This window comes from Mesorhizobium sp. WSM4308 (assembly GCF_002294905.1).
Taxonomy (GTDB): domain Bacteria; phylum Pseudomonadota; class Alphaproteobacteria; order Rhizobiales; family Rhizobiaceae; genus Mesorhizobium.
Map to the genome: position 1 here is coordinate 1 of NZ_NSFW01000008.1, position 333,906 is coordinate 333,906.

Below are 333,906 nucleotides of genomic sequence, written 5' to 3' on the forward strand. Positions count from 1 at the left end.
AGCCTATGGTGTAGATGAAGACGATCAATGAGCCCGAGAAGATGCCGCCGGTCGAAAGGGGCAGGATGACGGTGCGGATCGTTTGCGCAAGTGTGGCTCCCATGCTCGCCGAGGCGCGAACAAGGTTTGCGTCGATATCGCGCATCGCCGCATAGACGGGCAGCAGAAAGAGCGGCAGCATATAGTGAACCATGCCGATGAGCGTTCCGGTGAAATTGTAGACCAGCGGCAATGGCTCCGCTGTCAGGCCCGAACCTGTCAAGGCCGTGTTGATCAGGCCTTCGCGGCGCAACAGCACCAGCCAGCCATAAGTGCGGACCAGAATGGAGGTCCACAACGGCAGCATGACGAAGGCCATCAGCAAATTGGCCACCCTCGGTCTGGCGCTGGCCAGAGCGAGCGCCAGCGGGGTGCCGAGAAGAATATGCGGCGCCGAAGCCGTCATTCAACAGGCGCAGCGAGCACGATGGCCATAAAGCGGTTCGGCGGACGCGAGTCAGGATAACGCAGCTGCAATGACCATTGGGACACGGTCGCCGCAGCCTTTCTCGAGTTGGCGCTCCAAACCATCCCGTTCGCACGCCGTTACCGCCCTTTGCCGCCCCTATCCTCCAATGGTCTTTTCAGCCTTGAAACAGCTGGGCTACGAATGGCTGTGCGCAACCTCATCGACGAACAGGGGCAAGGTAAAAGGTAGCGACAGGCATAGATCGTCCGGATCATGTTCATGCCAGAACCAACGAACTGAGTCCTGCGCAGAACAAAGCGAACTGGTCCACTTCCGAACGAAGTTGGTCATAAGTGATTGATATTGAAAGATTTTGGTAGGCCCGGAGGGTCAACGTTTCCTATTGGAAATCAATACGTTAGCGGATGGTTCGCCAACCCATTTCCTTCGTATTCTCTCGTATGGTCTGGCGAACCTACGGACGTTGAACGCGAGTAATTGCAGGCTTCGAGACATCGCCGATGTAGCCGCAGGTCGCGAGGAACCCGTGTAGTGAATGACTAAAAGGGGCCGAGCGCGGACGGACAACTCCAATCTGTTCAACTTTCCCCGCCACAACCTCTCATCGTCCGAGCACCGCGATCTGCGATGCACCGCCATGGCGACGTGGCGCCAAATCTCCAGGGTCGCGGCCACCTGAAACCCAACTTCACGGCGACCTCAGTGCCCGTTCGTCGACGACTTTACGATGCCCATATTTTCAAGGTCTGTCGGCAATTGACTTTCCGAACATAAACACTTTTATATTGATCATAAAAGTTGTTTCATGTCGGCGCCAGAGGTGGTTTCGTGAAGTTGTTCATTGCTGGATTGGACACCGAAACCAACACGTTTTCTCCGATACGCACCGGCCATGACGCCTTTGTAGAGGGCCAGATTGCGCATGGCGACGCCACGACGAAGCCGCTGAATTGCTGCTCTTCACAACTCTTTGTCTGGTATAATGCCGCTCGCGAGCGCGGCTGGACTGTTGTCGAGAGCCTATGCGCAGTGGCGGAGCCCGGCGGCACGACGACACGCTCCGTCTACGAAGATTTCCGTAGCGAAATCCTGCGCGACCTCAAAGCTGCCATGCCGGTGGACGCCGTGCTTCTCGCCTTGCACGGCGCTTGCGTTGCCGAGGGTTACGACGATGTCGAAGGCGATCTGCTGGCCCATGTCCGTGCGCTGGTCGGACCCGATATCCCCATTGGCGCGGAGCTCGATCTGCACTGCCATTTGACGCGGCGCATGATGGAAAGCGCCACCATCATCGTGGCCTATATGGAATATCCCCACACCGACATCGAGGAGCGCGCCGGCCATCTGTTCGAGCTGATGGTCAAGGTGCTGGCCGGAGAGATCCGCCCGGTGATGGCGCTGTTCGATTGCCGCATGATCGGCACTTTCAGGCCCCATCAACAACCCTTGCGCGGGCTGGTCGACCGCATGAAGGCGAGCCAAGGCCGCGACGGCATCCTGTCGGTGTCGTTCGGCCACGGTTTCCCCTGGGGCGATGTCGCCGATGTCGGCGCCAAGATGCTGGTCGTCGCCGATCGCGACGCAGGCAAGGCGCACCAAGTCGCGTCGGCCTTTGGCCGCGAGATTTTCGCGCTGCGCAATGCGCTCGAACCCCATCATCTCACCATCGACGACGCGCTTGATCGCGCGATGGCGACCGACGGCGGCCCGGTCGTGCTGGCTGACGTATCGGACAATGCAGGCGGCGGCGCTCCGGGCGACTCCACCTTCATCGTTCGCCGGGTGATCGAGCGCGGCATACGCGGCGTCGCCAGCTGCCTGTACTGGGATCCCATTGCGGTGCGGCTTTGCCGGGCCGCCGGCGAAGGCGCGACGCTGCCGCTTCGGATCGGCGGCAAGATCGGGGCGGCATCCGGCGAGCCGCTCGACCTCAACGTCACCGTGCGCCGCATCGCTTCCGGCATCACCCAGCGCTTTGGCGCGGTGCCGCTGCCGATCGGCGACGCCGCCTGGGTCAGCGCCGACGGCATCGATCTGGTGATCAACAGCGTGCGCACGCAAACCTTCCATCCCGAATGCATGACCGCGCTTGGCCTTGATCCCGCCACTCGCAAGATCGTGGTCGTCAAGTCGAGCAATCATTTCCGGGCCGGTTTCGAGCCGATCGCCAAGGACATTCTCTATGTGGCCGCGCCCGGAGCGCTGCAGCCCAATTTCCGCGATCTGGCATACACCAAGCTGCGGCAGCCATACTGGCCGAAGGTGGCGGAGCCATTCGCGGAATTGGCGCTATAATCAACGCCAGGCTTCAGCGTTTCGCGGCGCGCGAACCGGGTAGGTCGACCGCCCTCCGCGCCCGCCCACCATCCGCTTTCAGATATCACCCGCCTGCGCGCGGTGACATCGTACCGAGCGCGGCCATGCCGCCTTGTCCGGCGGTGACATGCTGACGGTTCCGGCACGATCGCCGAATTCGACGAGAGGCTGCAGGCTGTCGCAGCCTGCGGCGGCGAACGAGCAGCGGTCGCGATAGTAGCAGCCGGTTGGCAAGATCCGGTTGTTGGGAAGCTCGCCGACTCGGGTCGCGGCAAGCTCGGGCAGCGGGTGCTTGAGGCTCGGAACCGTGGCCAGCAAGGTTCTGGTATAGGGGTGCGCCGGAGAATCGAGCACCTGCACCGCCGGTCCGGCCTCGACAATCTGGCCGAGATACATCACCGCCACGCGGTCGCAGAAGTGGCGCACCAGCGAAACGTCGTGCGAGATCATCAGATAGGCAAGGCCGAGCTCACGCTGAAGTTTCAGCAGCAGGTTGATGATCTGCGCCTGCACGGACACGTCGAGCGCGGACGTCGGCTCGTCGAGGATCAACAGGTCCGGATCAGTGCTGATCGCCCGCGCAACCGCGATGCGCTGCCGCTGGCCGCCGGAGAATTCATGCGGCCGTCGATCCAGGTGCTCCGGCCGCAGGCCGACGGAAGCAGCCAGTTCGGCGGCGCGCGCCCGCAGCGCGGCTTTTGACATTCCCCCGCGCACATGCAGCGGCTCGGTGATCAGGCGCCAGACCGGCAGGCGTGGATTGAGCGAGGATTGTGGATCCTGGAACACGATCTGCATCTGCTGGCGGATTTCACGTTTGCGCCTGCCACGCGCTTCGTGAAAATCCTGGCCGTCGATCACCACCTTGCCCGAGCTGCGCTCGACAAGGCCGATAATCGCTTGGACGAGCGTGCTTTTACCACACCCGGACTCGCCGACGATGCCTAGGCTTTCCCCCGGGCGGATCGTCAGGTCCACCTTGTTGACGGCATGGACATGGGAGGTGGCCCGGCCGAACCAGCCGCCGGGAATCGGAAAATTGACGGTAAGGTCTTCGACGCTGAGAAGAGGCGCGGTCGTCATTGCGTGGCCTCGCGCGCCTTGATCGATGGTTCGATTGTCTCGCGCCGCCAGCAGGCGACGATATGATCGGGAGCAGGCGCCATCGAAGGAGGCCTTGCGAAACATTGATCGTTGGCTTCCGGACAGCGTGGCCGGTAGAAACAGCCCGGCGGGGGATCAAGCAGATTGGGCACGGTTCCGGGGATGGCCTCCAGTTCCGCTTTCGGCTCCACCCGCTCCGGCAGACAGCGTAGCAGCGCTTGAGTGTAGGGGTGCTGTGGCGCTTCCAGCACGGCCCGCGTCGGGCCGGACTCGACGATGCGGCCCGCATACATGACGTACAGCCGGTCGCAGAGCTGTGAGACAACAGCAATGTTGTGCGAAATGAAGACAACCGAGGTGCCGGTTCGCTTGGCGCGATCGAGGATCAGGCGAAGGATGACGGCCTGCACCGTCACATCCAGAGCCGTGGTCGGCTCGTCGGCGATGATCAAGCCGGGGTTGCACGAGAAGGCCATGGCGATGAGCACGCGTTGGCGCATGCCGCCCGACAGTTCGAACGGATAGGCCCGCATGATCCGCTCGGGTTCCGCGATCAGCATGTCCTTGAGAATGCCGCGCGCCGTGCGCTCGGCTTCGGCCTCACTGACCGCTTCGTGGCGCTGGATGACGCCGACAAGTTGACGGCCAATCCGGATGGTCGGATTGAGCGCGTTCATCGGCTCCTGGAAGATGGTCGAGACCAGCTTGCCGCGAACGTCCTGCAGTTCGGTTTCATCCATCGCGAACGGATCGCGGCCAAACAGGCGGATACTGCCCGCGGTGACGCGGTAGCGGCCCTCCGGCAGGAGCCTTGTCGCCGCCATCGTGGTCACCGACTTGCCGCATCCCGACTCGCCAACCAGGCCAACGATCTCGGACGCCCCGATTTCGATCGTCACGTCGTCGAGCGCCTTGATCGCGCCGGCGTAGGTGGGAAATTCCAGCGACAGGCCGTCGATAGTCAGGGCCGCGGGTTTTTGCCCGGTAGGCCTCAGGATTTCGGATGCCGCCACCATCATCGTCCCCCCAACCGTGGATCGAGCATGTCGCGAATGCCGTCGCCAAGCAGGTTGCAGCCCATCGCGGTGATCAGGATGGCAAGGCCGGGGAAGGTGCAGTACCACCATTGGTCGAGGATATAGTTGCGCCCCGTGCTGACCAGCGCCCCCCATTCAGACGTCGGCGGCTGTGCGCCAAGTCCGATGAAGCTCAACGCCGCGGCAATCAGCACAATGCCGCCAAGGTCAAGCGTTGCCTGCACGATGATCGGCGACATCGCATTGGGCAGGACATGCCAACGCAGGATGTAGAGTGGCGAGGCGCCGAAGGTGCGCGCCGCCTTGACGAAGACCCGTTCCCTCAACGACAGCGTCTGCCCACGGGCCAGGCGCACATAGGCCGGTATGCGCACCATCGCCACGGCCAGCATCGAGTTGACCAGACTCGGGCCGAGTGCCGCCGCGAGCGCCATCGCCAGAACCAGCGCCGGCAGCGCCATGATGACATCCATCAGTCGCATGATCGCCGTATCGATGCGACCACCCAGTATGGCAGACATGCAGCCAATGATCACGCCGATGCTCACCGATATCAGGACGATCATGAACGCCGCGACGCATGAGGCACGCGACCCGTAGATGATGCGTGAAAACAGGTCGCGACCGACTTCGTCGGTACCGAACCAGTGAAGCGCGCTCGGTGGCTGCAGACGCGCGGACAGCATCAGCTTGTCGGGATTGTAGGGTGCAATCAGCGGCGCGGCGACGATCATCACGATGACCATCAAAATGATCACCGCCCCAACCAGCGTCAGTGGGCTGCGGCGGGTCAAATACCAGAAAAAATGTAATTGCGACTTCCAGCCAGCGGCGGCGGCGACACTTTGTGTTGTCGAAGATGCGACGCTCATCACCCGATCTCCCTGATCTGCGGATCAGCGAACATGTAGGCTATGTCGACGATCAGGTTGATGAGGACGTAGCCGATCGATGCAACCACGGTGAACCCCATGATCGCCGGGAAATCGAGAGTCTGGATCGAGGTCACGACATAGGTGCCCATGCCCGGCCATGCGAACACGGTCTCGGTCAGCACCGCGCCGTAGAGAAGGTCGCCGAGCGCCAGGCCAAGCAGCGTGATCGACGGGATCAATGCGTTGCGCAAGGCATGGTTGAAGACGATGACCCGGCGTCGCAGGCCACTGGCGCGAGCCGTTCGGATGTAGTCCTCCTGAAGGACGTCCAGCATCGAAGCCCGGATCTGGCGCGTGATGACGCCGAGATTGGCAAAGGCGAGCACGGCGGAAGGCAGGATGAGATGCCGCACGCTGCTCCAGAAAGCGTCCATGCGGCCTTCGAGCAGGGAATCGATCAGGAAGAAGCCGGTGATGCGCGTTGGCAACGCAATGCCCATCTCGATGCGACCGCTCCCGGGCAGAATGTGCAGCTTGGCGTAGAACAGCAGCACCAGCACCAGTGCGAACCAGAACACCGGCATCGAGATACCGCAGACCGAGATGGTGCGAGCCACCTGATCGATTGGTCCGTCCTTGTAGATGGCGGAGGCCACGCCGAGCGGAATGCCGATCACGATCGACAGGATCAGCGAGATGGCGCCGAGCTCCATCGTTGCCGGCAGGAAGGTGGCAATGTCGCCGGCAACCGAGCGGCGCGTCCGCAGCGAGGTACCGAGGTCGCCATGAAGCAAGTTGCTGACGTAGATAGCGAATTGATCCCATACTGGCCGATCGAGCCCGAGATCGCGCCGCACACTCATCAGCGTTTCGGCGCTTGCCCTGTCACCGGCGATCATCCGGGCGGGATCGCCGGGGATCAGGTGGGAAATGATGAAGGTGATGACCGCGACGCCGAAGACGACGAAGAACAGCATCACGAAGCGGGGAATGATAATGCGCATGATCGTCATTTGAGGTCGGTCCTCGCGGCGCTGCGGGCTTCTTTTGCCTATGAAACAGGGCGGCCGGAAAGGCGTCCCGCCTCCCCGACCGTCAGACATTGTTCGGCGCTTCCCGTGTTCAAGCCATCATCGAGATTGCACAGCACGACGCTTCCGGGGATCGTCCGGAAGGCATCTGGTGGGCAGCACTCTGCAAGGCAGGGATGCCGAAAAGGTCAGGGTCCATATGGGCGACGAACGGGAGCGCCATCGGCGCTCCGTCGCGCGCGCTCATTCCGACTTCGACATGGTGGCGAAGTTGTAGACCTGGATGAGCATCGGGTTGTAGACGTAGCCCTTGACCACGGCCCGTCGCGCGAAGATGTCGTTCTTCTGCATCAGGTAGAGATAGGGTGCGTCTTGCGTCGACAGCTTCTGCGCCTCGAGGTAGAGCTGCTCGCGCTTCGGCTGGTCGATGATGCTAGCGGCCGCGCGAACAAGGCCGGCAACCTTGGGATTGTTGTAGAAGGCGCGGTTACCTGGGCCGCCCATCCGGTCCGGATCGAACCAGTAGTTCATGAACATGTAGGGGTCGGCGAAATCGGGCGTCCATGCGCCAGGCGCCAGGTCGTAATTGCCGCTTGCCGCCATTTCGCGTTTTGTGGTGTCGGCAACAGCCTGCAGATCGAGCTTGATGCCAATGTCGGCGAGATTTGCCTGCAAGGCGAGGCCGACCGGTTCCCAGGCCGTGTCTGCCTGCGAGAATGTGTAGGTCAGATGGATGTCGGATTTGCCGGCTTCCTTCAACAGTGCCTTGGCTTTCTCGACGTCGTAGCTGTACTGGAAACCGTTGGGGTCGTGCGCCCACATGCCGTCCGGAACAGCGCCACGCATCTGCTCGGCCTGGCCCTGCATGATGCCGTCGACGATGCCCTTGTAGTCCACGGCATAGGAGATCGCCTGGCGCACGCGCGCATCGTCGAGCGGTGGGCGTTTGTTGTTCATATAGACGTAGTTGACGTAGAGGCTTGGATTGCTCTCGACAACGATGTTAGGATCGCCTTTGAGCGCGGCCGCCTGGTCGACCGGGACCTGTTCGATGATGTCGGCATCGCCGTTGACGAGCTGCAGGCGGCGCGCCGAGATTTCACCGACGGTGCGCACCACGATCTGCTTCAAGGCCGGAGTTGACCCTGCGTAATGCTCGTTGCGATCGAGGACGACGCTCTGGTTGCGTTCCCAGCTGGTGATCTTGTAGGCGCCACTGCCGGCCGTGTGCTCCGCCAGCCATGCCTTGGCCATGTCGCCATCTTTTTCATGCTCCATCACTTTCGGATTGATGATGGCCGCGCCGGAGACGGCCATAGTCGAGAGGAACGGTGCGAACTGCGACGACAGGATGAACTTGACGGTGCCCGGATCGACGACCTGAACTTCCTTCAGCACGGGAAAGGCATCGGAAGGGCCGGCCTTGAGCTTCATTGCGCGGTCGAAGCTGAACTTGACCGCTGCCGCGTCGACAGGTGTGCCGTCATCGAATTTGTGGCCCTGGGCCAGCTTGAAGGTCCAGACCGTGTTGGTGTCGTCGACGGACCAGCTTTCCGCGAGCTCCGGAACGACCTCGGTGGTCGCGCCCTTGTAGGCAACCAGATGCTCATAGGCGGCATAGATGAAGGTATAGCCGCTGTTGCTGATCTCGACGCCAGGGTCCGCGGTCGGCGCGTCCTCCGCCCGGCTGAGAACCAGCACGTCCGACGCGGCCCATGCTGTTTGCGTAAGCGATGATGTAACTAAAAGGGCAAGGCCCAGCTTCTTCCAGTGCGCGAAAACCATCTATCTACCCTCTGAGGTTCGGCGGACTCGAACGACGCCTGTTCCGGCAATTTGCCCGCAGGATCAGATTAGGCAGCGATTTTCCTAAGCGCAACTTATTTTCTTATCGTACGCGCCAGTTGATCGGTATTGGCGCGTGGCGCCAGTTTCGAAATGGCACTTTCAGCGATTGAGGACGAGCCGATCGCGTCGATCAGTTCTTTCTCGGACGTGGAGCAAACGCAGACAAAGCACGCCGGCTTCTCGCTGACCGTCACGTATGCATGGCCCATCGTTGCATCGAAATAGACGGAGTCGCCGACCTTCAAGGTCACTGGCTCATAGTGTTCGGTGTGGAGCTCGAGCTCGCCTTCGACCACATAGGTATATTCTTCACCGACGTGGCGGATGAAGGCGCCGAACTCTTCCATCGTGCGGGCGTGCGCCACGCCAAACATCGGGACGATCGACTTTTTCGAGATGTCGGTGCACAAATAGAGATAGTCGTAGTTCTTGGTCTTGATGGACCTGCCCTCGCCTGCCCTGCTGATCGTGCGGCGGCCCAGTGGGCTCGGGGTGGCTTCCGTGGCTCGGGTCCCGAACAGTTCGACAATGTCGACCTTTAGCCCATCGGCCAACTGGACAATGCGGTCGTAGGTCAACGACATCTGGTTGTTTTCAACCTTGGACAATGTCGATATGGCGAGCCCGGTCATAGCGCTGACTTGCGACAGCGTCCAATGGTTGCGGGTGCGGATTTCCCGCACGAAATCACCCAGGCTGGCTTTCTGATCCATCATTTCCGTTGCCGTATCCCGCATTTCTGGCCCTCAAAGATATTACATTCTATTTTTTTGCGCGATACGGAAAACTTCTTGATCAATCGGAAAAATAAGTTTCTGATGAGATCAATCGGCTTGGAGTGAACGATGTTCGATTTTGTTGTTGTAGGCGGCGGCATGGCGGGCGCCTCTGCGGCCTATGAGTTGGCCGACGGAGCGAGCGTTCTGCTTCTCGAGCGTGAGGGCCATTGCGGCTACCACACGACTGGCCGCTCGGCCGCCCTCTTTTCGGAAACCTATGGCAACGCCACCATCCGGTCGCTGACGCGAGCCAGTCGCGGTCTGTATGAAACGCCACCGGCCGGCTTTGCTGAACATCCCCTGCTGACGCCGCGCAATGTGCTTTTCATCGCACGCGCCGATCAGGAAGAGAGCATGTTCAGGATGGTCGAGATATTCGCCCAGACTGGCGAAAAGCCGTCGCTGGCTCTCGATACAGACGCCGTGTGCAGGCGCGTGCCGATCATGCGAGCCGACTATGTGGCACAGGCCCTCCTCGATGAAACGTCGATGGACATCGACGTTCACGGCTTGCATCAAGGCTATCTGCGCGGGGCGCGCAGCCGGGGTGCCCGCATCGCGGTCTCCGCCGAAGTCGTGGATGTAGATCGGGGTCCCTACGGCTGGCGGGTCTCCACGAACAACGGGCAATTCGAGGCAAGGACGATCGTCAATGCCGCTGGCGCATGGGCCGACGCCATTGCAGCCATGGCCGGTGTTGCAACAGCCGGACTAACACCGCAGCGGCGCACGGCCATGATGCTGGACCTGCCTGATGGCGTGGACGGTTCATCCTGGCCGCTTGTGATTGACGTCGACGAGGAGTTCTATTTCAAACCGGACGCCGGGCGGCTTCTCGCTTCGCCGGCGGATGAAACGCCAAGCGCACCTTGTGATGCACAGGCCGACGAGTTTGACGTCGCCGTCGCCATAGACCGCATCCAGCAAGCGGCCGATCTGCCCGTCCGTTCGATTTCACGCCGCTGGGCGGGCCTGCGCACTTTCGCCGCCGATCGTAGCCCGGTGGTTGGCTTCGACCCGCGTTGCGAGGACTTCTTCTGGCTGGCAGGTCAGGGCGGCTATGGCATCCAGACCGCCCCGGCGCTAGCCAAGGTGGCCGCGGCGCTGGCACGCCGCAGGACAGTCGCCGACGAAATTCTCGAAACCGGCTTCGATCCCGATGCGGTGTCACCGGCTCGCGCCGGCCTTGGCAGCGCCTCACATGTCTCCGTTGCGTAGCTCTGTTTTTGGGGGGAGATCGGCCAATGGCCTTCAATCTTGACGCGCTGGCGTCGGTTGTTGTGGACGACAGCATCAAAGGCATTCCGTTCGGCGCAAGGCTCGGAATCGCCGATATCGCCAATCAGGGCTGGAATGTCCTGGCCGGCGACTTGCCACTGCCCGCGGCAATTATCCGTGCCGATGCGCTCGCCCACAATTCGCGCTGGATGCAGCGTTTCGTATCCGAGCGCGGCGCGCTGATTGCACCGCATGTCAAGACGACGATGTGCCCGCAGATCATTGCCCGCCAGATCGCCGATGGCGCTTGGGGCGTAACCGTCGCGACAGTCCAGCAGATGCGCGTCTGCCGCAATTTCGGTGCGGACCGGATCATCCTCGCCAATCAGGCGGTCGGACGATCGGAGCTCGACGCGATCACCGCGATGGTCAAGGAGCCGGACCTCGATTTCATGATGATCGCCGACAGCGCCGTCGGCATCGAAGCGGCGGCCGAAGCAGTGCGCCGCAACCGCCTCGACCGCCCGCTGCAACTGCTTCTCGAACGCGGCTACCCTGGCGGCCGCACCGGCTGCCGGACCAATGACATCGCCCTTGCCCTTGCCAGGCAGATACGCGCCACCCCGGAGCTTCGCCTTGTCGGGATCGAGGCGTTCGAAGGTCTGATACAGACCGAAAACGGGTCGCCCGAGCAGGCGGTCGCGCTTTTCATGGATGAAATCGCCGCGCTCTTTGGCCTTTGCGCGGATGATGGTTTGTTCGAGAGCGATGCGCCGCTGGTCACCGCCGGCGGCTCCTCGCATTACGATATCGTCATCGACAGGCTGGCGCACTGCACCGCCCGCGTGGTGATCAGAAGTGGCTGCTACGTCACGCACGATTCAGGGCTCTATCGGATCGCCCATCAGCGCTTGCAAGCCAAGATCGGAGAGCAGGACGGCCTGCGCCGGGCGCTTGAGATCTGGACCTATGTGCAGTCGATTCCAGAGCCGGGGCTTGCACTGCTGACTGCCGGCCGGCGCGACTGCGGCACGGATTCGGGATTTCCCGTGCCGCTGCTCCTGTCGAGCGCGGGCGCCTATCCACGGGACTTGCCGCCAGGGTGCGAAGTGATCAACCTCAACGATCAGCACGCTTACATGCGCTTCCCGCCCGATCTACCGCTTGCCGTCGGCGACCGTGTCGGGCTCGGCATTTCCCATCCGTGCACGACATTCGACAAGTGGCAGATCATCTACCTTGTCGACAGCGACTACAGGGTGATCGAAGCGATGAAGACCTTCTTTTGAGCATTCGGCGAAAGACCCTGACTGCTTCCGCTTCATTTTCCGAGGAGACCACAATGAGCAGACTTTCCGCCGCTGCCATCGAGCTGTTCGAGGACCTGATCCGGCAGCAGGTCGAGGACAAGGCGATCCCCTCCATCTCCTATGGCCTTGTCGACCGCGACGGGCTAATGAGGGCGGGCCATATCCAGCGCCATGACCGCGGCTTCGTCATGGGCGACGACACCTGTTTCCGCATCGGCTCGATCACCAAGACCTTCACGGCCGTCGCCATCATGCAGCTGGCCGAAAAGAGGCTGGTCGACCTCGATGTCGATGTCTCCGAATATCTGCCTGGCTTCAAGCCACAGAACCCATTTGCCGGGCGCGAAGGCGGGCCGCACGGCGCGCAGATCAGCCTGCGCAAACTGATGAGCCACACCGCCGGCCTGGTGCGCGAGCCCAAGAGCGGCCACTATCTCGACGCGGCGCGGCCGCCGCTGGCCGACACCGTTGCCGAACTCGCCACCTCGACGCTGAAGCAGGATCCGAGCCTTGGCCAGATGCATTATTCCAACGCCGGCATCGCCGTGGCCGGGAGGGTCATCGAGACGCTGACACGCAAGAGCTATGCCGATTACGTCAGTGAGAACATCCTGAAGCCGCTTGGCATGGACCAAACCTCGTCGGGCCTGGCGCCCGGCATTGCCGAGCGGCTCGCGCCTGCCGACATGTGGACGCTGGAAGGCGACAGCCCGGCGCCTGTGTTCGACCTTGGCGGCCCACCGGCCGGCAACATCTATTCGACCACCGGTGACATGGCGCGCTATGTCCAGTGCCTGCTGCGCGGCGGCTTCGCGCCGGATGGCTGGCAAATCGTCTCGCCCGGATCGCTACGCGAGATGTGGGTGCCGATCGGCAAGCGCGCCTCCGGCGAAAGGGTGGCGAACACCTATGGCCTGTGCTTCGGCGTCGGCGACGTCGACGGCTGGACGTCGGTCGGCCATGGCGGCGCCGTCTACGGTTATTCGTCCCAGATGATCCTGCTGCCCGCTGCCGGCGTCGGCGTGCTGATTTTCTCGACGCTGGATTTCTCTAATCAGATAGGCGCACGGCTCGGCGTCGAGGGCCTGCGCATCGCGCTGGCCGAGCGCCGTATGGGAACACTGCCGGTGCGGCCGCAGAGCCTGCCGCCCGTCGCCGCCGACCAGCTTGTGGCGCTGCCTGGCCACTACCGGCACGACACCTCCGGCGAAGTCGTCGAGGTCAAGGCCAAGGCCGGCAAGCTCTTTCTGATGGGTGAAGGCGTGCCGTTGCAGATCCGCCCTGTCGCCGGTTCGGATTTCACCATTGACGGGCGTATCTATGGACACGGCGCTGAATATCCGCACATGAACCTGTCGTTTCCCGCTCCCGGCGCACTGGTGTGGAAAGGGGTGTACTGGTCGCGCATCGACGCGCTGCCCGCTGAGGCGGTGCCGGCCGAAATCGCGCCGCACCTCGGCGAATACGGCCCGGACTTCAACATCACCTATCTGAGCTACAGCCATGGCGAGCTGAAATGCCTGATCGAGTATTTCTGCACGCACGGCTGCGAGCCGGTGGAGGCCGGGCGCTTTCGCATGCGCGGCCTCCTCTACGAGGAGGAGATCCTCGAAATCGACGCCATCGACGATCAAGGCCGGCGCGGCATCCGGGTCGGCCCGATGTTCCTCGAGCGCCGGCACGCGCCGGCCGCCTGAACGGAAGAACGCCAATGGCAATGCCGATTATGATGGAATCGCCGCTGGGTGCCCGCATGCGCATCAACGGCCGTGAGGTCGATTATTTCTGTGGCACCAGCTACTTCTGTTTGCATGGCCACCCCGAGGTCATCGAGGCCGCCTGCACCGCCACGCGGCAGTTCGGCATGGGTCCCGGAACATTGGCGCAGATGCAGGCCTATACCGACCTGGGCGAGCGGCTTTGCACGTGGTTCGGCGTCGAGCACGTCGTTTCCATGATATCGGGCTACACTGGCCCGATGACGATGCTGCAGGGGCTGCGCGACGATTTCGATGTGGTGTTCGTCGATGCCGCCACGCACCACAGCGCCCGCGACGCCATCCCCACGCTCGGCAAGCCAGCCCACAGCTTCGGCCATCTCGATGCCGGCAGCCTGGCTGAAGCGTTGTCGCGTGATGTAGGACCGGGGCAGCGTCCCGTTGTGGTGGTTGACGGCGTCTTTCCCTCGACAGGCGCATTGGCGCCGCTCGCGGATTGCCCCAAAGCGATGGCGCCGTATGACGGCGCGCTTTTATGCATCGACGATTCCCGGGCGTCGGCGCGATCGGCGAGAGTAGGCGCGGGTCGCTTGAACATGCCTGCCTCGAGACTGAAGGCAACTATTTTGCGGGCACCCTGAGCAAGGCTTTCGGCGCGCTCGGCGGCGTCATTCCGGGCGACGCGGCACTTGCCGAGAAGGAACAGATCATGAAGGTATTCATCAGCGCCGACATCGAAGGCACCGCTGGCATCACCAACTGGGACGAAGCCAAGAAGGGAAATCCCGACTATGCCGAGTTCCGCGAGTACATGACCGACGAATTGGTCGCGGCCTGCGAGGGCGCCAGGGCGGCGGGCGCCACCGAAGTGGTGGTGAAGGACGCGCACTCCACGGCGCGCAACCTCATTCTGTCGAAACTGCCAGACTATGTCCGCATCGTGCGCGGCTGGAGCGGCCACCCTGACATGATGATGTTCGGCATCGATATCAGCTTCGCCGCAGCGCTTTACACCGGCTACCACAACAAGGCGGGAACCGACACCAACCCGTTGGCGCATACCTTGACCGGCACGGTATCGCGGTTGCTGATCAATGGCGAGGTCGCCTCGGAATATACGCTGAACGCGCTCTGCGCGGCACGCTATCGCGTGCCCTCGGCATTCCTCAGCGGCGACGCCGGCATGTGCGCGGATGCCAAGGTTCTGGTGCCGGCCATCGGTACGGTAGCGACAAGCGAGGGATTTGGCCCTGCGACCTCGTCACTGACGCCCGGAGCCGCCGTCAAGGCGATCCGCGACGGCGTTGAAGCGGCATTGTCACGCGACCTGTCAGTTTGCCTCCCCCGGCTCGCCGATAGTTTCGAACTGGTCGTCGAATACACCACTCCGGTCGAAGCCTATGGTGCCAGCTGGTATCCGGGTGTCGAGCACGTTGCGGCGCGCACGCTGCGCTTTAAGGCTGCGGATTTCTTCGATATTCAGCGCGCGGTGCGTTTTATCGTTTAGGGATAGGGAAAGACACCCTGCGCACCAGCCGTCATCGCTCCTTGCCGCTTCCGATGAGCATGAGGTTGGGCGGGTTCGCATTACTGCCCGTTGCGCAGGTCCGCGATGACGTCAAAATTCAGCTCCACGTCGCTGAATGTCGCAGTTACGCCCGTGCCAGTGGGGGACTGGGCCCCTAGTCCGATCTTGATCGGCCGCTCATCCAGGCCGGTGATCGTGAACCAGCGCAGAAACTTCCAGAACTTCCCGTCTTCGGAGAAATGCAAGGCACTCGTTTTGCCGTCGCAGTAGATCCGAAGATAAACGAAAGCTCCGGAAAATTTGGGACCATCCGAATCGTCCGACGTGGAACGGGTGACGACGCTGACGATAGTAGGCAGTTGATCGGCGGAATACTCGAAAGCGACCTTCGCCCAATTTTCCTCATCGGCCTCGATGAAAAGCGCTCCTGCGTCATAGGCGGATGCAAAATCAACCGACACCTTGGCCGACAGGGAAAATACCGGTTCAGCCGTTTCCCACACCAGCCGCGGCACATTGGCCATGCGTGCCGCGCCTGCGGGTGAGAAAAACCAGTCCGTCTTCCCGTCAGAACGAAAAGACGCGGTGCCGCCACTAACGGCGACGCTGCCATGCGCCGCTCCCTCTACCGTCATATCTTCAAGGCGCAAGATTATCTCCTATGGTTTTCCGGTACGAACCAGACGACGCAAGAAACATCGTCCCGTGCGCTCGCTGGGGGCATGGGTGACGGCTCAGCTGGCCTGGCTCGCAAAGGTCCCAACACAGGTCAGACGTTCAAAAATCTGCCGAACCACTCGACAGTGCTCGGAATGAGAACATTCTCTACGGTGTCCGGCGAGGTTTCGGCATTCCAGTCATGACCGGAATCCACCTCGACGAGATCATTGACCCCACCGTGATGGATCAGCAGCGACCGTCCCTCCGCCGGCTGCGGCGCCACAATCATTTCGCGTCTGCCGACGACGACCCGCAGTGGACCGTGATATCTCGAGATTGCGACGGCAGGAGCAAACAGCGGCAGTTCCTTGTAAAACGCCGCCTTCAGGGTTGTCTCGCCTCCCCAGGAAAGCTTGGTTCTGATCTCCTCTGAGGCTTCTCCCGCGATGGCCCTGGCCACGGTCTCGGCGCCAACGAGGTTTGAAAAAGTCGACATTGGGTTCGTCACCGGCGCCCACAGTACTACCGCGGATGCCTGCGGTCGTAGCGCGGCAACATGTGAGGCGACCAGACCGCCCTGGCTGTAGCCGAGAATGCCGACACGGCTACCGTCGACGTCGCGCTGCGTCTGTAGGTAGTCGTAAGCCAGCATCGCGTCGTTAATCTGGCCCGAAAACGTCGTGTCGATCCAATTGCCAGCGCTGTCGCCCGAACCGTTGAAGTCGATTCGCAGCGTTGCAATACCTTGCTCGGCTAGCTTCGCAGCAGCATAGGCGAACAGTCCAATACCCGTTTTGGCGAGCTGGAATTCATTCTTCTGACCCGTGAATCCGTGCAGCATCAGAACGACAGCCGGCGCTGCGATGCCGCAAGGCCTGTTAAGGATGCCAGCAAGGCCCCGGCCTTCACTGTCGATCCTGACTACCTTCTCGCCGGCGTCGCCGTAATTGCCGGCGTGGACGGCTGTCCTCTCATCTTTAATGAACCTCGACTTCACCAGCCCGTCCCCTTACTCCTGCCCCAATCTCCGCGGTGGCGACTTCGGTATCGAATGGCACCGTGCCATGTCGGACAGTTCGAAGTTCCAAACCTTTTGACGCGGCGTGAAGCGAAAGTGCCTCCCGGCAAGCAATGACAAGGATAGTCAAGCCGCCTCTGACAGAAACGATGCCGCTCTCTCGCCTATCATGATGCAAACGGCGTTGGGATTTCCCGAGATTAGCGTCGGCATGACCGAGGCATCCGCCACGCGTAGTCCGTCAATCCCGCGGACACGAAGATCCGGGCCGACAACCGCCATTTCGTCCTGGCCCATCCGGCAGGTGCCGGCTGGGTGTAGCGCAGCATGGGCCGTTTCAAGGCAGAAATTTCTGATGTCCGAGCGGGTCTTCATCGTGGGCGCAGGCGTTTGCCGCGCCGCGATATAGCGGCTGATCGCCGGCTTCTCCATGATGTCGAGCGCAGCCATGGTGCCTTCGGTCACCGCGTCGAGATCGTAAGGATCGGAGAAATATCGGGGCACGACTCGCGGATTTTCGGCAGGGTTCGCACTCTGAAGCGTGACTTCGCCGCGAGAGCGCGGTCTTATCTGACCAAGGTTGACGGTGCAGCCATTGCCGCCCGGAACAGTATCGACGCCTTCCTCGATACCGGCACCTACCACCATGAAGAACTGGACGTCGGGCACGGTTTCATTCTTGTTTCCCCACCAGAAGGCGCCGCCTTCTATCAGATTCGATGAAGCCGGCCCGCCACGAAACAGAAGGTAGCTCAGTGCTGCCGCGGCCTTCCAGTGCAGCTTCTTGTATTTGTCGTAGCTGTGCGGTCCGTTGAGCTGGTAGACCAGCGACATCTCAATATGGTCCTGCAGATTCTGGCCTACGCCTGGTAGATCCATCGCCACCTGGATCCCATGTCTGCGCAGTGCGTCCGCCGGGCCGATGCCCGACAACATCAACAGTTTCGGCGAAGAGATTGCGCCTGCCGACAAGATGACCTCGCGCTCTGCGTGGAGAACCCACCTGCGGCCGTTCACGAAATATTCGACCCCGGTCGCCCTGCCTTGTTCGACGATGATCCGGCTGACGCGTGCGCGTGTCCGCACGTGCAGGTTCGGACGACGGCGGGCAGGCTTCAGGAAAGCAGTAGCGGCACTGCTGCGCAGACCGTTTCTGGCCGTGATCTGGTAAAGGCCAGATCCGGCCTGATCGCCGGAATTGAAATCGTGGTTATAAGGGAGACCCGCCTGCTGGCATGCCTGGAGCCAAGCGCGTGTCAGCGGATGAATGTTGTCAATGTCGGAGACCCCCAGCGGGCCGCCAACCGCATGCGCTTCGTTGCAGAACCTGTTGTTGTCTTCCGAGCGAAGAAAATACGGCAGCACATCCCCATAGTTCCAGCCGCTGGCGCCAAGTTCTTCCCAACGCGCATAGTCTGAAGGAACGCCGCGAATATAGATCATGGCATTGACGGAGCTCCCGCCGCCCAAGACGCTCGCCTGGACCATTGTAGGCGTTGCATCGGGCGATTGCCCGGCCATCGGCTCCCAGGGGATTCGCTTCAGCAAAGGCCCTTGGGCAGTTTTGTAATACGCCCCCGGTATATGTATGTACGGGTTGATATCATTCGGCCCCTCTTCGAGCAGGACGACCGAGACATCAGCATTTTCGGACAGTCGGGAAGCAACGACACAACCGGTTGAGCCGCCACCGACGACGATGTAGTCGCACTTCCCTGCGACTGTCTCGGATCGCGGCAGAATTCCCCATCGAGCGGATCCAAAATTAGCCATGGTTCACATCGCCCTGATCGCCGCTCCGGCTTTCAGAGCCAGAGCCGCTATGGTCAACGCAGGATTTACTGCCGCCGACGTCGGCAGCACAGACGCGTCTGTGACATAGAGGTTCGCGATGTCGTGCGACCGACAATCAGGCGACACGACAGATGTGTTCGGGTCGTTGCCGAGCCTGGCCGTGCCGCACTGATGCGATGTTGTCTTGCGGCCGAACGTTCGGGTGAGAACAACAGGGAAGCCGGCTTCACGCATCACTGCGCGCGTCCGCCTGATTAATGTCTCGTGCGCACCCATATTGCTGCGGACCCAGTTCATGACGATGCGCCCGTTGCGGATGGTCACACGGCTTTCGGGATTGGGCAGATCCTCACTGGTCAGGAACCAGCCGTAGCAGTTTCGCGCAACGAGGCCGGCCAGCCAGCGCGGCAGCAACGGTGCGTTGGCTTTGAGAATATTGCCGGTGATGTGACCGAGCAATTGTACGTTGCCCAACGGAAAGCTGCCCAGCGGGTCCTTGTTGTAGAAATCGTTGAATCCAAGCGTTTTCTGATAGACGGCGGTGTTTCGACGAAAAGGGTCGATGGCCAGCATCGCCGTCGTGTTGTGGTTCATGAAGTTGCGGCCGAGCTGATCGGAACTGTTTCCAAGACCGTTCGGATAAACCGAATTCGACGACCGAAGCAGCAGCGCCGCACTTTGCACAGCGCCGGCAGCCACGGCGAAGACATCGGCGGCTATGCTGTGCTCGACACCATCCTTGATGAAAACCGCAGCCACAACCCTCTGTCCTGAAGCATCCGTTACCAGGCGCTGAACATTGGCGCCGGTGAGCAGCGTGACATTCGGATGCTCCAACGCCTGGGTGAGCGGGCCGACCTCCGCATCGATCTTGCCTTTGCCGGTATTCGGAAAAGCGTCCCAGCCTGTTTTTGCCCGCCGCAGCCATGCGTCGATATCGACGGCGAGCGGCAGGCTTGCCGGATGGATTCCGGTCTGCCGCAGCCGCTGGCGAACAGTCGCGATTGCAGGTTCGTCGGGAACGGGAGGATAACTGTATGGTCGGTTACGCGGCGGCTCGGTCGGGTCTTGCCTGGCATCGCCGCGGACCCCGAACAGGATCTCCGCACGCTCATACCACGGCTCAAGTTCAGCGTAGGAGATCGGCCAGCCAGGCGAGCGCCCGCCCACGTGGGCGCGCGGATTGAAATCTTCCTGCCTGTAGCGGTACATCACTGCGCCGAAGAACTTCGAATTGCCGCCGACATAGTAGTAGTTGCCAGGCAGGAAGCTCTCGCCGTCCGTCGCCAGCCATTCCTCGCTCGATCTGTAGAAGCCATTCTGGAAGATGGCGATATCGTCGCGCGCCTCTGGCGTATCCCTGAGGTGCTCCCCGCGTTCCAGGATCACGATGCGTCTTCCGGTGTCGGCGAGGCTGTAGGCAAGCGAGCTGCCGCCGATGCCGGAACCGATGATGACAATGTCTGCGGCGTGCTCCATCATCGGGCCCTCAGTCGATCCGCTCTTCGGTTTGGGCGTCAAATAAAACGATCTTGCTCGTATCGACCGACAAGGTGGCTGTCTTGCGGGCCTCTACCGTCTTGGGAGGAACGCGGGCGGTGACTTCCACGCCGCCAATCTGGAACAGCGCCAGCGTATCTGGGCCGGTTGGCTCGACGACATCGATATGGACCGAGAGTGTCCTGCCCGGCTCGCCGGCAGAGACACTGAACAGCTCAGGCCGTATGCCGACGAGGACTTTGCGCCCGTTAAACTTTGCAGCGCTTTCCTTCGTGATCGGAATGCCGGAAATACGCACTGGCTCCATGTTGACGACATCGAGAACCGCAACGGCAGTCGCCGAGTCGATCTCCAGCTTTCCCGGTATCAGGCTCATCGAGGGCGAGCCGACAAACCTGGCGACGTAGACATTTGCCGGCCTGTCGTAGACCGTCTGTGGGTCGGCCAGTTGCTGCACAACACCGTCTTTCATGACCGCGACGCGGGTCGCCAGGGTCATCGCCTCGATCTGGTCATGCGTCACATAGACAGTCGTGGTTCCAAGCCGTGCATGCAATCGCTTGATCTCGGTGCGCATGTCGACGCGCAGCTTGGCGTCGAGATTGGACAGCGGCTCATCGAACAGAAACAGCTTCGGCTGGCGAACAACAGCACGGCCCATCGCCACACGCTGGCGTTGGCCCCCCGACAGCTGACCTGGGCGGCGGTCGAGCAAATGGCTCATCTGCAGCATCTCGGCTGCCGCTAGAGTTGCCTTCGCACGTTCAGTGGGCGGCACACCGCGGATTTTCATGCCGAATTCGATATTCTGGCGCACCGTCATGGTCGGATAAAGCGCGTAAGACTGGAACACCATGGCGATGTCGCGATCTTTCGGCGGCAGATCGTTGACGACTTCGTCCGCAATGCGGATTTCGCCCGACGTGATGCTTTCCAACCCGGCGATCATGTTGAGCAGGGTGGATTTACCGCAACCCGATGGGCCAAGCAGAACAAGAAAGTCGCCATCGGTGATCGAAATGCTGACCCCCTTCAGGACGTCAACTGCGCCGTAGGATTTCCGAACACGATGGATTTCGAGAGTTGCCATTTGGATCAACCTTTTACCGCGCCAGCCGTTAGGCCGCGCACGAAGTAACGTCCCGCAACGACATAGACGATGAGGGTAGGCAGGGCGGCGATCATGGCGGCGGCCATGTCGACGTTGTATTGTTTGCGTCCCATCGAGACGTTGACGATGTTGTTGAGGGCTACGGTGATGGGAGCATTTTCGCCGGCGGTAAAAGATGCCCCGAACAGGTAATCGTTCCAGATCTGGGTGAACTGCCAGATGCAGGACACGACGATGATCGGCAACGCCGTTGGCAGCATGATCGACACAAAGATCCGAATGAACCCGGCACCGTCGATTTGCGCCGCCCTTACAAGTTCATCGGGAATGCCAACGAAATAGTTGCGGAAAAACAGCGTGGTGAACGCGATGCCGTAGACCGTGTGGACAAGCACCAGTCCCGGAAGCGTCCCGGCAAGACCAAGGACGCCCAAAGTTTGCGCCATGGGAAGGATCACCGCCTGAAACGGCAGGAAGCAGCCAAACAACAGCAGCCCGAAAATAACGTTTGAGCCGGGAAACCGCCATTTGGTGATCACGTAGCCGTTGATCGCGCCAATGCCGGTCGACAGGATCACCGCCGGGACTGTCACCAGCAGCGAGTTGATGAAGTACGGTTTGAGGCCCCTGCAGGCAGTTCCGTTGCAAGCTTCGGACCAGGCGCTGCGCCAGGCGTCGAAACTGATTTGCGTCGGCAGGCCGATAAAGGAGCCGGCATAGATCTCATCCAGATGCTTTACCGAAGTGGTGATCATTACCCAGAGCGGCATCAGGTAGAACGCAGCCATGAAAAACAGGCTGCCGTAGATGAACGCACGACCGATGCCTTGCTGTCGACGGAGAGACGCTGCATTAGTGGCCATCGCGGGGCTCCTTCAGCTCTGAATAGAGGTAGGGAACAATGATGGCCGCGACTGTCATCAGCATCATCATGGCGCTGGCCGCACCAACGCCCATCTGGTCACGCCGGAAGGTGGCCGAGTACATGAAGGTCGACGGCATTTCGGTCGAGGAACCGGGCCCGGTGTTTGTCAGCGCCAGAATGAGATCGAAGCTCTTGATCGCGATGTAGCTGAGCAGAACTATCACGCTCAAGAAGGCAGGCCGCAGCATCGGAACGACGATGGTTCGATATATCCGCGGCAACCCTGCACCTTCAATCTGTGCGGCCTTGATGACCGAATTGTCGATGCCGCGCAGGCCGGCCAGGAAAATCGCCATGGCGAAGCCGGTGGACTGCCATACCGCGGCGATCACCACGCAATAAATCGCGAAAGTCGGCTGCGCGATCCAGTCAAACACGAAGCTGGTCCAGCCTAGATCATTAACCACCTTCTGCACACCCAGAGCGGGGTTGAGGATCCATTTCCAGGCGGTACCTGTGACGATGAAGGACAGCGCCATCGGGTAGAGAAAAATCGCACGCAAGGTGCCTTCGACACGTATCTTCTGATCAAGAAGGATCGCCATCAACAGTCCGAGGCCGGTGGTCAGGCCGAGGAACAGTGCTGAAAAGACAAACAGATTGAACACCGCCGTATGCCAGCGCGGCGTCGACCACAGGCGGACATATTGATTCAAGCCGACGAAATCGTATTTCGGCACAATCATGGAAGATGAGAGCGAAATCCAACCGGTCCAGCAGATGAAAAGGTAGACCGCAACCAGCACAACTAAAAGACTGGGTGCCAGAACCAGCCGCGGCAGCCAATTCGCAATACGGTCCGACAATGGGATGGGTCTGCTCATCGACTTGCCCTGTGGTTTGGTCAGTGGAGCGGCGAGGAAATGCGCTGCCGGGACAGTACTGGGAGGAATTGCCCCGGCAGCTGAACGCGCGCCTCAGCGTGCGTTGTTAATGCCGTCGACCAGGGATTTGACCGCGTCTTCCGCACTCATGTCTGTGACAAAAAACTTTCCGACCACATCCTGGAACACGCCGGAGAAGCGCGGCTCGACGGCAAAGCCGTCAGTGAGCGATCCGTATATGGCGTTGTTCTTGATGGCTTCGACGCGGTCTGAAAAGCTGCGCTTGGCGCAGTCGTCAAAATCGTCCATCGCCACGTCGAGACGAGCCGGGATCGAACCCTTGATCAGGTTGAACTTTTTCTGAACCTCCGGGTCCATGATCGCTTCCGCGACCGCGTCCTGCCCTTTTGCAATATCGGCATTGTCGATCTTGAATCCGCCGAATGTATCGAACACGAATTTGTAGTTCGGCGTGGCGGTCGGCGTCGGGAAGCACAGAAAGTCGACGCCCGGCTTCATGCCCTTGGCGAGGAATTCGCCCTTCGCCCAGTCGCCCATGATCTGCATGCCAGCCTGGCCGTTAGCGACCATGTTGGTCGCAGCCGCCCAGTCACGGCCGGTGAAGCCGGCATCATGCAATCCACGCACCTTGCCCAGAAGTTCGAAGGTCTTGATCATCTCGGGACTGGAGAGCGCCGTTTCATCAAGATCGATTGCGGCTTTCTTGTAGAAATCGGGGCCGTTGACATCGATCAACATTGATTCGAAGAGCTCTTCGATCTGCCAGCTTTCATCGCTCATCGCGATCGGGGTAACACCAATCGCTTTCAGCTTTTCACCACTTGCAATCAGTTCATCCCAGCTCGTGGGAATGGCGATTCCTGCCTTGTCCAAGACAGCCTTGTTCGCCCAAACCCAATTCTGACGATGCATGTTGATCGGGGTCGAGAAAAAGCTGTCATCCTGTTCCAGGAATTGCAGCATGACCGGCGGCAGGTCGGCTTTCCAGCCTTTCTTGGCATATAGATCATTCAATGAACGCAATGCGCCTTCCTTGGCCCAGCCCAGCCCTTCGAAGCCTAGGAACTGCATCACTGCAGGCGGATTGCCGGCGGCGACACGGGTACGCAGCGCCTGCTGGGCGTTGGCGCCATTGGCGCCGCCGACCGCGCTGTCCTGCCATTCGAAACCCATGGTCTTGAGTTTGTCGGTGAGCACCTTCAGCGCGCCGACCTCGCTTGCCGAGGTCCAGACGTGCAGACCTTCGATCTTGGTTTGGGCGGTTGCCTGCCCAGCAAAGGACAGGCCGAGCGTCGTGGCCAACAGAATTTTCTTGAGTTCAGTCATCGTCATTCCCCTTGTTGATGTTGAAATGCCCGGTCGCCTATTCGGCTGTTATCGGGCGGTGCCAGTCAGCGTGGATCGACCGGCATGGCATAGCCGACGTTTCGCCTCCCGTAGCGGCGGACCCGGATGTTGGATTGCTCGGCGTGGCCGACGAAGCCCTCCATGAGGGAGAGACGCGAGCCGTACGCTCCGATGAGCGCGGAGGCCTCGTCCGTCAGGATGCGCTGATAGGTGCAGGTCTTGAGGAACTTGCCTACCCAGAGCCCGCCCGTATAGCGGGCGGCCTTGTTGGTCGGCAGCGTGTGGTTGGTGCCTATGACCTTGTCGCCGAACGACACGTTCGTGCGAGCCCCCAGGAACAGCGCGCCATAGTTCCTCATGGAGTTCAGGAAGTGGTCGGGGTCGCGCGTCATCACCTGGACATGTTCGGAAGCGAGACGATCGGCCTCGGCCACCATCTCCTCGGTCGTCTCGCACAGGATGATCTCGCCGAAATCCTGCCAGGCCTTTGCCGCGATGGCCGCCGTTGGAAGGATCCTCAGCAGGCGCTCAACTTCGGCGACCGTGTCCAGTGCCAGCTTTTCGGAGTTGGTGATCAGCACCGCCGGCGAGTTCACGCCATGCTCGGCCTGGCCGAGCAGGTCGGTCGCAACCAGCTCGCCATCGACGCTGTCGTCGGCGATCACCAGAGTCTCGGTTGGACCGGCAAAGAGATCGATGCCGACCTTACCGAACAGAAGGCGCTTGGCTTCGGCCACATAGGCATTGCCTGGCCCCGCCACCATGTCGACCGGAGCGATCGTTTCGGTCCCGTACGCCATGGCCGCGATTGCCTGGACGCCGCCGAGACAGTAGATCTCGTCGGCCCCGGCCAGGGCCTGGGCGGCCACGATCTTTTCGGCGACCTTGCCCTGGAAGGGCGGTGCGCACGTGATGATGCGCTCGCAGCCGGCAACCCTTGCCGTGAGCACCGTCATATGCGCCGAGGCAAGCAGTGGATACTTTCCGCCCGGCACGTAGCAGCCGACATTCTGGATCGGCACGTTGCGGTGCCCAAGGACGACGCCCGGCAGCGTCTCGATCTCAAGATCGAGCAGTGTTGCGCGCTGCGCCTCGGCGAAGTTGCGGATCTGGTCCTGCGCGAAATCAAGGTCTTCGCGTTCACGCCCGGTCAGCGAGTTGATGCAAGCGTCGATCTCGACCTTGGTCAGGCGATAGGAGTCCCGGTCGAACTTGTCGAAACGGATCGACAGTTCGCGGACGGCCGTGTCGCCCCCCTGCTCGACCTGGTCGAGGAGTGTCTGGACCGCACTCGTCATGGCACCGTTGCCGCCGTTTACAACGCTGCCTCGAGCCGACTTGATGGTGCGTATCATGGCAATGGCTCTTCGTTTGCAGGGCCTACGCCCCGCATTGCGGTCTGAATCGATGGAATGAAGCGCGAGCAGCCAGGGCTGCTCGCCCCACGCACGGCTACATGTGCTGTTCGAGCACGCGCTTCTCGGTGTAAGCCGCCTGCTCTTTCTCGTAGTAGGCGGGCGATGGAAAATCCCACCAGCCGGTGGCAAACGGACCGGCCGCATCGCGAGAGGTTATGACCTCGACTAGCGCCGGGCCGCCACAATCGAGAGCGGCCTTCAGCGATTTCTCCAGATCCTCGTCGGCCGTGACCTTCCAGCTCTCGACGCCGAAGTTCCTCGCGACCGCCGCAATGTCGGCGCTGTAGGGTTCGCCATTACCCTTGTGACGGTTGAATTCCGAGGCGATGTGTCGTCCCATGAACTTGCGCTGACCGCCACGGATCGACATGTAGCCCTGGTTGTTCTGGACCAGGAACACGACAGGAATGTTGTTCATCACGGCGGTACCGAGTTCGGGCAGCGACATCATGAAATCGCCGTCGCCGGTGATGGATACGACCTGACGGTCCGGCATTGCCAGCTTGGCGCCCATTGCGGCGGGAACGGCCCAGCCCATCGGCGAGAATGAGCCGGAGGTGAGGTGGGTCCGCGGCTGGTAGATCGGAAAGGTCTGCTTGACCGCGCCCTGCGTGTTGCCCGAGCCGACAACGACGATGCCGTCGCGACTCATGACCGTGCGTAACGCACCAAGCGGCCGCTGCGACGTGAAGGGCGACTCGCGGCTATCGCGGCGCGGCGCAAGCAGCGCTTCCCAGTCTGCCTTCGCTTTCTGGACATCGGCCAGAAACCTGTCGCGGCGCATGACCGCTTTCTTCGACTCGTCCTCCGAAATCATGGCCAGCATCGCTTCTAGCGTAGCCTTGGCATCGGCCACGATGCCAACCTCCGTCGGATAGTTCTTGCCGATCTCGTGGTGGTCGAGATCGATGTGGATGAGCTTGCCCGGCGGAATCGAGAAGCTGACGCCCTTGGCGTAGGAGGAAGCCGACCAGTCGGTGAAGCGGCAGCCGACCGACATGACGACATCGGCCGATGCAGTAATGCTGTTGCCGCAGGTCGTGCCGGTCTGGCCGACAGCGCCTATGAACAGCGCATGGTCTTCGGAAATGGCGCCCTTGCCGTTCCAGGTAATGGAAACCGCGGCACCCAGCTTTTCGGCGAGCCTCGTGAGCTCTCCCGACGCATTGGCGGAAATCGCACCACCGCCTGCGACGATGACCGGCCGCTCGGCCGACAGCAGCAGCTTCACGGCCCGCTCGACCGCTTTCGGATCCGGGTAGGCAACGCCGCGCGCCATGCGAAGATCTAGCGGATGAATCTCGACATCGGCCGCCTCGACCTGGATGTCCATCGGGACCTCGACATGGACGGGTCCGGGACGGCCGCTCAGCATGGTGTTGAAGGCGCGGTGCATGATGAAGGGCAGTTCGTCGACGCGGCCAGCCTTGTAGGCGCGCTTGGTGACCTGTTCCGTGATGCGAGGGAAAGCGTTCTCGTTCTGCCGCTCGATCTCCTGCATCACGCCGTGACCCTTCATGTGGGTCGCCGGGCCGCCGGAGACAAAAAAGGCGGGAATGGAGTCGGCGTAGCAGGTCGCAAGTCCGATGATTGTGTTCGTCGCGCCAGGACCGATCGATGTGGAGCAGGCCATCGGCCGACCGCTGGCCCGGAAGAAGCCATCGGCCATATGCACGGCGCTCTGCTCATGCATGACCTGGATGAATGGAAGGGTCGACCCCTCTTCCAGGAAGGCGTCAAACAGCGACCAGATGCCGTGGCCAGGAACGCCAGCCACGTACTCGACGCCATACTCCTTGAGTGCCCTTGCAACGATTTGACCGCCCGTCAGCTTCATCTCTATCGACCCTCTGATTTTTGCTCTTTTGCCTCAAGCGGGCTCAAGATGAGGGTCCCTGAAAGCCGGCCCTCGGTGATAGCGCAAGTAGGCAGACAATCGAGGGCTTGTGACAAGTTCGCAGAATGCGTTTCCTTGACGCGAGATGACGCACCATTCGAGAATAAGTGCATCATCCCGTTCGGCCGATCAGCTCTTACGCCAAACGATCAGAAGGATAACGGGCTAACCGCATTCGACATCGACTATCGTGACACGCCGCGTGCCGACAGTAGGAGCACCGAGGCTCGACGGCCGAAGCGACGCAATATGACGCATGTCCGACGTCATCTTGCGAATTAATTCATCGATCCGCGCACTTCCGCCGGCTACGCCCGTGTGGCTTGTTGGTTTCATGACAATTCATACACCAGATACGATGATGAAGAACCAGGCCAGAGACCTATCGTTCGCCGACGACTTCATTTTCGCCATGCTCGTCGAGAACGTCGTCGAATATGACGTCGAGGACGCCGTCGTCGTCAACCTCGGGCCCTTGCCCATGATTACCGGCGATGAGCATCCTGCGGTTGTCCCTGCCTGGAAGTCCACCCAGCTGAAGGGCGGACGCATCAAATCGGCGGAGCGTGCAGCCATACTCAGGGTAAAGAATGCCGTCAATCTCGGCGGCTGCATGTTCCGCGGCTGGGACTGGCTCGGCAACCGCATCAAGAGTTTCCCGCGCGACACGCCGCTTTTCATTTCACCCCAGGACGAGATCGGCACGGTAACCACCGATCCCTATGTGTTCACCAATGAGCGTCTCACAGCGGAGGCACCGCAGACCTTCAGGCTGAAACTCAATCTATGGTGGTCGCCGGGCGATACGGACTGCTTCATCCACAATGAGCATCGGTTCCTGGAAACTCATACCCAGATCCACGGTAGCGGCCGCATGCAGAAGTTCCGGGAACGGGCGGCGTCCACGATCTATGAGGACGTGGTAATGCCGGTCGGCTATTCGCACGATCCATTCTGCCGGGTGACGGGCGAAAACCAATGGACCTATCCCTGGCATCGCTACTATGCCGATACGGATTCGGTCTGGCTGGCGATCGAACTGCATCCCTGAGCGTCATTTCGAAACCTTCTTGCGTCCGGCCAAGGCCACCTCACATCTGGATCATGTCCAGCCCGTCCCCCAGATATTGCAGCGCCTCGCGGGGGATTGCCGGGTCGTTGCGATCCATGACCGTCAGAGCCTTGAGATGCTCCCGGCGCAGTAGGCCTGGCCCACGGTAATGCAGCGCCACTTTGGTCGAGTACGGCTGGCGAAAAACGTTGGCGGCGATACCGCTGGAAATGCCGAACATGAACCGCTTGGCATTGCGCTTCACCTGAGCATAGACGCCAAACGTGAGTTCGTTGCACTGAATGCCCTCGAAATCGGCAGTGAACAGTCGATCGGCAAGTGGAAAGCAGAAGCCGTAATATTTAAAGATGTACTCGGTCTTTCGAGGCGTATCGAAACTCGGGAATCGCTCGACGTAATAGTGCTGCAAAAACTCCCGGTTCCTGTAAATGCAGAATGCGGATTTGAGGACAAATCCCTTGTAGATCGACGAGAACTGATAGCGGTCATAGATACCGGCGATTTCGTTGTCCTGCGAATTGTTCTCGACGATCATATTGGAAATAAACCGCGAAAACTCCGGCAATTGCCGCGCCGTCGCCATGGCATGAAAGAAATTTCCATCCACGAGCGTCCGGAATTCTTCTGGGTCCGAGAAAAGGATGGGCACGCTCAACCCGAAATAGTTGGCGATTATCCGGATGTTGGCTGCCGACGGAACATGAGCCCCGGAAAGATATTTGTTGAACTGCTGGCGATTGACGTTGATCTTGCGGCAGACTGCGGCAACCGAGCCGTGCTGGTCACACAAGGTTCTGAGATTGGCAGCCAACGCGCCAGTGTTCTCGCCAATATACGTCACCGCAGGCCTCTCCAGCAAATATGAAGCAACTAGACGCTACGACTACGCCGAAGTGAGAAGGACTTCAATAGGATGCGAAATTGATGGCGACGCAAGCGGGCTCCATAGTTTGCAAGGTATAGCCGGGAGGGATGTTCAGTGGCAGCAGGCGCCAAGGTGGGTTGGTCCTTCATGGGGACCGGAACCATCGCTACGGAGCTGGTGGTCGAGGCAATCCGATCGGTCGGCCATTCGCCGCTGTGGGTGGTGAGCAGAAGCAGGAGGGATGCCGACCATTTCGCCGTGGATCTTGGCATTCCGCATTCGACGACCGAGCTTGGCCCTGTTCTGCAGGATCCATCGGTCGGGTTCGCCTATATCAGCGCCAGTCTCAAGCGCCGGCCGCACTACATCACCGCGGCAGCCGGTGCGGGCAAACACATTCTGTGCGACGGGCCGATTTCCTGCACCAGCAAGACGGCCAGCGCATTAGTGGAGCTATGCCGGGCCGCGCGGGCGTCGCTGGTGGTCAATCAACGCTTGCGGGCATCGACTATCCATCAAACGATGCGGCGGTTGGTACGGGATGGCGACATCGGCGCGGTTCAATCGATCGTGTTGATACGTGGAGGGCCCTATCAGGCCCCGCCCAACCGAAGAGCCCGGGACTTCAACGATCGTAGCGGAATTTACCTCGACGTCTCCGTCGAGAACATCGACCTGGCGCGTTTCCTGACCGGTGCGGAACCGGTTGAGGCTACTGCCCTGATCACATCGGACGAAATAGTGCCGAGCCAAGCGACCTATATACTCCGGCTCGGCGATGGAAGCCTTTTTCAGGCCCATGAAAGCTTCAGGACCGCCGACATCGAAAGCATGGTGCTCGTGGCGGGCGATAGAGGTGCCCTGATTGCGCAAGGCACGCTGAATGGCCGCACGTCGGGGACGCTGATGCGACGAGCCGACGGCAGGAACGAAGCTGTCCCCGTTCGCGACCACGATGTCCACCTCGCAACCGTTAGAGAATTTGCCAATACGCGCGGCCAAACGCCGTCCTGGTTATCGCAGGGCACCGACAGTGTTATTGCCCTGCGAACTGTCGAAGCCGTCGCCATGTCCGCGAAAAAGCGCCGTACGGTTCCCATTCAAGGCTAGCGCTATCCAACCCAACGATGCTGCACTCGGCAGGGAGTCATGATGAAAAGCAATCCCATCCTGTTCCACTCGCTTGCCGCCCGGCATTCCACGCTCGCCATCGATCTCGACATCGTTCGCAAGATCGGGTTCGACGGGCTGGAAGTCTCGGCCGCCAAGATGCGCGCTTTCCTGGATGCCGGGTTCACGGCCAAGGATCTGAACAAGGCCTTTGACGGCATGTACGTGCCGGGGACGGGCTTCCTTGTCGACATCGAGCGCCAGCGTGAAGGCAGGGCCGCGCTGATGCGCGAAGCCGACAGCCTGTTTCAGCTTGCCGCCAGCGCCGGCATAAAGGGCGTACAGGTCATTACTGGCCCGCTCAGCCTGAAAGCTCTGGATGACGGTTCCGCCGCCGCGACCCCCGGCCTTTACCGCGGTGTCGTCGGTCTGCCGCTCGAGACGCAGATCGATCTCACCGCTTCAAATCTGGCAGCGGTCGCCGACCTTGCGGCACAGTATGGGCTGCTGATCTACCTGGAGGCCCTGTCCTGGACGCCGCTCAACACGATCGACAGGCAGCTTCGGACAATCGAGATCGCCAATCGCGACAATATCCGGCTCGTGATCGACTTCTGGCACTGCTACACGTCCGGTGACACGCCCAAGCGCATCGCTCGGCTGCACAAAGACATTATCTACGGTGTCCACATCTGCGATTCCCTCGCCTATGCCGGCGGCGTCCCTGACGAGAACATGCTGAGGGACGTGCCAACGGGAAACGGCGTGCTGAACCTCAAGGAGTGGGTCGATGCGGTAAAGTCGACCGGCTATGACGGCTGGTGGAGCTGCGAGCTGTTCTGCCGGCGGCAGCATCAGGAAAACAGCTATGACGTGGCCCGCAGCCTCAACGCGCTGATGCGGGACCTTGTCGGCGCCTGACGACCTCATCCCCAGCTACCTGCCCCAACCTACAACTGGAACGCCATGCACAATCTGCCAGACATCTCCTTCTTCCATCGGCTTGCGGATGCAGCCGCGAACGTTGCCCTAGCCTACTATCGCAAGCCGATCGAGGTCGAGGAGAAGGTGAAGCCGGGTTATCGCTTCGACCCGGTGACGATTGCCGACAAGAAGGCGGAACAAGTCATCCGCGCGCTGATCTCAGGAGAATTCCCGGACCATGCGGTGCTTGGCGAGGAGTTTGGCGAAAGCGGCCAAGGACCCGTCAAATGGATCATCGACCCGATCGACGGCACCCGGCCATTCATCTGCGGTATTCCCGTTTGGGGCACCCTTATCGGCCTGACGGTCGATGGAAAGGCCTGCATGGGCATGATGAGCCAGCCCTTTACCGGCGAACGGTTTTGGGCCACGGGGACCGAGGCGTGGACAGGTGGCGCATCAGGCTCGAGCCGACTGCAGACGAAGGCTGCGGGCTCGTTGGCCACCGCGATCCTTCATACCAATTCACCCGACAGGTTTCCGGATTTCCCCGACATCAACTTCGCCCGTCTTAAGGATGCCGCGCTGATGACCCGCTACGGCGGCGAGTGCTATGCCTTCGCGATGCTGGCGGCCGGGCAGATCGACCTTTGCCTCGAGCCCAGCCTGCAGCCCTACGACATCGCGGCGCTGATCCCAATCATCGAACAGGCGGGAGGTGTCGTTACCAATCTGGACGGAAAGTCGGCAGTAGATGGTGGCGCCGTGCTGGCTTCAGCAAACCGCCATTTGCATGAGGAAGCGCTATCACTGATCAACGGCTAGCTGTTGTGCATGGCGGCAATGGACAGCATCATTCTTTGCGAAGCGCCCGCGTAGCCAATGCAACCAGGATAAATGCCGCGGCGATCAGCATGAATGTGACTGACAGAGAAGATGCCTGCGCCACGAAACCGAGCACGGCAGGTCCCAGCAGCAAGCCGGCATAGCCCATCGTCGTCACGATTGACATCGCGCGGCCGGCGAATGCCCCGCCGGAGCGGCCGGCAGCAGCGAATGCCAAAGGCACGAGATTGGCAACGCTAAGACCGCATAGCGCCAAGGCGAGGAAGACGACGACGACGTTGGCTGCCAGCACCAGCAACCCTACCGAAGCCGCACAAATGATCGAACAATAGTACAAGAACCGCGTCGAACCGATGCGGGCGGTGATTGCGTCGCCGAACAGGCGTCCAACAGCCATCATCGTTGCGAAGACCGCGAAACCATAGGCGCCGGCGCTGTCGGTTCCACTGAACATATTGACAATATAGATGGCGCTCCAATCCATGATTCCGCCTTCGCCCATCATGGACAAGAAGGCGATTGCCCCGATTAGATAAAGATACGCTTTCTGCGCACGGTCGAGTCTGCCGCCGCTGCTGGCTCCAGCTTGAAGGGCATCGGCCGGGTCAGCATTTCGCGATGAGCCTAATCTGGCGACGATCGCAAACGTAGCGACGCCGACACCGGTGGCTCCTAGGCAAATCGCCAGCGCCCCGCCGTGAGACAAGATCTGGCCGACAGTGAAAGCGCCGGCCAGATTCCCAAAACTGAACACCGCATGAAACGAAGACATCAGATGCCGGCCGGAGCGGCGCTCCAGAGCGGATGCATCGGTGTTCATCGAGACATCCAGTGTGCCGAAGCCGGAGCCTGCCACAAATACGAGAGAGGCTAGCCAGGCATTGCCCGACACAAATGGGACGATGACAAGCGCTGTGCCGAACGTCAGCGCTCCGCCCAAGCTTAGCGTGCTGCAGCTATAATGCGACGTAAGCCGTCCAACATTCGTCATCGCCACGATGGCGCCCAGCGCGAAGCAGAGAAGGATTAGCCCGAGCTCACCTTTCTCCAGACTGTTCTGAGCACTGAGGACTGGCAGGCAAGAAGCCCAAGACCCGATACCGACGCCGGCGGCGAAGAAAAACAGGTTGCAGAAGAATCGACCGCTGCGTATCGCAGCCGGCATCTCGATAACCCTGTTTGCCAACAGCCTACCTCTTAGAACCGTTCTGACCTCGATACACCGATCGGCTAACGACGTTGCGGGCATTTGACTCCGCGGATGGGTGCCCTGAGCCGTGATCATAGCCAGCCGTCTGAAGGAACAGACGACATCAGTTGAGTTCGCACGGCAACTTCGCAAAGACCCGTTGCCCGACGCACAGCGACGCACTCACCCGCTTGAGTCGGTATCCATTTTTGATCGTCTGTGCCGACTCGGACATCCAATGCTGAGTTTGTTCGGCCGGCGAGCGAACTTGGCTCTCTCTAATGCGACGTCTCAGGAGCCATAATAATGAGCGCATTGACGATGGCAGAGGAATTTTCGGCAAGCTCGAGCCATCCACAACGCGCAGATGTTCAGTCCCGTCGGCGCGCATGGCCAGGGCCCGATGATCACGGGACGCGTGCCGGTCACCGAAAACCCTCGCACACGAGCGTCTGGTGTTCACTGAAACGAAAATCGGCCCCAGCACAGAACGCGCTTCGGATTAGACGGTTTGCCCAAGTGCCGGGGACGAGCTTGAACTGACGCTGCTGCGCAACAGGCTTCACCGAAGAGCGGGTCGAGACGGTGTCAGATGGAATATAGGCCGTGCCGTTGGCGTCAGAAAGGCTGAAGGGCTTTTACAATGCTGGCTCCGGCTCGCACTAGATCGTCGAGATGGCTTATTGGCGCATCGTGCTGGAGGACTAGACAGTCGATCTCACTTATCTCGGATACGCGGTGCGGCGCTCTCACCTCTAGCTTATCCGTCGTAGCCAGGGCGATAGTATATCCCCTGGTAGCCACCAGAGCCCGCTTGAAGGTAGCGTCTGCAATGTCGAATGCACTAAGGCCGAATGTTGGAGAAACCGAACAGACGCCGATAAAGGATCTGTCGATGTTCATCTGCGCAAGACTTCCTATAGCCGTGGCATCGACGCAACCGCCGACAGCAAGATCGACTGTCCCGCCGAGCATAATGAGGTTCAGGTCCTGTCTTCGCAGCGCTGCGCCGGCAATATCTATGGAATTGGTGGCCAAGGTCAGATCGTAGCCTTTCGGCAAGAAATCGATCAGCGCCAGATTGGTGCTACCGCTGTCCAGAAATATGAATTCTCCAGGCTCGATCATTGTCGCGGCGGTTTGCGCAAGCGCCTGCTTTTGTCGATGCTGGGTGTCCATTCGGACTGACATTGGAACACTGCTTGCAAGAAGTGGGAGTGCTCCGCCATAGACGCGGCGACAGCGCCCCGCTGCTGCAATCGCCCGCAAGTCCCGTCGTATGGCGTCTTCGGAGATATCGAACTCGACCGCAAGTGCCGCGGATACGACAGCCTGCCCCTGGCCGATGACTTGGACTCCATGGCCACCATGCACGGCGATAGCGTTGCTGCGGTGGCAATTGATGCGCTTAACGCCGGATGCGATTCCTATTGCTCGCTGATACCGGCACCCAACTGGACGAGATCGCGGATGCAATCGAAACAGCAGCTCGGTTGGAAACGATTTCAGCCGAGGCGTTAGCAAAATCTGCTACCAAGGTTCGACAGCTGTCACGCAAATATGAGGCGCAAAACTTCCATTCGGTAGAAGATAAATGCGGTCAGCGAGTCGCTGGATCAGCTTCTTGAATCAATTTGGGCGAACCGCCTCATAACCAACTGGCAAATAACTATTATGTTAGTCGCCGAGGGACAGGATTTTCAATAGAAACTCAAGGTTTTAGCGGCCGGTTCGCCAATCTATGTCCGCCGTATGTTCTCGCATGCACTGCCGAACCATAAATCAAGAGGAGGAATGCCCCCTCCCGGAGGCATACACGGTTCGCGCGCGTTGAATGCAAACGCGCCTTCCGAGCTAATCCGGCGACACCGCGCTAGGTTTGACCCGAGACCAGGCCTCGCTCGGCGATAAAATCCCGCCTCGCCGCGTCTCGCGCCAGCGCCTCAACGATTCGCTTCAATAGTTCATCCTTGTGAGGGCCGGCCAAATCGAGAATGGTTTCCACCTCGACGCCGTCGGCCGTAAAGAATCGAACTGGGGAGTCTTTTTTCTTTCGCACCATAGTGAGCCCATCAAACTGCGTTTGGAATAAAAGCAGCGCCGTACCAAGGCATTGCGAGACCAAAAAGGACGCGTGAAATACCCTAAGGCATTCGCATCTGGCTGTCGCCAATCTCCCACCCTGCCGCTGCTTCTTCAACCCTATCGAGCAATCGTCGGCATTCACATCATCCGTCTGGGATGAGTATCGTGGGCAAGCCGTCCCGCTGCACGCTTTCCCGCACGCGTGTGTCGCAGGCATTCCGGCGTTGAGATGGATGCGCTAAGAATCTCTGCAAGCGAGCTAACCAATCGTCACGCGCAAGATGCAGATGCGTTGGCCAAAAGAACAGAACGGAACGGAGATGTTGGTATGCCGTGTCCAGGCGACCTTCGACACCACCGAGTACCCCCTCGCCGGGACAGTGGCGCGCGATGTTGGGGTGACACGGCGTAGGCCAATTTTCGAACGAACAAGGGATGGTAGCGCTCTCCCGACTCGAACCCACGCAGCCGCGGTCTGCTATCCAATTTTCACGCCGTCACCGCCGTTTGCCGCATTGGCCGGACAGATCCATTCCAGGCATAGCAAGGAAAGCGTAGCGTGATTGCTTCTTAGGTGAATGCTCCACTGTCGCGGAACTCAGCCCGCGAGGCGATGTGCAGCGAGAAAAACAATGAAACGCGCACTTGGCGGGCTCCTGCTGTTCGGCATTAATCGAGAACAGGCAGCGGTAGCTATCGGCGTCAGTCCAACGACGTTCGACCAGATGGTCGCGGATGGCCGTATGCCACAACCGCGGATGCCCAGCAAAGAGCGCTATGTCTGGGACGTGAAGGAACTGGCAGAGGCATTCGGGCGGCTACCACACCGCAACAGCAAACTTGACGGGGTGTCCTCCAGCGATAATCCTTGGGATCGCAGATGATGGACGTGGCGAGCACCATGGTGAAATTCAATCTGAAAGGCGTTGTCGACGGGATCGGCACGGCAATATCCGGCTGTACTTCCGCGCACCGGGAAGAAAAAAGATCCGCCTGCGAGAAAAGCCAGGTTCAGCCGAGTTCCACGAAGAAGTGCGCTGTGCGCGAGATGGCGTTCCTTATGCTTCGGCTCAGAATGTGGTCAGGCCTGTAGTGAGGCCAGTGGCCCCCGGGGGCAGTCTGATGTGGCTTTGCCAAGAATATTTCCGGCGCGGTGGCGCAGAGGTCGGCGAAGGCACGATGCTTCGACGACGAACAATACTCGAAGGCGTTTGCAAACTGCCTCACCCGCTGAGCGGGCCAGTCAATCCGGACTTCTCGACGAAGGGTTCATTACCATACGCGGCCATGAAGCGGGCTCACGTCAAGGAGCTCCGTGATACCCGGTCAGACGCCCCGGGAGCAGCCAACAATATTACAAAAGCCATTAGCGCGATGTTCGCTTGGGCCAAGGATGCCGAGATGGTCGAGGTCAATCCGGCAAACGGAATAAAGCGCCTGACTTCGGGCAATGGCGAAGGTTTCCACACATGGGAAGTGTCGGAGATCGTCTAGTATGAGAAACGGCATGCGCGCGGCACCATGGCTCGTATGGCGCTGGCGATTTTCATGTTCACAGGTTTGCGACTGTCCGATGCAGCAATCTTCGGCAGACAACACATTACCCAGGTTCGCAACAAGGATACCGGGATTTGGGAGAAGTGGATCAGGATCAAGCCTGGCAAGACCGACAAGAGCAAGGTGCGCAAGGAAGCGATTGTCGTCGAACTGCCTCTGCTCCCAGAACTCGAGGATGAACTTTCCGTCGCCCCGGCCGGCAACCTGACATTCCTCGTCACCGAGTATGGTCGGCCTTTCTCGGAAAACGGCCTTGGTAACAAGATGCGCCAATGGTGCGATGAAGCGGGGCTCCCGGGCTGCAGCGCCCACGGGGTCCGCAAGGCAGGCGCCACCGTTGCCGCAGAAAACGGTGCCACGCATGAACAGCTGAAGGCGATTTACGGCTGGACGACGTATCAGCAGCCCGATCATTACATCCGCAAGGCACGCCGCCGGATAGTGGCGCAGTCTGCCCGGACGCTTCTGGTATTCGATCGAAACGAGAACGAAAATGTCCCACTTTTGGAGGGGGTGGAAGAGAGTGGGACAAAAAAGTACAGAAAACCCAATTAAATCAACGGCAGCGAAAGCCAATGGTGGGCCCGGAGGGACTCGAACCCCCAACCAAGCGGTTATGAGCCGCCGGCTCTAACCATTGAGCTACAGGCCCCACGCGGGATGGATTAGTGTTTTTCGCTTTCCGGCACAAGGCTTTCCCGACGGGCTTTCGCGGATCGCCCAAATCACCCCATAATCGCGCTCTACGCGACCTGTGCGACTGGATCGCAGACCAAGGAGATTTTCATGACCAGACATCTTTTGCCCCTCGCGCTCGCCGCTTCAGTCGCTTTTCCGGCGATGGCTGGAGCCGCCGATTCGCCGACGCCCGCCCGCATCATTGTTTCGGGTGAAGGCGAAGCGACCACTCCTCCCGACCTGGCTTTGCTGTCGCTCAGCGTGATGCGCGAAGCCAAGACGGCGCGTGCCGCCCTCGATGCCAACAACGACGCCATGGCCGCCGTGATCGCTGCGATGAAGGCGGCGGGCATCAAGGATCGCGACCTGCAGACGGCGGGCATCCAGATCAACCCGCGCTACAACTACACCAACAAACCCGATGGGAGCCAGGAAGCCGAGTTCGTCGCCTACCAGGTGACCAACACGCTTTCGGTGCGCGTGCGCGACATCGACAAGACAGGCGAGATCCTCGACAAGGCTGTTTCGCTCGGCGTCAACCAGGGCGGCGGCATCGCCTTCACCAATGACGATCCGGCGGCCACCGTCACCGAAGCGCGCAAGAAAGCGGTGGCCGACGCCATGGCCAAGGCTAAGACGCTTGCCGCGGCGGCCGGCGTCAGCCTCGGCAAGGTGCTCGAGATCACGGATCAGAACATCAGGCCGGCACCGATGCCGATCAACGCCAAGGCTTTCGACGCCGCGGCAGGCGCCGCGCCGGTGCAGGCCGGCGAGAACGCCTACAACGTCCAGGTGACTGTCACCTTCGAACTGAACTAACCAGCGTCGACAATCCATGGCGGGGCTCTTCGCCCAGCCATGGATTGTCCGCCGGCGCGCATGAAAAACCCCGCGGGATCGTTCCCGCGGGGTTTTTTTCGAGCCGCGCCCGCCCGATGGGACAGGGGCTCCGCTAGTCCAGGCTCATCTTCGAAGAAGATGATGCCTCCAGACCGACCTTCGCAGAAGGTCGTGTCTCCAGACTGCCCCCCCTAGGGGTCATGTCTCCAGGCTCATCTTCGAAGAAGAGGATGCCGCTCCGATTTGCAGCTTCAGCGATAGATAACCGGGCAACCGCGTTGGTTGGCGAACACGATGACGACGCGGTCGCCGTCCTGGCGGCCCATGACCTTGACCACGCGGCGGTTGACGTCGACGATGCGGGCCCGGTAGAGGCCCATGTGCTCCGCCTTGTCGAGGGCGCGATCCGGCGAACAGCCGCGGCGCCAGCCGTCGCGGCGCCAATCGTCACCCCGCCAGTCGTCGCGGCGCTCATCGCGGCGATGCCGATAGCCGTCGTCGCCGGTATAGACGCCGAAGCGCGGATCCTGGTTGTTGCCGAAGCCGAGATAGAGACTGTCGGCATGGGCAGGAATGGCCGTCAGCGCGCCGAGGCCGACCAGGGCCGAGAGCGCTGCCGTTTTCACCGTGTTGAACATGGTCTTCTCCTTGTTGCGGGCTTGTGCCCGTCCTCTTGAAAGCGATGATGGGAGAATGCGCCAGCCTGGCTGAACTGTTTACGAACCCGCCGTTCATCTGCGGTTCATGTGGCGGGAAAAGGAAATCGTCGCCAGGTTTCGGACAATGCGCGCCCAAAAATTCCTGCTCGTGTTCCTTGTCGGGAGCCGTATTGAGGCGGACCTCAAGGCTCGTCGTCGAGCATATAGTCAAAATAATCTTCGGGCTCGGCTAGATCGGTTTCGCTCGCCTTGACCCGGCCGCGCATCGAGATGCCGGCCTCATGCACGGTCTCCGCACTGCCCGACACCAGCCGGTGCCACCAATAGAGGTCGCGACCCTCGGCCACCAGCCGGTAGGCGCAGGTGCTTGGCAGCCAGCTGATGGTACGCACATTCTGCGGCGTCAGCCCGACGCAATCGGGGACGCGCGCCAGCCGGTTGGCGTAGTCTGAACAGCGGCAGGTCTGCGCGTCGAACAGCCGGCAGCCGACACTGGTCCAGTAGATCTCGCCGGTATCCTCGTCCTCGAGCTTCGACAGGCAGCATTTGCCGCAGCCATCGCACAGCGATTCCCACTCGGCCGGGCTCATCTGCTCCAGCGTCTTTGTTTTCCAGAACGGCGTTTTCATTTTGGGGATGTGGCCCCAGCCGCCGCCGAGGTCAAGCGCGACGACGGTTGAAATGCGGCCGCAACCCGCCCGAATGACATGAAGTTGCCTTCAAAAGGCCGGCCAATCGCCCTGTACGGTGTCTATCCCCGCCAAACCGGAACCAATCGGGCTAAGATCGGTTTCGGCAAGGATGGGACCCCACAAGGAGAGTTTTCGATGAAACGCCAACCATGGATTCTGGCAGGCACCGCACTTGGCCTGTTGATGGCATCCGCGCCGTTGGGCGCGTTCCCGCTTCAGGGAAGTGCCTCGTTCGGCCCCATGCAAGGTGGTGGAACGCCGCTGATCCTGGCACAGGACGCACCGACCGACGAGGCGCAGCCGGCCGACCAGGAGCAGCCGCGCAAGAAGAAGCGCGATCAGCAGGCCCGACAGGCGCCGGCCGAGCAGGCAGCCCCGGCCGCCGAACAGCCTGCTCCGCCCGCCGAGGAGCAGCAGCCCCGCAAGAAGAAGCACGAACAGCAGCAACAGGCCGAGCAGGCGCCGGCCGAGCAGGCGGCACCCGCCGAAGAGCAACAGCCGCGCAAGAAGAAGCACGAACAGCAGCAACAGGCCGAGCAGGCGCCGGCCGAGCAGGCGGCACCCGCCGAAGAGCAGCAGCCGCGCAGGAAGAAGCGCGACCAGCAGCAACAGGCCGAGCAGGCGCCGGCCGAACAGGCGGCACCCGTCGAAGAGCAGCAGCCGCGCAGGAAGAAGCGCGACCAGCAGCAGCAGCAGACCGAGCAGGTGCCGGCCGAGCAGGCGGCACCCGTCGAAGAGCAGCAGCCGCGCAGGAAGAAGCGCGACCAGCAGCAGCAGACCGAACAGGCGCCGGCTGAACAGGCGGCACCCGCCGAGGAGCAGCAGCCGCGCAGGAAGAAGCGCGACCAGCAGCAGCAGACCGAACAGGCACCGGCCGAACAGGCTCCGGCTGGTGAGGCACAGCCCGCCAACGACAACCAGCCAGTCAAGCCCGGCAGGAAACACAAGCAGGATCAGCAGAAGGAGGCGCCTGCTGCCCCTGCAGTGACGCCGGAAGCCGCCCCTGCGCCGAAAGAAGCTCCGGCCGGCGAAGCAGTGACGTCGAAGGTTGAACCCGCGCCTGCCGGCGAACAGCCGGTCCAGGGCGAGCAGCCCCAGGACAAGACAAAGAAGCACGGCAGGAAGCCGGCGGGCGAACAGCCCGCGAATGGCGAGCAGCCGGCGACAGGCGAACAGCCGCAGACCGGCAAGCAGCCCGCGACGGGCGAGCAACCGGCCAATGGCGTGAAGCCGGCAACCGGTGAACAGCCCGCCAATGGCAACACGGCCGCGCCTGCCCAGGGCGAAAACCCCGTGCAGGGCGAAGCGCCCGCCGACAAGAACGCTGCGCCCATCCTCGACAGCCAGAAGGATGCCCAGCGCAAGGGCGGCGGCCGCAAGCATGGCGACCAGAACGGCCAGCAGAATGGCGAACAGCAGAATGGTGGCCAGAACGCCCAGCAAGGCGGCGACCAGGGCCAGAAGCCGGCGGTCGCTCCTGTCGACCAAGGCCCGCCTCCAACCGACGACAAGTCAGCCCAGCAAGCGATCAAGCCTGAAACGCTCGTCCCGGTAACGGAAGAGAAGGGCAAGCGCCTCGACCGGGCCCCCGACGAGAACATCCGCGACCGCCGTCGTCCCAAGGGCGTCGACGTGCTCAAGGAGATCGGCGACCGCGTCATCATCCAGCTCGGCGGCCAGACGATCGTGCAGAGCAATGAGGGCTCGCGGATGAACCGCGGCGCCAAGGACGTCTATTACGAGGATCTGTCGCAGGGCCGTACACGCGAGACGGTCCAGCGCGACAATGGCGTCCAGATCGTCACCATCCGCAACCGTTACGGCGATGTCATCCAGCGTTCGCGCATCACGCCGGATGGGCGCGAATATGTGCTGAGCTATGTCGACGAGCGGGACTATCAGGATGAGGGCGACTGGCGCGATCCCGGCGACGACCTGCCGCCGATGCGGCTCACCATCCCGCGCCGCGATTACATCCTGGATTCGGAGGATGTCGAGAGTCCCGACGACTACTACACCTTCCTCGACCAGCCGCCGGTGGAGAGGGTCCAGCGTCTCTATTCGATCGACGAGGTCAAGCGTTCGGCCCGCGTGCGCGACATTGCACGCCGCGTCGACCTCGACACGCTGAACTTCGAATTCGGCTCCTCCTCGATCTCCGACACCGAGGTGCAGAAGCTCGAGGGCGTCGCTAGCGCCATGGAGAAACTGCTGAAGAAGAACCCGGCCGAGACCTTCCTGATCGAGGGCCACACCGACGCCGTCGGCACGCCGGAAGCGAACCTTGCTCTGTCGGACCGCCGCGCCGAAGCGGTTGCCGAAGCGCTGACCAATGCCTTTGGCATCCCGCCGGAGAACCTGACGACGCAAGGCTATGGCGAGCAGTATCTGAAGGTCAACACCTCGGCACCCAACCGCGAGAACCGGCGTGTCGCCATCCGCCGCATCACCTCGCTGGTGGCACCGGTCGCCAGCAACAATTAGGTCATGATTTCAAAACCATGACCTGGTTTGCGGACTCAATGCGAAAAGCACCCATCCCCGGCTCGATCGGGGATGGGAAAGGCTCGGGTCCAGCCCCCGGGCTCAAGAAGATTTGTACCGGCATCGGAAGCGGCTCATTGAATCACAGGCTTGCTGACCCCAGATTCAGGGCTGGGCGTTCCCTGCCCCGTCCCGACTCCAGCGGGACGTATTGAGCCCCGCCGGCCCTCTCCGGCGGGGTTTTTTGCTTTGGATCCATCTTGCAAAGAGCGACGGCCTGGTCTGACCATCATCCACCTCGCCTTCGTCGTCTCGGCGCTGATGCTGGCCTATATCGATCGGCTTATGGGTCTGAGCAAAGGCAAGAAGGGCAAGGCAGGCTGACCCTCGTCACAGACTGGCCAAGGTGGCCCCGACTTCGTCATCCTAGGGCGGAGCAGCCGCGTAGCGGCGTCGCGAAGACCCTAGGATCCATTCCGTGCTCTAGGCCGTAGAGTGCGGCGGCGCAGAATTCTGCACCGTGGCGACACGCCAGAGTCCCGGCATGGATTCTGGGGTCTGCGCCGCGTCGCTTCGCTCCTTGCTTCGCCCCAGAATGACGAAACTGTTGGAGCCAATCTCGAAGTGATGTGTCCTGCGTTGACGAGCTAGTAGATGCTCTTGATCTTGCTGTCCGTGCGGGCGAACACCTCGTCGGGCACGAAAAAATCGCCTGCCAGCGGTCCGGCCGCGCCGGGCGCATAGATCGAAAAGTCGCCGACGCCCTCGGCGCGCAGCACTTCTTCGTCGATGTAGAAATTGCCGGATGCCTCGCGCGACGGCCGCATGAAGATGGCGTGCGCGGCGTCGGCCATGATGTCGGGCGAACGGCTCATCGCCGCGACCGTCGCACCGCCGAGCAGGTTGCGCACCGCCGCCGTGTCGATGGTCGAGATCGGCCACAGCGAATTGACCGCGATGCCGTCCTTGGCGAACTCCGCGCTCATCCCCAGCGTGCACATCGACATGCCGAACTTGGCCATGGTGTAGGCGACATGGTTCTTGAACCACTTGGCCTTCATGTCGAGCGGCGGCGCCAGATTCAGGATGTGAGGATTATCGGCTAACTTCAGGTGTGGAATGCACATTTTGGAGACCAGGAAGGTGCCGCGCGTGTTGATCTGATGCATCAGGTCGTAGCGCTTCATGTCGGTCTCCAGCGTGCCGGTGAGCTGGATGGCGCTGGCATTGTTGACGCAGATATCGATGCCGCCGAATTTCTCCACCGTCTTTGCAACAGCCTCGGCCACCTGCGCCTCCTCGCGGATGTCGCACAGCACAGGCAGCGCCTTGCCGCCGGCCTGCTCGATCTCCTGCGCCGCGCTGTAGATCGTGCCCGGCAGCTTGGGATGCGGTTCGGCGGTCTTGGCGGCGATCGTCACATTGGCGCCGTCGCGCGCCGCCCGCAGCGCGATCGCCAGCCCGATGCCGCGCGACCCGCCGGAGATGAACAGCGTCTTTCCCTTGAGCGACATTTATCCTCCGCTTCCCTGATATCTCTTCGTCCGCGCGATCCTTGCCCGTGCCGCTGCCGGATACAAGGGCCTGGGGTGCCGTCGGATGGTGACGTTGGGGAGGCTTCGTTCGCTGCCGGCCTGTTGGACTTTCGCGATCGGTCCCTATATCTTCTATACAGAGAGGTGGAATATATAATGGCTCTATCGATCAAGAACATGGAAGTCGAGCAACTGGCGCGCGAGCTTGCCCGCCGCCGTCGGATCTCGGTGACGGAAGCGATCCGCCAGAGCCTCGAGCGTGAGGTGGCGCGCGAGCGGCTGGTGCCACGCGACAAGGGCGATGATCTTTTCCGGCGCTTGATGGCGATCTCTGACAGCGCCGGCCAGATCCCAAAACGCGAAAACGCTATGACTGAGGACGAGATTCTCGGTTACGATGAGCTTGGAATCCCGACGCGATGATTATCGATTCATCCGCGCTTGTCGCTGTTCTGCGCGCCGAACCAGGTCACGACCAATTTGTCCAGGCTATCACCAGTGCCCAGAGAAGGCTTATTGCCTCTCCAACCCTGTTGGAGACAACGATGGTGCTTGTTGGAGGTTGGCAGGACGAGATTGCCGATCTTCTCGATGCTTTCCTTCGCGTTGCCTCGATCGAGACAATCTCGTTCACGGCCGACCATGCAGCCGTGGCCCGTCAGGCCTTCCTGCGCTACGGGAAGGGTCGGCATCCGGCCGCGCTCAATTTCGGCGATTGCATCGCTTATGCCGTAGCCCGGCTCGAGGCCATGCCGCTACTGTTCAAAGGCAATGATTTCCGCCTGACAGATATCGAGGCGGCGGTTTGATCTGCAGCTAAACCAGCACCAGCCCCTGCCGCATCGCAATCGCAATGGCATCGGTGCGGTTGGCCGCCCCCAGCTTGATCAGGATCGCCGCGACGTGGAATTTCGCCGTGTGAACGGAAATGTTGAGTCGCCGCGCGATCACCTTGTTGGGCGCGCCTTCGGCGAGCAGCGCCAGCACTTCGGCCTCGCGCGGCGACAGCGCTGGCCGGGCGGCATGCTCGTCCAGGACGTCATCCTCGAACGGCTCGCCCGTATGGAAATCCTCATGGTGTCCGCTTCTGCCCTCGCCCGTGACGCGATAGCCGGCCGCCGCCAGCCGCGCCGCCGCGGCGATCAGCAGATCGTCGGCGCCCGCGGGAATGACCGCAAACACCTCACCGGCGGGCCGCCCGCCGCCGGTGCGTCCTGACAGCAGCACGCGCGGTGTGGAGGCCGGCACGGCATCTCCGCTCCTGTCATCGATGATGGCGACATCGGCCCTGCCGCCGCCGGCCGCCACCGGCAGCAGGTCGTCGCTGGCGGCAAGCGTGGCGGCCAGGCGCTCGGCGCGCGCGGCATCGCCAAGCGCAATCAGCACCACCAGTTGCCGCGAAGCGGCCCTGTTGCTCACGATCCGGTCGCCGGCGAGCGTTTCCATCAATCCTCTCAGCTCAGCGGCTTTTCGCCGATGGTCAATGTCACGTCGCGCTGTTCACCGCCACGCACCACGCCAAGCGTCACGGAAGCACCGGCGCTGTCAGGGCCGAGCCGACGGATCAGGTCGCGCGGGCCATGCACGGCCTCGCCGTTCCACGCCACGATGATGTCGCCCAGCGACAGGCCGGCGGCCTTGGCCGGACCGGCGTCGTCGAGGCTCATCACCATCGCGCCATGGGCGTCGCGGTCGCGCACCGGATGGAGGCCAGCGCCGAGATAGCCGCGCGCGACGTGGCCCTTTTCACGCAATGTCGCCACCGCCCGCTCGATCGTCTCATAGGGCATGACCAGCGCACGGCCGCGCGGCCCGAACAACAGCATGCCGATCAGCGCGCCCTTGGCGTCCAGCACCGGGCCGCCCTCGAAGCGGCCGCCGGCGCCGACAGCCAGATGGATGCGCCTGTCGATCGTGCCGCCGCGCATCGAGCGCCAGGCCGGCCCGACTTCACCGACCGAGCCCGACACCGCCAGCGCCGAGCCCTGGCTGTTGCCGATGGCGATGGCAATGTTGCCCGGCCGAACGGCATCGGCCCTGGCAAGGATAGGCACGCCGGCCGCATCCGCGGGCTTCAACAGGGCAACGCCCGTCGACGGGTCGCGGCCGACCAGTTCGGCCTTCACCGTCCCGCCAGAGGCCAGCGTCAGCTCGATCTCCTCGCCGGCCTCGACAGCCTCCTCGGCGGTGACGAAATAGCCGTCGCTCCAGTGGAAGGCGCTTGCCGTGCGATGGTGGTGGGTGGCGAAGCTCGCCATTGCTGGCGCCGCCTTGGCGGCAAGGTCGGCAACGGCTTGCGAAAATGCATTCAAATTGAAATCACTCATGGATGTCTCCTGGGGTTCGTCATGTCCCAGATATCGCCCGACGGCGCCCCTGGAGGTACTCGCCTGACGGCTAGTTGGCGGTTTGACTGGCCATCTGGTCAGGTCGCGGCCGTTCCAGCCGCTCCGCACATATAGTCACGATCAAGCCTGAAAACACGGAGCCCATCCATGGCCCTCGCCATCGCCAATTTCCAATCTGACGAGACGCTGCTCGACGCCTATTCGATGACGGTGGCGGACGCGGTCGACCGCATCGGCCCGGCCGTCTGCCGAATCGAGCGCATTGGCGGCCAGGGCGGCCATGGCTCCGGCTTCGTCATCGCGCCGGACGGGCTGGTCGTCACCAATTTCCATGTCGTCGGAGATGCCAGGACGGTGCGCGTATCGATGCCCGACGGCGCCTCAAGCGAGGGTCGCGTGCTCGGCCGCGATCCCGACACCGATATCGCGCTGGTGCGCGCCGATGGCAGCTTCACTGACGTCGCGCCGCTCGGCGATTCCAAGCGGCTGCGGCGCGGCCAGATCGCCATCGCCATCGGCAATCCGCTCGGCTTCGAATGGACGGTCACCTCGGGTGTCGTCTCGGCGCTGGGCCGCTCGATGCGCGCTTCGACCGGCCGGCTGATCGACGACGTCATCCAGACCGATGCCGCGCTCAATCCCGGCAATTCCGGCGGGCCGCTGGTGTCGTCGGCCGGCGAGGTCATCGGCGTCAACACCGCCATGATCCACGGCGCGCAAGGCATTGCCTTCGCGGTCGCCTCCAACACCGCCAATTTCGTCATTTCGGAGATCATCCGCTTCGGCCGCGTGCGGCGCGCCTTCATCGGCGTCTCCGCCGACACCACCAATCTGCCGCGCCGCGCGGCGCTGTTGTCGCAAGTGTCGACCAGCACGGCCGTGCGGCTGCGCAGCGTCGAAAAGAACGGCCCGGCGGCCAAGGCGGGGCTGAAGGAGGGTGACATCATCGCGGCAATCGACGGCCGCCCGGTCACCGGCGTCGACGACCTCGTGCGCATGCTCGACGCCGAGCGCATCGGCCGCGAGACGCTGTGCACGGTGGTACGCCGCACCGGCGTCAGCCAGGTGGCGGTAACGCCGGTGGCAAGGGCTGGCTAACGGAGATCAGGACTGCTCGCTCGGAGCCGGTTTCTTCGATGGCGCAACATCGATCAACTGACCGCTCGCTGGTGGCAGTATCTGCCGAAGTTTCAGGATGTGCACCGTTGTGATGGTACAGTCCTGCCATTCCTGATCGCCCTGAAACCTGAGGATCGCCATCACTTCGGCCTTCGCCTTCAGCGCGACCAAAAACGCATCGGTGTTTTCGACAGGCAGATGAGGGACTGTCTCGTCTGGCTGGTTGAGCAAACGATTGGCGAGGCCCGGATAGCTGCTCAGCGTGAACCAGCTTTTCGGCCATTCGATCATCAGGATGATCCACAAGGCCAGGATCTTCCATTCGGTCGAGCCGGGTTGCACGCTCTGCTCGATGCGGCCGACCTCTTGCAACAGCGTGATGGCGTTGATGATGCGCTTGATCTGGCGGGGGTTGGCTGGCAGCACGCTGGAGAGCGCCTCCAGCCGATGCCGGGTCGCCGCTTCGGCCGTTTTGTCGGTGGCGGCACGCAAGGACAGCCTACGGTCGAAATCGGTCAGCAAGACGTCGGTGACCGCGGCGCTTACCGGGCTTGCGATGATCTCTTCGCGGACAGTCTGCGCGGCACTTTCGCGACTAAGGGCCTCGTTCTGTTGCAACACGCTGTCCACCTTGAACTCGAACTCGCCGCGCATCGAGGCATCCGCCTTGAAGACGACATCGAGCGGAAGTCCGCCTCGACCGGATACCGCCTTCTTCACCCCCAGTAGATCCCTCACATAGGTGCGGCGGGCAGCATCCGAAATGTCCGGCAGCACGAAGGAGAACTGGATCGCCTTTTCGGCGAAGCGGGCGCCGAATTCATGTTCCGGTCCGACGTGAATTCCCTTCATCGCCTCGTTGACCTTGGTGAAACACTCCTCGATCCAGTCGCGGTCACCCAGCAGGATGAACACCAGACGCGGACTTTTGAGAATGGTCTGCATGCCGCGGATCAACTCGACGACGAATGTCGGCTCGCAACGGTCGAGATCATCGACGACCACCAGAACCGGTCGCTTGAGCAATGCCATCATTTTCGCAAAATGCGCCCGGAACCGGTCGAGCGGATCGCCTGAACCCAAAGCGTAATTCTTGGCCGCGTCCGGTGTGCCGGACAGCAAGGTCGAACTTAGCGCCGACAGCACGGTCCAGATCAGCGGCGCCCCTCCCACCAGCGCGGCGATGGCAACGGAAACGAATGGACCCAGACTGGTGGTGTTCGCGTTGAAAGCCCCCTTGTCATCGAGGTTGAGTAGGCCAAGACGAAAGAAAAGGATGACAGCGGCAATACCCAGTGCGGTAACCGCCACCTTGTTGCGGATATCGGGCGTCCACACGCGCCAGACCATTTCGCGCAACCAGCACCAGGACCAATCCGCCGTCCGCAACCATGGTGGAAGATAGCCTTGCCCGACCGCCGGCGGTTGCGGCACCGCTGGCCCGTTGAGCAGCGGATTGCCCGATGCGTCGGTCGCGGGCGCTGGTTCGACCAGCAAGTCCTCGGCATAGATGGCGTCGGTCGTCTGTTTGCGGATCGCTTGATAAAAAACCCACCATGGCGGCAGCACGTGCTGATGCTGCCAGGCGTTGAAGGTGACGATGTGCCAGGGGCGCCGATAGGATTCCGGCCAGAAATTTGGATCGCCGAGCGGCAGGCCCAGCATCCAGGCCGGCGGTGGGCCGGCCACCTTGTACGGGTTGAGCAGATGGATCAGGAAATTGGCAAAACTGGTCTTGCCGCCGCCCCAAGGTGCATCGATGTGCACGACGAAGCCGGGCGGCGGTTCCCTGGCCCTCCGTTTGGGCCAGATACCGGTCCAGCGCGCACTGTTGCCGCGATAACTGTCCCCAGGATTTTCCTGGTTGAGCTGATCCCAGACTTGATTGAGCCGCCCCGCCAGCACGAAGGCCAGGTCCGAGCGGCTGAGAAAATCCACATCGGGATCGGTGGAATCATCGAGGAAACTGGTTTCAATGGCGGATGTCTCGGGCGGCGGTGATTCCAGCGGCGTAGTTGACGTGGTCGGTTTGACTTCCGATTCCAGCGTTGGATTAGGATTGGCAACGGGATCCTTCTTGCCCTCCGGGGCCTCGGCGGCGCTGCCGATAGACACGTCAGCAGGTGCGTTCTGTCTTCTGCTTCGACGTTTGCGTGCGGTAGCGGTTTGCGAAGATCCAATCGTGCTGGACTGCGGAATTGCTTCCAGGCCGTCCAAAGCACCACGTTCATTGGCGGAGTCTCCGGAACCCCGACCCGCACGCCAGCTTGCTATATCTGCATTCACCTTGGTCGGGTCTCGACTCCACCACGTGTCGGATTGCAGAGCTACGCGGAGGTCGACAGTCTCGCCAAAATAAGTTGTTGGCCTAGCCCGATGACTGTTCGGCAAAATCGCGCGATACCATTCTATCCAAAGTTTGAAACCTGCTCTGGACAGATCAGGATCTTTAGCCATGTTGTCGAAGGGCGCGCGCACCCAAGGCGGAAAATTGGCCTGAAATCTCGAATCGCCGCGCACATCAATCAACCACAGCGGCTCGTTGATCAGCGCGCGAGCAGCTTCCGCCGCGCCGAAGCTTTCCAGCTCAGACAAGAAGGACACATCGGAAGCAACACTCTCCCTTATCTGAGCCGCCCCGACGCTGCTCGCAACGGCGCTACCGGCATCTGCCGCGAGCCCAGCAGTGATCGCTGCGGAACTTCTCGTTCCACTACCGCCGACAGCCGTCACCGCAGCTTGGCTGACCGCGGCTGGCGCAGCGCTGTGGGGGTTGCCGCCGACCACCATGGAATCGGCAACGGCAATGCCAGACTGAGCGGCATCCGAACTGGCTGACCCCGCATCTTGCGTCGGATATCTACGCGCAAACCAGGATATAAACGCAGCTCGAAAGACAGCCAGAAGCAAGCGTTCACGAGAAATCGGCGCATCGGCATTCGCCAACGGCAGCACTCTCAGTGCAAGCCGCGCCGCGATTGCCTCCGCCCATTCCGGCGGCTTGTCCGCCAGCCAGTTCTCAAGCCCTTCTCGACTGCCAACGTTGATCCGGTCCTCCACCCTCAGCTCCCTCCAGCCCGGTCCAGGATGGCCGCTGTCTCGAAGCGGTGCAAGTAGAGAATATGCAGGCCTCTGCTGGGCAGCAGTACGTTGAAGATATTGTCACGGTTTCTATTGGCGCCGCCGTCATCTGGCGTCAGTCGGACGACACTTTCCAACCATTCGATACTTCAGGCCACCCTCACCCCCCCGCCGCGCCCTCAGCGTACTGCGCCAGGAACGCCTCGCTGGGCGGGATCGGCTTGATGACATCGATCAGCACGCCGTTGGGGTCCCTGATGATGAAATGGCGCTGCCCGAAGGGTTCGTCGCGCAGCGTTCGCAGGATCGGCAGGCCGGCGGCGAGGATCCGCTCATAGACCGCATCGGGGTCGCGCACCTCGAAATTGATCAGCAGGCCGCAGGTGCGCCCCCGCCCCTCTTGCGGGATCGTCTCGTGGTCGCCCTGGACGATGCCGAGATTGACGCGTTTGCTGTCCACCGATTGCAGGTGCACATACCAGTCGCTTTCGAACAGCGGCCGGAAGCCGAAATGCTCGACATAGAAGGCCGCCGTCCCGGCGACGTCCCCGGTCATCAGCACCGGATAGTAGCTCGTGGTCTTCATCTTTCCTTCTCCGTGGACATAACATACAGTCTGCATGTAAATCGAATTAACATACAGGCTGCATGTATGCAACAGGAATCCACGCGCCGTTCCAATCGCGACCGCACCGAGGCGACGCGCGCCGATTTGATCGCGGCGGCGCGAAAACTGTTCACGGAAAAATCCTATGCCGAGACCGGCACGCCGGAGATCGTCACCGCGGCCGGCGTGACGCGCGGCGCGCTCTACCATCACTTCGCCGATAAACAGGCGCTGTTCGCCGCCGTGGTCGATCAGGAGGCACAGGCGGTGGCGCAGGAGATCGAGCGCGCGTCGCCATCCTCGCTCGAAGCCCGCGATGCGCTCATCGCTGGATCCGACGCCTATCTCGACGCCATGCGCGCGCCCGGCCGCACGCGGCTGCTGCTGCTTGATGGCCCCGCCGTGCTCGGCCGCGCCGCCATGGATGCGATCGACAACCGCCACGGCAACCGCTCGCTGCGCGAGGGCCTGGTCGCGGCGATGCGAGCCAACACGATGACGAGATTGCCGGTGGATGCACTGACCGCGCTGCTCGCCTCCGCCTTCGACCGCGCCGCGCTGGCCATCGAGGCCGGCGCTTCGGCGCAGGATTACCGCGCCGTGCTCATGGCGCTGATTGATGGATTGTCTCCGGCGCTTCCTCGTCAGGCACCTCGCCCGGCTCGAACTCGTTGAAGCAGCCGAGTTCGCTTTTGAACCGTTCGATCAGCCAGGCGGCGGCCGGCTTCGGGCTGCGATCGTTGCGGTGCATGGCAAACAATGGCGAACTGATTTCCTCGTAGGGTTCGAGATCAAGTTCCACCAGGCGGCCGGTGGCCAGGTCGTCGGCGATCAGCCAGCGCGGCAGCCCACCCCAGCCCAGCCCCTCGCGCATCAGCGTATGCTTGGTGCGCATGTCCGAAAGCCGCCAGGTGCGGTAGGCAAAGACGCCGTAGTCGCGCCCCTTGGTGCGTTCGGACTGATCGGTGACGACAAGTTGCGTGTGCTCGCGCACATCCTCGATCTTCACCGGCTTCGGCAGGAGCGCCAGGGGATGGTTGGGTGCCGCCGCCGGCACCATCGACATGAAGCCGATGCGCACGAGATGGACGTCGACCTTGCCCAGCAGGCCGCCAATGCCGAGATCCGCCTGTCCATTGACGACATGGTCGGGGATCAATCCAAGCGAGCCTATATGCAGGCGCAGCATCACGGTCGGAAACTGTGCCTCGAACGCCTTCAGCACCCGCACCAGCACGGGCGACGGCAACGTCGCATCGACCGACAGCGCCACTTCGGCCTCCAGCCCATGATGATGGCCATCGACGCGCGAACGCATACGCTGCAGCACGCCGATCATGCGCCTTGCATCCTCCAGCATCGCCCGGCCGATCTCGGTCAGTTGCGGCTCGCGTGTGCCCTCGCGTTCGAACAGCTTCAGCCCCAGCTGTGCCTCGAGATTGGCGATGCCATAACTGATGACGGATTGCGCCCGGTTGAGCTTGCGGCCGGCGGCCGAGAAACTCCCGCTATCGGCGACGGCAACGAATATCTGAAGCTGGTCGAGTGTTGGATTGGGCTGCATCGTTGTATCTATTTTGTGGATGGATCGTATATAAAATATACCAGTTTATCTGATGGATAGATATCCCATATCTAGCGGGACAATTCATTCCACTGGAGAGACCCGCCATGTCCATTCTTCTCGTTACCTCAAGCCCGCGCGGCGCTGCCTCGCACTCGACCCGCATCGCCACCGAATTCGCCGAAAAGCTCCTCGCCGCCGATCCGTCGAACACGCTTGTCGTGCGCGACCTCGTCGCCAACCCGCTGCCGCATATCGATGCCGACTATTCGACCGGCATCTACACGCCGGCCGAAGCGCGCACCCCGCGCCAGGCTGAAGTCGTCGGCGTCTCCGATGTCGTGCTCGACGAGTTGTTTGCCGCCGACACGGTGATCCTCGCCACCGGCTTCATCAACTTCAACATCTCCTCGACGCTGAAGTCCTGGGTCGACCACATCGCCCGCTCCGGCCGCAGCTTTGCCTATGGCGAGAACGGCCCCAAGGGGCTCGTCACCGGTAAGAAGGTCTATATCGTACTGGCTTCGGGCGGCATCTATTCGGAAGGTGCGGCCGTGCAGTTCGATCACGCCATTCCCTATCTGCGCGGCGTGCTCGGCTTCCTCGGCATGACCGACGTCGACGTCATCCGCATCGAAGGCGTCGGCATGGGCCCCGACGCGGTCACCGCGGCGCTCGCCAAGGCGACCGCCAAGGTCGACGCCGTGGTCGCCAGCCAGCAGGCCGCCGCTGCCGCGTAAGGCGCCTCGATCATCGGAACTCGAAAGGCAGGCGTTCGCGCCTGCCTTTTTCATTTTAGCCGATGAAATGCCTCAGCAGCCCCGCCGCAGCGACGCCGATCAGCACGGTCGGGAGCATGGAAAGCCGCGTCGCCGCGATGAAGGTGATGGCCAGCGCCAGAAGGTCGGCGGGATTGCGCGACACGAAGGCCGGCGCGATGACCGAGATCAGCACGCAACCGGGCGCCGCCTCCATCGTCGCGGTCGCCCGCGCGCTGAGCACGCGGTTGCGCAGCATCACATAGCCGCCGATCCGCGTGAGATAGGTGACGCCGGCCATCAGCACGATGGTGACAAGGGTTGTGATGTCGATCATGCGTCACCTGCCATCAGCCAGGCAGCAAGCAGCCCCGACACAGCTCCCGCCGCGACATACCAGGCGCCGGGAATGAAGAGATGGACAAGGGCCGCGACGACCAGGCTGACCAGCCAGGGCCGTGCCGCCGCCAGGCTTTTCCACATGCCGCGCATCAGCACCAGGAAGACAGCCGGAAACGCCATGTCGAAACCATAGGTCTCGACATGGCCGAGCATCGGGCCGAGCAAGGCGCCAAGCGTGGTGAAGGAAGCCCAGGTCAGGTACATCGCCAAGGCCGCGCCCATATAATAGCGCGGGCTGAAGGCCGGCGTGATGCCAGCCGCGGCACGCTGTTTGGCGTCGGCCAGGCCCAGCGCCCAGCTTTCGTCGCACAGAAAGAAAAGTGCTGGAAACGCCTTGCGCCGCGGCAGATCGCGCAGGAATGGCGCAAGGGCTGCTCCCATCAGCAGATGGCGGCTGTTGACCAGGAACGTGATGGCGACGATGAGCAGGATATGCGGCGGCGACGTCCACAACTGGATCGCCGCGAATTCCGAGCCGCCGGCGAAGTTCAGCCCCGTCATCATGGACAGTTCGAGCGCGTTCAAACCTTTCTGGGCCGCCTGGGCGCCAAGCACCAGCGCATAGGGGATGGTGCCCAACAGCACCGGCGCGCAGGACGCCACGCCCCGGCGGAACTCGGATCGCGAGCCGTCGCCCGCCGCTTCGACTGCCTGTGAAATGCTCATGCTCTGCCGTCGGCCGGCCTCGCGGCCACCGCTTCCCTGGGTTTTGAACTCTCATGATACCGGCGGCAAACATACCCACACTTCTCGGCAATTTGGTTGCGAAGATTGTTGCATTCTTTCTGTTTTTGGCACTGAATGTCACAAATATCCGATAAAATGGAATCCAGAGCCATGACGCTCGACGACATCGACAAGCGCATCCTGCGGGCACTGCAACGCAACGGCCGCATGGCCAACAACGATTTGGCCAACGAGGTCGGCCTGTCGCCCTCGCCTTGCCTGCGGCGCGTCAAGCTTCTGGAGGAGGCCGGCGTCATCGACCGCTATGTCGCCGTGCTCAACCCGGCCAGCATCGGCAAGGGCCTGACATTCTTCACCCGCATCTGGCTGAAGACGCAGGACGAGGACACGGTCCAGCACTTCGCCAGCGAAGTGGCCAAGCTGCCCCAGGTCATGGAGTGCTACCTGATGCTCGGCGACTGCGATGCCCTGGTGCGCGTGGTGGCGGCCGACGTCAACGACTATCGCCGCTTCCAGTCGGAGCATCTGAGCCGCATCAAGGGCGTCCAGAACGTCAAGACCGACGTGCCGAGCTGGACGATCAAGTACACGTCGGAACTGCCGATCTGACCGGTGCCACAGAGCGGCCCGGATGCCTGGTGCAGCGTTTCGGACTGGATAAAAAATGCAACCGGATTGTAGGATCGGTTTCGGTGCCATCGTCCTTCGGACGCAAGCAGCGCTGGGCGCTGCCCTCTGGCATGGGAGATTTGCATGAACCTTTCCTATCGTTGGGTCATCGTCGCCGCTGGTGCGCTGATGTCCTGTGTCGCCATCGGGACGATGTTTTCGCTGGCGATTTTCCTCGAACCTATGGCGATCGACACGCAGTGGTCGCGCGCCGGCATTTCGAGCGCCATGACGCTCAACTTCCTGGTCATGGGCCTTGGCGGCTTCGCCTGGGGCGCGCTGTCCGACCGCTTCGGCGCCCGCATCGTGGTGGCTATCGGTGCCGTGCTGCTCGGCCTGGCACTTGTGGTGGCGAGCCGCGCCGGCTCGCTGCTGACCTTCCAGATCAGCTATGGTGTCCTCGTCGGGCTTGCCGCCAGCGCCTTCTTCGCACCGATGATCGCGCTGACCACGGCCTGGTTCGACACCAACCGCGGCCTTGCGGTTTCGCTGGTCTCGGCCGGCATGGGCGTCGCGCCGATGACGATCTCGCCTTTCGCCCGCTGGTTGATCTCGGCCTATGAATGGCGCACCGCCATGTTCGACATCGGCATCATGGCCTGGGTGCTGCTGCTGCCGGCGGTGCTTCTGGTGCGCCAGCCGCCAAAGCCCGCTGTGGCGGATGTCGGTTCCGCGCCTGTCGCCGAAGGGGCTGGCATGAGCGTGGGCCAAGCGCTGCGCTCGCCGCAATTCATCGTGCTCGGGCTGACCTTTTTCGCCTGTTGTGCCGCCCATTCCGGGCCGATCTTCCATATGGTCAGCTACGCCATGCTGTGCGGCGTCGCCCCCATGGCGGCGGTGACGATCTACAGCGTAGAGGGCCTCGCCGGCTTGGGCGGCCGGCTTCTCTACGGCGTGCTGGCCGACCGGCTCGGCGTCAAGCCGGTGCTGATCGCGGGTCTGGTGATCCAGGCGATCGTCATTGCCGGCTATCTCTCGGTCAGCCAGCTCGACCAGTTCTATGTGCTGGCCGTCATCTTCGGCGCCACCTATGGCGGCGTCATGCCGCTTTACGCGGTGCTGGCGCGCGAATATTTCGGCCAGCGCATCCTCGGCACCGTGTTCGGCGCCGCCACCATGCTGTCCAGCCTCGGCATGGCGCTCGGTCCGCTCGCCGGCGGCATGGTGTTCGATGCCTATGCCAGCTACCACTGGCTGTTCATCGGCTCGGCCCTTATCGGCCTGGGCGCCGCCGGCATAGCGATCGCCTTCCCGCCGCTGCCGCGCAGGCAGTTGCAGATGGCCTGAAGCGGAGACGGGCGCTGGTGACAACCCATCGGCGCCCGCCTTCGTCGAAGGTCAATGCCCAAACCAGCGAGCTTTGCGGCTGGAGCCGAGGGGTAACAAAACCCGGGCCGTGGCGGCGTTCAAGAAAGCAGCCACACACTTCGCCGCGCTTGGCAGGCCGATCGACGAGGTGCGCTGTCGGGCACAGATGGCCGATCTGGGCTAGCACCGCCCACCAGCACGAGCAACGCTTAAGCGAATAATCCCAGTTGCTTACCCGGGATCATTCATTCGCGAAAAATGGCTTTGCAGCACGGTGCGAAACTTCTGCATCGTCCTTTCGGTCGTCTGCGCATCGGCGGCCGCGAAGCCCATGACAAGGCCGTTCTGCTGTGTGCCGTGGCGGTACTGGATCGACAGGGCCGACACGTTGATGCCTTGCTGGAGCGCCGCCTCGGCAACCGCCCTGTCGCTGCATCTGTCGCGGAAAATGCCGACAACCTGGATGCCGGATTCGGTCGCATGGAAATCCAGCCATTCCCCGAGGTGCCGTTGAGCGCTTTCCAGGAAGAACTGCCGTCTCTCCGCGTAGAGCCGCCGCATGCGCCTGAGATGGCGGGTGAAATGCCCCTCATTCATGAAGTCCGCCAGCGCGGCCTGGGTCAGCAAGGGGGCGAACTGGCCGCTCACGCTCAGCGCCGAGACGATCGTATGGTCGATCGCCTTGGGCGCCACCATGAAGCCCAGCCGCATGGCCGGGAAAAGGATCTTGGCGAAAGTGCCGACATAGACCACGCGGTTCGACGCGCCGATGCCCTGCAGTGCCGGAATGGGCTGGCCCTGGAACCGGTATTCGCCGTCATAGTCGTCCTCGATGATCCACGAACGCCAGGTCTCGGCCATGTGCAGCAGATTGAGCCGCTGTTCCATCGGCATGGTTATGCCGAGCGGGTGATGGCAGGAGGGCGTCACGAAGATCATGCGGGGCACGACATCGGGCGGATCGAGATTCCAGCCCGCGTTGCTGACGCGCAGCGGCGCCAGGTTCGCGCCGGCCGAGACGAATGCCGAGCCGGCGCCGTAATAGCCAGGCTCCTCCATCCACACCGTGTCGCCGTCATCGATCAGCAGCCGGGCCAGGAGATCGAACGCCGACTGTGCGCCATTGGTCACGACGATCTGCTCGGCGGTGCACTTCACCCCGCGCGAGGCGGTGAGATAGCGCGCTATGGCCTCGCAGAGCGGCGGATAGCCCTTGACGTGATAGGTGCCGAAAAGATCGATATGGGCGAACTTCGCGCGGCGGCTGAGCAGTTTCGACCAGGTGTTGAACGGAAAATTGTCCGGGTCCGGCATGCCGGGATGGAAGGCAAGCATACCCGGCCGGCCATGATGATAGGGTTGGGCAAGCATGGTCTGGCCGCGCCGCGATAGCGGATTGGCGTCCTCGACCGACATTTGTTCGGCAACTGCCGAACGCGTCGGCAGATCCATCACCACCGAGGGTCGGCGCGGACGTATCGCCAGATAACCCTCCAGCGCCAGCTGGTCGCAAGCGGCAATCACCGTGTTGCGTCCGACATTCAGATCCCGCGCCATGACCCGTGTCGAGGGCAGTGCGTGCCCGCTCGGCAGCACGCGCCGTTCGATCAGGCCGCGCAACTGGACATAGAGCTGCCGGTGCAGATTGGCGGGACTGTCGCGATCCAGGGCAATGCCGTCGACGGGAAAGCTGGTCTTCATCTGGTTCCCAAAAATCAATGGAATCTGGTTCTAACAATGGAACCAAAGGAGGCCTACCCTCAAGAAAAAAGCGTTCGGGTTCAGATGGGGCTGGCCGATGCAGTGCATAAGGGTGGGAGTGATCGGGGCGGGCGGCGTCGCCCAGGTCGAGCACATTCCGAACCTGCTCAAGCTGCACCGGCAGTTCAAGATCCTTGGCGTCTACGATCCGTCGCGAAAAGTCCGCGCTTTCGTCGCAGAGGAATTCGGCCTCGAAACATTTTCCGATCTCGACGCGCTGCTCGCCATGCCGCTTGACGCCGTGGTCATCGCTTCGCCGGATGCGCTGCACCGCGAACAGAGCCTCGCCGCCTTTGCCAGGGGCCTGCATGTCTTCTGCGAAAAGCCGCTTTGCTATGGCGCGCAGGACATCGACGAACTGATCGCCGCCAGGGATCGCGCCGGAAAGGTGCTCCAGGTCGGCTATATGAAGCGTTTCGACCCGAGCTACGAGGCGGCGCTGAACTTGCTGCCCGGTACGGCGCGGACGCTTCGCTACATTTCGGTCGAGGTCAACGATCCCGACGCCTGGCCCTTCATCCGGCACGCCTCCACTTGCCGGGGCGACGACGTCGCGGCGGAACTGATTGCCTCGACCGAAGCCAGGCAGCGCGAGCAGGTCGACCGCGCGGTGCCCGGGATCGACGATCCCGAGGCCTTTCGGGGCTTTGTCGGCGCCTATTCTTCGTCGATCGTCCATGATGTGAACGCCGTCCATGGCTTGCTCGATGCGCTCGGCGTCGCCGACGGTGAAATCGTCGGCGCCTCGTTCTTCGCCAAAGGCGAAGGCGGCCAGGGCGCCGTGCGGCTGCTCGACGGCCAGGCCCTGTGGACCATGGTCCATGTCGCCACGCCGGGGCTGCCCGACTACCGCGAGCGCATCACGCTCCATTTCGATGATGCCTCCCTCGAGCTGGAATTTCCCTCGCCCTATCTCAACCACCAGCCGACGCGGCTGACCATCCGCGGCGCCGACGGCCACACGCTTTCCAGCCGCGACATCCGCAGCGGCTATGAAGAGGCTTTCGTCGAGGAGTTGAAGGGCTTCTGGTCGGCGATCGTCGAAGGCTCAACCGTGCGCAACACTGCCGAGCAGGCGCGCCGCGACATGACGCTGCTGGCTGGGCTGACCCGCCACCACCTTGCCCAATCGAAGCAATCAGGAGCTCGCCCGTGACGGTTCGCATCGGCATCAATCCGATCACCTGGACCAATGACGACGTGCCGGAACTCGGCGGCGATACGCCGCTTGAAGTCTGCCTCAGCGAAACCAGGCAGGCCGGCTACGCCGGCACCGAACTCGGCGGCAAGTTTCCGCGCCGGTCGGCCGAGCTCAGGCCGATCATGGACCGCTATGGCCTCGCGGTGATTTCCGGCTGGTATGATGGCCGCTGCGACGAGAAGGATATTGGCGCCGAGATGGATGCGATCACGCCGCATCTCCAGCTCTTGAAGGATATGGGCTCGACCCATGTCGTCTATGCCGACACCTCGCGCGGGCGCCACAACGCCATCTGGGGACCGATCTCTCAACGCCCGGCCCTGAGCCCGGAAGAATGGCCGGCCTATGGCCGCAAGCTCACGGCACTCGCCGAAAGAATGGCGGAGTTCGGCGTGCGCATGGCCTTTCATCACCATATGGGGACCATCGTCGAGACCGATGCCGAGGTTGGCCTGCTGATGCGGCATACCGGCGAAGCGGTCGGCCTGCTTTACGACACCGGCCATTCGATATTTTCGGGCGGCGACCCGCTCGCCTTGATCAAGGCGCAGGTCAAACGCGTCGTGCATGTGCACTGCAAGGACGCCCGCAAGACTGTGCTCGAGCGTGCCCGCGCCGAGGACATGAGTTTCATGGGCGCGGTCATGGACGGGATCTTCACCGTGCCCGGCGACGGCTTCATCGACTATCCCGCCATTCTGCGCGTGCTGGCCGACAATGGTTACAGCGGCTGGCTGGTCGTCGAGGCCGAGCAGGACCCCAACAAGGCCAATCCGCTGACCTATGCGACGATGGGATTCAAGAACCTGTCGCGCATGGCGAAAGAGGTTGGATTTACCGTCATGGAGTGATCGAGGCCACTATTCGGCCTCCAGGAAACCAGTGCTGAGGAATGAAACTGGAATGAAGGGGCAACTGGACTGCCGACCGTAATTGCGGCGGCGGAAAACAAACAGGAGGTTGTTATGTTTTCGCTTGCGAAATTAATAAAGCCCGCGCTCGGCCTGCTGGCCGGCTTCACGATGATGGCGGCGGCCACGACCCTTGCGGCCGCCGACGAAACGCGGGTGGTGTTCGTCACCCACGGCCAGAGCGGCGACCCCTACTGGTCGGTCGTCAAGAACGGCATGGACGATGCCGCCAAGACGCTCGGCGTCAAGGCCGAATATCTGGCGCCCGAAACCTTCGACATGGCTAAGATGGGGCAGATGATCGACGCCATCGCGGCCTCGAAGCCCGACGGCATGGTTGTTTCGATCCCCGATGCGGCCGCCCTTACAACTCCGGTCAAGAACGCCGTCGCCGCCGGCATCCCGGTGATCGTCATCGATTCCGGCGGCTCGAAACTCACCCATGACCTTGGCGGCCTGCTGTTCATGGGGCAGGATGAATTCCAGGCGGGCGTCATGGCCGGCGAGCGCATCAAGGCGCTCGGCCTCACCAAGGCGGTCTGCGCCAACCACGAGGTCGGCAATTCGAGCCTCGACGACCGCTGCGCCGGCTTCGCCAAGGGTCTGGGCGTCGACGTGCCGGTGATGAACGGCGTCATCGACCCGACCGAAATGAAGAACCGCGTGATCGCCTACATGACCGCTCATGCCGATACACAGTTCATCCTCGCCGTCGGTGCCAGCGGTGCCGAACCGACGCTGGCCGCGCTTGATGAATTGGGCCTCTCGGGCAAGGTGAAGACCGGCACGTTCGACCTTTCCCCCACGATCCTGCAGGCCGTCGTCGGCGGCAAGATGGAATGGGGCATCGACGCCCAGCAATACGCCATGGGCTACATCCCGGTCGCGATGTTCGATCTCTGGAAGAAGTACAAGATCATGCCGATCGCCGACTATCCGACCGGCCCAGGCTTCGTCACCAAGGATACTGCCGCCTCGGTCATCGAGCTGTCGAAACAAGGCAAGCGCTAACACAGGCGGCCGGGGCCACGCCCCGGCCGCTACACTCTTGAGGGCAAGCAGCCATGGTTTCAGAGATTCGCGACGAGCGGGTCCGGTCCGTCTCACGCCTCAGCCGCCTGCTAAGCAGGCCGGAGCTTGGCGCGGCCGCCGGCACCGTGCTGGTCTTCGTGTTCTTCGCCATCACGGCGGGAAGCACGGGGCTTTTCAGCGCCAAGGGCATCGTCAACTTCCTCGAAGTCTCGGCCCAGCTTGGCATTCTCGCCGCACCCGTGGCCCTGCTGATGATTGCCGGCGAGTTCGATCTGTCGGTCGGCTCGATGATCGGCTTTGCCGGCATCCTCATCGCCATCCCTGCCGTGTTCTGGGGATGGCCGATCTGGCTTTCGCTGCTGTTCACCTTCGCCGTCTGCGGCGGCATTGGCGCGCTGAACGGGCTCGCGGTCGTCAGGACCGGCCTGCCTTCCTTCATCGTGACGCTCGGCAGCCTGTTCATGCTGCGCGGCCTGACGCTCGGCCTCACGCGCGGCATTTCAGGGCGGACCCAGGTGTCGGGCGTGCACGAGCTGGCGCGGAACGATCCCCTCAACAGCCTGTTCTCCGGCCAGGTGTTCACCGGCCTGATCGCCTGGCTTTCCGATCTCGGCCTGATCGGCAAGCGGGCTGACGGAATGCCGTCGATATCGGGCATTCCGGTGTCGATCGTGTGGTGGATCGCGCTGACCTTGGCCTGCACCTGGCTCTTGACGCGCAGCCGCTTCGGCAACTGGATTTTTGCAGCCGGCGGCGAAGCCAATGCCGCGCGCAATCTCGGCGTGCCGGTGGCGCGCACCAAGATCACACTGTTCGTCATGACGGCACTCGCGGCCGCCCTGTTCGCGGCGGTCCAGGTGCTGGTCACCGGCTCCGCCGACACGCTGCGCGGCACGCAGAAGGAATTCGAGGCCATCATCGCCGTCGTCATCGGAGGCACGCTGCTCACCGGCGGCTACGGGTCGGCCATCGGCGCCATGTTCGGCGCCCTGATCTTCGGCGTGGTGCAGATGGGCATCTTCTACACCGGCATCGACACCGACTGGTTCAAGCTGTTCATGGGCGCCATGATGGTCATCGCGGTGCTGTTCAACAGCTATGTGCGCAACCGCGCCATGAGGAGCCGGTGATGGCCGAGCCCTATGTCGAACTGAAGTCGGTCAGCAAGTATTTCGGCTCGGTCGTGGCGCTGAAGGACGTGTCCTTCGATGTCTGCCCCGGCGAGGTGCATTGCCTGCTCGGCGACAATGGCGCCGGCAAGTCGACGCTGATCAAGACCCTGTCCGGCGTCTACTCGCCGGACGAGGGCGAAATCCGCGTCCAGGGCAAGCCCACAAGGTTCGCCTCGCCCGCCGATACGCGCGACAGCGGCATCGCGACCGTCTACCAGGATCTGGCGCTGGTGCCGCTGATGAGCGTGGCGCGCAACTTCTTCCTCGGGCGCGAGCCGATGCGCAAGTTCGGCCCGATCAGCCAGTTCGACGCCGAATTCGCCAACCGCACCGCCTACGACGAAATGTCGGCGATGGGCATCCAGCTGCGCGATCCCGAACAGCCGGTCGGCACGCTGTCGGGCGGCGAACGGCAATGCCTGGCCATAGCGCGCGCCGTCTATTTCGGCGCCAAGGTGCTGATCCTCGACGAGCCCACCTCGGCGTTGGGTGTCCACCAGGCATCCGTGGTGCTGAAGCTCATCGTGCAGTCCAAGGCGCGCGGCATCGGCGTCATCTTCATTTCCCACAACGTCCACCACGCCTATGTCGTCGGCGACCGCTTCACGCTGTTGAAGCGCGGCAGAAGCACCGGCACCTACGCCAAGGGCGAAATCACCCGCGACCAGCTGCTCAACCTGATGGCCGGCGGCAAGGAACTGGTGGACCTGGAACAGGAACTGACGAAGTCGGCCAGGAGCGGCCAGGCTTAGGCGCCGCGCTGATCGGATGCCTGTGGCTGACCAGTCTGGCCGGTACGCGTTGGTATCGCGCAGCCGCGAATCTGTGCTAAGCCGCCGCCCAATCAACAAGAGGACGACAGCTGTGAGCGAACCGACCGTGGCCGAGGCGACCGAGAATATCTATGCATCGCTTCGGGCGGACAATGCCGACATCGACGCACATATCGCGACGCTCAAGGCCGCGCTGGCACGCGAGGGGATGAAACAGGCGGTGTTCGATCCGACCAAGCTGGCGCAAAACAACCGCTCGGGCCGCAAGCTGATGCAGGCCTATTTTCGCCAGCGCGGCGTCAGTGTGAGTTTTTCGGATTAAGAGCCCCGAACGGAGTATTCGCCTCTCTCGCCTACCCCCGTGTAAGCTTGCTATTGTGCAGTCCAGCAATGACGTCTGCGCCGATTTTACTCCTCAGCTCGCCGCCGACTCTATCGCCCGCGAACCAGCGATCGCTGAGGCGAAGTCACGATATGGGCGCAGTGGGCGGCCCAGAAGCGCAGTCAGGCGCTCGACGTCGCCGGCCTCGGGCAGCATCCCGTCGGTGAAGAAGCGCTCGCCCATCAAGCGCATGTCGTAGGCCATCCAGGCGGGCAAGAACTGCTTGAGATTTTGCTCAAAGCCCTCTGTATTGTCGCCGCGGTAGTGGATCGGGCGGGCAAGCACGTCTGACCAGATTGCGGCGATATCCGTCCCAGTCAGTGTCTGCGGACCGACGAGGTTGATCCGGTCGAGCGCAAGCGGCTCTGCGGACTGTTCGCGGCGCAGCAGCTCAAGGGCGGCGATCTCAGCGATATCACGCACGTCGATCATGGCAAGACCCTTGGCCCCGATCGGCATTGGGTAGGTGCCGTAGCCGGTGATAACGTCTTCGATCATCAGATCGTTCTGGATGAAGTAGGCCGGGCGCAAGATCGTAGCCTTGAAGTCCATCTGCTCGATCATTCGCTCGACGCCGAACTTGCCGGCGAAATGCGGCACGTTCACATAGACGTCAGCGTGGAGCACCGAAAGATAGACGAGCCGCTCGATGCCGGCCGATCGGGCGACGTTCAGTGCGATCAAAGCTTGGGTGAATTCGTCCGGCACCACGGCGTTCAAGAGGAAAAGAGTGGAAACGCCAGACATGGCTTTGCGCAGCGAATCGACATCGAGAAAGTCGCCTTGCACGACGGATACGCCTGCCGGGAAGCTGGCTTTCGACGGATCGCGGACGAGAGCACGGACATCGGCGCCGCGCTTGACGAGGTGTTCGACGACTTGGCGGCCAATATTGCCTGTGGCGCCGGTAACGAGAATGGTCATGAAATTTCTCCTGTTGGGTTGCTTGACACCTCCAATATGTGTGGCTCACTGAGAGCCCAATAGACGGAAACTCTAGACGCACCGTCTCACTGGTGGAACACCAATGGATCTTCTTGCGCTCGCCGATTTCAATCTCGTCGCCCGCCATGGTGGCTTCGGCAAAGCGGCAAGGGCCACCGGCCGGCCCAAGGCAACGCTGTCCCGGCGCGTTGGAGAGTTGGAAAGCAGTCTTGATCTGCGCCTGTTTGAACGGGGTGCGCGCAACCTGAAGCTCACCGAAGAAGGACGGGCGCTCTTCGAGCGGACGGGGGCGTTGCTTGCCGAACTGGACGAGACGGCTTCGGCGATTGCCTCGGGCGCTCAGAGACCCAAGGGGAGATTGCGGATCAGCGCACCTTTACATTTTTCGCAGACGGCAATGGGGAGGATCGCCGCGGGATTTGCCCTCAAGTATCCGGCGGTGAAACTCGAGGTGACGACCGAGGACCGGCCTGTCGACATGATCGAAGAAGGCTACGACCTGGTAATCCGGGTCAATCCAGATCCCGACGAAAGCCTGGTCGGACGGGCGTTTCTCCGCGATCGTCTGGTTGTTGTGGCGAACCCCGACCTGCCTCGCACGACCGGTGAGCGTGCCGCTCCTGGCGTTGCGCGCGGAGCAGGCGAACTGCAAACATGGCACGTGAAGACACCCGGTGGCCGGTCAACGATTACAATCGAGCCGGTCCTCGTTCTGTCAACGCTCATCGCGGTCCGGGATGCCGTGCGAGCCGGCGTCGGTGCAGGACGTCTTCCCATTTCGTTGGTGAGCCACGACTTGGCTGACGGGACACTGGTGAATTGGGGGGATATTGACGGTCCCGAAATCTCGATTTGGACGCTCTATCCATCGCGCCGGCTGCTCAGCGCGCGAGTGTCGGCGTTCTTGGACTTTCTAAAACAGGCTTTCCCAAATGGGACGCCGGACGAACTGGCCGCCTACATCGGCAAGTGATGGCCGAAGCCGCTTTCGGGCGCCGACAGTCCTATGCAAAAAAAACGGAAGCTGGAAGCGTCCCCCAATACCTTCGCTCACCACTGCTGCGCGTTACATCCGCGCCCTGGCCGAAGAGGGATCATAGGGCGAATCCGCGATGACCTCAGCGGTCTTCCATTCCCCCAGAATGGCGACGTCGAGCTTCGTGCCGGGCGTGCCGAGACGCTCGGGAAGCAGCGCCAGCGCCACATCGTGGCCGAGCGTGTAGCCATAGCCGCCCGATGTGATGCGGCCGACCAGTTCGCCGCCGATGTACAGCCCTTCACTGGCAAGCGTGCTGGCGCCGTCGGTTTCTATTCTGAGCGTCACCGACCGGCGCTGGTCGCTCCTCGCCTTGTATTTCACGACCGCGTCGCGGCCGACGAAATCGCCCTTGTCGAGGCGGATGAAGCGCTCGAGCCCGCTCTCCAGCGCGTTGAGTTCGGGATTCATGTCGCGATACATGGCGCGGTAGGATTTCTCCAGCCGCAGCGATTCCAGCGCATGCAGCCCGACGAGCCGCATGCCGTGCTTCTCGCCCTCTCTCAGGATCGCGTCGAGCAATTGCCGCTGGTGGGCCATCGGATGGTAGAGTTCCCAGCCGAGTTCACCCTCGTAGTTGACGCGCAGCAGCCGCACGTCGCTGGCAAGCGCCACGCTGCCGGTCTTCACACCGAACCAGGGAAAGCCCGCATTCGACAGGTCGATCTCGGTGAGTGGTTGCAGCACGTCTCGCGCTTTCGGCCCGACGACCGTGAAGCAACCGCGCTCGTTGGTGACGTTCTTCAGGCTGACGCTGCCGTCGGCGGGAAGCAGCCTTGAGAGATCGTCGAAATTCCAGCGTTCCGCGCGCGGCGTCGAAATCAGGTAGAAACTGTCGTCGCCAAGGCGAGCCACCATATATTCGGCCTGCACGCCGCCGGCAGCGGTAAGGTGATGCGCCAGCACCGCCCGGCCGGTCGCCGGCAGGCGGTTGGCGAGGATCGTGTCGAGCCAGGCGGCCGCGCCTGGCCCCGATACTTCGAACTTGGTCATCGGCGTCATCTCGACCAGGCCGACGGCGTTGCGCACCGCCTGCACCTCCTCGCCGACGAAGACGCCCTTTTCAGTCCAGCGCCAGCTGTACTGGTCCTTGGCCTCGACGCCCTTGGGCGCGAACCAGTTCGGCATTTCCCAGCCGTTGAGCACGCCCCAGACCGCACCCAGTTCGGTCAGCCGCGCATAGGACGGCGCGGTCTTCTGCGGGCGGGCGGCGGGCATGTCCTGTCCCGGATATTTCTGCTTGGCATGCGTGCCCCAGGCCTCGCGGACCTTCTCGCGCGTCCAGGCCTTGTTGGCATAGTCGCCGAAGCGGCGCGGATCGAGATCGGAAGTGTCGAGGCTGTTGCCGCCCTCGACGATCCGCTCCGACAGGTAATAGCCGATCGTGCCGCCCCACAATATGCCGCCCGGCACGCCCTCGGCCAGCCACACATTGGGCAGGCCCCAGGCCGGTCCCATCAGCGGAAGCTCGTCCGCCGTCATCTGGAAGGGACCGCGGACATTGGCCTTGATCCCGGCACGTCCCAGCGCCGGCACGAGCTGCGTTGCCTGCTCCCAGTTCCACGACACCGCCTCGAAATCCTCTTCGACGAGGTCGGCGCCGAACCAGGCGGGAACGCCGTCCTCTGCGAACAGCTTGAGGTGTTCGGTGCGCTCGTAGGGCCCGAACATGAAGCCGTCGCCTTCCTCGCGCAGATAGCCTTCAAAACCCTCGTCGCGCAGGATCGGCATTTCGGCACGTCCCTGCTTTTTGCGCTCGACGATCTCCGGCACGGGCTCGGTGATCCAGTACTGGTGCAGGATCGGGATGGCGGGGATGTCGAGGCCGAGCAGCGCGCCGGTCTGGCGCGCGTAATTGCCGGTGGCGCAGACCACATGTTCGCAAATGATGTCGCCCTTGTTGGTGGTGACCCGCCATTCGCCGCCGGCGGTCCGCTGAAAGCCGGTGACCTCCGTGTTCAGGTGGATCCTGGCACCCAGATCCCGCGCGCCCTTGGCCATGGCATGGGTCACGTCGGCCGGCGCGATATGGCCGTCGTCGGGATGATAGAGCGCGCCGAGCATATGCTTGTTGTCGAGAAGCGGGCAGAGCGCCCTCGCCTCCGCCGGCGACAGCAAATGCGCCCGCATGCCCTGAACATCGGCCACGCTCATATAGCTCTTGTATTCGTCGAGCCGGTCCCTGGAATTGGCGATCCGCAACTGGCCGCATTTGTGCCAGCCGACCGGCTGTCCGGTCTCGGCCTCCAGCCCTTCATAGATCTCGATGGTCTTGTTGATCATCCGGCCGATATTGATGTTGCGGGCATAGGACGGGACGAGGCCCGCCGCATGCCAGGTCGAGCCGGCCGTCAGCTGCGTGCGTTCGAGCAGCGCGACGTCGGTCCAGCCGCGCTTGGCCAGGCCGTAGAGGATGCCCGCGCCGACGCACCCGCCGCCAACAATCACCACCCGCGCATGTGTCTGCATCGACCCACCAAATCCCAGTCATTTCCAATGTGTAGGGTCGAAGCTACAGACGGCGAAAGACCCTGTAACGTCTTCAAAAACTAGGGGTGATGATAAGCTGGATTTATGCAGGCTCCACGTGGCCGAGTCCTAGCCGAAAATCCGCTCGCCCTGTTCATCGACCAGCTGGATGCCCTTCTTGATCGAGATGTCGACGGCGTCGTCGAGGCCGGCGAAGCGGTCGGCGCGGATGAATTTGTGCTCCTTCACCACGCCGTCGATCTCCTTGGAGACGATACCGCAGGTCTGGTACTGGCCATCGTTCTTGTAGGGTGTAGCGCTGATCAGGAAACCCTTGTGCTCGACCTGCTTGGCGGGTGCGGCACTCTTGGCCTCGGCCGCTTCACCGCCGCCACCGCCGAAAAGACGTTTCAGAAAAGACATGGCTCAAATCTCCTTGTTCGCCCTGCGATCGCGGCCTGCCTGTCCGCGATTCACGACGCTGTTGTCCCAGCATGCGCGAATGTGCCGCCGCGTTCCAGCCCCCTCTCACTGTTCCGCCGCTGTCCTGACGACCGGTTCTGCGTTGCGGGAGGCGCATGGGAATTCAATCACGATCGGCAATATACCGCTGCGTGCCATGAATGTCCTTGAATATGGGTGGCGATATTTCGTACCAGTAAGCCGTTCATGACCAGCGAGTTGCGACCCCGTTGCTACACCGGCTTCGGCAAGTATCTTCTGAACCGCCAACCGACCCGCTCACGCTGTGTCGCAGCGGCATACCGCATAATCGGGTTTGACGTCGGCTTGAAGGACAACCGTATGATTGAACGTCTTGCCACCGGAAGCGCATTGCTTGGTGTACCGCTTGCGACGATTCAAGACGGCACCTTGCGCTACACCTACAAGGGCGTGCCCACCTACAAAAATCCATTCGATCTGGCGCTGTACCAAATGCTGCTTTGGCAGCAGAAGCCCAGGACATTGATCGAGATCGGCTCCAAATGGGGCGGCAGCGCGCTCTGGTTTGCCGATATCATGCGCAGCTTCGGCGTCGACTGCGTCATTCACTCGATCGACATCACGCCGCCCTCGATCAGCGTGCCGGGCGTGACGTTTCATCGTGGCGACGGTCGCGACCTGGCGGCAACCTTACCGGCGGATCTGATCGAGAGCCTCCCCAGACCGATGTTCGTCATCGAGGATGCGGACCATCATTGCGAGACGACGCTCGCCGTGCTGCGCTTCTTCGATCGTTGGCTGGTTGCGGGAGAGTATATTGCCGTCGAGGACGGTATTGTCGACGATCTTTATGGTCCAGAATTTGTCGCCAAGCTGATGGGCGGCCCACGCCGTGCGGTCGAGCTGTTCTTGCGCGATCGTGGGCAGGACTATGAAATCGATACCGGCCTTTGCGACCACTTCGGCACCAATGTGACCTGGAACGTCAACGGCTATCTCCGTCGCGTTCGCTAGAGCAATTGCAGAAAAGTGTGAAGCGGTTTTCCCGGGAAAAGCGCTTAGCGCTTGCCCTTGGGAATTGCGTAAAAGGAAAATACTCTCACTCCTTGCGCCACCAGGATCCGGTCCAGTCGACCTCCTGCATCGGTGCCGTGATGCCGTGTTGATCGCGAAAATCGATCACCGCGCGCTGGCATGGATCGAGAGCGCGATCGTCGATGATGACAACACCGCCCTGGGACAATTTGGGGTAAAGGGAATTCAGCGCCACAATGGTCGACTCGTAAAGATCGCCGTCGAGCCGCAGCAGCGCGAACGGCCCGGCCGACAGCGACGGCAGGGTGTCGCTGAACATCCCTTCTACGAACACGACCTGCTCGTCGAGCAGCCCATAGCGTGAGAAATTGTCCTTGACCGTCTCCAGCGAGACGGCCAGTTCCTTGAACACGTTAAGGTTCCACCCGGTATCCCAGGGATAGAGCTCTTCGTTTGGCGCCGGCAGGCCGGCGAACGAGTCCACGACATAGACCTTGCGGTCGTGGATCTGGTTCGCGGCAAGAACGCCGCGCATCAGGATGCAGCAGCCACCGCGCCAGACGCCCGTTTCGATGAAGTCGCCAACGATGCCGTCGTCCAGCACCTGCTGTGATAGATTGCGCAAGCTCTCGAGACGCGCCTGGCCGACCATCGTGTGAGCCTGCGTTGGCCAATCCTTGCCGATCGCGCGGGTTTTCGGGTTGAACGGCTCGACCACCATCGGCTGAACCTCCGGGTTGATCGCGGGATCCTGGTAAATCGTGTTGGGCAATATCCTGATCAGGAGATCAAGATACAATTCCCGCGCTGCTGGAGTTGAATCGTTGACTGTCGTCATCATCCGGCCCTTCATTGCTCCGATCTGCCACGTTCGCGAATCCGCGCGACGCGTCAACCCTCAACGTCAAGCCAATTGCTCAGGACGATGTCCTGCGCGAGCGTTTGGAATGCAGCCGATCCGGAACGAGTTGACAATGGTGAGCAGACGAAGACCGTCTATTGCAAGGCCGGTGGCTCATAGGTCTGTCAAGGCGCCGGCCTTCAGCTTGGCTTGCCGAAGGCCTGCAAGCCTTCAACGTTTCGATTTCACGACGCTGTTGTCCCAGCATGCGCGAATGTGCCGCCGCGTTCCAGCCCCCTGATGAAGACGGCGACCAGCAGTTCGATCTGCCGGTCGATCTCGTCGGCCTGCCGGCGAACGGACCTGCCGGCGTAGCCGCTGGTGACGATGCCATGCACGCTTGACCACAATGTGCGCGCGGCTATCCGGCGCGTATCGTCGTCAAGGTCGAAGTCGCCGCCGGCGAGCACGCCGGCAATGATCTCGAACAGCTGGTCGAGCCGCGCCTCATAGGCAGCCGGCTCGGTCAGTGCCAGGCGCCGCCTGTTGAAGGCGAGCAGCGCCGGCCAGCTGCCCGGATGCGCCTCGACGAAGCGCACATAGGCGCCGGCCAGTGCCAGCAGGCGCTGGCGCACATCGGTGATGCCGCGCTGGGCAAGATCGGCCATCGCCGCCGCCCCTGCCGCGCCCAGCCGGTCGAGCAGCCGCATGTTGACGGCACGATGCACCCCGTCGAGGTCGGAAAACAGATTGTAGACCGAGCCGACCGAAACGCCCGCCTGCTCGGCGATGGTCCTGGCCTTCAGATTGTCCATGCCGCCCTCGTTGAGCAGCGCCTCGGCAATCGCCAGCACCCGCTCGCCTGTTTCTTCCCTGTCCAGCGCCATGCTTGTCCTCATGGATGCCGTGCCCTCGGCCCGGCTGTTTCGAACCACGATCGTCCCTCCGTCTACCACATCCGGGATTTCGTGAACAGTGTTCAAAAACGAATGCCTTTCGGCCGAGATGACCGCCAAGATCGAGAAGGCCCGCAACGAAAAGCTGATCAGCGGGTATGTCTGCAAGGAATGATCCGCATCCGCGCTGACGCAAAAAAGCCCGGGGCGCCCCGGGCTTTTTTGTGCCTTGCAGAACTTGGGTTCCTCGCCCCCACGGGAGTGGGGGAGAGGTGGCTCGGCGAAGCCGAGACGGAGAGGGGAATGGCTCGACCTTTAATGAGGTCTGAGAAAACTTGCCAGCGCCGCAGCCCCCTCTCCGACCGCTTCGCGGCCACCTCTCCCCCATTTCATGGGGGCGAGGAACCCAGGTCTTGCGAGGTCGCCACCAGCACCGTGCTTTGAGCCTCAGCGGTGCGTCAGCGCTTCCAGCGCTTCCGCCGCGGCTTCTAGAATGGCGATCGCCTCGGCCTGCTTTTCGGCCGGGGCGTCGACGATGTCGCCCAGCGCAGCGCGCAGGCGGTGGCGGATGGCGCGGAATTCGTCGCGCGTTTCGGAACGCTCGCCACGCCCGCCCCGGCCACCGCGGCGGTCCTCGCCATCATCGTTCCAGCCAAACCAGTCGCGCGCCTTGGCCATCTTGCGGCCGAAGCGCTCGAGGTGGTCGAGCACGCCGTCGATCATCTCGCGATTGTCGGCAAGATGCGCCTGCCCGGCCTCGGTGATGGAAAACACCTTCTTGTTGCCTTCGCTCGACGAGACGGCATAGCCGGCCTCTTCCAGGAAGGTCAGCGTCGGGTAGACCACGCCCGGGCTCGGGCTGTAGATGCCGCTTGTGCGCTCTTCCAGCGCCTTGATGATGTCGTAGCCATGGCGCGGCGCCTCGGCCAGCAGCGAAAGCGTGATCAGCTTGAGGTCGCCGTCGGCCAGCATGCGGCCGGCGCGGAACATGTCGCCAGGGCCACCGCGTCCGCCGCCGCGGCCGCCGTGGCCGCCGTGGCCGAACGGACCAAAGCCGCCGCCTCTGCCACCGAATTTGCCGGCCATGTGCATGAACATGCGTTCGCCGAAATGACTATGTCTGTGCATGATTGCTCCTTGAGTTCTATCTTACGATATATCTTAATTAGGCACCTGCCCTGCTGGTGTCAAGATATATCTTACGATGTATCGGAATGCGCCGCCAGCCGGATCGGCCTTCCCGGGTCTTGTCGTTGCAGACGACGGAGTTGGATGCGTTCGGCTACCAGCGGCCCTTGCGCCGGTTCCAGGCGTAGAGCAGGTCGGCGAACCGGTCATAGGCAAGTCGTGTCAACGGCAAGGCAACCGGATTACCGAAAAGCGCGGCCAGCCAGCCCTCGCCCGGTGTCGCTTGCCATATGGCAATCGCGACATCGGCGCCGACCAGCAGCCGGCCGGCCGCGTCGGTGGCGTGCAGCCGGCGGCGGATGTCTTCCAGCGAAGCGCCAAAACGGCCAAGCGCCGCCGGCTCCAGATTGATGTCGCGAAACTCGATCCTCCCCGCCTGGACCGCTTCGATCAGCCGCCGCTTTTGCCGGCTGATGCCCGCATCGCAGACAGGGCATCGCGTGTTGTACCAGACGGTCAGTTCAGGCTTGGGTGTTTGCTTGAGCATGATGTTGGCATGCTCAGCCGTGGCTATGCCGATGATGCAGGTCCGGATAATGCGGATGCCGGTGGCGCATCGGCGCGTGCCGGTGCCAGTGCGAATGCGGCTCGCTCACCGGCCCGTCATGATCGTGCTGGTGGTGCTCGTCATGCGCATGGCTGTGCTCATGTTCCAGCGCCTCATGGTCGTGCTCGTGCTCATGGCGTTCCGACAGATGCAGCCACAGGCCGACACCCATCAGAAGCCCCGCGATCACCAGTTTGAGAGTGACGGCATCGCCCAGCATGACGATGGCCACAAGCGCACCGATGAACGGAGCGAGCGAATAATAGGCGCCTGTGCGCGCCGTCCCGAGATGGCGCAGCGCCAGGATGAACATCACCAGGCTGACGCCGATACCGAGGAAGCCGACCGCGGCCGTGGCCGCGACAATCGACATCGTGGGAAACGACGCCCCGGCGGCAAGCGCCAATCCGACATTGGCCGCACCCGCCACCAGGCCTTTCAGCATGGCGATCACCACGGGGTCGGTGGCTGAAATCCTGCGCGTGAAATTGTTGTCCAGCCCCCAGGCCACGCAAGCCCCCGCCACCAGCAGGGCGCCCGGGTTGAAAGCAACGCCGCCGCCGTCCCATGACAACAGCACCGCGCCCGCCAGAATGGCGAAGGCGCCAAAAAGCAGGCGCCGGTCGACATTCTCGCGATAGACGAGCCAGGCGATCGCCATGGTCGCCAACCCTTCCAGGTTGAGCAGCAGCGCTGAACTGGATGCCGTGTTGAGGCTGAGGCCGAACATCAACAGCACCGGCGCGAGGATGCCACCCATGCCGATTGCCAGCGCCAGCCAGGGGATATCCCGGGCGGCCAGTTGCGCTTCGCCAGCCGCCGCCTGCCTGCCGCGAAGCAAGCGATAGAGAGCGAGGCCGAGACCGGCGCCAAGATAGAGCAGGCCGGCCAGCATGAAGGGGTTCACGGCGTCGAGCAGCAGCTTGGAAAGCGGCGGCGTCGCGCCGAACAGAGCGGCCGAGCCAAGGGCGAGCGGCACGCCGGGCCAAAGATGCGAATGTGTTTCGGACATCATCTCACCCTATGACAGCCGCGCATGGCCTCGGTGCATCCGTTGTCGCGAAACAGCGCCCACTCTTATCAAGGCAAGGCTGCCAGCCAGTATCGAGACTTTCTTCATCGCGATCCTCTGGCCGCAGTTTATCACGGCAAAGCGTCCTGTCCTGCGGCAAAGCGCCGTCAGGCCGGGTATCTTGTCGTCGCCTTCGAACCCTGCCGCCTGCTATCCAAGCGACGAGATGATCTCGCGGTAGGCGAATTCGGGGAAGGCTTTCAGCGTCCGCGTCCGGATGTTGCCGGCGGCCGCCAGCATCAGCGAGAAACGCGCCAGGACCGCATCGTCGGGTGCTTCCACCACCGCCACCATGTCGTATTCACCCATCGTCAGGTAGAACGCCTTGAACGAGCCGCCCATGTCGCCCAATTGTTTCCTGGCGGCATCAAGCCGTTTCGGCGAATCCCGCACATTCTTCGCGCCCTGCTCCGTCCAGTTCATCAGCACGATGTAGCTTGTCACGGCACACCTCCCTCCGGGGCCACGGAGCACGGCGTCTTCGCCGGGGCGGGCATCCGGGTTGTCGCCCAGAAAATGCATCCGACCTGGAAATTATCCTCCCGATGGATGCGAGCCGCAAGAGCGCGTGTCACAAACGAAAAAGGGCGCCAGGGGGCGCCCTTTTGTTCTTGCTGTCGGTATGTCTCAGCTGTCGAGGAAGCTGCGCAGCTTGCGCGACCTGCTCGGGTGCTTGAGCTTGCGCAATGCCTTGGCTTCGATCTGGCGAATACGCTCGCGGGTGACCGAGAACTGCTGGCCGACTTCTTCCAGCGTGTGGTCTGTGTTCATGCCGATGCCGAAGCGCATGCGCAGAACGCGCTCCTCGCGCGGCGTCAGCGAGGCCAGAACGCGCGTGGTGGTCTCGCGCAGATTGGCCTGGATCGCGGCGTCGATCGGCAGGATTGCCATCTTGTCCTCGATGAAGTCGCCCAGATGCGAATCCTCCTCGTCGCCGACCGGCGTTTCGAGCGAGATCGGCTCCTTGGCGATCTTCAACACCTTGCGCACTTTTTCGAGCGGCATGGCGAGCTTTTCGGCCAGTTCCTCCGGCGTCGGCTCGCGGCCGATCTCGTGCAGCATCTGGCGCGAGGTGCGCACGATCTTGTTGATCGTCTCGATCATGTGCACCGGAATGCGGATGGTGCGCGCCTGGTCGGCGATCGAACGCGTGATCGCCTGCCGGATCCACCATGTCGCGTAGGTCGAGAACTTGTAGCCGCGGCGGTATTCGAACTTATCGACCGCCTTCATCAGGCCGATATTGCCTTCCTGGATCAGGTCGAGGAACTGCAGGCCGCGATTGGTGTATTTCTTGGCGATCGAGATGACGAGGCGCAGATTGGCCTCGACCATTTCCTTCTTGGCGATCGCGGCTTCGCGCTCGCCCTTCTGCACCTGGTTGACGATCTTGCGGAATTCCAGGATCGAGATCGCCGTTTCAGTGGCCAGATGCTGGATCTCGGCACGCAGGTCCTTGATCGCATCCTTCTCGTTCTTGGTGAATTCCTTCCAGCCGCGCGAGGTCAGGTTGCCGATCGCGCGCGTCCAGTTGGGGTCGAGTTCGGAACCCTGATATTCCTTCAGGAACTCCTCGCGGCGCACGCCATAGCTTTCGGCGAGGCGCAGCAGCTTGCCCTCGTTCTGCACCAGGCGTTTGTTGATGTCGTAGAGCTGCTCGACCAGCGCCTCGATGCGCGCCGTGTTGAGCGACAGCGACTTCACCGCCTTGATCAACTGGTCCTTCAGCTCCTTCAGCCGGCGGTCCTGGCTGGGCGACAGCGTGCCGGCGGCGGCCAGACGGTTCTCGACCTGCTGGTCCTGCAGCTTGCGCAGCTTCTTGTAGGTGTCGGCGATGACGTCGAGCGTCTCCATCACCTGCGGACGCAGTTCGGCTTCCATCGCCGCCAGCGACAGGCTCGCTTCGTCCTCGTCTTCCTCGTCATCGTCCCCGATGCCGCGCGTATCGGTGCCGACATTGGTGATGTCGTCTTCCTCGTCGCGTCCGCGCCGCGGCTTTTCCTCGGCCTTGGGCGCTTCCTCGATGCGCTCGACCACCGGCGCCTGCTTGGCCTCCGGGCCGGCATAGGTGGCTTCGAGATCGATGATCTCGCGCAGCAGGATCTTGGATTCGTTGAGCTCGTCGCGCCAGATGATGATGGCCTGGAAGGTCAGCGGGCTTTCGCACAGGCCCGCGATCATCGTCTCGCGGCCGGCCTCGATGCGCTTGGCAATGGCGATTTCGCCCTCGCGCGACAGCAGCTCGACAGAGCCCATCTCGCGCAGATACATGCGCACCGGATCGTCGGTACGGTCGGTCGGCTCTTTCTTGGTTGTGGTGGCGGCGACCGCCGTGCCGGTCTGTTCGGCCAGCTCGTTGGCGTCTTCCTCGGCGTCCGCCGCGGTGTCGCCCGCCTCGGCCTCTTCGCCCTGCTCGTCATCCTCGACGACGTTGATGCCCATGTCGGACAGCATCGCCATCGTGTCCTCGATCTGCTCGGAGGTCACTTCCTCGGAAGGCAGCACCGAATTCAGCTCGTCCATCGTGACATAGCCGCGCTTCTTGGCGGCCTTGATCATCTTCTTGACAGCATCATCGGAAAGGTCGAGCAGAGGGCCATCGGTGGCGCCTTCGCGTTCGGTCTCGACCTCTTCCTTTTCCTTAGTCGCCATAATTTTTATCTTCTCCTAGCGGCCGGGCATCGGGGCCGCGTAAGCTGTCGGACCAGTCAAATCGGATAGGCTCGTTTTGAAACGCGCTTCACCGGGCCACTAACTTCATTGATCGTTAAGTCCAGATTAACCCTGATATCTGTGGCAGGCTGCCTGCCTGTCCAGTGACCAGTACCTCACATCGCTCATTTCCCGTCGGCGCGGGTGCGGGTTAACGTTTCGAATCGTCCTGATTCCGCCATTCTGTCTGAAGGTCAAGCGCCTCTGGCATGATTCGCATGAAAAAAGCGAATCAATTACCCGACTTAGCGCGCCTTGCTCCCCTGGGAAGCCCGGCCACGCTCTCATTCTTGCACTCAGCTGCACTTAGGCTCGCCCAGCCCTGCCCGACGAAACGCCAAATCCTTCGATCAGCGCTTCCGTCGCCTGCACATCCTGAAATTGCGCCTGAATTTCGATCAGATGGCGGAAGTTTTCGTCCGAGGGATCCGCTTCGAGCGCCGCTTCCGCCTGTTTCAGCTCCTTATGTAAGGTGCGCGCGCTGCGCTGCAAGTGCAGTGCCTGGTTCAGAGCGTCACGGGCGTCGTCAAGTGCTGCCGTCTCCAGCGCCGGCCATTGCCGCGCCCGCCGGATCAGGCCGACCGCGCGCTCCCAGATCTCGGCGCAGCCGGCACGCTCGATCGTCGCCACCACGGCGTGGCGGTCATTGGCCATGTCATGCGCCATTGCGTCAAGGATGGCGGCGTGCAGCCGCTGCAGATCGGAATTGGCGAGGTCGAGAAATTCGACATGGGCGAAATTCTCGTCGATCAGCGCCGGATGGTTGACCAGCGCCACGATGATCGTCGCCTCGCGCACAGACATCCCTTCGCTGCCGCGCTTGACCAGCGCCGACTGGCCGAGGCTTTCGGTGATCGCCATGCGACCGCCGCCAGGCTTGGCGAACTGGCCGCCGGGTGCGACTGCCTTGCCCTGCCCCGGTTTCCAGTCCTGGCGTCCTTGCCGCGCATCGCGCTGCGAGCCGAAGAAGCTCTTTTCCCGCTCGCGCATTTCCTGCTGGTAGTGAAAGCGCGTGCTTTCGTCGCGGATGCGGCTGGTCAACTCCCGCAGCGTCTTTCCCAGTTCCGCCCGCCGCTCCGGCGTGTCGAAGACACCGCCAGCTGTCTCGCGCATCCACAAAAGGTCGACCAGCGGCCGCGCATCGGCAAGCACTGCGCGGAACGCGTCCGGCCCTTCGGCCTTGACGAGGTCGTCGGGATCCTTGCCTTCCGGCAGCAGCGCAAAACGCGCCGAGCGCCCGGCCTGCACCGACGGTAACGCCAGATCCGCCGCACGCCATGCCGCCTTCAACCCGGCCTTGTCGCCGTCGAAGCACAGCATCGGTTCGGGCGCCATGCGCCACAGCAATTCAAGCTGGTTTTCGGTAAGCGCGGTGCCAAGCGGCGCCACGGCATTCTCGAAGCCGGCCTGCGCCAGCGCGATGACATCCATATAGCCTTCGACCGCAATGACCGTGCCGCCCTTGGCCAGCGCCTTTCGCGCCCGGGCGAAATTGTAGAGCACGTTGCCCTTGTGGAAGAGCTCGGTGTCGGGCGAGTTCATGTATTTGGCCAGCGCATCGGGCGCCAGCGCCCGGCCGCCAAAGGCGATGATCTTGCCGCGCGAATCCGGTATCGGGAACATGATGCGGTCGCGGAACCAGTCATAGGAGACCGGAATGTCGTCGCCATGGCGCACCAGCCCGCAGGCTTCGATATCGGCCTTCGGCACGCCTTTTGCAGCGAGATGCTCCTTCAGCGCGTTGCGGCTGTCCGGCGCGTAGCCCAGCCGGAACGACTGCTGCGTCACCGGCGTCAGCCCGCGGTCCCTGAGATAGGCTCGGGCCTTTGCCCCCTCAGGCCCCTGCAGCCGCTCCTGGAAGAAGGCGGTCGCCATCTCCATGACGTCGGTCAGGCTGGCGCGTTCCTGCTCGCGCCGCTCTTCCTGGGCGTCGCGCACCGGCATCGGCACGCCGGCCATGTCGGCGATCTTTTCGACCGCTTCGGGGAAACTCATTCCGTCGAGTTCGGTCAGGAATTTGAAATGATCGCCCGAGACCGAGCAGCCGAAACAATGATAGCGGCCCTTCTTGTCCTCGCAGTGGAAGGACGGGCTTTTCTCGCCATGGAACGGGCAGCAGGCCCAAAAGTCGCCACGCGACGCGTTGGTCTTCCTGCGATCCCACGCGACGCGCTGGCCGATGACCTGTGAAATCGGCACGCGGTCGCGGATCTCGTCGAGAAAGGCGGGTGGAAAGCGCATTGAGGGAACTCGTTTCCCCACCATATAATCATGCCAGCGAAATCCGACGACCCCCAATACCGGCCATACCCGGTTTCCACAGGGTAAAAGGAAGGGCGGCCGTTACAGGCCGCCCTTCCTTCTCAGCCCGGTTGCGGCGCTTACTGCGCGGCGAGCGCGCCGAAGATGACGCCAGAGAGGATGCCGACCAGCACATAGTCGTTGCCGACGCGGATCCATTCCTGGCCGCGGCCGGGACGATGCAGGCCGTAGCGGCCATAGTCGCGGATCGGCCGGTGCTGCCTCCAGCCGGAATATTTCTGGCCATTGCGCCAGTGGTTCCGCTTCACGACGACTTTCTTCTTGAAGACGCGCTTCCTCACATCATTGTGGTGGCCCGGCTTCTGCCAGTCGACCTTGGTGTAATTCGACTGCGGCACGACCGGCGCGTTCATCGGCGCGGCCTGGCCGGCAAGTGAGGTGGCGGCCAGCATCGAGACGGCGACGACAGAAAGAACAATGCGCTTCATGAGAAATCTCCTTGGTTGTCGATGCCCGAGGAATAGCGGCCGGCGGATGAACTGAAACTGAACGCCGGCATTACAATTGTGTAATGAAATCTTCTGTTTATTGCCGATACTTGAACATCATCGCAAAGATGAGTGTCGGCCACTCGGCAAAAGCAGCCATTCCAGACCGGCCAAAGCCCGGCTGTGCAGCCATTCGCGCACCCATCCATTTCCCGACACGGCCTGTCGCGCCGCGACGGCCTCTTGAAATCGACAAAGTTTTATTACCCGGCTAAAATATTCCGGCTATTATTCACAGTGTCATGACCATGATTCGAACCCTTGCTTTTCCGCCTGTTGGCCGCGCCGTCCGCACTGCGTGCCCTGTCCGCATGCAGGCGCCGAAATGAGCGGTTCCGTCGTCCTTTTGCATCTGGCCGGCGCCGTGGCGCTGATGCTGTTTGCCACCCGCATGGTGAAGACCGGCGTCGAGCGCGCCTATGGCGATGTGCTGCGCCACAGGCTGCGCGCCACCATGCGCAATCCGATCATGGCGGTGCTGGCCGGCACCGGCCTCGCCATCGCCCTGCAGAGTTCGACCGCCGTGACGCTTTTGGTCGGCTCCTTCGCCGGTTCCGGTATCGTCTCGGGCGCCGCCGGCCAATTGGCCGTGCGCGGCGCCGAGATCGGCTCGGCGCTCGTGGTCAAGCTGCTGACCTTCGACCTCACGCTGCTGGTGCCGCTCTGCCTGATCACCGGCACGGTGATGTTCATGGCGACCGAGCGGCGCGACTGGCGCCAGACCGGCCGCATCCTGGTCGGCATCGGCCTCTTGATCCTGTCGCTGGAAATGATCGGCCAGGCGTCGGAGCCGCTGCGCAACAGCCAGCTGATGCCGGTCATCATCAACTACTTCTCCAGCGATTCCATCACCGCCTATCTCCTGGCGGCGCTGATCACCTGGCTGTTCCAGTCGAGCATCGCCGCGGTGCTTTTGATGGCGACGCTGGCCGGCCGCGGCCTGATCAGCCCGGAACTCGGCGTCGTCCTCATCCTCGGCGTCAATCTCGGCTCCTCCATCATCGCGCCGATGCTGACCCGCTCGGCCGGACCCGCCGTGCGCGTCGTGCCGATCGGCAATCTGCTGATGCGCGGGCTCGGCTCGCTGGTCATTTTGGTCCTTTTCATGATCGTCCGGCCGCATGTCGGCTTCCTCGGCACCACGGCGGCTGACCAGATCGTCAACGCCCACATCCTGTTCAACGTCATCATCCTGCTGGCAGGCCTGCCGCTGGCCGGCTTCGTCTACCGCGCCTCGGAGAAGATCGTCGCGCTCGGCACCAAGGCAGCGCCGGCTGCCTCGCTCGACGTCATCGAACTGTCCGCGCTCAACGAAAGCGCGCTCGATGTGCCGAGCCAGGCGCTGGCCAATGCCACGCGCGAGGTGGTGCGGGTCTGCGAGACGGTCGAGATCATGCTGAAGCGCATCATTGAGCTCTATGAGAGTGCCGACGCCGACAAGATCAAGGCGCTGGCCGCCCTCGACGACCGTGTCGACCGTAAACATGCGGCGATCAAACTCTACCTCGCCAAGGTCACCAAGAACCCGCTGACCGAGGACGAGGCGCTGCGCTGCCAGGAACTGATCGGCGCCTGTGTCAAGCTCGAGCAGGTCGGCGACATCATCGTGCGCAACATGCTGGTGCATGTGAAGAAGAAGGTCGATCGCGGGCTGGAATTCACCGACGAGGGATGGAGCGAATTGTGCGCCTTCCACGGCTCGGTGCTGGCCAATGCAAGGCTTGCCTTCAACGTGCTGGTCTCGCGCGACCCCGAAACAGCGCGCCAGCTGGTGCTGGAGAAGGACCAGTTGCGCGACCGCGAGAAGGAAACCAGCGCCAGCCATTTCCTGCGGCTGCGCGAAGGCACCGCCAAAAGCGTCGAGACAAGCTCGATCCATCTCGACACCATCCGCGACCTCAAGCAGATCAATTCACTGCTGGCCTCGATGGCCTATCCGGTGCTCGAAGAGCGCGGCCTTCTCACAGGATCCCGACTGAAGGCCAGCTAGCGAGAAGGGATTTGCCACGGCGGCGTCAACTTGGGAACAAGCTTGCGTCGTTCCGGCTCGAACGGCAAAATTAGTCTTTGCTCACCCTGCCTCCCGTCGGCTAAGCATCCGATGCCCCCGGGAGGAAATCGATGGATACCCATTCGCGCAGTTTCGCCAAGGCGCTTTCATGGCGCATGACCGGCACCATCGACACGATCATCATCTCGCTTGTGGTGACTGGCAGCGTCAAGCTGGCGGCCGCCATCGGCGTGACGGAGGTCTTCACCAAGTCGCTGCTCTATTATTTTCATGAGCGCGCATGGCTGAAGATCCCTTACGGCCGCAGGACCCCGGTCTAGGAGCTTGCCCACTGCCGGCATGCGCTGCGTGACCGATCGCGCCGGCGCCAAGGGGAGCAGTCAAGAAAAGCTAAAGTCGCGACAAAAATTTCTGGATTGCCCGCGCCTCCTATCCGTGGTTTGACGCCGTTCCAGCCAAGGCTTTCCCATGTCGCTTCCGCTCATTGCCCTGTTCATTGCCGCTTTTGCCTTCGGCACTACCGAATTCGTCATTGCCGGCGTGCTGCCGCAGGTGGCGGAAGGGCTCGGCGTTTCGGTTCCCTCCGCCGGCTACCTCGTCTCCGGCTATGCCTGCGGCATCGCCATTGGCGGTCCGCTGCTGGCGCTCGCCACCAAATCCCTGCCGCGCAAGACCTTGCTGCTCGGCCTCGCCATCGTCTTCACCATCGGCCAGGCGGCCTGTGCACTGGCGCCCGACTTTACCTCGATGCTGCTGCTGCGCATCGCCGTTGCCGTCGCGCACGGCGCCTATTTCGGCGTCGCCATGGTGGTCGCCGTCGGCCTGGTTCCCGAGGACAAGCGCGGCATGGCAGTGGCGGTCATCCTGTCCGGCCTCACCGTCTCCAACGTCATCGGCGTGCCGGCAGGCACCGCCATCGGCAACATCTGGGGCTGGCGCGCGACCTTCTGGGTGATGTGTGCGTTCGGCGTGGCGGCAACGCTGGCGATGACTGCCCTTCTGCCGCGCACCGCCGGATATCAGGCCAAACCGGCCGGGCTGGCGCGTGAGGTCCGCGTGCTGGCGCGCCAGCAGGTCTGGACCTCGCTGATCCTGATGCTCATGCTGATGCTCGGCCAGTTCTGCCTGTTCACCTACATCACGCCGACCTTGCTGGAGGTCACCGGGCTCGACGAAGATCTGGTGCCCTGGGTGCTGCTGCTCAACGGCGTCGGCGCCACGCTTGGCGTCTTCCTCGGCGGCAAGCTGTCGGACTGGAAGCTGATGCCGTCGCTGATCACCATGCTGGCCCTGCAGGCGGTGACGCTGGCAGTCATCTATGCCGTCAGCCCCTATCCCCTGCCGATGATCGTGGCGATCGTCATCTGGGGTGGCCTCAACTTCGCCATCGGCACGCCGATCCAGACCCGCATCCTGGCGTGGACGGCCGATGCGTCCAATCTCGCCTCATCGCTGATCCCGTCCGGCTTCAATGTCGGCATCGCGCTGGCAGCGTCATTGGGCGCCGCCATGCTCAATGCCGGCTACGGCTATCGCAGCTTGCCGGTGGTCGGCGCTTTCGCCATGCTGGTCGCCGTGGTGGTGGCTGTCACCTCCCAGGTCTGGGAAGCGCGCAGCAATGCCACGCCGCCGCTGACGGCACCGGCGGAGTAGACCACGATCCGCATCGCCTCCTGCTGTGACGGCAAGACGGTCGGCGACTGCTATGTCATCCGCGCGCTGTCAGACCACGCGCTGTGTGCGGACGAGCATGTCTGATACTGAGATCCGGTCCGACGCGGGCCTCGGCCTGGGCGCGTGCCGTTCGTGAGACCAGGAGCAGACATGACGAGCACTGTCAGCGATTTCGGCTTGAGCTGCGGCAGCTTGCCGGCCGGCGCGCGCAATGCGATCACCGATGTGCCCGGTGTGCGCGTCGGCCACTGCACGCTGCGCAACGGCGACACCAACACCGGCGTGACCGCGATCCTGCCGCATGGCGGAAATCTGTTTCGCAAGAAGGTGACGGCGGCAAGCCATGTCATCAACGGCTTCGGCAAGACCACCGGCCTGGCGCAGGTGCAGGAGCTTGGGGCCATCGAAACGCCTGTTCTCTTGACCAACACGCTCTCGGTCGGAACCTGCGCAACGGCGCTGATCCGCGACGCCATCCGCCAGAACCCGGATATCGGCCGCACCACCGGAACCGTCAATCCGGTGGTCGGCGAATGCAATGACGGTCCGCTGAACGACATCCAGGCCCTGGCGATATCAGAGGAACACGCCCTCGCCGCGCTGGCCGACGCGCATGCGGGCGAGGTCGAGCAAGGCAATGTCGGCGCCGGAACGGGAATGACTTGCTTCGGCTTCAAGGGCGGCATCGGCTCGGCGTCCAGAAGAATCGCGCTCGGCGGCGGCCATCATCTCGGCGTTCTCGTTCTGTCGAATTTCGGCAGACCCGGAGACCTCGTTCTGCCCGATGGGCGCCGGCCGGACCCAGGACAACCGGCCGCGGATGAGCGCGGCTCGGTCATGATCGTGCTGGCAACCGATGTGCCGCTCGAACACCGCCAGCTTGAAAGAGTGGCGCGCCGCGCCGGGGCCGGCATCGCCAGGCTCGGCTCCTTCTGGGGCCATGGCAGTGGTGACATCGCCATCGCCTTCAGCACCGGCAATCTGGTCGACCACGATGAAAGCCGCGATCTGGTGCCGCTGCTCGCGCTCAATGAGGCGCGCATCGACATCCTTTTTCGCGCGGCGGCGGAAGCCACGCACGAGGCGGTGTTGAACTCCATGCTGTCGGCCGTGGCCTTCACCGGCAGGGCCGGCAAGCATCGCGCATCGCTGGCCGACTGGCTGCGCGATCAGCAACGTTGATGCATGTCGCCCAAAAGTGACCTCGGTTTTGGGAACGCGACATGCATAAAAAGACAGACCCGAAGCGCGCCATGCATCCGTTTCGATGTGACGCGCTTTAAGGCGACCTACAGCTCGATCCGGAACCGCAAACTCTCCGCCCCGCCGTAGGCGGCGTCCTCGAAGAAGCGTGCGACCAGCCTGCCGCCATTGGCCAGGATCACCTTGTGCGAGGCCGGATTGCCTGGCTTGGCGGTGATCTCGACACAGGGCAGGCCGACCGCCCTCGCCTCGTCCAGCATCAGCCGCAAGGCCTGCGTGGCGTAGCCGCGCCGCCGCTTCCACGGCACCACCGCATAGCCGATATGGCCAAGCACGTGCGAGGGCAGTTCCGCCGTGCCCTTTTGCCAGCGAAAGCCGATCGAGCCCGATGCCTCGCCATCCCAGATCCAGCGGCGGAAGCCCGGCAGGCGCGGCACTTGCGTGCCGTCGGGCAAGGTGATCGGGCCGCCCTTCGCTTCTGGGTCGTCGAGGCTGGCCAGGAAGGCCACGGGATCCTGCTCTATCTCCGCCAACTGCTCGCGGGTCGCCTCCTGGAGCCGCACATTGTCCGGCGACCAGCCGCGCTCGAGCGCCGCCTTGTAGGACGGCAGATGCTCAAGCGCCGGTTTGACGATCTCGATCATGATCCATGCTCCCTGGCAGCAGGCATAGCCGTGGCCGTCCGAGCGCTCAAGCCACCTGAAAGCGGATCTCGCCCTTGTTCAGAGACATCGGCCGCAAGCCTTGGACCAGCGTCCCGGTCTATGGGCGGTGCGCGCGCCGGCCCCGGTTCTTCGTGCGGACTTGCAGGCTCGCTAAACAAGATGTGTTTCGCCGATTGCCGCGAGACATTTTATGATTGATTGCGGATATAACACCGCAGGGATTCGCATGGCTTCGGCAGGAGAATTGAACCGGTGCGGTTGAGATTTTTTCCCCTGGGTGTAGTCGTCACCCTCGGCCTTCTTGTCATCGTCATTGCGCTGACCGCGACGGTCCGGTCCATTGCCGCGCCCTCGGCCGTCCCGGCCTGGCTGCAGGCCCATGTCGGCGACAGCGACGGCCAGATCTCAACCGTGGTGCTGGAGCGGGCGCGGGGGCTCTACCTGAAAAAGGTGGCGCAAGGCGTGGTCAGGAACCCCTGTTACTTCGCCATGGATGCGACACGTCCCGGCGACATGGGCAACGGCGTGCTAGGGCGCCGGTACTACGTCATTTGCGAGGCCAGCCAGTCGTTTCACGCCATCTCGTCGGGTCACGGCGGCGGCCGGAATCTGAAAGGCACGGTCGATTTTTCAAACGGCAGGCGGTGCTCCAAGAACTTCGGCAATGCCATGGATTCCGAACTGACCGCCGGCGGCGCCTACATGACCAGCGAGGCAAAGACCTCCTTCAAGGGTTTTTATCGGACCGGCGCGAAACGGGACGTGGCTTTCCAGCGCACCTTCATCCAGTTCGACGGCGAAGGCGAAGCCGCCAATGCCAGGCAGCGGGTGATCGGCGGCCATGCGGCGCAGGTGCTGCGCGGCATGTGCATGCGCAAAGGCCCCAACAGCTCCTACGCCGACCATGACGGCCTGGTGCCGTTCGGCAAGCTGGTGGACTATGCCGGCGGCCGCAGCAATGGCTGCACCAGCTGGTCGCCAACGGATGCGCAGCAGATCATCGCGATGGTGAAGGACAATCCGACGACGCTCTACATCTATCCGGAATCGCGTGATATCGCCGCCGTCGCGCAGGCGGCAAAAAGCCATTCGCCATCGGGCGAAGCATCCTATTGGAACGCCTCCTGCCTGAAGGAAATCGGCGCGCCGAAATTCTGGCCGCGAAAAACCCTCGAGCCGATCATCGCCCAATACAAGCAGGACCACCCGGCACCGCCACCGCAGCCGGTGCCGATGTGCAAGGAGCCGTGAGGTCCGCTCCACGTCGCGAGACAGCAGACCTCACCGGGGTAGACTCTCGGTCAGCGCAGAAAACCGAGCACGGCCTCCATGAACTCCGCCGGATACTCCACATTCGACAGGTGAACCGCCGGCAGCACGACCAGCTTCGCGCCGGGCACGGCCGCCGCGATCAGTTCGCTGTGGCTGGCGGCCGTCACCGTGTCGTGCTCGCCGGCGATCACCAGCGTCGGCCGGTTGATCAGCGACACCGTGCGGCGAAGATCGGCATCGCGAACGGCGGCGAACAGGCCAGCCAGGCCTTGCCGGTCGATAGCGAGCAGCATGGTGCGGAATTCCTCGATGACGGGTTCATTGGCCGTCACCATCCGCGCGGGGAACCAGTTGTTGAGGAAGACTTCGGCGGTTTCCGACATGTCCGGCGCCCGCCGGACAACGGCAATCCGCTCGTCGAAATAGCTTGCCGGCGCCAGATGGGACGAGGTGTTGCTCAGGATCAGCCTGTCGATCCGCTCCGGTGCATGGATGCCGAGCCACTGCCCGACGAAGCCGCCCAGCGACAGTCCGAGGAAATGCACACGTCCAAGCCCGAGTGCATCGAGCAGTTCGATCACGTCGCGGCCGAGCCGGTCGAGCGAATACGCACCGACCGGGGCGCTTGATCCGCCATGGCCGCGAAAATCGTAGCGCAGGACACGGAAATGTTTTGAAAGCTCGCCGGCCTGCCCGTCCCACATGTGCAGCGTGGTGGCGATGGAGTTCGACAGCACCAGCACCGGCTTGGCGGCATCGCCATCGAAACGATAGGCGATGCGCGTGCCGTCGCCGACAGTCACGAAACTCAGCTCATTCATGATGAAAAGTCCTTCTGGAACGATGAATGAGGCGGAGCGTAGTCGCGTCGAGCTTTTGCTGATATTACAAAGATAGGACAAACTCTGTAGTCAGACCTGACATGGCTGAATTCACCTTGCACGACCTGCAATGTTTCGATGCGGTGATCCGCACCGGCGGCTTTCAGCCGGCGGCGACCTTGCTGCACCGCTCGCACCCGGCGGTGTTCGCCGCCATTGCCAAGCTCGAACGGCAGCTCGACCTCGTTCTCCTGGATCGCAGCGGCTATCGCGTGCGCCCGACCGAGGCAGGGCTGTCGTTCCACCGCCGGGCGCAATCGCTGCTGCGCGAACTGGAAGGCCTGCGCGTCCATGCCGCCCAGCTCTCGATGGGCGAGGAAAGCGAGATCCATGTCGTGATCGGCGACCTCTGCCCGAGGCCGCAGGTGCTGGGCATGCTCGGGCGGTTCTTCGCCCAATGCCCGGGCACGCGCCTGCATCTGCATTTCGAAGCCGTCGGCGGCCCTTGGGAGCGGCTTTTCGATGACGAGGCCGACCTGATCCTGCACTGGATCGACAAGGGCGACGCGCGGGTGGAATGGATCGATTTGTGCAAGGTGCCGTTCATTCCCGTGGCGGCTCCGGGCTTTTTGCCCGAGCGGCTCAGGCAGCCGATCACGCTGGACCAGATGCGGGCGCTCTCCCAATGCGTCATGCGCGACACCGCCCGCCATTCGCCACGGCAGGACTACTTCATGGTCGAAGGCGCGCCGCAATGCCTGGTGCCCGACCAGGCCATGAAGAAGGAAATCATCCTGCAGGGTCTCGGCTGGGGCCACCTGCCCCGCTTCCTGATCGAGGAAGAACTGCACGACGGACGCCTGCGCTCCATTGCCGGTCGCCATATGCCGGGCCGCACCGACGAGCTGGTGGTGGCGCGCCGCCGCGACCGGCCGCACGGGCCGATCGCCAACCGGTTGTGGGATCACATCCAGCAGGAGGCGCCGGCATTGCGACGCGCGCTGGAGCCGCCAAAAACAGCGTCTTAAGGCAAGTCCAGACCTGGCGGTTGCCCTTAAACGCCCTACTGCAGCAGGCCCTTGACGATGCCGCTGGCCTTGCCGAAATCCATCTGGCCGGCATATTTCTGCTTCAGCGCGGCGATCACCTTGCCCATGTCCTTCTGGCTGGCGGCACCCGTCGCGGCGATCGCGTCGCGGGCTGCCGCCGTGACCGCCGCGTCGTCGAGCTGTGTCGGCAGGAAGCCGCGAATGATCTCCATCTCACCGCGCTCCTGAGCCGCCAGTTCCGGTCGCCTGCCTTCCTCGAAGGCTTTCGCCGATTCCTCGCGCTGCTTCACCATCTTGGCCAGTATCTGCAGGATCTCCTCGTCGCTGGCGGGATCCTTGCCCGACCCGCGATTGGCGATGTCGCGATCATGAATGGCGGCCTGGATCAGCCGCAATGTCGGCAGCCGGTGCTTGTCCTGCGCCTTCATCGCGCTCTTCAGGGATTCGGCGATTTTTGCGCGCATCATGCTTTCTCCTTCGATCGGCGCGGACAATAGCGCCGGGGCCAAGCCAACGCAAACCCTGATATTGCGAGGCAAGCCTATGATATTGCTTGATGAAATAAATCGGAGCCGCATTTCGCATGATCATTGACCGCCCTGCCCCCTTCCCCTATGTACTGGGCCTTGCATGAACTGAAGCTTGAGTGCGTGGAGGCTGCGAATTCGCCGCTCCGCACCGTATGCTGCGCGGATGGCCCGCCGGGCCTTTGCAACGCGCAGCCTGATAGGAGTGCCGCCATGGCCGAGATGACGCCCGCGTCGACCGCCCCTTGGGCCGCCGAAAAGCCGACCGCCCTTCTGGTGCTGGCCGACGGCACCGTCATCGAGGGCCGCGGCCTCGGCGCCACCGGCTCCGCTGTCGCCGAAGTCTGCTTCAACACCGCGCTCACCGGCTACCAGGAAATCCTCACCGATCCGTCCTACGCCGGCCAGATCGTCACTTTCACCTTCCCGCATATCGGCAATATCGGCACCAATGGCGAGGACATCGAGGACCTCAATCCGGCGGCCCGCGCCGGCGCAGTCGGGGCCGTGTTCAAGGCCGACGTCACCAACCCGTCCAACTACCGCGCCGCCGGCCACCTCGACCAGTGGCTGAAGAAGCGCGGCATCGTCGCGCTCTCGGGCATCGACACCCGCGCGCTCACCGCGCTGATCCGCGAAAAAGGCATGCCCAACGCCGTCATCGCGCATGCACCCGACGGCGTGTTCGACCTCGACGATCTGAAGCGGCGCGCCGCCGCATGGTCTGGCCTGATCGGCCTCGACCTCGCCAAGGAAGTCACCTCGGGCCAGTCCTCGGCCTGGCGCGAGACGCCCTGGGTGTGGAATGAGGGTTTTGGCGAACAGGCGGCGCCGGTGCTGCACGTCGTGGCCATCGACTACGGCGTCAAGCGCAACATATTGCGCCTGCTTGCCGGCCTCGGCGCCAAGGTGACGGTCGTCCCGGCCAGCACCGGCTCGGAAGAAATCCTCGCCATGCAGCCGGACGGCATCTTCCTTTCCAACGGCCCCGGCGACCCGGAAGCCACCGGCGACTATGCCGTGCCGGTCATCCAGGACCTGCTGAAGACCGGCATTCCGGTGTTCGGCATCTGCCTCGGCCACCAGATGCTGGCACTGGCGCTCGGCGGCAGGACCGCCAAGATGCACCAGGGTCATCACGGCGCCAACCATCCGGTCAAGGACCACACCACCGGCAAGGTCGAGATCGTCTCGATGAACCACGGTTTTGCCGTCGACGCGGATTCGCTGCCGGAGGGCGTCGAGGAAACCCATGTCTCGCTGTTCGACGGCTCGAACTGCGGCATCGCGCTCACCGGCCGTCCGGTGTTCTCGGTCCAGCATCATCCGGAAGCCTCGCCCGGCCCGCAGGATTCGCACTATCTGTTCCGCCGCTTCGTCAACCTGATCCGCGAGAAGCGCGGCGAGGAACTGCTGGCCGAGCGGGCTTAGCCCGAAGCGTCGCGACCCGCCGCGACAGCGACAGCCCGTCTCCTCGCCAGCGCAATGCGGCTGTCGTGGCTCATGCCTGCGCTCCATCTTCCGCGACGCTGGTCGCGGCGTTCTTCAGCCGCGAGGGTCTTGCGACTTTCGTGACGAAGACGATGAGCGCCAGCATCAGGAAGCATGCGCCAACCAGATAGGGCGCGCCACCGAAGGTCACGGGCGCGCTTGGCCCGGTGAACCAGGAAAAGATCGCCGTGTAGAGCAGCGGCGTGATGATCGAGGTGATCGAGAAGAGCGAGGTCATCGCGCCCTGGAGTTCGCCTTGCGCCGAAGGCGGCACCTTGGCGGCGGCGAGGCTCCTCAGCGGCGGATCGGCAAGTGCCTCCAGGCAACCGGCGACGATCACCGCATAGATCATCCAGCCCTGCGTCGCGAAGGCGTAGCCGAAGGCGCTGAGCGCCGTGAATGTCAGGCCGATGACAGCCGTCTTCCACTCGCCGAGCCTGGGGATCACCCGTGGCAGCACCGTCGCCATGACGATCGCGCCGCACAGGCCGAAAGCGCCGAGTGAGAAGCCGATCTGCTGCTCGCTCCAGCCATAGCGGTAGCTCGAGACGAACGACCAGACCGCCGGGTACATCATGTGGCCGAGCGTCACCAGGAAGAAGACCAGCCCGATCCAGCCGATGCCCTCATACCTGCGCATCTGCAGCAGCGTGCCGACCGGGTTGGCGCGTTTCCACTCGAACCGGCGGCGATGCTTCTCGTCGAGCGTTTCGGGCAGGAAGACCATCGCGATCAGGAAGTTGACGAAGGCGAGCCCGGCGGCGAAATAGAACGGCACGCGCGGTCCGAACGTGCCGAGCAGCCCGCCCAACACTGGGCCGATGACGAAGCCGACGCCGAAGGCGATGCCGAGCAGGCCGAAATTCTTCGCTCGGTTCTCGTCGTTCGAGATGTCGGCGATGAAGGCCGAGGTCGTCGAATAGCTGGCGCCCGAAATGCCGGCCAGCACACGACCAACGAACAGCATCGGATAAGACCAGGCGACCGCGCAGATCAGATTGTCGATCGAGAAGGTCAGCACCGAGGCAAGCAGGATCGGCCGCCGCCCGAACCGGTCGCTCAACCCGCCCATGATCGGCGCGAAGAAGAACTGCATGGCCGCATAGACGAAGAACAGCCAGCCGCCCTCGATCGCCGCGCCGCTGATGCTGACACCGGACAATTCCTGCAAATAGGCCGGCAGCACCGGCATGATGATGCCGAAGCCGATAATATCCAGCAGCAGCGTGGTGAAAACCAGCGCGAGGCCCCGCCTGGCGGTTTTGGGGTCGATCATGATGGGTCAGGCTCCTTTGGTCGCCCGGGGCGCAGGCGGACGCACCTTATAGGCGAGCCCGCAAAAAGGAACAATGCGGGAACAGCCAGGAATCGTTGATCCTGACTCTCCCTGACTGCGACTTCGTCGTCAGGCCGGTGTCAGGAAACGCTAGCCGAGACCGCTTCGAAATTCGCTCCGGCTAGATGGCCGCAGGAGTAGAATTTCCAGATGGCCTCGTCAGATCGGGCCGCTCAGCGTGTTGCAGTCCGAAAGCTTGCCGCTCTTGTAGCCGCGCGCCAGCCAGGTCTGGCGCTGCTGCGAGGTGCCGTGGTTGAAGCTTTCCGGCACGACATAGCCCTGCATCTTCTTCTGCAGCGTGTCGTCGCCGATCTGCTTGGCGGCGTTGAGCGCGCTTTCGATGTCGCCCTGCTCCAATATGCCCTTCTGCGCGGTGTAATGCGCCCACACGCCGGCAAAGCAGTCGGCCTGCAGTTCGATGCGCACCGACAGCTGGTTGGCATCGGCCTCGCTCATGCCTTGTCGCATCTGGTTGAACTTGGACATGATGCCGGTGAGGTTTTGCACGTGGTGACCGACCTCATGCGCTACGACATAGGCCCGCGCGAACTCGCCCGAAGCACCGAATTGCTGGTCGAGCTGCTGGAAGAAGGTCATGTCGAGATAGACCTTGTGGTCGCCCGGACAATAGAACGGTCCGGCCGCCGCCGAGGCAAAGCCGCAGGCCGAGCGAACCTGGCCGGAAAACAGCACCAGCTTGGGATCCTCATAGGTCAGGCCCTGCGACTTGAAGATGCCGGTCCAGGTGTCCTCGGTTTCGGCAAGCACGGTCGCGACAAACTGCTTCATCTCGTCATTGGCGGGTGCCGTGCCGCTGCCCTGGCCGCCGCTGTTGTCTGAAATCTGGCCACCGCCCCCCGGCAGCAGGCCGCCGTCGCCACCGCCCAGGATCGCCGAGGGATCGAAGCCGAAATACCATCCGGCCAGCACGACGAGGATAACGAGGATGATGCTGCCGCCGCCACCGGTCCGGCCGCCGATGGGGAGCTGGAATTGGCCGCCACCGCCGCCGATCCCGCCGCCGCCGCTATCGCTGCGGTCGTCCTCGATATTGTCACTCTGACGACGGCCTCTCCAGAGCATGGCAACTCCCCGTGATAGACTTCCTCATTGCTCCGGCAAGGCCGGCTCAACCCAACAAACAATTATCCCAATGGTTGCGCCAAGTCACAGTGTTTTTCGATGGCCAAGGCGATGCCGGCATGACCGCTTCACCACTCTGGCCGGAACCTTTGAAGGCTTGTAGCATCGGCCGTGACGGAGGATGCGAGGGGCGGTTGCGAACGATCGGTCAAATAGTCTTGGTTTTGGCACTGAGCTGCCTGGGCTTGCGGGGAGCCACCGCGGCGACGCTCGACTCCGGCGTCGCCGTCACCGACCCGGCCACCTTGCAGGCGCTGGAGCGCGGCGGCTTGTCGATCAGCCGGCTGCTCGGTCCCGCGCTCGGCCTCACCCGCGACGTCGACAATCACGGCCTGTTTTCCGTGCCGGCGCTGGCCAAGGTGCGCGACACGGTCAAGCAGGAGATATCGGACGAGCCGAGGACCAGTCCCGACCCCTATGTCGCCGCCATGGCCAAATCGAACGACACCAGCCAGAAATTCAATCCCAGATACATCGACGATGACGGCTCGACGCTCGACCTCACCGGCGTCGTCAACCGCATGGATCGCGGCTATCTCGGCCACACCGAATGCGGCGAGATCAGGCTGATCTACCGCTTTCACTATTCGGTCGCCGAAAAGCCGGCCAAGGGCAAGGTGGCGCAACGCATCTCCTCGCGCCTGCCGCTGACCATGAGCCTGGTCTTCAACGCCAAGCCAAGGCGGGCGCAGGCGCGCGCCTCGAAGGATCTGCCAAGTGCAACCGACGTCTCCTGCGCCGAAATCGCCCAGCGCTGGCTTGCCGCCGGCCAGAAAGACCTGCCGCCCGAGCAACTGGCCGCCTGGCTGCGTTCCGACGAAGGCCCGCTGTCCGGCGCCATGCTCAATTCCTCGCAGATCATGCGGCTCGAGCTCAACATGCAGGTGCTGCGGCTGTCGGCCTCGACGCGGCGCGATTTCGGCGGCCATGCCGAATATCTCCTGAAGATCTTCAAATGGGATCCGGCTATCTCGAGCTTCTATGAAGCGAGGATGGAGAACCAGATCGACCGGGCGACGGTGCTGGCCGACGTCAAGTCCTTCGCCAAATGGCTGCTCACCGATCGCAACATCTACGATCTCGACCATGGCCGGCTCGTCATCGACGAAAAATTCCTGGCCAAGAGCGCCGTTTCCGTCGCGCCTGGCGGCTTGAGCCGCTCGCAAAACAACATCGCCTATGGGCTGGTCGACGATACCGATATCGACAAGGCGCTGAAGGATTACGTCGCCAGGGGCAACACGCTCGCCACCATCAAATCGGTCGCCGGCTTCAATTTGAGGCTGAATGAAATGAGCTGCACTGGCTGCCATCAGACGCATGGCATTGCCGGCTTCCACTACACCGGCGCCGACCCGGCCAGCGAACCGCGCCGCAACGCCGTCTTCGTGCCGGGCTCGGCGGTGTTCTTCGCCGACCTGCCGCGTCGCCGCGCCATCGTCGAGCAATTCGCCGCCGGCGGCCATCCGGATTTCACGCGCGGCTTCGCCGCCCGCCCGGACCGGAAATATGCCGAAGCGCTGAAGGGCACCGATCTCTACAATGGCTGGGGCTCGATCTGCTATCGCGGCGACGACGCGAGCTTCAAGGACTGGACCTGCGGCGCCGGCCTGCGCTGCGCCGGCGTCCACGAAAGCGCCATCCATCCGGGCTTCGGCACCTGTGTCAGCGAGAAGGGCACCGCGGTCGGCGATCCCGTCGAGTTCGGCGAGATCAAAATGTCGACCTGGGGCAACGACCAGTATTGCCGCCTGTCGCCGGCCACCGCCAAGGCCTGCGCCATCGACCCCGCGCGGGACAAGAAACCACTGGTCAAACTCGCCGGCTATGGTGCGGCGCGCCAGCGCTACGACAATCCTGATCAGAAGACCGGCGGCTTTCCCGGCGGCATGTTGCGCAAGGCGAGCTGCGACAAGCTTCCCGACGAGGCGACCTGCGGCCGGCTGGCCAAGACCGGCTTCAACGACTGCATCGCGTCCGGCAGGGACCACAAATTCTGCACCGGGGAATTCACCAAGACCGCCGGCCTGCGCGCCTGCGACAAGGCGCATCCCTGCCGCGAGGATTATATCTGCACCGCTGGCTACGATGATTTGCCTCAAGCCAAGCCCGGCGAAGGCACCTGCATCCCGCCCTATTTCATCTTCCAGTTCCGTGTCGACGGCCACCCCAGAAGCTGGGTGCAGGATGTCAGCGAGTGAGAACGGTTTGCCGCGGGCAAATTGAAAGGTCCACTGGACCTTTCAAAGGGCTCGAACGCCCGGAACCATAGCGGAGGGCAACCGGCCGCTGCACAGACAGCTTCCGCCTGCCACTGACCTCGGCGCGCCCTCAGCTTTTCTGCTTGGCGCTGGCGCTCTTGCCGTCGGAGCTTTTCGAGCGCTCCTCGAAACGCGCCGCACCCTTCCTCAGGGAATGGCCTGTCTCGGCCTCGGTCTTGCGCTCGTCCTTCGCCGCCGCCTGCTTCAATCCCTTGGCGGCCTGCTTACCCTTCGCGGTCGGTGCTTGTTCGACGCCCATTGCTTCCTCCCTTGGCGCGATATCAGCGCTATGTGAGGAGCAACGTGCATAAGGGACTGCGGTTCCGGCGACCGCACTGAGAACGGCTGAGCAATTTAGCGCGGCGCCGTCATCGCCTTGCGGAACGCTTCCAGCGTCTCGGCGCTGACATGGTGCTCGATGCCCTCGGCATCGATGCGCGCGGTCTCGGCGCTGACGCCGAGCGAGCGCAGGAAGGCTTCCACCGTCTGATGGCGGATGCGGCTCTCCTCCGCCACCTTGCGGCCGGCCTCGGTCAGGAACACGCCGCGATAGGGTTTTCTCGACACCAGCCCGTCGGCGCACAGGCGCGTCAGCATCTTGGCCACCGTCGGCTGCGCGACGCCAAGCCGCGCGGCGATGTCGACCTGGCGCGCCTCGTTGCCGTCCTCTATCAGATCGGCGATCAGCTCGACATAGTCCTCGACCAGCGCGCTGCGGCGCGCTTGGCGCTGCTGCCGGAACCCTTCCGAATGGACATCGGCGTCGGGCAATGGCTCACGCGGGACGGGTTTGTTCTTCAGCGCCAATGCGCGCTCCTCCTCGGGAGTTTAGCCGTTCCTGCTTTATAGCACGGGCTCTGATTCTTCAGGCCGTTTATTTGCATTCCCCCACAGGCGCAACCGGCGTTCCGATTGCGGTTTCGCAAACCTGAGCGAGCGCGCGGCAAAAAGCACAAACAATGAAATATAGCCTATTGCATAATGTTGAGCCATGGCATAGCTTATGGGTATTCGCCGGAAGTCTCGGAAAGCCTTTTCATGTCAGACGCAGAAGCCACAGCCCCTCGATCCTCATGGAGGTTCGCCGGACGGGACGAGGACGATCAGCCCAGCCTGCGCGAAGTCAATTCCACCATTGCCGTGCCGAGTTCGGGCGTCTGGTTCCGCCGGCTGTTCGCCTTCATGGGGCCGGGCTACATGGTCTCGGTCGGCTATATGGACCCCGGCAACTGGGCGACCGACCTCGCCGGTGGCGCCCAGTTCGGCTACACGCTTCTGTTCGTCATCATGCTGTCCAACCTGATGGCGATCCTGTTGCAGGCCCTGGCCGCCCGGCTTGGCATCGCCACCGGCCGCGACCTCGCCCAGGCCTGCCGCGCCTATTATCCCCGCCCTGTCAATTTCGTGCTGTGGATCGCCTGCGAACTCGCCATCATCGCCTGTGACCTCGCCGAAGTGATCGGCACGGCGATCGCCTTGAAGCTTCTGTTCGGCATTCCGCTGATCGGCGGTGCCATACTCACCGCGCTCGACGCCTTCCTCGTGCTCATGCTGATGAACAAGGGGTTCCGCTATCTCGAAGCCTTCGTCATCGCGCTTTTGATCATCATCTTCAGCTGCTTTGCCATCCAGATCTTCGTTGCCGCGCCGCCGGCCGGCACGATCCTGCACTCGATGTTCGTGCCGTCCTCGGAGATCGTCACCAATCCGGCGATGCTCTACATCGCCATCGGCATCATCGGGGCCACGGTCATGCCGCACAATCTCTATCTGCACTCCTCGATCGTGCAGACCCGTGCCTATGAGCGCACAGAAAAAGGCAAGCGCGACGCCATCAAATGGGCGACGACGGACTCCACCATCGCGCTGATGCTGGCTCTGTTCGTCAACGCCGCCATCCTGATCGTCTCGGCCGTCGCCTTCCACAACACCGGCCACCAGGATGTGGCTGAGATCGACCAGGCTTTCGAGCTTCTGTCACCGCTGCTCGGCCTCAGCATCGCCTCGATCCTGTTCGCCGTGGCGCTGCTCGCTTCCGGCCTGAATTCGACGGTGACGGCGACGCTTGCCGGCCAGATCGTCATGGAAGGGTTCCTGCGCCTGCGCATCCCCAGCTGGGCGCGCCGGCTTCTGACGCGCGGCCTCGCCATCGTTCCCGTGGTGGTCGTCACCGCGCTCTATGGCGAGAAGGGCACCGGCCAACTGCTGGTGTTCAGCCAGGTGATCCTGTCGATGCAGCTGCCCTTCGCGGTGGTGCCGCTGGTGCAGTTCGTCTCCGACAAGAAGAAGATGGGCAACCTCGCCATTCCACGCGGCGTGGCCGCACTGGCCTGGGTGGTCGCGGCGATCATCCTCGTGCTCAACTTCAAGCTGCTCTACGACACGATGTTCGGGGTCGGCTAGAATTCCGCCAGACAGCGCGACAAACCGCCAAATCGCGCTATCTTTCCCGATGCCATGAGCAACATCGAAGACATCAGGAAATTCTACGCCCGGCTGATGGCGGCCAATGCCGCCTCATCGGATCCACGCCTGGAAGAGGTCTTCGCCGAGGTTCCGCGCGAAGCCTTTCTTGGCCCGGGACCGTGGACGATCGTCGCCGGCAGCGGCAAGGTCACGACGCCGAGCGCCGACCCGGCGCATGTCTACCAGAACGTGCTGGTGGCGCTCGATGCCGACAAGGGCATCAACAATGGCGAGCCGTTCTTGCACGCCATGTGGATCGGAAGGCTGGCGCCGAAACCCGGCGAGGCCGTCACCCATATCGGCGCCGGCACCGGCTATTACTCCGCCGTACTGGCCAGGCTGGTTTCACCTGGCGGCACCGTCACCGCCTTAGAGCTTGACGGCAGGCTGGCCGAGTTGGCGCGCAAAAATCTCGAGCCCTACCGCAATGCGACTGTCGTCCAGGGCGACGCCGTGACCACGCCTTTGCCGCCATCCGACATCATCTATGTCAACGCCGGCGTCGTTGCCCCGCCGGTCGGATGGCTGAAGGCGTTGCGCCCCGGCGGCCGCATGATCTTCCCCTGGCGCCCGTCCGAACGCGTCCCGCTGGCGGTGATGGTGACCCGCACCGAAAAGGGCTTTGCCTGCGATCCCTTCATGCGCTCCTGGTTCATCCCGTGCTTCGGTGCCTCGGTTGCCGATCTTGCGGCGAAGATCCCGACACGCGAGCAAGCCGCGCGCAGCCGCTCGATCTGGCTGACGAGCGATAAGCCGCCGGACCGCACCGCCACGGCCATCTTCGGCGACGTCTGGTTCTCGTCGAAAGACGTCCGCGCCAAACCCGGCAACTGACGCATCGATGCGCGGATTTGGCCAGAATTTCGCAGGCCCTGTCGGGATAGGTGCCGGCCAGCCGTCCTTGGGCCATCGTCCGGCCGCGACGGCGTGGATGGGACAAGGGAGAGACCCATGAGAAAGATCATCGCCGCCACCTTCGTCAGCCTCGACGGCGTCATGCAGGCACCCGGCGGGCCGGAAGAGGATCCGGTCGGCGGCTTCAAATTCGGCGGCTGGACCTTCCATTACTTTGACGAGGTGGGCGGCGCGGCGATGGATGAACTGTTCTCCAAGCCCTTCGCCCTGCTGCTCGGCCGCAGAACCTATGACATCTTCGCAGCGTACTGGCCGTATCAGAAAGATCCGATCGCCGATGCCTTCAACCCCGCGACCAAATATGTGGCGACACATCGGCCCGACACCCTCACCTGGCAGAACACGCAATGGCTTGGGGAAGATATCGTCGCGGCGTTGCGCCGCCTCAAGCAAGAGGATGGACCCGACCTGCTCATCCAGGGATCGGCCGACCTCATCCAGACCTTGCTCGCCAACGGGCTGATCGACGAGATCCGGCTGATGATCTTCCCGCTGTTGCTGGGCAAGGGCAAGCGGCTGTTCGGCGAAGACGCGATGCCGGCCGCCTTCAAGCTTGTGAAGTCGCAGACGTCCAGCACCGGCGTCATCATCGCGAGCTACGAACGCGCGGGCGAAATCGAGGTCGGCTCCTTTGTCACGGGCGAACCGTCCGACGCCGAGCTCGAGCGGCGCAGGAACTGGAAGTAGCGGACGGCCTTGGCACCTTTCCTCTCCCTCCGGAGGGGGGGAGAGGTGGCGCTGCGAAGCAGCGACGGAGTGGGGGAAGCCATCGCCAAACGTACCGCCGTAAGACAGGCAGAACCAGGCGGGCAAGAAGACTGGAGGTCTGCGGTAATCAAGCGGAAAAAGATCGACCCCCACTCCGTCGAGCTTCGCTCGACACCTCTCCCCCGATCGACGGGGGAGAGGAACCCAAGTTCTGCTTGGTCTCAAGCCGCCTGTGGCCGTCGCGCCAACCCATCGCGTATATGCCGCGCGAACTCCTGTGCCGCAGGCCCGACGCCATGCCGCGGCAGATGCAGATTGATGGCAAAATTCGGCAGTGGCGGCAGCCCGACATCGAACGGCAAGATGTCGAGATCGGCCGGCACGGTGGAGGCCAGCCAGGTGGTGACGGCAAGATCGGAGCGCACCGTCGCCGTCGTGGCGTCGATATTGCCGTTTTCGAACACGGTGCGCCATTCCAGCCCATGCTCGTTGAGGGCTGACAGCACCACCGGGCGGAAGGCGCAGGTGTCGGCGACGATCGACACCGGCAGCGGCCGCTTGGCGCTGGCGGTGCCGCCTCGGGCGCCGACCCAGACCAGCCGGTCGATGGCCAGGCACTCGCCCGATGTCGGGCCGACGCGTTCCTCGATCACCGCGAGGTCGATGGTTCCGGCCGCAAGCGCTGACGCCAGTTCCGGCGATGACGCGCAGACCAGCGATATCTCGACCTGCGGATAGGTCTCGGCATAGGCCTTCAGCACCGGCGCCAGCAAGGTGCCGACGAGGTCGTAGGGCACGCCTAGCCGCACCTGGCCGGCGACGGCCGAGCCCGCCATCTCGGCCCAGATCTCGTCGTTGAGGCCGAGCAGGCGCTTGGCCTTGCCGAACAGCCGCTCGCCGGACCGCGTCAGGCGCAGGCCGCGCCGGTCGCGCTCGAACAGGCTGCAGCCAAGCGTGTCCTCCAGCCTTTTGACCTGCTGGCTGACGGCGCCCTGGGTCAGGTGCAGCACATTGGCGGCCGCCGTCATGCTGGCCTTGTCGGCGACGGTGACGAAGGTGCGCATCAGCGCCGTATCGAGATTGCGGATCATAATTGCATTATAAATGCTAATGCTAATCATAGCAAACATTGCATTTGCTGATGCACGCACCCAGCCTACGATGGAGCCTCCGATAAAGGACGCCCCATGCTCCAGCCGATCCTGCCGCTCATCCTGTTTGCCTTCGTGGCCACCGCCACGCCTGGGATTGCCACGACCTTGTCCACCGCCTCGGGCGCGCAGTTCGGTTTTCGCCGTTCGGTTCCGCTGATGATCGGCAGCGCCGCTGGCCTCGCTACCGTGACGGGGGCGGCCGCCGCCGGCCTCGCGGGCCTGCTGCTTGCGGTGCCGTCGCTGCAACTGGCGATGAAGGTGATCGGCTCGCTCTATCTCCTGTGGCTGGCGATCAAGATCGGCCGTGCCGGGCCACCCAGTCTCGACGTGACCATGGCCAAGCCCAACAGCTTCCTTGGCGGCGCCGGCATCCAGTGGATGAACCCCAAGGGTTGGGCGATGGGGCTGGGCGCGGCGGCCTCGTTCGCCGCACTGGCCGACGGCCCGGGACAACTCGCCTTGCTGCTCGGCTCAACCTTCGGCCTCACCGCCGCCATCTCGCTCTCCGCCTGGTGCGTGGCCGGCATGGTGCTGGCCCGGCTGCTCAAGACCGAATGGCAGTGGCGAGCGCTCAACATCGTGCTGGCGCTGGTACTGGCCGCATCGATCATTCCGATGTGGCGGTCGGCGTAGCTGAGGCCTTGCAGAGCCTGGGTTCCTCGCCCTCGCCAGAGGCGGGGGAGAGGTGGCTCGGCGAAGCCGAGACGGAGAGGGGGAATGGCGCAATCCTGTCCGTGAATGGGCTTCCAGAATCCTTTCCACCGCTGGCGCAGGCCCCCTCTCCGACCGCTTCGCGGCCACCTCTCCCCCACTCCCGTGGGGGCGAGGAACTCAAGTCCTGAAACCCTCAACCCGCGTAACGCGCCGCCGGCTTGTCGGCGTGCAGGCTGCCGTAGAAGGCTTGGCGGGCGCCGAGGAATGTGTCCAGCCTGGCGACATCGGCAAGTGCCGGCACGGTGACGGCTTCGCCCCTGGCCAGGCCGACAAGCGCGGCATCGACCATATCGTCGGCGGACATGATGATCTCCTTCGGAAGCTGGTCGATATCGCTGCCGGCGAGTTCCCAGAAATCGGTCCGGGTCGCGCCCGGCAGCACCACCTGCACCTTTACATTGGTGCCCGCGACCTCGCGGTGCAGAGCCTCGGTGAAGTTGACGACATAGGCCTTGGTACCGCTGTAGATGCCGCCGAACGAGGTTTCATAGGCAAGCACCGAGGCGATGTTGACGATGGCGCCGCGGTTGCGTGCCAGAAGACCCGGCAGCACGGCACGGGTCAGCCGGGTCAAGGCGATGACATTGACCTTGATCATGCGCTCGGCCGCGTCGGCGTCGGCCGTAGCCACCACCTGCTGGCCGCCAAGGCCGGCATTGTTGACCAGCAGCGTCACGCTGTCGTCGGCCGATATCGCCTGCTCGACGCGGCGCACATCGTCGTGGTCGGAGAGATCGGCGCTGATCACGCTGACCTTGCGATCGTAGGCGTAGCGCAGCTTTTCGGCCAGTTCCTCGAGCCGGTCGGCGCGCCGCGCCACCAGCACCAGATCATAACCCTGCCCGGCCAGCCTGTCCGCATAGACCGCGCCGATGCCGGACGAGGCGCCGGTGACGACCGCCGTGCCCTTGTTTGCCTGTCCACTCATTGTCCTGTTCCTTCCATCTCTGTTCGCTTCGACCTGGCCGCCGGCGCCGCAGGCATTCGCCTCGGCTCGCCGGCAAGCCGCCTGATTGATTTAGTGGCATATACCACTTTCAACGAAGTAGGCATATGCCACTATCTTGTCAATGAGTGCGTTCGGGATTATTTGTCGGGCCGCGGCCGGATAGAATTTTCACGGGCGCCGAGGTACCACCATGCCGAAAGACACCCTGCCCGGGCTGACAGCCTGCAACTACGCCATGCTGCGGCGCGCGACGCGCAAGCTCGGCCAGTTCTATGACGACGTGCAGGCGCCGTCAGGCCTCAAGGCCACGCAGCAGGGCCTGCTATACCAGATCCATATCGGCAACGAGCCGGCGATGGGCGCCATTGCCGCTGCCCTGGTCATGGACCTGTCGGCGCTCGGCCACACGCTGAAGCCGCTGATCCGCGACGGCTATGTCGAGACCTTCGCCGACCCGGACGACCGCCGCATAAAGCGGGTGCGGCTGACCCGGCAAGGGCGCATCAAGCTCGATGAGGCGATGAAGCTGTGGCAGGTCGCCCAGCAGCGCTTCGAGGATGTGGTGGGCAAGGAGAAGGCGGAACGCCTGCGCGCGGTGCTGGATGACATCAGCGCGCTGGATTTCGATCTGCCGCCGGCTGCCTAAGCAATTCCAGGAAAAGTGTGAAACGGTTTTCCGTCCGGAATTGTGTCAAAATGGATTGGCAGCCGACGGCTTTCGAAGCGGCTATTCAGCCGGCATCGCGACCGGCCGTGCCGCCCAGCGGCCGGCCAGCACGATGCCAAGCCCGATCAGCGGGAAGGCAGCCGCGACCAGGCCGAGATCGGCCGGCGCGCCGTAGCGCAGCACGCCACCGCCGACCACCGCGCCCAGCGCCACGCCGAGATAGAGCGCCGAGCCGTTGAGCGACAGCACGATCGGGGCGGCATCGGGTGCCAGCTTGATGATGCGGCTGGCCTGCGCCGGCGGGAACGCCCAGCCGACAATGCCCCACGGCACCATCATCGCCATCAGCGCCGGACCAGCAATGTGCTGCGGCAGGAAGGCCGGCACGACCGACAACATCACCAGCATGGCGGCACTCAGCGTCAGCGACCAGCCGACGGTCCGGGTGGCGCCGAACCGGTCGGCCGCCTGGCCGCCGGCAATGTTGCCGATGACGGCGCCGACGCCGAAGGCAAGCAGCATGCCGGGCAGCGCGATCTGGCTGAGCCCGGCGCCCTGGATGGCGAGCGGCGCGACATAGGCAAAGACGGCGAAAGCGCCGGTCAGCGCCAGCAATGTCGTCACCAGGATCGGCATCACGCCCGGCCGCATGGCGGCCGCCAGCCGGCGCTTCAGCGGCAGCCTGGTGCCGACGATGCCGCGCGGCAGCCTGTACCAGAGGATGGCGCCGGCAAGCGCGCCGAGCCCGGCAATGGCATAGAAGGTGCCGCGCCAGCCAGCGATCGTCGCGACCAGCGCGCCGAGCGGCGCACCGACGGCGACGGCCACCGTGGTGCCGCCGACGACCACGGCGATGGCGCGTGCCCGGTGATGGTCGTCGACCAGCGCCACCGCCGTGCCTTGCGCCGTCGCGGCGAACAGGCCCGACGACAGCGCCATGATGATGCGCGCGATCAACAGCACTTCGAATGAGGAACTCAAGGCGGCGGCGATGTTGCCGATGACGAAGAACACCAGCGTCCACAGGATGACGCGACGCCGGTCCCATTTGCCGGTCAGCGTCGCCAGGATCGGCGTGCCGATCGCATAGGCGAGCGCGAAGGCGGTGATCAGCGTGCCGGCGAGTGGAATGGAAATGCCGGCATCCCTGGCGATGTCTGGCAGAAGGCTGGAGATGACGAAGCCCTCGGTCGAAATCGTGAACGATCCGAGCGCAAGCCAGAAGAGCCGCTTGTCCATGGCGCGTGTCCTTAGTTCAAAAGTTATTGAACAATTGGACATAACAGGGCATGATGTCAATGAAGCCAGGGCAAAATAGCTGAACCATCCTGACAGCCCTGTGTCAGCACGGTCGATCGGTACGGATAAAATGGAGAAACAGTGTGTACGGGCCGGCGAGGACGGATGCGTTGAAATCGGCCCGAACTGCGCTTAGGTTCCAGCCATGACGTTACCTCATCCCAATACGGACCAGATCAGCCTGCCGATCGTGCTTGGCGTGCTCGGCGATCCGACGCGGCTGGCCATCGTGCGCTATCTCGCCAGTAAGGAAGGCGTGGCGCTGAACTGCAGCCGGTTCCTCGATCTCGGCTCCAAGACCAATCTCAGCTACCACCTTGCCAAGCTGCGCGAGGCCGGCGTCACCCGCGCCGAAGTGGTCGGCACCAACCGCATGATCACGCTGCGCCGCGCCGATCTCGACGCCCGCTTCCCCGGCCTGCTCGACAGCGTCATCGCCGCCGCCGTCGACGACCCCGCGCTGCCGGCGGTCGGCGGCCACGATATCGAGATGCCGGCGTAGGGTTGCTGGTTCAAAGGTAAGGGGCTGTCGCCCTAGCGCTGCCAAAAACCGATATGCGGGGCGAGAAGCTCCTCCTCCATCTCGGGGACGGGGCCGTGGACCTCGACCGGCTTCTGCCCGGAGCCGAGGACCGTGCGCGAGGAGAGGTTCATCGTCGGATTCTCGGCATGGTCGCCAGTCAGCGCGAGAAGCTTGGTCTCCTCGAAGCCGTAGACCAGCCGGCCGATATTTGCCCAATAGAGCGTTCCCGTGCACATCGCACAGGGCTCGCCGGTCGAGACCAGTGTGCAGGACCACAGGAATTCCGGCGGATAGGCGTCCGCGGCACGCCGGCTGAGTTCGGTTTCGGCGTGGCGCACGGTGTTGATGTTGCCTTGCCGCATCAGGATGCGGTCATCGGGGCCGACGAGCACACAGCCGAAAGGATGGTGCCCATGCGCGGCGGCGTCGCGCGCGACCTCATTGGCAGCGCGCAGGTGGGCGAACATCTGGTCGCGGGTCATCGCTTGGTGCCTTCCGAACCTGTCTGAGCGGATATCATGAACTCTGGGACGGCGTGGATGGTAGCAGATGGAATGCTGCCTCGCGATAGCCATGGGCGGGCTGCGCGGTGGTTCCGGCTGCCCCAAAGGTGGGGACTTGATTAGGAAGGCGGTGGCTTGATAACGAAGATGGGCCGGCGTCCCGATGGGCCGCACCAGGGAGCCCGTCGCATGCGCATAGCCGTCCTCGCCGATATCCATGGCAACGTCCTGGCGCTTGACGCGGTGCTGGAGGATTTGCGCCGGCGCGGCGGCGCTGAGCTCACCGTCAATCTCGGCGACAGCGTTTCAGGACCGCTCTGGCCGCGCGAGACGTTTGAGCGCCTGGAAGCGCTGAACCTGCCGACGGTGCGCGGCAACCATGACCGCCGCGTCGCGGTCGATCTGGCCGATGAGACCATGTGGGCGTCGGATGTCTACGCACAGGAACGGCTGACTGAGGCGCAGCGCCAGGTGCTGTTCGCGCAGCCGCTGACGCTGGAGATCGCGCCGGGCATCGTCGCCTTCCATGCCCGCCCCGACCATGACGAGAAATACCTGCTCGACGCGATCGTCGATGGCCAGCTGGTGCGCGCGCCGCTGGCGTCGATCAGGCGGCGGCTCAAGGCGCTCGACCCGGCCTGCCGCATTGCGCTGTGCGGCCACAGCCACCGCCCGGAACTGATCCGCATCCCCGACGGTCCCGTCATCTTCAATCCGGGCAGCATCGGCTGCCCCGCCTATGATGATTCCACCCCGCCGGCGCATGTTTCCGAACAAGGCTCGCCGCATGCGCGCTACGGCATCGTCACCTTGGGTGGCGAAGGCCGGCCCGACCGTTTCGAGACGATCGCCGTCGACTACGACCACGAGGCGGCGGCACGACAGGCGGAGCAGGCGGGAAGGCCGGAATGGGCCCACGCGCTGAGGACCGGCTTCATGCCCGGCTGAGCGAAGCTCATGCCCCCGGGGAATGCCTCGCGTTCATGCCGGTAGCCTCATCCGACCTGCTCAAGCGCCTTCGCGGCCAAGGCGTAAAACATCTCGCTTGTAGACACGGCGGCGCAGCGTCGCTTATAAAACCGGCTTCGCGTGCGGCAGCGTTTTCGGGTTCTGGCGGTGCCTTTGGTAATGCAATTGATCGCCGACAGCCAAATGATGAGGCGCACAGTTACGCTCCGAACAACCCTGTACGCGCTGATGGCCGCTCCGTCGCTGATGGCGGCGTGGTCCGCCCTTGTCCCGGCCCATGCCGAAGAGACGCCCTTCATCTCCGTCGTCACCGGTCTCGCGCCTGACGACCTGCTCAATGTCCGCGCCAAACCGTCGGCGACCGGCAAGACCGAGGCGCGTCTGGCCGCCGGCGCCAGCGTCAGGAACCTCGGCTGCAACGACATTGACGGACACCCCTGGTGCAAGGTCGAGACAGACAACCCCAAAGCCAGCGGCTGGGCCCCGGCGCGCTACCTCGTCCCCGTCAACCCGGCAACGGTGCCCGTCGACCAGGCGGCCGATGGAGGCGCGGCGCCCGATGCGCCGCCGCCGGCACAACCCGACCTGACGGCGCGGCTCGGCGGCGCGGCCCATCCCGACACGCCGGAAGCCCCGGTCAAGTCCGCCGCCGAGATCGCCATGCAGGATGCCTACGGCCTGGCGCTGGCGGCGAATGAAACGCCGCCGACCGGAGAAATCCCCGCCCTCGCCCAGGATGCGGCCGCGGATAGCGGCTCGGCGGCGGGATCGCTTCCCGTTCCCACACCGCGTCCTGACGGCGCCGCGCCCGCCGTCGACACGCAGACCGTCGCCGAACTGCCGCCGCAGCCGACCTCGCTTGCCCAGGGCGGCGGCGTCGAAATCCCCTGCGCCCGCTATGTCGGCCAGCCGATGCAGCGCTGCGCGGCCGCCATCGTGCACAAGGGCGCCGACAAGGCCGATATCACCGTGACCTGGCCCGACGGCGGCACGCGCCTCATCTCCTTCTATGCCGGCCTGCCGGCCGGCTCGGACACCAAGGGCGATTTCCGCTTCACCCGCGAGGGCAGCCTGAGCATGATCCGCATCGGCGTCTCCGAACGCTTCGAGATCACCGACACGGTAGCGTTTGGACGCTAGGGATTAGGCAGTAGGCAGTAGGGAATGGGCAGTAGGGACGTACGTCCAAGGCGCTTGAAAAGCCCTACTGCCTGCTGCCCAATCCCTACTGCCTATTTCCTACTGCCTAATCCAGCATTTTCGGGGTTACATCCGCCAAAACTCTTCCCTATAAGGCCCACCTAGCCTGATACCAGAATCGCGAGCACAACCGGCCGGGTCTTCCCGTCCCGGTTTTTTGTGCAAGCCGCCCGCCGAACGGACCTATGACATGCCAAGACGCACCGACATCAAGTCGATCCTGATCATCGGGGCCGGCCCCATCGTCATAGGTCAGGCCTGCGAGTTCGACTATTCCGGTACCCAGGCCTGCAAGGCGCTTAAAGAGGAAGGTTTCCGCGTCATCCTGGTCAATTCCAACCCGGCAACGATCATGACCGACCCGGAACTGGCCGACGCCACCTATATCGAGCCGATCACGCCGGAGGTCGTCGCCAAGATCATCGCCAAGGAGCGGCCCGACGCGCTGCTGCCGACCATGGGCGGCCAGACCGCGCTCAACACCGCTTTGTCGCTGCGCCGCATGGGCGTGCTCGACCGCTACAATGTCGAGATGATCGGCGCCGACGCCACGGCCATCGACAAGGCCGAGGACCGCGCGCTGTTCCGCGAGGCGATGAGCAAGATCGGCCTGGAAACGCCGAAGTCGATGCTGGCCAACGCCACCGACGTCAAGAACGCCGACCGCAAGACGCACGAGGCGGAGCGCGCCGCGCTGAAGGCCGAGAAGCCTGACAATCTCGACGCCGAGCTCGACGCGCTGGAAACCCGCTGGAACCTCGGCGAAGGCGACCGCAAGCAGCGCTACATCAGCCACGCCATGGCAATCGCCGCCCAGGCGCTCGACCATGTCGGCCTGCCCGCCATCATCCGCCCCTCCTTCACCATGGGCGGCACCGGCGGCGGCATCGCCTACAACCGCGCCGAATTCTACGACATCGTCCAGTCCGGCCTCGACGCCTCGCCGACCACCGAAGTACTGATCGAGGAAAGCGTGCTTGGCTGGAAGGAGTACGAGATGGAGGTCGTCCGCGACAAGGCGGACAATTGCATCATCGTCTGCTCGATCGAGAACATCGATCCGATGGGCGTCCACACCGGCGACTCGATTACCGTCGCCCCGGCGCTGACCCTCACGGACAAAGAATACCAGATGATGCGCAACGCCTCGATCGCGGTGCTGCGCGAGATCGGCGTCGAGACCGGCGGCTCCAATGTGCAGTTCGCCGTCAACCCGGCCGATGGCCGCCTCGTCGTCATCGAGATGAACCCGCGCGTCTCGCGCTCCTCCGCGCTCGCCTCCAAGGCGACCGGCTTCCCGATCGCCAAGATCGCGGCAAAGCTTGCCGTCGGCTACACGCTGGACGAATTGGAGAACGACATCACCGGCGGCGCCACGCCTGCCTCGTTCGAACCGTCGATCGATTATGTCGTGACGAAGATCCCGCGCTTTGCCTTCGAGAAATTCCCCGGCGCCGAGCCGGTGCTGACGACGGCCATGAAGTCGGTCGGCGAGGTCATGGCCATCGGCCGCACCTTCCAGGAATCGCTGCAGAAGGCGCTGCGCGGGCTGGAAACCGGCCTGACCGGCCTCGACGAGATCGAGATTCCCGGCCTCGGCCATGGGGCGACGGCTGCCAACCACGCCGACGACCGCAACGCCATCCGAGCCGCGCTCGGCACGCCGACGCCGGACCGGCTGCGCATGGTGGCGCAGGCGATCCGCATGGGCACGTCGCTGGAAGACGTGCACGCAATGTGCAAGATCGACCCGTGGTTCCTCGAACAGATCGCCGGCATCCTCGCCATGGAAGCCCGCATCCGCGAGCACGGCATTCCGCAGGACGCCGTCAATCTGCGCATGCTGAAGGCCATGGGTTTCTCCGATGCCCGCCTCGCCTCGCTGACCAGGACCGACGCCGAAGTGGTGGCGAAGATCCGCGACAGGCTCGACGTTCATCCGGTCTACAAGCGCATCGACACCTGTGCTGCCGAATTCGCCTCGCCCACCGCCTACATGTACTCGACCTATGAAGTGCCGTTCGCCGGCGCGCTGGCCAACGAGGCGCAGGTCTCGTCGCGCAAGAAGGTGGTCATCCTCGGCGGCGGTCCGAACCGCATCGGCCAGGGCATCGAGTTCGATTATTGCTGCTGCCATGCGGCGTTCGCGCTGCGCGATGCCGGCTATGAAGCGATCATGATCAACTGCAACCCGGAGACGGTGTCGACCGACTACGACACGTCGGACCGCCTCTATTTCGACCCGCTGACGGCGGAGGACGTGCTGGAGATCCTGCGCGCCGAGCAGGCCTCGGGCGAACTGGTCGGCGTCATCGTCCAGTTCGGCGGCCAGACGCCGCTGAAGCTGGCGGACGCGCTGGAAAAGGCCGGCATCCCGATCCTCGGCACCTCGCCCGACATGATCGATCTGGCCGAGGACCGCGACCGCTTCCAGAAGCTGCTGCACAAGCTCAACCTCAGCCAGCCGAAGAACGGCATCGCCTATTCGGTCGAGCAGGCCCGCCTCGTCGCCGGCGAACTCGGCTTCCCGCTGGTGGTGCGCCCGTCCTATGTGCTCGGCGGCCGCGCCATGCAGATCATTCATGACGAGAGCATGCTGCAGTCCTACCTGCTCGACACCGTGCCCGGCCTGGTGCCGGAGGACATCAAGCAGAAATACCCCAACGACAAGACCGGCCAGATCAACACACTTCTGGGCAAGAACCCGCTTTTGTTCGACACCTATCTCTCCGGCGCCATCGAGGTCGATGTCGACTGCCTCTGCGACGGCAAGGCGACCTTCGTCTCCGGCATTCTCGAACACATCGAGGAGGCCGGCATCCATTCGGGCGACAGTGCCTGCTCGCTGCCCGTGCACTCGCTGCCTTCCGAACTGGTCGACGAGCTGGAGCGCCAGACGGCCGCCCTTGCCCGCGCGCTCAATGTCGGCGGCCTGATGAACGTGCAATACGCGATCAAGGACGGCACGGTCTATGTGCTGGAGGTCAACCCGCGCGCCTCGCGCACCGTGCCCTTCGTCGCCAAGACCATCGGCCGGCCGATCGCGAAAATCGCGGCCCGCATCATGGCCGGCGAGACGCTGGAAGACGCCTTCGCCCATTATGGCGCGATGCCCGACCCCAGAAATCCCGGCCACATCGCGGTCAAGGAAGCCGTCTTCCCCTTCGCCCGCTTCCCCGGCGTCGACATATTGCTCGGCCCGGAAATGCGTTCGACCGGCGAGGTCATGGGCCTCGACCGCGACTTCGCGCTGGCCTTCGCCAAGAGCCAGCTCGGCGCCGGCGTCGACCTGCCGCGCTCTGGCACGCTGTTCGTCTCGGTGCGCGACGAGGACAAGAAGGGCATCCTGCCGGCGGTGAAACGTCTGACAGGCCTCGGCTTCAAAGTGCTGGCAACGTCGGGCACGCAACGCTTCCTTGCCGAAAACGGCGTCGACGCCGAGAAAATCAACAAGGTCCTCGAAGGCCGCCCCCACATCGAGGACGCCATCCGCAACCGCCAGGTCCAGATCGTCTTCAACACCACGGACGGCCAGAAGGCGGTGTCCGACTCGAAATCGCTAAGGCGGGCAACGCTGATGCAGAAGGTGCCGTATTACACGACGCTGTCGGGTGCGGCCGCCGTGGCGGAGGCGATCGCGGCACTGAAGGCGGGGAGCCTGGAGGTCACGCCGCTGCAGGAGTATTTTGCGTAAGAGTGCCCTTCCCTTCTCCCCCTGTTATGGAGAAAGCGGCGGAGCAAAGCTCGGTCGGACGAGGGTGTCGAACAGACTGGGCGCCGGCATATTCGTCACGACGGGCCGTTTAGCCCATTTAACCTACCCTACCGCGAAGGCGGCCAACTAACTATCCTAGCGGCGCGTCTGAAAATGCGAACGAACGATTTAGAACATAATAGCTTTGTGAATAGGATGACTGCCATCATAGTGGCGTACAAAAGCGCTTCTTAGCGACATTGAAAAATGGTGCCCGTCATTTTTTAACGAACGAAACAACTCGCTTTTTTTGAGAGCATCCTTGTCTTCTCTTTCAAGTTTATTTCGAATACCAGGCTCAGCCATCTTCGCCAAAAATCTATCATAGTACATGAGCGGCTCAAACGAGTCCTCGCCAAGCACGCTCAGCACCCTTTCTATCGGTGTCAGTCGCATCAAGCGCTCACAAATCATTCTCTTCTCCAATGCGCTTCTTTGCGCGGTTTCAGCGCAAATCAAAAGGCCGGAGAAATATATCAACTTTCGCGAAAAAACTAATTTTATATTTCTAATACCCCAAGGCTTTCCATCTTCCTCAGTTTTAAATTCGAAATCCACACATACAGTCCTGTAGTATCGAATGATGTCATTCAGAAGGAATAAGCCGAGTTGATGATCTGTAATCTGGTCGGAAATATAGCGCTCCAGCATAGATTTAGCTAATTTATCGTAAGAAGCAGCGTCTCCGACAGAAGTTGACTCAAGTATAAGTAACATTCTTCGAGTTATGCTCTCGTTGCTATCAGATGTCCCTCCAATATTTAGAAGCATATCATCATATTTAACTATGCTATCCTCACCAAAGACACCAGTGGAGCCAGGTTTCTTCAGGCCAACCGCTTCGTGGGCCTCAGACCAAATTCTTTGAGCTGAAGGTTTAGAAACCTTCTTTTGAACGACAAAAGCATCGAAATCGGAACCGTCGACGAGTTCCTTTCTTGCCAACGATCCATTTACGACCAAAAAAATCCCTGAATTTACATAGGACGTACTTAACTTCTCTAATTCCTCCAGCTTCTTTTCGGATTTTGAGTGAGCCTCTTTTATGTTATTAAAGCGCCCATCAAGTTCACCAATTTTCACGCACTCCCCCTCTTTCTTATATATCTGCGATACAAATCAGAAATCGAAATCAGCGACACCGACTTGTCAATATCAAAATTTGATTCTCTAGGCGTCGACCTGCGTTTCGATTTCTTGTCGTACAGCTCAGGGTAAAGACCAATCTCATCGGCAAGCTCTTGGTCGATTTTTAGGTAATCTCTATAATCGATATCTTGCTTTCTCGAAATGACCAAATCGATATATGCGTCTTCGAACCTCGCGTAGGCGCCTCGCTTCAAGAACTGGTCGTAAAATGAAGCCTTTACGCCCCAAAAATTATCAAGGTTGTGCACTTCATTTTCGTTTAGAGTTCTGTGCTGATAAAGGGCAGAAAGCGAGTTGATCGCCTCCAACACATCGAATGGCGGCTGAAGTCGAAAAGAGGCCATAAACCGGAGCATACCATCAAGCGTATCTATGTTGATCGGATTATGAAAAACCCACCCAAGCTCATTGTCGTCTCCGATGCTTATAGCAAGAACCCTCTCACCACTCAGATCAAATCTTGACAGAGCACCGGCAATACCCATCTCCGGCACCGAAAGTACGTACTCCAAGATTACCCTGTGATTTATACTTGGGTTTATCTTCTTAAACGCACGCTCAGTGCTATGAGAAAATGGGCTATGACCGAGATCATGACAGATTGATGAAGCAATAACATACATCCTATCCTTATGAGAAATCTCTATGCTATTTATCAGCTTCTGAGCTAGAAATAAAACCCCCATGGTATGATCCGACCGACTAAAGTACCATGTGGTATCTCTCGATTTGTGAAGATTATAATAGTCAATCGCTCCCAAAAAGGAGACCTCCTGCAAACGACGAAACGCTTCAGAACTGACAAGAGACTCTATTAATTCCCTTTCTGATTCTTCCATCCAAGGCTGCCTATCTGAAGTCGAATTCATTATTGTTCTTCGTCTACGAAGGGAGGGCTTGTCCCTACCAGGCTACTATGGTTCTCGCACGGGCGTAAGGCCCATATCACGCCGTGTGTAGCGCGGATGAGGCTGAACCTAGAGCGCACCTCTGTGGTCACCACATCAATCGATCGGAGGGACCTCACCCCACCGCCACACATTCAATCTCGATATCAAACTCCATCGGCCAGGACGCCACCGGCACAAATGTCCGCGATGGCGCGTTCTCGGGGAAGTACCGCGCATAAACCCGGTTGATCGCGCCGTAGAAGCCGGCATTGACGGCGTAGATGCGCACCATCACCACATTGTCCAGCGAGGTGCCTGCCGCTTCCAGGCAGTGCTTCAGCGCCCTCAGCGACGCCTCGGTCTGCGTTTCGATGTCGCCTTTGACCAGCTTGCCAGTCAAAAGATCGAGCGGCGGCGTGCCGGAGACGAAGACCAGCCCGGCAGCCTTGGTCACCAGCGACAACGGCACGCCGAGCGCGCGCACCGCCGCCGACAGCACCGGCACTTCAACAATTTCCTTGGTCATGACGATCTCCCTGTGGTTACGGCGAGCTTATCTCGCTCCGGGCTGAACGCCAGCACCCGGCAAGGTCGTCCGGAAGTCGCCGCTCAATGGAAACCGCGTCACCATGAAGCGGCGTTTTTGCAGGCCTAAAAATTTCAGGAAACAACCAGCATGGATGCCGGTTCGCGACGGAAAACTCACCCCACCGCCACACACTCGATCTCGATATCAAACTCCATCGGCCAAGACGCAACCGGCACAAAACTACGCGCCGGCGGGTTCGTCGAGAAGTACCGTGCATAGACCCGGTTTATCGCGTTGTAGAAGCCGGAATTGACGGCGTAGATGCGCACCATCACCACATTGTCGAGCGAGGTGCCTGCCGCTTCCAGGCAATGTTTCAGCGCCTTCAGCGATGCCTCGGTCTGCGTTTCGATGTCGCCGCGCACCATCTCGCCGGTCACCATGTCCACCGGCGGCGTCGCCGAGATGAACACGAAGCCGTTGGCCTTCACCGCCGTCGAACAGGGCAGGCCGAGTGCGCGCACCTTGTCCGACATGACAGGCACTTCGATGACTTGTTTTTTCATGGTGATGCTCCCTGGTTAGCAGGGAACTTACCCCGGCACTGGCGGAACGCCAGTCTTTCCCTTCTCCCCTTGTGGGAGAAGGTGGATTGCCGCGAAGCGGCAAGACGGATGAGGGGTGTTCCAGCGGAGTGAGACGCTGATAATCAGCTATACGGTCACGGCTGCGCAAGCGGTGTTGCCAAGCTGGAACACCCCTCATCCGACCGCTTCGCGGCCACCTTCTCCCACAAGGGGAGAAGGAAAGTCCCGCGTCGCCGCCCTCACCCCTGCCCCGGATACGGCGTGCCATCCTTGTGCAAAAACCGGCCATCCGAGCTCGGGCTCATCATGTCGATGTCGGAGCAGGTGATGACATCGTCGGGATTGCGCGAGCCGACCTCGAGGTAGCGCGCCGTGACCGATGACCGGTTGATCAGGTGATGGCCGTTGCCGCTGTTCTTGGCGAAGGCTGCACTATCGCCCGCCTTGAGCAGCGTCTCGCCGCCATCCTCGACCAGCGTCAACTCGCCTTCCAGCACATAGACGAACTCGTCCTCATGGCTGTGCCAGTGGCGCTGGCTCGACCAGCCGCCGGGCGGCAGCGTCATCAGGTTGACGCCGAAATCGCTGAGCCCGCCGGCATCGCCCAGGCGCCGGCGCGTGCGGGCGGCGCAAGGGGCATCGAAGGGCGCGGGATAGCCGGAGCCTTTGCGGACGGGGACGGATGCGAGGTCGATCTTGGGCATGGGTGGCTCCATGGTGGTGGGGGAAGTCTATACGCCCGCTCACCACCAAACCATCGAAGTCAGCGCTGCCCCTCATCTGCCTGCCGGCATCTTCTCCCCGTAAACGGGGCGAAGGGGCTGTCGCGACGCCGGCTCTTCTCCGGCAGCGAACAGGATTAGCGAAGCCCGGCGCAGGCGTCTTTCTCCCCGTTTACGGGGAGAAATGCCCGGCAGGGCAATGAGGGGCAGCGCAAACGTCAAATGGATGGTGCCGCAGTGGCCGCCTCGCTCCCCTAATGCACGGCCGCCAAATCCTTCAGATGCATCTCGTGCATCTTCAGCGTTTCGAGCGTCTTCTTGGCGAATTCCTTCAGCGCCGGGTCGTCGCCGGACCGCGCATAGGTCGAAACCATCGCCACGGCCTGCTTGTGCGCCTGCGTCTGCAAGGTGATGTATTTGGCCTGGAAGGCGTCGCCGTCGAGCGCCTTGAGCTGGTCGAGCATCGCCTGGTCGTTCGGCAGCAGCGGCGGGCCTTGCGGGGTAACGGACGCCGTGGTCTGGCTCTTTTCAAGCGCCGCCTTGAAATCTTCGCCGGCCTTGGTGTGGTCCTTGACCATCAGCGCGGCGAAATCCTTCACATCCGCCGCGACGCCTTTTTTCTCGGCCAGCTTGCCGCTTTCGATCTCGAAGCGGTTGGCGCTGACCAGGGTCCTGGCGAAGGTTTCGGTGTCGACCTTGTTTTCAGAGACAGGCGGCACGTCGCTGGACGGCTGTTGGGAAAAGGCTGAAGGCGTTCCGGCCAGAAGGGCCAGCATGGCGGCGGCGAGATGCGGTTTCATCGAAACGCTCCGTGAGAGGTGTCCTCGAAGGCCCAACGCGGCAGAGGCGGTGAGGTTGCCGATGCGCCCGTTCTCCCGTCCGGGAAGGGATGAAAAGCGGCCTCGCGATTGCAGCGTGTCCGCTCCTCTACGGGCGGCGAGGCCCCAGCAGGAAGGCCGTCATCGTTGCGCTCACGCACGCCACCGCCAACAACGCGACGACGCCCGAAGCGCCGGTCCCGCGGCGAATTGAAACAAGGTTTTCTGAAACGGGAGCATTGTGAACCAGGCCGTACAGATCGGACCTGCTGCCATGCCGAACGGAATAGGCGCGGGTCAACTCCGCACCGAGCAGAAAGATCTGTGATGAATAGTAGACCCAGAGCAGTATGACGAGCAGCCCTCCGGCCGCGCCATACGACGAAGCGATTGCACTTGTGCCGATATACCAACCGATAAGCGACTTCCCCAATGTGAACAGAGCGGCGGTCACGACAGCGCCGATCCAGACATCCCGCCATTCCAAGGCGCGGTCCGGCAGGACCTTGTAGATCGCGGCGAACATCACGGTGATCAGGGAAAAAGATATCAGGGTGTTGATCGCGCTCAGAACAAATTCGCCGAACGGCAATCGAGCGCTGATCACGCTGCCCAAAGCCGAGATCGCCGCGCTCGCCACCAAGGAGACCAGCAACATAAAGCCGAGGGCGGCGACCAGGCCAAGACTTGCCGCACGGGCGCGCAGGAGCCGCGACAGCGAACTCCCTTTCGCTTCAACCTTCCATATTGCATTCAGGGCCTGCTGCATCTCGCCAAACACCGCGGAGGCGGTGACGAGCAAAGTGGCCATGCCGATGATGGCCGCCAAGGTCCCCGATGATTTGCTGGATGCCCCTTCGAGCGCGGTTTGAAGGAGCGCCGCACTTGCTGAACCCATCAGCCCGGAAATCTGAGCAGACAAAGCCAGCTGCGCTGCGTCATGCCCAAACGCAATGCCTGCTATCGCGATGACAATTATCAGAACCGGGGCCAGCGACGTGGCGGCATAAAAGGCCATCGCCGCGCCATGGCTAAGGGCATTGTCGTTGACAAAGCCAACCACGCTTTCCCGCACCAGGTCCCACAGGCTGCTAACTGTCGGTCGCATTTCGAATCCGTGAAGGGCGTCGAAACCGTCTCCTATCAATGCAGCGGGCCTTCCGATGTTCCGGCCGAAGCAGGCACGAGCCCTGCCTGGCTCCTCGAGCAGGTGGGATAGCGACCACTTGCCGAAAAGCCATTCCAGGGTGAAGCGCGGAGACTGAGCCGAAACGTTGTCATGTCAGTGACAACACCCCGCCCCATACTGCAGCTGCTCATGCCAATCCGGCCGGCCTTGCGGGGTAAAATCCATCAGGTTCCACAGGATCTCGCAGGTGCCGATGGCGCGCGGGTCCTGGCCGGGCTCCGGCGGCGCGAAGCCGAGCTCGGACGACCAGAAATGCCTGATGCCGTCGCCGTCGCGGTGGAACACCGACAGCAGCGGGATCTGCGCGCCGTCGGCCGTCTCCGCATTGTAGTCGCGCTTGAAGCTGTTGGCGGCCGACGACACCAGCCGCATGTTCTTCCAGCCGCGATCGCGGCCGAGCGTGACCAGGTTTTCCAATGCGGTCTTGGCCACCACGGCAAAGTTGAAGCCGGCGGCTTCGAGGTGGCCGACGGCGCCGTCCCACTGGTCGAGCAGCGCCGTGCAGGATGGACATGGCTGGTCCGGCCGGGCGAGCCTGGCCGTGCCGCCAGATGTCGCCACGTCGCGTGTTTCCTGGGGATGGCGCGGAAACATCATCTGGTAGAGGATGAGCGTATCCTTGCCCGGCGCGAACAGCTCCGACAGTTTTGTCTTCGCCGGCCTGCCGTCGGCGTCGAGCGCATCGAAGACATAGTCCTGGCGGATCAGACCGCCCGGCGGCAGCGCCCGCCGCGCCTCGGCCACGGCTTCCATGGCGCGGCGCAGCTCGATTTCCTTCTTCAGCAGCTTTTCGCGGGCGGTGCGGTATCTGGCGGATTCGTTGGGAAAGGTGATCATGATCGGCTCCCTTAAGTCGGCGCCGGCGTCCCGGCGCTGTTGCTCTGCGACCCAAGGACGTTTCGCGACGATCGGTCCCGACATTTTTGCACGCCGCCCGGCGACCGGAGGGGGCATATCTTCCCGATAGGATGGACGAACGCTACTGCGCCGTCGGCACCGGGCAGTTCAACTCGCCTTCAGGGCAGTTGAGATAGGTCTGGAAATCCTTCAGCCGGTCGTTGGTGAGCGCCGTCTGGCAATTGGTGACGACCATCGGATAGACGGTACCCGCCTGGTCGATCGGACCACCCTGGAACTTGCATTCGGCGTCGCGGAAGGCGACCCAGCCGCGCTGCGCGTCGACCAGCAACTTCTTCGACGCCGCATTGTCCTTCAGCCGGCCCTCGATCTGCTTGTAGGCGTCGTTGAGCTTCTTGTCGGCCGCGTCGAAATCCTTGTTGGCGCATAGGTTCATGGTCGTCTGGTCCTGCGCGTTGGCGCAGTCGGCGGCGGCCCGCGCCGGGACGGCAAGCAGCGGAGCGGCAAGGAGCAGAGTAGCAAGGCTGGAAAGCAGAAACCGCATCGTGTTTCCTCCTGTTTCAACAAGCCCCACGCAGGCGGACCTTAGCAACCGAAGGAGTGGAGGCAAGACACGGCCTGCCGTCTTGGTGGACAGTTCCTTTCCAGATCTGCCGCGGGGAAACCGTGTCACCCCTTGACCCCGCCGGCGGTGAGGCCGGAGGCGATCTTGCGCTGGAAGATCAGCACCAGCACCACCAGCGGCACGGTGACGATCACCGATGCGGCCATGATGTTGCCCCAGGGGATCTCGAACTGCGAGTTGCCGGAAAGCAGCGCGATCGCCACCGGCACGGTCCGCTGCGCATTGTTGGAGGTGAAGGTCAGGGCAAACAGGAACTCGTTCCAAGCACCGATAAAGGCCAGGAGCCCAGTGGTGGCCAGCGCCGGCCACATCAGCGGCAGGAAGATCCGCGTGATGATGATCCATGGCGTGGCGCCGTCCAGGATCGCCGCCTCCTCGACCTCGACCGGCAGGTCGCGGACGAAGGCGGTGAGCACCCAGACGGTGAACGGCAAGGTGAAGATCATGTAGGAGAAGATCAGCGCGAACAGCGAATTGTAGAGGCCGAACATGCGCACCAGTTCGAACAGCCCGGCCAGCACCGCCACCTGCGGGAACATCGAGACCGACAGGATGGCGAGCAGCAGCGCCGAGCGGCCGCGGAAGCGGATGCGCGCCAGCGCGTAAGCGGCGGTGACGCCGAGCAGCAGCGAGATCAGGACGACCGCGCCCGAGACGACCAGCGAATTCACCAGGTTGCGCACGAAGCTGCCTTCGGTCAGCACGTTGCGGTAGTTGGCGAGGCTTGGCGTCTTCGGCCAGAGGTCGGCCTGGAACAGCTCGGTTCCCGATTTCAGGCTGGTGACGACGGCGTAGTAGAACGGGAACACCGCGACGAAGGCGATCACCGCGACCAGCAGGTAGAAGGCCGTTCGCTTCAGCATCAGCATCTCAGCGGCCTCCGTCCAGGCTGATCCGGCCGATCCGGATATAGGCGATGGAAAGCAGGGCCAGGATCAGGAAAAGCAAGGTCGAGGCGGCGGAGCCATAGGCGAACTTGTCGAACTCGAACAGGTTCTCGCGGGCGAACACCGACATCGACTTGGTGTGCACATTGTTGGGCGTCAGCACGTAGATCAGGTCGAAGATGCGCAGCGCGTCGAGCGCGCGGAAGATCACGGCCACCAGCACCGCCGGGCGGATCAGCGGCAGGGTCACCCGCCAGAAGATCTGCCACGGATTGGCGCCGTCGAGCTTGGCGACCTCGATTATCTCGCCCGGCAGCATCTGCAGTGCCGCAAGGATCAGCAGCGCCATGAACGGTGTCGTCTTCCAGATGTCGACGATGAGGACGGCCACCATCGCCGTGTCGGCGCTGGCCGTCCAGGCGATCTTGCCGCTGATCAGGCCAAGGTTGACCAGCACGACATTGATGATGCCGAACTGGTCGTTGAGCATCCATTGCCACATCTTGGCCGAAACGATCGTCGGGATCGCCCACGGGATGAGGATCGCCGCCCTGACGATGCCGCGGCCGGCGAACTGGGCGTTGAGCACCAGGGCGACGATCGTGCCGAGGATCGTCTCGCAAGTCACCGAAATCACCGCGAAACGCACCGTGTTCCAGACGGCGCGCCACCACACCGGGTCGACCAGCAGCCCGTCATGGATCACCCGGCCGCTCGGCAGGCGCAGCACCGAGAAATAATTGTCGAAGCCGACAAACCGGCGGGCATCGAGATCCGCCAGCGAGGCGTCGGTGAAGCTGAAATAGACGGTGCGGGCGAGCGGCCAGCCGGCAACGGCGGCCAGCACCAGGAGCATCGGCGCCACGAACAGCCATGCCGAGCGCACGCGCTGCGCCATCAGTCGCGATCGCTTCACAGGCGTGACGCTCACCAGCCCTTGCCTTTCAGCTTGGTCAGTCTCGCTTCGAGGTCGGCCAGATTGTCGGCGGCGCTGCCTTCGCCGGACAAGGTGTTGTGCACCGCCGTCCAGAACTGGCTCGATGCTTCGTTGTATTTGATCTTGACGGTGGCGGAGGGACGCGGCACCGCGTTGAGGAATATCTGTTTCCAACGCGGCACGATCGGCTGTTGCCTGGCGATGTCGGCATCGTCGTAGAGCGCCTGGATGGTCGGCAGGTTGGATGTCTTGAGCGTCCGGAATTTCTGCATTTCTGGCGAGGCGATGAACTTGGCCAGCTCGATCGCCGCGCCGGTGTGCTTGGAATATTTGGAGACCGCAAGGTTCCAGCCACCCAGCGTCGCGACCGGCCGGGCGCCCTCACCTGTGCCGGCCGGCAAAGGCGCCACGTCGAACTTGCCCTTGATCGGCGAGGCTTCGCTGTTGCCAAGCGCATAGGCATACGGCCAGTTGCGCATGAACACGGCGTTGCCGGTCTGCCAGACGCCGCGCGATTCCTCTTCCTGATAGGCAAGCACGCCGGGCGGCGAGATGGTTCCAACCCACCCCTTGGCCATGTCGAGCGCGGCCGCCGCTTGCGGGTTGTTGATTGAGACGGTGCCATCCGGCCCGATGATCTGGCCGCCGCCATTCGACATCACCCATTCGAGCGCGTTGCAGGTCAGCCCCTCATAGGCATTGCCCTGGAAGACGAAGCCCCAGATGTCCTTGTTGCCGGCCGCGCGTTCCTTGTCCATGACCAGCTTGGCGGTGTCGGCCAGCTCCTTCCAGGTGCCCGGCACCTTGGCGCCGTATTTGTCGAGGAGATCCTTGCGATAGTAGAGCGCCGGCGCGTCGGTGAAGATCGGCAAGGCGACGAGCTTGCCATTGACGGTCTGCGACTGGATGATCGACGGGAAATGGGCGCCGACGACATCCTTGGCCGCCGCGGTCAGGTCGACGAGCTGGCTGGCGAGCTGCGGCGCCCAGATGACGTCGGTCTGGTAGACGTCGATATCGCTGTTGCCGGCTGCAAGCCACAGTCTGTACAGGCCGAACTGGTCGGTCGTCGACGGCGGCAGGACGACGATGGAAACCTTGTTGCCGCTCTCTTTCTCGTAGCGGTCGAGTATCTCGCGAAGCACCTTGATGCCGTTGCCGGTGTCTCCCGACACGATCGAGAGGTCGACGGCATGCACCGGAGCGGCCGAAAGCACAACACCAACCGCAAGCGCCAGAAATGCGTGGAAAAGCCTCACGGTGGCGGGTCTCCCTTTGGAGCCGGCAACGGAAACCTCCGCGCGTCAACAGCTCGTCAGATTCCCACCCAATCCCTGAATGCGGAACGACGCTTTGGGTTCCCAAAACCGGAGCGGAGCGTCCTTGACGAGGTGAGCATGGGAAGTGAAGGGGTTCGACGCTTGCAGGCCGGCATCACCTGAACGCACCTAGCCTTCCCAGGCTACGGGCATCATCCCCAGCCGCTCGTAGAGCCGCACCGCGGCGGCATTCTCGACCGTGTTGGTCTTGAGGTCGACATGGGCCGCGCCGCGACCGCGAAAGGTGGCGAAGGCTTGCCACATCAGCGCCTCGCCGATGCCCTTGCCGCGCGCCTCGGGATGGACGGCGAGATCCTTGACGAAAGCCCTTGTCCAGCACAGCGCCGCTGCCGCCAGCCGGCCCTTGGCGTCGATGACGAGGAAGCACAGCGCCGGGTCGAATTCGGGATCGGCCGATATGCGCGGCCACCATTCGTCGAACGGGCCGTCGGCGCCGTCGTCGAACACCTCGCTCAGCAGTGCATGCAAAGGCGGCGCGTCGCCTGGCTCGAAGCAACGCATGGCAAAACCATCCGGCCAGTGCGGTGCAACGAGCGTCTCGTCGAGAAGCTTGCGCAGCCGGATGTCGTTGAGGGCCGGCGGGCGCGGTTCAGGCATCGCGCTCAGGCGTCGGGCTGCGGACGCCGCCTGCGGTCGACACCGAGGCCGGTCGCCTCGAGCAGGCCCCTGCGCTTGGCGTCGAAATAATAGCCGGTCTGGTAGAGCCAATCCGCCTTCTTGGCGTTGCCGCCCGCCACCAGCCAGGCGCCGCGCAGATACTTCACCGCGTATTTCAGATTGGTTTCGGCGTCGAACAGGCCCTTGGCCGGGCCGTCATAGCCCATGCCGCGCGCCGTCGCGTGCTTGATCTGCATCAGCCCCCAATGGCCATTGTTGTAGGCCTTGGGATTGAAGGTGCTCTCGCGGTTGACGACATGGCGCACCAGATCGACCGGCACCTGGTAGAGCGCGGCGTATTTGACGATCAGCCGGTCGACGTCGCCGCGCACGCCGGTATGCTCCTCCTGCGCCGGATCAACCGGCGCGGAGGGAAACTGCACCAGGGAAGCCGGGTTCTGCGGCACGACATAGGCAATCTGCTGCACCGCTGGCAGTTTCTGGCCGCTGCCGGCGACCGCCGGCACGATGAGCCCGGCGGTGGTGTAGGTCTGAACCGCCTGAGCCGCCTTGACGGGCTGGCCCGCCTTGGCCGGCGGCGGCGCCTGCCAGGCGTTGGCGGTCATGACAGCGGGTACGGCGGGTGCGGCCGGCGTCGGGCCGGCAAAGGCGGCGGTCGTCGCGGCCGGCTGGGCGGCTGGATCAAGCGCCGGCGGGGTCGCTGCGCCAGGCGTCAATTCGGCGGTCTGGACGGGGGCGATACCGGAGGATTGCGGCAGCACGGAAACCGTCTCCGGCAGCGGTATGGTGAAGCCGGCATCGCTGCCGGCAACGGTCGCGGTTTCGGTCAGGGACGGCGCGGCTTTCATCTGCGAAGTCGAGGTGCAGCCACTCATGCCGGCTGCCGCCACGATCACGCCGATCGCGATAAAGGTTTGTTTTGCTGGCAAGCCGCGCTCGGGTCCGGTTCGTCGGGATGTTAAGAAATCCCTTACACTAGCGATTCCAGGGTAGCAATCGGGGCCATCTGGTGGTTTTCGGGTGGCGAGACGCGGGCGGTGATGCCATATTGTTCCTGATATGTACCGGCGGGAATCCCGGATTTCGCCGTTTTGCGGAAAGGAGCGCATCATGGAAACGACACCGTCGATCACAGCCGGCCACGCAGTGTTAGAAACAGTGATCGGTTTCATGGGCATCGCCTGGAGCAAAAAGGGCCTGATCCGGCTCTGCCTGCCCGAACGCAGCCGTGAATCAGTGGAGCGGCGGCTGATGCGCCATGGCGGCGTTTCCGCCTCGACGGCCCAGCCGTCATGGGTGGTCGAGCTCATTGCCTCGATCAAGGCATACGCCGCCGGCGAGGACGTCGATTTCTCCGATGTCCCGGTCGATCTCGACGGCGTCGACGATTTCCGCCTGGCCATCTACGACGCGGCACGCAAGCTCAGCTATGGCGAGACAACCACTTATGGCGAACTCGCCAAGCGCGCCGGCCATGCCGGCCTGCCGCGCGAAACCGGTGCCGCCCTTGGCGCCAACCCCGTGCCGCTGGTGATCCCCTGCCACCGCATCCTGGCGGCAGGCGGCAAGATTGGCGGCTTCTCGGCGCCGGGCGGCTCCGTCACCAAGGAAAAGATGCTGGCCATGGAAGGCGTGCGCGTCGGCCCGCCCCCACCGGCGCAGGTATCCTTCGGGTTCTGAACCGCCGGCGCGGACGCTGCCCCTAATTGGCGCTGCCCCTAATTGTTGTGGAAAAATCGCCGGCGGAAATGCCGGTCATTGTCCGGCCGCTTGCAGTTGTAGACCGGGCAGGACTTGGTGTCAGCGCTCGGCACATAGGCGCGCGTCCTCACCTCGCCCATTGTGCAGAATTGCTGGCTCTGCACATAGCGGTCATAGAGCGGCAGCCCCGGCACCCGCTTCGACTGGTAGCGCAGGATGACCGCGCCTTGCCTGGCGATCGTCGACTGCACCTTGCCGCAGCTCATATGCGTCGGGTCATAGCGCGAGATGGCCTGCGCCTCGGCGGCCACCAGCGTCAGACAGGCGGCAAGCACTATGGTTTTCATGGTCTCCTCCCCTGATCCGCCGCCCACTGACAGCGCGATCTGCCACCACGGTTTCACCAGATTGGGGCGGCGGTTGGGCAGTTCTCAATCACGGCTTTCTCACGCAGTCTTGTTTTTGGAACGAAAGCAGCCTATATCAGCCCCATTGATATTTCGGCCGATCGATCCGGGCCTCGCGATCTTCGCGTTTGCTGACGTCTATCTCCAAAATCTCGATGCACACCGGCTGGACTTCGGTCCGGTCAAACCAAAGCAAATGCAAGGACTATTTTTATGGCAACTGGAACGGTCAAGTGGTTCAACGCCACCAAGGGCTTCGGCTTCATCCAGCCTGACGCGGGCGGCGCGGACGTTTTCGTCCACATCTCCGCTGTCGAGCGCGCTGGACTGTCGACCCTGGTCGAAGGCCAGAAGATCAACTTCGAGATCGAGCAGGACCGCCGCACTGGCAAGTCGTCCGCTGGATCTCTGAGCAAGGCAGCCTGATTTTGCGAATGGCGCGCGCCGGGCGAGAGCCCGGGGCGCGCGGCAAGTCACGGATGTACTGACGGTCGCGCGAGAAGCGCGCCCGGAGCGGAAAGACCCGACAAGCTGGAACAGCAGATAGCTGCCAGCCCGGACCGGACGCTCCCGATCAGGCTACCAAGCATGGGAAGGCGGGATTTATCCCGCCTTTTTGTTTGTCTGGGGTTCAGCGAGCGTCCTTCTCCCCGTTTACGGGGAGAAGATGGCGGCAGCCAGATGAGGGGCGGCGCCAGCGGTCCTTCATAAATGCGCTTGGGTCGGCGAGAGGCAGTTTTTGGAACGTCAGCGCTGCCCCTCATCGCCCTGCCGGGCACTTCTCCCCGTAAACGGGGAGAAGGACGCTCTAATACCCAACCCACTCGATCGGCACGTGCCCCGGATCCGCCTCGACACGGCCAAGCCAGGCCATGACAGCCGGATAAGCGTCGAGCTGGAACCCGCCTTGCTCGGCCGTGTGCGTGTAGGCGTAGAGCGCGATGTCGGCGACGCTGAAGGCGTTTCCGGCGAAGAAAGCGTTGTTCTCCAGATATCTATTCATCACGCCGAGCGCCTTGTGGCCGCGCTCCAGCGTCATCGCCAACCGCTCGGGCGTCGCATCCCTGGCGCGTTCGGGGAAGGTCAGCAGCGCCTTGCGCACGGCGATATAGGGCTCGTGGCTGTATTGCTCGAAGAACAGCCATTGATAGGCGAGCCCACGCTCATACTTGTCCGCCGGCAGGAAGCGCGTGCCTTCGCCGAGATAGAGCAGGATGGCGTTGGATTCGGCCAGCCGGCGGCCGTCGTCGAGTTCGAGCAGCGGCACCATGGCGTTCGGGTTCTTGGCGACGAAATCGGCTTTCCGCGTGTCGCCAGTATGCGAACTCACCTCGATCGTGGTGAAGGCCAGGCCAAGCTTGGCCATCAGCAGGCGCGGCTTGTAGCAATTGCCGCTGTCGATCATGCTGTAGAGTATCATGGAGGGTCCCCGGAGCTGCCTTGACCAGGCGATTATCGCAGCCGCCGTGCCTTCAACCAATGATTTGTTTTGGTGGGACAATCAGCGGCGCTGATGAGAGCATCCGTCTCCCCGTTAACGGGGAGAAGTGCCCGGCAGGGCGATGAGGGGCGGCGCTGACGTTTCAAGAGGAATGATCATACAGCCGATAACAACGAAGGCTGGCGCCGCCCCTCATCTGGCTGCCGCCATCTTCTCCCCGTAGAGCGGGGAGAAGGACGCTGTGGCACCGCTTTCGCCAGTCGCCGAAGTCGCTTAGCCGAACAGCGGCACGACATTGTTCTCCCTGCCCAGCAGAGCATCGACTGATAGCGGCTCTTCGTTGAAGATGGTGCCGGCCAGCGCCGGACGGGCGAGGAGATAACCCTGCAGCAGGTCGACGCCGCCGTCGAGCGCGACGCGCAGGTGGACGGGCTGCTCGATGCCTTCGACCAGCACCCTGGCGCCACGGTCATGCAGGCTGGAGACCAGCGGGCGGAAGAAGCGTTCGGCGGCGGCATGGCGGCAGAACTGCGCGAACCAGCCGCCATCGATCTTGACGATGTCGGGCTGAAGCAGGCTCACCCGCTCTTCGGTCGAATGGCCGGTGCCGAAATCGTCGATGGCGATGCGGATGCCGTCGCGCCGCATCTCCCGCACCAGCCGCGCCAGAAGCGCGTCGTCCGCCGCCTGTTCGGTGATCTCGCAGACCAGCATGCTAGGGGCGAGGCCGAGCTCGCCGAGATGCCGGCTCATCAGCCGGATCTCGGCCAGCGCCCGCCCGGAATGGTCGTTGACCATCGGATTGTAGTTGAAGAACAGATCGAGCCCGTCGACGCCGATATTGTGGAAGTTCCTGAGATGCAGCACCCGGCACATGGTCTCGACAAACAGCCGGTCCGCCGGGGCAACGCTTTCGAAGAACGCCCGCGCCGACCCTGCCCTGCCGGCGCGGTGCGGCTCGATCAGGCCCTCGACCGCCACCGCGTGCAGCGATCGCCCAAGCGGCGCGAAGATCGGCTGGTAGGCACTGCGCAGGCGGAACTCGCCGTGGACGCCGTATTCGATGCCTATCTCGTCGACGAAGATCGCTTTGCCGACATTGCGCCGCCGCTCGATCCTCATGGCGCGACCCTGCGCCCGAAGGCTTTTGCCGGCCGCGCTGCACGTGGGGCGACGGCGGTGGACGCATCGCTTGCGGCCGCAACCGGGTCCGGAGTTTTTCCGAAAACACGGAAACTCGTCGGCGCCAGTTCCGGCCGCGCAAGCACGAAACCCTGGACCATGGAAGCGCCGGATTTCTCGGCGAGTTCCAGCTGCCACCTTTCCTCGATGCCCTCGAACACCGTGCGGATGCCTTGTTCCTCGAAGCTTTTGACCATCGTCGTCAACAGCGCGAAGCCGGCGCCGGACTCCATCAGCTGCGTGATCCAGGTGGCGTCGAACTTGACGATGTCGGGCCGCAATTCCTTGATGCGGTTGATATCGGAATCGTCTGCGCCATAGTCATCGACGGCGATGCGAAACCCGTTGCCCCGCAACGCCGCGACGAAGCTGTGCAGGACCTCCTGCGAAGCCGACCTCTGCTCGGTTACTTCGCACACGACGCGGCCCGGATCGATGCCGGCCTCGTGCAGCACCAGCCGCATTTCGCGCAGGGCATTGTCGGCAATCGACCGCTCGGTGAACACCGACGGGTCGAAATTGATGAAGATCGACGCCTCCTGCGGCAGGCAGGCGCCGGCATTGAGCAGATGCAACGTCCTGGTCAGCGCTTCGACATGCAGGCGGTCGGCGGCCGGACAGGTCGAGAAGAAGGCCATCGGCGATTGCGGCTCGCCGTCGCGAAACGGCCGGATCAGCCCTTCGAAGGCGGCAATCGACAGCTTGCCCTGGTTGAAGGCGAAGATCGGCTGGAAGGCGCTCTGCAGCGTGTAGATGCCCCAGACACCTGACGAGGTGCCGTCATCATGACGGATGATATGGGCAAGCCCGACGCTGCGTGACAAGGGTCCCTCGCTCCGCGAAATGGCGGAATGGATTGCGATCCTGCCACTCAAGCCCTTACCGCCCGTTAATGAATTTTTTGTTGCCGCTCACAGGTGGCAATCACGGCTCCTTGAGGTCTGGATCAGCCGACAAAGCTTGCACTGAGCGGAATCATGCGACATGAGAAGCGCCGCGGCCGCTCCTGGCCGCGCCGATCTTCTCAAGGAGAGATATCTGGTCATGGCCTTTCTTGCCGACACCCTTTCCCGCGTAAAGCCTTCCGCCACCATCGCGGTGACGCAGAAAGCGCGCGAGCTGAAAAATGCCGGCCGTGACATTATCGGCCTCGGCGCCGGCGAACCGGATTTCGACACGCCCGACAACATCAAGAATGCGGCGATCGAAGCCATCCGCCGTGGCGAGACCAAGTACCCGCCGGTTTCGGGCATCGTGCCGCTGCGCGAGGCGATCGCAAAAAAATTCAAGCGCGAGAACAATCTCGACTACAAGCCCGAGCAGACCATTGTCGGCACCGGCGGCAAGCAGATCCTGTTCAACGCCTTCATGGCGACGTTGAACCCCGGCGACGAGGTCATCATCCCCCGCCCCTACTGGGTCAGCTACCCCGAAATGGTGGCGATCTGCGGCGGCACGTCGGTGTTCGCCGACACCTCGATCGAGAATGGTTTCAAGCTGACGCCCGAAGTGCTGGAAAAGGCGATCACCCCGAAGACCAAATGGCTGCTGATGAACTCGCCGTCCAACCCGTCGGGCGCGGCCTACACGCAAGCCGAACTGCGCGCGCTGGCCGACGTGCTGTTGAAGCATCCGCATGTCTGGACGCTGACCGACGACATGTACGAGCACCTGACCTATGGCGACTTCGTCTTCAAGACCATCGCCGAGGTCGAGCCGAAGCTCTATGAGCGCACGCTGACCATGAACGGCGTGTCGAAAGCCTATGCCATGACTGGCTGGCGCATCGGCTATGCCGCCGGTCCGGTCCAACTGATCAAGGCGATGGACATGATCCAGGGCCAGCAGACCTCGGGCGCCTGCACCATCGCGCAATGGGCTTCCGTCGAGGCGCTCAACGGCCCGCAGGACTTCATCGCCAGGAACAAGGCGATCTTCCAAGGGCGGCGCGACCTCGTCGTCTCGATGCTCAACCAGGCGCGCGGCATCACGTGCCCGTCGCCGGAAGGCGCCTTCTATGTCTATCCTTCCTGCGCCCAGCTGATCGGCAAGAAGACCAAGGCCGGCAAGGTGATCGACACGGACGAGGCCTTCTGCTCGGAACTGCTCGAGGCGGAAGGCGTGGCGGTGGTGTTCGGCTCGGCCTTCGGCCTCGGCCCCAACTTCCGCATCTCCTATGCGACCTCGGATGCACTGCTGGAGGAAGCCTGCACGCGCATCCAGCGCTTCACGGCATCGCTGACCTGATCGGATCGATCTGACGACAAAAGAAACCCGGCGCCATCATCGCCGGGTTGTTGTTGGCGGCCAGGCACCTTACGCCTGCTGCTTTGCTTGCCTGGCCGAACGCGCCTCGGCCGGCGCCAGGACCATGATCAGCAGAGCGGCGGTGAGGAACGCGGCAATCGCCGCCGTCAGCATTGCGGCGTGGAAGCCGCCGGCATAGGCGGTGGCGAACAGCCGATGCACGCCATCCTCGCCGATTGCCGCGTCGGTCGCGAAATCATGCCGTGATATGGCGGCACGCGCCACCGCTTCGGCATTGCCGACACCGGCGTCACCGAGATATCCGGTCAAGAGGCTCGTCGCCCGCATGCTCATCAGCGCGCCTAGCAGCGCGATGCCGATGGCCAGCCCGCCCTGGCGGGTGGCGTTGATGACGGACGACACCATGCCGGAGCGCTCGCGCGGCGCGTAGGACATGGCGGCGGCACTGCCGGTCGGTATCGCCAGCGAGTTGCCGAGACCGTTGATGATGAACAGGGCGCAGAGCAGCGCGTATGGCGTCGACGGCCCGGCCCAGCACATGCCGAGCATCGAAAGCCCGATCAGCACGTAGCCCGCCGTCATCAAGAGCGAATGCCCATAGCGGGCGCTCAGCCGGCCGATCCAGGGCGACACGACGATCTGGATAAGAAAGGCCGGCGCCATGCGCAGGCCGGTCTGCGTCGGCGACCAGCCCTGCACCTGCTGCAGGAACATCGAGAAGAAGAAGACGCAGCTGTAGGAGGTGAAGCCGAGCGCGAACGAGGCGACGTTGGCGACGGCAAAGCGCACGTCGCGGAACAGGCCAAGCGGCAGCATGGGCCGTGGCGTGCGCGCCTCGAAGCCAAGGAAGACCACCAGGCCGACGACGCCGGCAAGGATGGCCGTGATGGTCCAGGCGTCGCCCCAGCCGCTCTCGCCGGCCGAGATCAGGCCGAAGGTCAGCGCGCCGAGCCACAGGATCGAGAGCGCCAGGCCGACAAGGTCGAGATGGGCATGTTCGGGATGCGCCGTCTCCTCGATCGACACAGCGCCCAGCGCGATGGTGAAAAGGCCGAGCGGCAAATTGATCAGGAAGATGCTCTGCCAGCCGACCGTCTGCACCAGAATGCCGCCAAGCACCGGGCCGACGACCAGAGAAACCGCGGCGAACGAGGCCCAGCCGCCGATGACGCCGGCCCGCTGGCGCGGATCGGCGAAGGCCTGCGTCAGGATCGACAACGCGCCTGGAATGAGCAGCGAGCCGGCGATGCCTTGCACCACCCGGCCGGCGAGCAGCGCCGGCAAATTGGGCGCGACGGCACAGATCAGCGAACCGGCAACGAAGATGCCGACGCCGGCCAGCCATGAGCGCTTGCGGCCATAGCGGTCGCCGATCAGCCCCGACGACAGCATGAAGGCCGACAGGCACAGCGTGTAGGCATCGACCACCCATTGCATGCCGCCGAAATCGGTGTGCAGCGCCTGCTGGATGGTCGGCAGCGCGACATTGACGATGCTGACGTCGAGCAAAGCGACAAACGTGCCGAGATAGACGGCGGCGACGAGCGGCAGGCGATTCTTCGGCATGGTCCATCCCAACATGAAACGTGCAGAGCTCGCTGCAAACCTTTCCGCTCTGTTCCTCAGGATGGTGCGGCCCGAATAGGCCTGCCGTCCGCGGATGGCCAGGACTCAGCTGCCATATTGCTCGCCGGAAACCGCTTCCAGCCAATCGGCATGGACGCCGTCGCGCGCTTCCTGCATGGCGATATGCGTCATCGCCGTCTTCGGCCCGGCGCCATGCCAGTGCTTTTCGTCGGGCGCGAACCAGATCACGTCGCCTGCCCTGATCTCCTGGACCGGCCCGCCCCATGTCTGGGCAAGCCCGGCGCCCGAGGTGACGTAGAGCGTCTGACCGAGCCGATGTGTGTGCCAGTGGGTGCGCGCCCCCGGTTCGAAGCTGACCAGTGTCGCCCTCAGTCGCGCCGGCGCCTCCGCCTCGATGATCGGCGTCTGCAGAACCCGGCCGGTGAAGTATTTTTCCGGCGCTATGATGGTCGACACGCTGCCGCAAGCAATGATCTTCATCGTCTGATCCTGAAACTGGTGGTGAAGCGACCGGCCGCAAACGCCGCTGCTCGTCGAGGCAAACGCATTGTCGGCCGATATCGCCCGAGGCGCAACCGGCTGTTTCGGCTGCCTGGCGGAAGAAGCGGTTTTCTCTCCTTAACCATGAACCTTTCACCATCGTGGCGGAAGGCGTGGAGACGCAGGAAGAGTTCGCGCTGGCCAAGGCCGCCGGCTGCAACCGTTTCCAGGGCTACTTCTTTGGCAGGCCGGCGCCGCGCGACAAGGCGCCCTTTCGCGCCATCGATGCCGAACCCCTGGCGCTGAGCGCCTGAGACCACCACACGGCAGCGGATTTCTATTTTCCTTGCCCTGCCGGCAAACAAGTGGGACGATGCTTCAGGGCAGGTGGCAACAGGAAAAGAACCCCGCCCGCGACGGTCGAACAGGCCGGCCGCCGCTCAGGACCGACTGACCACGCCTGAACCATGCTAGCAGTCGGTCCCTAGGGAAACGCCTGAGTGGAGGTCAGCCATGGGTACTCGCGCCGGAGGACGACGCACGGGACCGAAATGCATTGCCATAGTCGGTCCCTTTGCAAGCGGTAAGACGACACTTCTCGAAGCTATATTGGCCCGCACGGGCGCCATCCCCCGACAAAATCCGGTTTCATCAGGCAGCACCGTCTCGGATCATTCGCCGGAGGCGCGCGCCCACGCCATGAGCGTCGAGGCGACGATCGCCACCACCGAATTCATGGGCGAGCAGATCACCTTCGTCGATTGTCCCGGCTCGATCGAATTCTCCTTCGAGGCCGAGCCGGTGCTGGCCGCCTGCGACCTCGCGGTGGTCGTTGCCGAGGCCGACGAAAAGAAGATCCCTGCCCTGCAGCTCATCATCCGCAAGCTCGACGATCTCGGCGTGCCGCGGATCCTGTTCCTCAACAAGGTCGACAAGGCGATTTCAGGCGTACGCGACACGCTGAAGATGCTGCAGCCGGCAAGCTCGGTGCCGCTGTTGCTGCGCCAGATTCCGCTGCGCAAGGACGGCGTCGTCATCGGCTCGATCGATCTGGCGCTGGAGCGCGCCTACATCTACCGCGAATATGCCGAAAGCGAGGTGGCTCAGATACCGGGCGACGACAAGGCGCGCGAATTGGAGGCGCGCTTCTCCATGCTCGAGACCCTGGCCGACCACGACGACCAGCTGATGGAACAGTTGCTCGAGGAGATAGAACCGCCGAAGGACGCGATCTTCGACGACCTCGCCGCCGACCTGCGCGAAGGCGTGGTGACGCCGGTGCTGATCGGCACCGCCGAAAAGGGCAATGGGGTGCTGCGCCTCTTGAAGGCGATCCGCCACGACGCACCCGACATCGAGGCGACCCGCAAGCGGCTTGGTGCCTCGGACGGCGGGGCCACCGTGGTCCAGGTGATGAAGACCATCCACACGCCGCATGGCGGCAAGCTGTCGGTGTCGCGCATCCTGTCCGGCCAGGTCGCCGACGGCTCCGAGCTGTGGCTGCCCGGCGGCGACACCGCCAAGGTTTCCGGCATCTACAAGATGCTCGGCAAGGATCAGTTCAAGCTCACCGCCGCCAAGGCCGGCGACACGGTGGCGCTGGGCAAGCTGGACGAGGTCAAGACCGGCCAGACGCTGACCTCGGCCAAGGGCGGCACCAAACAGCTGTTCACGTTCGAGCCGCCGCAGCCGGTCTTCGCCTTCGCGCTGCGGCCGAAGGAACGCAAGGACGAGGTCAAGATGTCGGCCGCCATCCAGCGGCTGGCCGAGGAAGATCCCTCGCTCAGCCTGCGCCACAACCAGGACTCGGCCGAGACGGTGCTGTCGGGCCATGGCGAAATGCATCTGCGCGTCGTGCGCGAGCGGCTGGAGGGCAAGAACCAGATCCCCGTCGAAGGCCACGCGCCCGCGGTGCCCTACCGCGAGACGATCCGCAAATCGGCGCAGCAGCGCGGCCGCCACAAGAAGCAGTCGGGCGGCCATGGCCAGTTCGGCGATGTGGTGATCGAGATCAAGCCGCTGCCGCGCGGCTCAGGCTTCCAGTTCACCGACACCATCACCGGCGGCGTCGTGCCGAAGACCTACATCCAGTCGGTCGAGACAGGCATACGCGACTACCTGAAGAACGGCCCGCTCGGCTTCCCCGTCGTCGACGTCGCCGTCAACCTGTCGGACGGCTCCTACCATGCGGTGGATTCCTCCGACATGGCCTTCCAGATGGCAGCGAAGCTCGCGATGAAGGAAGGCATGGCCGCCTGCTCGCCGGTGCTGCTCGAGCCGGTGATGAAGGTCGAGATCGTCACGCCGTCCGACGCGACGTCGAAGATCATCGCGCTGATCCCGCAGCGGCGCGGCCAGATCCTCGGCTATGACGCGCGGCCGGGATGGCCGGGATGGGACGTCGTCGAGGCGACCATGCCGCAGGCCGAGATCGGCGACCTGATCATCGAACTGCGCTCGGCGACCGCGGGCGTCGCCAGCTATCGCGCCGTCTTCGACCATATGGCCGAACTCACCGGCCGTCTCGCCGACGAAGCGATGAATACCAACGGCAAGGCCGCCTGATCCTGATTTCGACACACCATCCCCTCGAACCCTTGTTCGAGGGGATAAATACCAAAAACGACGCCCGGGGAGCCGGACGTCGTTTTGTTTGCGGACCGTTTTCTCGGGAGGGGAAACGGCAGGCCCGCCGCATGCACAGTCGCCGCTTTCGGCGGAAAAGGGTTCGGACGCGGTAGCCGCCTGAGCCCGGGCCGTACGAGTGATGCCCCCATCTCCCGTCCGAACCACACCGCGTCCTAGCCTCTTCATAGCAGCGGAAGGCATCGTTGTCATGTTACCAGAGGTTACATGACACTGTTACGCGGCAATTCTCGTGGAATTCCCAGCCATCCCGGCAGGGTCCGGGCAACAAAAAAGCCGGATCAGTGAAGATCCGGCTGAGTTTGATTGGAAGTGCCTGTTAAGGCTAACCTCCAGAGGGGAACACTCGAGGGCGCTAATGGGAGGAGAACGCGCCCAGGAGATGATCTATATATGTGCTCAACATGCCCAAGAAACAAGCATCTATTTTGCAACACACGCATGCAAAAAGACATAGGCTGTGGTCCAACCCATTCCACGAGCCAATAGGACCAGCAGAATCGTCAAAAATGGGGCGCTCAACCACGCAATCGTCACTACAGAAGCGTGAATCGCGACCGGTTTTCGCCCCAAACCACCAAAATTACGCAATGATGTCGAAGCAGGCAGCAGACGTCCATTTCTGAGGCAATCGGAGAGAAAGCAGCCAATGCGGACGTTTTCGGCGATCGCCGGCAGCACGGCCTTCTTCATCGCGGCACCCGGCGTGGTCGCCGGGCTGGTTCCCTGGCTGCTCAGCGATCATTATCGCCTGCCGTGGTCCACCATGCCGGGCTTTGTTCCTGCCGGCGGCGTCCTCATCGTCGCCGCGGCTGCTGTTCTGCTGCATGCTTTCGCCAGCTTCGCGCTCGAGGGGCTGGGCACGCCGGCCCCGGTCGCGCCGACGGAGAAGCTCGTGATCGGCGGCATCTACCGCCATGTCCGCAACCCCATGTATGTCGCCGTGCTGTCGATCATCCTCGGCCAGGCGCTGCTGTTCTCGAGCTGGACGCTTGTCGGCTATGCCGTCATCGGCGCTGTTGTCATGAGCTCCTTCGTCAAATTCTACGAGGAGCCGACGCTCGCCCGCCGCTACGGCGCCGACTATGAAACCTATCGACGCAACGTCCCCGGCTGGCTGCCGCGCCTGACGCCCTGGCGGGGCGAACAGATCACCAGTGCTGCCGATCGTCCGCTAGGGCTAGAATGACCAACTGCGCGCTTTGGCGATAATGAAATCGCGGAACACGTGCAGCTTGGCCTGGTTCTTCATCGCGTCGGGATAGGCGAAATAGGTGTCGAAAGACGGCACCTCGGTTTCCGGCAAAAGCTGCACCAAGCCGGAGTCCTTGTTGATCACATAATCGGGCAGCATGGCGATGCCTGCGCCGCCCTGCACGGCGCGCTTGATCGACAAGATGTCGTTGATCTGCAGCGACGGCACACGTTGGCCGCCCTCAAAATCGCCGACCGTCTCCAGCCAGTTCAACTCCGACAGATGCGACGGCACCGGCAGGCCGAAGGTGACGATGCGATGGTTTCTGAGCTCCGCGACCGAGGCTGGCTTGCCATGCTTGGCGACATAGGAGGGTGCCGCATAGAGGTGGAAATGCACGGTGAACAGGCGGCGCTGGATCAGGTCCGGCTGCTGGGGCTGGCGCAGCCGGATGGCGCAATCGGCCTGGCGCATGGTGAGGTCGAGCTCCTCATTGGCGAGGATCAGCTGCAGGCTGACTTCCGGATAAAGCTCGATGAACTCCTGCACCCGTTCGGTCAGCCAGCCGGCGCCGAGGCCAACCGTTGTCGTGACGCGAAGCACGCCGGAGGGCCGGTCCTTGGTCTCGGTCAGGCGCGACTTGATGGTCTCGAGCTTCATCAGCACGTCATGCGCCGTGCGAAACAGCATCTCGCCTTGTTCGGTCAACACCAGGCCGCGCGCATGGCGGTTGAACAGCGGCACGCCGACATCGTGCTCGAGCGCACTGACCTGCCGCGAGATCGCCGATTGCGACAGGTGCAATGTCTCGGCCGCGTGCGTAAACGACCCCGCTTCCGCCGCAGCGTGAAACACGCGTAGCTTGTCCCAGTCCAACGCCATGATTCCCCTCGTTCTGTTTGGCGTCTGAATGAAAAATCAGGCTTTTACACGGCGTTTCTAAGCCGTTTTTTTAACAGTTTAAAGCGGCCGTTATTCGGCTGCTTCGCGGTGCACCTCGATGCCGGCGAGATACTTTTCCGCTTCGAGTGCCGCCATGCAGCCGAGCCCCGCCGCCGTCACCGCCTGGCGGTAGACATCGTCGGTCACGTCGCCGGCCGCGAACACGCCGGGCACGTCGGTGCGGGTCGAATTCGGCGCCGTCCACAAGTAACCGTTCGGCTTCTGCTTCAGCTTGCCGACAAACAGCTCGACCGCCGGCGCATGGCCGATCGCCACGAACACACCGTCGACCTTGAGGTGGGTTTCGGCACCGGTCACCGCATGCTTGAGCTTCAGCCCTTCGACTGACGGTGGCAGCGGCGCCTTGCCGGGGCGGCCGGTGATCTCGTCGACCACCGTGTCCCAGATAACGCGGACATTGTCCTTCTGCAGCAGCCGCTCGCGCAGGATGCGCTCGGCGCGGAAGTCGCTGCGCCGATGGATGACCGTGACGCTCTTGGCGAGGTTCGACAAATAGAGCGCCTCTTCCACCGCCGAATTGCCGCCGCCGACCACCGCGACATCCTTGCCGCGATAGAAGAAGCCGTCACAGGTGGCGCAGGCCGAGACACCGAAGCCCATGAAATCCTGCTCGGTCGGAATGCCCAGCCACTTGGCCTGCGCGCCGGTTGCGATGATCAGCGCGTCGGCGGTGTAGGTGGTGCCGGAATCGCCCTTGGCGCGAAACGGCCGCACGTTGAGGTCTACCTCGGTGATGATGTCGTTGATGATGTCGGTGCCGACATGCTCTGCCTGCTTCAGCATCTGTTCCATCAGCCACGGTCCCTGGATGGGATCGGCGAAGCCGGGATAGTTTTCGACATCGGTGGTGATCATCAGCTGGCCGCCTTGCTGCAGGCCGGCGACCAGCATCGGCTTCAGCATGGCGCGCGCGGCATAGACCGCCGCCGTATAGCCTGCGGGGCCGGAACCGATGATGAGAACGGGCGCGTGCTTGGTGGTCATCTAAAACCTCTGCGGGCGGACGATGCCTTGGAAAAAGACGTGGAATTCGCGCTCAATGTAAGGGTTGCCAACCACGCCAGCAAGACGAACGGGCCGTCGTCCCCGGAAAGCTTCGGCCCAAAGCGCTTATTCGCGCCATTGCCGCTTTCGTTACCATTCAAAAATCGCGTTGATGAGGGCTGGCGCCGACACAAAAGTCGTTTAATTACAAAATCGCGAAAGATTCTTGCGCCGAGCTGAGACCGCCATGCCGCTGAAAGCCGACCTCGACGCCATCGACTGGAAGATCCTGCGCGAGCTGCAGGCGGATGGGCGCATGACCAATGTCGAGCTGTCGAACCGTGTCGGCATTTCGGCCCCGCCCTGCCTGCGCCGGGTCAAGCGGCTGGAGGAGGCCGGCATCATCCGCGGCTACCGCGCGCTGCTCAATGCCCCGGCGCTCGGCCTCGATGTCGTCGCCTTCTGCCTGGTCGGCCTGCATCACCAGGCCGATGCCGAACTGCGCACCTTCGCCGAGCGCACGCGCGGCTGGCCGATCGTGCGCGATGCCTGGATGGTCTCGGGCGAATCCGATTTCCTGCTGCACTGCGTGGCAAGCGACCTCGGCGCCTTCCAGACCTTCGTCATCGAGGAGCTGACCTCGACGCCGAATGTCGACACGGTGCGCACCGCTCTCACCATACGCCGGGTCAAGGATGAGGGCCTGGTTTCCTTCGAACGCCCCTGAGGCGAGGCGAGCGCCTGTGCGCTGGCGAATTCCTGGCCTTCGCCACACCGGCGCCGCGTTGGTATTCGACAGACGCTGATGTACAAGGCTGGACGGCTCTGCCGGACTTCGTCGCTTGGCTGACCGCTAATTGGTTTCTCAAGCGATTCCAGGAAAAGTGTGTAACGGTTTTCCGTGCGGATTTGCTTGGGTACAGATGGCGAAAGCAGCGTTGCTCTGGGGGCGGCCCGCCATGGGAGGGGGACCATGACTCGATTTGCAAGCCCGGTCTCGGCGCTTATCATCTGCGTGAACGAGGCCGACATGATCGGCCCGTGCCTGGAAAGCATAGACTTCTGCTCCGAGATCATCATCGTCGATTCCGGTTCTACTGATGGCACCATCGAATGCGTCAAAAGCTATATCGCCAAGGGCTACCCGATAACGCTGCTGCACAATGACTGGCCGGGTTTTCCCCGTCAGCGGCAATTCTCGCTCGACCACGCGACCCAGCCCTGGTGCCTTTCGATCGACCCGGACGAGCGCGTCGACGACCAGTTGCGGCAGTCGATCGTGGCCATCACGCAGGCCGCCGATGGCAAGATCCGCGGCTGGTACATCCGTCGCCGCGATTGGCTGAAGGGCTATGGCTATGCGCATCGCTGGGTGCTGCACAACAGGCTGATGCGGCTTTTCCGTCGGGAGGGCGCCACCATCGATCTCACCGCGCGGGTGCACGAAGCCTTCCACGTGCCGGGCGAGACCGGCACGATCGAAGAGGGCGTCCTGCTGCATCGCCGTGAAATATCGATCGAGGAAGGTCTCGCCCGGGCCAACGCCTATTCCAGCCTCAAGGCCGTCACGCTGGTCGAGAAGGGCAAGAAGCCCGGCCTTGTGCGGCTGGTGCTGTCGCCGCTCGGCAACTTCCTGAAATTCTACCTGGCCAAGCGCTATTTCCTGTGCGGCCGGCACGGCTTCGTCTACTCGATGTCGGTGATGATCTATTCCTTCGCCACCGAGGCAAAGCTCTACGAAGCCTCGGAACGCAACGATCCTGCGTGAGCCGTCAGGCCGGGATCAGGAACGGTTGTCCCGGCCGAGCGCTTCAACGGCGGCGAGCAACTCACCAAGGTCGCTGCTGCCCCGCAGGGGCCGAATGGCGAAGCCGGGCTGGACCGCAGCCTCGCCGTCGACCAGCCAGCCCAGTGCCAGACCGGCGCGCTTTCCCGCCTGCATGTCGGCAAGCTTGTCGCCGACGATCAGCGAGCGCTGGAGATCGAGAGCAAGGCGTTTGCCCACATCGACCAGCATGCCTGGATTGGGCTTGCGCATCGGATGATCGGGGATGGCGAGTGGTCCGGCGCCGGCCTCGTGGTAGGCGCAGGCAATCACCATGTCGACGAACACGCCCTCCTCGCCCAACAGCTCGAGCACGCGGCCGTTCACCGCCGCAAAGGCGCTCCAGCCGAAATAGCCGCGCGCGATGCCGGACTGGTTGGTGACCACCACAACCGGGATTCCCGCCCGGTTGGCGGCTGCGATCGCCGGCAGCATCTGCGGCCTGAGCTCTATCTCGGCCGGGTCGCTGGGATAATCGGTATCGACGTTGATGGTGCCGTCGCGGTCGAGGAACAGCGCCGGCAGGTGCGGCGGGAAAATCCGGTTTCCGATGCGCTCGACCCACACGCCCGGCTCGGTCAGCGGATGTGGCGGCGCCGTCCTGTCAGCCATTGCTAAGACGCGCTTCGACCACTTCGCAGAGGTGATGGTAGAGGCACAGATGCCCCTGCTGGATGATCGGCGTCGAGGTCGAGGGCACGTTGAGCAGGATATCGCACAGCGGCTTGAGTTTGCCGCCGGTGTCGCCGGTCAGGCCGATCACCGTCATGTCCATCATCCGCGCCTGTTCGGCGGCGGCCAGGATGCTCGGCGAATTGCCACTGGTCGAGATCGCCAGAAGCACGCCTCCGACCGTGCCATGCGCCTCGACCTGGCGCGAGAACACCGTGTCGAAGCCGTAATCATTGCCCCAGGCCGTCAGCACCGCCGCATTGGCCGGCAGCGCGATGACATTGTAGGCCTTGCGCTCCTTCAGGAAGCGGCCGACCAATTCGCCGGCTATGTGGATGGCGTCGCTCGCCGAACCGCCATTGCCGGCGATCAGCAAGGCCTTGCCCGATGAAAGTGCCGTCACCACGGCGCTCGCCGCCCGTTCCATCTCGCCGGTCAGGTCACGCTTGACCATCGCCGTGATCGCGGCCGCCGAGCGGACCAGATAGTCGTTCAGTTCAGACATCAAAACCTCAGCTTGTAGAGCCGGCGCGCAATTTGCCGATGGTGCCGGTGGTGCTCTTGCCGGCGACGAGATCGACCAGCACGACGCGCCCGCCGGCCTTCTGCACCACCTCGGCGCCGACCACGGTGTCGATGGTATAGTCCGCGCCCTTGACCAGGATGTCGGGCAGCAGCGCCTCGATCAGCGCCAGCGGCGTATCTTCCTCGAAGACAATGACGGCATCGACCGAGGCAAGGGCCGCGAGCACGCAGGCGCGGTCGTGCTGGTCGTTGACAGGACGGCCCGGCCCTTTCAGCCGCCGCACCGAAGCATCGCTGTTGAGGCCGAGCACCAGCCGGTCGCACTGGCTGCGCGCCGCGTGCAGCAGGCTGACATGGCCGGCATGCAGAATATCGAAGCAGCCATTGGTAAAGCCGACGCTCAGGCCCTCTTCCTTCCAGGCCGCCACCATGCGCGCGGCCGATGCGGCATCGAGAATGGCATCCTTGTGGGCGGTCGGTCCGTGCGAGCGAAACAGCGCCCCGGTCAGCTCCTCGACCGTCAGCCGCGCGGTGCCGCGTTTTCCGACCACGACGCCGCCGGCGGCATTGGCGATCGAGGCCGCCGCGACGGGATCGGCTCCCGATGCGAGCGCCAGCGCGAACGTCGCGATCACCGTGTCGCCGGCGCCAGAGACATCGAACACTTCGCGCGCCTGGGTGGCGATATGGCGCGCCTCGACCGGGCCGACGACGCTCATGCCCTTTTCACTGCGCGTGGCGACGACGAAGTCGAAACCATGCGCCGAAATCAGTTCGCGTGCGGCAGCCACGATCTCGTCATCGGCGAACACGGCGTGGCCGACGGCCTCGCCAAGCTCCTTGCGGTTGGGGGTGATGGCGGTCGCGCCGGCATAGCGCGCATAGTCGCGGCCCTTCGGATCGACCAGCACCGGCTTGCCCGCCTCGCGGCAGATGGCGATGAGTTCGGCGGCGACGCCGTCGAGCAGGATGCCCTTGCCGTAATCGGACAGGATGACGATGTCGGCCCCCGCCAGTGCCGCGCGGAAATGCCGGATCAGCCCTGCCCGCTCAGTCGCGTCCAGCGGCTTGATCTCTTCCTCGTCGAAGCGCAGCACCTGCTGGTTGAGCGCGCTGAAGCGGCTCTTCGACGACGTCATGCGGCCGCGCTGCTGCCAAAGCCCCGCTGTCTCGGCGCCAAGCTCGCCGAGCATCCGCACCAGGCTGTCGCCGGCGGTGTCCGTGCCGATCACCGAAACCGGAATGGCCCGCGCGCCAAGCGAGACGATGTTGGCCACGACATTGCCGGCGCCTCCCATGGCCGAGGTCTCGCCGCGCCCATGCAGCACGGGGATCGGCGCTTCCGGCGAAATCCGCTCGATGACGCCGTTGACGAAGCGGTCGAGGATAAGGTCGCCGACCACCAGCACGGTGACGCCGCCAAAGCGGGCAATGGCGCGGTGCAAGGGTTCGGGAGAAGGCGGATTGTGCTTGATCATATCACTGGCAACGCGCGGGGAAAAACAGTCGCTGAAACATATGGGGTGTCGGCTGGCGGTCGTTCATGCCTGCCGATATACCGCAATTCGAACCGGCGCAACGGCGGCGCCGCTTCAGCTCTTCTGCAAGGCAACGTGGACGCCGAGCCCGACCAGCACGGCACCACCGGCCCGCTGCATCAGCCGCTGCGCCCGGCTCGAACGCCGCAGCCGGCCGATGACGAGGCCGGCCAGGAACACGCAGACGATGTCGGCCGAGGAGAACATCAGGTTGACGATGGTGCCTAGCACCACGAATTGCAGCCACACCGGGAGGGCCGCCGAGGCATCGATGAACTGCGGCAGGAACGCCATGAAGAAGATCGCGGTTTTCGGATTGAGCACCTCGACGGTGATGCTCTCGAAAAAGGCGCGGCGGGCCGATTTCCGCTCGATCGCGGGCAGCGCCACGTCGCCCTCGATGCGTTTGCGAAACAGCGAGACGCCGAGCCAGATCAGATAGAGCGCGCCGACCAGCTTGACCGCCATGTAGAGCGGCGGCACTGCATGGAACAGCACCGACAGGCCGGCGGCGGCGGCAAAGACATGGACATAACCGCCGAGATGGATGCCCAGTGCCGCCGTCAGTCCCGACCAGCGCCCGCGCGCCATCGTCTGCGCCGCCGCATAAAGCATGGCCGGACCGGGGATATAGGCGAAGATCGCCGTGGTGGCGAAGAACGCAATGAGCAGTTCGGTCGACGGCATTTTCTGTCCCTAATGATCGGTGCTGACTGAGCGGAAGCTTTGCGGCGCCACTGTGACGCCTGCACCTGCTTTGTCGACAGCCCGGCTGGCCTCCCTTATAAGGACCGGAATCGCAAGCAACCAGAGGCCTTCATGATCATCGTCACGGGCGGCGCCGGCATGATCGGCTCCAACATCGTCGCCGCGCTCAATGCCGAAGGCCATGACGACATCCTCGTCGTCGATGATCTCACCGACGGCCACAAGATCGCCAATCTCGCCGACCTCGGCATTGCCGACTATCTCGACAAGGACGATTTTCTGACCCGCTTCGAGGCCGGGTCGCTCGGTCGTGTCGAGGCCGTGTTCCACCAGGGCGCCTGCTCGACCACCACCGAGTGGAACGGCAAGTTCATGATGGAGGTGAATTTTGCTTATTCGAAGCGGCTGCTGCATGCCTGCCAGGGCCTGCGCGTGCCCTTCCTCTACGCCTCCTCGGCTTCCGTCTACGGTGGCGGTTCCGAGTTTCGCGAGGAGCCGGCGCTCGAGCGGCCGCTCAACGTCTATGCCTATTCGAAGAAGCTGTTCGACGACTATGTCAGGCGCACCGTCTTCGACACCGACCATTCGCAGGTCGCAGGCCTGCGCTATTTCAACGTCTATGGCCCGCGCGAGGCGCACAAGGGCGCCATGGCCTCGGTCGCCTTCCATCTGTTCAACCAGGTCGAGCGCGGCGAGAATCCGAAACTGTTCGGCGCCTATGACGGCTTCGGCCCCGGCGAACAGAGCCGCGACTTCATCCATGTCGGCGATGTCGCCGACGTCAATCTATGGCTGTGGAAGCGCGGCTCGAACGGCATCTTCAACTGCGGCACCGGCCGCGCCCAACCCTTCCGCGCCATCGCCGAAACCGTCATCGATACGCTGGGCAAGGGCGAGATCGAGTTCATCCCCTTCCCCGACCACCTCAAGGGCAGCTACCAGAGCTTCACGCAAGCTGATATGTCCCGTTTGCGCGCGGCCGGTTACAACGGCCAGTTCCGGACAGTGGAAACCGGTGTCAGAGACTATGTCGAATGGCTGAAAGCCCAACGATCCTCGTGATCGGCCCACGCTGGGTGGGCGACATGGTGATGGCGCAGTGCCTGTTCTCGGCGCTGAAGGAGCTCCATCCCAACGCCGCGATCGACGTGCTCGCGCCGGCCTGGGCGGCACCGCTGGTCAAGCGCATGCCCGAGATCCGCCAGCAGATCGACTTTCCGCTGAAACCCGGCGCGCTCGAATTTACCCATCGCCGCCGCTTCGGCCGCCTGCTGCGCGGCCGCTACGACATGGCCTATGTCCTGCCGGGCAGCTGGAAATCGGCGCTGATCCCCTTCTTTGCCCGCATTCCGCGCCGTGTCGGCCATCTGCGCGAAATGCGCTATGGATTGCTGACCGACATCGTGCCGCTGCCGAACGCCGTGAAACGGCGCACCGCGCAGGCCTATTTCAGTCTCGCCAGGGGCGGCAGTTTTCGCGCGCCCCATCTGACCGTGGATGCCGGCAACCAAGCCGCCCTGCTCGACCGTTTCGGGCTGGCGCGGCAGAAATTCGTCGCCCTGATGCCTGGCGCCGAATTCGGCCCGGCCAAGCGCTGGCCGAGCGAAAGCTATGCCGGCCTTGCCCGCGAGTTCGTGGACAAGGGCCTGAAGGTCGCCCTGTTCGGTTCGAAGAACGACCGCGACGTCACTGCCGAGATCGCTGCCCTTGCCCCCGGCGTCGTCGACCTCGCCGGCCAGACACGTCTGGAGGACGCCATCGACCTGATCGCCGCGGCAAGGCTGGCTGTGTCCAACGACAGCGGACTGATGCATGTCGCGGCAAGCGTCGGCACGCCGATCGTTGCCGTCTACGGCTCGACCTCGCCCGAAAACACGCCGCCGCTGGCGGAACGGCGCGAGTTGGTCTGGCTGCACCTCTCCTGCTCGCCCTGCCACCAGAAGATCTGCCCGCTCGGCCATCTCAACTGCCTGAAGACAATGGAAGTCGGCCAGGTAGCGGCGGCGGCGGAGCGGCTGCTGGAATTCCCGGCCGCGGCATGAAGGTCCTGATCGTCAAGACATCGTCGATGGGCGATGTCATCCACACCTTTCCGGCCGTCGAGGATGCCAGCCTGCACCGGCCCGACGTTTCCTTCGACTGGTGCGTCGAGGAGGCGTTTGCCGGCATTGTCGCCCTGCACCCGGCGGTTGGCAGGATCCATACGGTGGCCATCCGGCGCTGGCGCAAGGCGCTTTTCAGGGACAGCACCTGGCGCGAGGCGGCCGCGCTGCGCCGAACCTTGCGCGAATGCCGCTACGATCTGGTCATCGACGCACAGGGCCTGCTGAAATCGGCCCTGGTGGCGCGGCAGGCGCGCGCACCGATCGCCGGCTTCGACCGGTCGAGCGCGCGCGAACCCTCGGCGACCATGTTCTACGACGTCACCTACGGCGTGCCGCGCAACCTGCACGCCATCGAGCGGACGCGGCGGCTGTTCGGGCTGGCGCTTGGCTATCAGCCCGATCTGTCGACGCTCGCTTCAGGCATCGTGCCCCCACCCGGCGCTCTCGCCGCCATCACCGGAAAAACCGCCTTCCTGTTGCACGGCACCAGCCGCGAGGACAAGAAATGGCCTGTCGAGGACTGGATCGGGACCGCCCGCCTGCTGGTCGAGCGCGGCATGATGCCGGTCACCACCTGGTCGAACGAACGTGAGAAGTCCGTGGCCGAAGCCATCGCCAGGGTCGTGCCGTCCACGGTCGTGGTGCCAAAATCGCCGCTGGCCGACATCGCCGCCATCCTCGGCCGCTCCACGCTGGTCATCGGCGCCGACACCGGCCTGACCCACCTCGCCAGCGCTTTCGGCCTGCCGACGGTTGCTGTGTTTCTGGCGACGGAGCCGGGTTTGACGGGTCCGCGTGGGCAATTTGCGTCGACACTGCTGGCCGCCCCTGGTGGACGTCTGACGCCCGCGGAGGTGGTGGCGGAAGCCGGCACGCTGCTTAATCTCAAATTGCAGGCGCCGGCTTAGGGCCTTTTAAAAATAGAACTATCAAGAGGCCCTAAATAAACTGCACCTGGACGATCTCATACCCCCTGGCACCGCCGGGCGCATTGACCTCGATGGCGTCGCCAACTTCCTTGCCGATCAATGCGCGCGCGATCGGCGAGGAGATCGAGATGCGGCCGGACTTCACGTCCGCTTCCTGGTCGCCGACGATCTGATAAGTCTTCTTTTCCTCGGTGTCCTCGTCGACCAGCACGACGGTGGCGCCGAACTTGACCTTGTCGCCGCTGAGCTTGGTGACGTCGATCACCTCGGCGCGCGCGATCAGGTCCTCGAGCTCGTTGACGCGGCCCTCATTCAGGCTCTGCGCCTCCTTGGCGGCGTGGTATTCGGCATTTTCGGACAGGTCGCCATGCGAGCGCGCCTCGGAGATCGCCTCGATGATGCGCGGCCGCTCTTCCTGCTGGCGCCAACGCAGTTCTTCCTTCAATGACGCGAACCCCTCGCCTGTCATCGGGACCTTGTTCATGATGCCTGACCTTTCCTGCCGCCACCCCCGCGTTTCGGGGGAAGCCTTGTCGTTGGGTACAAAAAGAAAACGGTCCGGCAGCCTCGGGCTAACGGAACCGTTTCACCGCAATTTCCCCCAATATAGCAATCTTCGCGGGTTTTTCACGCCCAAAAATCGGTTTTGCAAAAATCATCCCCGCTTTCACCAGAGGAGGTGGCAGGTGAGGCGGGCGGCAACAAAAAACGGCCGCGATCGCTCGCGGCCGCTTTGATAAGCTTGGGAGCCTGATCAGCTCCGCATGAAATGCTCGATCTGCTCGGACAGCATGCCATATTCGCGCGAGCCCTTGCCGGTGCGCTTCTCGATTTCCATCAGCTGCTGCTGGGCGCCGGCGAGATCGCCGATCTGCAGATGCGCCTCGCCGAGATATTCGCGCACCAGGGTGTAGTTCGGGTCGATGCGCAGCGCTTCCTCGTAATAGCCGAGACCGACCGTGACACGGCCGGAATGGCGGTGCGAATAGCCGAGATAGTTGAGGATGCGCGGATCCTGCTTGTTGGCGGCGAGGGTAAGCACCGAGATCGCCTCGTCATAGCGCCCGGCCATCGCCAGGTCGTGTCCGGCCTCATAGATGCTGTCGTCGTCCAGCATGCCTTCCTGCGGTGCAACGCATTTCTGCTTCTTCTTGTCCCAGACCTCACCCTTTTTGCATTGGGTGGTGGTCTGGGTGCCACCGCCGCTGCCCGCCGCGAACACCGGGACCGCGAAGAACTGCAGCGCGACAAGGGCAGTCGCGGCCTGGATCAGCATTCTTTTGTGCATCAAAGCCTCCTTGAGGGGTGAGAATGCAACACTAACGCCAAGCGTCCCGCGTTTCATCCCGGAAATAATTCACGTGGAGAACATCAGGTGACGGAGGCCGGAAATCCGCTATCATCCGGGCAAACGACTGACGGAGACGGCCCGTGCAGCGGCGGCTTGAAAAGGACTGGGATCTTACGATCGGCCCCGATACCGTGCGCCTGTTCATCCTCAAGGCCAAGGCGTTGAGTGCCGCCGTCAACGAGGACTATGCCGACGGTGCCGAACACGAGATCGAGTTCGACGGCGACACGCACGACAATCATCACCATGACGGCCTTGTCGAGGAAAGTTCGGAAAACCTGACCGAAGAGGAACTGCGCGAACTGATCAACGACCTCAATGTCGATGAAGCCGCCGAACTGGTCGCGCTCGCCTGGGTCGGCCGCGGCGACTACGACGCCTCGGAATGGGTGGACGCCGTGACGGCGGCGCGCGAACGCGCCAACAAGCGCACGGCCAAGTACCTGCTTGGCATGCCGCTGCTCGCCGACTGGCTGGAGGAAGGCCTCGAAGCGATCGGCGCGTAACGCCGTGGTAACCGATTGTGATCGGCGCAAAGCGTTCGTCGAGGCAACTTCCAGCATGCCGGCGCCGTTTCGGAGCGATGGCAACGCTGAGCTTTTCCCGACTTTGCACCTTGGCGCTGCTTCTGGCGGCTGCGGTCCTGCTGGCGACACCGGCCGACGCCAGACATCGTCACAGGCATTACCAGCCACTATCCCCTCGGATGGATCAGTCGTCGACGCAGCGTCTGGACCAGCCGCGAAGGCCGAGGTTCAAGCACCGCGTGAGAGCGCGGGGCAAGCAGCCGCCAAAGCAGGCGCCACAGGAAACGCCGGAGCAGCAGACCTCGCCCGCCGAGGTTCCAGTGCCGGAGCCGCGTCCCGCGGACGCTCCAAAGGCCGACGCCGCACCGGCGGAAGAGCAAAAGACGGAAGGTCCAAAGGCCCCGGACGCCTCCAACCAGCTCAATGAGGAAAAGTCTCGTCATGCAAAGCAGGCACATCCCGAGCCGTCAGCCCCCGAACCTTCGTCCCGAACGCCGTCAACCAAAACGGAGAGCGAGCCGGAGCCGCCAGCCGAGGTGCCGATCCCGACACAAAGACCCGACACTACGGAACCAGAGGTTGGGCCTCCTGCCATGGCCCCGCAGCCGCCGCCAAAACCGGCGGATGCCGGCGATGAGAAAATGCTTCCCGACCCGCGCTCGGCCGACCGGCCTGGCGAAAAGATGCCCGCCGAGGAAGTCGCCTGCCGCGAACGGCTGAAGGCGCTCGGCGTCGAATTCGAGGAGCACAATGCGGAAAGCAATCCCGAAATCGGCTGCTCCATCCCCTACCCCCTGGTGCTGAAGAGCCTTGGCAAGTCGATCGCCATCGCCCCCGGCACCGAGCTCAACTGCCCGATGGCCGAAGCGGCGGCGCGCTTTGCCGCCGAAATCATCCAGCCGGCGGCGAAAGCCGAATTCGGCGCCGACCTCAAATCGATCGGCCAGGCATCGGCCTTCGTCTGCCGTCCGCGCCACGGCACCGGGAAACTGTCCGAGCACGCCTTCGGCAATGCGCTCGACATCGCCAGCTTCACCTTGTCCGACGGCCGGAAGGTCGAGGTCGGCCCAACGCCGCCCGAGAAGGATGCCAAATTCCTCAACGCGGTGCGCAAGGCCGCCTGCGGTCCATTCAAGACCGTGCTCGGACCGGGAGCAGACGCCGACCACGCGCTGCACTTCCACCTCGATCTCGAGCCGCGCAGGCATGGCGGCACGTTCTGCCAGTAGGCCCTCAACGATCGCCGCCGCATTTCCGCCGCAGGCGTGAATGCGGGCGCTGAGTTTTCCTTTACCCTTGATCGTTAAAATGCCGGATATCCGGCCATGATCCCGAAAAGTGGAACCCAGTTTTCGGAAAGGATCATGGCCAGGCAAAAGGTAGAACCTGATCAGGATCAGGTTCGGGGACAGGATTCCGCCAATGGCCGGCAAATTTCGCGCCGTGTTTTTCGCCACCGCGCGCCGATCGAAACCCGCGACGCTGCTGGCCGCCGGCCTTACCCTCGCGGCGGTTTCGGCCTGCAACACCGGCAGCGTGCTGTCGCTGCAGCCGGCGGTCGATGTCGGCGCGCAAACCGGGGCCGTGCCGCAATATACCGGCATGCAGCGGCTTGTCCCCTCCAATCCCTACATGACGCAGGCCGCCTATCCACGCATGGATGAGCCGATGTCGCCAGTCGAGCAGATACCGGCCAGCGAAGTCGATTGCCGCCAGCAGCTGAAGCGCCTCGATGTCGCCTATACCGACCTGGCGCCGATCCATGAAGGCCAGTGCGGCATCGACTATCCCGTAAAGGTCACGGCCATCGGCAGTGTCGAGATGAAGCCCGCAGCGACGCTGACCTGCGACATGGCCGCCACCTTTGCCGCCTGGACGAAGAACGAACTCGTTCCCTCCGCCCGCTGGCGCTACTTCTCCGGCGTCAAGACCATCCACCAGGGCTCGAGCTATTCCTGCCGCAACATCGCCGGCGAAGGTGTTTTGTCCGAGCACGGCAAGGGCAATGCGCTCGACGTGATGAGCATCGAACTCAACAATGGCGACGACATCGACGTGCGCAAGCCCGGCCTGTTCGCCTTCCGCACGCGCGGCTTCCTCAACAATGTACGCGCCGATGGCTGCCAGTATTTCACCACCGTGCTCGGACCCGGCTACAATTACGACCACCGCAACCATTTCCATTTCGACATCAAGAACCGCAGGAACGGCTATCGCGCCTGCCGGTAACAGATGATCAGGCGGCTCATGCGCCAGCGGTGGAAGCGATGATTTGCCTTGCCACCAGATCCTGGACGCGCCAGAGGTTCCGGTCGTGGATACCGCTTTCCTCCAGCTTGCTGACGGTCCGGAAGAGATACTGCGCCGACGAACCCCAATGTCCGGCAGCCCGCGCCAGCGTATCGGCGACCTGCTCCGGCGGCAGGCGTCCTGCATAGGCCCTGCCATCCGGCGCGGCGACGAAGGCCAGGGCGCGTAGCGGACCGTCCCTCGTCTGCACCTTAATCCAGCGCGGCACATTCGTTGGCGGGTTGGCATCGATCTCACGGCGCATCAACTGGCCGAGTTGCCCGAAATGATCTTCCACGGGCAGCCGGTAAACAATGCCGTTGCAACTGCCACCGCGGTCGAGAGCCAGCATCAGGGCTGGCAATTCGCGGGTTCCACGCCAGCGGGTCAGTTTCAGGCAGAATGAGCGGTGCCATCCTGGCGCCGTGGCTGGGCGCTGCTCGACAGGAACGAATTCAGGATTCCAGATCAGCGAGCCGTAGGCAAAGACCCACAGCGCCTCAGGCCGGTATTGCGACAGGAGTTGCTCGACAAGGCCGTCGAACTCCGCGTCGCTATGCTCGGCTGTCCCAGGCTCGGGGCCGGGATCCGGTTCGATGCGTTCGACCCTCGCGACAAGGTCGGCGGTCAACGCCATTGGTCCGCGGCCTGCCGGTTTCCCCTTCATTCTCGCCCCCGCGCAAAAACGATGGCCGACGATAGACCGGCTGACCATTGATTTCCAGGGACCGTCGGGCAACAGATACGGCACGAATCGAGCCTCTTTCATGAGCCAACGAAGCCTTCGGCGACGCGCGACAATCTGGCTGGCGTCCTTGCTAGGCGCCTGGGTCGTTCTCGCCTATGTTGCCGCGCCGGAATTCTGGACGTTCCGCGAGCGCGGCTTCCACGACCAACGCTTCGAAATGGTGACGCACACGCCGCAAGGCATTCCAGGCGACCCGATCAATGTCGGCCTTGTCGGCACCGGGAGGGAGGTGGTCCACGCCTTCGCCATTGCCGGTTGGGATACAGCCGACGCGATCACTTTGAGAACGGCGATCGACATCGGCGAAAGTGTGTTGTTTTCCCGCCCCTATCCCGATGCGCCGATGAGCCGCCTGCTGTTCGAGGGCCGCGCCCAGGATCTCGCTTTCGAAAAGCCGGTCGGCGACAGCGCCGACCAGCGCCATCACGTGCGTTTCTGGGAGACCGATACGGTCGGCGACGACGGCCGTCCGCTCTGGCTGGGTGCCGCCAGCTTCGATCGCGGCGTCGGCCTCAGCCACGACACCGGTGCCATCACCCATCACATCGGTCCCGACATCGACGCCGAACGCGACTTCCTGATCGGCGACCTCAAGGCGGCCGGTCTGCTGGCATCGACCAGCGACATGGCGGGCATCGGCGCCACCAGGACTGGCCGCAATGGCGGCGGCGACCCCTATTTCACCGACGGCAAGGCAATCATCGGCGTGCTGAAGCAGCAGCAATGATCGGATGCCGAGGTCAGGTCGTGCTGATCACGATCTTGCCGAACGGCCCTTTTTCCAGATGCTGCAGGGCCTGCGGCACCTCGTCGAAGCCAAAGACCTTGTCGATGACCGGCTTGATGCCGAGCGCCTCGATCGCCTGGTTCATCCGCTCGAAGGACCGGCGATGGCCGATCGACAGACCCTGCACGACAATGCGGTTGCGCATGAAGGGCACGATCGGGAAATTGAGCTCCATCGCGCCTAGGAGACCAATGATCGACAGCCGGCCGCTGGCGGCCAGCGCGTTCAGCGATCGCCGCGCATTGTCGCCGCCGACCATTTCCAGAATATGGTTCACGCCCAACCCACAGGTCAGTTCACGCGCCGCCTCGTCCCATGCCGGCCGGGCGCGATAGTTGATCACCTGCCAGGCGCCGAGCTTTCTTGCACGCTCGAGTTTCTCGTCGCTGCTCGAGGTGACGATGGCGCGCAGGCCGAACGCCTTGGCGAACTGCAAGGCAAACAGCGACACGCCGCCAGTGCCCTGGATGAGGATGGTCTGGCCCGCCACCGGCCTTGTCGCCTCGGCCATCGCAAACCAGGCGGTCAAGGCGGCGATCGGCAGCGTCGCCGCCTCGATATCGCTGAGCGATGGCGGCGCCAGCACGGCGGCGTCTTCGCCGAAAATGACGTGGTCGGAAAGCACGCCCGGCAGCGAGAACCCCAGCGTATGCTTGTGCAGTACCGGCGGCGCGTCGCCATCCGGCCAGTCGGCGATGACCTGGCCAAGCACGCGCTGCCCGACCTGGAAGCGGCTGACCGCACTGCCGATGGCGACGATCTCGCCCACCGCATCCGATGTCGGCACGAAGGGAAAGGTAAGGTCGGGGATCAGCGTCCCGTCCACGATCAGCCTGTCCTTGTAGTTCAGCGACACGGCTTTCGTGCGCACCAGAAGCCCGTGCGGCCCGGGTTGCGGCATCTTGCCCATCACCTGGCTCAGCCTGGACAGGCCGAAACCGCTCATCTGCCAGGATCGGTTGATTTGGGTGCTCATCTTGCTCGGGCTCCGTGATTGATGGCCACGCGAGACATTTATGCTCTTCGGCTATGGAAAATAGAGCTCCAATGCGGCATATCTGACGACTGATTGAGGAGCAATATTCACCAATTGGAATGATCATGGAAACGACCGACCTGCAAGGCATCGTCGCATTCGTCCAGGCCGTGGAGGCCGGCAGCTTCACCGGCGCCGGCGAGCGGCTGCATGTGACGAAGTCGGCGATCGGCAAGTCGGTCGCCCAGTTGGAGCAGCGCCTTGGCGTTCGGCTGCTCAACCGCACCACCCGCAGCCTCAGGCCGACCAGCGAAGGCGTGAGCTACTATGAGGCCTGCATCAGGGCGCTGGCCGAGATCGAGGCGGCGCAGTCGCTGCTCGCCGCCCGCCGGCAGATCCCTTCCGGCCGGCTGCGTGTCGATGTTCCGCTCGCCTTTGGTCGGCGCTGCGTCGCGCCCGTCCTGTTCGAGATTTCCAGGAAATTCCCCGAACTCACGGTCGAGATCTCCTTCAACGACCGTCGCGTCGACCTGATCGAGGAAGGCATCGACCTCGCCATCCGCATGGGAGAACTGGACGACAGCCTGTCGCTGGCGGCCAGACGCATCTATGCCCAGCGCTCGGCCATCTGCGCCGCTCCCGCCTATCTCGACGAGCACGGCAGGCCGCGATCGGTCGAGGATCTCGCCCATCACAGCGTCATCGGCTACGGCCGCGACGGCGTCGTCCGCCCCCGGCTGATCAGACATGGCGACGGCCGCCAGACGACCTTCGCCCCCAAGGCGAGGCTTGTCCTCGGCCATGGCGAACCGATGCTCGACGCCGCCCTTGCCGGCTGCGGCATCGCTTTCCTGCCGACCTGGCTGGCGGCCGACAGCCTCAGGCAGGGCGACCTCGAAATGGTCCTGTCGGATTGTGCGGTGGAAAACGTCGTCGTGCACGCCGTCTGGCCAGTGACGCGCGCGCTCACGCCAAAGGTGCGGGTTGTCGTCGACGCCCTCGTCGAACATCTTTCGGCGCCGCCTTGGGACAAGGCCTGAAGACACGCGTCATATTCCAAGATACCTCATGTATGTCACCCAAAAGTGGTCCCGGTTTTGGTATGACGACATGCATCAACACAATGCATGTCGCCCAAAAGTGGCTCCGGTTTTGGGACAACGACATGCGTCAACACAAAGACTGAAAGCGGGCCGCGTGTCATCCATTTGCGCGTGACGCGCTTTCACTATTTTCGAGCGGCCCGCCGCAATGCTATTGAGCCCTCATGCTATACGTCGAAATCGCTATCGTGGTCGTCCTCATCTGCGTGAACGGCCTTCTGGCAATGTCCGAACTCGCCATCGTTTCATCGCGCCCGGCACGGCTCAAGGCGATGATCGACCGTGGCGTCAACGGCGCCGGCCGGGCGCTGGATCTTGGCTCCAATCCCGGCAAGTTCCTGTCCTCGGTGCAGATCGGCATCACTCTGGTCGGTGTGCTCTCCGGCGCCTTCTCCGGCGCCACGCTGGGCGACCGGCTGTCCGTGTTCCTGGCCTCGGCGGGCATGCGCGAAAGCGTCGCCGATCCGCTCGGCGTCGGCATCGTCGTTGCCATCATCACCTATTTCTCGCTGATCGTCGGCGAACTGGTGCCCAAGCAGATCGCGCTGCGCGACCCCGAGCGCGTTGCCGCCCGCGCGGCGCCGGCCATGACCATCCTCGCCAGCATTTCGGCGCCGCTGGTGTTCCTGCTCGACATTTCCGGCCGCGCCATATTGTGGCTGCTCGGCCAGCGTGGCGAAAGCGAGGAGAAGGTCACCGACGAAGAGATCAAGATGCTGGTCGCCGAGGCCGAGCATCACGGCACCATCGAATCCGACGAACGGCGCATGATCGCCGGCGTCATGCGGCTCGGCGACCGCGCCGTGCGCGCGGTGATGACGCCGCGCACCGAGGTCGACTGGATCAACCTGCAGTCCGACGACACGACGATCCGCAAGCTGCTCATGGAAACGCAGCATTCACGCCTGCCGGCGGGTGACGGCGGCGTCGATGTCATGGTCGGCGTCGTCCAGACCCGCGACGTGCTGGCGGCGATCCTTGCCGGCCGCACGCTCGACCCGCGCAAGCATGTGCGCGCCGCCCCCATCGTCTACGACCAGGCCGACGCGCTCGACGTGCTGCACAAGCTCAAGGAATCCGACGTGCCGATGGCGCTGGTGCATGACGAATACGGCCATTTCGAAGGCATCGTCACGCCGGCCGATATTCTCGAAGCCATCACCGGCGTGTTCCGGGCGGACCTCGATGCCGGCGACGAGGAAAACGCCGTCAAGCGCGAGGACGGCTCATGGCTGCTCGCCGGCTATATGCAGGCCGACGAGATGGCCGAGATTCTGGGCTTCGACCTACCCGAAAACCGCGACTACGAGACCGTCGCCGGCTATGTGCTGTCGCACATGCACCATCTGCCGGCGACCGGCGAATGCGTCGACGCGCAAGGCTGGCGCTTCGAGGTGGTCGACCTCGACGGCCGCCGCATCGACAAGCTGATCGCCACCCGCCTGCCCGGTACCCACCGCGAGGCGGTGCGGTGATTGTCTGAATGTCGGCCCGGCGGATTGCGCCGCCGGCGACAGCTACCGCTCCGTGAACGCGCGAGCGAAGGAATCGAGCATCGGCCGTGCCAGATACTCGAAGAAAGTCCGGTCGCCAGTGTTGATGAACGCCTCGACCGGCGTTCCGGGATAAATCTGCTCGGGCTCCACGCCGGGCGGCAGGTCGGCGGCAATCCTGAGTTTGACCCGGAAATAGGGCTCATGCGTAGCCTCGTCGACGAGTCGGTCCGCGGAAATCTGTGCCACGGTGGCTGAAACCTCGGGGGTGAGCCGCATGTTCAAGGCGGACAATCGCAGTTTCGCCGGTTGGCCGACACGGACCTGATCGACGTCCTTCGGCCGCAGCCTTGCATCGACAATCAGGCCCGGTGCGGTAGGCAGGATCTCCATGATCTTCTCACCGCGGGCAATCACACTGCCCTTGGCATTGTAGGTCGAGGACACCACGATGCCCGCGGCCGGTGCCTTGATCCTCGTCCGCCGCAGCACCGCCTCGGCCGCCCTGACCTGTTCCTCGATGTCGGCCAGGTTGGAGCGAACCTCGTCCAGCTTCGTCAGCGCCTCTTCCACGCGCTGCGTGGTCAGGCGCTCGATCTGCTCCTGGGCCTCGACGATCTGGGTGTTGACCGCCGCCAGATTGGCTTCCAGCGCCCCGGCCTGCCCGACGAGATCGGCCTCGCTGCGCAAAAGCTGCGAATATTCGGTGCGATTGGTGAGGCCCTTGTCCAGCAGGCTTGTCTTGATGCCGAGTTCCTTCTTCACGATTTCGGCTTGTTGCCGAACGGCCTCTTTCTGGGACTGCAACCCCACCACGGACTGCCGATGCATGGCCAGTCGTTGGGCCAGGATCGATTGTTCCGATCGGAACCGGGCGAGTCTGGCGTCGAATTCCTTTTGCTGTTCTCGAATGAGGGCTTCGAAATCGGCCTGGAGCGGTGCCGGCGCCGGTTTGGTGATTGGCGCCAGCCTGTCCAACCCGTCGCGTTCCGCCTCCAGCCGTGCCGCACCAGCCCTGAGCGCGATCGACTGTCTCGTCAGCCGGTTGAGCTCGGCCTGCGCGGCTGTCGGATCCAGCACGATCAGATCCTGGGCCTGTTGCACGCGATCGCCGTCATGGACCAGCAACGCCTCGATGATGCCGCCGTCGGGATGCTGGATCAGGATGTTTCCGCCGGTCGCCGAGATCGTGCCTTGCGTGATCACCGCTCCGGACAAGGGCGCGCTGACGGCCCAATAGCCGAAGCAACCCACCAACAGCGCCGTTGCCGCGTATCCGGCGAATGCGACGCGCCTTATGTTGGTACGCGGGTTGCCTTCCTCCCAGGCGAGGCTCTGCGCCGCCATCATCTACGACCCAAAACGGATGTTATGCGTGCGGATCGTCGTGGCGAATGATCCTGTCACCACCGTATTCGGCTGCGCGGGAAGGCCCTTGCCCGAATGCCGCAGCACCTCGCTGCTTGGGCCGAAGGCTTCGATCGCGCCACCACGCAGAAGCATCACACGGTCGCAAGACGCGGCAATCGAAGGGCGATGCGTGATCACGACCATCGTGACGCCGGCCGCCTTCGCGGCGGCGAGTACCGCCTCGAGCGCCGCCTCGCCGGTGCCATCGAGATGGGTGCTGGGCTCGTCCAGGACGAGAATTCTGGGATTGCCGTAGAAGGCGCGTGCCAGCCCGATCCTCTGGCGTTCGCCTCCCGACAGCGTTCTGTCCGAAGGACCTATCAATGTCTGGTAGCCGTCCCGCTGCGCCAGGATCAGCTCATGCACCTCGGCCCGCCTTGCTGCCTCGATGATCGCGGCGTCATCTGCATCGGGGTCGAAGCGGGCGACGTTTTGCGCGATCGATCCTGGAAAGAGCTCGACCTCCTGCGCGAGGTAGCCGACATGCTTTCCGAGCTGGTTTTCGTCCCAGGTCCTGAGGTCGGCGCCGTCGATCCTGACCGCGCCGCCGGTCGGCCGCGCAGCGTTCACAAGCAGCCGCGCCAGCGTCGATTTGCCGGCGCCGCTCGGGCCGACGATGGCCAACGCTTCGCCGGCGCCGATTTGAAAGTTCAGCCGCTTGAGGATGGGTTCGGTGCCGGGCTGCGCATTCGGCGCCATGAAGAAAACGTCCTGCACGGAAATCGCGCCTGCCGGATCGGGCAGGATGAGTTTGCGCGCTTCAGCTGGACGCGCCGCAAGCGCCGTCTCCAGCCGCTTCCACGCCCGCCGGGCGTCGGCGATCTGCCGCCAGGCGCCGATCAACTGGTCGAGCGGCTGCAGCGCGCGCGACGACACCAGCGAGGAAGCGAAGATCATGCCCGCCGTCATCTGTCCCTTGAGCACCAGCCATGCGCCGGCGCCCAGGATCGCCAGTTGCAGCATCATGCGCAGCGCCCGCGAGGCACCGCTGAAGACCGCATTGGCACTCGAGGAACGGTCATGCAGGGTGAGCGCTGCCGCCACGTGCCGTCCCCAGATCTGCGCGGCGTTCTCCACCATGCCCATGGCGCGCAGCGTCTCGGCATTGCGGGCAAAGGCCTGTTCCGCCTGGCTGGCCAAGGCCGAACGCTCCGCGGACAAGGCGTCGTTCCTGCCGATGGCAAGCTGGTTGGCCACGACCAGCAAAAGCAGAAGCGCCGCGCCGGCGACCGTCACCCAGAACAGCACCGGATGGATGAGATAGAGCAAGGCGAGGAAGACAGGGGCGAAAGGCAGGTCGAACAACACCGCCACGCCGCGCGACCTGATGAAGGCGCAGACCGAGGCGAGGTCGCGCAGCGGCGACAGGCCGCCCGCATATTTCGCGCCAAGCGAAACGGCGAATGTGCTGGCGCCCAGTTTCTGGTCGAGGGTCGCCGCAACGCGCTGCGTGTACACGGCGCGGATCGCGTCCAGAAGCCCGAGGAAAGCGAGCGTGAGAACCGCGATGGCCGAAAGATAGACAAGCGTCTCGACGCTGGAGGACGGCAGCACGCGGTCATAGACCTGCAGCAGGTAGAGCGGAATCACCAACAGCAGGACGTTGATCAACAGCGAGAAGACGCCGACATCGGCGACGGCGCGCATGAAGACCGGACGCAGGCCAGACGGTCCAGTCATTTCCACATTCCCCGACGCTGCATGTTCCCGAGACCTTACGCGTGGCCCCCGAACTCGGAACCGCCGTGCAGCGTGCTGTTGCCGTGCGTTGCGACACTGTGCGTGCCGATGCTGCTGCTGGTGATGTTCAGGGCGTTTGCCGGCGCACTGTCCAGCGTATAGGCGCGGACGTAGTCGATCTTCATCTCGGCCGGCGTGGCCAGATGATCAGGAGGGGTGCCGGCCAAGCCGCCGACCGCGAGATCGACCAGCATGTACATGGGCTTGTTCATGTCGGACGGCGTCGCCGTTTCCGCGACCTGCACGCCGTCATAGGTCCAGACGAGCTTGTCCGGCGTCCAGAGCAGGCCATAGGTGTGGAAGCCGGCGGGGTTCGAGACACTCACTATCGACGTGACCTTGGTGTGCGTCCCCGTTTCGTTCGAGTGCGCCGTCATGATCAATGAGTTCGGGGCCTGGCCGATCGTCTCCACGACATCGAGTTCCGGCGGCCACGAACCGTCTTCCGGAAGCAGCCAGAAGGCCGGCCAGGCACCGGCATTCTCCGGCAGGTCGGCCCGTATTTCGAAATAGCCATAGGTCTGCGAGAAGGAATCGTGGGTGGTCAGTATGCCTGAGGTGTATTCGTAGTTGTTGATCAGCGGCTTGATGTCCGCCGGCGCCTGCGCCGCGGTGATGGTGAGCACGCCGTTGTTCACGCTGAAAGGGTGGACGGAACTCGTCGGTGCGTAATTGGCGTCGATATACCATTGCAGTTCGTTGTTGCTGCTCAAGGTGCTGCCATTCGGTGCTCCCCACCAGAAGTTGGAATCCCACGTGCCGCCCTGGCTATTGTGAAGGTTCAGCGTGTTGAAATCGTCGCTGAAGGAGAGCTGCATCCCGGATTTGTCGATCGGCAATTCGAACTGGCTGGGCTGCAGCTTGTCGATGGTCGTGTCCTTGAACTCGAGGATCTCGCCGGACCCGAGGTTCAGCAGCACGTTCGATCCCGACTGGATCATGTTCGAATGGATGGCGTCGAACGACATGAACCCATAGCCATTAAGGCGGACCGTGTCGGTGGCGGCAAAATTCGCTATCAGGTCGCTGCCGTTGCCTTTCGAGACGATGAACGTGTCGTAACCGCCGCCGCCATCGATCAGCACATCGTTTCCCGCGCCGCCGTCCAGAGTCTGGTGCCCGGCCTTGGCGGTGATGATGTTGTCCAACCCATTTCCGAAAGCATAGTTGTTGGCGTTTGTGACGACGAGATTCTCGACGTTGTCGGGGAGCTTATAGCTCATCCATGTGCTGATCGTGTCGATGCCTGCCCCAGCGGCCTCCGCCACCTTGTTGCCCGCCGCATAGAGGTAATAGATGTCATCGCCCGTGCCTCCGTGCATGGTGACGTTGACACCGGATGCTCCGTAGAATGAGTCGTTTCCGGAGCTGCCGTACAAGTCCGGCCCGGACCCTGCCGCCGAGTACCAATGGCTGGAAGCGCCGCTGTAGGGAAGCGGAACGCCTAGGGCATTGACGAAGAAGCTCATAGGACAAATCCTCCTCGTGATGCCTGGCCTGCTCGGATCGTTCGATTCCAGGCGGCCGCATCCGGACCAACGTTGCCATGCACGATACCGTTCCAGGAACTTGCCACATAGTTCACCATTACATCGACCATTGAGTGACGTTTTCCGGGATTGGAAGCACAACAACCCGACGAATGGTGTACAGGCAGTAGTTCGCCCGACGAAATATTTAATAAAATTTTACAATAGGCACCGATCTACTTGCGCGCTTCCCTCAAACCGCGACTTCGATCGGCTCGGCAAGTCTGGGGTTGGAGCGCGCGGCGATCAGGCAGCTGGCCACGATGAGGCCGGCTCCCGCCAGCGTCGTCCAGGTCACCGCTTCGTCGAAGAAGAACCAGCCGAGCGCGATCGCCCAGATGAAGGCCGAATATTCGGTCGGGATCAGATATTGCGCTTCGGCCCGCGCATAGGCCCAGCTCATCAGGAACTGGCCGGCGAGCGACAGTGCCGTCACCCCGGCAAGCGGAAGCCAAAGATTGCTGGGCAAGGCGATAGCGAGCCAGGGCGCGGCAAGACCAAGCATGACCGCGACACAAAGGTTCTGGAACAGCATGATCTCGATTGGCTTGGCCAGCATCGCCTGTCGCCGCGCGAGGATCAGATTGTAGGCATAGAACACCGTCGAGACCAGCACCGCAGCCGTGCCGAGCAGCGCATCGCCGGCATAGGTCTTCTGCCCGAACTGGCCCGCCACTATGATTGCGACGCCCGCAATACCGGCGAGCGAGGCCCAGATGGCCTTGCGCTGTATCCTTTCGCCCAAAAGCAGCGCGGCCAGCAGGAGCGCGAACAGCGGCGCCACGAAACTAAGCCCGACCGCCTCCGCCAGCGGCAGCCTTGCAAGCCCCCAGAAGAATGACAGCAGGACAATGCCGACAACCACCGCGCGCAGCGCATGCAGCCTCAGCACCGAGGCAACCGGAAGCGAGCGCGGCCCCGCCAGCCAGCCCGCCCCCGCGACCAATGTCGCCAGCATGCTGCGCCACAGCACCGTGTTGTAGACACCGACCGCGATGACCAGCACCTTCATCGCCGCATCCATGCCGGACAGAAGGAAGATACCGAATGCGCAGACGAGCACCGGGACCATGGGGGAAACGGCGCCGGCCAGGCTGGATGATTTCACGCGGGCTTTCTCGAGGATGACGGATGCAAGCTGACATATCAGGGCAAAAGGACAGGGCCAGATGGCAGCCTCGCCCATGTGGCGGTCCAACGCTCGGTCCGGGGGCAATCGCGATCCGAACTTTTTTTTTGCGGCACCTGTCGATTCCGCCACCCATTGTTCGTCGTACCATCGAACCAACCCAACCAAGGAGAAGACCATGCGGTTCATGATGCTGATGATCCCCGGCGGCTACGCCGAGGCGGCGCCCGACGTCAGGCCCGACGCCAAGGGGGTGGAGGGAATGATGAAATACAATGAGGAGCTCAAGAAGGCCGGCGTGTTGCTGGCGCTCGACGGGCTGCATCCGCCGTCATCGGGCGCGCGGGTCAGCTTCAAGGGCGGCAAGCCCGTCGTCACCGACGGGCCGTTCGCGGAGGTCAAGGAAGTGCTGGGCGGCTATTGGGTCATCGACGTACGCTCGCGTGAAGAAGCCATCGAATGGGCCCGCCGCTGCCCCGCAGGGGAAAATGACGTGATCGAGGTTCGCCGCGTCTTTGAGATGAGCGATTTCCCCGAGGACGTGCAGAAGGCGGCGGAAGGTTTTGGCGAGCTGATGGGTTGACGGCCACAACTACCATCGAAGCGGTCTGGCGGATCGAGCAGCCGAAGCTCACCGCCAGGCTCGTCCGCTGTCTCAGGGATGTCGGGCTCGCCGAAGAGGTCGCCGGCGATGCCTTCCTGCTGGCGCTGGAGCGCTGGCCTCGGGACGGCATCCCGCGCAACCCGGCGGCCTGGTTGACCGAGGTCGGCAGGAACCGGGCGCTCGACCGGCTGCGCCGCACCACCATGATCGACGGCAAGCACCGCGAACTCGCCATCGACCTCGCCGAGCTGGAGCGCGAGATGCCCGACATCGAGGCCGCGCTGGACGAGGATATCGACGATGACCTTTTGCGGCTGATCTTCACCGCTTGCCATCCCATCTTGCCGGTCGAGCAGCGCGCGGCCCTCGCCCTGCGCCTGCTGGGCGGGTTGTCGACGGCCGAGATCGCCCGCGCCTTCCTGGTGCCCGAAGCCACCGCCGCCCAGCGCATCGTGCGAGCCAAGCGGGCGCTTCGCGATGCCGCCATCGCGTTCGAGACCCCGCGCGGGCAAGAGCGGCGCGAACGCCTCGCCGCTGTGCTGGAGGTGGTCTATCTCATCTTCAACGAAGGCTATGTGGCGACCGCTGGATCGGACTGGCTGCGCGCCGATCTCTGTGGCGAGGCGCTGCGCCTTGGCCGTTCGCTGGCGGCGCTGATGCCTGATGAGCCCGAGGTGCAGGGGCTGGTGTCGCTGATGGAACTCAACGCCTCGCGCTTTCCTGCCCGCACCGGCAAAGCGGGTGAGCCGATCCTGCTGCTCGACCAGGACCGCACGCGCTGGAACTGGTCGCTCATCCGGCGCGGCCTAGACGGCCTGAACCGGGCGATGACCCTGACATCGACACCAGGCCCTTATCAGTTGCAGGCGATGATCGCCGCCTGCCATAGCCGCGCGGCAACCGCCGCCGACACCGACTGGATCGCGATCGCCGCCTATTATCAGGCCCTTGCCTTGGCGGCCCCCTCGCCCATCGTCGAGATCAACCGGGCGGTGGCCGTCGGCATGGCGTTCGGACCGGCGCAGGGCCTCGCCATCGTCGAGGCCTTGAAGGACGAGCCGCGCCTGAAGGGCTCGCATCTCCTGCCCACGGTGCGCGGCGATCTTCTGGAGAAACTGGGACATCGGGCGGAAGCCCGCGCCGCGTTCCGCCAGGCCGCCGAATTGACCGGCAATGAGAGGGAGCGCGCGCTGCTGCTCGCCCGCGCGGGTTCGCCCTCGAGCACCCGCTCCTGACGTCTTCACGCCAGCGCCGATCTGCCAGCGGCGCCTTGGTTCGGTCTCAGTTTCGATACCGCAGTGCATCGACGACAACAGCCATCGCCGGAGACACCTGCCGCCTGCTTGGATAATAGAGATGATAGCCAGGGAACGGCGGGCTCCAGTCGTCCAGCGCGAGTTCCAGCCGCCCTCCCAAGAGATGGTGGCTGACCAGATCTTCCGGCACGTAGGCGATGCCGTAGCCGCCCATCGCCGCGTCAATCATGGCGATAGACGTGTTGAAGGTGAGTTGGCCTTCCACCCGGACACGCAGATCACGGCCCTCTTTTGCGAACTCCCAAGCATATAGCCCGCCAAACGTGGCCTGGCGCATATTGATGCAGTCATGCCCGACGAGATCCTGCGGCGTCTTCGGAGCCGGACGACGCCGAAAGTAGTCCGGCGACGCCACTGCCACCAGCAGCCAGTCCGGGCCGATGCGGACGGCGATCATGTCCCTGTCGATGCTTTCACCGAGCCGCACGCCGGCATCGAACCGCTCCTCCACGATGTTTCTCATGCCGTTGTCGCTGTGGAGTTCGACGCGCAGGTCTGGATAATCGAGCAGGACAGGTCGCAGCTTTGGCCAGACCGTCGTCTGCAGCGCATGATCCGACAGCGTGATGCGATGAGGCCGCTTCCCTTCTCCCATCACTATACGAGAAGGTGCCGGCAGGCGGATGGGAGGCAGCGCCGCACTTCAGGCAAATTGATCACCTCTGAAACGCGATCCATATGAAAAAGGGCGACGCAAGCGCCGCCCCATATCCCTTGGGAGGATAATTCGGCTGGCGGTCAGGCCGCCTTGATTTCCTCGTCGACCACGTCGGCATCGCGCGCCTTCTTCAGCGCCTTTGCCCACCAGGCGACGTCGTTGACCAGCGCGGTGGCCGCCTGGTTCAGATGCTCGAGGTCTTCGAGCTTCTTCTCGCCCTGGCGCACGGCGAGGAAGTCGCCCCAGGCGATATGAACGGCCGACTTGACCGGCGCCATCTGCAGTTCGACGGCATGGAGACGGAGCTGCTCGACGGCGCGGGCGCCGCCGACGCTGCCGTAGCCGAGGAAGCCGGCCGGCTTCTTGTTCCATTCGTTGGCGGCGTAGTCGATGGCGTTCTTCAGCACGGCCGTCGGGCCGTGATTGTATTCGGCGGCGGTGAAGATGAAGCCGTCAAATTCGGCGACCTTCTTCTGCCAGCGCTGCGCCACCTCGTTGGTCGACGGCACCCAGGCGGAAGAGGCGACTTCGTCGAAGAAGGGCAGCGGGAAGTCCCTGAGGTCGACGACCTCGACATCGATATCGGCATGCGACTTGGCGATCTTGGCGATCCATTGGGTGGGCACATCGGCGAAGCGCGCGGCGCGCGTCGAACCGACGATGATGGCGATTTTCGGCTTTGACATGGGGGGCTCTCCATTCCAGTAATAAGCTGGTATCATTTGGATACCGGCGCTATATGAGATACTGTCAACTCGATGCGCAAGGAGGCACCTTTTTGTTACTGAGGAACCCGCTTAACACCGAAGATTGCCGCGCCGTTTCGGAAATCCTGCAGCGCGTCGGCGACAAATGGACCGTTCTGGTGGTCGGCAAGCTCGGCCAAGGACCGTTGCGTTTCAACGAGTTGCGCACCGCTGTCGGCGGCATCTCGCAGAAGATGCTGACCACCACCTTGCGCGGACTGGAGCGCGACGGCTTCGTCACCCGCACCGTATTCCCGACCATACCGCCGCGCGTCGACTACGAGCTGACCGAACTCGGCCATGAATTGCTGATCCCGGTCAGCGCGCTTGGCGAATGGGCGCGCAAAAACACCACGCGCGTGCGGGCAGCGCGCGAAAAATTCGACGGCATGCATGGCTAAAACCCTTGCGCGGCAAGGGATCCGGAGCTTCGTATCGAGTGAAATTGCCTGGCAGCAGGGAATTCGTCGGGTCTGCGGACGCGGCTTGACGGCATTGTCCTATGGCGCCGGTGGCAGACCTGCACACATGCTATTTTGACGACGACAATCGCGGACCAAAGGCAACCATTCGGCTTCTCCGCGATCGCCGGGCGCCGTGGTCAGGGCGCGCATGTCGCGGCAGGCTTGCGGTCACCCTTGTCGCCATGCGTGCAGGCGATGGGCCGAAGGTCGTTTTTGACTTCGGCGTAGGCCGTTACGCCGAGCAGGCAGACCAAGGCGACAAGCGCTGCCACGAGCCAGCTGTTCAGTATGTGTTGACGCATTGTCTCTCCCCCAACGCCGGCACAGTCGGGCGTCAAGGCAACCATTGGATGTCGGCAAACGCATCGCCCGCACGGGCGATGTTACAATTGCCCTGCACTGGGAGAACGGGGGGCGCGAGAACGGGTCGTCAACCCTCGGCCGGAACGGCCTTCGGCTTGCCCTCGCCGTCCAGCGCCACCATGACGAAATCGGCGTGGGTGACCTTTTCCATCAAATCGGAGAGATAGCGCTGCGCCCAGGCTTCGACCTTGAGCGTCATCGAGGTGCGGCCGACGCGTTCGACATGGGTGTAGATGCACAGCGTGTCGCCGATCTTCATCGGCTTGGCGAAGGACATCTCCTTGACCGCCGCCGTCACCACGCGGCCCCTGGCGCGCTCGGCGGCGCGGATGCCGCAGGCAAGGTCCATCTGCGCCATCACCCAGCCGCCAAAGATGTCGCCGGCCGCATTGGCGTCCGAAGGCATGGCCAGCGTGCGCAACGTGAGGTCTCCGATCGGCCGTCCGTCCGCGTAGTGCACCATGCGAGAAATCCCTCGAGGTCGATGGCTTGAGATCGACTGCCCTCGATCCCGTAGCGTCATGGCGCGGACGCGTCAACGCGCCCCGGGCAAAGCTTCGCCTGGCTGCTAGAAGAAGCGCGCCAGGTTCGAACGGATGCGATCGAGAACCGTGTCCCCGGAAAGGTCGGGAACGAATGCCTTGCCGGTGATCGCCTCGTAGGCCTGGGCATAGATGCGCGAAGCCTGTTCGACGATCTCGTCGGGAATCCTGGGGATCGGGTCCTTGTAGGGATCGCAGCGCGCCGCCACCCAGGAGCGGATGAAATCCTTGTCGAAGCTGTCCGGCCGCGTGCCGCTTGTAAGCGCCTGTTCATAGCTCGCCGCGATCCAGTACCGGCTGCTGTCGGGTGTATGGATTTCGTCGGCCAGGATGATCGTGCCGTTCTTGTCGGTGCCGAATTCGTATTTCGTGTCGGCAAGGATCAGGCCGCGCTCGGCGGCGCGCGCCTGGCCGCGGGCGAACAGCTTCAAGGCGTAATCCGAGACGGTGTCCCATTGTGCCTGTGTGAGCAGGCCCTGTCCAAGGATCTCCGCCCTCGACAGCGGCTCGTCATGGCCGCCATCCGCCGCCTTGCTCGTCGGCGTAATCACAGGCTCGGCCAGCTTCTCATTGTCGCGCAGCCCGTCCGGCAGGCGCATCCCGTACATCTCCCGTTCGCCGCGACGGTAACGGGTCAGGATCGAGGTGCTGGTGGTGCCGGCGAGATAGCCGCGCACGACGATCTCGACCGGCAGGATGTCGAGCCTCGTGCCGACGACGACATTGGGGTCGGGATATTCGAGAACATGGTTCGGACAGATATCGGCGGTTTCCTCGAACCAGTAGCGCGCCGTCTGGGTCAGGATCTCGCCCTTGAACGGGATCGAGGTCAGGATGATGTCGAAGGCGCTGAGACGGTCGGTGGCGATGATGATGCGCCGCCCGTCCGCCAGATCGTAGTTTTCGCGAACCTTGCCCTTGTAGTAACCCGGCAACTCGGGAATGAACGCATCCGACAGGGTCCGCATATGATGTCCTGCCTTCCGCAGATTTGGCTGATGCCCTCGCATAAGCTGTCGACCCCATGCTTATCAAGCGCGATTGTCGGTATTCCCTGCAACTCGACCTGACATCGCGGTCGCATTTTTCACAACGCATGCCGGAAGGCCCGGCGACGCGGCGAAGCCGTCGCGTCTAGGCTGCGGCCAGATTTCCGGAGCCGCCTGTTTCAATCATGCAGACTTTTGACTTCATCATCGTCGGCTCCGGCTCGGCCGGCTCGGTGCTCGCCGACAGACTGTCCGCCTCGGGCCGCTTCTCGGTTCTGGTGCTGGAGGCCGGCGGCACCGACCGGCGCTTCTACGTGCAGATGCCGCTCGGCTACGGCAAGACCTTCTTCGATCCCGCGGTCAACTGGAACTACAAGACCGAAGCCGATCCCGGTCTCGGCGGCAATGTCGACCACTGGCCGCGCGGCAAGCTGCTCGGCGGATCGAGCTCGATCAACGCCATGGTCTGGATCCGGGGCGCGCGCGAGGATTTCGACGACTGGCGCGCCGCCGGCAATCCCGGCTGGGGCTATGACGAACTGTTGCCGATCTTCAAGGCGCTCGAGGACAATGAGGCCGGCGCCGACAGATGGCGCGGCACCGGTGGTCCCCTGCACATCAGCGACACGGCCAACGCCGTCCACCCGCTGACAAAGCGCTATCTCGCCGCCGGCCAGCAGGCCGGCCTGCCGCTCAATCCCGATTTCAACGGTGCCGCCCAGGAAGGCGTCGGCACCTACCAGATCTCGACCAAGAACGGCCGCCGTATGTCCGCGGCGCGCGCCTTCCTGCGCCCCGCGATGAAGCGCGGCAATGTCCGCGTCGAGACCAACGCTTTGGCCACGCGCATCCTGTTCGAAGGCAAGCGCGCAATCGGCATCGAATATCTGCAGAACGGTCAGCCGAAGACGGCGCGCGCCGGCCGTGAAGTGATCCTGTCCGCCGGCTCGATCAACTCGCCGCAACTCATGCAACTCTCCGGCATCGGCCCTGCGGCTTTGCTAAATGGGCTGGGCATCCCGATCGTCCACGCCAACGAGAATGTCGGCGCCAATCTGCAGGACCATGTCGGCATCAACTACACGTTCAAGGGCAAGGTGCCGACGCTCAACCAGATCCTGCGTCCCTGGTGGGGCAAGCTGCTGGTCGGCATGCAGTACATACTGACGCGCTCGGGACCGCTGTCGCTGTCGATGAACCATGGCGGCGGTTTCTTCCGCACCGACCCGGCGTTCTCGCGCCCCAACATGCAGCTCTATTTCCAGGCCTTCTCGACCGTCATCCCGAAGAGCGGTGAGCGGCCGATCCTGACGCCGGATCCATGGCCGGGCTTCTCCATCGGCCTGTCCAATTGCCGCCCGTCGAGCCGGGGCGCGATCATGATCCGCTCCAGCAATCCGCTGGACTATCCAAAGATCACCGCCAATGCCTATTCGACCAATGCCGATGTCGAGGAGATGCTGGCGGCGGTGAAGTTCGTGCGCAAGATCGCCTCGATGCCGGCCATGGCCGAAATCATCCAGGAGGAAGTCCTGCCCGGCCCGTCGATCCAGTCGGACGCAGACCTGATCACCGATTTCAGGAAACGCTCCGGCACCGTCTATCACCCGGTCTCGACCTGCCGCATGGGTCCCGATCCCGCGCGCGCCGTCGTCGATCCGCGCCTCAAGGTGCACGGCCTCGAAGGCTTGCGCGTCATCGACGCCTCGATCTTTCCCGACAACATCACCGGCAACACCAATGCCGCCTCGGTCATGACCGGGTGGAAGGGCGCCGAACTGGTTCTGGAGGACCAAAAATGAAGATCACCGACGTCAAGACCTGGGTTGTCGGCAACCCGCCGCCCGGCATCGGCGGCAAGTATTTCATCTTCGTCAAGCTGACCACCGATGGCGGCGTGGTCGGTTATGGCGAAGCCTACAACGCCACCTTCTCCGCCCATGTCACGGCGAAAATGGTCGAGGACATGGCCGAGCGCTATCTCGTCGGCCGCGATCCGCACGACATCGAGAACTTCTTCCGCCGCGCCTATTCCTCCGGCTTCACCCAGCGCCCTGACGTCTCCGGCATGGGCTGTTTCTCGGCGCTCGAAATGGCCTGCTGGGACATTATCGGCAAGGAGGCGAACAAGCCGGTCTACAAATTGCTCGGAGGCCAGGTACATGAGACGCTGCGCTCCTACACCTACCTCTATCCGCACACCGGCAGCGTCCATTCCGAGGATGCGCCGGACGGCCGGAACGTCTACAACGACCCCGAAATGGCGGCGGCTTGCGCGCTCGAATATGTCGAGCAGGGTTTCAATGCCGTCAAGCTCGACCCGGCCGGCCCCTATACCGCCTTCGACGGCCATCAGCCGCGCCTCATCGACATCGACGTCTCCACCCGCATGATCAAGGCAATCCGCGAGGCGGTGGGCAACCGCGCCGACATCCTCTTCGGCACGCACGGCCAGTTCACCGCGTCAGGGGCGCTGCGCATGGCACGCGCCATCGAGCCCTACGATCCCTTGTGGTTCGAGGAGCCGGTGCCGCCCGACATGCCCGAAGTGATGGCGCAGGTCGCCCGGGGCACCTCAATCCCGATCGCCACCGGCGAGCGGCTGACGACCAAATTCGAATTCGCCCGCGTCATCGAAAACCGCGCCGCAACCATATTGCAGCCGGATCTCGGCCGCTCCGGCGGCATCCTCGAAACCAAGAAGATCGCGGCGATGGCCGAGGCCTACCACATCCAGGTCGCGCCGCACTGCTATTGCGGGCCGATCGTCGGCGCCGCCAACATCCAGCTGGCGGTGACGTTGCCCAACTTCCTCATCTTGGAATCGCTGAAGCAGTGGGACGGCTTCCACGCCACGCTTCTGAAGAAGAAGATCGAGTGGCAGGACGGCAACGTCATCCCCTCGAAGGAACCGGGGCTGGGGGTCGAGCTCGACGAAGCGGTCTGCGATGCGCATCCCTACACCGGCAAGGATCTGCATCTGCAAATGATGCAGACCCCGTTGATGCCGTGAGCGAGAGTTACGCGTTCATCGGCCTCGGTCATCTCGGCGGCAACCTTGCCGCCAGCCTGATCCGCAACGGCTTTGCCGTCACCGTCTTCGACCGCGACCCGGCTGCCGGCGAGCGTCTGGTGGCGCTCGGCGCCACCACTGCCGACAGCCCTGCCGAGGCGGCGGCGCGGGCCGGCAATGCCATAACCTGCCTGCCCTCGCCGAAGGTCAGCGAAGCGGTGCTTGCCGGTCCCCGCGGCTTGCTCGAAGGCCTGGCCCCGGGCGGCACCTGGATCGAGATGTCGACCAATGGCCGCGACGAGATCGTGCGCCTCGCCGCCCTCGCCTCGGCCAAGGGCGTCGACACCTTGGAATGCCCGGTCACCGGCGGCGTGCATCTGGCGGCGGTCGGAAAAATCACCGCCCTGGTCGGCGGCGATGCCGCGCTTTACGAACGCCATCGCACGGCCATCGAAGCGATGTGCGCGCGTTCCTTCCTGATGGGACCGATCGGCTCGGCCGCGGTGATCAAGGTGATCACCAACATGCTGGCCTTCATCCATCTCGTCGCCGCCGGCGAGGCGTTGATGCTGGCCAAGCGGGGTGGCCTCGACCTCGCCCAATCCTACCACGCCATCGTTGCCTCCTCCGGCAACAGCTTCGTCCACGAGACCGAAAGCCAGCTCGTCCTCAACGGCTCCTACGACATCGGCTTCACCATGGACCTGGCACTGAAGGACCTCGGCTTTGCGTTGGGCATGGGCAAGGATTTCGGCGTGCCGCTGGAGCTGGCATCCCGCGTCAACGCGATTTTCGAACAGGGCAAGGCGGCCTATGGCGGCAGCGCCTGGTCGACCCGGATCGTCAAATTGCTGGAGGATGCCGTCGGCACCGACCTGCGCGCACCTGGTTTTCCAGCCAAACTGGGAATCTGACCGGAGACCGGAAAACCAAGCAATTTCATCTGCTTGAATCGATAGCCGGATTCAGTTTCGAAAAGACCTGAATCAATCTGGCAACGCCTTGATTCAATATCTGAGCGTCAGCGCGCCAGGCAGGATCTCGAAGGTCGCCGGTATGCGTCCGGGCGACTCACCGTCTATGTCGACCAGCGCGCCGTTCTTTTCCACATCGTCGAGCGGTTCGACAACCACTTTCTTGCCGCGCAGGATGGTGATCGCCGGATGGTTGCGGTGCCGGCCGCCATAGAGCAGGCGGATGTCCCAGATCAGCTTCAGCTTGCCAGCCGCGCGCAGGATGACGATATCGAATTGCCCGTCGGTCAGCTCGGCGTCCGGCGCGATCATCATGCCGCCGCCGAAGAATTTGCCGTTGGCCACCGCCACCAGCGCCATGCGCGCCTCGACCGGCGCGCCGTCGTCGACGGTGATCCGCACACGCTGGAAGCGGTAGCGGATGAACTCGACCACGGTGCGCCACAGGAACAGCGCCTTGGCCGACGTCTTGCCCTTGCGCTTGTCGGCATTGACGGCGCGGTCGGTGGCGCCTGACAGGCCGAGGCTGGCGATATTGATGAAATGGCGGCTGGCGAGCGCGCCATGGTCGTCGATGTAGCAGATGCGGCCGGCATCGATCTTGCGGCCCTCTGCCCCGGCGATCCGCTTCAAGGTCGCGTCCACCGCCTTCGGCAGGCCAAGCCCGCGCGCGAAATCGATGCCGGTGCCGCATGGCAGCAGGCCAAGCTCGGTCGTCTTGCCGCTCTCCTCGAATGCCTGCAGCAGCCCGTCGGCCACTTCGCTGGCGGTGCCGTCGCCACCGGCGGCGATAACCAGGTCGAAGCCGGTGGCGGCGAGGTCGATGGCCAACCGTTCGGCGTCGCCCTCGGCCTGCGTCTCGCGCAGCTCGAAATCGCCAAAGTGCTCTTTCAGCGAGGCGGAGACTTCAGGCCAATGCCGTTTCAGCCGGCCGCCACCGGCTATCGGATTGAGAACCACCCCGACTTTCAAGACGCACCCTCCCCGGCGCCGGACATCCATGCCCGATCGTTTGCCGGCATTGAAGCCCGCGCCCGCCGGCGGAGCAAGGGGCGCTGTCGATTGCGACGACGAAAAGAGGGGCAGGCTGTCTAAGGCAGTGGGCACCGAAGTTCCCGAGCTCTCGCCAAACGGTCCCCGATAATCCCGCTATCCACAGGCCCAGGGCCATTCCCCGGGACACTTACCCGGCGTACGTTGAACCCATCTCAGGCGGCTACCGATCGCCAAGCCGAAAGGCGGAAGTGAAAGGCTGATTTCCTGAGGCCCGTACGGCCCGGAGCGAGAGCAGGCTTGCCTGTTTCGAGGGACGGTAGCCGAGACCTACGGGGCCGCGGAAAGCGTGCCAACGCCGACGGCGGACCGATGCTGCCATGAAGGACGGCAAAAACCTTCGATGGCACGCAGGGCAAAGCCCGCAAGGGCCAAGACCAGCGTGGTCTGGAACGGACGCTGCCTTCGGGTGGTGGCTGGCAGGACCGTCAAAATCAAGGCCGGCATGGCGCGACGACTTTACGGAAGTTGCTGCCGCGACCGTGTCCTGATCTGACAGGGAGGCGCTGGGAGAAATCCCAGCGCCGACTGTCGTTTTTCCATCCCGCACAATTTTTACGGTGTTTCCGCTTGGGGCTGCAACCGGCGGCAAAATCAGCTAACGTTCGACGTCTATTGAAGGGGGATACTTCATGACGCTGATCCAGAAGCTGGCCGTTGCCTATGCTTTCCTGTTCTTCGCCGTCGTCGCCATCGGCTACATACCGGCGTTCAACGATGCCAACGGCAATCTGTTCGGCCTGTTCTCATTGCAATGGTACGACGACCTGCTGCACGCCTTCTCCGGCGTCTGGGCGCTGGCCGCCGCCTTCATCTCGCATCGCCAGGCAGTGTTCTATTTCAAGCTGTTCGGATCGGTCTATCTGTTCGACGGCGTGCTCGGGCTGGTCACCGGCTCCGGCTGCCTCGATGCCGGCATCTTCATCAACGGTTTCCGCTCCCTCAACGACATCGAGTTCCCCACACGCTTCTTCGCCAACCTGCCGCATCTCGTCATCGGCGGCTTCGCCGTCTATGTCGGCTTCTGGCTGTCGAAGCGCATCCACGACCACTTCGCCACGGCCTGACCGGCCATGTTGCTGTTCCGATGGCTGAAGCGCATCAGCAAGACGATCATCTGGCTGATCGTCATCATCATCCTCATCCCGATCGTCGGGCTGAGCTACGGTTTCCTGACGACGCCGGCGCCCGACAAGACGCCGTTGCCAGGCATTACCGATGGCGCGCCGCCCAAGGCGCTGGCCGACAAGGTCCGCGCCGAAATTCCCGGCTACCAACGGCCGGAGGAATCGACCTTCCTCACCTACCCCGAATGGGCGATCGTCTACGCCGCGCGCGAATATGCCGGCTTCGTCGCCAAGGACCAGCCGAGCGGCTTTCCCTACTGGTCCTATGTCGGCCGCTTCTGGCAGGATTACGCCACGGTGATCCGCGCCAGTTCCCCCTACAAGTTCAACTACGCCAACCACCAGATGCTGGTCATCATCGGCACCAGCCACTCGATCGAGCACATACTGCAATGGGCCTATGAGAACACGGTCGGCCGCGTCACCGAGGCGACATCGGCCAAGCGAACCGCCGCCGACATCTACCAGGCCAAGGTGGCGGCGGACTACGCCGTCTTCCTCGACCAGGTTCCGTGGTACCAGTTCGCCTATGCCGAAAAGCGCGCCGGCCTGTTTTCCGTGCAGCCGGCGCCAGGCGACAGCTCCGTCCGCACCAGCGAACGCAAGCTTGCCTTCGGCCTCGCCGACACCATCAAGCAGGGCTATGCCGACCTGATCAAAAAGGCACTTGCCGCGACCTCCGACCCGGCCTTCCTCGATGTCCATGTCTGGGCCAAGGGCCCGGTCGGCGAAGCCACCCGCAACGAGCCGGACACATTGCTGGAGCGCGACTACGGTGCCGACGGCACCGTCTTCGTCACCAGGCGCTATCAGGTCTTCACCGACATGATCCCGCGGCTGATCGACAAGGGCGTCTCCTTCGTCGAGATCGGCGGCAATGACGAGATCATGGTCACCATGCTGTCGACCGACTCGATCGCTGTTCCCGAAGGCATGCGCATCCTGTTCAGCTATCCGCTGCCGGCGGATCCTTCGACGCGCCGCACCGGCATGGTCGTGGCCGTGCGCAAGCTGCATCTGGTGCTGCCGTCGCTGATGAAAGCAGGCGCCAAGCTTGAACACGTCTACGATTATTGAGGCCTTTCGGCCACGCCCGGCAAGGATCAGACCGCCGCCATGCTCATTTCACAATCGTGGCCAAATCCCGCCTTGTTCGCGCGCGATGGAACGGTGCATGTTGCCTGACGGGCGACATGCACCTGAATGGGCTGCCGGGGGGCATCTCGAAGGGACAAGACCGTGATCAAGACCGCCCTTGTCGCCATGACCATTGTCGGCTGCGACTGCGACGCCAAACTGTGCGAATATATCGGCGAGACGCCGGCCAAGTGGTCGACCATCGCCGAATGCGAAGCCGCGATGAAGAGCCAGATCCTGCACCAGCGCAATTTCGACTATCCGCTGGTGTCCGGCATCTGCCGCACCAAGGGCTCGTCATCCTCCTCGCAACTGGCCGCCACCGCATCGCGCCCCGAACTCAAGCCCGCCAGCAGGGTCGTGCGGACGGAAAGCCCGCTGCCGCCGGAACTGAGCCATCGGCCGAGCGTGCCCGTCGGCTCGCCGACGACGACCGTCGACGCGGACGCTGCCCGGCCCGTCGCCTACGAACAGATGGTCGATGGCGGAACCGGCGTGCTCTATCGCACAAAGAACGGCTATGCCGTGGTCAAGACCGATCTTGGCCGTGCGGCTTCCGCGACGGCTGATGCCGCAAAACGCTCCGTGAACTGGCTGGCCGGCCTGGTGCCGACGGGGCTGTAGTCAATGCATGTCGCCCAAAAGTGCGCAGCGGTTTTGCGACAACGACATGCATAAGGGAAAGATTTACATCTTGACCTTCAGGCTCTCCCAGAATTTGTCGATCAGCGGCTGTTCGGTGGCCAGGTCCTCGCTGCCGACGCGCGTGACGAACAACAGCCCCTGATCGGCGAGGCCGTAGCCGACGATCTCGAAATAAGCGGTGTCGGTGCGCGTCTTCACCTCGGCGTGGATGCCGGTCAACTCCTTGCCGTCGGCGAGCTTGCGCGTCGTCGGCTGCTGCGTCAGCGTCGCGCCGGCCTGCACCGATTCCCTGGTCATCTCCTGCAGCATCAGTTGGTTGAGCGACACCGGGTTCATCTTGCCATATTCCTGCACGACGACGATCGTGCCAAGCGCCGAAGCCATCAGATATTGCGTGATGTTCTCGCCGAGATCGGTCTTGGTCACCGAAATGCCGCTCGGATGGACGAAGGAGAAACTGTCGCCCGAAAAGGTGGCGAAGTCGTTGCGCTCGAGCGTCACCTTGCTCTGCTTGCCGCCGGGCAGCGTGATGGTCGTGCTCTCGCCGGGGTCGATATCGACCGCCACGCCGTCGATGGTCAGCTTGAACGCCTTGAGGTCCTCGGCTCCGGCCGGTCCAGCGCACAGCGCGATGAGAGTGAGGGCTGCCGCTGATACCATGCGCATCGACTATTCTCCTGCTTATGCAACCCCGCTCAGCGCCTTGATGCCACGGTAGAAGGTCGAGGAAAACAGTTCCGTAGGGTCATAGTGCCGTTTCGCCGCCAGGAAGGCCGGCAGCTCGGGATAGCAGGCCTGCAATTCCTTGGCCGTGTAATGCAGCTGGTAGGGCAGGAAGAAGCGCCCGCCATGCTTGATCGTCACGTCGATCAGCGCCCGCGTCAGCGCCCGCATCCTCGCATTGCCGTCGGCATCGGTCGGCTGGTTGATGTAGAGCACCAGCGAATAGGCCGGCTCCGGTGCATAGGTCAGCGCCACATCCTCCTTGTGGACGATGCGCACCGAGGCGTTGAGCACCGGCAGGGACTGATTGCGCAGGATCTCGCGCGCTTCCGTGATGAACGGATTATACACAGCACGTGGTATGAAATATTCGTGCAGTATGTCGGTCTCGTCGGTCAGATCGTTGAACAGATACGGCACCGAATCGTGCATCGGGTTGTTGCGGGTGACGAGGCAGGCCTCGCCCTGCGCCATGGCCGTCGTGCGCGCCACCGTGCAGCTCTCGAATTTCGGCTCCAGCGTCTTCTCGGTGAACCACTTCAGCTCCTGGAACAGGCTGCCCCATTTCGCCAGGTTGATGATCACCCGCTTCAGTCCGACCGAGCCCGGCTCGCCGATATCGGGCTGGTCGGCCGGCGGCTCTTCGGCCACCTTGTCGTAGCGATAGACGATCATGTCCTCGAGGAAATTGCCCGGCGCCGTCGACAGATGGCCGTAGAACAGGCCGATATCCTTGTTCGGCTCCAGCACCTCGGCGAAGAACTTTGGGAAATCGTCCGATTTGATGATTTCGCGCGAGGTGCGGTAGACGGCATTGTCGACGATATCGAGCGTTGCCTCCACCACCACGCCGAACAGGCCGTAGCCGCCGACGACATGGCGGAACAGCTCGCTGTTCTGCGTGGCAGAGCAGGTCGTCACCGACCCATCTGCCAGCATCACCCGCATCGAGCGGATCGAGCCGGCAACCGAACCGGCCTGATGGTCCATGCCATGCGCGTTGACCGACAGCGAGCCGCCGACGGAGAAGATGTCGGTGGACTGCATTGCCTTCACCGCGAAGCGCGGATGCAGCATGTTCTGGATGTCGTGCCAGCGCGCGCCCGGCTGCAGCGTCATGGTCCTGGCCGCCGCGTCGACGCTGACCTTGTTGAATTTCTTGAGGTCGAGCACCAGCGCATTGTCGTCGAAGGCATGGCCGCCCATCGAATGGCGGATGGCGGCCAGCGACACTTTCAACCCGTTGGCGCGGGCGAAGGCCAACGCCCTGGCGATATGGTCCTCCTCGCTGACCTCGACCACGCCATAGACCGGCGTCCGCGACAGGCCGCTGGCATCGTTCATGTCGCCGCCCTTGGCCGACCAGGGTAGCGAAGGCTCAAAGGCTGGCGGACTGGCAATCGGTTTCAGCGGCAGGGCAATGCCATCGATGTCGGCGATGCGTCCGGCATTCTTCGGCCCTGAAGGCCCGCGCGCCAGCCGTGCCATTGTGGTTCCGCCCCACAGCACCGCGCCGCCGACGACAGCCGCACCGAGCACCAGCCGGCGCGATAGGCGAAACCCCTTCTGTTCGTCAGCCATGCAGATCCCCCGTTGGCCAAGGGATAGCGCGGCTCTTCGGCGAAAACCATAGGGGCCGCTACCGGGGCAGCGTTCCGCCACCTCAGTGGCCTGGCATGAGTGAACAGGAGCATGAAAATGGCCGATCCCCGAAGGAACCGGCCAACATTGGAGCAGGGTCTGAAAAGTACGGTCAGCAGGTCTGCCGACGCATGACGCTCGCGGCTACGAAGCCTTCTTGATCGACGTCACCATGCCGGTCTTGTCATCGACGGTTACCGCCACCTTGGCGCCGACCTTGAGTTTGCCGATCTTCGCTTCCGGCGACAGCTGATAGATCTTGCCGTCGTCGAGTGTAATCGACTTGGTCGTCGGATCGACCGCCTGGATGGTGCCCTGAACGGACGCGGCATAGGCCGTACCGAGGAAGGCGAGCAGAGCGGCGGTGGTTGCGAGGGTCTTCTTCATCGATAGCACTCCGTGCTGTTTCACTTTTCCGGGCTGCCGCCTTGCGCAACGACAGCACCGAACGAGCCGACACTGGGCCTGAAAGCCTGCTGGCCGCAAATCACGTTGAGTGACTTTTCGCAAAGGAAATCATAGGCTTAATTCTGACACATTGCTTGCGGCTGACGCAGTTTCCTGCCTTATCGTTTGCTTCGACGCGCGCCGTTCGTCCACGAAAAGAATCGTTTAGGCCATTGCAGCGGGCGCCTCGCGGCCATCACGCAGCCGCCATAATCCGCCCCGGATTGCATCACGAAACAGCCTGCTGATCTTCGGTTGATACAAGTTTTGTTGCATGGATCAGCTCAACCGCGATCTCAAAAAGGCGGATGAAACTCGCGCTGTGGTTGCAAATCCGAAATGAATGCGCGATGATTTCAACCGTCGCGACGGGGGACACGATGAAACTTGCAGTCCGGACCATGATATCCCTGATGCTGGCGTTTGCGCCGGGATTGGCCGGCGCACAAGGCCTGGATCCGGGCGACAAAACCGTCATCGTTACTCCCGACGATCCCGATATGGCTCTGGCTACCGCGAAGGCGCGCAGCAGACTGGATGAATTCCTGGCCTTGTCCGAGGCTCCTCCCCCTGGGACAGACACGTTCAAACTGAAGGTTAAGGTGCGGGATGGACACGTCACCGAACATTTCTGGGTCATCCCGTTCAGCCGCATCGGGGCCGGATTTGTCGGCATCCTGGCAAATCAGCCGGAGGGAGTGCACAATGTCGTCCTCGGCCAGGCCATAGAATTCACCAGGGACGACATTTCCGACTGGGGATACAGAAGCGGTGGACGGCAGGTTGGCAGCTTCACCGTCTGCGTGATGTTCAAGAGAATGTCCAAAGAAGAAGCAGACGCCACGCGCGAACAATATGGCTTCGACTGCTGACGGCGATCAACCCATCTCGTCCTTCGCGCCGATCTTGCGCACCAATGCGGCCGTCGCCAGCATGGCGCCCATGTCGGAGATCATCGGCGCCACATGCCTGGTGTAGTCGAGCGGCGCCGAAATGTCGGGCAACTCGAAGAAATTCTTGGCCTGCGGCAGCAGCAGGAACCCATCGCCGCCGTTGAGCGCGACGCGGGCCGGATCGTCCGGCCAGGTTTCGCCGAGCCATTTCAGCGCCTGCGCCAGCCGGCCGGTCACCAGCGGCCGCGCCACCTCGACATTGTCCGTGCGGAATTCGTAGGCCGCGTCGAGGAGTGGCTCCCCCGACGACAATTCCTGCAGCTTGGAGCCGAACAGGCCGCGGAAAAAGCCGACGACCGCATTGGTCCGCCGCGTCGCCACCAGGATCCCCGGGAACGGCTCGACGGCCTCGAAAGCGACGATGACGCCCTTGAACGCCGTCGATGAGCCCTTGCCGGTGCCTTCGCGCAATTCGGCCTCGTAGAGTTCGAACGGAAACCCTTCGTAGCGGCCGGACACGACATCGTCGAAGGCTTGCCGGTTGAAGGGCCCGACCGCCTCGCGCGGCAGCCGGTCGAACGAGTTCGGCCTGCCGCCATGCTGGTAACTGATGTCGCGGATGAAGCCGAAGATGATCGGCAGCAGCGTGTCGCGGAACGATTGCTGCAGCCGCGTCGCCGGCTTCATGGCCTGGAAATACAGCAGGATCGAAGCGGCAAAGCCGATGCAATAGAGGAACACATGCGGCGTCGAGAACCATTGCTCGTTGGGGTCGGCAACCTTGTTGAACAGCCAGGCGATCGCCGCCACGGCCACCAGCACCAGCCCGACGAACAGCGGCACTCGCCAGCGCACCTGCCGCACCGCCGAGGCCCGCGCCGCCTCATAGGCCTCGATGTTCTTCCGGATGCCGGCGATGACAGTCTCATCAGGCATGAAATCCGCTGCTTCCACCACCACCCCCCGCAAGCCTGACTACGATCATGATAGCTGGTTTTGCAGGAGCGGCGCCAGACGGATGAAGCGGTGATCCCTTCTCCCCTTGTGGGAGAAGGTGGCCGAGCGAAGCTCGGTCGGATGAGGGGTGTTCCAGCTTGACGCCGACGGCGCTTCGTCACCCACCCCTCGACCGTCTCGGCGCTAACGCGCCGATCCACCTTCTCCCACAAGGGGAGAAGGAAAGATCGCGCCCAACCGCCTCTCGACCCTTTCCCTCATCGCGCCCTCCAACCCCTCCACCGGCACGAGCTGCTCATGGCCCCGGCCCCGCAGCCGCACGAACGGATGCATCCGGTAGGCCGCAATCGCACCGCGCGTCTCGACATCCGCACTGACATCCACAACGAAAATCCCACCAATGCGCCCCGGCCATGGCTGTCGCGCCAGGGCGGTGCCGAGGAAATCGCCGAGCCCATAGGCGACGACGGTCTCACCGATAAGCTCCACCGGCTGCACCACATGCGCGTGATGGCCGACGATCAGGCCGACGCCCTGCCCGGCCAGGCGCCTGGCCAATGCACGCGTCCCGGCGCGCGGAAAGTGCCGGAACTCCCAGTCCCAATGCGGCACCGCGCAAAGAAGATCGAACCCGCGCCGCCAGCCGACCGGATCACTGCCCATCGACACACGCCCTGCAAACAGGCTCTCATCTGCATTGCGCCACAGCGTGAAGGCCGCGAAGCCGACATTCAGCAGCCCGACTTTGACCGGCTGCACCGGGCCATCGGCGGCAAGGCCTATGCTGCGGATACCGAGCCGCTTCAGCGCCGCCACCGTCTCGTCGAAACCGGCGACGCCCTGGTCGAGCGCATGGTTGTTGGCCAGCGACAGCACGAGCTGTTCGCGCGCAAGACCGGCCGCGGCGAGCGCCTCGGCCAGAAACCGCTCGCTCATCGCATGGTGCGTGCCGAGCCTTGTGCCCAGCACCGCGCTCGGCCTGTCCACGACAGGGCTTTCGCAATTGCCGATCACCAGATCGGCGGTGCCAAGCAGCGCCTTGATCGCCGGATCGAAATCCGGCGTGCTGCCGTTGGCCACGGCCGAGATGTCGCCGATGAAGGCAAGCCGCACCGTCCGCCCTGGCGGCGGCTCCATCAACATCCCCGCCATCGGCGCAAACCCATTGCCGTCGCCGCCAAGCGACGGCTTAAGGAAACGCGGCAGCCAGGACAGTTTGTAGGAAAGCGGATAGTTCGACACGCAATGCCCAATCGTTTGCCTTGTTTAGACTGTCCCGTGGGCGGGTTGAAGCCGTCGTCAATCAACGATGTGGACAGCGCATCGGCACTGACGGGCGCGACACCGCAAATAGCCGCAAATCTGTGTATGGTCGTCGGCGGCAAATGCTTGGGAGGGAAAGATGACACGAATAGCAAGCCTGATGGCATCCGCATTCATTCTGCTTGTGCCGCTGTCTTCGGCGCACGCCGCCGTGCCCGAAGCGGCAACCGCGCTTTTCGAGGCTAAGACCGTGGCCGCGCGCGACAGCGCCCTGTCGACGCTGGAGGCGGCCGCACCGAAAGATCCGGCATCGGCCTATGCCGCAGGCGCCGGTGAGTTCTTCACCGCACTTGAACTGCTCGCCAGCGGCCTGCACCGCCACGGCTTCGAAAGCCCGCAATCCTTCATGCTGCCGCTGATGCAGCTGCCGGTGCCCTCCAATCCCAATCCCGAGCCGCTGACCTACGAAGAGTTCCGCGCCATATTGGCGGCCTTCCGCGACAGGTTGGCAAAATCCGCCGCGACCCTGGGCTCGGTGCCGGCCGATGCCGATATCGGCATGGTCATCGACCTCACCCATGTCGGCATCGACCTCAACGAGGACGGCACGATCGCGCCGGACGAAAGCATGGCGGCCATCATGGCCGCGCTGTCGCACGGTGGCCTTTCGCAGGGCGATACCGCACCGGCGCTGACCTTCCGCTTCGACCGCGCCGACGGCTATTGGCTGCAGGGCTATGCCGAATTCCTGATGGCGCAGGCCGATTTCTGGCTGGCGCATGATTTCAGAACCACTTTCGATGGCTCCTTCCACATGCTGTTCCCGCGCGCCAAGCTGCCCTTGCAGGATATTCTCGTGCCGCCCCCCAGCGAGATGGGCTCGAGCATGTTCGCCTCGGAATGGCGCATCGCCGATTTCATCTCGATGGTGCACATGATCAACTGGCCGGTGGTCGAACCGGAGCGCCGCAAGGCAGCCCGCCGGGAATTGCTCGAAATGATCCGGCTGTCGCGCGAGGACTGGAAGGCGATCCGCGCCGAGACTGACAATGACCGCGAATGGCTGCCCGGGCCACAGCAGAAGGGCGAGAACCCGCTGACCGGCCTCGACGTCGGCGAGGAGCAGGTCCAGGCCTGGCTCGCCACCTTGACCATGGCCGAGGACCTGCTCGAGGGCCGCGCGCTGCTGCCGCATTTCCGCATCGCCGGCAAGGGCATCAACATGAAGCGCTTCTTCGACGAGCCGAAGCCCTTCGACCTGGTGCTGTCGATTACCGGCCCTGGAATCGCGCCTTATCTCGAAAGCGGCAGGATCCTGACCAGCGAGGATTTCGACCAGATCCAGCGCGAATTCGGCGGCGGCGGGTTTTTGACGTTCGCGCTGTGGTTCAACTGAGCGGCCTATCACAAGCTGGGTCTCTGCCCTCGCTGGGCGCGGGAGAAGTATCCAGCATCCACGGCGCCAGCAGTTCCGGGAAAATCGTGAAACGGTTTTCCCGCGGGAATTGTGTCAAACAAAGAGTTGGAAAAGCCATCGCTGGAGCCGCAGCAGCCCGGCCATGGCGGCGGCTATCAGCGCGTTCGATATCACGCCGATCGCCGCGGTCGTCCAGGCGATGTCGCCGGATTGGCCAAGGACAACGAACGGAAATCCAGCGGCGATGACGACAATCGCCGCGCACAATCCAAGCCAGGCCACGCCCGGCCTTTTAACCAGCCGGCTGAGAAAATAGGCGATCCCGACCAGCAGGATCCTGAGCGGGTCCAACAGCTGGGCGATGACGATGGCGGTCAGAAGCATGAACGGGGACTTGGACTGGAGTACCAAAAAGCCTTAGCGCGGAAACCCGTGCAGCCGGCCAAGCAGCCACTGCAGCGGATTGCCGACGAAGGCGCGGGTGACGAACGTGTCATGGGCGGCATCGGAGGCGAGCAAGGCGATGGTTCCGGCTTCGAGCCGACGCGGCGGATCGGTGCTGGCGTCGATGCCCTGGCCCGCCAGCAACTGCCTGATCTCGGCATTGCCGGAGGCCGAGGACTTGCCATAGGCGCTGACGAAGAAACTCTTCCGGTGCTGCGTGATCCAGCTGGCGAAGATGTCCGCCTCGTCGAAGACGGCGTCGAGCAGGACGACGCCGAGCAGGCGTCCACCGATGTCGCCGTTCCTGAGAATGGAAGCGGCCGGATTGTAGCCGCCGCTATAGGCCACCAGCACCACCGGCATGGCGTCGAACTTTGCCGCCTTGGCGCCGGTCAGCCTGGCCATGCCTTGCGCAGCCTCGGCCATGAATTTGGTAAAATAGCCCGGCGTCCAGAAATTGCCGGCGCTGGAATCCTGCGCATTGCTGGCGAATTGCGGCGCCACCAGCACGGCGTTGAGGCCGGACGCCTCGACCTGCGTGACGACACGCTGGCGGCCGACGACATCGCGCTGCAAGGTGGCGCCATTGCCGTGGAAGAACACCACGATGACCGACGGCCTAGCCGGATCGAACCCTTTCAGCACCGCCAGCAGCGTCGAGCGGTCGGAATAGGTCTCGTCTTCCCAATAGATGCCGCCGCGTGGCGAGGTGTGGCCGCGCCTTCCATCCGCCGCCGTGACGTCGAGAAACGGCGCCGAGCCGTCGGGCAGCTTGCCACGGTAGGGAAAGGGCGATGCCTTGAACGGCACTACGGTGGATATGGCCTTGCGCAAGCGCGCCCCCTGGCTCACCGCCGGAAACATCGCCGTGGCCAGCAATCCGGCAACGATGGCGCGGCGGTCCGGCATCAGGCCGCCACCAGCCGCACGGACGGCGCTTTCGACGGCAACAGTACGGCAAAGAAGGCCGGGATGGCGATGAGATAGGCGATCGCCGCCCATTGCAGCACGGCGCTCAGTCCAAAGCTGGTGGCGACGATCGGCACGGCGGCCGAGCCGATGACCGAGAAACACCCATTGATGCCCCAGGCCCAGACGAAAAGATGCTCCTTGCCGAGCCGTGCCAGCCAGGTCATGGCGGTGGCCATCGGCATGCCCATCAGGAAGGCCGGCGGCGACACCAAAAGGAAGCAGAGCAGCAGGCGCACCGCATAGGGATAGGCGCCGATCCGGTCGAGCACCGGCGACAGATAGAAGCCATAGGCGAGCAGCAGCCCGCAGACCGCCAGCAGCACGATCGGCAGCAGCGTCCTGGCGCGGTCGAAGATGCGCTCGGCAAACAGGCTGCCGAGCCCGGAAAACACCAGCATCGAGGAGATCAGCACCGAGGCCGACACGGTCGGGTTGGCGAGCGCCACCGTAAAGCGGCTGATCAGCCCGACCTCGACCATGATGTAGCCGAGGCCGAGACAGGCGAAATAGAGGATGGTGCCGAGCTTGCCGCGCGAGCGCGAGAACACGATGCGCCAGCCGAAGATGACCGGCAGCAGCACCAGTGATGCCGCCGTGATGCAGGCGATGCCGAGCGTCGCCCAGATCAAGAGATAGCCCCAATCGTCCTGGAACAGGTCGAGCCGGTCGAGCGTGCGCGGCAAATCGGCGACCTTCACATAGGCGGCGAAATAGGGCTGGTCGTTGCTCAGCGCCCGGGTGTCGAAGACGTAGTCGCCGGCAAGTTTTTCCCAGCCGCCGGTCAAAAGCGCGTGCCAGCTCATGCGCTGCAGTTCCGTCGCCGGCAGCACTTGCGGGCCGGCATCGCCGCCGGCCCCCGCACAGGCGTCGAGCGTCGGATCGGCCGGCGCCGTCGGGTCGCAATCAGGATTTGCCGGCGCGGTCGGGTCGGCAGGCGCGGTCGCGCCGGCTGCCGGCTGCTGCGTCAGTGTCGCGTCCTGTCCGCTGCCGAAGATCGAGGCGCGATAATCGTCGAGCACCTTTTGTGCGCCCGAACCGTCATAGGTCATTCCTGGATAGTAGACCTCCTCCCAGGACATCGACTTGGTGTAGTCGCGCAGCGTCTTGATTTCGGCCTCGGTAAAGCCGCCGCGCTTGAACAGCACGGTCGTGGTCGAGAGGTAACTCGAGACCGCGAAGATGTCGTTGGCTGCGCCCTGGCTGTCGAAGGTCCTCGCCGCCTCGGCGACGGTCGAATAGAGCTTCAGAACCGATTTCGGCGGCTCTTCCTTGTTCCACAAGGTGATCGACAGCACGCCGCCATCGGCCAGCGCGTGCATGTAGCTAAGCATCGCTTCGCGCGTGTAGGCGTATTTTTCCGAGATGGCGAAGCCGCCGGGATTGGACAGGCCGACACTGTCGGCGAGGCTGAGGTCGATAACGTCGTAGCGCTCCGTCGTGTTGGCCAGGAACAGCCGCCCATCATAGTCGATGACCTTGAGCCTCGGCTCGGCCAGGATGTCGCCGGTGACATCCTTCAGCACAGGGTCGCGGAACGCCCGCAATGTCATCGGATTGCTCTCGGCGACGGTCACCGAGGTCGAATCGGCATTGAGCGCCGCCTGCGTGGAGATGCCGCCGCCGAACTGCACGACGAAGGTTTTGGGCTTATCCTTGATCACATAGGGATAGTGCATCGGCAGATAGCGGAAATAGACCTGCTCGGCCGGCGCCAGGTTGCGCATGATGCCTTCCGGCCCGTCACCGTCGCGATACATGCCGACATAGGTGTTGGCCGGCACTTCGGGCATGCCGAAGGCGGCATTGTCGCTCAGGCCCGGCGCGAAATGCATGTAGGAGCTGGCATAGACCTGCAGATCGCCGAAGGGCGAGACGCTGCGGTAGATGCGCTTGCCGTCCGGAAAATTGCGGGCATAGGCGACGCCCTTGTATTGCGATACGGCTATGTCGGGTATGCCGAGCAGGCTGGGCAGCATGAGATAGCCTGATATCGACAGCGCCGCGACCACGACGCCGGCGACGACGCTCTTCCAGGCGCCGAAAGCAACAAACCACAGCAGCGAACCGGCGGCCCACAAAAGCACGGGCACGACGATGATGGTTTCCGGCGCGAACAGATAGAGCGAGACCAGCACGGCGAGGCCGGCAAGCCCCGAACCGGTGAGGTCGGCGAAATAGACGCGGCCGAAGGCCATGCGGCTTTTCAGGAAGACGATGCCGAGGAAGAACGCGCCGGCCAGGAACGGCAGGAGATAGAGCAGAAAATTGGCGAGCAGCCGCCATTTCTGCGCCGGATCGGACACCAGGAAGATGGCGTTGAACGGTACCGTCTGGGCAACCAGGTTGGAGCCGACGGCGAGCGGGCCGATGAGCAGCAGGGCCGCAGTGGCGGCCCCTTGCCAATGGCGGTCGAACCAGCCCTTGCCGGCGAAGATGACGACGCTGGACAGCGAAAAGCCGAGCATGGCGAGGCTGACCACCAGCGAGCCGAAATGCGACCAGCTGCCGACCGCGAACACCCGCATGACGGCGATCTGCAGGGCGATGATGGCGCCGGCGACCAGCCCGACCGCGAGGTAGTGCGCCGGCCGTGGCGCCTCCAGGGAAGGGATGCTCAGGCGGGAATTCGATGCAACGGCTGCCATTCAGGTCCCTTGATGCCGCAAATGCTCAGCCGTTGTGCGTGCCGACGATCTGGTCGCCCTCGAGCTTCGTGAACGGCACGAATGGCACCACCTTGCCATTGTAGATGTCCGAGCGGACGATGTTGAACGTGCCGTCGGCGAGCTGCTGCTTGGTCACCTTGAGCACGTGCTGCGCCCCCGGCGGGCCGACCGGAATGACCATCACGCCGTTGGGCTTCAGCTGCTGCAGCAGCGACGGCGGGATGTGGTCGATGCCGCAGGTGACGATGATCTTGTCGAACGGGCCGACGCTTTCCCAGCCATAATAGCCGTCGGCATTGCGGCTGGTGACCGAACCGAACTCACTGTAGCCGCGCTCGACCAGCCCGTCATAGGTGCGCCGCGTGCGCTGCGCCAGCGGATTGATGATCTCGATCGTGTGCACCTTGTCGGTGAGGTTGGCGAGATAGGCCGACTGGTAGCCCGAGCCGGTGCCGATCTCGAGCACGGCCTCGCCGAATTGCACGTCGATCGACGTCGTCATCCGCCCGACGAGGTGCGGACCCGAAATCGTCACGCCATAGCCGATGTCGAGGAAGGCATGGTCATAGGCGCGCCCCATATTCTGCGGCAGCACGAATTCCTCACGCGGTGTCAAAAGGAAGGCGCGCTTGTTGCGGTCGTCCAGAACGTCCTTGTTGTAGACCATGATCTGGAAGCGATCGAATCGCTGCGCCAAAAACTTCGAATCCTCGCCGCGATTGGCCACCATCCAGTCAATGAACGATTTCTTGTCGTTGAACGGCACTTCGGCGTTGCGGTCGTAGGGCACGGGCACGTTGGCCCTGACCGCGGCCGGAAGAATGGAGAACGCCGCCGCACCCGCCGACAGCGTCAAGAAATCTCGACGCTTCATGGAAAAAGCCTCCAAAAGTGGCCTTTGCCACCCCAAAACCAAGCACTTCAACCCGATTGCACCGCCTCCCAAAACGAGTCAATGGGCGTCGGGGGACGACCGTGCGGGCCGAAAAAATGTGGCAAGCGGGCAACAGTTTCGCCGATGCCATCGGCTTTTTCAGGGCCGTGTAACGGCACGCCGCATTGCCGCAGGGCCCGCCGGAGCGACCTTGCCTTATATTAGCAATGGCTGTTTTGCTTGACTCGGTCGCCAAAAACAGGCAGCAAACCTGCATCGGAAGGGCTGAAATGCCGCGTGCATGATCGTGGACGAGCCTTTTTTGGCACAAAGTCCACGTCTCTCGGTTGGTTTTGAGAGGGATTGGTTAACCAACTTTGTCCATATTTTGAAGCAATCGGCAATCAACGACAGGCGCGGCAAACGCGTCGGGGACCACCCTGGGATCACTCGCAGAATGGTCGTCGCGGCTGACAAGGCCACGTACGGGGAAAACCGATTGGAGCGAGATTGGTTGCATGGCGTTGTCGAGTAAACACAAAATAATCCGGGACCAGCGCGAGGGCGGCGAGTTCGTCGATGCGCAGCGCAACCCTTCATTCAATCCGAAACGGATCGTCCGCTGGGTCGCGGTGCCTGGTGCCAGCGCCGCCGTCGGCCTCTGGCTGATCGGCACCATGGCCGGCCTCAGCTCCGTCGGTGCGTCGCTGTCGGCGACATCGAGCGGCCTGCCGCAGACGCTGGCCATGCCGGGCTCGCTGGCGATGGCCGATCCGCTGAAACAGCATTTCCTGAGGTCTTCGGCGCCGTTCGTGCTGGCCAATGCCCATGGCGGCAGCCAGGCCTTGCATGACCATGCTGTGCAATGCGGCGCCACCTGCTTCAAGCTGGCCCGTGTGAGCCCGCTGGGTGAGAAATCCGCGCGCCTCGCGGCCCACGCAAGGCCGGAACAGCCAATCTTGAAGTCGAAGGCGCAGGAACGCTTCGACCGCATGGAGGCGTCGCTGTCGCCGACCAAGCTCGCCGCCGCCTTTGCCGGCGCCGGCAAGCCCGTCGCCACGGCCGACGCCCGCCCGGTGATTTCCACGGCCGCGCCGCAGATCACCGAGGCGTCGCTGGTTCCGTCGGTCCAGGTGATGGCCAGCCTGTCGAGCGACATGCCGGCTCCCGTGGCGGAACGCTTTGCCCGTGCCGATACCGGCGCCGTCGTCCAGACCGCGCCGGCGCCGATGGGCCTCGCCCAGTCGCAGACGCCTGACAACACGCAGCTGGCGCTGGCCCTCGTCCAGTCGCTGCCCGTCGAGGACGAAGCATTTGCCTCTCCGCTGCCGATGACCGAATCTTCTGCCGATGTCGCGGTTGCGCCTGCCGAGACCCAGCCGCAACAGCCCGGCGACGCTGCCTCGCTGCCGGATGCGCTGACCGACGACGTGCCGCTGCCGACCCGCCGCCCACAATATGACGCGCCGCGGCAGCCAAAGGCCGTGGTGGAACAGGATGAGCCGGCGCCGCAGCCCAAGATTGCTCAGCCCAAGATCGCGCAGCAAAAGCCGGCGCCGGAGGCAAAGCCGGTCCAGCAGGCCCAGCCCGCAAGGCCGGCCCGGGCCGGCCACGACGGCGGCGATGTGCTGGCCTATGCCAAGCCGGACACGCCTTCGGGCGGCCTTGGCCAGGCGTTCAGGAACCTCTTCAACGGACCGAGCGGCGGAAGTGGAGCCGGCCACGGCGTCGCGGTCTATGACATCAGCGCCAAGACCGTCTACATGCCGGACGGCCAGCGGCTCGAGGCCCATTCCGGCCTCGGCGCCATGGTCGACCAGCCGCGCTATGTCCATGTGAAGGATCGTGGCCCGACGCCCCCCGACACCTACAATCTGTCGCTGCGTGAATCGCGCTTCCATGGCGTCGAGGCATTGCGCCTGACTCCGGTCGGCGGTGGCAACAAATACAACCGCAACGGCCTGCTCGCCCACACCTACATGCTGCGCGGCGGCCGCGCCGAGTCCAATGGCTGCGTGGTCTTCAGGGACTATTCCCGCTTCCTCGCCGCCTTCAAGAAAGGCAAGGTCACACGCCTCGTCGTGGTGCCGCGCCTCAACGGATCGCCGACCCAGGTCGCGACGGACAACGCCCGCGGCGCCTGACCGCGGGCGGATGCCCCTCGGCAACTGCCTCCTCCTGACAGCCTGCTGTCAGGAGCTGCATCGGGGCATGCGCCTAGCCGCATCGCGCTCTTTCCATTTTCGCCAAGACCTCCCATATTCGGGGCATGGCCAAATCCCCCGATAAAAGAACGCCGCCGACGGCGAATGACGATCGCGCCGCGCCGAAGCGGCGCAGCCCGCTGACCGATTTCCTCGACGCCTCCGAGCCGCTGCATAAAGGTGGCTTTGCCGAGATGCCGCAGCCCGAACTGTCGGGCACGCCGCTGACCGGTTCAATCGCCGACTGGGCCGAACAGATCGAGCAGGAGGCGGAGCGCGAAGGGCGCCAGGCTGGCAAGGGCGACGGCGGCAAAGCGCCAAGACCATCCAAGAAGGTTCCCGAGCGTTCCTCCGCGCCCGGGCGCACGGCGCGCGGCACCTCGATGGGCGGCGCGGCCACCGCTCGCGAACGCGCCGCGGCCGGCCTCAATCCGGTCGCCGGCCTCGATATCTCGCTGGAAGAAGCCGAGACGATGACGTCGAGCGGCGTCACCGCGACGGTCGCCGCGCTCTCGGCGCTGATCGAATCCGGCAATCCGCTGCACAAGGATGGCGTGCTGTGGACGCCGCACCGCCCTGCCCGGCCGGAAAAGTCGGAAGGCGGCATCGCCATCAAGATGGTGTCGGACTTCGAGCCGGCCGGTGACCAGCCGACCGCCATCAAGGACCTTGTCGAAGGCGTCGACAACAACGACCGCACCCAGGTGCTGCTCGGCGTCACCGGCTCGGGAAAAACCTTCACCATGGCCAAGGTGATCGAGGAGACGCAGCGCCCTGCCCTGATCCTGGCGCCCAACAAGACGCTGGCCGCGCAGCTCTATTCCGAGTTCAAGAAATTCTTCCCCGACAATGCGGTGGAGTATTTCGTCTCCTATTACGACTACTACCAGCCGGAAGCCTACGTTCCGCGCACCGACACATTCATCGAGAAGGAATCCTCGATCAACGAACAGATCGACCGCATGCGCCACTCGGCGACGCGCTCGCTGCTCGAGCGCGACGACGTCATCATCGTCGCCTCGGTGTCCTGCATCTACGGTATCGGTTCGGTCGAGACCTATACGGCGATGACCTTCCAGATGCAGATCGGCGACCGGCTCGACCAGCGCGCTTTGCTCGCCGACCTCGTCGCCCAGCAGTACAAACGCCAGGACATCAATTTCGTGCGCGGCTCGTTCCGCGTGCGCGGCGACACGATCGAGATCTTCCCGGCCCACCTTGAGGACCGCGCCTGGCGCATCTCGATGTTCGGCGACGAGATCGAGCAGATCACCGAATTCGATCCGCTGACCGGCCAGAAGACCGGCGAGCTGAAAAGCGTCAAGATCTACGCCAATTCGCACTATGTGACGCCGCGCCCGACGCTGAACCAAGCGATCAAGTCGATCAAGGAAGAGCTCAAGCAGCGGCTGGTGGAACTGGAGCGCGCCGGCCGCCTGCTGGAGGCGCAGCGGCTGGAGCAGCGCACCCGCTTCGACCTCGAAATGCTGGAAGCCACCGGCTCCTGCGCCGGCATCGAGAACTATTCGCGTTATCTCACCGGCCGCCAGCCGGGCGACCCGCCGCCGACCTTGTTCGAGTATATCCCGGACAATGCACTGGTGTTCATCGACGAAAGCCACGTCACCGTGCCGCAGATCGGCGGCATGTATCGCGGCGACTTCCGGCGCAAGGCGACGCTGGCCGAGTATGGCTTCCGCCTGCCCTCCTGCATGGACAACCGGCCGCTGCGCTTCGAGGAATGGGACGCCATGCGCCCGCTCTCCGTCGCCGTTTCGGCGACCCCGGGCGGCTGGGAAATGGAACAGTCCGGCGGCGTCTTCGCCGAGCAGGTCATCCGCCCGACCGGCCTGATCGACCCGCCAGTCGAGGTCCGCCCGGCGAAAAGCCAGGTCGACGATGTCGTCGGCGAGATCCGCGAGACCACGGCCGCGGGCTACCGCACGCTGGTCACGGTGCTGACCAAGCGCATGGCCGAGGATTTGACCGAATATCTGCACGAACAGGGCGTGCGCGTGCGCTACATGCACTCCGACATCGACACGCTGGAGCGCATCGAGATCCTGCGCGACTTGCGCCTCGGCGCTTTCGACGTGCTGGTCGGCATCAACCTTTTGCGCGAAGGCCTGGATATTCCCGAATGCGGCTTCGTCGCCATTCTCGATGCCGACAAGGAAGGTTTTTTGCGCTCCGAAACCTCGCTCATCCAGACCATCGGCCGCGCCGCCCGCAACGTCGACGGCAAGGTCATCCTCTATGCCGACCAGGTCACCGGCTCGATGGAGCGGGCGATGGCCGAAACCAACCGCCGCCGCGAAAAGCAGATGGAGTGGAACGCCGCCAACGGCATCACGCCGGAATCGGTCAAGTCGCGCATCTCCGACATTCTGGACTCGGTCTACGAGAAGGACCATGTCCGCGCCGACATTTCGCAGTTCACCGACAGCGCCGGCGCCATGATGGGCAACAACCTCAAGGCGCATCTCGACGCGATGGAAAAACAGATGCGCGACGCCGCCGCCAATCTCGACTTCGAGAAGGCCGCCCGCATCCGCGACGAGATCAAGAGGCTGCGCGAGATGGAACTGTCGATTTCCGACGACCCGCTGGCCAAATACGCCGACATGGAAAGCCCGGTCTCGGGCCGCGAAAAGGGCAAGCACAACAAGGGCGTGGCCAAGCATCGCACGGCTGAGGAACAGGAACGTTTCCGCAAGCTCGACGAAGCACGCGCCGCCGAAGAGGCCGCCAGGGCTGCCCGGCCCAACCTGTTCCGCAAGCCTGATCTCGACGAGATGGGCGCCGACGGCGCCGTGCCGGTGAAGAAGCCGCTGTTCGCCAAACCCTCGATCGACGATATGGGGCCCGGCACCGACATGCCGACGCCTGCGGGTGTAATGTCACGTTCGCTGTTCAAGAAACAGTCGGCGTCCGAAGCGCACGGTTCCGACTTCGGTATTCCCGGCGAGCCGGTCAAGCCGCTGTTCAAGAAGAACTCTCTGGACGAGATGACCGTGCGGCGCACGGAAAAGCCGGTCGAAGGAAAAGTGCCGGCGAAGCCCCAGCCGATCTCCCCCCTCGTGGGGGCCGGCAGGACAGGCGCGACAGATCGCGACGACAAACCAATCATCCGCCAACGCGCCGGAATCGGCTCCTACGAGGACCCAGGCGACGCCCGCCGCGAAAAGCGCCGGCCTGGGAAAACGGGCAGGCCGGGGAAGTAGCGGCCTGTAAACATCACGTTTCGATCGGTTGCGATTTTCAAGCGCCATCACCTAGAATAAGTGATGGTGGTCGTTCGCAGACTTGATGAGAAAGAGTTCAAAGCCTGCTTCGCTGAGCCGATGACGAATGTCACCGCCACGGTGAATGCCGTCGTAGACATATGGCCCTATGTCGACGCACTGGACCTCAACGATATCGGTGTGCCCTACCTGAACGACGTACACTATGTTTACCGGGATGCCCAAAATCGGTTTGACCAGGTTTTGATTGGCACAGGCAGGTTCAACGCCCTTCTCGTGATCATTATTGATCTCCGCGCCTGTACGGTGTTCGGCCATTTCCTGCTTGACCTCAACAAGGAATATGAACTAAGCGGCGGTCACCTGAGACCCGTGTAATCTCGAAACTGTATTTGCCGGCCGACTGGACCATGCGCCTTCCCTTGTCAGTCGCCGGCCGAAGCGATACGGCCGTGGGGCTCTGGTCTCCCGCCTAACCCTCACGCAGCCGCGCGAAATGAAACCCAAGGATATCGCAGCCTACGCCTTCCTGGCCGTCACATGGGGCCTGTCGTTCCTCGTGCTGCTCAAGGTGGTACACGCATTCGGCTGGGTCGGCGCGGTGACCTTGCGTTCGCTGATCGCCGGTATCACGCTCTTCCTGCTGGCGGCGGCGACGCGGCGACGGCTCGATTTCAGCGCCGGCTGGCGGCACTTCGCCATGGTTGGCGCGACGACCGTCGCGGCGCAGCTGATCGGCCTGTCCTACGCCACGCCGCGTATCGGCACGGCGATGGCGGCCATTCTCGTTGCCGCGATCCCGCTGTTCTCGATGATCCTTGGCCAGTTATGGGGGCTCGAGCGCATCACCGTTCGCGGGCTGGCCGGCTTGCTGCTCGGCGCTGCGGGCATCGTGGTCCTGGTCGGCTTCCCTTCGGTGCCGATCACGCCGTCCTTCGCATTCGGCTGCGCCGCCTCGCTGTTCAGCTCCTTCTCCGCCGCCTTCGGCAGCAACTACGCCAATCGCCATCTGCGCTCGGCCGGCTCGTTCGAACTCACCGGCGCCGCCTTTCTGTTCGGCGGGCTGATGACACTGCCGCTGCTGCTGGCCGTCCCGGTGCCGGCCATGCCGCGCCCTGTCGATTTCCTCTATCTCGCCCTTCTCGCTTGCGTGATGAGCGCGCTGACCTATGTCGTCTACTTCCGGCTGGTGGCCAGCATCGGCGCGACCAGGACGATCAGCGTCGAATTCGCCGTGACCACGATCGCCGTGCTGGTTGGCACTGTCATGCTCGGCGAGTCGCTGACCATCATCCAGGCCTTCGGCGCGGTAGCAATCATCGGTGGCTGCATATTGGTGCTGGATCCGTTCCCGCACCGGGCGAAAGCGGCGGCCTTGCCATCCGCACCGCCTTTGGTGTAATCGCTTCGCACACTCGAACGTCTTGAAAGGAGGGCTGCGTGTCTATTGATCACCATCGTCAGCGTGGCCCGATTTCTGCCCTGCAAGCCAGCTTGCAGGGCTGACCAGGGACGGTCCGGGTTTTTCCCGCTTCGATTTTTTGGTCTGCCCTTCGTGGTGCCGCAACGCCGAGCCTGATGGCCAGCACGCGCGCCGTCAAGTGCATCCGGAGTTGGTTCCGGCAAGACCAGAGAAATCACAATGGCCCTGATCACCCTCAAATCCCTCGGCGTCACCATGAGTGCGCCGCTCTTCGCAAACCTCGACCTCACCATCGGCAGTGGCGACCGGCTCGGCATCGTTGCCGCCAACGGCCGCGGCAAGTCGACCTTGCTCAAATGCCTGACCGGCGAGATGGAGCCGACCTCTGGCGACATCACCCGCACGCGCGGCTTGCGCGTCGGCCATGTCGAGCAGTCGGTTCCCCCTGCCCTTCTCAGCCGCAGCTTCCATGAGGTGGTGGCCGACGCCTTGCCGTCGGAGCAGGCCGAAAGCGAGATGTGGCGCGTCGACGTGGTGCTGGATTCTCTCGACGTGCCTGAGCCGATGCGCGAGCGGGAAATGCAGGCGCTGAGCGGCGGCTGGCAGAGGCTGGCGCTGATCGCCCGCGTCTGGGTCACCGATCCCGATGTGCTGCTGCTCGACGAGCCGACCAATCATCTAGACCTTGCCCGCATCAGCCAGCTGGAAAGCTGGCTGAACGCGCTGCCGCGCGAAGTGCCCGTCGTCATCGCCAGCCATGACCGCGCCTTCCTCGACGCCACCACCAACCGGACGCTGTTCCTGCGCCCGGAACAGTCGCCGGTGTTTGCGCTGCCCTACTCCCGCGCCAGACAGGCGCTCGACGAGGTCGACGCCTCGACAGCGCGAAAATTCGAGCGCGACATGAAGGTCGCCCAGCAGCTGCGAAAGCAGGCCGCCAAGCTCAACAACATCGGCATCAATTCCGGCAGCGACCTTTTGACGGTGAAAACCAAGCAGCTCAGGGAACGGGCGGACAAACTCGAAGAGGAGGCGGTATCGGCGCACCGCGAAAAATCGGCCGGTGCGATCCGGCTTGCCAATCGCGGCACCCACGCCAAGGTGCTGATCACGCTCGACGACGCGGTGGTCGAAACGCCCGATGGCACGCTGCTGTTCAAGACCGGCAAGCGTCACATCTGTCAGGGCGACCGCATCGTGCTGCTCGGCCGCAATGGCGTCGGCAAATCGCGCTTCGTCAGCCTGATCCGCAGCGCCATCGCCGAGCCCGACACGGTGCAGAACGTGAAGGTGACGCCGTCGACGGTGCTCGGCTACAGCGACCAGGCGCTGTCCGGCATCAGCGGCGACGACACGCCGCTGGCGATGGTCTCGCGCCGCTACGACGTCGGCGAACAACGCGCCCGCTCGTTGCTTGCCGGCGCCGGCGTGGTCATCGAGATGCAGGAGAAAAGGATCGGCGCGCTGTCCGGCGGCCAGAAGGCACGGCTGATGATGCTTGCGCTCAGGCTCGCCAATCCCAATTTCTATCTGCTCGACGAGCCGACCAACCATCTCGACATCGATGGCCAGGAAGCGCTGGAGGAGGAATTGCTCAAGCACCAGGAAAGCTGCGTGCTCGCCTCGCACGACCGCTCCTTCATCCGAGCCGTCGGCAACCGTTTCTGGCTGATCGAGAAGCGGAAGCTGACGGAGGTCGAGGACCCCGAGGGCTTTTTCCTTGAGGTAGCGGAAGGCGGCGGTTGAGCGGCGAGACAGGTTCGTTTTGCCTGTAAATTATTTGCTTACAAATCTTGATCTGTGTAAGCAACCTGTTTACATAGATCGATGATCAAGTCCTTCAAGAACAAGGCGCTGTCGGACCTCTTTCAAACCGGAAAAACCGGTAAGATCGACGCCAAAATGCACAAGCGCATTCTGGTCCGGCTTGACCGCCTGGAAGCTTCGGAGAAGCCGGAGGAGATGAACCTCCCCGGCTTCGACTTCCACCCGCTGAAAGGCTTCGATCCAATTCGCTACACGGTCCATGTCAACGGCCCGTGGTGCATCACATTTGAATTCGACGGTAAGGACGCCGCCCGCGTCGATTTCGAGCAATACCACTGAGGCGGCCAGATTGGAGAAGTTCGACTTATGACCGTGCACGAGCCGATGCGTCCGATCGAGCGTTGTCCCTCCCACCCGGGAGCGCTGCTTGAGGACATTATCCCGGCAACCGGAAAGACCAAGGTGGAAATTGCAAATCTGCTCGGGATCTCCCGGCAACAGCTTTATGACATCATCCGCGAAAAGAAGCCGGTTTCGCCGGCTGTGGCCGCTCGCCTTGGGAAGATGTTTGGCGACGGTGCCGCGATCTGGCTTCGGATGCAGGCGGCTTTCGATGCCTGGCACGCCGAGCGCGAGGTTGATGTTTCAGCGATCCCAACGCTTAAGTTCGCATAGCCGCCGCTCTGAGCGACGAAGGCCTCTTCGATCGAATTCGGAGTCGTAACAAAAAATTCGGCGCTCTGTCGGATCGCCTGAACCTGCCACGTCCTTGGGATGCCGACACGATGATGCCGGCATCAACCCAGGGAGAGAACATCATGTCGGTCCTTTCATCCATCGGTCGCATCGCAACCCAATACGCGTCGGCACGTGCCCGCCATCGCAGCGAACGCATCCTGCTCTCGCTGCCAGCCGAATTGCGTAAGGACATCGGCTTTCCGGACCTCTTCGACGCGCGGAACAGCCGTCGGGCAACGACCTTCTCGACCAAGGTCATATGACCGCGATCAGCCTGTTCATGCGATTGCCGCTTCAATCCGCCGGTTGCCCGGCCCGTCCGGGTCCGGCTCGAAAGAAAATTCGCGCCGCCATGTAGGATTGCCGTCACCTCGCGCGTCCTGTGGTTCGTAAGGCCAAGCCGAACGCAAAGAGGAGCAAGACATGACTGACCAGACCCCCATTCAGCCCAGGGCAGAAGTGCTCGGCGGGTTAACCCCTTATCTGCAGGTGGACGGCGCCTTCAAGGCCGCTGATTTCTACAAGAAGGCCTTTGGCGCCAAGCAGGTCTTTGCCTATCCGGCGGATGAAAAAGGCCGCACCATGCACATCCATCTCCACGTCAACGGCTCGACGCTGATGCTGGGCGACGCCTATCCCGAGCACGGCCATCCACATAAGGCCGCGCAGGGCTACACGCTGCAGCTCCATCTCGAAGATGGCGACATCGAGACCTGGTGGCAGCGCGCCGTCGATGCCGGCTGCGAAGTGGTCACGCCGCTGCAGGTGATGTTCTGGGGCGATCGCTGGGGCCAGCTGAATGATCCGTTCGGCGTCGCCTGGGCGATGAACGCGCCGGTGAAGTAGCGAGCAGGCGTCGCCCGTCAGGGCTGACGCGCTCACCGCGCCGGGTCGTATCCCCGCCGACCCGGCGCTCGGTCTTCAGCAAGGAGCTCACCATGTCCTATGTCGATGGTTTCGTGCTTGCCGTGCCAAAGGCCAAACTCGATGACTACAAGAAGCTGGCCAACCTCGCAGGCCCCATATGGATGGAACACGGCGCGCTGGCCTATGTCGAATGCATCGGCGACGACGTGCCCTATGGCGAACTCACCTCGTTTCCGCGTGCCGTCCAGGCAAAGGACGACGAGATCGTCGTCTTCGCCTGGGCGGTCTATGAATCCAGGCAAAGCCGCGACACGGTGATGGCCAAGGTGATAGCCGACCCGCGCCTGACACCCGATTTGGGTCCCATGCCCTTCGATATGAAGCGCATGATCTTCGGCGGCTTCCAGCCCTTCATCGAGCTTTGAGCAGCTGAGCCCCACCGCTTCGTAATCCTATGGCGGAGCAAGGCGCGAAGCGACGCGGCGCAGACCCCTTGAGCTGCTCCGCCCGTGGATGACGAAGCTGAGGACCTCGCGCGCTAATCCAACTTGTCCAATAGCGGCTTCAGCCGGTCGCCATAGCGTTTCCACAGGTCGACCGAGCCTTGATACATCGGCTGGCGCACCTGCGCGGCGGACGCCGTGCGCACCGGCCGGTCGGTCTCGTGGAACGACAGCACGGCATCGTCCCATGGCAGGCCGAGATAGTCGATGAGCGCCCGGCTCTGGCCTTCCTGATCGGCGACGAAATCCTCGTAGCGCACATCATGCACGACGCCGGGCAGCACCTTGTGCCAATGCGCCATGATGTCGGTGTAGAGATTGTGGAAGTCGGCGAGTTCGCCGAGATCGTAGCCATAGCGGTGGCTGTCGCCGCGGAAATGCACCTTGTAGATCGACAGGCAGGTTGCAGCCGCATCGCGGGCGCAATGGATGATCCTGGCTTTCGGCATCATCATGTGGATGAAGCCGACAAGCAGGAAGTTGCCCGGCATCTTGTCGGTGACGTGGCTGACATGCGGATAGCGGGCATGCAGCATGTCGAGATAGGCCTGGCCCGCCTCGGCGAAATCCGCATCGTCCGTATCCGATACGCCCCACGGAAAGCCACCCGGCATGGTCGCCGGGAACTGCTTGCCGACCGCGTTCTTCAGGATGCTGAGCTCGCCCGCGCCATAGACCTGCGGATGGCTGGCGATGATCTGCTCGACCAGCGTCGTGCCCGACCGCGGCATGCCGACGACGAAGATCGGCGCGTCATCGGTGATCGGGCTCGGTCTGTGCCTTTCGAAGAAGCCGGCATCGAACACCGTCTTCATCGCCGCGAATTCCTCGCGCGTCCTGACGGGATCATAGTTGATCCCCTTGCGGCGAATGGCATTGCCTTCGGCAAAATAGTCGAAGGCCTTCTCATAGTCCTTCAGGTCGTCATTGGCCTTGCCGAGGCCGAACGACAGCTGCATGCGCGCCAGGCTGTCCTGCGGCGCCTTGGCATGCTGCGCTTCCATGCCGGACAATTCGGCATCGCGCTCCTTCTGGCGCTTGACCTGCGACAACATCAGCCAGGCCTTGGCCATGCCCGGGTTGACCGCCAGCGCCTGCCGGAACAGATCGGCCGCCTCGTCGAGCCTGCCCTTTTCCATCAGCCCGACTCCGAGCCCATGCAGAAGGTCGGCATCCTTGGGACGGATGGTCAGCGACTCGCGAAACACGGCCAGCGCCTCGTCCAAGCGAGCGGCTTCCTGCAGGGTTTCGGCAAGCCCGATGCGGGCGCGCACATGGAAGGGATTGCGCGCTACCGTGCCGCGATAGATTTCTTCGGCCTCCTCGAACCGGCCGAGCTGCTTCAGCGACGAGCCGAGATTGTCGCGCGCGGCGAGCTGCTCCGGCCGCAGATCCACCGCGCCGCGGAAGAAGTCGGTTGCCGCGGCGACGCGGCCGAGATCGCGCATCACCGTGCCGAAATTGTTGAGGAAATCGGCATTCGTCGGCTGCAGGCTCACCGACCGCTCGATGAGGTCCAACCCTTCTTCGCTGCGTCCGGTCTGGTGCAGCAGCAGCCCCAGGAAATGCGCCGCCGCCGCGTGCTTGGGCTGGCGCGCCAAGACTTGCCGGTAGATGGTCTCTGCCTCTTGCCGGCGCCCGGCCTGGTGCAATTGCAGGGCCTGCTGCACATACTGGTCGAGACCCAGCGGCGGCTGTCCGCCTGCGCCAGACCTGGTTCCCGCACTCGCCGCTCGTCTTTGATCTCTGTTAATGGGAAACCTGCCGTGTTTGTCCGCCTGCTGCGATCTAGGCCATTGGCGCGGCAGGTTCAAGTCTTCGCGGGGTTGCGAGTTCTTTCGGGATGCGTTGAGCGATCAGAGCAACCGCAAGCGCCTCGCGACGTTGAGCCTGCAGTCATATGCAGGAGCCGCCGAATGTCCCTCACCGCCTTTGCCGTCAACTGTTCGCTGAAAGCATCCAGCGACAAGGAAAAATCCTCCACCGACAGGCTCATCGCCGACCTGCTCTCAGCGCTCAAGCCGCATGGCGTGAAGGGGGAGGTCGTGCGCGCCCTCGATCATGATATCAAGCCCGGAGTGCTCTCCGACATGGGCAAAGGCGACGACTGGCCGGGTCTGCGTAAGAAGATTATCGCGGCCGATATATTCATACTCGGTCTGCCGATCTGGATGGGACAACCCTCCAGCGTCGCCAAGCGCGTCATGGAACGCATGGATGCCTTTCTCGAGGAAACCGACGGCAAGGGCCGCATGCCGGCCGCCGGCAAGGTGGCACTGGTGGCGATCGTCGGCAACGAAGATGGTGCCCACCATTGCCATGCCGAGTGCTTCCAGGCGCTCAACGATGTCGGCTTCACCATTCCGGCCAATGGCGGCGTCTATTGGGTGGGCGAGGCGATGGGCGACGTCAATTATGTCGATCTGCCAAAGCCCCCCGAAAAGGTCGCCGGCATGATCGAGATGGCCGCGTCTAATGCCGCCCACCTGGCAGCCCTGCTGAAAGGCAAAGCCTATACTGGCGTGGACCGGTAGGACGTTCTCAGCACGGGCCATCGCCGACGACGCGGTAGTCCGCGGCGCGGGCTTCGCAGGCATTGGGGAAGCTGCGCATCTCGCCATGGCGCCGGGCACAGACGGGCTCGTATTGCCTGGTGCAGAATTCCGGTTCGGGACGCGGCGGCCGCGGTCCTGGCCTATCATCGACGACCACGGTGCAGGCGGCCAGAAGCGCCGACAGGAACAGGACGGCAAACCCTTGCCGCGAAAAAACCGACGCCAGGAATTTGATGCTGATTTCTCCCTCGATCCCACCCCCGATCACGATCCTCGCCATTCCCCTGTCAAATGCAACCCCGCTCGCGGATGCGACCGCGTTCGCGGGGACGGAAACGCCGGTTACAGCCATGGCCGGCGTCCGCCGGCAACACTGGCCCATGCGCGACGCTCTCTGTGGGTCAATGACCGGCCCGGCAACGGGGCCTATTTGCGGCCCGTCGACGCTCAGATCGGTCGATTCTTGCGTCGGGATGCGCTCAGTGCGGCGGCCCGCGGCGCTATCTTGCAACCTTCACGTTTCCGTGCGATAAATTCCGTGTTCGGGCATTTGCGACCCGGAGAGCGGAACGTTTTGGACGACCTTTCCCCGATACTGTGAATCTCTGACGGCCCCGTTTTTCGGCGGGGGGTTTGACCATGCGCCAATGCATGACTGCCGAAAGCAACCACCGGGAACTGCCCTCGACGCCAGGTGGCGGGCAGGACCAACAAAGACTGAACGGGTGAAGGAGTTTCCCCAATGGCCCAGACCGGCACCGTTAAATTCTTCAACGCGACCAAAGGCTTCGGTTTCATCACGCCCGACGGCGGCGCCAAGGACGTGTTCGTCCATATTTCCGCGATCGAGGCATCGGGCCTGCGCACGCTCGTCGACGGCCAGAAGGTCACCTTCGACGTCGAGCCGGACCGCATGGGCAAGGGCCCGAAGGCGGTCAACCTCCGCGCTGCCTGAACCATCGGCGCCGCGCGTCCCTGACGGCGGGCGAACGAGGGTTCGAAGCCTGCCCAGCCTGTGGGCACGCAGACAGATTTTTAAAAAGGCGCGGCGATTTTCGTCGTGCCTTTTTTCATGTCCGTGGCGCGGCATCAATGCATGTAGCCCGGAAGTGGATCCGGCTCCGGGTCAACGACATGCATCACAACAAAGGCTTAAGGCGCTTTAAGTGCCCGCAAAACTTTCTCTTGCCGATGACGCTAAAATAAAGGACAAATTTCCTCTCGGGCATTTGCCGGCCCGAGACTGGAGTTTATGGGATCAAAGGAGCTTCCCATGCCGCAGACCGGCACCGTCAAATTCTTCAACCATGCCAAAGGCTTCGGCTTCATCACGCCGGACGATGGCGCGAAGGATGTCTTCGTCCATATTTCGGCCGTGCAGGCGTCGGGTCTTCCCGGTCTCGAAGATGGGCAGAAAGTAACATTCGACACCGAGCCGGACAAGCGCGGCAAGGGACCCAAGGCCGTCAACCTGTCGGTCGGCTGAGCCGGCTTCAGACTGTCGGCTCCAGCAGGGCTGCCCAGCTCGATCAGAGCCTGGTTTTTGACGCCCCTCTTGGATCGGCACGTCGAAATCCGTTCAGCCTCCGTTCAGCCACGGTCGCATATTAATCTTGGGTAAAGCCGGACCGCATCCCCTGCAAAACTGCACGGTCCGGACCGAAGGAGACCAAGATGAACAGAATTTTCAAGACTGCCGTGCTGTCCGCCGCCATGGCGGCCACCATGCTGGTGGCCTTGCCCGCGGCCAACGCCGATGAATGGCGCCATCACCGCCACCACGGCAATGGCGACGCCATTGCCGCCGGTGTGCTTGGCCTCGCCGCCGGTGCGCTGATCGGTGGCGCGCTGGCCAATGACCAGCCACCGCCTGACGCTGACCGCTACTACGATGACGGTTACTACGATCGTGACGTGCGGATCCGCCCGGCACCGGTCCGTCGCTACTATGTCGAACCGCGGGTGGTCTATGCCGATCGCTATGCCGAGCCGTGGACGCGTGACTGGTACGAATACTGCTCGGACCGCTACCGCAGCTTCAACTCCCGCACCGGCACCTTCACCGGCAATGACGGCGAGCAGCATTTCTGCACTGCCAACTGAGTGCATGTCGCCCAAAAGTGCGCACCGGTTTTGGGACAACGACTTGCACCAGACAAAGACCTAAAGCGCGAAAGCGCTTAGGGCTTCCCTGCCCCAGACAAAAGCGCTGACCGCAAGGCCAGCGCTTTTTGCTTGACCTGCAACTTCGTGTCGAGGGTGCTGATCCTAAACAAGGAACGGATTGGTTCGCCGCTCCTCGCCAAAACGGCCGCCGGGGCCGTGGCCGCAGATGAAACCGATATCGTCGCCGAGCGGCAAGAGCTTGTCCTTGATCGAGGCGATCAGCGTCGCGTGGTCACCGCCCGGCAGGTCGGTGCGGCCGACCGAGCCGCGGAACAGCACGTCGCCGACATGGGCGAACTTGGCCGCGCGGTTGTAGTAGACGACATGGCCAGGCGCGTGGCCGGGGCAATGCAGCACCTCGAACACATGACCGCCGAACGACACGGTATCGCCTTCGGTGAGGAACCGGCCGGGCACGCAGTTGCGCGCGCCGGCGATGCCGTAAAGCCTGCCCTGTTTCTCCAGATTGTCGAGCAAAGGCCTGTCGGCTGCATGTGGGCCGATGATTTCGAGGCCGAGCGCGTCCTTCAGCTCCATGGCGCCGCCGGCATGGTCGATATGGCCATGCGTGATCCAGATCGCCTCGGCCGTGATCGCATTGTCCTTCAACACCGCCAGCACTTTGTCGATGTCGCCACCCGGATCGACGACGACGCCGTGCTTGTCGTCCATGTCGAACAGGATGGTGCAGTTCTGCTGAAACGGTGTGACCGGCACGATGCCGGCATTGAGCTGACCCATGATCGTCCTTTCGGTGTTCACGCGGTGATGTAGAGCAATTCCAGGCAAAGTGTGAGACGGTTTTCCCGGGAAAAGCGCGTAGCGCTTTCCCTTGGGAATTGCGTCAAAATAAAGAGACGGAGTGGTTCTGCGTTTCCTTGAAACGATGAACCACTCCGGCGGCGCGAATGAAGGGCGTCCACGCTCGAAACACGAACAGTCAGTCGTTGCAGAAACAGAAATGGGCGGCCGAAGCCGCCCATTTGAACAAACCTGAGACCGTCAGGCTTACTTCTTCATGGCGCCCATGACAGCGCCGATGATGCCGGTCAGGATCGCGCCGCCGCCGGCGCCGCCGACGATGTTGTTGAGGTTGAGCGCACTGCCGAGACCGCTGGTCGCTGCAGCGGCCGCTGCCGGATCAACCGCGCCGCCGCCAAGCAGGCTGCCGAGGATTGCCGCGCCGCCGACGCCGCCAATGGCGCCACCCAGGATTTTGGGAAGCTGGCCCATCGCCGCGTTCTTGAGTGCAACACCGACCGCCTGACCTCCGATGATACCCGTAATCACCTGCACAATGATCGGAAGAAGCGTGTTCATGTCCATATGATTAGTCCCTCCATAGCTGCCAGCCTCCCGGGCCGACACCATCATGAGACGCCGAATTGACTGAAAGTCAAATGCAGAAACGCTGAAATAAAAGGGGCGGCCCGAAAACCGCCCCTGCTTGCGCGAAAAGCTGTGACTATTGTTATTCTGCGGCGATCGCGTGCTTCGGCTGAACGGCCGCAGAATAGTCATTCATAAGGTTCTTGGCGATTTCGCCAACCTCGAATCGGTAAGGGCCGATCTCCGAAACCGGCGTTACTTCCGCCGCCGTTCCGGTCAGGAAGCATTGTTCGAAGCTTTCGAGTTCTTCCGGCAGGATGGCGCGTTCGATTACGTCCAGGCCACGGTCCCTGGCGAGCCCAATGACCGTGCGGCGGGTGATGCCGTCGAGGAAGCAGTCGGGCTTGGGCGTATGGATCTTGCCGTCCTTGACGAAGAAGATGTTGGCACCGGTTGCCTCGGCGACCTGGCCGCGCCAGTCGAGCATCATGGCGTCGGCATAGCCTTTTGCTTCGGCGGCGTGCTTGGACATGGTGCAGATCATGTAGAGGCCGGCGGCCTTCGACTTCGACGGCGCCGTGCGCGGGTCGGGTCGGCGCCATTCCGCGACATCGAGGCGGATGCCTTTCAGCTTCTGCGCCGGATCGAAATAGCTCGGCCACTGCCAGATGGCGATGGCGACGTTGATGCGGTTGTTCTGCGCCGAAACGCCCATCTGCTCGCTGCCGCGCCATGCGATCGGCCGGACATAGGCGTCCTGGAACCCTTGCTTCTTCAACAGCGTGGTCGAGGCGTCGTTGAGCTCGGCGACCGAATAGGGAATCTTGAAGCCGAGCAGGCGGGCCGATTCATGCAGGCGCTCGGTGTGCTCGTTGAGCTTGAAGATCTCGCCGCCATAGGCGCGCTCGCCCTCGAAGACCGCGCTGGCATAGTGCAGACCATGCGTCAGAACATGGATCTTGGCGTCGCCCCACGCAACGAATTCGCCATTCATCCAGATGAAGCCGTCCAGTTGATCGAAGGGAACGGATGCCATGGTAACCTCCCGCGGGTCGCGGCCCGCATATCCTTGGTGTCGTAGCGTGTTCTTTTTGGCCGCGCCGTGTGATTGGAGACGCCGGCCGGTGTTGCGAAGCGTAGGCGGATAATCGCGCTCTGGCAAACTCAGGAAGTTCCGGAAAAACCGGCCTGCCTTGCCTTTTCGTTCGCAATCCGCCCAAAAGCTTGTCAAAAATTACCATTGCGGGGAAATTACGTCAATAGTACTGACATAATCTCCCGTTCCCATGGAGAAATGATGACGGATCGAAGCCCAGCCGCCGGAAAGCCGATCAGGACCGCGATGTCAGTCGAGGACGGCATAGACTTCGCCATCATCGAACTGTTCTTCTTTGCCTATCGCGACTTCACCTCCGATCCAGACCAGATCCTGGCCGACTATGGCTTCGGTCGCGCCCACCATAGGGTGCTGCATTTCGTCAACCGCCGGCCGGGCCTGACGGTCGCCGAACTGCTCGACGTGTTGAAGATCACCAAACAGAGCCTGGCGCGCGTGCTGAAGCAGCTGATCGACACCGACCATGTCGTGCAATTGCAGGGTCCGCGCGACCGCCGCCAGCGCGAACTCTATCCCACCGCCAAGGGCCGCGCGCTGGCGCTCGCCCTGGCGCGGCCACAGTCACGCCGCATCCGTGCTGCATTGGAAGATTCCGGCGCCACCGAACGGGCCTTGGTGGAACGCTTCCTCGAAGCGATGGTCAATCCGGAACTGAGAGCTCAGATCGACGTTGGGTCCGCAAAAATGTCAGGAAAAAGCCATGGAGAGCACTGAGAGGGTCGATCAGGCGGCCGCACCGGACGACGACGCGCCGCATCTGCTTGTGGTCGACGACGACACCCGCATCCGCAATCTTCTCAAACAGTACCTGACCGAAAACGGCTTTCGCGTCACCGTCGCCGGCAATGCCGGCGAGGCCAGGCGCAAGCTCGCCGGACTCGACTTCGACCTGCTTGTGCTCGATGTCATGATGCCCGGCGAAAGCGGCGTCGATCTCACCAAATCGCTGCGCGCCGAAAAGAACGTGCCGATCCTGATGCTGACCGCGCTTTCGGAAACCGACAGCCGCATCCTAGGGCTCGAGGCGGGCGCCGACGACTATCTGCCAAAACCCTTCGATCCGCGTGAGCTGATCCTGCGCATCAACAACATCCTGCGCCGCGGCGGCCCCGCGACCACGCCCAAGGTCGAACAGCTGGTCTTCGGTCCCTACACGTTCCAGATCGCCAGGCGCGAACTGAAGCGCGGCGGCGAGGCGCTGAAGCTGACCGATCGCGAGCAGGAGATCCTGGCGATCTTTGCCGCGCGGGCCGGCGAGACCATCCCGCGCCACGAACTGGTCGGCGACGATTCGGAGGTCGGCGAGCGCACCATCGACGTGCAGATCAACCGGCTGCGCCGCAAGATCGAGCGCGATCCGTCCAATCCTGTCTGGCTGCAGACCGTGCGCGGTATTGGGTATCGGCTCAGCGTGGAATAGAATACCGGACGCGGCTCTGGAGCCAAACGTCGTTCTGATCTAGTGCCGCGGACGAAATGAAAAGAGCCAATGGCAACGACGCAACTGGAAGGGCCGGGACCTGACGGCTTGAGCGCACGCGCCACGCGAACGCTCAAGGCGGTGCCGCGCATCTGGAACCGGTTCTGGCGCCTGATTTCGCTTTACATGCCCAAGCGCCTTTACGCGCGCTCGCTGATCATCGTCATCGCGCCGATGATCCTTCTGCAATCGGTGGTCGCCTTCGTCTTCATGGAGCGCCATTGGGCAACGGTGACCCAGCGCCTGTCGCAGGCGACCGTGCGCGACATCGCCGCCATCATCGACCTGATCGAGACCTACCCGCACGACGCCGACTACGCCAACGTCATCCGCATCGCCCAGGACCGCATGCAGCTGAAGGTCGATCTGCTGCCGCCGGATCCCTTGCCGCCGCCCGGTCCGAAACCGTTCTTCTCGATCCTCGACGACGTTCTCTCGGCCGAGATCACCCGCCAGATAAACCGGCCGTTCTGGATCGACACGGTCGGCAATTCCAACATCGTCGAGGTGCGCGTCCAGCTCGAGAACAAGGTGCTGCGCGTCTTCGTGCGCCGCAGCCAGGCCTATGCCTCCAACACCCACATCTTCCTGATCTGGATGGTCGGCACCTCGCTGGTGCTGCTGATGATCGCCATCCCCTTCCTGCGCAATCAGATCCGGCCGATCCTGACGCTTGCCGAGGCCGCCGAAAGCTTCGGCAAGGGCCGGCCGATGCCGCGCGATTTTCGCCCGCGCGGCGCCGAGGAGGTGCGCCGCGCCGGCTTTGCCTTCATCCAGATGCGCGAGCGCATCGAGCGCCAGATCGACCAGCGCACCGCCATGCTTACCGGCGTCAGCCATGATCTCAGGACCATCCTCACCCGCTTCAAGCTGCAGCTGGCGCTGGCCGGCGGCAAGGCCGAGACCAAGGCGGCGCTCAACCAGGACATCGACGACATGCAGTCGATGCTGGAAGGCTATCTCGCCTTTGCCCGCGGCGAAGCCTCGGAGGATCCGGGACGTTTCGATCTCGAAGCCTATTTCCAGAAGCTCAGCGACGAGGCCGCCTTGCGCAAATGCAAGCTGTCGACGACGCTTTCCGGTGATCCGACCGTGCATGTGCGGCCGAACGCCTTCGCGCGGCTGTTGTCCAACGTCATCGGCAATGCCTTCCGCTATGCCAAGACGGTGGAGGTCAGCGCCGATCACGGCCGTGGCTCGCTCGTGGTCACCGTCGACGACAACGGTCCCGGCATTCCGGCCGACAGGCGTGAGGACGTGTTCAAACCCTTCGTGCGGCTCGACGAAGCCCGCAACCTCGATTCCAGCGGCACCGGGCTCGGCCTGTCGATCGCCCGCGACATCGCCCGCAGCCATGGCGGCGACATCACCCTCGACGACAGTCCGCTCGGCGGCCTGCGCGCGGTGATCAAGGTTCCCGCCTAGGCTGGCCAAACATCGGGCTTCATCCGCCCGTCATGAAATCATGGTGAAGAGCGCGCATGAAACGCGCGACATCACTTGATTCGGCCTTGCCGCCTCATTTCGATCCCGTGCCCGCCCGGGTGCGCTGGAGCGAAGCGAGGCCCGCCGGCTGGTCGCCGTTCCGGCATCGTCTCAAGGCTACCGTCGACCTTTCCAGCAAAGGGCCGCCATGCGCATATTGATGGTCACCGACGCCTGGCGCCCGCAAGTCAACGGCGTCGTCCACACGCTGGAGCGGCTCACCGAAACGCTGAAATCCTTCGACGTCGCGGTGGATTTTCTGACACCCAACATCTTTCGCACGCTGCCCCTGCCGACCTACCCCGACATCAGGCTGGCGCTGACCACGCCAGGCCATGTCGCGCGCCTGATCGACGCCTACAAGGCCGACCATATCCACATCGTCACCGAAGGACCGCTGGGCATCATGGCGCGGCGCTATTGCCGCAATGCCGGCCGGCCGTTCACCACCAGCTATCATACGCGCTTTCCCGAATATCTCAGCGCCCGCCTGCCAGTGCCGGAAAGCTGGGCCTATCGCTGGCTGCGCGACTTCCACAATTCCGGCCAGGGCACGCTGGTCGCCACCCAGTCGCTCGCCGATGACCTTTCGGCGCGCGGCTTCAACAAGCTGAGGCCATGGACGCGCGGCGTCGACACCGACCATTTCCGCCCGGACAAGCGCAAGGACCTCGGCCTCCCCGGCCCGGTCTTCCTCTGCGTCGGCCGCGTCGCCATCGAGAAGAACCTCTCCGCGTTCCTCGACCTCGACCTGCCCGGCAGCAAGGTGATCGTCGGCGAGGGACCGGAGCTCGCCAAGCTGAAGGCCCGCTACTCCAACGCGCATTTCCTCGGCCATCGTCCCAATGACGAACTCGCGGAGATCTATGCCTCGGCCGATGTCTTCGTCTTCCCCAGCCGCACCGACACCTTCGGCAACGTCATCATCGAAGCGCTGGCCAGCGGCACACCAGTCGCCGCCTATCCGGTGACCGGACCGATCGACATTGTCGGCGACGGCTTTGGCGGCGCGGTCTCCAACGATTTGCGCGAAGCCGCGCTCGCCGCCCTTGAGGTCGACCGCGGCCAGGCGCGGGAACGCGCCCTGCGCTACAGCTGGAAGGCTTGCGCCGAGATGTTCCTCGACACGGTCGAGGAAGCGCTCGGCAGGACGCGCAAGCTGGCGGCCTGACGGCGGCAGTTGTGTGACCTCTTCGATGGAGCCCACTCATGCGTTTCCTTCAGGAAATCCAGACCTTCGACAACTTGCCGATACTTTTAGACAAGTCTTCCGCGTGAAGTTGATGGAATGCATCGGAAGATCGTGCGCCGGCAAGCTTTAGTCCCCGTGAGCGCGCTCCTTGCGAGAGCTTGCGCGACAGTTCCTTGCGGTGCATTATTCTGCATCTGTAGTTCGCTGCGGGATTGACACTGATTTCAACGCTGGACCAGTCGCCTGCCGTATCGCCGAAGCGTCGCGTCTTGCGCATCAGCAGGACCGTTGCGAAGGTGTTCGGCTATTGCCGTGCGAATGCCTGGCCACTCTTCGTGGCCGCCTGGTTTCCCTGCTTTCTGACGACGCTCTGTCTGGCGGCGCTTGCTCTTATTCTCTTTGCCAATCCGGGGCAGGTGCCCGGCTGGCTTCTATCGCGAGGCTTTGACTCCAGGACCTGGCTTTCCGCGATTGTTGCGGCGCCGTTCTCGGCGATGGTCATTGCGTTCGTTCTGGACCGCATGGCAAACGCGCCCGAGCGCGGCCGTGTCGTTGTTCGGCGCGGCGTTGAACGTGTCAAACGCTACGCTATCCCGGGCATGCGCTTTGAGCTTGGCCAGCGGATTCTCTTGGCTGCGTTGCTTCTCGCAGTGATCCAGCTTGTTTGCGGCTTTGCCGTCGCCGGCGAGCACAGACTGCTTGCGGCCCTGCTGGCCACACGTGACCTACCGCTCAACCCTCAGGACGTCGCGCATTGGGTGTCGGCGATGGGAGTCTTCAACCTGTTGGCAGGTGCTTTCGTACTTGTCTGGACATATCTTTTTGTCGGTGATTTTCTCTGGACAGGATCGTTTGATCCAATCGGGTGCTGGCGCGCGCTGGATGGCAATCGTCTGCGTTTCCTCGCCATAATGTTCATCGTTTTCGCAATAGTTGCCATACTCAAATATGGGCTGGTCCTGGCCGGAGCCCTGATCCTCATTCCAACGGATGCCGCGTCGCCTTCCTTCCTGACCCTTATGCTGGTGCATTTCGGACTCGCCTGGCCGTTCGACATCCTCCATCTCGTACTCTCGGCCGCAACGGTCGGAACCATTCTCGGCGCGTTTCGGCCACCAGCTAGCGCTTCAATCCGGTCGGCTGTGCCGCTATGACGGCGCCCGCCGGGCGTCCTGACAGCGCTGCGCCAGGCGAGGTTCTTTTGAGCAGGCGGGGGTAAAATTCTAGAACAACCGCCCGCCGTCCGGCACCTTGCGCTCGATGGCGCCGAGCACCACGGCGCCCTCCTCGTCGGGAAAGCCCAGCGTCAGCACTTCCGACATGAACGGGCCGATCTGACGCGGCGGAAAATTGACCACGGCGAAGACCTGCCGGCCGACCAGCGTCTCGGGCGTATAGTATTTGGTGATCTGCGCCGATGATTTCTTGATACCGATCTCAGGCCCGAAATCGATCTTCAGCTTGAATGCCGGCTTGCGCGCCTCGGGGAACGGCTCTGCTTCGATGATCGTGCCGGCACGGATGTCGACACGATCGAAATCGGCGAAGCTGATTTCGGGCTTTCGCGTGGTGCTTGAACTCATCCAGTGCGACTCAGGCGTTGCCGTAGGTCTCGAACAGCACGCCGGCCAGCGCGTCCTTGGCCGAGGTTCCCGACCAGACGACGAACTGGAACGCCTGGAAATAGCATTCACAGGCTTCCAGCGCAGAGGACAAAAGCACCTCGACCTGCTGGCTCGACGGCTCGACGCCACCGGCCAAAAGCAGCGACTGGCGGAACATGATCGCGCCTTCCTGCTCCCAGAGGTCGAAATGGCCGAACAGCATCTGTTCGTTGATCAGCGACAACAGCCGCATCACCTCCAGCGCGCGGGTCTCCGGCACCTTGATGTCGAAGGCGCAGGCCAGGTGCAGCGCCTCGAAATCCTCCATCCAGGAGAAGGAGACGTGATAGTCGGTCCAACTGCCTGCGACCGAGATCGAAATTTCATCGTCGCCGGCCCGTTCGAAGGACCAGTCGTTGTTGTGGGCCACCTGCTCGATAACATCCACCGGATGGATTTCGCGGGAGAATTCGAGTTCGAGAAGTTCCATGGAATGCTTCCTGTCGTTCTGAGGAGCGCCGCCACACGCTCCGCGGGAGGGCACACACAACGAACAATCTGATCTAGAACTCGGACGGCCAGGACTTCTCGACGCAAAGACCCCAGACCGGACCCCACCGCCCGGCCGCATGACCCTGCTCCGAATCATGCAACAAATTCAGTCTATTGATCGGGAGTCGCGTGAACAGCCCAATTTTTTGCACTGCGTCATTCGCATGTGGAAAGGCGCTGTCACAAAGATTCATGCAATGCCGTTAAGCGATTCACGGCAAAGCGATTTTCAGGATCGGACTATGTGGAAAAGTTTAACGATTATTTTTTTGCGCGGGGCTTCGCCGCCGCCGCTGGTGCGGCATCGCCGGCGAGTTCGGCGAGCTTCGCCTCGAGCGCTTCGATGCGGGCGGCAAGCCTGGCATTCTCGTCCCGGGCCTTGGCGGCCATCTCGCGCGCGGCCTCGAATTCCTCGCGCTGCACCACGTCCATCGAATTGAGGATGCGCTCCGCCTGGCCCTTGAAGGCGGTCTCGACCTCGCGGCGCACGCCCTGCGCGGCACCCGCGGCGTCGGTCATCAGCTTGGCGAATTCATCGAGAATGCGGTTCGGTCCGGTCGACATGGCAAATCCTCGCTTTGCTCGAAATGACGTAGTGGCGCGGAGCGCCGAATGCAAGAACGTTGAGGGCTGGTGCGGCCTCTGCGTTGCTATGGCGCATGGCGATGCCTTGCCTGCGCCAAGCTTTCAAATGGCCCCAAGCTGTACTTGAGGACGCCAAATCGCCTACTGTGTGGTCATCACGCCATGCCTCAGCATGCTCCAATCAGGGTCACCCAATGGCAACGCCCCCGCGCCGACCGACAAATCCGTTCGCAGCCGCCGAAGCGGCATTCAAGCCGGTCAAGAAGCCGGCAGCGCCCATTCGCGAACCCTCGACCGCCCCGAATGTCCGCGAGCTTGTCTCGATCCGGATCGACCGGGCCGTGCTCGACCATTTCCAGGAAGACGGGCCCGGCTGGCAGGACAGGATCAACGACGCATTGCGGCAGTGGGTGGCCGCCAAGGGTTGAACTCACCACCCATGGCGCGATGGCTCGCAATGGCGATCCGTCGCGCCCCCTGACGGCGGCCGGCTTGCCTTGACCCTGCCAAAACCCTGCCGCATGGTCCGCGCCCGAATGCGACCGCAACCGAGAGCTCCCCGTTGAACGAATATTTCCTGCTGCCGCTGGCCTCGTTGCCCTTCCCCAACATCAACCCGATCCTCATCCAGATCGGGCCGCTGGCGGTGCACTGGTACGGCGTCGGCTACATCGTCGGCATCCTGTTTGCCTGGTGGTATGCCAAGCGGCTCGCCGCCAATCCGAAGCTTTGGCCCGACGGCATCCTGCCGATGAAGCCGGAGGACCTCGACGATTTCATCGTCTGGGCGGCCATCGGCGTCGTGCTCGGCGGCCGCACCGGCTATGTGCTGTTCTATGATCTGGCGCGCTACATCGCGCATCCGCTCGACATCTTCGCCGTCTGGCAAGGCGGCATGTCGTTCCATGGCGGCCTGCTCGGCGTCATCCTCGCCATGACGCTGTTTTCCATCAAGCGCGGCATCCGCACCTGGTCACTGTTCGATGTCGTGGCCGCCGGCGTGCCGGTTGGGCTCGGGCTGGTGCGCGTCGCCAACTTCATCAATTCCGAGCTCTGGGGCCGGCCGACGGACGTACCCTGGGCAATAGAATTCCCCAATGGCGGGCCGTTCACCCGCCATCCGAGTCAGCTCTACGAGGCCCTGCTCGAGGGCCTGGTTCTGTTCCTGGTCCTGCGCATCCTCACCCATTCGCGCCTCAAGCTGAAGACGCCGCGCTTCGTCGGCGGCGCCTTCATCTGCGGCTACGGCCTGTCGCGCATCTTCGTCGAGTTCTTCCGCGAGCCCGACCAGCAGCTCGGCTACCTCCTCGGCACCAACTGGCTGACCATGGGCATGATCCTGTCGACGCCGATGGTGCTGGCCGGCATCTGGGCGATGGCGACAGCCAAGCCGGTGAAGCAAGCGCAGCCGCAGGCGACATGACGCGGCTGAAGACCCGCATCGTCGACCTGATCGAGGCACTCGGCCCCCTTCCCGTCAACGAGTACATGGCGATGTGCCTGTTCGACCCCGCGGACGGCTACTACACGACACGCGAGCCCTTCGGCGCCGCCGGCGACTTCGTCACCGCGCCGGAGATCAGCCAGATGTTCGGCGAACTCGTCGCCGTCTGGCTTTATCAGGTTTGGGCAGCGATTGGCCGGCCGATGCCGGTCACCACCGCCGAGATCGGCCCGGGTCGCGGCACGCTGATGAAGGACATGCTGCGCACCCTGTCGCGGCTCGACCCGGTCCTGGCCAATGGCGCCGCCTTCGCCATGATCGAGACCAGCCCGCGCCTGACTGAAATCCAGAAGCAGACGCTGGGCGCGACGCCTTTCGCGGTTCGGTGGCACGAGACCATCGACACCCTGCCCGATCAGCCGCTGCTCATCGTCGGCAATGAATTGTTCGACGCCGTGCCGGTCCGCCAGTTCGTCCGCGCCGGCACGGGCTGGCGCGAGCGCATGGTCGGCCTCGACGATGAGGACGAGCTGCGCTTCTTCGCCGGCGCCGGCTCGATTGACTCGGCCCTATTGCCCCTCGACGCCGCTGAAGCGCCGCAAGGCGCGATCGTCGAAGTGGCACCGGCTCGCACCGCCCTGATGGCCGCCATTGCCGGGCGCATCGCCCGAAACGGCGGCGCTGGGCTGTTTCTAGACTATGGCCATCTCCAGCCGGGTGTCGGCGACACGCTGCAGGCCTTGCGCCGACACGATCACGAAGATGTGCTGGCCAATCCCGGCGAGGCCGATCTCACCTCGCATGTCGATTTCGCCGCCCTTGCCGCCACCGTACGCGCGCATGGTCTCGACGCGCATCTGTCGACGCAAGGCAATTTCCTGCTCGGCATGGGCATTCTCGAGCGCGCCGGCCGGCTTGGCGCCGACGGCGACCAGGCGGCCCGCGACAAGATCACCGGCGATGTCGAGCGTCTTGCCGGACCGCAGGCCATGGGCGAACTGTTCAAGGTGCTTGCCGTCCTGCCGCGCGGTGTGCCGATCCGGCCCTTTGCGACGGCGGATTGACTTTTCACCGCTGCCCCTCCCAATCTCCCGTCCGGTAGAAGAGCGGCAGAACAGCCGGCCACCTCGCTTCCGGACTTTTTCTTGACGAAACCGCCCACACGGACAACAACGCCCGCATGCTGAATCAGACCAAACCGGATCCCGTTCGGTCGCCGCTGCTGGACAAGGCGCAGGCACAAGGCATCCGCCATGGCTATTTCACCCGGATGGGCGGCGTCTCGACCGGCATCTATCAGGGCCTCAACATCGGCACCGGGTCGGATGACGACAAGGCGCTGGTGGCCGAGAATCGCGCCCGTGTCGCCGCCTGGATGGGCGTGCCGGCGAACCATCTGCTGACCGCCTGGCAGGTCCATTCGCCCGACGTCATCGTCGCCAGGGAACCCTTTGCCGGCGAACGGCCCAAGGCCGATGCCATCGTCACCGACCGCCCGGGCATCGCCATCGGCGCCTCGACCGCCGACTGTGGCCCGGTGCTGTTTGCCGATTCCGGCGCGCGTATCATCGGTGCGGCGCATGCCGGCTGGAAAGGCGCTTTTACGGGCGTGCTGGAGAACACCGTTGCCGCCATGGAAAGCCTGGGCGCCCGGCGTGAAAACATCGTCGCCGTGCTCGGCCCCTCGATCGGCCCCGCCAATTATGAAGTCGGGCCGGAATTCGTTGCCCGCTTCGTCGAGGCCGACGCGCAGAACATCGGCTATTTCGCGCCCTCCGCCACATCAGGCCATGCCATGTTCGACCTCAACCGCTACACGGTCGACCGGCTCATCAGGGCCGGCGTGACCGCCGAGGGCCTCGGGCGCTGCACCTATGGCGAGGAAGATTTGTTCTACTCCTACCGGCGCACCACGCACCGCAAGGAACCCGATTACGGCCGGCAGGTTTCGGCCATCGTTTTGGAGAGTGAATAATGGCGCTGCATTTTGAACGATCGGAATTTGACGCGCGGCGCGACCGGCTGATGATCGAGATGGCCGAGAAGAAGCTCGACGCCATCCTGCTGTTCGCGCAGGAAAGCATGTACTGGTTGACCGGCTACGACACCTTCGGCTTCTGCTTCTTCCAATGCCTGGTGGTGAAGGCCGACGGCTCGATGGTGCTCTTGACCCGCTCGGCCGACCTTCGCCAGGCGCGCCACACCTCGATCATCGACAACATCGTGCTGTGGACCGACCGCAACGGCGCCAACCCGGCGGTCGACCTGCGCAATCTGCTCAACGACCTCGACCTGCTTGGCGCCCGCATTGGGGTCGAATACGACACCCATGGCCTGACCGCCTATAATGGCCGCCGGCTGGACGAGCAGTTGCAGACCTTCGGCCAGATCGCCGACGCGTCCGGCATTGTCGGCCGGCTGCGCCTGTTTAAGAGCCCGGCCGAGATCGCCAAGGCCGAGAAGGCCGCCAACCTCTCCGACGACGCGCTGGACGCGGCACTGCCGCTGATCAAGCAGGGCGGCGACGAGGCACTGATCCTGGCCGCCATGCAGGGCGCGGTCTTTGCCGGCGGCGGCGACTATCCGGCCAACGAATTCATCATCGGTTCGGGCGTCGATGCGCTGCTGTGCCGCTACAAGGCCGGCCGCCGCAAGCTCACCAAGAACGACCAGCTGACGCTCGAATGGGCCGGTGTCTTCCATCACTATCACGCGCCGATGATGCGCACCGTGCTGACCGGCAAGGTGTCGAAGCGCCATCAGGAGCTGTTCGATGCCGCGCGTGCCGCCCTTCTCTCGGTGGAAAAGGCGATGACGCCGGGCAATACGTTCGGCGACGTCTTCGACGCCCACGCCCGCACCATGGAGGCGCACGGCCTGACCAAGCACCGGCTGAACGCCTGCGGCTATTCCGTCGGCGCCCGCTTCACGCCGTCCTGGATGGACATGCCTATGTTCTACCAGGGCAATCCCGAGCCGATCGCGCCACACATGACGCTGTTCGCCCACATGATCATCATGGATTCCGAGACCGAGACGGCAATGACGCTTGGCCGCACCTACCTGACCACCGAATCCCAGCCGAAGCCGCTTTCCCGCCATGATCTCGACTTGATCGTACAGTGAATCCATAATGGGAGGCGTTCTTCGCCAAGGAGTTAGAAGGCAAATGAGACGATCGCATGTGACGACCGTGTCATTGCTTGTGGCATTGGCTCTGGCTGCCTGCACCAACGCAAAGGACGTTCTCGAACCATCCGCCATCACCCCGCCGGCCGCCTCGGCGCAGCCCGTGCCGGGAGCCCAGGGTGGCACGACGGCCACGGTTGCCGCAACGTCACCCACCGCGCCTGCCGCCACCACGGGCGCTGCTGCAACCACCACCACGCCGCTCACCTCGGCGCAAAGTGCTGCCATCCTGTCGAAGACCCGGCTGCAGATCGCGCCGATCGTCGGCGCTTCGGTCGAGGCCGCGACCCCGCTGACGGCGGAACTGCAGACGCGCGCCAGGCAGCGTGGCATTACGCTCGCCGGCAGCGCCGACCAGACCGCGACCCATGTGCTGAAGGGTTATTTCTCGGCGATTTCGGAGGGCAAGGACACCACCGTCATCTATGTCTGGGACGTCTACGACCCCTCAGGCAACCGCCTGCACCGCATCAACGGCCAGATGAAGGCGCCTTCCGGCGCCGGCGCGGGCGCCGACAGCTGGAAGGGCGTCTCGCCGGCCACCATGCAGTCGATCGCCGACCAGACCATCGACCAGTTCGCGGCATTCCTGGGTGGCAAGGCTGGCTAGCAGGGCATGCTTGAGTGTTGCCTCTCGGCGATGGCACGAACCTTTCTTCAGCTTAGCCGGCGGATTCCCGATCTCGGCGCTTGCAATACCAGCGCGGGCCGCTAAAAGCCCGATTAAAAGGTCCGGGAGAGTCTGTCAGGCCTTCCCATCCTCCACCAGGAACGGTGCATGAAACTCTTCGCGGGCAATTCCAACAGGGTGCTGGCCGAAGCGGTCGCCCGCTATCTCAACATCCCGCTGGGCAAGGCCACTGTCAGGCGCTTCGCCGACCAGGAAATCTTCGTCGAAATTCAGGAAAACGTGCGCGGCGAGGATGTCTTCATCCTGCAGTCGACCTCGTTCCCGACCAACGATCATTTGATGGAGCTGCTCATCATGATCGACGCCTTCATGCGCTCCTCGGCCAAGCGCATCACGGCGGTGATTCCTTATTTCGGCTATGCCAGGCAGGACCGCCGGGCGTCGGGCCGCACGCCGATCTCGGCCAAGCTGGTCGCCAACATGATCACCCGCGCCGGTGTCGACCGCGTTCTGACGCTCGACCTGCATGCCGGCCAGATCCAGGGCTTCTTCGACATCCCGACCGACAACCTGTTTTCCGTGCCGGTGATGGCCCGCGACGTGAAGGCGAAATACAAGCAGCTCGGCAATGTCGTGGTGGTGTCGCCCGACATTGGCGGCGTCGTGCGGGCACGTGCGCTGGCCAAGCGCTTCGACGCGCAGCTCGCCATCGTCGACAAGCGCCGTGAGCGCCCGGGCGAATCGGAAGTCATGAACATCATCGGCGCGGTCGCCGGCAAGGATTGCCTGCTGATCGACGACATCGTCGATTCCGGCGGCACGCTGTGCAATGCCGCCGATGCACTCCTGGCCAACGGCGCCACCAGCGTCACGGCCTATATCACCCATGGCGTGCTGTCGGGCGGCGCTGTCGCCCGCATCAGCGGCTCGAAGCTGCAGGAGCTGGTGATCACCGATTCCATCCAGCCGACGCAAGGCGTGCTCGACGCCCCCAATATCCGCGTCATCTCGATCGCCGACCTGATGGGCGAGGCGATCTCGCGCACGGCGACCGAGGAATCGGTGTCGAGTCTGTTCGACTAACCCCCCCGCGATCGACGAAACGTCGGCCAGGTAGAGCGGACGCCTCCTATTGTCGGCCCCTTGTCTGCGCCGCCCTGCGAGCAGAAATTTCTCCTGACGCGCCTGCCGTGGCATACTGCCCCCGTAGACAATGGAGGAGTAGCATATGCCAATCCGGCGAAGGACTTTGCTTGGGCTTGCCGTTTCTGTCGCGGCTCTCTTTTCGGCGCCAATGGCTTGGGCGGCCGATTTTCCGGATCGGACCATCACGATGGTTGTTCCCTTTTCCGCGGGCGGCTCCACGGACCTGGTTGCCCGCCTCGTCGCCAACAAGATGTCCGAAAACCTCGGGCAGCAGATTGTCGTCGAGAATGTCGGCGGGGCCGGCGGCAGCATCGGCGCGGCCCAGGTCGCCCGGGCCGATCCTGACGGCTACACGATTCTGATGGGCACGGTTGCGACACACGCGCTCAACCCGCTCATCCTCAAGACCAAGCCCTACGATGCGGAGAAGGATTTTGCTCCGATATCGCTGCTTGTGCTGGTGCCGAACGTCCTGGTCGTGAACCCTCAATTTCCTGCCCAGAACGTCAAGGAACTGATCGACCTGTTGAAGAAGGACCCGGACAAATACGCCTACGCTTCATCGGGTAACGGCACCCCGCTGCATCTCTCGGGCGAGCTTTTCAAGACGATGGCCGGCGTGAGCATGCAGCACATACCCTATAAGGGCGCCGGGCCGGCCCTGAACGATGTCATCGCCAACCAGGTGCCGATGATGTTCGACAACCTGCCGTCTTCATCGGGCCATATCAAGGGCGGGACGCTGCGAGCCCTGGGCGTCACCACCAAGGAGCGCGTTCCCTCCTTCCCCGACGTCCCGGCGATTGCCGAAACCATTCCTGGCTATGAAACCTACAGCTGGAACGCCCTGTTCGCGCCCGCGGGCACCCCCGCGGACGTGATCGAGGTTCTCCATAAGGCAGCAGCCAAGGCGCTGCAGGACCCCGATGTGATTGCGCGCATGGGCCAATTCAGCGCCTCGATCGTGGCCTCCACTCCGGAAGAGCTGGCAACGCATGTGAAGGCTGAACTCGCCAAATGGGAGCCGATCGTCAAGGCGAGCGGCGTTCAGATGGACTAGGCGTTAATGCGCTCCGGCATTGCTTGCTATGGCGCCGGGGCCTCAAGGCGAGGCGGGGCTCGCCGCATGCCTTCGCTGTTGTCTCGCGCGCCGCGCATATAGCCGCGCGGCGACGAGCCCAGCATGCGCTTGAACATGGTGATGAAGGCCGGCACGCTGTCATAGCCGAGATCGAGCGCCACCCGGGTGATCGGCTCGCCATCGGCGAGCCGCGGCAGCGCCGCGAACAGGCAGGCCTGCTGGCGCCATGTCGACAGCGACAGGCCGGTCTGGCGCTGGAAGGCGCGCGTGAAGGAGCGCCGGCTCATGCCGGCGGCGTCAGCCCATTCGTCGATCGTCGCATGCGGCGACGGTGCGGCGACGAAGCGGCGGCACAGCGCCGCCAGCCTCGCATCGGACGGGAATGGCAGGCCGAGCGGCCGTTCCGGCAAGGTCGGAATCTCATGCAGCAATAGCTTCATGATCAACCCGCCGCGTCCTTCCAACTCGCCGCCTTGCGGCAGCTTCTCCGATTCCACGATCAGGCTGTGCATCAACGCGGTGACGCCGACGACACGCAAGCCCTCCGGCAGCCCCGGGATCGCGCCCGGCATGACATAGACCGAGCGCATCGAGACATCGCCCAGCATCTCGACGGAATGCTCGATGCCGGCCGGAATCCACATCGCGTGGTCTGGCGGCACCATCCAGCGCCCATGCCGCGTCGTCACCAGGACGACGCCGACCAGCGCGTGCAGCAACTGGCTGCGCCTGTGGCGGTGTTGCGGCACGTGGTAGCCGTCGGGATATTCAGTCGGCAACGCCACCGCCGGCCCGGCGACCTCCTCCAGCCATTGCCAGCGGCTCTGGTGCAACTGGCCGAGATCGGCATTGCCGGCGCGGAAGATTTCCCTGCCATGCGGCATCTTGTATGGCCCACTTGCGAAACTATTGGACCAAACCACGAAAGAAGTCGCGCGGCAAGCGGCTTATAAGGCAACCGTCCCTGAGGCGGCCGCGGGAGCGTCCGCCAGATTGCCCGCGGGCGTGCCCGCCAAAAAGACCACGGAGCCTGCCTTGACCGATACGACAGCCGCCAGCGTCGCGTCACCAGCGACCGCTAGTCACGCCTCAGCCCAGGCGACGGCCTTCACCGTCATCCTGGCGGTGAGCTTCTGCCATTGCATCAACGACATCATGCAGTCGCTGCTATCGGCCATTTATCCGCTTCTGAAACAGAATTACGGCCTCGATTTCTGGCAGATCGGCCTGCTGACCTTCACCTTCCAGGTGACGGCATCCTTGCTGCAGCCGGTGATCGGCATGATCACCGACAAGCGGCCGATGCCCTATTCCCTGCCCTACGGCATGGCCTCGTCGCTGATCGGCCTGGTCGTGCTGGCCTATGCCGGGCATTATTATCTGCTGCTGATTGGCGCCTCGTTGATCGGCATCGGCTCGGCGATCTTTCATCCCGAATCCTCGCGCATCGCGCGTTTCGCTTCGGGCGGCCGGTTTGGCCTGGCGCAGTCGCTGTTCCAGGTCGGCGGCAATTTCGGCCAGTCGATGGGGCCGCTGCTGGCCGCCTTCATCGTCGTGCCGTTCGGCCAGACCAGCATCGCCTGGTTCGCCGTCGGCTCGCTGATCGGCATCGTCGTTTTGTGGCAGGTCGGCGGCTGGTACAGCCGCCTGCGCGCCGCGCAAGGCACCCGCAAGGCGGCAAGCTTCGTCTCGCCCTTCCCGCGCCGCAAGGTGATGTGGGCATTGATCGTGCTGACCCTGCTGGTGCTGAGCAAGAACGCCTACATCGCCAGCCTTGCAAGCTACTACACCTTCTACTCGATCCATAAGTTCGGGGTGTCGGTGCAGATGAGCCAGGTGATGCTGTTCCTGTTCCTCGGCGCCTCGGCGCTGGGCATCCTGCTCGGCGGCCCGTTCGGCGATCGCTACGGACAGAAGGCGATGATCTGGTTCTCGATCGTCGGCGTGCTGCCCTTCACGCTGGCGCTGCCCTACGCCAATCTGGAATGGACGATGGTGCTCACCGTGCTGATCGGCCTCATCCTGTCGTCGGCCTTCTCCAACATTGTCGTCTTCGCCCAGGAACTGGTGCCGGGCCGCGTCGGCATGATCGCCGGCATCTTCTTCGGCTTCGCCTTCGGCATGGGCGGCATCGCGGCGGCCGTGCTCGGCGTCGTCGCCGACATGAAAGGCATCGATTTCGTCTTCCAGATCTGCTCGTATCTGCCGTTCCTGGGCCTGCTGACGGTGTTCCTGCCCAACATGAAGGAAGCCCGGAAGGCGCTGGCAGCAGCCTAGCTTCGGCTGCCCCCGAACGGATACGGAAAGGCACCCGCCAAATGGCGGGTGCCCCTTTTTTCTTAGAGAACTCAGGCCTTGAAGAAGGCCAGCAGGTCGGCGTTGATGACATCGGCGTGGGTTGTCGCCATGCCGTGCGGGAAACCCTTGTAGACCTTGAGCTCGCCCTTCTTGAGCAGTTTGATCGACAGCAGCGCTGAGTCGGCGATCGGGACGATCTGGTCATCATCGCCATGCATGACAAGCACCGGCACGTCGATCGCCTTCAGATCCTCTGTGAAGTCGGTTTCCGAGAAAGCCTTGATGCAATCGTAATGCGCCTTGGTGCCGCCCATCATGCCCTGGCGCCACCAATTGTCGATGACGCCCTCCGACACTGCCGCGTCCGGACGGTTGAAGCCATAGAACGGGCCGGCCGGGACATCCCGGTAAAGCTGGGCGCGGTTGGCTGCGACGCCGGAGCGGAAACCGTCAAAGACCTCGATCGGCAAGCCGCCGGGATTGGCCGCCGTCTTGAGCATGATCGGCGGCACCGCGCCGATCAGCACCGCCTTGGCGACGCGGCCACCTGAGCCGTACTTCGCGACATAGCGCGCCACCTCGCCGCCGCCGGTCGAATGGCCGACATGGATAGCGTTCTTGAGGCCGAGATGCGCGGCGAGTTCAGCGACATCGGCGGCGTAGGTGTCCATCTCATTTCCGGTGTCCGTCTGCGTCGAGCGGCCATGGCCACGTCGGTCATGGGCGATGACGCGGTAGCCTTGTGCCAGGAAGAACAGCATCTGTGCGTCCCAGTCGTCGCTGCTCAACGGCCAGCCATGATGGAAGACGACGGGCTGACCGGTTCCCCAGTCCTTGTAGAAAATCTGCGTGCCGTCCTTGGTGGTGATCGTGCCGCTGCCGGAACCGGATTTCGTCTGCGAGGCCATCTCAATCTCCTTTAATTGTTTTTCACGATAAACAATATCGCGACATTTATATCGCTAGCGCAACCCTAAAGCCTTGTCTATAGAAATATGTATCGCGATATCATTTTTCGTGGTATTGAATTCCTACGTCGGCAAACAAGGAACGCGTCGTGCCACTCCCTTTGGACAATCAGCTCTGCTTCACGCTCTACGCCACCTCGATGGCGATCAACCGCACTTACAAGCCGATGCTGGACGAGATGGGGATCACCTATCCGCAATATCTCGTGCTCAACGCGCTGGGCGAGGCCGACGGCATGTCGGTCGGCAGGGTCGCTCATCGGCTTGCTTTGGAATCGAGCACCGTCACCCCCCTGGTAAAGCGCATGGAACAGGCTGGGTTGGTCACCCGCCGGCGCAGCCAGGCGGACGAGCGCCAGGTCCAGGTCGACCTGACATCGGCCGGGCGCGCGCTGCTCGTCCAATGCACCTGCCTCAACGAGACCTTGATCGAGCGCTCGGGCATGACGCTGGCGGAGCTCGATGCGCTGAACCGGCAAATCCAGGCGCTGCGCGATGCGTTGAGCGGCGATCGGTAGCCACCGGCTGAAGCTTGAGTGCCTCGGCGCGGCTTGAACTGCGCTCGCACGGCATCGAAATGCTCCTTGGTTCGCCTCTCGTGCCCAGGCTGGCACGAAACGAAATTTCGAGCATGAGGCGTTACGGGGAATTGACCCACAGGCTCTCGATTCTGCTATAGGGCTCTCGATTCTGCTGTAGGGAATGCCGCGGCGAAGATGAGATGAATGGGTGTCAGCAGCCCCAGGATAAATGGCTTCGTCATGACCTGCGGCAGTGGAGAAATTCCCAAGACTTGCTTGCGTTCTCTGCGCTTTTTCTGGATTCGCCATGCACGCCCAGCCGCTTCGTGTTTTGACCCTTCTGGTGCGTCACGGGACCGAGAAGTATCCGACCGCGTGGCAGGACTTGCGAGCTATGTTCGCCCGCCAGATGCCGGACGTTGCGCATCGCATGCTCGTGATCGACAATTCGCTGCCGGTCGGTCATGGCTCTGATTTGGGCCGCGGCGTCGAGCTGATCGGCGCGTCGAACGAAGATTGGGAATTCTCCGCGTGGGACCGCGGCATCGATCATACCGGCGCCAAACTTCATCACTATGATCTGGTCCACTTGGCCACTTCGGCTTTCGCGGCATCGGCATCTGACCATCTCAAATTGATTGATGGTGGCTCGTTGCGGTCGTTGCTTGGTTTGCAGGGAGCGCTGGGTTGCATTGATTCCCGCCGCGAGGCCTTCTCGATTTTCGGAATCGGTTCGCAGGCTTGGCTCCGCAGCTCGTTCATCCTGATGACCCCGCGGCAACTCAGCAGCCTGGGATCCCTGGTAAGCGTCAGCAGGGACGCGCCGATTTTTAGCGGCAACCCTCGACAGCCCTTCCGTGAAGACGCACCGATCTCGCAAGCATATCAGCAGTTTTTGCTGCATTGGCTCACCGGCGACGGCGACGGCGAAGAGGTAATCTGGCATTCAAGGTTCGATCTCACACCTGAAACGCTGCCGTTTTTCGAAAGCAAGGCGCGGGCTATTCTCAATGAGCTGATGCTCACCAACCGGTTGCTGGCCAATGGATGCGCGCTCGTTGACATGACATGGTTGGCGCAAAAGGTCCGTGCGGCGAGTTCGGAATCCGAGATTGATATTCCGGACTGGCGCGTGCAAATCAGCTCCCGAGCGCGAGTCAAACGCACTTTGATCCAAAAGCTTCGCCGCTGGTTGTCTAAACATATGCCGCGGCAAAGATGACTGCCATCGCTGGTTGCCCACCGCAGACATGGCAAATGCTGGCGGACTGTCAGACGAAGATCGGTCCTCGATCTGCCCTTCATGCCTTCCAGCCGGACCGCTTGCGCCTCTCGCCACCTTCCGCTATAGAGCCGCCACCCGCGTAGACACCCTTGGAGGCAACGCGGCGGAAGGCTGCCTTCCCTTGTGATCCCGAACAAAGCTCCGTCTCAAAGCGGGCGCCCTCATTCGGACATCGAGGTCTGGCGGCTTTCGACGTTTTCGGCTTGGGCAATCTGCCCTCCGCAAACGCTCCATAACACGCGAAAGGAAAAGCCATGAGCCACGATACTTACGAGCTCAAGGCCGAAGCGCGCGAACAGGTCGGTAAGGGGTCCGCCCGTGCAGTTCGCCGCAACGGTAAAGTGCCTGCAGTAATCTATGGTGACAAGCAGCCTCCCCTGGCGATCGCTCTCACCTACAAGGACATCTACTACAAGATCCACGGCGGCGGGTTCCTGACCACGGTCGCCACGATCGATGTCGACGGCAAGAAGATCCAGGTCCTGCCCAAGGACTTCCAGCTCGACCCGGTCAAGGATTTCCCTGTCCATGTCGACTTCCTGCGCATCGGCAAGGACACCGAAGTCAATGTCGACGTGCCTGTCCACTTCATCAATGAGGACAAGTCTCCCGGCATCAAGCGCGGCGGCGTGCTCAACATCGTGCGTCACGAAGTCGAGTTCCACTGCCCGGCCAATGCCATCCCGGAATTCATCACCATCGATCTCACCGGCACCAACATCGGCGACTCGATTCACATCTCGGCGGTCAAGCTGCCGGCCGGCGTCAAGCCGGTCATCTCCGACCGCGACTTCACCATCGCGACCATTGCCGGTTCGTCGGCGATGAAGCCGGAGGTGGAAGAGACGGCCGAGGTGGCTGCACCTGAAGCGGCACCTGTCGCCGAAGAGAAGTAACTCTTTCCCGCCCGGAGCAGACGATGCTTGTCTTTGCAGGCCTCGGCAATCCGGGCGCGAAATACGCAGATAACCGGCACAATGTCGGCTTCATGGCGGCGGACGCGATTGCCCGCCGCCATTCCTTTTCGCCCTGGTCGAAGAAATTCCAGGGCCTGATCGCCGAGGGCACGATTGCCGGCGAAAAGATCATCCTAATCAAGCCGCAGACCTTCATGAACCTGTCCGGCCAGTCGGTCGGCGAGGCGCTGCGCTTCTACAAGCTCGAGCTTTCCACGCTCACTGTCTTCTATGACGAGATCGACCTTTCCGAAGGCAAGCTGCGCATCAAGACCGGCGGCGGCGCCGGCGGCCACAACGGCATCCGCTCGATCGACGGCCATGTCGGCAACGCCTATCGTCGCGTGCGCATCGGCGTCGGCCATCCCGGCGTCAAGGAAATGGTCCAGCACCATGTGCTCGGCGATTTCGCCAAGGCCGACCGCGAATGGCTCGATCCCTTGCTCGAGGCGATCGCCGACAACGCCGCCATGATCGTCAAGGGCGACGAATCCGGCTTCATGAACAAGGCCGCCCTGGCCGTCCAGGGCAAGACGGTTCTGGAACTCGATAAGCCCGCGTCGAAGCAAGCCCCCAAGCAACAGAGCCACATCCGCCAGGCACGCCCGCAGCAGGCGCCCGCCAAACTGCCGGAATCCGGCCCGATGGCCGCCATGCTGAAGAAACTCTTCGGCAACAAGGACTGAGCGCGCACGCATGCGGCCTTACAGGGCTTGACGTTGATCACCCCTATCGCCCATAGCCCTCATCAAATTTCGCTTTTCCCGATAGGACTGGACAAAAATGGGTTTCAAATGCGGCATCGTTGGCTTGCCCAACGTCGGCAAGTCGACGCTCTTCAACGCGCTGACCAGGACGGCGGCGGCGCAGGCCGCCAACTATCCGTTCTGCACCATCGAACCGAACACCGGCGAGGTGGCGGTGCCCGACCCGCGCCTGCAGAAGATCGCGGCCATCGGCAAGTCCAAGGAGATCATCCCGACCCGCATCTCCTTCGTCGACATTGCCGGCTTGGTGCGCGGCGCCTCGAAGGGCGAAGGGCTGGGCAACCAGTTCCTCGCCAACATCCGCGAGGTCGACGCCATCGTGCATGTGCTGCGCTGCTTCGAGGATGACGACATCACCCATGTCGAGGGCCGCATCGACCCTGTCGCCGACGCCGAGACGGTCGAGACCGAGCTGATGCTCGCCGACCTGGACAGCCTCGAGCGCCGCATCGTCCAGATCCGTAAGCGCGCCGGCAGCAAGGACAAGGAAGCAACGACCGTGCTGCCGATGATGGAGGCGGCGCTCGAGCTGCTGCAGGCCGGCAAGCCGACCCGTATATTGCTCAAGGGCATCTCGGCGGAAGATTTGCGCATCCTGCAGGGCCTGAACCTGCTGACCTCGCACCCCGTGCTCTATGTCTGCAATGTCGCGGAGGCCGATGCCGCGACCGGCAACGAGCACACCAGGGCCGTGGAAAAGATGGCTGCCGCGCAGGGTGCCGGCACGGTGGTGATCTCGGCCGCGATCGAGGCCGAAGTCGCCCAGCTCTCCGACGAGGAAGAGATGGAATTCCTGTCCTCGCTCGGCCTCGACGAGCCGGGCCTCAACAAGGTCATCCGCGCCGGTTATGAGCTTTTGCATCTCATCACCTATTTCACCGTCGGGCCGAAGGAGACGCGCGCCTGGACCATCCACAAGGGCGACAAGGCCCCGCAGGCCGCCGGCGTCATCCACACCGACTTCGAACGCGGCTTCATCCGCGCCCAGACCATCGCCTATAACGACTTCGTCACGCTGGGCGGCGAAGTGGCGGCCAAGGAAGCCGGCAAGGCGCGAGACGAAGGCAAGGAATATGTCGTCCAGGACGGCGACATCATGCTGTTCAAGTTCAATACCTGACGCCTGGCGGGTCGCCACCAGGATCTGGTGCTCGCCTGCCGGAGCATCCGCTACAATCTCGGCTCGGGCTGGATAGAGCCTTTTATCGAACGGTACGGGCCGCCGGAAACCGAGCCGGCGAAGCTTTCCTGGTATCGGCTGCTCGACGAGTTCTTATGAGCGGCGATCCCGGCCCGGCTCCCGACGCTTGTCTTGATTTTGTCATGGCACGGGTCTAAGCGGCTGGCACACGGTCGCGCACGCGACGAAGAGCCGTGCAATCCGACACGACGCGCAATCCGAACGAACCTTCGCAGGGGAGATCTGGCGATGATCAAGGCATTTGTCGTGGACAATGATCGCCTGCGCGTCGTCGACGACCTGCTGGCCGATGGCGACAGGGTCGTCTGGGCCGACCTGATCAGTCCGACCAAGGAAGAAGAGGCCACCATCGAGAACTGGCTCGGCGTCGCCGTCCCTACCCGCGAGGAGATGGAGGAGATCGAGATTTCCAGCCGCCTCTACATAGAGGATGGCGCCTACTTCATGACCGCCACTTTGCCTGCCCAGACCGAGGTCGACGATCCCCTGATGTCGCCCGTCACCTTCGCGCTCGCCGGCAACAGGCTGATCACTATTCGCTATCATGAACCCAAGGCCTTCAAGACCTTCCCGCTGCGCGCCGAGAAGGTGGCGACCGGCTGCACCAGCGGCGACACCATCCTGATCGGCCTCCTGGAAGCGATCGTCGACCGTCTGGCCGACATCCTCGAACGCGCCGGCCGCGATATCGAGACGATTTCGCGCGACATTTTCCAAGCGCGCTCGACCAAGGTGTCGAAGCGCAACCGCGACTTCCAGGAACTGCTGAAAGCCATCGGCCGCAAGGAAGATATCGCCTCGTCCGTGCGCGACAGCCTGATCTCGCTGCAGCGCCTTGCCGGCTTCCTCGCCCATGTCGCGACCCAGACCAAGATGAGCAAGGATGTCCGCGCCCGCATCAAGACCTTGTCGCGCGATGTGCTGTCGCTCGCCGACCACGCCACCTTCCTGTCGCAGAAGATCTCCTTCCTGCTCGACGCCACGCTCGGCATGATCTCGATCGAGCAGAACGCCATCATCAAGATCTTCTCGGTCGCCGCCGTCATCTTCCTGCCGCCGACACTGGTCGCCTCGATCTACGGCATGAACTTCGACGTCATTCCCGAGCTGAAATGGGAGTTTGGCTATCCCTTCGCCATCGGCATGATGATCCTGTCGGCGATCCTGCCCTTCTGGTATTTCCGCCGCCGCGGCTGGCTCTGACCGCTGCCGCCGGCGCCGGCTGCCTCAGGCTGGCTCACCAGAAAGGACTTGACCAAATCGCTGCCGGCCTGCATCCGGGTTGCCCGATCCTTGGGATTTGACCGGATTGCCGACATGAGCGCAAAGACATGGGCCTATGAGGATTTCGTCGAGGGCGCCTCGTTCGACCTCGGCACGAAACAGGTGAGCGCGGCCGAGATCATCGAGTTCGCCAGTGAATTCGATGCCCAGCCGATGCATCTCGACGAGGAAGCCGGCAAGGCCAGCATCCTCGGCGGCCTCTCGGCCTCGGGCTGGCACACCTGCGCCATGTTCATGCGCATGCTGTGCGATGCCTTCCTTTTGGACTCCACCTGCCAGGGCGCGCCCGGCGTCGACCAGGTCAAATGGAAGAAGCCGGTCCTGGCTGGCGATACGCTCAGAGGCAATTTGGTTGTCCTGGCCAAACGCCTGTCGCGATCGAAGCCGCAACTCGGCTTCATCACCATGCGCAGCGAACTGGTCAACCAGCGCGGCGAAAGCGTCTTCGAGCTTGAGAATTCCGTCATGTTCCTGACGCGCGATGCCGCGGGGTGTCAGGCATGACCCTGGATGAATTCTTCCGCATCGGCACCACGATGACGCTGGGCTCGCACACATTCGAGCCCGAGGCGATCAAGGCGTTCGCCCGCAAATACGACCCGCAGATCTTCCATATCGACGAGGCGGCCGCCAGGAAGAGCGTGCTCGGCGGGCTTTGCGCCTCCGGCTGGCACACCGCCGCCACCTGGATGAAGCTCAACCTCGAAGCGAGCATGGATGCCGAGGGGGCCAGTTGGAAGGGCCCCGGCCCGGCCCCGGAATTCGGCCCCTCGCCCGGCTTCAAGAACCTGAAGTGGCTGAAGCCGGTCCATGCCGGCGAGACCGTCACCTTCAGCCGCACCGCGCTGTCCCATCGCGCCATCGCCTCGCGCCCCGGCTGGCGAATGCTGTCGCTGCGCGCGGAAGGTTTCGATTCGACCGGCGACAAGGTGCTGGAGTTTGAAAGCGCCGTGCTGGTGAAGGTAGAGTAGCCGCAACGCCCCTTCCTTCTCCCCTTGTGGGAGAAGGTGGATCGGCGCGCAGCGCCGAGACGGTTGAGGGGTGTTCCAGCGGAGTGAGGCGTTGGCGTTCCCTGGAACACCCCTCATCCGTCGCCTTCGGCGACACCTTCTCCCACAAGGGGAGAAGGAAGAACCGCCTCTCAATGTCCCTCGAACCCGATCAGCGTCCTTACCGGCACGCCAAGCGCCTCGAGCTTGGCGCGGCCGCCGAGATCGGGCAGGTCGATGACGAAGCAGGCGGCAAGAATATCGGCGCCGATCTGGCGCAGCAGCTTGACCGCCGCTTCCGCCGTGCCGCCGGTGGCGATCAGGTCGTCGACCAGGATCACCTTTTCGCCTGGGGAAATGCCGTCCTTGTGCATTTCCATTTCGTCCAGCCCGTATTCCAGGCTGTAGGCGACGCGCACCGTCTCGAAAGGCAGCTTGCCCTTCTTGCGGATCGGCACGAAGCCGGCCGAAAGCTGGTGGGCGACGGCCCCGCCCAGGATGAAGCCGCGTGCCTCGATGCCGGCGATCTTGTCGACCTTCTGGCCGGCATAGGGATGCACCAGTTCGTCGATGGCGCGGCGGAAAGCGCGCGCATTGCCAAGCAGCGTGGTGATGTCGCGAAACAGGATGCCGGGCTTGGGATAATCCGGGATGGTGCGGATCGCCGCCAGCAGCGTGTCTTCGAGCGAAGGTTTCATGAGGCGGCTCCGGATGATCCAGCTGACAGGTTTGGAACGCGCGGGAGGCTGATCGTAGCCCGACGCGAGCGACAACGGCTAGCGCGATGTGGCGGCCGAGACAAGCGCGTCCGGCAAAGGATTGGCCTGGCCAGGCGCAGTGACCGTCCGCGCCGATCCTCTGCTGGTCACCGGAAGCGCAGGTTCTCGCGCGACAATTGTCCGATCGAACTGCAGCCCATCAGCTTCATGCCGCGTTCGATCTCGACCCGCATCTGTTCAAGCGCCCGTTCGACACCCAGCTGGCCGGCCGCCGCCAGCGGAAACAGATAGTAACGGCCGATGCCGACGGCCTTGGCGCCGAGCGACAGCGCCTTCAGCACATGCGTGCCGCGCTCTACGCCGCCATCCATGATGACGTCGATCCGGTCGCCGACGGCATCGACGATCTCGGCCAACTGGTCGAATGCCGCCCGCGAGCCGTCCAGCTGCCGGCCGCCATGATTGGAAAGCACAATGCCGCTGCAGCCGATCTCGACGGCGCGTTTGGCGTCCTCGACCGACATGACGCCCTTGAGGCAGAACGGGCCCGACCACTGCCTGACCATCTCGGCGACATCGTCCCAGGTCATCGACGGGTCGAGCATTTCGGTGAAATAGCGGCTGATCGACATCGTGCCGCCGCCCATGTCGACATGTTCGTCGAGCTGCGGCAGCTTGAACCCCTCATGGGTGAAATAATTGATCGCCCAGGCCGGCTTGAGCGCGAACTCCGCCATCCCCGCGAGGTTGAGCTTGAAGGGAATGGCAAAGCCGGTGCGCTTGTCGCGCTCGCGGTTTCCCCCGGTGATGCTGTCGACGGTCAGCATCATCACCTCGACGCCAACTTGCTTCGCCCGCTGCATCATCGCCCGGTTGAGGCCGCGATCCCGGTGGAAGTAGAACTGGTAGACCTGCGGACTGGCACTGATCCCGCGCGCCTCCTCGAGGCTGACCGTGCCAAGCGAAGAGACACCGAACATGGTGCCGTATTTGGCGGCGGCCTTGGCCACCGCGCGCTCGCCCTGATGATGGAACAACCGCTGCAGGGCGGTCGGCGAGCAATAGAACGGCATCGCCAGCTTCTGCCCCATCACCGTCACCGACATGTCGATCTCGCTCACCCCGCGCAGCACGTTGGGAACGAGGTCGCAGGTCTCGAAGCTTTCGGTGTTGCGGCGATAGGTGACCTCGTCGTCGGCCGCGCCATCGATGTAGTCGAAGATCGGCCCGGGCAGCCTTCGCTGCGCCATGCGGCGGAAATCGGAAAAGTTATGACAGTCACGAAGCCGCATCATCGATTCCCAGGCCCATGGCAGGCCAGCATTCGCCGCCCTTCTATGCCTCGAATATCAATCCAATGCAGCCCTGCCAACGGGCTAATTGCGGAACTCGCGCCGAGCATGGCCGTGAACAGAAAAGGGGCGCCTGGGGCGCCCCTCGCGTCGAAGCCGACTGCTGACGGAATTTACATGCCGAGATCGGAACGAAGCTCTGCCCTGGCCACTTCGTATTCGGCCTTGAAGTCGTCCCGGTTGAGCAGGACAGCGGCAATGACGCTGCCGGAAATCCTGCCCATCTCGACGTCGGACGCATAGTGGATACCGCCAACCTCACGGTTGTGGGCGTATTCAGCCGCCCGCGCCATGATCTCGGCGCGCTTCTCCGGAACCATGTCGGCCAGGATGATGCCCATCATGGTTCCGACGGTGGCGTGGCCGGATGGCCAGGAGCCGGAGCTCGACAACTTGACCACAGGCTTGACGAGGTCGCTGAGCTGATGCGGACGCGGGCGCTTCCAGACATCCTTGGCCGGATCGACGACAGCGCCTTCGGTCTCGACCACGCGATCGAAGAAGGCGCTGAATTTCGGCAGCTTGTCCTTGTTGAAATTCGGCCCCATCACATTGGCAAAGCGCCAGACATTCTCCTCGGAGTCGGCAACGGCGCTGGCCACCATCTCGGGCGTGCGTGTCACCTGCAGCGTCAGCACCTCGCCGAGTTCGGCCTTGGTCTGCGCCGAATCGTTTGCCGGTGGCGGCGGCAGGATCATCGTCAGGTCGATGTCCTTGTACGTGACGAAGGGTTTTGCGTCTTCGGCCCGGGCGGCAGAGCCGATAACCAGCAACAGCAGACCGGCTGTCAGCGATGCGTATTTCTTCATGGGTGCGATCCTTTTGTGCGAATGGCGCAGGATCGCTGTTGGCGGTGACGGTCATGTGACACAGCCTGTCGCCGGACATGCAAAAAAGGCGCCTTTCGGCGCCTTTCTTGGTCGTTGGCTACGCCGGCTTAGTGGGCCACGCCTTCCCACACCTTGCGCTTGGTCAGGTAGACCAGCGCGCCGAAGAGCAGCAGGAACACCAGCACGCGGAAGCCCATCTTCTTGCGGTCTTCCATGTGCGGCTCGGCGGCCCACGTCAGGAAGGCCGATACGTCGCGGGCATACTGGTCGACTGTCTGCGGCGAACCGTCATCATAGGTCACCTGGCCGTCGGAGAGCGGCTTGGGCATCTTCAGCGACACGCCGGACATGAAGTACGGGTTGTAGTGCGTGCCCTCGGGAATGACCATTCCGGCCGGCGGCGTCTGGTCGTAGCCGGTCAGCAGCGAATGGATATAGTCGGGGCCGCCCGCGTCATACTGGGTGAAGATATCGAAGACGAACTGCGGAAAGCCGCGCTCGACGCCGCGCGCCTTGGCCAGCAGCGACATGTCGGGCGGGGCAGCGCCACCATTGGAGGCAGCCGCGGCTTCCTCATTGGCGAACGGCGCCGGGAAATGGTCGGACGGCTTGCCGGGACGGTCGAACATGTCGCCGGCGTCGTTGGGGCCGTCATGGATGGTGTATCCGGCGGCCAGCGTCTTGACCTGGGCTTCGTTGTAGCCGAGGTCCGACAGCGTGCGGAACGCCACCAGGTTCATCGAATGGCAGGCCGAGCAGACTTCCTTGTAGACCTTCAGGCCGCGCTGCAGCTGCGCCTTGTCATAGGTGCCGAACGGGCCGGTGAAGCTCCAGCTCATTTCCTTCGGCTCGTCGATCGGGAAATGCGTGGGTGCCGCGGCGTTGTGCGCCTCTTCGGCCGCGAACGCTGCGGTGCCGGCGGCCACAAGGCCGACCAGCGCCAGCGAGGTGAGAATCTTTTTCATGCCAAATCCCCTTAGATTCTCTACCGCTCAGCCCTTGGTCTCTGGCGCGGCCGTGGCGCCCGCCGGATGCCCGCTGCCACCCTTGTTCTTTTCGAGCACCGCCTCGGTGATCGAGTTCGGCAGCCTGCGCGGCGTCTCGATCAGGCCAAGCACCGGCAGCGCGACCAGGAAGAAGGCGAAGTAGAAAAGCGTCGCCATCTGCGCCATGAAGACATAGCTGCCTTCCGCCGGCTGCGAGCCCAGCCAGCCGAGCAGGATGGCATCGGCCACGAACAGCCAGAAGAACAGCTTGTACCAGGGCCGGTAGACCGCCGAGCGCACCTTGGAAGTGTCGAGCCAGGGCACCAGGAACAGCATGACGATGGCGCCGAACATGCACAGCACGCCGCCGAGCTTGGAATTGATCGGCCCGATGTTGAAAGTGATGGCGCGCAGGATCGCGTAGAACGGCAGGAAGTACCATTCCGGAACGATATGGGCCGGGGTCTTCAGCGGGTTGGCGACCGTGTAATTGTCAGGATGGCCGAGATAGTTCGGCAGGTAGAAGACGAAATAGGCGAAGACGAACAGGAACACGATCATGCCGAATGCGTCCTTGATGGTCGCGTAGGGCGTGAAGGCCACGGTATCGGTCTTCGACTTGACCTCGATGCCGGTCGGGTTCGACTGGCCCACCACATGCAGTGCCCAGACGTGCAGCACGACAACGCCGGCAATCATGAACGGCAAGAGGTAGTGCAGCGCGAAGAAGCGGTTCAGCGTCGGATTGTCGACGGCAAAGCCGCCGAGCAGCAGCTGCTGGATCCAGTCGCCGACCAGCGGAATGGCGCTGAAGAAGCCGGTGATGACGGTGGCGCCCCAGAAGCTCATCTGCCCCCATGGCAGCACATAGCCCATGAAGCCGGTCGCCATCATCAGCAGATAGATGATGCAGCCCAGGATCCACAGCAGCTCGCGCGGCGCCTTGTAGGAGCCGTAATAGAGGCCACGGAAGATATGGATGTAGACGGCGACGAAGAAGAACGAGGCGCCGTTGGCATGCAGGTAGCGCAACAGCCAGCCGGAATTGACGTCGCGCATGATCTTTTCGACGGAGCCGAAGGCGAGATTGGTGTCGGCCGTGTAGTGCATGGCCAGCACGATGCCGGTCAGGATCTGCGCCGCCAGCATGATCGACAGGATGCCGCCGAAGGTCCAGGCATAGTTGAGGTTGCGCGGCACCGGATAGGCGACGAAGCTGTCATAGACCAGCCGGGGCAGCGGCATGCGGGCGTCGAACCAGCGTCCGAGACCGGTTTTGGGCGTATAGGTCGAGTGTCCCTCGCTCATCGAAATATCCCCTGCCTCAACCGATAAGGATCTTGGTATCGGAAATGAATTTGAATACCGGCACAGCCATGTTTTCCGGTGCCGGGCCTTTGCGGATGCGGCCGGCGGTGTCGTATTGCGAACCATGGCACGGGCAGAACCAGCCGCCGAAATCGCCTTCCTGGCCGAGCGGGATGCAGCCCAGATGCGTGCAGACCTGAACCATCACCATCCAGGCTTCCTTGCCGGGCGTGGTGCGGTTGGCGTCGGTCGCCGGCGCATCGGCCGGCAGATTGGCGTTGCGGGCGATCGGATCCTTGAGATCCGAGAGGTTGACGGCCTCGCCGTCCTTCATTTCCTTTTCGGTGCGGTTGCGCACCACGACCGGCTTGCCGCGCCACTTGACGATCAGCGACATGCCAGGCGTCAGCGAGGCGACATCGACTTCCACCGAGGCGAGCGCCAGCGTCGAGGCATCGGGGCGCATCTGGTCGATGAAAGGCCAGGCGACGGCGCCGGCTCCGACCACGGCAGCCATGCCCGTGGCGACATAAAGAAAATCTCGACGATTGGGATCGTGGATGTCGGTTGCGCTCACGGGTGCCTGATCCTTTCGCCTCTTCCGCGCCGGTGGCCGAGCCTTGTTCCCCGCTCAATCACGCCAACCCGACAGCGCATGGCGAACAGGCTAGCGAATTCCTCCGGCATTTGGACTTCGGTTTATGCGTGAAGCCCGTTTTTGTCCAGACGGCTCAAGGCACAAGGGCAGATTGTCGCGGGGACAAAATCCCCTATTGTCCGGTGGAACGGCAAAGGGCCGCAAAAGGCTGCTAAACAACCGGGAAATATCAGCAAAATCCAAGGCTCAAGCTTGCCTCGACACGGGGCGCCGGTGTGATCTATCCTCCATCGCATGGCGCACGTCATAGACCGCGACGAATGGGCAGTTCGCTCCGACCATTGGAAGGGCGAGTTGCAAGGCGGCGCCTACGGCTCCAGCTCCTGCCTGATTTTCAACTACCTGCCCGATGTCGGCGGCGGCCCACGGCTGCATTCCCACCCTTATGCGGAGATCTTCATCATCCGCCAGGGCACCGGGCTGTTTACCGTGGGCGACAAGGAAATCGAGGCTTCCGCCGGCCAGATCGTCATCGTGCCACCCCACACGCCGCACAAATTCACCAATCTCGGTCCGGGCCCGCTGGAAACGACCGACATTCACGAGAACGGCACGTTCATCACAAAGTGGCTCGAGTGACGGTTCAAGGCCCTGTCGAATTCCCGATTGCCGCCTAGATCTATGGCAGAGGCAGTCGGCAGGATCAGGACATGCAAGTCTCGACCGTCGAAATCGAAGGGCTGAGCATTGCCATCCGCGAGGCGGGTCCGGCCGAAGCGCCGGCATTCCTCCTGCTGCACGGATGGCCGCAAAGCTCCTACGCGTTCGAACGGGTGATCGGCCGGCTGGCAGCCGACTACCGGGTCGTCGCCCCCGATCTGCCCTGCATCGGCGGCTCACAAGGCATGCCCCGGGCTGGCGACAAGCGGACCCTGGCAAGGCTGATGAGAGGCGTCGCCGAGGCTTGCGAGCTGCGGCACCTCGTGGTCGCCGGCCATGATGTCGGCGGCCAGATCGTATTTGCCCTGTTGCGCGACCATCCGGACATTCTCAGCGGCGCGGTGATCATGGATGTCGTCATTCCAGGCGTGGCGCCGTGGGAGAAGGTCATTCGCAATCCGCAGATCTGGCACTTTGCATTCCATGCCGTTCCGGCCTTGCCGGAAACGCTGGTGAGCGGCCATCAGAGCGCCTATTTCGACTTCTTCTTCAATGTGCTTTCGCAGGATCGGGCCGCGATCCCCGACGATGCCAGGGAAATCTACGCAAAGGCCTATTCCCGGCCCGAAAGCCTCCAGGCCGGTTTCGCCTGGTATCGCGCCTTCCCCGAGGATGCCAAGGCCAATGCCGCGCGGCCCGCCACGCCGATCGCGGTTCCGGTGCTGTATCTCAGGGGTGCGGCCGAGCCCGGCGAGATCGGCGACTATGTCGATGGCCTGCGGGCTGCCGGGCTCTCGAATGTCATCGGCGACGTCATAGCCGACAGCGGGCACTTCGTCGCCGACGAGAACCCCGAAGCGCTCGCCATCCGCCTGGCGCGATTCCATAGGGAAATCAGCGCTGCAAGCGCCGAGCCTAGCGGGCGCCGAGCCTGACCAGCACGGCCCTGGGGATGTCGTATTCGCGGATGACGCCATCGTGCTTGCGCAAGCCGCACAGCTCGCGCTGGATGAAATAGCCGTGCACCGCCTCGGCGGCCTGCTTGAGAAGCTTGGGGCGCAACTCCTCATCGGCATTGTCGCGCAACATGGCCAGCGTTTCCTCGACCTTTTGGCCGGCGCGGCCGAGCGCGGCCGCCTTTTCGGCCAGGACTTCGTGGCCAAGCGCGTCGAAGGCCGCTTCAGCGGCCGAAGAGCCGGCAAGACGGGACGGCGGACGCAAGGACATTTCAGTTCCCCTTCCCCAAAAGCATGCGGTGGGTGACGAATTCTTCGCCTTCCACGCGCCGAAAGCCAAGCCTTTCATAGAAGCCGAAGGCGTCCCGCGGCGCGCGGGTGTTCAACGCGGTGAAATGGCGGCGTGCCCGATCGATGACGGTCTCGACCAGCATGCGGCCGAGGCCGGCGCGGCGGTGAGGCGCGCTGACGAACAGGTGCCGGACCCGGCCCTGGTCCCTGCCCCCGGCATAGGGATCGATGTTCAGCCCGCATACACCGGCAAGTTCGGCGCCATGCCACGCCCCGAACAACGCCTCGCCCCGCTTGAGGAACTTGTTGCGGCCACTTGCCCAGCCATCCGCCAGGCGCACCAGCATCCAGTAGCCTTCCAGCCGGCTCTCATCCTTCAGCCTGTCGAAGGCCGGCGTGGTCGGCCGGAGCCGCTTGAGCACATAACCGACTTCCGGCGTCCCGCCCATGCGCCTACTCCGCCGGCCGCGTCTCTTCGAGCACGCTGTCCTCGTGAGAGAGGAAGCCGCCGGACTGCCGCCTCCACAGCCGCGCATAGAGCCCGCCGAGTGCCACCAGTTCATCATGCGTGCCTTGCTCGACGATGCGGCCGCCGTCGAGCACCACCAGCCGGTCGAGCGCGGCGATGGTCGACAGCCGGTGGGCGATGGCGATGACCGTCTTGTTCTCCATCAGCCGGGCGAGATTCTCCTGGATCGCCGCCTCGATGTCGGAATCGAGCGCCGAGGTCGCCTCGTCGAGGATCAGGATCGGCGCGTCCTTCAGAAAGACGCGGGCAATCGCCACGCGCTGGCGCTGGCCGCCCGACAGTTTGACGCCGCGCTCGCCGACATAGGCCTCGTAGCCGGCGCGGTCCCGGTTGTCGCGCAGGCCGAGGATGAAGTCATGCGCCTCGGCCTTCTTGGCCGCCGCGATCACCTCGGCGTCGGTTGCATCCGGCATGCCGAGCTTGATGTTGTCACGCAGTGAACGGTGGAAGAGCGCCGTATCCTGGCTGACGACGCCGATATTGGCGCGCAGCGAATTCTGCGTGACTTTGGCGACGTTCTGGCCATCGACAGTGATCGACCCGCCTTCCAGGTCGTAGAGCCGCAGGATCAGGTTGGCGAGCGTAGTCTTGCCGGCACCCGATGGCCCGACCAGCCCGACCTTTTCGCCGGGCTTGACGACAAGGTCGATGCCGTTCAGCACGCCGAACCCCTTGCCATAGTGGAACTCGACCCCCTTCACGTCGATGCGTCCGCCGGCAACGACAAGCTCCCTGGCATCGGGCGCGTCGACAAGCCCCAGCGGCTGCGAGATCAGCGCCTTGGAATTCTCCAGCACACCGAGATTCCGCAATATGCCGTTGAGCTGCATCATCACCCGGCCGAGCAGCATGTTGAGCCGCAGCACCAGCGACAGCGTGAAGGCGACCGCGCCGACGGTGATCGAGCCTTCGACCCAGAGATAGACGGCAAAGCAACCGATCGTCGTGATCATGACGCCCGACAGTGTCGTCAGCGCCATACGCACGCCGGTCAACCGGCGGGTAAAGGGGCGCAGCGCGTCGAGATAGATGTCGAAGCCGTTCTTGATATAGCGGTCGTCGCCGTCGGCCGAGAACAGTTTCAGCGTCTGCACGTTGGAATAGGAATCGACGATGCGGCCATTGATCATCGAGCCGGCCTCGGCTGTCGCCTCGGCATGCTTGCGGATCGCCGGCAGATAAAGTTTCGCCAGCCAGCCGAAGGCGGAAATCCAGATCACCACCAGCGCCGCCAGTCGGAGATCCAGTCCGGCGACCAGCGCCAGCGTCGTCACCGTGTAGACGACCATGAACCAGATGACCTCGATGAAGCTCTCCATCAGGTCGCCGGTCGCTTGCCCCGCCTGCCAGACTTTCGTCGCGATGCGGCCGGCGAAATCGTTCTGGAAGAAGGCGTAGGACTGGCGCGACACATGCCGGTGCGCCTGCCAGCGCACCAGATTGTAGAAGCCGGGCGTGATCGTCTGCTCATCGACCAGCGCCGACAGGCCGACGACGATGGTGCGGATGACCAGCACCACCGCGATCATGAACACCAGCTCGGGGCCGGCGGCGGCCCACAGCGCGTGCCAGCTGCGCCCGCCGGGAAGCTGGTCGAGTATGTCGACCAGCCGCCCGACGAAGTAGAACAGGCCGGCCTCGACCAGCGGCGCGATGCCGCCGATGACCAGCATGGCGAAGAAGGCGAACTTCGCCTGGCCGACATAGTGCCACAGAAAGCCGCCGACACTCGACGGCGGCCGAAGATTCGCCGGCTCCCTGAACGGATAGACCCAGTTCTCGAACCAGCGATAGATGGCTGTCATCATGCGGCGGCCATCATTCTGCGGCTTGCCCTTTCGCGATCACGTCATTGGCGACATCGGCCGGTATGTCCTCGAGCAGGAACCCGCCCGACTGGCGCTGCCACAGCTGCGCGTAGAGCCCGCCCTTGGCGACCAGTTCCTCGTGCGAACCTTCCTCGATGACACGGCCTTGATCCATCACCACAAGCCTGTCCATCGCCGCGATTGTCGACAGCCGATGGGCGATGGCGATGACGGTCTTGCCCTGCATGAGCTTGTAGAGGTTCTCCTGGATGGCCGCTTCCGCCTCGGAATCCAGCGCCGATGTCGCCTCGTCAAGGATAAGTATAGGCGCATCCTTCAGCATAACGCGAGCAATGGCGATGCGTTGCCGCTGGCCGCCGGACAATTTGACGCCGCGGTCACCGACATAGGCGTCGAACCCCTTGCGGCCCTTGTGATCCGCGAGCCCGCCAATGAAGTCCAGCGCCTCGGCCCGCCGCGCCGCCTCGACAAGCATCTCGTCCGAAGCATCGGGCCGGCCGTAGAGGATGTTCTCGCGCACCGAACGGTGCAGCAGCGAGGTGTCCTGCGTGACCATGCCGATCTGGGCGCGCAGCGAATCCTGCTTCACGCCGGCGATCTCCTGGCCGTCGATCAGGATCTTGCCGCTTTCCAGATCGTAGAAGCGCAACAGCAGGTTGACCAGCGTCGACTTGCCGGCGCCCGAGCGGCCGACAATGCCGACCTTCTCGCCCGGCTTCACCGTCAACGACAGGTTTTCGATCACGCCTTTCTGCTTGCCATAGTGGAAGCGGATATCCTCGAAGCGGATCTCGCCCCTGGAAACGGCGATCGCCTTCGCATCCGGCCTGTCCTCGACAAGGCGCGGCAGCGAGATCGAGGCGATGCCGTCCTGCACGGTGCCGATGTTCTCGAACAGGCCCGACATCTCCCACATGATCCACTGCGACATGCCCCACATCCGCAGCACCAGGCCGATGACCACGGCGACCGCGCCGATCGTCACCACTTGTCCCATCCACAGCCACAGCGAGATGGCGGTGACCGAGAACAGCAGCAGGGCGTTCAGGATGTAAAGTGTGCCGAAAAGCACCGTCACCAGCCGCATCGACCGGTAGACCGTGTCGAGGAAGCCCATCATGCCTTCCCTGGCGAAGGTCGCCTCGCGCTTGGCATGACTGAACAGCTTGACCGTCTGGATGTTGGAGTAGCTGTCGACGACGCGGCCGGTCATGACCGAGCGCGCATTGGCCTGCTCCTCGCCGACCTTGCCCAGCCGGGGAATGAAGTAGCGCAGCAACAGCACGTAGCCGACCAGCCAGACCGCCAGGGGCGCGGCCAGCCGCCAGTCGGCGGAGCCGACGATCAACAGCATGCCGAGGAAATAGACGATGACGTAGTTGAGCACGTCGATCACCTTGATGACGCATTCGCGCACGGCGAGCGCGGTCTGCATCAGCTTGGTGGCGATGCGGCCGGCGAACTCGTCCTGGTAGAAGCTCATCGACTGGTTGAGCAGGTAGCGGTGCACCTGCCAACGGATGCGCATGGGATAGTTGCCCATCAGCGTCTGCTGGTTGAGCAGCGAATGCACCCATACCGTGCCCGGCAGTGCGAACAGCACGATGAAGGCCATTCCGGCGAGCTTCCAGCCTTCCGTCTGCAGGAAGGTTTCGCGATTCTGGCCCGACAGCCAGTCGACGATGCGGCCAAGGAAGCCGAACATCCAGACTTCCGCGATGGCGATGGCCGCCACCAGCACCGCGTCGACAAGGATATAGGGCCAGGCGCCGCGCGTATAATGCAGGCAGAAGGCTACCAGTGTCTTGGGCGGCTCGACCGGTTCCGCAGCGGGGAACGGATCGAGCCTTCTTTCAAACCAGCTAAACAACAACATAGGTCATGCCTGTGAAAGTCTGTTTTCCGCTTACGCGGCGCGTGAACGTACGAAGTCCTCGGACCGTGTGGCGCCGAGGGCCGACGGTCCGGAATCGTCCGGACCGTCGGCCCCGCTTCGTCCAATATAGGGGTTCGCGGGCTTTTCGCCGACAGGCTCGTTTGCCGATCCTGACGGCGCGGTGTCGACAAGCCTGATTTTCGCACCCGGCCGGATCAGCCGGATGATCCGGCGCACCAGCGAAGGTCTGCTGGGGTCCGGAACAGCGTGCGAGAAATCGACATCCGGCAGCATGCCGCGGTGCGGCCGGCGCCGGACTTCGGCATGGACCGCGGACGAATAGGTCTCGCCGATCAACAGCGCCCAGGTCGGCAGTCGGTGGATATGCAGGCTCCTCGAGCCCGGTATTCTGTAGGGATCGAACATCGGTCCGTCCTCCGTATGAAAATAAAGATGAAAAGGCCAAGCAACATCGTCCGCCGGCATTCGGCCGGAGGCACGGATTGCCTCGGTCCGCAACCGAGGCTCGGCATCGGTCTGGACACGACAAGTGTCGGTCCGGACACGACTGAACGAGTCGGTCTGGACATGTTCAGCTGGGGCGTTCAGCCCTTTTGACTTTTTGAAAAACATCGCAGGATTCCTTCAAGAGCCGAAAAATCGTCTCGGCGGGAATCGGTGCGATCAAGTCTTAGAGTGTCAGGTGAATCGTCGTACCGAAGCCGCCGGCAGGCGTACAAGCCCACGAGAGGGGCGCTGGATGTGCATGGTCATCATGAGTGTCCCCTCCATCGGTTCGGGTTGACAATGCGACTGACATACCCGACTTCGCAGAAAATGGCCACCCGCAGGTCCAGGAATTTCCAAAACCGGAAAGCTCCTGTGGCCGATCTGCCACTTATTAGAAGGATGCGGAAATGAACCGTCGTCTCCGCATCGCGCTCTACCAGCCGGATATTGCCGGCAACACCGGGACAATCCTGCGCTTCGCCGCTTGCCTCGGCCTTGGCGTCGACATCATCGAGCCGGCCGGCTTTCCGCTGTCCGACAAGGCGCTCAAGCGTGCCGGCATGGACTACCTCGAAATGGCTGCCCTCACCCGGCATGTCGACTGGAACGCCTTCGAGGACTGGCGCAACAAGGACGGGCGCCGGTTGGTGCTTCTGTCGACCAAAGCTGCGACACCCTACACCAGCTTCAGCTTTGCGGACGGCGACATCCTTCTGTTCGGCCGCGAATCCGCGGGCGTGCCGGATCCTGTCCATCAGGCGGCGGATGCGCGACTGACTATCCCCATGCAGGGCATCGCGCGCAGCATCAATGTCGCGCTGTCCGTCGCCATGGTGGCGGGCGAGGCCGTCCGGCAGCTCGGATAGGATCGGCGGCCCATCGACAGCCTTGCCGTCGCCGACGACAGCGGTTTCTCCGGTCATTCTCACCCAGGCGCACATCGCCTTCTCCTGTCATTTGCCCAATCAGCATTTCTTCGCTACAAGCTCAACTTAACTTGAGGTCAAGCGAAAATCGGAAATGGCTCCAGCATCGGAATTGACGGTCGGCCAGGTGGCCATGCGCAGCGGCGTAGCGGTGTCGGCACTGCACTTTTATGAGACGCGCGGGCTGATCCGCAGCCACCGCACGTCAGGCAACCAGCGCCGTTACGGCCGCGACGTGCTGCGGCGGGTGGCAATCATCAAGGTCGCGCAGGAGGTCGGCATCTCGCTCGCCGAAATCGGCGAAGCCCTTGCGTCGCTGCCCGAAAGCCGCACGCCGACGCGCGACGACTGGGGACTGCTGTCGACCGCATGGCGCGACGCGCTCGACCACAAGATCGCCCAGTTGAAGAAACTGCGCGACGGGCTGAGCGACTGCATCGGCTGCGGCTGCATGTCGATCGACAAATGCCCGCTCAGGAACAAGGGGGACCGGCTGGCAAATGAGGGAGCGGGCGCGCGGAGGCTGTTGGTCGGACCCTAATCGGCCGCCGGCAGCCGCCTGATGGTGAACTCGATCAAATCCCCCGGCCGCTCGAACCAGCTTTCGATCTCCGTCCAGTAGGCTTGCTTGGGAAAGCGCTCGAACCATTCCTTGGCCTTGAGCCGCGCATCGGAGCGCGGCAGGACGAAGGTCTCGCGCAGAAAGCCGTCGCGCGGCATGCGTGCGCGCTCGGTCCGGCTCTGATCGAGCCTTTTCTTCAGGCCATCCAGCGGCGGTCTTGCCGGGGTGCGCACGAAACAACTCCCTGCACCTGGCACATGCCCCCGAAAGGATCATGCGCAAAAGCAAAGTGACTTGACCCTGTCCCCTAAGAGATTAGGGATCGCGCCGGCAAAAGACGAGTCATTTGTAGGGGCGGGCCACCCCGCAACCGGAGACGGCACTTTGGAACGACCTGAAATACCCGCTGGCCTGCCCGCCGACATTGAAGAGAAGAAGATGAAGGCGCGCCTGTGGTTCGAGGCGCTGCGCGAACGCATTTGCGGCGCTTTCGAGCAGATCGAGCAGGATCTCCAGGGCCCCCTCGCCTCATGGTCGCCGGGCCGTTTCGAAAAGACGCCGTGGGAGCGTGACCAGGGCAAGGGTGGCGGCGGCACCATGTCGATGATGCATGGCCGCGTCTTCGAGAAGGTCGGCGTCCACACCTCGACCGTCTACGGCGAGTTCTCGCCCGAATTCAGGAAGCAAATGCCCGGCGCCGAGGAAGACCCGCGCTTCTGGGCCTCCGGCATCTCGCTGATCGCGCACCCCTGGAATCCCAACGTTCCGGCCGTGCACATGAACACGCGCATGGTCGTCACCTCGAGGCAATGGTTCGGCGGCGGCGCCGATCTGACGCCGGTGCTCGACCGCCGCCGTACCCAGGACGACCCCGACACTGTCGCCTTCCACCGCGCCATGCAGTTCGCCTGCGAAAAGAACGCCGCCGTCGCCGACCACCCGAAATTCAAGGCCTGGTGCGACGAGTATTTCTTCCTGCCCCACCGCAACGAGCCGCGCGGCGTTGGCGGCATTTTCTTCGACTGGCTGCATTCTGGCGAGGACAGAGGCGGTTGGAACGCCGACTTCAACTTCGTCCAGGACGTCGGACGCTCCTTCCTCGTCGTCTACGGCCACCTCGTGCGCGCCAATTTCAACGAGAACTGGACGGACGGCGACCGCGACGAACAGCTCATCCGCCGCGGCCGCTATGTCGAGTTCAACCTGCTTCACGATCGCGGCACCATCTTCGGTCTGAAGACCGGCGGCAATGTCGCCTCGATCCTGTCGAGCCTGCCGCCGGAGGTGCGCTGGCCGTAGGATCAGCCGGAGCAATTCCATTCTGGAATCGCGTCAAGTCGAGGAGACGGGGCGGGCGGTGCACGATGCTTTGATGCAACCAGACCGCTCCTCCCGTGTTATAGCTCTCGCCCCGCCCACGTCCGGGAATGGACCGTGGGCTAAAAAAGTCGCGGAGCCTCGACAGGCTCCCTGGAGGAAAAGGAGAAATCCGATGAAGCAATTCCACTGCGGCTCGCTTGTTCCCGGCTGTGAGTGGCACACCCGTGCCGACGAGGAAGCCGAAGTGATGCGCCGTGCCGTCGAGCATATGCGCGAGACGCATGGCGAGACGACCATCCGCGAAACCATGATCGAGGCGATCCGCTCGCGCATTGAAAAAGCCCGCGACGCCGCCTAGGCTTTGGCCGGCCTGCTTTCGCCAGCGTTAGCAACCAGCCGCGTTGGCGCTTCGAGATCGGGGCGCCGCCGCGGGCGCCTCGGAGCCGGACCCTACGGGGTCAAAAAATCACATTTGCATCAGCTAAAATAAACCACGCGGTAACCGAACCCGTGCCACCGTCCCAAGGATAATCCGGCCACAGTGGGCTGCCAGAGGAGCCCGTCGCCACCAGGCGCTGATCCGGAATCAGGTGGGCGAGGTGTTTCGCGCATGCGCGAAAAGTCCGGCAGTAGAGTGAGGTTCCGCACGATGGCGCTCCTGCTGTGCGCGCTCATCGGGGCGTCGCCGGCTGCCGCCCAGGACATGACGACATCGTTGGTCGACATACATCAGGGCTCGCCGCTCAGCGACCGCGCGAGGAGCCTTGGCAATGGCGGCTACGAACTGCAGAACGGGACCTTTGTCTCGTTCAACCAATGGTACCGGGCAAACTGGGTCGACATGCATGTCGACCTGCTCACCCAGATCACCGAGGATACCGGCATCCTTTGGGGCTTTGGGACCGGAGAAGAGGGCGTGAAGTATCGGATCGAGCCCAGCCTCAAGCTTGGGTTCCTCACCCAGATGCATCCGAACCCGAACAGCACCCTTTCCCTTTCGCTCACCACGACCATCGGCGGCAAGCTTACCGAAAAGTCCTGCGAAGCCGACTACGGCGATTTTGGCACCTACAGCGTCAATTGCCGGCTCGCGGCCAGCCGGATGGCGCCTGAGGAAACCTTGAAATATCTGGTTAACGCTAAACCGGAGAGCCAGCACATCTGGCTGAATTACCGTGTAACTTTCTGATCGCCGGGAGGATGTAATCGAAAATCATCTCGCCCCGAAACTCGCGATCACCCGTCTTGGTTCTTGTTTGAACGGAGTAACAGCATGTCAGGGAGTTGCTTCAAATTCGGCATCGCCACGGCTCTCGCCATCCTGTCGGCGCCGATGGCATCGGCACAGGAGGCCGTCAATGCGGACGAGATGGCCGCGCTGTGCCACGGCGGCGGCCTGTCCACATGCGTGAGCGCAACGATCCCGGTCGCGGGCACGCAAGCAGTACAGCGGTGGATGAGCCCCGAAGTTGGCGCGGCTTGGGCCGCCGGATACAAGGGCAAGGGCGTCACGATTACGATCGTCGACGATTTCTCCAGCACATCGCGGTTCTCCGGCAATTTCGGTGTTGGGGTTCAAACCCAGCGCCACGGTGAATGGACGCGTGAGGAAGCCGGCATGATCGCGCCCTTGGCGACCATCAGGTCGAAAGACTTCTCAACCGGTTCGGCCGTCGGCCTTGCGCCCGGCCTGAACGTGCTCAATCTGAGCTACGGCATGTACGCCAAGGCGGGCTACAGCTCGAACCAGATCGGCTGGGCCCCGGAGGAAGCCTCCATCATCTCCTACGCCACCAGGGGGACGGCTGTCGTTTCGAAGGCCGCGGGCAACGATTCGGTCGCCGTGGGCGGGGTCACGAACGGCCAGCAGGACTATCTCGACCTTGCCCTGATCGGAAAACCATCCGCGATCTTCGTCGGCGCGCTGTCCACCAACGGCACGACGTCCAGCAAGGCCCAGCTTGCCTGGTATTCGAATACCGCCGGCTCCAATGCGCTGGTGCAAAGCCACTTCCTCGTGGTTGGTGTCGATGGAAGCAAGACAGGCCTTTATGGCACCTCCTTCGCCGCGCCGATCATTTCAGGATATGCGGCGATCATCGGCAGCAAGTTCACCACGGCCACGGCGACCCAGATCACCAACGATCTGCTCAACACGGCTCGTACCGACACGCTGGTCAACTACAGGGCCTCGGTCTACGGCAAGGGCGAGGCAAGCCTTTCGCGCGCCCTGGCTCCCACGGCGATCAGGTAGGAGAGCGACCTTTCGCCCGGTCAAATCGTCGCCTCGGCTATGCCTTTTGATCGGCACGGTCGTCCGGGCAAGCTCCAGTCTAAGTTTCAAGCGCCTTCGCGGCGCGGTCCAGCAGCGTGCCGCGATCGGCGGCAAATCCCGCCTCGATCCATTCCGTTTCGAGGTTCTTGAGGATTTCGCCCAGCTTCGGCCCTGGCGTGGCGCCGAGCGCCGTCAGATCGGCGCCTTTCAGCGGAAACACCGGTTTTTCCCATTTGAGCGCGAAGGCCAGCAGGCGCGAAAAGCCGCCGGCTTCGAGCAGCGCGTCATTGTTCTCGACGGCGCGCACCCGGGCTCCGGCAAGCGATAGCCGCAGGCGGTCGACAACCCCTTGCCGGTCGCCGCGATAGAGCCTTTTCGCCAGTTCGCCCTCGGTCGTCTTCGGCTCGACCGCCGTCGAAAGCGCCCAGTAGCGCAAACGGTCCAATTCCGCGGTCGAAAACCTCAGCCGCTCGGCCAGCGTCTTCATGCGCGCGGCATCCGGCGGCACGATCGCCTCCAGCCGCAGCATCGGATCGGCCGCCCAACCCAGATCCTTCTCGGCCTTGGTCAGCCCGTGGATGGTGTCGATGCCCCATTTCTCGCTTTCCGGTAGCGCGGCGGTCAAGACGCCGGCCTGCCGCATCCACAGCAGCGCCCGCGACGGATCAGGCGCCGAAAGCAGTTTTTTCAACTCGGACCAGACGCGCTCCGCCGAGAGTTGGGCCAGGCCCTCCTTCAGCCGGGCGCAGGCCTTCAGCCCCTCGGCATCCGGCCGGCCTTCGCCATACCAGGCGAAGAAGCGGAAGAAGCGCAGGATGCGCAGATAATCCTCACGAATCCGCGCTTCAGCATCACCAATGAAGCGCAGCCGCCGCGCCTCGATATCGGCGATGCCGCCGACCAGGTCGACGATGGAGCCATCCGCGTCGGCGTAGAGGGCGTTGATGGTGAAGTCGCGCCGCTCGGCATCGAGCTTCCAGTCGCGCCCGAACGACACTTTGGCGCGGCGGCCGTCGGTCTCGACATCGGCGCGCAAAGTGGTGATTTCATAGGGCTTGCCGCCGGCGACCACCGTGATGGTGCCGTGCTCGATGCCGGTCGGCACCGGCTTGAAACCCTCCGTCCCGGCGCGGCGGATGATTTCCTGCGGCAAACAGGTGGTGGCGATGTCGACATCGGCGACCGGCTGGCCCATCAGCGTGTTGCGCACGGCGCCGCCGGCGACACGCGCCTCTTCGCCGCCTTCAGCCAGGGCGGCAAGCAGGCGCTGCAAATGCTTGTCGGCGAGCCAGTCGGCCCTGCCCGCGATCGAAACACTCACGCATAGAGCCTTTCATAGAGCGTGCGGATGATCCCGGCGGTGACGCCCCAGATGCGGCGGTCGCCATAGGGCATGTCGTAGAAGAACCATTCGAGATCGTTCCACATGCGGCTGTCCCGCTTGTGATTCACCGGGTCCATCAGGAAGCGCAGCGGCACTTCGAAGGCTGCATCGACTTCGTCGGCATTCAAGGCCAGCTGGAAGCCGGCCCGCACGATGCCCAGTACGGGAGCGATGCGGTAGCCGCTGCCGGCGACATAGTCGGGCATGCGGCCGATGATCTCGATGCGGTCCTGGTCAAGGCCGATCTCCTCGAAGGTTTCGCGCAGCGCCGCCGCCTCCGGGCTGGCATCGGTCGCATCGATGGTGCCGCCGGGAAAGGCCACCTGCCCCGAATGGTTGCGCAGCTTTTCGGCCCGTTTGGTCAGCAAAACCGTCGCCTCGTCTTCGTGATCGACCACCGGGATCAGCACCGCTGCATTGCGCAGCACCTTGCCCTGGTTGAGGCGCGGATGACCCGGATTGAAGCGATGGTCGCCATAGTCGTCGCCGGCATGCGCCTCTGGCTGCGCGGCGAAGCGCGCGCGAAAATCCGCCGACGAAAACGGCATCAGTGACAGGCGATCCATCATGCGCTCAGCCGCTTCAACTGGTCCGCCGGCATGATCGGAAACACCGCGCCCTTCGAGCGCACGGCAAACATCGCCTTGCCGCCGATCTCGATCTCCTCGCCATGTCCGACCAGCTCGTACATGACGGGCCGCCCCACCAGCGCTTCCAGCCTGCCGCGCACCAGCACATAGGGCTTCAGGCCCCCGGTCTCGTTCTCGTCGACGAAACGCAGCGGCCGTTCCGGTCCAGCCTCGACCACGTCGCCGACATTGGTGCGGAAGGTGATGATCTGTTCGTCGCCAGTGCCCGAAACATCCATTTCGACGGCGACGAACGGCGCATCGGCGACGCGGATGCCGACCTTTTCCACAGGCGTCACCAGATAGGTCCTGCCATCGGCGTCCTTGCGCAGCACGGAGGAGAAGAGCTGCACCAGCGGCATGCGACCGATCGGCGTGCCGAGATAGAACCAGGTGCCGTCGGCCTTGATCTCCATGTCGAGATCGCCGCAAAAGTCGGGATTCCAGCGCTCGACGGGCGCCGCACCCTTGCCGGCACGCGCCGCGCGCGAGATCAGCGCCTCCAGGCCGCGCGCCTCGGTTGCCTGCGTAAGGCTTTGTTGGCGATGTTCGTCGTGTTCCGTCATCGTCACGAAATAGTCACTGTTGTTCCGCTTGTCAGCCTAAGTCTGTGATTTAAGTTCGGCCATGGGCGCCACGCGAGGCCGAATCGCGGCAACCTATGATATGGTGCGGGCCGGTATTTCCAAGCGAAGGGATCGAGCCGAATGAGCGTGATGGTCAAGGAAAGCCCGATCAGCGAAACGGACATGATCGCCGAGGCCGAAAAGGCACTGGCGGACATTTCCAGGATCCGCGACGGGGTCGGCCGGGTGATCTTCGGCCAGGAGAATGTCGTCGAGCGCACGCTCGTGGCGCTGCTGGCCGGTGGCCATGCGCTGCTGGTCGGTGTTCCCGGCCTTGCCAAGACCAAGCTGGTCGAAACGCTGGGAATCGTCCTCGGCCTCGATTCGCGCCGCATCCAGTTCACGCCCGACCTGATGCCGTCCGACATCCTCGGCTCCGAGGTGATGGAGCAGGACGAGACCGGCAAGCGCTCCTTCCGCTTCATCTCCGGCCCGATCTTCGCCCAGTTGCTGATGGCCGACGAGATCAACCGCGCCTCGCCGCGTACCCAGTCGGCGCTGCTGCAGGCCATGCAGGAATACCATGTCACCATCGCCGGCGCCCGCTATGACCTGCCCGCACCGTTCCATGTGCTGGCGACCCAGAACCCGTTGGAGCAGGAAGGCACCTATCCGCTGCCGGAAGCCCAGCTTGACCGCTTCCTGATGCAGGTCGACATTCTCTATCCCGAAATCGAGGCCGAGCGCCGCATCCTCCTGGAAACCACCGGCATCGAGGATGCCAAGGCGCAGAATGTGCTGCAGCCGGCTCGATTGAAGGAAATCCAGACGCTGATCCGCCGCATGCCGGTGCCCGAAAGCGTCGTCGAGGCGATCCTCACTCTGGTGCGCTCGGCCCGTCCAGGCCAGGGCAATGCCGATACCGACAAGCATGTCGCCTGGGGCCCCGGCCCGCGCGCCAGCCAGGCGCTGATGCTGTGCACGAGGGCGCGGGCGCTCTACGATGGGCGCCTGGCGCCCTCGGTCGACGATGTGCGGGCGCTGGCCGAGCCGGTGTTGCAGCACCGCATGGCGCTGACTTTCGCCGCCCGCGCAGAAGGCACCAGCGTGCGCGACGTGGTGGCGAAGCTTGTGAAAGGGATTTGATGGCGCGCATCGGCGAGGTCCAGGCCCCGGCAGCAACGCGCGACGCGCTCGCCCGTGGCCGGTTGCGGGCTTCGCTGGTGCCCGACCTGCTGGTGGAGGCGCGCCGCATCGTCAACACCGTGATCGCCGGCTGGCATGGCCGCCGCAAGCGCGGCATCGGTGAGAATTTCTGGCAGTTCCGGCCCTATGTCGAGGGCGATTCCTCGCGTATTGACTGGCGTCGCTCGGCCCGCGACGACCACACCTATGTACGCGACCGCGAATGGGAAGCCGCCCATACGGTGTGGCTGTGGGCCGACCCTTCGCCGTCCATGCTCTACAAATCGACCGGCGCCAGCGTCTCCAAGCAGTCGCGCGCGCTGGTGCTGGCGCTGGCCATGGCCGAACTGTTGTCGCGCAGCGGCGAACGCATCGCCTGGCCGGGCCTGACCGATCCATTCACCGCCCGCAACGGCGCCGAGCGCATCGCCGCCCAGCTGATGCATGCCGGCGACTTGCCAGCCAAGCCTGACCTCACCGACATCAGGCGCTTCTGCGACATCGTCATCGCCAGCGATTTCCTCGATCCGGTCGAAGAGACGATGGAATGGCTCGACGTGCTCGCCCGCCACGGCGTGCGCGCCCATCTGATCGAGGTTGCCGACCCGGCCGAGGAAACCTTTCCCTATGCCGGCCGCACCGAATTCACCGATCCCGAGACCGGCGAAAAGCTGACCGCCGGACGCGCCGAGATGCTCGGCGACGAATACCGCCTGCTCTACACCGCCCGCCGCCAGGAGCTGGCCGGCTGGTGCAAGCGGCTCGGCTGGAGCTTTACCGTCAACCACACCGATCGGCTGGCGTCCGACGCGCTGGTGCGCCTGCACATGGCGATGACAGCCGACGGCGGCTATGCCGGTAGCGGTCGTACCGGTCAGCCTGGAAAGGCGGTCGCATGAGCTGGCTGCCGCTCTCCTTTGGCGCGCCCATGGTGCTGTGGGGTCTGCTGGCGCTCCCGGTGATCTGGTGGCTGCTCAGGCTGACGCCGCCCAAGCCGCAGGCCGAGATCTTCCCGCCGCTGAAGATCCTGGCACGCGTCTTGAAGCGCGAGGAAACGCGGCATCAAAGCCCCTGGTGGCTGACGCTGCTCAGGCTGCTGATGGCGGGCCTCATCGTCGCGGCCCTGGCCGAACCGGTCTTCAACCCGCGCGAAAAGCTGCCGGCCGAGGGCGCGGCCCTTGCGCTGGTCATCGACAATGACTGGGCGAGTGCCGCCGACTGGAACAAGCGCGTCGCCACCGCCGAGCGGCTGATCAAGGATGCCGGCTCGAACGGCGTGCCGGTCATCATCGCGTTTACCGCCGAAAAGGCCAATGCGGAGATCGGCCCCTTCGATGCCGCCGCCGCGCTCGACCGGCTGCGCGCCGCCAAGCCGCGACCGATCCCGACCGATCGGCCCGCCGTCTATGCCCGCGTCGCCGGAGTGCTGGAGACCTTGCCCGGCGCCAGCGTCGCCGTGCTGGCCGACGGCCTCGCGGCCAAGGGCGACGAGGCCGCCTTCAACACGCTGTTGTCGAAGAATGCGGCACGCGTGGTTTGGGCAACGGCCGATCGGCTTTCGCTGACCGGCCTCACCGCCGCCGACAACCAGGTCGACGGTTTTGCGCTCACCGCCATCCGCGCGCCGGGTGACCCGGCACCGGCGCAGGTCACCGCCGGCGCCTTCGATGACAAGGGCCGCCGCATCGCCGATGCGACGCTGACCTTCGCGCCCGGCGAAGCCAGCGCCACCGGCACCATGGCGGTGCCGTTCGAGCTGCGCAACGACTTCGCTTCGATCGCCCTCGACGGCGAGCGCCAGGCGGGTGCAGTGCGCGTGCTCGACGAAAGCTCCAAGCGCCGCCGCGTCGGGCTGTTATCGCAGGCCGAGGCCGACCAGGCGCAGCCGCTCCTGTCACCGCTCTACTACATCAGGCGCGCGCTGCAGCCCTTCGCCGATCTGGTCGAACCCTCCAGCGCCGATCTCGCCGACGCCATCCCGCAGATCCTCGACCAGAAGCCGGCGATGATCATCATGGCCGATATCGGCACCATTCCCGCGCAGGTCCGGCAAAGGCTGGTCGACTGGGTCGACAATGGCGGGACGCTGGTGCGTTTCGCCGGCTCGCGGCTGGCCGCCGCAGGCAATGACGACGATCTGCTGCCGGTCCGCCTGCGCACCGGCGAGCGTTCGCTGGGCGGCGCACTGTCCTGGACCTCGCCGCAGCCGGTCACCGAATTTCCCAAGGCCGGTCCTTTCGCCGATCTGGCGCCGCCCACGGAAGTCACCGTGAGCAGGCAGGTGCTGGCCGAACCGACACCCGATATCGTCGAGCGCACCTGGGCCGCTCTTGCCGACGGCACGCCGCTGGTCACCGGGCTGAAGAAAGGCAAGGGCACGCTGGTGCTGTTCCACGTTACGCCCGAGGCGACATGGTCGAACCTGCCGATCTCGGGCAGCTTCGTCGAGATGCTGCGTCGCATCGTGCAGCTGTCGCGCAACCAGGGCGCGGCGATCGCCAATGCCGAAGCCGCCGCCACATCGCTGGCACCCTACCGCATGATCGCGGCCGACGGCTCGCTGGTGCCGCCGACGCCGGATGCACGGCCGCTGGTGCCGAGCGCCGGCGCGCGGGTGACCTTGGAGAACCCGCCCGGCCTCTACGGCTCGGAAACCGGCGTCTTCGCCCACAATTTGCTCGATGCCGCAAGCACCTTCGTGCCGCTGGCGCGCCCGCAACTCACGGTTCCGGTCACATCAGTCCAGTACGCCTTCGATGAATCCCGCAATCTGAAAGGTTCGCTGGTCACCGCCGCCCTGTTGCTGATGCTGCTCGACACGCTGGCGGTGTTCTGGATGGGCGGGCTGTTCTCGCGCCGGCGGCGCCGTGCCGGCGCTGTGGCCACCACCGCCGCGATCCTGATCGCACTTGGCGCATTGTTCGGCCATGCCGATTTCGCCCGCGCCGACGATGCCAAGCCGGGCGACGAGGCGGCCATCACGGCGATTTCGAAAACCCGCATCGCCTATGTGCTGACCGGCGTGCCGGGCGACGATTCGATCAGCCGTGCCGGGCTCGAGGGCCTGACCCGCTTCCTGATCGAGAAGACCGCTCTGGAACCCGGCGCACCGGCCGGCGTCGACATTGCGAAGGACGAACTGTCCTTCTATCCGCTGATCTACTGGCCGATCGATCCGGCCGCCCCCATGCCGAGCCAGGCCGCGATCGCCCGTATCGACGCCTATATGCAACAGGGCGGCACGGTGCTGTTCGACACGCGCGACCAGTTCGCCAACGGCATCGGCGCCGATTCGACCAGCCCGGCGACAGAGCGGCTACGCGACATCCTCGGCAACCTCAACGTGCCGCCGCTGGAGCCGGTGCCGTCGGACCACGTGCTGACCAAGTCCTTCTTCATCCTGCCGGAGTTCCCTGGCCGCTTCGCCGGCAGCCCGCTCTGGGTCGAGGCATCGCTCGACGCCAGCAACGCCGACAACCGGCCGGTGCGCACCGGCGATGGTGTCTCGCCGATCATGATCACCGCCAATGATTTCGCCGGCGCCTGGGCCGTCGACGAGAACGGCGACCCGCTGCTGCCGACGGTGCCGGCCGACCCGATGCAGCGCATCTATGCGCTGCGCGCCGGCGTCAACATCATGATGTATATGCTGACCGGCAACTACAAATCCGACCAGGTGCATGTCCCCATTCTGCTTGAACGGCTGGGGCAGTAACCGATGAACTGGTCGATCTCCTTCGAACCGCTGATCTCCTGGCCATTGCTGGCCCTCGTGCTGGTACCGCTGGCGCTGCTGGCGCTTGTCGGCCTGTGGTTTCGCCAGCGCGGCGGTGTCCTGCGCTTCATCGCCCTGCTGGCGCTGGCCGCCGCCCTGTTCAACCCGGTGTTCCTCAACGAGGAGCGCGAGCCCCTGAAAAGCGTCGTCGCGCTGATTGTCGACCGCAGCCAGAGCCAGGACATCGGCGACCGCACCAGGCAGACCGATGAAGCGCTCGCCGGACTGCAGCAGCGTCTAGGCCGCTTCAAGCAGTTCGACGTCCGCGTCGTCGAGGCCGGCAAGTCCGATGCCGCCGAGGAGCGTACCGAAACACGGCTGTTCGGCGCGCTGGAAGGCGCCTTGCGCGAGGTGCCGCCGTCGCGCATCGGCGGCGCCATCATGATCACCGATGGCGAGGTGCACGACGCGCCCCCGGGCGCGCCCGACTTCAACGCCCCGCTGCACGCCTTGATCACCGGCAACGACCACGAAAAGGATCGCCGCATCCGCTTCGAGAACGCGCCGCGTTTCGGCATCGTTGGCAAGCCGCTCGACATGACCTACCGCGTCATCTCGACGGAAAACGAAGCCGGCCCGGTCGATGTGCGCGTCTCGGTCAATGGCGAGCAGGTCGCGGTCGAGCATGCCACCGTCGGCCAGGCCATGCCGCTGCAGGTGACCATCCCCGGCGCCGGGCGCAACATCATCGAACTCGCCATCGACCGCGAACCCGGCGAACTCACCGACACCAACAACCGCGCCATCGCTCTGGTCGACGGCATCCGCGAGAATTTGCGCGTGCTGCTCGTTTCGGGCGAACCGCATGCGGGCGAGCGCACCTGGCGCAATCTGTTGAAATCGGACGCCTCGGTCGATCTCGTCCATTTCACCATTCTGCGGCCGCCGGAGAAGCAAGACGGCACGCCGATCAACGAATTGTCGCTGATCGCCTTCCCGACGCGCGAACTGTTCGTCGAGAAGATCAAGGATTTCGACCTCATCATCTTCGACCGCTACCAGCACCGCGACGTGCTGCCGATCCTCTATTACGACTACATCTCCGAATATGTCGAAAAGGGCGGCGCGCTGCTGATCGCCGCCGGCCCCGAATATGCCGGCGAGTCTTCGATCGCACGCACGCCGCTGATGTCGGCTTTGCCCGCCATGCCGACCGGCGAAGTGCTCGAAAAGGCCTTCTATCCGCGCCTCACCGACCTCGGCCAGCGTCATCCGGTGACGCGCGGCCTCGACGGTTCGGCCACCGAGCCGCCGCACTGGAGCCGCTGGTTCCGCACCATTGGCGTGCAGAACCCGCAAGGCGAGGTGGTGATGAAGGGCGCCGACAACCGGCCCCTGCTGCTGCTCGACCGCAAGGGCGAAGGCCGTGTCGGCATGCTTCTGTCCGACCAGGGCTGGCTGTGGGCGCGCGGCTTCGAGGGCGGCGGTCCGCACGTCCAGCTCTATAGGCGCATCGCCCACTGGCTGATGAAGGAACCCGAGCTCGAGGAAGAGCGGCTGACCGCCGAGGGACGCGGCATGGTGCTGGAGATCCGCCGCCAGACCATGGCCGACGATCCAGGCTCCGCTCAGATCATCACGCCCTCGGGCAAGACGGTGACCGTCAAGCTCGATAAATCCGAGCCCGGCGTCTTCCTCGGCAGCGTCCAGACCAACGAGATCGGCCTCTTCCAGGTCGCCAATGGCGATCTCACCGCGCTCGCCCATGTCGGGCCGGTCAATGCGCCGGAATTCGCCGATGTCATCTCCACCGAAAACCGGCTGAAGGCACCGGCGGAAGCCACCGGCGGCAGCGTGCGCCGGCTGGCGTCATCGACGGCCCTTGGCAGCGACGTGACCCTGCCGTCCATCGTGCCGGTTCGCTCGGCCGGCGATGCCTCCGGCAGCGACTGGATCGGCCTGCGCACCACCGACGACAGCGTCTTGAAGGCCGTCTCGCGCGTGCCGCTGTTCGGCGGCTTCCTCGGCCTCGGCCTGCTGCTCCTGGCGATGGGATCGATGTGGTATCGCGAGGGACGGTAAGCTTCCCTTTTCCCCGTTTCACGGGTGCCCGAAGGGCGGATGAGGGGCGGCGCTGACCTCTGGAGCATTGATGCTAATCAGGCGTTGGCGCCAAAGCTGTCGGCGCTCTATGTCAAACGGCACCTGCCGAGGCCCGTTGCCTGCGGCAACTCCTGAGCGTTCGTGACCTTTCATCGTGCCACTGGCACGATGAATTCGCCTGTGGCGAAGCGATCACTCACTCCTCCGGCTCGGTCGTGAACAGCAGCGGGTAGCCCTTGGCCTTGCCGGCGTCGGTGGCTCGCGTCGCCTTGGTCTCGGCGACATCCTTGGTGAAGACCGCGACCACGCAGACGCCGCGCCGGTGCGCGGTGATCATGATGCGGTGCGCCTGATCCTCGCTGAGCTTGAACTCGCCCTTCAGCACCGTCACCACGAATTCGCGCGGCGTGAAATCGTCATTGATGAGGATGACCTTGTAGAGCTTCGGCCGCTCGGTCTGCGGCTTGACCTTGGTTCGCGGTTTTGTGGTGATTTCTGGCATCGGAACCGACAGTTTCGCGATCGGGCTTTACCCGGTATTTTGCCACGGGCGGCAGCGATCGTCCATTTTGAGTGGCATGCGGGCGGCCGGCGGGCCGGCCCGGTCATTTGCAATCATGTGGGAAATTGTCGGGCGTCGTTCAACGGCCCTGGCGGCCGAAGATACGGCGGTTCGCGCCGGCATCCGCCCGGCGCTCCATCCAGGCCGCGATCAGCCATCCGACAACGCAGACCAGCGTCACGGCAAGCAGCACGATCAGCAGCCACGCCTGGACAGGCGTGATGTAGTCCCAGTTGCTGGAAATTATCGGCGCGAACAGCGAGGGCTCGGTGCGGCCACTGGCAGGATCGGGCACGGGGCTGGCGGTGAGCAGAATCAGCCCCCTGGCGACACCGGTGGCAACCAGGCCGCCGATCACCATCGAACGCAAAATGGACGAAAGCCGCTTCTTCATGCGGATTGTCCTACACGACCGGCGTTGCAAACGGGTTAAGCACGATCGAGATGCGCGGCTGCAAGCCGCCGGTGTTCAGCTCATCGACCATGCATTCGGCGCAAGGCCGCCCCAGCCGGTTGCGGCGGGGCGGCCTTGCTAGAACTGACCTCGAAACTGATCAGGGCTTCTTGGCAGCAGCCTTCGGGGCCGCCATGGCGGGGGCTGCCTTCGCGGGGGCCGCCTTGGCAGGGGCCTTCTTGACCGGGCACTTGTGCTTCTTGGTCACCTTGCAGGCGCCCTTCTTGGCAACCTTCTTCGGAGCAGCCTTGGCCGGTGCGGTGGTCGTCGCGGCAGCGGCCGGAGCTGTGGTCGTGGTGGCGGCAGCCGGGGCAGCGGTCGTGGTGGCGGCAGCGTTGCCAAGAGCCGGCATCGAGAAGGCAAGAGCAACGGAGAGACCGAGGGCCGACAGGAGGGACTTTTTCATGGCTTCATTTCCTTTTTATGCGGGTCGATTTTGAGCGTCACTGGACCGGGTCGTTCGGTGTCACTCCAAGCAGCTTCAAAGCGTTGGCGAGCATCCGGATGCCCTGTGCCTGTTTCTTGGCAGCACAATACCGGTTGCCCTTTCTCTGAAGTGCCTTTGCCGCGGTGACCTGCGTTGCCGTGGCATGGGTTTCGAGGGCTTCATCAAATTGGTGGCTGAGATTGGCGCACCGTTCGCTCCGGGTGAGCGGCGCCTTTGCGTCCGATTGTCCAGCAGCGGCGGTGACCAGGCCAAGGCCCAGCAACGCACCCAACAAACTGATCGACAAGCTTGGCATTGGTTTTTCCGTGAACCCGGAGATTTTGCGTCGCAGCCGGTAATCTGACCGCCACGGCACCGTTATGCCGCCCTACCTTTTCAGGAGTTTTTCCCAATTGTAGAATTTTGTTTCTGGATTGTGTCTGTCCCGCCCGCCTCATGCGTATCGTCCAAATCGGTCCCGGTTTTGGGAACCGCACGCATGGAAACAGAGAGCTTCAACACGGCCATCGCTTTCCATGTGGAGAAGGCCGAATTCGTTCTCCCTTGAAAAGCAAGGCACTGGCCAACATATGGCCCGAATTCTATCGTGTGGCTCACCTGCCAGGAATGACTTGGCCGGCAATCGAGACAGGGCACCTCGTGAAATCCGACGCACACATATTGATCGTCGACGACGACAAGGGCATCCGCGACCTGCTTCAGGAATTCTTCCAGAAGCGGGGCCTGCACACTTCAGTTGCCGCCGACGGCACCGAGATGGAGGCCGTCCTGCGCCGCGCGCAGGTGGACCTCATCGTGCTCGACGTGATGTTGCCCGGCAAGAGCGGGCTGGAATTGTGCCGCGACCTGCGCGCCCAGTATACGACACCGATCATCATGCTGACCGCCGTCACCGAGACCACCGACCGCGTCGTCGGCCTGGAGATGGGTGCCGACGACTATGTGCCCAAGCCCTTCGACCCGCGCGAACTCCTGGCGCGTATCCGTGCCGTGCTGCGGCGCAATGGTACTTCCGAACCGAAACGCGCCACCACCAAGCAGATCTACCGTTTCGCCGGCTGGACGATGGACTGTTCGCGGCGCCGGCTGACCGCGCCCGACGATGTCAGGGTCGAGCTGACCATGGCCGAATTCAACCTGCTGCAGACCTTCGTCAAGAGCGCCCAGCGCGTGCTGACCCGCGACCAGCTCATCGAGCTCTCCGGCGGCGACAGCGACTATTCCTTCGACCGCAGCATCGACATCCTGGTCAGCCGGCTGCGGCGCAAGATGGAAGATGACCCGAAAACGCCGAAACTGATCCTGACAGTGCGCAGCGGCGGCTACCAGTTCCTGCCCGAGACGACCTCCGAATGAGACGTTTCCTGCCGCAGACCTTGCCTGTCTGGGTGCTGCTGATCGTCATTGCCGGCCTGCTGATCAGCCAGGTCGCGACCCTCTATATCGTGTCGCGCGACCGCGCAGCCGCCAATGACGTTGTCGACCTCTACCGGCTCAACGACCGCGCCTTCTCCTTGGTGCAGCTGATGAGCGGCGCCACGCCCGAGGAGCGCAAGGCAACCGCGGCGGGCCTGTTCAACTCGACTTACGCCCTTACCGTCTCGGACACGCCCGCCGTCACCTCCTCGATCGCCGGCGACGACGAACTGGCCGAACTCGAGGATATTCTCGTCGGCCGGCTGTCGAAGTTCGGCATCACCGATGCGCGTGTGCGGCGCGATCCGGCAACGCGTGAGGCCGACGACGCCAGCGGCACCGCATCCGGCCCCGATATCGGCCAGGTCGAGCGCGACCTTCTGGTGCTCGCCGCCGATTTCGCCCAGAGCGACAAGCTGACGGCCTCCTTGCGCTTCGCCGACGGCCAGTGGCTGAACTTCACCGAGCCGATCACGCCGGTCGGCCCGATCCTGAGCTTCGACAGCCTGCCGCTCTATTCGCTGATCGCCGGCCTGGTGGTGATCATGTCGATCTGGTCGCTGCGCCGGCTGACCGCGCCCTACCGGATGATGGAAACCGCCGTGAACCGGATCGGCAAGGACCTGAAAAGCCCGCCGATCGCCGAGTCGGGCAGCCGCGAGGTGCGGGCCGCCGCCAGGGCGATCAACGCCATGCAGAAGAGGCTGCGCGAATATGTCGAGGACCGCGAACATCTCGCCGCGGCACTCGCGCATGATTTGCGCACGCCGATGACACGCATGCGGCTGCGGCTCGAACTGTTGCGCAAATCGACGGTTCGCGAGGCGCTGGCGCATGATCTCGCCGATGTCGAGAGCATCGCCAGTTCCGTGATCGACTTCGCCACTTTCGAGGTGAACGAGGAAAAGGCCGAGCGCATCGACTTCTGGTCGCTCGTGGAATCGATCGCCGACCCCTATCCGGAAGTCTCGTTCGACAATGACGACACCCGTTCTCGCGGCCTGATCTGCATCGCGCGGCCGGTGGCACTCAAACGCTGCGTCACCAATCTGGTGCAGAACGCGGTCACTTACGGCAAGAAGGCGCATCTCAGCCTGCACCGCTCGGACGGCACGATCACGCTCACCATCCGCGACGAAGGGCCTGGCATACCGCAGGCACAGATCGATGCCGTCTTCGGCTCCTTCGTGCGCCTCGAACAGTCCCGCAACCGCCAGACCGGCGGCCTTGGGCTGGGCCTCACCATCGCCCGCAACATCGCGCGCGCCGCCGGCGGCGAGATCCGCCTGTCCAACCATCCGGACGGCGGGCTGCTGACCGAGCTGCGCCTGCCGCTGGCGGCCTGACGCAGGTCGCCTCGGATGTGTTCCCGTTTTGCCGTTTTTCAACGGATGACGGCGACCTTCCATGCCAGCAGGGCAACTATCGCTGCGCCGCTGAAGAGGGTCGCCCAACCATGCCGCCCGAATGCATGCAGGACAAGGACTGCCAATGCGGCAATGATGGCTGCGAGCGTCCCTTCGATATAAAAGAGCTGATTTGCACTCAGTTGCGTGCCGCTCGCACCGCCGATCCTGAAAAACTCCAGGATCGATCGCATCGCAATCACGAGCAGTACCCCGAGCGCAGTTTGCGCGGTCCGCGGTTTAGACAGCCAACCCAAAATCCGCTCCAAAGCGCCTTTTCCTGATAGTTGAAGGAGGTCTCGCCGCTCCTCTATTGCTAGCGCCGCAACACCGCGCTCAGTACGTCGCGGATGCCGATGGCGCCGACAAAGCGGGACTGGTCGTCGAACAGTGCCACGGGTGCTGTCTGCGAACGGTGCATGGCCAGCATGACGGTTTTCAGCGACGTGCCGGGATTGGCCCAGAACACTTGCGCCACTTCCTCCGGCTGGCCCTCGACATCGGCGCAGGACACCCACACCGCTGGCTTGCCATCGCGTTCGGCCGCCGCCACCAGGCCGTGATCGTCGATCTTGAAGCGCGTCGTCTTGCGCCGGTCTAGCCACACCCAGCCATTGTCGCCGTGCTCGAGGTCGCGGCGATCGCGCATGACGTTCCAGGCGGTCAGCACCGAGAGCGGGTTCACATTGGCGATGAAGTCGCGGACATAGTCGTTGGCGGGGCGCAGCACGATGTCTTCCGGCGCGCCGGTCTGGACGATGCGCCCGCCCTCCATGATGGTGATATGGCTGCCGATCTTCAGCGCCTCTTCCAGGTCATGGCTGACGAAGATGATGGTTTTCTTCAGCTCGGCCTGCAGCTGCAGCAGTTCGTCCTGCAGCTTGGTGCGGATCAGCGGGTCGAGTGCCGAGAACGGCTCGTCCATCAACAGGATCGGCGCTTCGGTGGCGAAGGCACGGGCCAGGCCGACGCGCTGCTGCATGCCGCCCGACAGCTCGTGCGCGTATTTCTTCGACCACTGGTCGAGATTGACCAGCTTGAGCTGCCTGTGCACGCGCTCCTTGCGTTCGGCGTCCGGCACGCCGGCAAGTTCGAGGCCGAGGCCGACATTTTCCTCGACCGTGCGCCACGGCAGCAGGCCGAACTGCTGGAACACCATCGCAACCTGCTTCTGGCGCAAGCGCCGCAAGGTCGGCTCGTCGCAGGTGACGACGTCGACGATCTTGTCGCCGTCCTTGACCAGAACCTGGCCGCGCGACACCACGTTGAGCCTGTTGACGGCCCGAAGCAGGGTCGACTTGCCGGAGCCCGACAGACCCATCAGCACCGAGATCTCGCCCTCATGCACGGTAAGGCTGGCGCCGGCGCAGCCCAGCACATTGCCGGTTTTCTCCAGGATTTCGGCGCGTGTGGCGCCCTTGTCGATCATCGCAAGCGAACCGGCCTGGTCGGCGCCGAAGACGATATCGACGTTCTTGAAATCGACGGCGACGGTCATTTCTTGCCTCCAACGCCAATGCGGGTCATTCGGTCGAGCACGATGGCCAGCACGACGATGGCGAGGCCCGCCTCAAGCCCGAGATCGATGCGGCGCGAGCCGAGCGCGCGGTTGATCTCGGTGCCCAGCCCACCGGCGCCGATGAGAGCCGCGAACACCACCATCGACAGCGACAGCATGATCGATTGCGTCAGACCCGCCATGATGGTGGGCAGCGCCGACGGCAGTTCCACCTTCCACAACAGCTGGCTCTTGGTGGCGCCGAACGCCTCGCCGGCCTCGATGATCGACTTTGGCACCGAGACGACGCCGAGGTGAGTGAGCCTGACCGCTGTCGGGATGACGAAGATGATGGTGACGATGAGGCCGGGCGCGTTGCCGAGGCCGAACAGCGTCAAGACCGGGATCAGGTAGACGAAGGTCGGCAGGGTCTGCATCAGATCGAGCACCGGCAGCATGACGCGGTAGACCTTCGGCTTGTGCGCCGCCCAGATGCCGAGCGGCACGCCGATGGCCATCGCCATGGCGGCGGCGGCGACGACCAGCACCAGCGTCTGCACGGTCTGCTTCCACAGGTTCTGGTTGATGATGAAGATCAGGCCGAGAAAGACGCCGATGGCGAGCGGCCGCGAGCGCTGCAGCAACCAGGCAATACCAGCGATGACCAGCGCCAGCAGCACCGGCGGCACCATCAGCAGGAGGTCGACTAGCCCGTCGAGAATGAAATTCAGACCGTTGGAGAAGGCTCTGAAGATGGTGTCGAAATTATCGGTCAGGAACCCGAAAAAGGACTTTCCCCAAGCGCCGATCGGGATCTTGTGATCGACCATGAATTTGGAAATCGGATCCATCTCACCCCTCTTCCACCAGGGCTCTGACTTCGGCCCCGCGCTGTCGCAACGTCATCTTGTCACAGGATGTGAAAAAGGGCAGCCCTTTGTCAAACGGCTGCCCATCTTCATCCGGTCATGCCGGATGCGAAGTCGGCTCAGCTTCCGAGCGCGGTCTTGACCGCCGCTGCGGCGTCGCCGCCGTCGAAGGTGGTCACGCCGGCGATCCACGGCTTGACCGCGTCCGGGTTCTTCTTCAGCCAGTCGGTGGCGACCGTCTGGGCGTCACCGCCCTTCAGGATCGCGTCCATCATCTGGCCTTCCATATCCAGATTGAACTTCAGGTTGGTGATGAACTTGCCGACATTCGGGCATTCGGTCGTGTAGCCCTTGCGCACATTGGTCGACACGGTGGCGGCGCCGAAGCCGCTGTCGCCCATGCCTTCGAGATAGGTGATCTTCATGGCGCCCATCACCGGATGCGGCGTCCAGCCGAGGAAGGCGATCCATTCATTGTTCTTCATCGACTGCTCGGCCTGCGTCAGCATGCCGGCCTCCGAGGATTCGACCAGTTCGAAGCCCTCGAGATTGTCCTTCGGGTTCTTGATCATGTCGAGGATGATGCGGTTGCCGTCATTGCCGGCCTCGATGCCATAGATCTTGCCGTTGAACTTGTCCTTGAACTTGCCAAGGTCGGTCAGCGTCTTGACGCCGGCGTCCGCGACATAGGTCGGCACGACGATGCCATAGCCGGCGCCGGAGAGGTTCTGGCTGACGGTCTCGACCGAACCGTCGGCGGTATAGTCCTTGATGTCGTTGGTCATCGACGGCATCCAGTTCCCGAGGAACACGTCGAGGTCCTTGTTCTTCAGCGACGCATAGGTCACCGGAACCGAGAGCTGGATCACCTGCGGCTCATAGCCGAGCGCGGTGAGCAGCACCGAAGCGAGCCCCGTGGTGGCCTGGATGTCGGTCCAGCCGACATCGGAAAGACGCACCGCCTTGCAGCTCGCCGGATCGCCGGCAAAGGCGGCACTCGTGGACAGGAAAGCCGCCAGGCCGAGGCCGGCGACGAAGGAATTCATACGCGACATAGACAGTCTCCCATTGTGATTCTTTGGCGAAGCGTCGTAACGGTTTCTCTGCCCGCCTTGTTTCGTCAGCCAAACACCATTCTGGTGTAGTTTCAAGCGCTAAGGCAATCACGATCAACGGCGCGGAATGGCCAATCAGCGACACGGCTGACGCTTTTGTCACGCCGCTCATCTTTTTCAGCGGCGAGCCGGCTTTTTCAGGGGAATGCGCCAGCGGCCCCTCCCCGCGCAGAGGCAACTCGGCTTAAGGTCTGTTTGGATTCAGGTCAGGCCGAGACGAAAATGGTGGGGCCCGAGAACCGGAGCGGAGCGTACTTTTGGGCATGTGAGCACAGATCTACTGCGACTTAGTAGAACGGGGAAGCGCAGGGGACGGCCATTTGCAGGCCGGCATCGCCTGAATATCAACGGACCGTAAAGGACGGCATGGCCAAGCTCTACTTCAACTACGCAACGATGAATGCCGGCAAGACGACGATGCTCTTGCAGGCCTCGTACAATTATCGCGAACGCGGCATGACGACGATGCTGTTCGTCGCCGGCCATTACCGCAAGGGCGACAGCGGCCTGATCTCGTCGCGCATCGGGCTGGAGACCGAAGCCGAGATGTTCCGCGACGGCGACGACCTGTTCGCCCGCGTCGCCGAACATCACGACCATACGACGGTGCACTGCGTCTTCGTCGACGAGGCGCAGTTCCTCGAGGAAGAGCAGGTCTGGCAATTGGCCCGCATCGCCGACCGGCTGAACATCCCCGTCATGTGCTACGGCCTGCGCACCGATTTCCAGGGCAAGCTGTTTTCCGGCTCGCGCGCGCTGCTGGCGATCGCCGACGACCTGCGCGAGGTGCGCACCATTTGCCGCTGCGGCCGTAAGGCGACGATGGTCGTGCGGCTCGGCCCGGACGGTAAGGTGGCCCACCGGGGCGAACAGGTGGCGATCGGCAAGGATGTCTATGTCTCGCTCTGCCGCCGTCACTGGGAAGAAGAAATGGGCCGCGCCGCGCCTGACGATTTCATCGGCTTCATGAAATCCTGACCCTGCGACCCGCGTCAGGCCGCAGAGACACGCCTCAGCGGAAACCGCCAGCCCAGCCGGACACCAAGCGTCGCCACGGCGATCGGCGCCATGCCGGCGGCCTGCGCCGGCCCGAGCGGATGCCCGTAGACCGCCCAGTCGATGATGATGATGGCAACGACCGGATAGATGAAGGTGATGATGCCGATCACCGGCGTCGTCAGGCGCGGAAAGGCCGAGTTCATCAGCACATAGGCAATGCCGGTGTGCAGCACGCCGATGCTGACCAGCCAACTCCATGCATGAGCGGGAACATGCTGGCCGATGCCGGCGAAAGGCGCGAGCAGGTACGACCGTCTCCACTCGCCACGATGCAGCGTTTGTTAAGGCCTCGGTCCTATAAGGCCGTCAGCCAGAGCTCTCCGGGGTCAGCCATGCTTCGAGCCGTTTCCTCAGCCAGCCTTCTTCTCGTTGCCACCTCCATTGCCGCCCATGCCGGCGGCGACCCGGTGCAGGGCAAGCACGTCTTCAACCGCTGCATGGCCTGCCATGAGGCGGCCACCGACCGCGACAAGGTTGGCCCGCATCTCAAGGGTGTCGTCGGCCGCGCCGCAGGCAGCGCGGAAAGCTTCCTTGGCCATTATTCCGAAGCCATCAAGAGTGCGGGCGCTGCCGGTCTCGTCTGGGACGAGGCAAATCTCACCGAGTATCTCAGGGCCCCTAAGCTCAAAGTTCCCGGCAACAAAATGGCTTTTGGTGGCCTGACGAATGATGACGACATTGCCAATCTCATCGCCTATCTGAAGGCCGATCCGAAGCCCTGAGTGGCGTCTGTGCGGTGCGGCCGCACTGATGTGTTTGCCTGCAACCGGTTCAATCCCCTGCCGAATTCAGCATTTCCGCGTCGGCGGGGGCTGACTGTCTTGCCGGCATGAAAGTTCAATGACAGCTGAACTAGTCCCGACTGACCGGCTAATCACGCCATGACCCCACCTGCATTGTCTTTCAAGGCCTTGGCGGATTCTTTTGTTTTCACGCGGCCCTTGTCTTCACGTCTTTCAATCCCCGGATGCCCCACATATATTCGCCGCTGTTCGCAACCAGCGACCGGAAGCCGAAGCGGGAGGCCCCTATGGCGACATTGCAGAATTTCGATGCCGAAATTGCCAAGACCAAGCAGGTCGTCCAGGACATGCGCACCAAGATCGAGCAGTCCGGCACCGTGCTCGACACGCTTGCCACCGCTGACAAGAAGATCGGCGACGCCAATTTCGACATCGAGAACGCCCGCATCGAGGACGTGCTGAAGCAGCAGAAGGTGATGGAAGGCAACATTGCCGACCTGATCATCGGCCTCGAGGACGCCACCAACGTCTTCGGCGCCGAGTTCGAGAGCATGAAGAACTACACCGGCTGGGAGAACTTCGTCGGTGTCTTCTCCAGCCAGCGCAAGCAGCGCATGCGCACCGACCGCGTCCGCAACATGTCGCTGGCCGGCAATCTGCAGGAACTTCTGGCCAAGTCCGACACCATCGTCGGCATCCTGAAGGCGCAGAAGGAGGTTCTCGACCAGCGCTACAAGACCTCCGAGGCCAGCCTGTCGCAGGTCATCGAGCGCCGCAAGACCACCATGTCGAACCTCGAAGCCGTGCAGAAACGCATCGAGGAACTCAACCCCATGCTGCTCGACATCGAAAACAAGATCGCCGCCTCGACAAGCCAGAAGGACCGCACCCAGCTTGAGGGCGAACGCTCCAAGCTCGCCACCGAATACAACGAGAAGCAGGCCAAGGAGCAGGAACTGCTGGCCGAAAGCCAGACGCTCGAGCGCTACACCTCGATGTTCCAGACCTTCGTCGATTCGCTCAACAACCAGATCGCCGCGCAGTCGACGCTGATCAACAAGCTGACCATCGATACCGAGCAGCGCATCGTGCTCTATAAGGCGCTGGAAGATTCGCTGAAGACCGCCGCGCAGCAGGACGTCGCCCACAAGATCAACACGCTGGGCAGCCAGGTCGACAACACGGCGGAAGAAACCATGGCCGGCATCGGCGCCGCTTCGCAGAAGCACATTGGCGACCTGCTCGAAATGCACGAGAAGAACATGGTGGCCAGCGCCGATATCCAGCGCCGCAAGAAGCTCGCCGACGATGCCTTTGCCCGGCGCTTCGACGAGGTGCTGAAGAAGCACAATTCGGCCAACTACGTGCAGTCATAAATTGCCGCGCGCACCGGTGCGACAATCCCAGGGCTGACAGAATGACCCCCGAAAACGACGCGGCGGCGCGGTATTTCTCGGCAATCACGGCCGCGCTCAGCGGCCTTGAAGTGTTCATGCGCGACGACCGCTCGCCGCTTTACCGGCACGGCATCGTCGCCAAGATCGTTGCCGAATACATCGCCCGGCTCGACAAGTCTTTTGGCTGCTGGCGCAACCGGCTGGGCTTCATGGACACGTTCCGCATTTCGCGCGCCGAAAGCGGCTTCCCGGTGTTCCAGAACCTGCTCGAACTGGAAAACGACCGCCGCCAGGCCGATGCGCGCCTTGCCAACATCCCGCTGGCCGGCGAGCTGCGCGAGGAGATGGCCGACTTCATCCTGCGCCACAAGGAATTCCCCGAGGCGCTGCAGAAGTCGATGGCCGAGCGGCTCTATCTCGAGGACGTCAGGAGCGAGCAGACTTTTGGGCCGTTCACGCTGGCGCAGACGGCCAAGGTGTCGGTCAATCCGAAGACCGCATTGCCCTACTATCTCGTCCATTGGGCGACCTTCGACGGCAGCGCCAACCTGCCGCTGGTCTACATGGTGACGGTGGAGGATTCCTCCGAGAACATGGTCCGCCAGCTCGTCGACCGGAACGGCAAGCTCAACGACAAGGTCGATATCCCACTGCCGGTCGACGGCCTGCTCAATCCCGAGCTCGCCCACCGTTTCGACGATTTCACCGAGAAGAACTCCGCCTACACGCTGTCGCCGGCGACGATTGCGGTCAATCTCGACAAGGATTTCGAGCCGCTGCACCCCAAGCAGTTGCGCCGCGTCGTGCTTGGCCCCTTCTATTCCGCGGGCATTACCGACAACAATTCGACGGTGACCGAAGTGCTGGCCAAGGTGCGCAAGCCGGAAAACGCCTGGCTGCTGACCTGGACCATCCAGGAGGTCTATTCCAAGGGCGAGAAGCCCGGCCGCAAGGGGCTGTTTTCCAGCGAGAAGACGACGCAGGAATTCTTCATCAACACCGACGATTTGGAAGCCGCGCGCCAGGGCGTGTCCAGCTACGAGAACCACGCGCTGATCCCGCACGAGGCCTACCAGGCGCTCTACGCCGTCGGCGAAGCACAGAAGATCTTTGGCGGCTACAAGGTCCACATCCTGTCGAATGGGCAGGTCATTTCAGACGTCTGACCGTAACACCACGGAGCACACTTCATGGACACCGGCCTGACCACCATCCCCGAAGCGGCGATCGAGAAGCACCGCGCCACAGCGCAGAGCTTCATCACCCGCATCGTCGTGCTGGAAGACCCGTCGCGTGAGTCCGGCACGGCACTGGCCGGCACCAATCGCCGCTTCGTCTCCACCGTCTCGGTCGGCTCGGTGCGTCGCACGCGCGAGGTCGAGCTGTCGAAGACCGTCGGCGCCGTCCATCCCGACGACCAGTTGCTCACCATTCCGCAGCACACGCTTCTGTTTCGCGCGCGGCGCGGCACGGCGATCGCGCTGGCCATATCGGATGTCTTCGCCGAAGGCTCCGACCTCGAAAGCCTGCAGGCGAAGAACACCCGCGCCCCGCTCGAGGGCGACGAGGCGTCGGCCTTCAAGAAGCTCCTGTCGGCCTCGGCCTATATCTCGGCCTTCAGCCTGGCATCCTATCTGTTCCAGCTGATCGACAGCGACGGCGAGGCACCCAACGACATCCCCGAACCCGACTTCCTTTTCGACACGCCGCAGGATGCGGTGAAGTCGATCCTCGCCGGCCTCGACAAGGCGATAGCGGGCTCGAAGGACGATGCCGACCTGGCGACACGGGCACGCGCCTTCGCCCGCGTCGCCATCGATGGGCTGCTGGCCAGAAAAGGCCGCTTCGACGGCATCGGCCCGTTCGAGAACGCCCATATCCGCATCGATGCCGACGACTTCACCCTCGACGGCTTCGACGTCGCCCCCGGCAAGCGGTCGAAGCCGCTGGTGATGACCTTCAAGAAGCCGGAAGAGGTCGTCGGCAACCACATCGCCAAATACCAGTCGGTCAAGCTCGCCAAGATGCTGATGGCCTATGATTTCGAGCGCGAGCTGAACCCGTTCGTCGAACTCGGCGGCTTCCTGTTCACCTTCATCGGCGACGGCGCGCCCGGCACCGGCAAGACGACTTTGATCCAGATGATCGCCGGCCTGGTCAACGGCTATTGCCAGGTCGCCGGCTATCCTTTTGCTTATGAGAATTTCGGCGTCGACCAGATCTCGTCCTATCAGGGCAAATCGGGCCAGAACTGCCGCCAGTTCATCAACAACGTGCTCAACCCGCGCGTCATCGGCTTCGGCACCATAGACGATATCGACCAGGTGGCGGCGCGCCGCTCCGACGACCGCGCCTCGGCCGGCCAGCAGGAGATCACCGGCGTCCTGATGGATGCTTTCGCCGGCGCGTCAACCGTGGTGCGCGGCAACTGCTCCTTCGGCATGTTCTCCAACTATCCCGAAAATGTCGACGACGCGCTGCGCCAGCGCGCCGGCGCCCGCTGGCTGGTCGATGGCCCGCAGACCCGCGACGACTATATCGACATCTTCGTGCTGCTCGCCGGCAAGAACCACGAAATCCCTCTGGGCAAGCACGAGCTTTACGCCGCACAGGAAATCCAGCGCGCTGTCGAGGAGGCCTATGAGGAGCACGAAAAGCCGCAGGAAGACGGCCTGATGAAGGTCTATGAGCGCTACATGAAGGAGAATGGGGCGCCCAAGACCATGGCCGATATCGGCACCTACCTGCACCTGATCAAGGACGCCGAGCCGCGCTTCACCGGCCGCGCCATCAAGAACGTCACCGACGCCATCAAGATGCGCGCCATGGACATCGAGCTTCCCGACGACTGGTTCGAGAAGCCGGAAGCCTTCATGCACAAGGGCTATGACGAGAAGAAAGCCATGATCGAGGAACTGCGCGGTCCGTTCTCTCTGGACATTGTCATGCAGGAGATCAACCGCTACGCCGATTCCGAATTCCGCTACTCCGACAAGTCCGACGACGCCGCCGTGGAAAAGCTGCTGCGCGACGCGCGGCTGCGCGAGCGGGCGGCGCGCGAGATGGAGGAGATGAAGAAGAAGGGCATGTGGAATGCATGAGGCACGCCAGCCTTCCCTTCTCCCCTTGTGGGGTCCGAAGGACGGCACGAGACAAGCGGCTCGCCCCCGGACGGTGTCGCCGAAGGCGACGGATGAGGGGTGTTCCAGGGAAAGCCAACGTCTCACTCCGCTGGAACACCCCTCAACCGACTCGGCGCTGTCGCGCCGATCCACCTTCTCCCACAAGGGGAGAAGGAAGGCTCGCGCCCCTCATCCGCCCTTCGGGCACCTTCTCCCCGTGAACGGGGAGAAGGAAAGGTGAGCAAAAAACCCGACCTCTTGCGCGACAACGAACTCATCTACGGCCGTCTGCTCACCGTCGACGAGCCGCATCTCATCCAGCGTTACAACAAGGCGCTGGCCGCATTCGGCCTGCCTCCGACCAAGCTGAAGAGCTTCCAGATCGATCGCACCGGCTTCTCGCCCGAGATCGCCGACGAATGCGGCGACCCTGACTATCTCGACCCCAACGAGGTCAATCGCCGCTTCATCATCCTGACGCCGTCGCAGATCGACCTGCCGGTGGTGCACACGGCCTTCTCCAACACCTCGCAGCTGATGTTCGAGTTCATGTCCAAGAACCAGCGCGCCATCGACGCGCTGACCATCAAGGACGTCATCTACGGCGAGATCGAGGATTCGGTTCCCAAGGTCAACGACATCGAGGACCTGCTGTCGATCAACCAGGTCGAGTTCAAGGTTCTGTCGGCCGAGGATGTGCTGGGCAAGGCCGCTGAACTCGGCAAGCTTGTCGACCGGCTGAAGCAGGAGCCCGACGCCTGGCGCGACAACGCCATGCTGACGCGCATGGTGGAATTGGCGAAAATCTGCGGCGACATCCGCGAGAACGCGCTGGTGCCAGACCAGGTTATCTTCCGCCACAATGCCTACTGGACCAGCCATTTCGGCGGGCTCTACGTGTTCGTCGATCCCGACATGACGACGGTGATCAGCGATCCGGCGGCCCCGGGCTTTCGCCGCTCGCGGCCGTGGCAGGTGAGCTATCTCTCGATCAACGACGCCGACAAGGTCTTCAAGTTCCTGGCCAGCACCGGCCGCATCGAACTGCCCCGCGCCTCATGGATAGAAACGTCCGGCTATCTCGAGCACCGCGCCGAGATGGTGGTGCGCGCGCTGATCCGTGACGCCGAGCCCAACCGCAATCTGACCGATGTCGACAAGGTCTGGCTGCAGACCTGGATCCAGAGCCATGCCGACCTGATTACCAAGGACGGCAATTTCCCCTTCCTCAACGCCGCCAAGCGCGAGATCGCCCAGCTTGGCCATCTCAAGATCGAGGATGTGTTCCCGCAGCAGCGCTTCCTGGTGGTGCGCGCCAAGCCGGACCATCCCGACGCCTGGCTGACCAACCGGCTGATCTCGGATTTCGTGCCGACCGACTTTGTCTCGCGCTACATCTTCAACAAGCAGGGCTTCTACAAGGACTATGACGGCTTCAGCGACGCCTGGAGATCGCATGTTGTGGACGTTCTGAAAACCACATATTTGAAGGACAAGGTGGCGTTTCGCACACGCCTCTACGGCCTGACCGACTAGAACGAAACGAGCTGTCATTTTGTTCTAACTTATTGTTTTAGCACATGATGTTATCCAAAAAGTCTGCAACTTTTTGGCATCATGCTTTGAGGGGGTGACACAGCCATGCTCGATCCGATCGTGAACTTCTTCGTCAGGATTTTCCAGTGGATCGGCCGCGGCATCGGCCTTCTGATCGGCGCCATCCTGTGGCCGTTCCTATGGGCCGGCCGCTGGTACACGCAGCGCGGCTGGATCCTCAAGGCCGTGCTCGGCCTGGCCCTGCTGGTGCTGATCGGCCTCTACGCCAACTTCTTCTATGCCACCCAGTGGTGGAACAATTTCAACCCGAACTATCCTGACACCTACACTTTCGAGAAGCGCAATGTTTCCGCCGGCGAGCAGGTGGCCGCCGGCACTGGCACCGACACGGCAAAGACCTGCGGCAATTCCGGCATTGCCCAGATCGCGGCGGACCTGACCGACTTCAACGTCAACCAGAATGCCTGGATCTCGTCGATGATCCTCTACAAGCTCGGCCTGTTCGGGATCGACTGGGACAACACGCCGTGGATGGACAACAAGGCGTCCTTCCAGCGCGGCATCAACCAGGCTGTGCGGCGCACGGCGACCGAGCTCGCCGACAATCTCGGCCGCGTGCGCACGACTTCGCAGATCGATGCCGATCTGCAGGATGCGCGCGGCAATCTGCAGTTCGACGAATACACCTGGTATTTCGGCGTCAGCCCGTTCGGCCCGAAGACACCGACCCCGAGCTATTATCGCGACGCGGTGCGCAAGCTGCGCTCGTTCAATGCCCGCCTCGCCACCTGCCAGGCCACTTTCGATGCCCGCGCCGACAATCTGAAGCAGTATATCGACCGCATCGCATCGGACATCGGCTCGACTTCCGCCATCCTCAAGGAACGCGCCGAGAACCACAACAATGGCTGGTTCGACACCCGCGCCGACGACCGCTACTGGTTCGCCTATGGCCAGCTCTATGCCTATTACGGCCTGATGAAGGGCGCGCAGGCCGACTTCGAGGACGTCATCAAGGAGAAGCACCTGCAGAGCCTGTGGGACACGATGGACGCGCAATTCGTCTCGGCCCTGCGTATCCAGCCCTTCATCATCGCCAATGGCCGCGAGGATGGCTGGCTGCTGCCGACGCACCTGACGACGATGGGCTTCTACATCCTGCGCGTGCGCTCCAACATGGTCGAAATCAGCAACGTGCTGACGCAATAGCGTTCGCCGGTCGCAATGCATGTCGCCCAAAAGTGGCCCCGGTTTTGGGCGAACGACATGCATAACAACAAAAGGCTAAAGCGCGATGCGCTTTAGCCTGGCGATGGCGAATTTGCGCCGTCGCCTCTGTCGCATTCCGTGCATTGTGCGGCTGTTTTGAGACGGCGGAACGGCGCGTCCTCTGGCTTCTATACGGCGCGGCAACGGAGCCGGAAAGAACCCGAGAACAGGTCGGCCGGTCCGCAGAGGAATTTTCTTCATAGGAAACATAGTTGCATGCAAGTTGACGCCGCGGCAGCGACAGGGTTAAAACAGCCCGCGCCCGGTTCCAACTTGCCTGCCAGTGAGATCAAACCCGTCCCCTCCACAGTCCAATCCAGAGGAAAGCCGTCATGGCCGAAGTGAAGTCCGACATCGAGATCGCGCGCGGCGCCAAGAAGAAGCAGATCCAGGAGATCGGCCAGAAGATCGGCATTCCGACCGAACACCTTTTGCCCTACGGCCACGACAAAGCCAAGATTTCCGCCGAGTTTATCAAGTCGGTGAAGGGCAACAAGGACGGCAGGCTGATCCTCGTCACCGCCATCAACCCGACGCCCGCCGGCGAAGGCAAGACCACCACCACGGTCGGTCTCGGCGACGGCCTGAACCGCATCGGCAAGAAGGCAATCGTCTGCATCCGCGAAGCCTCGCTCGGCCCGAATTTCGGCGTCAAGGGCGGTGCAGCCGGCGGCGGCTACGCACAGGTCGTGCCGATGGAGGACATGAACCTCCACTTCACCGGCGACTTCCACGCCATCACCACGGCGCACAACCTTTTGTCGGCGCTGATCGACAACCACATCTACTGGGGCAATGAGCTCGGCATCGACACCCGCCGCGTCGTCTGGCGCCGCGTCATGGACATGAACGACCGCGCGCTGCGCGAGATGATCTGTTCGCTCGGCGGCGTCGCCAACGGCTTTCCGCGCGAGGGCGGCTTCGACATCACCGTCGCCTCGGAAGTCATGGCCATCCTGTGCCTGTCGACCGACCTCAAGGACCTCGAGAAGCGCCTCGGCGACATCATCGTCGCCTATCGCCGTGACAAGTCGCCAGTCTATGCCCGCGACCTCAAGGCCGACGGCGCCATGGCCGTGCTGCTCAAGGACGCCATGCAGCCGAACCTGGTGCAGACTCTGGAAAACAACCCGGCCTTCGTGCATGGCGGCCCGTTCGCCAACATCGCGCATGGCTGCAACTCGGTCGTCGCCACCACGACGGCGCTCAAGCTTGCCGACTATGTCGTCACCGAAGCCGGCTTCGGCGCCGATCTCGGCGCGGAAAAGTTCTTCGACATCAAGTGCCGCAAGGCCGGCCTGAAGCCGGCGGCTGCCGTCATCGTCGCCACCGTGCGCGCCATGAAGATGAACGGCGGCGTCAAGAAGGAAGACCTCGGCAAGGAAAACATCGAGGCGGTGAAGAAGGGCTGCGCCAACCTTGGCCGCCACATCGAGAACATCCGCCAGTTCGGCGTGCCGGCGGTGGTGGCCATCAACCACTTCTATTCCGACACCGACGCCGAAATCCAGGCGATGAAGGACTATGTCGCTTCGATGGGCGAAGAGGCGATCCTGTGCAAGCACTGGGCCAACGGCTCGGCCGGCATCGAGGAACTCGCCAACAAGGTGGTGGCGCTGGCCGAATCCGGCGCCTCGCAATTCGCGCCGCTCTATCCCGACGCCATGCCGCTGTTCGAGAAGATCAACACCATCGTCCAGCGCATCTATCGCGGCTCGGAAGCGATCGCCGACAAGTCGGTGCGCGACCAGTTGCACGCCTGGGAGCAGGCCGGCTACGGCAACCTGCCGGTCTGCATGGCCAAGACCCAGTACTCCTTCTCGACCGACCCGAACCTGCGCGGCGCGCCGACCGGCCACACCGTGCCGGTGCGCGAGGTCAGGCTTTCGGCGGGCGCAGGCTTCGTCGTCATCATCTGCGGCGAGGTCATGACCATGCCCGGCCTGCCCAAGGCGCCGTCCTCGGAAAAGATCTTCCTTAACGAGGTCGGCCAGATCGAAGGCCTGTTCTAGAATCTTCAAATCCCAAACGGAAAGGGCGCCGCAGCGATGCGGCGCCCTTTCCGTTTGCGGAGTGGTCCTAGGCCGCGTTGCGCGCCAGCGCCCGCTGGTTGGAGGCGTAAATCGTGTCGCGTTCCGGCAAGGCGCCGGTCTTCAGGCACTCGACCCATTCGGCGGTCTTCAGTACGGCCGCGAAACGTGACTGCAGGATGATCGTCACCACGCGGTGGATCTCCTCGGCCGAGGCATAGCCGGCACTGTTGGCATAGGGCACCGAGCCGGTGGCGTCCGACAGGAACTCGACGGCGAAGCCCATATGCACCGCATGGATGATGGTCGACAGGTCGCAATTATGCGCCATGTAGCCGACCACCGTGAGCGTATCGATGGCATTGGCGCGCAGCCACGCTTCGAGGTCGGTACCGGTGAAGGCCGATGGAAGGGTCTTCTCGACATAGTGGTCGCGGCCGCGCCTGGCGATTTCGGGATGCAGTTCGCCGCCGTGGCTACTCTTGGCGAAGATCGGCGAGCTCTCGGGCGCCATCTGCTTGATAACAACCACCTTGATGCCGGCGGCAGCAGCCGCATCCATGGCGCGCGCCACATTGACGACGCTGTCGCGGAACGGCGGATGCTGGATGGCCAGATTGCCGCCATCATAGTCGTTCTGGACGTCGATGACGATGAGCGCGCGGCGTGGCGTGATGTTGGCTGGGGCGGACATGGTGTTTTCCTTCCGGCTTGGATGCGATGGGCCGAAAATAAGCGGCTTCGGGAGTGATCGAAAGTGGCCCGGTTGACATCATTCGAAAGAATTGGGACAATCCAGCTTCCGAACCGGAAACGCCCATGACCGCCCCGATCATTGCCGCCCTCGCCTTCGACGGCATCAGCCCGTTCCACCTCTCCGTGCCTTGCCTGGTGTTCGGCGCCGACCGCACGAGGCTCGGCCTGCCGCGCTTCGACTTCCGCGTCTGCGGGGTCGAGCAAGGCATGATCCGGACCGATGCCGGGCTGAGCATCCTTGTCCCGCACGGTCTGTCCGCGCTCGACGATGCCGACATCATCATCATCCCGAGCTGGAAGGATCTCGAAGCCCCGCTGGCCGGGCCGCTCGACGAAGCGCTCGGTCGCGCGCACCGGCGCGGCGCGCTGATCGTCGGCCTGTGCCTCGGCACCTTTGCCATTGCCGCCGCCGGCCTGCTTTCAGGCCGGAAGGCGACCACGCACTGGGCCTATACGGACCAGCTGCGCGCCCTGCACCCCGACATCTCGGTCGATGCCGACGTGCTCTATGTCGACGATGGCGACATCGTCACCTCCGCCGGTGTCGCCGCCGGGCTGGATTGCTGCCTGCATATCGTGCGCGCCCGCTATGGCGCGGAAGCGGCACTGCGGCTCGCCCGGCACGTCGTGCTCTCACCGCACAGGCAGGGCGGGCAGGCGCAGTTCATCGAACGCCCCGTGGCAAAGAGCGCGAATGCCGATCGCTTCACCCAGGCGCTTGACGCGGTGCGCGCCACGCTCGGCGAGGCGCACAGCCTCGACAGCGTCGCCGAGGCCGCCGGTCTGACGCGGCGTACCTTCACCCGCCGCTTCCAGAAATCGATCGGCACCAGCTTTGGCGATTGGCTGACCAGCCAGCGCATCGAACTGGCGCAGCGGCTGCTGGAAGCGACGGAAAAATCGATGGACATCGTGGCCTTCGAGGCCGGCTTCGGCAGCGCCACCTCGCTGCGCCAGCATTTCGCCGCAAGGCTGAGGACATCGCCGGCGCAGTATCGGCGCGAATTCTCCCAGCGGATTGACCAGGAAGAACGGATGGCGCAGGCCTGATTGCTTGCGGCGGAAATTCAGCCGCGCTTGACCGGCCGCGCCGGATTGCCGACTACCGTCTCGTTTGCAGGCACATCACGCGTCACCACCGCGCCGGCGCCGACGATGGCGCCCTCGCCGATGCTGACGCCGCCAAGGATAACCGCGCTGCCGCCGATCCAGGCATGGGCGCCGATCTCGACCGGCCTGGCGATCTCCAGCCCAGCTTGCCGCCCAGTGGCTTCCTTGTGGTGTTCGGCGCAATAGATCTGCACATTGGGGCCAAGCAGCGTTCCCTTGCCGATGCGCACGCTTGCCGTGTCGAGAACGGTGCAGCCGGCGTTGAGGAACACGCCATCGCCGAGAACGATGTTGAAGCCGTAGGCGCAGTGGAACGGCGCCTCGATGCGGGCGCCCTCGCCCACGCCGCCGAGCAATGCCTTGAGGTCCGGCCCGAGATTGCCGCGCTGCCTTGGCGGCAGGCAATTGTGCTCGAACACCGCGTCGCGCGCGAGGGCACGCAGCGCCTCCAGCTCGTCATCGAGGCAAGAGTACCATTCGCCGGCCGCCATCTTCGCGCGCTCGCTTCCAGCCATGGCGGGTCTCCGATTGACGTCCTTGCAAAGCACAGTTGCGGCCAGCAGAAAAGCGCCAATCCAAGTACTGGCCAAATATCCGACCTATGGTAGCCTGCCGTCTCAAGGCCGTCCTGGCCTGGTGATCGAGGGGATCAACATGCTCTATCTTCTTGCACTTCTGATCGGCGTCATCGCCGGCCTGCGCGCCATGACCGCGCCGGCCGCGGTCGCCTGGGGCGCCTATCTCGGCTGGCTGCCGGTTGCCGGCACATGGGCAAGCTTCATGAGCCATTGGGCCGCTGTCGGCATCTTCACCATCCTCGCCATCGTCGAGCTGGTCACCGACCAGCTGCCGTCGACGCCGAGCCGTAAAGTGCCGCAGCAGTTCGGCGCCCGCATCATCATGGGCGCCTTCACCGGCGCGGTGATCGGCGCGACCGCCGGCGCCACCATCGTCTGCCTGATCGCCGGCGCCATCGGCGCGGTCATCGGCACGCTGGGCGGCGCCGAAGCGCGCGGCCGGCTTGCGGCCGCCTTCGGCAAGGATCAGCCCGCCGCCTTCATCGAGGACGCGGTGGCGATCATCGGCGGCCTGCTGATCGTGGCGGCGGTGGCATGACGGCAAAAACTTTCGACGCCATCATCATCGGCGCCGGCCAGGCCGGCACACCGCTCGCCGGCAGGCTGAACGCAGCCGGCATGAGCGTGGCGCTGATCGAGCGCAAGCTGGTCGGCGGCACCTGCGTCAACACTGGTTGCATCCCGACCAAGACGATGGTGGCGAGCGCCTATGCCGCGCATCTGGCGCGGCGCGCCGCCGACTATGGCGTGACGCTCAGTGGCCCTGTCGGCGTCGACTATGCCAAGATCAAGGCGCGCAAGGACAAGGTTTCGGGCGCCTCCCGCACCGGACTGGAAACGTGGATCGCCGGCATGGACAAATGCACGCTCTATCGCGGCCATGCGCGCTTCGAAACCGCCAATACAGTGCGCGTCGGCGACGACCTTCTGACCGCCGACAGGATCTTCCTCAACACCGGAGGCCGCGCTTCCGTGCCCGATTTGCCCGGCGTCCACGACATCGACTATCTGACCAATTCCTCGATGATGGATCTCGAGGTCCTGCCGCGCCATCTGGTCGTCGTCGGCGGCAGCTACATCTCGCTCGAATTCGCGCAGATGTTCCGCCGTTTCGGCAGCGAAGTCACCGTCATCGAGAAGAGCCCGCGCCTGACCGGCCGCGAGGACGAGGACGTCTCGGCCACCATCCTGTCCATCCTCGAAAACGAAGGCATCACGGTCCATGTCGGCGCCGACGACATCGGTTTCGCCAAACAGGGCGACGATATCGCCGTGGCCTTCTCGGCCGGCAAGCCGCCGGCCGTCGGTTCTCATGTGCTGCTGGCGCTTGGCCGAACGCTCAACACCGACGATCTCGGCCTCAACCGAGCCGGCGTCGCCGTCGACAAGCGTGGAGCCGTTATCGTGGACGACCAGCTGCGCACCAGCGTCCCAGGCATCTGGGCGATGGGCGACTGCAACGGCAAGGGCGCTTTCACCCACACTTCCTACAATGACTACGAAATCGTCGCCGCCAACCTGCTCGACAACGACCCACGCAAGGTCAGCGACCGCATCGAGGCCTATGCGCTTTACATCGACCCGCCGCTCGGCCGCTGCGGCATGACCGAGGCGGCGGTGAAGAAATCCGGACGCCGCGCGCTGGTCGGCCAGCGGCCGATGACCCGCGTCGGCCGCGCCGTTGAAAAAGGCGAGACGCAAGGCTTCATGAAGATCTTCGTCGATGCCGACACGCGGCAGATCCTCGGCTGTTGCGTGCTCGGTCCCGGCGGCGACGAGGCGGTGCATTGCGTGCTCGATCTGATGTACGCCAAGGCGCCGGTCGACACGCTGGCGCGCGCGACGCACATCCACCCCACTGTCTCGGAACTGCTGCCCACGATTGCCCAGGAGCTGAAGCCGCTGGCCTGAGGCACCTAAAGCTCCAGACATTCTGCATTGGTGCATTGCAGCAATGTGCATTGCGCATAGCTCAACTCCTCGCGCAATCTCTGGATTGAACCGATTCAGTCTGGACGCTCCATGCCTCTGCCGATCCTTGCGCTTGCCATCGCGTCCTTCTGCATCGGCACCACCGAATTCGTCATCATGGGCCTGCTGCCGGAGGTCGCCGCCGACCTTCGCGTGTCGATCCCTTCGGCCGGCCTGCTGGTCACTGGCTATGCGCTCGGCGTCGTCTTGGGCGCCCCGATCGTCGCCATGGCCACCGCGCATCTGCCGCGCAAGCCGGTGCTGGTGGGGCTGGCCGCGTCGTTCGTCGTCGGCAATCTGTTCTGCGCCATCGCGCCTGACTATTGGACACTGATGGCGGCGCGTGTCTTCACCGCTTTTGGGCACGGCGCTTTCTTCGGTATCGGCTCGGTCGTTGCCGCCAGCCTGGTGCCGCGCAACAAACGCGCCAGCGCCATGGCGCTGATGTTTGCCGGCCTGACGCTTTCCAACATTCTGGGCGTTCCCGCCGGTACAGCGCTTGGCGAAGCTTTCGGCTGGCGCTCCACATTCGTCGCCGTGGTCGGCATCGGCCTGATCTCAGTCGCTGCCATCGCCTGGCTGGTGCCGTCGGATGTCACGGAGCCGAGCGGCGGCGGCCTGCGCGGCGAGTTGCGGGTGCTGGGCAGGCTGCAGGTCTGGCTGGCGATGCTGATCGCCTCGCTGGCCTCGGCCAGCCTGTTTGCCGTCTTCACCTACATAAAACCCTACCTCACCGACGTGTCCGGCCTGTCGACCTCGGCGGTCACCTGGGTGCTCCTGTTGTTCGGCGCCGGCATGACCATCGGCAACATCATTGGTGGGCGGCTGGCGGACTGGAAGCTGATGCCGACCGTCATCGGCACGCTGCTGTTGATGGCGGTGCTGTTCGTCGGTTTCACACAGTTCGGCGCGATTGCCGGCGTCGCCATCGGCATCGTCTTCCTTTGGGGACTGCTCATCTTCGTCGTCGTGCCGCCGCTGCAGATCCGCGTCGTCGAGGCCGCTTCCGAAGGGCCGAACCTTGCCGCCACGCTGAACCAGGGCGCCTTCAATGTCGGCAATGCCAGCGGCGCCTGGATCGGCGGCGTGGCGCTTTCGGCGGGCGTCTCCTACGCCCACCTGCCGCTGGTCGGCGCGGTGCTGGCCTTGCTGGCGGTCACCGTCGCGGTGCTGTCGCAGGCGCTGGACAGGCGCGCGCCTGTCCCGCTCCAGGCTGCCGCCGAATAGAAATCCATTCGCCAAGAGGACGGAAATCTTGCGCCCATAGCGCGGCCGACTGGACCAATCGACAGCGATACCTCAAATGGGCATGTCTTCTCGCTCTAACTGGAGAAAGTCATGCAGAAATCGATCGAACGCATCGCCGGCGACAGCGAGGGCGTTTCCTACGAATTCCCGGTGTTCCGCTTCACAGGTAGCGACAAGGCGGCGCCCTCGGCCTATCTGCAGGCTGCCCTCCATGCCGGCGAACTGCCGGGCGTCGTCGCCATCGACGCGCTGATGCCGGCGCTGAACAAGGCCGCTGCCGAAGGCCGCATCAAGGGCGACATCACCATCGTGCCCTGGGCCAACCCGATCGGCCGCGCGCAATATCATTTCGGCGAGCATCAGGGCCGCTTTCACCTGGGCACCCGCACCAATTTCAACCGCGCCTTTCCGCTGCTTGCCGCGCCCGACGCCAGGCTCTTGCCCGACACCAGCTTTGGCGGCGCCGACCAGCGGCTGAAGTCCCGCCTGGTGCAGCTGTCGCTCGGCCACGACATCGTGCTCGACCTGCATTGCGACGACGAGGGCCTTGCCTATCTTTACATCCACACCAGCCTGTGGCCGGCCATGGCCGATTGCGCCGCCGCCATGGGCGTCGACGCAGTGGTACTGTGGAGCGAGGACACTGACGGCACCTTCGAGGGCGCCTCGATCATGCCCTACCAGAACGTTCCCGCCGACGTGGCGAAGTTCGACCGGCGCGTCGCCGCCACGGTCGAATATCGCGGCATACTCGACGTCGATGGCGCGCTCGCCGCGGCGGACGCCGACGGGCTTTACCGGTTGCTGGTGGCACGCGGTGTGATCGTCGACAGCGCGCTGCCCGCGCCCGGTCCATTCAAGGGCGTCGTCGCGCCATTGGAAAATATCGACATGATGCCGGCGCCACGGGCCGGCGCTGTGCTCTATGACGTGAAGCCCGGCGATCGCGTCATCAGGGGCGATCGTCTCGCCACCATCGTCCACGCGCCGGGCGAAACCGATGGCCGCGCGGAAGTGTTCGCGCCGCAGGACGGCATCATCCTGACGCGTCGCTCGCGTCGCATCATCCGCGCCGGCGAGGATCTGCTGAAGCTGGTCGGCGACAGGAAGAGCGTCGATGCCAGGTCGGGTACGCTGGAGGACTGACCTAGCCCGAGATCGCCAGCCGCGCCTTGGCTTCCAGCCATTCCGCCATTTGCCGGTATGGCACCGGACCGTGGCTGACGCGGGCGACGCCGAGTTCGGCCAGCCGCTGGCGCGGCGGCACATGCGCCAATGCGATGATGTTGACCGGCAGTGCTGTCGCCCTGCACAGCGCCTCGATGAGACCCTCGTCGCCAAGGCCCGGCGCAAAGAAACCGCTCGCTCCGGCCCTTTCATAGGCATGCGCCCGCTCGATCGCCTGGTCGAGCAGCGTCTTGTCATGCGCATCGGGCTTGGCCTTGAGGAAGATGTCGGTGCGGGCGTTGAGGAAGGCCGGGATACCCGAGGCCTTGACGGCGGCCGCGGCCGCTTCGACCCGCTTCACCTGGACCGCGATGTCGTGCAGGCCGGTGCCGCCGACGACCTGGTCCTCGAAATTGAAGCCGACAGCGCCGGCCTGCAAGGCGCGTGTCACCGTCCGGGCGACGACTTCCGGCTCGACGCCATAGCCGCCCTCGAGGTCCATGGTCACCGGCAGATCGACCGCCTGCACGATGCGCCTGATGTTGTCGAGCGCCAGTTCCAGCGGGATTTTCTCGCCATCGGCATAGCCGAAGGCGGCCGCAACCGGCCAGCTTCCGGTGGCGATGGCCTTGGCTCCTGCTTTCTCGACGATCTTGGCCGAGCCCGGATCCCAGGCATTGTAGAGAACGATCGGGTTGCCCTTGACGTGAAGGGAATGGAACGTCCGCGCGCGCTGGGCCTGGTCGGTCATGGGTGTTTCCCGTCTTGGTATCGTTGGAAGTCCAGCCTAGCCGGGACCGCCGGCCCTGGCGATGTGCCATGAGCCCTTGAAGCGGCGGCCACCGGACGGACCTTTCAAACCTGTTGCGCATCCGGTTTTTCGCCGCTATGGATTTCGCCATGAACATGCGTTCGACCAAGACCATTTGGTGGTGGGCCTGCTGACAGCGGCCTGTTCGAACGCGCGTGCGTGAAAAGAGAGGGTGGCCGCAACGGAAAGTCCGGGCGGCCATTTGTTTTTTAAAAGCCAGTCCCGGGTCCGTTGCCCCAACAAGCTGATGGAGACGGCAATGACGATGAAGGTTCTGGAAAACGGCGCTGAACGTTTCGTGACCGCGGGTGGCATCACCATTGCGCGTGAGCGCCACGACCGGCCCTATGCGGGGGCGATCGACGCCTATGTCGATGGCTTGAACTCGCGCCGGGGCGCGGTGTTTTCCTCCAACTACGAATATCCCGGCCGCTACACACGCTGGGACACCGCCATCATCGACCCTCCTTTGGTCATCTCCGCGCGCGGCCGCGCCATGCGCATCGAAGCGCTGAATCGCCGTGGCCAGGCGCTGCTGCCGGTCATCGGCAAGACGCTGGGCGGCCTTGCCGACATCACCATCGCGGAGACGACGAAGACGCTGATCCGCCTCGACGTCGCCAAGCCCGGCCGCGTCTTCACCGAGGAGGAGCGCAGCCGCGTGCCTTCGGTCTTCACCGTGCTGCGCGCCATCACCGCTTTGTTCAAGACCGACGAAGACGCCAATCTCGGCCTCTATGGCGCCTTCGGTTACGACCTCGCCTTCCAGTTCGACCCGGTCGACTACAAGCTTGAGCGCAAGCCGAGCCAGCGCGACCTGGTGCTGTTCCTGCCCGACGAGATCCTGGTCGTCGACCACTATTCGGCCAAGGCCTGGACCGACCGCTACGACTATTCAGGCGAGGGATATTCGACCGAAGGCCTGCCGCGCGACGCAATCGCCGAGCCGTTCAAAACCGCCGACCGCATCCCGCCGCGCGGCGACCATGAGCCGGGCGAATATGCCAACCTTGTGCGGCGCGCCATGGACTCGTTCAAGCGCGGCGACCTGTTCGAGGTCGTGCCCGGCCAGATGTTCTACGAGCGCTGCGAAACCCAGCCCTCCGAGATTTCGCGCAAGCTGAAATCGATCAACCCCTCGCCCTATTCCTTCTTCATCAATCTGGGCGAAAACGAATATCTGATCGGCGCCTCGCCCGAAATGTTCGTGCGCGTCAACGGCCGCCGCGTCGAGACCTGCCCGATCTCCGGCACCATCAAGCGCGGCGACGATGCGATCTCGGATAGCGAGCAGATCCTGAAACTGCTCAATTCGAAGAAGGACGAGTCCGAGCTCACAATGTGCTCGGACGTCGACCGCAACGACAAGTCGCGGGTCTGCGAGCCGGGTTCGGTGCGCGTCATCGGCCGCCGCCAGATCGAGATGTATTCGCGCCTGATCCACACCGTCGACCACATAGAGGGCCGCCTGCGCGAAGGCATGGACGCCTTCGACGCCTTCCTGTCGCATGCCTGGGCAGTCACCGTCACCGGCGCGCCGAAACTGTGGGCCATGCGCTTCATCGAGCAGAACGAGAAGAGCCCGCGCGCCTGGTATGGCGGAGCGATCGGCATGGTCAATTTCAACGGCGACATGAACACCGGCCTCACGCTGCGCACCATCCGCATCAAGGACGGCATCGCCGAGGTGCGCGCCGGCGCCACATTGCTGTTCGACAGCATTCCCGAGGAAGAAGAAGCCGAAACCGAACTGAAGGCATCCGCCATGCTCTCCGCCATCCGCGACGCCAAGATGGGTAATTCCGCCAGCACCGAGCGCACCACCGCGCGCGTCGGCGACGGCGTCAACATCCTGCTCGTCGACCACGAGGACTCGTTCGTCCACACGCTGGCCAACTACTTCCGCCAGACCGGCGCCAATGTCTCGACCGTGCGCACGCCGGTGCCGGAAGAAGTCTTCGAGCGGCTGAAGCCGGACCTCGTCGTGCTCTCGCCCGGACCAGGCACGCCGAAGGATTTCGACTGCGCTGCGACCATCAGACGAGCGCGCGCCCGCGACCTGCCGATCTTCGGCGTCTGCCTGGGCCTGCAGGCGCTGGCCGAAGCCTATGGCGGGGAACTGCGCCAGTTGCACATTCCCATGCACGGCAAGCCCTCGCGCATCCGCGTCTCCAAGCCCGGCATCATCTTCTCCGGCCTGCCCAAGGAGGTCACCGTCGGTCGCTACCACTCGATCTTCGCCGATCCGGTGCGCCTGCCCGATGATTTCATTGTCACGGCCGAGACGGAGGACGGCATCATCATGGCCTTCGAGCACCGCAAGGAGCCGATTGCCGCCGTGCAGTTCCATCCGGAATCGATCATGACGCTCGGCCACAATGCCGGCATGCGCATCATCGAGAACATCGTCGCTCATTTGCCGCGCAAGGCGAAGGAAAAGGCAGCCTGACCTCGATGGCCGAAGCCGAGAACACGATGGCGATCGCAGCCAGGGAGGCCGCGAAGCGCAAGGTCGCCAACCTTGCCTTCTGGTCGATCGTGGTCGCCTTTGTCGTGCTCGCGCTGAAGCTGGCCGCCTGGTACATTACCGGCTCCGTCGCGCTTTATTCGGACGCTCTGGAATCGATCGTCAACGTCATTGCCTCGGTCGCCGCCTTCTGGGCGATCCAGGTCAGTTACAAGCCGGCCGACCAGGATCATCCGTTCGGCCATCACAAGGCGGAATATTTCTCGGCGGTGCTCGAAGGCGTGCTGATCGTCGTCGCCGCGCTTTTGATCCTCAACGAGGTCTGGCGCTCCTGGCAAGCGCCGGCGCCCCTGGAACGGCCCTGGAACGGCCTTGCCGTCAACGGTATCGCCACGCTGATCAACGCCTTCTGGGCCTGGACGCTGATCCGCGCCGGCCGGGCCGAAAAATCGCCGGCGCTGGTCGCCGACGGCAATCACATCATGACCGACGTCGTCACCTCGGTGGGCGTCTTCGGCGGCCTGGTCGGGGCAATCCTGACCGGCTGGCAGATCCTCGATCCGGCGCTCGCCGTCATCGTCGCGCTCAACATCCTGTGGCAGGGTTGGCATGTCATCGGCTCGTCGATGAATGGCCTGATGGACCGTGCCGTCGACACGCAGGAAAACATGCGCATCCGCGACGTCATCTCGGCCAATTGCAAGGGCGCGCTGGAGGTGCATGACCTGAAAACCCGCATCGCCGGCCGCGCCACTTTCATCGAGTTCCATCTGGTCGTCGACGCCGACATGTCGGTCGGCGCCAGCCACGTCATCTGCGACCGGATCGAAGACGCGCTGAAAGCCGAAATCCCCTCGGTGCGCGTCACCATCCATGTCGAGCCCGACGACGAGGCCAAGCTGCCCAAGGGCACGACGGCCGTGCCGTTTGCGTGATGCCCTTCAGCTTATGGTGCGCAGGCCGATTGCGGCATTGGCTCCAGCCGATAGACCTTGTCGTCCGACTTCGTCTTGCCGTCGGCTGCCTTCGAGCAGAGATCGACGATCGGCAGGCTGCTGTTGGGGTTGGCCAGCATCATTGAGCGGTTGGCGCCGCGCTTGAGGAAGATTTCCTTCTGCGCGATGTCGCAGGAGAAATCGCTCATCTTCGAGCTTGCCGCGCAGCGCCACTGGTCGGCCTCGCCCTGGCAGGAATAAGTCTGCGTGATCTTGCCGGACTTCAGCCGCGCCGTGACCGAGACGGCGATGTCGGCGCCGTCAGGCCAGTTGGCGATGTCGCCGCCCGAAGCGAAGGACGCCAGTTCCACCGGCCCGCGGAAAACCCGGATCGACTGCGTCAGTTGCTCGGGATGCGAAGCCAGATGCGCCGCGTCATAGTCGCGGCCGTAGCAGAAGGGCTGGTCAGGCTTCAGCCGCTCGCGCAGCGGCGGGCCGAGCGCCGGATCGATCGGGTCGATGCGCGCGAACTCGGCCTTGCAGGTCGCGGCCGGCATCGGGTCGAGGCGGAAATTGTCATCTTCTGAGCCCAGCGCCTGCCTGTCATATTCGGCCTTGCCGAGTTCCTCTTCTGATCCGGCATCGAGATAGAGGTCGGCCGAGACATCGGTGACAATCAGGCGGCCTTTGTCATCGACCTTCAGCGAGGCCATGGTGCGGTCGCAGTCCATGCCGCAACGGATCGGCCCTGATGTGCCATCCTCGGATTCATGATTGCACCAGCCGCCGGCCCATTGCGGCGCCTTGGCGCCACGCACCGTCGTGGTGAGAAAGCCATTGTAGGACGTGTCGGCATTTGCCGTGGGCTCTTCGTTCGGCCGGCTGACCGGGTCATGGCCATAGTAGAAGAAGATCCGTGCCACCTTCTGCTTCGGATGTGCCTTGAGATGGGTCGCGTCATAGACCCGGCCGAAACAGACGTCCGCCCCGTTCGGGCTGAGTTCCTTAAGCTTGAGTGCGTCGGCGGCGACGGCCGTGCCCGTCAGCAAGCCAAGCAGCACGACGCCAAATCCGGCGCCCGCGACTGTCTTCCATTCCCCTGCCCTGAACGTCATGTGACCTCTCCTCGCATCGACAGACGCAGCGTCAATTTATGCTAGTATTGCGGCTGCAGCCACGCAAATCGCGGTAAGATCTAGGAGGATGCCATGCGCCGACGCGACATGTTCCGCGCGGTTCTTGCCGGGACCGCAACGTTTCTCGGCCTGCGGGCCGCGCAGGCGGCGGCCACGGAAACCCCACGGCTGAAGGTCGCCTATCACCTGAGCGATGTGGACAAGGTCAACTTCGTGCTCGGCAACATCAAGAACCACTATGAGGGCACCGGCGGCAATGTCGACATCGCGCTGGTCGTGCATGGCCCGGCCCTAGCGAGCTTCAAGTCGAAGGGCATATCGGCCGCCATCTCGGGCCGCTTCGCCGGCCTGGTGCAGCAGGGCCTCGAGCCGCACGCCTGCGGCAACACCATGCGGGGCATGGATATTTCGCTCGCCGACCTGCTCGATGGCTTTCACGCCGCCGACAAGGGCGGCGTCGTCAAGCTCGCGGAACTGCAAAGCCAGGGCTATGCCTATCTACGCCCCTGAGGCTTGAACACCGGGGTGGCAAAGGCCTACGAAGGGCGGCAGACATCCCGGAGGAACAACAGTGCCAGCCACCAACACGCTCAGCATTCCCGATCTCGCCGGCAAGGCGGTGCTGGTGACCGGCGCCTCGACCGGCATCGGCGCGGCACTCGCGCTGGCCTACGCCGCGCAGAAATCCAGGGTGGCGCTGCATTACAATTCGAGCCGCGAGGCCGCCGAGAAACTCGCCAAGACCATTGCCGACAGCGGCGGCGAGGTGTTCCTCGTCCAGGGCGATTTTTCCGTCCCCGCCGACGTCGAGCGCGTCGTCGAGGACAGCGCCCAGCATTTCGGCCGCCTCGACGGGCTGGTCAACAATGCCGGCGGCATGCTCGGCCGCGTACCCTACGCCGACCAGACCGAAGCGCATTACGACGCAGTGATGGACCTCAATGCGCGTTCGGTGCTGACCGCTTCGCGCAAGGCGATGCCGTGGTTGAAGAAGCAGGGCGGCTTCATCGTCAACACCTCGTCCATCGCCGCGCGCAATGGTGCCGGCGGCGGCGCCGGCCTCTACGGCTCGGCCAAGGCCTTCGTTTCCAATGTGACGCGCGGCATGGCCAAGGAGCTGATCGGCTTCGGCATCCGCGTCAACGCCGTGGCGCCCGGCACGATCCTGACACCCTTCCACGAGCGCTATTCGACCGAGGAGCAGATCAAGGGCATGGTCGCCACCGTTCCGCAGGGCCGCGCCGGCACGGCGGAAGACTGCGTCGGCGCCTATCTGTTCCTCTCCTCGGACCTGCTGAGCGGCTACATCACCGGCCAGGTGATCGAGGTGAATGGCGGCCAGTTGATGCCGTGACCGGCTATCTGCATACTGACGGTCCGCGTACTCTTGTCGAAAATTTTGAAGGGAGACAGCTGAATGTACGGACTGATCGGCAAGATGCGGGCGGCGCGCGGCCAGCGCGACGCGGTCATGGACGTGCTGCGCGCCAGCACCGGCGCCCTGCCGGGCTGCCTGAGCTATATCGTCGCCACCGACCCGGCCGATGCCGACGCGATCTGGGTGACCGAAGTGTGGACCGACCAGGCAAGTCACAAGGCCTCGCTGCAGCTTCCGGAAGTCCAGGCGGCAATCGCCAAGGCGCGACCCTTCATCGCCGGCTTCGAGTTCCAGGTGGAGACCAATCCCGTTGGCGGCTTCGGGTTGCCTGACGGCAAGACAGGCTGAGGCCTTCGGGCAGCTTTTTCAGCACGGCGGGGTTCGCATCGCCGTGCTTCGGGTCTAAGACCGACACATGGATTCCTCGGTGCAGCCTCGCGACCAGCCCGCCACCGAGCGCATGGCGCGGATGGGCAAGCCCTGGCAATGGATGGTCCTGCTCACCATCTCGGCCCTGTTTGCAGGCGCGCTCGAATTCGCCGCCCTGCCGGCGGCGTTGCTGATCGGGCCGATGCTGGCAGCCATCGTCGCCGGCACCAATGGCGCCACGGTGCGGGTGCCGCGCCTGCTGTTCGGCTCCGCCCAGGCCATTGTCGGCTGTCTCGTCGCCGCGTCGATCTCGGCCGCCATCTTTCCCGTCTTCCATGCCGAGTGGCCGCTGTTCCTGGGCGTAGTGATTGCGACAGTCGCGGCCTCCAGCCTGCTTGGCTGGCTGATCAGCCGCTGGCGCATCCTGCCCGGCACCACCGCCGTCTGGGGCTCCTCGCCGGGTGCGGCTACCGCCATGGTGCTGATGGCCGGCGCTTTTGGCGCCGACCAGCGCCTTGTCGCCTTCATGCAGTATCTGCGCGTCATCTTCGTTTCGATGACGGCGGCAATCGTCGCCAAAATGTGGGTCGACACATCGGGCATCGAAATCCCGCCAATCATCTGGTTTCCGCCGATCGATGTCCAAGCCTTCGCCGCCACGTCAGGCATCGCGCTGGTCGGCGGCCTGGCGGGAAAGCTGTGCCGGCTGCCCTCGCCCTTCTTCCTCGGCACCTTCATCTTCGGCGCCGTCGTCCATCTCGGCCTTGATGTCGAGATGCAGCTGCCGCCCTGGCTGCTGGCAATCAGCTACGCCATGGTCGGCTGGTCGATCGGACTGAACTTCACCAGGCCGATCCTGCGCCATGCGACGCGTGCGCTGCCGCAGATCATCGCCTCGATCGTAGCGCTGATCGCCTTTTGCGGCGGGCTCGCCTTCCTGATCAGCCATCTCCTTGGCATCGATCCGCTCACCGCCTATCTGGCGACCAGCCCCGGCGGCATGGACAGCGTGGCCATCATCGCCGCCGCGGCGCAGCACGTCGACATCTCTTTCGTCATGGCGCTGCAATCGGCGCGCTTCCTGATCGTGCTGCTCGTCGGCCCGAGCGTCGCCCGGCTGGTTGCCAGAAGCATCAGGGACTGACAGGCCACTCTTCACCGCCGGCTACCTATCGCGCCGCAAGCCGCTCGGGAAGGAAATCGACGAAGACGCGCACCTTTGGCGACAGATGGCGATTGGAGGGCCACAGCATCCGGAACTGACCACGGCCGTCGATATGATCGTCCAGCACGGTGCGCAGCCTTCCGTCCAGCAACGCCTCGCGGACCAGGAAATCGGGCATGCAGGCGATGCCGAGCCCGGCGATCGTGGCACCCTTCAAGGCCTCCATATTGTTGCAGGTCAGCTTCGAGCGGATCTGCGGTTCGGCGCTTCCGGTCATGAATGGCCACTCCAGCAGCCTGCCGCTGTTGAGAAAACGGAAGTTGATGCCGAAATGCCGGATGAGATCCGCCGGCTCCCCGGGCTTGCCGTGGCGGTCGAGATAGGCGGGCGCCGCGCACAAAAGCATGCGAAAGGGTGCGACGGGTCTCGACACCAATCGTGAATCGGGCAGCTCGCCGCTGCGGATCGCGACGTCGATGCCTTCCTCGATGACGTCGACAATGCGGTCGTTGAAATCGATGTCGAGTTCGATCTCGGGATAGCGGGCCATGAACTCCGACAGCACCGGCAAAAGCAGATGGTAGGTGACGATTGGCGTCGAGACGCGCAGCCGTCCGTGCGGCGTTTCCCGTGTCCGCGACAGCATCGCCTCGGCATCGTCGATATCGTCGAGGATGCGCCGCACCCGCTCGTTGAACAGCCTGCCCTCTTCCGTCAGGCCGACGCGCCGCGTGCTGCGCTGCAGGAGCCGCACGCCGAGCTCCTGCTCGAGCCTTGCGACGCTCTTGCCGACGGCGGAGGCCGAAATGCCGAGCGCCCGGCCGGCGGCGATGAAACTGCCAAGCTCGGCGGTGCGGGCGAACGCCAGGAGGCCACTGAGACGATCCATCGTAGTCTTCCATTCGAGCGCTTCAGTCCGGTATGTCAGGAGATATAATACCATTTTTCCGGAAAGGCCGCCGACCTATCTTATCGTTGCGACCGGCGCTGCGACCCACGCCCATGCCGGCGGATGCTGCTTCAGATAGGAAAATCCATGACCTCGAAGACCACAACCGGCCCGGCCGAGCGATGGCTCGTGCTCTTGTCGGTATGCCTTGCCGCGATGACCATGCCCTTGACCTTCACCGGCCCGGCCGTCGCGCTCTCCCGCATCGCGGCCGATCTCGGCGGCAGCCCGATCGCGCTCAACTGGGTGACGAACGCCTTCATGCTGACCTTCGGCGCCAGCCTGATGGCGGCTGGAGCGCTGGCCGACAACCACGGCCGCAAGCGCATCTTCCTCGCCGGCCTCTGCCTCTATGTCCTGGCGTCGCTCGGTGCGATGCTGGCGCCCGGCATCGTTTGGTTCGACATGTTCAGGGCAGCGCAAGGCATCGGCAGTGCCCTGGCCTTCGCCGGCGGCGCCTCCGCACTTGCCCAGGAATTCGAAGGGCCGCTGCGGCTCCGCGCTTTCTCGTTCCTCGGCACCAGTTTCGGCATCGGCCTCGCCTTCGGTCCGATCGCCTCCGGCCTGCTCATCTCCGCACTCGGCTGGCGGTCGATCTTTGTTCTGGTGGCAGTGCTGGCGATCGCCTCGGCGCTGCTGGGCCTGCGCACCATCCGGGAATCGCGCGACCCGGATGCGACCGGCCTCGACTTGGCGGGAGCCGGCACTTTCACGATCGCACTGGCTTTGCTGACCTATGGCGTCCTGCAGGCGCCGCAGAGCGGTTGGGCCGACCCCATCGTCATCGCCCTGCTTGCGGCGGCCGCCCTGTTCTTCGCCGCGTTCGTTATCGTCGAGCGGCGCGTGCGCAGGCCGATGCTCGACCTCACGCTGTTTCGCTTTCCCCGCTTCGTCGGCGTCCAGTTCCTGGCGGCGGCGCCCGCCTATGGCTTCGTCGTCCTGCTGGTGCTTTTGCCGATCCGCTTCATCGGCATCGAAGGGATGAACGAGATCCAGGCCGGGCAGTTGATGATCTGCCTGTCGGGGCCGCTGCTGATCCTGCCCTTGCTTGCCGGCCAGCTGGCGCGCTGGGTCGCGCCGGCCACGATCTGCGGCGCGGGCCTGCTCATCGCCGCCGCCGGCCTCGTCTGGCTGAGCCTGACACCGCCGGTCGCCGTCGCACTGGTGGCGCCGCTGGTGCTGATCGGCGTCGGCATCGCCTTGCCCTGGGGGTTGATGGACGGGCTTGCCGTCAGCGTCGTGCCCAGGGAGCGCGCCGGCATGGCGGTCGGCATCTTCAACACCACCCGCGTCGCTTGCGAGGGCGTGGCGGTGGCGATCGTCATGGCGACGCTGTCTGGTTTCACCGCCACGCAACTCGGGGTTCAAGGGCTGGCCTCGCCCGCCGAAGCGGCCGCGGCAGCGCAACTGCTGGCAACCGGCAACATCGGCGAAACAGCGCAGCGTCTGCCAATGGCCGACGCCAGTGCCTTGGTCCATGCTTACGAAACGGCCTTCGACCGGCTGCTGGTCGTGCTGGCGACAATCACCGTGCTTACCGCCATCGTCGTCTTCCTCGGTCTGCGCCGCGGTTCGGCGCCGGAACAAGACGCCGCTCCTGTCCCGGCCTGCCAGGAAGGCTGACGCCACGTGACGCCATCAAGTCCGGCAAGGCGTCAAAAAATACTTGACTCTTATACTCATATTTGAGAGCGCGGAAGCGCAACCAAAACATGAGAGTTGGAGACAGGTTAATGTCGAAGCAGTCGAGGACATGGCGCCGGGGATTATCATTGCTGGCGGGCAGCGCCATCCTCTGCCATGCTTGGCCGGCAATTGCCCAGGATGGCGGCGACGCCACGATTCTCGACCGGATCGAGGTGACAGCCGAGAGCAATGAGATCCTGAAACAGGACGGCTACGTCGCCAAGAAGGACCGCATCGGCACCAAGACCGACACCCCGATTGCCAGGATCCCGCAGGCGGTCTCGGTCGTCACGCAAAAACAGATCGAGGACCAGAAGCCGCGCACGCTGAACGACGCGCTGGGCTACACGGCCAGCGCCAACCCCAACAGCTTCGGTTTCGATACGCGCTACGACGCCTTCTTCCTGCGCGGCTTCCAGGCCTTCTACAACGGCATGTTCCGCGACGGGCTGCGCCAGTACAACGGCCCCTCCGCCTGGTTCAAGACCGAGCCCTACGGCATCGAGGGCGTCACCGTCCTCAAGGGTCCGGCCTCCTCGCTTTACGGCGTCAGTGGTCCGGGTGGCATCGTCAATGTCGTCACCAAGCGGCCCAAGGACGGGCCGTTCCACGAGATCGAGTTGCTGGCCGGCGAACACAACCGCTTCCAGGCGGCACTCGACGCCTCCGGCCCGGTCAACGACGACGGCAGCATCCTCTACCGCTTCACCAGCCTTGGCCGCCTGAGCGAGACCGGCCTGCCCGACTATCCCGACGACAAGCTCTATCTGGCGCCGGCCGTCACCTTCAAGCCGGACGAGGACACCAAACTCACCATCCTCGGCGAATATTCCAAGTCCGTCACCGGCGGCACCGCGGCCTTCTACAATTCGGCCTATGGCGTCCTGTCGAATGTCTATGAGGGCGACGCGGCCTGGAACGACTTCACCCAGGACCAGGGGCGCATCGGCTACGAGTTCGAGCATCGCTTCAACGACTGGCTGACGGTGCGCCAGAACCTGCGCTACAGCGCCGTCGATTCAGACATCGAATACAGCGGCCACTATTCGGTCGGCGCCGACCAGCCGCTGCAGCGCTATTGGGGCCACTACACCGAGGCGATGAAGAACTTCGTCGTCGACAACACGGCGCAACTCGAATTCGATACCGGCCCGGTCAGGCACACCGCGATTGCCGGCATCGACTATGCCTGGTCGGACTATGACGCCGGCAGCGGGCTTTCCTACGTCTCGGTCGACGACATCGAGGCCGCCCCCGTCCCGCATTCCGGCGGGCAGGAGATGAACCAGCTCGGCGTCTACCTGCACGACCAGATGGAGTGGAACGATCTCACCCTGTTCACCAGCGGTCGTTACGACTGGGTCGACACCACCTCAACGGCGGCCGATTTCGGCCAGTCGAAACAGAAGGACAGCGCCTTCTCCGGCCGCGTCGGCCTGTCTTACCGGACCGAATGGGGCATCATTCCCTATGTCAATTATTCGACCTCGTTCTCGCCGAACATCGGCCTTGTCTATGACGACGTCTCGAGTTCTGTCGGCCGCGTCGGCCGCCCGACCATTGCCACGCAGAAGGAGATCGGCGTCAAATACGAGATCCCCGACCATAACGCGACGATCAGCGCCGCGCTGTTCGACATCGACCAGAAGGACGGCGTCGTCTTCGACGCCTCGACCGGCATCAACAAGCAGCGCCAGCTCGACCTGAACTCGCGCGGCGTCGAGCTGGAAGCCAATGCCTCGTTGGACAACGGTTTCAGCGTCATCGCCTCCTACACCTATCTGCGCGTGAAGATCGAACGCGGCGCCGAGGGCACCGACGGCAAGGAATTGTCGGCGACGCCGAACCACATCCTGTCGCTCTGGGGCCATTATCAATTCGAGAACGGCACGCTGGAAGGGCTCGGGCTCGGCGCCGGCGTACGCTTCGCCGGCGCGAGCTACGGCGACGACACCAACACTTTCGAGAACGACGCGCGCGCCTTCGTCGACACCTCGCTGTCCTACGACTTCGGCTACCGCAGTCCGAAGCTCGAAGGGGTCAAGCTGCAGATCAACGCCAAGAACCTGTTCGACAACCAGCAGACGATTTGCTCGGCCGGCTATTGCTACCGCGACGAAGGCCGCTCGCTGTTCGGCAGCCTGCGCTATCGCTTCTGATGTCGGTCTCGGTCCCAAACCAGGCCGCGTCGTCGCCGGCCGCCGTCGTCGCGGCGATCGGCGGCCTCTATGTCGCGCAGAGCGTGATCGGCGGCATCACCTGGACCGGCCTGCCGGCCGTGATGCGCGACCAGGGCCTGCCGCTCGACCGCATCGGCCTGCTCACCCTGATCGCCCTGCCATGGGCGCTGAAGTTCCTGTGGTCACCGGCGGTGGAGCGCCACCGCCTTCCGCCGACCGGCGAAAACCGCACGGGCGCGATCGTCCTTGTCGGCGGCCTGGTTTCCATCGCCGGATTGCTGGCCGTTGCCCAGCTCGGCCCCGCCGCCTTCTGGCCCGTGATTGCCTGCCTGACAGTCGTTGCCTTTGCGGCCTCTACCGTCGACATCGCCTGCGACGGTTTTGCGGTGGAGAACCTTGCCGGCGAGAACCTCGGCTGGGGCAATGCCGCCCAGGTCGGCGGTGCTTATCTCGGCTCGGCGATCGGCGCCGGCCTTTTCCTCTATCTGGTCGAAATCCATGGCTGGCGCGCGGCGGTTTCGGCCATGGCCTCGCTGCTGGTGTTGCTCGGCCTTCCCTTCCTGCTCGGCATCGCCAGCCGATCGCGCGAGGAAATGCGCGAACACGTTCCTGCGCTCGCCGCGGCGTTGCGGCGCCCGCAGATACGCCGCGGCCTTGCGGCATCGGCGATCTACGTTCTGGCGCAGAAGGCGGCGCTGGCCATGCTCGGTCCGTTTCTGATCGATGCCGGGCTCAGCCTTGCCACCATCGGGCTGGTCAACGGCGCCGGCAGCATGATCCTCGGCGTCGCGGCCGCGCTTGCCGGCGGTGCTCTCGTGCGATGGCTGGGCACGCGCAGTGTGCTTGTCCTGGCGCTCGTCCTGCAGGCCGGATCGCTATTCACCCTCTCGGCCTTCGCGCTTTCGGGCACTTTCCCGGCGGGTCCGCTGATGGCGATAGCGATGCTGAGTTCCTCGGGCATCATGGCGCTCGGCTTCGTGGCGCTTTATGCGCAGTTCATGCGCTGGTCGGACCCGAGGCAGGCGGGCGTCGATTTCACGCTTTTCCAATGCATGGACGCATTGGTCAGCATGGCGGGCGGCGTCCTGGCCGGCTATGTGGCGCAACATCTCGGCTATGGCGCGCTGTTCGGCGGCGCCGGCGTGGTCGCGCTGCTGGCGGCGCCGGCGATCGCCATGGTCAGCGACCGCGACTGAAGACAGCGCTATTCCTCGCCGGCCCCGTCCTTGCCTTGCGCGTCTCGGCGCCAATAGGCGGTGACCAGGTGCCGGTCGCGCGGCAGGCCCCATCCCTTGCGCACGATGCTGCGGATTTCTCGGAAGTCCGCGAACTCGCACCCGGCCCAGACATAGAGATCGTCGGCCGCGGGACCACGCTCACGCAGCGCCGCGGGCAGCAGGCCGGCGCCGCCCGCTTCGCGGCCATGCCGGTAAAGCCAGCGGACGGCGATGTTGTTGCCCGCCGCCAGCGCCATCCGGTCTCGCGGACCATCGACCTCGATGATGGCTTCGGCGCGAGCGGACGGCGCAAGCTCTTCCAGCATCCGGCCGATCGCCGGAAGCGCGGTATCGTCGCCCAGCAGAAGCAGGTTCGATGCCTCGGGCAAGCCGCCGCCACCGGGGCCGATCATGCCGATGACGTCGCCGCTCCGCGCATCCAGCGCGAAGGCCGCGGCCGGCGTCTCGGCACCAGGATGCAGCACGAAGTCGATGTCGAGCCAGCCCTCGGTCACGTCCAGCGCGCGGATCGTATAGACCCGCACGGTCAGCGCATCCTCGCCGGACGGCCAGACGATCAGGCCGTCGGCACCCATGGTCGGCCAGACCGCTTGCCGTCCGGTCGGCGGCAGCAGAAGCCGGACATGAAATCCGCCATGGCTGAAGCGGTCGAGGTCGCGGCCTGAGAAACGCAGGCGCTGCATATGCGGCGACAATCGCGTCGAGGACAGGACCGAAATCTCGCGGAAGAACACCGGCGTGCCGGCATCCGCGCCGTCGCCATGCCAGCGCAACCCTTCGGTCGTGCGCAGATGCGCGGCGATGTGGCCAGCCAAGATCATCTTCATGTAGGAGAGGCAGGTCTCGTCCTCCGCCGCGACGCGGATCAGCACGCCACCGTCCTCGAACGAGGCATTCAACGAGCCGTAATGCGTGCGCAATTCCCATTGGCCGACAACGCCGGTGTCGATCTCATAGTCGCTATGCTCAGCGCACAGCCTGTCCATCACCGCGCAGATGCCTTCGCTTTGGATACGAGTTTGCGCGCTCAAGGGCTTCATCGTCGGCCTTTCCATACCCAGTGCGGCGACACCGGCTGAAGCTCGGTGTCGACAAGCGTCGGCATGCCACAGCGCCGGCGGCATTGCCACTAAAACATGATTATGACGGTCATATTTTTGGACGAAACCGCGGGAAGGCGCCTTGACGCATCCGGTCTTCAGCTGATGGCCAGGCTTGCGATCCGATCGCCGTCCAGCGTCAAGGGCATGTCGCCCTCGCTGTTTGAAGCCGCTGCCCGTCACGGCGACGCGGGCATGATAGACGCCGTCGCGTTGCGCGACGCGTACGATGCTAAGGTTGGACTGGACGCCGATATTGTCCGACAGGTTCCACCGAGCGATCCCGTCGCGGCCACGGAAATCGCGACCCCAGTCGCTCAGGAAAGCATCGTCGCTAGATGCGGCTAGAAGGCTTCGGTATCGCCGGCATTGGTGGCTTGGACAAGGCGGCGGATCGCGTCGGGTGTGGTCATCAGTCCAACCTGTGCATCAGATCATCATCCAGCCAGCGGCCGAAGAAATAGACCAGTTGCTTGTGCCACCACGGCCAGTCATGGCTGACGTCGCCGCCCCAATAGTCGACCCAGGCGGGAATGGATTTGTCGCGCAGGATCTGTTCCAGCTGGCGCGTCTCGACCAGCATGCGTTCTTCCCAGGCGCCCTGCCCGCAGCAAAAGATCAGCCGCAGCGCCTTCAGCCGGGCCAAAAGCTTCGGATCGACGATGCCGGGCAGGTAATCGAGCGGCGAGTTGTAGAAGATGTCGCCCTCCAGCGCCTTGCCGAAGAAATCGCGGGCCGAATAGACCCCCGACAGCGAAATGACGCCGCTTGCCAGTTCCGGAAAGCGGAAGACGAAATTCGAGGAATGGTAGCCGCCCATCGAACAGCCTGAAAACAAGGGCTTCAGTCTGCGCCCGCCATTGGCGGCCGATGCGGTGGAGAGGATTTCCGGCAGCGCCTCCTCGCGCACATAGCGGAAATAGGCCTCGTGGCGGCCGATGCGATGCGCGGCGTCGGCATGCTTGTCGAAGAAGGATTCCGAATCGATGCCGTCGACCGTGAACAGCTGGATACGGCCGGTGTCGATGAACTCGGCCAATGCGCCGACGCCACCGGAATCCTCGAACTGGTAGAACCGCCCCTGAGAGGTCGGGAACACCACCACGGGCCGGCCGGCATGCCCGTAGCGCTTGTATTCCATGTCGCGGCCGAGCTTGCCGGAGAAATGCTTGTGATAGGAGATGTCCATCGCCTCAGGCCTTTTCCGCGTGGATATAGGCAACCGCCTCGCGCAGCGCCGCCTGATCCTTCGAGCGCATCTGGTAGGCGTAATTTCCCATGGCGCGGCTGAAAACCTCTTCGATGGCCTGATGGTGGACGATCTTGTCGCGGTGCGCAGCTAGCACGTCCTCGTGGCTGTGCAAATAGTGGAGGTGCCGCTTGCGGCTGGCATAGGCGGTGAAATACTTGCCCTCATAGGGTCCGCCGGCGGCATCCTTGACCACCATGTCGGCCCATGCCGCGTAGACGTCGATGTCGAACGTGTAGTTGATGGCGTCGGTCATCCAGGCGCCGGGCGGCCGCATGTTGACCTCCAGCGCGATGATCCGGTCGTCCCTGGTCTCGAACAGCTCGATGTGGAAGAAGCGCTCGCGCACGTCGAACGCCTTCAGGATCTTGCGGCCGGCCTCCTCGACCGCTGGCCTGATATGGGGAAAGCAGGTGTAGCTCATATGGCGGTCCTTGTTGACCACCTCCATGACGCTCTGGTCGTAGCGGTGGCTGGCCGCCAGCACCACCTCGCCGTCGCGGTTGACCAGCCCGTCATAGGTCACCACCAGCCCCTCGATGAACTGCTCCATGACGAAGGTCACGTCCTCGGGCTTGTCCCGGAAGAACTGGTCGAGCTCTCCTGTGTTGGAGATCTTGAAGGTATTCGAGGCGCCTGAGCCGCTATCGGGCTTCACCACCACCGGGTAGCCGACGCGCCGGATGAAGGTCATCGCGCCGGCGCGGTCGGAGCATTTGCGCTGCGCGATGGTCTCGACGCCGCTCTTGCGGAAGAAGGCGCGCATGCGGCTCTTGCGCTTCAGGTTCTTCACGAAATCGAGCTTGGTGCCGTAGATGTTGAAGTCGGTGCGGATGTTGGCCTCCAGCTCCAGCCAGTGTTCGTTGAGCGATTCGAACCGGTCGATGCGGCCCCATTTGTGGATGAAATGCCCCATCGCCCGGAACACCGGATCGTAGTCCTCCATGTCGGCGACGCGGTAATATTCCGAAAGCGCTGCCTTCAGCCTGCCGTCCAGCACGTCATAGGGCGCATCGCCAATGCCGAGCACGGTGGCACCGGCCTTCTTCAGCCGGTCGCAGAAATCGGCGCCGTTGGTCGGAAAATGCGGCGAGAAGAACACGAAATTCATGGACACCCCCTCATGGCGGCGGCGCACCGCAGCCCCGCCGGCGCGCAAGTCTGGCGCATTTGCGCCGCCTGGGGAAGAGCACCCGCATTTGGGATAATGTTCAACGGATTCAGCCCCCGCTTGCCTCTGCGGGGGCGCTCCTGTATGAGAACCGGCATGAACACACGCGCCACCATCGCTTCCCGTCAGACCGGCTTTGCCGGCGAGACCGTGCGCGCGCTTGCCTCGACCCTGCTTCTTCTCGGCCTTATCGGCGATCGCCGGGTTCGCTGAAGGAGCGCCCGGCGGTCGAACCGCCGCGCAAGCGCATGCTCCTTGGCCAGTCTCAAAATTGGCAGTCACATCAAGCGAACGAAAATCTGGTAGAGGCGCCACTCGCCAGCCATCCGTCCGAGACGGATCCGAGGGCCGCCGGGAGAACAAGACGATGAACGCACGAGAACAAATCCGCCCTGACGCCGCGGTCGCCGGCGAGCATGTGGAACCAGCCCGCGGCATGCCCGACGCGGCCCGCAAATATCAACCCTATCCGACGGTTGGCCTCACCGACCGCACCTGGCCCTCGAAGGTCATCGACAAGGCGCCGATCTGGTGTTCGGTCGACCTGCGCGACGGCAACCAGGCGCTGATCGATCCGATGGGCCATGAGCGCAAGGCGCGCATGTTCGGCCTGCTGCTCGACATGGGCTTCAAGGAGATCGAGATCGGCTTCCCCTCGGCCTCGCAGACCGACTTCGACTTTGCCCGCTGGTGCATCGAGGAAGGCAACGTGCCCGCCGATGTGTCGCTGCAGGTGCTGGTGCAGTGCCGGCCCGAGCTGATCACGCGCACCTTCGAGGCGCTGAAGGGCGCCACCAACCCGATCGTGCATTTCTACAATTCGACCAGCGAATTGCAGCGCCGCGTCGTCTTCGAAAAGGATGTAGGCGGCATCAAGCGCATCGCCACCGATGCGGCCAAGATGATCACCGACATGGCGGCCAAGGCCGGCGGCGGCTATCGCTTCGAATACTCGCCGGAAAGCTTTACCGGCACCGAGCTCGAAGTCGCGCTGGAGATCTGCAACGCCGTCACCGAGATCGTCAGGCCGACATCGGACAACAAGCTGATCATCAACCTGCCGTCGACGGTCGAGATGTCGACGCCCAACATCTATGCCGACCGCATCGAGTGGATGTGCCGCAATCTGGACAACCGCGAGAACCTGATCATCTCGCTGCATCCGCACAATGACCGCGGCACCGGCATCGCCACCACCGAGCTCGGCTTGATGGCGGGCGCGGACCGCGTCGAAGGCACGCTGTTCGGCAATGGCGAGCGCACCGGCAATGTCGACATCGTCACGCTGGCGCTCAACATGTACACGCAAGGCGTCGATCCGGGCATCGACTGCTCCGACATCAACCGCATGAAGGACGTCTACGAATACTCGAACCAGTTGAAGATCCCCGAGCGTCACCCCTATGTCGGCGAGCTCGTCTACACCGCCTTTTCCGGCTCGCACCAGGACGCCATCAACAAGGGCATGAAGGCGCTGAAAAAGGCCAACACCGGCCTGTGGGAGGTGCCCTATCTGCCAATCGACCCGGCCGATGTCGGCCGCAGCTACGAGGCGATCATCCGCATCAACTCGCAGTCCGGCAAGGGCGGCATCGCCTATGTGCTGCAGGCCGATTACGGCCTCAATCTGCCGCGCAACCTGCAGATCGAATTCAGCCAGGCGATCCAGGCGATCACCGATGCCGAGGGCAAGGAAGTGCCGGCCAAGCGCATCCATGAGCGCTTCCTCGAAACCTATGTCGACCAGCCGGGCGCGCGCCTGAAATTCCTCGACCACCACACCTATCCCGATACAGTGGTCAAGGGCCGGCGCGTGATCGAGGCAGTGATCCTCGACAAGGGCAAGGAAGTGACCATTACCGGCACCGGCACAGGCCCGATAGACGGCTTCGTCGATGCGCTGTCGCGCCATGTCGGCATCGAGATGTCGGTGCTCGATTATTCCGAACACTCGATGCAGCGTGGCTCCAATGCATCCGCCATTTCCTATGTCGAAATGGAATATCCCGGCGGCAAGCTGTTCGGCGCCGGCATCAACACCAACATCGTCGCCGCCTCGCTGGAAGCGGTGACGTCGGCCGCCAACCGCATCGTCGGCCGCAAGCCGCGGTAGCGTCTACCGACGATTGGCGCGAGAGATCACAACCGCTCTCGCGCCAGCCGTTTTTTCGGCCTTGGCCTCAAACGGCTGACACCGGCGACCCACCAATCCTGTAGTCGGCATCGGCCGCGTCATTAACCACCGGAAAATTATCCGGTGAGGTACGCGATCGCATAAGGGGTGTATACTTGTGTGGTGATGCGAGCCCTATATGATCGCGCCTCAACCTGTGCCGACTTCGAGAGGATCGACACTTGCAGCATGCCACGCCTGCCGCCCCCGCAGTGCGCGAGACACTGGAGCGACTGCTTGCCAGCGAAACGTTCGGACGGTCCGAGCGCGCGCGCAAACTGATCCGTTATCTCGTCGAACGCGAACAGGCCGGCGAAGCCGACAGGCTCAAGGGCTTTTCCATCGCCATGGACGTCTTCGGCAAGGACGGCGATTTCGATCCGTCGACCGATGCCGTGGTGCGGGTGCAGGCAGGCCGGCTGCGTGAATTGCTGCAGCAGTATTTCGCCAACGAAGGCATCGCCGACCCCGTCCGCATCGCCATCCCACGCGGCGGCTACGTCCCGGCCTATGAGCTCAACGCCATTCGTCTGCCGGAAGCAGCCAAACCCGCCGAGCAGACGCCGGCGGCGGCTCCGGCCGAGCACCCCAGTGCTGCCGAGGAGGCCGTGGCACCCGCCGCATTGCTGGCGCCGGCGGCAGCACCCGTGCCTTCGGTGGCGCGCCACCTCCGCTTCTTCTGGATGGCGATCGCCGTGGTCATCGCCATGCTCGGCGTCCTGATCCTGCGTCAGGGCGGCGGCGCGCTGCTCGCCGGCGGCGATCTGCCGGCGACGTTCGAGAACGCCGGCCTGACCAGCAGCATCGGGCCGTCCCCGGTCAGCGAGGCCCTGCCGCTCGTCTACATCGCCGTCAAGGCCAGCGGCGCGGACGCCACCCGCGTCGCCGCGTCGTTGCGCGCCGGCCTGAGCGGCTTCGATACGATCGATTTCATCGGTCGCGACACTGTCGACAAGACCGATCCGGTCGCCGGTGCAACGAGCTTCATGTTCGATGTCCTGCCTGGACCGGGCGCTGGCGAGATCACCATCGAACTGCAAAGCGTGGCGACCGGACGTGTGCTTTTGTCGCGCAAGCTGACCGTCGCCGACAGCGCGCCATCGGCCGTCGAGGACCGTGTCGCCGGCATCCTGAGTTCGGCGCTGCCCGCGTCCGGCACGATCTACAACTACATCGAGCAGAGCGGCATTCAGAACGGCCTGACGCAGTGCCTGCTGCTCAACGGCAAATACTATCTCGACCAGAACGCCAGAACCCACGAGGCCGCCTATCGCTGCCTCGAAACCCTTGCCGAGAACGGCGCAAGATCGTCGCTTGTTTATTCCGAGCTCGCCTCGTTACACCTCGAGGCCGTGAACGACCACTACGCCTATCCGCCGGATGCGACGATCGAGAAGGCGATGACATTCGCCCATCGCGCCGTGCAGATCGGTCCGACCAGTCCCTATGCGCATCGTTCCTACGGCTACATCAATTCGCGTCTTGGCAACGCCGACGAAGCGCTGCGCTGGATGCGCAAGGCCTATGACCTCAACCCCTATGACGTCGCCATGGCGGCCGCCTATGGTTATGGGCTGGTTTTCGCCGGCCGCTACGCCGAGGGAACCCCCCTTCTGGCCCATGCCGTGGATGCCTCCAGCGGCCATCCGACATGGTGGGATTTCGGGCTTTTCGCCGGGGAATTCATGCTTGGCGACACGAACAAGGCCGCGATCGCCAGCTCTGCCCTGAGAACCACCGCAACAAAGTCACACTATCTTGCAGCCCGGCTGATCGGCGCCAGGATCTCCGGTCAGGACAGCCTGGCACGTAAGCTGCTCGATGAACTCACCACCAAATTCCCCAAATTCGCCGCCAACCCTCGCGCGACCTTCATTGACCGAAAATATCCGGCCGACCTGACCGAGCGGCTGATCGGCGCCTTGCGCGCCGCCGGGCTCGGCAACGCCAGCTGACCTCGTTTGGACCAATGGAATTGTTGGGCGTTCGCGCCCACAGGACGAAGCGCCGATCCGGCTGATTTCCCGGCTTTTGCCGGACGAACCCTTGGATGACATGCCAGCGCTCGCGAAAAATCGCGAAAGGTTTACTGGCCATCGCTTTGGACAAAGAGCAATCCAGTCGCATTTCAAGCGTTCCCGCAATTTGATACCGTCCGCTTTCATGATCTCATCGCTCCACGCTGCCGAAAAGGGTGCCGGGTCCAAGACCATCGTCTTGCTGCACGGTTTCGGCGGTTGCGCTGACGTCTGGCGCGACGTGATCGTCCCGCTGGCGCCCTCCGCGCGCACGCTTGCTTATGACCTGCCGGGACATGGCCTATCGCTCGACTTTCCCGATGCCGGGCCTGCAAAGGTGGCGGCAAGGGCCGTTCTTGCCGACCTTGCGGCCCGCAGGGCCAAACGCATCCATCTCGTTGGCCATTCGATGGGCGGAGCGGTGGCGACCTTGATGGCTCTGGCCGAGCCGGAGAGGGTGGCCTCGCTGACGCTTCTGGCACCTGGCGGCTTCGGCCCGGAGATCAACGGGCCGCTGTTGCGTCGTTATGCCGGCGCACAGAGTCTGTCCGAGATCCTCGCCTGCCTTGCCGCCATGTCGGGTCCACGGGCGCCGCCTTTTGATCACACCGCCGATACGCTCCGCGAAATGCGCCAGCGGCCCGGACAATCGGAAAAACTCGTCGCGATCGCCGCCGCCATGACCAGGGACGACCGGCAAGGCGTCATCCCGCGTGGGCATCTGGACAGGCTGACCATGCCGGTGATGGTGGTATGGGGCAGTGATGACGCGGTGCTGCCCTTCACCCAAGCCGACGACCTGCCGGCGCGCTTTCATGTGCATCAAGTGCTGGAGGCCGGCCATATGCTGATCGAGGAAGCGCCCGATCTGATCGCCAGCATCATCCGGCGCAATATGAACCGTCGGGCAAGACCCGTTCGCCCCAAACTCGCCGCCGCCGCCAGTTGAGTTGCTTAATGCATGTCGCCCAAAAATGACCTCGCTTTTGGCAGCACGACATGCATGAAACAAAGATCTGAAGCGCGTCGCGTAACGCGACGCGCTTCGGCGCAACATCCCACAGCGCGTCGGTCCGCTTCATCTCGCCAGTGCATTTTGCCGGCGTCTGTGTTAACCCCGTGTTAACCAAACCCGCGAGGCAGACGCCGATGAAGGACGCAGGCGAAAAGATCGATCCGTCAAGCAAACTGTCCGATGCCGTCCGTGATGTGAAGAACGCCTTCGCCGACCGCGACGATGTCGTCGTCGACATGCGCGAGGCGCATCGCATGCGCCTTGATCTCCTGGCCGCCGAACTCGCACCCGTCTTTGCCGATGTGCCCGCCGACATGGACAATTTCGACTTCGTCGTTTCGTCAGGGCTGCAGCCGCGTCTGTGGATCGATGCCGTCAGCCATGTCGCCATGGGGCGCGACCGCCGCACCTACCGCTTCCTCAAGGACACCCGCATCGGCCGTGTGGTGCTTGCCGAATCGACCGAGATGAAGCCGGTTGCCGATTCGGTGACCCGGTATGTCGCCGAGCGCATCGTCGAGCGCCAGAGGATGATGGAGGGCGGGGTCGAGCCGGCCGTCGCCAGCATGAGGCGCGCCGAGGTGGCGGAGGCCGAGCCGCCGCTGCGGTCGCCGCAACGCGGCAAGGGCTGGTCGGCCTTCCTGTCAGGCCTTGGCCTGGTCGCCGCAGGCGCACTGGTCGGCCTGGCGGTGTCGGTCGCCCTGTTCTGGGACCGCCTCGTGGCGATGGTGTTCAGCCTGCGGCCATAGAAGCGCTGGCCTCCACACCCAGTTCCAAGGTCTGCAGATCGGCAGGCGGTATCGCCGGCCCGGTCAGGCCGCGCCGCGTCAGCCGGATGCGCCAATTGCCCTTTTCGCCATCGATATCGAACAGATTGTACTGTGCGGCCGGATGCTTGCCACCCGGCGCCTGGCCGGCGGCGGCGACCCCGACCACTGGAACCTTGGTGCCGCGCAGCCCGATCTGGAACAACGACGGCAGATGCGAATGACCGTGCAGGACAAGTTCCGCACCGTTCTTGCGAATGACCTTGTGGAAGCGGGCGATGCCGAACAGCCGCTTGTGCTGCGAGACGGCGCCGCGCACCGGCGGATGGTGGATCATGATCGCGCGAAACAGGCCTTGCCCGGCCGCATCGCGCAGGATCTTGCCGAGCCGCTCCGCCTGCCCTTCCATGAAGAAGCCGTTGGCCATGAAGGGTGCCGTGGCGCGCGCCGTCGAGACGCCGATCAGCGCGACATTGCCGCGCACGCGCAGATACGGGAACGCGTTGCGGTCGACCGGCGTGTTGACGCCGTCGCCGCTCATCCAGGCCGCCCATGCGCGGCAGACCTTGTCGAAGGCGCCGGGCACATAGGCGTCGTGGTTTCCGGGAACCACGGAAACGTCGTTCGGCGATCCCAACGTCTCCAGCCAGTGCTTGGCCATCTCGATCTCGCCGTCGAGCGCCAGATTGACGAGGTCGCCGGTGACGGCGAGGTGGTCGGGGTTCTGCGCCTTGATGTCGGCGGTGATGGCGTCGATGACGGCGTCATGCATGTGGCGCCGGCGATTGCGTTGCCAGTTGACGTAGCCGAGCACGCGCTTGGAGGCGAGATCGCGATAGGATACATCGGGGAGCGGCCCCAGATGGACATCGGAAATATGCGCGAGCCTGAACATCCATCCCTCATAGGCGACCAGCGCCGCGCTTTCCACTCAAGGTTTTCTTACCGGTTTCGCACCTGATGGCAAATCCGGACGACATCTTCCGACAGACCGGCTGGCCGGGTTTGCGGGCCAGGCTGTTCCATCTATATTTCGTGCTGCGGCGGCCAATGACGCTCGGCGTGCGCGGGCTCGTCCATGATACCGCGACGAATTCCGTTTTCCTGATCCGCCATACCTATGTGCCCGGCTGGCAGCTTCCCGGCGGCGGCGTCGAGGTCGGAGAAACGCTAGCCGAGGCGCTGGTGCGCGAACTCGCCGAGGAAGGCAACATCGCGCTGAACGCGCCGGCGGTGCTGAAGTCGATGCATTTCAACTGCCGCTCCAGCCGCCGCGACCATGTCGGCTTTTACGTCATCGAGCATTTCAGTCAGACGATACCGAAGCTGCCGGACCACGAGATCGCCGAGGCCGGCTTCTTCCCGCTCGATGGTTTGCCGGAGGGAACGACGCCGGCAACGCTGCGACGGATCGCCGAAGTTTTTGGGGAGGAACCCGCGTCGCCCTATTGGTAAGCTTGCCTTAGCCGTTAAGTCGCAAACTGCGACGCTCGTCGATGTCGAGATTGTCCGCAAACCGAAGTATCAGATTGGGTTCGCCGTTCATCCCAAGCGGTGGGTTGTTGAACGCTTCTTAGCGTGGATCAGCCGAAAGCGGCGGCTCTGGAAAGATCCGCAAGCGACATCAAGTCCGCAAAAGTCTTCCTTTGCGCGGCATGCATCATGACCCTCGTCAGACGCATTGCCCGTGCATCATGAATTCTCGCACGGGCTCTCAGATCGCGAACCTTGCCCGGTCATGCGGCGCGCCATAGTCGAGCTCCGGCCCCACCGGCACGATTCGTGTCGGATTGATCGTTTCGTGGCTGCCGTAGTAGTGCGCCTTGATGTGATGCAGGTTCACAGTCGCGGCGACACCAGGCACCTGATAGAGATCGCGCAAATAGTTCGACAGGTTCGGATAGTCGGCGATGCGCCGCAGATTGCATTTGAAATGGCCGACATAGACCGGGTCGAAGCGCACCAGCGTGGTGAACAGCCGCCAGTCGGCCTCGGTGATGCGGTCGCCGACGAGATAGCGCTGCTTTGACAACCGCTCCTCCAACGTATCCAGCGCCGCGAACAATTCGCCGAACGCCTCCTCATAGGCACGCTGCGTGGTGGCGAAGCCGGCGCGGTAGACGCCGTTGTTGACCGCGGGATAGACCAGCGCGTTGACGCGGTCGATCTCATTGCGCAGGTCCTGGGGATAGAAGTCGAGGCTTGTATCGCCCCATGCGTCGAACGCCGAATTGAGCATCCGGATGATCTCGGAAGACTCGTTGGAGACGATGGTCTGCTCCTTCTTGTCCCACAGCACCGGCACGGTCACCCGGCCGGAATAGGCGGGATCGGCCTTGGCATAGATCTGGTGCAGGAAATCGAGACCGTAGAGCGTGTCGCCCGTGGCGCCGTCCTCGGCCAGGAATGTCCAGCCGTTGGCGCCCATGAAATGATGCACGACCGAGACGGAGATGATGCCTTCGAGCCTCTTCAGCGCGCGAAAAATCAGCGTCCGATGCGCCCACGGGCAAGCGAGTGAGACATAGAGATGGTAGCGCCCCGGCTCGGCCTTGAAGCCGCGCCTCCGGCCTTCGGCCGGCGCCCCGTCGACGGTGATCCAGTCACGCCATTGCGACTGCGTTCGCACGAACCTGCCGCCATTGTCAGCCGTATCGTACCAGCGATCCTGCCACCTGCCCTCGACCAGCAATCCCATGCGAATCTCCTTGCATCCTTCCGCATTATCTAGGCGCAAGTTTGCCCCGCCGAAGACGTCAGGCGCTGAACAGACCGTCACTTGACGGAGACGGCGAACACATCAGGCCAATTGCGGCGGCCGAAAATTGATGCTAGCGGACACTCCGCATGTTCGACTTTGCTTTGATCCGGTTTGACCGACGACGAAAGGGCGCCCGCGCTTGATGAAGCGCTGACTGGCGAACGCTGCCGTTTGCAGCAACCTTTCCTCCTCTACCGGAACGCAAAGACCATGAGCCTTGCCGACGTGAAATACCTGCCGGAAACTCCGGCGCACGACCCCGAAATCGAAGCCATCAATGACGAGGCCTTCGGACCCGGCCGCTTCGTGCTGGCCGCCTACAAGATCCGCGAAGCCGGCGGCCACGAGCGTGCACTGTCCTTTGTGGCGGTCGATGGCGATCTCGTCGTCGCCTCGGTGCGCATGACCCGCATCGCCGCCGGTGCCGGCCGCGCGCTGATGCTCGGGCCGCTCGCGGTGCGGCCGGCCTTCAAGAATCTCGGCATCGGTCGCCGGCTGGTGGCGATCGCGCTCGAAGCGGCTGCAAAGGCCGGCGCACCCGCCGTCATACTGGTCGGCGACGAGCCCTATTACGGGCCGCTCGGCTTCAAGCGTATCCCGCGCGGCCAGATTTCGATGCCGCGCCCTGTCGATCTCGACCGCCTTTTGTCGCACGAGATCACGCCGGGCGCGGTCGCCAGGCTCACCGGCGAGGTCGGTCATGCCAGCCAGGCCAGGGTCGCCGAGCACGTCTAGGCGATGGCTTGACCTTGGCCGTCGATCCAGGCCTGATCCATCCCTGTTTTCTGGGAGCAATTCCAGGAAGATGTGAAACGGTTCGGCGCTTTTGTGAAATAATGAATTTCTCCGGGAAAGGATGACGCCATGAACCCGAACGGCCAGATCGCGATCGTCACCGGCGGCGGCTCCGGCCTTGGCGAGGCGACGGCGCGCGCGCTTGCCGCCAAGGGTGCCCGCGTCGCCATCTTCGATGTCGGCATCGATCGCGCCGCCAAGGTCGCCGCCGAAATCGGCGGCATTGCCGTCCAATGCGACGTCAGCAACGCCGACAGCGGCGCCGCCGCCGTCGCCGAGACGGCGAGCAAGCTGGGCGAGCCGCGCCTCCTGGTCAATTGCGCCGGCATCGCCATTGGCGTGAAGACGATCGGCAAGGACGGGCCGCATCCGCTCGATCAATACCGCAAGGTGATCGAGGTCAATCTGATCGGCACCTTCAACATGATCCGCCTGGTCGCCGACCGCGCCGCCAGGCTCGAGCCGCTGCAGGGCGGCGAACGTGGCGTCATCGTCAACACCGCTTCGGTCGCCGCCTATGACGGCCAGATCGGCCAGGCCGCCTATTCCGCTTCGAAGGGCGGCGTGGTCGGCATGACCCTGCCGGTGGCGCGCGACCTTGCCCGTTCCGGCATCCGCGTCTGCACCATCGCACCCGGCATATTCAAGACACCGATGATGGCCGGCATGCCGCAGGAGGTGCAGGATTCGCTCGGCGCCGCCGTGCCCTTCCCGTCCCGCCTCGGCGAACCGTCCGAATATGCCGCACTTGCCCTGCACATCATCGAAAACCAGATGCTGAACGGCGAAACCATCCGCCTCGACGGCGCCATCCGCATGGCGCCGAAGTAGTATAAGTCCAGAAGTGCGATGCGGTTTTGGCCGACTTGCATAGAACGCTTGCCAGGACCGGCATCATCGTCTGATAAGTGGAATAGGAAAATAAACTTAGCAGGACGAGACACTTGGCCGATCGAAAGAAGGACGTGATCCGCCAGACCGACGCCGAGGCGATCCGCTTGGCGAAGACGCTTCTGCGCAGCGCCCGCTTCGGCGCCCTGGCGGTGCTGGAGCCGCAGACCGGGTCGCCGCTGGCGAGCCGGGTCGGCGTCGCCACCGATATCGACGGCGCACCGCTGATCCTGGTCTCGATGCTCTCGGCCCACACGCCCGCCATGCTTGCCGATCCACGCTGTTCCCTGCTGCTCGGCGAGCCCGGCAAGGGCGACCCGCTGGCGCATCCGCGCCTGACGCTGATCTGCCAGGCGTCGCGGCTTGAGCGTGGCTCTGACGCACACGCCCGCGCCGAGCGCCGCTATCTCAACCGCAATCCCAAGGCCCGCCTCTATGCCGGGCTCGGTGACTTCTCGATCTTTCGCCTCGAGCCGCAGCGCGCCAGCCTCAATGGCGGTTTCGGCAAGGCCTATCTGCTCGATCGCTCCGATCTCGTCACCGTCGGCCCCATCGTCGAAGAACTTGCGGTAAGCGAACAATCCGCCATCGAGCACATGAACGCGGACCATCTGGACGCGGTCGCCATTTACGCGCATCATTACGCCGGGGCATCTGCCGACGGCTGGGGCATCGCCGGTTTGGACGCCGATGGCATGGATCTGGTGTCGGGAGACGATGTTTGCCGGGTATTCTTCCCACAACCTCTGGTAGCGACGATGGAATTGCGACCCGTTCTGGTCGAAATGGCCAGGGGCCGCCAGGCGGCCGGACGGGCAGATGATGAAACTTAATTGCATTTGATCAAAAGCAACACTTGAGATTTGAAGGAAATGTTCTACCCTTCACAGGTGGCACTGACTCGTCAGTGGCCTTTCGCAAGTGAATTTATGGATTCAGGCACCATTGCCCCCATGGCGCCTTGATGAGCAAACAGCATGGGGCATTCATGGTCTCGACAAAGCTAATCGCCAACGCCGAATCTGCTGCCGAATTTTTGATGCTCATGGGCAACGAAAAGCGGCTCTTGATTATGAGCTATCTGATCGACGGTGAAATGTCGGTCGGCGCCATCGCCGACAAGGTGATGCTCAGCCAATCCGCGCTCTCGCAGCATCTGGCCAAGCTGCGGGCGCTTGACCTCGTGGAAACCCGCCGCGACCGTCAGATGATCTACTACTCCTGCAAATCCGACGCGGTGCGCGAGCTGCTTGTCGTGCTGGATGGTATTTTCGGTACCGGCAAGGAGGACCTGTCCCAGATGGCACAGAGATTGCGCCGCGCCGGGACTTGACCGGACGCTGCTGCGGCCGCTTACCTCGCTGACGATTTTCGGAGCGTGGCTTGTGCGTCTCTCCAACGCACGAACCACGCTCTCGATGTTTGAGCGCAGGACATGGACCCAATTCGCATCGACAACCCACGGGATTCACGCGTCGCCGCCTATCTCGATATCCGCGAACGCGATCTTGCAGGCCGACAAGGCCGTTTCGTCGCCGAAGGCAAAGTGGTCCTCGATCTGCTTCTGTCGTCCGGCCGCTTCGGCGCCGAATCCATTCTTGTCCTGGAAAACCGGCTCGGCGGCCTGGAGGACGTCCTGCACAAGGCGCCGGCGGACCTGCCGGTCTACGTCGTCACCAGCGCGGTGATGGATGCGATCGCCGGCTTCCACATGCATCGCGGCATCCTGGCCATCGGCCGCAAGGAGGCGCCGCAAGCGGCCGGGCCGTTGCTGGATGCGTTGCCCGACCAGGCCTTGGTGGTGGTGCTCGTCGGCATCGCCAACCACGACAATATGGGCTCGATCTTCCGCAACGCCGCCGCCTTCGGCGCCGATGCGGTGCTGATGGATGCGACATGCTGCGATCCGCTGTACCGCAAGGCGATCCGCGTTTCCGTCGGCGCCGCGCTCAAGATCCCGTTTGCATCCTTCACCGACACATCAGGCTTTACGGCGATCCTCGCCGAACGGGATTTTGCACAATTCGCCCTATCGCCGCGTGGACGAACCGACCTACGCGATGCAAGGCCGGCCGAACGCCTGGCGCTTTATCTCGGCACCGAGGGCGAAGGCCTGCCAGAAAGCCTGCTTGCGCGCCTGCAAACCGTGCGGATCACCATGTCGAAAGGCTTCGACAGCCTGAACGTCGCCGCCGCGTCAGCCATCGCGCTGCATCACTTCTCGCATCGTTGAGCAGCATGGGCGACGGCGGCGCACCGCCGTTTCAGTTCGCGTCCGCCTTCTGCAAGGCCCGCACGCGGTCGGCGAGGCTACGATCGCCGCCGTTGGATCGGCTGTCCTGTGGCGCCGCCAGGGCCTTGGCGATCGGGGAATCAGGCCCCTCGAGCTTGGCCGTCAGGTGGACGACTTCAGCAGCCAGCTCGTTCATCTGCTCGCGCAGCGCGGCACCGGCATTCGCCGTGCCCGACGATGCCGCGGCGCCGAGATCCGCCTTGAGCCGCTTGTTCTCGCGCGCCAGAGCCGTCAGCCTGGCCTCCAGCCGCTCGCGGTCGCTGTCGAGCTTGGCGATCGCCTGGTCCAGATCATCGCGCTGTTTGGCCTCGTCAGGCCTGCCCGCTTCATCCGGCTTGCCGACCAGCCGCAAGGCCGGTCCGCCGTCCTCGGCCTTCGCCTTTTCGCGCAGGCGCGCCAGCTCCCTTTCGCGGCGGTCGAGCTTGTCCTCGCGATCGGCTAGCGTCGCCAGCAGCCGTTCGACCTTCTTGTCGAGTTCGGCCACCCTTTTCTTCTCCGCCTTGAGCGCATCGCGTGCGGCCTTGCTTTCGGCCGCGATCTCCTGCTGGCGCCGGTCCGCTTCCTTGCGCTGGCCGCGCAGCAGCGCGATATCGCTGGCTAGCTTCTGCAATTCGGACTCCCGCGCCACGAGCTCGATCTGCCGGCTGGAGGAGGAAAAACTGGCATCGTCATACATCTGCTCCAGCTTTTCCAGCTCGAGCGCCCGCTTCTCCAGCTTGCGTTCGGTTTCCTTGAGCCGCTCCGAAAGCCGGTGCAGTTCCTCTTCGCGCTGCCGCAGCGCCTCGTTCTTGGCGCCGAGTTCGGCGAGCGCGTTGTTCTTGTCCGTGCGTTCGATCGCCAACCCCTTCAACGCCTCGTGGCCACGATTGATCTCGACGAGCTGTTCGGCCGCTTTCTCGCGCAGCGCCTTGACGTTCATTTCGAGGCGGCGCGTCGCCATGGCGTATTCCGCCCGGATGCGGTCCTTGTCTGCCTGGATTTCGGTCTGTGTCAGCGGGATGGAGGCCTCGATGCGCCTGCGGGTCAACGCGACGGCACGGCGCCAGACGGCCGGAGCCACCATCAGCGCCAGAAAGCCGGCGCAGAGAAAGCCGAGGGCAAAGAACAGGACCGACTGAACCAAAGGACTACCCGCTATCGGCGGCAACCGCCGGAACTGGACCGCATCACACTGGCATGGCGGAAATCCGGCGCTGCGGCAAGAGCTTGCCGCAGCACGCGGAGGGTCACAGGCCTACAATTCCCATCGAAAACTTGGCATTGCGGTCATGACCGGTCGGACTTTAGAACGGATTCCAGGTCGCCCGCTCGGTCAGTTTCAGATAGCCGAGATTGACGCCGAGCCGGGCGCCGACGCCGGTGCGGATCGGCACCAGGAGCACATTGTTGTTCTTCAGCACATTGAAGCCGACGCCTGCCACCACATAGGCCGACCCCGCGACGCCGCCATACCGGTTGTAGAGGTTGCTGACATCGTCGAGATTGTAGACCAGCATCATCACCCGGGACCCCTCGCCGCCGAAATCCCAGCCCAGCGACGGGCCTTGCCAGAACACTTTGTGGTCGCCGGCATTCTTGGTGTAGAGCGTGCCTTCGCCGTAGGTCAGGCCGCCGATCAGCGCGCCCGACCCCTCCTCACCGAGCAGATAGCCATTGGGCAGGCCGTAGGAGGCGAAGATCTTCTCGACGACGGTGGCGAGCCCACCCGATGTCGCGCCGAAGAACTTGTGACCGGAATCGATAATCTCCTGAGCGGTGTACTCCTGGGCCCGCAGGGCTGAAGTCGAGAAGACGAGGACGCCCATGAGCGTGATCGCCATTGAGCAGACACGGAGAAACTTCCGGCCTGAGGTGACGCGGAGGAAACTCCGGTCGTAGAATCGGGAAAACATGCTTCCAATCTCCGTCATGGAGCACTTTCGCCGACGCCTCGCATCCGGTCCGGCTCTTTAGGCGGCCGTTAAGGATGACTGTTAGGGGCAAACTATGCCGTAATCCTTTTTCAACCATTAACTCCCACAGGAAGATGGCGGTTCGAAGGCTGGCTTTTGGGGTCGCGCGGCTCTGAAAGCCTGCGCAAAGGCGCCATTTGCCGGACGACAATTTTGGATTTGTTGCTGTACGTACAGCTGCTGTGTATTCAGAAAGCCTCGGGTTGAGGCGTGATTCGTATAGGCAGGCGCGACGATCGCTCGCTCGGCCAGGAATTGTGGAATTTTGCAGGGATTTTCACCGATGGCCGATCTGTTCACCCTTTCCGCGCCCGACCTCGCGGCGCTTCTGTGCAGCCGTGTCTGCCACGACATCATCTCGCCGGTCGGCGCGATCAACAACGGGCTTGAACTGCTTGACGAGGGCGGCGCCGACGAGGACGCCATGCGGCTCATCCGCCAGAGCGCCAAGAACGCCTCGGCCCGGTTGCAGTTCGCCCGCATTGCCTTCGGCGCGGCAGGCTCCGCCGGCATGCTGATCGACACCGGCGACGCCGAAGCGGTGGCGATCGCCTTCCTCAAGAACGAAAAGCCGGAACTGACCTGGAATGGGGCGCGCGCGCTTCTGCCCAAGAACAAGGTCAAGCTGCTGCTCAACCTGATCCTGGTCGCCAACGCCGCCATTCCGCGTGGCGGCAAGCTGGTCGTCACCCTCGAGAATCTCGAGACCGAGCCGCGCATTTCGCTTTCGGCAAGCGGCCCGATGCTGCGCGTGCCGCCGAAATTCCTCGAACTGCATTCCGGCCACAAGCCGGAAGAGCCGATCGACGCGCATTCGGTGCAACCCTACTACACGCTGCTGCTGGCCCGCGAGGCCGGCATGACGATATCGATCCATGCGACGGCGGAAGAAATCGTGCTTTCGGCAGCCTGAGCGTCCGGCCGGCTTGCCGGGAGAACAAAGTATTTCAACGGCGTAATATTGCCGTGACGGCTCAATCCGCGGCGGCAGCGAAGCATTCGCGAAGAAAAGCCTGCCCGGCGTCATCTTTCCAAAAATTTTACCTAAAGACTTTTCGGGTTCTTTACCAGATCGGCCTAGGGTGCTTGTCAGATGCCCCACACGACCGAATTGCCCCAAGGCAAAGAGGACCCGGAAATGAAACGCTGCATGTTCGTCGACGATTCAAGCGTCATCAGGAAGGTTGCAAAACGCATCCTGGGCGGTTCCGACATGGTGGTCATCGAAGCAGCCAGCGGGCTTGATGCACTGGAGATGTGCGCCGCCGACATGCCCGACATCATCGTCGTCGACGGTGCCTTGCCGGACGTGCAGGCGGTTGACCTCATCCGCCGCGTGCGCGCCATGGAAAGCCCGATAAGACCGCAGATCCTGATCTCGCTGGTGGAGCTCGACATCGCCTCGATCATGCGGGCCAAGCGCGCCGGCGCCCAGGGCTATCTCCTGAAGCCGTTCAATCGCCCGCAATTGCTCGAGCGCTTTCGAAACCTGAAAATCGCAGCTTGAGGCGGCAGAGGCCTCTCATCGCTGATCCATGACGCAAAAACCCGGCCGAAGCCGGGTTTTTTGTCGATGATGGCAATGATTCGGGCGGCGCGCGCCGCTCAGGCGCTGACGCGGATGTCTTCGGGTTCGCGCAGCACGTAGCCGCGACCCCAGACGGTCTCGATGTAGTTCTGGCCACCGGATGCGGCGTCGAGCTTCTTGCGCAGCTTGCAGATGAAGACGTCGATGATCTTCAATTCCGGCTCGTCCATGCCGCCATAGAGGTGGTTGAGGAACATTTCCTTGGTCAGCGTGGTGCCCTTGCGCAGCGAGAGCAGCTCCAGCATCTGGTATTCCTTGCCGGTAAGGTGCACGCGCTGGCCGCCGACCTCGACGGTCTTGGCGTCGAGGTTGACCACCAGGTCACCGGTGGTGATGACCGACTGAGCGTGGCCCTTGGAGCGCCGCACGATGGCATGGATGCGCGCAACCAGCTCGTCCTTGTGGAACGGCTTGGTCATGTAGTCGTCAGCGCCGAAACCGAGGCCGCGCACCTTGTCCTCGATGCCGGCCATGCCGGAAAGGATCAGGATCGGCGTCTTTACCTTGGAGAGGCGAAGCGTTCTCAAGACCTCGTAGCCGGACATGTCGGGCAGGTTGAGATCGAGAAGGATGATATCGTAGTCGTAGAGCTTGCCCAGATCGACACCCTCTTCACCGAGGTCCGTCGTATAGACATTGAAACTTTCCGATTTCAGCATCAGTTCGATGCTTTGTGCGGTTGCACTGTCATCTTCTATCAGCAGAACACGCATTTCATTCCCCTTTTCTGCTGCCGGACCATTTCACGACCCGTCCTGCCCCGGAGCAGTGGTTGCCTTGTGCAGAGGCTGCCATTGAATGGTTAACAAAACCTAATTTCCCGTCCATGACGGTATCAGATTTTTTAACCCCTTTCTACACCCTCTTGAATCTAATAACGAATCTCATACCCAAATTCCTAATGCAACACATTAACAACCTGGACTAAGCGACTCCAGGGACTCATCGACGCGCCTTCGCTTCGGCGGCCGGAATTTTTACCCGGCCTTAAGTCCTGACCCGTATGATTAACAATGCCCGTAAACGAATGGTTACCGCCGGCAAAAAACTTTAGGGTTTTGTTTCCCATAGTTCGGGAGATGCCGGTGGACACGGGCAAAGCCTGGGCCTTTCCAGGTGGTTTGGACGATATGTGCGGGTGTGCGTTTCCGGGAGTACCGAATCATGAAGTCACGTGAAAACCTCGTTCGGCTGAAACAGTTTCAGGTGAATGAGAAGCGGCGCCAGCTGCTGCAGCTCGACATGATGATCGCCGAGTTCGAACGCATGGCCGTCGAACTGGAGCTTCAGATCACCGCCGAGGAAAAGAAAGCCGGCATCACCGACATCAATCATTTCGCCTATCCGACCTTCGCCAAGGCGGCCCGCTTGCGCCGCGACAACCTCAGAAATTCGCAAAGCGACCTCGCCCAACAGCGAAGCACTGCCGAATCATTACTCGGCGAAGCTGAAGCGGAGCTTTCCAAGGCTGAAATGCTGGAATCGCGCGACACCAAGGTCCGCGAAGCCGAAACCGGCGGCCGCAGCGCCATGATCGGCTGAACCGGCGAGATCGGCACCGGCGCGGGCGGGGAGTTCATCGGGCCATCGGCCCGAACCACCCCCTTGCCGCGAGATCCCCGCTCTAGGCGGCCCAATCCCCTTCACTTACGGCAATCGCCCTGGCCCGGGCATCCTTGATGTCAGGCGCGTGCTGCTCCGCCCATGCCCTGATCTGGGTAAGCAGCCCTCCCAGATTCTGGCCAAGCTCGGTCAATTCATATTCGACGCGCGGCGGAATGACCGGAAAGATCTCACGCCGCACAAGACCGTCGCGCTCGAGCACGCGCAATGTCTGCGCCAGCATCTTGGGCGTGATCCCTTCGAGTTTGCGGGCCAGCTCGCCATTGCGCAGCCGGCCTTTGCGCAGCGCGCAAACCACCAGATAGACCCATTTGCTGGCCAGCATCTCGAGCACGGTGTGGGAAGGACACGTCCGCCGGAACGCATCATAGCCGAAGGGAGAGTCGTTATCACTATCCATGAGGTGAGTATATATCAAAAAGGTACATACTGGACAAGGGAATATTACTATCCAAATGATAGCGGCACCAACCAAGCAGGAGAGATACCATGCGTGCCGTTATCCAGAATTCCTTCGGCGGACCCGAAGTTCTTGTCATCGCCAACCAAATCGATCCCTCTCCCAAGCCCGGCGAAGTGCTGGTCCGGGTCAAGGCAGCCGGCATCAATCCGGTCGACGGCGCCGTCCGCTCTGGTCACTACAAGCTTCTCGGAGAGCCGCCCTTCATCGTCGGGTGGGATATTTCGGGAACCGTCGAGGCGCTCGGCGCCGGCGTCACCGGCCTCAAGGTCGCAGACGAGGTGTTCGGCATGCCACGCTTCCCCAAGCAGGCGGCGGCTTACGCCGAGCGAGCAGCAGTGCCCGCCGACGAGGTCGCGCTGAAGCCGAAGGCGGCGGACCATATCCAGGCAGGCGCGTTGCCGCTGGCCGGCCTGACCGCCTGGCAGGGCCTTGTCCGCCATGGCGCCTTGAAGTCGGGCCAGCGCGTGCTGGTGCATGCGGCGGCCGGCGGTGTCGGCCATCTGGCAGTGCAGATCGCCAAGGCGCGCGGCGCCTACGTCATCGCCACCGCCAGCTCCAACAAGCTCGATTTCGTCCGCAAGCTCGGCGCCGACGAGGTCATCGACTACACTCAAGGCGATTTTGCCGGCCGGATCAGCAACATCGATCTGGTGCTGGACCCAATCGGCGGCGACCATGCGGAACGCTCGCTGAAGGTCATCAGGAACGGCGGCGTGCTGGTGTCCTTGCTGGATCTGAACGACACCACCAGGGCGCTGGCCAGCGCGCGTGACATCTGCGTCGAGCGCATGTCCGTCGTGCCTGACCGCGAAGGCCTGGTGGAGCTTGGCCGGTTGATCGACGCGGACAAGCTCACCGTTCATGTGGCGAAGAGCTTCCCGCTCGAAGAGGCCGGGGCTGCTCACGCCTTTCTCGCCACCAAGCCAATCGGCAAGGTGGCGCTGACGATCTGACCGGCAAAGACACGACCCAAAAGCAAAAGGGCGCGGCATGCCGCGCCCTTTTGTATCTTCAGCCCGGCCCTAGTGCCGGTATTGCTGGATGCGCGTGGTGCGCAGCCCGGCAAGGCCATATTCGTCGATCGACGCCTGCCAGGACAGGAATTCCTCGGTGGTGAGCTTGTAGCGCTGGCATGCCTCTTCGAGGCTCAAAAGCCCGCCGCGCACCGCCGCGACCACTTCCGCCTTGCGCCGGATAACCCAGCGACGCGTGTTGGTCGGCGGCAGATCGGCAATCGTGAGAGGGCTGCCGTCAGGCCCGATAACATACTTAACTCTAGGTCTAACCAGATCGGTCATCGTACTCTCTACAAAAAACTCAAAGACCCAATCCCCGCCACGTTACCGCCACAGCTTTAAAAATTGCCTAAGCAGACCCTAATGACTAGGTAAGGATCGTGAACGCCGCGTTAGTGTTTTCGCAGGCATTTGAAATATCCGGCTGGAAGCCTTGAATTGGTTGGAAAAAATCCGGCCGATCGCGGATCACGCGCAATCGGCCGATCGCCTTGCAAGCTGGCGCCGGCGGAAAGCTTGACCTATATTCTCGACATTGGCATTCAGACGCCGCGCAGAATGAAAGCATCATGAACAGTCTCGACCTTCCCGGACGTCCCGAAAACACCCGCATTGTCGTCGCCATGTCGGGCGGCGTGGATTCGTCCGTGGTCGCCGGCCTGTTGAAACGCGAAGGTTATGATGTCGTCGGCGTCACCCTGCAGCTTTACGATCACGGCGCGGCCACGCACCGGGCCGGTTCATGCTGCGCGGGACAGGACATTGACGATGCCCGGCGTGTTTCCGAGACGCTGGGCATCCCCCACTATGTACTCGACTATGAGGAGCGCTTCCGCAAGGCGGTCATCGACCCCTTCGCCGAGAGCTATGTCGCCGGCGAGACCCCGATCCCTTGCGTCTCCTGCAACCAGACTGTGAAGTTCGCCGATCTGCTGGCCACCGCCAAGGAACTGGGCGCCGATGCGCTCGCCACCGGCCACTACATTCGCTCCGGCGCCAATGGCGCCCACCGCGCGCTCTACCGGCCGGTCGATGCCGATCGCGACCAGAGCTATTTCCTGTTCGCCACCACGCAGGCGCAGATCGACTATTTGCGCTTTCCCCTGGGCGGCCTGTCGAAGCCGCAGGTTCGCGCCATTGCCGAGGAGATGGGGCTGACGGTGGCCGCCAAGCAGGACAGCCAGGACATCTGCTTCGTGCCGCAAGGCAAATATTCCGACATCATCGCCAAGCTGAAGCCAGCCGCCGCCAATCCGGGCGACATCGTCCATATCGACGGCCGCGTGCTCGGCCGCCACGAGGGCATATTGCGCTACACGATCGGCCAGCGCCGCGGCATCGGCATCGCGTCGGGCGAGCCGCTCTATGTAGTCCATCTCGATGCCGAACGGGCCCGCGTCGTCGTCGGCCCGCGCGAGGCGCTGGAGACGCACAAGATCTATCTGCGCAACATGAACTGGCTTGGCGACGGGCCGCTCAGTGATATTCCCGAAGGCGGCCTTGAACTGTTCGCCAAGGTGCGCTCGACCAGGCCGCCGCGTCCGGCAGTGCTGCGCCACATCGCGGGCGTGACGTCGGTCGAACTGGCCGACGGCGAGTCCGGTATCGCGCCCGGCCAGGCCTGCGTGCTCTATTCCGACGACGGCAACGAAGCGCGCGTCTTCGGCGGCGGCTTCATCGAGCGCTCCGAGCGCGGCGCCGAGGCCGAGGCCATGCTGACGAAGCTTGCGGCAAGGCCGGCGCAAATTCCCGCCGAATAGACGGTCGCGCTTTTTCAGTCTTTCGACTTGGTGTGGGTGACCGTGCCCGCCGTCAGGATGCGCAGCACCCTGATTGCTTCCTCGCCGCTGGTGCGCGGCTCGGCCCGCGTCTCGATGCAGTGGATGAAATGCTCAAGCTCGCGCGTCAGCGGCATGCCTTGCGCGACCGCGACATAGGACGGCTCGTTGGTGGTGAAGGCCCATTGGCCGCTGTCCTGCCAGACCGCATGGCGGTAGACGGCAAGCTTGCGCTCCCACGGCTCGACATCGTCGAACACCGCCATCGCCTTGGTCCCGACCACGGTCAGCCGCCTTTCGCGATAGGGATTGAGCCGCGACGTGAAAAGATGGCTGCGCAGGCCGTTGGGAAAGCGCATGTGCAGATGCGCGAAGTCGCTGAGATTGTCGAGGAGGGCCGCACCCTCGCCGCGCACCTCGATCGGCTCGGTACCGGTGATGGCCAGGATCATCGACAGATCGTGCGGCGCCAGGTCCCACAGCGCATCGTTCTCGGTATGGAACTTGCCAAGGCCAAGCCGGTGCGAGTGGATGTAGCGGACCTCGCCAAGTTCGCCATTGTCGATCAGCCCCTTCAGCGTCTCGAAGGCGGGATGAAAACGCAGGACATGGCCGACCATGAAGACACGGGCCTTGTCCTTGGCCGCCTGCACCGAGCGCTCGGCATCCGGCACCGTCAGTGCGATCGGCTTCTCCACCAGCACGTCCTTGCCGCTCTCGACGGCGCGCACGGAGAGTTCGGCATGGTATTGAGGTGGCAAGGCCATGACGATGGCGTCGATGTCGTCCCGGCCGAACAACTGGTCCGGCTCGATCGCCAGACAATCCTGTTCGCTGGCAAAGCCTTCGGCACGCGCCCGGTTGGCGTCGGAAACCGCGTGCAGCGCGCCAAGCGCCTTGAGGGTGCGGATATGGTTGCTACCCCAGTATCCGCAACCGAGGACTGCAATGCGCGGCTTCATCTGTTTCAAACTCTAAAAACTCGTGGCCGAGACATAGCGACGTGCCCCTTCGAACTCAACCCCGGCGGTTGCAACCAAATGTCCATGCGGCAAAGCTTTTTCGGCAATGAGAATATGCGGCGATATGGAATGCTTCGAAGCTTGACAGGCTCGCCCTCCCAACCTTATATCCGCGCGACCTTGGCGAACGCCTCGAAATGCCTTTCGATTTGAGGCGGATTTCGGGCCTTTCGCCGCCCTGGCGGGGTAGCTCAGTTGGTTAGAGCACGGGAATCATAATCCTGGGGTCGGGGGTTCAAGTCCCTCTCCCGCTACCAAAATTCCTCTAAACTATTGAAATCACAACGAAATCGCGGATATATAATAGCGCCGCGCTTGAAAATCCTCAATGATTTCAAGGCCCGGGGCCATACGTATCTGCTGACATTGTGGTGCCGACCAACGTCGTGGATGCCGCCAGTTTGCGACATTGGTAGTCAGCTTCGCGCGTGTTTCAGTTCCCAAAGCGAGTGTCGGATCTATGACGCGAGGCCGCGTCGGCCTGGTTGCTGCATATTGCATGACGTTTGTTTCGGCAGGCCGCTTAGTACGACTTGCCGAGGGCTTTCAGGATGAAGCGAACCTGCTCGCGCAGGCCCATCCCGATGTCTTCGCCATGTTGAAGACAGTGCTCGATCAGAATTGGATGGAAGAACGCCGTGAATGCGGTATGGACGGCACGCGCCGCCTCGGCGGGATCCTCGACCTTGAATTCGCCCGCTTCGATGCCCTCGCGGATGATCACCTCGAAGATTGAAATCAGTCGCTCGGTATGCGCCTTGATGATCGCCCGGTTCTCCTGCATCGCGGCGACAATCATGTCGTGCATGCGCTTTTCCTTGAAAAGGATAGTCTTGCCGTGGTGGTGAATGGCGGTCAGAAGCCGGTTGAGTTTCTCGGAGGCTGGCGCGCTCGTGCGTGCGATCGCAAAGGCGATCTGGGCGACCTCGTTGACGACCTGCCCACAAATGGCTTCGATGATCGCACCCTTGGAGGGGGAAGAAACGGTAGACGTTTGCCGAGCTCATGCCGAGCTCCGCGGCAATGTCGGTCACCGACGTCTTATGGTAGCCGATGCGGCGAAACTGCTCCTCCGCCATCTCCAGGATGCGTGCGCGCATCTCGTCGGGATCAGTTCGCGTTCGGAGCGGACGATTCACGGATGTCTCCAGAATTGATGAAGCACGAGCCTGCGGGACAAGCCTGGACGATCAGCAGTAAGTGGTAAGTTCGAGCCGTTGGCCTTGCCTTGGTCGGGCAAAGCCAACGGCGGGAACTTGAACAGTTTCCTGCGATTGCCGGCCCCTATTCAGCCGCCATTGCTACTGGCACTTCCGGCTCCTGCGTCGAAACCTCCTGGACCTCATCCGCGGTCGGCTTGATCCGGAACCACGCGACATAGAGCGCTGGAAGAAACAGCAGGATCAGTACCGTGCCGGCCGCCGTGCCGCCGATCAGCGTATAGGCCATCGATCCCCAGAAGACGGAGTGCGTGAGAGGAATGAAGGCCAGCACGGCGGCAAGTGCGGTCAGGATCACCGGCCTCGTGCGTTGCACCGTGGCCTCGATAACGGCTTGATAGTCGTCAAGGCCGGCGGCACGGTTCTCCTTGATCTGTTCCGTCAGGATCAGCGTGTTGCGCATCAGGATGCCGGCCAGCCCTATCAGGCCCAGAATGGCGTTGAATCCAAAGGGCTGGTTGAAGGTGAGCAACATGGGCACGACGCCGACGAGGCCGAGCGGCGCCGTCAGCATGACCATCGCCATCGTCGAGAAGGATCGCACCTGCAGTATGATGACGATCAACATGGCGGCGATCATGGCCGGGAAGACTTTACCCAGCGCTGTGTTGGCTTTGGCCGCCTCCTCGATCGATCCACCCATTTCGATGCGGTAGCCGGCCGGAAGGGATCTGATCACCGGCTGAAGGGCCGTCATGATCTGCTTGGAAACCTCTGGAGGCTGCGTCGCCTCGTTGATGTCCGAGCGGATCGTGATGACGGGTGTGCGATCGCGTCGCTTCAGGATCGGCTCTTCCAGGCGGACGTCCGAGTGACCGATCTGGTCGAGCGGAATCTGGCGGCCATCCCGGCTCATCAGCGAGAAGTCGGCCAGACGCGTCGGATCCAGCCGCTCACCGCCGGCGCTGCGTGCCACGATGGGAACATTGCGAATGTCCTCGCGGACCTGCGTGACGGGGATGCCGGTGAGGAGGAACTGGAGTTGCTGGGCCACCTCCGCCGGTGACAGGCCGATGAGGTTCAGTCGATCCTGATCCGGGATGAAGCGCAGTACCGGCGTGCGATTGCCCCAGTCGCGATTGGCCTGCCGCACATCCGGCACGCCGCGCATGATGTCGAGGGCTTTTTCGGAGATGGTGTACAATTGCCGCTGGTCTGGCCCCATGACCCGGAACTCGACCGGGAACGGCGTGTAGGGTCCGAACACGAGTTGCGTGACACGGACGTTCGCTTCGGGGGCAAGCCCTGTCGCAACCGCCACGCGGAGCCGGTGCTTCAAAGCCTCGCGCGCCTCCGCGTCCGGTGTCAGCACGACGATCTTTGCGAAGGCGGGATCAGGCAATTCGGGCGCCATGGCGAAGAAGAAGCGGGGAGCGCCCTGACCGATATAGCTCGTCACGATCTTGGCCTCGGGCTGGCTGCCAAGCCAGTGTTCCAGCTTCTCGACCGTGGCGGTCGTCGTCTCGATGCTGGTGCCTTCCGGCAGGCGAACCTCGACCAACACTTCAGGGCGATCGGATGTCGGGAAGAACTGCTGCTTGAGACCGCCCATGCCAACAACCGAAAGCGCGAAGACGATGCTGACAGCAGCGCAGGTCAAAAACTTGTGGCGCACCGCAAAGGTGATGAGCCGGCGAAGGCGCCGATAGTTCGGTGTGTCGTATATGGCGTGAGCGCCGCCTTCGACTGGTTTGATCGCGGGCAGCATCTTGATGCCCATATAAGGGGTGAAGATCACAGCGACGATCCAGGAGACGATGAGGGCGAACCCCACGACCCAGAAGATGTTGCCGGCGTATTCGCCCGCCGTCGAGCGCGCGAAGCCCACCGGCAGGAACCCGGCAATCGTCACGAGCGTGCCTGAGAGCATCGGCGCCGCGGTGTGGCTCCACGCATAGGCTGCTGCCTTGATGCGGTCCATGCCCTCCTCCATTTTCACCACCATCACCTCGATGGCGATGATGGCGTCGTCGACGAGGAGGCCAAGCGCCAGGATGAGGGCACCGAGCGTGATGCGGTCGAAGAACCGGCCGGTTTCCAGCATGATGAGAAACACGACGGCGAGCGTCAGTGGGACCGCGGCCGCCACGACGATGCCGACGCGCCAGCCAAGGCTGAGCAGGCTCACCAGGAGCACCACGCCGAGCGCCATCGCGAATTTGAGCATGAACTCGTTGACCGACGAGCCAATATTCACAGCCTGGTCGCTGACTTTGGCCAGCGTCATTCCGAGCGGCAGCGTCTGTGCGATGGAAGCGGACTTCTCCTCCAGCGCCTTGCCGAGTTCAAGACCATTCCAGCCCTCCTGCATCACTGCAGCGAGCATGATGGTCGGCTCACCCTGGTGCCTGATGATGTAGGTGGGAGGATCCTCGTAGCCGCGCCGGACCTCGGCGACGTCGGAGAGCTTCAGCGTCCGTCCCGCGGCGACGATCGGCGTGTCGGCGATCGCCTGGACACTGTTATAGGCGCCGGCGACCCGGATAAAGACCTGCGGCCCCTCTGTGTCGATCGAGCCCGCCGGCGTGACGGTGTTCTGCCGCTGCAAGGCGGCGATGATGTCTTGTGCCGACACGCCGAGGGTTGCCAGCTTGGCATAGGAAAACTCGGCGAATATCTGCTCGGGACGTTCGCCGAGGATGTTGATCTTCTTGACGCCGGGCACATGCAGAAGGTCCTGGCGAATGGTCTCGGCCTGCCTGGCAAGTTCCCGCATCGGCATGCCTTGGGCCTTCAATGCGTAAAGCGCGAAGCTCACATCCGAATACTCGTCGTTGACGAAGGGACCGAGCACGCCGGGGGGCAGGTTGCGGGCTTCATCCCCGAGCTTCTTGCGGGCCTGGTAGAACTCCTCCTGCACGCTGGATGGCGGGGTGCTGTCCTTCAGCGTAACCGTCAAATAGGCATAGCCTGGCCGTGTCGTCGTCTCGACACGGTCGTACCAGGTCAATTCCTGAAGCCGCTTCTCCAGCGGTTCGGCGACGAGGTCCTGCATCTCGCGAGCCGTTGCGCCCGGCCATACCGTCGTGACCGTCAGGGTCTTGATGGTGAAGTTGGGGTCTTCGGCACGTCCAAGCATGAGGAAGGCGTAGGCGCCGGCCGCGACCAGCAGAATGATGAAGAAGAGCGTTACGGCTCGCTCGCGAACGGCGATCGCGGAAAGATTGAGGTTCATCAGTTGCTCCCGCTTCCAGAGGCGGTCCTGACGCGGGTGCCCTCCTGCAGGAGATGTGCGCCGAGCGCAACAATCGAATCACCGGAACTCAGCCCGGAGATCACGACGGTTTCGCCGGTCAAACGAACAAGCTTGACGGGCCGAAAATGCACGGTCGAGGTTGCGCCGTCCAGAACCCAAACGCCGGTCTTCTGGCCATCATCCAGCACGGCTCCCAGCGGCACCTGGACTTCCGGTTCACTCGCCTGGCTTGCAAGCCGAATGGTTACCGTCGCGCCAAGCGGTGCTGCCGCGGCCTCACCGTCGAGCACATAGCGGGCCTCATAGGTGCGGGTCTGGGGATCGGCAGCGTCCGACAACTGTCGCAGATGCGCCGTATAGTGCTGCCCATCGGCCCCATACATCGCCGCCTCGGCTACCGAGCCGATCTCCGGCCGGATCGTTTCGGGAAGCGCTACAACCGCTTCGCGGGGACCGGCGTCGGCGATCCGAACCACGGTCTGTCCCGCAGTGACAACCTGTCCAGGCTCACCAAGCGTTTCGATGACCGTTCCATCTGCGTTCGCGTCCAGAATGGAATAGGCCGCCTCGTTCTGCGCGACCTTCGCGTCCGCTTCCGCGGCCGCGAGCTGTGCGGTCGCGGTATCAAGTGCTGCCTTCGCCTGCTCGTAACGCTGCGGAGTTGCCGCCAATTCCTTCTGGACCAGGACGGCATAGCGCTTTTCGTCGGCGCTCGTCTGAACCAGGGCAGCGCGCGCCGCAGCGACAGCGTTGCGCTTCGCGGTGAGCGCAAGGACGAGATCGGCATCATCGATCCGCAGCAGCGGTTGGCCTGCCTTGACCTGTTCGCCAACGTTCACAAGTCGCTCGATGATCTTGCCGGAGACGCGAAACCCAAGATTGCTCTGCACCCTCGCCGCAATTGTGCCCGTGAAGCCGCGGTCAGATCCGGTCACCCCCGCTGCCGTCACCAGTCTGACCATCGGAGGTTCCTGCCTCGGGTCAGCCGCGGCAGCGGCCGTCTGCGTGCGAAGCGTAATGAATGCGGCCATCCCTAGCCCCACGACCAGGATGCTCGCCAGTCCAATAACAAGTCGCTTTTTCATGCCCATCGCCTTCTGTGAAAATAGATTGCATTCGTACTCTATAACTGATATAGATTACGAACGCAATCAAAAAGGAGACGGATGATGCGTGTGACTCGCAGCCAAGCTGAGCAGAACCGGCAAACCGTGATCGATGTGGCGAGCCGGCTTTTTCGGGAGCGCGGATTCGATGGCATCGGCGTCAAGGATTTGATGGAAGGCGCCGGGCTGACACAAGGCGGGTTCTACAAGCAGTTCGCGTCCAAGGACGACTTGGTCGCGCAGGCGTCCAGAAGGGCATTGGAGAGTTCTGCGAACCGATGGTCGACAGCGGCCGCGGCGAGCCCTGAGGATCCGCTTGGCGCCGTGATCGACTTCTATCTCAGCACCGGGCATCGCGAGGAAAAGATGGACGGCTGCCCGGTGGTTGCGCTTGGCTCGGATGCTGCCAGGCAAGGCGCCGAGGTGAAAGCATCATTTGAGGCCGGCATCCGAGAATACCTCGAGATGCTGGGCTCATGGGTTGGCAAGACCCGCGGCGAGGAGGCCGGCGTTAAGGCCATGGCCGTTCTCTCGACAATGGTCGGTGCGGTCGTCCTCTCGCGCGCCGTCAATGATCCCGACCTCGCGAGGGCTTTTCTGGGTGCAGCGTCCGATCAAGTTCGCGAAGCAGTCGCGGCTTGAAAGCCGCACGCAGCGCTGGCGACGCACCCAAGTGATGGGAGAATAGATGCGACGGATCGTTGTTACGGGCATGGGAGCGGTCACGCCCCTTGCCGCACATGTGGAAGCCTCCTGGTCTCGTCTGCTGGCCGGTCGCTCGGGCATCCGCAGGCTGCCGGACGATGTCGTGGGAGACCTGCCGGCGAAGATCGGCGGCACGGTTCCTTCCCTGGAAGAGGATCCCGAAGCCGGCTTCGATCCCAATACCGTCCTGGCGCCGAAGGACCAACGCAAGGTGGATCGCTTCATTCTCTTCGCACTGGCGGCAGCGGAAGAGGCGATTGCCCAGGCGAACTGGAAGCCGGTTTCGGAAAATGACAGGGTCCGCACCGCGACGATCATCGCATCGGGCATCGGAGGGTTTCCCGCCATAACCGAAGCGGTGCGAACGGTCGATCAGCGCGGTGTTCGACGTCTTTCACCGTTCACGGTGCCATCCTTCCTGGTCAACCTGGCGGCAGGACAGCTTTCGATCCGTCACGGCTTCAAAGGCCCGCTCGGCGCGCCGGTGACGGCATGCGCGGCCGGCATTCAAGCGATCGGCGACGCGGCTCGTCTTATCCGCGCCAATGAAGCTGACATCGCGGTGTGCGGCGGAACAGAAGCCTGCATAAATAAGGTCAGTCTCGGTGGGTTTGCCGCGGCACGCTCTCTTTCGACGTCCTTCAATCATCGTCCAGAGGAGGCCTCTCGCCCGTTCGACCTGGCGCGCGACGGCTTCGTCATGGGCGAAGGCGCCGGCATCCTGGTCATCGAGGAATTGAGCCACGCGCTTGCGCGCGGCGCCAAACCGCTCGCCGAACTGGTCGGCTATGGCACGACGGCGGACGCCCATCATGTCACTTCCGGTCCCGAGGACGGCGATGGCGCGCGTCGAGCCATGGAGATCGCGATTGCCCAAGCCGGCATTTCGGCGCGCGAGATCAGCCACCTCAATGCGCACGCGACGTCCACGCCAGTCGGCGACCTGGGGGAAATCGCCGCGGTCAAAAGCGTCTTCGGGGAAGATTACGGCATAGCGGTCAGCGGCACGAAGGCGGCCACCGGACACCTGCTTGGAGCCGCCGGCGGGCTTGGCGCGATCTTCGCGATCCTGGCGCTCAGGGATCAGGTGGCACCGCCTACCCTCAATTTGAACACCCCTGATCCAGCGGGTGAAGGGATCGACTTCGTCGCAAACCGGGCCCGGCCAATGGAGATGGAGTACGCGATCTGCAACGGCTTTGGCTTCGGAGGCGTCAACGCCAGCGCGCTGTTCCGACGGTGGGATTGGCGCGCCGGTTGATTGAGATGCGCTTGCCTCATTTGCCGTCACAAACAAAGAAGAGATATGAAATGCTAACGGCCACCAAATCCCAGCCAAGCCTCTTGCAAATATCGGACGCGCTCAGCCTGCGTTATGAAAAGAGCGGCAATGGCCCGCCATTGATCCTTGTGCATACGATCCGCACACAGCTTGAATATTTTCGCGGTTTGGCCCCTCTCCTCGCCAAGTCGTTTACGGTTTATGCCATCGATCTGCCTGGACACGGCCATTCGCCGATCGACCCGCTCGCGTCCTTCGATGAGCCGTATTTCAGGCAGAGCGTCATCGGCTTCATCGAGAAGCTCAACCTCACCGGCGTCACGCTTGTTGGCGAATCGATCGGGGGTGCGTTGGCTCTCACGGTCGCTGCCGCCATTCCGCGGCGGGTCGAGCGCGTCTTCGCCAGCAATCCTTACGACAACGAAACCCGTTATGGCGATGGCCTGCGACGTGGCAACTGGTTCGCGAACCTCATCATCGGAAGTTTGCAGATCCCAATTCTTGGTCCGTTCAATGCGTGGATGGAAAACCAGATGGTACTCGGCAAGATCATGGGTGGCGGATATCACGATCCGCGCAAACTGCCTTCCGAGCTTCTGGCCGAGTTCGGCCGGGTGGCGCAACGCCCTGGATATAAGCGCATCGCGCGCAAAGTGCTGGCAGGTTGGCGATCCTGGAGCGAGGCGCGGGACCAGTATCGGCACGTCTCAACGCCCGTAACGCTCATCTATGGCGACAGCGACTGGTCGCGCCCCAACGAAAGGGAGCGGACCAGGGCACTGCTCCCTGACGCGCGCATGCTCACGCTCAAGGATACCGGACACTTTTCGGCGGTGGAGAATCCATTGGGACTGGCACGCATCATACTGGGGAGTTAGCTGCCGAATCTCAACCGCCTTATGACGGGAGATGGCGACGCCCAGGCTGGCCCAGCAGGCGACGCGGCACGTACGTACATGAGCCTTGCTGCATCATGAGATGCAAGACAATTCGAGTCCCTCCGTTGTCATGTCTGGACCGTCGCGGCGACCTTCGGGAAAGGCGGTAGCGCCCTCCCGCCACCAAATTTCATCAAATAAGAATCAGTTACCTGGATTCCCCCAACTGCATCCGGTGGATGATTTCAAGTCGCGTCCGGAGCTGGCACATGCAGAGGGCCAGCGAAGACGTCTCGGGCTGGCTCATTTCGGTCGGCTGTAGGTTAACCGTTGGGGAATGGCCGGTGCGGGTGGGCTTTGGGGCGCGACAGACGCCGCACCGGCCATTGCGGTGAGTTTTCGGGTTCCTCCCCGCTCCAATGAGTTTGTCCGAATATTAGCAAGCTTGCAATTAAGCCTGTTGGGCTACCCAGCCGTATGAGGCTATACCGGCCGTGTGGAATTCCATCGGACAGGCTCGACTTCCTCGCCGGTGACATGTCGCACGGCCTTCAGCCGGCTTTGACTTCCTTCATTCGCATGTTTCGCTGTTGCCAATTGGAGTGCATATATCCCGCCAGCCGGCGCCGCCCGTCCTCAAGGCCCTGTCGGTCAGGCCCAGCGGCCTTCCGCTGCCAGTCCCCCTAGCAACCCCAGGCGCTGGGCCGTTGCCTGAGATCGCGGCCCGCGGCCCTGCAGTTCGAGCACCCGGAGATCCTCAAAAGATCCTGATGCATCGAACCGGCTCAAGGCTCTCGCCGCGACGACGATTCCGACTGCTGCCCTGCGAGGTGCCCATGCCGGGCGCCTCAACAGCATTGGCTTGCTATTATAGCAAAATGCATATTAGCTGTTGCTTGACAAACTGCTTAAGCTCTGGTTTCCTGATTTTACGGATTTTAGACAAGTTCGTTGCGTTTTTTACGGACGGTTCGCATGTCAACTCTGGTTGTTGCGGACCCGCGGGGGGTTTATCTCGCCGGTCTGGAATGGGTGCTGCGCAAGGCTGGACACGACGTTGTCGCCCAGTGCCGCCGCCCTGCGGACGTTCTCCCTTATGTGGCGCGCCATCGGCCCGATATCGTCATCGTCGGGCTGGACATTGCCGATCCGCAGGCAATCGGTCTTTCCTCCCGGCTGAGAGCCTGCAACGACAGTCTCGGCGTCATCTTCATCGTGCAGCCGAACGGCAGGCTCGATATCAAGGAAATACAGGCACTCGACGGCGACGGTCTGCTGCTCGACGGCATCAGCCACCGCTATCTCGCCGAATGCGTGAATGCGGTGGCGGCGGGCAAGAAGTGGATCGACAACAAGATCGTCCAGCAACTGCTGATGCCTCGATCGCAGCCCCAGCCGAAATCCAGGCTGACCGGGCGGGAGACCGAGATCGCCGATCTCGTCTCGCGCGGATTGCGCAACAAGACCATCGCGCAGCGGCTGCATCTATCCGAAGGTACGGTGAAGATGCACCTGCATCACGTCTACGAGAAGCTGCACCTCGACGGCCGGGCGGAATTGGCCTGGGTAGCGCATGGCGAAGACGACGAGCGTCCAGGAATAGGCCGAAGCGGCCTGCTCTGACCATCTCTCCCTCTTTAGCTTGGCATCGACATGATGCCCGCAACGGGCCGGCAAGCCGCCTGATGCCAATGGCCGCGACAACAGCGCCTCCGCCCGCGCCGGCTTGATCTATCGAAGGATATATATCGTTCGATCAGCTACGGACATCCACCCTAATACTATCGAAGCGCAAATGGACGCGTCCTCTGCGTCGGCGGCACAATCGCGTAGGAGGGCCGCACAGCGCGCGACCGGATGCACTCGGGTAGGGGCATTCCGGCCGGACGTGCGGATCGTTCTAATAAAACCTCGCCATCAAACCTCTCCAAAGGGGACGACGACCATGGCCACCACCATCACCATCAACGGCACATTGATCCTTGATCAGACTTCGGGGCAGCAGACGCCGGTAGACGGCAACGACACCGTAATCGGCAGCGATCTCAGCGGGCTTTCCTCCGCTTTCCAGACTTTCCTGAACGGCCTTGCCGGCGAGCTGCAACTGTCTGCGGGCCAGCGCGCCTATGCCGACGATGTCGAGGCCGCGGTCAGCGCGGCCGGCCTCGTCACGGTCAATCCTGACGGGGCGACGATCAGCAAGCTGTTCTTTTCCGATGGTAGCGGCGCGCCGCTTGACGGCGACCAGGTCATCTTCAATGGCAGCCCGCTGCAAACGGTCGATGGCGACGCCATCTATCTGCATTCCTATGCCAACGGCACGATCGTGCTCGCCACGACAAGCGCCATCGAAGGGTTAGGCGATGTCGTCGCTGCTTTCTACCTGAAAGCGGCCGGGGACAATCTCAGCGCCAGCATCGAGATGGTGACCTTCGAGGCCATTGCTCATCCCAATACCGCGAATCCAGATGACCGGATCGACTGGACCAACCTGCTCAATGTCTCTGCTTCGGGATCGACCTCATTCAATTTCGACAATCTCGACTCTGGCAACCATCTGTTCGTGGCAGTCGGCACATCGGGCGCAGGATTGTTGGTGAGCGGCATACATCCGGTCATCCACGCAGACGGATCGCTCGACAATTCAGGTGACAACATCAAGACCAGCCAGGGCGGCATTGGCGCCACGATCGGCGTCAACAACCAGATGTTCGATCCGGGTGAGACGGCCGTGTTCAGTTTCGTCAAAGGCCAGGCACCGGGCACTTATGGCGACATCGACAATATGAGCTACACCGACTTCATCGATGTCACCGACGCCAAGCTCTTCATCTCGCAGACCGAGGGCAGCCCGGGCACCAACTTCACCGTCAAGATCGGCGCGTTCAGCGCCGGCGGCGCGACAACCTCTCCCGAGCAGGGCCGAAGCTATATCGACAACAATCTCGGCAGTGGCAGCAACCTTGGCAACGACGCCGGCCAAAGCGCGCTTGCCGACGATGCGGCGGTGGCTATCGTTCGCGTCGTCATCAGGGACGGCACCGGCCAGCAGGTCACCGACACGACGTCGTCGAACGGCTTCGTCACCTTCAACGGGGACGGAACCATAACCGCCCAGCACCTCAACGATGCCTATACGGTGCAGTGGTTCACCGACAACAGCAGCACACAGGCAGTGGAAACCTTCAACCGCTTCCAGGCGACGGCGGTGGTCGGCAAATTCGACGTCGGCCGGGTCGACCTGTCGCAAGGCGTGACGGTGACCCAATCGGTCGGCGACAAGCTGTTCACTGACGACGATGGCCCGACGGCGGGCTTGACCGAGAACGCGGCCAAGGTACTGCATGACGAGACGGCCGGCGTCGATGCCAGTTCCAATGACCAGGCCGGCGCCTTGCCCGCCGCCTTCGCGGCGCTCGGCACAGCGCTCG

Annotated in this window: 325 protein-coding genes, 2 tRNA genes and 5 pseudogenes; 172 read left to right on the forward strand and 160 right to left on the reverse strand. The window is 63.3% G+C overall.

The features are described from left to right. Nucleotides 1-445 (reverse strand): ABC transporter permease (locus tag CK227_RS15860; RefSeq protein ID WP_245318162.1); only part of this gene is annotated, 445 nt, incomplete at its 3' end. A gap of 852 nt (nt 446-1,297) precedes the next feature. Here CK227_RS15860 and CK227_RS15865 point away from each other — a divergent pair. Further along, the gene (locus tag CK227_RS15865) at nt 1,298-2,764 is read left to right on the forward strand and encodes a M81 family metallopeptidase (RefSeq protein WP_095773741.1); all 1,467 of its coding nucleotides are present in this window, start codon (nt 1,298-1,300) and stop codon (nt 2,762-2,764) included. A gap of 78 nt (nt 2,765-2,842) precedes the next feature. Here the strand turns inward: CK227_RS15865 and CK227_RS15870 are convergent, their stop codons facing one another. The 6 genes from CK227_RS15870 to CK227_RS15895 all read right to left on the reverse strand — a co-directional run bounded on the left by CK227_RS15870 (nt 2,843) and on the right by CK227_RS15895 (nt 9,396). Further along, entirely contained in the window at nt 2,843-3,868 is a 1,026-nt protein-coding gene (locus tag CK227_RS15870) for an ABC transporter ATP-binding protein (RefSeq protein WP_095773700.1), read from the reverse strand. Next, a complete protein-coding gene (locus CK227_RS15875) occupies nt 3,865-4,905 on the reverse strand; it encodes an ABC transporter ATP-binding protein (RefSeq protein ID WP_095773740.1) in 1,041 nt (346 codons plus the stop codon). Before CK227_RS15875 ends, CK227_RS15870 begins: the two co-directional genes overlap by 4 nt. Beyond that, nucleotides 4,905-5,798, reverse strand: coding sequence for a D,D-dipeptide ABC transporter permease (ddpC, locus tag CK227_RS15880; RefSeq protein ID WP_032928859.1), 894 nt, complete (start codon nt 5,796-5,798; stop codon nt 4,905-4,907). The genes CK227_RS15875 and ddpC overlap by 1 nt, the downstream gene beginning before the upstream one ends. Then, on the reverse strand, nt 5,798-6,814 hold the full coding sequence (locus CK227_RS15885; protein WP_095773699.1) for an ABC transporter permease: 1,017 nt from the start codon (nt 6,812-6,814) through the stop codon (nt 5,798-5,800). The genes ddpC and CK227_RS15885 overlap by 1 nt, the downstream gene beginning before the upstream one ends. A gap of 261 nt (nt 6,815-7,075) precedes the next feature. Continuing rightward, nucleotides 7,076-8,617, reverse strand: coding sequence for an ABC transporter substrate-binding protein (locus tag CK227_RS15890; protein WP_095773698.1), 1,542 nt, complete (start codon nt 8,615-8,617; stop codon nt 7,076-7,078). A 95-nt stretch (nt 8,618-8,712) separates the two neighbouring features. After that, entirely contained in the window at nt 8,713-9,396 is a 684-nt protein-coding gene (locus CK227_RS15895; protein WP_095773697.1) for an XRE family transcriptional regulator, read from the reverse strand. Between the two features lie 129 nt (nt 9,397-9,525). Here CK227_RS15895 and CK227_RS15900 point away from each other — a divergent pair, with 129 nt between their 5' ends. From CK227_RS15900 to CK227_RS15920, 5 genes are all read left to right on the forward strand, one after another. Next, nucleotides 9,526-10,677 carry an FAD-binding oxidoreductase gene (locus CK227_RS15900; protein ID WP_095773696.1) on the forward strand — a complete coding sequence of 384 codons (1,152 nt, stop codon included), beginning with the start codon at nt 9,526-9,528 and terminating at the stop codon, nt 10,675-10,677. A 26-nt stretch (nt 10,678-10,703) separates the two neighbouring features. After that, nucleotides 10,704-11,966: an amino acid deaminase gene (locus tag CK227_RS15905; RefSeq protein WP_095773695.1), complete on the forward strand. Its 1,263-nt coding sequence runs from the start codon at nt 10,704-10,706 to the stop codon at nt 11,964-11,966. Between the two features lie 53 nt (nt 11,967-12,019). After that, nucleotides 12,020-13,684 carry a serine hydrolase domain-containing protein gene (locus CK227_RS15910; RefSeq protein ID WP_095773694.1) on the forward strand — a complete coding sequence of 555 codons (1,665 nt, stop codon included), beginning with the start codon at nt 12,020-12,022 and terminating at the stop codon, nt 13,682-13,684. A 56-nt stretch (nt 13,685-13,740) separates the two neighbouring features. Then, nucleotides 13,741-14,346 carry a pyridoxal phosphate-dependent aminotransferase family protein gene (locus tag CK227_RS15915; protein WP_179296467.1) on the forward strand — a complete coding sequence of 202 codons (606 nt, stop codon included), beginning with the start codon at nt 13,741-13,743 and terminating at the stop codon, nt 14,344-14,346. Between the two features lie 68 nt (nt 14,347-14,414). Beyond that, a complete protein-coding gene (locus tag CK227_RS15920; RefSeq protein ID WP_010914224.1) occupies nt 14,415-15,212 on the forward strand; it encodes a M55 family metallopeptidase in 798 nt (265 codons plus the stop codon). A gap of 80 nt (nt 15,213-15,292) precedes the next feature. On the opposite strand, the gene CK227_RS15925 is transcribed toward CK227_RS15920, so the two are convergent. The 10 genes from CK227_RS15925 to CK227_RS15970 form a co-directional block, all read right to left on the reverse strand. Then, the gene (locus CK227_RS15925; RefSeq protein ID WP_245318161.1) at nt 15,293-15,883 is read right to left on the reverse strand and encodes a DUF1349 domain-containing protein; all 591 of its coding nucleotides are present in this window, start codon (nt 15,881-15,883) and stop codon (nt 15,293-15,295) included. A 119-nt stretch (nt 15,884-16,002) separates the two neighbouring features. After that, nucleotides 16,003-16,890, reverse strand: coding sequence for an alpha/beta hydrolase (locus tag CK227_RS15930; RefSeq protein ID WP_095773692.1), 888 nt, complete (start codon nt 16,888-16,890; stop codon nt 16,003-16,005). Between the two features lie 147 nt (nt 16,891-17,037). Then, nucleotides 17,038-18,684, reverse strand: a complete 1,647-nt coding sequence (locus CK227_RS15935) for a GMC family oxidoreductase (RefSeq protein WP_245318160.1) — start codon at nt 18,682-18,684, stop codon at nt 17,038-17,040. A gap of 3 nt (nt 18,685-18,687) precedes the next feature. Continuing rightward, nucleotides 18,688-20,184 (reverse strand): GMC family oxidoreductase, encoded by a 1,497-nt coding sequence (locus CK227_RS15940; protein ID WP_095773738.1) that lies wholly within the window; start codon nt 20,182-20,184, stop codon nt 18,688-18,690. 10 nt (nt 20,185-20,194) lie between these two features. Next, a complete protein-coding gene (gene ugpC, locus CK227_RS15945; RefSeq protein ID WP_095773691.1) occupies nt 20,195-21,295 on the reverse strand; it encodes a sn-glycerol-3-phosphate ABC transporter ATP-binding protein UgpC in 1,101 nt (366 codons plus the stop codon). Between the two features lie 5 nt (nt 21,296-21,300). Next, nucleotides 21,301-22,179, reverse strand: a complete 879-nt coding sequence (locus CK227_RS15950; protein ID WP_095773690.1) for a carbohydrate ABC transporter permease — start codon at nt 22,177-22,179, stop codon at nt 21,301-21,303. Next, complete coding sequence (locus tag CK227_RS15955; protein WP_010914215.1) at nt 22,169-23,065, reverse strand: sugar ABC transporter permease; 897 nt, start codon at nt 23,063-23,065, stop codon at nt 22,169-22,171. Before CK227_RS15955 ends, CK227_RS15950 begins: the two co-directional genes overlap by 11 nt. Before the next feature lie 93 nt (nt 23,066-23,158). Next, complete coding sequence (locus tag CK227_RS15960) at nt 23,159-24,412, reverse strand: ABC transporter substrate-binding protein (protein WP_245318159.1); 1,254 nt, start codon at nt 24,410-24,412, stop codon at nt 23,159-23,161. 65 nt (nt 24,413-24,477) lie between these two features. After that, nucleotides 24,478-25,788 carry a histidinol dehydrogenase gene (gene hisD / locus CK227_RS15965; protein WP_095773688.1) on the reverse strand — a complete coding sequence of 437 codons (1,311 nt, stop codon included), beginning with the start codon at nt 25,786-25,788 and terminating at the stop codon, nt 24,478-24,480. Nucleotides 25,789-25,885: 97 nt separating this feature from the next. Further along, entirely contained in the window at nt 25,886-27,688 is a 1,803-nt protein-coding gene (locus tag CK227_RS15970) for a thiamine pyrophosphate-binding protein (RefSeq protein ID WP_095773687.1), read from the reverse strand. Nucleotides 27,689-28,004: 316 nt separating this feature from the next. Between CK227_RS15970 and CK227_RS15975 the strand changes: the two genes are divergently transcribed. Beyond that, nucleotides 28,005-28,799 (forward strand): hypothetical protein, encoded by a 795-nt coding sequence (locus CK227_RS15975; protein WP_245318158.1) that lies wholly within the window; start codon nt 28,005-28,007, stop codon nt 28,797-28,799. A 40-nt stretch (nt 28,800-28,839) separates the two neighbouring features. Here the strand turns inward: CK227_RS15975 and CK227_RS15980 are convergent, their stop codons facing one another. Then, nucleotides 28,840-29,661 carry a helix-turn-helix transcriptional regulator gene (locus CK227_RS15980; RefSeq protein WP_095773686.1) on the reverse strand — a complete coding sequence of 274 codons (822 nt, stop codon included), beginning with the start codon at nt 29,659-29,661 and terminating at the stop codon, nt 28,840-28,842. Nucleotides 29,662-29,799: 138 nt separating this feature from the next. On the opposite strand from CK227_RS15980, the gene CK227_RS15985 reads away from it, so the two are divergent. The 3 genes from CK227_RS15985 to hisN are packed head-to-tail and all read left to right on the forward strand — an operon-like array spanning nt 29,800 to nt 32,544. Then, nucleotides 29,800-30,795, forward strand: a complete 996-nt coding sequence (locus CK227_RS15985; RefSeq protein ID WP_245318157.1) for a Gfo/Idh/MocA family oxidoreductase — start codon at nt 29,800-29,802, stop codon at nt 30,793-30,795. 42 nt (nt 30,796-30,837) lie between these two features. Beyond that, nucleotides 30,838-31,716: a sugar phosphate isomerase/epimerase family protein gene (locus tag CK227_RS15990; RefSeq protein WP_245318156.1), complete on the forward strand. Its 879-nt coding sequence runs from the start codon at nt 30,838-30,840 to the stop codon at nt 31,714-31,716. 45 nt (nt 31,717-31,761) lie between these two features. Next, a complete protein-coding gene (gene hisN / locus CK227_RS15995; RefSeq protein WP_095773684.1) occupies nt 31,762-32,544 on the forward strand; it encodes a histidinol-phosphatase in 783 nt (260 codons plus the stop codon). 28 nt (nt 32,545-32,572) lie between these two features. Here hisN and CK227_RS16000 read toward each other — a convergent pair whose 3' ends face one another. The 3 genes and pseudogenes from CK227_RS16000 to CK227_RS37820 form a co-directional block, all read right to left on the reverse strand. Continuing rightward, nucleotides 32,573-33,751 (reverse strand): MFS transporter, encoded by a 1,179-nt coding sequence (locus tag CK227_RS16000; RefSeq protein WP_245318155.1) that lies wholly within the window; start codon nt 33,749-33,751, stop codon nt 32,573-32,575. A 621-nt stretch (nt 33,752-34,372) separates the two neighbouring features. Continuing rightward, nucleotides 34,373-34,933 (reverse strand): DeoR/GlpR family DNA-binding transcription regulator, encoded by a 561-nt coding sequence (locus CK227_RS16005; RefSeq protein ID WP_245318164.1) that lies wholly within the window; start codon nt 34,931-34,933, stop codon nt 34,373-34,375. A 51-nt stretch (nt 34,934-34,984) separates the two neighbouring features. Then, nucleotides 34,985-35,128: pseudogene (locus CK227_RS37820) on the reverse strand (DeoR family transcriptional regulator); the annotation flags it as partial. A 56-nt stretch (nt 35,129-35,184) separates the two neighbouring features. Here CK227_RS37820 and CK227_RS36745 point away from each other — a divergent pair. The 3 genes from CK227_RS36745 (at nt 35,185) to CK227_RS37300 (ending at nt 37,951) form a co-directional block, all read left to right on the forward strand. Continuing rightward, nucleotides 35,185-35,382 carry a hypothetical protein gene (locus CK227_RS36745; RefSeq protein ID WP_179296458.1) on the forward strand — a complete coding sequence of 66 codons (198 nt, stop codon included), beginning with the start codon at nt 35,185-35,187 and terminating at the stop codon, nt 35,380-35,382. Between the two features lie 1,089 nt (nt 35,383-36,471). After that, entirely contained in the window at nt 36,472-36,723 is a 252-nt protein-coding gene (locus CK227_RS16015; protein ID WP_095773681.1) for a hypothetical protein, read from the forward strand. A 637-nt stretch (nt 36,724-37,360) separates the two neighbouring features. After that, nucleotides 37,361-37,951: a tyrosine-type recombinase/integrase gene (locus CK227_RS37300; protein ID WP_245318154.1), complete on the forward strand. Its 591-nt coding sequence runs from the start codon at nt 37,361-37,363 to the stop codon at nt 37,949-37,951. A gap of 21 nt (nt 37,952-37,972) precedes the next feature. Here CK227_RS37300 and CK227_RS16030 read toward each other — a convergent pair. After that, nucleotides 37,973-38,048: transfer RNA gene (locus tag CK227_RS16030), tRNA-Ile, on the reverse strand. Between the two features lie 134 nt (nt 38,049-38,182). Between CK227_RS16030 and CK227_RS16035 the strand changes: the two genes are divergently transcribed. After that, nucleotides 38,183-38,893, forward strand: a complete 711-nt coding sequence (locus tag CK227_RS16035) for an SIMPL domain-containing protein (RefSeq protein WP_095773679.1) — start codon at nt 38,183-38,185, stop codon at nt 38,891-38,893. A 272-nt stretch (nt 38,894-39,165) separates the two neighbouring features. On the opposite strand, the gene CK227_RS16040 is transcribed toward CK227_RS16035, so the two are convergent. Beyond that, on the reverse strand, nt 39,166-39,552 hold the full coding sequence (locus tag CK227_RS16040) for a hypothetical protein (protein ID WP_095773678.1): 387 nt from the start codon (nt 39,550-39,552) through the stop codon (nt 39,166-39,168). Between the two features lie 203 nt (nt 39,553-39,755). Beyond that, nucleotides 39,756-40,202, reverse strand: a complete 447-nt coding sequence (locus tag CK227_RS16045) for a YcgN family cysteine cluster protein (RefSeq protein WP_095773677.1) — start codon at nt 40,200-40,202, stop codon at nt 39,756-39,758. Between the two features lie 198 nt (nt 40,203-40,400). Here CK227_RS16045 and CK227_RS16050 point away from each other — a divergent pair, with 198 nt between their 5' ends. After that, nucleotides 40,401-42,749 carry an OmpA family protein gene (locus CK227_RS16050; RefSeq protein WP_095773676.1) on the forward strand — a complete coding sequence of 783 codons (2,349 nt, stop codon included), beginning with the start codon at nt 40,401-40,403 and terminating at the stop codon, nt 42,747-42,749. Between the two features lie 249 nt (nt 42,750-42,998). Next, the gene (locus CK227_RS37825) at nt 42,999-43,133 is read left to right on the forward strand and encodes a hypothetical protein (RefSeq protein WP_280951033.1); all 135 of its coding nucleotides are present in this window, start codon (nt 42,999-43,001) and stop codon (nt 43,131-43,133) included. A 263-nt stretch (nt 43,134-43,396) separates the two neighbouring features. Here the strand turns inward: CK227_RS37825 and CK227_RS16060 are convergent, their stop codons facing one another. Then, a complete protein-coding gene (locus CK227_RS16060; RefSeq protein WP_095773675.1) occupies nt 43,397-44,263 on the reverse strand; it encodes an NAD(P)-dependent oxidoreductase in 867 nt (288 codons plus the stop codon). Nucleotides 44,264-44,440: 177 nt separating this feature from the next. Here CK227_RS16060 and CK227_RS16065 point away from each other — a divergent pair, with 177 nt between their 5' ends. After that, entirely contained in the window at nt 44,441-44,707 is a 267-nt protein-coding gene (locus CK227_RS16065) for a type II toxin-antitoxin system VapB family antitoxin (protein ID WP_095773734.1), read from the forward strand. Continuing rightward, a complete protein-coding gene (locus CK227_RS16070; protein ID WP_095773674.1) occupies nt 44,704-45,093 on the forward strand; it encodes a type II toxin-antitoxin system VapC family toxin in 390 nt (129 codons plus the stop codon). The genes CK227_RS16065 and CK227_RS16070 overlap by 4 nt, the downstream gene beginning before the upstream one ends. Before the next feature lie 7 nt (nt 45,094-45,100). Here the strand turns inward: CK227_RS16070 and CK227_RS16075 are convergent, their stop codons facing one another. Together CK227_RS16075 and CK227_RS16080 are read right to left on the reverse strand one after the other, a co-directional pair. Then, the gene (locus CK227_RS16075) at nt 45,101-45,730 is read right to left on the reverse strand and encodes a helix-turn-helix transcriptional regulator (RefSeq protein ID WP_095773673.1); all 630 of its coding nucleotides are present in this window, start codon (nt 45,728-45,730) and stop codon (nt 45,101-45,103) included. An 8-nt stretch (nt 45,731-45,738) separates the two neighbouring features. After that, on the reverse strand, nt 45,739-46,611 hold the full coding sequence (locus CK227_RS16080) for a S1C family serine protease (protein ID WP_095773672.1): 873 nt from the start codon (nt 46,609-46,611) through the stop codon (nt 45,739-45,741). A gap of 168 nt (nt 46,612-46,779) precedes the next feature. Here CK227_RS16080 and CK227_RS16085 point away from each other — a divergent pair, with 168 nt between their 5' ends. Continuing rightward, complete coding sequence (locus CK227_RS16085) at nt 46,780-47,730, forward strand: trypsin-like peptidase domain-containing protein (RefSeq protein WP_095773671.1); 951 nt, start codon at nt 46,780-46,782, stop codon at nt 47,728-47,730. 6 nt (nt 47,731-47,736) lie between these two features. Here the strand turns inward: CK227_RS16085 and CK227_RS16090 are convergent, their stop codons facing one another. Beyond that, entirely contained in the window at nt 47,737-50,811 is a 3,075-nt protein-coding gene (locus CK227_RS16090; protein WP_143750505.1) for a P-loop NTPase fold protein, read from the reverse strand. A 181-nt stretch (nt 50,812-50,992) separates the two neighbouring features. Continuing rightward, on the reverse strand, nt 50,993-51,418 hold the full coding sequence (locus tag CK227_RS16095) for a VOC family protein (protein ID WP_095773669.1): 426 nt from the start codon (nt 51,416-51,418) through the stop codon (nt 50,993-50,995). A gap of 66 nt (nt 51,419-51,484) precedes the next feature. Here CK227_RS16095 and CK227_RS16100 point away from each other — a divergent pair, with 66 nt between their 5' ends. Then, on the forward strand, nt 51,485-52,114 hold the full coding sequence (locus CK227_RS16100) for a TetR/AcrR family transcriptional regulator (RefSeq protein ID WP_095773668.1): 630 nt from the start codon (nt 51,485-51,487) through the stop codon (nt 52,112-52,114). Here CK227_RS16100 and CK227_RS16105 read toward each other — a convergent pair. Further along, on the reverse strand, nt 52,044-53,003 hold the full coding sequence (locus CK227_RS16105) for a LysR family transcriptional regulator (RefSeq protein ID WP_095773667.1): 960 nt from the start codon (nt 53,001-53,003) through the stop codon (nt 52,044-52,046). The genes CK227_RS16100 and CK227_RS16105 overlap by 71 nt on opposite strands. 107 nt (nt 53,004-53,110) lie before the next feature. Between CK227_RS16105 and CK227_RS16110 the strand changes: the two genes are divergently transcribed. Beyond that, on the forward strand, nt 53,111-53,743 hold the full coding sequence (locus tag CK227_RS16110; protein WP_095773666.1) for an FMN-dependent NADH-azoreductase: 633 nt from the start codon (nt 53,111-53,113) through the stop codon (nt 53,741-53,743). Between the two features lie 55 nt (nt 53,744-53,798). Here CK227_RS16110 and CK227_RS16115 read toward each other — a convergent pair whose 3' ends face one another. Both CK227_RS16115 and CK227_RS16120 read right to left on the reverse strand, forming a co-directional pair. Continuing rightward, nucleotides 53,799-54,098 carry an AzlD family protein gene (locus CK227_RS16115; protein ID WP_095773665.1) on the reverse strand — a complete coding sequence of 100 codons (300 nt, stop codon included), beginning with the start codon at nt 54,096-54,098 and terminating at the stop codon, nt 53,799-53,801. Next, nucleotides 54,095-54,829 carry an AzlC family ABC transporter permease gene (locus CK227_RS16120; RefSeq protein WP_095773664.1) on the reverse strand — a complete coding sequence of 245 codons (735 nt, stop codon included), beginning with the start codon at nt 54,827-54,829 and terminating at the stop codon, nt 54,095-54,097. Before CK227_RS16120 ends, CK227_RS16115 begins: the two co-directional genes overlap by 4 nt. Before the next feature lie 171 nt (nt 54,830-55,000). On the opposite strand from CK227_RS16120, the gene CK227_RS16125 reads away from it, so the two are divergent. Then, a complete protein-coding gene (locus tag CK227_RS16125) occupies nt 55,001-55,459 on the forward strand; it encodes an Lrp/AsnC family transcriptional regulator (protein WP_095773733.1) in 459 nt (152 codons plus the stop codon). 144 nt (nt 55,460-55,603) lie between these two features. Beyond that, the gene (locus CK227_RS16130) at nt 55,604-56,806 is read left to right on the forward strand and encodes an MFS transporter (RefSeq protein ID WP_095789156.1); all 1,203 of its coding nucleotides are present in this window, start codon (nt 55,604-55,606) and stop codon (nt 56,804-56,806) included. A 252-nt stretch (nt 56,807-57,058) separates the two neighbouring features. Here CK227_RS16130 and CK227_RS16135 read toward each other — a convergent pair whose 3' ends face one another. Then, the gene (locus CK227_RS16135; protein WP_095773662.1) at nt 57,059-58,528 is read right to left on the reverse strand and encodes a PLP-dependent aminotransferase family protein; all 1,470 of its coding nucleotides are present in this window, start codon (nt 58,526-58,528) and stop codon (nt 57,059-57,061) included. A gap of 97 nt (nt 58,529-58,625) precedes the next feature. On the opposite strand from CK227_RS16135, the gene CK227_RS16140 reads away from it, so the two are divergent. The 6 genes from CK227_RS16140 (at nt 58,626) to CK227_RS16165 (ending at nt 63,999) form a co-directional block, all read left to right on the forward strand. Next, nucleotides 58,626-59,744 (forward strand): Gfo/Idh/MocA family oxidoreductase, encoded by a 1,119-nt coding sequence (locus CK227_RS16140; RefSeq protein ID WP_095773661.1) that lies wholly within the window; start codon nt 58,626-58,628, stop codon nt 59,742-59,744. After that, a complete protein-coding gene (gene iolE, locus CK227_RS16145; protein WP_095773660.1) occupies nt 59,741-60,640 on the forward strand; it encodes a myo-inosose-2 dehydratase in 900 nt (299 codons plus the stop codon). Before CK227_RS16140 ends, iolE begins: the two co-directional genes overlap by 4 nt. A gap of 114 nt (nt 60,641-60,754) precedes the next feature. Then, nucleotides 60,755-61,711 carry a sugar ABC transporter substrate-binding protein gene (locus CK227_RS16150; protein ID WP_095773659.1) on the forward strand — a complete coding sequence of 319 codons (957 nt, stop codon included), beginning with the start codon at nt 60,755-60,757 and terminating at the stop codon, nt 61,709-61,711. 53 nt (nt 61,712-61,764) lie between these two features. Beyond that, nucleotides 61,765-62,862 (forward strand): ABC transporter permease, encoded by a 1,098-nt coding sequence (locus tag CK227_RS16155; RefSeq protein ID WP_095773658.1) that lies wholly within the window; start codon nt 61,765-61,767, stop codon nt 62,860-62,862. Beyond that, on the forward strand, nt 62,862-63,656 hold the full coding sequence (locus CK227_RS16160) for an ATP-binding cassette domain-containing protein (RefSeq protein WP_095773657.1): 795 nt from the start codon (nt 62,862-62,864) through the stop codon (nt 63,654-63,656). Before CK227_RS16155 ends, CK227_RS16160 begins: the two co-directional genes overlap by 1 nt. 112 nt (nt 63,657-63,768) lie before the next feature. Continuing rightward, nucleotides 63,769-63,999 carry a hypothetical protein gene (locus CK227_RS16165; protein WP_095773656.1) on the forward strand — a complete coding sequence of 77 codons (231 nt, stop codon included), beginning with the start codon at nt 63,769-63,771 and terminating at the stop codon, nt 63,997-63,999. A gap of 93 nt (nt 64,000-64,092) precedes the next feature. Here CK227_RS16165 and CK227_RS16170 read toward each other — a convergent pair whose 3' ends face one another. Further along, a complete protein-coding gene (locus CK227_RS16170) occupies nt 64,093-64,983 on the reverse strand; it encodes an NmrA/HSCARG family protein (protein WP_095773655.1) in 891 nt (296 codons plus the stop codon). Between the two features lie 103 nt (nt 64,984-65,086). On the opposite strand from CK227_RS16170, the gene CK227_RS16175 reads away from it, so the two are divergent. After that, nucleotides 65,087-65,977 (forward strand): LysR family transcriptional regulator, encoded by an 891-nt coding sequence (locus tag CK227_RS16175; protein WP_095773654.1) that lies wholly within the window; start codon nt 65,087-65,089, stop codon nt 65,975-65,977. A gap of 93 nt (nt 65,978-66,070) precedes the next feature. Here the strand turns inward: CK227_RS16175 and CK227_RS16180 are convergent, their stop codons facing one another. Further along, complete coding sequence (locus CK227_RS16180) at nt 66,071-68,509, reverse strand: FAD-dependent oxidoreductase (protein ID WP_095773653.1); 2,439 nt, start codon at nt 68,507-68,509, stop codon at nt 66,071-66,073. 129 nt (nt 68,510-68,638) lie between these two features. Continuing rightward, on the reverse strand, nt 68,639-68,932 hold the full coding sequence (locus CK227_RS16185; protein ID WP_095773652.1) for an HlyU family transcriptional regulator: 294 nt from the start codon (nt 68,930-68,932) through the stop codon (nt 68,639-68,641). Nucleotides 68,933-69,178: 246 nt separating this feature from the next. Here CK227_RS16185 and CK227_RS16190 point away from each other — a divergent pair, with 246 nt between their 5' ends. Continuing rightward, nucleotides 69,179-69,967, forward strand: coding sequence for a CmcI family methyltransferase (locus CK227_RS16190; RefSeq protein ID WP_245318153.1), 789 nt, complete (start codon nt 69,179-69,181; stop codon nt 69,965-69,967). An 85-nt stretch (nt 69,968-70,052) separates the two neighbouring features. Here CK227_RS16190 and CK227_RS16195 read toward each other — a convergent pair whose 3' ends face one another. The 9 genes from CK227_RS16195 to CK227_RS16240 form a co-directional block, all read right to left on the reverse strand. Continuing rightward, nucleotides 70,053-70,829 (reverse strand): TylF/MycF/NovP-related O-methyltransferase, encoded by a 777-nt coding sequence (locus CK227_RS16195; protein WP_095773731.1) that lies wholly within the window; start codon nt 70,827-70,829, stop codon nt 70,053-70,055. A 245-nt stretch (nt 70,830-71,074) separates the two neighbouring features. After that, on the reverse strand, nt 71,075-71,716 hold the full coding sequence (locus CK227_RS16200; protein WP_095773651.1) for a TetR/AcrR family transcriptional regulator: 642 nt from the start codon (nt 71,714-71,716) through the stop codon (nt 71,075-71,077). A gap of 456 nt (nt 71,717-72,172) precedes the next feature. Continuing rightward, the gene (locus CK227_RS16210) at nt 72,173-72,853 is read right to left on the reverse strand and encodes a PadR family transcriptional regulator (protein WP_095773649.1); all 681 of its coding nucleotides are present in this window, start codon (nt 72,851-72,853) and stop codon (nt 72,173-72,175) included. A 154-nt stretch (nt 72,854-73,007) separates the two neighbouring features. After that, on the reverse strand, nt 73,008-73,400 hold the full coding sequence (locus tag CK227_RS16215) for a DCC1-like thiol-disulfide oxidoreductase family protein (protein ID WP_095773648.1): 393 nt from the start codon (nt 73,398-73,400) through the stop codon (nt 73,008-73,010). A 13-nt stretch (nt 73,401-73,413) separates the two neighbouring features. After that, nucleotides 73,414-74,472: a DMT family transporter gene (locus tag CK227_RS16220; protein ID WP_095773730.1), complete on the reverse strand. Its 1,059-nt coding sequence runs from the start codon at nt 74,470-74,472 to the stop codon at nt 73,414-73,416. Between the two features lie 210 nt (nt 74,473-74,682). Beyond that, nucleotides 74,683-74,976: a GYD domain-containing protein gene (locus CK227_RS16225; protein ID WP_027047268.1), complete on the reverse strand. Its 294-nt coding sequence runs from the start codon at nt 74,974-74,976 to the stop codon at nt 74,683-74,685. Nucleotides 74,977-75,159: 183 nt separating this feature from the next. Next, entirely contained in the window at nt 75,160-77,184 is a 2,025-nt protein-coding gene (gene rpoD / locus CK227_RS16230) for an RNA polymerase sigma factor RpoD (protein ID WP_095773647.1), read from the reverse strand. Nucleotides 77,185-77,550: 366 nt separating this feature from the next. Further along, on the reverse strand, nt 77,551-79,485 hold the full coding sequence (gene dnaG, locus CK227_RS16235) for a DNA primase (protein ID WP_095773646.1): 1,935 nt from the start codon (nt 79,483-79,485) through the stop codon (nt 77,551-77,553). Between the two features lie 140 nt (nt 79,486-79,625). After that, nucleotides 79,626-79,994 carry an RcnB family protein gene (locus tag CK227_RS16240; protein WP_095773645.1) on the reverse strand — a complete coding sequence of 123 codons (369 nt, stop codon included), beginning with the start codon at nt 79,992-79,994 and terminating at the stop codon, nt 79,626-79,628. Between the two features lie 385 nt (nt 79,995-80,379). Here CK227_RS16240 and CK227_RS16245 point away from each other — a divergent pair, with 385 nt between their 5' ends. From CK227_RS16245 to CK227_RS16265, 5 genes and pseudogenes are all read left to right on the forward strand, one after another. Continuing rightward, nucleotides 80,380-82,044, forward strand: a complete 1,665-nt coding sequence (locus CK227_RS16245; RefSeq protein ID WP_095773644.1) for a Na/Pi cotransporter family protein — start codon at nt 80,380-80,382, stop codon at nt 82,042-82,044. A 131-nt stretch (nt 82,045-82,175) separates the two neighbouring features. After that, entirely contained in the window at nt 82,176-82,385 is a 210-nt protein-coding gene (locus tag CK227_RS16250) for a DUF2061 domain-containing protein (RefSeq protein ID WP_095773643.1), read from the forward strand. A gap of 148 nt (nt 82,386-82,533) precedes the next feature. Further along, nucleotides 82,534-83,718 (forward strand): MFS transporter, encoded by a 1,185-nt coding sequence (locus tag CK227_RS16255; RefSeq protein WP_095773642.1) that lies wholly within the window; start codon nt 82,534-82,536, stop codon nt 83,716-83,718. Between the two features lie 9 nt (nt 83,719-83,727). Continuing rightward, nucleotides 83,728-83,823, forward strand: a pseudogene (locus CK227_RS37305) (MerR family transcriptional regulator); the annotation flags it as partial. A gap of 66 nt (nt 83,824-83,889) precedes the next feature. Beyond that, nucleotides 83,890-84,921 carry a P1 family peptidase gene (locus CK227_RS16265; RefSeq protein ID WP_095773641.1) on the forward strand — a complete coding sequence of 344 codons (1,032 nt, stop codon included), beginning with the start codon at nt 83,890-83,892 and terminating at the stop codon, nt 84,919-84,921. Between the two features lie 107 nt (nt 84,922-85,028). Here the strand turns inward: CK227_RS16265 and CK227_RS16270 are convergent, their stop codons facing one another. Next, entirely contained in the window at nt 85,029-85,586 is a 558-nt protein-coding gene (locus tag CK227_RS16270; protein WP_095773640.1) for a GNAT family N-acetyltransferase, read from the reverse strand. Between the two features lie 273 nt (nt 85,587-85,859). Here CK227_RS16270 and CK227_RS16275 point away from each other — a divergent pair, with 273 nt between their 5' ends. Then, nucleotides 85,860-86,858, forward strand: a complete 999-nt coding sequence (locus tag CK227_RS16275; RefSeq protein ID WP_095773639.1) for a hypothetical protein — start codon at nt 85,860-85,862, stop codon at nt 86,856-86,858. Nucleotides 86,859-86,908: 50 nt separating this feature from the next. Here CK227_RS16275 and CK227_RS16280 read toward each other — a convergent pair whose 3' ends face one another. Continuing rightward, a complete protein-coding gene (locus tag CK227_RS16280; RefSeq protein ID WP_095773638.1) occupies nt 86,909-87,700 on the reverse strand; it encodes an alpha/beta fold hydrolase in 792 nt (263 codons plus the stop codon). Nucleotides 87,701-87,801: 101 nt separating this feature from the next. On the opposite strand from CK227_RS16280, the gene CK227_RS16285 reads away from it, so the two are divergent. Continuing rightward, nucleotides 87,802-88,728 (forward strand): LysR family transcriptional regulator, encoded by a 927-nt coding sequence (locus CK227_RS16285; protein WP_095773637.1) that lies wholly within the window; start codon nt 87,802-87,804, stop codon nt 88,726-88,728. Between the two features lie 35 nt (nt 88,729-88,763). Here CK227_RS16285 and CK227_RS16290 read toward each other — a convergent pair whose 3' ends face one another. Then, nucleotides 88,764-89,216: a GatB/YqeY domain-containing protein gene (locus CK227_RS16290; protein WP_179295995.1), complete on the reverse strand. Its 453-nt coding sequence runs from the start codon at nt 89,214-89,216 to the stop codon at nt 88,764-88,766. Between the two features lie 273 nt (nt 89,217-89,489). Here CK227_RS16290 and carA point away from each other — a divergent pair, with 273 nt between their 5' ends. After that, complete coding sequence (carA, locus tag CK227_RS16295; RefSeq protein ID WP_095773636.1) at nt 89,490-90,707, forward strand: glutamine-hydrolyzing carbamoyl-phosphate synthase small subunit; 1,218 nt, start codon at nt 89,490-89,492, stop codon at nt 90,705-90,707. 70 nt (nt 90,708-90,777) lie between these two features. On the opposite strand, the gene CK227_RS16300 is transcribed toward carA, so the two are convergent. Together CK227_RS16300 and CK227_RS16305 are read right to left on the reverse strand one after the other, a co-directional pair. Next, the gene (locus CK227_RS16300) at nt 90,778-92,043 is read right to left on the reverse strand and encodes a TCR/Tet family MFS transporter (protein ID WP_095773635.1); all 1,266 of its coding nucleotides are present in this window, start codon (nt 92,041-92,043) and stop codon (nt 90,778-90,780) included. Nucleotides 92,044-92,262: 219 nt separating this feature from the next. Further along, nucleotides 92,263-93,186: a neutral zinc metallopeptidase gene (locus CK227_RS16305; protein WP_095773634.1), complete on the reverse strand. Its 924-nt coding sequence runs from the start codon at nt 93,184-93,186 to the stop codon at nt 92,263-92,265. Between the two features lie 245 nt (nt 93,187-93,431). Here CK227_RS16305 and CK227_RS16310 point away from each other — a divergent pair, with 245 nt between their 5' ends. Further along, the gene (locus CK227_RS16310; protein WP_245318151.1) at nt 93,432-95,447 is read left to right on the forward strand and encodes a hypothetical protein; all 2,016 of its coding nucleotides are present in this window, start codon (nt 93,432-93,434) and stop codon (nt 95,445-95,447) included. Nucleotides 95,448-95,577: 130 nt separating this feature from the next. Here the strand turns inward: CK227_RS16310 and CK227_RS16315 are convergent, their stop codons facing one another. Beyond that, complete coding sequence (locus CK227_RS16315) at nt 95,578-95,766, reverse strand: hypothetical protein (protein ID WP_095773633.1); 189 nt, start codon at nt 95,764-95,766, stop codon at nt 95,578-95,580. Between the two features lie 95 nt (nt 95,767-95,861). Next, nucleotides 95,862-96,314: a manganese-binding transcriptional regulator MntR gene (mntR, locus tag CK227_RS16320; protein WP_095773632.1), complete on the reverse strand. Its 453-nt coding sequence runs from the start codon at nt 96,312-96,314 to the stop codon at nt 95,862-95,864. Between the two features lie 231 nt (nt 96,315-96,545). Here mntR and CK227_RS16325 point away from each other — a divergent pair, with 231 nt between their 5' ends. The 3 genes from CK227_RS16325 (at nt 96,546) to CK227_RS16335 (ending at nt 99,575) form a co-directional block, all read left to right on the forward strand. Further along, the gene (locus CK227_RS16325) at nt 96,546-97,910 is read left to right on the forward strand and encodes an Nramp family divalent metal transporter (protein WP_095773727.1); all 1,365 of its coding nucleotides are present in this window, start codon (nt 96,546-96,548) and stop codon (nt 97,908-97,910) included. A 54-nt stretch (nt 97,911-97,964) separates the two neighbouring features. After that, complete coding sequence (locus CK227_RS16330) at nt 97,965-98,807, forward strand: protein-L-isoaspartate O-methyltransferase (protein WP_179295994.1); 843 nt, start codon at nt 97,965-97,967, stop codon at nt 98,805-98,807. Nucleotides 98,808-98,924: 117 nt separating this feature from the next. Further along, nucleotides 98,925-99,575 carry a dihydrofolate reductase family protein gene (locus CK227_RS16335; protein ID WP_095773630.1) on the forward strand — a complete coding sequence of 217 codons (651 nt, stop codon included), beginning with the start codon at nt 98,925-98,927 and terminating at the stop codon, nt 99,573-99,575. Nucleotides 99,576-99,817: 242 nt separating this feature from the next. On the opposite strand, the gene CK227_RS16340 is transcribed toward CK227_RS16335, so the two are convergent. Then, nucleotides 99,818-100,687 carry a LysR substrate-binding domain-containing protein gene (locus tag CK227_RS16340; RefSeq protein ID WP_095773629.1) on the reverse strand — a complete coding sequence of 290 codons (870 nt, stop codon included), beginning with the start codon at nt 100,685-100,687 and terminating at the stop codon, nt 99,818-99,820. Nucleotides 100,688-100,783: 96 nt separating this feature from the next. Between CK227_RS16340 and CK227_RS16345 the strand changes: the two genes are divergently transcribed. Next, nucleotides 100,784-101,383, forward strand: a complete 600-nt coding sequence (locus tag CK227_RS16345; RefSeq protein ID WP_095773628.1) for a LysE family translocator — start codon at nt 100,784-100,786, stop codon at nt 101,381-101,383. Between the two features lie 214 nt (nt 101,384-101,597). On the opposite strand, the gene CK227_RS16350 is transcribed toward CK227_RS16345, so the two are convergent. Then, nucleotides 101,598-102,392, reverse strand: a complete 795-nt coding sequence (locus tag CK227_RS16350; protein ID WP_095773627.1) for an SDR family oxidoreductase — start codon at nt 102,390-102,392, stop codon at nt 101,598-101,600. A gap of 211 nt (nt 102,393-102,603) precedes the next feature. Between CK227_RS16350 and CK227_RS16355 the strand changes: the two genes are divergently transcribed. Beyond that, nucleotides 102,604-103,059: a MarR family winged helix-turn-helix transcriptional regulator gene (locus CK227_RS16355; protein ID WP_095773626.1), complete on the forward strand. Its 456-nt coding sequence runs from the start codon at nt 102,604-102,606 to the stop codon at nt 103,057-103,059. Between the two features lie 81 nt (nt 103,060-103,140). Here the strand turns inward: CK227_RS16355 and CK227_RS16360 are convergent, their stop codons facing one another. Next, nucleotides 103,141-104,319: an MFS transporter gene (locus CK227_RS16360; protein WP_095773625.1), complete on the reverse strand. Its 1,179-nt coding sequence runs from the start codon at nt 104,317-104,319 to the stop codon at nt 103,141-103,143. 205 nt (nt 104,320-104,524) lie between these two features. Between CK227_RS16360 and CK227_RS16365 the strand changes: the two genes are divergently transcribed. Further along, nucleotides 104,525-104,881: a helix-turn-helix transcriptional regulator gene (locus tag CK227_RS16365; protein ID WP_095773624.1), complete on the forward strand. Its 357-nt coding sequence runs from the start codon at nt 104,525-104,527 to the stop codon at nt 104,879-104,881. Nucleotides 104,882-104,913: 32 nt separating this feature from the next. On the opposite strand, the gene CK227_RS16370 is transcribed toward CK227_RS16365, so the two are convergent. After that, entirely contained in the window at nt 104,914-105,384 is a 471-nt protein-coding gene (locus CK227_RS16370) for a nucleoside deaminase (RefSeq protein WP_095773623.1), read from the reverse strand. A gap of 210 nt (nt 105,385-105,594) precedes the next feature. Between CK227_RS16370 and CK227_RS16375 the strand changes: the two genes are divergently transcribed. From CK227_RS16375 to carB, 3 genes are all read left to right on the forward strand, one after another. Further along, the gene (locus CK227_RS16375; protein ID WP_095773622.1) at nt 105,595-106,353 is read left to right on the forward strand and encodes a metallophosphoesterase family protein; all 759 of its coding nucleotides are present in this window, start codon (nt 105,595-105,597) and stop codon (nt 106,351-106,353) included. A gap of 204 nt (nt 106,354-106,557) precedes the next feature. Further along, entirely contained in the window at nt 106,558-107,514 is a 957-nt protein-coding gene (locus CK227_RS16380; protein WP_179296466.1) for an SH3 domain-containing protein, read from the forward strand. 250 nt (nt 107,515-107,764) lie between these two features. Further along, the gene (gene carB, locus CK227_RS16385; protein WP_095773725.1) at nt 107,765-111,268 is read left to right on the forward strand and encodes a carbamoyl-phosphate synthase large subunit; all 3,504 of its coding nucleotides are present in this window, start codon (nt 107,765-107,767) and stop codon (nt 111,266-111,268) included. A 189-nt stretch (nt 111,269-111,457) separates the two neighbouring features. Here carB and CK227_RS36210 read toward each other — a convergent pair whose 3' ends face one another. The 14 genes from CK227_RS36210 to CK227_RS16455 all read right to left on the reverse strand — a co-directional run bounded on the left by CK227_RS36210 (nt 111,458) and on the right by CK227_RS16455 (nt 123,406). Next, the gene (locus CK227_RS36210) at nt 111,458-112,411 is read right to left on the reverse strand and encodes a hypothetical protein (RefSeq protein ID WP_143750506.1); all 954 of its coding nucleotides are present in this window, start codon (nt 112,409-112,411) and stop codon (nt 111,458-111,460) included. After that, nucleotides 112,408-113,163 (reverse strand): HD domain-containing protein, encoded by a 756-nt coding sequence (locus CK227_RS16395; protein ID WP_179296465.1) that lies wholly within the window; start codon nt 113,161-113,163, stop codon nt 112,408-112,410. The genes CK227_RS36210 and CK227_RS16395 overlap by 4 nt, the downstream gene beginning before the upstream one ends. A gap of 337 nt (nt 113,164-113,500) precedes the next feature. Further along, nucleotides 113,501-113,893 (reverse strand): RidA family protein, encoded by a 393-nt coding sequence (locus tag CK227_RS16400; protein WP_095773619.1) that lies wholly within the window; start codon nt 113,891-113,893, stop codon nt 113,501-113,503. A 176-nt stretch (nt 113,894-114,069) separates the two neighbouring features. After that, the gene (locus CK227_RS16405) at nt 114,070-114,462 is read right to left on the reverse strand and encodes a RidA family protein (RefSeq protein ID WP_095773618.1); all 393 of its coding nucleotides are present in this window, start codon (nt 114,460-114,462) and stop codon (nt 114,070-114,072) included. A 260-nt stretch (nt 114,463-114,722) separates the two neighbouring features. Then, complete coding sequence (locus CK227_RS16410; RefSeq protein ID WP_095773724.1) at nt 114,723-115,187, reverse strand: cupin domain-containing protein; 465 nt, start codon at nt 115,185-115,187, stop codon at nt 114,723-114,725. A gap of 272 nt (nt 115,188-115,459) precedes the next feature. Then, complete coding sequence (locus CK227_RS16415) at nt 115,460-116,005, reverse strand: DUF4142 domain-containing protein (protein ID WP_095773617.1); 546 nt, start codon at nt 116,003-116,005, stop codon at nt 115,460-115,462. 127 nt (nt 116,006-116,132) lie between these two features. Next, nucleotides 116,133-117,131 (reverse strand): YihY/virulence factor BrkB family protein, encoded by a 999-nt coding sequence (locus CK227_RS16420; protein ID WP_095773616.1) that lies wholly within the window; start codon nt 117,129-117,131, stop codon nt 116,133-116,135. Nucleotides 117,132-117,305: 174 nt separating this feature from the next. After that, nucleotides 117,306-118,049, reverse strand: a complete 744-nt coding sequence (locus CK227_RS16425) for a DUF899 family protein (protein ID WP_095773723.1) — start codon at nt 118,047-118,049, stop codon at nt 117,306-117,308. Between the two features lie 142 nt (nt 118,050-118,191). Continuing rightward, nucleotides 118,192-118,614 carry a lysozyme inhibitor LprI family protein gene (locus CK227_RS16430; RefSeq protein WP_095773615.1) on the reverse strand — a complete coding sequence of 141 codons (423 nt, stop codon included), beginning with the start codon at nt 118,612-118,614 and terminating at the stop codon, nt 118,192-118,194. Between the two features lie 125 nt (nt 118,615-118,739). Further along, entirely contained in the window at nt 118,740-119,564 is an 825-nt protein-coding gene (locus CK227_RS16435) for a carbohydrate ABC transporter permease (RefSeq protein WP_095773614.1), read from the reverse strand. A 1-nt stretch (nt 119,565) separates the two neighbouring features. Then, nucleotides 119,566-120,480 (reverse strand): sugar ABC transporter permease, encoded by a 915-nt coding sequence (locus CK227_RS16440; RefSeq protein WP_095773613.1) that lies wholly within the window; start codon nt 120,478-120,480, stop codon nt 119,566-119,568. Between the two features lie 29 nt (nt 120,481-120,509). Continuing rightward, complete coding sequence (locus CK227_RS16445; RefSeq protein WP_095773612.1) at nt 120,510-121,778, reverse strand: ABC transporter substrate-binding protein; 1,269 nt, start codon at nt 121,776-121,778, stop codon at nt 120,510-120,512. Between the two features lie 189 nt (nt 121,779-121,967). Next, nucleotides 121,968-122,456 (reverse strand): GNAT family N-acetyltransferase, encoded by a 489-nt coding sequence (locus CK227_RS16450; protein ID WP_095773611.1) that lies wholly within the window; start codon nt 122,454-122,456, stop codon nt 121,968-121,970. A 5-nt stretch (nt 122,457-122,461) separates the two neighbouring features. After that, entirely contained in the window at nt 122,462-123,406 is a 945-nt protein-coding gene (locus CK227_RS16455) for a lytic transglycosylase domain-containing protein (protein WP_095773610.1), read from the reverse strand. Between the two features lie 181 nt (nt 123,407-123,587). On the opposite strand from CK227_RS16455, the gene CK227_RS16460 reads away from it, so the two are divergent. Beyond that, nucleotides 123,588-124,157, forward strand: coding sequence for a methylated-DNA--[protein]-cysteine S-methyltransferase (locus CK227_RS16460; RefSeq protein ID WP_095773609.1), 570 nt, complete (start codon nt 123,588-123,590; stop codon nt 124,155-124,157). Between the two features lie 38 nt (nt 124,158-124,195). On the opposite strand, the gene CK227_RS16465 is transcribed toward CK227_RS16460, so the two are convergent. Further along, complete coding sequence (locus tag CK227_RS16465; RefSeq protein ID WP_064989843.1) at nt 124,196-124,525, reverse strand: hypothetical protein; 330 nt, start codon at nt 124,523-124,525, stop codon at nt 124,196-124,198. Nucleotides 124,526-124,798: 273 nt separating this feature from the next. Here CK227_RS16465 and CK227_RS16470 point away from each other — a divergent pair, with 273 nt between their 5' ends. Next, entirely contained in the window at nt 124,799-125,011 is a 213-nt protein-coding gene (locus tag CK227_RS16470; RefSeq protein ID WP_010910991.1) for a cold-shock protein, read from the forward strand. A gap of 382 nt (nt 125,012-125,393) precedes the next feature. Here the strand turns inward: CK227_RS16470 and CK227_RS16475 are convergent, their stop codons facing one another. The 3 genes from CK227_RS16475 to CK227_RS16485 all read right to left on the reverse strand — a co-directional run bounded on the left by CK227_RS16475 (nt 125,394) and on the right by CK227_RS16485 (nt 128,032). Beyond that, on the reverse strand, nt 125,394-126,005 hold the full coding sequence (locus CK227_RS16475) for a glutathione S-transferase family protein (protein WP_095773608.1): 612 nt from the start codon (nt 126,003-126,005) through the stop codon (nt 125,394-125,396). A gap of 294 nt (nt 126,006-126,299) precedes the next feature. Continuing rightward, the gene (locus CK227_RS16480) at nt 126,300-127,148 is read right to left on the reverse strand and encodes an EAL domain-containing protein (RefSeq protein ID WP_095773607.1); all 849 of its coding nucleotides are present in this window, start codon (nt 127,146-127,148) and stop codon (nt 126,300-126,302) included. Beyond that, nucleotides 127,145-128,032, reverse strand: a complete 888-nt coding sequence (locus CK227_RS16485; protein WP_095773606.1) for an EAL domain-containing protein — start codon at nt 128,030-128,032, stop codon at nt 127,145-127,147. Before CK227_RS16485 ends, CK227_RS16480 begins: the two co-directional genes overlap by 4 nt. 220 nt (nt 128,033-128,252) lie before the next feature. On the opposite strand from CK227_RS16485, the gene CK227_RS16490 reads away from it, so the two are divergent. After that, entirely contained in the window at nt 128,253-129,455 is a 1,203-nt protein-coding gene (locus CK227_RS16490; protein WP_095773722.1) for a pyridoxal phosphate-dependent aminotransferase, read from the forward strand. Between the two features lie 69 nt (nt 129,456-129,524). Here CK227_RS16490 and CK227_RS16495 read toward each other — a convergent pair whose 3' ends face one another. Further along, the gene (locus CK227_RS16495) at nt 129,525-131,042 is read right to left on the reverse strand and encodes an MFS transporter (protein ID WP_095773605.1); all 1,518 of its coding nucleotides are present in this window, start codon (nt 131,040-131,042) and stop codon (nt 129,525-129,527) included. A gap of 105 nt (nt 131,043-131,147) precedes the next feature. Then, nucleotides 131,148-131,543 carry a cupin domain-containing protein gene (locus CK227_RS16500; RefSeq protein ID WP_095773604.1) on the reverse strand — a complete coding sequence of 132 codons (396 nt, stop codon included), beginning with the start codon at nt 131,541-131,543 and terminating at the stop codon, nt 131,148-131,150. A gap of 161 nt (nt 131,544-131,704) precedes the next feature. Here CK227_RS16500 and CK227_RS37310 point away from each other — a divergent pair, with 161 nt between their 5' ends. The 3 genes from CK227_RS37310 (at nt 131,705) to CK227_RS16515 (ending at nt 135,378) form a co-directional block, all read left to right on the forward strand. Then, nucleotides 131,705-131,857, forward strand: a complete 153-nt coding sequence (locus CK227_RS37310; protein WP_245437788.1) for an EAL domain-containing protein — start codon at nt 131,705-131,707, stop codon at nt 131,855-131,857. A 199-nt stretch (nt 131,858-132,056) separates the two neighbouring features. Next, the gene (locus CK227_RS16510; protein WP_095773602.1) at nt 132,057-134,108 is read left to right on the forward strand and encodes an elongation factor G; all 2,052 of its coding nucleotides are present in this window, start codon (nt 132,057-132,059) and stop codon (nt 134,106-134,108) included. Nucleotides 134,109-134,838: 730 nt separating this feature from the next. Then, a complete protein-coding gene (locus CK227_RS16515; RefSeq protein ID WP_095773601.1) occupies nt 134,839-135,378 on the forward strand; it encodes an isoprenylcysteine carboxylmethyltransferase family protein in 540 nt (179 codons plus the stop codon). Here CK227_RS16515 and CK227_RS16520 read toward each other — a convergent pair. Next, the gene (locus CK227_RS16520; RefSeq protein WP_095773600.1) at nt 135,370-136,266 is read right to left on the reverse strand and encodes a LysR family transcriptional regulator; all 897 of its coding nucleotides are present in this window, start codon (nt 136,264-136,266) and stop codon (nt 135,370-135,372) included. The genes CK227_RS16515 and CK227_RS16520 overlap by 9 nt on opposite strands. A 90-nt stretch (nt 136,267-136,356) precedes the next feature. Further along, the gene (gene trxB / locus CK227_RS16525; protein WP_032931359.1) at nt 136,357-137,331 is read right to left on the reverse strand and encodes a thioredoxin-disulfide reductase; all 975 of its coding nucleotides are present in this window, start codon (nt 137,329-137,331) and stop codon (nt 136,357-136,359) included. A 247-nt stretch (nt 137,332-137,578) separates the two neighbouring features. On the opposite strand from trxB, the gene CK227_RS16530 reads away from it, so the two are divergent. Continuing rightward, a complete protein-coding gene (locus CK227_RS16530) occupies nt 137,579-138,058 on the forward strand; it encodes an Lrp/AsnC family transcriptional regulator (protein WP_019860544.1) in 480 nt (159 codons plus the stop codon). A 246-nt stretch (nt 138,059-138,304) separates the two neighbouring features. Beyond that, the gene (locus tag CK227_RS16535; protein WP_095773599.1) at nt 138,305-139,099 is read left to right on the forward strand and encodes a glycosyltransferase family 2 protein; all 795 of its coding nucleotides are present in this window, start codon (nt 138,305-138,307) and stop codon (nt 139,097-139,099) included. A 15-nt stretch (nt 139,100-139,114) separates the two neighbouring features. Here CK227_RS16535 and gmhB read toward each other — a convergent pair whose 3' ends face one another. The 4 genes from gmhB to CK227_RS16555 form a co-directional block, all read right to left on the reverse strand. Further along, the gene (gene gmhB, locus CK227_RS16540; protein WP_095773598.1) at nt 139,115-139,768 is read right to left on the reverse strand and encodes a D-glycero-beta-D-manno-heptose 1,7-bisphosphate 7-phosphatase; all 654 of its coding nucleotides are present in this window, start codon (nt 139,766-139,768) and stop codon (nt 139,115-139,117) included. After that, nucleotides 139,761-140,333 (reverse strand): SIS domain-containing protein, encoded by a 573-nt coding sequence (locus tag CK227_RS16545; protein ID WP_095773597.1) that lies wholly within the window; start codon nt 140,331-140,333, stop codon nt 139,761-139,763. The genes gmhB and CK227_RS16545 overlap by 8 nt, the downstream gene beginning before the upstream one ends. 7 nt (nt 140,334-140,340) lie before the next feature. Further along, a complete protein-coding gene (gene rfaE1 / locus CK227_RS16550; protein ID WP_095773596.1) occupies nt 140,341-141,831 on the reverse strand; it encodes a D-glycero-beta-D-manno-heptose-7-phosphate kinase in 1,491 nt (496 codons plus the stop codon). Between the two features lie 114 nt (nt 141,832-141,945). Next, nucleotides 141,946-142,578, reverse strand: coding sequence for a LysE family translocator (locus tag CK227_RS16555; protein ID WP_095773595.1), 633 nt, complete (start codon nt 142,576-142,578; stop codon nt 141,946-141,948). Between the two features lie 132 nt (nt 142,579-142,710). Here CK227_RS16555 and rfaD point away from each other — a divergent pair, with 132 nt between their 5' ends. The 3 genes from rfaD to waaC are packed head-to-tail and all read left to right on the forward strand — an operon-like array spanning nt 142,711 to nt 145,612. Next, nucleotides 142,711-143,661, forward strand: coding sequence for an ADP-glyceromanno-heptose 6-epimerase (gene rfaD / locus CK227_RS16560; protein ID WP_095773594.1), 951 nt, complete (start codon nt 142,711-142,713; stop codon nt 143,659-143,661). Then, entirely contained in the window at nt 143,634-144,641 is a 1,008-nt protein-coding gene (waaF, locus tag CK227_RS16565) for a lipopolysaccharide heptosyltransferase II (protein ID WP_095773593.1), read from the forward strand. The genes rfaD and waaF overlap by 28 nt, the downstream gene beginning before the upstream one ends. Further along, on the forward strand, nt 144,638-145,612 hold the full coding sequence (gene waaC, locus CK227_RS16570; protein WP_095773592.1) for a lipopolysaccharide heptosyltransferase I: 975 nt from the start codon (nt 144,638-144,640) through the stop codon (nt 145,610-145,612). The genes waaF and waaC overlap by 4 nt, the downstream gene beginning before the upstream one ends. 31 nt (nt 145,613-145,643) lie before the next feature. On the opposite strand, the gene greA is transcribed toward waaC, so the two are convergent. Then, entirely contained in the window at nt 145,644-146,117 is a 474-nt protein-coding gene (gene greA / locus CK227_RS16575) for a transcription elongation factor GreA (protein ID WP_008877613.1), read from the reverse strand. A 270-nt stretch (nt 146,118-146,387) separates the two neighbouring features. Further along, nucleotides 146,388-146,921 (reverse strand): tetratricopeptide repeat protein, encoded by a 534-nt coding sequence (locus tag CK227_RS16580; RefSeq protein WP_095773591.1) that lies wholly within the window; start codon nt 146,919-146,921, stop codon nt 146,388-146,390. Nucleotides 146,922-147,064: 143 nt separating this feature from the next. Between CK227_RS16580 and CK227_RS16585 the strand changes: the two genes are divergently transcribed. From CK227_RS16585 to CK227_RS16595, 3 genes are all read left to right on the forward strand, one after another. Then, nucleotides 147,065-147,490, forward strand: a complete 426-nt coding sequence (locus tag CK227_RS16585; RefSeq protein WP_095773590.1) for a DUF3775 domain-containing protein — start codon at nt 147,065-147,067, stop codon at nt 147,488-147,490. Between the two features lie 200 nt (nt 147,491-147,690). Further along, nucleotides 147,691-148,740 (forward strand): extensin family protein, encoded by a 1,050-nt coding sequence (locus CK227_RS16590; protein WP_179296469.1) that lies wholly within the window; start codon nt 147,691-147,693, stop codon nt 148,738-148,740. Nucleotides 148,741-148,933: 193 nt separating this feature from the next. After that, the gene (locus tag CK227_RS16595) at nt 148,934-149,740 is read left to right on the forward strand and encodes an extensin family protein (protein WP_095773588.1); all 807 of its coding nucleotides are present in this window, start codon (nt 148,934-148,936) and stop codon (nt 149,738-149,740) included. Nucleotides 149,741-149,756: 16 nt separating this feature from the next. Here CK227_RS16595 and CK227_RS16600 read toward each other — a convergent pair whose 3' ends face one another. Next, nucleotides 149,757-150,467 carry a gamma-glutamylcyclotransferase gene (locus CK227_RS16600; RefSeq protein WP_095773587.1) on the reverse strand — a complete coding sequence of 237 codons (711 nt, stop codon included), beginning with the start codon at nt 150,465-150,467 and terminating at the stop codon, nt 149,757-149,759. A 100-nt stretch (nt 150,468-150,567) separates the two neighbouring features. Between CK227_RS16600 and CK227_RS16605 the strand changes: the two genes are divergently transcribed. After that, nucleotides 150,568-151,275, forward strand: a complete 708-nt coding sequence (locus CK227_RS16605; protein WP_095773586.1) for an LssY C-terminal domain-containing protein — start codon at nt 150,568-150,570, stop codon at nt 151,273-151,275. 13 nt (nt 151,276-151,288) lie between these two features. Here the strand turns inward: CK227_RS16605 and CK227_RS16610 are convergent, their stop codons facing one another. After that, nucleotides 151,289-152,311 (reverse strand): NAD(P)-dependent alcohol dehydrogenase, encoded by a 1,023-nt coding sequence (locus CK227_RS16610; protein ID WP_095773585.1) that lies wholly within the window; start codon nt 152,309-152,311, stop codon nt 151,289-151,291. Between the two features lie 125 nt (nt 152,312-152,436). Here CK227_RS16610 and CK227_RS16615 point away from each other — a divergent pair, with 125 nt between their 5' ends. Together CK227_RS16615 and CK227_RS16620 are read left to right on the forward strand one after the other, a co-directional pair. After that, complete coding sequence (locus CK227_RS16615; protein ID WP_095773721.1) at nt 152,437-153,351, forward strand: LysR family transcriptional regulator; 915 nt, start codon at nt 152,437-152,439, stop codon at nt 153,349-153,351. A gap of 227 nt (nt 153,352-153,578) precedes the next feature. Next, on the forward strand, nt 153,579-154,889 hold the full coding sequence (locus CK227_RS16620) for a hemolysin family protein (RefSeq protein ID WP_095773584.1): 1,311 nt from the start codon (nt 153,579-153,581) through the stop codon (nt 154,887-154,889). 42 nt (nt 154,890-154,931) lie between these two features. Here the strand turns inward: CK227_RS16620 and CK227_RS16625 are convergent, their stop codons facing one another. The 4 genes from CK227_RS16625 to CK227_RS16640 form a co-directional block, all read right to left on the reverse strand. Continuing rightward, nucleotides 154,932-156,254, reverse strand: coding sequence for an HlyD family type I secretion periplasmic adaptor subunit (locus CK227_RS16625; RefSeq protein WP_095773720.1), 1,323 nt, complete (start codon nt 156,252-156,254; stop codon nt 154,932-154,934). Nucleotides 156,255-156,257: 3 nt separating this feature from the next. Further along, nucleotides 156,258-157,997: a type I secretion system permease/ATPase gene (locus CK227_RS16630; protein WP_095773583.1), complete on the reverse strand. Its 1,740-nt coding sequence runs from the start codon at nt 157,995-157,997 to the stop codon at nt 156,258-156,260. A gap of 35 nt (nt 157,998-158,032) precedes the next feature. Continuing rightward, complete coding sequence (locus tag CK227_RS16635) at nt 158,033-159,526, reverse strand: family 16 glycosylhydrolase (protein WP_095773582.1); 1,494 nt, start codon at nt 159,524-159,526, stop codon at nt 158,033-158,035. Nucleotides 159,527-159,779: 253 nt separating this feature from the next. Then, nucleotides 159,780-160,658 (reverse strand): DMT family transporter, encoded by an 879-nt coding sequence (locus tag CK227_RS16640; protein WP_095773719.1) that lies wholly within the window; start codon nt 160,656-160,658, stop codon nt 159,780-159,782. Nucleotides 160,659-160,893: 235 nt separating this feature from the next. Here CK227_RS16640 and CK227_RS16645 point away from each other — a divergent pair, with 235 nt between their 5' ends. Together CK227_RS16645 and CK227_RS16650 are read left to right on the forward strand one after the other, a co-directional pair. Then, a complete protein-coding gene (locus CK227_RS16645; RefSeq protein WP_095773581.1) occupies nt 160,894-161,298 on the forward strand; it encodes a YciI family protein in 405 nt (134 codons plus the stop codon). Further along, complete coding sequence (locus CK227_RS16650; protein ID WP_095773580.1) at nt 161,295-162,554, forward strand: RNA polymerase sigma factor; 1,260 nt, start codon at nt 161,295-161,297, stop codon at nt 162,552-162,554. The genes CK227_RS16645 and CK227_RS16650 overlap by 4 nt, the downstream gene beginning before the upstream one ends. Before the next feature lie 46 nt (nt 162,555-162,600). Here the strand turns inward: CK227_RS16650 and CK227_RS16655 are convergent. Together CK227_RS16655 and CK227_RS16660 are read right to left on the reverse strand one after the other, a co-directional pair. Next, nucleotides 162,601-163,206: pseudogene (locus tag CK227_RS16655) on the reverse strand (LysR substrate-binding domain-containing protein); the annotation flags it as partial. 167 nt (nt 163,207-163,373) lie between these two features. Then, nucleotides 163,374-163,979, reverse strand: a complete 606-nt coding sequence (locus CK227_RS16660; protein WP_095773578.1) for an NADPH-dependent FMN reductase — start codon at nt 163,977-163,979, stop codon at nt 163,374-163,376. 92 nt (nt 163,980-164,071) lie between these two features. Here CK227_RS16660 and CK227_RS16665 point away from each other — a divergent pair, with 92 nt between their 5' ends. After that, nucleotides 164,072-164,440, forward strand: a complete 369-nt coding sequence (locus CK227_RS16665) for a helix-turn-helix domain-containing protein (protein WP_179296464.1) — start codon at nt 164,072-164,074, stop codon at nt 164,438-164,440. A gap of 200 nt (nt 164,441-164,640) precedes the next feature. Here the strand turns inward: CK227_RS16665 and CK227_RS36750 are convergent, their stop codons facing one another. The 3 genes from CK227_RS36750 to CK227_RS16680 form a co-directional block, all read right to left on the reverse strand. Further along, nucleotides 164,641-164,805 (reverse strand): hypothetical protein, encoded by a 165-nt coding sequence (locus CK227_RS36750; protein WP_095773576.1) that lies wholly within the window; start codon nt 164,803-164,805, stop codon nt 164,641-164,643. Between the two features lie 128 nt (nt 164,806-164,933). Then, nucleotides 164,934-165,329: an acyl-CoA thioesterase gene (locus tag CK227_RS16675; RefSeq protein ID WP_010911043.1), complete on the reverse strand. Its 396-nt coding sequence runs from the start codon at nt 165,327-165,329 to the stop codon at nt 164,934-164,936. A 105-nt stretch (nt 165,330-165,434) separates the two neighbouring features. Then, entirely contained in the window at nt 165,435-166,376 is a 942-nt protein-coding gene (locus CK227_RS16680) for a phosphoribosylaminoimidazolesuccinocarboxamide synthase (protein ID WP_095773575.1), read from the reverse strand. 206 nt (nt 166,377-166,582) lie between these two features. Here CK227_RS16680 and CK227_RS16685 point away from each other — a divergent pair, with 206 nt between their 5' ends. The 3 genes from CK227_RS16685 to CK227_RS16695 are packed head-to-tail and all read left to right on the forward strand — an operon-like array spanning nt 166,583 to nt 170,324. Further along, nucleotides 166,583-168,199, forward strand: coding sequence for a GMC family oxidoreductase N-terminal domain-containing protein (locus CK227_RS16685; RefSeq protein WP_095773574.1), 1,617 nt, complete (start codon nt 166,583-166,585; stop codon nt 168,197-168,199). Next, nucleotides 168,196-169,410 carry a mandelate racemase/muconate lactonizing enzyme family protein gene (locus CK227_RS16690; protein WP_095773573.1) on the forward strand — a complete coding sequence of 405 codons (1,215 nt, stop codon included), beginning with the start codon at nt 168,196-168,198 and terminating at the stop codon, nt 169,408-169,410. The genes CK227_RS16685 and CK227_RS16690 overlap by 4 nt, the downstream gene beginning before the upstream one ends. Further along, entirely contained in the window at nt 169,407-170,324 is a 918-nt protein-coding gene (locus CK227_RS16695; protein ID WP_095773572.1) for an NAD(P)-dependent oxidoreductase, read from the forward strand. The genes CK227_RS16690 and CK227_RS16695 overlap by 4 nt, the downstream gene beginning before the upstream one ends. Nucleotides 170,325-170,417: 93 nt before the next feature. Here the strand turns inward: CK227_RS16695 and CK227_RS16700 are convergent, their stop codons facing one another. After that, nucleotides 170,418-171,356 (reverse strand): diacylglycerol kinase family protein, encoded by a 939-nt coding sequence (locus tag CK227_RS16700; RefSeq protein ID WP_095773571.1) that lies wholly within the window; start codon nt 171,354-171,356, stop codon nt 170,418-170,420. A gap of 713 nt (nt 171,357-172,069) precedes the next feature. Between CK227_RS16700 and CK227_RS16705 the strand changes: the two genes are divergently transcribed. From CK227_RS16705 to CK227_RS16715, 3 genes are all read left to right on the forward strand, one after another. Beyond that, nucleotides 172,070-172,504 (forward strand): DUF4383 domain-containing protein, encoded by a 435-nt coding sequence (locus tag CK227_RS16705; RefSeq protein ID WP_095773570.1) that lies wholly within the window; start codon nt 172,070-172,072, stop codon nt 172,502-172,504. A 6-nt stretch (nt 172,505-172,510) separates the two neighbouring features. Continuing rightward, on the forward strand, nt 172,511-173,641 hold the full coding sequence (locus tag CK227_RS16710; RefSeq protein ID WP_095773569.1) for a hypothetical protein: 1,131 nt from the start codon (nt 172,511-172,513) through the stop codon (nt 173,639-173,641). Between the two features lie 162 nt (nt 173,642-173,803). Then, nucleotides 173,804-174,325, forward strand: a complete 522-nt coding sequence (locus CK227_RS16715) for a hypothetical protein (RefSeq protein ID WP_095773568.1) — start codon at nt 173,804-173,806, stop codon at nt 174,323-174,325. Between the two features lie 63 nt (nt 174,326-174,388). Here the strand turns inward: CK227_RS16715 and CK227_RS16720 are convergent, their stop codons facing one another. The 3 genes from CK227_RS16720 to CK227_RS16730 form a co-directional block, all read right to left on the reverse strand. Further along, entirely contained in the window at nt 174,389-175,012 is a 624-nt protein-coding gene (locus CK227_RS16720) for a hypothetical protein (protein WP_095773567.1), read from the reverse strand. Between the two features lie 15 nt (nt 175,013-175,027). Beyond that, nucleotides 175,028-176,650 (reverse strand): FAD-binding oxidoreductase, encoded by a 1,623-nt coding sequence (locus CK227_RS16725; RefSeq protein ID WP_095773566.1) that lies wholly within the window; start codon nt 176,648-176,650, stop codon nt 175,028-175,030. A gap of 204 nt (nt 176,651-176,854) precedes the next feature. Further along, a complete protein-coding gene (locus tag CK227_RS16730) occupies nt 176,855-177,097 on the reverse strand; it encodes a DUF1344 domain-containing protein (protein WP_027047290.1) in 243 nt (80 codons plus the stop codon). Nucleotides 177,098-177,537: 440 nt separating this feature from the next. On the opposite strand from CK227_RS16730, the gene CK227_RS16735 reads away from it, so the two are divergent. After that, complete coding sequence (locus CK227_RS16735) at nt 177,538-178,029, forward strand: DUF2314 domain-containing protein (RefSeq protein ID WP_095773718.1); 492 nt, start codon at nt 177,538-177,540, stop codon at nt 178,027-178,029. 6 nt (nt 178,030-178,035) lie between these two features. Here the strand turns inward: CK227_RS16735 and CK227_RS16740 are convergent, their stop codons facing one another. Together CK227_RS16740 and CK227_RS16745 are read right to left on the reverse strand one after the other, a co-directional pair. Next, nucleotides 178,036-178,986 (reverse strand): DUF3137 domain-containing protein, encoded by a 951-nt coding sequence (locus CK227_RS16740; RefSeq protein WP_179296463.1) that lies wholly within the window; start codon nt 178,984-178,986, stop codon nt 178,036-178,038. A gap of 204 nt (nt 178,987-179,190) precedes the next feature. After that, nucleotides 179,191-180,249: a CapA family protein gene (locus CK227_RS16745; RefSeq protein ID WP_095773565.1), complete on the reverse strand. Its 1,059-nt coding sequence runs from the start codon at nt 180,247-180,249 to the stop codon at nt 179,191-179,193. A gap of 160 nt (nt 180,250-180,409) precedes the next feature. Between CK227_RS16745 and CK227_RS16750 the strand changes: the two genes are divergently transcribed. Next, nucleotides 180,410-181,666, forward strand: coding sequence for a hypothetical protein (locus CK227_RS16750; RefSeq protein WP_095773564.1), 1,257 nt, complete (start codon nt 180,410-180,412; stop codon nt 181,664-181,666). A gap of 114 nt (nt 181,667-181,780) precedes the next feature. On the opposite strand, the gene CK227_RS16755 is transcribed toward CK227_RS16750, so the two are convergent. The 4 genes from CK227_RS16755 to CK227_RS16770 are packed head-to-tail and all read right to left on the reverse strand — an operon-like array spanning nt 181,781 to nt 186,643. Next, nucleotides 181,781-182,071, reverse strand: coding sequence for a hypothetical protein (locus CK227_RS16755; RefSeq protein ID WP_095773563.1), 291 nt, complete (start codon nt 182,069-182,071; stop codon nt 181,781-181,783). A 33-nt stretch (nt 182,072-182,104) separates the two neighbouring features. Beyond that, entirely contained in the window at nt 182,105-183,040 is a 936-nt protein-coding gene (locus CK227_RS16760) for a hypothetical protein (RefSeq protein ID WP_095773562.1), read from the reverse strand. Then, nucleotides 183,040-185,748: a hypothetical protein gene (locus CK227_RS16765; protein ID WP_095773561.1), complete on the reverse strand. Its 2,709-nt coding sequence runs from the start codon at nt 185,746-185,748 to the stop codon at nt 183,040-183,042. Before CK227_RS16765 ends, CK227_RS16760 begins: the two co-directional genes overlap by 1 nt. A gap of 25 nt (nt 185,749-185,773) precedes the next feature. After that, complete coding sequence (locus CK227_RS16770; RefSeq protein ID WP_095773560.1) at nt 185,774-186,643, reverse strand: protein-L-isoaspartate O-methyltransferase; 870 nt, start codon at nt 186,641-186,643, stop codon at nt 185,774-185,776. A gap of 518 nt (nt 186,644-187,161) precedes the next feature. On the opposite strand from CK227_RS16770, the gene CK227_RS16780 reads away from it, so the two are divergent. From CK227_RS16780 to CK227_RS16825, 10 genes are all read left to right on the forward strand, one after another. After that, the gene (locus tag CK227_RS16780; protein ID WP_095773559.1) at nt 187,162-188,787 is read left to right on the forward strand and encodes a DUF2778 domain-containing protein; all 1,626 of its coding nucleotides are present in this window, start codon (nt 187,162-187,164) and stop codon (nt 188,785-188,787) included. A gap of 125 nt (nt 188,788-188,912) precedes the next feature. Continuing rightward, the gene (uvrB, locus tag CK227_RS16785) at nt 188,913-192,071 is read left to right on the forward strand and encodes an excinuclease ABC subunit UvrB (RefSeq protein ID WP_095773558.1); all 3,159 of its coding nucleotides are present in this window, start codon (nt 188,913-188,915) and stop codon (nt 192,069-192,071) included. Nucleotides 192,072-192,134: 63 nt separating this feature from the next. After that, nucleotides 192,135-192,470 (forward strand): hypothetical protein, encoded by a 336-nt coding sequence (locus CK227_RS16790; protein ID WP_095773557.1) that lies wholly within the window; start codon nt 192,135-192,137, stop codon nt 192,468-192,470. 118 nt (nt 192,471-192,588) lie between these two features. Next, a complete protein-coding gene (locus CK227_RS16795; protein WP_095773556.1) occupies nt 192,589-193,494 on the forward strand; it encodes a DMT family transporter in 906 nt (301 codons plus the stop codon). A gap of 240 nt (nt 193,495-193,734) precedes the next feature. After that, nucleotides 193,735-195,261: an ABC-F family ATP-binding cassette domain-containing protein gene (locus CK227_RS16800; protein ID WP_095773555.1), complete on the forward strand. Its 1,527-nt coding sequence runs from the start codon at nt 193,735-193,737 to the stop codon at nt 195,259-195,261. A gap of 81 nt (nt 195,262-195,342) precedes the next feature. Further along, nucleotides 195,343-195,621, forward strand: a complete 279-nt coding sequence (locus tag CK227_RS16805; protein WP_023809788.1) for a type II toxin-antitoxin system RelE/ParE family toxin — start codon at nt 195,343-195,345, stop codon at nt 195,619-195,621. Between the two features lie 27 nt (nt 195,622-195,648). Beyond that, on the forward strand, nt 195,649-195,957 hold the full coding sequence (locus tag CK227_RS16810) for a HigA family addiction module antitoxin (RefSeq protein WP_095773554.1): 309 nt from the start codon (nt 195,649-195,651) through the stop codon (nt 195,955-195,957). A gap of 143 nt (nt 195,958-196,100) precedes the next feature. Next, nucleotides 196,101-196,283 carry a hypothetical protein gene (locus CK227_RS16815; protein WP_095773716.1) on the forward strand — a complete coding sequence of 61 codons (183 nt, stop codon included), beginning with the start codon at nt 196,101-196,103 and terminating at the stop codon, nt 196,281-196,283. Between the two features lie 160 nt (nt 196,284-196,443). Beyond that, nucleotides 196,444-196,866 (forward strand): glyoxalase/bleomycin resistance/extradiol dioxygenase family protein, encoded by a 423-nt coding sequence (locus tag CK227_RS16820; protein WP_095773553.1) that lies wholly within the window; start codon nt 196,444-196,446, stop codon nt 196,864-196,866. A 92-nt stretch (nt 196,867-196,958) separates the two neighbouring features. Further along, the gene (locus CK227_RS16825) at nt 196,959-197,312 is read left to right on the forward strand and encodes a DUF1428 domain-containing protein (protein ID WP_095773552.1); all 354 of its coding nucleotides are present in this window, start codon (nt 196,959-196,961) and stop codon (nt 197,310-197,312) included. A gap of 113 nt (nt 197,313-197,425) precedes the next feature. Here the strand turns inward: CK227_RS16825 and CK227_RS16830 are convergent, their stop codons facing one another. Beyond that, complete coding sequence (locus CK227_RS16830) at nt 197,426-199,060, reverse strand: tetratricopeptide repeat-containing sulfotransferase family protein (RefSeq protein WP_095773551.1); 1,635 nt, start codon at nt 199,058-199,060, stop codon at nt 197,426-197,428. A gap of 246 nt (nt 199,061-199,306) precedes the next feature. Between CK227_RS16830 and CK227_RS16835 the strand changes: the two genes are divergently transcribed. Further along, nucleotides 199,307-199,924, forward strand: coding sequence for an NAD(P)H-dependent oxidoreductase (locus tag CK227_RS16835; RefSeq protein ID WP_095773550.1), 618 nt, complete (start codon nt 199,307-199,309; stop codon nt 199,922-199,924). A gap of 7 nt (nt 199,925-199,931) precedes the next feature. Here the strand turns inward: CK227_RS16835 and CK227_RS16840 are convergent, their stop codons facing one another. Then, the gene (locus CK227_RS16840) at nt 199,932-200,225 is read right to left on the reverse strand and encodes a hypothetical protein (RefSeq protein WP_179296462.1); all 294 of its coding nucleotides are present in this window, start codon (nt 200,223-200,225) and stop codon (nt 199,932-199,934) included. A 462-nt stretch (nt 200,226-200,687) separates the two neighbouring features. On the opposite strand from CK227_RS16840, the gene CK227_RS16845 reads away from it, so the two are divergent. The 3 genes from CK227_RS16845 to CK227_RS16855 all read left to right on the forward strand — a co-directional run bounded on the left by CK227_RS16845 (nt 200,688) and on the right by CK227_RS16855 (nt 202,048). Then, complete coding sequence (locus CK227_RS16845; protein ID WP_006202520.1) at nt 200,688-200,900, forward strand: cold-shock protein; 213 nt, start codon at nt 200,688-200,690, stop codon at nt 200,898-200,900. A 318-nt stretch (nt 200,901-201,218) separates the two neighbouring features. Beyond that, nucleotides 201,219-201,431 carry a cold-shock protein gene (locus CK227_RS16850; protein ID WP_008877668.1) on the forward strand — a complete coding sequence of 71 codons (213 nt, stop codon included), beginning with the start codon at nt 201,219-201,221 and terminating at the stop codon, nt 201,429-201,431. Between the two features lie 188 nt (nt 201,432-201,619). Beyond that, the gene (locus CK227_RS16855; RefSeq protein WP_010911084.1) at nt 201,620-202,048 is read left to right on the forward strand and encodes a BA14K family protein; all 429 of its coding nucleotides are present in this window, start codon (nt 201,620-201,622) and stop codon (nt 202,046-202,048) included. Between the two features lie 165 nt (nt 202,049-202,213). Here the strand turns inward: CK227_RS16855 and CK227_RS16860 are convergent, their stop codons facing one another. The 3 genes from CK227_RS16860 to CK227_RS16870 all read right to left on the reverse strand — a co-directional run bounded on the left by CK227_RS16860 (nt 202,214) and on the right by CK227_RS16870 (nt 204,476). Continuing rightward, nucleotides 202,214-202,852, reverse strand: coding sequence for an MBL fold metallo-hydrolase (locus CK227_RS16860; protein ID WP_095773714.1), 639 nt, complete (start codon nt 202,850-202,852; stop codon nt 202,214-202,216). A 267-nt stretch (nt 202,853-203,119) separates the two neighbouring features. Next, the gene (locus tag CK227_RS16865; RefSeq protein WP_095773549.1) at nt 203,120-203,437 is read right to left on the reverse strand and encodes a hypothetical protein; all 318 of its coding nucleotides are present in this window, start codon (nt 203,435-203,437) and stop codon (nt 203,120-203,122) included. Between the two features lie 145 nt (nt 203,438-203,582). Continuing rightward, nucleotides 203,583-204,476, reverse strand: coding sequence for a branched-chain amino acid aminotransferase (locus CK227_RS16870; RefSeq protein WP_095773548.1), 894 nt, complete (start codon nt 204,474-204,476; stop codon nt 203,583-203,585). Nucleotides 204,477-204,737: 261 nt separating this feature from the next. Here CK227_RS16870 and CK227_RS16875 point away from each other — a divergent pair, with 261 nt between their 5' ends. The 4 genes from CK227_RS16875 (at nt 204,738) to CK227_RS16890 (ending at nt 208,693) form a co-directional block, all read left to right on the forward strand. Further along, nucleotides 204,738-205,271: a MarR family transcriptional regulator gene (locus CK227_RS16875; protein ID WP_032933687.1), complete on the forward strand. Its 534-nt coding sequence runs from the start codon at nt 204,738-204,740 to the stop codon at nt 205,269-205,271. Further along, a complete protein-coding gene (locus CK227_RS16880) occupies nt 205,258-205,977 on the forward strand; it encodes a response regulator transcription factor (RefSeq protein ID WP_019860633.1) in 720 nt (239 codons plus the stop codon). Before CK227_RS16875 ends, CK227_RS16880 begins: the two co-directional genes overlap by 14 nt. 69 nt (nt 205,978-206,046) lie before the next feature. Further along, nucleotides 206,047-207,462, forward strand: a complete 1,416-nt coding sequence (locus CK227_RS16885) for an ATP-binding protein (protein WP_095773546.1) — start codon at nt 206,047-206,049, stop codon at nt 207,460-207,462. 208 nt (nt 207,463-207,670) lie between these two features. Beyond that, nucleotides 207,671-208,693, forward strand: a complete 1,023-nt coding sequence (locus CK227_RS16890; protein ID WP_095773545.1) for a glycosyltransferase family 1 protein — start codon at nt 207,671-207,673, stop codon at nt 208,691-208,693. 49 nt (nt 208,694-208,742) lie between these two features. Here CK227_RS16890 and CK227_RS36755 read toward each other — a convergent pair whose 3' ends face one another. Continuing rightward, nucleotides 208,743-208,991 (reverse strand): hypothetical protein, encoded by a 249-nt coding sequence (locus tag CK227_RS36755; protein WP_179296457.1) that lies wholly within the window; start codon nt 208,989-208,991, stop codon nt 208,743-208,745. Between CK227_RS36755 and CK227_RS16895 the strand changes: the two genes are divergently transcribed. Beyond that, on the forward strand, nt 208,984-209,868 hold the full coding sequence (locus CK227_RS16895) for a hypothetical protein (RefSeq protein WP_245318149.1): 885 nt from the start codon (nt 208,984-208,986) through the stop codon (nt 209,866-209,868). The two genes, CK227_RS36755 and CK227_RS16895, sit on opposite strands and share 8 nt — an antisense overlap. A 69-nt stretch (nt 209,869-209,937) precedes the next feature. Here the strand turns inward: CK227_RS16895 and CK227_RS16900 are convergent, their stop codons facing one another. The 3 genes from CK227_RS16900 to CK227_RS16910 all read right to left on the reverse strand — a co-directional run bounded on the left by CK227_RS16900 (nt 209,938) and on the right by CK227_RS16910 (nt 211,434). After that, entirely contained in the window at nt 209,938-210,297 is a 360-nt protein-coding gene (locus CK227_RS16900) for a tRNA-binding protein (RefSeq protein WP_095773543.1), read from the reverse strand. A 10-nt stretch (nt 210,298-210,307) separates the two neighbouring features. Next, nucleotides 210,308-210,808 carry a YbjN domain-containing protein gene (locus tag CK227_RS16905; protein ID WP_013893499.1) on the reverse strand — a complete coding sequence of 167 codons (501 nt, stop codon included), beginning with the start codon at nt 210,806-210,808 and terminating at the stop codon, nt 210,308-210,310. Between the two features lie 323 nt (nt 210,809-211,131). Then, entirely contained in the window at nt 211,132-211,434 is a 303-nt protein-coding gene (locus tag CK227_RS16910) for an accessory factor UbiK family protein (protein WP_027055368.1), read from the reverse strand. Between the two features lie 215 nt (nt 211,435-211,649). On the opposite strand from CK227_RS16910, the gene CK227_RS16915 reads away from it, so the two are divergent. The 8 genes from CK227_RS16915 to CK227_RS16950 all read left to right on the forward strand — a co-directional run bounded on the left by CK227_RS16915 (nt 211,650) and on the right by CK227_RS16950 (nt 218,925). After that, a complete protein-coding gene (locus tag CK227_RS16915; protein ID WP_095773542.1) occupies nt 211,650-211,883 on the forward strand; it encodes a BrnA antitoxin family protein in 234 nt (77 codons plus the stop codon). A gap of 134 nt (nt 211,884-212,017) precedes the next feature. Then, nucleotides 212,018-212,878 (forward strand): prolipoprotein diacylglyceryl transferase, encoded by an 861-nt coding sequence (gene lgt / locus CK227_RS16920; RefSeq protein ID WP_019860644.1) that lies wholly within the window; start codon nt 212,018-212,020, stop codon nt 212,876-212,878. Then, nucleotides 212,875-213,963 carry a class I SAM-dependent methyltransferase gene (locus CK227_RS16925; protein ID WP_095773541.1) on the forward strand — a complete coding sequence of 363 codons (1,089 nt, stop codon included), beginning with the start codon at nt 212,875-212,877 and terminating at the stop codon, nt 213,961-213,963. Before lgt ends, CK227_RS16925 begins: the two co-directional genes overlap by 4 nt. A 116-nt stretch (nt 213,964-214,079) precedes the next feature. Beyond that, on the forward strand, nt 214,080-214,874 hold the full coding sequence (pgeF, locus tag CK227_RS16930; RefSeq protein WP_095773540.1) for a peptidoglycan editing factor PgeF: 795 nt from the start codon (nt 214,080-214,082) through the stop codon (nt 214,872-214,874). After that, nucleotides 214,874-216,025 carry a Xaa-Pro peptidase family protein gene (locus CK227_RS16935; protein WP_095773539.1) on the forward strand — a complete coding sequence of 384 codons (1,152 nt, stop codon included), beginning with the start codon at nt 214,874-214,876 and terminating at the stop codon, nt 216,023-216,025. The genes pgeF and CK227_RS16935 overlap by 1 nt, the downstream gene beginning before the upstream one ends. Before the next feature lie 43 nt (nt 216,026-216,068). Beyond that, nucleotides 216,069-216,698, forward strand: a complete 630-nt coding sequence (locus tag CK227_RS16940) for a hypothetical protein (protein ID WP_095773538.1) — start codon at nt 216,069-216,071, stop codon at nt 216,696-216,698. Nucleotides 216,699-216,866: 168 nt separating this feature from the next. Continuing rightward, nucleotides 216,867-217,802 (forward strand): ribose-phosphate pyrophosphokinase, encoded by a 936-nt coding sequence (locus CK227_RS16945; protein WP_010911102.1) that lies wholly within the window; start codon nt 216,867-216,869, stop codon nt 217,800-217,802. Between the two features lie 145 nt (nt 217,803-217,947). Next, on the forward strand, nt 217,948-218,925 hold the full coding sequence (locus CK227_RS16950) for a tripartite tricarboxylate transporter substrate binding protein (RefSeq protein WP_095773537.1): 978 nt from the start codon (nt 217,948-217,950) through the stop codon (nt 218,923-218,925). A gap of 26 nt (nt 218,926-218,951) precedes the next feature. Here CK227_RS16950 and CK227_RS16955 read toward each other — a convergent pair whose 3' ends face one another. Next, a complete protein-coding gene (locus CK227_RS16955) occupies nt 218,952-219,830 on the reverse strand; it encodes a helix-turn-helix transcriptional regulator (RefSeq protein WP_095773536.1) in 879 nt (292 codons plus the stop codon). Nucleotides 219,831-219,981: 151 nt separating this feature from the next. Here CK227_RS16955 and CK227_RS16960 point away from each other — a divergent pair, with 151 nt between their 5' ends. Next, complete coding sequence (locus CK227_RS16960; protein ID WP_179295989.1) at nt 219,982-221,223, forward strand: MFS transporter; 1,242 nt, start codon at nt 219,982-219,984, stop codon at nt 221,221-221,223. Between the two features lie 71 nt (nt 221,224-221,294). Here the strand turns inward: CK227_RS16960 and CK227_RS16965 are convergent, their stop codons facing one another. Then, nucleotides 221,295-222,152 carry an alpha/beta hydrolase gene (locus CK227_RS16965; RefSeq protein WP_095773535.1) on the reverse strand — a complete coding sequence of 286 codons (858 nt, stop codon included), beginning with the start codon at nt 222,150-222,152 and terminating at the stop codon, nt 221,295-221,297. Nucleotides 222,153-222,301: 149 nt separating this feature from the next. On the opposite strand from CK227_RS16965, the gene CK227_RS16970 reads away from it, so the two are divergent. From CK227_RS16970 to CK227_RS17010, 8 genes are all read left to right on the forward strand, one after another. Beyond that, nucleotides 222,302-222,730, forward strand: a complete 429-nt coding sequence (locus CK227_RS16970; RefSeq protein WP_095773534.1) for a MarR family transcriptional regulator — start codon at nt 222,302-222,304, stop codon at nt 222,728-222,730. Nucleotides 222,731-223,040: 310 nt separating this feature from the next. Further along, entirely contained in the window at nt 223,041-223,955 is a 915-nt protein-coding gene (locus CK227_RS16975; RefSeq protein ID WP_095773533.1) for a hypothetical protein, read from the forward strand. A 317-nt stretch (nt 223,956-224,272) separates the two neighbouring features. After that, entirely contained in the window at nt 224,273-224,914 is a 642-nt protein-coding gene (locus CK227_RS16980) for a 50S ribosomal protein L25/general stress protein Ctc (RefSeq protein ID WP_095773532.1), read from the forward strand. A gap of 23 nt (nt 224,915-224,937) precedes the next feature. Next, a complete protein-coding gene (gene pth, locus CK227_RS16985) occupies nt 224,938-225,660 on the forward strand; it encodes an aminoacyl-tRNA hydrolase (RefSeq protein WP_095773531.1) in 723 nt (240 codons plus the stop codon). 97 nt (nt 225,661-225,757) lie between these two features. Further along, nucleotides 225,758-226,861, forward strand: a complete 1,104-nt coding sequence (ychF, locus tag CK227_RS16990; protein WP_019860664.1) for a redox-regulated ATPase YchF — start codon at nt 225,758-225,760, stop codon at nt 226,859-226,861. A gap of 309 nt (nt 226,862-227,170) precedes the next feature. After that, the gene (corA, locus tag CK227_RS17000) at nt 227,171-228,145 is read left to right on the forward strand and encodes a magnesium/cobalt transporter CorA (RefSeq protein ID WP_095773530.1); all 975 of its coding nucleotides are present in this window, start codon (nt 227,171-227,173) and stop codon (nt 228,143-228,145) included. A 114-nt stretch (nt 228,146-228,259) separates the two neighbouring features. Continuing rightward, complete coding sequence (locus tag CK227_RS17005; RefSeq protein WP_095773529.1) at nt 228,260-228,730, forward strand: MaoC family dehydratase; 471 nt, start codon at nt 228,260-228,262, stop codon at nt 228,728-228,730. Beyond that, the gene (locus CK227_RS17010) at nt 228,727-229,197 is read left to right on the forward strand and encodes a MaoC family dehydratase (protein WP_095773528.1); all 471 of its coding nucleotides are present in this window, start codon (nt 228,727-228,729) and stop codon (nt 229,195-229,197) included. Before CK227_RS17005 ends, CK227_RS17010 begins: the two co-directional genes overlap by 4 nt. A gap of 170 nt (nt 229,198-229,367) precedes the next feature. On the opposite strand, the gene CK227_RS17015 is transcribed toward CK227_RS17010, so the two are convergent. The 6 genes from CK227_RS17015 to petA form a co-directional block, all read right to left on the reverse strand. Beyond that, entirely contained in the window at nt 229,368-229,913 is a 546-nt protein-coding gene (locus tag CK227_RS17015; protein WP_027047299.1) for an adenine phosphoribosyltransferase, read from the reverse strand. A gap of 167 nt (nt 229,914-230,080) precedes the next feature. Then, complete coding sequence (locus tag CK227_RS17020; protein WP_179296461.1) at nt 230,081-231,226, reverse strand: alpha-hydroxy acid oxidase; 1,146 nt, start codon at nt 231,224-231,226, stop codon at nt 230,081-230,083. Between the two features lie 173 nt (nt 231,227-231,399). Next, nucleotides 231,400-232,095, reverse strand: a complete 696-nt coding sequence (locus tag CK227_RS17025; RefSeq protein WP_095773526.1) for a phosphatase PAP2 family protein — start codon at nt 232,093-232,095, stop codon at nt 231,400-231,402. A gap of 128 nt (nt 232,096-232,223) precedes the next feature. Continuing rightward, nucleotides 232,224-233,081, reverse strand: a complete 858-nt coding sequence (locus CK227_RS17030) for a cytochrome c1 (RefSeq protein WP_095773525.1) — start codon at nt 233,079-233,081, stop codon at nt 232,224-232,226. Between the two features lie 27 nt (nt 233,082-233,108). Then, the gene (locus tag CK227_RS17035; protein WP_095773524.1) at nt 233,109-234,410 is read right to left on the reverse strand and encodes a cytochrome b N-terminal domain-containing protein; all 1,302 of its coding nucleotides are present in this window, start codon (nt 234,408-234,410) and stop codon (nt 233,109-233,111) included. A gap of 16 nt (nt 234,411-234,426) precedes the next feature. Continuing rightward, nucleotides 234,427-234,987, reverse strand: coding sequence for a ubiquinol-cytochrome c reductase iron-sulfur subunit (gene petA / locus CK227_RS17040; RefSeq protein WP_010911121.1), 561 nt, complete (start codon nt 234,985-234,987; stop codon nt 234,427-234,429). A 315-nt stretch (nt 234,988-235,302) separates the two neighbouring features. Here petA and CK227_RS17045 point away from each other — a divergent pair, with 315 nt between their 5' ends. Together CK227_RS17045 and CK227_RS17050 are read left to right on the forward strand one after the other, a co-directional pair. Next, entirely contained in the window at nt 235,303-235,647 is a 345-nt protein-coding gene (locus CK227_RS17045; protein ID WP_095773523.1) for a cupin domain-containing protein, read from the forward strand. A gap of 71 nt (nt 235,648-235,718) precedes the next feature. Further along, the gene (locus CK227_RS17050) at nt 235,719-236,603 is read left to right on the forward strand and encodes an alpha/beta hydrolase (RefSeq protein WP_095773522.1); all 885 of its coding nucleotides are present in this window, start codon (nt 235,719-235,721) and stop codon (nt 236,601-236,603) included. Here the strand turns inward: CK227_RS17050 and CK227_RS17055 are convergent. Genes CK227_RS17055 through CK227_RS17075 form a run of 5 tightly spaced genes read right to left on the reverse strand, consistent with a single transcriptional unit; the run spans nt 236,584 to nt 241,575 of the window. Beyond that, nucleotides 236,584-236,895: a DUF6665 family protein gene (locus tag CK227_RS17055; RefSeq protein ID WP_095773521.1), complete on the reverse strand. Its 312-nt coding sequence runs from the start codon at nt 236,893-236,895 to the stop codon at nt 236,584-236,586. The genes CK227_RS17050 and CK227_RS17055 overlap by 20 nt on opposite strands. Nucleotide 236,896: 1 nt before the next feature. Next, a complete protein-coding gene (locus CK227_RS17060) occupies nt 236,897-237,364 on the reverse strand; it encodes a GNAT family N-acetyltransferase (protein WP_095773520.1) in 468 nt (155 codons plus the stop codon). A gap of 4 nt (nt 237,365-237,368) precedes the next feature. Continuing rightward, nucleotides 237,369-239,252 (reverse strand): ABC transporter ATP-binding protein, encoded by a 1,884-nt coding sequence (locus CK227_RS17065; RefSeq protein ID WP_095773519.1) that lies wholly within the window; start codon nt 239,250-239,252, stop codon nt 237,369-237,371. Nucleotides 239,253-239,262: 10 nt separating this feature from the next. After that, a complete protein-coding gene (locus tag CK227_RS17070) occupies nt 239,263-241,149 on the reverse strand; it encodes an ABC transporter ATP-binding protein (RefSeq protein WP_095773518.1) in 1,887 nt (628 codons plus the stop codon). A 30-nt stretch (nt 241,150-241,179) separates the two neighbouring features. Next, on the reverse strand, nt 241,180-241,575 hold the full coding sequence (locus tag CK227_RS17075) for a hypothetical protein (protein WP_095773712.1): 396 nt from the start codon (nt 241,573-241,575) through the stop codon (nt 241,180-241,182). A 491-nt stretch (nt 241,576-242,066) separates the two neighbouring features. On the opposite strand from CK227_RS17075, the gene CK227_RS17080 reads away from it, so the two are divergent. Continuing rightward, entirely contained in the window at nt 242,067-242,525 is a 459-nt protein-coding gene (locus CK227_RS17080) for a tRNA (cytidine(34)-2'-O)-methyltransferase (RefSeq protein WP_095773517.1), read from the forward strand. A gap of 154 nt (nt 242,526-242,679) precedes the next feature. Next, nucleotides 242,680-243,126: a redox-sensitive transcriptional activator SoxR gene (gene soxR, locus CK227_RS17085; protein WP_095773516.1), complete on the forward strand. Its 447-nt coding sequence runs from the start codon at nt 242,680-242,682 to the stop codon at nt 243,124-243,126. On the opposite strand, the gene CK227_RS17090 is transcribed toward soxR, so the two are convergent. Next, entirely contained in the window at nt 243,123-243,380 is a 258-nt protein-coding gene (locus tag CK227_RS17090) for a hypothetical protein (RefSeq protein ID WP_032933697.1), read from the reverse strand. The genes soxR and CK227_RS17090 overlap by 4 nt on opposite strands. Before the next feature lie 151 nt (nt 243,381-243,531). Here CK227_RS17090 and hemF point away from each other — a divergent pair, with 151 nt between their 5' ends. The 4 genes from hemF (at nt 243,532) to CK227_RS17110 (ending at nt 246,721) form a co-directional block, all read left to right on the forward strand. Further along, complete coding sequence (gene hemF, locus CK227_RS17095) at nt 243,532-244,446, forward strand: oxygen-dependent coproporphyrinogen oxidase (protein ID WP_095773515.1); 915 nt, start codon at nt 243,532-243,534, stop codon at nt 244,444-244,446. 193 nt (nt 244,447-244,639) lie between these two features. Next, complete coding sequence (locus CK227_RS17100) at nt 244,640-244,825, forward strand: DUF1059 domain-containing protein (protein WP_095773514.1); 186 nt, start codon at nt 244,640-244,642, stop codon at nt 244,823-244,825. 252 nt (nt 244,826-245,077) lie between these two features. Next, nucleotides 245,078-245,656 carry a hypothetical protein gene (locus CK227_RS17105; RefSeq protein ID WP_095773513.1) on the forward strand — a complete coding sequence of 193 codons (579 nt, stop codon included), beginning with the start codon at nt 245,078-245,080 and terminating at the stop codon, nt 245,654-245,656. Nucleotides 245,657-245,740: 84 nt separating this feature from the next. After that, on the forward strand, nt 245,741-246,721 hold the full coding sequence (locus CK227_RS17110) for a S8 family serine peptidase (RefSeq protein ID WP_095773512.1): 981 nt from the start codon (nt 245,741-245,743) through the stop codon (nt 246,719-246,721). A 79-nt stretch (nt 246,722-246,800) separates the two neighbouring features. Here CK227_RS17110 and CK227_RS17115 read toward each other — a convergent pair whose 3' ends face one another. Genes CK227_RS17115 through CK227_RS17125 form a run of 3 tightly spaced genes read right to left on the reverse strand, consistent with a single transcriptional unit; the run spans nt 246,801 to nt 249,321 of the window. After that, complete coding sequence (locus CK227_RS17115) at nt 246,801-248,063, reverse strand: CCA tRNA nucleotidyltransferase (RefSeq protein ID WP_095773511.1); 1,263 nt, start codon at nt 248,061-248,063, stop codon at nt 246,801-246,803. Next, nucleotides 248,060-248,692 carry a CoA pyrophosphatase gene (locus tag CK227_RS17120; protein WP_095773510.1) on the reverse strand — a complete coding sequence of 211 codons (633 nt, stop codon included), beginning with the start codon at nt 248,690-248,692 and terminating at the stop codon, nt 248,060-248,062. Before CK227_RS17120 ends, CK227_RS17115 begins: the two co-directional genes overlap by 4 nt. Continuing rightward, a complete protein-coding gene (locus CK227_RS17125; RefSeq protein ID WP_095773509.1) occupies nt 248,692-249,321 on the reverse strand; it encodes a DUF1285 domain-containing protein in 630 nt (209 codons plus the stop codon). Before CK227_RS17125 ends, CK227_RS17120 begins: the two co-directional genes overlap by 1 nt. 141 nt (nt 249,322-249,462) lie before the next feature. On the opposite strand from CK227_RS17125, the gene CK227_RS17130 reads away from it, so the two are divergent. The 4 genes from CK227_RS17130 to CK227_RS17145 are packed head-to-tail and all read left to right on the forward strand — an operon-like array spanning nt 249,463 to nt 256,303. Further along, nucleotides 249,463-250,467: a MoxR family ATPase gene (locus tag CK227_RS17130; RefSeq protein WP_095773508.1), complete on the forward strand. Its 1,005-nt coding sequence runs from the start codon at nt 249,463-249,465 to the stop codon at nt 250,465-250,467. Continuing rightward, the gene (locus tag CK227_RS17135) at nt 250,467-251,405 is read left to right on the forward strand and encodes a DUF58 domain-containing protein (RefSeq protein ID WP_095773507.1); all 939 of its coding nucleotides are present in this window, start codon (nt 250,467-250,469) and stop codon (nt 251,403-251,405) included. The genes CK227_RS17130 and CK227_RS17135 overlap by 1 nt, the downstream gene beginning before the upstream one ends. Then, nucleotides 251,402-254,221, forward strand: coding sequence for a DUF4159 domain-containing protein (locus CK227_RS17140; RefSeq protein ID WP_095773506.1), 2,820 nt, complete (start codon nt 251,402-251,404; stop codon nt 254,219-254,221). The genes CK227_RS17135 and CK227_RS17140 overlap by 4 nt, the downstream gene beginning before the upstream one ends. A 3-nt stretch (nt 254,222-254,224) precedes the next feature. Then, on the forward strand, nt 254,225-256,303 hold the full coding sequence (locus tag CK227_RS17145; RefSeq protein WP_095773505.1) for a hypothetical protein: 2,079 nt from the start codon (nt 254,225-254,227) through the stop codon (nt 256,301-256,303). A gap of 217 nt (nt 256,304-256,520) precedes the next feature. Here CK227_RS17145 and clpS read toward each other — a convergent pair whose 3' ends face one another. The 4 genes from clpS to CK227_RS17165 form a co-directional block, all read right to left on the reverse strand. Next, a complete protein-coding gene (gene clpS / locus CK227_RS17150) occupies nt 256,521-256,826 on the reverse strand; it encodes an ATP-dependent Clp protease adapter ClpS (RefSeq protein ID WP_010911143.1) in 306 nt (101 codons plus the stop codon). 139 nt (nt 256,827-256,965) lie between these two features. Continuing rightward, nucleotides 256,966-257,280 carry a hypothetical protein gene (locus tag CK227_RS17155; RefSeq protein WP_095773504.1) on the reverse strand — a complete coding sequence of 105 codons (315 nt, stop codon included), beginning with the start codon at nt 257,278-257,280 and terminating at the stop codon, nt 256,966-256,968. A gap of 160 nt (nt 257,281-257,440) precedes the next feature. After that, a complete protein-coding gene (locus tag CK227_RS17160) occupies nt 257,441-257,746 on the reverse strand; it encodes a hypothetical protein (protein ID WP_095773503.1) in 306 nt (101 codons plus the stop codon). A 37-nt stretch (nt 257,747-257,783) separates the two neighbouring features. Then, entirely contained in the window at nt 257,784-258,083 is a 300-nt protein-coding gene (locus CK227_RS17165) for a hypothetical protein (RefSeq protein WP_095773502.1), read from the reverse strand. Nucleotides 258,084-258,427: 344 nt separating this feature from the next. On the opposite strand from CK227_RS17165, the gene CK227_RS17170 reads away from it, so the two are divergent. Further along, nucleotides 258,428-259,144 carry a response regulator transcription factor gene (locus CK227_RS17170; protein ID WP_095773711.1) on the forward strand — a complete coding sequence of 239 codons (717 nt, stop codon included), beginning with the start codon at nt 258,428-258,430 and terminating at the stop codon, nt 259,142-259,144. After that, complete coding sequence (locus tag CK227_RS17175) at nt 259,141-260,550, forward strand: ATP-binding protein (protein WP_095773501.1); 1,410 nt, start codon at nt 259,141-259,143, stop codon at nt 260,548-260,550. The genes CK227_RS17170 and CK227_RS17175 overlap by 4 nt, the downstream gene beginning before the upstream one ends. A 38-nt stretch (nt 260,551-260,588) precedes the next feature. Here the strand turns inward: CK227_RS17175 and CK227_RS17180 are convergent, their stop codons facing one another. The 4 genes from CK227_RS17180 to CK227_RS17195 form a co-directional block, all read right to left on the reverse strand. Then, nucleotides 260,589-260,879, reverse strand: coding sequence for a hypothetical protein (locus tag CK227_RS17180; RefSeq protein ID WP_095804196.1), 291 nt, complete (start codon nt 260,877-260,879; stop codon nt 260,589-260,591). A gap of 47 nt (nt 260,880-260,926) precedes the next feature. Next, complete coding sequence (choV, locus tag CK227_RS17185) at nt 260,927-262,108, reverse strand: choline ABC transporter ATP-binding protein (RefSeq protein WP_095773499.1); 1,182 nt, start codon at nt 262,106-262,108, stop codon at nt 260,927-260,929. Then, nucleotides 262,105-262,959: a choline ABC transporter permease subunit gene (gene choW / locus CK227_RS17190; RefSeq protein WP_095773498.1), complete on the reverse strand. Its 855-nt coding sequence runs from the start codon at nt 262,957-262,959 to the stop codon at nt 262,105-262,107. Before choW ends, choV begins: the two co-directional genes overlap by 4 nt. A gap of 137 nt (nt 262,960-263,096) precedes the next feature. After that, on the reverse strand, nt 263,097-264,032 hold the full coding sequence (locus CK227_RS17195; protein ID WP_095773497.1) for a choline ABC transporter substrate-binding protein: 936 nt from the start codon (nt 264,030-264,032) through the stop codon (nt 263,097-263,099). Nucleotides 264,033-264,458: 426 nt separating this feature from the next. Between CK227_RS17195 and CK227_RS17200 the strand changes: the two genes are divergently transcribed. Then, entirely contained in the window at nt 264,459-265,070 is a 612-nt protein-coding gene (locus CK227_RS17200; RefSeq protein WP_038649140.1) for a thymidine kinase, read from the forward strand. Between the two features lie 14 nt (nt 265,071-265,084). On the opposite strand, the gene CK227_RS17205 is transcribed toward CK227_RS17200, so the two are convergent. Continuing rightward, nucleotides 265,085-265,426: an EamA family transporter gene (locus CK227_RS17205; RefSeq protein WP_348629128.1), complete on the reverse strand. Its 342-nt coding sequence runs from the start codon at nt 265,424-265,426 to the stop codon at nt 265,085-265,087. A gap of 57 nt (nt 265,427-265,483) precedes the next feature. On the opposite strand from CK227_RS17205, the gene CK227_RS17210 reads away from it, so the two are divergent. From CK227_RS17210 to CK227_RS17245, 7 genes are all read left to right on the forward strand, one after another. After that, nucleotides 265,484-265,873: a cytochrome c family protein gene (locus tag CK227_RS17210; protein WP_095773496.1), complete on the forward strand. Its 390-nt coding sequence runs from the start codon at nt 265,484-265,486 to the stop codon at nt 265,871-265,873. Between the two features lie 308 nt (nt 265,874-266,181). After that, the gene (locus CK227_RS17215; RefSeq protein WP_095773710.1) at nt 266,182-267,270 is read left to right on the forward strand and encodes a hypothetical protein; all 1,089 of its coding nucleotides are present in this window, start codon (nt 266,182-266,184) and stop codon (nt 267,268-267,270) included. A 41-nt stretch (nt 267,271-267,311) separates the two neighbouring features. Then, nucleotides 267,312-268,457 carry a hypothetical protein gene (locus CK227_RS17220; RefSeq protein WP_095773495.1) on the forward strand — a complete coding sequence of 382 codons (1,146 nt, stop codon included), beginning with the start codon at nt 267,312-267,314 and terminating at the stop codon, nt 268,455-268,457. Nucleotides 268,458-268,481: 24 nt separating this feature from the next. After that, on the forward strand, nt 268,482-270,392 hold the full coding sequence (locus CK227_RS17225; protein ID WP_095773494.1) for an ATP-binding protein: 1,911 nt from the start codon (nt 268,482-268,484) through the stop codon (nt 270,390-270,392). Between the two features lie 258 nt (nt 270,393-270,650). Beyond that, entirely contained in the window at nt 270,651-271,949 is a 1,299-nt protein-coding gene (locus tag CK227_RS17230; protein ID WP_095773493.1) for a DUF6638 family protein, read from the forward strand. A 105-nt stretch (nt 271,950-272,054) separates the two neighbouring features. Then, nucleotides 272,055-273,179, forward strand: a complete 1,125-nt coding sequence (locus tag CK227_RS17235) for a DUF2333 family protein (RefSeq protein WP_010911160.1) — start codon at nt 272,055-272,057, stop codon at nt 273,177-273,179. Between the two features lie 392 nt (nt 273,180-273,571). Beyond that, complete coding sequence (locus CK227_RS17245) at nt 273,572-275,251, forward strand: formate--tetrahydrofolate ligase (RefSeq protein WP_095773491.1); 1,680 nt, start codon at nt 273,572-273,574, stop codon at nt 275,249-275,251. 67 nt (nt 275,252-275,318) lie between these two features. On the opposite strand, the gene CK227_RS17250 is transcribed toward CK227_RS17245, so the two are convergent. Further along, entirely contained in the window at nt 275,319-275,963 is a 645-nt protein-coding gene (locus CK227_RS17250; RefSeq protein WP_095773490.1) for a cysteine hydrolase family protein, read from the reverse strand. Between the two features lie 125 nt (nt 275,964-276,088). Here CK227_RS17250 and CK227_RS17255 point away from each other — a divergent pair, with 125 nt between their 5' ends. Continuing rightward, on the forward strand, nt 276,089-277,075 hold the full coding sequence (locus CK227_RS17255; protein ID WP_095773709.1) for a helix-turn-helix domain-containing protein: 987 nt from the start codon (nt 276,089-276,091) through the stop codon (nt 277,073-277,075). Between the two features lie 17 nt (nt 277,076-277,092). On the opposite strand, the gene CK227_RS17260 is transcribed toward CK227_RS17255, so the two are convergent. Continuing rightward, nucleotides 277,093-277,650: a sugar O-acetyltransferase gene (locus tag CK227_RS17260; protein ID WP_095773489.1), complete on the reverse strand. Its 558-nt coding sequence runs from the start codon at nt 277,648-277,650 to the stop codon at nt 277,093-277,095. A 139-nt stretch (nt 277,651-277,789) separates the two neighbouring features. Here CK227_RS17260 and CK227_RS17265 point away from each other — a divergent pair, with 139 nt between their 5' ends. The 4 genes from CK227_RS17265 to CK227_RS17280 all read left to right on the forward strand — a co-directional run bounded on the left by CK227_RS17265 (nt 277,790) and on the right by CK227_RS17280 (nt 282,078). Then, nucleotides 277,790-278,251, forward strand: a complete 462-nt coding sequence (locus tag CK227_RS17265; RefSeq protein ID WP_095773708.1) for a DUF4126 domain-containing protein — start codon at nt 277,790-277,792, stop codon at nt 278,249-278,251. Continuing rightward, nucleotides 278,248-279,624 (forward strand): FAD-containing oxidoreductase, encoded by a 1,377-nt coding sequence (locus CK227_RS17270; RefSeq protein WP_095773488.1) that lies wholly within the window; start codon nt 278,248-278,250, stop codon nt 279,622-279,624. The genes CK227_RS17265 and CK227_RS17270 overlap by 4 nt, the downstream gene beginning before the upstream one ends. A gap of 111 nt (nt 279,625-279,735) precedes the next feature. Next, on the forward strand, nt 279,736-280,911 hold the full coding sequence (locus tag CK227_RS17275; protein WP_095773487.1) for an MFS transporter: 1,176 nt from the start codon (nt 279,736-279,738) through the stop codon (nt 280,909-280,911). A 111-nt stretch (nt 280,912-281,022) separates the two neighbouring features. Continuing rightward, entirely contained in the window at nt 281,023-282,078 is a 1,056-nt protein-coding gene (locus CK227_RS17280) for a succinylglutamate desuccinylase/aspartoacylase family protein (protein ID WP_095773486.1), read from the forward strand. A gap of 1 nt (nt 282,079) precedes the next feature. Here the strand turns inward: CK227_RS17280 and CK227_RS17285 are convergent, their stop codons facing one another. Further along, the gene (locus tag CK227_RS17285) at nt 282,080-282,850 is read right to left on the reverse strand and encodes an isocitrate lyase/phosphoenolpyruvate mutase family protein (protein ID WP_095773485.1); all 771 of its coding nucleotides are present in this window, start codon (nt 282,848-282,850) and stop codon (nt 282,080-282,082) included. A 319-nt stretch (nt 282,851-283,169) separates the two neighbouring features. Here CK227_RS17285 and CK227_RS17290 point away from each other — a divergent pair, with 319 nt between their 5' ends. Continuing rightward, the gene (locus CK227_RS17290; protein WP_095773707.1) at nt 283,170-285,359 is read left to right on the forward strand and encodes an anthranilate synthase; all 2,190 of its coding nucleotides are present in this window, start codon (nt 283,170-283,172) and stop codon (nt 285,357-285,359) included. 5 nt (nt 285,360-285,364) lie between these two features. Then, on the forward strand, nt 285,365-286,312 hold the full coding sequence (locus CK227_RS17295; RefSeq protein WP_095773484.1) for a cation diffusion facilitator family transporter: 948 nt from the start codon (nt 285,365-285,367) through the stop codon (nt 286,310-286,312). 11 nt (nt 286,313-286,323) lie between these two features. Here the strand turns inward: CK227_RS17295 and CK227_RS17300 are convergent, their stop codons facing one another. Further along, nucleotides 286,324-287,427 (reverse strand): hypothetical protein, encoded by a 1,104-nt coding sequence (locus CK227_RS17300; protein WP_095773483.1) that lies wholly within the window; start codon nt 287,425-287,427, stop codon nt 286,324-286,326. A gap of 93 nt (nt 287,428-287,520) precedes the next feature. Here CK227_RS17300 and CK227_RS17305 point away from each other — a divergent pair, with 93 nt between their 5' ends. The 4 genes from CK227_RS17305 (at nt 287,521) to CK227_RS17320 (ending at nt 290,339) form a co-directional block, all read left to right on the forward strand. Then, a complete protein-coding gene (locus CK227_RS17305; RefSeq protein WP_095773482.1) occupies nt 287,521-287,958 on the forward strand; it encodes a DsrE family protein in 438 nt (145 codons plus the stop codon). Nucleotides 287,959-288,019: 61 nt separating this feature from the next. After that, nucleotides 288,020-288,802: an SDR family oxidoreductase gene (locus CK227_RS17310; RefSeq protein WP_095773481.1), complete on the forward strand. Its 783-nt coding sequence runs from the start codon at nt 288,020-288,022 to the stop codon at nt 288,800-288,802. Nucleotides 288,803-288,865: 63 nt separating this feature from the next. Next, on the forward strand, nt 288,866-289,174 hold the full coding sequence (locus tag CK227_RS17315) for a putative quinol monooxygenase (RefSeq protein ID WP_095773480.1): 309 nt from the start codon (nt 288,866-288,868) through the stop codon (nt 289,172-289,174). Between the two features lie 67 nt (nt 289,175-289,241). Beyond that, complete coding sequence (locus CK227_RS17320) at nt 289,242-290,339, forward strand: AbrB family transcriptional regulator (RefSeq protein ID WP_095773479.1); 1,098 nt, start codon at nt 289,242-289,244, stop codon at nt 290,337-290,339. 25 nt (nt 290,340-290,364) lie between these two features. Here the strand turns inward: CK227_RS17320 and CK227_RS17325 are convergent, their stop codons facing one another. Then, the gene (locus tag CK227_RS17325) at nt 290,365-291,249 is read right to left on the reverse strand and encodes a LysR family transcriptional regulator (protein WP_095773478.1); all 885 of its coding nucleotides are present in this window, start codon (nt 291,247-291,249) and stop codon (nt 290,365-290,367) included. Between the two features lie 147 nt (nt 291,250-291,396). On the opposite strand from CK227_RS17325, the gene CK227_RS17330 reads away from it, so the two are divergent. The 3 genes from CK227_RS17330 (at nt 291,397) to CK227_RS17340 (ending at nt 296,371) form a co-directional block, all read left to right on the forward strand. Continuing rightward, entirely contained in the window at nt 291,397-292,932 is a 1,536-nt protein-coding gene (locus CK227_RS17330; protein WP_095773706.1) for an MFS transporter, read from the forward strand. Between the two features lie 110 nt (nt 292,933-293,042). Further along, entirely contained in the window at nt 293,043-295,154 is a 2,112-nt protein-coding gene (locus CK227_RS17335; RefSeq protein ID WP_095773477.1) for a TonB-dependent siderophore receptor, read from the forward strand. After that, complete coding sequence (locus tag CK227_RS17340; RefSeq protein WP_095773476.1) at nt 295,154-296,371, forward strand: MFS transporter; 1,218 nt, start codon at nt 295,154-295,156, stop codon at nt 296,369-296,371. Before CK227_RS17335 ends, CK227_RS17340 begins: the two co-directional genes overlap by 1 nt. An 8-nt stretch (nt 296,372-296,379) precedes the next feature. Here CK227_RS17340 and CK227_RS17345 read toward each other — a convergent pair whose 3' ends face one another. Next, nucleotides 296,380-297,453 carry a siderophore-interacting protein gene (locus CK227_RS17345; RefSeq protein WP_095773705.1) on the reverse strand — a complete coding sequence of 358 codons (1,074 nt, stop codon included), beginning with the start codon at nt 297,451-297,453 and terminating at the stop codon, nt 296,380-296,382. Between the two features lie 102 nt (nt 297,454-297,555). Here CK227_RS17345 and CK227_RS36760 point away from each other — a divergent pair, with 102 nt between their 5' ends. Next, the gene (locus CK227_RS36760; protein ID WP_179296459.1) at nt 297,556-297,861 is read left to right on the forward strand and encodes a hypothetical protein; all 306 of its coding nucleotides are present in this window, start codon (nt 297,556-297,558) and stop codon (nt 297,859-297,861) included. A 64-nt stretch (nt 297,862-297,925) separates the two neighbouring features. On the opposite strand, the gene CK227_RS17355 is transcribed toward CK227_RS36760, so the two are convergent. Next, complete coding sequence (locus CK227_RS17355; RefSeq protein WP_095773474.1) at nt 297,926-298,702, reverse strand: alpha/beta hydrolase-fold protein; 777 nt, start codon at nt 298,700-298,702, stop codon at nt 297,926-297,928. Between the two features lie 4 nt (nt 298,703-298,706). Next, nucleotides 298,707-299,873, reverse strand: coding sequence for an ATP-grasp domain-containing protein (locus CK227_RS17360; protein ID WP_095773473.1), 1,167 nt, complete (start codon nt 299,871-299,873; stop codon nt 298,707-298,709). A 427-nt stretch (nt 299,874-300,300) separates the two neighbouring features. On the opposite strand from CK227_RS17360, the gene leuA reads away from it, so the two are divergent. From leuA to CK227_RS17385, 4 genes are all read left to right on the forward strand, one after another. Then, nucleotides 300,301-302,046 (forward strand): 2-isopropylmalate synthase, encoded by a 1,746-nt coding sequence (gene leuA / locus CK227_RS17370; RefSeq protein ID WP_095773472.1) that lies wholly within the window; start codon nt 300,301-300,303, stop codon nt 302,044-302,046. A gap of 242 nt (nt 302,047-302,288) precedes the next feature. After that, nucleotides 302,289-304,061 carry a tetratricopeptide repeat protein gene (locus tag CK227_RS17375; protein ID WP_095773471.1) on the forward strand — a complete coding sequence of 591 codons (1,773 nt, stop codon included), beginning with the start codon at nt 302,289-302,291 and terminating at the stop codon, nt 304,059-304,061. A gap of 208 nt (nt 304,062-304,269) precedes the next feature. Further along, nucleotides 304,270-305,073, forward strand: a complete 804-nt coding sequence (locus CK227_RS17380) for an alpha/beta fold hydrolase (protein ID WP_095773470.1) — start codon at nt 304,270-304,272, stop codon at nt 305,071-305,073. A 200-nt stretch (nt 305,074-305,273) separates the two neighbouring features. Then, a complete protein-coding gene (locus tag CK227_RS17385) occupies nt 305,274-305,888 on the forward strand; it encodes a hypothetical protein (protein ID WP_095773704.1) in 615 nt (204 codons plus the stop codon). On the opposite strand, the gene CK227_RS17390 is transcribed toward CK227_RS17385, so the two are convergent. Next, nucleotides 305,872-306,801: a metallophosphoesterase gene (locus CK227_RS17390; protein ID WP_095773703.1), complete on the reverse strand. Its 930-nt coding sequence runs from the start codon at nt 306,799-306,801 to the stop codon at nt 305,872-305,874. The genes CK227_RS17385 and CK227_RS17390 overlap by 17 nt on opposite strands. A 65-nt stretch (nt 306,802-306,866) precedes the next feature. On the opposite strand from CK227_RS17390, the gene CK227_RS17395 reads away from it, so the two are divergent. Continuing rightward, nucleotides 306,867-307,361, forward strand: a complete 495-nt coding sequence (locus tag CK227_RS17395) for an NUDIX domain-containing protein (RefSeq protein WP_095773469.1) — start codon at nt 306,867-306,869, stop codon at nt 307,359-307,361. 25 nt (nt 307,362-307,386) lie between these two features. After that, nucleotides 307,387-307,604: pseudogene (locus CK227_RS37320) on the forward strand (IS5/IS1182 family transposase); the annotation flags it as partial. Nucleotides 307,605-307,620: 16 nt separating this feature from the next. Here CK227_RS37320 and CK227_RS17405 read toward each other — a convergent pair. Beyond that, the gene (locus tag CK227_RS17405) at nt 307,621-308,604 is read right to left on the reverse strand and encodes a glutathione S-transferase family protein (RefSeq protein WP_095773468.1); all 984 of its coding nucleotides are present in this window, start codon (nt 308,602-308,604) and stop codon (nt 307,621-307,623) included. A 273-nt stretch (nt 308,605-308,877) separates the two neighbouring features. Here CK227_RS17405 and CK227_RS17410 point away from each other — a divergent pair, with 273 nt between their 5' ends. The 5 genes from CK227_RS17410 (at nt 308,878) to CK227_RS17430 (ending at nt 312,586) form a co-directional block, all read left to right on the forward strand. Continuing rightward, a complete protein-coding gene (locus CK227_RS17410) occupies nt 308,878-309,402 on the forward strand; it encodes an N-acetyltransferase (RefSeq protein ID WP_027047317.1) in 525 nt (174 codons plus the stop codon). A 129-nt stretch (nt 309,403-309,531) separates the two neighbouring features. Next, nucleotides 309,532-310,293, forward strand: a complete 762-nt coding sequence (locus CK227_RS17415) for a 3-hydroxyacyl-CoA dehydrogenase (RefSeq protein WP_095773467.1) — start codon at nt 309,532-309,534, stop codon at nt 310,291-310,293. A gap of 113 nt (nt 310,294-310,406) precedes the next feature. Continuing rightward, on the forward strand, nt 310,407-311,186 hold the full coding sequence (locus tag CK227_RS17420; protein ID WP_095773466.1) for a HugZ family protein: 780 nt from the start codon (nt 310,407-310,409) through the stop codon (nt 311,184-311,186). Between the two features lie 155 nt (nt 311,187-311,341). Continuing rightward, nucleotides 311,342-311,686: a metalloregulator ArsR/SmtB family transcription factor gene (locus CK227_RS17425; protein ID WP_027047319.1), complete on the forward strand. Its 345-nt coding sequence runs from the start codon at nt 311,342-311,344 to the stop codon at nt 311,684-311,686. Between the two features lie 102 nt (nt 311,687-311,788). Continuing rightward, nucleotides 311,789-312,586, forward strand: coding sequence for an RNA methyltransferase (locus CK227_RS17430; RefSeq protein ID WP_095773465.1), 798 nt, complete (start codon nt 311,789-311,791; stop codon nt 312,584-312,586). Nucleotides 312,587-312,617: 31 nt separating this feature from the next. Here the strand turns inward: CK227_RS17430 and CK227_RS17435 are convergent, their stop codons facing one another. Together CK227_RS17435 and CK227_RS17440 are read right to left on the reverse strand one after the other, a co-directional pair. Continuing rightward, nucleotides 312,618-313,769 (reverse strand): hypothetical protein, encoded by a 1,152-nt coding sequence (locus CK227_RS17435; protein WP_095773464.1) that lies wholly within the window; start codon nt 313,767-313,769, stop codon nt 312,618-312,620. Nucleotides 313,770-313,929: 160 nt separating this feature from the next. Next, nucleotides 313,930-314,466, reverse strand: a complete 537-nt coding sequence (locus CK227_RS17440; protein WP_244277619.1) for a DUF1134 domain-containing protein — start codon at nt 314,464-314,466, stop codon at nt 313,930-313,932. Nucleotides 314,467-314,881: 415 nt separating this feature from the next. Here CK227_RS17440 and CK227_RS17445 point away from each other — a divergent pair, with 415 nt between their 5' ends. Further along, complete coding sequence (locus CK227_RS17445) at nt 314,882-315,511, forward strand: histidine phosphotransferase family protein (RefSeq protein WP_019860754.1); 630 nt, start codon at nt 314,882-314,884, stop codon at nt 315,509-315,511. Nucleotides 315,512-315,736: 225 nt separating this feature from the next. Further along, nucleotides 315,737-316,105 (forward strand): response regulator, encoded by a 369-nt coding sequence (locus CK227_RS17450; RefSeq protein ID WP_019860755.1) that lies wholly within the window; start codon nt 315,737-315,739, stop codon nt 316,103-316,105. Nucleotides 316,106-316,203: 98 nt separating this feature from the next. Here CK227_RS17450 and ctrA read toward each other — a convergent pair whose 3' ends face one another. Further along, nucleotides 316,204-316,899 carry a cell cycle two-component system response regulator CtrA gene (gene ctrA, locus CK227_RS17455; RefSeq protein WP_006203583.1) on the reverse strand — a complete coding sequence of 232 codons (696 nt, stop codon included), beginning with the start codon at nt 316,897-316,899 and terminating at the stop codon, nt 316,204-316,206. A 451-nt stretch (nt 316,900-317,350) separates the two neighbouring features. Here ctrA and CK227_RS17460 point away from each other — a divergent pair, with 451 nt between their 5' ends. Then, nucleotides 317,351-317,728 carry a flagellar export protein FliJ gene (locus CK227_RS17460; protein WP_027047321.1) on the forward strand — a complete coding sequence of 126 codons (378 nt, stop codon included), beginning with the start codon at nt 317,351-317,353 and terminating at the stop codon, nt 317,726-317,728. A gap of 82 nt (nt 317,729-317,810) precedes the next feature. Here CK227_RS17460 and CK227_RS17465 read toward each other — a convergent pair whose 3' ends face one another. Beyond that, entirely contained in the window at nt 317,811-318,209 is a 399-nt protein-coding gene (locus tag CK227_RS17465; protein WP_095773462.1) for a helix-turn-helix domain-containing protein, read from the reverse strand. An 89-nt stretch (nt 318,210-318,298) separates the two neighbouring features. Between CK227_RS17465 and CK227_RS17470 the strand changes: the two genes are divergently transcribed. Continuing rightward, complete coding sequence (locus CK227_RS17470; protein ID WP_095773461.1) at nt 318,299-319,225, forward strand: NADP-dependent oxidoreductase; 927 nt, start codon at nt 318,299-318,301, stop codon at nt 319,223-319,225. 69 nt (nt 319,226-319,294) lie between these two features. Here CK227_RS17470 and CK227_RS17475 read toward each other — a convergent pair whose 3' ends face one another. Then, nucleotides 319,295-319,570: a DUF1153 domain-containing protein gene (locus CK227_RS17475; RefSeq protein WP_006203587.1), complete on the reverse strand. Its 276-nt coding sequence runs from the start codon at nt 319,568-319,570 to the stop codon at nt 319,295-319,297. Between the two features lie 287 nt (nt 319,571-319,857). On the opposite strand from CK227_RS17475, the gene mnmA reads away from it, so the two are divergent. Further along, entirely contained in the window at nt 319,858-321,048 is a 1,191-nt protein-coding gene (gene mnmA, locus CK227_RS17480) for a tRNA 2-thiouridine(34) synthase MnmA (protein ID WP_095773460.1), read from the forward strand. Nucleotides 321,049-321,062: 14 nt separating this feature from the next. Here the strand turns inward: mnmA and CK227_RS17485 are convergent, their stop codons facing one another. Next, on the reverse strand, nt 321,063-322,028 hold the full coding sequence (locus CK227_RS17485) for a Gfo/Idh/MocA family oxidoreductase (protein ID WP_095773459.1): 966 nt from the start codon (nt 322,026-322,028) through the stop codon (nt 321,063-321,065). A gap of 240 nt (nt 322,029-322,268) precedes the next feature. Between CK227_RS17485 and CK227_RS17490 the strand changes: the two genes are divergently transcribed. After that, a tRNA-Met gene (locus CK227_RS17490) sits at nt 322,269-322,345 on the forward strand. Between the two features lie 266 nt (nt 322,346-322,611). Here CK227_RS17490 and CK227_RS17495 read toward each other — a convergent pair. The 4 genes and pseudogenes from CK227_RS17495 to CK227_RS17505 form a co-directional block, all read right to left on the reverse strand. Continuing rightward, a complete protein-coding gene (locus tag CK227_RS17495; protein WP_348629129.1) occupies nt 322,612-323,049 on the reverse strand; it encodes a TetR/AcrR family transcriptional regulator in 438 nt (145 codons plus the stop codon). 67 nt (nt 323,050-323,116) lie between these two features. Next, nucleotides 323,117-323,188: pseudogene (locus CK227_RS37985) on the reverse strand (TetR/AcrR family transcriptional regulator); the annotation flags it as partial. Nucleotides 323,189-323,372: 184 nt separating this feature from the next. Continuing rightward, on the reverse strand, nt 323,373-326,483 hold the full coding sequence (locus CK227_RS17500; protein WP_095773458.1) for an efflux RND transporter permease subunit: 3,111 nt from the start codon (nt 326,481-326,483) through the stop codon (nt 323,373-323,375). Beyond that, nucleotides 326,483-327,589: an efflux RND transporter periplasmic adaptor subunit gene (locus CK227_RS17505; protein WP_095773702.1), complete on the reverse strand. Its 1,107-nt coding sequence runs from the start codon at nt 327,587-327,589 to the stop codon at nt 326,483-326,485. Before CK227_RS17505 ends, CK227_RS17500 begins: the two co-directional genes overlap by 1 nt. Before the next feature lie 84 nt (nt 327,590-327,673). Between CK227_RS17505 and CK227_RS17510 the strand changes: the two genes are divergently transcribed. The 5 genes from CK227_RS17510 to CK227_RS17530 all read left to right on the forward strand — a co-directional run. Continuing rightward, the gene (locus CK227_RS17510; RefSeq protein ID WP_095773701.1) at nt 327,674-328,252 is read left to right on the forward strand and encodes a TetR/AcrR family transcriptional regulator; all 579 of its coding nucleotides are present in this window, start codon (nt 327,674-327,676) and stop codon (nt 328,250-328,252) included. 46 nt (nt 328,253-328,298) lie between these two features. Next, the gene (fabF, locus tag CK227_RS17515) at nt 328,299-329,576 is read left to right on the forward strand and encodes a beta-ketoacyl-ACP synthase II (RefSeq protein ID WP_095773457.1); all 1,278 of its coding nucleotides are present in this window, start codon (nt 328,299-328,301) and stop codon (nt 329,574-329,576) included. Nucleotides 329,577-329,626: 50 nt separating this feature from the next. Beyond that, entirely contained in the window at nt 329,627-330,475 is an 849-nt protein-coding gene (locus CK227_RS17520; protein ID WP_095773456.1) for an alpha/beta hydrolase, read from the forward strand. A 975-nt stretch (nt 330,476-331,450) separates the two neighbouring features. Continuing rightward, entirely contained in the window at nt 331,451-332,098 is a 648-nt protein-coding gene (locus CK227_RS17525) for a response regulator transcription factor (protein WP_095773455.1), read from the forward strand. A 322-nt stretch (nt 332,099-332,420) separates the two neighbouring features. Further along, a partial coding sequence (locus CK227_RS17530) for a hypothetical protein (protein WP_143750508.1) occupies nt 332,421-333,906 on the forward strand: 1,486 nt, incomplete at its 3' end.

Coding starts and splice junctions, on each gene's coding strand:
- CK227_RS15870 (WP_095773700.1), bottom strand. CDS start 3,868: ATGACGACCGCGCCTCTTCTCAGCGTCGAAGACCTTACCGTCAATTTT.
- CK227_RS15875 (WP_095773740.1), bottom strand. CDS start 4,905: ATGGTGGCGGCATCCGAAATCCTGAGGCCTACCGGGCAAAAACCCGCG.
- ddpC (WP_032928859.1), bottom strand. CDS start 5,798: ATGAGCGTCGCATCTTCGACAACACAAAGTGTCGCCGCCGCCGCTGGC.
- CK227_RS15885 (WP_095773699.1), bottom strand. CDS start 6,814: ATGACGATCATGCGCATTATCATTCCCCGCTTCGTGATGCTGTTCTTC.
- CK227_RS15890 (WP_095773698.1), bottom strand. CDS start 8,617: ATGGTTTTCGCGCACTGGAAGAAGCTGGGCCTTGCCCTTTTAGTTACA.
- CK227_RS15895 (WP_095773697.1), bottom strand. CDS start 9,396: ATGATGGATCAGAAAGCCAGCCTGGGTGATTTCGTGCGGGAAATCCGC.
- CK227_RS15900 (WP_095773696.1), top strand. CDS start 9,526: ATGTTCGATTTTGTTGTTGTAGGCGGCGGCATGGCGGGCGCCTCTGCG.
- CK227_RS15905 (WP_095773695.1), top strand. CDS start 10,704: ATGGCCTTCAATCTTGACGCGCTGGCGTCGGTTGTTGTGGACGACAGC.
- CK227_RS15910 (WP_095773694.1), top strand. CDS start 12,020: ATGAGCAGACTTTCCGCCGCTGCCATCGAGCTGTTCGAGGACCTGATC.
- CK227_RS15915 (WP_179296467.1), top strand. CDS start 13,741: ATGCGCATCAACGGCCGTGAGGTCGATTATTTCTGTGGCACCAGCTAC.
- CK227_RS15920 (WP_010914224.1), top strand. CDS start 14,415: ATGAAGGTATTCATCAGCGCCGACATCGAAGGCACCGCTGGCATCACC.
- CK227_RS15935 (WP_245318160.1), bottom strand. CDS start 18,684: ATGGCTAATTTTGGATCCGCTCGATGGGGAATTCTGCCGCGATCCGAG.
- CK227_RS15940 (WP_095773738.1), bottom strand. CDS start 20,184: ATGGAGCACGCCGCAGACATTGTCATCATCGGTTCCGGCATCGGCGGC.
- ugpC (WP_095773691.1), bottom strand. CDS start 21,295: ATGGCAACTCTCGAAATCCATCGTGTTCGGAAATCCTACGGCGCAGTT.
- CK227_RS15950 (WP_095773690.1), bottom strand. CDS start 22,179: ATGGCCACTAATGCAGCGTCTCTCCGTCGACAGCAAGGCATCGGTCGT.
- CK227_RS15955 (WP_010914215.1), bottom strand. CDS start 23,065: ATGAGCAGACCCATCCCATTGTCGGACCGTATTGCGAATTGGCTGCCG.
- CK227_RS15960 (WP_245318159.1), bottom strand. CDS start 24,412: ATGACTGAACTCAAGAAAATTCTGTTGGCCACGACGCTCGGCCTGTCC.
- hisD (WP_095773688.1), bottom strand. CDS start 25,788: ATGATACGCACCATCAAGTCGGCTCGAGGCAGCGTTGTAAACGGCGGC.
- CK227_RS15970 (WP_095773687.1), bottom strand. CDS start 27,688: ATGAAGCTGACGGGCGGTCAAATCGTTGCAAGGGCACTCAAGGAGTAT.
- CK227_RS15975 (WP_245318158.1), top strand. CDS start 28,005: ATGTCCGACGTCATCTTGCGAATTAATTCATCGATCCGCGCACTTCCG.
- CK227_RS15990 (WP_245318156.1), top strand. CDS start 30,838: ATGAAAAGCAATCCCATCCTGTTCCACTCGCTTGCCGCCCGGCATTCC.
- hisN (WP_095773684.1), top strand. CDS start 31,762: ATGCACAATCTGCCAGACATCTCCTTCTTCCATCGGCTTGCGGATGCA.
- CK227_RS16005 (WP_245318164.1), bottom strand. CDS start 34,933: ATGGACACCCAGCATCGACAAAAGCAGGCGCTTGCGCAAACCGCCGCG.
- CK227_RS16015 (WP_095773681.1), top strand. CDS start 36,472: ATGAAACGCGCACTTGGCGGGCTCCTGCTGTTCGGCATTAATCGAGAA.
- CK227_RS37300 (WP_245318154.1), top strand. CDS start 37,361: ATGGCTCGTATGGCGCTGGCGATTTTCATGTTCACAGGTTTGCGACTG.
- CK227_RS16035 (WP_095773679.1), top strand. CDS start 38,183: ATGACCAGACATCTTTTGCCCCTCGCGCTCGCCGCTTCAGTCGCTTTT.
- CK227_RS16040 (WP_095773678.1), bottom strand. CDS start 39,552: ATGTTCAACACGGTGAAAACGGCAGCGCTCTCGGCCCTGGTCGGCCTC.
- CK227_RS16045 (WP_095773677.1), bottom strand. CDS start 40,202: ATGAAAACGCCGTTCTGGAAAACAAAGACGCTGGAGCAGATGAGCCCG.
- CK227_RS16050 (WP_095773676.1), top strand. CDS start 40,401: ATGAAACGCCAACCATGGATTCTGGCAGGCACCGCACTTGGCCTGTTG.
- CK227_RS16060 (WP_095773675.1), bottom strand. CDS start 44,263: ATGTCGCTCAAGGGAAAGACGCTGTTCATCTCCGGCGGGTCGCGCGGC.
- CK227_RS16065 (WP_095773734.1), top strand. CDS start 44,441: ATGGCTCTATCGATCAAGAACATGGAAGTCGAGCAACTGGCGCGCGAG.
- CK227_RS16070 (WP_095773674.1), top strand. CDS start 44,704: ATGATTATCGATTCATCCGCGCTTGTCGCTGTTCTGCGCGCCGAACCA.
- CK227_RS16075 (WP_095773673.1), bottom strand. CDS start 45,730: ATGGAAACGCTCGCCGGCGACCGGATCGTGAGCAACAGGGCCGCTTCG.
- CK227_RS16080 (WP_095773672.1), bottom strand. CDS start 46,611: ATGAGTGATTTCAATTTGAATGCATTTTCGCAAGCCGTTGCCGACCTT.
- CK227_RS16085 (WP_095773671.1), top strand. CDS start 46,780: ATGGCCCTCGCCATCGCCAATTTCCAATCTGACGAGACGCTGCTCGAC.
- CK227_RS16095 (WP_095773669.1), bottom strand. CDS start 51,418: ATGAAGACCACGAGCTACTATCCGGTGCTGATGACCGGGGACGTCGCC.
- CK227_RS16100 (WP_095773668.1), top strand. CDS start 51,485: ATGCAACAGGAATCCACGCGCCGTTCCAATCGCGACCGCACCGAGGCG.
- CK227_RS16105 (WP_095773667.1), bottom strand. CDS start 53,003: ATGCAGCCCAATCCAACACTCGACCAGCTTCAGATATTCGTTGCCGTC.
- CK227_RS16110 (WP_095773666.1), top strand. CDS start 53,111: ATGTCCATTCTTCTCGTTACCTCAAGCCCGCGCGGCGCTGCCTCGCAC.
- CK227_RS16115 (WP_095773665.1), bottom strand. CDS start 54,098: ATGATCGACATCACAACCCTTGTCACCATCGTGCTGATGGCCGGCGTC.
- CK227_RS16120 (WP_095773664.1), bottom strand. CDS start 54,829: ATGAGCATTTCACAGGCAGTCGAAGCGGCGGGCGACGGCTCGCGATCC.
- CK227_RS16125 (WP_095773733.1), top strand. CDS start 55,001: ATGACGCTCGACGACATCGACAAGCGCATCCTGCGGGCACTGCAACGC.
- CK227_RS16130 (WP_095789156.1), top strand. CDS start 55,604: ATGAACCTTTCCTATCGTTGGGTCATCGTCGCCGCTGGTGCGCTGATG.
- CK227_RS16135 (WP_095773662.1), bottom strand. CDS start 58,528: ATGAAGACCAGCTTTCCCGTCGACGGCATTGCCCTGGATCGCGACAGT.
- CK227_RS16140 (WP_095773661.1), top strand. CDS start 58,626: ATGCAGTGCATAAGGGTGGGAGTGATCGGGGCGGGCGGCGTCGCCCAG.
- CK227_RS16150 (WP_095773659.1), top strand. CDS start 60,755: ATGTTTTCGCTTGCGAAATTAATAAAGCCCGCGCTCGGCCTGCTGGCC.
- CK227_RS16155 (WP_095773658.1), top strand. CDS start 61,765: ATGGTTTCAGAGATTCGCGACGAGCGGGTCCGGTCCGTCTCACGCCTC.
- CK227_RS16160 (WP_095773657.1), top strand. CDS start 62,862: ATGGCCGAGCCCTATGTCGAACTGAAGTCGGTCAGCAAGTATTTCGGC.
- CK227_RS16170 (WP_095773655.1), bottom strand. CDS start 64,983: ATGACCATTCTCGTTACCGGCGCCACAGGCAATATTGGCCGCCAAGTC.
- CK227_RS16175 (WP_095773654.1), top strand. CDS start 65,087: ATGGATCTTCTTGCGCTCGCCGATTTCAATCTCGTCGCCCGCCATGGT.
- CK227_RS16180 (WP_095773653.1), bottom strand. CDS start 68,509: ATGCAGACACATGCGCGGGTGGTGATTGTTGGCGGCGGGTGCGTCGGC.
- CK227_RS16185 (WP_095773652.1), bottom strand. CDS start 68,932: ATGTCTTTTCTGAAACGTCTTTTCGGCGGTGGCGGCGGTGAAGCGGCC.
- CK227_RS16190 (WP_245318153.1), top strand. CDS start 69,179: ATGACCAGCGAGTTGCGACCCCGTTGCTACACCGGCTTCGGCAAGTAT.
- CK227_RS16195 (WP_095773731.1), bottom strand. CDS start 70,829: ATGATGACGACAGTCAACGATTCAACTCCAGCAGCGCGGGAATTGTAT.
- CK227_RS16200 (WP_095773651.1), bottom strand. CDS start 71,716: ATGGCGCTGGACAGGGAAGAAACAGGCGAGCGGGTGCTGGCGATTGCC.
- CK227_RS16210 (WP_095773649.1), bottom strand. CDS start 72,853: ATGCACAGACATAGTCATTTCGGCGAACGCATGTTCATGCACATGGCC.
- CK227_RS16215 (WP_095773648.1), bottom strand. CDS start 73,400: ATGCTCAAGCAAACACCCAAGCCTGAACTGACCGTCTGGTACAACACG.
- CK227_RS16220 (WP_095773730.1), bottom strand. CDS start 74,472: ATGTCCGAAACACATTCGCATCTTTGGCCCGGCGTGCCGCTCGCCCTT.
- rpoD (WP_095773647.1), bottom strand. CDS start 77,184: ATGGCGACTAAGGAAAAGGAAGAGGTCGAGACCGAACGCGAAGGCGCC.
- dnaG (WP_095773646.1), bottom strand. CDS start 79,485: ATGCGCTTTCCACCCGCCTTTCTCGACGAGATCCGCGACCGCGTGCCG.
- CK227_RS16240 (WP_095773645.1), bottom strand. CDS start 79,994: ATGAAGCGCATTGTTCTTTCTGTCGTCGCCGTCTCGATGCTGGCCGCC.
- CK227_RS16245 (WP_095773644.1), top strand. CDS start 80,380: ATGAGCGGTTCCGTCGTCCTTTTGCATCTGGCCGGCGCCGTGGCGCTG.
- CK227_RS16250 (WP_095773643.1), top strand. CDS start 82,176: ATGGATACCCATTCGCGCAGTTTCGCCAAGGCGCTTTCATGGCGCATG.
- CK227_RS16255 (WP_095773642.1), top strand. CDS start 82,534: ATGTCGCTTCCGCTCATTGCCCTGTTCATTGCCGCTTTTGCCTTCGGC.
- CK227_RS16265 (WP_095773641.1), top strand. CDS start 83,890: ATGACGAGCACTGTCAGCGATTTCGGCTTGAGCTGCGGCAGCTTGCCG.
- CK227_RS16270 (WP_095773640.1), bottom strand. CDS start 85,586: ATGATCGAGATCGTCAAACCGGCGCTTGAGCATCTGCCGTCCTACAAG.
- CK227_RS16280 (WP_095773638.1), bottom strand. CDS start 87,700: ATGAATGAGCTGAGTTTCGTGACTGTCGGCGACGGCACGCGCATCGCC.
- CK227_RS16285 (WP_095773637.1), top strand. CDS start 87,802: ATGGCTGAATTCACCTTGCACGACCTGCAATGTTTCGATGCGGTGATC.
- CK227_RS16290 (WP_179295995.1), bottom strand. CDS start 89,216: ATGATGCGCGCAAAAATCGCCGAATCCCTGAAGAGCGCGATGAAGGCG.
- carA (WP_095773636.1), top strand. CDS start 89,490: ATGGCCGAGATGACGCCCGCGTCGACCGCCCCTTGGGCCGCCGAAAAG.
- CK227_RS16300 (WP_095773635.1), bottom strand. CDS start 92,043: ATGATCGACCCCAAAACCGCCAGGCGGGGCCTCGCGCTGGTTTTCACC.
- CK227_RS16305 (WP_095773634.1), bottom strand. CDS start 93,186: ATGCTCTGGAGAGGCCGTCGTCAGAGTGACAATATCGAGGACGACCGC.
- CK227_RS16315 (WP_095773633.1), bottom strand. CDS start 95,766: ATGGGCGTCGAACAAGCACCGACCGCGAAGGGTAAGCAGGCCGCCAAG.
- CK227_RS16325 (WP_095773727.1), top strand. CDS start 96,546: ATGTCAGACGCAGAAGCCACAGCCCCTCGATCCTCATGGAGGTTCGCC.
- CK227_RS16330 (WP_179295994.1), top strand. CDS start 97,965: ATGAGCAACATCGAAGACATCAGGAAATTCTACGCCCGGCTGATGGCG.
- CK227_RS16335 (WP_095773630.1), top strand. CDS start 98,925: ATGAGAAAGATCATCGCCGCCACCTTCGTCAGCCTCGACGGCGTCATG.
- CK227_RS16340 (WP_095773629.1), bottom strand. CDS start 100,687: ATGATCCGCAATCTCGATACGGCGCTGATGCGCACCTTCGTCACCGTC.
- CK227_RS16345 (WP_095773628.1), top strand. CDS start 100,784: ATGCTCCAGCCGATCCTGCCGCTCATCCTGTTTGCCTTCGTGGCCACC.
- CK227_RS16350 (WP_095773627.1), bottom strand. CDS start 102,392: ATGAGTGGACAGGCAAACAAGGGCACGGCGGTCGTCACCGGCGCCTCG.
- CK227_RS16355 (WP_095773626.1), top strand. CDS start 102,604: ATGCCGAAAGACACCCTGCCCGGGCTGACAGCCTGCAACTACGCCATG.
- CK227_RS16360 (WP_095773625.1), bottom strand. CDS start 104,319: ATGGACAAGCGGCTCTTCTGGCTTGCGCTCGGATCGTTCACGATTTCG.
- CK227_RS16365 (WP_095773624.1), top strand. CDS start 104,525: ATGACGTTACCTCATCCCAATACGGACCAGATCAGCCTGCCGATCGTG.
- CK227_RS16370 (WP_095773623.1), bottom strand. CDS start 105,384: ATGACCCGCGACCAGATGTTCGCCCACCTGCGCGCTGCCAATGAGGTC.
- CK227_RS16375 (WP_095773622.1), top strand. CDS start 105,595: ATGCGCATAGCCGTCCTCGCCGATATCCATGGCAACGTCCTGGCGCTT.
- CK227_RS16380 (WP_179296466.1), top strand. CDS start 106,558: ATGATGAGGCGCACAGTTACGCTCCGAACAACCCTGTACGCGCTGATG.
- carB (WP_095773725.1), top strand. CDS start 107,765: ATGCCAAGACGCACCGACATCAAGTCGATCCTGATCATCGGGGCCGGC.
- CK227_RS16395 (WP_179296465.1), bottom strand. CDS start 113,163: ATGGGGGTTTTATTTCTAGCTCAGAAGCTGATAAATAGCATAGAGATT.
- CK227_RS16400 (WP_095773619.1), bottom strand. CDS start 113,893: ATGACCAAGGAAATTGTTGAAGTGCCGGTGCTGTCGGCGGCGGTGCGC.
- CK227_RS16405 (WP_095773618.1), bottom strand. CDS start 114,462: ATGAAAAAACAAGTCATCGAAGTGCCTGTCATGTCGGACAAGGTGCGC.
- CK227_RS16410 (WP_095773724.1), bottom strand. CDS start 115,187: ATGCCCAAGATCGACCTCGCATCCGTCCCCGTCCGCAAAGGCTCCGGC.
- CK227_RS16415 (WP_095773617.1), bottom strand. CDS start 116,005: ATGAAACCGCATCTCGCCGCCGCCATGCTGGCCCTTCTGGCCGGAACG.
- CK227_RS16420 (WP_095773616.1), bottom strand. CDS start 117,131: ATGCGACCGACAGTTAGCAGCCTGTGGGACCTGGTGCGGGAAAGCGTG.
- CK227_RS16425 (WP_095773723.1), bottom strand. CDS start 118,049: ATGATCACCTTTCCCAACGAATCCGCCAGATACCGCACCGCCCGCGAA.
- CK227_RS16430 (WP_095773615.1), bottom strand. CDS start 118,614: ATGCGGTTTCTGCTTTCCAGCCTTGCTACTCTGCTCCTTGCCGCTCCG.
- CK227_RS16435 (WP_095773614.1), bottom strand. CDS start 119,564: ATGCTGATGCTGAAGCGAACGGCCTTCTACCTGCTGGTCGCGGTGATC.
- CK227_RS16440 (WP_095773613.1), bottom strand. CDS start 120,480: ATGGCGCAGCGCGTGCGCTCGGCATGGCTGTTCGTGGCGCCGATGCTC.
- CK227_RS16450 (WP_095773611.1), bottom strand. CDS start 122,456: ATGCCTGAACCGCGCCCGCCGGCCCTCAACGACATCCGGCTGCGCAAG.
- CK227_RS16460 (WP_095773609.1), top strand. CDS start 123,588: ATGGAAACGACACCGTCGATCACAGCCGGCCACGCAGTGTTAGAAACA.
- CK227_RS16465 (WP_064989843.1), bottom strand. CDS start 124,525: ATGAAAACCATAGTGCTTGCCGCCTGTCTGACGCTGGTGGCCGCCGAG.
- CK227_RS16470 (WP_010910991.1), top strand. CDS start 124,799: ATGGCAACTGGAACGGTCAAGTGGTTCAACGCCACCAAGGGCTTCGGC.
- CK227_RS16475 (WP_095773608.1), bottom strand. CDS start 126,005: ATGATACTCTACAGCATGATCGACAGCGGCAATTGCTACAAGCCGCGC.
- CK227_RS16480 (WP_095773607.1), bottom strand. CDS start 127,148: ATGAGGATCGAGCGGCGGCGCAATGTCGGCAAAGCGATCTTCGTCGAC.
- CK227_RS16490 (WP_095773722.1), top strand. CDS start 128,253: ATGGCCTTTCTTGCCGACACCCTTTCCCGCGTAAAGCCTTCCGCCACC.
- CK227_RS16495 (WP_095773605.1), bottom strand. CDS start 131,042: ATGCCGAAGAATCGCCTGCCGCTCGTCGCCGCCGTCTATCTCGGCACG.
- CK227_RS16500 (WP_095773604.1), bottom strand. CDS start 131,543: ATGAAGATCATTGCTTGCGGCAGCGTGTCGACCATCATAGCGCCGGAA.
- CK227_RS16510 (WP_095773602.1), top strand. CDS start 132,057: ATGGGTACTCGCGCCGGAGGACGACGCACGGGACCGAAATGCATTGCC.
- CK227_RS16515 (WP_095773601.1), top strand. CDS start 134,839: ATGCGGACGTTTTCGGCGATCGCCGGCAGCACGGCCTTCTTCATCGCG.
- CK227_RS16520 (WP_095773600.1), bottom strand. CDS start 136,266: ATGGCGTTGGACTGGGACAAGCTACGCGTGTTTCACGCTGCGGCGGAA.
- trxB (WP_032931359.1), bottom strand. CDS start 137,331: ATGACCACCAAGCACGCGCCCGTTCTCATCATCGGTTCCGGCCCCGCA.
- CK227_RS16530 (WP_019860544.1), top strand. CDS start 137,579: ATGCCGCTGAAAGCCGACCTCGACGCCATCGACTGGAAGATCCTGCGC.
- CK227_RS16535 (WP_095773599.1), top strand. CDS start 138,305: ATGACTCGATTTGCAAGCCCGGTCTCGGCGCTTATCATCTGCGTGAAC.
- gmhB (WP_095773598.1), bottom strand. CDS start 139,768: ATGGCTGACAGGACGGCGCCGCCACATCCGCTGACCGAGCCGGGCGTG.
- CK227_RS16545 (WP_095773597.1), bottom strand. CDS start 140,333: ATGTCTGAACTGAACGACTATCTGGTCCGCTCGGCGGCCGCGATCACG.
- rfaE1 (WP_095773596.1), bottom strand. CDS start 141,831: ATGATCAAGCACAATCCGCCTTCTCCCGAACCCTTGCACCGCGCCATT.
- CK227_RS16555 (WP_095773595.1), bottom strand. CDS start 142,578: ATGCCGTCGACCGAACTGCTCATTGCGTTCTTCGCCACCACGGCGATC.
- rfaD (WP_095773594.1), top strand. CDS start 142,711: ATGATCATCGTCACGGGCGGCGCCGGCATGATCGGCTCCAACATCGTC.
- waaF (WP_095773593.1), top strand. CDS start 143,634: ATGGCTGAAAGCCCAACGATCCTCGTGATCGGCCCACGCTGGGTGGGC.
- waaC (WP_095773592.1), top strand. CDS start 144,638: ATGAAGGTCCTGATCGTCAAGACATCGTCGATGGGCGATGTCATCCAC.
- greA (WP_008877613.1), bottom strand. CDS start 146,117: ATGAACAAGGTCCCGATGACAGGCGAGGGGTTCGCGTCATTGAAGGAA.
- CK227_RS16580 (WP_095773591.1), bottom strand. CDS start 146,921: ATGCACAAAAGAATGCTGATCCAGGCCGCGACTGCCCTTGTCGCGCTG.
- CK227_RS16590 (WP_179296469.1), top strand. CDS start 147,691: ATGGATCAGTCGTCGACGCAGCGTCTGGACCAGCCGCGAAGGCCGAGG.
- CK227_RS16595 (WP_095773588.1), top strand. CDS start 148,934: ATGGCCGGCAAATTTCGCGCCGTGTTTTTCGCCACCGCGCGCCGATCG.
- CK227_RS16600 (WP_095773587.1), bottom strand. CDS start 150,467: ATGAAGGGGAAACCGGCAGGCCGCGGACCAATGGCGTTGACCGCCGAC.
- CK227_RS16605 (WP_095773586.1), top strand. CDS start 150,568: ATGAGCCAACGAAGCCTTCGGCGACGCGCGACAATCTGGCTGGCGTCC.
- CK227_RS16610 (WP_095773585.1), bottom strand. CDS start 152,311: ATGAGCACCCAAATCAACCGATCCTGGCAGATGAGCGGTTTCGGCCTG.
- CK227_RS16615 (WP_095773721.1), top strand. CDS start 152,437: ATGGAAACGACCGACCTGCAAGGCATCGTCGCATTCGTCCAGGCCGTG.
- CK227_RS16620 (WP_095773584.1), top strand. CDS start 153,579: ATGCTATACGTCGAAATCGCTATCGTGGTCGTCCTCATCTGCGTGAAC.
- CK227_RS16625 (WP_095773720.1), bottom strand. CDS start 156,254: ATGGCGGCGCAGAGCCTCGCCTGGGAGGAAGGCAACCCGCGTACCAAC.
- CK227_RS16630 (WP_095773583.1), bottom strand. CDS start 157,997: ATGACTGGACCGTCTGGCCTGCGTCCGGTCTTCATGCGCGCCGTCGCC.
- CK227_RS16635 (WP_095773582.1), bottom strand. CDS start 159,526: ATGAGCTTCTTCGTCAATGCCCTAGGCGTTCCGCTTCCCTACAGCGGC.
- CK227_RS16640 (WP_095773719.1), bottom strand. CDS start 160,658: ATGGTCCCGGTGCTCGTCTGCGCATTCGGTATCTTCCTTCTGTCCGGC.
- CK227_RS16645 (WP_095773581.1), top strand. CDS start 160,894: ATGCGGTTCATGATGCTGATGATCCCCGGCGGCTACGCCGAGGCGGCG.
- CK227_RS16660 (WP_095773578.1), bottom strand. CDS start 163,979: ATGTCAAAGCCGAAAATCGCCATCATCGTCGGTTCGACGCGCGCCGCG.
- CK227_RS36750 (WP_095773576.1), bottom strand. CDS start 164,805: ATGCGTCAACACATACTGAACAGCTGGCTCGTGGCAGCGCTTGTCGCC.
- CK227_RS16675 (WP_010911043.1), bottom strand. CDS start 165,329: ATGGTGCACTACGCGGACGGACGGCCGATCGGAGACCTCACGTTGCGC.
- CK227_RS16680 (WP_095773575.1), bottom strand. CDS start 166,376: ATGCGGACCCTGTCGGATGCGTTCATTCCCGAGTTGCCGGGTTACTAC.
- CK227_RS16685 (WP_095773574.1), top strand. CDS start 166,583: ATGCAGACTTTTGACTTCATCATCGTCGGCTCCGGCTCGGCCGGCTCG.
- CK227_RS16690 (WP_095773573.1), top strand. CDS start 168,196: ATGAAGATCACCGACGTCAAGACCTGGGTTGTCGGCAACCCGCCGCCC.
- CK227_RS16705 (WP_095773570.1), top strand. CDS start 172,070: ATGACGCTGATCCAGAAGCTGGCCGTTGCCTATGCTTTCCTGTTCTTC.
- CK227_RS16710 (WP_095773569.1), top strand. CDS start 172,511: ATGTTGCTGTTCCGATGGCTGAAGCGCATCAGCAAGACGATCATCTGG.
- CK227_RS16720 (WP_095773567.1), bottom strand. CDS start 175,012: ATGCGCATGGTATCAGCGGCAGCCCTCACTCTCATCGCGCTGTGCGCT.
- CK227_RS16725 (WP_095773566.1), bottom strand. CDS start 176,650: ATGGCTGACGAACAGAAGGGGTTTCGCCTATCGCGCCGGCTGGTGCTC.
- CK227_RS16730 (WP_027047290.1), bottom strand. CDS start 177,097: ATGAAGAAGACCCTCGCAACCACCGCCGCTCTGCTCGCCTTCCTCGGT.
- CK227_RS16735 (WP_095773718.1), top strand. CDS start 177,538: ATGAAACTTGCAGTCCGGACCATGATATCCCTGATGCTGGCGTTTGCG.
- CK227_RS16740 (WP_179296463.1), bottom strand. CDS start 178,986: ATGCCTGATGAGACTGTCATCGCCGGCATCCGGAAGAACATCGAGGCC.
- CK227_RS16750 (WP_095773564.1), top strand. CDS start 180,410: ATGACACGAATAGCAAGCCTGATGGCATCCGCATTCATTCTGCTTGTG.
- CK227_RS16755 (WP_095773563.1), bottom strand. CDS start 182,071: ATGCTTCTGACCGCCATCGTCATCGCCCAGCTGTTGGACCCGCTCAGG.
- CK227_RS16760 (WP_095773562.1), bottom strand. CDS start 183,040: ATGCCGGACCGCCGCGCCATCGTTGCCGGATTGCTGGCCACGGCGATG.
- CK227_RS16765 (WP_095773561.1), bottom strand. CDS start 185,748: ATGGCAGCCGTTGCATCGAATTCCCGCCTGAGCATCCCTTCCCTGGAG.
- CK227_RS16770 (WP_095773560.1), bottom strand. CDS start 186,643: ATGAAGCGTCGAGATTTCTTGACGCTGTCGGCGGGTGCGGCGGCGTTC.
- CK227_RS16780 (WP_095773559.1), top strand. CDS start 187,162: ATGGCGTTGTCGAGTAAACACAAAATAATCCGGGACCAGCGCGAGGGC.
- uvrB (WP_095773558.1), top strand. CDS start 188,913: ATGGCCAAATCCCCCGATAAAAGAACGCCGCCGACGGCGAATGACGAT.
- CK227_RS16790 (WP_095773557.1), top strand. CDS start 192,135: ATGGTGGTCGTTCGCAGACTTGATGAGAAAGAGTTCAAAGCCTGCTTC.
- CK227_RS16795 (WP_095773556.1), top strand. CDS start 192,589: ATGAAACCCAAGGATATCGCAGCCTACGCCTTCCTGGCCGTCACATGG.
- CK227_RS16800 (WP_095773555.1), top strand. CDS start 193,735: ATGGCCCTGATCACCCTCAAATCCCTCGGCGTCACCATGAGTGCGCCG.
- CK227_RS16805 (WP_023809788.1), top strand. CDS start 195,343: ATGATCAAGTCCTTCAAGAACAAGGCGCTGTCGGACCTCTTTCAAACC.
- CK227_RS16810 (WP_095773554.1), top strand. CDS start 195,649: ATGACCGTGCACGAGCCGATGCGTCCGATCGAGCGTTGTCCCTCCCAC.
- CK227_RS16815 (WP_095773716.1), top strand. CDS start 196,101: ATGTCGGTCCTTTCATCCATCGGTCGCATCGCAACCCAATACGCGTCG.
- CK227_RS16820 (WP_095773553.1), top strand. CDS start 196,444: ATGACTGACCAGACCCCCATTCAGCCCAGGGCAGAAGTGCTCGGCGGG.
- CK227_RS16825 (WP_095773552.1), top strand. CDS start 196,959: ATGTCCTATGTCGATGGTTTCGTGCTTGCCGTGCCAAAGGCCAAACTC.
- CK227_RS16835 (WP_095773550.1), top strand. CDS start 199,307: ATGTCCCTCACCGCCTTTGCCGTCAACTGTTCGCTGAAAGCATCCAGC.
- CK227_RS16840 (WP_179296462.1), bottom strand. CDS start 200,225: ATGGCGAGGATCGTGATCGGGGGTGGGATCGAGGGAGAAATCAGCATC.
- CK227_RS16845 (WP_006202520.1), top strand. CDS start 200,688: ATGGCCCAGACCGGCACCGTTAAATTCTTCAACGCGACCAAAGGCTTC.
- CK227_RS16850 (WP_008877668.1), top strand. CDS start 201,219: ATGCCGCAGACCGGCACCGTCAAATTCTTCAACCATGCCAAAGGCTTC.
- CK227_RS16855 (WP_010911084.1), top strand. CDS start 201,620: ATGAACAGAATTTTCAAGACTGCCGTGCTGTCCGCCGCCATGGCGGCC.
- CK227_RS16860 (WP_095773714.1), bottom strand. CDS start 202,852: ATGGGTCAGCTCAATGCCGGCATCGTGCCGGTCACACCGTTTCAGCAG.
- CK227_RS16865 (WP_095773549.1), bottom strand. CDS start 203,437: ATGGACATGAACACGCTTCTTCCGATCATTGTGCAGGTGATTACGGGT.
- CK227_RS16870 (WP_095773548.1), bottom strand. CDS start 204,476: ATGGCATCCGTTCCCTTCGATCAACTGGACGGCTTCATCTGGATGAAT.
- CK227_RS16875 (WP_032933687.1), top strand. CDS start 204,738: ATGACGGATCGAAGCCCAGCCGCCGGAAAGCCGATCAGGACCGCGATG.
- CK227_RS16880 (WP_019860633.1), top strand. CDS start 205,258: ATGGAGAGCACTGAGAGGGTCGATCAGGCGGCCGCACCGGACGACGAC.
- CK227_RS16885 (WP_095773546.1), top strand. CDS start 206,047: ATGGCAACGACGCAACTGGAAGGGCCGGGACCTGACGGCTTGAGCGCA.
- CK227_RS16890 (WP_095773545.1), top strand. CDS start 207,671: ATGCGCATATTGATGGTCACCGACGCCTGGCGCCCGCAAGTCAACGGC.
- CK227_RS36755 (WP_179296457.1), bottom strand. CDS start 208,991: ATGCGCAAGACGCGACGCTTCGGCGATACGGCAGGCGACTGGTCCAGC.
- CK227_RS16900 (WP_095773543.1), bottom strand. CDS start 210,297: ATGAGTTCAAGCACCACGCGAAAGCCCGAAATCAGCTTCGCCGATTTC.
- CK227_RS16905 (WP_013893499.1), bottom strand. CDS start 210,808: ATGGAACTTCTCGAACTCGAATTCTCCCGCGAAATCCATCCGGTGGAT.
- CK227_RS16910 (WP_027055368.1), bottom strand. CDS start 211,434: ATGTCGACCGGACCGAACCGCATTCTCGATGAATTCGCCAAGCTGATG.
- CK227_RS16915 (WP_095773542.1), top strand. CDS start 211,650: ATGGCAACGCCCCCGCGCCGACCGACAAATCCGTTCGCAGCCGCCGAA.
- CK227_RS16925 (WP_095773541.1), top strand. CDS start 212,875: ATGACGCGGCTGAAGACCCGCATCGTCGACCTGATCGAGGCACTCGGC.
- pgeF (WP_095773540.1), top strand. CDS start 214,080: ATGCTGAATCAGACCAAACCGGATCCCGTTCGGTCGCCGCTGCTGGAC.
- CK227_RS16935 (WP_095773539.1), top strand. CDS start 214,874: ATGGCGCTGCATTTTGAACGATCGGAATTTGACGCGCGGCGCGACCGG.
- CK227_RS16940 (WP_095773538.1), top strand. CDS start 216,069: ATGAGACGATCGCATGTGACGACCGTGTCATTGCTTGTGGCATTGGCT.
- CK227_RS16945 (WP_010911102.1), top strand. CDS start 216,867: ATGAAACTCTTCGCGGGCAATTCCAACAGGGTGCTGGCCGAAGCGGTC.
- CK227_RS16950 (WP_095773537.1), top strand. CDS start 217,948: ATGCCAATCCGGCGAAGGACTTTGCTTGGGCTTGCCGTTTCTGTCGCG.
- CK227_RS16955 (WP_095773536.1), bottom strand. CDS start 219,830: ATGCCGCATGGCAGGGAAATCTTCCGCGCCGGCAATGCCGATCTCGGC.
- CK227_RS16965 (WP_095773535.1), bottom strand. CDS start 222,152: ATGGCCTCGCAGACGAAATCCGGTTCCGGCAGCGGCACGATCACCACC.
- CK227_RS16975 (WP_095773533.1), top strand. CDS start 223,041: ATGCACGCCCAGCCGCTTCGTGTTTTGACCCTTCTGGTGCGTCACGGG.
- CK227_RS16980 (WP_095773532.1), top strand. CDS start 224,273: ATGAGCCACGATACTTACGAGCTCAAGGCCGAAGCGCGCGAACAGGTC.
- pth (WP_095773531.1), top strand. CDS start 224,938: ATGCTTGTCTTTGCAGGCCTCGGCAATCCGGGCGCGAAATACGCAGAT.
- ychF (WP_019860664.1), top strand. CDS start 225,758: ATGGGTTTCAAATGCGGCATCGTTGGCTTGCCCAACGTCGGCAAGTCG.
- corA (WP_095773530.1), top strand. CDS start 227,171: ATGATCAAGGCATTTGTCGTGGACAATGATCGCCTGCGCGTCGTCGAC.
- CK227_RS17005 (WP_095773529.1), top strand. CDS start 228,260: ATGAGCGCAAAGACATGGGCCTATGAGGATTTCGTCGAGGGCGCCTCG.
- CK227_RS17010 (WP_095773528.1), top strand. CDS start 228,727: ATGACCCTGGATGAATTCTTCCGCATCGGCACCACGATGACGCTGGGC.
- CK227_RS17015 (WP_027047299.1), bottom strand. CDS start 229,913: ATGAAACCTTCGCTCGAAGACACGCTGCTGGCGGCGATCCGCACCATC.
- CK227_RS17020 (WP_179296461.1), bottom strand. CDS start 231,226: ATGCGGCTTCGTGACTGTCATAACTTTTCCGATTTCCGCCGCATGGCG.
- CK227_RS17025 (WP_095773526.1), bottom strand. CDS start 232,095: ATGAAGAAATACGCATCGCTGACAGCCGGTCTGCTGTTGCTGGTTATC.
- CK227_RS17030 (WP_095773525.1), bottom strand. CDS start 233,081: ATGAAAAAGATTCTCACCTCGCTGGCGCTGGTCGGCCTTGTGGCCGCC.
- CK227_RS17035 (WP_095773524.1), bottom strand. CDS start 234,410: ATGAGCGAGGGACACTCGACCTATACGCCCAAAACCGGTCTCGGACGC.
- CK227_RS17045 (WP_095773523.1), top strand. CDS start 235,303: ATGGCGCACGTCATAGACCGCGACGAATGGGCAGTTCGCTCCGACCAT.
- CK227_RS17050 (WP_095773522.1), top strand. CDS start 235,719: ATGCAAGTCTCGACCGTCGAAATCGAAGGGCTGAGCATTGCCATCCGC.
- CK227_RS17055 (WP_095773521.1), bottom strand. CDS start 236,895: ATGTCCTTGCGTCCGCCGTCCCGTCTTGCCGGCTCTTCGGCCGCTGAA.
- CK227_RS17060 (WP_095773520.1), bottom strand. CDS start 237,364: ATGGGCGGGACGCCGGAAGTCGGTTATGTGCTCAAGCGGCTCCGGCCG.
- CK227_RS17065 (WP_095773519.1), bottom strand. CDS start 239,252: ATGATGACAGCCATCTATCGCTGGTTCGAGAACTGGGTCTATCCGTTC.
- CK227_RS17070 (WP_095773518.1), bottom strand. CDS start 241,149: ATGTTGTTGTTTAGCTGGTTTGAAAGAAGGCTCGATCCGTTCCCCGCT.
- CK227_RS17075 (WP_095773712.1), bottom strand. CDS start 241,575: ATGTTCGATCCCTACAGAATACCGGGCTCGAGGAGCCTGCATATCCAC.
- CK227_RS17080 (WP_095773517.1), top strand. CDS start 242,067: ATGAACCGTCGTCTCCGCATCGCGCTCTACCAGCCGGATATTGCCGGC.
- soxR (WP_095773516.1), top strand. CDS start 242,680: ATGGCTCCAGCATCGGAATTGACGGTCGGCCAGGTGGCCATGCGCAGC.
- CK227_RS17100 (WP_095773514.1), top strand. CDS start 244,640: ATGAAGCAATTCCACTGCGGCTCGCTTGTTCCCGGCTGTGAGTGGCAC.
- CK227_RS17105 (WP_095773513.1), top strand. CDS start 245,078: ATGCGCGAAAAGTCCGGCAGTAGAGTGAGGTTCCGCACGATGGCGCTC.
- CK227_RS17110 (WP_095773512.1), top strand. CDS start 245,741: ATGTCAGGGAGTTGCTTCAAATTCGGCATCGCCACGGCTCTCGCCATC.
- CK227_RS17120 (WP_095773510.1), bottom strand. CDS start 248,692: ATGGATCGCCTGTCACTGATGCCGTTTTCGTCGGCGGATTTTCGCGCG.
- CK227_RS17125 (WP_095773509.1), bottom strand. CDS start 249,321: ATGACGGAACACGACGAACATCGCCAACAAAGCCTTACGCAGGCAACC.
- CK227_RS17130 (WP_095773508.1), top strand. CDS start 249,463: ATGAGCGTGATGGTCAAGGAAAGCCCGATCAGCGAAACGGACATGATC.
- CK227_RS17135 (WP_095773507.1), top strand. CDS start 250,467: ATGGCGCGCATCGGCGAGGTCCAGGCCCCGGCAGCAACGCGCGACGCG.
- CK227_RS17140 (WP_095773506.1), top strand. CDS start 251,402: ATGAGCTGGCTGCCGCTCTCCTTTGGCGCGCCCATGGTGCTGTGGGGT.
- CK227_RS17145 (WP_095773505.1), top strand. CDS start 254,225: ATGAACTGGTCGATCTCCTTCGAACCGCTGATCTCCTGGCCATTGCTG.
- clpS (WP_010911143.1), bottom strand. CDS start 256,826: ATGCCAGAAATCACCACAAAACCGCGAACCAAGGTCAAGCCGCAGACC.
- CK227_RS17155 (WP_095773504.1), bottom strand. CDS start 257,280: ATGAAGAAGCGGCTTTCGTCCATTTTGCGTTCGATGGTGATCGGCGGC.
- CK227_RS17160 (WP_095773503.1), bottom strand. CDS start 257,746: ATGAAAAAGTCCCTCCTGTCGGCCCTCGGTCTCTCCGTTGCTCTTGCC.
- CK227_RS17165 (WP_095773502.1), bottom strand. CDS start 258,083: ATGCCAAGCTTGTCGATCAGTTTGTTGGGTGCGTTGCTGGGCCTTGGC.
- CK227_RS17175 (WP_095773501.1), top strand. CDS start 259,141: ATGAGACGTTTCCTGCCGCAGACCTTGCCTGTCTGGGTGCTGCTGATC.
- choV (WP_095773499.1), bottom strand. CDS start 262,108: ATGACCGTCGCCGTCGATTTCAAGAACGTCGATATCGTCTTCGGCGCC.
- choW (WP_095773498.1), bottom strand. CDS start 262,959: ATGGATCCGATTTCCAAATTCATGGTCGATCACAAGATCCCGATCGGC.
- CK227_RS17195 (WP_095773497.1), bottom strand. CDS start 264,032: ATGTCGCGTATGAATTCCTTCGTCGCCGGCCTCGGCCTGGCGGCTTTC.
- CK227_RS17200 (WP_038649140.1), top strand. CDS start 264,459: ATGGCCAAGCTCTACTTCAACTACGCAACGATGAATGCCGGCAAGACG.
- CK227_RS17210 (WP_095773496.1), top strand. CDS start 265,484: ATGCTTCGAGCCGTTTCCTCAGCCAGCCTTCTTCTCGTTGCCACCTCC.
- CK227_RS17215 (WP_095773710.1), top strand. CDS start 266,182: ATGGCGACATTGCAGAATTTCGATGCCGAAATTGCCAAGACCAAGCAG.
- CK227_RS17220 (WP_095773495.1), top strand. CDS start 267,312: ATGACCCCCGAAAACGACGCGGCGGCGCGGTATTTCTCGGCAATCACG.
- CK227_RS17225 (WP_095773494.1), top strand. CDS start 268,482: ATGGACACCGGCCTGACCACCATCCCCGAAGCGGCGATCGAGAAGCAC.
- CK227_RS17235 (WP_010911160.1), top strand. CDS start 272,055: ATGCTCGATCCGATCGTGAACTTCTTCGTCAGGATTTTCCAGTGGATC.
- CK227_RS17245 (WP_095773491.1), top strand. CDS start 273,572: ATGGCCGAAGTGAAGTCCGACATCGAGATCGCGCGCGGCGCCAAGAAG.
- CK227_RS17250 (WP_095773490.1), bottom strand. CDS start 275,963: ATGTCCGCCCCAGCCAACATCACGCCACGCCGCGCGCTCATCGTCATC.
- CK227_RS17255 (WP_095773709.1), top strand. CDS start 276,089: ATGACCGCCCCGATCATTGCCGCCCTCGCCTTCGACGGCATCAGCCCG.
- CK227_RS17260 (WP_095773489.1), bottom strand. CDS start 277,650: ATGGCTGGAAGCGAGCGCGCGAAGATGGCGGCCGGCGAATGGTACTCT.
- CK227_RS17265 (WP_095773708.1), top strand. CDS start 277,790: ATGCTCTATCTTCTTGCACTTCTGATCGGCGTCATCGCCGGCCTGCGC.
- CK227_RS17270 (WP_095773488.1), top strand. CDS start 278,248: ATGACGGCAAAAACTTTCGACGCCATCATCATCGGCGCCGGCCAGGCC.
- CK227_RS17275 (WP_095773487.1), top strand. CDS start 279,736: ATGCCTCTGCCGATCCTTGCGCTTGCCATCGCGTCCTTCTGCATCGGC.
- CK227_RS17280 (WP_095773486.1), top strand. CDS start 281,023: ATGCAGAAATCGATCGAACGCATCGCCGGCGACAGCGAGGGCGTTTCC.
- CK227_RS17285 (WP_095773485.1), bottom strand. CDS start 282,850: ATGACCGACCAGGCCCAGCGCGCGCGGACGTTCCATTCCCTTCACGTC.
- CK227_RS17290 (WP_095773707.1), top strand. CDS start 283,170: ATGACGATGAAGGTTCTGGAAAACGGCGCTGAACGTTTCGTGACCGCG.
- CK227_RS17295 (WP_095773484.1), top strand. CDS start 285,365: ATGGCCGAAGCCGAGAACACGATGGCGATCGCAGCCAGGGAGGCCGCG.
- CK227_RS17300 (WP_095773483.1), bottom strand. CDS start 287,427: ATGACGTTCAGGGCAGGGGAATGGAAGACAGTCGCGGGCGCCGGATTT.
- CK227_RS17305 (WP_095773482.1), top strand. CDS start 287,521: ATGCGCCGACGCGACATGTTCCGCGCGGTTCTTGCCGGGACCGCAACG.
- CK227_RS17315 (WP_095773480.1), top strand. CDS start 288,866: ATGTACGGACTGATCGGCAAGATGCGGGCGGCGCGCGGCCAGCGCGAC.
- CK227_RS17320 (WP_095773479.1), top strand. CDS start 289,242: ATGGATTCCTCGGTGCAGCCTCGCGACCAGCCCGCCACCGAGCGCATG.
- CK227_RS17325 (WP_095773478.1), bottom strand. CDS start 291,249: ATGGATCGTCTCAGTGGCCTCCTGGCGTTCGCCCGCACCGCCGAGCTT.
- CK227_RS17330 (WP_095773706.1), top strand. CDS start 291,397: ATGACCTCGAAGACCACAACCGGCCCGGCCGAGCGATGGCTCGTGCTC.
- CK227_RS17335 (WP_095773477.1), top strand. CDS start 293,043: ATGTCGAAGCAGTCGAGGACATGGCGCCGGGGATTATCATTGCTGGCG.
- CK227_RS17340 (WP_095773476.1), top strand. CDS start 295,154: ATGTCGGTCTCGGTCCCAAACCAGGCCGCGTCGTCGCCGGCCGCCGTC.
- CK227_RS17345 (WP_095773705.1), bottom strand. CDS start 297,453: ATGAAGCCCTTGAGCGCGCAAACTCGTATCCAAAGCGAAGGCATCTGC.
- CK227_RS36760 (WP_179296459.1), top strand. CDS start 297,556: ATGACGGTCATATTTTTGGACGAAACCGCGGGAAGGCGCCTTGACGCA.
- CK227_RS17355 (WP_095773474.1), bottom strand. CDS start 298,702: ATGGACATCTCCTATCACAAGCATTTCTCCGGCAAGCTCGGCCGCGAC.
- CK227_RS17360 (WP_095773473.1), bottom strand. CDS start 299,873: ATGAATTTCGTGTTCTTCTCGCCGCATTTTCCGACCAACGGCGCCGAT.
- leuA (WP_095773472.1), top strand. CDS start 300,301: ATGAACGCACGAGAACAAATCCGCCCTGACGCCGCGGTCGCCGGCGAG.
- CK227_RS17380 (WP_095773470.1), top strand. CDS start 304,270: ATGATCTCATCGCTCCACGCTGCCGAAAAGGGTGCCGGGTCCAAGACC.
- CK227_RS17385 (WP_095773704.1), top strand. CDS start 305,274: ATGAAGGACGCAGGCGAAAAGATCGATCCGTCAAGCAAACTGTCCGAT.
- CK227_RS17390 (WP_095773703.1), bottom strand. CDS start 306,801: ATGTTCAGGCTCGCGCATATTTCCGATGTCCATCTGGGGCCGCTCCCC.
- CK227_RS17395 (WP_095773469.1), top strand. CDS start 306,867: ATGGCAAATCCGGACGACATCTTCCGACAGACCGGCTGGCCGGGTTTG.
- CK227_RS17405 (WP_095773468.1), bottom strand. CDS start 308,604: ATGGGATTGCTGGTCGAGGGCAGGTGGCAGGATCGCTGGTACGATACG.
- CK227_RS17410 (WP_027047317.1), top strand. CDS start 308,878: ATGAGCCTTGCCGACGTGAAATACCTGCCGGAAACTCCGGCGCACGAC.
- CK227_RS17415 (WP_095773467.1), top strand. CDS start 309,532: ATGAACCCGAACGGCCAGATCGCGATCGTCACCGGCGGCGGCTCCGGC.
- CK227_RS17425 (WP_027047319.1), top strand. CDS start 311,342: ATGGTCTCGACAAAGCTAATCGCCAACGCCGAATCTGCTGCCGAATTT.
- CK227_RS17430 (WP_095773465.1), top strand. CDS start 311,789: ATGGACCCAATTCGCATCGACAACCCACGGGATTCACGCGTCGCCGCC.
- CK227_RS17440 (WP_244277619.1), bottom strand. CDS start 314,466: ATGGCGATCACGCTCATGGGCGTCCTCGTCTTCTCGACTTCAGCCCTG.
- CK227_RS17445 (WP_019860754.1), top strand. CDS start 314,882: ATGGCCGATCTGTTCACCCTTTCCGCGCCCGACCTCGCGGCGCTTCTG.
- CK227_RS17450 (WP_019860755.1), top strand. CDS start 315,737: ATGAAACGCTGCATGTTCGTCGACGATTCAAGCGTCATCAGGAAGGTT.
- ctrA (WP_006203583.1), bottom strand. CDS start 316,899: ATGCGTGTTCTGCTGATAGAAGATGACAGTGCAACCGCACAAAGCATC.
- CK227_RS17460 (WP_027047321.1), top strand. CDS start 317,351: ATGAAGTCACGTGAAAACCTCGTTCGGCTGAAACAGTTTCAGGTGAAT.
- CK227_RS17465 (WP_095773462.1), bottom strand. CDS start 318,209: ATGGATAGTGATAACGACTCTCCCTTCGGCTATGATGCGTTCCGGCGG.
- CK227_RS17470 (WP_095773461.1), top strand. CDS start 318,299: ATGCGTGCCGTTATCCAGAATTCCTTCGGCGGACCCGAAGTTCTTGTC.
- CK227_RS17475 (WP_006203587.1), bottom strand. CDS start 319,570: ATGACCGATCTGGTTAGACCTAGAGTTAAGTATGTTATCGGGCCTGAC.
- mnmA (WP_095773460.1), top strand. CDS start 319,858: ATGAACAGTCTCGACCTTCCCGGACGTCCCGAAAACACCCGCATTGTC.
- CK227_RS17485 (WP_095773459.1), bottom strand. CDS start 322,028: ATGAAGCCGCGCATTGCAGTCCTCGGTTGCGGATACTGGGGTAGCAAC.
- CK227_RS17500 (WP_095773458.1), bottom strand. CDS start 326,483: ATGAACCTCAATCTTTCCGCGATCGCCGTTCGCGAGCGAGCCGTAACG.
- CK227_RS17505 (WP_095773702.1), bottom strand. CDS start 327,589: ATGAAAAAGCGACTTGTTATTGGACTGGCGAGCATCCTGGTCGTGGGG.
- CK227_RS17510 (WP_095773701.1), top strand. CDS start 327,674: ATGCGTGTGACTCGCAGCCAAGCTGAGCAGAACCGGCAAACCGTGATC.
- fabF (WP_095773457.1), top strand. CDS start 328,299: ATGCGACGGATCGTTGTTACGGGCATGGGAGCGGTCACGCCCCTTGCC.
- CK227_RS17520 (WP_095773456.1), top strand. CDS start 329,627: ATGCTAACGGCCACCAAATCCCAGCCAAGCCTCTTGCAAATATCGGAC.
- CK227_RS17525 (WP_095773455.1), top strand. CDS start 331,451: ATGTCAACTCTGGTTGTTGCGGACCCGCGGGGGGTTTATCTCGCCGGT.